Raw genomic sequence first — 458,662 nt, 5'->3', positions numbered from 1 at the left:
CGATCGAAGGCATCGTCGCGATGCAGGCCTGCGCGCGCATCGGCGCAACGCACTCGGTCGTGTTCGGCGGCTTCTCCGCGAAATCGCTGAACGAGCGGCTCGTCGACGTCGGCGCGGTCGCGCTGATCACGGCCGACGAGCAGGCGCGCGGCGGCAAGACGCTGCCGCTCAAGAGCATCGCCGACGAGGCGATCGCGATGGGCGGCTGCGAAGCCGTGAAGAGCGTGATCGTCTATCGCCGCACCGGCGGCAAGATCGACTGGCATGCGGACCGCGACCTGTGGATGCACGAGATCACGGACGGCGAGTCCGACACGTGCGCGCCGGAATGGGTCGGCGCCGAGCATCCGCTGTTCATCCTGTATACGTCGGGCTCGACCGGCAAGCCGAAGGGCGTGCAGCACAGCACCGGCGGCTACCTGCTGTGGGCCGCGCAGACGATGAAGTGGACCTTCGACTGGAAACCCGACGACGTGTTCTGGTGCACGGCCGACATCGGCTGGGTCACGGGCCACACCTACATCACGTACGGCCCGCTCGCGTGCGGCGGCACGCAGGTCGTGTTCGAAGGCGTGCCGACCTACCCGGACGCCGGCCGCTTCTGGAAGATGATCGGCGATCACAAGGTCACCGTGTTCTACACCGCACCGACCGCGATCCGCTCGCTGATCAAGGCGGCCGAAGCGGACGACAAGGTGCATCCGAAGAGCTACGACCTGTCGAGCCTGCGCATCATCGGCACGGTCGGCGAGCCGATCAATCCGGAAGCGTGGATGTGGTATCACAAGCACGTCGGCCAGGAGCGCTGCCCGATCGTCGATACGTGGTGGCAGACCGAAACCGGCGGCCACATGATCACGCCGCTGCCGGGCGCCACGCCGACCGTGCCGGGCTCGTGCACGCTGCCGCTGCCGGGCATCATGGCCGCGGTGGTCGACGAGACGGGCCAGGACGTGCCGAACGGGCAAGGCGGCATTCTCGTCGTCAAGCGCCCGTGGCCCGCGATGATCCGCACGATCTGGGGCGACCCGGAACGCTTCAGGAAGAGCTATTACCCGGAAGAACTCGGCGGCACGCTCTATCTGGCCGGTGACGGCACGGTGCGCGACAAGGACACCGGCTACTTCACGATCATGGGCCGGATCGACGACGTGCTGAACGTGTCGGGCCACCGGCTCGGCACGATGGAGATCGAATCGGCGCTGGTCTCGCACGAGCTCGTCGCGGAAGCGGCCGTGGTCGGCCGTCCGGACGATACGACGGGCGAGGCGGTCGTTGCGTTCGTCGTGCTGAAGCGTTCGCGTCCGGAAGGCGAGGAAGCGGCGGCGCTGGCGAAGACGCTGCGCGACTGGGTCGGCAAGCAGATCGGTCCGATCGCGAAGCCGAAGGACATCCGCTTCGGCGACAACCTGCCGAAGACGCGCTCCGGCAAGATCATGCGGCGCCTGCTGCGCTCGCTCGCGAAGGGTGAGGCGATCACGCAGGATACGTCCACGCTCGAGAATCCGGCCATCCTCGAACAGTTGAACCGCTCGATGTAGCGCCGCCCGCCACGGCGGGTATATCGCTTCACCGCGGTGCCGAAGCACGTCCGCCTGCCCGCTTCCCACGCCGGGCTCGCGGCCGCCCTCGCGCCGACGACAAGCATCGCCGTGCGTTCCCTGACGGCACGGCATGCAGGCGGCCAGCATTGCTTCCGCCAGCGAAGTTTTAATTAGTCGTACGTATTACAACACTCAAAAAACGGAGACAGACGATGAAGAGCAGGACATGGACCATTTGCGCGGCGCTGCTCGGCGCGGCGGCAAGCACCAGCAGTTTCGCGCAGAGCAGCGTCACGCTGTACGGCGACCTCGACGCCGCATTGCTCTATACGAGCCGATCGCTCGATGCGGCGACCGGCGGCAACGCCGGACGCCAGTTCGCGCTGACCGACACGGGCATGACGCCGACCAACTTCGGCATCACGGGCACCGAGGATCTCGGCGGCGGGCTGCACGCGAGATTCAAGCTGGAAAGCGGCTTCAACATCACGGACGGCGCGTTCGGCCATTCGAACGGCAACTTCTTCGGCCGCCAGGCATGGGTCGGGATCGACGGCGGCTTCGGCGAAACGAAGGTCGGCCTGCAGTTCTCGCCGTTCGTGCTGGCGATACTCGGATCGGACCCGCGCAACGTCTCGCACTTCGGCGCGGCACTGGTTCCGTATGTCGACAACGTGCTCGTCACGGGCCTCTTCAACCCGAACGCGATTTCGTACACCAGCCCGACGATCGCCGGGCTGACGGCGAGCGCGATGTTCGGATTCGGCGGGAAAGCCGGCGACTTCCAGGCGGGACGCCAATATTCCGGCAGCGTCACCTATACGAACGGCGGTTTCATGCTCAACGCGGCACTCTACGACGGCAACGGCGGCACGTCGCCGACACCGGTTCCGAGCACGGTCGCGTTCGTCGGCCGCACGATCGGTACCGCCTATACGTTCGGGCCCGTAACCGGCAAGGCGTCGTTCACGAGCTACAAGGTCGCCGGCTCGTTCAGCAACAACGTGTATAGCGCGGGCCTCGACTATCGCGTCACGCCGGCGCTCGATCTGAACACCGGCGCGTGGTACACGACCGACCGCAACGATTCGCACAATCATTCGCTGCTGGCCGCGATCGGCGCCGACTACAGCCTGTCGAAGCGAACGGGCCTGTATGCGCAGGTCGGCGTCGTCAACAACCACGGCGCGATGAACACGGGCCTCGGCATCACGGGCGGCGCACTGTACGGGTTGCCGGGCACGACGGTCGGCGTCAACGCCGGCATCCATCACGTGTTCTGACGCAGCGCCTGTGCACGGGCGGCCGCCGCGCGCCGCCCGTCCGGCTCCGCATCGCGGCGCGGCCGCCACGGAAACGTGGCGCAAACGCGCCTTGCCCGGTGCCGGTCAGGCCGCCCGGCATGCCGATCTCGATGTTTACCCGACCTCAAGTCCGCGGCCGCGCGGCCGTCAAGTCGGGAAGGCACGCCCAACATCCGCCGGGAACGCGGCGCGCATGATCTCAAGGAGACCCACCAACGTGAACTTCTTCGGAATCGGCCGCGGCCGCCGTTCGTCTCGCGCGCTTGTCGGCGACATCGCCGAACAGGCCGGCAGGCTCGGCATCGAGATCTGCGACGTGTCGGGCCACGTCGAGGAAGTCGCGGCCCGCGTCGCCCGGCAGGCCGAGGTCTGCCACACGCTGCGCGAATCGGCCGCCCTCACGCTGCGCGGCAACCACCGGATCGCCGAGGCCGCGCAGCAGGTGCGCGACGTCAGCGCCAATGCGTCGAATGCGGTGCTGCAGTCGCAGCAGACGATCGAGGCTTCGCTCGCCGACATCCACGGCCTCGTCGAGGGCGTCACCACGATCAGCGACCAGATGGGTGCGCTGCGCGACGCGCTCGATCACGTGCGGGCCGTGTCCGAGGAGATCTCCGTCATCGCACGCCAGACCCACCTGCTCGCGCTGAACGCCGCGATCGAGGCCGCGCGCGCCGGCGAGTCGGGCCGCAGCTTCGCGGTCGTCGCGGCCGAGGTCAAGAACCTGTCCGCCAAGACCGGGCAGGCGACCGCCCAGATCGAGACGACCCTCGCGCGGCTCGCCGAGCAGACCGAACATCTGCTCGCGGAAGGCACCGACAACGCTGCCCGCGCACATCGCGTGCGTGAAGGCACGCGCACGATCGGCGAGGTCGTGCACGCGACCGGGCACGCGATCACCGAGCTGGCCGGCGAGGCCGAACAGATCGCGTCGCTGACGGACGAGATCGAGGCGCAGTGTCACCGTCTCGACGAGCAGGTGGGCGAGATGGCATCCGGTGTCGAGAACTCGGCCGACAACTTCTCACAGGCCAAGGACCGGCTCGGCAATCTGCTCACCGTCTCCGAGACGCTGATCGAGCTCACTGCCGCGACCGGCATCGAGTCGCCCGACACGCGCCTGATCGACACGGCGCGGAACACGGCCGCCGCGATCAGCAAACTCTTCGAGGAAGCGGTCGGCCGCGGCGATATCGCGCTCGACGCGCTGTTCGACACGCACTACGAACCGATTCCCGGCACCGACCCGCAGCAGTTCATGACGCGCTTCACGGCGTTCACCGATCGCGTACTGCCGGCCGTCCAGGAGCCTGTACTCGACGTCGACGCACGCGTCGTCTATTGCGCGAGCTTCGACCGGCAGTGCTACCTGCCGACCCACAACCGGAAGTTCTCGCTGCCGCAGCGCGCGGACGCAGCCTGGAACGCGGCGAACTGCCGGAACCGCCGGATCTACACGGACCGGACGGCGCGCATGTCCGTGTCGCACAGCAAGCCGTTCCTGCTCCAGACCTATCGCCGCGACATGGGCAACGGCCAGTTCGTGCTGATGAAGGACGTGTCCGCGCCGATCGTCGTCGGCGGACGGCCGTGGGGTGTCCTGCGGATCGGCTACAGCGTCTGAACCGGCGGGGCCGGCCGCGCCTACTGCTCGAGCCCCACCCCCAGCGGCCGCTGGTCGCTGCGCCCGTGGTCATCGACCACCCGCACCGTATAGTTGCCGGCCGTCCGCGGCTGCCAGAACAACGCGTCGCCCGGCGTACTGCGGCCGACATACGCATCGTTGATGAACCAGTACAGCGCATGCGCGCTCGCATCGGCCGTCGCGTTGAACGCGATGCGCGTCTCCTCCGTACTCTTCACGCGCATCGCATACGTGCTGCCGCGCAACGGCGACGTGATGCGTGGCGGATCGCCTTCGACCTGCCCGGCATCGCGACAGTCCGCATTCTGCGGCGGCCGCCGGCGCGGAATGCCGGCCTGCGCGAACACCTGCTGCAGATCCGACGGCCAGAACTCGAAGATCTCCGTATGCGTGCGCTTGCCGTCGTACGGCGGGCATGCGGCCTTTCCCGTCGCGTCGTCGATCACGACCGGCCGGTGCACGGTGCTCACGCGAATCGGCGACGTACCCGGGATGAACCACGTCCAGCCCTGTTGCGGACACCACTCGTTCGGCAGATCGCCGCTCGCGAGACAGATCCGCACACGCTTGAGCCGCGGCGGCACCGCGCGCGGCGGCTCGACGAACGTGCGCTCGGCATTCATCGCGTCGACGACCTGGAAGAACAGCGGCGCGGCCGCATCGACACCGACGAACGCGGTATTGGTCGAATTGTCGAAATTGCCGACCCACACGACCAGCACGTACGGGCCGAACACGCCGGCCGTCCACGCATCGCGGAACGACCATGACGTGCCGGTCTTCCAGTACACCGGCACGCCGGACGGCTGCGCGCCGCTCGTCTCGTCGGGGCGCAGGTGCTGGCGCAGCATGTCCATCGTCATGTAGCTCGCGTCGGCGCTGAGCAGGCGCCGGCCGGGCGGCGCCGGCTCGTCCGCGCGCAGCCGCAGCGGCCGGAACTCGCCACGATTCGCGAGCATCGCGTACAGCGCCGCGAGATCCTGCATCGTCACCTCGCCGCCGCCGAGCACGAGTGCGAGCCCGTAATGCTGCGCGCTCGCCAGGCGGCGCACGCCGGCTTCCTGCAGGAACTGGTATAGATCGGGCGACTTGAGCTGCGACGCGACCCATACGGCCGGCACGTTGCGGCTGCGGTTCAGCGCGTCGGTCGCGGTGATCGGCCCGAGGAAATGGCCGTCGAAATTCTCCGGCGCATACGGGCCGAACGAAATCTGCACATCGCGCAGCACCGTCTGCGGATGCAGCACGCCCTGGTCGAAGCCGAGCGCATAGATGAACGGCTTGAGCGTCGAGCCCGGCGAGCGCCGCGCGAGCGTGCCGTTCACCTGCCCGTCGATCGAACGGTCGAAGAAGTTCGCGGAACCGACCAGCGCCTTCACGCCCATGTCGCGCGTATCGACGAGGATGGCCGCCGCGTTGCGCACGCCGCGCGTATCGTTGCGCGCGACATAGCGTGCGATCTGCCGCTCCAGCGTGCGCTGCAGGTCGAGGTCGAGCGTCGTGACGAGCCGCGCGCCTTCGCCGCCGTCGTCCAAGGCGCCGCCCGACGTCGTGCGCCACGCGCTGCGCGCGGCCAGCGCCTGGTCGACCGCATGCGGTGCGTCGAACGGCAGCGCGGACAGCGGCCGCATCGCGAGCGGCAACGCGAACAGCGGCTTCAGCGCCGCATCGCCCGGATGCTTCGTCAGCCAGCGCGCATACAGCCGGTTGCGCGACACGGCCAGCGCACGGTTGATTTCGTCCTGCCCGCCGCGCACGCGCCGCGCCGGGTCCTGCGGAATCACCGCGAGCGCGAGCGCCTCGGGCAGCGTCAGCGCATCGGGCATCCGGTCGAAATAGACGACGCTCGCGGTGCCCGCGCCTTCCACGTTGCGGCCGTACGGAGCGTCGTTCAGATAGGCTTCGAGGATCTGCCGCTTCGAGTAGAAGAGTTCGAGCTGCATCGCGCGGGCAACCTGTGCGAGCTTGCCGGCCGGCGTGCGTGTGTTCAGCTTCCACAGCGAGCGTGCGAGCTGCATCGTCAGCGTCGACCCGCCCTGCGGATTGCCGCCGCGCACGTACGTGATCCACGCGCCGCGAGCGAGCCCGTACGGGTTGAAGCCCGGATGCCACCAGAACCAGCGGTCCTCGTGCAGCATCACGGCCTCGACGAGCTGCGGCGACATCCGGTCGAGCGGCACCCACAGCCGGTAGCGGTCGTCCTTCGCGAGCGTCAGGCGCAGCAACCGGCCCTGCGCGTCCGTCACCGCAACCGACGACGGCTTCCAGTCGCGCAGCGGCGGATGCGGCCACAGCCGGCACGCGGCCAGCGCGCCGAACACGAGCAGCACGCCGACGAGCCAGTTCTGCCAGCGATGCAGCCAGCGGCCGGTGCCGTGCAGCGCGCGCCGGAGCCTGGATGCTTCAGCCACGCGCGCGTGCTCCCCGCTTTCGACGTGGCCGGCAACGCCGCTGCGGCAGCCTCGTCATCGCACGCGCTCCACCGTCAGCGCCATGCCGCCCGGCGCCTGCGCCTGCACGCGGCGGTCGTACATCGACTCGCCGTACGCGGGCGGCGCAATGAAGCGGCCCGCGTTGCTCGCCTTGATCCGGTAGACGAATTCGCGCACGTCGGTCGTCGCGGTGCCGTAGATCACCACGCGATCCTCGCGCACGTCCGCGAACTGCGGCTGCCACGTCGAACCCGTCACGCCGATCGGCGAACGCCACGGCGCATCGGCCACCGGCGCCGGCGCGCCGCCGTTGCCGTCACCGTCCTGTGCGTCGGTCACGGGCGGCGGCGCGATCACCGGGTCGAAGCCGCCCGGCAGCAGGTCGACGATCGCGACGTTGCCGACGTTCGCCGAGCCCGTCGCGCGGATCTTCAGGTGCACGTCGATCTCCTGGCCGAGCGTGATCTTGTCGAGCGGCTTGCCGTTCGTATCGGTGTAGTCGCGCACGATCTCCAGCCCGTTCCTGATCGCCTTCGTCGACGTGCCGCGGTCGTAGCCCGACTGGCTCGCGACCCACCACGCGGGCAACGCGCTGCCGTTCACGAAGTCGACGCGCGACGCGCCGGCCGCCCACGTGCCCGAGCGCACGAGGTTCGCGTGGATCGACGACACGTCCTTCGCGCCGGCACCCGCACGCACCTCGTCGATCGCGAGCTGGTCGAGCTGGCCCGCGTTCGACGCCGCATACGCGTCGAGCGCGAGGATCGTCATCGCCGACGACAGCGTGTTGTAGCGGTTGTCGACGAGCGGCGCGGCGAGGTTGTCCATCGCGCGCGGCGACAGCTTGCTCACGCGTTCCGGGAAGTGCTTGGCGAGCAGGTACAGCACGCTCGCGTCGCGCGTCAGCGGGTCGATGTAGTAGCCCGTCACGTCATCGCCGTCGGACGCGCGCTTGCGTTCGAGCAACGCCTGCGGGCCCGCGATCAGCGCGGCGGCCTCCTTGTCCTGCTTCAGCAGCTGATACGACGCGGCGAGCCATGCAGCCGCGAGATCGCTCTTCCAGTCTTTCGGATACGCATCCTGCAGCCGCTTCTGCACGGCCGCGAGACTGTTGGTCGTCACGTTGCCCTGGCGCGTCAGCAGGTACACCGCGTACGCGCGCTGCCGCAGCAGGTCCAGCGAGCCGAGCGAGTCGTTCGCGGCGAGCTTCTGCAGATACGCATCGCCTGCATCGAGCATGTCCTTCGGCACTGCGACGCCACGATCGCGCGCGTCGAGCAGCACGTGCATCGAATACGCGGACACGAACGGATCGGCATCGGGCGTCGCGCTCCACAGCCCGAACCCGCCCTGCGCGTTCTGCCGGCTGCGCAGCACGCCGAGGAACTGCGCGATCGCGCTCGCGTTCGTCGCATCGGCGCCGGCTTCGGGCGCATGCATCGCGCTCGTCAGCGCGCGCACCGACAGCCACTTCGCCGCGAACACGCGCGGCACGACCGCGCTCACCATCTGCTCGCTGCAATAGTGGTCGAAGTTGACGAGATACGACGACAGCCCCTCGGACAGCACGAGCGGCGCGGTCGAGATGCTCGCGTCGCGCGACGCGTACGCGTCGTACATCGACCGCAGGTTCGGCACGCTGGCCTTCTTGCCCGGATCGACGCGCGCGATGTCGAGCTGCGTGCGGAACGCGGCGGCCGGCCGCACCGACACGTCGACGCGCTGCTGCGCGCCCTTCGCGCCGTAGCGCGCGCCGAACGACAGCGCGCCCGAGCCGAGCGTATCGGTCGCCTTCACGCGGAACAGCGCGACGCCTTCATGCTGCGGCGCGAGCGCGACGTTCTGCGTCGCCGGCCCGATCACCTGCAGCTGCGGGCCGGTCTTCAGCGTGACCGCGACCGGCACCGGCTGGTTGCCGACGCCCGTCAGGTTGTTCGCGACGCCGACGCTGACGTCGGCCTCGTCGCCCGGCGCGAGCGTCGTCGGCACGTTCGGCGACAGCACGAAATCGCCGCGCACCGTCGTCGCGCCTTCGAACGTGCCGACCAGGTCCGGCGACACCGACACGGCCATCACGCGCAGTTTCCCGTTGAAGTAGTCGGGCACCGTGTAGCTCAGGCGCGTGTCGCCGTTCACGTCGACGATCCCCGACCAGTAGACGACCGGCTTGTCGCGCTTGCGCTTGAACGGATTCAGCTGGCGGCCGATCGCGTCGTCGGCGTCGCCGCCGGGCGCGGCCATCGCCATCAGCTTCTCGAAGTCCGGCAGGATCAGGTCGAGGATCTGCGACGTGCCGACTTCGAGCATCCGCTTGCGGAAGAAGAACTTCAGCGGATCGCCGAGCTTGTAGCGCGCGACCTGCAGGATGCCCTCATCGACCGCGAACACGACGACCTTCGCGGGCTTCGCCGAATGCACGGTGAAGTTGACGGTGTCGCCCGGCTTCACGAGCGCCGGCGCATCGACGCTCACCGCGTTGCGGCGCGCATCGAGGTTCACCGAGAACGGCACGACGCCGTAGCTCAGCGGGCTCATGAAGATCTCGTCCGACGACGGATCGCGGATGTACTGCACGTTGATGTAGCCGTTGCCTTCGAAACCGGCCGGCACCGTGATGTGCTGGATCGAGCTCGTCGTATCGGCATGGAACCATGCGTGCGCATACACCTTGTCGCGCTCGATCGTGATCAGGCCGCTGCCCGCGTAAGGCGCGCGGATCGCGATTTCCACCTGCTCGCCCGGCTTGAAGTCGTGCTTCGCAAGGCTCACCTGCAGCTCGGCGTTGCGGTCGAGCGAGCGCGTGACGTTCGCGGCGCCCGTGACCGAATACTCGATCCGGTTCACCGCGGTGCCGTCCGCGCGGCGGATCACGAGCGCGTAGCTGCCCGGCTTGTCGGTGCGCAGCGCGAAGTCGAGCCCGGCCGCCGGAATCGACAGCGGCTTCTCGTCGACCGGCACTTCCTTCAGCCGCGAATCGTATTTGTACGCGCCGGAGTCCTGCTTGGTCAGCACCGACACATAGCGTTCCTCGACGAGCTGCGCGCGCAGGTCCTTCACGTCGATCGCCTTCGCGCCCGGGTCGATCGCGACGAGCCGCACCGTGCGCGGGCTGGCGCGCTTCACGTAGCCGAGGTCGTCGACCGACTTGTAGCCGACCAGCCAGTCGTTGTTCGACACGAGCGTCTGCGCGTTCGCGGCGACGTTGCGACCGCCTTCCGCTTCGTACGCCTTCGCCTGGAAGTACAGCTGGTAGGTCGCGTCCGCGTACTTGTCGAGATCGAGGTCGAATTCGGCGTGGCCCTTGTCGTCGGTCGTGCCGTCCTGCAGCGTCGTCGTGTAGCCCTCCTTCGCGCGCCGGGCATCGAAGAAGTGATAACCCTGCCAGCTGCGGAACGACGGCCACACGGGACGCAGCGTCAGCGTCGCCGCGACGCGGCGTTTCTCGGCCGGCGTGCCGAACAGGTTCTGCGCATCGACGATGCCCTTCAGCCCCTTCGGCTTCACCCACCCTTCGACGACCTGCTGCGACAGCTTCGCGTCGACCTTCATCCGGTCGGGCAGGAACTCCTTCACCTGCACGGTCGTGCTGCCGATCGGCTCGGCGCCCGGCTGGCCGTCCTTCACGATATACAGGTTGACCGTCCACGTGCCGGTCGGCGCCGTTTCGGCCGTCGTATAGGAGAGCTCGGTGAAGCCCGTCGCGTCGACAGTCACCGGCTTGCGCTCGACGGTGATGCCGCGCGGGTCGACGATCTCCGCCTGCAGCGGCACGCCGGCCGGGCTGCGCGCCCAGCTGGCCGCGCGCACGATCAGGCCGATATGGAACGGATCGCCCGGCCGGTACAGGCCGCGATCCGAGAACAGATACGCGGACAGCTGCCCCTGGCCCGTCGCATTGCGCTCGCCGTCGACGTCGAAGCGCGAGAAGTCGAGCTGGCGGTCGCGGCCGGCCACCGGCAGGAACGACAGGTCGGTGTCCTTCTTCACGACGTACAGCTGCGGACGCTTCTCGCGGTCGAGCCCCTTGAACGCGGGGAAATGCACGACGCCGTCGGCGCTGGTCGTCTGCGTGAACAGCGCCTGGCCGTTCACCGCGAGCACCGACACCGTTGCGCCCGCAACCGGCTTGCCGGTGCGAATCGACTGGATGAACACGTCCTGACTGCCATCCAGTGCCTTCTTGACCAGCATCCCGAGATCGGTCACGACGATCAGGCGCGTGTCGCCGAGTGCGTTGTCGCTGTCGTCGCCGTTGTCGCTGCTGTCGCTCGAATCGGCGTTGTCGGACGAATCCTGGCTGCCGTCGCCGGACGATGCATCGCCATCCTTCGCATCGTCGGCTTTCTTCTTCTCGGCCGCCGGATCGTACTTCGACAGGTGCAGCAGGAACACGCCGCGCTTGCCGCCCTTCAGGTACTGGCCGAGATCGATGCCTTCGTAATGCGCACGGCCGGGCTCGCCGGCCGGGAACGCGCGCGTCTGCACGAAGCGCTCGACGATGTGGTCCTCGCTGAACGAATAGGACAGCTCGGGTCGCGCGTACGTGCCGTTGTTGAAGCTCACGAGATGCTGGATCTGGTCGGGCAGCACGCGGCCGATCTCGACCTTCATCCCCGGCAGGTTGCGCGACACGACCGACAGCCGCTTGCTGCCGCTCATCGACAGCAGCGAGCCATCGGCCATGAAGCGCAGCAGCTTCGGATAGTCGGGCACCGTGAATGCGCTCGTCACGGGCTTGCCGAGCAGGTAGCCACCGGCCGATTTCAGGTCGCCCTCGAACCGGACGACGACGCGGTCGCCCGGCGTCGCGTGGTACTTGAAACTCTGCAGCGTCGCGAAATCGTTCTCGGTGGGCACCGCTTCGAGCGGCAGCGGCTTCGACTGCTTCAGCACCGCATCGCTGATGTCGGCCACGTTCCATTCGTACGGCGGGTCGTCGTCCGACTGGTCGACACCGAGCTTGCGCTTCGGCAGCACCCACGCCTTCGCGCGTGCGGCGAGATCGGCACTACGCACGCCGTCGGACGTTTCGGCGACGAGCACCTGCTCGGGTTCGTAGCGCTCGTTGTCGACGAGCGTTGGCGCGACGTTGCCGATCGACAAACTGTAGAGCCCCGGCACGCCGACCGATGCATGCAGCACGTCCGGCGTGCCGTTGCCGCCGCGCGCGCTCTTCACGCCCTTGTCGACGTCGAGCCGCACCGACAGCGGAGCGCGTGGGATCTCGAGCGGCTGCGAGTAGACCCACGCGCTCGTCTTCATCTTGTCGTAGTTGACCGTGTAGCGCAGCGGCGACGTGGCCTTGCCGTCACGGCCGACCAGCACGAGGCCGATGCGCTTCTCGAATTCGGCCGGGTCGACCGGGTAGTTGAAACGCAACTGCAGCAGCGCCTGCTTCTCCGTTGGATTGTCGGGGTTCTGGTAGAACTCGTTGTTGCCGAACATTGCGGCGAACGCCGGCAGGTCGAACGCGAAACGATCGTCGTGCATCGTCACCTGCGGCGCGAACACGCGATGCACGGCGAAGCGCACCTCGAAGTGCGCGCCGACCGGCCAGTCGGCTGCCGGCGTGAAACGCAGCGTCTTGTCGTCGGCCCACTCCCACGCACCCTTCAGCGCGGGCGTCATCTCGATGCCGTCGCCGGCCGGCTTGCCGACCTGCTCGATCGGCGCGGCAGATTGCGAGAACGCCACTTCCAGCGGATGCACGGTGATCTTCGGCTTGTCGGCATCGTCGACCTCGTAGGTCGTGATCGCCGGCACCTTCACGGTGAAGCCGACGGTTTCGGGCTCGGGCGGCTTCGGGCGATGTTTGAACCAGTAGCCGCCGTAACCGAGCGCGGCCGCGAGCAGCACGAGGCCGCCGGCATGCCACGGGCGGCGGCGCACGGCCGCGGCGGTGACGCCCATCCATGCGGGCGCCGTCCACGACACGTCGCCGACCAGCGGCCGCAACGCACAGCCGAGCAGCCACCAGACGAAGCCCGCCACGCGAATCGGCAGGAGCAGCAGGAGCAGCAGGAAGCGCAGCAAATCCATTTTGTTATTTCCTTGTCAAGGACATGCTGCCCCAGCGGCAACCTTCCCCGAATCGTTATGGGTCTGTGACGGCGCGGCCCGGTTGCGCCGTGAATACTTGGTATGTTCGACCGGATGCTGGGCGCCATTATCGATCAGACCCGAAACGATGGAAACAGCGGTGTGCCGGCGCGCAACGCCGGCCGACGACCGGCCGGTCGGGCGAATTTCCACGGGTTCCCGGGTCCACCGCCCGATCTCTGCACATGGCGGCGCCGCGTTCGCTAGAATGCCCGGCTCGGCAGGATCGAATCGAATTGACGTCCCCCTCTCCCTAAAGGGAGAGGATTCCCACACCTGGCGATGCACGTCCGCATCGGAGAATGTTCAGCGCAGCGTTGGTATCTCGATCATGCTCGACACCACAGTCACTGCAGGCCCACTCTCTTATTCTCAGTCCCGCAATACCTTTCGGCCGCGCCGTGCTGTCTTGCGACCCGCACGCCGAACAGGACTGGGTAGAACCGCTTTCGTCGACTTCCTCGAACGTGGCCCCGTGCGCCATCGCCTTGTAACGGAGCTTGTTTCGGAAGGACGACCAGGATGCGTCGTAGACGCTCTTCGCCATCCTGGTTCTGGCGAGTTTTGCGGCCGACACGTTGCCAACCGCGATGTAATCGAAGCGCCGCACCAGATCGAGCGCGAGCTTGTGCTGGAAATCGGCACGGGCATTCGCGACCTTGGCATGCAGCTTCGCGATATGCCGCTTGTGCTTTCGCGCCCGTTGCGCTTTCGCCAGCTTCTCGGCCGCTCGTCGACCGAACTGGTCATTGGGCAGCTTCTCTCCGGTCGAAAGTGTGGCGAAGTCTTTCAGGCCGAGATCGATGCCCACACCGGAACGAACCGGGCGGGCCTGCACATCGGGCATCTCGATCACGATATTGAGAAACCAGTTGCCGCGTGCATCCTGCGCAAAGTTGGTCCCGTCCTTGATCTTGCCTTCGGGAAGCGGTCGGCTGTTGAACACGCGAAAGGTGTTGCCGGCGAAACGGAACGCATCGCCTTCGCGCTTCAGGTCGCGGCCCTTCAGCGGCACCCAGCCCAGCGATTTCCTGCCGCGATAGCGCAGGTAGGGCCGACGGTGCTGACTGCGCGACTTCGCATATTGCTCGCACGTCGCGTTAATCGTGCCGGAGTGGATGTCGAGTTCCTTGCTGCTACCGGTCGTCAGCACGTTCAGGTCGAAACCCGTCGGCCACTTCTTGCTCCACTTGAGCGCATGCTTCTGCGTGTCGTTGCAGAAGTTCCAGACGTAGTTTACCGCGCGGCTCTGCTTGTTAAGCAGTCCGTTGAGCGACTTCACGCGGTAGCGATAGACAAGGATCATGCCGGCCATTTTAACGGTGGAATGCCGCTGGCAAACAGCAGCGCTCCTTTCCTCCCCGCCCTGAAGGACGGGGAGGAAAGGAGCAACTGATGAAAGGAAACCGCTTGAAACTCCCGTTCGAATGGCAGATCGGGCTGCGCTACGCGCGCGGCGGCCGGCGCTCGGCCGGCGACGGCTTCGTGTCGTTCATCGCCGGCGCCGCGATGGCCGGCATCGCGCTCGGCGTGGCCGCGCTGATCGTCGTGCTGTCGGTGATGAACGGCTTTCGCACCGAGGTGCGCGACCGGATGCTGTCGGTGCTCGCGCACGTGGAAATCTTCTCGCCGTCCGGCGCGATGCCCGACTGGCGGCTGACCGCGCACGAATCGTTACAGAATGCGGCGGTGCGTGCCGTGGCACCCTATGTCGACGCACAGGCGCTGCTGACGAACGCGGGCAACGTGACGGGCGTCGCACTGCGCGGCATCGATCCCGTGCTCGAGCCGCGCGTGTCCGAGATCGCGCGCAAGCTGAAGACCGGCCGCCTCGACGCGCTGGTACCGGGCGAGATGGGCATCGTGCTCGGCGCCGCGCTTGCGGACGCGCTGCACGTGAAGATCGGCGACCGCATCACGTTTTTCGCACCCGGCAACACCGCGCGCCTGGGCGACGCGCTGCCGCGGTTCCGCCAGTTCAACGTGGTCGGCACGTTTGAGTCGGGCCACTACCAGTACGACAGCGCGCTCGCGTACGTCCACATCCGCGATGCGCAGAAGCTGTCCAACGTGCCCGCGCCGACCGGCATCCGGCTGCGCCTCGACGACCTGCAGCACGCGCCGGAGATCGCGCTGGCGCTGTCGCGCACGCTGTCCGGCAATCTGTACATCCGCGACTGGACGCGGCAGAACCGCACGTGGTTCGAAGCCGAGCGGCTGCAGAAACGGATGCTGTCGCTGATCCTGATGCTGATCGTCGCGGTCGCCGCGTTCAACCTCGTGTCGTCGCTCGTGATGACGGTCACGCAGAAGCAGGGCGACATCGCGATCCTGCGCACGCTCGGCGCGCCGCCGCGGTCGATCATGAAGATCTTCGCGATCCAGGGGATGACGATCGGCCTCGCCGGCACGCTTGCGGGCGTCGCCTTCGGCTGCGCGATCGCGGTGAGCATCCCGTGGGTGCTGCCAGCGATCGAGCAGTTGCTCGGCATCCGCTTCCTGACGCCGTCCGTGTACTTCCTCAGCTCGCTGCCGTCGAAGCTCGCGGCGGCCGACGTGATCGAGATCGCCGCGGCCGCATTCCTGATGTCGTGCGTCGCGACGCTATACCCGAGCTGGCGGGCCGCCCGAGTGCGGCCGGCCGACGCGTTGCGCGACGAATAGGCCGCGCGTCACGCGGTCTCGTGGAAACCGACGCTGCTGCCGCCGTCCGGCGTGTAGTCGGCGAGCACGTCGAGGCCGACGTCGACGAGTTCGGCACGCATGCCGGCCGTCCTGTGGCCCGACCGGTCTACCAGGATCGCCGTGCCCGACGACAACTGGCGCGCGGTATTCAGCAACGCAAGCGTGCCGCGCGCGGTGCCGGCCGCTTGCCCGACCGTCAGCGGCGTGCCGTCCTGCGCGACGAGGTGTTCGCCGGACGCCAGCGGCTGGTTGCGCGCGACGGACGCATTGAGCAGGCTCATGAAATGAAAACGCGCATCGGCGTTCCGGCCGGCCGCCGCGCGGTCGCTGTCGGTGAACGTGTCGCCGCGCACGGCCGCGCCCTGCGCGGCAAGGTCGACCGCCTGCTCGTGGAACGCGTTCGTCGCGCGCACGAGGCCGGCGTTCGCGTTCAGCGTCGACTCGAGCCACGCGCGATCGGTTTCCGACAGGCTCGTCGATTCGACCTTGATCTGGCCGTTGTCGGTCGTGAAGTCGAATTGCGCATCGGCCAGATCCGGGCGCTTCGCGATGATGTCCTGCATGCTCGCCGCGAGCGGGTCAGTCACGCCGCGCAGCTTCATCGTCAGGTCGCCGACCATCGACAACTGTTTCGTCAGCGCCGCCTGCAGCGCTTCCGGATCCACCGCCCGGACGGTGAGCGGCTGGCCTGGCGGGTTACCGGCCGCCGCCGTATCCGTCTCCTGGCGCCCGTCGAGCGCCGCCTGCGCCATCTGCGCGAGCGACAAGCCGCCCGCCGCCGTGACCGAAATCGTCATTGCCCTCTCTCCTTTCAGACTGTTTTTCCCTGTTTACGGATGGATTCCACATAAGTTGAGACGGCATGTCGCCCGCGAGTCGAAACTTTGTTTGATTAAAGCTAAAAAAGTTTGACACGAAGATTTCACTGGGATAACTTTTGCGCAAGCTTCCGGAAAGCAATCCGGCCAGCCGTGCCGACTCGCGTCGCGCCTTCCTGCCGTTGCAGCACCGCCGTTCGCAACATTCCCGCCTCATCGCATCGTGCCGTTCCGTTTCATCCGAAACCTGAAGGAAGCTCGGGCATGCCCGCATTTGATTCGCACTCCTTCATTCATTCCGCGCCGCCGATGCGCTGACGCTTTCCGTTCGGGGCGAGACGCCCGTGCGTCCCGCCCGCCGCTTTTGATGGTGCAGTTCCGCTTCATCCGACGCAGTACCCGGCCAGGCCGCAGGGGGCGTATCGCGAGCCGTGCCGGTTCCAGACAATCACAAGAGACGAGGTCGATTCAATGAACATTCATCGAACCGGATTCCGGCGCGCGTGGCTTCCCGCGCTCGTGGCCGCCACGACGCTCGCCGCGTGCGGCGGCGACGACGGCGGCAGCGTGGCGGGTGTATCCGCACTCGCGCAGGGCCAGCAGGAGGGGGCCGCCGCAGCGGCCGATTCACAGTCGCTCGCGTCGCACGTGTCGCCGTCCGGCGTCCCGTACGCGAATCCGGCCAGCAACGGGCGCTACAAGCCGGTGATCAGCAACGGCCAGGTGCAGCCGTCGCTGTCGGGCGGCACGATCGAGGAGAACGCGTGGGTCGACACGCCGGTCGATTCCGACGGCGACGGCACGCGCGACCGCATCCACGTGCGCATCGTGCGGCCGTCCGAAACGGCGAACGGCGCGCGCACGCCCGTCATCGTGCTCGCGAGCCCGTATTACGCCGGGCTCGCCGACAGCCCCAATCACGACGTCGACGTCGAACTCGACGGCACGCCGCATCCGGCCGCGGCCGCTGGCGCGCCGGCATCGGCGTCCACGCGTATCCTGGCCGCCGCGCCGCAGTCGCGGATGCTGCAGCAGGTCGAGGCGGCCGCCGCCGGCCGCTCGTGGATCGAAGGCTACTTCGTGCCGCGCGGCTTCACGATCGTCTATGCGGATTCACTCGGCACCGCCGGCTCGGACGGCTGCCCGACGATCCTGACACGCGACGAATCGGTCGCGATGGCGTCGGTGATCCGCTGGCTCGGCCGCGACGCGACCGCGAAGGACGCGAACGGCAAGACGGTCGTCGCGAACTGGTCGACCGGCCACGTCGGCATGTACGGCGTGTCGTACGACGGCACGCTGCCGAAGATGGTCGCGAGCCTGCGCACGCGCGGGCTCGACGCGATCGTGCCGATCGCCGGGCTGTCGAACATGTACGGCTACTACCGCTCGGGCGGCCTCGTGCGCGCGCCGGAAGGCTATCAGGGCGAGGATGTCGACGTATACATCAAGGCGCTGCTGACGAACGCGCATCCGGAGCGCTGCACGCACCTGATCGACGAGGCGCTGCAGCAGGAAGACCGCAAGACCGGCGACTATTCGCCGTTCTGGGCCGCGCGCGACATCCCGACGGGATTCGCGGTCGCACCGGCGCTCGTCGCGCAGGGGCTGACCGACGACAACGTGCGCGTCGACCAGTCGACGTCGTGGTATCTCGCGATGCGGCGCCAGGGCGTGCCGACGCAGCTGTGGCTGCATCGCCTGAAGCACACCGATCCGACCCGCGTGCCGGGGATGGCCGACGCATGGACGGCCGAGGTGAACCGCTGGTTCACGCGCTACCTGATCGGCTATCAAAACGACGTCGAACGCGATCCGCGCGCGGTGATCGCGCAGGCGGACGGCACGCTGCTGAAGGAAGCCGACTGGGCCGCACGCCGTGCGACGCCGGTCACGTACTTCGCGGGCGGCGACGGCGCCAGCACCGGCACGCTGCTGCGGCTGCCAAGCGGCGGCCCGCTCACGCGCTTCACCGACGATGCGCGCATTCCCGCGCTCACGCTGGCGAACACGCCGACCGGCGAAAACCGCAGCCGCTTCGAAACCGCGCCGCTGACGGCCGCGGCTCGCCTGTCCGGCGCCGCAACCGCACGCGTCAGGCTGACCTTCACCGGCGTCGCCAACGTCACGGCGCTGCTGGTCGATCGCGCACCGGACGGCACGGCCACGATCGTCACGCGCGCCTGGACCGACCCGCGCAACCGGCTTTCCGAGTGGCTGTCGGAGCCGGTGCTGCCCGGCCTGCCGTACGACCTGAAGCTGACGTTCATGCCGCGCGACTACAAGCTGGAAGCCGGCCACCGGCTCGGGCTCGTCGTCCTCTCCAGCGATTACGAGGCGACGCTGCGGCCGACGCCCGGCACGGGCCTGACGCTCGATCCGGCCGGCACGTCGGTGACGGTGCCGCTGGCGGCCTCCTGACCGGCGGCGGTGCGCGGCACCGCCTTGAAACGATCCGGGATGCCGGCACACCCGCATCCCGGATTGCTTCGATCGTCCGGTTCGATTTTCTGTTTCCACAAAAAGCCACCCACCGGAATAATCATTCCGCACTTTATGAATCAAGCGACTCATTGAATCAAAAAACGAAACAAATTCGGTCGCTTGACATCGAATCCCGATCAACTAGATTTAAAAATCGATAATCCCGACATTTGTAACTGGTCGCCCCGGGGGATTCCCTCCGCCTGCATACTGCTTACCGTTTCGAGCCCGACCCGCGATTGCCGGAGTCGCGGCCCATGGCGATCGTTTGTTCTTTTTTAATGGGGTGCCGCTGATTTCCCGTCTCGAGCGAAGAAAGGGGATGCCGTCAGTTTCGATCATGCAACCGCAATTCAGCAACAACCGCGCTCGCCGGCCAAGGAAGTCCCGCTACCCCGTGCATGACGTCGTACGCCCGCCTCGGAGAATGGCAATGAACAATATTGGCACTGATGCCGCCGTCGGATCGGGATCGCCATTGAATAGCCGGGCCGGCAAGCCATTCGCGTCGATTCGAGGCCGGGAACGAAACGACTACGAGTCGCGGGTCGCACAGGCTTACCAGGACGATCCGGAAAGCTGGCGCAACGTGATCGGCGATCGCCTTTGGTTCCAGTTCGGTGTCTATGACCATACTCGATCGCAGGAGCCGATCGACCTCGACGAATCCGGCCGCAGATATTTCGAGCTGCAACTCAAGCTCGCCGGCCTGGATACGCCCGGCCGCCAACCAGTCGACCGGATACTCGATATCGGGTGCGGCTGGGGAACGGTACTGCGGGATCTGTCCGAGCGGTTTCCCGATTGCCATCGCCTGGACGGCATCAACATCAGCGATCGCCAGCTCGAATACTGTGCCGAAGTCAATGCCGCGCGAGCATTATCCGACAGGATCAATCTTTTCCGGTGCAATGCGCTGGATCTCGATTTGCTGCCGGACTTCGCGCAACCCTACGACCTTGCGATCATGCGCGGGGTGATTTCCCACTTTCCCTACGATCTTTTCGAAATCGTGATGGCCAAATTGCGGCAACGGCTGTCCGCGAATGGAACGGTCATCATTTCGGATAACTTGTATAACGTCGACCTCCAGGAATACCGGTCCGATACGCCCGATCATGTCGACAGGCTGGCATGCAAGTATCGCAAGACGCCGGCGTACCTGCGCCAGGTATTCGAGCAGAGCAGCTTCCGCGTCCATGACGTGAGAATCCTGCCGGAGCGGATGGACGCGACACGATGGCTGCTGAGCGTGCAGGACAACATCGAGCGTCATTTCCCGGGTGGCGTCGTCGGCGCGCTGGAAGAACTCCGCGTGATGTGCGAAAGCCTGGCCGTCGCAATCGTGAAGCGCCAGGTTTCGATCTACAGCTTCGTGCTCAAGCGCGATCGATGAAGGTCGCCCTTTCCGGCCGCCAGACCTCAAGCCCGAGAATCCGCCATGAAAGAGATTCCCAACTTCGTTCGCAATCTCCCCGGCCTGCCGAAGCCCGGGGAAAAAATATTCCATCCGGACTTCCATCTGCAGTTGAAGCCCATGTGGCATCCGCACCACGACGAGGCGGAACGCCGAATCGCGCTCACGGACAGCCCGTACATCCTCGCGTACTACGGCAGCCAGAAGGCTGTGGAACATTATCTGGCGCAAAGCATGCCGTCATTCGGCGGCCTGTGCTATCCGCACACCCGGAACGACAGGATCTACGATCTGGAACGGATGATGAGCATCACCACGCTGATCGACGACACCATCACCAACCCCGACATGCTGGACCAGGCGCAAAGGCGCTCGACCTTGCGACAGTATTACTTCGACGCGATCGCCGGTGTCCGCCCGCCGGACAGTGCCCCCATCGCGCAGTTGCTGTACGAGGGACTGCTGCCCGTCAAGGAACAGCTGGCGTCGAGGCCCCGCGTCTGGAAACGACTGGAAGAGTCGCTTCGCACCTTGATCGTCAGGCAGACGGATCCCTTGGCATTGAAGATGGACGAGCTCACGTTCGACGCCTATCTGGAGATGCGGCGCATCGACAATTACGGGGAATGGGCGGCAATCATGACGGAATACGCGATCGACGTCGACATGACCGACCACCTCGTCGCCGACCGGTCGCTAGCGGAAATGAGAACGGCCGCCATCGATTCGATTACGCTGGTCAACGACCCGTATTCATTCCGGAAGGAGATTCATATCGCCGATTCGGTCAATTCCGTCTGGCTGCTGATGTACCGCGACGGCCTGAAACTCCAGGACGCGTTGAACAAGCTGGCAACGCTGGTTGCCGAGAACGAGCGCAATCTGATTGCCGCCCGCGACCGGGTCCTCGCCGGCCCGCTCGGAGAAAACGCGGATGTGCGTGCGTACGTGACGGAACTGGAGCATCTGGCGTCCGGCAATGCCGAATTTCACGCGATCAGCACGCGCTATCACGGCCGGGATTTCAAAGGAAAACGGTTCATTTCAGGCGAGGTGACCATTCGGCCGCTGCCATCCACCGATGAAGTGGCGGCCGCGGATCTGGCGAGCGGCCGCCCCGCGAGCTGATTCGGCCTCGTTTCGCGCCGGCACTCCCGACGCCACCTACACCGGCGTCAACACCGGCTGCCCCGCGAAATGCCGCGCTGCGTTGTCGAGAAACTGCTGCACCGACCGATCGAGCGCCTCGGGCGACCAGCCGCCCATGTGCGGCGTGAGCACGATGTTGTCGAAATCCGTCAGCGCGCGCGGCGGCTCGGGCTCGCCTTCGTACACATCGAGCCCCGCCCCCGCGATACGCCGTTCGCGCAGCGCGTCTGCCAAAGCAGCGGTATCGACAACGCTGCCGCGCGATACGTTGACGAGAAAGCCGCCGGGGCCGAGCGCATCGAGCACGGTGCGATCGATCAGGTGACGCGTGCCCGCGCCGCCCGGCGTCGCGACGATCAGGAAATCGGCCCACTGCGCGAGCGCGTCGACCCGGTCGAAATAGCGGTACGGCACGGGCTTCTCCGAGCGGTTGTGATAACCGATCTCGATGTCGAAGCCGGCCGCGCGACGCGCGCACTTCTCGCCGATCTTGCCGAGCCCGACGATGCCGAGCTTCTTGCCCGATACGTTCGGCGGCATCGACAGTCCGTCGCGCCACACGCCCGCGCGGGTTTTCGCATCGAGCTGCACGACGTTGCGCACCGCCGCGAGCAGCAACGCGAACGCGTGATCGGCGACGCAATCGTCGTTGGTGCCGGCGCCCGTGACGACCGTGACGCCGCGCGCCTTCGCATGCGCGACGTCGATATGCTCGTAGCCGGCGCCGAGCGCGCTGACGAACGTGAGTTGCGGCAGCCGGTCGATCTCGGCGGCGGTGAGCCCCGTGCTGCCGTTGGTCAGCACCGCGCGAATCGTGCTGCCGTGTTCGGCAATCGCGCGTGCACGTTCGTCGGGCGTCGGGGCATGGCGCACGTCGAAAGACGCGGCGATCTCGCGCTGCGCGTCGCCGCGCAATGCGATGAGGACCAGCAACTCGGGCTTCATGTCAGCAAGTGTCCACAGGCAGGAACGAATTTCAGTGTAACAAGCGCGCGTGACGGATGCGGGTTATCCCCACACCGGCTGTGGGCACGCCGCCGCACGCGGTTTGCCAAAGCCGGCTCAGTCAAGTAACTTTCGGCGTACGCCCCCGTCCTGGAGATTGGCCCCGATGAAGCTCGCCCTGCCCGCCCGGATCCTGGGCCTCGCGTTCGCCGCCGCCCTCGTCGCGCCCGGCGCGCACGCCGACACACCTGTCGTGGTGTCGTCGAAGATCGACACCGAAGGCAACCTGCTCGGCAATCTCATCGCGCAGGTGCTGAAGGCCCACGGCATTCCGGTCACCGAAAAGATCGCGCTCGGCACGACACCGATCGTGCGCAAGGCGCTCACGAGCGGCGAGATCGACATCTACCCCGAATACACGGGCAACGCCGCGTTCTTCTTCAACAAGGCCGACGACCCCACGTGGAAGAACGCCGGACAAGGCTACGACACCGCGAAGAAGCTCGACTACGCGGCGAACCATCTCGTGTGGCTCGCGCCGGCGCCCGCGAACAACACCTGGGGCGTCGCACTGCTCGCCCCCGTCGCGCAGTCGCAGCACCTGAAGACCTTCTCCGATTTCGGCAAGTGGGTAACCGGCGGCGGCAAGGTGAAACTCGCGGCATCGGCCGAATTCGTGAACAGCGCGTCCGCGCTGCCGTCGTTCGAGAAGGCGTACGGCTTCAAGCTGAAACCCGAGCAGCTCGTCGTGCTGTCCGGCGGCGACACGGCCGCGACGATCAAGGCCGCCGCGAACCAGACCGACGGCGTAAACGCCGCGATGGTCTACGGCACCGACGGCGGCATCGCATCGAGCGGCCTCGCGGTGCTCGACGACGACAAGCACGTGCAGCCCGTCTACGCGCCGGCGCCGGTGATCCGCGAAGCCGTGCTGAAAGCGCATCCGCAGATCGCCGACTACCTGAAGCCGGTATTCGCGAGCCTCGACCTGAAGACGCTGCAGTCGCTGAACGCCCGCATCCAGATCAACGGCGAGCCGGCCGCCGGCGTCGCGAAAAGCTACCTGAAAGCGAAGGGCTTCGTGAAATGACGGCGCGCGCGGCGGCGTCCGCGCGGCGCGTCACGCTCGACAAGGTCGGCATCCTGATCGGGGTACTGACGATCGTCGCCGTTTTCGGCCTGCCGTTCGCGGTGCTGCGGCCGAACCGGATCGCGGCCGGCGCCGGGCTGTCGGTGTTCGCCGCGCTGCCGCCGATGCAGGGCGCCGCGCTCGCCGCACTGTGGACCGCCGGCGCGCTGTGGGTGATGACGGCGAGCCGTCCCGCGCGGCGGCTCGCGGCCGGCTGCGCGGGGCTCGCCACGCTCGCGTATGCGGTCGGCGCGGCCGCGACGCACATCGTCGCACCCGACGACATGCTCGCGCGCGTCTCCCCCGACGCAGGCGTCTGGCTGCTGCTGTTCGCGTGGTCCGTGCTCATCGCCGACGCGCTCGCACGACTCGCGTTCGGCCCGTGGCGGCGGCTCGTCGCGCTCGTCGTCGCGATAGCAGCGATTTCGGTGCCGCTCGCGAGCGGCTGGTGGGACAGCCTCTCCGTGATGCGCGAATACGCGGTGCGCAGCGACGATTTCTGGCGCGAGGCGATCCGCCACGTGTCGCTCGCGGGCGGCTCGGTCGCCGCCGCGCTCGTCGCGGGCTTGCCGCTCGGTATCGCCTGCGCACGCATCGCGGCGGTGCGGACCGTCGCCATGCCCGTGCTCAATGTCGTGCAGACGATCCCCAGCATCGCGATGTACGGGCTGATGATGGCGCCGCTCGGCCTGCTCGCCGCGCACGTGCCGCTCGCGGCCGCGCTCGGCATCCGCGGGATCGGCATCGCACCGGCCGTGCTCGCGCTGTTCCTGTATTCGCTGCTGCCGATCGCATCGAGCGTCGTGGTCGGGCTCGGGCAGGTGCCGCCGCATGTGACCGAAGCCGCGCGCGCGATGGGCATGACGCGTGCGCAGCGGCTGCTGCGCGTCGATCTCGTGCTCGCGCTGCCGGTGATCCTGAGCGGCCTGCGCATCGTGCTGGTGCAGAACATCGGCCTGACCGCGGTCGCCGCGCTGATCGGCGGCGGCGGGTTCGGCACCTTCATCTTCCAGGGGATCGGGCAATCGGCCGCCGATCTCGTGCTGCTCGGCGCGATCCCGACGATCGCGCTCGCACTGGCGGCCGCCGTCGTGTTCGAAGCCGCGACGTCGCTCGCGAAGGGACGTACCGCATGATCGAGATCGAACGGGCCGGCAAGCGCTTCGGCGACGTGGTCGCCGTCGACGACGTGTCGCTGACGATACAGCGCGGCACCATCACCGCACTCGTCGGCGCCTCGGGCAGCGGCAAGTCGACACTCTTGCGCATGATCAACCGGCTGATCGCGCCGACCAGCGGCACGATCCGCATCGACGGCGTCGATACGGCGACCGTCGCGCCCGAGCAGTTGCGGCGCGGCATCGGCTACGCGATCCAGGGGCACGGGCTGTTCCCGCACTGGAGCGTCGCGCGCAACATCGCGACCGTGCCGCGCCTGCTCGGCTGGGCCGCCGATCGCATCGACGCGCGCGTGAACGAACTGCTCGAACTGTTCCACCTCGCACCGGCCGAGTTCGCAGGCAAACTCCCGCACGAGCTGTCGGGCGGCCAGCAGCAGCGCGTCGGCGTGGCACGCGCCCTTGCGGCCGAACCGGCGATGCTGCTGATGGACGAGCCGTTCGGCGCGCTCGACCCGATCATTCGCGGCAAGGCGCAGGACGACCTGTTCGCGCTGCAGCGCCGCCTCGGCATCACGGTCGTGATCGTCACGCACGATATCGAGGAAGCGCTGAAGCTCGGCGACACGATCACGGTGATGGACGGCGGCAAGCTGCTGCAGGTCGCGACGCCGGCCGAGATTCTCGGCAAGCCGGCGGCCGGCGTCGTCGAGCAGCTCGTCGCGGGCGTCGACCGGCCGCTGCGCCTGCTCGCGCTGACGCCGATCGATACGGTGGCCGAACCCGGCCATGCCGACGGCGAACCGATCGCGGCGACGCGCACGCTGCGCGATGCAGTGTCCGAGCTGCTGTGGCGCGGTGTCGATTCGCTGCCCGTCGACGATACGGCCGACGGCAATCGCCACGCACACGGCCCCCGCCGCATCACGCTCGACGCGATCCGTGCGCACGCGAGGAAGCCTGCATGACGGCGCACGGCAGCGTACGGCCCACGCGTTCGGCACTTCCCGCGTACGTCGCGCGCGCGGCCGCGCTCGCGCTGCTGCTCGTGCTGCTGTTGCGCCCCGCGTGGCTGCAGGGCGTGTTCGCACCGTTCGCGGACAACGGCGCACCGGTCATCTACGATCGCGCGAGCCTGCTCGATCTCACGCTCGCGCATCTCGGCACGGTCGCGCTGTCGAGCCTGATCGGCACGATCGTCGCGGTCGCGGCCGGCATCGCGGTCACGCGGCCGTCCGGCGCGGATTTCCTGCCGCTCGCGCGCAGCGTCGTCGATATCGGTCAGACCTTCCCGCCCGTCGCCGTGCTCGCGCTCGCGGTGCCGGCCGTCGGCTTCGGCTTGAAGCCGGTGTTGATCGCGCTCGTTTTGTACGGGCTCCTGCCGGTTTTCGAAAGCACGATCGCGGGGCTCGAAGACGTGCCGCGCGACGTCGTCGATGCCGCACGTGGAATGGGGATGAGCGGCTGGCAGCAACTGGTGTCGGTCGAGCTGCCGCTCGCGTTCCCGGTGATCGTCAACGGGATCCGGCTCGCGGTCGTGATCAATCTCGGCACCGCGACGATCGGCTCGACGGTCGCCGCGCGCGGGCTCGGCGACGTGATCATCGCGGGCCTGCAGACGTCGAACACCGCGTTCGTGCTGCAAGGCGGCGTGATCGTCGGCTTGCTCGCGGTGCTCGTCAGCGACGCCATCGGCGCGCTTGCGCGGGCGGCGAGCGCGCGGCGCACCTAGCAGCCGCTGCGATATTTTTCGAAGGAGCAACCATGGCTGTTCTCGACACCGGTCCGTTTTTTCATGGCACGAAAGCGGATTTGCGGATCGGCGACTTGCTGACAGCGGGCTTCAGGTCGAATTATCGGGACAGTGTCGTGATGAATCACATTTATTTCACGGCCTTGTCCAAAGGCGCCGGCCTTGCTGCGGAAATGGCCAGGAGCGACGGCAAGCCGCGGGTCTACGTCGTCGAGCCCACCGGCGAATTCGAAAACGACCCGAACGTCACGGACAAGAAATTCCCGGGCAATCCGACGCGATCGTATCGAAGCACACTGCCGTTGAAGATCATCGGCGAACTCGATAGCTGGGAACCCTACGATCCGGAGTTCATCCGGCAACTCAGGATCCGCATCGAAACCGGCATGGGCGAGATCATCAACTAGCGTTCCGTTCGGCCGATCCGCGTTCGAGGCCAGGACTACAGGCGGTACGGGACAAGCGAACCCATGATCCGGACTCCGATGCGTGTCCGCGCAACGATCGGCGCATCGATCGTTGCGAAAGCCACAAACCTACACATCCCTTTCATTCGAGCCGGCGCTCGACCACTCGCCGCGATTGGTCGATATACTATGCGCCTCCCATTTCCCCGCACTCGACCATGCGACGACGGTTCTTCTGGCTGATCGTGCTTTCGCTCGGCATCGCGCAACAGGCATCGGCGCAGCAAGCGCCCGCACTGCCTGCATCCGCGCCCGAAGCGGCCGCATCGGCGCCGCCCGTCGCCTCCGCGCCGCTCGCGGATGCCAACGATCAGCCGAACGAAGCAAACCGCCGTATCACGTCCTACCTGACGAAGAAATTCGGCGTCGCGAAGGAACGCGCCGCGAAGCTCGCCGATATCGTGAGCGTCACTGCGACGAAATATTCGCTGCCGCCGGCACTCGTTTACGCCATTATTTCGATCGAATCGCGCTTCCAGGAAAAGGCGCGCGGCCAGCACGGCGCGACCGGGTTGATGCAGGTCGTGCCGTCTGCGCACCGCGGCATGCTGCGCAACGTGAAGGACCTGACCGAGCCGAATGCGAACGTCGAAGCCGGCTCGCGCATTCTGTCGGGCTACGTGAAGGCGGCCGGCGGCAACGTGCAGGCCGGGTTGAGGAGCTACAGCGGCGGATCCAGTGCGTATGCGGCGAAAGTGATGCAGCGGGTCGATTCGTTCCGGTTCGTGCTCGAACCCGAGGACGATGCGAAAGGCGCGAATACCGCGAGCGATGGGAACAATGCGAAGGCGCACATGGTGCCGGTCAGCGATCCGTCAGCGGCGCCGGCCGCGAACCGCAACGCGAAGTAAGCAATGGGCACCCGCGTTCGCACGGCTCCAGCCCGACGCTGCGCGGCTCGGCTGTTCGCCATTGTCGCGCTGTCGGCCGGCCCTGTATCGGCTTTAGCTGTCGTCGACTGCGAACAGGCAGGGACGACGATGGAAGCCGTGCGACGCTGCGTGCTCGATCAGCAGCAGCAGCAAGTCGACAGCGCGTACCGGTCGCTTGCGCGCAAACTGCGCCCACGCAACCCCGACGCTGCCGCCCAACTCGCGAAATCGCAGACGAGTTGGGCCGCCTTTGCCGGCGATACTTGTGACTACGTGAAGACCGCCAATCCGCAGCAGACGATTCCGAGTGACGCCTGGCTGAGCTGTTGGGTGGATTTCAGTCAGGCACGCGTGCGCATCCTGAAGAAGTGGGAAGCGCAACTGACGCAGCCGAACTGACCGCCGGCCGTGCCATATCGCTCGTCGGCCAGATCGCCAATTGTTCCGATATTTCCGGAATAAAAGCACCAAAGGCCGGCGGCGACCCATTATTCTCATATTTCAGGAACTATAAACGAGTACGGCGGCGCATTCGCGCCGCCGTCCCATGGAGTCGCCGGATCACCTCCCTCGCGCCTTGATCCAGCCCCCTTTGATCAAAGCTGCCCCGCCGCCCCCGTCCACCGCAGGTAATCCCCACGCGTCCAGTCGAGCGACACGCCGACGCGCCTCGTGCCGGGCCGGATCTTCGGCTTGTACACCGACAGCGTCAGCGATTCCAGCGCCGGCCATTCACGGAACGACAGCACCGCGATATCGGCGACGAGCGTTTCGAGCAGCCGCGTATGCGGCTTGTGCGACAGGAACGACGCGACGCGCGCGCAATAGCCGTCGTAGTCGATCCATTCGCCCTGCTCGCTCGGCTCGCATCGATACCCGAGCCGCGCATCGATCACGATCGGCTGCGGCGATTCATGCTCGTGCGCATGAATGCCGATCCGCGCGGGCACCTTCAGTTCGTCGACGAACACGCTCCAGCCGCGCCCGCGCAGGCGCGGCGCGTCGATCGCCACGAACGGTTCGTCGAACGGCTTCATGATGCGAGCGGCGCCGCGGCGTCGAGCATGATGCGCACGAAATAGTCGGCGAAGCTGCGGCGCAGGACGATCTCGAACGTGTCGTCGCCGGTCGGGATCAGCGTGATCGGCGACTTGAAGTAGTGCGACTGCGCACACTGGCCCGGCTTGAACACGCGCGGATGCAGGTCGAGCGGGCAGCCGCGCGCGATCACGTCGCGCACGCGTTCGCCGCTGATCTCGACGACCGTATAGCCGCTGCCGACATCGACGGCCGCCGCATACGAACCCTGCACGGCTTCCGCGAGCTTCGCTTCGAGCACGCCGGCCGGCACGGGCCCGTTCGAGCGCACGAGCCACTCGTCGGGGCCGAGCCACAGCACGTCGTACTCGGCGCCGCGCGCAACCGTGTTCGGCTCCGCGGGCGGCCGGCAGCCGACCACGCGCTCAAACGCGGCGACGAATGCCGGATCGCTCAACTCGCCGCGCACGTTGACGAGATCGAGGAACGGCCGCTCGCGCAGCGCGAACTTCTTCGATGCGCGCGCCTGGTGCGGCTTCAGCACGTCGGCCGCGCCGACGAACGGCGATTCAAGCGTCACGCCGCCCGCACCCGCCACCTGCGTCTGGTTTCTCGTTTCATTCCACATGCTGGCGCACCCCTTCGGTATCGTAGAAAACCGGGCTCGAGATCTTCGCGGTGATGCGCTTGCCGTTGGCCAGCGGAATCACGACGCTCTCGCCCATCTTGTTCAGGCCGCCCTTCACCACCGCGAGCGCGATCGAGCGCTTCAGGATCGGGCTGTAGTAGCTCGATGTCACGTGGCCGATCATCGGCGTCGGATCGACCGCCGACACCTGCGTGTCCTTGGCGATGATCTGCGCGCCTTCCGGCAGCACGAACTGTTCGTCTTCGGTCAGGAGGCCGACGAACTGCTTGCGGCCCTCCTTCGCCGTGTCCGACCGCGCGAGCGAGCGCTTGCCGAGGAAGTCCTTCGACTTCGCGACGACGCCGCCCATCCCGAGGTCGTACGGCGTGATCGAGCCGTCGGTATCCTGACCGACGATGATGTAGCCCTTCTCCGCGCGCAGCACGTGCATCGTCTCTGTGCCGTACGGCGTGATGTCGAACTCGGCGCCGGCCGCCATCAGCGCTTCCCACACCGCGCGGCCCGCGTTCGCCGGCACGTTCACTTCATAGGCCAGCTCGCCCGAGAAGCTGATCCGCATCACGCGCGCCTTCGCACCCGCGACGGTGCCGTTCCGGTAGCTCATGAACGGGAACGCTTCGTTGCCGAAGTCGATGTCCTGGCACACCTTCTGCACGACCTTGCGGCTCTTCGGGCCGACCACCGCGAACGTCGCCCAGTGATCGGTGACCGACGCGAGCCGCACCTTCATGTCGGGCCATTCGGTCTGCAGCCAGCGTTCGAGCCACGTGAGCACGCGCGCCGCGCCGCCCGTCGTGGTCGTCATCATGAAATGCTGGTCGGCGAGGCGCACGGTCACGCCGTCGTCGAACACCATCCCGTTTTCGTCGAGCATCAGCCCGTAGCGGCACTTGCCCACTTCGAGCTTGTTCCACGGGTTCGTGTACATCCAGTTCAGCAGCTTCACCGCATCGGGGCCCTGGATGTCGATCTTGCCGAGCGTCGACGCGTCGAGGATGCCGACGCTGTTGCGTACCGCGAGGCATTCGCGCTTCACGGCCGCATGGAGATCCTCGCCGTTCTTCGGGAAGTACCACGGCCGCTTCCAGTTGCCGACGTCCTCGAACAGCGCGCCGTGCTCGACGTGCCATTCGTGCACGCAGGTCTTGCGGATCGGGTCGAGGAAATCGCCCGTCTCGCGGCCCGCGAACGTACCGAACGACACGGGCGTGTAGTTCGGGCGGAACGTCGTCGTGCCCGTTTCCGGAATCGTCTTGCCGAGCGCGCCCGCGAGGATCGCCATCCCGTTGATGTTGCCGAGCTTGCCCTGGTCGGTGCCGAAGCCCATCGCCGTGTAGCGCTTCACGTGCTCGACCGACTCGAAGCCTTCGCGCGCCGCGAGCAGGATGTCGGCGGCCGCCACGTCGTTCTGGAAGTCGACGAACTGCTTCGGTCCGCGTGCGGCTGCCTCGCGGCTGCCGACGAGCCACAACGGCTGCAGTGCGCCTTCGACGGTTTCGGCGACCTGCGGCGCGACCGGGCGCTGCGCGGCCGTGAAGCCCGCGGCCTTCGCGGCTTCCGCGCCGGCATCGACCGCGAGCCGCAGCGCGCGCGCCAGGCCGAACTCGCCGGCCGCCGCGCCGACGCTCGCTTCCGCCTGCACTGGCTTGCCCGGCAGGAAGCATGCCTTCTCGTCGTTCCAGCACGCCTTGCCGCCCGACTGCGCGAACAGGTGCAGGACGGGGCTGAAGCCGCCCGACATCGCGACGAGGTCGCACGGCAGCGTCTGCAGCTTGCCGCCCACCTGGCCGTTCGTGTTCGACGCGACGTCGACCGACGATACGCGCCACTTGCCCGAAGCGGCCGTGACGACCGCACCGCTCATCACCGTCACGCCCTGCCGCTTCGCGGCGGCCGGCAGCGCGCCGTTCGACGACGCGCGCGAATCGACGACCGTCACCTTCGCGCCGCATGCCTTCAGGTCGAGTGCGGTCTGGTACGCGCGGTCGTTGTTCGTGAACACGACTGCATTGCGGCCCGGCAGCACGCCGAAGCGATGCACGTAGGTGGAGACTGCGCCGGCCAGCATCACGCCCGGCAGGTCGTTGTTGCCGAACACGATCGGACGCTCGTGCGCGCCGGTCGCGAGGATCACGCGCTTCGCACGGACCTTCCACAGCAGCTCGCGCGTGCCCTTGCGCATCGATACCGGCAGGTGATCGGTCAGGCGCTGCGTGACCGTCACGAGGTTGTGGTCCTGGTAGCCGAACGCGGTGCTGCGCGACAGGATCGTCACGTCGGGCAGCTTGCGCAGCTCGGCCTCGATCTTCTCGACCCACTGCAGCGCGGGCTTCGCGTCGATCTCCGCGCGGCACGACAGCAGGCTGCCGCCGAGTTCGCGCTGGTCGTCGACGAGGATCACGCGGGCACCGGCGGTCGCTGCCGCATGCGCGGCGGCGAGGCCCGACGGGCCACCGCCGACCACGAGCACGTCGCAGTGCGCGTAGCACTTGTCGTAGCGATCGGCGTCGAGCACGTCAGGTGCCTTGCCGAGGCCGGCCGCTTCGCGAATCTTCTCTTCGTACTTCGGCCACATGTTGCGCGGCCACATGAACGTCTTGTAGTAGAACCCGGCCGGCATGAAGCGCGAGAACTTCTGGTTGATCGCGTACTTGTCGTTCTCGAGCGTCGGCTCGGCGTTCACGCTCGTCGCGACGAGCCCCTGGTACAGCTCGATCTCGGTCGCGCGTGCGTTCGGCACCGTGTACGGGCCCGATTCGAGTTGCACGACGGCATTCGGTTCGGCCACATCCGCCGTCACGATCCCGCGCGGACGGTGGTACTTGAAGCTGCGCGCGACGAAGTGCACGCCGTTCGCGAGCAGCGCGGACGCGAGCGTGTCGCCCTGGAAGCCCTGATACGTGCGGCCGTTGAACGTGAACGTCAACGGAATCGCGCGATTGATGCGGCCACCGGTGCCGAGGCGGTCTTTCTGGCTCATTTGCTCGTACCCTCTTCGTGTGCATTGCCGGCAGCCGCGCTACCGAACTTTTCGTAGCCCTTGATATCGTAGGTCACCGTGTCGCGCGTGACCTTGAACCAGCGGCGGCAACCCTGCGTGTGCAGCCATTGCTCCTTGTGCAGCCCGCGCTTGTTCTCGCGCATGAACACGTACTCGCCCCATTCACGGTCGGTCATGTTCTCGTTGTTGACGGGGCGCACGATGTCGGCTTCACCGCCGCACGAGAACTCGGATTCGGCGCGCGGCCCGCACCACGGACATTCGATCAGCAACATGTTTCTTTCTCCTTCAGTGCGGTTAGTGCGCGACGGCGGCAGCGCCGTGCTCGTCGATCAGGTGGCCCGTGTAGAAGCGGTCGAGCGCGAACGGCGCGTTCAGCGGATGTGGTTCGTCACGCGCGATCGTGTGCGCGAACACCCAGCCCGAGCCGGGCGTCGCCTTGAAGCCGCCGGTACCCCAGCCGCAGTTGAAATAGAGGCCCTTCACGTCGGTCTTGGTGATGATCGGGCAGGCGTCCGGCGACACGTCGACGATGCCGCCCCACTGGCGGTTCATCCGCACGCGCGAGAACACCGGGAACATCTCGACGATCGCCTGCAGCGTGCTTTCGATGATGTGGAAGCTGCCGCGCTGGCCGAAGCCCGTGTACTGGTCGATGCCCGCGCCGATCACGAGGTCGCCCTTGTCGGACTGGCTGATGTACGCGTGCACCGCGTTCGACATGATCACCGAGTTGACGACCGGCTTGATCGGCTCGGACACCAGCGCCTGCAGCGGGTGGCTTTCGATCGGCAAGCGCACGCCGGCCATGTCGGCGAGCGTCGTCGTGTTGCCAGCCGCGACCACCGCGACCTTCTTCGCCTTGATGAAGCCCTTCACCGTATCGACGCCGACCACCGCGCCGCCTTCACGACGGATGCCCGTCACCTGGCAGTTCTGGATGATGTCGACGCCGGCGCGGTCCGCGCCGCGCGCGAAGCCCCACGCCACCGCGTCGTGACGGGCGACGCCCGCGCGGCGCTGGATCGACGCGCCGAGCACCGGATAGCGGCTGTTCAGGTTGATCGTCGGCTCGATTTCCTTGATCTGCGCGGGCGTCAGGAATTCGGCGTCGACGCCGTTCAACCGGTTCGCGTTCACGCGGCGCTCGGTGTCGCGCACGTCCTGCAGCGTATGGGCCAGGTTCATCACGCCGCGCTGGCTGAACATCACGTTGTAGTTCAGGTCCTGCGACAGCCCTTCCCACAGCTTCATCGCCTTCTCGTACAGCGCGGCCGATTCGTCCCACAGATAGTTCGAGCGCACGATCGTCGTGTTGCGCGCGGTGTTGCCGCCGCCGATCCAGCCCTTCTCGAGGATCGCGACGTTCGTGATGCCGTGTTCCTTCGCGAGGTAGTACGCGGTCGCGAGGCCGTGGCCGCCGCCGCCGACGATCACGACGTCGTATTCCTTCTTCGGCTCCGGGCTCTTCCACTGCTTTTCCCAGTTCTCGTGATACGAGAGACCGTTGCGGAACAGGCTGAATATCGAGTAGCGGCTCATGTTGTGGTCCTTCGTTAGCATTCGATGACGTTCACGGCGAGACCGCCGCGCGACGTTTCCTTGTATTTCGTCTTCATGTCGGCGCCGGTTTCGCGCATCGTCTTGATCACGGAATCGAGCGACACGTAGTGCTGGCCGTTGCCCTTGAGCGCCATGCGCGACGCGTTCAGCGCCTTGATCGCGCCCATCGCGTTGCGCTCGATGCACGGGATCTGCACGAGCCCGCCGACCGGGTCGCAGGTCATCCCGAGGTTGTGCTCCATGCCGATCTCGGCCGCGTTTTCCACCTGGTCGGGCGTGCCGCCCATCACGGCGGCGAGCGCGGCGGCGGCCATCGAACACGCGACGCCCACTTCGCCCTGGCAACCGACTTCCGCGCCGGAGATCGACGCCGTTTCCTTGTAGATGATCCCGATCGCCGCGGCCGTCAGCAGGAATTCGACGATGCCGGCCTCGTTCGAGCCCGGCACGAACTTCACGTAGTAGTGCAGCACCGCGGGAATCACGCCGGCCGCGCCGTTGGTCGGCGCGGTGACCACGCGGCCGCCGGCCGCGTTCTCTTCGTTCACGGCCATCGCATACAGGTTGACCCAGTCGAGCATCGACAGCGGGTCGCGCAGCGATTCTTCCGAACGGGCGCGCAGGTGGCGATTCATTTCGGCCGCGCGGCGCTTCACGCGCATCGGGCCCGGCAGGTCGCCCTCGACCTTGCAGCCGCGCTCGACGCAGGCGGCCATCGTGCGCCAGATCGCGAGCAGCCCGGCGCGCACTTCGTCGGCGGCGCGCAGCGCGCATTCGTTGCGCATCATCAGTTCGGCGATCGACAGCCCGTGCTCGCGGCACTGGCGCATCAGGTCGTCGCCGGTGCGGAACGGGTACGGCACCTCGACCGCCGCGCGCACGCCGTTCACGCGATCGCCGTCGCGATTCACGACGAAGCCGCCGCCGACCGAGTAATACTCTTTCTCGACGAGCAGCTGGCCGTGCTCGTCGAACGCCTGGAAGCGCATCCCGTTCGGGTGCACGATGCTCGTGCCGCTCATCAGCTTGCGAAAGAAGCCGATGTGCTCCTTTTCCTCGAAGCGCACCGTCTGCTTGCCGAGCAGCGACAGCGTCTTCTCCGCGCGGATCGCGGCGAGGCGCGGCTCGATCAGGTCGGGATCGATCGTGTCGGGCAGGTGGCCCTCGAGGCCGAGCAGCACGGCCTTGTCGGTGCCGTGGCCCTTGCCGGTCGCGCCGAGCGAGCCGTACAGCTCGACCCGCACGCGGCGCACGAAGCCGAGCAGGTTCGCGTCCTCCACGTGCGACGCGAAGCGGCACGCGGCGATCATCGGGCCGACCGTATGCGAACTGGACGGGCCGATGCCGATCTTGAACAGGTCGAACGCGCTGACGTTCATCTGGCTTCCTCAGGGTGACATGCGTGGAATGACGTTGGGCACCAGTACATCAAAGCGTAAAATCGGCCGATAGAACAAAAACGGCATCGGCGTGGGATACCGCCGCCAAGCACCGTGCCGGCCGGCCCGAAAGTGCGTTTTGGCGATGGTTCGCGACGGAAAACCACAAGTCCGGCCTGGGCCGATCGGCGACGCTGGCTTCATCCGCGCCGCCTCCGGCAGCCGCAACCCGCAAACAGTGTGAAACGAGTGAGACCGCCTGCCCGGCGTGACGAGATTGGCCGCGATGACACCCGACGTACCCGCTTCCCCCCTCGCTGAACCCGCGCCGCGGCGCATCCGCTTCGGCATCGTGCTGCTGCCGAACTTCACGCTGACGGCCTTCTCCGGCTTCGTCGACATGCTGCGGCTGTCGGCCGACGACGGCGACTACAGCAAGCCCGTGCGCTGCGCCTGGAGCGTGATCGGCGAGACGCTCGCGCCGGTGCGCGCAAGCTGCGGGATCCAGATCACGCCGTGGGAGACGTTCGACGCGGCCGAGCCGTTCGACTATGTGGTGGTAGTCGGCGGGCTGCTGCATTCGGGGCCGCAGGCCGGGCCGGAAACGCTCGACTTCATCCGCCGCGCGGCGGCCGGCGGCGCAACGGTCGTCGGCATCTGCACCGGCGTGTTCACGCTGATGCGCGCCGGCGTGCTCGACGGCTACCGCACCTGCGTGAGCTGGTTCCACTACTGGGATTTCATCGAGCGCTTTCCGTCAGCCGATCCCGACCTGCTGATCGCCGACCGGCTGTTCGTGATCGACCGGCGCCGCATCACCTGCTCGGGCGGCCGCGCGTCGATCGACGTCGCCGCCGCGATCCTGCTGCGCCATTTCGATCACGCCACGGTGCAGAAGGCGCTGCGCATCCTGCTGGTCGGCGAGATGCAGAAAGGCAATGCGCCGCAGCCGCATCCGCCGGGCCTCGAGCCGGCCACGCACCCGAAGGTCAAGCGCGCGATTCTCCTGATGGAACAACACGTGGGGCGCGCGCTGCCGCTCGAGGAGCTCGCGTGCAAGCTCGACCTGTCGACGCGGCAGCTCGAGCGGCTGTTCAAGGCCGAGACGGGCAAGAGCCCGCAGGCGTTCGCGAAGCAGGTGCGGCTGCGCACGGCCGCGTGGCTGCTGACGAGTTCGGACCGCACGGTGGCCGACATCGCGTCGAGCTGCGGATTCGCCGACGCATCGCACCTCGGGCGCGAATTCCGCAAGCAGTTCGGCGTGCCGCCGGCGACCTATCGCGAGCGCGGCGGTGAAGTCGCCGAGGCCGGCGAACTGGCGACGGCCGACCCCGTCGAGGACATCGCCGACTGACGGCCGCGGGGCACGCGCCCCTTTCCCGATCGATCGCGGAACGACACACGTTCGCGCCGGTTTCGTCGTTTTTGGAACCGGTTTCATTCGATTTCGCCGACGTTGCCCACAGTAAATCGAGGGTTATCCCGGATGCTGACGCTCATTCAAATTTGTATGATGACCACATCACCTTACAAACCTGAGCATCATGTTCGAGAAAATTCCCGCCCGCGCGATGAGCGACCATGTCGCGCAGCAACTGCTCAAGCAGATCGAAGTCGGCAGTTTCTCGGCCACCGGCAAGCTGCCGACGGAAGCCGTGCTCGCGCAGGAATTCGGCGTGAGCCGCACCGTGATCCGCGAGGCGATCTCGCGGCTGAAGAACGAAGGCGTGGTCGAGCCGCGCCAGGGCAGCGGCGTGTTCGTGAACCAGCACGGCGCAATCCGGCCGCTGCGGATCGACTACGCGGAAGCCGTCGAGGCGAGCTCGCTGCCGCACCTGCTCGCGGTGCGTCGTGCGATCGAGGCGGAAGTCGCGGCCGAAGCCGCGCTGCACCACACCGCCGACGACATGGCCGACATCGACGACGCGCTGCGCAAGATCGACGAAGCGGTGGCCGTTGGGCGCGACGGCGTCGCGGAAGACGTCGCGTTCCACCGCACGATCGCGGCCGTCACCGGCAACCCGTATTTCCTGAAGACGCTACAGTTCCTGAACCAGTACCTCGAAGCCGGCGTGAAAGTCACGCGCAGCAACGAAGCGACGCGCGAGGATTTCTCGCGGCAGGTGCGCGAGGAGCACGCGGCGATCGCCGACGCGATCCGCGCACGCGACCCGATGGCCGCCCGCAACGCAGCACGCACGCATATGTACAACGCCGCCCGCCGTCTCGCGGAAGCCGGCATCTGCTGACGCCGGCGGCGGCCGCCGCCGTTATCCAGAACCTCTCCCGAATCGATCAAGGTTGACCATGTCACGAAATGTTGGAGTCATCGGCCTCGGCGCGATGGGCCTCGGCGTCGCCCGCTCGCTGCTGCGCGCCGGCCTGCGCGTCCATGCATGCGACGTGCGCGACACCGTGCTGCAGGCATTCGCCGCCGAAGGCGGCGTGGCCTGCGCGACGCCGGCCGAACTCGGCGCGCAGTGCGACGTCGTCGTCACGCTCGTCGTCAATGCCGCGCAAACGGAAACGGTGCTGTTCGGCGAACACGGCGCGGTCGCGGCGATGAAGCCGGGCGGCGTCGTGATCGCGAGCGCGACCGTCGCGCCCGAATTCGCGGTCGCACTCGGCGCACGCATCGAGGCCGCCGGCCTGCAGATGCTCGACGCGCCCGTGTCGGGCGGCGCCGCGCGGGCGGCCTCCGGCGAGATGACGATGATGACGTCGGGCCCGGCCGCGGCCTATGCGGGCTGCGAAGACGTGCTCGCCGCGATCGCGGGCAAGGTCTACCGCCTCGGCGACGCGCACGGCATCGGCTCGAAGGTGAAGATCATCAACCAGCTGCTGGCCGGCGTGCACATCGCGGCGGCGGCCGAAGCCATGGCGCTGGGCCTGCGCGAAGGCGTGGACGCCGACGCGCTGTACGACGTGATCACGCACAGCGCCGGCAACTCGTGGATGTTCGAGAACCGCGTGCCGCACATCCTGAACGGCGACTACACGCCGCTGTCGGCCGTCGACATCTTCGTGAAGGATCTCGGCCTCGTGCTCGATACCGCGCGCCGCAGCAAGTTTCCGCTGCCGCTGTCGGCCACCGCGCACCAGATGTTCATGAGCGCGTCGAGCGCCGGCCACGGCGGCGAAGACGATTCCGCCGTGATCAAGACTTTCCCCGGCATCACGCTGCCGCCCGCCCGCTGATTCGAACGACGCTCCTGCCATGACCGCTTCCGCTTTCCGTCCCCTGCTCGGCTGCATCGCCGACGATTTCACCGGCGCGACCGATCTCGCGAACATGCTCGTCAAGAGCGGCATGCGCACCGTGCAGACGATCGGCGTGCCCGCCGACGGCGCCGCGCTCGACACGGCAGCCGATGCCGACGCGATCGTCGTCGCGCTGAAGTCGCGCACGATCCCCGCGGCCGACGCCGTCACGCAATCGCTCGCCGCGTACGAATGGCTGCGCGCGCAAGGCTGTCGCCAGTTCTTCTTCAAGTACTGCTCGACGTTCGACTCGACCGACGCGGGCAACATCGGGCCGGTGGCCGACGCGCTGCTCGACGCGGCCGGCGGCGGCTTCACGATCGCGTGCCCGGCGTTCCCGGAGAACGGCCGCACGATCTATCGCGGCCACCTGTTCGTCGGCGACGTCCTGCTGAACGAATCGGGCATGGAGCACCACCCGCTCACGCCGATGAAGGACGCGAACCTCGTGCGCGTGCTGCAGCGGCAGACGAAGTCGGCAGTCGGCCTGATCCGCTACGACACGATCGCGCTCGGCGCGGCCGCCGTCCGTACGCGGATCGAACAGCTGCGCGCGGAAGGCGCGCGCTTCGCGATCGCCGACGCCCTGTCGGACCGCGACCTCTACGTGCTCGGCGAAGCGTGCGCGGGCATGCTGCTCGTCACCGGCGGCTCGGGCATCGCGCTCGGCCTGCCGGCGAATTTCCGCCGCGCGGAGCAACTGCCCGAACGCGACGACGCGGCGTCGCTGCCGCGCATCTACGGGCTGTCGGCCGTGCTCGCCGGCAGCGCATCGAAGGCCACCAACGCACAGGTCGCCGCGTGGCGCGCGACGCGGCCGAGCTTCCGCATCGATCCGCTCGCGGCGGCGCGCGGCGAACCCGTCGTCGACCAGGCGCTCGCCTTCGCACGCTCGCACCTGCCGCAACCCGTGCTGATCTACGCGACCGCGACACCCGATGAAGTGAAGGCCGTGCAGCAAACGCTCGGCGTCGAAGCGGCCGGCCATCTCGTCGAAAGCACGCTCGCGGCGATCGCGCGCGGCCTGCGCGAACTCGGCGTGCGCAAGTTCGTCGTCGCCGGCGGCGAAACGTCCGGCGCGGTCGTGCAGGCGCTCGACGTGAAGACGCTGCAGATCGGCGCGCAAATCGATCCGGGCGTGCCGGCCACGGCCACCATCGACGCGCAGCCGCTCGGCCTCGCGCTGAAATCCGGCAACTTCGGCACCACGGACTTTTTCGACAAGGCGCTGCGCGCGCTGGACGGAGCCGCACGGTGAGCGACGAAGCGAAACTGCGCGAAGAAATCTGCGTGGTCGGCGCGAGCCTGTATGCGCGCGGCCATGCGGTCGGCAGCGCCGGCAACATCAGCGCGCGCCTGAACGACGGCTGGCTGATCACGCCGACCGACGCCTGCCTCGGCCGGCTCGACCCGAACGACATCGCGAAGGTCGGCGCGGACGGCCAGCTCGTATCGGGCGGCAAGCCGTCGAAGACGCTCACGCTGCATCGCGGCATCTATGCACGCAACGCGGAAGTGAACGGCGTCGTCCACACGCATTCGACGCACCTCGTCGCGCTGACGCTCGCGGGCGTGTGGCGCGACACCGACGTGCTGCCGCCGATCACGCCGTATTACGTGATGAAGGTCGGCCACATTCCGCTGATCCGCTACCGCCGCCCCGGCGACCCGGCCGTCGCCGCCGAAGTCGCGGCGCTGGCCGATCAGGTGCGCGGCGTGCTGCTCGACCGCCTCGGCCCCGTGATGTGGGGGCCGTCGGTATCGCAGGCGTCGTATGCGCTCGAAGAGCTCGAGGAAACGGCGCGGCTGTGGCTGATGACGCAGCCGAAGCCCGAGCCGCTGCCCGACGCCGCGCTCGACGAACTGCGCCAGATCTTTGGCGCGCGCTGGTAACGCTGCGCACATCGCACGAATCGTGCGGCATGCTTCATGCAGGACTGCAAACCGGTTTACACGCCCGCCGTGTGCGCGGGCCCTTCCGTCAGCACACACACGATCCGGCGGCGTACGCGCCACCGGCACATAACATCATTGGAGACGACGATGACTGCTCTCGACGCGGCCGCAAGCCGCTCGCCCGCCGCGCCCGCCCGTGCGGCCGAACTCGACCGCACCTACAAGAAAGTGTTCTGGCGCATCGTGCCGTTCCTGATGCTCTGCTACGTGGTCGCCTACCTCGACCGCGTAAACGTCGGCTTCGCCAAGCTGCAGATGTCGCAGGATCTCGCGTTCAGCGAAACCGTATTCGGGCTCGGCGCCGGCATCTTCTTCCTCGGCTACTTCCTGTTCGAACTGCCGAGCAACCTACTGATGCACCGCATCGGCGCGCGCATCTGGATCGCGCGGATCATGATCACGTGGGGCCTGCTGTCCGCGCTGTTCGCGTTCGTGCAGACGCCGACGCAGTTCTACGTGCTGCGCTTCCTGCTCGGCCTCGCGGAAGCCGGCTTCTATCCCGGCGTGATCCTGTACCTCACGTACTGGTTCCCGTCGCATCGCCGCGCGAAGATCATCGCGGTGTTCATGTCCGCGATCCCCGTGTCGGGCATCTTCGGCAACCCGCTGTCGGGCTGGATCATGGAGCGCTTCCACGGCGGCTCGGGCTTCCACGGCTGGCAATGGATGTTCATGATCGAAGCCGTGCCGGCCGTGCTGGTCGGCATCGCGACGATCCTGTATCTCGACAACAGCATTCGCAGCGCGAAATGGCTCGACGAGCGCGAGAAGCAGCTCCTCGAGGACGAGATCGCCGCGCAGCCGCAGGAACAGCAGAAGGACAGCCACTCGCTGAAGGCCGTGTTCTCGGACCCGCGCATGTGGTGGATGTCGCTGATCTACTTCGCGTTCGTCACCGGCCAGTACGGCCTCACGTTCTGGATGCCGACGCTCGTGAAATCGACCGGCATCACCGATACGCTCCAGATCGGCCTGCTGTCGGCCATTCCGTTCGTCGTCGCGATCGTCGTGATGAACCTGTTCGGCCACAGCGCGGACAAGCGCCGCGAACGCCGCTGGCACCTGATCGTGCCGGCGCTGATGGGCGCGGTCGGGTTTGCGGTCGCCGCGTCGTACTCGCACAATACGGCGGTGTCGATCGTGTTCCTGTCGCTCGCGGCGGGCGGCGTGCTGACCTGCGCACCACTGTTCTGGTCGCTGCCGACCGCGTTCCTCGCGGGCTCCGCCGCCGCGGCCGGGATCGCGATCATCAACTCGGTCGGCAACCTCGCCGGTTTCGCGAGCCCGTACGTGATCGGCTACCTGAAGGACGCGACGCACAGCACCGCGTCCGGCATGTACGTGCTGGCCGCGATGCTCGTGATCGGTGCGATCGCCGTGTGGCTCACGCCCGCGAAACTCGTGAACCGCTGATCCGGCCGCCTTCATTCGACGCGGGGTGCACGGCGCCCCGCCCCACTCGTTCACAGGACCCGCTGCCATGCCACGCTTCGCCGCCAACCTCTCGATGATGTACACCGAGCATGCGTTCCTCGAACGCTTCGCCGCTGCCTCGTATGACGGCTTCAAGGCCGTCGAGTACCTGTTCCCGTACGACTTCGCCGCCGAGGACATCCGCGCGCGCCTCGACGCGCACAACCTCGAACAGGCGCTGTTCAACGCGCCGCCGGGCAACTGGGCCGCGGGCGAACGCGGCATCGCGTCGCTGCCGGGCCGCGAGGACGAGTTCCGCCGCGGCATCGACCAGGCGCTCGACTATGCGCGCGTACTCGGCAACAAGAAGCTGCACGTGATGGCCGGCATGGTCGCGCCGGGCGCCGACCGCGCGCGCCATCGCGACACCTACCTCGCGAACCTGCGCCACGCAGCCCAGGCCGCCGCCGCGCACGGCATCACGATCCTGATCGAGCCGATCAACCAGCGCGACATGCCCGGCTATTTCCTGAGCCGCCAGGACGACGCACAGGCGATCCGCGCGGAAGTCGGCGCGCCGAACCTGAAGGTGCAGTTCGACTGCTACCACTGCCAGATCGTCGAAGGCGATCTCGCGACGAAACTGAAACGCGATTTCGCGGGCATCGGCCACATCCAGATCGCCGGCGTGCCCGAGCGCCACGAGCCGGACGTCGGCGAACTCAACTACCCGTACCTGTTCGCGCTGATCGACGCGCTCGGCTACGACGGCTGGATCGGCTGCGAGTACCGCCCGAAGGCCGGCACGTCGGAAGGCCTCGGCTGGCTCAGGGCCTGTTCCCGCTAATAACGGGCTTGCGCTGGCCGCCAGAAGGGCCTAGCGCAAGGAATGTGACGCAGCGAATACCGAGCGTATTCGCAAGGAGCATGACGCAGCGATCGGCCCTTCTGGCGGCCAGCCCCACGAACGATATTTTTTATTTACGGGAACGTGTCTTGCCGGCCGTATTGCGGCGTCGATCGTCGCTTGTTTGGCTCGGCCAAACGGCGCTCCTCACTCCTTGCACTACGGCCGGCAAGACACGTTCGCAAGCCCGTTATTAGCGGGAACAGGCCCTGAGCCGTACCTGTAATTCAAGCATTCCTCAGAGGGTAACGAACATGAAAGTACTGATCACCGGCGGCGCCGGTTTTCTGGGCCAGCGTCTCGCGCGCAAGCTGCTCGAGCGCGGTGAACTGACCGGCCCCGACGGCCGGACCGGCAAGATCGACGAGCTGGTGCTGCTCGACGTCGTCAAGGGCAGCGACTTCGGCGATGCGCGCGTGACGTCGATCGTCGGCGACATCGCCGATCGCGCGGTGCTCGAAAGCGCGATCGACACGCAGACGGGCGCGATCTTCCACCTCGCGGCGATCGTCAGCGGACAGGCCGAGGCCGATTTCGATCTCGGCATGCGGATCAACCTCGACGCGTCGCGCACGCTGCTCGAAGTGTGCCGTGCACGCGGCCACCAGCCGCGCGTCGTGTTCACGAGCTCCGTCGCGGTCTATGGCGGTGCGCTGCCCGACGTCGTGCAGGACGACACCGCGCTGAACCCGCAATCGTCCTACGGCGCCGAGAAGGCGATCGCCGAGCTGCTGCTATGCGACTACGCGCGGCGCGGCTTCGTCGACGGCCGCGTGCTGCGGCTGCCGACGATCAGCGTACGGCCGGGCCGCCCGAACGCCGCCGCGTCATCGTTCGCGAGCGGCATCATCCGCGAGCCGCTGAACGGCGAGGAAAGCGTGTGCCCGGTGCCCGGTTCGACGCGGCTGTGGCTGCTGTCGCCGCGCGGCGCGATCGAAGCGCTCGTCACCGGTTGCGAGATCGATAGCGCGAAGCTCGGCAACAAGCGCGTGATCAACCTGCCAGGCCTGTCGGTCTCGGTCGACGAGATGATCGAAGCGCTGCGCGAAGTCGCCGGCGACGACGTCGTGAAGCGGATCCGCCATGCGCCCGACGAGCGCGTCGAGAAGATCGTCGGCAGCTGGCCGGGCCGCTGGGACACGTCGCGTGCGGAAGCGCTCGGGCTGAAGGGCGATACGTCGTTCGCCGACGTGATCCGCAGCCATATCGCCGACGAGCAGCGCTGAATCGCGCGCCGCGTCGCGCCCGGTTGCGTCAACGCGGCCGGGCGGATTCCCCGATGGACAGCGACGCAGGCTTCGTGCCGCCCGGCCGGTTCGACGAACCGGCCGCCCACTGCCACGCGAGCAGGCCCGGCAGATAGAACAGCAGGTCGCGCACGCGGCGGGCGCCGGCCAGCGCGAGGCAGGTCGGCGGATCGAACCCGAGCAGCCCGCCGATCAGCACGAACCCGCCCTCCTGCACGCCCAGGCCGGCCGGCATCAGGAACGTGAGGCTGCTCACGAGCTGGATCAACGCCTCGATCGCGAGCGCCTGCGCAAAAGTCGGATCGGCCCCGAGAAAATACAGCGCCAGCCAGATTTCCAGCGCGTAGCCCGCGAACTGCAGCGTCTGCCAGATCCCCAGGTAGCGCACGACGACACCCGTCTTTCTCCAGATCAACCGGATCGACTGATCGGTCCGCGCCGATTCGCCGACCAGCGCGACCACCTTGCCGCTCGTGACGCGGTTGAGCACGCGCATCGCGCGCTCGAACGGCCGCGCATGCTGCACCAGCGCGAACAGCAGCAGCACCGGCACCAGCGCGGCCATGCCGATCGCGAGGTGCGCGGCCACCCGCGCGGCATCGGACGACACGTGTTCGAGCACGTAGCCGATCGCGACCAGCGCGAAGATCAGCTGGCTGATCAGCGTCAGCTGCATGTCGGCGACGAGGCTGGCCACGACGGTCGCCGGGCGCACGCCGGCCTGCCGCAGCAAGCCGAACGACACGATCTCGCCGCCGATGCGCGCCACCGGCAGCAATCCGTTGATCGATTCGCGGATCCACACGACCTTCAGCATCGTCATGAACGACGGCCGGCGCGGGCCGCGGATCAGCATCCGCCAGTCCCACGCGTTCGCGAGCATCGGCAGGATGTGCGCGAGCGCGGCGACCAGCAGGCCGGCGCCGGCAATCTGCAGGCGATGCAGGATATCCAGCGGATGTTCGCGCCAGATCAGCCATACGGCGAGCGCCAGCCCGCCGAGCGCCGCCGCGCGCCCCGCATGGCGAAGCCGTGCGTCGCCGCGCGTGGCGCCCCGGTCCGCGGGGGCGGCGTCGGTATTCGTCCCGGTCGTCACGATTCACCCGCCGGCGACAGCAGGCCTTCGCGGTCGACGCGAAAGCGCGTGCCGCGCCACACGACATGCGACGAGAAGAAGCTCGATACGAAGATCAGGAATTGCAGCAGATCGACGAACGGCAGCCAGCCTGCGCCGCGCAAGCCGGCGCCGGTTGCACGGCTCGTTCTCAGCATCAGGAGTGCGCGCGCCGCCAGCGCCGCGACCGTCAGCGCGCACGCGACGGCCGCGCCGCCGGAGAACAGCAGCGCCAGCAGCGCGAGCGGCAGCGGGTGCATCAGCACCGACCCCGCATGACCGAGCCGGTCCGCCGCGCGGATCGTGCAGCTCCAGCGCAATTCGTGCGCGTACAGCCGGGCGAACGTCTCTTCGACACAGGCGTGCCCGACCACGAACGGCGGAATGACGACCTGCGCGCCCGCTTGCCGCACCGCTTCGCCGAGTGCGTGATCTTCCGCGAGGTGATGCGCGAAACGCGTCAGCCCGCCGATGCGTTCGAGCGTGTCGCGCGTGATCGCAATCGTCTGCCCGAAGCACGGCCGCGCACGCCCGATGAAGAGCCCGGTGATCACGCCCGGCAGGAAATGGTAGTTCGTCATCGCGACGGCGACTCCGGGCCAGAATCCCGGCGACGCGACGCCGCGATAGACGCTCGTCACGATGCCGACATCCGGCTGCTGTAGCGCGCCGACGACGGCGCGCAGATAATCGCGCTCGACCACCACGTCGCTGTCGGCAAGACAGAGCACCGAATGCTCCGCGTGTTCGAGCATGTTCACGAGATTGGCGATCTTGCGGTTCGGCCCGTACAGCCGTGCATCGGCCACGACCTTGATGTTCGCATCCGGGTAGCGTGCGCGCAACGTCTCGACGGCCGCAAGCGCGGCGTCGCTCGCATCGTGCACGCCGAACAGGTGCTGGACCGGCCCTGGATAATTCTGCGCAAAGAAGCTTTCGAGATGCTGTACGAGATCCCATTCGTCGCCGTGCAGCGGCTTCGCGACGGTGACGCCCGGAAACGCGCGCGGCTCCGCCGCCGCCCGCGAAAAGAACCGGCCGACCAGCACGCTGGCCGTGAGCGTGTACGCGATACCCAGCACCACGCCCAGCCCGCAGACGAACGACATTGCCCCGGCCAGCGCGCGCAGCACATGCAGCAAAACCATGCTTCTCCCCAGTGGTGACCCGTACGACCGCGACGCCCGGGAACGGCGGCGCGCACGCGGGCTCACCCGTGCACGCCGCCGTATCGGTTCCCGTTGAGCCGGATATGAAGGACGACCAACCGACGGTACGCGCAATCAGATGACACAACTACCGTGCGGCGATCGATTCCGGTTACGCGCACGCAACCGCATGCCATCGCGGCCTTGAACGCCGCGCCGGCAAGCTTACGGGCGGACAGGATCGCGGTGGCGACCGCCACGACGATCCAGATGCGAAACGTCATCGTGGTGAAAAATGCTTCGGGTACGCGCCATGCAAGTAGCAAAACCAGCACGAAACACTGGATGAACATGCCGGCCAGTGCGGCGATCAGCAGGTAGGCGCGCCATCGCTCGATCGTCGAGGGTGCCATCAGGAATGAACCTCCCGTACGGGCGACACGCATCGACCGTACGCCGATCGAAAGGGTCGCGGATTGGCGGGCAGGTGCGTCCGGCTCGTGCCGCGCGCGCCTGCGCCGGTTCGGGACAAGGGAAAGCGGAGCACTCCCCGGGAAATGTCGTGGCCGATGGTAGCGGGATTGCCGGCGCCAAACCTTAAGCGTTCTTCAGAATCGCACGGCGTTCGAACAGGGGCCGATTACATTCCGTTGCACGGCGCACGCGGTCAGGCTCGTACAATCGCGGATGCCTGCACACGAATCGACCATGCGACTCCTCCTTGTTGAAGACGACGACCTGATCGGCAGCGGCCTCGAGATCAGCCTCGGCCAGGCCGGTTATCACGTCGACTGGTTGCGCGACGGCCACGCAGCCGCCGCGGCGCTCGCGACGACGCGCTTCGCGCTCGTCGTGCTCGATCTCGGCCTGCCCGGCAAATCCGGTACGGAACTGCTGCGCGCACTGCGCGACGCGGGCGATACGGTGCCCGTGCTGGTGCTGACCGCGCGCGGCACCGTGGCCGACCGCGTCCGCGGCCTCGACGACGGCGCGGACGACTATCTCGCGAAACCGTTCGAGCTGACGGAAGTGCTCGCCCGCTGCCGCGCGCTCGTGCGACGCTCGCAGGGCCGGGCCGGTGACGAAATCGTGTGGCGCGACATCACGATCGACCTGGCCGCGCATACCGTGACGCGCGATGCGTCGCGCATCGCACTCACATCGCGCGAATGGGCGATCCTCGTTCAGCTCGTCAGCCACCCAGGCATGCCGCAGTCGCGCGCACGTCTCGAGGACAGCCTGTACGGCTGGCAGGAAGGCATCGAAAGCAACGCGATCGAGGTCCATGTTTCGAACCTGCGCAAGAAGCTCGGCGCGGAACTGATCCGCACCGTCCGCGGCATCGGCTACGTCGTCGACCTCCCATGATCGCCCGCTCGATACGACACCGCGTGTCGCTGATGGCGATCGGCTGCGTGACCGTCGTCTGGCTCGTCGCCGTGTTCGGCAGCATCCACTACGCGACGCGCGAGATCGGCGAATGGGAGGATGCCCGCCTCGCCGAAACCGCGTCGCTGCTGGTCAACCTTGCACCCGCCGACCTCGAGCGCCTTGCCCGCGTGCCACCCGACGCGCGGGTCGAACTCGCGTTCGGCGCATCGCGACGCGGGTCCGACAACGACGGCGACCGCCTGCCGCGTGACGTGCTGTTCGACGTGCGCGACGCGCAAGGCACCGTCGTTGCATCGAGCCTCCCCGCTGCCGCGGCCCGGTTGCCCGATGCGCGCGACCTGCGCGGCGCGCCGCAGACGATCGTCATCGGCAACGCGCAATGGCGCACTTACGCACTGCGCGACAACGCATCGGGGCGCCGCGTGCGCGTGATGGAGACCGTCAATACGCGCAGCGATCTGGCGACCGGCATCGCACGCGGCATCGTCCTGCCGCTGATCGTCGCGCTACCCGTGCTCGCGCTGATGCTCTGGGTCACGATCGGACGCAGTCTCGCGCCGTTGAAGACACTCTCCACGCTGATCGGCGCGCGCGATGCGCGATCGCTCGAACCGCTCGGCATCGCGACCGTCCCGGACGAAGTGCGCACGCTGGTCGACGCGATCGACCGCCTGCTGGCGAGGCTGCGGCAATCGATCGTGCGCGAGCGCGCGTTCACGTCCGACGCCGCGCACGAGCTCAAGACGCCGCTCGCCGCGATCAAGGTGCAGGCGCAGGTGGCGATCGCGACCGACGATCCGGCGGGCAAGCAGCTGGCGATGCAGCGCGTCGTGCAAGGCGTCGACCGCAGCGCTCGGCTCGCCGAACAGTTGCTGCTGCTCGCGCGGCTCGACGAGTACGAACGCATTCCGACGCGCGCGGTCGTCGTGCGCGATCTCGTCGATGCGGCCATCGACCGCCATCTGGCGAAGGCCGCCGACAAGGACATCGCCATCGTGGCCGGCGACCTCTCCGCTCGCGCGATCGACGCCGATCCGATCCTGATCGGCATCCTGCTCGACAATCTCGTCGACAACGCCGTCAAGTACGGCCGCCGGGGCGGGCGCATCGAGCTCGGCGTGCACGACGACGGCGCGTTGCAGCGTATCGTCGTGCGCGACGACGGGCCTGGCGTCGCACCCGGCGAGCACGAACGGCTCGGCGACCGCTTCTATCGCGGCAGCGGCGCGCAGTCGCCCGGCAGCGGGCTCGGGTTGTCGATCGTCACCCGCATCGCGCAGTATTTCGGCGGCACCGTGCGGTTCGCGTCCGGTATCGGTGGCCAGGGGCTCGGCGTGGCGATCACGCTGCCGTCGGCGGATACCGGTGGATCGATGCCGCGCGCTTAACGTTTCGTTAAGGATTCGACCGTAGAATCCGCCCGAACCCTGTAACCCCCGTCTCCCGCCAGGAGTCTTCATGTCCGCACCCGCCCGTTATGACGCCGTCGCCCGTTTCCTTCACTGGCTGATCGTCGCGCTGGTCGTCGCGCAATATGCGATCGGCTGGACGATGCCCGACGTGCATCGCGACACGCAACCGGTCGGCCTGATCGCCGCGCACCTGCTCGTCGGCACCGCGCTGCTCGCGGCGATGGCGTGCCGCGTGCTGTGGCGCGCGACGCATCGCCCGCCTGCCAGCGACCTGTCACCCGCGATGCGCGCGCTGTCGGGCATCACGCATGGCGCACTCTACGCGCTGCTGATCGTCGTGCCGCTGCTCGGCTGGATCAACGCGTCGTCGCGCGCATGGGCCGTGACGCTGGTCGGTGTCATTCCGCTGCCGGCGCTGTCGGCGGCCGGCTCCGGTTTCGGTCACGCGATGGGCGACGTGCACGGCATCCTCGCGTGGGCGCTGTTCGCCGGCATCTGCCTGCATGTGGCGGCCGCGCTGTTGCACCGCTTCGTGCTGCGCGACCAGGTCGTGCAGCGCATGATGCCGTGGTGAACGACGTCCCGGCTCAGCGCGGCCGGTTGACGAGCTGATCGCGGCGCCGCGCGAAGCGGCGAGCAATGAGCGGCATCGCAGCGGGCGCCCTTCGACCACGGCGCGTGGCGCGAAGGGCATGCGGCTTGCCGTCCCGCGAACACGACGGCCAGACTTCACACACGATCATGTCGGCACCTAGTTGCTGGTTTGCGTCGGCATGCCGGGCGCCGGCGCATGCGCGGCCGACGCCGCCGTCCGCCCACGATCCTGCTCGGCGAGCTTTGCTTCCGCGGCCTGGATGTCCGCCGGATACTCGCCGTCGTCGCCCTTCGCCGGGTCGTACCCGGCCGCTTCCAGACGCATCAGTTCGTCGCGAACCTGCGCGCGCGTCAGCGGCGCGGCCGATTGCGCGAATGCCGACTGACCGACGATCGCTGCGATCATCGTCAGTAGTGCGATATATGGTTTCATCATGAACTCCTTCAATGCTGTGTATCGATCAACCGGGTTGAATGCGTGACCTGCGGATGCAGGCGGGTGCGTCAGCTGCCGAAATAGATCGCGCAGAAACTCGCGGGGCCGACGCATGCGGCAGCGCGCGGATGCGGCGACATCGTCGCCGGCTTGCCTGCTTCGGACGACACGGCCGGATCGCCGCCGACCGCCGTGCTCGCCTGGCGCTGCGGCATCTGTTCGGCCTGCTGCCGGAACAGCGGGCTCACGTCCGGATACGACGTATCGGTCACGAAGCGCAGCCCGTTGTTTTCGGCGTCGATCAGTTGTTGCGTGACCTGCGCGCGCGTCAGCGCCTGTGCCGACGCTTGCGTCGCGACAGCCGCGACAGACATCGCCACCACCGTGGCGGCCACCAGCCAATGCGTATTCATGTTCCGCTCCTTCAGAAGTCAACGAGACGACGTGCTACACCCGTATGACGACGGAGGGAGCGGGTTTATTCCCGGCTTGTCCATTCGCGCCTGCCGGACCTTCATGGAACTGTCATTCATTCGTCAGCCGGCGTAACCTGACGTAACGCAGTGCCCGTCGTGCTTCGGGCAGACTGACCACCACTTCATCCGGACTGCCCATCGATCGACCATGTCCGCCGCTTACGACCATGCAGCCGCCCTGCTGCGCACGCTGTACGACCGCCATATCGATGGCGGCGCCGTGCTCGACACGGCCGCGTTCCCGGACGCCGAGCGTTTCGTGCGCGCCTGGCCCGCGATCCAGGCCGAGGCGCTCGCCGTCGCGCGCGACATGCCGCGCATCCCGCGCTTCCACGAAATCATGCGCGAGCAGTACGACATCTCGGCCAACGACGCACGCGACTGGCGGATGTTCATCATGCAGGCGTACGGCCAGCGATTCCCGCGCAACCTGTCACGCTGCCCGACCGTCGCGTCGCTCGTCGCGGCATCGCCGGACGTGCTGTCCGCGTCGTTGTCCTTTCTCGCGCCCGGCAAGCACATCCCGCCGCATCGCGGGCCGTTCCGCGGCATCCTGCGCGGCTATCTCGTGCTGTCGATGCCGAAGCGCGCGGACGGCACGCCGGCCGCCGTGCTGAAGGTCGACGGCCGCGAATACCGGCTCGACGAAGGCCGCTTCCTGCTGTGGGACGACACGTTCGTGCACGAGGTGTGGAACGACAGCGACGCCGTGAGGATCGTGCTGCTGCTCGATATCCGCCGGCGCGGCTTGCCGCGTCCGCTCACCTGGCTGTCGAATGCGGTGATCGGCGTCGTGCGGCTGGGAATCCGGCTCCGCGGACGGTCGATTCCGGTCTAGCGCGCCGGCGCGGCGCCATCCCGACTTTCAGCTTCCAGCGGATCGCCTACACTACAGACCGTCCCTTCCGCGCGGCTCCTGCCAGCCACCGCCATGGCGCATCTCTTCTTCGCCGCGTCGATCCAGCGGCATATCGAAACGCCCGAGCGCGATATCGACGCGCACACGGTCGGCGAAGCATTCGACACCGTTTTCAGCGAGCAGCCGCGGCTGCGCGGCTACATCCTCGACGACCAGGGCGCCCTGCGAAAGCACCTGTCGGTGTTCATCGACGGCCAGCCGATACGCGACCGGCAGCGCCTGTCCGATACGCTCGGCGATGCCAGCCGCGTGTATGTCGTCCAGGCGCTGACGGGCGGATAAAGGGACGGATGCATCGACCCGGACCCGGCGCCCGAATGCCGGGCCGGCCCCTCAGGAGACATCGCACATGAACGATCGACTGCTCGTCGCCACCCGCAAGGGCCTGTTCATCCTGCAACCCGACGGCCGCGGCGGCTGGACGCTCGGCGAACCGCATTTCATCGGCGAACCCGTCAGCATGGCGCTCGCCGACCCGCGCGACGGCGCGCTGTATGCGGCGCTCAACCTCGGCCATTTCGGCGTGAAGCTGCATCGCCAGCGCGCCGGCGCGACCGACTGGGAGGAATGCGCGGTCCCCGTCTACCCGCCGCAACCGCCCGACGCGGCGCCCGCCGGCGCCGGTGCGCACACCGGAACCGGAAACGCGGACGACGCGCCGCCCGGCACACCGCAGCCGCCGTGGACGCTGCAGCAGATCTGGTCGCTCGAAGCAGGCGGCGCCGACGAGCCGGGCGTGCTGTGGACCGGCACGATTCCCGGCGGACTGTTCCGCTCCGACGACCACGGCGACTCGTGGGTGCTCAACCGCGCGCTGTGGGATCGCCCCGAGCGCGCCGAATGGGGCGGCGGCGGATACGACGCGCCGGGCATCCATTCGGTGATGGTCGATCCGCGTGACAGCCGGCACGTGACGGTCGGCATCTCGTGCGGCGGCGTCTGGCAGACCGCCGACGGCGGCGCGACGTGGCGCGTGACCGCGGAGGGCATGGAAGCCGACTACATGCCGCCCGGGCGGCGCGGCGAGCCCAACATGCAGGATCCGCACCGCGTCGTGCAGTGCGCGGCCAACCCGGACGTGCTGTGGACGCAGCATCACTGCGCGATCTTCCGCTCGACCGACGGCGCCGAGCACTGGCGGCGGATCGAAGCACAACCGTCGAGCTTCGGTTTCGCGGTGGCCGTGCATCCGCACGAACCGGACACCGCGTGGTTCGTGCCGGCCGTGAAGGATGCGTGCCGGATTCCGGTGAACGGCCGGCTCGTCGTCACGCGCACGCGCGACGGCGGGCGCAGTTTCGAGAGCCTGTCGAACGGATTGCCGGCCGCGCCGGCATACGACCTCGTGTACCGGCACGGGCTCGCGGTGGACGATTCCGGCACGCGCCTCGCGATGGCGTCGACGACCGGCGGGCTGTGGACGTCCGATGATGGCGGCGAGCAGTGGCAACAGGTGTCGGCGCATTTGCCGCCGGTGTATTGCGTCAGATTCGGGTAGCGGCGCGGCGGTCGCCGGGCGCCATCCGCGCGACCGCCTCCCGCGTCTGCGCGATTTCCACTTCGAGCCAGTCGAGAAACTGCGCGACCTGCGGCTCGCGCTCGCGCCCGGGGCGGCACAACGCGACGAAACGCGCGCCGTCGAGCCGCACCGAAGGCTCGATCAGCATCAGCGCACCGCGCTCGACGTGCTCGGCGGCCAGCACCGAGCTGAGCAGCGCGATACCCTGTCCGTGCAGCACGGCCTGCACCGCGTAATGCTCGTCGTCGTAGTGACGAAACACCGCGCGTTCGAGCCACGCTTCCCGCCCCGCCGCGCGACACCATGACGCCCAGTCGACCGACACCGGCAGCGGCGTATCCCACACGGTCTCGATCAGGTCGAGCGGCGCGTCCGTGCGATGCGCGTCGAAGCCATTCGCCGCGTATGCGCCGAAATACTCGTCGATCAATGCAATCTCGTGCAGCGCCGGAAACGTGCGCGACGTCGCGCGAATCGCGAGGTCGATTCGTGCATCGCGTTCGAGATCAACGAGCGTGTTGCCGGTTTCGACCTTGATGTGCAGATGCGGATCGACGCGGCGAAATGCGCCGAGACGCGGAATCAGCCACATCGCAGCAAAGGCCGGTGTGGTGGTCAGCACGAGCGGGCGTTCCCCGGAGGTGTCAGGCCGCACCGCGTCCAGTCCTCGACTCAACGCAAGCAACGCATCGTGGCTCGTGCGAAACAGCCGCTCGCCTTCTTCCGTCAGCCGCACGCCGCTCGCGCCGCGCTCGAACAGCAGCACGCCGAGCCGGCTTTCGAGCGACTTGATCTGGTGCGACACGGCGGCCGGCGTCACGGACAACTCGTCCGCGGCGGCCTTGAACGTGCCGAGCCGCGCCGACGCTTCGAATACACGCAACGCGGTCAGGGGAATTTTCGAGAACACGGGGCCTCGCGGGCCGGATGCGGCCGGGTTGAATTCGATTCAATCGGGGTGAGATTAGGTGAATTGAAGCGCGCGTGCAACGTGGATAGCCTTGCGGAACGTTGCGGCACGGCGCCGCGGCGGGTGCCGTCGAACCGGAGGAACAACGTGCAAGGCCTACCGCGCAGGATCACGCAGGCGGTGCTCTACGAAGCGATCGCCATTTCCTGTATCTCGCCCGCGATCGCGGCGATCTTCAAGCAGGATCTCGTCTATTCGGGCGCGCTGTCGGCGACGATGTCGGCGATCGCGCTGCTGTGGAACATGATCTTCAACGCGCTGTTCGAGCGCTGGGAAGCGTCGCGCCGGCAGCCGACGCGTACGCTCGGACGGCGGATCCTGCATGCGACCGGATTCGAAGGCGGGCTGATTTTCATTCTGGTGCCGGTCGTGTCGTGGTGGCTCGACATCTCGTGGTTCGACGCATTCGTCGTCGATATCGGGCTGTTCGCGTTTTTCTTCTGTTACGCGTTCGTGTTCCAGTGGGCGTTCGATCGCGTGTTCGACGTGCCGGCGGCGACGAAGGAGTCGTGAGGCGAGTGCTTATGCCCCGCCCGTGATTTTCGGCAGTTGCCAGCCGAAGCGCACCGCCGCCATCCGCAGTGCAAAGCAGGCGATGCCGCCGAGCAGGGCCGCGACGACCGGCGGACAACCGAGCCGCCGGCACGACACGACGACGACCGCGCCAAGCAGCGCCGCGCTCGCATAAATGTCCGTGACCAGCACGACCGGTATCCGCGCGAGCAGCACGTCGCGCACGACGCCGCCGCCGCACCCTGTCACGGCGCCCATCAGCGTCGCGATGAACGGGTGGACGCGGAACTCGAGCGCCTTCACCGCGCCCGCAACCGCGAACAACGCGAGGCCGGCCGCATCGAGCGTCGTGAGCATCGACGGCGAGAACGCGGCCACCCGTGCATGAAAGACGAACGCGAACAGCCCGGACGCGAACGCGAGCGCCGGATAGCGCCAGTCGCTCACGGCGCTGGGCGGTCGCGCGCCGATCAGCAGATCGCGGATCACGCCGCCGCCGAGCGCGACGACGAGCGACAGCACCATCACGCCGAACAGGTCGAGCCCGGCGCCGATCGCCGCATTGGCACCCTCGACCGCGAACACCGCCGTACCCGCGAGATCGGCGGCAAGCACCACTTGCTCGATGCGCTTCATACGCGTGAATGGCCGCAATGCGGCATCGTCCGGCTGCAGCCTGCGTCGCGACAAGCCGACGCAACGTTCGGCCTCGGCCGCCTGCCGGCCACCTGCCGCCATCCGGATACCTCAAGCGCACTGCGTATCATTGCCGTCTCCTCGATCGGGATCGAGCAGTCTAGCGTATCGTCCGCCCACTGACGGCCGAACGTGAAGCCGGAAGCAAAAAGCCGGTGGCAGCAGGATGCGCACCCTGCTTCCACCGGCTCGGATAACACGTCAGGCTTCCAGCCGCAGCCGCGAAGCCCGACACGTCATGTTCAATGCACGCCGAGGTACGCCTTCACCGCCGGCAGACCCGGCTTGCCGTCGAGCGTCGTCACGCCGGCGAGCCACTTGTCGAGCGCCTGCGGGTTCGCCTTCAGCCAGTCGGCCGCCGCCCTGTTCGGGTCTTGCTTGTTCATGATCGGCAACATCACGTGGTTCTCGATCGTCGTCGTGAACTGCAGGTTCGACACGAACTTCGCGACGTTCGGGCAGCGCTGAGAATAGTCGGGCGGCGTGGCCGTCAGCACCTTCGCTTCGCCGTAGTTCGGACCGAACACGTCGTCGCCGCCGGTCAGGTAATCGATCTTCATCTGCACGTTCATCGGATGCGGTTCCCACCCGAGAAACACGATCCACTGCTTGTCACGCGCCGCGCGGTTCACCTCGACCAGCATCCCGGCCTCGCTCGACTCGACCAGCTTGAACTTGCCGAGGCCGAACTGGTTGCCGTCGATCATCTTCTTGATCAGCGCGTTGCCGTCGTTGCCCGGCTCGATCCCGTAGATCTTGCCGTTGAGCTTGTCCGCGTACTTCTGGATGTCCGCGAACGACTTCAGGCCGCCCTGGTACACGTAGTCGGGCACCGCGAGCGTGTATTTCGCGCCGGTCAGGTTGGGCGTCGCGAGCACCTTGATCGTGCCGGCCTTCGTGAACGGCTGGATGATCGGGTCCATCGTCGGCGACCAGTAGCCGAGGAACACGTCGATCTGCTTGCTCTTGATCCCGGCGAACGTGATCGGCACCGAGGCGATCGTCTTCGTCGGGTTGTAGCCGAGGCCCTGCAGCATCGTCGACGCGAGGCCCGTGGTCGCCGCGATGTCGGACCAGCCGACATCCGCGAAGCGCACGTTCTTGCATACGGGCGGATCGGCCGCATACACGGCCGACATCGGCGCGGTTATCCCGACCCCGCACACCGCTGCGATCAATAGGCGCTTCATCTTTCTTCTCCTCAAAGTGATGTCGTTTGCTTGAATGCGGGACCGTTTATTGAAGCCGCGCGCCGCGATCCCGGCGACGTCGCGGACCGAATCATCTTCTCGTTCAGCGCCCCGGCAACCGGCGCTCGTAGCTCGGCGCGTGGCCGAACTGCGCGCGGTAGGCCTTGCTGAAATGACACGGCGAATGAAAGCCGCAGACCGTCGTCACGCGCGCGATCGACGCGTCGGTCGTGCGCAGCAGGTCGCGCGCGCGTTTCAGGCGCAGCGTCAGGTAATAGTGGGTCGGCGACACGTTCAGATATACCTTGAACATCCGCTGCAGGTGCCGCTGCGACAACCGCACGAGCCGCGCGAGTTCCTCGAGCGACAGCGGCTCCTCGATGTTCGCCTCCATCAGCCGTACGACCTCGATCAGCTCGGCGCGCGAGAAGCCGACGCGCGCATCGACCGGAATCGGCTGCGTGTCGGTCGAGCTGCGGATGCGCTCCAGGATGAACTGTTCGGACACCTGCGCGGCCAGCTGCTGGCCGAAGCGCATGCCGACGAGGTTCAGCATCAGGTCGAGCGGCGCGGTGCCGCCGGTGCAGGTCAGCCGGTCGCGGTCGACGACGAACAGCTCGTCGGCGAAGCCGACCTGCGGAAACTCGGCATGCAGCGAGGACAGGTTCTCCCAGTGCACGGTGCAGCGATAGCCGTCGAGCAGCCCGCTCGACATCAGCGCGTACGCACCCGTGCAGATGCCGCCGAGCGGCAGCCCGCGTTCGGCGAGCGCCGCGAGCGTATCGCGCGCGCCTTCGTCGACCACGTCGCGGATGCGGATGCCGCCGCACACGATCATCACGTCGGGCAGGTTCTCGTAGTCGAGCGCCTGCGTGGGCCGCACCGCGATGCCGTTGCTGGCATGCGCGGGCGCGCCGTCGAGCGAGTAGATCGACCACTTGTAGTGGTCGGCACGCCCGACGTAGTTCGCCATCCGAAGCACCTCGACCGCGCTCGAGAACGCGATCATCGAGAAGTTCGGCAGCGTCAGGAAGCCGAAATGGGCAAGGGACGAAACCGGTGAAACGCAGGCGGCGGGCGCAACAGCGACGGCGGACGTCACATCGGTCTCCTGGCGAGGAGGTTGCAGGGGGCCAACCCCGCGGCGCAAGCCGCGGAGGCCGTTATCTATTCAGGGTGAGCGGCCGGTAGCACGCCGGCCGCCGGCGCTCAGGCCTGTGCGGGTGCAGCCTTCACGCGAAAGAGCTGCTTGAGACCGGCGAACAGCGGCGCCTTCACGGTGCCTGGCGCGCGGCCGAAGCTTTCGGTGATGCGGTCGAGAATGATCGCGAGCAGCACGACCGACAGACCGCTTTCGAAACCGAGGCCGATGTCGAGTCGCTGGATACTCGCGAGCACGTCGTTGCCGAGGCCGCCCGCACCCACCATCGACGCGATGATCACCATCGACAGCGCCATCATGATCGTCTGGTTCACGCCCTGCATGATCGACGGCAGCGCATTCGGGAACTGCACCTTGTACAGCAGCTGCCACGGCGTGCAGCCGAAGGCCTGGCCGGCTTCGACGATCTCGCGGTTCACGTGGCGGATGCCGAGGCTCGTCAGGCGCACGGCCGGCGGCATCGCGAAGATCACCGTCGACAGGATCCCCGGCACGCGGCCGAGACCGAACAGCATCGCGGCCGGAATCAGGTAGACGAAGGCCGGCATCGTCTGCATCAGGTCGAGGATCGGACGCACGATCGCCGCGACCCACTTGCTCTTCGCAGCCCAGATGCCGAGCGGAATGCCGAGCACGAGGCTGATGATCGTCGACGACAACGTGAGGCCGAGCGTGATGACGGTCTGATCCCAGAAGCCCGTCGCGAAGATCAGCAGCAGCGACAGCGTGGTGAACAGCGCGAAGCGCCAGCCCACCCGCCATAGTCCGACACCGATGAAGATCGCCATCATCAGCCACATCGGGATCGCCTGCAGGCTGTGCTCGACGAATGCGGCGAGCCCCTCGATCGCCTGACCGATCGCGTCGAACGTCTTCGCGTCATGGTCGAGCAGGTAGTGAACGGACTGGTCGACCCAGCTACCGAGCGGAATCATTTCAGACATGGGAGCCTCGCGAACGCGTGATGGCCTTCAGGATGAGCGCACGATCGACCGAGCCGCAGTAGCAGCCGTCGTCGTCGACGACGGGCAGTGCATTCGGGCTCGCGACCACACGCGCGACGACATGTTCGAGCGACGCGTCGCGCCGGATGCTTTCGATCGGCCGCACCGACGGCGTGTCCTGACCGATCGCCTCGCGCGTGACGAAGCCGCGGATCTTGCGCTGGGCGTCGAGCACGAACGCGTATTCGGCACTGCCGTTCAGCGTCGCCGCGACGTTCGCGGCGTCGCACTTCGACACGACCGGCACCGCACCCGTCTGCATCAGGTCGCCGGCCGTGAGGTAGCGGCTGGTGTCGATGCCGTCGAAGAACGCACGTACGTAGTCGTCGGCCGGGTTCGCGATGATGTCCTGCGGCGTGCCGACCTGCACGAGGCGGCCGCCCTCCATGATCGCGATGCGGTTGCCGATGCGCAGCGCCTCCTCCAGATCGTGCGACACGAACATGATCGTGCGGCGCTGTTCCTTCTGCAGTTGCAGCAGCACATCCTGCATTTCGCGGCGCTTGAGCGGATCGAGCGCGGAGAACGCCTCGTCCATGATCATCAGCGACGGATTCACGGCCAGCGCGCGGGCCAGGCCGACGCGTTGCTGCATGCCGCCCGACAGCTCCGACGGCAGCTTGTGCGAGAACGGCGCGAGGCCGACCTGCTCGAGCACTTCCATTGCACGGCGCTCGCGTTCCTTCTTGCCCATGCCCGCGACTTCGAGGCCGAACGCGGCGTTCGACACGACGCTGCGATGCGGCATCAGCGCGAACGACTGGAACACCATGCTCATGTCCTTGCGGCGCAGCGCGGTCAGCGCCGAGCGGCGTGCCGACGCGACGTCGAGCCCGTCGATCATCACCTTGCCGGCGCTCGGATCGACCAGCCGGTTCACGAGGCGGATCAGCGTGGACTTGCCGGAGCCGGACAGGCCCATCAGCACAAAAATTTCGCCTTCCTGCACATCGAAGGAGACGTTGTGCACGCCGACGACCTGACCGGTGCGCTTGAGCACATCGTCTTTCGTCGCGCCGGCGGCGAGCATGTCGAGCGCCTGCTGCGGGTTGCTTCCAAATACCTTGCACAGACCTTCGACCACGACCTTGGGGGCATCCATCGAAACCTTCTCCTCGTGTAGCGGGGACTCGCGCTTGTCATAGCGTGCCTACATAGTTGCCAGAAAAAACCCCGACCTGCCGACGAATTACGACAAACGCTTGCGCAAATACGACACGGCCTCCAGCCCCGCCTGGCGGGCCGCGCCACGCGGCAGCACCCGATTGCGGCGGCGCAATACGCGCACATCCAGCAACGGCGGGCATCGCGCGTCCGACTTGTGCGCAGCAGCGCGGCGCGCATCGCATGAGATTTTGCGCCAATGCGGGTCGGCCGCACGTCGCTTTGCGACAAATCCACGTCCGATCCGACGGCGGTCTGTTCAGACGAAAGCGCCCGTCGCATTCACCGGTAAAAAGCATGACCGTGCAAAAAGCCGTTCGGCGACACCGGACGGCGCACGCCGCGATACCGCACCAACCGCGGAAATCCGCGACGGGCCGCTGTGATACATTCCCCGCAAACACGCTGATAGCGACGTTGCCGCGGGGTCCGCCCATGCCGCACGCGCATGCCGGTTCGCCTGCCGGCCGTGCTGAAACCGCCTCGATCCGGTGCGATCCGCGATCGATGGACGATAACGATAGCGAGAGGGAGCAAGGCGTTGAACTGGGCATTCGCCGTAATCGGTTTCGTCGTGGGCGGCATCGCCGCCCTGATCGGGGATTTCTCGGCCGCGAACGGCTCGCTGCTCGGGGCCGCCGTCGGGTTCTGCATCGGTCACGCGCTGCAGCAGCACAAGCTCAAGAACAAGCCTGCCGCGCCCGATGCGTTCGCGATGTCCGCGACACCGTCGCCCACGCCGTTGCCGCTCGCCGATCGCGTCGCGCGCCTCGAAGCAACCGTCGACACGCTCACGCGCGAACTCGACACGCTGCGCGCCCAGTTGGCCGGCGCGAAGGCAGGTGCGGCCACCGCCGGCAGCATCGCGCAAACGGCGTCGGCCGGCGCGGCATCCGCGCCGCCGTCGACGCCCGTCCCGACACCGCCCGTACAACCGGCACAACCCGCACAACCTGCCGTCGCGCGGGCAGGCACACCCGCCTCGACCTCTGTACCGGCACCTGCCGCGACGCCCGCGCCGGCAACCGCAGCGCGCCCGGCCGCACCTGCGCCTGCTCCCGCCAATACCATGGCAAGCCCGCCTGCCGCACCGGTCCGCCCTGCCCCGCCCGTGCCGCGCGAACCCGGCATCGTCGACCGTGCTTTCGGCGCCGCGCGCGACTGGCTGCTCGGCGGCAACACGGTCGTGCGCGTCGGGATCATCGTGCTGTTCTTCGGCGTCGCGTTCCTGCTCAAGTACGCGGCCGACAACAACATGCTGCCGATCGAGTTCCGCCTCGCGGGCACGGCGCTCGCCGCGGCCGCGCTGCTCGCGATCGGCTGGCGCGTGCGTGCGCGCCGCGCGGCATACGGCCTCGTGCTGCAGGGCGGCGGCATCGGCATCCTGTACCTGACGATCTTCGCCGCAACCAAGCTTTACGCGCTGCTGCCCGTCGGCGCCGCGTTCCCGCTGATGGTCGCGGTCTGCGCGCTGAGCGCGTTTCTCGCGGTGCGGCAGAACGCACTGCCGCTCGCGTTCATGGGCAGTGCGGGTGGCTTCCTCGCGCCGGTGCTGTTGTCGACCGGCCAGGGCAATCATGTGGCGCTGTTCAGCTACTACGCATTGCTGAATGCGGGCATCTTCGCGATCGCGTGGTTCAAGGCGTGGCGCCCGCTGAACCTGCTCGGCTTCGTGTTCACGTTCACGATCGGCTCGGCGTGGGGCGTGACGGCCTATCGTCCCGCGCTGTTCGCAAGCACCGAACCGTTCCTGATCCTGTTCTTCCTGATGTACGTCGGCATCGCACTGCTGTATGCGGTGAAACGCGAACTCGCGCTGCGGCACTACGTGGACGGCACGCTCGTGTTCGGCACGCCGATCGTCGCGACCGCGCTGCAGGCATCGCTCGTGAAGGGCATGCCGTTCGGGCTCGCGTGGAGCGCCGTCGCGCTGTCCGCGTTCTACGTCGCGGTCGCGGCATGGCTCGCGCGGCGCCGCGACCGCCTCGGGCTGCTGTTCGAATCGATGCTCGCGCTTGCGGTCATCTTTGCGACGCTGGCCGTGCCGCTCGCCTTCTCGGGCCCGACGACCAGCGCCGCATGGGCGATCGAAGGCGCGGCCGTCGTGTGGCTCGGCGCGCGCCAGAAACGCCTGCTGGCGTTCGGCTTCGGTCTGCTGATGCAGGTCGCCGCGGCCGGCGCGTTCTTCACCAGCCTGCTCGGGCCGGCCGACGCCACCACGCTGCCCGTGCTCAACGGCCCCTACATCGCGATGCTGCTGATCGCGCTCGCCGGCCTGTTCACCGGCTGGTGGCTGCACGGACGCGACGAAGCGCGCGCGTGGCATGCATGGATGCCCGAGATCGGCGCCGCTGCCGCCGCGTGGGGGCTGCTGTGGTGGGTCAGCGGCGGGCTGCACGAGATCCTCGTCCATGCGAGCCGTCACGTCGACCTGCATGTCGATCGCTTCGTCGTCGATACGACCACGCTGTTCGCGGTCGGCACCGCGTGGCTCGCCCATGTCGCGCGCCGCCGGCTCAAGTGGCCGCTCGCCGAATGGCCCGCGCTTGCGCTGACGCCGGTGCTCGCGCTGCTCGCGCTCCGTGCGTTCGACGCACACGAAGCACCGCTGTCGGGGATGGGTGCGTTCGCGTGGCCCGTCGCCGTCGGCGCAGCGCTCGCGCTGCTGCGGCGCCAGTCGCGCGGCACGGCCGGCGCCGATACCGCGAACGGCACGGTACCGTCGATCGCCGCCGGCATCATCGCGCCGCTGCATACGCTGACGTTCTGGATCCTGTGCGGGCTGCTGTCGCTCGAAGGCTTCTGGCGCCTGCGCGCGTTCGTCCCCGAAGGCGCATGGAGCTGGAGCGCATGGGCGTACGGCTTCGGCGCACTGCTTCTGCTCGTGTCGGGCCCCGGCTCGCGCCTGCGCTGGCCCGTCGCCGCGTTCCCGCGCGCCTACCAGGTATGGGGCGCGGCGCCGCTCGCCGCGCTGCTATGGCTGTGGAGCATCGCGAGCACGATCAGCGACGGCAGCGCCGCACCGCTCTTCTGGCTGCCGCTGCTCAATCCGCTCGACATCGCGCAATGTCTCGTCTTCGTCGCATTCGCCGTGTGGCTGCGCCGCCTGAAAGCGCTCGGCATCACGTGGCATCCGCGCACCGTCGACTATGCAGCCATCGCGACCGTGTTCCTGTGGTTCAACGCGCTGATGCTGCGCACGCTGCACCACCGCTTCCACATGGGTTACGACATCGACACCGTGCTGTCGTCGTTCGGCATCCAGCAGGTGTTCATGGTCGGCTGGAGCCTGTTCGCGTTCGCCGGGATGTGGCTGACGCGCCGCGACGGCATCGCCCGCCTCTGTGCGTTCGCGTCGCTGCCGCTGATCGTCGTGATGTGGGTATGGACCTTCTACGCGAACTTCACGCAGGACGGCGGAAGCTGGGCGCGCGTACCGCTCCTCAACCCGCTCGACCTCGTGCTCGCGGTCGTCTATGCACTCGCTGCGTCGTGGTTCGTCCGCGCGCGCAAGCTCGGCTGGTCGTTCGGCACGTATCGCGTCGAGCTGCTGAGCGCGGCCGGCGCCACCGCGTTCCTGTGGCTGAACGCGATCCTGCTGCGCACGCTGCATCACTGGGCCGGCGTGCCGTACGAATTGGGCGCGATGGCCGAATCGACGCTCGTGCAGGCATCGGTGTCCGTGTACTGGACGCTCTGCGCGCTCGCGATCACGATCTGGGCTACGCGCCGCGGGCTGCGCCCGCTGTGGTTCGTCGGCGCCGCGCTGCTCGCGCTCACGGTCGTCAAGCTGTTCCTGTTCGACCTGTCGCACGTGACCGGGATCGAGCGCATCGTGTCGTTCATCGGTATCGGCGTGCTGCTGCTGTTGATCGGCTATTTCTCGCCGCTGCCGCCGAAGGCTGCCGCGCAACAGGACGACCGGCCATGAAGCGGCTCGCCGCCCTGCTCGGACTGAGCCTGCTCGCGTCGTTCGCGGCGGCCGACGGCACACCTGACGCCGGACGCGTCACGCAACGCTTCGCGCTCGACCTCGACGGCAGCGCCGCGTATTACCAGCTCACCGTGCCGCAGCCCGTGTATGCAGCGAGCCGGCGCGACGATCTCGGCGACGTGCGCATCTTCAACGGCGCGGGCGAACCGGTGCCGTATTCGCTCGACGCACCCGTCGCGGCCACACCCGCGGTGCCGCCGACGCGCGCGCCGGTGCACTGGTTTCCGCTGCCGCCGGCCCGCGCCGATAACGGCGGCGCGCCGCTCGGCGTGACGGTCGGCCCGGACGGCGCGCTGCGCGCGGCGACCGCCGCACCGGCGCGCACGAAGCACGGCGCCGATCTCGTCGACCTGTCGCATACGGACGGCACCCTCGACGCGCTGCTCGTGCACGTGGGCGACGACAGCTACCAGGGGCGCGTCGCGATCGAAGCGAGCGACGACCTGCGCAGCTGGCGGTCGCTCGGCAGCACGCAGTTGCTGAAGGTCGGCCACGGTGACGACATGCTCGTGCAGGAACGCATCGCGCTCGACGGCGCCGCACCGCGCTACCTGCGGCTGGACTGGCTCGACGGCGCGCCCGCGATCGCGTCGATCGACGTCGAGACGCATCCGCGCGACGCGCGCGGTACCGACACCGCGTCCGTGCCGCGCCAGTGGCGCGACGCGGTGCACGTGCGTGCCGGCAGCACACCGGGCGAGTATCTCTTCGACACCGACGGCGCGTATCCGGTCGATCGCGTGCGCATCGACCTGCCGCAGCCGAACACCGTCGCGCGCGCGACGCTGCAGAGCCGTACCGATGCCCAGGCGCCGTGGCGCGACGTCGCGGGCGCCGTGCTGTTCCGGCTGCTGGGCAAGGCCGGCGAGCAACGCAATCCGCCGCTCGAATTCGCGGCGAACACGGATCGCGCGTGGCGGATCGTCGTCGACATGCGCAACGGCGGGTTCGGCGGCGGCCAGCCGGCCGTCGCGATCGGCTGGCATCCGGCCGCGCTGACCTTCGTCGCGCGCGGCACGCCGCCGTTCACGCTCGGCGTCGGCGACGCATCGCTGGTGTCGTCGGCGGTGAGCCGCGATGCGCTGCTGGTCGGCATGGCGCCCGAAGTGCGGCCTGCACGGGTCGGCGCGGCGCTGCCGGTGTCGGCGGTCGCACCAGCGCCGGCCGCCGATACGGACGCGCCGCGCCGCTACGTGCTGTGGGGCGCGCTGGTCGTCGCGGTCGGTGTGCTCGGCACGATCGCATGGCGGCTCGCGAAGGGCGGCGGCGACACGCGCGGCCGCGACGAGTGACGCAACGCGCGTCGTCGCACGCGAGGTTTCCGTTTCCACGCAACCATCTTGTGAAGGCGCGCGTGAAGATCGCGGCGAAGGATCGCGCCAGCGCATAAAAAGCGCGTAAACGTCCGTTCGCCGCGACGCGGCGGGGGTGTCTCGAGGGCCGTACACGAGCGGGAGCGCCACACTCCGCTCACGAGACGCTTACGCGGCAAAACCAGGAACAAGAACAGGAACCGGCGCGCGGCGCTCAGCAGAACGCGTAGCGCCCGTGCTGGCGTGGCCGCCACGGCGACGAGCGGCAGCTCGCGGCGCCGGCCGCGCGACGCGCGGCCCAGCCTGCACCGCGGCGCACGTGCCGGTCGCGCCGGGCCACCGCGACCACGCGCGACGGCAATGCATACGCAAGACGCCGCACGGCCGCGACACGTACTGCCAGCCGCGACGCCGGCGACACGCGGCGCGCGGCGTGCGCGACGGGCCGCTTGCAGAGGATTGCGCTGTCGTAGCGCTTGCCGGCAAAACGCATCACGTCGACGACCTCGAAGCCCTGCGCGCCATAGAACGCCAGCAGGTGTGCAGCGGGATGCGGCGTATCGAGCGCGAGCAGCGTATAGCCGCGCAACGCGGCCCACTGCTCGGCGAACGACAGCAGCAACGCGCCGATCCCGCGGCTCTGGCAATCGGGGTCCACGGCCACCTGGCGCACGCTCGCGACGCCTTCGCGCCGGTACAGCGAGCAGGCCGACGATGGATCGGTTGCATACAGCGTGGCCGTGCCGACGACACGCCCGCCACAGACGGCGACGTAGCACTCGCCGGCTTCCGCACGGCGGCGCGTGACATCTTCGTCCTGATCGACGCACGTGCAGTTGAGCCCCATCGCGCCGAGCCGCGCGAACGCGCGATGCAGCATCGGCGTGAGTTGTGCATAGCTGTCGGATGCCGGATCGAAACGCCGTACGACCACCCGGTCGGCGCACACGGAAGGCGGCGCGGCGGAGGGACGTTCGGCGATCGCGTTCCAGGGTATCGACATTGCAATGCTCCGTGGTTGGGATGCCCGAAGTCTATGAGCGCGCCAGCCGCTGTCGCAAGAAAAAATGTCGTAAAAGTTTGGGGAAACGGGCGTGGCAGACGCGATGAAGATCGCGCTTCCCGCCGCGCCGCACGCGTCGTTGCGAACGCATGAAAGCGCATCGATCGTTGCTCGCGCAAGCAACGCGTCACGCGTCGATATCGACGTCCGGCACGCATGCCGTTGACACGTGCGGCAACGCGATCCAGACTCGCTGCTCCTTCATCGCAATGCGAGCGCCCATGGTCACCTGCTTCCTTCGCTACGTCATCGATCCGTACAAGCTCGCCGAGTTCGAAAGCTACGGCAAGATGTGGATTCCGCTCGTCGAAAAGTTCGGCGGCACGCATCACGGCTACTTCCTGCCGTCCGAAGGCGCGAACGACATCGCACTGGCGATGTTCTCGTTCTCGAGCCTCGCCGAATACGAGCGCTACCGCGAACGCTCGAAGGAGGATCCGGTCTGCCAGGCCGCGTTCCGCTACGCGGAGGAAACCCGCTGCATCGTCAGCTACGAGCGCAGCTTCTTCCGGCCGGTGTTCGAGTAACGGGCAGCGCCACTGCGCATCGCGCCCCGTTTTCCGGCCGAGGACGAAAAAAAGCCCCGCCTGCATCCGCGCGGCGGGGCCAACCCATGTCAGTAGAGACATCATGGAGGAGACGGGCCCATCTTATCGACCGTGGCGCACCGCCCCAACCAAGCATTTCTGCTATCGATCTGCGCGGCCGCGCACACGATTGCCCCCGCCGCGCGGCATATCGATAGAACGAAAAGTCGTTTTCAGAGTGGCGATGGGGTCGTTACCATCTGGTTTTAAGCCTGTGCTTAGCCGGGCAAGCCATCCCCGAGGAGCGCCCCTTGACTGCATTCGATCAACACCGACGCCCGTTCGTCGTCGGCATCGGCGGTACCACCCGAGCCGAGTCGTCCACCGAACGCGCGCTGTCGTTCGCGCTGCGCGGCGCGCAGGCCGCCGGCGCACGGACGCGCCTGTTCGACGGCCCGTTCCTGCATACGCTGCCGCACTACGCCCCCGAACACAAGACGCTGACCGACGCGCAGCGCGAGCTGATCGACGCCGTGCGCCAGGCCGACGCGATCATCATCGCGACGCCCGGCTATCACGGCGGCGTCTCCGGTCTCGTGAAGAACGCCCTCGACACGCTCGAGGAACTGCGCGCCGACGAGCGCCCCTATCTCGACGGCCGTGCGGTCGGCCTGATCGTCACCGCGTACGGCTGGCAGGCGGCCGGCACCGTGCTGACGTCGGTGCGTTCGATCGTCCACGCACTGCGCGGCTGGCCGACACCGTTCGGCGCGACCGTGAACACGCTCGAAACGCGCTTCGAAAGCGCCGACAGCTGCTCGGATCCGAAGGTCGCCGCGCAGCTCGAGACGGTCGGCGCGCAAGCGGCCGAGTTCGCGCTCGCCTTCGCATCGCATCGTGCGGCGTCGCATGCGGCATTGGTCGATGCGCTCGCACCCGTGCTGAAGATCGCCAACCAGTAAGCTCCGATCTCCGCTGCATTGCGCCGCGCGCGCCCGGTCGACGCAGCTCGACGGGCGCGCGCGGCGCTTCTTCCGATGCGTGGCGATGCGCCATGCACGCCGTCGCCTTCCCCGCGCTGCCCCACCCCTGCGTACCGCCCCGATAACGATCCGGCCTGCCGCGTGATTAGCATTGGCCGAAAGATTGGTTCACGGCACCGGCAGGTTTTCGTACGCTGGAAGTCCGAACTTTCTCCGCGCACGCCATGAACCGTACGATCCGCTACAAGGGCTACGAAGTCGCCCCCGCTGCCGCCCGGTTGCCGAACGGGCTGTTCGCCGCCAACCTGACGATCGAGAAGGCGAGCAGCGGCCCGTCGCCGCGCTCCGTGTCGTTCGACGCGATCGATTTCTTCTTCGAGGAAGAGCACGCGCTCGCCTATGCGTCGCGCTGGGGCCGCCTCTGGGTCGACACGAACGCGTGACGCGCGCCTGGCCGGCGCACACATGGCCGCTCGAAAATACGCGATTACGGAAGCTATGCAAGAATCTTTCGACCCGTAATCGAATAACAACAGCCATGAGTGACACGCTGCAGGAAGAGCACGCAGCCGCAGATCACGCTATGCGCAACTGGACCTTCGAGAGGCAAGGTCCGGTCCGGATCGGTTCCGATGCGCACATGCAGATGTTCTGCCGCATGCTGCTCGACACACACAACCCGTACAAGCCGGCCGTGATCGACTGGCCGGCGCTCAAGCCGGACGAACTCAGGCGGCTCACGTCGCTGCCGATCTGGGACATCGCGGTACAGACCGAAGGCCGCGCGTCGATCCGCGTGGCGACCTACGCGGCGACGGTCGACGATCCGCTGCTGCGCCGCGCGCTCGAGATGGACGGCGGCGAGGAAGCGCGCCACAAGGTCGTGCTGTCGAAGCTCGTCGAGGCATACGGCATCCGGCTCGCGCCCGAGCCGGCCTATCCGGCGCCGAAGGATCCCGAATGGTCGTGGATGATGACGGGCTTCAGCGAATGCATCGACAGCTTCTTCGCATTCGGCCTGTTCCGCTCCGCGCAGCGCTCCGGTTACTTCCCGCCCGAACTCGTCGACACCTTCGAGCCCGTGATCCAGGAAGAAGGCCGCCACATCCTGTTCTTCGCGAACTGGTACGCGTGGTACTGGCGCACGATGCCGTGGTGGCGCCGGCCATGGTTCTTCGCGCGTGTCGCGGCCGTGTGGGTGCAACTGATCCGCGACCGCATCGGCATCGCGCGCGGCATCGATGCCGATGGCGTCGCGCGTGATGCAAACTTTCCGGCCACCGGCACGGCGGATATCGGCGACGCGCTGAACCCGCGCGAGCTCATCGAGCTGTGTCTGGCCGAGAACGACAGGCGCATGGCCGGTTACGACAGGCGCCTGCTGCGCCCGATGTTCGTGCCGCGCATGGCGCGGTTCGCGCTGCGGTTTCTGAAGAAGTAACGCCGGGCTGGCTGCCGCCGGTCATGCCGGCCGGCACGCCTTCGTGGCCGGAGGCGAGCGACCGGTTCGGCCTCGTGTCCGCCGATCGGATGTGGCGCGCCCGATACACTCACTCCATCCCTTTTTTCTTGCGACGCTTCGGTCCACCCCAGCGGGCCGGACACATTGTCGCACCCGGAATCTGACATTTAGGGGCGCCGTCCCCGGCGCTCATCGGCGGTCTGTTACGCCCGTGTCGACGCCGTGCGGGATACCGCGGCGGGACCGCCTCCCCGGGTTGCCCGGCACGCTCCCCAATTCCGCTCAAGTTCAGATATGGCCGATATCGTCAATAGGACAAATCCGATAGTTGAGTGCTGACGACACAATCCATCGTTTTGTAGCAATTTATTACAAATTCCACGAACCAGACCGCCCGGAACGCCCGCCACACGGGCGCCCGCGCCGGGCGGGATGCGCAAATCGGCACAGCCGGATGTTCTCAATTTCAAATTTAATTGATTTACATAAATAAGATTAATACAAAAACCAATTTCCAAAAAATCAATAACTTAACAAATTAATATTTTATCCAAAGAGTTATCAACCGAACCTCGAGCTGACATTACACTCCAGAAAGGATTTGCCTGTGCGCAAACGTTTGCTATTTCATTTGTCTTACTTTTCGAGCGTTCCGATGTGTTACCTACCGCACAAAACACACGCAACATATTGATTTGTATGAATAAATTTGGAAGACACCCCGGAAATTCAAACCCTACATCGCACATTCCCATGTCTTTCAAAATCATTCACTCATGACGCATCAAAACGCAACGCATTAACCATCTTTTAACTTTTAAAACACTTTATTTATCACTGTTTGTCAATCTACAAAAACCACCTCCAATAAACTCCGCCCATCAATTTTGAGATTCGCGCGAGCGCACGGAGTAATCCTCTAACAAAAGAGACCGGTGTGTGGCGTGCACATTTGGAGGTAGTAGGACATGAACCGCACATACCGCTCGATCTGGAACGAAGCTCTTGGCGCCTGGGTCGCGGCATCGGAACACGATTCGGCACGGGGCAAGCCGAACAAGTCGGCCGTGGTGAAGGCCGTTGCAACCGCAGTCCTCGCAGCGGGGTCGCTGGCCAGCAACATGGCCCATGCGCAGTACTATGCCGCCGGCGGCGGCTCGACCACGAGTTCCAATTCGGTCGCTATCGGCCCTTCTTCGACGGTCTCGTCCAACAACTCCACGGCGATCGGGGCGGGTGCGACCTCCTCCGACGCCTATGCAACCGCCATCGGCAGTAACGCAACGGCCGGCAACAACAGCAGTACGGCCATTGGCGCCAATGCGGTAGCGAGCGGCGGCAATACGCTGGCGATGGGCCGCTCCGCGACTGCATCCGGCGCGGCCGGGGTCGCACTGGGCCAGGCAGCGACTGCCAACGCCAATTTCGCCACTGCGGTCGGCAGCCAAGCCCTTGCCTCCGGAACAAACTCGGTCGCCATCGGCGGTTCGACGGCAACCGGCACGCCGAGTACCACCCAGACGCTTGCCAATGCCGCCGGCGCCATCGCCATCGGCAACAACGGCGTAGCGGGCGCATCGGCTACCGCGACCAATTCGATTGCGCTCGGCGGTCAATCACTCATCTCCTCGGCCGCGACCTCGGGTATCGCGCTCGGTCGCGGTGCAACCGTCAGCGGCGCCTACGGCATCGCGCAAGGTGATGGCATCGTTTCCGGCGCAACCGGTCAGAACGTCGCAATCGGCTCGTCGGGCACGACCGCCAACAGCGGTACCGCAACCGGCGGCGCCGTGGCCATCGGCCGCGCGCAAACGGCCAGCGGCGACGGCGCGGTCGCGCTCGGCACCAGCAACTCGGCAAGCGGCACGGGTGCGGTCACGCTCGGCAGCGGCAACTCGGCGAACGGCACCGGCGCGGTTGCGCTGGGCAGTGGCAACAGCGTGACGGGTGCGGGTTCGGTCGGTATCGGCAGCGGCGCCACCGCGGCTTATGCGGGTTCGAGCGCAATCGGTGCGTCCTCGTACGCGGGCGGGGCGTCGGCACCTGCCTCCGCTTTCGGGAACGGAAGTTCCGCGACGGCGAACTACGCGACCGCGATCGGTGTCAATGCCAGCGCGGCCGGCGGCGGCAGCGTGGCGCTTGGCGTGGCGACGGCCAGTGCGCTCCAGAGCGTTGCAATCGGCCAGCAAGCCGCGGCTTCCCAGGCCGGAAACATTTCGATCGGTTCGTTTGCGACGGCCAGCGGCAACGGCAATGCGGTCGCGATGGGCTATCAATCTACCGCTTCGGCCGGCAACGCGATGGCGCTTGGCTACCTGTCGACGGCCAACGTGGCAAACTCCGTTGCCCTTGGCAACAATTCGGCGACGATTGGTGCGACTACCACGGCGACCGGCGGCACCAGCTCGGTCACCTCCGCCACGATCGGCGGCCAGACGTTCGGCAACTTTGCCGGCGCAAGTGCTGCCAACGGCGTCGTCAGCGTCGGCACGGCGGGCAACGAGCGTCGCATCCAGAACGTCGCCGCGGGGCTCGTCACGTCGACCAGCACCGATGCGATCAACGGTAGCCAGCTCTACTCGGTAGCAAGCACGACGACGTCGAGCATCACGAGCCTGTCGACGTCGGCTTCGACGGGTCTGTCGTCGGCCAACAGCTCGATCTCGTCGCTGTCGACTTCCACGTCGACGGGTCTGTCGTCTGCTAACAGCTCGATCGGTTCGCTGTCGACGTCGACTTCGACCGGGATCAACTCGCTGTCGACTGGCCTCAGCTCGACCAACAGCTCGGTCACGTCGCTTTCGTCTTCCACGTCGACGGGTCTGTCGTCGGCCAACAGCTCGATCGGTTCGCTGTCGACCTCGACCTCGACTGGCATCAACTCACTGTCGACCGGCCTCAGCTCGGCAAACAGCTCGGTTACGTCGCTGTCGACTTCCACATCGACCGGCCTCTCGTCGGCTAATAGCTCGATCGGTTCGCTGTCGACCTCGACTTCGACTGGCATCAACTCGCTGTCCACTGGCCTCAGCTCGGCAAACAGCTCGGTCACTTCGCTTTCGTCTTCCACGTCGACCGGCCTCTCGTCCGCGAACAGCTCGATCGGCTCGCTGTCGACCTCGACCTCGACTGGCATCAACTCGCTGTCGACCGGCCTCAGCTCGGCAAACAGCTCGGTTACGTCGCTTTCGTCGTCCACGTCGACGGGTCTGTCGTCGGCAAACAGCTCGATCGGTTCGCTGTCGACGTCGACCTCGACCGGCATCAACTCGCTGTCCACTGGCCTCAGCTCGGCAAACAGCTCGGTCACGTCGCTTTCGTCTTCCACGTCGACCGGCCTGTCGTCGGCCAACAGTTCGATCGGTTCGCTGTCGACCTCGACTTCGACCGGCATCAACTCGCTGTCCACTGGCCTCAGCTCGGCAAACAGCTCGGTCACGTCGCTTTCGTCTTCCACGTCGACCGGCCTGTCGTCGGCCAACAGTTCGATCGGTTCGCTGTCGACGTCGACCTCGACCGGCATCAATTCGCTGTCCACCGGCTTGAGCTCAACCAACAGCTCGGTCACGTCGCTTTCGTCGTCCACGTCGACCGGCCTCTCGTCGGCCAACAGCTCGATCGGCTCGCTGTCGACCTCGACTTCGACCGGCATCAATTCGCTGTCCACCGGCCTGAGCTCGACCAATAGCTCGGTCACCTCGCTGTCGACCTCGACCTCGACCGCAATCAACGCCGCGAAGACGCACTACTACAGCGTCAACGACGGTGGCACGCAGAAGGCCAACTACGACAACACCGGCGCAACGGGCACCAACGCCCTCGCGGCTGGCGTGGCTGCAAGCGCCGCAGGTGCGAGTAGCGTTGCCGTCGGCGACACCGCGAACGCGAAGGCGAACGGCGCAGTCGCCATCGGCCAGAACGCCACGGCCAACAATGCAGGCGACGTCGCACTCGGCAGCGGCTCCACCACGTCGACGGCGAACCCGACGCCGACCGGCACCATCGGCGGTGTAACCGCAACGTTCGCGGGTGGCAATCCAACCAGCGTGGTCAGCGTCGGCAAACCTGGCGCCGAGCGTCAGGTCACCAACGTTGCAGCCGGTCAAATCACCGCAAACAGCACCGATGCGATCAATGGCTCGCAGCTGTTCGCAACCAATTCGATCGTCGACTCGCTGTCGACCACGGTGTCGACGTCCGGCAGCGCCATTGCCTCGCTTTCGACCGGCATCACGTCGCTGTCCACGGGCCTCAGCTCGACCAACAGCTCGGTGACATCGCTGTCCTCCTCGACCTCGACCGGTCTGTCGTCGGCGAATAGCTCGATCACGTCCCTGTCCACGTCGACCTCGACGGGCCTGTCCTCGGCGAACAGCTCGATCACGTCGCTGTCGACTTCGACTTCGACGGGTCTGTCGTCCGCGAATAGCTCGATCACCTCGCTGTCGACCTCCACGTCGACCGGCCTCTCGTCGGCAAACAGCTCCATCACGTCGCTGTCCACGTCGACTTCGACGGGTCTGTCGTCGGCGAATAGCTCGATTTCGTCCCTGTCGACCTCCACGTCGACGGGCCTCTCGTCGGCCAACAGTTCCATCGGTTCGCTGTCGACTGGCCTCAGCTCGACCAACAGCTCGGTCACGTCGCTGTCGACTTCGACCTCGACTGGCCTCTCGTCGGCTAACAGCTCCATCACGTCGCTGTCCACGTCGACTTCGACCGGCCTGTCCTCGGCCAACAGCTCGATTACGTCGCTGTCCACGTCGACTTCGACGGGTCTGTCGTCCGCGAATAGCTCGATCACCTCGCTCTCGACCTCGACTTCGACGGGCCTCTCGTCGGCGAATAGCTCGATCACCTCGCTGTCCACGTCGACTTCTACCGGCCTGTCGTCGGCCAACAGCTCGATCACGTCGTTGTCCACGTCGACTTCGACGGGTCTGTCGTCCGCGAATAGCTCGATCACCTCGCTCTCGACCTCGACTTCGACGGGCCTCTCGTCGGCGAATAGCTCCATCACCTCGCTGTCGACTTCGACGTCGACCGGCCTGTCGTCGGCCAACAGCTCCATCACGTCGCTGTCCACGTCGACCTCGACCGGCCTGTCGTCCGCTAACAGCTCGATCACGTCGTTGTCGACCTCGACGTCGACCGGCCTCTCGTCGGCCAATAGCTCGATCACGTCGCTGTCCACCTCGACTTCGACGGGCTTGTCGTCGGCTAACAGTTCGATCGATTCGCTGTCGACTTCGACCTCGACCGGTCTGTCCTCGGCGAATAGCTCGATCACCTCGCTGTCCACGTCGACTTCGACGGGCCTGTCGTCGGCAAACAGCTCGATCACGTCCCTGTCCACGTCGACCTCGACGGGCCTCTCGTCGGCGAATAGCTCGATCACCTCGCTGTCGACCTCCACGTCGACCGGCCTGTCCTCGGCCAACAGCTCGATCACGTCGTTGTCCACGTCGACTTCGACGGGCCTGTCGTCGGCAAACAGCTCGATCACGTCCCTGTCCACGTCAACCTCGACGGGCCTGTCGTCGGCGAATAGCTCGATCACCTCGCTGTCGACCTCCACGTCGACCGGCCTCTCGTCGGCAAACAGCTCCATCACGTCGCTGTCCACGTCGACTTCGACGGGTCTGTCGTCGGCGAATAGCTCGATCACGTCCCTGTCGACCTCGACTTCGACCGGTCTGTCGTCCGCCAACAGCTCGATCACGTCGCTGTCCACCTCGACTTCGACGGGCTTGTCGTCGGCAAACAGCTCGATCGGCTCCCTGTCGACTTCAACGTCGACGGGCCTCTCCTCGGCGAACAGCTCCATTACGTCCCTGTCCACGTCGACTTCGACGGGTCTGTCCTCGGCAAACAGCTCGATCACGTCGCTGTCCACGTCGACCTCGACGGGCCTGTCGTCGGCAAACAGCTCCATCACGTCGCTGTCCACGTCGACTTCGACCGGCCTGTCGTCGGCTAATAGCTCGATCACGTCCCTGTCCACGTCGACCTCGACCGGCTTGTCGTCGGCTAACAGTTCGATCACGTCACTGTCCACCTCGACGTCGACGGGCCTCTCGTCGGCTAACAGCTCGATCACCTCGCTCTCGACCTCGACGTCGACGGGCCTCTCGTCGGCCAACAGCTCGATCACGTCGCTGTCCACCTCGACCTCGACCGGCTTGTCGTCGGCTAACAGTTCGATCGATTCGCTGTCGACTTCGACGTCGACCGGCCTCTCGTCGGCGAATAGCTCGATCACGTCCCTGTCCACGTCGACTTCGACCGGCTTGTCGTCGGCCAATAGCTCGATCACCTCGCTGTCCACGTCGACTTCTACCGGCCTGTCGTCGGCCAACAGCTCGATCACGTCGTTGTCCACGTCGACTTCGACTGGCCTGTCGTCGGCTAACAGCTCGATCACGTCCCTGTCCACGTCGACCTCGACGGGCCTGTCGTCGGCTAACAGCTCGATCACGTCGCTGTCCACGTCGACCTCGACGGGCCTGTCGTCGGCAAACAGCTCCATCACGTCGCTGTCCACCTCGACTTCGACGGGTCTGTCCTCGGCCAACAGCTCGATCACCTCGCTGTCCACGTCGACTTCGACGGGTCTGTCCTCGGCAAACAGCTCCATCACGTCGCTGTCCACGTCGACCTCGACCGGCTTGTCGTCCGCGAACAGCTCGATCACGTCGCTGTCCACGTCGACCTCGACCGGCTTGTCGTCGGCTAACAGTTCGATCGATTCGCTGTCGACTTCGACGTCGACCGGCCTCTCGTCGGCGAATAGCTCGATCACGTCCCTGTCCACGTCGACTTCGACCGGCTTGTCGTCGGCCAATAGCTCGATCACGTCGTTGTCCACGTCGACTTCGACGGGCCTGTCGTCGGCAAACAGCTCGATCACGTCCCTGTCCACGTCGACCTCGACGGGCCTGTCGTCGGCTAACAGCTCGATTACCTCGCTGTCGACCTCCACCTCGACGGGCCTGTCGTCGGCTAACAGCTCGATCACGTCCCTGTCCACGTCGACCTCGACGGGCCTGTCGTCGGCTAACAGCTCGATTACCTCGCTGTCGACCTCCACCTCGACGGGCCTGTCGTCGGCTAACAGCTCGATCACGTCCCTGTCGACCTCGACGTCGACCGGCTTGTCGTCGGCTAACAGCTCGATTACCTCGCTGTCCACCTCGACCTCGACGGGCCTGTCGTCGGCAAACAGCTCCATCACGTCGCTGTCCACGTCGACTTCGACGGGCCTGTCGTCGGCAAACAGCTCGATCACGTCCCTGTCCACGTCGACCTCGACGGGCCTGTCGTCGGCAAACAGCTCCATCACGTCGCTGTCGACTTCGACTTCGACGGGCCTGTCGTCGGCAAACAGCTCGATCACGTCCCTGTCCACGTCGACTTCGACCGGCTTGTCGTCGGCCAATAGCTCGATCACCTCGCTGTCGACGTCGACCTCGACCGGCCTGTCGTCGGCGAACAGCTCCATCACCTCGCTGTCCACGTCGACTTCGACTGGCATCAACTCGTTGTCGACCGGCCTGAGCAGCACGAACAGCTCGGTGTCGTCGCTGTCGACCTCAACGTCGACGGGCTTGTCGTCGGCGAATAGCTCCATCACCTCGCTGTCCACCTCGACTTCGACCGGCATCAACTCGCTGTCCACCGGTCTGAGCAGCACGAACAGCTCGGTGTCGTCGCTGTCGACCTCCACGTCGACGGGCCTGTCGTCCGCCAACAGCTCGATCAGCTCGCTGTCGACCTCGACCTCGACCGGCCTGTCGTCGGCGAACAGCTCGATCACGTCCCTGTCGACCTCGACGTCGACCGGCATCAGCTCGCTGTCGACCGGCCTGAGCAGCACCAACAGCACGATCCTGTCCCTGTCGACCTCGACGTCGACCGGCATCGGCTCGCTGTCCACCGGCCTGAGCAGCACGAACAGCTCGGTGTCGTCGCTGTCGACCTCGACCTCGACCGCGATCAACGCCGCGAAGACGCACTACTACAGCGTCAACGACAACGGCGTGCAGCAAGCCAACTACGACAACACGGGCGCCACCGGCACCAACGCCCTCGCCGCCGGCGTGAACGCCAGCGCGGCAGGCGCCAGCAGCGTGGCAGTCGGCGACGGCTCGAACGCGCAGTCGGCGGGCGCCGTCGCGATCGGCCAGAACGCCTCGGCGACGGGCGGCAAGGCGGTATCGATCGGCTCCGGCAACACGGCGTCCGGCGACGGCGCGGTCGCGATCGGCGACCCGAGCATCGCGACGGGCACCGGCGCGGTGGCGTTGGGCGCGAACGACACGGCGACCGGCAACGGCGCGGTGGCGCTCGGCAACGCGAACACGGCAACCGGCGCCAGCGCGCTCGCCCTCGGCAGCTCGAACCAGGCCACCGCGGACAACACGATCGCGCTGGGCAGCCAGGCCACGGCCAGCGCCACCGGCGCTCAGGCCTACGGCTCGGCCGCCAAGGCCACGGCCGCCGACGCGCTCGCCTTCGGCACGAACGCGCAAGCGAACGTCGCGAACTCGATCGCACTCGGTGCCAACTCGGTCACGGCCGCGGCAGTCGGCACCTCGGGCGCCACGATCGGCGGCGTCACGTACTCCTTCGCGGGCAGCTCGCCGGTTGGCGTGGTCAGCGTCGGCGCACCGGGCCAGGAACGCCAGGTCACGAACGTCGCCGCGGGCCGGATCTCGGCCACGAGCACGGACGCGATCAACGGCAGCCAGCTGAACGCGACGAACAACGCGATCAACACGCTGTCGACGTCCACCGCGTCGAACGTCGCGTCGCTGTCGACCGGCATCAACTCGCTGTCGACCGGCCTGAGCACGACGAACAGCAACGTGGCGTCGCTGTCCACGTCGACCTCGACCGCGATCAACTCGCTGTCGACGGGCCTGAGCACGACGAACAGCAACGTCAACTCGCTGTCGACATCGACCTCGACGGGCATCGGTTCGCTGTCCACCGGCCTGAGCACGACGAACAGCAACGTGGCGTCGCTGTCGACCGGCGTGAACAACATCAACAACACGCTGAACTCGCTGTCGACGACGATCAACAACAACACGACGCGTGCGGTGAACAACAACGGCATCGCGGCCGACATGAACGGCAAGGGCACCGACGTCCCGACCGTCACCGCCGGCTCGAACTCGGTAGCGATCGGTGCGGGTTCGAATGACGGCGGCCGCTCGAACGTGGTGTCGGTCGGCAGCGACCAGCAGCAGCGCCAGATCACGAACGTCGCGCCGGGTACGCAAGGCACCGACGCGGTGAACGTGAACCAGCTGACGCAGGTGCAGACGACGCTGTCGACGGCACTGTCGGGCCAGCAGGCGCAGATCAACTCGCTGGGTTCGCAACTGCAGCAGACCGACCAGATGGCGAAGCAGGGTATCGCGGCCGTCGGCGCGATGGCGTCGATCCCGCAGCTCGATCGCGACGCCAACTTCGGGATGGGCGTGGGCACGTCGACCTTCCTCGGCCAGAAGGCGATGGCGGTCAACATGCAGGCGCGCATCACGGAGAACCTGAAGGCGTCGATCAACGGCGGCTTCAGCGGCGGTCAGAAGGTGATCGGCGCCGGCATGCTGTACCAGTGGAAGTAACGCGTCGCGCCGCCCGCCGCCCGGCTCGCCAGCCGGACGGCCTGCGGCCCCGACAGCAGGACGGGCCCGCCGCACACCCTGCGGCGGGCCCGGTCAACCCAAGCTTTAAGGACGTTACCGTGAACAAACTCGCTCTTGCGCTCGCGCTTTCCGCAACGGTCCTCGCCGCGTGCTCGACCGCCTCCGGCCCGACCTTCAGCGCCTCCGAACTGCAGCCGCGCGACGGCGTGCGCACGTTCCAGGTGGACTGCCACGGCCTGCTGTCGGGCCCGCAGACCTGCATGAAGGCCGCCCGAAAGATCTGCGGCGACGAGCCCGTGCGCGCCGTCGATTCGGCCCGCGCGCTGCGCAACAAATCCGATCCGGCCACGCTGGTCTTCCAGTGCGGCGCGGCGCCGGCCGAAGCGGCCTCGGCCGCCGCACCGGCAACCGCCGCCGTCGAACAGGTGAACCTGTCGGGCGACGCGCTGTTCGCCACCGATCACGCGACGCTCGCGCCGACCGCGCGCGAATCGCTCGACCGGCTGCTGAACGAGCGCAAGGACCACGCCTACTCGCAGGTGACGGTCACCGGCTTTACCGACTCGGTCGGCAGCGACGACTACAACCTCGCGCTGTCGAAGCGCCGCGCCGAATCGGTTGCCGCCTATCTGAAGGCACACGGCCTGAAGACCGACTCGATGACGGTGTCGGGCCGCGGCAAGGCCGATCCGGTCGCATCGAACGCGACGCCCGAAGGCCGCGCGAGCAACCGCCGCGTCGAAATCCGGCTGCAGCACTGAGCAGCCGGCCGCCGCACCTGCGGCGGCCGATCCGGCAGGCCGCCAGCGCCGCGCTGGACAACGCGGGCGCCGCAACGCCGGCGCCCCGCTCCCGTGGGCCGGCGGGGATGTCAAAGTTCGTCACGTCCTGCCAAAACCGGCGATTTCCATGCCACAATCGCCGCAGACAGTCGCCGGGGCAGCCCGCCCGAATCGCGCGCCGCGCCAGGCGTGCCCGACGACACGCCGGAATCCGGCTGCCGCCCTCGCGAACCTCGTCGCCCGATTCGCGTGCCGCGGCGCACCGGCGCGAATCCAACCATGACAACCCACGGCGCGCCGCTTCCAGGCCAGACGCTCGACGCGATGCCCGGACGCACGACGCCGCAGAGGAAACCAACCGGTGACGGACATCAATGAAGCCGCCGCGGGCGGCACCCGCAAGCAACGGCCGGCGGTCGGCATCTCGCTGTTTGCGCGCGACGGCCAGGCGATCTGGGAAAACGGCATTCACCAGAACATCGCGTTCCTCGCGATGATGCTCAAGCGCTCGGATCGCGTCGGCCCCGTCTACTTCCTGAACGGCGGCGATGCGAACGCGCTGCCGGCCGGCCTCGAACTCGACGGCCTCGACATCCCGCTCGTGAAACCCGCCGACGTCACGCACGAACTCGACGTCGTGATCGAAATGGGCGCGCAGTTGCCGGTCGAATGGCTCCGGCACATGAAGGCACTCGGCAAGAAGATCGCCGCGTTCTTCTGCGGGCACGTCTATGCGGGCCTGTGCGAAACGCCGATCTTCGGGAAACCGTCGGGACACGTGTTCAACGGCGCGCCATTCGACGAAGTATGGCTGCTGCCGCAATACGACAAGACCGCGGCGCCGATGCTGCAGACCATCCTGCGTGCGCCCGTCCACCTGATGCCGCACATCTGGTCGCCGTACTTCCTCGAGCGCCGCGTCGCCGTGATCGCCGGCGAAGGTGCGACGTTCGGCTATCAGCCCGGCGCCCGCCCGTGGCGCCTCGCGATGCTCGAACCGAACATCTCGGTCGCGAAGTCCTGCCACTACCCGATGCTCGCGTGCGACGAGTTCTACCGTGCGCGGCCGGACGCGGTGCAGCACATGTTCGTCGTCAACGCGATGCACATGAAGGAGCATCCGACCTTCGTGCACTTCGCGAACAGCCTCGATCTCGTGCGCCAGCACAAGGCGACCTTCGAACCGCGCCTCGACCTACCGGGCTTCATGGCGCGCCACGCGGATGCGGTCGTGTCGCACCACTGGGAAAACGGGCAGAACTATCTGTATTACGACGTGCTGTACGGCGGCTATCCGCTGATCCACAACTCGACGCTGATCGGCGACGCCGGCTATTACTATCCGGACTTCGATTCGGCCGCCGGCGGCCGCGCGCTGCTCGAAGCGTGGCTGCATCACGACGAACGCCTCGACGATTACCGCGCGAAGGCGAACCGGCTGCTGCAGTCGGTCTCGATCGACAACCCCGCGAACCTCGACGCGTTCGTCTCGCGTCTGGTCGCCTGAACCGGAGCATACGCATGTCGGACTCCAATGCCCGTCAAGCGCCCGGCGAGGGCAAGCGTCTCGTCGTCGGCGTGTCGCTGTTCGTGCGCGGCGCCGGCCAGTCGCTGTGGGAAAACGGCATCTTCCAGAACTGCCTGCTGCTGATCCTGCTGCTGCGCCAGTCGCCGCTCGTCGCGGAAGCGGTAATGGTGAATGGCGGCGAGCAGGTCGCCGATCCGCAGATGATGCTCGGCGAGTGGGACGTGCCGCTGCTGTCGATGGACGAAGCGCTCGAGCGCTGCGACGTGCTGATCGAGATGAGCGCGCAGTTCGGCGCGGACTACCTGCGCGCGTTCCGCGATCGCGGCGGCAAGGTCGTCACGATGCGGGTCGGCAACGACTACGTGATCGACATCGAACGCGCGATGTTCGACAAGCCGTCGGGCTTCCTGTTCTCGGGCGCGCCGTACGACGCTGTGTGGACGATTCCCGAGTTCGAGCGCTCGTGCCTGCACTATTACCAGACCGGCCTGCGCGCGCCCGTCACGATCGTTCCGCACATCTGGCATCCGATGCTGTTCGACAAGGCGCGCGCGACGCTCGGCGCCGGTTTGACGTTCGGCTATCAGCCCGGCAAGCCGCGCTGGCGCGTGACGATGTTCGAGCCGAACATCTGCATGGTGAAGACGAGTGTCATTCCGATGCTGGTCACGGAAGAGGCGTACCGCGCCAATCCGGCGTTCCTCGAGTTCGTGCGCGTGTGCAACACGATCCACCTGAAGGATCACGCGACGTTCGTCCACTTCGCGAAGAGCCTCGACATCGTGAACCACGGCATCACGACGTTCGAAAGCCGCTATGCGGTGTACGAGTTCATGGCCGCGTACGGCGACGCGGTGGTGTCGCACACATGGGAAAACGCGCAGAACTACCTGTACTACGAACTGCTGTACGGCGACTATCCGCTGATCCACAACTCGCCGTTCCTCGGCAAGGCCGGGTATTTCTATCCGGACTTCGACTGCCAGGCGGGCGGCCGCGCGCTGCTACAGGCGTTCGCCGAGCACGATGCGAATCTCGACGCCTATCGCGAGCAGTCGAAGCACGTGCTCGATTCGGTCAGCATCTACAACCCCGAGAACGTCGCGGCCTATACGGACGCGATCGCTTCCCTCTATCGCGACGCGTGACGCGCCGCCCATTACGGACTCCGACATGACCGCACGCCCGCTCCTCACCCGCGCCAAATGGCTGATCGGCTGCGCCGCCGCTTCGATCGCGATCGGTGCGCACGCGCAAGCCGCCGGCGAATCGGCCGACACGCTGCTCCGCGACTCGGATGCCGTGTTCAAGCAGCTCGACGCCGGCCAGTACGGCGCGGTGTGGACCGACGCCGCCGCGTTCGTGAAGGCGCGCATCAAGCAGGACCAGTTCGCGGCCGACATGCAGCATGCCCGCCAGTCGGTCGGTACGGTCAGCCATCGCGGCTGGGCGCAGGTCACGCGCATCCGCTACGAACGTACGCCGGGGATGCCCGACGGGCTCTACGCGAACGTCGATTACGCGACGACGCTGACGAGCGGCTCCACGGTGTTCGAGAAGCTGAGCTTCCGCCTCGAGGACGACGGCCGCTGGCACCTGACGGGCTACGTGCCGCGCCAGTCGCAAAACTTCGCGCAATAAGCCGCGCGCCGCCCGCCCCACGGAGCCGATCCGATGAAACTCAATGTCGCGATTACGATGAACGTGCAGCGCGACGCGACGCAGTCGATCTGGTACAACGGCGCGAACCAGCACTGCGTGTACCTGTACATGCTGCTGAAGCAGTCGCCGCTGATCGGCGAGGTCTGGCTTGCACACGACAACGGCATCACCGAGTATCCGCAGGCGCTGATGATGGACGCGTTCGGCGACGCGCTGCGGCCGCTGTCGGCCGTCGTCCACCAGACCGACCTGCTGATCGAGATGAATGCGTTCGTCGATCCGTCGCACACGGACGTCGTGCGCCAGCGCGGCGGCAAGTGCGTGTCGTATCGCTTCGGCAACGACTACGTGATCGCGGTCGAGACGATCAACTTCGAGAAGAACGACTGGCGGCCGAACCCGCACCGCGTGCAGTTCGACGAGATCTGGACCAACCCTCAGCACATGCACACGTGCGCGGCCTATTTCCAGGCCGTGTATCGCGCGCCGGTGATCGAACTGCCGCACATCTGGTCGCCGTATTTCATCGAGCGCAGCCTCGACGCCGACCCTGAACTGAAGGCGCGCTTCGGCTACCGCAACCACGGCCCGGCCAAGCGCATCGCGTTCTTCGAGCCGAACCTGAACGTCGTGAAAAGCGCGATCGTGCCGATGCTCGCCGCGAACGCGTGCTACGTCGAGCACCCGGAGCTCGTCGAGCACGTGTACATGACCAACACGTTCGACAAGAAGGAAAACGTCGCCTTCAAGCATCTCGCGCTCGGGCTCGAGATGGTGCGGGACGGCAAGGCAACCGCCGACGTGCGCGCGCCGTTCGTCGCATGGGCCGCGCATCACACCGACATCGTCGTGTCGCACCACTGGGAAAACGGCCTCAACTACCTGCTGTACGACGCGCTGTACGGCAACTACCCGCTCGTGCACAACTCGCCGTTCCTGCGTGACGTCGGCTACTACTATCCGGACTTCGAGATCTTCGATGCGGCGCGCGCGATCGCGACCGCCGCGCAGACGCACGACGCGCGGCTCGACGACTACGCGGCCGCGGCCCGCCGCTGCCTGCACCAGGTCGACACGCTCGCCGAGCACAACGTCCGCGCATACTCCGAGCAGATCCAGACGCTGTTCGCCGGCCGCGCGCTCGGCTGACCGGCCCTTCGGACGCGCGCCGGCTGCGCTACACCAGCACGCGATCGCCGCTTTGCGCGGCGAACATGCGGCCATGCCGCCGTCCCAAGCGGGCGAGCACGCCAAAACGACGAAGCGCCTGCCCGCCTGCACTGCCGGCTTGCCTGACGAGGCTGTCGGACACGCCGCGCGCGATCGCCGAATCGTCGCCGCACGCGCCGGCGATGACGCCCGCGTAATAGTGTCGCGCGGCCAGCTCGCGGTCGTTGGCATCGAGCGGTTTCATCCGCTGGATACCGCGTGCGACGGCTTTCAGGCCGTCGAGATACGGTGCGACGTCGATCGGCACATCGGTCGACTCGGCGCCCAGTTGCCACAGCATGTCGGCCAGCTCGGCGAGCGCGACAAGGTCGCGCGCATCGGTTGCCTGCGTGCCCGTTCCGACTCCGGCCTTCGTCCCCGCCATGCCACACCCCTTTGCGATTCGTCCCGCCCTGCCCGTTCCCACGCCGTCACGCGGCGGCCGGCGACCGCCATGAAAAGCGGATACCTTGCGCCCATGCGACGCCGGCATCCACGATGATCTGCCGGTCCATCTCGCTCTCCACGCCTTCGACGACGACGTGCCGCGCGCCTTCGTGCGCGAACGCGATCAGCCTGCGGAACTGGTAGCGCCCGATCGCGTTGCGCTTGATCATCGACAAGATCGACCGGTCGAGCTTCACGATGTCGGGATTGCCGACCACCAGATTGTTCAATGCGCTGAAGCCGACGCCGAAATCGTCGATCGCGATCCGGCAACCGGCCTGCTGGAAGCGGTTCACGAACGACCGGCCCGCGACGGGGTTCAGCGGCCCCGTCTCCGTGATCTCGACCACCAGCCGCGCCGCCACCGAGGGCTCGCGCTCGAGCCGCCTGAAGATCGCCAGCCACGCGTCGTCGACGACCGCGCTCGCGGCCGCGACGTTGCACCCGTAAACCGCGGCTGGATCGGCGCGCAGCGCGTCGATCGTCCGGCCGACCACGAGCCGGTCGAACCAGCGCATCAGCCCGAGCGCCTCGAGGCGCGGCAGGAAGGCGAGCGGCGGCAGCGCATCGCGCTCGCCCCACCGCAACCGCGCCAGGCGCTCCTGGTACAGCACGCCGCCCGACAGGTCGGCCCGGCACACCGGCTCATGCGCGAACCCGAGCCGGCTTTCCACGAAACTGCGTACCGATGCGAAATCGGCATGATCGTCGGGAGCGCCAAACACGAGATCGATTTCGTCACGATTCGCTTCCCGATTCGCCTCCAGGCGAGCTTCGACCGCATTCATCCGGTGCTCCGGCAAATGGCGAGCCGCCGATCGCGGCTCGACCTCAACAAACATGCGGAGCAAACCGACCCTGACACGCTCCGCCGCCTACCCGGCCCATCCTGTTATGTCGATTTTTTCCGGGAGCGTACTGTTCGCTTCGGCGCGCCGTCAAATTCGATATTTTCAACGATATACAGTTACCGCCAATACACCATGCGCGGACCATTCCGACAGTGCGACAGGTCACACAACACAAAGCACGGAACCACGAATTCTGATCGTTTATTTTCACCGCCCGGACCGCTTTATGCGAATCGGCTTCTTACGCGATATACGGTACTGCAAATCGGAAAATCATTAATTAATCAGACGAATGCACATCCATGAAGCACCGCCCGCTCTTGGCGTCCGGGCTCGCGGCAAAGGCCATCGACTCGGGCCGCCAGCCAATGAAAACCGGCTGCCGCACATCATTCGATCGCCGCAGCATTCAATTTTCGTGTTTCAAACGATATTAATTAATCTCAAAACAGAATCGACTGCATTGAATCAATAATATCAAGTTTAATTTATATGATGATTATGAATTGAAACATCTTTAACAATCTTAAAGACTTGTTAACCTATAAAATTATTTCTGACGGACTTCCCTCGGAGCCGTCGATTTCGTGCCTTCAAAACCGTCGAACCGATCGGGTTCGGCGGTTTCTTTTTTAACGGCATTATTTCGTCAGACATGAGGGCGGGACAATCCCGATGGCGGCCGGCGGCGCAATGAACATGCGCCGCGGAAAATCGGGCCTTATGCGGCCGGCGCGCCGATCAGGTTCGCGAGCAGCCCGTCGTATTCGGCGACGAGCGCCGGATTCGCCGACGTATAGCGGCCGAGGATCTCGCGCTGGCGCCGCGTGTACGCTTCCCAGTCGTCGTCGTGCGTATGCAGCGCGCGCAGCAGCGCGTCGGCGCCCTGCTGCACGTCGTTGTCCGGGTAGTAGTAGCCGAGATCGGGGGCGAGGCTCGCGTTGTGCACGAGCGGATAGCCTTGCCAGCACACGTCGAAGTAGAAGTAGTTCAGCGGGTTCGACCATTGGTGCGACACGACGACGTCGGTCAGGTCGGCCAGGAACAGCGGCGTGTCGAAGCGACCGACGAAGCTCGCCTTGCCCGCGCGCACGATGTCGAGATAATTCATCAGCATCACGAACTCGGGGCTGTCGTGCGCGAGGCGATCGGCGTTCGTCACGTGCGCGAAGCAGATCGCGTCGGGGTCGCGCCGATACGCTTCGTCGATGATCAGCATCGGATACACGCAGAACTTCACGACGTTGTGGTTCGGCTCCATCACCGTCAGCCGCTTGCCGGGCTCGCTGCGCGGCCGATATTCGCCGTGCTCGGGCAACGTCTGCGCCCGGGCGCTCAGGAACATCGGATCCCACACGAACGGCACGACGCGCCCCGGGCAGCGGCGCAGCGACTGCAGGAACGGCAGCGACGACGGCGCGATCTGCGGAATCGCCCACACCTCGTCGTAGCCGCGGTTGATGAACAGCGAATCCCACAGCCGGCGGCCGAACAACATCGACTCCATCGCGTTGATGTACTCGACGCCACAGCAGTAGCTGACGAGCTTCGCGCCGCGCGCTTTCAGGTAGGCCGTCTGCTCGCCGTCGATCTGCCCGCCCAGCTCGATCACGACGTCGAGCACATCCTTCATGTCGGCGAACGCACGCGTGTCGTACACGTTGCGATCCCACGGCAGCGCATCGGTGAGCGGCACGTCGGTGGTGTTGACCAGCGTCACGCGGTAGCCGTGCGGCGACGCCATCAGCAGCTTCGCTAGAAACAGCGCGTTCTGCTTGATGCCGTTGATCCACAGGCTTTCGTCGGGGGCACGCAATCCGATCGTGATACCGATGCGCAGGCCGTTCAGGACAGGAGACGTCATCGTCGGCAGGATGGAAGGTTGAGCGGGAGTGGCATGGCGCAGTGTAGCGCGCGAAGCGCCGGCCGCGTCAAGCGGCGGCGACCAACCCGGCATTCTAGCGGAGCGCGGGCGGCACACTGTCAGGCAGTGTCAGCCGCCGGCCGGCTCCTGCGAATCCGCGAAACGGTTATGCGATACTCCGGCGACTGGCTGCGCCACCGGGCGCGCAGTCGAACGGGCGAGCAACGCTCCACAGCAACGCCATCGGAAAACAGGGCTGACAGAATGGAACGCGACGCCGCGCAAATCTTCCGTGCCGTCCGCCACGGACAGGCGCGGCACGCACCGGGCTCCATGGCCGGCGGCAGGTCCGTACGCAAGCACGCCGCGCGAATCGCGCGCCGTGCGCCGCTTCTCTGCCCGCGGAGCGCGCGATGATCGTCCTCAGTCACTTCAGCCAGCCTGCACCCGCCAGCCTCGAGAATCACCGCTGGTACGCGCAGGTGCACGGCTATCGACACGAGATCGTCGACGCATCCGCGATGCCGCAGGCGCTGCCGTTGCGGCCGCTGTATCGCTACGAATCGCTGCTTCATGTGCTGCGCAACGCGCAGCCCGACGAACTCGTGCTGCTGCTCGGCGAAGACGCGGCGATCATCGAGCCCGTCGCGCTCGAACGCCTGATGGCCGGACGCGACCGGCTGCTGGTCGACGCGTTCGCGTCGCCGCTGCCGCAGGTCGACGTGCAGATCTGGCGCAACACGGCGGACGTGCGCGCGATCGTGATGCAGCTCGTGCAGCACTGCAAGCTCGGCAGCGAGCCGAGGCTGACGTCGGAAGCGGCGCTGTTCGCCGGGCTCGACACGCATCGCTACATGACATTGATCGACGGACTATACGCCGTCATGCCGTGCGGCCCGGACCTCGATCCGATGTGGAGCCGCGAACCGACGTTCGCGATCAGCATCGACGACACGCCGCACGACCCCGAACGCAAAGGCACGACGCCGCGCTTTCGCGACACGCTCGTCGCGTACGTCAATCGATGCCGCGCCGCCGGCCGGCCGATGTTCTCGTTCGATCACGACACCGCCGCACCGGACGAAGCCGCCGAGCGCAGCACGTACAACCCCGGCCGCCCGATTGCGCTGATGATGCTGTACACGCCGAACATCGGCAGCTACGCACGCGTCGCCGAGCGCAATTTCCGGCGCTATGCCGATGCGCACGGCTACACGCTCTACGTGCACCGCGACATTCCCGCCGAGATCGGGCTGAACGCGACGGGCAACTGGTTCAAGCCGTGGCTGCTCCATGCGTACCTGCAGCATCACGAATGGGTCGTGTGGCTCGATGCCGACGTGCTGATCGCGAACCAGCAGCAAACGCTGGAGCCGCTGTTCGAGGGGCGCGACTGGCTGCTCGCGCACGATATCGCCCAGTGGGCGTTCAACTCCGGCGTGATGGCGTTCCGCCGCACCGAACGCAACGACGCGATGCTGCACGACCTGATGACGACGATCGCCGCGCTGCACGACCGGTCGAGCGTCTATGCGAGCGACGGCGACCAGCTGCATTTCATTCGCGCGATGGAGCGCGACGGGCAGCTGCACGGCGAAGGCGTGGCCGATCTCGTCAGCGTCAACACGCCCTGGCTGTTCCGCCGCACGGACAGCTACATCGTGCACTACTACGGAATGTGGTCCGCGATGCGCGCGCTGATGATGGCGCACGACGACGGGCTGCTGCGCTGACACGGCCGCTTCGGCATCGATACCGAAAAAAAACGCGCCGGCCGGCGTCACCGGGCCGGCGCGTCGTCATACCGGTTGCCGTCAGACCGGCGTGATCGTCGGCGCCACAGCCGCCGGGTCGGTGATGCTGGCCTTGCCGGTTTCGACGTGCCCTGCGATGCGGCGCGTCCAGCCCGCATTGCCGGCCACCGCGAACTGCAGGTCGTACCACTGGCTGCTGCACGACAGATCCCAGTGCGCTTCGACGCGTTGCCCCGCCGGAATCGTCAGCGTGCGCGCCGCGCCGCCGTACGCGACATCGGTCGCCGTGACCGTGAGCGGGCCGGTGCCCGCATTGGCGATCGTCACGTAGACATCGCCGTTCGCCACGTCGTAGCACGGCGTGATTTCAGGCTTCGCGGCAGCATCCGCGGCGGCCGAACCCGCGAAGCGCCGGAAATAGCCGTTCGGCCCCCACACGCTCACCAGGTAGTTGCCGTTCGTGTCGAGTGCCCACGTGTCGGTCAGCTGCTTGCCGGCCTCGACCGTGTAACGGCGCGGCATCGCGGCCGGATCGCCCGTATAGACCCAGAAGTGCGCGCCCTGCGTGCCCGAATTCGCAAACGTCACCGCATAGCCTTGCGCCTGGAGCTGGCCCGTCACGTGCAGCTCGTACGGCAGCGCGCGAGCCGGCCGCGTGCCGGCTTCCTGTGCCGTCACGACCTGCTGCGCGGTGCTGGCCGGTGCGGTCTGCGACGACGCGCGCGAGCATTGCAGGTCGGCCTGTGCGACATAGGCCTGCGTGCTCGGCAGCGACGGCAGCGTGACATCCGATTTCGAGAAGTCGAGCGCCGACGTCAGGTCGCCGCAGATCGCGCGGCGCCACGGCGAGATGTTGGTTTCCACCACGCCGAAGCGCTTCTCGATGAATTGCAGCACCGACGTGTGATCGAAGACCTGCGAGCACACGAAGCCGCCCTTCGACCACGGCGACACGACGAACATCGGCACGCGCGGGCCGAGGCCGTACGGCAGGTTGTCGGCCGTATAGGTGCCGGCCTGCGTCGCGGTCACGACGTCGTGCCGCTCGAGCGACACGTCCACGGTACTCATGCCCGAGCCCGGCAGCGTCGGCGCCGACGGCGGCACGACGTGGTCGAAGAAACCGTCGTTCTCGTCGTACATGATCAGCAGGACGGTCTTGCTCCACACCTCCGGATTCGACGTCAGCGCATCGAGGATCGTCGACAGGTAGTACGCGCCGTACAGCGGTGTGAACTTCGGATGCTCCGAATACGCGGCGGGCGGCAGCAGCCACGACACCTGCGGCAGCGCGTTGGCCTGCACGTCGGCCTTCAGCTGCGTGATCGGGCGCGTGCTCATCCCGCGCGTCTGCAGCGACGAGCCGGCCGGCGCATTCACGAAGTTGTCGAAGCACGCGAGCATGTTCGTGCCGTAGTTGCCGGTGAAGTTGTCGAAACCGGTGCCCTGCTGGTAGATCTGCCACGAGATGCCCGCTTTTTCGAGCCGTTCCGGGTAGGTCGTCCAGTTGAAGGGCGGCAACTTGATCTTGTCGAACTGGTTGTCGATGTAGTCGGTGTTGTCGAGCAGCGGGCCGCCGCCCGTGCCGAGCGGATCGACCATGCCCGTCATCAGGTACATGCGGTTCGGATGCGTGTTGCCCGGGATCGAGCAGAAGTAGTTGTCGCATACCGTGAACGCATCCGCGAGCGCGTAGTGGAACGGGATGTCGTCGCGAACGTGATAGCCCATCGTCATGTTCGACTTCTGCACGGCCCACTGGTCCGCGCGGCCGTTGTCGATCGCGCCGTGCGTCGTCGCCCACGTATGCGGCAGGCCGCCGATACATTGCGCGTTGACGCCCGGATTGGTCGTGTCGTAGCGGAATGGCGCGATCACGCTCGACGTGTCCTCCTGCCGCGGCTGGAACCACACCGGCTTGCCGTTCGGCAGCGTGACCGGGAAGCGGTCGTTGTAGCCGCGCACGCCGCTCAGGTGACCGAGGTAGTGGTCGAACGAGCGGTTCTCCTGCATGAACACGACGATGTGCTGCACGTCCTGGATCGTGCCCGTCACGGAATTCGGCTCGATCGCCAGCGCCTTGCGGATCGATTCCGGCAGCAGTGCGGTGGCGGCGGTCGCGCCGGCGAGGCCGGCGGAGAACTTCAGAAAGTCGCGTCGCGAATGGGTGGCCATGCTGGTTGCTCTTGATTGGATTTCTGGTGGAAACGGCCGGTATCAGGAAGCGGGCGAGGATGCCGGTGCAGTGAAACCCGGCGGGCAGTGCATCTGCGCGGTGGCGACGGCGGCGCCGCCGCACGCGGCCTTCTGCTGCGCGACGGGCGCGGCGGGTGCAGTCAGGTCGTCGTTGCAGGCGCCGAGGAGTGCTGTCAGCGCGATCAGACCAACGACCGCGAAAGGCCGCAGGGCCGACTTTCGCATAACGGTTCTCCGTGGGGGTGATGACGTGACACAGGCGCGGGTGCGCACCGGTCATATCGACGGCGAGATGCTAAGTTCGACTTGTTACACGATGGTGTCGCGGGACAGCGTAGCGCGATGTGCGCACGAGCGGTGACATGAGGGGGCGTGGATGTGGCGGATGATGTAATGCGATCGAAAGATTCGCACTGCTTCGGCATGTCGATACGATCGAAGCCGGCCTGATTCGACAGCGGTCGCGCGGGGAATCGCGACGCGTTTTTTTGGGGCCGGCAGCCAAGGCAGCCGGCCCGTTCACAGCGAGAAGGCCACGCTCAGCCTTCCGCCATCATCAGCAACTGCGCGCCATCCGCGACCTGGTCGCCGACGCCGTACAGCACTTCCGCGACGACGCCCGCGCTCGGCGCGCCGATCGTGTGCTCCATCTTCATCGCTTCCATCACGATCAGCGGCGTACCGGCTTCGACCTTCTGGCCCGGCTCGACCAGCACCGCGATCACCTTGCCCGGCATCGGCGCGGTCAAGCGTCCGCCGCCCTGCTCCGCATCGCCCGCATGCGCGAGCAGGTTGCGCCATTCGAACGTTTCGGCCACGCCCTGCGTGAACACGTGGAACGTGTCGCCGTCCGCATAGACGCGGCCACTGCTGCGCACGCCGCCGAGCGTCACGTCGAAATCGAGCGGCGTGGCGCCGCGCGCCCATGCGAACGGTTGCGCGGCTGCGTCGCCGGTCGCGATACGCGCACCGGCGCCGTCGTCCTCATACGTGACCGTCAAGTCCGCTTCGCGTTCGGCCGCATGCCATGCGAGCGTGCGGCGATAGCCGCCGTTCAGCCGCCAGTCCGGCAATGCGCCCCACGGCGATGCCCCGTGAGCGGCGCCGCGTTCGCGCGCGAGCAGCGCCGCACACGCGAGCGCAAGCGTCGCGCGCGGCGGCTGTTGCGGCGCGAACAGCGCATCGTGGTTGCGCTCGATCAGCCCCGTGTCGAGATCGGCCGTCGCGAACGGTTCGCACGCGACGATCCGCTGCAGGAACGCGGCGTTCGTATGCAGGCCGACCACCTCGCATGCGCGCAGCGCGCGCAGCATCAGGCCCAACGCTTCCGCGCGATCCGCGCCGTGAACGATCAGCTTCGCGATCATCGGATCGTAGAACGGCGTGATCGCATCGCCTTCGCGCACGCCGCTGTCGACGCGCACCGGCGCGCCGATCGAGAACTCGACGCCGGCCGGCAGCCGCAGGTGCTTCAGCGTGCCCGTCGACGGCAGGAAGCCGCGCGCCGGGTTTTCCGCATAGAGGCGCGCCTCGAGCGCATGGCCCTGCACGCGCAGCTCGTCCTGCTTCAGCGGCAGCGGTTCGCCGGACGCGACGCGCAGTTGCCATTCGACGAGATCGAGCCCCGTGACCATCTCGGTGACCGGATGCTCGACCTGCAGGCGCGTGTTCATTTCCATGAAGTAGAACGCGTCGCCCGTCATGATGAATTCGACGGTGCCCGCGCCGACATAGCCGACCGCGCGCGCGGCCGCGACGGCCGCTTCGCCCATCGCCTGGCGCACGTCGTCGTGCAGGCCCGGCGCCGGCGCTTCCTCCAGCACCTTCTGGTGACGGCGCTGCACCGAGCAGTCGCGGTCGAACAGGTACACGGTATTGCCGTGCGTGTCGCCGAACACCTGCACTTCGACGTGGCGCGGGCGCGTCAGATATTTCTCGATCAGCACGCGGTCGTTGCCGAAGCTGCTCGCGGCTTCGCGCTGGCACGACGCGAGCGCCGCCGGGAAATCGCCTGAGCGCTCGACCACGCGCATCCCCTTGCCGCCGCCGCCCGCGCTCGCCTTCAGCAGCACCGGATAGCCGATTTCATCGGCTTCGCGATGCAGGTTGCCGGCGTCCTGGTCGTCGCCGTGATAGCCGGGCACGAGCGGCACCGCGGCCGCGTGCATCAGCGCCTTCGCGGCGGCCTTCGATCCCATCGCCGCGATCGCATCGACCGGCGGCCCGATGAACACGATGCCGGCCGCTTCGCATGCATGCGCGAAATCTTCGTTCTCCGACAGAAAGCCGTAGCCGGGGTGGATCGCCTGCGCGCCGGTCGTGCGTGCGGCCTCGATGATGCGCTCGATGCGCAGGTAGCTGTCTGCCGCGGCCGAGCCGCCGATATGCACGGCTTCGTCGCACGCGGCCACGTGTTTCGCGTTCGCGTCCGCGTCGGAATAAACGGCGACGCTCGCGATCCCGAGACGTTTGCACGTCGCGGCGACGCGGCACGCGATTTCGCCGCGGTTGGCGATCAGAATCTTGTCGAACATGGCTTCGATGTCGTCCGGAGAGTGGGGGTCACGCGATCATGCGCGATCATTCACGCCACGACGGCGTGCGCTTTTCGAGGAAGGACGCGATCCCTTCGCGCGCTTCCGCGCCGGCGCGGGTCTTGGCGATCCAGTCGGCGGTCTGCTCGATCAGCGTCGCGTCGAGCGCGCGGCCGGCCACGTCGGCGACGAGCCGCTTGCACGCCTTCACCGCGTCGGGACCGTTCGCGACGAGCGTCGCCGCCAGCTTCGCGACCGTTTCGTCGAGCGCATCGGCCGGCACCGCATCGTGGATGAAGCCGAGCGACGCGGCACGCGCACTGTCGAACACCTCGGCCGTCGTGAAGTAGCGCCGCGCCGCGCGCTCGCCCATCGCGCGCACGACATACGGCGCGATCGTCGCGGGGATCAGTCCGAGCCGCGCTTCCGACAGGCAGAACTTCACGCCGTCGGCGGCGATCGCGATATCGGCCGCCGCGACGAGGCCCACGCCGCCCGCATACGCGTCGCCATGCACGCGCGCGATCACCGGCTTGCCGCAGCGATGGATCGCCTCGAGCATCCGCGCGAGCTTGCGCGCATCGGCACGGTTCTCGTCGTCCGAGTAACCGGCCATCTTCTTCATCCAGTTCAGGTCCGCACCCGCGCAGAACGCGGCGCCTTCCGCCGCGAGCACAATCGCGCGCACGCCTTCGTGCGCATCGAGCCATTCGAACGCGGTGGTCAGCTCGGCGATCGTCGTCTCGTTGAACGCGTTGCGCACGTCGGGGCGTGCGAGCGTGACGGTCGCCACGCGGCCGGCTTCGCTTACCTTGATCGTTTCGTATCGCATCGGTCAGTCCTCCCGGGCGTTACATGCGGAACACGCCGAAGCGCGTATCGTCGATCGGCGCGTTCATCGATGCGGCAAGGCCGAGGCCGAGCACGTCGCGCGTCTGCGCGGGATCGATCACGCCGTCGTCCCACAAACGTGCGCTCGCGTAATACGGATGGCCCTGGCGCTCGTACTGGTCGCGGATCGGCTGCTTGAACGCTTCCTCTTCGTCGGTCGACCACGAACCGCCCTTCGCCTCGATGCCGTCGCGACGCACGGTCGCGAGCACCGACGCGGCCTGCTCGCCGCCCATCACCGAGATGCGCGCGTTCGGCCACATCCACAGGAAACGCGGGCCGAACGCGCGGCCGCACATCCCGTAGTTGCCGGCGCCGAACGAGCCGCCGATGATCACCGTGAACTTCGGCACCTTCGCGTTCGACACGGCCGTCACCATCTTCGCGCCGTGCCGCGCGATGCCTTCGTTCTCGTACTTGCGCCCGACCATGAAGCCCGTGATGTTCTGCAGAAACACGAGCGGGATCTTGCGCTGGCAGCACAGCTCGATGAAATGCGCGCCCTTCACGGCCGATTCCGAGAACAGGATGCCGTTGTTCGCGACGATCCCGACCGGATGGCCCCAGATGTGCGCGAAGCCCGTGACGAGCGTCGTGCCGTAGCGCGCCTTGAATTCGTCGAACTCCGAATCGTCGACGATGCGCGCGATCACCTCGCGCACGTCGAACGGCTTGCGCGTATCGACGGGAATCACGCCGTACAGGCTCTTCGCGTCGTAGCGCGGCGGCTTCGGCTCGCGCAGCGCCACCGGAGACGCGATCTTCGGTGCGAGGTGACTGACGATGTTGCGCGCGATCGACAGCGCATGCGCGTCGTTCTGCGCGAGATGGTCGGCCACGCCCGACAGGCGCGTATGCACGTCGCCGCCGCCGAGATCCTCGGCGCTCACTTCCTCGCCGGTCGCGGCCTTCACGAGCGGCGGGCCGCCGAGGAAAATCGTACCCTGCTCCTTCACGATGATCGACTCGTCGCTCATCGCCGGCACGTACGCGCCGCCGGCCGTGCACGAGCCCATCACGACGGCGATCTGTGCGATCCCCGCCGCGGACATCGTCGCCTGGTTGAAGAAGATGCGGCCGAAGTGGTCGCGATCGGGAAACACGTCGTCCTGGTTCGGCAGGTTCGCGCCGCCCGAATCGACGAGGTACACGCACGGCAGCCGGTTTTCCGCGGCGATTTCCTGCGCGCGCACGTGCTTCTTCACGGTGACCGGGTAGTAGGTGCCGCCCTTGACCGTCGCGTCGTTGCACACGATCACGCATTCGCGGCCGGCGATGCGGCCGATCCCGGTGATGACGCCCGCGCCCGGCGCATCGTCGTTGTACATGCCGTTTGCCGCGAGCTGCGAGAACTCGAGGAACGGCGCGCCCGGATCGAGCAGTTGCGCGATGCGGTCGCGCGGCAGCAGCTTGCCGCGCGACAGGTGCTTGTCGCGCGCGGCCTGGCCGCCACCCTGCGCAAGCTGTTCGATCTTCGCGCGCAGGTCGGCGACGACCGCCTCGAGCGCGGCGGCATTCGTGCGGAAGTCTTCCGAACGCGGGTTCAGTTTCGATTCGATGATCGGCATCGACGGGGCTCCGTTCGCGTGACGTGGGGCGTTACATCGTTTCCGCGAACAGCTCGCGGCCGATCAGCATCCGGCGGATCTCGCTCGTGCCGGCGCCGATCTCGTACAGCTTCGCGTCGCGCCACAGGCGACCGACCGGGTATTCGTTGATGTAGCCGTTGCCGCCGAGGATCTGGATCGCCTCGCCGGCCATCCACGTCGCCTTCTCGGCCGTGTAGAGGATCACGCCGGCGCAGTCCTTGCGCACCTGGCGGATGTGGTCGCTGCCTGCCGAGTCGAGATGGCGGCCGACCGCATACAGGTAGGCACGGCAGGCCTGGAACGTGGTGTACATGTCCGCGACCTTGCCCTGGATCAGCTGGAATTCGCCGATCGACTGGCCGAACTGCTTGCGATCGTGGATATACGGCACCACGGCGTCGAGGCACGCGGCCATGATGCCCGTCGGGCCGCCCGACAGCACCGCGCGCTCGTAGTCGAGGCCGCTCATCAGCACCTTCACGCCGCCGTTCAACTGGCCGAGGATGTTCTCTTCCGGCACCTCGACGTCCTGGAACACCAGCTCGCCCGTGTGCGAGCCTCGCATGCCGAGCTTGTCGAGCTTCTGCGCGACCGAGAAGCCCTTCATCCCCTTCTCGACGATGAATGCGGTGATGCCGCGCGCGTTGGCTTCGATGTCGGTCTTCGCGTAGACGACGAGCGTGTCGCAATCGGGGCCGTTGGTGATCCACATCTTCGTGCCGTTCAGCACGTAGCGATCGCCGCGCTTGTCGGCGCGCAGCTTCATGCTGACGACGTCGGACCCGGCGTTCGGCTCGCTCATCGCGAGCGCGCCGATGTGTTCGCCCGACACGAGCTTCGGCAGGTATTTCTGTTTCTGCGCTTCGGTGCCGTTGCGGTGGATCTGGTTCACGCACAGGTTCGAGTGCGCGCCGTACGACAGGCCGATCGACGCCGATGCGCGCGAGATCTCCTCCATCGCGACCATGTGCGCGGTGTAGCCCATGTTCGCGCCGCCATATTCCTCGGCGACCGTCATGCCGAGCACGCCGAGATCGCCGAACTTCTTCCACAGATCCATCGGAAACTGGTCGGTGCGGTCGACCTCCGCCGCGCGCGGCGTGATTTCCTTCGCCGCAAACGTCGCGACGGCGTCGCGCAGCATCTCGATGTCTTCACCGAGCATGAATTGCACGCCGGGCAGGTTGATCATGTCTCCTCCGTCTCCAGAAAGTGTGTCGCACTCACCGATTTCTGAGTTTCGCTCAAATCAAATGAATGCACCGATTCATTGACAAATACAGCGTAAATTTTGCACAGTTTCGCGCCTCGCCGGGTTCGGCGTCAATAGTTTTTTGAGTGACACTCAGATATCATGCGAACATGACAGCCGCTACCGCCGACACCATGACCGACACCGTTAAAGCCGACCGCGCCGACGCGCCGCGCGCCCCCGCCGGGCGCAAGTCCCAGCAGCGCGTGCAGGACATCCTGCGCGCCGGTCGTGAAGTGTTCGCTGAAAAGGGTTACGAGCATGCGACGGCCGCCGAGATCGCGCAGCGCGTGGGCGTGTCGGAGGCGACTGTGTTCAGCTACTTCCGCGGCAAGCGCGAGCTGTGCGCACGCGTGATCGCGGACTGGTACGACGAAATCATCGCCGCGTTCGAGCACGGGATGCCGCTGGATGCGTCGGTGCAGCAGCAGTTCGCGTTCATCGTGCGCACCCACCTGCGGCTGATGCTGGTGAACGGCACGGGGCTGTGCGCGCTGGTGCTATCGGAAGGCCGCGCGAAGCAGCATGCGCTGAGCGACGAGCTCACCGCGCTGCAGCGCCGCTACACGGCGCCGCTGATGGACGTGCTCGCACGCGGCCAGGCAGCCGGGCAGGTGCGTGCGGACCTGCCGCTGAGCCTGCTGCGCTCGATGGTGTTCGGGCCGATCGAGCACGTGCTGTGGGATGCGATCCTCGGGCACCGCAAGCTCGATACGGAAACGACGGCCGCGCAGCTGATCGACATGCTGTGGGCCGCCGTGCAGCCGCCGGCGCCGGAACAGGCGGCGCTCGTGCGCTTCAGGAACGAAGTCGCGGAAGCCGTGCGGCGGCTGGAAGCCGAAGGCCCGCGCGCGTGACGCGCGGCAGGCGGGTTGCGTCGCCGCGACGCGGCCGCGGCAGCGTGCGGTCGCAATCGCAGTCGATCAGTTGGCGAGACGGCAGTGCGCCAGCTTCAACCCCGGCAACACGGGCGCATCGATGTAGCCCTCGTTCACGCAGCTGAACTGGAACGCCGCCGACGTGACGAACGGCTTGATCTCCCCGCCGGGGAATTTCGGCTTCAGCGCAGCCTGGTCGTCCACGTCGAAATGCGTATCGAACTGCTCGCCGTCGGCCGTCAGTGCGCCGAAGTACGTGCCGCCCGGGTCGCCGCCCATCCGGATCACGGCGCCGACGAACACGAGGCGCTTGCCGTCGTATTTCGTCTTCGCGGCGGCCATGTCCTGCGTATAGGCCTCGATCACGGCGCCGTAGTGCGCGTCGATCGCGGGTTCGGCGTCCGACGCCGCACAAGCGGACTGGTGAATGCCTGCCAGCAGCGTGCAGGCCGCAAGCGCGGCCGCCGCGAACGGCGCGGAAATCTTTTTCATGGTGGTCTCCCGTCTAGCGTGGTGGTTGAAGTGATTGAAGCCCGGCGCTCGTGCCGGCCGAATTCGCTTCCGTTGCTCTAATCGTTCGAATGGCGGAATACGGCTGCGATCACTTCGTCGCCCGCATGGTCGTGCGCGGTGCGTAGCGCCGCGCGGAACGCGACGTGACAGGAAGATGACATGGTGCGGCCCCCGGCTCTCTCATTGGTTTTCACTGCGTCTGATTTTGGCCGCTACGGTAGCAGACGGCCGACGGCCCGGCAACCAATGGCCGCGCACAGTCGGGCACGTCATTACAATTGCAAATGATTCTCATTACATATATCATGCGCAACCTGACTGCAACAAAACGCTGCGGCCCGCGACACGATTCTTAGTACTCCTCCTGCCTCGATTCATGCCATCCCGTCGAACACCCCGCCGCGCCCGGACCCTGCGTCCGTGGCGCACGAGCCTGCCTGCCCTGATCACCCTGTGCGTCGCGAGCGGCGCGCATGCGGCCGACGCCGAACCCACCACGCCCGCATCGACTCCCACGACACCCACCGGACAGGAACTCCCCGCGATCAGCGTCAACGCATCGTCGGCCGTCGAGCCAACGGTCGGCTATCAGCCGCGCACCACCGGCATCGCGGGCGGCGACGACCGTCCGCTGAAGGAGATTCCGCAATCGGTCGCGGTGGTCAGCAGCAGCGTGTTGCAGGACCAGCAGGCACGCTCGCTCGACGACGTGCTCGGCAACATCAGCGGCGTCACGCAGACGAATACGCTCGGCGGCACGCGCGACGCGTTCATCAAGCGCGGCTTCGGCTCGAACAACGACGGCTCGGTGCTCGTCGACGGCGTACGCACGCCGGTGCTGCACAGCTATCTCGCGACGATCGACCGCGTCGAAGTACTGAAGGGCCCGGCCTCGCTGCTGTACGGGATGCAGGATCCCGGCGGCGTGATCAATCTCGTCACGCGCAAGCCGGAGGACACGTTCGGCGGCTCGATCTCCGCGTCGCGCACGAACCACGGCGGCAGCAGCGCGCAGTTCGATCTCACCGGCCCGCTCGGCAAGCGCGGCCAGGTCGCGGGCGGCACGCTCGCGTTCCGGCTGACCGGCGAATACGACACGAGCCGCTACTGGCGCAGCTTCGGTCGCGAACGCAATGCGCTGATCGCGCCCGCGCTGTCGTGGCACGACGCGAACACGTCGATCGACGTCAGCTACCAGTACGTCGACTACACGATGCCGTTCGACCGCGGCACCGTGCTCGTGAACGGCCAGCTCGACGATGCGCTGCGCTATCGCCGCTACGAGGAAGCGTGGTCGCAAAGCGGCGGCATCCAGGAAACGCTGCGCACACGCATCGAGCACCGCTTCTCCGATGCCTGGCGCGTCCGCGCGACCTACGGCTGGGGGCGCGACCGCTACGACCAGTTCATCACCCGCGCCACCGCGTTCAACAGCAGGACCGGCGCGCTGACGCGCTCGTCCGATGCGAACCTCGGACGCAACGACTCCGACCAGATCGCGACGCTCGGCCTGCTCGGCAACGTGACGCTCGCGGGGATGAACCACGCGATCTACGTCGGCGGCGAATACGAGCGGCAGCGCAGTTTCCGCGGCGACACCATCCGCGGCAAGGCGACGACGGGCTTCGATCTCTACGATCCCGTATACGGCCTGCTCGCGGCGGGCGGTACGCCGAACGCGAAGCAAAGCGATTCGCGCTCGGTCGTGCATGCTTACTCGACGATCGTGCAGGACTCGGTGAAGATCACCGATCGCCTCACCGCAGTGGGCGGGCTGCGCTGGGAAAACTGGCAGCAGGAATCGGGAATGGGGCGGCCGTTCGTGTTCGCCGACCGCTCGCGCGGCAGCGTCTGGCTTCCGCAGTTCGGGTTCGCGTATGCGCTCACACCGGCACTGACCGCCTATGCGAACGTGAGCCGCTCGTTCAAGCCGAACGTCGCATCGAACGTCGCCGCACCGCTCGCGCCGGAGTACGGCCGCGTGCTCGAGGCCGGGCTGAAGTTCAGCCTGAAGCCCGCGATCACCGGCACGCTCGCGGTGTACCAGATCGACAAGCGCAACGTCGCGGTCACGGTCGGCGACCTCACGTCGACGATCGGCACCGCGCGCTCGCGCGGGATCGAGCTCGACGTGGCGGGGCAGATCACGCGCCACCTGAGCGTGATCGGCAGCTATGCATATACGAACGCGACCGATCGCGACAGCAACACGCCGCTCGTCAACGTCGCGCGGCACACGGGCAGCCTGTTCGCCGTGTACGACACGGCCATCGCGAACCTGCCCGGCCGCTGGCGCTTCGGCGGCGGTGCGCGCCTGGTCGGCGCACGCTCCGGCGACACCGCGAACAGTTTCACGCTGCCCGGCTACGTGACCGTCGACGCGTTCGCGGCGTACGAAACGACGATCGGCAAGTTCCCGACACGCTTCCAGCTCAACGTGAAGAACCTGCTCGACAAGACCTACTACCCGTCGAGCAACAACAACCTGATCGTCGCGGTCGGCGAGCCGCGGCTCGTCACGCTGACGACGACGGTGTCGTTCTGACGTTCTGACGTCCTGACGCGCGCGTGGGCCGGTCGCAAGCGGCGACCCACGCCCAAACCCCGCATCGATGCGCCGCTCCCGCCATGCGGCGGCTCGCCCCTTCCTCCCTCCGCGCAGCATCTCGGCCGCGTCATGATCGGTCGCGGCACACGCATGCGCGTTGTGCCGGAAGAAAGCGCGACGACGGAAATTCGCTCGCGACAGCGCCGGATTCTCATCGACAGGCAGCCCGCGCGACACCTGACGCCGTCATTCGCATGCGTCCCCGGCGTCAACCCCGACGACCGCGAAAATGCATCCCAGCGATGCAATTCCGTCTGATCTCGAACCGCATCGTACGCCGTATGATCCTCCCGGCCTTTTCTCGAGGCCGCCCAGTGCGCGTCGTCATCTCTATCCGCTTACGCGTTTCGCCACAACAACCCAGCGAACATGTCCAACTTCTCACTCATACTCGTCGTCTCAATGTTGAGCGCCTTTGGCCTGATCGCGTCCGACGTCTACCTGCCCGCCATGCCGTCGATGGCCCATGAGTTTTCCATCGGTGCATGGCAGATGCCGCAGACAGTATCGGCCTACCTGATCGCGCTCGCCTGTGCACAGCTGTTCTACGGTCCCCTCTCCGATCGATGGGGGCGCAAACCCGTGCTGACGGTCGGAATCCTTCTGTACATTGTTGGCTCGATCGGCTGCGCAAGTGCCGGCGGCTTCGCGAGCTTTCTCGGATGGCGAGTGCTCGAAGCCCTCGGCGCGGCCTCCGGTCTCGTGATCGGCCGCGCGATCATTGCCGACACCTGCGACAAAAAGGAATCGGCAAAGGTTTACAGCATCGTCTATCCGCTCGTCTCGCTGTCTCCGGCGATCGCTCCGGCGATCGGCGGATATCTCGCCGCGTGGTTCGGGTGGCGGAGCGATTTCATTTTCGTCGCCGGATTTGGCGTAGTCGCGCTCACGCTGGCTCAGCTTCTTCTGAAGGAAACGCGGCCGCCTGTCGCGCCGGGCCAATATCGCGCAGTTCCGCTGGCCGGTTTCTCCGACGTGCTCGCAAATCGCGTGTTCATCCGGTATACGCTCGTCGTCTGCGCAATCTATTGCGCGTGGTTCGTCTACCTGACGCAATCGCCCTTCATCTTTGCGGGCCTCGGTCTTTCGGAACAGCAAAGCGGCTGGCTCTATCTGCCACTGACCGCCGGCATCATTTCCGCCAACATGATTTCGCGCCGCATGCTCGACCGGATGCCCTACGACTCGATCGTCGCCGCCGGGGTGTGCTGCTTCGTCGCCGGCGGCATGGCGTTCGCCTTGTGCGAGTCATGGCATTTCAAAGGCATCATCGCAATCGTCGTGCCGATGTTTCTGGTCAGCCTGTCAAACGGATCGTCGCTGTCGCTCGCCGTCTCGGGCGCCATCGCAAGCGAACATGGGCGCGCCGCCACGGCGTCCGGACTGGTCGGTTTCTTCCAGATAGGCAGCGCGTCGCTCGCGGCCACCGTGTCCAGCGGCCTGCTCGGTACCGGCAGCCACGTGCTGGCGACAGCGATTCCGTTCTTCGCGATCGTCGCCGCGATCGCGATCGTTCCCCGCTGGTATGCCGCGCGGCGTGCGCTTTCGATGCGCAAGACCCTGCCGCGTTAAGCAGCGGACCTTGCACCGGCGAGATCCCGGCCGCTATCGATAACGGTCGAACGTAGCAGCGATCTCGTCGGTGACGGCCCGAACGCGCGCCGTCCGGTTCAGGTCCGTATGCGACACGAGCCAGACCTGATACGGCGCGATTCGAGTCCTGCCGGGCCAGATTCGCACGAGCGAATCGTCCGCCTGCGCCATATACACCGGGAGCTCGCCTATTCCGATGCCCGACCGGATCGATGTCGCCAGCATCAGGCTCGAACTCACTTGCGCGACGACGCGCCCTCGTTCCATCGACTCGCCGCACAGCGAGAGCCCCTGATTGGAGGTGATGGAGGGCTGGTAGACCACCAGATCATGGCCATCGAAAGCCGAACCGATCGCGGGGGCACCACGCGCATCCAGATACTCGCGACTCGCGAACAACCCGACCTCCCATTCGGCCAGCTTCCTGCGCACGAGATCGGGATTTTCCGGCATCACGGTTCGAATCGCGAGATCCGCATCGCGTCGCGTCAGGTTGAGCACCTGCACCGAAGTCGTCAGGACCACGTGTATCGCGGGATATTTCCGTCGTAACGACCGTATCGCGGGAACGACAAAATCCATCGCCAGCGAATCGGTTGTCGTCACCCGAACCTCGCCTTCGAACCGGTCGTCGGAGCCATGCGCGCGGCGCTCGAACTCGCATGCCGCTCGCTCCATCTCTTCCGCGGCCTGCAGCGAATGCTCGCCGATCTGCGTCACGACATAGCCGGACGACGTCTTGAGAAACAGCTTCGCACCCAGCGCCTTCTCCAGTGCCGTCAGCCGCCGCCCCACGGTTGCCTGATCGACATCCAGAACGACTGCAGCTTCGCGCAGCGTCCCGGCGCGCTGAACTGCCAAAAAGACGCGTGCATCGTCCCAATTCATGAATAACGTTCTCTCTCGGTAAAGCACTTTTGCATTCTTTGTCGGCAATTATACAAGTTGATCCCCCGCACTCCGACATATATCATCAGGTATCCATATCAAAAAATATTTCGCGACATTCCAGTACCCGCGATTTCCATCGACCGGTTGAGAGTTTTAACAATACAGCCGGCGTATTCGGTTCGCATGGATCACCACGGATCAAAATGAAAAGCATGGCAATCCGGCCCCCTCCTGCCCAATCATCGGCCCTCCGAATATCTCCCATCCGATATCGCGATTTCCGGTGTCGATCGCGCGCCTCTAGACTGGCTACGCGACAGTGACGCCGCGCCGCCGCACGGCAACGCGGCACGCCTCCACAAAAACGATTCCGGGAGATATCCATGTCCGACCGGCAGGCGCGCCGAGGCGCGCTCAAGACACTCGGCCTCGCGGCCGGCACCGCATTGCTCGCCGCTGCGCGCCATGCGCACGCCGCCGCACCCGAAACCGGTGCGCTGCTGCCCGGCGGCGCCGCGCACCTCGCCGACCTCACGCGCCGCCTCGCGGCCGCACCGAGACGACGCGACTTCAAGACGGTGCCGATGATCCTCGAACACCCCGACCAGTGGGATCACGCGGCGCTTGCCGAAGTGATCGGCTATCGCGGCGGCCCGAAGCAGGTGTGGGACAACACCGAGCTCGGCGGCCCGTGGCTGAACCTGATGCGCAATTCGCTGAACGCGCAGATCTGGTCGTACGGTCATCCGGATTTCCTCGTCGTGTCGGCCACGCACGGCAGCGCGCATCTCGCGCTGTTCGACCAGACCGCGTGGGACAAATATGGCCTCGCGAAACTGGCCGGTGCCGCGTTCCCGACCAACACGCTGCTCGACGCAAGGCCCGCGCAATCGAAAGGCGCGCAGGACCATGAAGCACCCGACGGCGCATTCTCGTCGCATCACAACAGCCTCGCCGCGCTACAGCAGCGCGGCGTCGTGTTCCTGTCGTGCCACAACGCGATCTGGGAACTGGCGGAACGGCTCGACGGCGCGAACGCGAACCCCGACAAGCTGCCGCTCGACGCACTGGCGGCCGACCTGACCAACCACGTGATCCCGTCGGCAATCGTCACGCCGGGTGCGGTCGGCACGCTGCCCGAGCTGCAGCAGGCCGGTTTCACGTACGCGAAATGAGATCCGCGATGACAACGATCCATACGAAGCCGCCATTGCAATCGCCTTCGCGCCGCCGCACGCGCACGCTGCGCGCCGCGCTGGCCGCCTGGCTGTGCAATGTATCGGTGCTCGCGCTCGCCGCACCCGCCGCCGACGACGCGACCTTCTTTCCGCCCTGGCAGGACGGCCGCAACAACGACGCGATCCATCGCGGCCTCGAATTCACGGTGCCGCAAGTCGACGTGCTCGCCGATTTCCATGGCGACCTCACCGCGCCGAAGCTCGTCCTGTACGTCGGCGGCAACTACTTCTTCGCGATGGCGCCGCTCGTCGCGAAGTTCGAGGAAGACCATCCGGAGTACCGCGGCCGCATCTACTGGGAAACGATCCCGCCCGGCCTGCTCGTGAAGCAAATTCAGGCAGGCGGCACGATCACCGTCGGCAACATGACGTGGACGGTCAAGCCCGACGCGTATTTCGCGGGGCTCGGCAAGATCAACGGCCTGATCGCGGACGGCACGCTCGCGGGCCCGGCCGTGCCGTACGTGACGAACCAGCTGACGATCATGGTGCGCGCCGGCAATCCGAAGCGCATCGCGTCGCTGAACGATCTCGCGCGGACCGACGTGAAGCTCGCGATGCCGAACCCGGCCTTCGAAGGCGTCGCGCGGCAGATCCGCGCGTCGCTCGTGAAGGCCGGCGGCGACACGCTCGCCCGCACCGTCTACGACGACAAGGTGCACGCCGGCACGACCGAACTCACGCACATCCACCATCGGGAAACCGCGCTGTTCCTGATGCAGGGGCGCGCGGACGCGGGTGTGCTGTGGCAATCCGAAGCCGCGTTCCAGGAACAGGCCGGGCATCCGCTGATGCACATCAACATTCCGGCCGAGCAGAATACGACGGCGATCTACGCAGGTGCGATGGTGAAGGACGCGCCGCACCCGGAAGCCGCGCGCGCATGGCTCGCGTTCATCCGGTCGCCGGAAGCGTTCCGGATCTTCGCGCGCTACGGCTTCGGCCGATATGATGCGAACCAGCCGACCCAGCACCTCGCACCGGAGAAGGACGGGCCCGCAGGCTGACGGCCTCGCCATCGCCCGGCGCGCAAGCTACATACAACAAGGAGGGGGACACGTGAACGATACGGTCGAAACACGGCGCGGACCATCGCGATGCCGGCTCGCGCCGCTGCTGCTCGCCGCGGCCGCGCTGCTGGCAGGTAATGCGCACGCGGAGGACGCCACGTCCGGCAAGACGATCGCGACACAGGGCACGGCGACGGGCGTCGCCGCCTGCATCGGCTGCCACGGCGGCCAGGGCGAAGGCAACGCGGCAGCCGGTTTCCCGCGCCTCGCGGGCACGAATGCCGCGTACCTGTCCGCGCAGCTCGCCGCGTTCGCGGACGGCAGCCGCCAGAACCCGGTCATGCAGCCGCTCTCGAAACTGCTGTCGCCGCGCGAGCGCGATGCAGTCTCCGCGTACTTCGCGAGCCAGCCCGCGCCGGCCGGCGTCTACACGCCCGACGACGCATCGATCGATCCGGCAAACACCGGCGCGTGGCTCGCGACGCGCGGGCGCTGGTCGCAGGGCCTGCCCGCGTGCGCGCAATGCCACGGCCCCGGCGGCCTCGGCGTGGGCACCGCATTCCCGCCGCTCGCGGGCCAGCCGGCCGCGTATGTCGCCGGCCAGTTGAACGGCTGGAAACACGGCACGCGGCCGCCCGGGCCGATGGGATTGATGCCGGTGATCGCCGGCAAGCTGTCCGACGCCGACATCGACGCGGTGGCCGCCTACTATGCGCGCGGCGGCGCCGCCCAAGGAGACAAGCGATGATCGACCGCACGACGCTGATCCGCCACGCCCGCGCGACGCTGCTCGGCGCAGCCTGGTTGCCCGCGCTCGCGTGCGCGGCGACACCGCAGGACGCACCGACTGCCGCTTCCGCCGCCGCAACGCTGCCCGCCGTCGCCGCGCCGGCGGCCAGGCCGTTCACACCGCCGCCCGAATCGGCGATCCCGGCCGACGACTTCGGCAAGACCGTCAGGCTCGGCGAGCAGATCTTCCTGCACACGCCCGAGTTCGCGGGCAAGTACGTCGGCAACAAGCTGACCTGCGCGAGCTGCCACCTCGACGCCGGCCGCCGGCCCGATTCGAGCCCGATGTGGGCCGCGTACCTGCTGTATCCGGCGTACCGCGCCAAGAACGGCCACGTGAACACGTTCTCCGAACGCCTGCAGGGCTGCTTCCGGTACAGCATGAACGGCAAGGCGCCGCCGGCCGGCGACCCGATCCTCGTCGCGCTCGAGACGTATTCGTACTGGCTTGCGAAGGGCGCGCCGGTGGGCACGAAGCTGCCGGGCCAGGGATTCCCGAAATTGCCGCCGCCCGCGCAGAAGGCCGACTACGCACGCGGCGCGGCCGTCTACACGCAGCACTGCGCACTGTGTCACGGCACGGACGGCCAGGGCCAGTCGAGCGGCGGCAAGCCGGTGTTCCCGGCATTGTGGGGCGCGCGCTCGTTCAACTGGGGCGCGGGGATGGGCGACATCCGCAACGCGGCCGGCTTCATCAAGGCCAACATGCCGCTCGGGCTCGGCGGAACGCTGACCGATCAGGAAGCGTGGGACGTCGCGACGTTCATGGACAGCCACGAACGCCCGCAGGACCCGCGCTTCACGGGCTCCGTGCAGGACACACGCGCGAAGTTCCATGATTCGCCCGACTCGATGTACGGGCGCAGCGTGAACGGCCGCGTGCTCGGCGCGCCCTGACGATCGGCCGGGCCGGTCGATGCGACCGCCCGGCCGCCACGGTCACGGATGCCAGCGGTACACGACGATGCTCGACCCGTTGTAGTTATCCTTCGTGATCACGTACTCGCCGGTCGAGCGCAGGTACGCACGCACACCGTACATCGAGTCGACGTCGTTGCCGACGTCCATCGCCGACGTGTTCGAGTTCGTCAGCGTCGTGACGAGCGCGCCGGTGTTCAGGTCGAACACGTCGATGTTCGGCACCGTGTGCACGTAGCCGACGAACAGGTAGTGACCGGCCGCCGCGATCGATTTCGGGTTCGCGCTCGTCAGGTTGATCACCGGGTTCGGCGCGCTCGTATTGCCGTTCTTCCAGCCGTGATAGACCTCGATGTGCCCGTTCATCGCGGTCCAGTCCCAATTGCCCGCAAGCCCCTGCGCGAGGATCATCGTGTCGCTGTCGGCCTGGTAGATGATGCGCGTGACGGGCGCGACGCCGGTCGGCACGGGCGTCGTCGTCGGCTTGCCCCACGACGGCTTGCCGGTCGCGTCGAAGCCCGTCATCGGGTAGCGCGTGATCACGTTCGACCCGTTCAGCCCGGCCCACACGTCGCCGTTGCCGTCGATGTCGAAACCGGCCGTGACCTGCAGCGTCGTGTTGAACGGCTTGCCCGGCAGCGAACCGGCAGGGATCGCGATGTAGCCGCTCGCGGTGTTGAAGTAATAGAAGTTGAAATTGCCCGGGTTCTGGCCCGACGCGACGAGGATCCGGTTGCCGCCGACGTTCACGAGCTGGCCGAAATGCTGGCCGCGCTGATAGTCGTTCATGTCGAGGCGCGGGTCCTTCGGATAGGTGAACGGATCAACCGTGTTCGCGACGAACGTGCCGCCCGCCGAGCCCGTATATACGTTGTTGCCGCTGTAGAACAACGTGCCGTCCGTGACCGGATCGGGCGCGGCGATCCCCTCGAAGTTCAACGCCTGCAGCTTCCACTGCAGCGCGCCCGTCGGGCTGTACGAATGGAGGTCGGTGCTGCCGTTGCGGCCGAGATCCCAGCCGCCGCCCCACGCGTTGTTCAGCACGTACAGGTTGCCGGCCGAATCCTTGCCGAGCGCGGCGACGCGCGTGAAGCGCTTGTCGCCGACCTGCCCCTTGATGCCCGTCGTCGTGTCGAGATAGCCGCCCTGCACACCGAACGTGCCGACCTGGACCGGCAGGCCGAGCAGCCCGCTGTAGACCTTGATGTTCATGTCGGGCCCTTCGTCGCCCACCATCAGCCGGCCCAGCGACGCATCGAAGTACAGCGACGCCGGCCGTGCGCCGGCCGCCATCTGGATCGTGCTCATCGCGGCGCCGGTCGCGCTGAACTGCGCGACGACGCCCGCGCTCTTGCGCGCGACCCACAGGTTGCCGGCCGCATCGAGCGCCAGCGCGCCCGGTCCCGATACGCCGATGTCGCGCTGCCATACACCGTCGGTCGTATAGACGCGCACGCGGTTGCCGTAGAAGTCGCTCACGTACAGCAGGTTGCCGCCCGTCGCGAGGCCCGTGATCACGTCCGCGTACTGGATGCCCGTCCACGTGCTGACCGGGATGCGCAGGTCGCGCTGGTTCGAGCTTCGGTTGTAGCGGCCCACCGAGCCGCTGCCGAACGTGCGGTTGTAGCCGAGCGCGACGAACAGCGACGTCGAATTGCCCGTGATCGCCCCACCCTGGAATTCGTCGTGGATGCCGATCGTGCCGAGCGGCTGGCCGTTCTGGTAGATCGCGACGCCGCCCGCGTTCTCGTCCCAGCGCGACGCCGTGTAGATCACGCCCTCGGGCGCGACCCACATCGAGCGCGCGCCGTTGCCGACGTGCGAGACCAGCGTGCCGTACGTGTTCGCGAGCCAGTCCGTCGAGTACTGCACCTGTGCGTGACTCGCCGGCGCCAGCATCGCCATGCACATTCCCAGCAACGCCGCGCGAATTTGTTTCATTGACATGAATAATGCTCCCAGACGATCAATGGTCGACACTGTAAATCGCGGCGCATGAAATATTGGTGATTCCGGTAAATCCGTATTCGCCGGCATCCCGAATTATTCACTCCGCGCCTTTTGCCGTCCGGCGCTTTTTCGTCAACGAAGGTCAAACCCGCGAAACCACGCCGCAACGGGATGCCGGCAGCGCGATTTCGGCGCCTTTCCCGGCATTTTCTTCCGGGCCATCCAATGCGGATACGTCATTTTTTCTGACATGCCCGCATTGCATTTTCATTCCCCGGAAATCGCTTCAATGATTACAAATCGAAATTGAAATGAAAGGGAAAAAATAATATCCGGCGCAATCGCTTTTTCGCGATTCGGCGCACCGGATAAACGGCAGGGAAAGAGGAAGGCGGCAGCGATCGTTCAGGTCGCCGGGTCGAGCGTCGGGCCATCCCAGCCGTCGACGTATTTCGGCAGCGCGTCGACGACGTCGATCACGCGTTGCCGGTAGAACAGGTGCATCGTCGGCTGCAGGTCGCCGGGCAGCTGCCCGCCGTGCGCGCGCGCGGCCAGGCTGTTCGGCACGACACGCATGTCGAGCCGGTTCGTCCCGAACACGATCTCGCCGCACGACGCGCACCACGTGCGCGACATCGACTTCTCCGGATGCGGGAACGTCGCGTGGCTGCCGTCGATGCTCACCTGCTCCGGCGGCCATGCGGTTGCGGACAGCATCGGCGTGCCGTAGAAATCGCGGCACGTCGCGCAATGGCAGTTCGCGCGCGCCGCCGGTTCGCCACTCAGCGTGACGGTCACGGCGCCGCACAGGCAGCGCGCGGAAAACGTTCGGGTCATGTCGTCTCCTGTGAAAGGGAGACGGCAGTATAGGAGCATGCATCGAGGCCCGCATCGACCGCGGGCCCCGTTGCGGCCGCAACGACCGCTGCGTCAGAACTTCTGGCGCAGCCCGAGGCTGACGATCGCCTGCGAGCGCGAGTCGGACGAGTGGCCGTTCGCCTTGTCGGACACCGACGCAGTCGCGGCCACCGGCCGGCCGAGCGCGTCGAGCGTCGTGCCCGATGCATGCTGGTACGCGCCGAGCAGGTACACGCTGGTGCGCTTCGACAGGTCGTACACGGCACCGAGCGTGACGTTGTGATACTGCGCGCGGTCGTCGATGCCGTCGACATCGCTGCCGCGCGTGTAGCTGTAGCCCGCGAACAGCTGGGTCTGCGGCTGCACGTTCCAGCGCGTGAACACGCCCGCGACGTTGAACGTCGCGTGACCGGTGAACAGCGACTGGCCGCCGCTGCGGTACTGCACGTTGCTGTAGTTCACGCCGACGACGGCCGGGCCGAAGTCGTACGTCGCGCCCGTCGCGATCACCTGCTGCGATTGCGCGCTCGCATAGCCTTCGTTGATCGACGAGTTGAAGAGACCGTCGTCGGTGCTTCGCCACTTGCCGGCCGTCGGGTCGGCCGCGCCCGTCTTGCTGTTGTCCGAGCGCTCGTAGCCGACGCCGACGCGCAGCGGGCCCGCCGCGTACGCCGCGCCGACGCTCCACGTGTTGCGCTGCTTCATGCTGCCCGGCTGGCTGCCGAAGCCGTACAGCGCGCCGAACGTGAAGCCCGAGTAGTTCGCGCTCGTGTACTTGATCGAGCTGTCGACGCGCGCGGTCTGGTCGAGATCGTCGATATCGCCCGGGTGCGCGCCGAAGCCGCCGATGAACGACGACGGCCCGACCGGGCTCACGAAATCGTCGAGCGACGTGTACTGGCGGCCGAGCGTGACCGTGCCGTAGCGGTCGCTGCCGACGCCGACGAACGCCTGGCGGCCGAACTGGCGGCCGCCCTGGCCCGACGTGCCGTTCGTGATGTCGAAGCCGTTCTCGAGGACGAACAGCGCGCGCATCCCGCCGCCGAGATCCTCGGAACCCTTGATGCCCCAGCGGCTGCCGGACAGGTTGCCGGTCGTGAGCCCGACGTTCGAATGGCCGGTGTACGCGCCCGCCGAGCCGACCCGTTCGTTGCTGCGATAGGTCACGCCCGCGTCGACGATGCCGTACAGCGTGACGGAGCTTTGCGCGGCGGCAATACCCGCGAGCGAGAGCAGCAGTGGCGCTGCGATCAGTTGCTTGTTCATGGTTTTATGTCTCCGGGCGGTGAACCCGTTGTTCTGGCTTGCTGTTGCGAGTAGCGCGCGCGGGCGCCGACATCCGCCGGCGGTGCGAGGCCGGCGGCGTCCGCGCGCGACGACGCGGCGGGCATGCCCGCTGCGGCCGCCATGGTAGATGGAACCGGTTCTATTCCACAGTGGAATAACGACAACAGTTTTTTGCCAAAATCGAGATAGTCGGCGCACGGCGGAAGTTGATGGCTGCCGCGCCTGTACAGCGCGGGCAGGCGCACCCGATAATCGAGCGCACACCTTCCGCCGGGAGCGCCGTCATGCATGAAACGACCTTGCTGATCTTTGCCGCCGTCGCGTTCGTCGGCATCGCGACACCCGGCCCGACCGTGCTGCTCGCGCTGACCAACGGCTCGCGCTACGGCGTGCGCCGCGCGGCCTACGGTTTCGCGGGCGCGATGCTGTCCGACTTCGTGCTGATCGTCGCGGTCGCGCTCGGCCTCGGCGCGCTGCTGATGGCGTCCGCGTTCTGGTTCTCGGTGGTGAAGTGGCTCGGCGCCGCCTACCTCGCGTATGTCGGCATCCGGCTGCTGATGTCGAAGGGTTCGCTCGATGTCGCCGCCGCACACGGTGGCGCGGCATCCGGGCGCAACGCGTCGATCTTCACGAAGAGTTTCCTCACGGCGGTGACGAACCCGAAGGGCTATCTGTTCTTCTCCGCGTTCCTGCCGCAGTTCCTCGATCCGTCCGCACCGCTCGCGCCGCAGTATGTCGCGCTCGCCGTCACGTTCGCGCTGCTCGACGGGGTCGTGATGTTCGGCTATGCGCTGCTCGGCGCACGCGCGGTGCAGCTGCTGAAGCGCTCGGGCGCGCTGTGGCTCGAACGCACGTGCGGCGCGATGCTGCTCGCGCTCGCCGGTTCGCTGGCGCTGTACCGGCGTCATGCGGCGTAGGAGCAGGTTCCGATGAAAATTGCCGCACCGCCCCGCTCCGGCTTTCCCGGCCTGTCGCTCCGGCAACTCGAACGCGCCGACCTCGACGCGTGGTACGCGTACCTGACGAACCCCGACGTCTTCCGCCACACGAGCTGGAACCTGCGCTCGCCCGACGATCTGCTGCCGCTGTTCGACGACATCGAATCGGCCGACCCCGATTCGATCCGGCGCCTCGCGATCGTCGATACCGCATCGGGTGCGCTCGCCGGGACGATCGGGCTGCACACGATATCCACCGTGAACCGCTCGGCGGAAATTGCGTACGACCTCGCGCCGTCGCACTGGGGGCGCGGCATCGCGAGCTCGATGTGCGAAGCCGTCACCGCGTGGGCATTCGCGAACGGCGGCTTCATGCGCATGCAGGCCGTCGTGCTGACCAGCAACGCGGGCTCCGCGCGTGTGCTGCAGAAGTGCGGCTACCGCTACGAGGGCCTGTTGCGCGCCTACAGGATGGTGCGCGGCACGCCGGGCGATTTCGCGATGTACGCGCGGCTCGCGACCGACTGACGCGCCGTACGCGGGATCGCGCGCCGATGCCGTGAAGCGATTGGACGACCCGTGCCGAATTGGCGACAATCGCCGTTCCCCTCATCGACGCTCCGCCATGAAAATCGCCGCGCTTTCCGACATCCACGGCAACCTCGCCGCGCTCGACGCGGTGCTCGACGACGTCCGCCGCCGCGGCGCCGACGTGATCGTCAATCTCGGCGACATCGTGTCGGGGGCGCTTCATCCGGCCGAAACGGCCGACCGCCTGATCGCGCTCGACTTGCCGACCGTCAGGGGCAATCACGAACGGCAGTTGCTCACCTGCGATCGTGAAGCGATGCGGCTGTCCGATCGCTGGGCGCACGACACGCTGCGCGACGACCATCGCGCGTGGATCGCCGCGCTGCCCGAACGCGTGATGCTCGACGACGACGTGTTGATGGTGCACGGCACGCCGGACAGCGATCTCGTCTACTTCCTCGAAACGGTCACGCCGGACGGCTGCCGCGCGGCGACGCCCGCCGAAGTCGCGCAGCGCGCGGGCGACGAGGCGGCATCGCTGATCCTGTGCGGCCACACGCACGTGCCGCGCACCGCGAAGCTCGACGACGGCCGCTTGATCGTCAATCCCGGCAGCGTCGGGCTGCAGGCGTACGCGGACGACCTCCCGCATCCGCACTGGATCGAGACGGGCTCGCCGCATGCGCGCTACGCGATGGTGTCGCGCACGGCGGCCGGCTGGAACGTCGAATTCCATGCGGTCGAATACGACTGGCACACGGCCGCCGTGACCGCGGCTTCGCGCGGGCGCGACGACTGGGCCGTCGCGTTGCGCACCGGCCGATGCTGACACGCACGCATCGCCCCGTCATCCCGCTTCTCTTCAATCACAGGAAAAACCGAGCACCATGCCCGTTCCGTCGCAACTGCTCTTCCTGCCCGGCGCATCGGGCAGCACCGCCTTCTGGCAGCCGCTGGCCACCCTGCTGACGCATCCGGCCGAGCGGCGGATCGTCGCCTATCCGGGCTTCGGCGACACGCCGCGCGATCCGGCCGTCGACGATTTCGACAGCCTCGTGCGTGAGGTCCTCGCGAAGATCGACCGGCCGACCGCCGTGATCGCCCAATCGATGGGCGGCGTGATCGCGATGCGCGCGGCGCTCGACAAGCCCGGGCTCGTCACGCACCTCGTGCTGACGGTCACGTCCGGCGGCCTCGACATGGCAGCGCTCGGTGCGCAGGACTGGCGGGCCGGCTTCGCCGAAGCGAACCCGCAGTTGCCCGACTGGTTCCTGACGTTCCGCGCGGACTTCTCGCACGAGATCGGCCGCATCGCGCAGCCGACGCTGCTGCTGTGGGGCGACGACGATCCGATCAGCCCCGTCGCGGCCGGCCGGCGCCTGCTCGAACGGCTGCCCGATGCGCAGTTGCATGTCGTGCCGGGCGGCCGCCACGACCTCGCGGCCGTGCATGCGCAAGCGCTCGCGCCGCTCGTCGACGCGCATCTGCAGCGCGTGTGACATCGCGCGCTTCGGGTTCGGCTTGCACGCCGGCATGAGCCTGAAGCCGTGCAACCGCGACGCCCGCGCGTCGCGTCACCCCGCGCTCCTCAGCGTGAGCCGCGCCTCCAGCCCGCCGCCGTCGGGCCGGTTGTTCAGCGTCAGCGTGCCGCCCATCGCGAGCGCGAGCTGCTTCGCGATCGCCAGGCCCAGCCCCGTGCCGCCCGTATCGCGGTTGCGCGACGTCTCCACGCGCCGGAACGGCTCGAACACGGCGTCGAGCTGATCGGCCGGAATGCCGGGCCCGCGGTCGAGCACGGCGATCACCGCGCCGCCGTCCGGCGCGGCCCGCACGTCGATCTCGGCCGCACCCGCGAACTTCAGCGCGTTGTCGACGAGGTTGCCGACGATGCGGCGCAGCGCCTTCGGCCGCGTGACGAGCGCGAGCGGCGCACGGCTGTGCAGCGCGACGTCCTGCCCCGCGTCCGTGTAGTCGCACACGATGCTGTCGAGCAGCGCGTCGAGATCGATGCGGCGCGCGGCTTCCTCGGTGCCGTGCAGCGTCCGCGCGTACGCGACGCCTTCCTTCACCAGATGCTCCATCTCGATCAGGTCCTGGCGCAGCTTCGCGCCCTGCGTGTCGTCGTCCATCACGTCGACGCGCAGCCGCATCCGCGTGATCGGCGTCTGCAGGTCGTGCGAGATCGACGCGAGGATCTGCATGCGTTCGGCCATGTACTGCGCGATACGGTCCTGCATCGCGTTGAACGCCCGCGCGGCCCGCGCGACTTCCGACGGCCCGCCTTCGTTCAGCCGCTCGCCCTTCAGGTCGGGGCCGAGCGCATCGGCGGCCTGCGCGAGCTGCTTGAGCGGCCGCGTCGCGAGCCGCACCGCGAGCCAGCAGCACGCGGCCAGCACCGCGAGCTGCAGCACGAGCACGACCGGCAACCAGCCCGACAGCGGCACCGTCGACATCGGATGGATGTCGATCGTCAGCGGCGACCCGTCGGTCAGGCGCAAATGCACCTGCAGATGCTCGCGGTCACCGGGGATCGCGTTCGCGGTCAGCGGGTAGTCGCCGCCGATGCCGTCCGAGATCGAGCGCTCGACGCGTGCCGACAGCCGCGCTTCCGGCGGCGTGCCAGTCTCGCCGGGCCCGAGGATGAACGTATAGCTGCGCCGCGCGAGACGCGGCAGCCACGCGGCGCGCTCGGCCGGCGGCAGATGATCGAGCAGCGCGACCGAACTCGCGACCTCGCGCTCGATGTAGCCCATCATCAGGTTGGTGGTCGCCTGGTCGCGCTCGGTCACGGTGAGCCAGAACGACAGCGTCTGCGCGAGCGCGAGGCCCACGCACAGGATCAGCGCGAGCCGCGCGAACAGCGAACGCGGCCAGTGCCACGGCATGCGCGCGCTCATGGCGTACCGTCGACGGCAGTCACGGCCGACGAGAACACATAGCCCTCGTTGCGCAGCGTCTTGATGTAGCGCGGTTCGCGCGCGCCGTCGCGCAGGCGCTGGCGCAGCCGGCTCACGAGCAGGTCGATCGAGCGGTCGAACGGGTCGGACTGGCGCCCCTGCGTGAGGTTGAGCAGCTGGTCGCGCGTCAGCACGCGCTGGGGATTGTCGAGGAACACGCGCAGCAGCCGGTATTCGGCGCCGCTCAGCGCGACCAGCGTGCCTTCGGCATCGAGCAGGTGGCGCCCCGTCGTGTCGAGCCGCCATTCGCCGAACGCGAGCATCCCGGCCGTTTCCGTCACCTGCATGCCGGGCGGCAGCATGCGCGCGCGGCGCAGCACCGAGCGGATCCGCGCGAGCAGCTCGCGCACCGCGAACGGCTTGGCCAGGTAGTCGTCGGCGCCCATCTCGAGGCCGATGATGCGGTCGGTTTCCTCGCCGCGCGCGGTCAGCATCAGCACTGGCACCGTACGAAACTTGCCGGCGCGCAGGTCGCGGCACAGCGTGAGGCCGTCCTCGCCCGGCATCATCAGGTCGAGCACGATCAGGTCGGGCGCGCCGTCGTCCAGCGCGTTGCGCATCTCGCGGCCGTTCGCGGCCAGCGACACGCGCATGCCGTTCTTTTCCAGGTAGTCCGCGATCAGTTCGCGAATCGCGCGATCGTCGTCGACGATCAGCACGTGGTCGATCTTGTCCATGAGTCGTGGTCGGTGTCGGGGTTCGGGCAGGCGATGTCCGCTGTTATACCGCAAGGCAGGCACGCGTTTGTATCCCAATGTATCGCGCCGCCGTGACGACACACAACATTGCATACGGGCGGCTGGCCGGACACATCGCAGATACGTCGGCGCCGCCTAATGGGGCCTGTCGAAACCCGTCCGGCCGCGCCCCCGAGCAGCGGCCCCCCGATCAGGAGAACGCCATGCTGCCCCGACTCAAGACCGCCGCCATCGTCATCGCCCTCGCCGCCACGGCGGGGCTCGCCGCCTTCGCCGGCACCCGCGACGACGCGGGCATGCAGGCCTCGCAGGCCGGCATGACCGCGCCCGATTTCACCGGCATCGACCGCTGGCACAACAGCGCGCCGCTGACGCTCGGCCAGCTGCGCGGCAAGGTCGTGCTCGTCGATTTCTGGACGTACTCGTGCATCAACTGCATTCATACGATTCCGTTCGTGAAGGAGTGGGACCGGAAGTATCGCGACCAGGGGCTCGTCGTGGTCGGCGTGCATACGCCCGAATATCCGTTCGAGCGCGACGCGGGCAACGTCGCCGACGCGATCAAGCGCTTCGGCATCCGGTACCCGGTCGCGCAGGACAACCGCTACGACACGTGGCGCGCGTACGGGAACCAGTACTGGCCCGCGCTGTACCTGATCGATGCGAACGGCAAGGTCGTCTATACGCGCTATGGCGAAGGCGGCTACGACCAGACCGAGGCCGCGATTCGCGGCGCGCTCGCACAGGCCGGCACATCGGCTAAGGACGCGACGCGCACGCAGTGACCCGTGCGGCATGCGGGCGCGGCATGCCCTCGCTCACTCGCGTTTCGCGTCGGCCGCCGCGAGCATCGCTTCGCCGATCGCGAGGTTGCCGTCCGCGACCAGCGCTTCGCCGGCGCCCCGGATATCGGCCTCGGCCTTGTTCTGCCCGAGCTTGCGCTTGCCGACGAGCCGCGTGATCTCGATCTGCAGCCCGACGATCGACTGCAGCATCGTGTCGATGTAGTCCTTCGGCGCGTCGCCCATCTTCCACGGCACCGGCTGCGACGCCTCATGCGTGCGCGTGAGCCGCGCGACCACGCCGCGCACGAACTTCTCGTCGTCACGCACCGTGATGCGGCCGTGCGCATGCACGACCACGTAGTTCCACGTCGGCACCTGCCGGTGCGCGACGTGCTTGCTCGGGTACCAGTTCGGCGAGATGTACGCGTCGCCGGCGCGGAAGATCACGAGCACGTCGTCGCCGTCCGCGACGTCCTGCCAGACCGGATTCGCGCGGGCGACGTGCGCATGCAATTCGCCGAGCCCGCCATCAGCGGGCAGCAGTTCGAACGGAATGTGGTTCGCGTCGAGCCCGCTTTTCCCGTGCGTGATCAGGCTGCCGAACGGATGCTGCACGATCAGCTCGCGCAGCGCGTCGGGATTGGGCTCGTTGAAATCGGCGGGGACGTACATGTCGGCTCCACGGTCGTACGGGGTTGGAAATGGCGCGGGCGCGGGCCCGTCATGCGCCGATTGTGATCTCAAACTGGTTTATGCTGTAGAGCCGGTTTGGAACAATTTCAGCAGACCAGAATCATGGCAAGAACGGCCCGGATCGTCGAAATCCCGTCGCTCGGCGCGCTCGACCGCGCGGCCGGCGACCTGAGCCGCCAGCTCGCGCAGGCGCTGCGCGACGCCGTGCGCCGCGGCGACGTCCGGCCAGGCGACACGCTGCCGTCCACGCGGCTGCTGGCAGCGGCGCTGCAGGTCGCGCGCGGCACCGTCGTCGATGCGTATGCGCAGCTCATCGCCGAAGGCTTTCTCGAATCGCGCGGCGGCGCCGGCACGCGAGTCGCGAACGCGCTCGCCGAACCACCGGCCGGCAACGCGCCCGAGCCGCCGGCGCAACGCCAGCGCCCGGCGCACGCCGGGCTGCCCGAACCCGCCGCCACCTTCGCGCGGATCGCCCGCGAATTCAGCCCGTTGCCGGCCATGCCGTTCGCGATCTCGGTGCCGGTCGGCCTCACCGCGCCCGACGACATCTGGCGCCGGCTCGGCAACCGTCTGCGCGCCCGCGGCGCCGGCGCGCCGTCCGGCTATGCCGATCCGCAGGGCGCGCTGCCGCTGCGCGAAGCGATCGCCGACTATGTGCGCCGGTCGCGCTCGGTGCGCTGCGATGCCGGCCAGGTCGTGATCACGAGCGGCACGCAACAGGGGCTGCATCTCGCGAGCCAGGTGCTGCTCGGCGACAACGACCGCGCATGGGTCGAGAATCCTGCCTATCGCGGCATCACCGCGCTGCTCGAAAGCACCGGGCGGCGCGAGGCGATGGTGCGCGTGCCGGTCGATGCCGACGGCCTCGATGTCGACGCCGGCATGCGGCTCGCCCCGGATGCGCGCGCCGCGTTCGTCACGCCTTCGCACCAGTACCCGCTCGGCATGCCGCTGAGCATGGCGCGGCGCAACGCGCTGCTCGCGTGGGCGCGCGCGCACGGCGCATGGGTCGTCGAAGACGACTACGACAGCGAGCTGCGCTACGAGGGCTACCCGTTCCCGTCGCTGCAGGGGCTCGACCCCGACCGCGTGATCTATCTCGGCACGTTCAGCAAGATCCTGTTTCCGTCGCTGCGGCTCGGCTACGTGATCGCACCCGACGATCTCGTGCCCGCGTTCTGCGGCGCACGCGTGTTGATGGATCGCCACGCGCCGACCGCGGACCAGCACGTACTCGCCGCGTTCATCGCGGAAGGCCATCTCGACCGCCACATCCGCCGCGTGCGCGGCGTGTACGCGGAACAGCGCGCGCTGCTGATCGACACGCTCGGCGCGCGGCTGCCGCGCGAACGCGCATGGGTGCAGCCGGGCGACCAGGGAATGCACGTCGTGCTGTGGCTTGCCGACGGCATCGACGATCTCGACGTGGTCGCGCGCGCCGCGCAGGCCGGCGTCGCGGTGCGCGCGGTGTCGCCGATGTTCGCGCCCGGCACGGCACGACCGGGGCTCGTGCTCGGCTTCGGCGGGTTCGGCCGCGCGCAGATGGAGGCCGCCGCGCAACGGCTCGCGGCGGTGGTTTCGTCAGCGGAAGCTTGATCAGTGCTCATGTCCGTCGCCATTCCAGGCCGCATCGGCCAAGGCCAGAAGCTTGCTGGCAGGCGCCGAAAGCGGTGTCGACATGTTGTGAATCGCAAGGGTGTTGAACCATATGGGTTCGTCGACCTCGATGAATCTCACGCCGTGCCAGTCGAACATCTCGACGGAAAGCGGATCAACAAGCCCTATGCCTGCACCGTGACACACCATGGAAGCAACGGTCAGCGCGTAGGCGACCTCGATGACGACATTGAGTTTCTCGCCCCGATTCGCCAGCAATGCATCGAGTTGACGGCGTGACGTATCCCTCGACGAAAGCGCAATGAACGGGTAGTCCACCAGATCGAACAGCGACACCCTGGATTGTTGTCCAAGGACATGATCCGTCGGCACCGCAAGGACCGCTCGCCGCCTTGCAATTGATCGGGCGACTAACCCATGCGTGTCGATCAGTTCGGCGGCAAATCCTACGTCGCATTGCCCGCTCGAAACACGCTCGCGTACTTCCTGGGACGAATAAATTTCGTAGCGGATAAGCAGATCCGGCATGTCGCATCGCAATTGCGTGATCAAGGCGGGCAACGGCCCATATCCCAGCGCGGGCAGACTGGCAATCGTCAGGATTCCGCTCCGCCCTTCCCGCAGACTCGTTGCCCGCTCCCGGATCACGTCCATCCCGGCGAACATGCGATCGACTTCGATCAAGAGCGCCTTGGCCTCCGGCGTCGGGCGCAGCCGGGCTCCATCCCTGTCAAACAACTTGAGGCGTAACGTCGCTTCCAATTGGCTGACGAGCCGGCTGATCGCCGATTGCGACGTGTGCATCAGGTCCGATGCGCGGGTCGTCGTGCCGGTCGTCATGACAGCCCGGAAAGCTTCGAGTTGGCGTGGATTCATCGACATCACCTATATCAATGGCGACTACCTGCAAGTCAAAACTGCATTGGGAACAAAGTATCTGATCACGCATTATCTGCGTGTCAAGTATCCACTATCGATATAGATCGGCCAACACGGTCGACATGACTGAGAGCGCTTGTCGAATCGACAGGCAATGCTGATTCCCCGAGGACTGGTCCCATGAGCACATGTATCGACGAAACGGAAATGCTTCGGCAACTCGAAAGTGAGCTTCGACTCCTGACCGTGTACGCGAGAGAAGCCGACGGCTGCTACGAGATTCTGAAACGCAAGATCGACGAACTCAGCGAGTTCATCGCAAACGAAATGGACCCGCCAGGCTGGGTATCGGCACGGAACGACGTCGAGCAATCGAGTCTGGTCCACAGGGTGCGGGACTCCGCCGTCACGGCTCTGTGCAGCCTCGAAAAGTACCTGTGCCAACGGATGCTGCGCGAGGGCACGGATCTCGGCCCTTACCTCGACTCGCTCGCGTTGTCGGTTCGTGCCGAAATAGGTCGCGTAGGCATTACGGATCAGGCACGCATCCTGTTCATCGGCTCAGGCGCATTCCCCACATCCGCGATGTTGATCGCCCGCGAGACCAAGGCCCAACTGTGCTGCGTCGATATTGACGACGAGGCAACGCTGCTTGGTTTGCAAATCGCCAATCGGCAGGGCCTTGGCGGGCTCATGGAATTTACGAGCCTCACCGTTGACGCGCTTCCTTTTGCCCGGCATGCCACGCATTTCATGGTCGCCTCGCTCGTAGAAGGCAAGGCTTCCGTGCTCGAGCAAATCTGGAAAGTGATGAACGATCGTGCGAAGGTGCTGGTGCGATACGGGACAGGCATCAAGGAACTGTTCAATTACTCGATCGATCCGGCCTGCCTCCGTCGCTGGAAGGTTGCTGGCCCGGCCATCGTGCATTCGATGTTCGATACGATCGTCCTCGAGAAGCCCTGCCATGCGTGACCACCGCAATACGGCCGAAGATTTTCTCTTCATCGGACTGGGCGCCGTAGCCATCCAGTTTGCGTTCGATCTTCGCAGCGTGTCCGACGGCATGCTGGGATTCATGAGCCGTCCCGGTGCGCGCAGCCGTCTCATACGCGACGCAATCGCGGCGGGCCAGCCCCTTTCGCTGGAGGGGCGCGGACGGGCCTTGAGCGAGCGTGTCAGCATGCCGATCGACAGTTTCCATGAAGGTGGAAACTGTCTCGACGATCAGTGGGACACATTGATTCTCTGCACACCGGCGGATTGCTATGTGGACGTGCTCAAGGGACTGCCCTGGGATCGCTTGACGCGCGTACGCTCGATCGTATTGATGTCGCCGTTCCTCGGGGCAGCACTGCTGGTGGAAGCCGCGTTGCCGGCGAACAGGCAGTTCAACGTGATCTGCCTGTCCAGTTATTTCGGCGACACGAAAATTCTCGATGCCACCCAGCCCCTAGCCGCCACGACCAAGGCATTCAAGCGCCGGATTTTCATTGCCGCGAATCGGGAATGTGCGACCTTGCATACCGTGCGGCGCGCCGTGGAACGCCACGGCATCGAAGTCGTCATCATGCGTTCGCCATTGGAAGCGGAAGCGCGCAGCATCACGACATACGTTCACAGTCCGCTCGTCCTCTGCCCCCCGGCGTTGGAGCATGTCCTGTTTTCAAACGGACCGGACCGCTACATCTACAAGCTCCATCCGGAGGGGCCGATTACACCGCAAGTCATGCGCAGCATGGTCCGGCTCTGGAAAGAGATATCGACGTTGCTCGAGCGAATGGGCGCGCAGCCTGTCAACCTGCTCAGGTTCCTCAACGACGACAACTATCCGGTCGACGACGTCATGCTCGAGCGGGACGCGATCGCCCATTTTCCCGACTTCGACGAGTTGCACCAGGAGTATCTCCTGTTCGTCCGCTACAGCGCACTGCTCGTGGATCCATTTTCGCAGCCTGACGAACGCGGCCGATATTTCGACTTCTCCGCAGTTCCGTTCCGCCGCGCCCATCTCGACGCAGACGGCCTGTGGCAGGTTCCGCGCGTGCCGCTCGAGGATCATCGCAAGTTGTCCCTCATCCGTTGTCTCGGGCAATGCTTCGACCTGCCGATGCCGCACGCGTGCGAACTGCTATTCAATTACGAGACCGCCATACAGCGCTTCATCAGCGAAAAAGGAGTTGCCAATTGTCACCCGACCATCCTTCAAGAGAGCACACAGGCACAGGCGGCAACGATCTACCGTCAATGGTCAACGACCTTTGGAAAAGCGGAGTCCTGCTAGCGGTCCTGGCCTCCTTCACCTTCAGCATCATGAATGCGCTGGTAAAGGAAATCAGCGCGACACTGCCACCGGCCGAAATCGGTTTCTTTCGCGGCACAATTGGTGCGGCACTCGTGTACTTGTTGATGCGACGCGGCAACGTGTCATTTTCCCGCAGCGACCTGTCGATGCTTATCGTGCGCGGGTTGCTCGGAGCGTTCTATCTCGTCTGTTACTTCTATGCAATCGCGCACATTCCGCTCGCCGATGCAAGCATCCTCGCGCACCTTTCCCCGGTTTTCATCATCCTGCTCTCGGCCGTCTTTCTGAAGGAGCACATTCCCAGACACGTGTGGCTGCTGCTCCCGGCCATCCTTGCCGGCGCCGTCCTGATCATCAAGCCCTACCAATACTCGAGCTACTCGATCTATGCAGGGCTCGGACTGTTGAGTGCGGTGTTTGCGGGGGGCGCACACGTCGCCATTCGCCAGCTCAGCGCCAGGCATCACGCGTACGAGATTGTTTTCTACTTTCTTGCCATTGCGGCGCTCGTTTCGGTTCCGCTGATGTGGAAAGATTTTGTCTGGCCGGATACGCCGCGCCAATACGGCCTCTTGCTGGCACTCGGAGGCGTTTCGCTGTTCGGGCAATTGTTCCTCACAAAAGCATTCACACACGAAAAAGCATCCGTCGTCGCTGTAACACGCTACATCGGCATCGTTTTCAATGCATCATGGGGCTGGATCTTCTGGCATGAATCGATGGACACTGGATCAATCGTCGGCGGCATCCTGATCATCGTTGCCTGCATCAATTTGTCTCGACTCAAAGCCTGAATCGTCGTGATGGCCTGTCCGGATCTATCGGGTCCATTGCACATCTCTTCCGACCACCGCGTTGCGTCCGGCCTCCCGGGTATCGCGGGCGAGGCCACAATTCGTCAGGAGAATCGCGCCGGGCTGCACCACAAAAGGTTGTCGGCGGGCAACAAACGTAATCGTCTGTAAATCCTGCAAGCAAACGGCCGTTTCGGCCGCCGGCGCGCGTGCGCCGTTTGCTAGGATCGCGCGTCTTCCATCCGCGCTCCTGCCGCCTTGAATCGCTTCGTGCCGTTTCTCCGAGACGCGTGGCTCCGTTGCCGCGCCCGTGTCGCACCGCTCGCCGCCTGCCGCGCGCGCCTCCGCGCACTGTGCGCGGGCGTGCTGCATCGCCTGCGCCATCCGACGCGCCGCGGCGTGGCGCTGACGCTCGCCGCGATACCGGTGCTGGGCCTGCTGGTCCTGCTTGCGTTCGTCCCGTTCACGCCGAGCATCGGCGACATCCGCAAGGCGCGCATCGACCGCCCCGCGCGCGTGCTGTCGGCCGACGGCCAGCTGATTGCCGAGTTCCGGCCCGTCAACCGCGAATGGGTGCCGCTCAAGCAGATCTCGCCACACATGGTCGACGCGCTGATCGCGACCGAAGACCACCGCTTCTATTCACACCACGGCATCGACTTGCGCCGTACGCTCGCGGCCGGACTGCATACCTTCTCGGGCGACCGCCAGGGCGGCTCGACGATCACGCAGCAGCTCGCACGCAACCTGTATCCGGACGAAGTCGGCCGCGCGCCGACGCTCACGCGCAAGGTGAAGGAGCTGATCACCGCGTTCAAGATCGAGTCGGTGTACAGCAAGGACGAGATCCTCGAGACCTACCTGAACACGGTGCCGTTCCTCTACAACGCGTACGGTGTCGAGATGGCCGCGCGTACCTACTTCGGCAAGTCGGCGGACCAGCTCGACATCGCGGAAAGCGCCACGCTCGTCGGGATGCTGAAGGGCAACAGCTACTACAACCCGGTGCTGAATCCGGAGCGCGCGGTCCAGCGGCGCAACATCGTGCTCGGCCGGATGGCGCAGATGGGCATGCTCACGCCGCAGCAGCTCGCGAAACTGCAGCGCCAGCCGCTGCGCGTCGACTTCGAACCGCAGACGGCGCAGCCGAGCCTCGCGCCGCATTTCGCGGTCCAGCTGCGCAAGTGGCTGATCGCGTGGGCCGACCGCAACAACTACGATCTCTACGCCGACGGGCTCGTCGTGCGCACGACGCTCGATGCGCAGTTGCAGGACATGGCCACGCAGGCACTGACGCGGCAGACCGAACGGCTGCAGTCGATCGCCGACAGCGCGTGGCGCGGGCCGTCCGGCTGCGGGCTGCGCAACGATCTGTTCCGCGGCTTCATCCGCCAGACGCCCGAATACCGCCAGGCACGCGACGCGGGCGTTGCCGATGTGCCGGCGCTGAAGCAGCTCGGCGCAAACCGCGCGTTCATGCGCGCGCTGTGCGAGCGCAAGACCCAGGTACAGGCCGGCTTCGTCGCGATCGATCCGCGCAACGGCGCGATCCGCGCATGGGTCGGCAGTCCCGATTTCGGCAGCGAGCCGTTCGACCACGTCACGCAGGCGCGCCGCCAGCCGGGTTCGACGTTCAAGCCGTTCGTCTATGGCGCCGCGTTCGCGGACGGCATGCGGCCGGACGATACGTTCGTCGACCGCCCCGTCGCCATTCCGATCGGCGGCCGTGCCGTGTGGCATCCGACCGACGCGGAGCCGCCGACCGGCGAGCCGATGACGCTGCGCGACGCGCTCGCGCTGTCGCGCAACCGCATCACCGCGCAGGTCATGCAGCACGAAGGCGCCGCGAAGGTCGCGCAGCTTGCGCGCGCGATGGGCGTACGCGACAGCCCGCTCGACGCGGTGCCGTCGCTCGCACTCGGCACGAGCCCGGTCACGCTGAAGGAAATGGTGTCCGCGTACGGCACGATCGCGAACCGCGGCGTATACGTCGCGCCGCAGATGATCACGCGCATCGAGGACCGCGACGGCAAGGTGCTCGCCGCCTTCGGCAGCGCACCGCCCGAACGCGCACTGCCGGCAGCCGCGGCGCAGACGCTCGTCGACGTGATGCGCGGGGTCGTCGATTACGGCACCGGTGCCGACATTCGCTCGCGCTATGGAATCCGGATCGACGTTGCCGGCAAGACCGGCACGACGCAGGACAACACGGACGGCTGGTTCGTCCTGATGCATCCGCAGCTCGTGGCCGGCGCATGGGTCGGCTTCGACGACGGCAGCGTGACGCTGCGCAGCGACTACTGGGGCGCGGGCGCGCACAGCGCACTGCCGATCGTCGGCTCGTTCTACGACGCGGCGCTGCGCGCGCGGGCGATCGATTCGCACGTGCAGTTCTCGCCCGACTTCCGGCCGCGCAGCGCGCCGGCGCCGAAGCGGCGCGCACCGCATTCGGGCCTGTTCGACTGGTTGAGGTTCTTTCGCTGATCGCGATACCGCCGGCCGGTCACGCCGGCGGCCCGTTTTACCGGCGCGTCGTCGACACGTGCCCGTCCGCATACAGCCAGACGGGTACGCCGTCGTCGCGCAAAGCCGCCACCGGCTCACCGTTGCGCCAGTTCTGCGCGATCGCAATGCGGCGGACATACCACGGCATCAGGAATGCCTGCGCCGTCCCGTCGAACAGCGCGCCGTCGCCGATCCGCATGTAACGGGCCGGATGCAGGACGGTGCCGTCCGCACGCAATATCGTCGCGTGCACGTCGTCGCCGTCTTCGTCCTGCACATAGGCCAGCCAGCCGTGATCAGCGCCCCAGGACAGGCCGGATACATCGTCGTACGGCCCGTGCACGATCGTCGCCCCCGTATCGAGATCGCAGATCGCCAGCTGCACCGGCTCGCCCGGCAGGACGCCGAGCGCGAAACGCGTGGACAGCGCACCCGGCACCGCTTCGTCCTCGGGCAACCACGACAATGCACCGAGGTTCACGAAATCGAACGGCACCAACGCGCGGCCGTGCCCGTCGACGATCGCGCAACGCCCGTCGTCGCGCCGCACGATATGGCGGATCGCGCCCAGGTCTGCCACGCGCTCCGTCGGCGTGTCGTCGAGCTTCGCGATTTCCGCGTAACGCGGCTCGACGACCATGCGACCGTTCAGGTCGACGAGACCGACGTGATCGTCGTCCCGCTGTGCGAGAAACGCGCCGCACTCGGACGACCATTCGAGCGACGCCCATTCGGGCTTCGTCAGCCATTGCCCGTCGCGGCCGACCAGCCCCCAGCGCTCGCCTTCGCATGCCGCGACGACGGTGCCGTTCACGAACTCGTGCGTATCGTCGAAACGCGGCGGAATCGCCCACGCGCCGTGCGTATCGACGAAGCCCCAGCGGCCGCCCACGCTCGCGGACGCCAGACCGCCGGAGAATTCGCCGAAATCGTCGAGCGTCGGTCCGAGCACCCACGTGCCGTCCGTCCGCACGAGCCCGAACCGCTCGCCCACGCGTACGCATGTGACGTCACCACTGAAATCCCACACGGCGTCGAACGCCGGTTCGCGCACGATCCGCGTCTCGCCGCCGTCGCCATCGGCGAGCAGCAAGCCGACCTTCCCGTCGCTCGCGGCCCACAGCAGCCGGTCGTCGCGTGCGCCGCTCGCCCACAGGTTCGTCCACTCGGGCGGCACGATCACGTCCCACGCATCGTCGGTTTCGCGCCGCACGCCCCACAGTCCGTTGCGCCCGCGAAAGCTGAACGTGTCGTGATCGAGCCAGTTGCCGTGCAGTTCGCCGGCGTCGAACATCTCGGCGAACGTCACGCCGCGCGGCGGCTTCTGGCGCCGGAAATAGTGATGCGACACGCCGCCGAACCCGAAGCCCCACGCCCAGTCGCCCCAGTCCGCGGGTGTATCGATCTTGGGCGCATCGCGCACGCCGCGCACATCGCGAAAGTCCATGCAGTTCGCGACCTGCCACCACAGTCGCGTGCAGTTGTCGCGTTCGTCGTTGATGAAATCGTCCGGATCGCTGTCGTCGAGCCATGACAGCTCGTCAAGGTTCGCGGACAGCCGCGGCGCACCTTGCGCATCACCGAGCGCATCGATCGACTCGCCGAGATGGCGCACGAGCGCATCGAACTGGCGCGCGAGCGCCGGATCGTCGCCCGGCAGCGGATACGCGGTGACGAACGCCGCGAGCCGGCTGATGCGCGCATGTGCGGCGCGTGCGTCGCTGGAAAGATTCGGCGTGCCCGCGTCGCCGAACACGCGCTGATCGGTAATCGCGTCGCCCGCGCCGCCGTCGGCGAGCAGCACACGCCACAGCAGCGGGAAGTGATTGTTGGATTCCGCGAACTCGACCGTTCGCGCGTCGTCTCCGTCACCTGACTGGAGATACAGCCATGCTCGATTGCCCATCGGAAGGAATCGCCTCGTTGTCGTGTCGTCGTGTGCAGCAACCCGCCGGTCCGCGCGCCGTCAGCGCGCGGCAACCGCCTTCACGGCGCCGTCGGCGAATCGCCGCTGCGCGCGACCGGATGGAGCTCGATGCCGTCGACCTGAAAGCCTTGCACCATCAACAGCAGGAAACCCGTGGTCGAATGCTTCGTCGTGAAGTTGCTGCCCGTGATCGACGTGACCTGATAGGGCGAGCCGATCGGCATCCTGATCAACTCGCCGCCCGGCACGTCGAGCACGCATGCGTCGGCAGGCGGCTTCTCCGGACCGTCCATATCGAGTTCCGCCACGCGCGCCGGGGCCGTTTCGGTACTCCAGCGGCCGGCATCACGCGCACGCAGCACGAAGCCGTCGCCCGCCTTCTCCACCCGCAGGGTCGCGGGCTTGCCGGCGGCCGGCGCGTAATCGCCCAGCAGCCCATCGCAGGCACTGCCGGCTCGCGCGGACAGCGAGACGAACAACATCAGACAGAAAACGGGGATACGCACGTGGAGCCTCTCAGATTCGAATTATTGTCGGAATGCCGGCGCAGGCGCGCGCGGCGGCAGCGACACGCCCGGGCGCTGCCGGACGCCAATATAGCGAATGCGATCGAGGTATGCCAGCCTGACGCGCGCAGCGCGGTGCGGTGCGGAGAGACGACAGGACGCGTGCGCGGCATCCTGCTCCGGCCGTGCACGGCCCGGGGCCGTCTGGACGAAGTGACGGCCGGTCGAGCGACCGGCCGGAAAGCATGCGCGGGCGCGCTCAGCCCGCCGCGAACATATCGGCCAGCACGTCGAACTCCGGCGCCCACGCCCCACGCCACGCCGCCTTCGTCGCGTCATCGACCCACGCACCGTCGATCCCGTTCAGCACGAACTGCTTCAACTCGGCCACGGTGAAGCCGAAATGGCTGAACATCAGTTCCCACGCTTCCGAAGGGTTCACCTTGTGCAGCGTCGGATCGTCGGTGTTCGGATGGATCTTCAACCCGAGCCCCGGCATCTTGCGCATCGGATGCAGTTCCGCCCATTGCTCCGGCGGCAGCGTGCGCAGGTAGTACGAATTCGTCGGCACGACGGTGAAGACGATCCCGCGCTCCGCATAGCGTGCGCACAGCTCGGGGTTGTCGACGATCGTATAGCCGTGATCGACGCGATCGACCTGCAGCAGGTCGACGGCCGTCTCGACGTTGCGCCACGGCATCCCGAACTCGCCCGCATGCGCGGTCGTGCGGAAGCCGGCCGCGCGCGCATTGCGGTACGCCTTCCAGAACAGTTCCGGCGGCCGGTCGTTCTCGCGATAGTCGATGCCGATCCCTGCCACTTCGTCCGCGCGATTCGCTTTCATCCACTCGACGATCGCAACGGCTTCGTCAGGATCCTGCTCACGGTCGACGCTCGGAATCAGGCGCGCGCCGATCCCGAAGTCGCGCGCGGCATCGCGGATCGCGGTGACGATCGCGGCCTGCGCGTCGGCATACGCAATGCCCGAAACGCGAACCGTGCCGGTCGGATTCCAGAAGAATTCTGCATGCCGAACGTTGTGCGCGGCGGCGTCCTCCAGATACTCGTACGCGATCCGCCGCAGGTCGTCGGGCTGCGTGAGCAGGTACTTGTCGAGCGCGCGCAGCACGTGCAGCACGCCGACCGGCTTCTCGCCGCGCGCGTAGAACGCGTCGATCTCCGCGCGCTCGATCGGCGCGCCGCTGCGCTCCGCGAGTGCGATAAACGTGTCGTGCCGCACCGCGCCGAGCAGGTGGCAATGCAGCTCGACCTTCGGCAGTGCGTGGAAGAACGCCCGATGGGCCGGCGTGATCTCGATGCCCGTGCGCGCGGCCGGGACGTTGCCTGGTGTTGCCTTCATGTCAGTCTCTTTCAGGTAGTGCCATTGCGTCGCGAAAGCCGTCTCTCAGTGCGGCTTCACGACGGTCCAGAAGTAGTAGCCGAGCGGAATCGCAAGCACGACGAGCCCCCACGACACGTCGCGCCAGCGGCCGGCCAGCAGCTTGACGAGCACGTAGCACAGCAGCCCGCCCGCAATGCCGGTGCCGAAGCTGTTCGACATCAGCGTGAGCAGCACCATCGACATCACGGGCAGCGCGTCGGTGAAGTCGTCGAAATGTGTATGGCGGATCGTCGCGAACATCGACAGCCCGATCAGGATCAGCGCCGGTGCGGTCGCCTCTTTCGGGATCGCGAGCGCGACCGGCACGAACAGCAGCATCGCGGCGAACAGCACGGCTGCGGCGAGCGACGACAGTCCGCTGCGACCGCCGGCCTCGACGCCCGCAGCCGATTCGATCAGCGCGGTGAGCGCGGGAATGCCGAACACGGGCCCGAGCGTCGCGGCGAGCGAATCGACGAGGAACGGCCGGTTGATGTTCGGCAGGTTGCCGTGTTCGTCGAGCAGGTTCGCCTTCGCGCCGACCGCGAGCGCGGTGCCGAGCGTCGAGAAGAATTCCGCCGCGAAGAACGCGAACAGGTACGGCGCGGCGGCCAGGCTCAACGCGCTGCCGATATCGAGCTTGAACGCGATCGGCGCGATGCTGTGCGGCAGCGACATGAACGACGCGGGCAGGTGCGTGACGCCGAGCGGCACGCCGGCCGCGGCCGCGACGAGGATCGCGATCAGGATCGCGCCGGGCACCTTGCGCGCCTGCAGCACGATCGCCACCGCGACGCCGATCAGCGCGACGAGCGCACCCGGACGCGAGAAGTCGCCGAGCGCGAACGCGTTGGTCTTCGCGTTCGCGACGACCATGCCTGCATTGCGCAGCCCGAGCATCGTGACGAACAGCCCGACCGACGCGCCGAGCCCGAGCTTGATCTGCACCGGTATCAGCCGCACGACGACACCGCGTGCGCCAAGTATCGTCAGCAGGAAGAACAGCACGCCCGACACGCATGCGATGCCGAGCCCCGTCTGCCAGCCGACGTGTTCCGTCGTCGCGAGCGTCACGCCGATGATCACCGAGCCGCCGATGCCGGGGCCGACGAGGAACGGCAGGTTCGCGTAGAGCCCCATCAGCGTCGTGAACAGCACGAACACGATGATGGTCGCGGTCGTCGCCGCGCCGCGCTCCATGCCGCCCGTCGCGAGCAGCGACGGGATCACGACCAGCAGATACGCGGCCGCGAGGAACGACGTGACGCCCGCGATCGTCTCGGTGCGCACGTTCGTGCCGCGCGCGGCGAGCGCGAAGCGACGTTCGAGCCAGTTGGCCGGCGCGCGCACCGGGATCGTGTCAGTCGCTGACATGGTGGTTCTCCTGTGATTCCGAATATTGTCCTGTGTCGTTTTCCGCGGCGCAGGTCTTATACTGCCGCGTACCGCATCCCGACCGTCATTGCCCGATGTCGTCCGACCGCTCGTCGCTGCTGCCCGCGCTCACGCTGCGGCAGGTCCAGCACTTCGTCGTCCTCGCCCACGCACGCAGCTTCACGCAGGCCGCGCAGGCGCTGTCGCTCACGCAGCCCGCGCTCACCGCGTCGATCCGCCAGATCGAATTCCTGCTCGGCGGCCGCCTGTTCGCGCGTACCGCGCATCGCCTCACGCTCACCACGGCGGGCGAAGCCGTGCTGCCGCTCGCCGAACGCCTGCTCAACCAGGCGCGCGGCACTTTCGACGACATGACGCGGCTCATCGGCGAACGCATCCAGACCGTGCGCATCGCGTTCATCCCGTCGGTCGCGGGCCGCCTGCTGCCCGCGCTCAACGCACTGCGCGGCACGCACCCGACGCTGCGCTTCACGCTCACCGATTTGCCGAACAGCGCGCTCGTCGAAGCCGTGCGCGACGGCGTCGCGGATCTCGGCATCGGCGTGCGCGAGCCGGACAGCGACGACGGCACGCTGCGCTACCAGCAGTTGTTCGAGGACGAGATCGTGATCGTCGTGCGGCATGACGATCCGCTCGCCCGCGCGAAGAGCGTCACGTGGGCGAAGCTTGTCGATCGCGAGCTCGCGGTATTCGTGCGCGGCAGCGTCAGTGAATCGCTGCATCGCACCGGCGGCACCGAAAAGCTGCGCCTGAACGTCACGTACCGGATGGAGTACACCGAGCCGCTCTACGCGCTGGCGCGCAACGGCCTCGCGACCGCCGTCTTGCCGAGCCTCTACACGATGCATCTGCACGATCCCGAACTCGTCGCGCTGCGCGTCGACAAACCGCGCGTCACGCGCGCGATCTCGCTGATCTCGCTCGCCGCCGACGATCGCGGCCCGCACGTGCGCGCATGCCGCGAGTGGATTGCGAAACACATCTGATCCCGATTGCGTTGCAACGGCCCGTGCTCAGGGCAGCGTCGCGATGCGCTCGACGAGCGTCGCATAGAAACGGTCCGCGTCGATCTCGTTGACCCACGTCGCGTTCGCCGCGCGGCCGCTGCGGCCGTTCCAGTCGACGATCGTCTCGCCAAGCGTCCACTGCCCGGCCGTCTCGACCACCACGTTCACCTTCCGGCCGCCAAACAGCGTCGGGTCGACGAGATAACCGACGGCTGTCGGGTCGTACATTGGCGCCTCTTCGACGCCGCGCCGCTTCTTGTTGTATGCAAGCTCGGCATCCATGATGTCCGCGACGATCGCGCCGCAACGGTTGCCGAGTGCACGGAACGGCGCAACGCGCGCCGGCGTGATCGGCGCCTTCACCGCGACGTCGCGCGGCAGCACGACGATCGGCACGCCGCTGCCGAACACGACTTCGGCCGCCTGCGGATCGACGTAGATGTTGAACTCGGCAGCCGGCGTGATGTTGCCGCGCTCGAAGAACGCGCCACCCATCAGCACGATCTCGCGCAGCGCGCCGCGAATCTGCGGCGCCTCGACCAGTGCGGTCGCGATGTTCGTCAGCGGGCCGAGCGCGCACAGCGTCACGCTGTTCGGCGCCGCGCGGCTCAGCGTATCGACGAGGTACGACACGGCGTGACCGGCAGCAAGCGGCGCGCGCGGCTCGTGCAGTTCGACGCCTTCGAGCCCTGTCTTGCCGTGCACGTTCGCGGCCGTCACGAGGTCGCGCACGAGCGGACGCGGGCAGCCCGCGTAGACCGGCAGCGTCTTCGTGCGACCGGCCCAGTCGCGGATGATTCGTGCATTGCGTTCGGTCAGGTCGAGCGGCACGTTGCCCGCAACGGCCGTCAGCGCGCGCACGTCGAGCCGGTCCTGCGCGCCCAGCGCGAGCAGGATCGCGATGGCGTCGTCCTGCCCCGGGTCGGTATCGATGATCACCGTGCGGCGCGCGGCGTCGCCGCCGGCCGCGAACGCGCCCGCTTCGGGCAGCAGCGCGGTGCCGGCCAGCGCAGCGGACAGTTTCAGGAAGGTGCGGCGGGATGCGATCGGATGGGTCATGGTCGAACTCAGAAAACGTGCCGGACGCCGAGCGTTGCCATCATCTGGCGCGTGCCGGTCGAGCGTGCGTACGCGAAGATCTGCGCATGGTCCGCGTCGCCGGCCGCCTGCTGCGCGATCACCGTCAGCGCGACGTCGGTGCGCTTCGACAGGAAGTAGTCGGCCTGCAGGTTCACCTGGTGCCATTTCGGACGCTTGTCGATCACGTCGTACTTGCCGTTCGTGAACGCATACGCGGCGCCGAGAAAGAGCTGCGGCGTCATCGTGTAGACGACGTTCACGCCGAGGTTCTGCAGGTGCAGGTGCGAATTGTCGAGGTAATCGTAGCGCACGTCGGTGAACATCGCGGCGAACTGCGCGCGGCCGATCGTGTAGAAGCCGCCCGTGCCCGCGATCCGCTGCCGGCTTGCGTACGCCGCCGGCGTCATCGCGCTCTTGCTGAAGATCAGCAGCGGCGACGCGTAGTCGTTCGCGATCGCACCGTCCTGGTTCGTCGCGCTGTATGGATGGTTGTACTGCGCATAGACCGCGCTCCAGCGTAGCGCGCCCTGCTCGTAGCCGAGCCCGAAGCTGTATGCGCTGTTGTTCGCGAAACCGGTCGCGTTGCTGAAGCCGTACAGCGCGGTAAATTTCAGGCCGTAATAGACGGGGCTCACGTACTTCACCGAATTCTGCACGCGGATGTCGTTGTAGCCGTTGTCGTTGTCGCCGATGTTCACGCCGTTGCTCGCGATGATCACGGGCCCGATGTAGTCGTGGATCGCATCGTACTGGCGGCCGAACGTCAGCGAGCCGTAGGTGCGGTCGGCAAGGCCGACGTAGGCCATGCGCCCGAATTCGCGGCCGTTCTGCGCGGCCGTGCCCGTCATCACGTTGAAGCCGTTTTCGAGCTGGAAGACCGCGGACAGCCCCTGCCCGAGATCCTCCTTGCCCTTCAGCCCCCAGCGCGGATTCTGGTTCGTGCCGGACAGCGCCTGCCAGGCGTTCTTGCCGCCCTGGTTGGTCGCGAACCCGACGCCGGCCGAGATGAGACCGTACAGCGTGATGCTGCTTTGCGCACAGGCATGGGTCGCGAAGGCGCCGAGCATCGCGAGCGGAGCGAGCTTGTAGAGAGTTTTCATGCGGGTCGTGTGGTCGGTGGTGGTCCAGGCGCGGCAGGGTTCCGCGAAACTGGACCCGACTATACGAATCCCGATCGGATAATAAAAGTTTGCTTTTGTTATGGTTCAATAAAACGGATTTATTCTCATCCCTGCATCTCCACCAGGCCGGCGCACCGGCGGTCAGTCCGCCGTGTCGCCGCCCTTCGGCACCTTCGACCATGCCTTGCGCCCCGGCATCGGCGCCCAGGCCGGGCGGGCCTTGCGCGCGCTGTCGATCACGACCAGGTAGCGGCCCGCGATCGGCGTGATGTCGCGATCGCGGCGCAGCACCCACAGCGACTTGCCGGCCTCGACGCGCGCCTGATAGTCGTCGTCGAGCAGCCCGTGACGGTCGAAGAACGTGTTCAGCGACGCCGGAATCCGCACGCAGCCCTTCGAGTGCCGGATGCCGAGCAGCGCTTCGAGGCGGTCTGGGTCGGTCGCATGCATCTGGAAGCGCATCGGCGACACGCCGCCCTTGCCCCAGCCGCGCTCGCCGTCGACCCAGCCGAAGTCGTAGATACGCATGTCGCGGTGCCCGTAGCCGCGAATGCCGTTCTCGTTCGTCGTCCCTTCCGCGCGGAAATCCATGTTGTCGGGCGAGTGATGGAACACGCCGAGCGGCGTCAGGAAGTGATCGTACTTGCCCGGCAGCCCGGTGCCGACCGGCGATGCGCCGATCATCATCCATGCGTTGGCCGGTGTTGCGCGGAAGTAGATGAAGAGCGCCTGTACGTTCGGTGTGCGGTCGACCATCGCGACGTATTCGCCGGCGAGGTCGCCGAGGTCCGCATCGACGAGTGCTTTCTGGAGCCGCTCGCCGTAGGCGCGTTGCTCGCTCGCGGGTACGTTCAGGCGGCGCGTGACTTCCTGCATGAAGCGCTTGCGCATGTCGACCGCGCGCTCCGTTGCGTTCTTTGCTTCATCGGCCGAGAGTGGCGGATGGCGACGCGGCGGGGTCGGCGCGGGTGCTTCAGCCTCGCTGGCCGCGGGCGCCGATGCGGCCGACGCCGGTTCCGCTGCGGATGTTGCGGAAGCAGCCGATGCGCCCGATGCCGTGCTGGCCGGCTCCGCGGGATGCGCATGTGACGCGGCGGGCGCCGCAGGCGCGGACGATGCGCCCGACGACGCATGCGCAGCCGAGGCTGGATGCGCATGAGAAACCGCCGACGCGGGCGACGCAGCTGATGAGGATGACGTAGCAACCGGCGACGATACGTCGGACGCGGCAAAGGCCGGCCGCCCGGCAAGAATGGAAATCGGCAGCGCGGCCGCAAGCCACACGTACATGGCCACCGCGCGGGCAAGACGGTTCGGCTTCGCAAATGGCCGCTTCGGGCTGGAAAGGATCATACGTTCGAAGCCATCGGCCGATCCGGCCGCCGCATGGTGCTGTTGCGAGCGGCGCATCTTCCGCGCGAGCCATCGACACGTCCGGCGCATCGTGTGCGCCCGGCGCCGACGCCTCTTTGCGGCGGAGCCGTTCGCTGATGCAACGCGTGCGGTCCGATGGCGGCTAATGAGTCGTCAGGCCCTTCATTTTACGCGTCAGTGCAGGATTCAGCAGCGGCAAAAGTCGTGGTTCTACGGCAGTTTTTCGCTTCGTCACGCTTTGTTTCAACTCGTTGCCCTTTGCGGCTTCGTTGCGCGTCACGCTTATAGGTTGGACGGTTTGGCGCGCGGACCCCGGCGCCCGTGCCTTCGATACGAAACGCATGCTCCGGCACAATCAATTCGCATGTCAAATCATTATGGCGATGCGATGTCCGCATTGACACCACATCGCACGCATGCCGCATAAACGAGGCGACACGCGTGCGCACCTGCCGACTACTTCGAAATGGTTTCCAGCGCGATGCCCTTCGTGCGCGGGCCCATGAAACCGATCGCGGCCATCACGATCACCATCGCGCCTGCGATGAACGCGAACACACCGAACGTGCCGAAGCCGCGCAGTACGGCCGCGATCACGAACGACGAGAAGATCGCCGAGAAGCGGCTCCACGAATAGACGAAGCCGACGGCCCGCGCGCGAATCGACGTCGGGAACAGCTCGGCCTGGTATGCGTGGAAGCTGTACGACATGATGTTGCTCGCGAGCGTGAGGCCGATGCCGAGCACGATCAGGAACGCGCCCACCGTCGTCTGGCTGAACAACAACCCGCACACGACGATCGCCGCCGCCATCGCGACGATCACCGACTTGCGCTCGAAGCGGTCGGCAATCACGAGGCCGATCAGCGGGCCGATCGGCGCCGCGAGTGCGATCACGCTCGAATACATCAGGCTCGACGTGATCGTGATGCCCTGCTTGATCAGCAGCGTCGGCACCCAGTTCGCGAAACCGTAGAAGCCGACCGTCTGGAATACGTTGAAGATCGTCATCATGATCGTGCGGTTGCGATACGGCGCAACCCACATGTCTCGGAAGCTGCCGCGCGGCGGCACGGGCTCGGCCGGCGCAGGCGTCGGCAGCGGCCGGCCGTACTCGGCTTCGACCTTCGCCTCGAGTGCGCGCATGATGCGATCGGCTTCGTCGACGCGCCCCTGCTGTGCGAGCCAGCGCGGGCTTTCCGGCAGTTCGCGGCGGATCCACCACACGAACAGCGCGCCGTGCGCGCCGATCAGCACGACCCAGCGCCAGCCGTCGAGGCCGAGCGGCGCATGTGGCACGAGCAGGTACGCGAGGAACGCGACCACCGGCACCGCGACGAACCCGACCGCCTGTTCGCACGCGAACGCGCGACCGCGGATCTGCTTCGGCACGAGTTCGGAGATGTACGTGCCGATCGTCACCATCTCGACGCCGAGGCCGAGACCGACGACGAAGCGCCAGAAGTTCAGCCCAGCCGCGGTGTCCTGGAACGCCATCACGACGTTGGCGGCCGTGTACCACAACAGCGACCACGTGAAGATCGCGCGGCGGCCGAAGCGGTCGGCGAGGAAGCCGCACGCGATCGTGCCGATGAAGAGCCCGGAGAACAGCGCGGCGATGAAGCTCGCGACGCCCGTGGTGCCGAACAGGCCGTGCGTCGTCGCCGACAGGATGCCGCTTTTCACGAGGCCGGGCGCGACGTAGCCGCTGTAGAGCAGGTCGTAGAGTTCGAAGAAGAAGCCGAGGCTCAGCAGCACGACGAGCTTCCAGACGCTGCGCGTCGGCGGCAGGCGGTCGAGGCGGGCCGAGATGGAGCCGGGGTCGATCGCCGTGAGGCGGGCGTCGCCTGCTGCCGTGAGCGGGTCGGGCTGGGTGGATGCCATGGTGGCAAGTCTCCGGATTCTTGATTGTCGTTGGCGCAAGCAGAGGGGAACTGGCGAGCGGCTTCGCGCATTTTAGCGAGGCGCGTGCGGGAGCACATCAATCGGGTGATGTGCGGGGGCATCCGAGGATCCGCAGGAGCAGCCGGGATCAAGCCGGCGCCACTATCGCCGGCGAACGGAGCACAACGTCAAACAGGCTTCACCGCTGGCCAGTCGACGGGAAATCTTTCTTGCTTCTTCCCCCGTGACGGGTTCGCGTACCACGGGAAGTATCCAACATCTACATTCGCGAAATCCTGATAGCACTTATCATATAGCGCTCCATTCAGCATGCCGGCCGGGCATCCTGGAGCCGCGCTTTGAGATAGAACGTAATACTTCACGGCAGACAGCTCGCGTCCCGACAAATCCGACTATCGAATAATCAAGCGCTCAATCGCCTCACCTCCAACATCGCCCAGATTACGTGAATTGAAAAGTAATTAGACCCTGAGCACTCGGCTTACTCGCCACATGAAAATTATTCTTCAAAAACACGTAAACCACATCATCAGAAAAAATTCCGGGCTCCTCCTCAAATACAATATCGAAATCATCTCCATTTATTGCAAAAAGACACTCATGATCAACAATCGCCTCCTTGTCCTGCAGCCAGGCTGGAATTCCGCATATTTTTGACTCGAAATTCTTATCCGAATCGTCTTCATTAGTAACGCCCAGGCTAACCCGCTTCGCCTGAGAGACCAATCCGGAATACTCATTTCTCTCCACACCGTCGTTATCATGAAAAATCACAACGGAATTGTTATCACCGTCCGACGTCAACTCCTCCCAATGCAGAAACGGATCGTCTGTGGAAAATGGCGTAAATACTGACACCCACCCATCGATAGATTCATCTATCCAACCAGCAGGAATCGATAGGAGATGAAGAAGCTCTCCTCCCTTCGTGTCCTTCGGCCAAGGATAGCCACTTGGCAATAGACACCCCCCGCCCGCATGTGCTTGATCGAGACTTGCGGAGTCAGAAGAGAAAAGTATTTTCTTGATCATAAGACGCCTCCCAATTTAGTCGCAACAGTACAAACCACCCAGCAACTCATTGGATTGCTTGCCCCCGCTTGAGCACCGTTCCTTCTGGCATTTGACGGCGAGCGTTTTTTGATCAGATTCACGTGGATCGGACACGGCAAAAAACAAGGGCCGTTCATGCAGCCCCTTACTAAAATCTCTCTGATTACTTACCCGAGAAACCTGAGTTATGCGCAACTCGCCTCATAATCGGTCACAGATGTCGGCTTCGCAACGCCACACAACCCCACCCCCAACACGAGGACATGCATCGCACAATGACCTTGCACACCTCAGTTAGCCGCTGAATAGGAACCAGCATACGGCATCACGCCCGTAACTCTTTGACAAGAATTAGTGAATGAAAAGCAAAGGTTCACTACCCCCTCCCAATAAATTCATAAAATTATCCGGAGACGTCGACGCCCAATCGATTTCATCAATTCTTTTGAACTCAACACCTGCAACAACCTTTCTTTTTACCGCCTCCTCGACAAATTTCTCAGAACAAAATATTGCATTTTGCGCCAAATCCAAATCCTTTATCTTAAAGAAATCAGATTCAAAACCCGACTTAAAATCAACCGAACCAACCACAAAACGGTCCCCGAATTCATTCAACCCAATTATCGAAGACTTCTCCAGCACATCTTCCTTATAGACGCCAGACCCCAAGGATATTATGCGATATTCTTTTTCTGAAATGCCCCTCCCTTTCGAATCGACGATTGCTATGGGTCGACTTTCCCGAATGGGAACAGAGAAGTCAATCAAAATCCCCAAGAAACCTTGGCTAACAATATGAAACTTGGAATTTGATCCACTCGCTCTAATATCATATGAAATGAGCTTGTCACGAGATATTAGGAACATATCATCCGAAAACATTTCCCCAGGTAAGTCCCGATAGTTATACCAAGGCTTCTCCCCATAATTCACATCAAGAACGTTTTCAACAAACTTGTCATAAACGATCCCCTGCATCGCACCAACCGGACAACCGCGCTCTTTCTTTTCGAGTAACACGTAATAGTTCGACATATCAACCTCAACTGATGCGAACCGGGCTCGCCCCCGGCGACATTAACAAAATCCGGCTGGAATTTTGTAACTGAGAAATTTTATCGCGCGCCTGTGCCGCATCAATAGCACCACGCTTGAACGCGGACTCGATACGATCGACCTGCAAATTGACTCCGGCCGAATATATTGCATGCGAACCACAGTGATAAAATTTCCGTTTCATCGATTTGGCTTTTTGCTCACTATCAGGCATGAGCAAACCGTTCTCTTTAGCGTCACGCTTTCCCTTCAACCCAATGTCGTCGAAAAACGCCTGATGTTTTCCCCATATTTCCTCCGGAATCAAATGATGCGCCTGCATGTGATCGCCGGTCACTCCACCGAGATTGCGATTCAAGGTAGAACTACATAGTCCCCGTGGGTCGGTCCACTGGATAGGGTTGGGTGCATATTGGAAAAGGTTGATGCCACCTGCAAGGCCAATCGGATCCTCGCTGATGAACCGCCCCGTCACCTGATCATAGTATCTGTTGCGGTTATACCTCAGCCCCGTCTCCGCATCCTCCTGCTGCCCCTGGAACCGAATCGGGTTCCTCGGCTCCACGCCCGCCGCCTTCGACACCCGCGCAATCACCTCCCGCGCCTCGCCCCAGGCTCGATACGACGCCTCCCACACCACCTCTCCCACCTCATCCGTCATCAGCAACGGCGTCCCAATCTGGTCGCAGTGGTAATAGAACAAATGCGCGTCCGACTGTCTTTCCGGCACACGTTGCAGCAGATCCTTCTCCGGCACATACGGCTCGCCTTCCTGCCACACCGGCGTCTGGATCCCCGCGACCGGTTGCGCCGTCACATATTGGGCAAGCGGAACGAACGTTTCCGGCTCGTACACGTACTGCGTCGCACCGGCTTCGTTGCTTTCGTAGGCGAGTTGATCTCCATCCCAGCCGAACACCGTCCGCACGCCATCCACGTCCTTGCCGATCCGGCGCCCGAAGGAATCGTAGAAATACCGCGCCTCATGCTGCCGCCCGGTCTCCTCGACACGCGCCACTCTCAACCGGTTGAATCCGTCCCATTCGTATTCCTGCCGGCCCGACGGCGATCGCTTGCCGATCAAATTCCCTCGCGCGTCGTATTCGAAGTGGGTACCGGCATATTCCTTCAACAGATTCCCGAGCACGCGCGGCACTTCCGCCGGCAATGTGCTGTCCACGCTGTCCGGCACCACCGGACTCGCTTTCACCGCCCCCGGAGTACGAGCGTGCCGGGGACTGCCGTGATCGATGATGTTGCCTGCCGGGTCGAAGGCGAAAGTCTCCGTGCCGAGCGGCCCGATCGCCGCGATGAGGCGACCAACCGGGTCATAACGATAGTTGATCAGCCCCTTGCGGCTGTCCTCGATATGCTCGAGCTGCCCCACCGCATCGTACCGATACCGGCGCTCGGCCAGCGCGGCCGGCGCATTCGCTCGCCGAATGGCCTGCCGGGTGATTCGGCCGGCCGGATCGTACTGCGTCTGCTGCCCCACCTTGCTCGACAGTATCCGCCCGGTTTCGCGGTGCAAATCGTCGCGCTCGAACTGGATTCGCTCCTCGCCATCGAGCACGAGCCCATGCACGTGTCCCGACCCGTAGATCAACCAGTCCAGCACATGGCCATCGGGGCGGACGGTCTTGATCCGCGTGCCGATTTCGTCGCATTCGTGATGCCACACATAGCTGCGCGACTCGCCGAACAGCCGATAAGCATGATGTTCTCGCACCAGATTGCCGACCGGATCGAAAAACATCTGCGTCCGGCTGTGGCTGTTCAGCGCCTCGATGAGTCGCCCGCTGGCGTCGTACGCGAATCGCTCCTTGCTCGCACCCGAGGTCCGGCATACGATGCGGCCGGCCTGATCGAATTCGAGTTCGGTCACCTCCCCGCCCTCGTCGATCTTCACCGGCTGCAGCGTGCCCTCGCTGTATCCGTATGTCGTCCGCTTGCCGTCGAACCCAATTTCTTCCAGCAATCGCCCGGCCGGATCATAGTGAAATTGATAGGTCGCGCGATTCGCATCGGTCAACGCCGTCAAGCGACCGAGGCGGTCGTAACAGTAGGCGAGCGTGTAGCCGAGCGCATCGACGCGGCTGGCCACGCGCCCCGCGACGTCGTATGAAAAACGCGTCACGCGCTCCATCGGATCGGTATGGGACAGCAGACGGCCTTCGGCATCGTGCGTGTATCGATAGGTGCCTGCTGGAGACGAGATCTCGCTGACCGCCCCATTCTGGCCATACCGGTAAACCGTGGCATTGCCCTCTGCATCGATCGACTGCGCCAGTCGCCCGTCGGCATCGTAGCGCCACTTCGTCACCTTGCCCGAGCAGTCGGTGTACTGAAGCAATTGTCCCGCGTCATCGTAGACAAGTACCTTCGCACCGCCCTTCGCGTCGACCATCTTGACCGGCATCCCGGCGGCGTTGTACGCATACTTCGTCTCGTGCCCGAGCGGGTCCTTCTGCGCGACCAGATTACCCGCGTCATCGTAAGAGCGCTCCCACACACATCCTTCGGGATCCTTGAGACGAACGAGTTGATCGCGGTCGTCGTAACCCATCTCGACCACGGCGCCGTCGACGCGGTAATGCTTCGTCATGTTCCCGCGTGCGTCGTAGTCCATCTCCTCGATGCCGCCGTCGCGATGAACATGCATGACCAGGTTGTTGTCCTGATCGCGCCGCATCCACTCCTCGGTGCCATCCGGATACGCGATCCGGTACATGTATCCGCGGATGTTGTAGTAGTACCGCGTGACGTTGCCCAGCGCATCGGTGACATATGTCAGGCGGATGTTCGGATGCCACATGAGACGAATGTCGTGGCTGCCGTCATCGACATATTCGCGCACGCACCGCGCATTCGTGTTGTCGTCGCGCTCCGCCCCTTCCCACTCGAGATTCATGCCGCGGCCGGTGCGATCCGTATAACGCGTGATCAAATGACGGTCGTACGCATACTGGCGCACGTTGCCGTAACGATCCGCTGCGCGCACGAGATCGCCGTTCTCGTCGTACTGGTATTGGGCAAGCGTGGTGCGCGTGTTCGCGTCGACGATCTGTTCGATCGTCGTGATACGTCCGCGGCTGTCGTGACGAAACGCGAGCGTATGGCCGGCCGAACTGACGAGCCGCGCCAAACGATTCGCGTCATCGTAATCGAGCGCGATCGTATTTCCCGCGCGATCCTTCTGCAACGCGAGACGGAACGAATCGCCGCGCTTCTCGTAGACGTGCAGCAAATTGTGACCGTACGCGACAGTCGCCCACGTGTCGTCGAGCCGGCTCAGCGTCACACCTTCCACGCGGTCGTCGTGAACGGCGCCTGCCGCGAGCGCCGTATATTCGATGTTGCGGCCGGTTGAATCGCTGTAGATCCATTTGCCATCCCGAACATCGATGCGCGTCATGTATGGCGAGAGCCAGCGCGCACCCAGTTCGCCGCCATCGTATCCGGCCAGCCGGGACCGATAGACGCGTATCCAGACGACGGGCATCGCACCCGGCAATTCGAAATCGGCATGAGAAAACGTCTCGTCGCCGAACGCGTAGCTGATCGAACCGCCCGACGCGCCGACCCCGCACTCTTCGCAGTGGTCCACACCCGAGCCTTTCGCTCGCGTCTCCTTCTTCGTCGCGGCAAGGGGCACCTGCGGCCGCCGGGCCTCTGCTTCCGTCGTGCCCTGCGATTTGATCGATGCAGTGCGCATCGCTTCGCGCTTGTGCCGCAACGCATTGACCAGCTTCAACAGCAGCCACATCAGCTTGCCTTCGTCGCTGCCCTTCAGCTCGTTGATCTTGCCCACCACCACCGGAGCGAGCGTGCGCAAGGACACGGCAATCTGGCGAATCGGTGCGACGTACTCCTCGGGAACGAGCCCGGCCGCCGTGCTGGTCGCGGCGTTCACGCCGCGCTTGCCGAGCGCCTTCTCGGACTCGGCCAGATATCCCCACGCCCCCGTTACCAGATCCTTGCTGAACCATCCGCTCTTCTTCATCTGCTGACGATACTCGGCGGCCCGCCGCTCGTTCTCCGCAGGATCGAACAGTTGCCCCGCCAACACCGCATCGATGCCGTCCGCGAGACTTGTCAGGATCTCCCGTGCTTTCGCCGCGCAGTGGTCGATCACGTCGTTGAGCACGGCCTGCAGCTTCGTCAGGAAATCCTCGATCTCGGTCGCGCATGACGCCTGGACATGCGTGACGACGATCGATATGAGCGCGGCGCCGATGTCGCGCTTGTGAATCAGGATTTCATTGCGAATCAGCGCCAGCAGCGGCCGCGCCGTGAGACGCATGGGGGCCAGCACCGGCGGAAATGGAATCACGCCGATCAGGTTGATCGCGAGTCCGAGATAGTCGAGCAGTTCGCCGCCGCGCTTGCGGATGATCGAGACGATGTCGGTGAGCGCATCGGCCAGCGCCATCAGGTTGTTGAGCACCGGAATCATGCTCGCGACCGTCTTCAAGCGATCGACGTCCACGTAGCCATGCGTCACGCTGATCAGCCACGCGTTGAAGCCTTCGCCGGATGCGACGACGTCGTCTGGATGAACATCGGTCAACCACGGGGTGGCCTGCTCATACTCCGCGCCCGGAGGGAGTTTTTGATCTGCCATGCTCTCAGGATTCTTCTGGTTGTTCGTTTCTTGATGTGCGGCGGCCCCCCCCTTCTCTCGTGTCTCGGACGGCCTGCCCACGGCTCGCGGCATTGTACCGACGATTGCGCGACGGGAAAATGAAAGGTCCGCCTCCCGGTAGCCGGCCTCATCGTTTGAACCCTATTTATCACGACTCGCCGTCGCACCGACTTTATGTAAATTTCGTAACCGTCTGTCCCCGCGACAACGGCCGCCGGACGCTGAAAACGGCGCCCTTCCGAAGGCGACTCGATCGACACGGCCCCGACGCGACGGGGTGAACAGGACTTCGTCCGCGCCGTCATCCATGCCCGCCTCCCAGACACCCCGGACGCAGATTCGGAAGTCGTTCACCTCCGCACCCCGGTAACATGCTACCGGGCCAACTACCGGCTTCCGGCTGCCTTTCGGCATCCGGCATTGTCGGCAAATCGTAAGAATTCCATGTCCATACAACGACTCTCCACGTACGCCCGCCGGATCGCGCTGATCGCGTTGCTGCAGTTCGCCGCGATCGCCACGGCGTCGGCGTTTCCGGCAGCCGCTTCCGCCCCGGGCGCGAGCGGCGTCGGCGCGCCCGTGCCGACCATCTCGCTGAACGACGCCGTCGCGCAACTCAAGCAGATGCAGGTCGAGCTCGACCGCATCAAGCAGCAGACTTCGACGTCGACCAACAGCAAGGAACTCGATGCGCTCGGCGACTCGGCGCAGGAACTGAGCAGCGACGTCGCGAAACTGCAAAGCGAACTCACGCCGCAACGCGCGCAGATCCAGGCGCAACTCGATGTGCTCGGCCCGCCGCCGGCCGAGGGCGCCGCGCCGGAAACGGCGGCCGTCGCGAAGCAACGGGCCACGCTCGACGCGCGCAAGACGCAGATCGATGCGGCGCTGAAGCAGGCGGCAGACCAGAAGACCAGCCTCACGAACCTGACCGAGCAGTTCGCGAAGCTCCATCGCGGCCTGCTGAAGAACCAGCTCGCGTTCCGTTCGGGCAGCATCTTCAGCGCGCAGTTCTGGCTGCCGCTGTTCCACCTGTCGCCGGACGACCGCCAGCGGCTCGATGATTTCAACGGCGAACTGTTCGACATGCTGCGTTCGTCGTGGGTGCCCGGACAACGGACGATCACCACGCTGCTGCTGATTGCCGCATTCGCGGCGTGGCTCGGCGGCCGCAGGCTCATCGAGCGCGGACTCGCCTGGATCGCGCTGAACCGCCTGCCGCCCTCCCGTTTGCGCCGCAGCGCGCTGGCGCTGACGACAGCCCTGTCGACCTTCCTGGCCACGGCCATTGCGATTCAGATCCTCTACCTCGCCGTCGCGCGCCACTACGAGCTCACGCCGTCGCTGACCGATCTGTGGGACCAGTTCGCGAAGCTCGCCGCGACCTGCGCGTTGATCGCCGGCCTCGGCCGCGCCCTGCTCTGTACGAAGCATCCGTCGTGGCGCCTGCCCGCGCTCGCCGATCCCGTCGCGCTCGCGATGAAGCCGTTCCCCGCCATCCTGGCTGCGCTGCTGCTGGTGTCGGGCACGCTCGAATCGATCAACCGAATCGTCGACACCAGCCTGTCGGTCACGCTGTTCGGTCGCGGCATCGTATCGCTCGTCGTCGCGCTGACGGTCGGCGCATCGCTGTTGCGCGCAAACCGCGCACGCACCGCGCTTGCGGCGGCCGGCGAGGCGCCCGAGCAGCGCTCGACGCTCGCGGGGCTGATCCATGCCGGCGTCACGCTCGCGATCATCGCATCGCTGATCGCACTCCTGATCGGTTACATCACGGTCGCGCGCTTCATCACGTACGAACTCGTGTGGTTCGAGATCGTGCTGTGCGCGACCTACATCCTGATCCAGTTGACGCGCGACGCGAGCGAAAGCCTGTTCTCGACGAGCCTGTCGACGGGCCAGCAGATCAAGCACCTGTTCGCGCTCGAAGACCGCCACCTCGACCAGGCGCGCACGGTCCTGTCCGGTTTCGGCACGAGCCTGCTGATGCTGATTGCCGCCATCGCGCTGCTGACGGGCGGCTTCGGCACGACGCCGGGCGACCTGCTCGACAGCGCGGTCGCGATGATCGGCAGCCAGCGGCTGCAGAGCCTGAACATCATGCCCGACCGGATTCTGAACGCCGTGATCGGGTTCGCGATCGGCTTCTACCTGCTGCGCTCGCTGCGGCGCTGGCTCGACGGCGAGTTCATGCCCGCGCTCGGCATGGATACGGGGATGCGCGTGTCGCTGATCACGCTGTTCACCAATGTCGGCTACGTGCTGCTCGTGCTGATGACGCTCGGGCTGCTCGGCGTCCGGTGGAGCAACCTCGCGTGGATCGTCAGTGCGTTGTCGGTGGGTATCGGCTTCGGCCTGCAGGAGATCGTGAAGAACTTCGTGTCGGGGCTGATCCTGCTGACCGAGCGTCCGGTGAAGGTCGGTGACATGGTCAGCATCGCGGGCGTCGAAGGGGACATTCGCCGCATCAACGTGCGCGCGACCGAGATCCAGCTGAGCGACCGCTCGACCGTGATCGTGCCGAATTCGCAGTTGATCTCGCAGAACGTGCGCAACGTGACGATGGGCAACAGCACGCAGGGCGTCGCGACGCTGGTGCTGACCTTCCCGCTGAACACCGATCCCGAGCAGGTGCGCGACCTGCTGCTCGATGCGTATCGCGAGCACCCTGCGATTCTCGAGAAGCCGGCGCCGTCGGTGACGTTCAGCCAGCTCACGCCGGAAGGCATCACGCTGAGCGTGACGGGTTATGTGTCGAGCCCTCGGATTGCGAGTTCGACGAAGAGCGATCTGCTGTTCGAGATCCTGAAGCAGTTGCGCGCGGCAGGGATCACGCTGTCGAGCCCGCAGATGCTGGTCGTGCAGAACATGCCGGCGAACGACGGCTCCACGCGGCACGAATCGTAAGCGAGCCATTGAGAGCGGGTACGCTCGCGATCGATCGGCGCGCCGCACGCATCGCAATAAGCGACAAGGGCCGGTTACCGCTTCCGCGGCAACCGGCCCTTGTCATTCGACCGTCGAAGCGCCCTGGCCAGGCGCCCGCACTTATACGTCGAACTTCACCCCCTGCGCCAGCGGCAGCTGCCGGCTGTAGTTGATCGTGTTCGTCGCACGACGCATATACGCCTTCCACGCATCCGAACCCGACTCGCGGCCGCCGCCCGTTTCCTTCTCGCCGCCGAACGCGCCGCCGATTTCCGCGCCGCTCGTACCGATGTTCACGTTGACGATCCCGCAATCGCTGCCGGCCGCCGACATGAACTGCTCGGCTTCACGCATGTCGTTCGTGAAGATCGCCGACGACAGGCCTTGCGGCACCGCATTGTGCAGTTCGATCGCGTCGTCGAAGTTGTCGTAGACCATCACGTACAGGATCGGCGCGAACGTCTCGCGCTCGACCACCGCCGATTGCTTCGGCATCCGCACGATTGCCGGACGCACATAGTACGCATCGGCATGGCCAACATCGACGCGCTCGCCGCCTTTCACTTCGCCACCCTGCTCGCGCGCATCGCCCAGCGCCTTCTGCATCGCGTCGAACGATGCGCGATCGACCAGCGGGCCGACCAGCGTGCCTTCTTCAAGCGGGTTGCCGACCTTCACCGACGTGTAGGCCTTCTCGATGCGCGGCAGCAGCTGCTCGACCAGGCTGCGATGCACGATCAGGCGGCGCAGCGTCGTACAACGCTGGCCGGCCGTGCCGACCGCCGCGAACGTCACGGCACGCACGACGAGATCCAGATCGGCGCTCGGTGCAACGATCATCCCGTTGTTGCCGCCGAGTTCGAGGATGCCGCGCGCAAGACGCTGGCTCAGCACCTTCGCGACTTCCTGGCCCATCCGCACGCTGCCCGTCGCGCTGACGACCGGCACCTTCTTCGACGCCGTCAGCACCTCGCCGACATCGCGCATGCCGAGCACCAGCTGGCTCAGCTCCGCCGGCGCGACACCCGGATGCGTCTTCTCGAACTCGCGAAGCGCCTTCTGGAGCAGCACGTGGCACGCGATCGCGGTGAGCGGCGTCTTCTCGGACGGCTTCCACACGACCGAATCACCGCACACGAACGCGAGCGCCGCATTCCATGCCCACACCGCGACCGGGAAGTTGAACGCCGAAATCACGCCGCACACGCCGATCGGGTGCCACGTTTCCATCATCCGGTGGCCCGGGCGCTCGGACGCGATCGTCAGGCCGTAAAGCTGGCGCGACAGACCGACCGCGAAGTCGCAGATGTCGATCATTTCCTGCACTTCGCCGAGGCCTTCCGACGTGATCTTGCCGGCCTCGAGCGTGACGAGGCGGCCAAGCTCGGCCTTGTGCTCGCGCAGGACGTTGCCGAACACGCGCACGAGTTCGCCGCGCACCGGCGCCGGCACCGTGCGCCACTTGAGGAATGCGTCGTGCGCGGCGTCGATCTTGCGTTCCGCATCGGCCGGCGTGTCGACAGCCAGCGTCGCGAGCGTCGCGCCGTCGAGCGGCGAACGCGCGGTCAGCACATTGCCTTTCCACTGGGCGAGATCGATGTCGAGCGCGGCAAGAATGTCGTTGAATTGCATCACTTCCTCTTCAGGGACAGATTGATCGGTGCGGCGGCAGCGCCGCCCGCGTGATTCGATTGGAGCGCGTTCGCGCGCCCTGTGCAAGCGGATGCGCCGCGCGGCGGGCCCGGTGCGCCGTACGGCGCATCGCGCTGCGCCGCCGCCGGAAGCCCGGCCGGACGGCGCACACCCGCCTCGCAAGGCACGATCCATGAAACACATTGTCGATGGCCACAAGTCGGGCCGCTATTGATATTAACTCACGACTTCATTCCGAAAACGCAACAACCCAATCGGCCACCCCGTTACTTATACGTGCCGATTTGGGACGCCTCCAAAGCCAGCAACCGGGGTTCGGGACGCGTCGCGACACGATGCAAGTTGATGACAAACCTGCATCACCCTGTTCGGAAATATCGTTTGCCCGCCGCGCATCGGGCACACACAATCGGGGCGGCGTCGAGGTGCAGCGCACCCGGCGCGCCGCCGGCCGCCGCTAGGGCAGCCGGACGCCAGACGAACGCGACACGCATCGCGGCCCGGTTCATCGGGCCCGTTTCGCACCGTATCACCGCTGCCCGGCCCGCGCCCGGCAACGCGTCGCGCTTCGTCACCGAAAAACAATCCCGGAGACAGCGCCCAGCGCCCGCCATGCATTCAGATGCCCGCCCCGATTCGCCCCGTCCTTCCGGCTCGCCGCCCGCGAAGCCGTCCCTCCACCGTGCGCTCCAGGCCCGCCATCTGCGAATGATCGCGATCGGCGGCTCGATCGGCACGGGCCTGTTCGTCGCGTCCGGCGCGTCGATCTCGCAGGCCGGCCCCGGCGGCGCGATGCTCGCGTACATGGTGATCGGCCTGATGGTCTATTTCCTGATGACGAGCCTCGGCGAGATGGCTGCGTTCATGCCGGTGTCGGGTTCGTTCGCGACCTACGGCGCGAAGTTCGTCGACGAAGGCTTCGGCTTCGCGCTCGGCTGGAACTACTGGTACAGCTGGGCCGTGACGATCGCGGTGGAACTCGTCGCCGGGCAGCTCGTGATGGGCTACTGGTTCCCGCATGTGCCGGGCGTCTGGTGGAGCGCGCTGTTCCTCACATTGATCTTCGCGCTCAACGCGCTGTCGGTACGCGGCTTTGGCGAAGCCGAATACTGGTTCGCGTTGATCAAGGTGCTGACGGTGCTCGCGTTCGTCGGCGTCGGCCTGCTGATGATCTTCGGGATCATGCAGGGCGGCCCGAGCGCCGGCTGGGGCAACTTCACGATCGGCGACGCACCGTTCGCCGGCGGCTGGGCGACGATGCTCGGCGTCGCGATGATCGCGGGCTTCTCGTTCCAGGGCACCGAGATGATCGGCGTCGCGGCCGGTGAATCGGAGAACCCGCGCACGACGATTCCGCGCGCGGTGAGCCAGATCTTCTGGCGCATCCTGCTGTTCTACGTGTTCGCGATCTTCGTGATCGGCGTGCTGATTCCCTATACCGACCCGAGCCTGCTGAAAAGCGACGTGACCGACATCGGCGTGAGCCCGTTCACGCTGGTGTTCCGCCACGCGGGCCTCGCCTTCGCGGCCGGCGTGATGAACGCGGTGATCCTGACGGCCGTGCTGTCGGCCGGCAACTCGGGCATGTACGCGTCGACGCGGATGCTCTTCAACCTCGCGGTCGAAGGCCGCGCGCCGAAGCTGTTCGCGAAGCTGTCGCCGGGCGGCGTGCCGCGCAACGCACTGTATGCGACCACCGCCGTCGGCGCGCTGTGCTTCCTCACGTCGCTGTACGGCGACAAGACCGTGTACATGTGGCTGCTGAACACGTCGGGCATGGCCGGCTTCATCACGTGGCTCGGCATCGCGGTCAGCCACTACCGGTTCCGCAAGGGCTTCCTGAAGCAGGGCTACCGGCTCGACCAGCTGCCGTACCGGTCGAAGTGGTTCCCGTTCGGCCCGCTGTTCGCGTTCGCGCTGTGCGCGATCGTCGCGCTCGGCCAGGACTACCAGGCGTTCCTCTCCGACAAGATCGACTGGGTCGGCGTCGCTGCGACCTACATCGGCCTGCCGTTCTTCCTCGCGATCTGGCTCGGCTATGCGGTCGTGCGCAAATGCCGCCTCGTGCGCTACGAAGACATGGAGATCGCGCCGTGGATCGAACGCAACGCGACGCCCGAAACCGCGCCGCAGGCCGACACCGGCTACGCGGGCTACGTCGCGCGCCCGGCCAACCCGACGCCGGGCGCCTGAAGCCTGACGTCACGCTTCGCGCCGGCTGCCGCCCGACCGCGGCGGCCGGCCCCTGACAACCCCCATTCGACGCGGCGCGCGCGTTCAGGCAAGATCGACGCGCGCCGTCCGTTTCTCCGCCGTCACGAATCATCGAAATCGCATGCAGAACTTCTACGAAGCCACCGTTACCCGCCAGCCCTACCCGCAACTGACCGGCACGATCGACACGCAGGTCTGCATCGTCGGCGGCGGCCTCGCCGGCCTGTGCACGGCGCTCGGCCTCGTCGAGCGCGGCGTGCGCGACGTCGTCGTGCTCGACAGCGAACGGGTCGGCTTCGGCGCGTCGGGCCGCAACGGCGGCTTCGTGTTCGGCGGCTACAGCCTCGACAACGCCGACCTGCTGCGCACGCTCGGCCGCGACGAAGGGCGCCGGCTGTACCGGCTCACCGTCGATGCGGTCGACCTGATCCGCACGCGCATTGCACGTTATGGCATCGATTGCGACATCGTCGACCAGGGCGTGATGCTGGCGAACTGGTTCGACGACCCGTCGCGGCTCGACGGCGTGCGCACGCTGATGAAGAACGAACTCGGCGTCGACTGGGAACCCGTCCCGACCGGCGCGCTGCGCGAGCGGCTGAAGACGCAACGCTACTACGGCGGCCTGTTCGAGCCGAACGCGTTCCACTTCCATCCGCTCAAGTACGTGCTCGGCGTCGCAGCGGCCGCGTCGCGCGGCGGCGCATGCGTGTATGAACGCTCGGCGGCGCTCGGCATCGCGCGCGAAGGCGCCGGGTACGTCGTGCGCACGGCGCAGGGTGCGGTGCGCGCAAAGGACGTCGTGTTCGCCGGCGGCGGTTACGCGCGCGGCGTGTCGCCGCGCATCGAGCGCGCGGTGCTGCCGATCGCGACCTACGTGATCGCGACCGAACCGCTCGGCACGCGGCTGCCCGACGCGATCGACGCGCCGTACGCGATCTACGACACGCGTTTCGCGTTCGACTACTACCGCCCGCTGAAGGACACGCGGATCCTGTGGGGCGGCCGGATCTCGGTGCTCGACCGCGGTCCCGACGCGATCGCGCGCCTGCTGCGGCGCGACCTGCTGCGCGTGTATCCGCAACTGGAAGGCGTGAAGGTCGACTACGCGTGGGGCGGGCTGATGAGCTACGCGCGGCACAAGATGCCGCAGATCGGGCGCGACGCGGACGGCGTGTGGCACGCGATCGCGTTCGGCGGCCACGGAATGGCGCCGACCACGGTGGCCGGCGAAGCGCTCGCCGCCGCGCTGGCCGAAGGCCGGCCGGTGCCGGACGGCTTCGCCGCGTTCGGGCTCACGCGCACGTTCGGGCTGGCCGGCCTCGCCGCCGCGCAGCTCACGTACACCGCGTACCAGGCCCGCGACGCACTCGCGTCCTGCCGCCGCTGAGCGGCCGCGGCAGCGGAAACGGCCCGCCGGGCGGCCTTGCCGATTAGAGCGGAAGGTCGGCCGGGCGGCGATTTCCCGCATGCTAGAATGCCTTTTCCAAGCCGCCGCGAAGCCACAACAAAGTCACATGAAAGCAGGAAGCAAGGCCGCCACGTCCGATACCCGCGCGCTTGCGTCCGAAGCGCGGCGTAAATACGATCCCGAGCAAACCAAGCGCAACATCCTCGATGTCGCCACGCAGGAATTCTCTGCGATGGGCCTCGCCGGTGCGCGCGTCGACGCGATCGCCGAGCGCACGAACACGACGAAGCGCATGCTCTACTACTACTTCGAAAGCAAGGAAGGCCTGTACGAGGCCGTGCTGGAGAAGGTGTACGGCGACATCCGCGCGCTCGAGCAGGAACTGCACGTCGGCGACATGGAGCCGCGCGAAGGCATGCGCCGCCTCGTCGAATTCACGTTCGACTATCACGACAAGCATCGCGACTTCGTCCGCCTCGTGTCGATCGAGAACATCCACGGCGCGAAGTATGTCGAACAGCTGAAGTCGTTCAAGAACCGCAACGTCAGCATCATCAAGACGCTCGAGGAACTGGTCGAGCGCGGAGCGGCCAGCGGCGTGTTCCGCAAGGACATCGACGCCTTCGACCTGCACCTGTTGATCAGCTCGTTCTGCTTCCACCGCGTGTCGAACCGCTACACGTTCGGCGCCGCGTTCGGCCGCGATCCGTCGGCGCCGCGCCTGCGCGCGCGGCATCGCGACACGATCGCCGACGCCGTGCTGCGCTACGTCGCCGCGTAAGCAGCGATTACCGCCGGCCGCGGCACGCGCCATCCGCGCCCCTCGCGCTTCAGCGCGTCAGTCCGTCGGCGCGGTCGACGCCAGCGCGATCCGCGCCTTCTCTTCCGGGCTTCCCGCCACGTAATACTTCTTCGCCCAGCTCGAATCGGGCGCGAGCGCGAGCCGCGCATGCGCGCCCGTCCCGGCATCCGTGCCGTGCTGCTTCGCGTTGATCGCCAGCGCCCGTGCGCGATAGTGCTCGTAGAGCCGCAGGAATTCCGCGAGATAGATCGCCGCGATCCGCTGGTCGCGGATCTCGAGCAGATTCTCGTCGTTGTATTGCTCCGAATTGCGGCTCATGTTCGCCGAGCCCGTATAGACGACCGGATGCGCACCCTCCGCATCGATCACGATGAACTTGTGGTGGATCACGACGGGCGGAAAGGCCGGCGCCGGCTCGCCCGGAAAGAGCCGCAGTTCCGGCGTGAAGCCCTGCGGCACGGTGGCCGGCGAGAAATACGCGGCATCGATCACGTCGTGGTTGTCGCGGCTGCGGTGATACAGCTCGAGGTTCGCGAGCGTCGCCGCATCGAGCGCCTGGCCCGCCTGCTGCGCGGTATCGGCCTTCGTCGCACTGCCGACGTTGATCCTGTTCACCAGCCCGAACATCATCAGCCCGCGGTCGCCGGCCGCGAAACAGGCGTCGCGCAGCGCCGCGTCGGTCGGCATGAACAAGCAGAACGACACCGAATGCTTCGCGGCCGCGATCGCGGCGACGATCGTGTCGATCTCCGTGCGCTGCCCCGCCGGCTCCGGCGAAAACGCGACGCGCACCTGCGCGCTGCCGATCGTCATCGGCGCCGACCAGCCCGACGTCAGCTTCGCCGTCTCCGTAATCGACGGATTCCCGGCCAGCGCATGCGCGCGGTCGTTGTACAGCGCGGCCAGCGCGGGCGAGTCGAAGGCGTGCAGCACGTTGGCCTGCTCGGTCAGCCCCTCGGTCGTGAAGTTCGCGGAACCCGTCAACACGCGCGCGGGCGCCGGATTCGACGGTGCGTCGGTCACGATGAACTTGTCGTGCATGATGTGTGTCTTGTCGCGCGGCGCGAGCGTCGCGAGGCCCTGCAGCGCGTCGACGGCCGGCTGGTTCGGCGACGGCAGCGGCGGCTTGCCCTTGCGCGCCGTGGTGTGCGCGTCATAGACGATCGCGAGCGACGCTTCGCCGTGCTTGCGCCCGAATGCCTCGAACGCGGGCAGCGCCCACAGCGTGTCGGTCAGGTGATAGACGGCCGACGCCGCGCGCGACGCGGGGTCGAGCATCTCCGCGAACACCTGCTCCAAGTCGTTCGCGAGCCAGGTGCGCAGCTTCAGCGCCTGCGCCGCGCCCGGCGCCTCGTTCGGCTCGAGGCCCAGCGCCGCGACCTGCTTCGAGAACGCCTGCGAGCTGACCACCGCGCGGTTGAACCACGTACCGATGCCGTCCTCGATGTGCGCGGGCAGCACGACATCGCACACGCCGGCCTGCGCGTCGAGCACCTGCAGGTTCGCCGGCGTGCCGACGACCGGGTAGACGTCGTAGCGGAACGACGCACCGCGGTCCTGAGGATCGATACGCGCATCCCACCACATGAATTTCTGGATCGGCGCCTGGTCGGTCGGTGCGTCGCCCTGCGTGTCGGCGGCCGGGCCGTCGAACGTCAGGCGGTTCGGCAGCCAGCTGTCCGGCGCACGCGTCTTGCCGTCGGCCGACCAGAAGCCCGGCGTGCGCCGGATCGCGAAGCCGAGGAAATCGGACCGCGACGCCGCATCGGGCCAGTCGAAGGCCAGCAGGACCAAGGTGGGGGAAAGATAGCTGCGCACGCTGACGGTCATTCGTTGCTCCCTGGCCTGACGGCCGGTCGAGATGAATGGGTCAGTGTTGACGGCGGTTCTTCCCGCGGAATGACGGTTCGATGAACCTTGTATGTCGGACGCGCGTCAGTCGCACACGAGCAGTTCGATCCCGCGTGCGGTCAGCGCGCGGCGCACGGCCTTGTCGGGCGCGCGCTCGGTCACGAGATAGCGGGCGGCACCTGTGCCGTTGATCCGCACCGGCGTCACGCGGCCGAATTTCGAATGGTCGGCGACGATGATCGCCGTGCCGGCCGCCGCAATCATCCTGCTGCGCACTTCGGCCGCGAGCCGCGAGTAGTCGGTGCATTCGCCGTCGGGCGTGATGCCGCCGGCGCCGACGAACGCGAAATCGACGTGGTATTGCGCGAGCTGGTGGATCGTGTCGAGCCCGAAGGTGGCGTCCTCGTCGTCGGACAGCTCGCCGCCGAGCAGCGTCACGCGGTTGCCGTTGCGCCGCGCGAGCACGAACGCGGTACGCCAGTCGTTCGTGTAGATCGACAGCCGGTGCCGGTCTGCGAGGGCAAGCGCGACCGCATGCGGCGTGCTGCCCGAATCGATCAGCACCGATGCATCGTCGGGCACGAATTCGGCCGCGCGCCGCCCGATCGTGCGCTTCGCTTCGGCGTTCGCGGCTTCGCGCTCGGACAGGCTCGGCTCGCGGCGATCCGCGGCCAGCGCGCCGCCGTGCGTCATCACGAGCAGGCCGCGCGCGGCCAGCGCGTTCAGGTCGCGCCTGATCGTCTCGCGCGACACGTCGAGCGAACGGACGAGTTCCGCGACCGACAGCGCGCCCGACCGTCCGAGCTCTGACAGGATGTATTGATGACGTTGTTCCGCCAGCATCGCGTGTGCGCCCGAGGCGACTGTAATGGGTAAGCCGGCCATTGTATTACGGTCGTTTGACCGGCATTTGACGGCGGCGCGAAACGGGGTCGGCCGGGGCCGGCCGCGTTTCCCGAAAGCGAAATTCTGTATTGCCTGACGCGCGCGAATCGGCGCGATGCCGGTTGCTACACTTTGCGTTTCGCCGAACGACAGATCAAGCAAAGGGGCTCGCGCCATGTATCGCAAAGGCAGTGTGATCGAAATCCAGTTTCCGCCCGAACGCCTCAACGACGCGGCCGGCGATCCGTACTGGATCGACCTGACGCTCGACGAGGCGCGCCGGCTCTACGAACAGCTCGCCGCGCGTTTCGCGACCGACGCGCGCGCGAACCAGCCGCTCGACACGTTCTCGATCGACTGATTCCGCCGATTCGGCAGATCGCCGCGGCTTCGCGGCAGCCCGCGCCGCATCGTGCGGCGCGGCACCCATCCCTATCCGCGCCGCCAACCCGGCGCACCATGACCACCGGCCAACGCCACGCATCACGCGGCACGAGTGCAGGATTCGACAAGACGCCGGCACCGCTTCCCCCGATACTGGCGGACTTCCTGGTTCTGTCCGGCCGCGTCGCGGCCCGTCACGCATGCTTACCTCGATCGTCGCCGCCGCGTTCGTCGCGCTGTGGTCCACCGGCTTCATCGTTGCGCGGGCAATCAAGCCCTACGCCGATCCCAACCTGTTCCTGCTCGCGCGTTTCGCGGGCACCGCCGTGCTGTTCGGCGCCGTGGCGCTCGTCGCGCGCGCACCATGGCCGGCCCGCCGCGAATGGCCGCGCCACCTGATCGCGGGCGCGCTGCTGCAGGGCGTCTATCTCGGCGCGAGCTACTGGGCCGTCGCGCAAGGGTTGAACGCCGGTGTCATGGCACTGCTCGGCGCGCTGCAGCCGCTCGCCACCGCCGTGCTCGCCGTCCCGCTGTTCAACGAACGCCTGCCCAGGCGCGGCTGGTTCGGGATGGCGCTCGGGCTCGCCGGCGTCGCGCTCGTGCTGGCACCGAAGGTCACGGGCGGCGTCGCGCCGCCGCAGGGCGCGGCGCCTGCATGGCTCGTCGTCGCCGTGTCGGTCCTGGCGGTCGGGTCGATCACGGCCGGCTCGCTGTACCAGAAAGGCAAGCTCGCGCAGAGCGACCTGCGCACGGCGGTTGCCGTGCAGAACTTCGGCGCGGCGCTCGTCGCGGCCGTCTTCGTCGCGCTGCTTCATGAAACACGCTGGATCGGCGCGCCGGCGCTGTGGGTGTCGCTGGTGTGGGGCGTCGTGTTCCTGTCCGGCGGCGCGGTCACGATGCTGATGTGGATGCTGCGCCGCGGCAATGCGGCGCGCGCGACGTCGCTGCTGTTCCTCGCGCCGCCGCTGGCCGCGCTGCAGGGCTACTGGCTGTTCGGCGAAACGCTCGCGGCGATCCAGCTCGCCGGCTTCGCGCTCGCGCTGGTGGGTGTCGTGCTCGCACGGCGCTGATCTCGGCCATCCGGTCGGCATCCCCGTCGAAAGGGCGAGCGCGGATGCCCGTCGCGCGGCGTCCTGCACCCGCCCGGCGCGCCGTGCACCATGGCGAGGCAGCGCGTCTCGCCGATGCAACGCGAAACCGCCGCAACGCACGCCCGGCGCGGCGGCGCGCCGCGATTGCGCTTATGATGAGCGCCTTGCATTTCGTTCCGGAACTTCCTTCATGACATCCGCCGATTACGCCAGCCGCCAACGCGCGATCATTGCCGAACTGAACGTCGCCCCGCACTTCGACGCCGAAGCCGAAATCACCCGACGCGTCGAGTTCCTCGCGCAGTACCTGCGTTCGACCGGCCTGCGGACCTACGTGCTCGGCATCAGCGGCGGCGTCGATTCGTCGACGGCCGGCCGGCTCGCGCAACTGTCGGTCGAGCACCTGCGCGCCGGCGGCTACGATGCGCGCTTCATCGCGATGCGCTTGCCGAACGGCGTGCAGAACGACGAAGAAGATGCGCAACGCGCGCTCGCGTTCGTGCGCGCGGACGAGGTCTTGACGGTCGACGTGAAGCCGGCCGCCGACGCGATGCTGCGCTCGCTGGTCGCCTCCGGCCACGCATTCGAAACGCCGGCGCAGCAGGATTTCGTGCACGGCAACATCAAGGCGCGCGAGCGCATGATCGCGCAGTACGCGGTGGCCGGCGCGCGGCGCGGCATCGTGATCGGTACCGACCATGCGGCCGAATCGCTGATGGGTTTCTTCACGAAGTTCGGCGACGGCGGTGCGGACATCCTGCCGCTCGCGGGCCTGAGCAAGCGTCGCGTGCGTGCGGTCGCACGTGCGCTCGGCGGCGAGGAACTGATCGTGATGAAGGTGCCGACGGCCGACCTCGAGGAACTGCGCCCGCTGCGGCCCGACGAGCACGCGTACGGCGTGACCTACGACGAGATCGACGATTTCCTCGAAGGCAAGCCGGTTGAAGACCGCGTGTACGAAACGGTGCTGCGCTTCTACGACGGTTCGCGCCACAAGCGCGCGCTGCCGTACACGCCGTTCGACTGGCCGGCCGCGTAAGCCGGCCGCTGCGGCTGAAATACCGCGCGCGAGCCGTCAAGGCTGCGCGCGGCCCCCCTGCGACGGGCGACGCTACGCGTGCCCGCCCGTCTTCTTCGCCTGCAATGCGCGAATCCGCATCCGCGCACCCGTATCGCTGACCGTCGCGTCGTACATCGTCGCGAGGTCGCGCTTGAGCGCGGTGCGCGAGCCGCCGTCGAGATACACCATGTGCCCCGACGGATAGAACCGCGCCGACAGGTTCTGCCGCACCTTCAGGTCCTCCAGCGGCATCTGCTGCAGGTCGATCACGGTCTGGTAGAACGGCGTGACGAAATCGTACAAGCCATTCGCCGACAACACCTTCAGGTCGACGTTCAACGCCATCACCGCGGCGAGATCGCCGGCCGTATAGAGAATCACGTTCCCCTGTGCATCGATGCCCTGCTGCGCGCCGGTCGGGTCGATGTGGCTGAAATCCCAGTTCCGGAACGCCTGGTCGTTCAGGTCGGTGAACGCGGAATTCGACGTGAACTTCAGCTGCTCGTTCAGGTAGCTGTTCCACATCGCCGTATAAACGCCCGTCACGGCCGTCATCGTCGGATCGTTGCCGCCCGAGTTCGGGTCGATCTTGCCGGCGATACCCGACGAGATCCCGGTCACGCGGCCGTCGTACGAGCCGAGCGCGAGCCCCTGCGCATGCAGCAGCGTCGTCAGGAACAGCGAATTGCCGCGCGTGTCGTAGCCTGCGACGTCGAGACTCCACGATTGCAGCGTCGCCGTGTCGATGCCCGTGTATTGCGACAGTTTCTGCACGGCCGCCGGGTCCGCATGCGGAAGCGTGCGCAGCGCCTTCAGGTAGTCGGTGCGCGCGAACTGCGCGACTTCCTCGACGAACGCGCCGAGGTCGGTCGGCGCGGGCGTGACGCCGAGCTTCTTGTGGTACCACGCGTCGGCCGCGGCGGTCGGCAGCGCGCCGACCGGGTTGCCGGCCTGCCGGTAGTCGAGGATCGACGACTGCAGCGTGACGCCGTTCAGGTCGACACCGTCCTCGTGCAGCTTGTACGCGAGCACGCAGCTGCGCGCGGTGCCGTACGACTCGCCGAACAGGTACTTCGGCGAATTCCAGCGGTTGTTCTTCGTCAGGTAGCGCTTGATGAACTGCTTGAGCGAATCCGCATCCTGGTCGACGCCCCAGAAGTTGCGGTTCTTGTTCGGCGCGACGGCCGCCGAATAGCCGGTGCCGACCGGGTTGATGAACACGAGATCGCTGTGGTCGATCATGCTGTCCGGGTTGTCTTCCATCTGGTACGGCGCGGGCGGCGTAAAACCCGGCATCGACGTCTTGATGCGCTTCGGCGCGAACGAGCCGAGCAGCACGAACACCGACGACGAACCGGGGCCGCCGTTGTAGAAGAACGTCACCGGGCGCGTTTCTTCCTTCGCGCCGTCGGCCGTGAATGCGACGTAGAAAAGCTTCGCGGCCGGCTGCGAACTGCTCGGGTCGACCGTCACGAGGTGGCCGGCCGTCGCCGTGTACGCGATGCGCTTGCCGTCGATCAGGATCGTGTGATGCGTGATCGCGGCCGCCTCGGTCGTGTCGGTCACCGAATCGTCGGGGCCGTTGCCGTACGCGACCGGATCGAAGAACGGCTGGTCGCGGCCGTGGCTCAGCGCGACCGGGTTGACGGTCGGCGGCACGCCATGCGAATTGTGGTCGCCGTGATGCAGCGGATACACGCCGCCGGAAGATGCGGAATCGATGCCCATCGTGCTGCTCCTGGAGGTGAAAGAAGACGCGGGCAGGACACCCGCGTCGAACGGAAAGGCGTATGCCCGCGCGTCAGCTCGACGGCTTGCGCGCGAGGATCGTGGCGAGCTGCGCGCCGTTCGGGCTGCCGAGGCCCGTGCACGCGTCCCAGCCGGAGGCGGCCGCATAGGTGCCGTTCGATCCCTTCGTGATGTCGCGCAGCGCGCCCGGATTCTTGTACAGCACCGGATTGATCCAGCCGGCCGATGCGCCGGCCGCCGCATTGATCCGCGCGATCAGCGCGGCCCACAGCGGCGCGACCGCGCTCGTGCCGCCCATCACCGCGGCCGTGCCGGCGACCGATATCTCGTAGCCCGTCTGCGGCGATGCATCGCCGGCCACGTCGGGCACGCCGCGTTTCGCGAGCGGCGTGCGGCTGCCGTCGGCGAGCGTGACCGCGAGCCCCTGCTGCCACGCCGGCACGTCGAACAGCGTGCTGACGCCGCCGCCACCCGCGCCGCCGCCGGCTGCCTCGTCGTTCCACGCGACCTCGCTGCGGATGCCCTGCCCCGGCAGCGCGTCGAGCTGCGTGCCGCCGCAGCCGAGCACGTACGGGCTCGACGCGGGGAAGTCCACGTGATCGGCGCCGTCCTGCAACCCGTCGCCCGAGCCGCTGTCGCCCGATGCCGCGCAGACCGTGACGCCCTGCGCGGCGGCCGCCTGCAGCACGCGGTTGAACGCCTGCGCCGACTGCGCCTGCCAGGTCGCTTCCGGGCCGCCCCAACTGATCGAGATCACGGAAGGCTTGTTGGTCGTGTCGCTCACGGCCGCGTTGACGGCCTGGATGAAGCCCGCGTCGCTGTTCGGCGCGAAGTAGACGGCGATCTTCGCGGCCGGCGCGATCGCACCGGCAATCTCGATGTCGAGCGCGACTTCGCCGTCCGGGCCGTTCGGGTCGCCGGTCGGCGTGTTGCGGCCGGTGCCGACGTTCACGTCGACGAGCGCCGGCGGCGTCGTGATGCCGAGCCCGCGGAAATACTGCTGGATATCGGCCGCGCGATAGCCGCCGCCGAGTTCGACGATCGCGATGCACTGGCCTGCGCCATCGCCAGCCGGAAAGCCGTACAGCGATGCCAGCTGGACCGGCGTGAACGTGACGCCCGCCGCGCCGCCGCGCGCGGGCCGGAACGGCGGGCGCAGCCGGAAGTGCGGACGCGCCTGCGGACGGCTGTCGAGGCCGAGCACGGCCGTGACGGCGTCGCCGAGATCGTCGGGCAGCGCGATCGGGCCCGAGCGGCCGCGATACTGGCCGATCGAACGATGCTCGAAACGCTCGAGCTTCACGCTGAATGCGGCTTCGAACTGCTTGATCGTGCCCGACAGCACGACGACGCTCTCGACCGGATCGACGCGATCGACCGTGAGCTGGTGATGACGCGCGAAGTCCTCGGTCTTGCGGATGTCGTCGGGATTGGCGGAGAAACGCTGCGCGAACGCTTCACGCGACAGCGGTTTCGCCTGTGCTTCGCCGGTGGCGAGCTGGTGGACCAACGTATCGAGTTGCCCTTCTTCCTGCCGCCGCAACATGATCGTGACGTGGATGCGTTCTGCCGGATCGCACGGGCCGAGGCACTTGGACTCGGCGACGATTCGGGGTTCACGGTCGGCGTGAAGATGCCTTGCCATGTTCAGACCCTCCTTGGTACCGCGTTGCACGGAACAGCCAGGAAATCGGACATAGCCGGCGGAAGTCGGTTCCGTTCGGTCAGTCGATTCGCGATTGCGCGAAGTTAGGGGAAGTTTAGAACAGTCAGACGATTTGCGCGCACGCCCTTCTGCCGCAAGGCGTGCGCGTGAAGGCCGGCATGGCGCGCGACACGCGGCGAGCGGCGCGGCAACCGCGTTCAGTCCATTGAAAGGCGCAGCGCGAATCCGATCAGCGCCGCCGAAAACGTCCAGCGCTGCACGGTCTGCGCGAGCGGATGCGCACGCATCCACGCGGCGATGCGCGACGCGCCGAACACGCACGCGAGGTCGAAGCACACGCCGGCCGCGACCAGCAGCGCGCCGAGTTCGAACATCTGCAGGACGACCGGTCCGGCCTCGTGCCGCACGAACTGCGGCAGCAGCACCGAGCAGAACAGCAGCGCCTTCGGGTTCAGGAGGTTCGTCAGCAGCCCCTTCACGAACGACTGCCGCAGTTCGCCGGCCGTCGCCGCCGCGTCGCTGTCGCCGAGCGCGAACACCGGCGAGCGGAACACCTGGATCGCGACATAGGCGAGATACAGCGCGCCGCCGTAGCGGATCACCTCGTACAGCCACGGCGCACTGCGGATCAGCGCCGCGACGCCGCACGCCGACAGCGTCACGTGCGCGGTGCGCGCGAGCGACAACCCGGCCGCCGCCGCCATGCCCGGCCGTACGCCGCGGCCGATGCTGGTCTGCAGCACGAGCGCCATGTCGGGCCCCGGCACCGCATAGATGGCCGCGAGCGCGGCGAGATAAATCAACAGCAAATGCGTGGAAATCATGGTCTGCCCCCGTCCTTCAATGACGATATGTTGCCGCTGAAGGAGGAGAGATTATTGGCCATCTTTGGCTCTGGATTCGCGTTACGTAGCGGAATCCTCCACAATAACGGAATTGAAACAAGGATTCCGTCACGATGACCGAGCTCGACAAAACCGACCGCGCGATCCTCGCTGCGGTGCAGCGCGACGGCCGCCTGCCGATCGCGCGCCTCGCCGAATCCGTCGGCCTGTCCGAGACGCCTTGCGCACGGCGCCTCAAGCGGCTCGAAAGCGACGGCTACATCGAGCGCTACCGCGCGCAGCTGTCGCGGCAGGCGCTCGGCTTCGGCGTCGTCGCGTTCGTGCTCGTGCGGTTCGCGACGCATGACCGCAAGGTCGCCGACCGGTTCGAACGCGAAGTGCTCGGCATCGAGCGGATCCTCGCGTGCCACAACGTCGCGGGCACGGCCGACTACCTGCTGCAGGTGGTCGCGCGCGACCTCGACGACTACGGCACGTTCCTGCGCGACTCGCTGCGGACGTTGCCGGGCGTGACGTCGATCGAATCGGCGCTGTCGCTGCGCGAGGTGAAGCACGACGCGGGCTTGCCGGTGCCATGATGCGCGGCGCGGCGTGACGAAACGCGCCGTCGTAACACTGGTTCACATTGTTGGCGGCACCGGCGTCATGCGATGTCGGGCGCCTGGTGCGCGCGTTCGAGATCCTCGAGAAACGCTTCCACGAGCGGATTCCCGCGCCCGTTGCGCGCGACGACCATGTGGAACGTCACGTCATAGCGCAGTTCGTCCGGATTGAGCGGCGCGAGCAGCCCCTGCGCGACATACGGCGCCGCGAAGTGCTGCGGCAGGTAGCCGAGGTGGTGGCCGGACAGGATCAGCAGCGCGACGGCCTCCATGTTGTCGGCGGTCGCGGTCACGCGGTCTGGCGTCGTCGACAGCTGCGCCTCCGGCAGCGGATACGAGCGCCACGCCCATTCGAAGCCCGCGACATCGGCAGGCGTCAGCATGCCCGCGCCGTCGAACAGCGGATGGCCGCGGCCGCAATACGCGATCTGGCGCTCGATGAATAGCGGCGTGTAGTGCAGCGACGGCACGCGGTGCCAGAAGTAGCCGACCGCGATCTGGATCTCGTCGCTCAGCAGCTTCTCCTCGAGGTCGCCCGGCGCGCGCACCGAAATCGAGAAGCGCACGGCTTCGTCGCGCGTGCGGAACGCGGCGATCGCCTCGGCGATCCTCGCGTTCTGGCTCACCGGCGTATGGCCGATCAGGCCGATGTTCAGCGTGCCGACCAGCTGGCGGTCCATGTGCCGCGCGGCCATCCCGAATTCGTCGAGCGCCGCGAGCAGCTTGCGGCTCATCGCGTGGAACCGCTCGCCCTTCGGCGTGAGCCGGAAACCGCTGCGGCCGCGCTCGCAGAGCCGGTAGCCGAGCCGCGTCTCGAGCGACGACAGCTGCGCGCTGATCGTCGACTGCCCGACGTTCAGCACGGCCTGCGCGGCCGATACGCCGCCCGCGTCCGTGACTGCGAGAAACACGCGGATCAACCGCAGATCGAGGGTCGACAGATTCCCCAGCACGTTCATCCCCTTCCATACATCGATGAAAATCGATGTTTACGTCGATATCTTCGCATTCTTCTTTCCCGGCGGAGCGCGTAAAACTGTGCGCCAGGCCGCGTCGCATGATACGGCAACCCCACATCGGAAGAGGCATCCCCATGAACGACCACACTCATTTCCAGCCGCTCGGCGGCAATGAAATGCCGCGCTGCGGCGGCATCGCGACGATGATGCGCCTGCCGCACGTGGCGAGCGCCGAAGGCCTCGACGCCTGCTTCGTCGGCGTGCCGTTCGATCTCGGCACGTCCAACCGCACCGGCGCACGCTTCGGCCCGCGCCAGATCCGCACGGAATCCGTGCTGCTGCGCCCGTACAACATGGCCACGCGCGCCGCGCCGTTCGATTCGCTGCAGATCGCCGACATCGGCGACGTCGCGATCAACCCGTACAACCTGCACGATTCGATCGCTCGCATCGAAGCCGCGTACGACGCGATCCTCGAGCACGACTGCAAGCCGATCACGCTCGGCGGCGACCATACGATCGCGCTGCCGATCCTGCGCGCGATCCACCGCAAGCACGGCAAGGTTGCATTGATCCACGTCGATGCACACGCCGACGTGAACGACACGATGATGGGCGAAAAGATCGCGCACGGCACGCCGTTCCGCCGCGCGGTCGAGGAAGGCCTGCTGCACGGCGACAAGGTCACGCAGATCGGCCTGCGCGGCACCGGCTATGCGGCCGAGGATTTCGACTGGTGCCGCGAGCAGGGCTTCCGCGTCGTCCAGGCCGAGGAATGCTGGAACAAGTCGCTGGCGCCGCTGATGGAAGAAGTACGCGCACGCATCGGCGACACGCCCGTCTACATCACCTTCGACATCGACGGCATCGACCCGGCCTACGCGCCGGGCACCGGCACGCCGGAAATCGCGGGCCTCACGGTGCCGCAGGCGCTCGAGATCATCCGCGGCGCGAAGGGGCTGAACATCGTCGGCTGCGATCTCGTCGAAGTCGCGCCGCCGTACGACCCGTTCGGCACCACGGCGCTGCTCGGCGCGAACCTCGCGTACGAGCTGCTGTGCGTGCTGCCGGGCGTCGCGTACCGCGACTGATCCCGGCACCGCCACTATTCCAAATCAAAGGATTCCAGAGGAGCACACATCAAGATGGGGACTTCCGTCAAGCAACCGAAGCGGGCGGCGCTCGCGTCGTTCGTCGGCACCACGATCGAGTGGTACGACTTCTATAGCTACGCGACCGCCGCCGCCATCGTGTTCGGGCCGCTGTTCTTTCCCGGCGAAAACCGCTTCATCAGCCTGCTCGCGTCGTTCGGCTCGTTCGCGGTCGGCTTCTTCGCGCGGCCGCTCGGCGGCGTGATGTTCGGCTATCTCGGCGACCGGTTCGGCCGCAAGCGGTCGCTGCTCGCGACGCTGATGCTGATGGCCGTGTCGACCGTCGCGATCGGCCTGCTGCCGACCCATGCGCAAGCCGGCGTGATCGCACCGATCCTGCTCGTGCTGATGCGCGTGCTGCAAGGCATCGCCGTCGGCGGCGAATGGGGCGGCGCGGTGCTGCTCGCCGGCGAACATGCGCCCGAAGGCAAGCGCACGTTCTTCGCGTCATTCGCGCAGTTGGGCAGCGCGAGCGGCCTGATCCTGTCGATGCTCGCGTTCGGCGCGATCAGCACGCTGTCGAAGGACGACATGATGAGCTGGGGCTGGCGCGTGCCGTTCCTCGCCAGTTCCGTACTGCTGATCGTCGGCTTCGTGATCCGTGCGAGCGTGTCCGAATCGCCCGAGTTCGAGGAAGTCAAGAAGAGCGGCAACATCGCGCAAAAACCGCTGCGCGAAGCGCTCAAGGTCTGGCCGCTGCTGCTGCTCGCGATCGGCGCGAACGTGTACGGCATCGCCGGCGTGTATTTCAGCAACATCTTCATGATCGGCTATGCGACGCAGTTCCTGTCGCTCGACCGGTCGATGGTGCTGCATTGCATGACGATCGTCGCGGTGCTGCAGTTCGTCGTACAGCTCGCGGCCGCGTTCCTCGCGCAGCGCTTCGGCACCACGCGCGTGCTGCTGATCACCGGCGCATGGGCCGCGATCGTCCCGTTCCTGATGCTGCCGCTCGTGCACATGGGCACGCCGGTGTCGATCACGGTCGGCGTCGGCCTCGCGACGCTCGCGGAATCGGGTTACTACTCGGTCGTCGCGGGCTTCGTGAGCGGCATCTTCGTCGCGCGGATCCGCTATACGGCGATCTCGATCGCGTACCAGGTGTGCGGCGCGCTCGCCGGCGGCCTCACGCCGCTGGTGGCGACCGTCATCGCGCAGAACACCGCACCGCAATGGTGGCCGCTCGCGATCCAGTACACGAGCGCGGCCGTGCTGTCGTCGCTGTGCGTGTGGCTGATCTCGCGCCGCGTCAGCATCGACGATGCCGGTGCACCGCGCAAGCAGGACGACGTGCTGCCGCACGCCGCACGCACCGCGTAACGCAAGTGCCCGCATGACGCAAAACGACCCGCTTCCGCGGGTCGTTTTCCTTGCCGTCCGGTCACCGGTCGCGACGGCGCCGCATAGCGTTCGCTGCGTTACTGCACCTGGTTGCGCAATGTCTTCGCGGCAGCAACCATGTTCGTCAGCGCCGGAATCACTTCCGCCCACTGGCGCGTCTTCAGGCCGCAATCCGGGTTCACCCACAGGCGTTCCGCCGGAATCCGTTCGGCCGCCTTCTTCATCAGGCCGACGATGTGATCCTGCGTCGGGATGTTCGGCGAATGGATGTCGTACACGCCCGGCCCGATTTCGTTCGGATACTTGAAGTCGTCGAATGCGTCGAGCAGCTCCATGTCCGAGCGCGACGTCTCGATCGTGATCACGTCCGCATCCATGTCGGCGATCGACGCGATGATGTCGTTGAACTCCGAATAGCACATGTGCGTGTGGATCTGCGTATCGTCCTGCACGCCGTTCGCGGTGATGCGGAACGACTCGACCGCCCACTTCAGGTACTCGCCCCACTGCGCACGGCGCAGCGGCAAGCCTTCGCGCAGCGCGGCCTCGTCGATCTGGATCACGCGTACGCCGGCCTTCTCGAGATCGAGCACTTCCGCACGGATCGCTAGCGCGAGCTGGTAGCACGATACCGAGCGCGGCTGGTCGTCGCGCACGAACGACCAGTTCAGGATCGTCACGGGGCCCGTCAGCATGCCCTTCATCGGCTTGTTCGTCAGCGACTGCGCGTACGTGATCCATTCGACCGTCATCGCCTTCGGGCGGCTGATGTCGCCGAACAGGATCGGCGGCTTCACGCAGCGCGAACCGTACGACTGCACCCAGCCGAACTGGCTGAACGCGTAGCCGTCGAGCTGTTCGCCGAAGTATTCGACCATGTCGTTGCGCTCGGCTTCGCCGTGCACGAGCACGTCGAGTTCGAGCGATTCCTGTTCGCGGACGCTGCGCGCGATCTCGGCCTGCATCGCCGTGCGGTAGCCGGCTTCGTCCAGCGCGCCGGCCTTGAACTGGCTGCGTGCCTGGCGGATCTCGGCGGTCTGCGGGAACGAGCCGATCGTCGTCGTCGGGAAAGCCGGCAGGTTCAGTCGCGCCGACTGCCTCGACGCACGCTGCGGATACGGGCTCACGCGGTTGCCGAGCTGCGCGTCGATGCGCGCGATCGCGGCCTTCACCGCCGGGTTGTTCACGCGCGGCGAGCGGCGGCGCGAATCGATCGCGGCGGCGTTCGCGGCAAGTGCATCGGCCACCTTGTCGCGGCCTTCGTTCAGCGCGGTCGCGAGCACCTTCAGCTCATCGAGCTTCTGCAGCGCGAACGCGAGCCACGAGCGAATTTCCGCATCGAGCTTCTCCTCGCTCGCGAGATCGACCGGCACGTGCAGCAGCGAGCACGACGGCGCGAGCCACAGCCGATCGCCCAGTTGCTTCGCGAGCGGCTCGAGCCAGTCGAGCGTCGCGCTCAGGTCCGTCTTCCAGATGTTGCGGCCGTTGATCGCGCCCACCGACAGCACGCGCTCGGCAGGTAGCTCGCGCACCAGCGCGTCGATTTCGTCGCGTGCGTTGATCGCGTCGACATGCAGGCCGTCGACCGGCAGCGACGCCGCGAGCGTCAGGTTGTCCTGAAGCTGGCCGAAGTACGTGGCGAGCAGCAGCTTGATGCGGCGTGTTTCGAGCGCCGCGTATGCGGTGCGGAAGGCCTGGCGCCATTCGGCGTCGAGCTCGGTGACGAGGATCGGTTCGTCGATCTGCACCCATTCGACACCTTGTGCGGTCAGCGTATCGAGCAGCGCGCCGTACACGGGCAGCAGCTTCGGCAGCAGCGCGAGGCGATCGGAATCGTCCTTCGCCTTGCCGAGCCACAGGTACGTGACGGGGCCGAGGATCACGGGCTTCGCGTTCACACCCTGCGCGTTTGCCTCGGCCAGTTGCTGCAGCAGGCGCGACGGGTCGAGCGAGAAGTTCGTGTCCGCGTGGAACTCCGGCACGATGTAGTGGTAGTTCGTGTCGAACCACTTCGTCATTTCACCGGCCGCGACACCGCCGCAGCATGCCGCATGTTCTTCCGCCGACTGCGCCGAGCGGCCGCGCGCGACGCGGAAATAGTTGTCGAGCGCGTCGCCATGGAAATCCTGCACGCGCTTCGGCAGGTTGCCGAGCGTGAAGCTCATGTCGAGCACCTGGTCGTAGAACGCGAAATCGCCGATCGGCGTGAGATCGAGATCGCGCTGGTCGTGCCAGTGGCGCTGGCGCAGCTCGGCACCGAGCGCCTTCAGATCGTCACGCGACGACTCGCCCTTCCAGTAGCGTTCGAGACCGAACTTGAGTTCGCGCTTCGCGCCGATGCGCGGAAAACCGAGGTTGTGTGTCGTCACCATAAGCTGCCGTCCAGAGAAGAATTGAAGATCCGGCAGCCATCATAGGGATTTCAAACCATGAAATAAAATGGCATTATTTCATTCATCCATTAAAACTGTTCATGCATTCGTTGCGCGAGCGAAATCCATGCTGGAACGATTCCATCTCGTCGTCATTCGTGAAGTCGAGCGCCAGGGCTCGCTGACCGCGGCCGCCCATGCGCTGCACCTCACGCAATCGGCGCTCAGCCATACCGTCCGGAAAATCGAGCAGCAGCTCGGCACGCCGATCTGGGACCGCGAAGGCCGCGGCCTGCGGCTCACGCAGGGCGGGCAATATCTGCTGAAGCTGGCGAACCGGCTGCTGCCGCAGTTCGAACTCGCCGAAGAGCGGATGAAGCAGTACGCGAAGGGCGAGCGCGGCACGCTGCGCATCGGGATGGAGTGCCACCCGTGCTACCAGTGGCTGCTGAAGGTCGTTTCGCCCTACCTGTCGCGCTGGCCCGACGTCGACGTGGACGTAAAGCAGCGCTTCCAGTTCGGCGGCATCGGCGCGCTGTTCGGCTATGACATCGACGTGCTCGTCACGCCCGATCCGCTGAACAAGCCGGGGCTGCGCTTCGATCCCGTGTTCGATTACGAGCAGGTGCTGGTGGTCGCCGACTCGCACCGGTTCGCGAACGCCGACTACGTGACGCCCGAGCAACTGACCGACGAGATCCTGATCACGTACCCGGTCGAGACCGACCGGCTCGACATCTACAACCAGTTCCTGACGCCGGCCGGCATCGTGCCGAGGCGGCACAAGTCGATCGAGACGACCGACATCATGTTGCAGATGGTGGCAAGCGAACGCGGCGTGGCCGCGCTGCCGAGATGGCTGGCCGACGAGTATGCAGACCGGATGGCGGTCGTGCCGGTCAAGCTCGGCAAGAAGGGGATCGCGAAGCAGATCTTCCTCGGCATCCGCGAAGCGGACGCATCGATCGACTATCTGGCCGCGTTCGTCGCGCTGGCGCGCGAATCGACGGGGAGCGCGCCGCGCATGCTGCGCTAGGCGCGCCCCGCTGCGCTGCGCGTCAGGCGGCGCGCAAGCCGATGCGCTCGCTGCGCTCGACCCAGGCGCCGAACAACAGGCCGATCGTCGTCCACATGATCACCTGCATGCCGATCGCCGCGACGCGGAACTTCCACAGCACGGCCGCCGGGAAATCGGCCGGCAACTCGCTGACAGACGGCAGCCCGACCTGCACGGCCGCGATGATCGCGACGAACACGAGCCCGGCGACGATCGACGCGTTCCACTGGCCGAGCTTCGCCAGCAAATGGCGGCGCACGCTGACCGAGAACACCATCGTCGCGACCGAGATCGCGATCATCAGGAAGAACAGGCCCGTGCGGTAGCCGATCGTGTCGGGATCGCCGACCGACGGCGGATTGGCCGGGTACTTGAGGTTCGGCACGATCACGAGCGCGATGAATGCCGCCAGCGCGAGCCACGCGGCCAGCGGCCGTGCGGGGAGGCGGCTGCCTCGCCCGTAGGCAAACGCGAAAACCAGCGAGAACAGCCCGCCGAATGCCGCGCCGTAGGTCACGACACCCGTCAGCAGCCCGAGGCCCGCCTGCGTCCGGCGGCTGACCAGCTCGGGCTCCGGTGCCTCGCCACTGGCGGCGGTGGTTTTTTCTTCGAAGGAGATTGCCTGATCGACTTGCGGTTCGCCGACGATTCTGGCGAAACCGAACGTGAGGAGGCCTGCGGCGATGCCTGCGAGCATCCCGCGCATGAGCAGCTTTCCGACCATCACGGCCTCCGCGTCAGTGGCAGGGAAAGCCGAGCAGATGGCGGCCGTCGTGGACGAACTCGTGGACGTACATGCCCGGCACGAGCGACGTCGCGCCCTGTTCCGCGCCGACGAAATAAAGCGCGAGCAACAGGATCAGGCCGACGAACACGGCCCACGGCAACAGTTCACGGACGGGGATGGGTGCCGGCACGGCCGCCGGCTTCAGCACTGCTTCGCTCATGGATGCACCTCAGGGGATTCGCGCCCCGACAAATGTTGAATGGGTACGAAGGCAGGTCTGGCTTCCGGGATCGTCGATTCCCCGGTTACAGTGGCGCGACCGCGCCGGAATTGCACCGGCTTCCGCGTTTCGTATCGGGCGAATTGTACGCGCGAACGTTCGCGTATTGAAGTGATCGCACGGTGACGATTGCGTCCCGCTCCGGATTCCCCGAAAACCGACATGACCCTGCATGCCTCGCTGCACCTGATCGCACACGCGCCGACCCGGGCGATGCGCACCGGCACGTTTCCCGACGACGATCCGCTCGATGCCCGCGGGCTCGCCGAAGCCGCTGCACTGCGCGACCGGTGGGCAGGCGTTAACGGCTCGCTCGTGCTGTGCAGCCCTGCGCGCTGTGCGCGGCAGACCGCCGACGCACTCGGGTTACATGCCGACGTTGAAGACGCACTGCGCGACATCGACTACGGCAACTGGCGCGGCAAGCGCTTGCACGACCTCGCACGCGACTTGCCGGACGAACTGGGTGCGTGGATCAGCGACCCGTCAGCGTCGCCGCACGGCGGCGAATCGTTCGACGCCACCATGCGCCGCGTCGGCACCTGGTTGGACACGCTGCAGCGCGACCGCGACATCGTTGCGGTCACGCATGCGACGATCGTTCGCGCGGCCGTCGCGCATGCGTTGCGGATGGATTCGAAGACAGCAACCCGCCTCGACATCGCGCCGCTGTCCTGCACGACGCTCGTCGCATCACCACATGGATGGACGTTGAGCACGGACGACAACGCATAGGCCCGTCTTGCGCTCACTATGTGGATGACGATGCGGGCCGGTACCTCGCGTCGCGCATGCATGCCTTCATTTTCCTTACGTGTCGACAACGCACACCGTTCGTGGTCCCGACTGTCATCAAACTGTCTGCTGGCCGCAGATAGGATCGGACGCGGTTCCCTTACGAGATGCCGTCATGAATCAACCTGCTTCGTCCGCACCGAACAATTCGGGCTCCGTCGAACGCACCAGGCAGGTCGGCTATGCCGTCTTCCTGCTGGTGCTCGCGCTCGGCGCGATCTATATCGCCACGCACCTGATCGACGATCTGTCGCCGGTCCGCGAAGGGAAGCTGTTCCCGTACCTGCTGCTCGGCGCCGCGCTGCTGATCGCGCTCGGCTTCGAATTCGTCAACGGCTTCCACGACACCGCGAACGCGGTCGCCACCGTGATCTATACGCACTCGCTGACGCCGAACGTCGCGGTGATCTGGTCCGGCATGTGGAACTTCCTCGGCGTGATGGTCTCGAGCGGCGCCGTCGCGTTCGGCATCCTGCAACTGCTGCCGGTCGAGCTGATCCTGCAGGTTGGCAGCGGCTCGGGCTTCGCGATGGTGTTCGCGCTGCTGATCGCCGCGATCGTCTGGAACCTCGCGACCTGGTATTTCGGGTTGCCGTCGTCGAGCTCGCATACGCTGATCGGGTCGATCATCGGCGTCGGGCTGATGAACCAGCTGATGCACGGGCCGTCCGGCACGAGCGGCGTCGACTGGGCCCAGGCGCTCGGCGTCGGCAAGTCGCTGCTGTTCTCGCCGATCGTCGGCTTCCTGTGCGCGGCACTGCTGCTGCTCGTGCTGAAGACGCTCGTGCGGATTCCCGAGCTGTACAAGGAACCGCCGAAGGATCAGCCGCCGCCGTTCTGGATTCGCTGCCTGCTGATCCTGACCTGCACGGGCGTGTCGTTTGCGCACGGCTCGAACGACGGGCAGAAAGGGATGGGCCTCATCATGCTGATCCTGATCGGCACGGTGCCGACTGCGTATGCGTTGAACAAGGCCGTCACGCCGGCCGAATCGCAGACTTTCGTGGCCGTCGCGAACCAGGCGGCCGCGACGTTCGGCAAGTACACGAACGGCGTCGCACCGTCCGCGAACCCGCGCGCCGATGTCGAACACTACGTGCAGCGTCGTGAACTGACGCCCGCCGTGCTGCCGGCCGTGCAGCAGCTGTCGACGTCGCTCGCGACGGCCGTCGGCGCGTCGGGGTCGATGGCCGCCGTGCCGCAGCGCGACGTCGACAACGTGCGCAACACGATGTATCTGGTGTCCGAAGCAATCCGCCTGATCGAGAAGTCGGGCCAGCCCGCGTTCGCCGCCGACGACAAGCTTGCGATCGACAACTATCGCAAGCAGCTCGACCACGCGACCAAATTCATTCCGACGTGGGTGAAGGTTGCCGTCGCGATCGCGCTGGGCCTCGGCACGATGGTCGGCTGGAAGCGGATCGTCGTGACCGTCGGCGAGAAAATCGGCAAGCAGCATCTGACCTACGGACAGGGCGCGTCGGCCGAACTCGTCGCGATGCTGACGATCGGCGCCGCCGACGTGTACGGGCTGCCGGTGTCGACGACCCACGTGCTGTCGTCGGGTGTCGCGGGCACGATGGCGGCGAACGGGTCGGGGCTGCAATGGGGCACGGTGCGCAGCCTCGTGCTCGCGTGGGTGCTGACGCTGCCGGCGTCGATCGTGCTTGCCGGCGCGCTCTACTGGTTGTTCCGGTCGATGGCTTGATTCGCGTTGCGACGGGTGGCCGGTATGCGCCGGCCGCCTGTCGTGGAGGATTCGCAGCTTCGCTTCTCCGCTTCCCCGCCTTTCCGCACTGATACGTCGCAGCCTTCGATGTATCGTGCGCGCCGCATGCCCTCCTCCCCCTTCCGAATTGAAGCGCAAGATCTGGAGCGCATCTGTGCTCGAACGTCGCTAGACTGGGGCCATCATTTTTTTGTGGCTGCAACCGTGCACGCAACGCTTCCGAGCATTCCGCGCGGCGCCACATCGCTGACGAACCGAGGGACGCCCGTGAACATCGCCGATCTGCAACCTGCCATCGAATCGCCGGACATCGCGCAACGCGTCGACACCATCGACTGGCGGACCGTCGGTTCCGAGCTCGATCGTTATGGGTGCGCGCATGTGCCGGGCCTGATTTCGACGGACGAATGCGATGCGCTTGCGTCGCTCTATCCGCGGGATGCACTCTATCGTTCGCGCGTCGTGATGGCGCGGCACGGATTCGGCCGCGGCGAATACAAATACTTCGCGTACCCGCTGCCTGCGGCCATCGCCGAGCTGCGCGCGACGATCTATCCGCATCTCGCACCCATCGCGAATCGCTGGAACCAGGCACTCGGAATCGACGTCCGCTATCCGAACGACCACGCGACATTCCTCGATCGCTGCCACGCGGCAGGACAAACGCGACCGACGCCGCTGATCCTGCAATACGGTCCCGACGACTACAACTGCCTTCATCAGGATCTCTATGGCGAACACGTGTTTCCGTTGCAGGTCGCGATCCTGCTGTCGGCGCCGGGCCGCGATTTCACGGGCGGGGAATTCGTGTTGACGGAACAGCGGCCACGCATGCAATCACGTACCGAAGTGGTGCCGTTGATGCAGGGCGACGCGGTGATCTTCGCCGTGCACGGCAGACCCGTGCAGGGGACGCGCGGCGTCTATCGCGTCAACCTGCGCCACGGCGTGAGCCGGATCCGCAGCGGCCATCGCCACACGGTCGGCATCATCTTTCATGACGCGCAGTGACAACAGCCGGGATGAGCTTGGTGCCGTCTCGACATTCGTGGCGCGGCTGATTTCAGGTTCGCGCCAGGCGCGCCGCGTGGTCCGCTCACGCGATTGCAGCCGCGACGAATGACCGGTTGCGCGGACCGTCGGGCCATCGCAACCGCAACGGATCGACGTTTCAGGTGAGCAGCGGAAAACAGGCACACTCACCTGTCGTGGTGCAGATTCGATTAGCCGTTCGGCCTACCCTCGCGCCATAGTCGCCCGCAGTCGATCGCCTGCATCGGAGGCCAGCCGTGCATAGCCCGGCAACGTCAGCAGCGCGAGCACACCTGCCGCGACGAATGCCCAGCGGAAATCGTCGAGCACGTAATGCATGCCGGCCGCATCGCCGCGCACCAACGCCGCGAGCCGCAGCGACAACGCACCGAACGCGATCCCCATCCCGATCGTCATCTGCTGCGCGGCGCTCCACAGCGTGCTGGCCGCACTCGTCTGATGTGCCGGGATATCCGCATAGGCGAGTGTCGCGAGCGTCGTGAACTGCATCGACCGCGTCAGTCCGTAGACGAATACGACGAACAGCGTGATCGCCAGCGGCGTCGACGCGGTCAGCCAGCCGCACGCGATCGTGAAGAAGCCGACGATCGTCACGTCGACGAGTGCAACGCGCCGGAAGCCATATCGGTCGAGAATCCACGACGTTCCCGCCTTCATCCCCAGATTGCCGAGCGCGCTCGCGAGCAGCAGCAGGCCGGACTGGAACGGCGAGAGCCCGAAGCCGATCTGAAACAGCAGCGGCAGCAGGTATGGCACGGCGTTGATCGCCATCCGCGTGACCGAACCGGTGATCACGGTCACCGAGAACGTCGGCACCTTCAGCGTCGTGAAATCGAGCAGCGGATGTGCGCAGCGTCGTGCATGCAGCCACGCGGCCGCACCGAACAGCACGCTCGCCCCCACCAGGACGCCCGCGCGCGTGAAGTCGACATCCTGCTGCCCGGCCGCTTCGGTGCCGATCAGCAAGCAAGTCAGTGCGCCACCGGCCAGCACGAATCCAACCCAGTCGAGCGGCCGTTGCTCGTCGGCCCGCGTGTTCCGCACGATCAGCCAGGTGCAGACGAGCGCGGCAATACCGAACGGGACGTTCAGCAGGAAGATCCAGCGCCATGACGCGTAAGTCGTGATGAAGCCGCCGATCGGCGGCCCGACGACAGGCGCGACGATGCCCGGCCACGTGATCGTCGCGATCGCACGCATCAGCCTGGCCTTCTCGGTGCTCCGCACGACGATCATCCGTCCGACCGGCACCATCATCGCCCCACCGACGCCCTGCAGCAGCCGCGCAGCCGTGAACGTCACGACACCGTCGGACAGCCCGCACAGCACCGACGCGCCGGTGAACACGACGATCGCACTTGCGAATACCGTGCGCGACCCATAGCGATCCGCGATCCAGCCGCTGATCGGGATGAACACCGCCAACGCCAGCATGTAGGCCGTCATGCCGAGGCTCAGCGCATTCGGACCGACACCGAACGAGCGCGCCATTTGCGGCAGCGCAGTCGCGATCACGGTCGTGTCGAGGTACTCCATGAAGAACGTTGCGGCGACGAGATACGGCAAGAAGTCGGTCGTCCGACCACCTTGGGCTGGGCTGTCAGTCATGAACGATGCGGGAGAAGAAATGCAGAAGACACCGATCGCCGGCAGATGCAGGCAGATGCCGCGAATCGGGACGAATGCCGATATTACCCCGAAGGACCTGCTCACCGCTCTGCAGCGCATGTCGAGCAAACGGACTTTATGCGCATAGATTTTTATGGAGATTTCTAGCGCGTTCGCCGGGAACACGCACGATCAGGTCGATCTGGTGCGTCGAAAGATAGGTGGATGGCGCGGTGAGTTTTGGGGTAAAAAGCGGCATTTGTCGACTATTGTCGACGAACGTCGGTCATTATCATCCATCAAGGCATCGCCGCTGGATTTGTCGACATCGACCGGACACTGACTGAAGTTGGATTGGCGTAGTCCGTAGAAGAACGTGCCGAGGATTTCTTGGGTGCCTGACGACCTATCGCTCGAGGCCGCGAAGATCCTGATTCGAGGTCATCGACGCTTCAGCTCGAGCCGCATTGCGCTTGGCCGGCACGGCCTGCGTACATTTCCGCCGCGCCAATGCAAAAACCCCCGCCTGGTCGGGCGGGGGTTTCTGGCTTAGGGAGCCTGACGATTACCTACTTTCACACGGGAATCCGCACTATCATCGGCGTAGAGTCGTTTCACGGTCCTGTTCGGGATGGGAAGGGGTGGGACCGACTCGCTATGGTCATCAGGCAAAGAGGGTTGTTGCGCTGCTTCGCAGCACAACCAATCTGGGAAGAAGCAGTAATCTTGAGTTGTGTGTATCACACACGAGAATCCAACTTGTCGCTCTGGATCGCGGCCGGTGCTTTCGCACGACGCCGATCTACAAGGCAGACTTGTTATAGGATCAAGCCTTACGGGCAATTAGTATCAGTTAGCTGAACGCATTACTGCGCTTACACACCTGACCTATCAACGTCCTGGTCTCGAACGACCCTTCAAGGGGATCTAGTCCCCAGGGATATCTCATCTTAAGGCGAGTTTCCCGCTTAGATGCTTTCAGCGGTTATCTCTTCCGAACATAGCTACCCGGCGATGCCACTGGCGTGACAACCGGTACACCAGAGGTTCGTCCACTCCGGTCCTCTCGTACTAGGAGCAGCCCCCTTCAAATATCCAACGCCCACGGCAGATAGGGACCAAACTGTCTCACGACGTTTTAAACCCAGCTCACGTACCTCTTTAAATGGCGAACAGCCATACCCTTGGGACCGGCTACAGCCCCAGGATGAGATGAGCCGACATCGAGGTGCCAAACACCGCCGTCGATATGAACTCTTGGGCGGTATCAGCCTGTTATCCCCAGAGTACCTTTTATCCGTTGAGCGATGGCCCTTCCATACAGAACCACCGGATCACTATGACCTGCTTTCGCACCTGCTCGACTTGTCGGTCTCGCAGTTAAGCACGCTTATGCCATTGCACTATCAGCACGATTTCCGACCGTACCTAGCGTACCTTCGTACTCCTCCGTTACGCTTTGGGAGGAGACCGCCCCAGTCAAACTGCCTACCATGCACTGTCCCCGACCCGGATCACGGGCCAAGGTTAGAACCTCAAACAAACCAGGGTGGTATTTCAAGGACGGCTCCACCGAAACTAGCGTTCCGGCTTCATAGCCTCCCACCTATCCTACACAGATCGGTTCAAAGTCCAATGCAAAGCTACAGTAAAGGTTCATGGGGTCTTTCCGTCTAGCCGCGGGTAGATTGCATCATCACAAACACTTCAACTTCGCTGAGTCTCGGGAGGAGACAGTGTGGCCATCGTTACGCCATTCGTGCAGGTCGGAACTTACCCGACAAGGAATTTCGCTACCTTAGGACCGTTATAGTTACGGCCGCCGTTTACCGGGACTTCAATCAAGAGCTTGCACCCCATCATTTAATCTTCCGGCACCGGGCAGGCGTCACACCCTATACGTCCACTTTCGTGTTTGCAGAGTGCTGTGTTTTTATTAAACAGTCGCAGCCACCAGTTTATTGCAACCCCTTCACCCTTTGCCCGCAGGGGCATCAAGCTACAAGGGCGTACCTTATCCCGAAGTTACGGTACCAATTTGCCGAGTTCCTTCTCCCGAGTTCTCTCAAGCGCCTTAGAATACTCATCTCGCCCACCTGTGTCGGTTTGCGGTACGGTCATCGTTAGACTGAAGCTTAGAGGCTTTTCTTGGAACCACTTCCAATTGCTTCGCTCCCTAAGGAGCTCGCGCCACACCCTTGAATTCCGCGCCCGGATTTGCCTAAGCGCCTTCTCCAATGCAGCGACCGGGACTTCCAACACCCGGACAACCTTCCGCGATCCGTCCCCCCATCGCATCTAACAATGGTGCAGGAATATTGACCTGCTTCCCATCAGCTACGCATTTCTGCCTCGCCTTAGGGGCCGACTCACCCTACGCCGATGAACGTTGCGTAGGAAACCTTGGGCTTACGGCGAGGGGGCCTTTCACCCCCTTTATCGCTACTCATGTCAGCATTCGCACTTCCGATACCTCCAGCACGCTTTTCAACGCACCTTCGCAGGCTTACGGAACGCTCTCCTACCATGCGTGCAAAGCACGCATCCGCAGCTTCGGTATATAGCTTAGCCCCGTTACATCTTCCGCGCAGGACGACTCGATCAGTGAGCTATTACGCTTTCTTTAAAGGGTGGCTGCTTCTAAGCCAACCTCCTGACTGTTTTAGCCTTCCCACTTCGTTTCCCACTTAGCTATATTTGGGGACCTTAGCTGGCGGTCTGGGTTGTTTCCCTCTTGACACCGGACGTTAGCACCCGATGTCTGTCTCCCGTGATTGCACTCTTCGGTATTCGGAGTTTGCTATGGCGGGGTAATCTGCAATAGACCCCCCAACCATGACAGTGCTCTACCCCCGAAGGTGAGACACGAGGCACTACCTAAATAGTTTTCGGAGAGAACCAGCTATTTCCAAGTTTGTTTAGCCTTTCACCCCTATCCACAGCTCATCCCCTAACTTTTCAACGTTAGTGGGTTCGGACCTCCAGTACGTGTTACCGCACCTTCATCCTGGCCATGGATAGATCACTTGGTTTCGGGTCTACGCCCAGCAACTGAACGCCCTATTCGGACTCGCTTTCGCTACGCCTGCCCTATACGGTTAAGCTTGCTACTGAACGTAAGTCGCTGACCCATTATACAAAAGGTACGCCGTCACCCCTTACGAGGCTCCGACTGTTTGTATGCATGCGGTTTCAGGATCTATTTCACTCCCCTCCCGGGGTTCTTTTCGCCTTTCCCTCACGGTACTGGTTCACTATCGGTCGATCACGAGTATTTAGCCTTGGAGGATGGTCCCCCCATCTTCAGACAGGATTTCACGTGTCCCGCCCTACTTGTCGCACACCTAGTTCTTTCATACTGTTTTCGCCTACAGGGCTATCACCTGCTATGGCCGCACTTTCCAGAGCGTTCGGCTAACAATACAAATAAAGAGTGCAAGGCTCATCCCATTTCGCTCGCCACTACTTTGGGAATCTCGGTTGATTTCTTTTCCTGCGGTTACTTAGATGTTTCAGTTCACCGCGTTCGCTTCACATGGCCTATGTATTCAGCCATGGATACTCCAAAAGGAGTGGGTTTCCCCATTCGGACATCTACGGATCAAAGCTTGTTTGCCAGCTCCCCGTAGCTTTTCGCAGGCTACCGCGTCCTTCATCGCCTGTGATCGCCAAGGCATCCACCACATGCACTTGTTCGCTTGACCCTATAACGAGTCTGTCTCATCGACAGTCGCTACAGGTTGAGTTCTCGCGTTGTGCCGTATTCCAATTGAGCCGAACATTAAGTTCGAATCATCTTGAGATACATCGATACAATCACAACCCGGATAGTTTCCACGTCCATCTCAAGACGCTTCCGCTATCCAAATTACTTGCTTCTTCCAGATTGTTAAAGAACGACAGCCGATATCTGTTGATATCCTCTGACTGGCTCAATCGCCAATGCAAAGCGCTCGCTGATTTTTCAGCAAACTCTTAGCATTGAGGATTGGTGGAGGCAGACGGGATCGAACCGACGACCCCCTGCTTGCAAAGCAGGTGCTCTCCCAGCTGAGCTATGCCCCCATGTACAGATGACCTCAGGTGTACTTCAGCCTATCGGCATGGGCTGCTCGTAAGCGCTGAAGCGCTAACGATCACCGACACGTCAGACAATGGTGGGTCTGGTTGGATTCGAACCAACGACCCCCGCCTTATCAAGACGGTGCTCTAACCGACTGAGCTACAGACCCCTGAGTCTGTCTTTAAATTTACAGCCGATAAGCGTGAGCGCTCAACTTGTGCGAGAAGCTCTGGAAAGGAGGTGATCCAGCCGCACCTTCCGATACGGCTACCTTGTTACGACTTCACCCCAGTCATGAATCCTACCGTGGTGACCGTCCTCCTTGCGGTTAGACTAGCCACTTCTGGTAAAACCCACTCCCATGGTGTGACGGGCGGTGTGTACAAGACCCGGGAACGTATTCACCGCGGCATGCTGATCCGCGATTACTAGCGATTCCAGCTTCATGCACTCGAGTTGCAGAGTGCAATCCGGACTACGATCGGTTTTCTGGGATTAGCTCCCCCTCGCGGGTTGGCAACCCTCTGTTCCGACCATTGTATGACGTGTGAAGCCCTACCCATAAGGGCCATGAGGACTTGACGTCATCCCCACCTTCCTCCGGTTTGTCACCGGCAGTCTCCTTAGAGTGCTCTTGCGTAGCAACTAAGGACAAGGGTTGCGCTCGTTGCGGGACTTAACCCAACATCTCACGACACGAGCTGACGACAGCCATGCAGCACCTGTGCGCCGGTTCTCTTTCGAGCACTCCCACCTCTCAGCAGGATTCCGACCATGTCAAGGGTAGGTAAGGTTTTTCGCGTTGCATCGAATTAATCCACATCATCCACCGCTTGTGCGGGTCCCCGTCAATTCCTTTGAGTTTTAATCTTGCGACCGTACTCCCCAGGCGGTCAACTTCACGCGTTAGCTACGTTACTAAGGAAATGAATCCCCAACAACTAGTTGACATCGTTTAGGGCGTGGACTACCAGGGTATCTAATCCTGTTTGCTCCCCACGCTTTCGTGCATGAGCGTCAGTATTGGCCCAGGGGGCTGCCTTCGCCATCGGTATTCCTCCACATCTCTACGCATTTCACTGCTACACGTGGAATTCTACCCCCCTCTGCCATACTCTAGCCTGCCAGTCACCAATGCAGTTCCCAGGTTGAGCCCGGGGATTTCACATCGGTCTTAGCAAACCGCCTGCGCACGCTTTACGCCCAGTAATTCCGATTAACGCTCGCACCCTACGTATTACCGCGGCTGCTGGCACGTAGTTAGCCGGTGCTTATTCTTCCGGTACCGTCATCCCCCGACTGTATTAGAGCCAAGGATTTCTTTCCGGACAAAAGTGCTTTACAACCCGAAGGCCTTCTTCACACACGCGGCATTGCTGGATCAGGCTTTCGCCCATTGTCCAAAATTCCCCACTGCTGCCTCCCGTAGGAGTCTGGGCCGTGTCTCAGTCCCAGTGTGGCTGGTCGTCCTCTCAGACCAGCTACTGATCGTCGCCTTGGTAGGCCTTTACCCCACCAACTAGCTAATCAGCCATCGGCCAACCCTATAGCGCGAGGCCCGAAGGTCCCCCGCTTTCATCCGTAGATCGTATGCGGTATTAATCCGGCTTTCGCCGGGCTATCCCCCACTACAGGACATGTTCCGATGTATTACTCACCCGTTCGCCACTCGCCACCAAGTGCAAGCACCCGTGCTGCCGTTCGACTTGCATGTGTAAGGCATGCCGCCAGCGTTCAATCTGAGCCAGGATCAAACTCTTCAGTTCAAACCTGTTACTGTTTTCGGTTCGGTTAAGAACCGGTCGCTCACTCAAAGCTGACAGGAATATGAATCACTTCATAAACCTGACTTACTTTAGTGTGAGACTCTTGATACTTTCGCTATCTGATCCGAAGATCAGCTCGCTTCCATCAAGCGCCCACACTTATCGGCTGTTAATTTTTAAAGAGCATTCTGCGAAGAACCTGAAGTTTCTCAGCAGCGCTGCGTTTTCAGCAGCAGAGAAGCGAGATTATGAACCGTGTTTCGCAGTTCGTCAACAACTTTTTACATCACGTCGTTGCGACTGCGGGGCTCGACTTCTTGTACCGCCGAGGCCGCTACCACCAGGCCCCAACAGCACCGCTTCCCTTCCTCCCGCGCCGCGTTTCCGTTAGCGCGAAAGAGGCGTGATTCTATGCACCTGACGACAATCGCGCAAGGGGTTTCGCAAAAAATATAAGGCTCCGCACGCTGCCGCGTGCGGAGCCTTATATAGAGGCGGCCGAACCGTCAGGCCGTGCGCACCTGGCGCGCAACGATCTCCATATAGTGATCGAGATCCGGCGTCACTTTTCCCTCCTCCTTCGCCGTGTCGTCCCAGCGGCGCAGACGCAGTGCATCCTCCGCGAACGGGCGCTGCAGGAACACCACCGTCTCCTCTTCGCTGAAGATGCCGCCCTGCAGCGCGAGACTGCGCACCGAGTCCGGCGACAGGCTCTCGAAGTAACCGGTGTCCGTGCGGCACAGGCAGCGCTTCGCATCGACGTGCAGCCGGATCGGTTCCAGCACCGCATCGGAAAACAGCGGCCGCAGGAACGGCAGCACGTAATACTGATGCAGATCGTCGATCCCGCGCGCGCTCGGCGTTTCGCCCTGGCGATTCAGCAGATGCCCGAGGTCGTGCAGGAACGCCGCCGCGACCAGCGCCTCATTCGCGCCCGCCTCCTCCGCCAGCATGCCGCTCTGCAACGCATGCTCGAGCTGCGTGACCGGCTCTCCGCTATAGGCCACATGGCCATGCTCGCGGTACAGCCCGTGGATCGCTTCCACCGTCAATGCCATTCCTTCACTCCCACGGCAGCGAAAACGTCTTCAGGTTCGTGAAGCTCTTCATCGCCTCCTGAACGCCTTCCTTGTAACCGAGCCCCGAATCCTTGATCCCGCCGAACGGCGACAACTCGATCCGGTAGCCAGGCACTTCCCATACATTCACCGTACCGACGTTCAGTTCGTTCACGAACCGCACGACCGCCGCCGTGCTGTCGGTACACACGCCCGACGACAGACCGAACGCTGTCCCGTTGCTGATCCGGATCGCATCGTCGATCGTATCGAACGTGATCACCGGCGACACCGGCCCGAAGGTTTCCTCGCGCACGATCGTCATCGACGGATCAACGTTGTCGAGCACGGTCGGTGAATACAACGCGCCGCGCCGCACGTTGCCGGTCAGCAGGCGCGCGCCCTGCGCGACCGCCTCGTCCACGCGCGCCTCGAACAGCCGCGCCGCCGCCTCGTCGATCACCGTGCCCATTTCGTTCGCGGGATCGAACGGATCGCCATACCTCCATGCGCGCGTCTTCTCGACGAGCAATTCGGTGAATGCCGGTGCGATCGAGCGCTGTACCAGCATCCGCTTGACGGCCGTGCAGCGCTGGCCGGAGTTCCGGTACGAGCCGAGCACCGCCAGCGATGCCGCGCGTTCGAGATCGGCATCGTCGAGGACGATCAGCGGATCGTTGCCGCCCAGTTCCAGCACGATGCGCCGGTAGCCGGCCCGCGCGGCAATCGCCTTGCCGATCGCGACGCCGCCCGTGAACGTGATCAGCGACGCATGCGGATGCGTGACGAGTTCGTCCGCGATCTCGGCCGGGTCGCCGGTCAGCACCTGCAGCATCGGCTCGGGCAGCCCGGCCTCATACAGCAGGTCGGCCAGATAGAACGCCGACAGCGGCACCTTCTCCGACGGCTTCACGATCACGCGGTTGTTCGTCGCGATCGCCGGCGCGATCTTGTGCGCCACCTGGTTCATCGGATGATTGAACGGCGTGATCGCGACGATCACGCCGTCGAGCGGCTGCCGCTGCGAAAACACGCGCCGCGCCTTGCCATGAGGCGTCAGGTCGCACGAGAAACTTTGCGAATCGTCGCGCAATGCCTCGACCGCCGCGAGCTTCAGCACGTCGGCGACGCGGCCGACCTCGTAGCGGGAGTCCTGCTTCGACAGCCCCGATTCGAGCGTGATCAGGTCGGACGCTTCCTCGGTGCGCTCGCGCAGCAGCGTGGCCGCACGTTCGAGGATCTGCGAACGCTCGTAGCGCGTGAGCTTCGGCCGGTAGGCCATCGCGTAATCGAACGCGGCGCGCACGTCGTCGACGCTCGCGAGCGACGCCGTGCCGACGCGCGTGCCCGTGTACGGGTCGGTGACGTCGAGCGTGCGTGCGCGCGTCGCACGCGTGCCGCACCAGCGCAGCGCCTCTGCGCGGAACGCCGGATGGTCTTGCCGGGGATGCGCCATCATGTCGTGGCCCGGTTCAGTACCAAATCGAACACGTCGAAGTTGCGCGGGCGACGCGCGGGATCGTGCCGCTCGATGCGCCGGTTGAACAGCAGCGGCACTTCCTGTTCCGACACGCCGCCGTGCGAACGCAGCGGCACCGTGAGGCCCGACAGATCGTGCTCGCGCTCGCGCGTGCCGAGCGTCATGTCGCGGCGGCCGATCACGACGAGATCGCCGATCCGGTCGGCCGGCAGCTCGAAACGTGCGGCAGCTTCCGCGTTGTCGAGCACGAGTTCGACACCATCGAGGCTACCGACACGCCACATTGCCTCGGCCCGGTCGACGCCCGGCGCCAGGTAGATCGTCGCGAACGAGCCGAGCGCGCCGTGGTGCACGACGTACGGGTCGGTGATCGGCAGGATCACGCGCGCAGCCTGCGCGCCGTACCAGCCGTCGAAGGCATCCTGCAGATAGATCACGTTCGGGCGGCCCGTCGCCGGGTCGTGCTTCGCGTTCATCCCGTGGTCGGCGGTGAGGCCGATCGCCCAGCCGAGCGCGTCGAGCTGCGCGAGGTAGCCGTCCATCATCGCGTAGAACGCGTTCGCGCCCACACTGCCAGGCTCGCACTTGTGCTGCACGTAGTCGGTGGTCGACAGGTACATCAGGTCGACCTGCCGGGTCTGCGCGAGCCGCACGCCGGCCGCGAACACGAATTCGGACAGCGCCGCGCTGTAGACGTCCGGCGACGGCAGGCCGACCCAGTCGAGCACGTCGACGATCCCGTTTTCCGCGAGATTCGCCTGCGCGGCCTTCTCCGCCGAAAAGCAGATGCCGTTCAGCCGCCAGCCGAGGAGCCGGCGCAGCTTGTCCTTCGCGGTGACGACAGCCACCCGCGCGCCGGCGTCGGACGCCGCCGCGAGCAGCGTGCCGGCGCGCAGGTAGGCCGGGTCGTTCATCATCACTTCGGCACCGCGCCCGCCGTCGGCGGCCGGATCCCAGAAATAGTTGCCGCAGATCCCGTGGACCGACGGCGGCACGCCGCAGACGATCGACAGGTTGTTCGGGTTGGTGAAGGTCGGCACGACGCAATCGGCGCGCCAGGCCGTGCCTTCCGCGATCATCCGGGCGATGAACGGCGCGACGCCTGCTTCCACAGCCCGTTCGAGATAGTCGTACTCGCAGCCGTCGACGCAGACGACGACGGTCGGCTCGACCGGCAGCCGGTAGCGCCGGCCGTTGACGTCGACCGAGCGACCCGCAAGCCCGGTCGAGGTACCGGCCGCCGACGCGTCGCCGGGTTGGCGCAATGCGAACGCGGCGTTCATGATGCCGCCCGCTTGCCGCGCGGCACGCGCGCAGCGATCAGCAGCAGCGCCGCGAGCGACGCGCCGAGCATCAGCAGCGACAGCGCCGATGCCGGAAGGTAGTAACCGCGCTCGACCTGGCCGATCACGACGATCGGCACGGTCGCGAAGCCGGGCGGATAGACCGTCAGCGTCGCCCCGAGCTCGCCGAGCGACAGCGCGAAGCCGAGCGCGAGGCTCGCGCGCAGCGCCGGCACGAGTTGCGGCAGCAGCACGCGGCGCAGCACCATCGCGGGCGGCGCACCCAGGCTCGCCGCGGCTTCGCGCAGCACGGTCAGTTCCGGGCGCAGCGCGGCGGCCGCGCAGCGATAGCAGAACGGCAAGATCAGCGCGAGCTGCACGAGCACGACGATCGCCGCCGAGCTCGACAGGTCGAGCGGCTTCTGGTGATACGCGATCAGCACCGCGAGCCCGAGGACGACGCTCGGCACGCCGTTCGGCACCATCACGAGCGCGTCGACCACCGCACCGAGGCCGCGCCGGTCGCGCCCTTCGAGCGCCAGCGCGAGCCACAGCCCGAGGATCGTGCCGATCGCCGATACGCCGAAGCCGATTTCGAGGCTCGTCAGCAGCGCGTCGTATTCCGGCGACCCGAGCCGTTCGAACCAGCGCAGGCTGTAGCCGGCCGGCAGAATCGTGCCCGACCACTGGGTCGACACGCTCGACAGCGCGACGACGACGACCGGCAGCACGAACAACCAGAAGCACGCGAATGCGGCCAGCGCGAGCGCGGCGCGCGACGCATGCTTGAGCAGCGTATCGCTCCAGCCGATCCGGTGGCGCGGCACGGCTTGCCCGATACGATATTCAGCGGACATCGTTCCCTCCCGTCGCACGCCGGTTCACCCGGCGATAAACCGCATACAGCGCCAGCGACAACGCCAGCATCACGACCGCACCGGCCGACGCGGTCGGCAGGTCGAGATCGACCGTCGCACTGCTGTAGATCGCGACCGGCAGCGTGACGAGCCGCGCGCTGCCGAGCACGAGCAGGATCCCGAACTCGTTCAGCGTCAGCAGGAAGCACAGCACGGTGCCGGCAGCGATGCCCGGCCACGCGATCGGCAGCACGACGCGGCGCGCGAGCATCCAGCCGGACGCGCCGAGGCTGCGTGCGGCCTCGATCAGACGCAGGTCGAGCGTCGCGAACGACGCGAGTGTCGGCCGCACGACGAACGGCGTATAGAACACGGTCTGCGCGAGAATCACGCCGCCGATGCCGAACAGGAAATCGAGCGGCGGGTTCTCGAGATGAAACAGGTGCTGCAGCGCGATGCTGATCGACCCTTGCGAGCCGTACAGGAAGATCAGCGTGAACGCGACGAGGAACGACGGGAACGCGACGTACAGCTCCAGGAAGCGCGTGACGAGCGATGCGCCCGGGAACGGCTTGAAGAACAGCAGCGCGGCCAGCAGCACGCCGAGCACCGACGCGGTTCCGGCGCTCGCGAACAGCACGCCGAGCGTCGTCAGCAGCACGCCGCGCGTGTCGGGGTTGCCGAAGAAGGTCCGGTATGCGGCGAAACTCAACCCGTGATCGCCCGACACGCTCAGCAGCACGAGCCGCACCAGCGGATAGACGACGAGCGGGCCGAGCACGACGATCGCGAGTGCGGCCAGGTGCAGATCGCCCATGCGCCTGCGGCGCCGTGCGGCGGCGGCATGCGCGGCGGCCGACGCGAGCACGTGCGGCGGCAGGCCGGCTTCAGGGCTCGATAAGGACGACATCGTCTGCCTCGCATTGCAGGGACACGCGCGCACCGCGCTCGGGAGCCGCGCCGCGGCCGCGTTGCATCGTGACGCGCACGGGCTCGTCGGGCGCCGCGTCGATCACGACCGCGATCGACAGGTCCGCGCCCTGCCATTCGACGGACGCGACCGTGCCGTGCAGGCCGCCGGCCGACGGCGGCATCACGGTCAGGCGCTCGGGGCGCACGCACGCGACCTTGCCGCGCACGTCGTGGCGCGGATCGCCAAGCGGGAAGATCACGTGCGGCGGCAGCAGGTTCGCGGGGCCGAGATAGCGTGCAACGTAGCCGTCCTGCGGCGCGTCGTACAGTTGCTGCGGCGTGCCGAGCTGCGCGATGCGGCCGTCGCGCATCAGCAGCGCGCGGTCGGACAGCACGAGCGCGTCGTCGCGGTCGTGCGTCACGCAGACGACGGTCAGGTTCGGCAGGCGCTCGTGCAGCGCCTTCAGTTCGCTGCGCACCGACGCGCGCAGGTTGGCGTCGAGGGCCGACAGCGGCTCGTCGAGCAGCAGCACGTCCGGCTCGATCACGAGCGCGCGCGCCAGCGCGACGCGCTGCTGCATCCCGCCCGACAGCTGCGCGGGCAGATGATGGCCCGCATCGCCGAGCTGCACGAGCTTCAGCGCGTCGGCGACGCGGCGCGTCACTTCCGACGACGCCATGCCGCGTGCGCGCAGCCCGAATGCGACGTTCTCGAACACCAACAGGTGCGGGAACAGCGCGTAATTCTGGAACAGCAGACCGAGATTGCGCTTGTGCGGCGGCGCATAGGTCAGGTCACGCCCGGCAACGGTCAGCGTGCCGGTCAGGCCGTCGGCCTTCACGAACCCGGCGATGAAGCGCAGCAGCGTGGTCTTGCCGCAGCCGCTCTTGCCGAGCACGGTCAGAAATTCACCGGCACCGATCGACAGCGACAGATCTTCCAGCACCGTGCGTGCGCCGTAGCGCACGCTCAGGTGTTCGATCTGCACGCCGCCCGGCGCGCCGGACCGCAGCGTCGCGTGCGGTTCGGCGGCGCCGAATGCGCCGGGATGGGTCAGGGTGGTTTCCACCGGGTTCATCCTCTTGCTCACTAATGCAGGCGGCGTGCGCCGATCACTTCGGCTTGACGACGTCGAGCTGCTTGCCCGAGCTGCCGATCACATCCTTCTTCCAGCGCTCGATCCACACCGGCTTCTTCGCCATCACCTGGGTCCAGTCGACCGGGATCAGCTTCACGCCCGCGATCGCCTTCTTGACCGCCTCGCCGTTCTTGCCGGCCAGCGGCACGTCCGTGCGGCCCGGGATGCCGTACATGTCCGGCACCTTCGACTGCACATCCGTCGACATCAGGTAGTCGATCAGCTTCTTGCCGGCGTCCTGGTTCGGGCCGCTCTTGATCAGGCCGATGCCGTACGGGAGCTGGAACGTGGTCGGCTGGTCGCCGTCCTTCGCGGCCAGGAAGATCGGCTTGACGGACAGCGCGCCGTGTTCGGCGTCGTCGAGGTCCATCTGCAGGTCGCCGTTCGCGACGCTGATCTCGTTACGCGACAGCAGCACGTTCAGGTAGCCGGTGCCCTTCGTGTGGAACTTCACGCTCTGAGACAGCTTCGCGAGGTAGTCGAACGCCTTGTCCTCGCCCATCAGCGACGTCGTCAGGATCAGCACGGCCATCCCGTCGCCGGCCGTGGCCGGGTTCGAGTAGGCGACCTTACCCGCGTAGGTTGGCGACAGCAGGTCGGCGAACGTCTTCGGCTGGTTCTTCACGACGTCCGGGTTGATCGCGAACGAGAAGTAGTTGTTCACGAACGTCGCCCACGTGCCGTCCTCGGCCTTCGCGATGGCCGGCACGTTCTTGTAGTTCACGCTCTGGTACGGCTGCAGCAGGCCCATCTGGCCGGCTTGCTGGATGAACGGCGGCAGCGTGACGATCACGTCGGCCTTCGGAGAATTCTTCTCGATGTTCGCGCGGTTCACGACCTCGCCGCTACCCGCCGTCACGATGTTGACCTTGACGCCTTCCTTCTTCTCGAAGGCCGGCAGCACATCGCGATAGAGGTTCTCGAGACCGTCCGCCGTGTACAGCACGACCGCGTTCGCCGCATGCGCCGGCATCGCGGCACCTTGCAGCAGACCGGCGGCGCAGGCGGCCAGCGCGAGCTTGCGGAACGCGCCGGCAGCGGCGCGCGAGGGTTTCTGCAGTGTCATCTCACTTCTCCGTAGGCGGAACACCAAACGGCCGGGGCACGATCCGGCTCTCCTGTTATCTCGGGGCAGGCCGAACGACGGCCCGCCGCGCTACCGCGCCGCGGTTGGCTTCGCGCGGCAACCGAAGGATCACAGCGTTCGATGACAAACCCGTGACGAATGCCACAATTTCCAAAAAATGACACATTTTGCCAATATCATGCAAGTCATTCAGAAATGCCGCCCGGCGTTTCGTTCGACCTCTGCTGGAGAAAAACCATGTCCGACCCGATTCTGCTTACGCCCGGCCCGCTCACCACGTCCGCCACAACGCGCCACGCAATGCAACATGACTGGGGGTCGTGGGACGCCGCTTTCAATCGACTGACGGCCAGCGTCTGCGCCGACCTCGTCGCGATCGCGAAAGGCGGCGACGAGTACGTGTGCGTGCCGATGCAGGGCAGTGGCACGTTCTCGGTCGAAGCCGCGCTCGGCACGCTGGTACCGCGCGACGGCGTCGTGCTCGTGCCCGACAACGGCGCGTATTGCGCGCGCATCCTGAAGATCCTCGGCCGGCTCGGCATCGACGCGATCGCGCTGCCGTTCGGCGAGGACGCGGCTGTCGACGCGGCGGCGGTCGAGGCCGCGTTCGCGCGCGAACCGCGCATCACGCACGTCGCGCTCGTGCATCTGGAGACGAGTGCCGGGATCCTGAATCCGCTCGACGCGATCGCGGCCGCGTGCCGGCGCCACGGCAAGCGGCTGATCGTCGACGCGATGAGTTCGTTCGGCGCATTGCCGATCACGCTCGCGGACAGCGGCATCGATGCGCTGGTCTCGGCGAGCGGCAAATGCCTCGAAGGCGTGCCGGGGATGGGGTTCGCGATCGTGCGGCGCGAGGCGCTCGACGCATGCGAAGGCAACTCGCCGTCGCTCGCGCTCGACCTCCACGACCAGTACGCGTACCTGCGCAAGACGGGCCAGTGGCGCTTCACGCCGCCGACGCACGTGATCGCCGCGCTGCGCGCCGCCCTCGACCAGTATCTCGCCGAAGGCGGCCAGCCGGCGCGCGGCGCGCGCTACGTGGACAACTGCCGGACGCTGGTCGAATCGATGCGCGCGCTCGGTTTCGTGCCGTTCCTCGACGCGAGCGTGCAGGCGCCGGTGATCGTCACGTTCCATGCGCCCGACCATCCGGCCTATGCGTTCCGCCGCTTCTACGACGCAGTGCGCGACGCGGGCTTCATCCTGTATCCGGGCAAGCTCACGCAGCTCGAGACGTTCCGCGTCGGCTGCATCGGCGCGATCGATTCGAACGATATCCTGCGTGCGGTCGCGGCGATCGCGCAGGCCGTCGAATCGCTCGGCATCGCCGTGCAGCGCGCGTGAGCGCCGCGTGCCAGCCGGCGCGCGCAAGCAAAAAAGCCCGGCGGCCGCTTGGCCGCCGGGCTAACGCACGGGCTGTGCGTGGAGCCGGTGCTTACAGTTCGATCCGCTTGATGTCGCCGACGACGAAGATGTACGACAGCGCGCCGACCAGCGCGATCACGCCGATGAACACGAGCGCGCCGACGAACGAGCCGGTCGACGCGACAATGAAGCCGACGACGAGCGGCGTGATGATGCCGGCAAGGTTCGCCGCAAAGTTGAAGATGCCGCCCGTCACGCCGAGCAGGCCGTCCGGTGCGATGTCCGACACGAGCGTCCAGCCGAGCGCGGCCATCCCCTGCGCGAAGAACGCAACCGACATGATCGCGATCACGGCCTCGTTGCTCTGCACGTAGTTCGCGAGAATGATCGTCGACGCGAGCAGCAGGCCCGCGATGATCGGCAGCTTGCGCGCGAGGTTCGCGGACTTGCCGCGTCGCAGCAGCCAGTCGGAGAAGATCCCGCCGAACATCACGCCGACCGATGCGGCGATGAACGGCATCACCGCGAAGAAGCCGATCTTCAGCCAGCCCATGTGGCGTTCGGTGGCGAGATAGGTCGGGAACCAGGTCAGGAAGAACACCAGCGTCGAGTTGCCGGCGAACTGGCCGAGGCAGATGCCCGCGAGCTGGCGCTTCTTCACCAGCTGGCCGACCATCGCCCAGCTGAACTTGGCCTGCGCCGGCTTGTCGCCCTTGTCGCCGCTCTTGCGCGCACCGTGAACGAGGCCGCCGCCCGCCTCGATATACGCGAGCTCCGCCGCGTTGGCGCCCGGGTGGTTGCGCGGCTCGTGGTAGAACTTCCACCAGACGAGACCGAACACGATGCCGACCGCGCCCACGACCCAGAACAGCGAGCGCCAGCCGAATGCGCCCATCAGCGCGAACAGCACGGGGCTGAAGAATGCGAGGCCGATGTATTCGCCGACGGTATAGGTACCCGTCGCCATCGCGCGCTCGTTCTGCGGGAACCACGTCGCGACGACGCGGCTGTTGGTCGGGAAGCATGGCGCTTCAGTCACGCCGAGACCGAGCCGGCAAGCGAGCAACGTCGCGACGCCCGGCACGAAGCCTTGCAGGAACGTGCACAGCGACCACAGCGTCATCGACCAGTAATAGGTGACCTTGCTGCCGAAGCGGTCGAGGAACAGGCCGCCGGGAACCTGCATCGCCACGTACGTCCACGAAAACGCGGAGAACATGATGCCCATCACGGCCGCGTTGATGCCGAGCTCCTTGGTGAGCTGCGGCGCAGCCACGCCCAGCACGGTGCGGTCGAGATAGTTGATCATCGTGCCGATTGCGAGCAGCGCGAGGATCTTGTAGCGCGCCGACGTACGCCGGACCGTACCGGCCGCCTGCGCCGGCGCGGCGCTCGTGTGGGTGGTGTGCTGCATGATTGTCTCCTGGTCTCTCTTTCTGTGTCTGCAAGGGGGTCAGCGCGCGACGAGCGACTGAAAGTGATCGAACATCCGCTCGGCGTCGGGCGTGCGTCCGGTGAAGAGCTCGAACGCGTCGACGGCCTGGTACACGGCCATCCCGCCGCCCGGCAGCGTGGCGCAGCCGGCCGCACGCGCGGCATGGATCAGTTCGGTTTCGAGCGGGAAGTAGACGATGTCGGCCACCCACATGCCCGCATGGAGCAGCTCGGCCGGCAGCGGCAGGCCCGGATGCTTGGCCATGCCGGTCGGTGTGGCGTGGATCAGGCCGGTCGCGGCGTGCATCGCGGCCGCGAGCGCGCCGCCCGGCACGACCCGCGCGGCGGGGAAGCGTTGCTGCAGTTCGGCCGCGAGCGCGGCGGCGCGCGTGCCGTCGACATCGAAGATCGTCAGCGCGGCCGCACCCATCTGCAGCGCCGCGTGCGCGACGGCCGCGCCGGCGCCGCCCGCGCCGAGCTGGACGACGTTGTCGAGCCGCGCGTCGGGCAGCCCGCGGCGGAACGACTTCGCGAAGCCCGACCAGTCGGTGTTGTGGCCGATCCGCTTGCCGTCCTTGAACAGCACGGTGTTCACCGCGCCGAGCGCGCGCGCGTCGTCCGACAGTTCATCGAGGTGCTCGATCACGCGCTGCTTGCACGGATGCGTGATGTTCAGCCCGTTGAAGCCCATCCGCTGCGCGGCATCGAGCAGTTGCGGCAGCGCGTCGGCGCTCACGCCGAGCACATCGAGATCGATGCGCCGGTACACGTAGCCGAAGCCCTGGCGGAAGCCTTCTTCCTCGTGCATCGCGGGCGACAGCGACCCGCCGATGCCCTGGCCGATCAGGCCGATCAGAAACGACGGACGGCTCATCGCGCGGCCTCCTGCGCGAACAACGTCGCCAGGCGCTGCAGCGCGAACACGTAGCCCTCGGTGCCGCAACCGCAGATCACGCCTTCGGCGACCGCCGACACATACGAATGGTGGCGGAACGCCTCGCGGCGATGCACGTTCGAGATATGAACTTCGATCACCGGCTTCGCGATCGCGGACAGCGCGTCGGCCAGCGCGACCGACGTATGCGTATAGGCGGCCGGGTTGATGACGATGCCGTGCGTGTCGAGACGCGCGGCATGCAGCCAGTCGATCAGCTCGTGCTCGGCGTTCGACTGGCGGAACTCGATCTCCAGCCCGAGCGCTTCTGCCGCCGTACGGCAGCGCTGCTCGACGTCGGCGAGCGTTTCGGCGCCGTAGATATGGGGCTGGCGCGTGCCCAGCAGGTTCAGGTTCGGGCCGTTCAGCACCAGCACCTTGTGCTTGCTCATGGTGATTCTGCTCCTGAAACAGGGGCGGACCAGGGCTGGCCGCCCCGAAGACTTGGGGAATTGGCGCTAGTGTGCGCCCGTGAAGGGATGCTGTCTTTTCGGGTTTTCGCTGATTTGTACCATCTAGTTAGTTTGTACAATATGCGCTACTAGCCTAGTAAATTCGGGATATGGCGTCCGCTCGCGACTCAACGACTGGTTCATTCGGGGCCAGTTCGTGCGGCGTCATGCCCCGCTCATCCGCAGGAATCGCCATGCAGCGCTCGATCGCCACTGTGTCACTGTCCGGCACGCTCGCCGAGAAACTCGCCGCCATCCAGGCCGCGGGCTTCGACGGCGTCGAAATCTTCGAAAACGATCTCGTCTACTTCGACGGATCGCCGGCCGACGTCCGGCGCATGGCCGCCGATCTCGGCCTCGACATCGTGCTGTTCCAGCCGTTTCGCGACTTCGAGGGCGTCAGCCCGGCGCAGCTCGCGCGCAACCTCGACCGGATCAAGCGCAAGTTCGACGTGATGCATGCGCTCGGCACCGACCGCATCCTCGTCTGCAGCAGCGTGTCGGCCGACACGATCGCGGACGACGGGCTGCTCGTCGACCAGCTCGGCACACTCGCCGAAGCGGCGCGGCAGGCCGGCGTGGTCGCCGCGTACGAAGCGCTCGCGTGGGGCCGCGTCGTGAAGCGGTACGGCCATGCATGGAAACTCGTGAATGCGGTGAACAGCCCGCACCTCGGCCTCGCGCTCGACAGCTTCCATACGCTGTCGCTCGACGATTCGCCGGATGCGATCGCCGACATCCCCGGCGACCGGATCGCGTTCGTGCAGATCGCCGACGCGCCGAAGCTCGCGATGGACGTGCTCGAATGGAGCCGCCACTTCCGCTCGTTCCCGGGCCAGGGCGACTTCGACCTCGCGCGCTTCACCGCGCGGGTGATCGAGTCGGGCTATACGGGGCCGCTGTCGCTCGAGATCTTCAACGACGGCTTCCGCGCGGCGCCGACCGCGATCACGGCTGCCGACGGCCATCGCTCGCTGCTCTATCTGGAAGAACTGACGCGCACGCGGCTCGCGCAGGACGGCCGCGCGCCGGCCGCCGGCCAGCCGCTGTTCGCGCCGCCGGCGCCGCCCGCGCACGTCGGCTTCCAGTTCATCGAATTCGCGGTCGACGCGCAGGCGGCGGCAACCGTCGGCGAATGGCTCGGCCGGATGCGCTTCCGGCTCGCCGGCCGGCATCGGTCGAAGGACGTGACGCTGTTCCAGCACGGCGCCGCGTCGATCGTGCTGAATGCGGAGCGCGACTCGTTCGCCGATGCGTTTTTCCAGCAGCACGGGCTGTCGCTGTGCGCGTCGGCGTTCCGCGTCGACGATGCGAAAGTGGCGTTCGAACGCGCGGCCGGCTTCGGCTACGCGCCGTTCTCGGGCCGTGTCGGGCCGAACGAACGCGTGCTGCCGAGCGTGCAGGCGCCGGACGGCAGCCTCGAGTATTTCGTCGACGAAGCGCCGAACGCGCCGACGCTGTATGAATCGGACTTCGTGCTGACCGACATCGACGGCCCGAGCGAAGTCGGCCCGCTGACGGGCATCGACCATGTGTGCCTCGCGCTGCCGGGCGACGCGCTCGACACGTGGATCCTGTTCTTCAAGACGGCATTCGGCTTCGAGGCCGAGCGCAGCTGGCTCGTGCCCGACCCGTACGGGCTGATGCGCAGCCGCGCGGTGCGCAGCGCCGACGGCTCGGTGCGAATCGCGCTGAACGCATCGGTCGATCGCCATACGGCCGTCGCCGAATCGCTCGACCGGTACCACGGCACGGGGCTGAACCACGTCGCGTTCCGCACGGACGACATCGTGAAGACGGTCGCCGCGTTCGCAGCCGACGGCGTGCCGTTCCTGCGCATTCCGCCCAATTACTACGACGATCTCGCCGCACGCTATGCGCTGCCGGACGAACTGATCGACACGCTGAGCACGCACCACCTGCTGTACGACCGCGACGAGCACGGCGGCGAATTCCTGCACGCGTATACAGAGCTGGTCGACAACCGCTTCTCGCTCGAAATCGTCGAGCGGCGCGGCGGATACGACGGCTACGGCGCGACGAACGCGGCCGTGCGGCTCGCCGCGCAGGCGCAGCGCAGGAAATAAGGGAAGGAAACGAACCGGGCATCGCGGGCCGGACCGTGGATGGAGTCCGCGGTCGATACAAAGGGCCGCATCATCTGCGCACCATCGTGGTGAATCGGTCGGCCGCGGACCCGCCCGCGCGGCTCGCCGCGACCGGGCCGGGAGCCGCGCTGCGTATGACGTTACATGCCGTAACGGATACCGCAGCGCAGCATCCCGTCACCCGCCACGGTTTTAAGAATCGCTTAAGTCTTCGACGGCACCATCCGCAACCAGTACCCGATGGTTATCTCGAAAAGGAGGAAAGCGATGAGCGCCGTAGAAGCACCCGCGGGCCGCCCGGCCGCGCCCCCTGCAAAGAAGACGATGCTGCGCCGCCTGCTCAGTCATCATGAAATCGCGACGCTGCTCGTGCTGCTGCATGCACCGATCGGCGCGAACGCCAAACCCGAACTGCCCGCACTGCAGGAAGCCGGTCTCGTCGAGATGGTCAAGCTCGACCCCGATACGGCCCCGAGCTTCCGGCTGACCGAAGACGGCACGGCCGTCCTGAAAGGGCTCGGCTACCGCTGAGCCGCCGTTTTTACGGCATCCCCGATTCCCCACAGTACCCCGCAGCACCCCCGATCCCTGCGATGCGCCGGCCCGGCCGGCGAATCGCGTCACCCCGCCCGCTCCTGCAGCATCAACCGGTATTCCGTCGGCGTCACGCCGACCGTCGCCTTGAACTGGCGCGTGAACGCGCTGTGATCCGTATAGCCGCATAGCGCCGCGACGTCGGTGACCTTGTCGTGCGTGACGAGCAGCGCGGTGGCCGCGTCGAGCCGCGTCTTCAGCAGCACCTGGCGCGGCGTCAGGTGGAACACCTTGTGGAAGTAGCGTTCGAGCTGCGCGACCGACATCCCGGCCATCTGCGCGAGCTGCTTCAGGTTCAGCGGCTGCACGTAGTGATCCTGGATATGCTGGACCACGTCGGCGAGCCGGCTGTACGCCGGGTGCGATCCCTCGTGCGCCTTCAGGTCGCGCGAGATGCCCGCGAGGCCGACCACCCTGCCCGCGGCGTCGCGCAGCGGCTCCTTGCAGGTCAGGCACCAGCCCGGCTGGCGGCCCGGATACAGGTGCAGCTCAAGCTGGTCCATCAGTTGCTGGCCGGCGTTGATCGTCGCCATGTCCTGCTCGAAATAGCTGCGGCCGAAGCGGCGCGGAAACACTTCGTCGGCGGTCTTGCCGAGCAGGTCGCGCTTGTCCTTGTAGCCGCAGCGCATCGCCAGCGTGCGATTGACGATCGCGTAGCGGCCGCTCGCATCCTTCACGAAGAACGCGACGTCCGGCAGCGCATCGAACACCGGTTCGAGCAGGCGGAAGTGCGCGAGCATCGCGCCGAAATCGGCGTTGTCGGGCTGGTAGCGCAACGGTTCGGACAGGCTCATGGGCGGTACGGCAAGCAAGGTCGTCATCCCGGCAACCGCGAAGCGAGTGGCAGATGGCGACGATTATAGAAGCGCCCCTTCGATCGCGGCGCGCCGAGCGTGGGGCAAGCAGGCTGATGATGTTCCGCCGGTCGCATCGCGCATCGCGATCGGTCGGCATCGGCCATGCGCAACAGGTTGCGCACACAACCACTTCGACAGGTGCGCGCGGCCGGCTACGGTTACGCCTCCCCTCGCCGAAGGCGTGCCGAGTACGCACGCCCGAATTCACTATCCTAAAAATGCGCACGCCCCGAGTCTTGGCGCGATTGCGCATTCGACATGACGATTTCAGCATATATCAGGGTTATCGACGATATGCCGATATCGTCGCCGGCTGCGCATCGAACGCGCAAGACGCCCGCATTTTCGCTAACTAGACTTCGCTTCACGGTCACGAGACGACCTCTCGCTGCTGCTGCGATCGGCACGCAAGGCCCGCCACAAGCGCCGCCGCGCACGCCGATTCCGGCACAGCACGCGCAGCACGCGGCGCGCCTGGACGGCCGGCGCATCGGCCTGCCGACCGAACCGTCTCGCCCGGTTTACCGGCGCCGGCCCGCATGCCGGCGGCGGCCCAACCACGCCATCAAGGGGAAGTGAAAGTGAAGCTGAAGTTATCGCACGTCGCGCTGGCCGCTGCCTGCGCACTGTCGGGCGCACACGCCATCGCCGCCGACGTCGTCAAGATCGGTTTCGCCGCACCGCTGACCGGCCCGCAGTCGAATTACGGCACGGACATGCAGAAGGGCGTGCAACTCGCGATCGCCGATTTCAACGCGACGCATCCGACGATCGGCGGCAAGCCCGTCACGTTCCAGCTCGACTCGCAGGACGACCAAGCCGACCCGCGCACCGGCACGACCGTCGCGCAACGGCTGATCGACGACAACGTCCGCGGGATCATCGGCCACTTCAACTCGGGCACCAGCATTCCGGCATCCGACCTGTACGATCGCGCGGGGCTGCCGCAGATCTCGATGGCGACGTCGCCGCAATACACGGCGCGCGGCTACAAGACGACCTACCGGCTGCTGACGAGCGACGCGCAGGCCGGCCGCATCGTCGGCACGTACGCGGTGAAGACGCTGCGCTTCAAGCGCATCGCGATCATCGACGATCGCACGGCCTACGGCCAGGGCATCGCCGACGAATTCGCGAAGGCCGTGGAAGCAGCCGGCGGCACGATCGTGAAGCGCGACTTCACGAACGACAAGGCGCTCGATTTCTCCGCGATCCTGACCAACCTGAAGGGCGTGAACCCGGATGCGGTCTTCTATGGCGGCGGCGACGCGCAATCGTCGCCGATGATCCGCAAGATGCGCCAGCTCGGCATGAAGTCGGCGTTCGTGACGGGCGAGATGTCGCGCTCGCCGACGTTCCTGAAGGTCGGCGGCGACGCGGCCGAAGGCGCGATCGTCTACATGGGCGGGCTGCCGAAGGAAAAGATGCCGGGCTTCTCCGGCTACGCGGCACGCTACAAGGCGCGCTTCAACGAGGACGTGATCACCTACTCGCCGTACTCGTATGACGGCACGATCGCGCTGCTCACCGCGATGAAGGACGCGAACTCGACCGATCCGAAGGTGTACACGCCGTATCTCGGCAAGGTGTCGGTCAAGGGCGTGTCGGCCCCGAGCATCGCGTACGACCCGAAGGGCGACCTGAGGGATGCGCCGGTGACGATCTACAAGGTCGAGCGCGGCGCGTTCAAGCCGGTCGACACGATCGCCGGCAACTGACCCGGCGGATACGCCGACACCCTCTCGCACGGCGCGCGGGCGGCTCACCGGCCGCCCGCGCCGCGCTCGCTTCGGCCGCATGGTCCGAAGCCGTCCCCGGCGCGCACTCGCGCGCAGGCATTTCGCGCTCCTGTAGAATCCCCCAACCCGCTTTGACGCCTCGTCCCCGCCGTGCCCCATCCCGGTGCGGCGGCGCGTGTTTCGTGCCTCACCCGGCACGCGCCACGTTTCGACGATGCAAGCCGCGCCTTGCCAGTCCATGCCGAAAAGCGGGCCCTGGAGACGCAGCACCGACAACTACATTCGAAAACCGATCGTCCTGACCATGCAAGCTTCCGAATTGAGCGGCGTGCCTCGCGCCGCCGAACGCGCGCTCACGCGCAGCGACTACAAGACCCTTGGCCTCGCCGCACTCGGCGGCGCCCTCGAGTTCTACGACTTCATCATCTTCGTGTTCTTCGCGCCGGCGATAGGACAACTCTTCTTCCCGCACGACATTCCGGACTGGCTGCGCCAGCTGCAGACGTTCGGCATCTTCGCGGCCGGCTATCTCGCGCGCCCGCTCGGCGGCGTGATCATGGCGCACTTCGGCGACCTGTTCGGCCGCAAGCGGATGTTCACGCTGAGCGTGCTGATGATGTCGGTGCCGACGCTGCTGATGGGCCTGCTGCCGACCTACGACACGATCGGCATCCTCGCGCCGGTGTTGCTGCTGCTGTTCCGCGTGCTGCAAGGCGCGGCAGTCGGCGGCGAAGTGCCGGGCGCGTGGGTGTTCGTGTCCGAGCACGTGCCGTCGCGCCACATCGGCTATGCGTGCGGCACGCTGACGGCAGGCCTCACGGCCGGCATCCTGCTCGGCTCGCTCGTCGCCGCCGGCATCAACAGCCGCTATTCGGCCGCCGAAGTCGGCGCGTTCGCGTGGCGCATCCCGTTCCTGCTGGGCGGCGTGTTCGGGCTGTTCTCCGTGTACCTGCGCCGCTGGCTGCACGAAACACCGGTGTTCGCCGAGATGAAGGCGAAGAAGGCGCTCGCGGCCGAGATTCCGCTGAAGGCCGTGCTGCGCGACCACGGCCGCGCGGTGATCGTGTCGATGCTGCTCACGTGGATGCTGTCGGCCGCGATCGTCGTCGTGATCCTGATGACGCCCGCGCTGCTGCAGAAGCAGTTCCACCTGACGCCCGCGACGACGCTGTTCGCGAACAGCGTCGCGACGCTGTGCCTGACGGCCGGCTGCATTACCGCGGGTTCGCTCGCGGGCTGGATCGGCGCGAAGCGCGTGCTCGCCATCGGCGGCCTCGGGCTGGCCGCGTGCTACTACCTGCTGTTCGTGCAGGTCGCGGCCGACGCGTCGACGCTGCCGCTCTACTACGGGATCGCGGGCTTCATGGTCGGCACGATCGGCGCGGTGCCGTTCGTGATGGTCAAGAGCTTCCCGGCCGTCGTGCGCTTCTCGGGCATCTCGTTCTCGTACAACGTCGCGTATGCGATCTTCGGCGGCCTCACGCCGGTGATCGTGTCGCTGATGATGAAGTCGAATCCGCTCGCACCGGTCGTGTACGTCGCGGCGATCTGCGTGCTCGGCGCGATCGCCGTGCAGTTCTCGAAGGATGCGAAGGACGTGAAGGACGCGCGCTGAGCGGAACGCCGGCGTCGGCACACGCTCCATGAAGAAAGGGCCGAATCCCGCGGGGATTCGGCCCTTTGTCTTTGCTTCAGCGCGGCGGTACGCGTGCGATCAGCGCAGCACGCCGTACGACGAACTCGGCCGGCGCAGCGCGTCGATGCTCGCGCCGCCGGCGCCAGTGACGAACAGCAGCAGGAAACCGCCGGCGATCGCGACGTTCTTCCAGAAGTGGATCACCATGTCGTGCTGGACGGCGGCGTTGGTCGCGTCCCAGAAATTGTGTCCGACCATCGCGGTCGCGATCGTGTAGACCGCCATCAGCAACGCGAGCGGGCGCACCTTGTAGCCGACGATCAGCAGCAGGCCGCCGAGCCCCTCGATCGCGACGACGATCGGCGCGACGACCTGTTGATAGGGCACGTTCATCCCGTGCAGATACGCGACGAAGTCGCTGTAGCCGAGCAGCTTCATGATGCCGCCCCACAAGAACAACGCCGCCAGCGCCAGGCGTGCGAAAAAAATGACGCCGGAATCGACGGTACGCGTCATGCCTCTCTCCTCGTATGCAATTCGGCCGGCCGCGCCGGGCGCGCCCGTGCGGTTCAGCGCCGCGCGGCCCGGGAGGGCGCGCGGCAAATGGGCCAGCATAGAGGGTCTTTTCGCCGTGTCCAAGAAAAAGGTTGTAGCAAATCTTTACACTGCGGCGGCGGTGCCGGCGGCCCGGCGCGGCGCAAAACGCGTTTAGCCCGCGTCGCTCAACAGCACGCCTTTCTTGAAGATGAAGCAGCCGTAACCGCGCGTTTCGCCGGTGACGATCACCGCGTACGTCTGCTGCGCGCGTTCGTAGAACGCGAAACGCTCGACGCCGGTCAGCGGCACCGTGCGCCCTTCCGCGCGGTCGATCTCGGCCTGCACTTCACGCTGCACGGGCGGCACCGCGGTTGCGTCGCCGACGACCTCCATTCGCCATGCCGGCGTGTCGACGAACGTGTCGAGCGGCAGCACGGACAGCACCGCGCGCACGACGCGCGCCGAATCGGCGCCGTCGATCCGCAGCGCGCGGCCGACCACCGTGTGCTCCGCGACGGATTCCGCCGGGAAATTCGCGTCGCAGATCGCAATTTCGTCACCGTGGCCCATCGCACGCAGCGTGTGCAGGATGTCGGCGTGCAGCAGCGGGTCGAGATTCTTCAGCATGTCGGCTAGTCTCCGGGATCAGGAACAAACCGCATAACGTTACCCGATCCCGGCGGCCGTTGCGCATGCAATGTTCGCGTCACGACGCCGCGGCCGGCATTTCGTCGATGAAACCCGTGACCGCCGCGAGACGGCCCGAGGCGTCGACGGTGCCGAAGTCCGAACCCTTCACGATCGCCGCGCCGTCGGGCGACTCGAGCGCCCACGAAAACCGCACGTGCTGGCCGAACGCGTCGACGTCGGTCGTGCGGCGGAAACGGTAGGCGGGGAAGCGCGCCTGCACGGCCGCGATCATCGTGTCGATGCCTGCGTGGCCGTCGCCGGCCATCAGCGGATCGCGGTAGGTCGCGTCGCTCGCGTAGGTCGCGTCGATCAGCGCACGGCGGCGCGCGACGTCGGATTCGTTCCATGCGTCGAAGTAGCGGTCGATCAGGTCGGCGTGAACGGACGAAGCGGATTGGGCGGTGTTCATGGCGAGGCTCCTTGTGTCGATGAGAGGACGGGGGCGCGAACGTTTCGGGTCCGCGTGCCGCTATCGTCGCCGGGTGCACGCGGACGGTCGATTACGCGACAGGTAAGGAAATCTCGCGCGCCGCACCCGCGCCGCCGCCACGAAAACGGGCGCCCGAAGGCGCCCGCATCCTCTTGCCGGCCATGGCCGCGCGTTTCAGGTCACCGGCGCCGGATTGAACAGCGTCAGCGCATTCGCGAGCTTCCATTGCTCGGCCCACGTGCGGCGCTTGCCGCTCGCGACGTCGAGCATCAGCCGGAACAGCGCCCAGCCGGTGTCCTCGATCGTCGCCGCGCCGGTCGCGATCTGCCCCGCGTCGAGATCCATCAGGTCGTGCCAGCGGCGCGCGAGATCGCTGCGCGTCGCGACCTTGATCACCGGCACCTGCGCGAGGCCGTACGGCGTGCCGCGGCCGGTCGTGAAGATGTGCAGGTTCATGCCGGCCGCGAGCTGCAGCGTGCCGCAGATGAAGTCGCTCGCGGGCGTCGCCGCATACAGCAGCCCCTTCTGCCGCGCGCGGTCGCCGGGACGCACGACGCCGGCGATCGGCGCGCTGCCCGACTTCACGATCGACCCCATCGCCTTCTCGACGATGTTCGACAGGCCGCCCTTCTTGTTGCCGGGCGTGGTGTTCGCGCTGCGGTCGACGCGGCCGCGCTGCAGGTAGCGGTCGTACCAGTCCATCTCGCGGATGATCTCGCGCGCGACTTCTTCGTTCGCCGCACGGGACGTGAGCTGTGCGACGCCGTCGCGCACTTCGGTCACTTCCGAGAACATGATCGTCGCGCCGGCGCGCACCAGCAGGTCGGCCGCGAAACCCACGGCCGGGTTCGCGGTGAGCCCCGAAAACGCGTCGCTGCCGCCGCACTGCACGCCGACGACGAGATCCGACGCCGGGCACGTCTCGCGACGGCGGCGGTTCAGCCGCTCGAGATGCGCTTCGGCCATCTTCATGATCGAATCGATCATCGAGTTGAAGCCGACGTGCGCGGCGTCCTGCAGGCACACGACGCCGCCGTTGCCGGCCGCGCCGTCGGCGGTCACCGGAATCGCGCCGGGCGGCAGCAGGCGCTCGGGCTGCAGCTTCTCGCAACCGAGGCTCACGGTCATCACCTCGCCGCCGAAGTTCGGGTTCAGGCTGATGTTGCGCAGCGTGCGGATCGGGATGTCGGCGTCGGGGGCGTCGATCGCGACGCCGCAGCCGTACGTGTGCTCGAGCCCAACCACGTCGTCGACGTTCGGGTAGCGCGGCAGCAGCTCGTCCTTGATCCGCTTCACCGCATGCTCGACGACGCCCGACACGCACTGCACGGTCGTCGTGATCGCGAGGATGTTGCGCGTGCCGACCGAGCCGTCGGCGTTGCGGAACCCTTCGAAGGTATAGCCTTCGAGCGGCTCGAGCGGCGGCGCGGCGCGCGTCGCGAGCGGCAGGTCGTCGAGTCCCGGCGGCTCGGGCATGCGCATCGTGCGCTCGTTGACCCAGCTGCCGCGCCGCAGGTCGGTGAGCGCGTAGCCGATCACCACGTTGTAGCGGACGACCGGGTCGCCGGCCGCGAGATCGACGAGCGCGACCTTGTGCCCCTGCGGCACGCCTTCGCACAGCGTCAGCCCGTCGGCGAACGTCGCACCTTCGGGCAGGCCACCGTCGTTGACGACGATCGCGACGTTGTCGTCCGGGTGCACGCGGATGTAGAGAGGGGAAGCGGTCATTGCAATTCCTGAGGGCTATCGGCCATATCGTTAGTCATCATACGACATTCAACCTCAACCGGCGATGCTGCGTAAACCCTTATCCGGAAAGACCCTACCCTTGACCGACCAGCAAACCGCTTGCGCCACCTTTTCCCTCGTTGTACGATGACATACAACGACATCGCCAATTCGGCTCGTATGCCGTTCCCGACGAACCCAGCACTCGCGCTAGACGGACGACCCCAACCATGACTTCACCGCAAGAACTCAAACAGATCATCTCCCACGGCCTGCTGTCGTTTCCGCTGACGGATTTCGACGCCGACGGCAGCTTCCGCCCGTCCACCTATGCGGAGCGCCTGGAATGGCTGGCGCCGTACGGCGCCAGCGCGCTGTTCGCGGCCGGCGGCACCGGCGAATTCTTCTCGCTCACGCAGCGCGAGTATTCGGACGTGATCCGCGTCGCGACGGAAACCTGCAAGGGCAAGGTGCCGATCCTGGCCGGCGCGGGCGGCGCCACGCGCGTCGCGATCGAATATGCGCAGGAGGCCGAGCGCCTCGGCGCGAGCGGCGTGCTGCTGATGCCGCACTACCTGACCGAAGCGAGCCAGGAAGGGATCGCCGACCACGTCGAGCAGGTGTGCCGCGCGCTGAAGATCGGCGTCGTGGTGTACAACCGCGCCAATTCGAAGCTGAACGCCGACATGCTCGAGCGCCTCGCCGACCGCTGCCCGAACCTGATCGGCTTCAAGGACGGCGTCGGCGAAATCGAGAGCATGGTCACGATCCGCCGCCGCCTCGGCGACCGGTTCGCGTACCTCGGCGGCCTGCCGACGGCGGAAGTCTATGCCGCCGCGTACAAGGCGCTCGGCGTGCCGGTGTACTCGTCGGCCGTGTTCAACTTCATCCCGAAGACGGCGATGGCATTCTACGAAGCGATCGCGAAGGACGACCACGCGACGGTCGGCCGCCTGATCGACGAGTTCTTCCTGCCGTACCTGAAGATCCGCAACCGCCGCGCGGGCTATGCGGTCAGCATCGTCAAGGCGGGCGCGAAGCTCGTCGGCCACGACGCGGGCCCGGTGCGTGCGCCGCTCGTCGACCTGACCGACGAAGAAGCGGCCGAACTCGACGTGCTGATCAAGAAGATGGGCCCGCAGTAAGCGGGCGTGGCCGGCGGCGCGTGCCGGCCGCGATCGCTTGTTCGTTGCTTTTTTCGGTCATGACGCATGCATCCGCTGCGATGCATGCCGTCATCGTCACATCTGCGCGATGATCCCGACGATCCGGTAGCGCACGTTCCCCAGCTTCACCCGCGTCGCCTCGATCTGGCCCTGCGCACCGGTGCGGGCGCGCGCATTCGATTCGCCGTCGAGGATCTGCCCGAGCACGTCGCGGTCGACGACCGCATCGAAGAACCGGCCGACCGTGATCGTCGCCGACTGCTTCGCGGTCGCGAGCTGGCTGTTCGCCTGCATCAGCGCTTCGGTGCGCAGGTTCGGGTCGCGTTCGTCGATGCTGCGCCGGTACTGGAGCGCGAACACCAGCGCTTCCATGTCCTGCCGGAAGCGGCGCACGGCCTGCCCGAACACGAGCGAATGCGCATCGGCGCCCGTGACGAGGCGCCCCTGGTTGATCGTCACGTCGAATTCGCTGCCGCCGAGGTCGTGCTGGAATTCCTGCAGCGCGTTCGCGAGCACGCGCCCTTCGCTGTATTGGCCGATCTGGGTGCGCACGGATTTCGCGACGTCGCCGATCGCTTTCCACAATCCGGCCGCGAACAGGTGATCGCCACGCTTGTTGATGTTCATTGGAAGGTTCCCTCGTTGTCTTTTGTCGGTCTCTCAGGCTCGCCTGCGGGCCGGGCGGCCCGAGGCATCGCTACTGTAGGAGAAAATCGGGAGACAGGAAAGCCGACCTCGCCTCGGCAGAGCATCAACATAAGCACCGTTTGATGCCATAATTGATGCATCGAATTTCTCGGGAGCCGCACATGCGCACCACCTTGTCCCTCGACGACGCGCTGCTCGCCAAAGCGCAGCAATTGACGGGCGTCACCGAAAAATCGGCGCTCGTGAGAGAAGCGCTGCGCGCATTGATCGCCCGCGAAAGCGCGCGGCGACTTGCTCGCCTCGGCGGTACCGAGCCCGACCTTGAATCGGTTCCGCGCCGCCCGTCGGAGCCCGCATGATTCTTGTCGACACGTCAGTCTGGATCGACCACTTGCGGGCCGGCGACGCAGCGCTCACAACATTGCTGGAAGCTGAGCGAGTGTTGATCCATCCGTTCATCGTCGGTGAACTCGCGCTCGGCAGCATGCGCAATCGCCAGACCGTACTGGATGCGCTGCGCGACCTTCCCGCCGCAACCCCAGCGACCGACGACGAAGTCCAACGCATGATCGACGTTGTACCGCTTCACGGGCTCGGCATCGGTTACGTCGATGCACACCTGCTCGCCTCGGCCAGGCTGACCGACGGCACCAAGCTATGGACGCGCGACCGGCGCCTGCTGGCTGCAGCGGAGCGCTTGCAACTCGTCGCCCACCCTGCTCATTGACCGGGCACAACCAGCACAGAGGCCCGCGCTGAAGAAAACAAGGCGGCGGAGCCAGCAGGCACCGCCGCCTTGTTTCAACGTGCCGGAACGCGTCCCTCGCAGGACGCTGCCTTCAACGACTACGCACCTTATTCCGCCTTCCCGTCCCGCAGACGCGGAATCGCCAGCGGATTGCCTTCCTGCAACGCTTCCGGCAGCAGGTCGTCCGGGAAGTCCTGATAGCAAACGGGCCGCAGGAAACGCTCGATCGCCGTCGCGCCGACCGACGTGACGGTCGGGTTCGACGTCGCGGGGAACGGCCCGCCGTGCACCATCGCATCGCACACCTCGACGCCGGTCGGGTAACCGTTGACGAGCAAGCGCCCGGCCTTGCGTTCGAGGATCGGCAGCAGCCGGCGCGCGAGCGGCTTGTCGTCTGCATCCATCTGCAGCGTGGCCGTCAGTTGGCCTTCGAGCGCGTCGAGCACGCGCGCGACTTCGTCGAGATCGCGGCAACGCACGATCAGCGACGCCGGCCCGAACACCTCGTGACTGAATGCCGGCTCAGCCAGGAACGCCTGCGCGCCGACTTCGTACAGCGCGCCGCCGGCCTGGCAGTCGGTCTGCGCCGCCTCGCCCGCGCCGATTTCGCGCACGCCCGGCAGTTCGGCCAGCTTGCCGCGGCCGTTGCGGTACGCATCGGCAATGCCGGGCGTGAGCATCACGCCGGCCGGCTTCTTCGCGAGCGCCTGTGCGGCGACGGTTTCGAAGCGATCGAGATCGGGGCCGTCGATCGCGAGCACGAGGCCCGGGTTCGTGCAGAACTGGCCGACGCCGAGCGTCAGCGAATCGACGAAGCCCGTCGCGATCGCGTCGCCGCGCGCGGCAAGCGCGGCCGGGAACAGCACGACGGGGTTGATGCTGCTCATTTCCGCGTAGACGGGAATCGGCTGCGGGCGCGCGTTCGCGATCTGCACGAGCGCCATGCCGCCCTGGCGCGAACCGGTGAAGCCGACGGCCTGGACCGCCGGATGGCCGACCAGCGGCGCGCCGATCACGCGGCCAGGGCCGACCAGCAGCGAGAACACGCCGGCCGGCATGCCGGTTTTCGCGACGGCGGCGCGGATCGCGCGGCCGACCAGCTCGGACGTGCCGAGGTGCGCTTCGTGCGCCTTCACGATCACCGGGCAGCCGGCCGCGAGTGCCGACGCCGTATCGCCGCCGGCCACCGAGAACGCGAGCGGGAAGTTGCTCGCGCCGAACACGACGACGGGCCCGAGCGCGACTTTCTGCAAACGCAGGTCCGAACGCGGCAGCGGCGTGCGCGCGGGCTGCGCGGGATCGATCGACGCGGCGAGGAAGCGCCCGTCGCGCACGACGCGCGCGAACAGCCGGAGCTGGCCAACGGTGCGGCCGCGCTCGCCCTGCAGCCGTGCGGCGGGCAGGCCCGTTTCAGCGTGCGCGCGCTCGATCAGCGCGTCGCCGAGCGCGACGATTTCATCGGCGATCGCTTCGAGAAACGCCGCGCGGGCCGCGAGCGGCTGCGTGCGGTACGCATCGAACGCGTCGCGTGCGAGTTCGCACGCGCGGTCGACGTCGGCCTGCGTCGCGATGCCGAACGCCGGCGCGTCGATCGGCGCGCCCTTCGTCGGGTCGAACGCGTGCAAGGTGCCGGCCGAGCCGGCCACCGCGTCGGCGCCGATCAGCATCTCTCCTGTCAGTTGCATGGGGTTGCTCCGTGGTTCGGGAATGGATTGCTCATTGTAACCCAACAGATACGATGTCTGCCGACTTCGTCGTATCACTGTCGCCGCCTGCGAAGGCGCCGACGATACATCCGAAAGCGTTGCCTGGCCAGAGAATCGCGACCTTCCCACACTGTGACGACGGCTTTCAAAGGGAAAACCCGAGGTTTCTGAATGCGACCATCCTCAATAAACTCTAGGCCATGTCATACGACGACATACATTTAAAGTGAACAATCAGACTTCCCCTCGCGATCTTCCGCTCGATCTCGCGCGTACCGCGCGCCGGACCGCCGTGCGCTACTGGATCCTGGCGATGCTGTTCGTCGTCACGACGCTCAACTATGCGGACCGCGCGACGCTGTCGATCACCGGCACGCCGATCCGCAAGGCGTTCGGCATCGACCCGGTGACGATGGGCTACATCTTCTCGGCGTTCAGCTGGGCGTACGTGCTCGCGCAGCTGCCGAGCGGCTGGCTGCTCGACCGCTTCGGCGCGCGGCGCGTGTATGCGGCGAGCATCTTCCTGTGGTCCGCGTTCACGCTGCTGCAGAGCGCGATCGGCCTCGGCGGCAGCGCCGCGTTCGCGGTCGCCGCGCTGTTCGCGATGCGCTTCGCGGTCGGCATCGCCGAGGCGCCCGCGTTCCCCGCCAATGCGAAAGTCGTCGCGAGCTGGTTCCCGACCGCCGAGCGCGGCACCGCGTCGGCGATCTTCAACGCCGCGCAGTACTTCGCGGCCGTCGTGTTCTCGCCGCTGATGGCATGGCTCACGCATGCGTACGGCTGGCACCAGGTGTACCTGTGGCTCGGCCTGGCCGGCATCGCGCTCGCGTTCCTGTGGCTGCGCGTCATGAAGGACCCGGCCGACCATCCGGCCGTGAACCGCGCGGAACTCGACCATATCGAACAGGGCGGCGGCCTCGTGCGGTCGACGGGCCGACCGACCGCGTCACGCGGCACCGGCGGCGCGCGTGCGGAAGGCAGCCGCGTGGCCGGCTGGTACTACGTGCGCCAGCTGCTGTCGAACCGGATGCTGATTGGCGTGTACCTCGGCCAGTACTGCGTGAACGTGCTCACGTACTTCTTCCTCACGTGGTTTCCGATCTACCTCGTGCAGGCGCGCGGGATGTCGCTGCTGAAGGCCGGTTTCATGACGTCGCTGCCCGCGATCTGCGGATTCCTCGGCGGCGTGCTCGGCGGGATGCTGTCGGACGCGCTGATCCGTCGCGGCGTGTCGCTGACGCTCGCACGCAAGATTCCGATCGTCGGCGGGATGGCGCTGTCGATGGCGATCATCGGCTGCAACTACGTCGACAGCGAAGCGCTGGTGATCGTGCTGATGGCCGTGTCGTTCTTCGGCAAGGGGATCGGCTCGCTCGGCTGGGCGGTCGTCGCGGACACCGCGCCGAAGGAAGCGATCGGCCTGTCGGGCAGCCTGTTCAACATGTTCGGCAACACGGCCGGCATCGTCGCGCCGATCGCGATCGGCTACCTCGTCGGCGCGAGCGGCTCGTTCAACGGCGCGCTCGTGTTCGTCGGGCTGAACGCGCTCGTTACCGTGTTCAGCTATCTCGTGATCGTGAAGGACATCAAGCGCGTCGAATTGCGTCATCGCGACGCTTGAAGTTCACGCTAAAAAAACGGCGGCCGCGTAAAAGCGGCCGCCGTTTTTGCATCAGGTCGACATCAGGTCGACGCATGCGCGACGCGCAGCATGTCGTGCACGCCGGACGTCATCAGCGCAAGAAACGCGAGCAGGCCGACGTAGCAGAGCGCGTACGTCGTCTTCGTCTCGATCGACGTCGCGTAATACACGCGGTTCTCCGGCGCGTCGGGATCGTAGCGCCACGCGCGCTTCAACTGCGGCAGCGCGAGGATCGCCATCACGATCAGCAGCGGGCTCGGGCGATACACGAACAGTGCGATCAGCACGGGCACGCCCGCGAACCAGATACGCGGCGACAGCACTGCGGTGATCCGCCCGCCGTCGAACGGCGACAGCGGAATCATGTTGAACAGATTGAGGAAGAAGCCCGTGTACGACAGCGCGAGCAGCAGGTTACTGTCGTAGTGGCGTGCAGCCGCGTAGCAGGCCAGCGCGCCGAGCGTGCCGACGAACGGTCCGGCCAGCCCGACGTACGCTTCCGTTTCCGCGTCGTGCGGCATCTCCTTCAGCTGGATCCATGCGCCGACGAACGGGATGAAGGTCGGCAGCCCGACGTCGAGCCCGCGCCGCTGCGCGGCGAGGTAGTGGCCGGCCTCGTGCACCAGCAGCAGCGCAACGAAGCCGGCCGCGAAGCGCCAGCCGTAGAACAGCGCGTAGACCGCGATCGACGCGAGCATGGTGCCCGCCGACACGAGCACCTTGCCGAGCTTCAGGCCGCCGAAGATCAGCAGCAACAGCTTCGTCATTCCTTGCGCTCCGTGGCAGCCGCGTCGGATGCGTCGGCGACGGCCGGCACCGCGGCCGCCTTCGGCTTGCGCCCGAAGAAGCGCTTCAGCGCCGCGCCGCCGGCCAAGAGCGCGACCGCGCCGATCTTGAAGAACTTCACCGCGAACGCACCGATCAGCGCGAGCAGGCCTAGCTTCTTCGCGCCGACGCCGACGATCAGTGCCGCGAGGCCGTACTCGGCGACGTGGTCGGTCGACTTGTTGAAATCGGCGTAGCGCTTGCCGTCGTTGAAGCTGATGTTCGACAGCAGGTCGTCGGCCGATGCCTTGTATTTCGGCAGGTCGGCGAGCGTCGACGCCATCGTCAAAGACAGGTAGCCGTCGCGGCCCAGCACGAGCGTCCGGTAGTTCACGCCATCGTTCCCGGCGTTCGGCGCCGCGCCCTTGTCGCGGATGATCGCGGACCACACGAGCCGGTGCGTGGCCGCGTCGTACGCGGGCGCCTTCGCCCAGCCGACCACCTCGGTTTCCGGCAGGCCGCGCTCCTTGCGCCCGGGGTTGTCTTCCTCGGTGCCGGACTGCAGGCTCTTCAGCAGCTCGTCGGGCTTCCAGTCCTTCGCGTCGTCGTCGCGGATATAGCCGCTCGGCTCGAACGACACGACGGAAATCCAGTCGGCGTCCGGGTCGTCGGGCAGCACGAGGCCGACCAGCTTCGATTCGTCGATCGAGTTGCCCATCGAGCGCAGGTAGCGGCCGGCTTCGGCGGCCGGCACGAACGACTCGCCGGCCTTCAGCTTCAGCACGGCTTCGTGTTTCACGTCGATGTCGGTCGGCCCCTTCACGACCGCTTCGTTGGCGGCCGCGGCGGCGGCCCTCATTTCCACCTGCGCAGCTTCGGTCTGCGCGTGGCCGCTGGTCGCGGCGAGTGCGAGCGTCGCCACGCAGGCGAGCCGGACGGCAAGTTTTTTCATTGTTGGATTCCCCTGGAATGCCTTGTTGTGAATGTGCGCGGCAACCGGCCCATGCGTTGTCGTCGCGGGTCCGGCACCGCCTCTCAGGTGGCACGGGGGCTATGGTAACGCAGCGGCCAAACGCCACCGGGGCGGCGCGCGGCGCTTACCTCGCAGGTAATGCCCAAGCAGCGCGGGATTGCCTATCATCTGCACAATGAACTCGACCGCCGCCCTCCATTCGCCCTCCCCGTCCGCCGGCCGCGCGTCCGGCATCGGCCCGCTGCTGCGCACGTGGCGGCAACGCCGGCGCCTGAGCCAGATGGCGCTCGCGCTCGACGCGGAAGTGTCCGCGCGCCACCTCAGCTTCGTCGAATCGGGCCGCGCGCAGCCGAGCCGCGAGATGGTGCTGCATCTCGCCGAACGCCTCGACGTGCCGCTGCGCGAGCGCAATGCGCTGCTCGTCGCGGCCGGCTTCGCGCCGCTGTTTCGCGAACGGCCGTTTTCGGACCCGCAACTGGATGCCGCGCGACATGCGGTCGAAGCCGTGCTGCGCGGCCACGAGCCGTACCCGGCGCTCGCGGTGGACCGCCACTGGACGCTGCTCGCCGCGAACCGGATGCTCGGTGCGCTGGTCGCGCAGGCCGATCCCGCGCTGCTGCAGCCGCCCGTCAACGTGCTGCGGCTCAGCCTGCATCCCGACGGCCTCGCGTCGCAGATCGTCAACTGGCACGAATGGCGTGCGCACATCCTGCATCGGCTGCAGCGGCAGATCGATGCGAGCGGCGACCGCACGCTGCATGCGCTGCGCGACGAACTCGCCGCCTATCCGGCGCCGGCCGGCCAGCCCGACGACGCGCCGGCGCGCGCCGACTTCGCGGATATCGCGGTGCCGCTGCGGCTACGCACGGCGACCGGCGAGCTGACGTTCTTCAGTACGACGACGGTGTTCGGCACGCCGGTCGACGTGACGCTGTCGGAACTCGCGATCGAGGCGTTCTTTCCGGCGAATCCGGAGACGGTGGAGGCGATGCGGGCGCTGGCGGACGCGTTGCCGGTGGAATGAAGCCGGCAGGCGCGCCGGCGCCGCGGCCGCGATCAGCGGCGTTCGAGCGCCAGCTTCACGCCGAGTCCCAGCAGGACCACGCCGCTGACGCGATGCATGCGCGTCAGGATGCGCGGGTTGCGGCGGATCGACGCCGACAGCAGGCCGGCGAACAACGCGACCGGCCCCTTGACGAGAAACGTCAGTCCGGCAAACGTCGCACCCAGCACGAACAGCGACAGCATCGGATGCGCGGCGCCCGCCGGCACGAATTGCGGCAGGAACGCCAGATAGAAAAGCGCGACCTTCGGATTCGACACGTTCGACAGCGCGCCTTGCGCGAACGTGCGAAGCCGCGATACCTGCGCGCCGCTGCTGCTCGCGAGCGTCAGTTCGCCCGACGAACGCAACAGCGTGATGCCGAGGTACAGCAGGTAAAGCGCGCCGATCACCTTCAGCGCCGTGAACAGCCATTCGGATGCCTGAAGAAGCGCGCCCAGGCCGAGCGTCGCGAGCGTCGTATGCACGAGCAGCCCGACGCTGACGCCCGCGGCAGTCACGAGGCCCGCGCGCGTGCCGCCGGACAGCGTGCGCGACATCACGAGGACCATGTCCTGGCCGGGCGTCAGAATGATCAGAAGGGATGTGGCCATGAACGGCAACCAGGCGACGTGCGGCATCGGGAAACTCCTGAAAGCGGCGCCAGAGCGGGCGGGGATCGCGCGCTCGGGAGGCCGGGCAGTCGTCAGATTATCGGCAACTTCCGGTGGAGATTGGATGCAAACACGGCTACTTTCGGGCGACGATTTGGCGTTATTCTCCAATCTTGACACTATCGGTAGCTAAAAATGCCAATCAAACTGGATGCGATCGATCGACGCATTCTGCGTGCGTTGCAGCAGAATTCGAATCAGACGAACGCGGACATCGCGCAACAGGTCGGCCTGTCGCCCACGCCGTGCCTGCGCCGCGTTCACCTGCTCGAGGAACAGGGCGTGATCGACGGCTACGTCGCTTTGCTGAACCCGGCAGCCGTCGAACTGCGCTTTATGGCATTCGTGCGCGTCACGCTGGAGCGTCAGGACAAGACGACGGTCGAACGCTTCGCGCGCGAGATGGAACAGGCGCCCGAAGTGCTCGAGTGCCACCTGATGGCCGGCAGCTACGACTATCTGCTGCGCGTGATCGCGAAAGATCTCGACGACTATCAACGCTTCCAGATGGAGACGCTCACGCAGATCGAAGGCGTCCGCAACGTCGAGACCGAGATTCCGCTGAAGCGCATCAAGCAGACGGTTCGCCTGCCGATCTAGGCCTCCAGAAACGTCACGGGCTGCCCCGCCGGTTGCCCGCTCAACTCCCCATCGCGCACGACGACCTGCCCGCGCACGACCGTATGCACGGGCCAGCCCGTGACCGCGCATCCGTCGTAAGGTGTCCAGCCGCTCACGCTGGCGATCCATTCGTCGCGGATGATCCGCCGCGCGCGCAGGTCGACGATGCTGAAATCGGCGTCGTAGCCCGCCGCAATGCGCCCCTTCCCTTCGATGCCGAAAATGCGCGCCGGCCCGGCGCTGGTCAGGTCGACCAGCCGCTCCAGGCTCAGGCGGCCCACATGCACGTGGTCGAGCATCAGCGGCAGCAGCGTCTGCACGCCGGTCATCCCGCTCGGCGATTGCGGATAGGGGCGGCGCTTTTCGTCGCGCGTATGCGGCGCATGATCGCTGCCGATCACGTCGACCACACCCTCGCGGACGGCCTGCCACAACGCATCCCGATGATGCCGGTCGCGCACGGGCGGATTCATCTGCGCGAACGTGCCGAGCCGCTCGTAGCAATCAGGCGCATGCAGGCTCAGGTGATGCGGCGTGACCTCGACCGTCACGCGCCGCCGATGCTGCGCAAGAAACGCCATTTCGTCCGCCGTGGACACATGCAGCACGTGCAGCCGGCGCCGCGTCTCGGCAGCCAGCCCGACGATGCGCCGCGTCGCGATCAGCGCGCTTTCCTCGTCGCGCCAGCGCGGATGGTCGTGCACGTCGCCGCTCGCTTCCACGATCGCCTTGCGTTCGCGCAGCCGCGCCTCGTCCTCCGCATGCACGGCCATGCGCCGCCGCCCGTTGCGCAGGATCCGCCGCAACACGGTTTCGTCGTCGGCCAGCAGATCGCCGAACGAACTCCCCATGAACACCTTCACGCCCGCGCAGCCAGGCAGGCGCTCGAGCGCCGGCAGCCGTTCGGCGTTCACGGCGGAGCCGCCGATGTAGAACGCGTGGTCGCACCACGCACGGCCGTGCGCGAGATCCAGCTTCGCCTGCAGATCCTGCCCGCTCAGCGTCAACGGATGCGTATTGGGCATCTCGAAGATCGTCGTGACGCCGCCGAGCACCGCGCCGCGCGTGCCGGCCTCGATCGTTTCCTTGTGCGTCAGCCCCGGCTCGCGGAAATGCACCTGGCTGTCGACCACGCCCGGCAGCACATGCAATCCGCCGGCATCGAGCACGACGTCGGCGCTCCAGGTGCCGTGCAACGCGCCTAGCGCGACCACGCGGCCCTCCGCGCACGCGACGTCGATCCGTTCGGCGCCGTTGGGCGTCATCACCGTGCCGCCCTGCACGAGCAGGTCGACGTGGCGGCGCTTCGGCACGTCGGTGGCTTCACGTCGCAGCCGCTCGCCCATGACTCAAAACTCGTTCTGGATATGCTTGTAGCCGAGCACCAGCGCATTGTTCGTGCGCGCGACGTCCTCGGAGAAATCGCTCGCGTCGGCCGTGACCTGCGGCAACGCGGCGAGGTCGGTTTCCGGCCCGATGCGCTCGGTCGAACGCACGTAGAAGCCCGGCGGCAAGTGACAGCCGTCGACGACCGCGTTGTACCGCACCACGCAACCGTCGTCGATCGTGCAGTTGAACAGCACGCTGTTGAACCCGACGAACACGCCGTCGCCGACCTTGCACGGCCCGTGGACGATCGCGCGATGCGCGATCGACGTATGCCGGCCGATCGTCACGCTCGCGCCCGACTTCGAATGGATCACCACGCCGTCCTGGATGTTCGAATGCGCGCCGATCACGATCGGTGCGATCTGGCCGTCGGCATCCGTTTCGTCGGCGCGGATCACCGCGTACGGGCCGATGAACACGTTCTCCTCGACGATCACGAGCCCGCACAGGATGGCGGTCGGGTCGACGAACGCGTTCGGATGAATCCGCGGCAAGTCGCCGCGCGGGTTCTTTCGGATCATGAGGATTCCTGCTTGGCAAGGAGATGGCCGCGCTTGAGCCGCTCGAACAGGCCCGGATCGCGCCACTGCGCGGCGATGGCCGGTGCGAACACGATCGCATCGAGGTCGATGCGGCCCATGCGCGGATTGAAGGCATCGCCGCGAAAGCACTGCGCGTAGCCGGTCTCGGTCTCGTGCACGATGACCGAATGCAGCCGCACGTCGGCTTCGCCGTTCGACATGCGGGCGCACGACAGCGCCGCGTCGACGAGACGGAAGAACACGCGCGAGAACTGTTCGGCGCTCGGCGATACGGGCAGCAGCACCCAGCGCTCGGAATGGCGGCGCATGCTCTCGACGTAGCGCGGATCGTCGTCCGACCACAGCGTCACCGCATGGTCGAACGCGTCGATCAGGTCGCGCACGTCGCCCTTGAGCAACCCGAAGTCGTAGATCATCTGCCCGCGATCCAGCGCATGCGCTTCGAGCAGCAGCTCGACGCGGTACGAATGGCCGTGGATCGAATGCGAGCAGCGCCGCGTGCTGCAACCCCGCACGACGTGCGCATTCTCGAACCGGAACAGCTTTCGGATCAGCATGCGTCGGCACCTTCCGGAACCGGCGCGGCCCAGGCCACCGCATCGTGCGGGTGCAGGCTCTCCAGATGGCGCACGTGAATGCGCGGGCTCGCGTGATGACGTTCCAGCGCGGCCTGCACGCGCCGCGCCGCATCCTCGACGAACATCAGGTTTTCGCCGTTCAGCACCGCGAACGCCTGTTCGTCCGCGCGCTTGACGGCCGTCTGTACCGGCGTGCCGAGCGCGTGCTCGACGCGATCGATCAGGTCGATCAGCCCCAGCGCCGCGCCATCGGCGGGCAGCGCCACGCTGACGACGGCTTCGCTGCGCTGGCTGTGCGGCGTGGCCGCCGTCGCATGCTGCTTCAACCACGCGGCAACCGCCGCCGCCTCCACGCGATCCGCGCGGCCGAACGCCGTCAGGAATGCCTGTTCGACCCAATGCCGCGACAACGCGGCCGAGCACGGACACGTCGACGAATAGGCAACCGTCACCTGCGCGCGCAGCTCGAACGCTTCGCCCGCCAGCGTCGCATCGACCTGAACCGGATAGGCCTTCCACCCGGCCAGCCCCTCGGTCACGAGCGCCGTGCGACGGGCCAGTAGGTCGAAACGCAGCCGCACGCGCGCGCTGCGCGTGTCGCAGTCGCGGTGGCTGTCGACCATCGCTCGCAGCACACGCCGCAGGCCTGCCGGCGACAGCGCTTCGCCATCCGCGAGCCGGTCGAGCAGCCCGTACAGCCGCGACATGTGGATGCCTTTCACATGCGGCGCAGGCAGATCGACCTGCACGTCGGCACGCGCGTGCACGTCGCGCCGGCAGCCGGGTTCGGCCACCCTCACGGGCAGGTCGATGCCCTGCATGCCGACCCATTCGAGCGGGCGGCGGCCCGGCGCGACATCGGTCAGGGAAACATCGGGAAGGGCTGCATTCATGCTCGGCATCCGGTGGAGCGCCTTCTCCATCCGGATCGATGCAGGAAGCGCGCGTTCAGGTCAGGACCAGTCGCTAAACGGGTTGTCCCACGTGGTCCAGTGTTCGGGGCCGGTGGCCATCTCGGCGTCGGTCAGCAGGCACGCGTCGAAGCGCGCGCGCAGCGCGGGCTCGTCCATGTCCATGCCGATCAGCACGAGTTCCTGGCGTGCGTCGCCGACGTGCTCGTCCCAGCGCGCGCGGATCTGCGCGACGGCTTCGGCGTCCTGCGGCCAGCGCTCGGGCGGCACGGCCGCCCACCAGTGGCCGGCCGGCCCGTGCCGCGCGACCGCGCCGGCCTGCGACCACGACCCGGCGACGGTCGGATGCGTGGCCAGCCAGAAGAACCCCTTCGAGCGGACGACGCCCGGCCATTCGCTTTCGACGAGCGCGAAGAAGCGCTGAGGATGGAACGGCCGCCGCGCGCGGTAGACGAAGCTGCGGATCCCGTATTCGTCGGTCTCCGGCGTATGCGTGCCGCGCATCTCCTGCAGCCAGCCCGGCGCGCGCGACGCCGCGTCGAAATCGAACAGCCCGGTGTCGAGCACGCGCTCGAGCGGCACCTTGCCGAACTCGGCGATCTCGATCCGCGCACGCGGGTTCAGCCCGCGCAGCAGCGCGACCAGCCGCTCGCGCGCGCCGGCGTCGATCAGGTCGATCTTGTTGATCACGATCACGTCGCAGAACTCGATCTGGTCGATCAGCAGATCGACGACCGTGCGTGCATCCTCGTCGCCCATCGATTCGCCGCGCGACTGCAGGCTGTCGCGCGACGCGTAGTCGCGCAGGAAATTGAATGCGTCGACCACCGTCACCATCGTGTCGAGCCGCGCGACTTCGCCGAGGCTGCGGCCGTCCTCGCCTTCGAACGTGAACGTCTCGGCCACCGGCAGCGGCTCCGAAATGCCGGTCGATTCGATCACGAGCTGGTCGAAGCGCCCTTCGCGCGCGAGCCGGTCGACCTCGATCAGCAAATCCTCGCGCAGCGTGCAGCAGATGCAGCCGTTGCTCATCTCGACCAGTTTCTCGTCGGTGCGCGACAAGCCCGCGCCGCCGTCGCGCACGAGCGCCGCATCGATGTTGACCTCGGACATGTCGTTGACGATGACCGCGACGCGCCGGCCCTCGCGATTGTTGAGGATGTGGTTGAGCAGCGTCGTCTTGCCCGCGCCGAGGAAGCCGGACAGGACGGTCACGGGAAGCCGCGTGGGCGGTTGGAGTGCGGTACGCATCGGGCGATTCCGGAAGAGGACGTCGAAGTGGGAATGATATATTGTATCGCAACGATATAACATATCATTTCAGGCGTCCAGCAGGTCGTATGCAGCGAGCGCGATTCACGATGCCTCCAGCGCTCCGGTTCGACGCGAGCCGAAGGCGGCGGCGGCACCGCCCATGTCATGCCGAATGAAAGGTGTGCTTGATAAGCTCGTCGGCGAGACCGATGGCTGCCCACACCCAACCATGAAAAAGAACGACCTTGCCGTGTTGTCACTCTGCGCGATGCTGCCCGGCATCGCGCTCGCGCAATCGATCGCGGCCCCGGCGCTGAAGCCGGGCGATACCTGGACCTACATCAATACCGTCGAAATCGGCCCGAACGGCTGGCGCCAGACGCGCGACCAGATTTCCGTGCAGCGCACCACGTCCGACCACATCTATGTCGAAACGCAGCAAAGCGGCACGACGCAGGCGCCGCGCGAAATGATCGTCGACTCGGACTGGAGCCGTTCGCGCAGCGTCAACGGCACCGAAACCGTCGTGAACCGCCCGCTGGCGTTTCCGCTGACGGCCGGCAAGACCTGGGAGATCAGGTATAGCGAAGCGCACCCGAATCCGCAGCATGCGTCGGAAGCGTACGACACGCATTACAAGGTCGTCGGCTCCGACACCGTCACGGTGACGGGCGGCAAGTTCGACGCGATCAAGATCGAGGCCGAAGGCACGTGGAAGGCGCAATCCGCGCCGGGGCAGTCGATCACGTCCGGCGTGTCCCGCAACGCGGGCGGTTCGACGATCGTGATGCAAAGCCGCAACAACGGGACGGCGGAACAGACCGGCAAGACCTACAAGGCGTTCTGGTACGTGCCGGCCGTGGGCCGCTGGGTCAAGTCGGTCGAGGAGTACTACGACGCGAACGGCTTACGGACGGCGCGCTATTCGGACGAACTGGCGTCGTACAAGCGCGCCGGAACGGACATTGTCATGCCGCTGGCCAGCAGGCCCGCGCCCGCCGCCGGCGCACCGGAAGGCCCGCCTCCCGGCGATCAATGACGGCGACGGAGCACGCGCTCACTTACGTATAGAGCGACGCCGGCGGCAGTTCACCGGTCAGCGCGAACCGGCCGACATCGCGCAGCCGATAGTCGAGCGGATCGTGCAGCGTATGGGTGCGCGCATTCCGCCAGAAGCGGTCGAGGCCGAGCGATGCGGCCGTCGCGCGCGCGCCGCACGCATCGAACAGCGCTTCGCCGTTGTCGAGCGCCGCGCGCTGCGCGACGATCTTCGCTTCCGATACCGCCAGCGCGACTTCCGCGCGTTCGTCGGCCGTCAGCGCATCCTGCCGCGCCCACGCGCGCTGCAATGCATCGGCCGCGCGATCGGCCAGTGCCGCCGCGGCAACCGCACGCACGCGCATGTCGCCGAAGCGCTGCAGCGTGTACGGATCGTCCTCGGCCCGCTCGACGTCCGAGTGGATCCACGGGCGGCCATGCTGCCGCACGTAATCGCGCGCCTCGGCCAGCGCGCCTTCCGCCAGCCCGACGAACAGGTTCGTCAGCACGAGCTGCGACACGAGCGTGCGCAGCGTCGCGCGCGGCGTCGGCGGCGACTCGGAACGGTGCAGCACTTCGTCCGCCGCGAGTATCACGCCGTCGAAGCGCACGCTGCCGCTGTCGGTCTGGCGCTGGCCGACCGGATCCCAGTCGTCGTTGACCGTGATCCCCGCGCGATCGGTCGGCACGACGCCGAAGACGGTGCGGCCGATTGCCGGATCGTGCGCGGACACCGTCATCCGCTGCGACCCGCGCGTGCCCGAACAGAAGCCTTTCACGCCGTCGAGCCGATAGCCGCCGTCGGGCGTGGCCGTCGCCACGAGCCGCGTATCGAGCGGATTGACCGCATTGCCCCACCACCAGCGCTCGTCGACCGTGCCGCGCAGATAGCGTTCACGCTGCGCGGCGCTGCCCCATACGTCGACGCTCACGACCTGCAGGCACTGGAACCCGACGAGATGCGCGAGCGCGCTGTCGACGCGCGCGACCTGCCGGATCGCGTCGTAGATCGCGGGCCACGCGGCTTCCTGTCCGCCGAACGCGCGCGGCACCGCGAGCGTCAGCAGGCCCGCGTCGGCGAGCCACTGCTTCTCCTGTGCCGCGTGGCCGCCCGCGCGGTCGCGCTCGGCGGCGGTCACGCGCAGCGCGTCGATCGCGCGCGCCAGCGCCTCGCGGTCGACGGCCGGTGCATCGGTATCCGGCGCCAGCGTCGCCGGGCCGCGTGGATCGTTCATGCAATGGCTTCCTGTTCAACGGTTGTGCCCGACAGCGGCACCAGCGCGCCGAGCGGACGGCCGGTCAGCCGCGACAGGATCTCGTGCCGCCAGTCGTCGTAGATCGCACGATATTCGGCGATATCCGCGCCGAACACCAGCGCGGTATGCGCGTACTCGTCGTGCAGATAGCCGTCGAGCCGCGCCTGCATTTCCTCGTCGGCCGCGATCACGCGATCGATCAGCGCGTCGCGCTCGGCGGCCGGCAGCGCCTGCAGCGTGTCGAACCACCACTGGACGATCTGCACGCGATGCCACTCCTCGTCCGGCCGGATCCGGTTCTCGCCGTGCTCGCGCATCGCGCCGTCGCCGATGCGGCCGGTCTTGCGCTGGATCCACAGCTTCGCGAGGATGTGCAGCTCGTAATGCCATTCGAACGCGAGAAAGCCCGCAACGTCGCGTACCGCGATGTCGCCGATGCGCGCCCAGTGCGCGGCGACGAGCCGGTCGACTTCCGGCAGCGGATCGCGCCCCGTCAGTTCGGTCACGCGTTCGCGGCCGATCACCGCGTGCGCGCCGTCGTCGCCGAGCTGGCGAGACAGGATCAGCTGGAAATGCGGATCGTCGCGGAACAGCGTGTCGATCGCCTTCGCGACGACCTGCACGATGAACAGGTCGTGCGACGCCATCTTCGTGTAGTAGTCGGCGACGGCGGCCAGTTCGTCGTCATTGCGCGGCTCGCGTGGCGGCGTCGCCGCCTTGTCGGGGAAGTCCGGACGATGGCGTCGCGCCACGTCGAGAAACAGCGCTTCCTCGAATTGTCCGTTCCATTCGCGCGGCGCGCCGATGGGCAAGGTCATGTTTTTGGTTCTCTCAGAATCGTGAATGAAGCGAGCGGACGCTTGTGGCGTCGCTCAGGTACGCCGGGTCACGCGTCGGACCAGGCGGTCGCCCGTGATTTGCACGGCCGAGACGAGCGCGATCAGGATCACGATCACGGTCGCCATGACGGTAGTGTCGAAACGTTGATAGCCGTAGCGGATCGCGAGATCGCCGAGCCCGCCCGCGCCGACGGCGCCTGCCATCGCGGTCGAACCGATCAGCGCGACGACGGTGATCGTGAAGCCGCCGAGCATGCCGGGCAGCGCCTCCGGCAGCAGCACGTGCCACACGATGTGGCGGCGCTTCGCGCCCATCGCGAGCGCGGCCTCGATCAACCCGCGATCGACTTCGCGCAGGCTCACTTCGGCGATCCGCGCGAAGAACGGGATCGCGGCGATCGACAGCGGCACGACGGCCGCCCACACGCCGATCGTCGTGCCGATCAGCACGCGCGTGAACGGCAGCAGCGCGACGAGCAGGATGATGAACGGCGTCGAACGAAACACGTTGACGAGCGCGCCGAGCACCGCGTTCACGCCGCGCCGCGCATAGATGCCGCCCGGTGCGGTCGTCACGAGGATCACCGCGAGCGGGATGCCGAGCAGTGCGGCAATCGCGGCCGACGCGGCGACCATCGACAGCGTGTCGCGGATCGCGTCGAGCAGTTCGGGCCACCAGAGCTCAAACATAGCCGAGCACCTCCGCGTGATTCGCGTGGCGGCGCGCGCGTTCGAGCAGCGCGGCAACCGCGCCGCCGCGTGGCGCCGACGGGTCGGCGTCTTCCGCACGCGGCGTCGCGGCGATCACGAGCCGCCCTTGCGCATGACCCTGAATGCGTTCGATCCCGCCGTGCAGGAACCGCACGGAACCGCCGAGCGCTGCCGCGAGCGCGCCGACATCCGGCTCGCCGCCGCTCTCGCCCGTATAGCGGACGTCGAGCACGACCTGCGCGCCGGCGGGCAGCGCGGCCTGCTCGGGCAGCGGCTGCACGCGCGCGGCCAGTTCGGCCGGCAGGTCGTGCTGCAGCGTGCTGAGCAGCGCGCGCGTCGCGCCGTGGCGCGGATCGCCGAACACACGCCACACGGGGCCCGTTTCGACGACCTCTCCCTGTTCGATGACCGCCACGGTGTCGCACACCGCGCGGATCACTTCCATCTCGTGCGTGATCAGCACGATCGTCAGCCCGAGGCGGCGGTTGATGTCGGCGAGCAGCGCGAGGATCGATTGCGTGGTCTCGGGATCGAGCGCCGACGTCGCCTCGTCGCACAGCAGCACCTCGGGATCGTGCACCAGCGCGCGGGCAATGCCGACGCGCTGCTTCTGCCCGCCCGACAGGCTCGCCGGATACGCGTCGCGCTTCGCGGCGAGCCCGACGAGGTCGAGCAGCGCCTCGACCTTGCGCACGCGCTCGGCCTTCGGCACGCCGGCGATCTTCAGCGGCAGCGCGACGTTCTCGAACACCGTCTTCGCGGACAGCAGGTTGAAATGCTGGAACACCATGCCGGTGCGGCGGCGCAGCGCGACGAGGCCGTCCTCGTCGAGCGCGCCGACGTCGACGCCCTGCACGCGCACGCGGCCCGAGCTCGGCCGCTCCAACCCGTTCACGAGCCGCAGCAGCGTCGACTTCCCCGCGCCGCTGCGGCCGATGATCCCGAACACCTCGCCGCGCCGTACGTCGAGCGTCACGTCGCGCAGCGCGGCGGCCTGGCCGCGCGGCGTCGCGAATACCTTGCCGACCTGTTCCAGCGACACGGCGGCGCCGCCGGCGGCCGACGCGCCCGCTTCTTCATATGCCGTCGCAGCGGCGCCGGCCCGCACGGCCGACGGCTCGATGAAACCCAGCGTATCGAACAATTGCGTCATCGCTTCGCTCCGTCAGGTTCAGGCATGCGCGGGATGCGCGGGTTCGGATACGGCGGCCGGCCGGTGCTGCGCGCCGGTGTGCCATGCCGGCAGGCGCGGACCCGCGCCGAACAGTTTCTCGCGCAGCGTCGGCGCGGGATCGTAGTCTTCCTTGTAGACGCCGCGGTTCTGCAGCTCGGGCACGACCCAGTCGACGAAATCCTCGAACGACTCGGGCATCACGGTGCGCGTCAGGTTGAAGCCGTCGATGCCGGTCTCGTCGATCCACGACTGCAGCTCGTCCGCGACCTGCGACGGCGAGCCGACGATCGGCGCGTAGCGGCCGCCGAGCGACATCTGTTCGAGCATCCGGCGCACGGTCCACGTGCCGGTCGTGCTCTTGCGCGAGATCGCGTCGACGGCCGACTGGATCGAATCGGTCTTCACGTACGAGATCGGTTCGTCGAGGCCGTACTGCGCGAAGTCGATGCCGGTCGAGCTCGCGAAATGCGCGAGGCCGGCTTCGGGGCTCGCATAGCGCCGGTATTCGTCGAACTTCTCTCGTGCGAGCAGTTCGGTCTCGGCCGTCACGACGCTCACGCCGGCAAAGATCTTGATCGACGCCGGGTCGCGCCCCTGCCGTGCGGCGGCCGCGCGGATGTCGAGCGTCGCCGCGCGCGCCGCGGCCTTGCTTTGCCCGTTCACGAACACGCATTCCGCGTGACGGCCCGCGAACTCGACGCCGCGCGCGGACGAGCCGGCCTGGTACAGCACCGGCGTGCGCTGCAGCGACGGCTCGCTCAGGTGGATCGCGTCGATCGAATAGAACGGCCCGTCGTGCTTCACGCGCCGCACCTTGCCCGGTTGCGCGAACACGCGCGCCTGCGCGTCGCGGATCACCGCGTCGTCGTCCCAGCTCTGTTCCCACAGCTTGTAGACGACGTCCATGTAGTCGTCCGCGCGCTCGTAGCGGTCGTCGTGGCCAATCTGCTGCGCGAGGCCCATGCCGCGCGCGGCGCTGTCGAGATAGCCGGTGACGATGTTCCAGCCCACGCGGCCCTTCGTCAGGTGATCGAGCGTCGACATGCGGCGCGCGAACAGGTAAGGCGGCTCGTAGGTCAGGTTCGCGGTCACGCCGAAGCCGAGATGCCGCGTGACCTGCGCCATCGCGGGCACGAGCAGCAGCGGATCGTTGACGGGCACCTGCACCGATTCGCGCAGCGCCGCGTCGGGGCCGCCGCCGAACACGTCGTACACGCCGACGATGTCCGCGAGAAAGATCCCGTCGAACTTGCCGCGCTCGAGCGTCTTCGCGAGATCGGCCCAGTAGTCGAGATCGGTGTAGTGTGCGGAGCGGTCGCGCGGGTGCGTCCACAGCCCGTGGTTGATGTGCCCGACGCAGTTCATGTTGAACGCGTTGAGCAGGATCTTCTTGCGGTTCGCCGTCGTCATGCCTGCCTCCGTCACCACGCGATCGCGTACAGCGAGCCGAACGCGTTGTCGAGTGCCTTGCGCACCGCCGGCGAGTGCTGGTAAATCGAGATGAACTTGCGGATGCGCGGATCGTTCGCGCTTTCGGGACGCACCACCCACTGGATCGCGAAGTTCTTGTTCTCGGTGCCGTCGAACAGCAGCGCGCTGTTCGGGTCGGTCGTGCCGGCGAGCTTGATGAAGCTCGGATAGCCCTGCGCGAGATCGACGTCGTCGAGCGAGCGCGCGAGCTGGGACGCTTCGAGCGGGATGATCTTCAGGTGCTTCGGGTTGGCGACGATGTCGTGCGTGGTCGCGCGGTAGTCGGCGCCCGGCTTCAGCGTGATGAGCCCCGCGCGCTGCAGCAGCAACAGCCCGCGCCCGCCGTTGACCGGATCGTTCGCGATCGCGACGCGCGCGCCGTCCTTCAGCTCGGCGAAGCTTTTCACCTTCTTCGAATAGAGACCGATCTTCATGATCGTGCCGGGCGCGATCGAGATGAAGTTGTAGCCGCCCTGCTTCTTCGCGTTCTCGAGAAACGGGATGTGCTGGAAGTAGTTGACGTCGATGTCCTTGTTCGCGAGCGCGGCGTTCGGCGTATTCCAGTCGGTGAACTCGACGATCTTCACGTCGAGCCCCTGCTCCTTCGCCTCCTTCGCGGCGATCTTCAGCGCTTCGATCTGCGGGCTGGTCGAGATGCCGACCCTCAGCGGCGCGGTGTCGGCGCGCGCGCCGTTCAGCAATACGGCGCCGAGCAGCGCGGCAATCAGCACGCGGGCCGCACGGCCGGCGGAAAAGCGGGCGGAAAAAACGAGATGCAGCATGGAACCACTCTCCTGTCCAAAGACGGTATCGATGGATGAGCGGCACCGCGGCGAACGCACGGGCGTTCTCCGGACGGTCGTCGTCGCATCGGAAATAGATCAGGCGATGATAGAGAGCGGCGGGAAGGCGGTCTACGAAGCGATTGTGCGAAGAAAATCGCGCGCGGCGATATGGCGGGCGTCCAGGCTCGGTCGCGGGCCCGGCCGGCCCTCTGGCCGAAATCTCGGCCTGGGCGCCGGACGAATTCCGAAATCTCGGCCAGCCTGCCGGCCAACCCTTTCCGCAGACGAAACAAATCCCTTATGAATCAAGGCATTGAAAATATTCCGGCAGGCCGGAATTCTGGCACGGGGGTTGCGTAATAGACGTCACACGATGCCGCGAAGCAATGCAGGCATTCCAAACATCAGGAGACACGTCTTGCAGACCTCTATCCATACCCCGTCCCATCCCGAGCCGATTGCCGAAGCCGGTCCCGCCACGCGCGCACGCTTCTGGCCGGAAGGCTGGTGGAAGCTGATGGAAATCCGCATCGGCATCATTCCGCTGCCGGTCTACGTGATCCTGTTCGCGCTGATCGTCGGCTTTGCGGTGACGGGCAAGGTGCCCGGCGAGATCTCGATGGCGATCGCCGTGCTCGCGTTCTTCGGCTTCACCTGCGCCGAACTCGGCAAGCGCCTGCCGCTGTTGCGCAACATCGGCGCGGCCGCGATCTTCGCGACCTTCGTGCCGTCGGCGCTCACTTACTACCACGTGCTGCCGAAGCCGGTGCTGAACCTGACGGTCGAATTCACGAAGTCGACCAACTTCCTGTATCTGTTCATCGCGTCGATCATCGTCGGCAGCATCCTGAGCATGGATCGCCGCGTGCTGATCCAGGGCTTCGTGAAGATCTTCATCCCGCTCGCGGCCGGCTCGGTCGCCGCGGCGATCGTCGGCACGGCGGTCGGCACCGCGCTCGGCCTCGGCGCACGCCACACGCTGCTTTACATCGTCGTGCCGATCATGGCCGGCGGCGTCGGCGAAGGCGCGATTCCGCTGTCGATCGGCTATTCGGAACTGATGCACCTGCCGCAGGGCGAGATGTTCGCGATGGTGCTGCCGCCGGTGATGCTCGGCAGCCTGACCGCGATCATCCTGTCGGGCGCGCTCGACATGCTCGGCAAGCGCCTGCCGCACCTGACCGGCAACGGCCGCCTGCAGGTCGGCGAAAGCGGCGACATGACGCCAGAAAACGAAGAGATCCGCGGCCACGTCGACGTCACGCACATCGCGGGCGCCGGCATCACCGCGATCACGCTGTACCTGGTCGGCCTGATGGCGCACAAGCTGTTCGGCCTGCCCGCGCCGGTCGCGATGCTGTTCCTCGCGGTGCTGGTGAAGCTCGCGCGCGCCGTGTCGCCGCCGCTGCAGGAAGGCGCGTTCGTCGTCTACAAGTTCTTCTCGACCGCCGTCACGTATCCGCTGCTGTTCGCGATCGGTGTCGCGATGACGCCCTGGGACAAGCTGACCGCCGCGTTCACGATCGTCAACGTGGTCACGATCGTGTCGACCGTCGCGACGCTGATGGGCACCGGTTTCGTGGTCGGCCGCCTGCTGAAGATGTACCCTATCGACACCGCAATCGTGAACGCCTGCCACAGCGGGCAAGGCGGCACCGGCGACGTCGCGATCCTGACCGCCGCGAACCGGATGCAGCTGATGCCGTTCGCGCAGATCGCCACCCGCATCGGCGGCGCGATCGTCGTCACGGTGACGCTGATCCTGGTCGCGCACTTCGGATGATGCGCGGCCGCGCGCACCGTCGCGCAGGCTGCTTCGCACGCGCCGCCGCCGGCCTTGCCGGCGTGCGGCGCGCGTCGTTCCGGCTCACGGTTGCGACGGACCGGTAGCAGGCATCGACGAGGGCGAACGTGCAGAAAGGCTTCAAGGGAATCCCGTGGTGGGGCTGGGCATCGGCCGCCGTGCTGTATGTCGGCGTGGCCGGCGCGGCCGTCGATTTCGCGTGGGAACGCGCGATCGACGCGCTCGAGGAAGCCGGCGCGCACCGGCTCGACCTGTATGCGTCGAGCCTGAAGAGCGAGCTCGGCCGCTTCGAGATCCTGCCCGGCCTGGTCGCGCGGCAGGACGGCGTGCGTGCGATGCTGAAAGCCGCGCCGAACGAAGCGCCCGCGCTCGTGCATACGGTGAACACCTACCTCGAGGCCGTGAACCGCGACGCAGGCAGCGGCGCGGTCGACGTGATCGATCTGCAAGGCGACGTGATCGCCGCCAGCAACTGGAACGAGACGATCAGCTTCGTCGGCACCAATGTGTCGTACCGGCCGTACTTCAAGGACGCGCTCGCGCGCGGCAGCGGCCGCTTCTTCGGGATCGGCACAAACACGGGCGTGCCGGGCGTCTACTTCGCGAGCGCGGTGCGCGACGACGGCGTGCCGATCGGCGTGGCCGCCGTGAAGATCAGCGTCGATCCGCTCGAATCGGCATGGCGGGCGCCGGGTGTCGCCGCGATGGTCGTCGACAGCAACGGCGTGGTCGTGATCTCGACCGAGCCCGCGTGGAAATTCACCTCGCTGCGGCCGATAACCGCGCAGCAGCAGCGCGACATCCAGGCATCGCGCCAATATGCAGGCCGCACAGTCGACGCATTGCCGTACCGCCGCATCGGCGACCGCAGCTCGGCCGCGTGGTTCGGCACCTTTCCCGATCCCCGCCACACCGGCCGCACCACGCGCTATCTCGTGATGTCGCGCCCCGCGCCGCAGGCCGGCGATTCGCTGATGGTGCTGCTCGACATCGCGGGTGCGCGGCGCCAGCAGCAGACGGCCTTCGTGTTCGTCACCGGCGCGTTCCTGATCGCCGGGCTGCTGGCCGGCTACGCGATCCAGCGGCGCCGGGCGATCGTCGCGCGGCTGAATGCGCAGGACGCGCTGCGCCGCGCGAACGACCGGCTCGAACTGACCGTCGCGCAGCGCACGGCCGCGCTGACGGCAACCAACGAGCGGATGCAGCGCGAGATCGTCGAGCGCGAGCGCACCGAGCAGCGGCTGCGCGCGTCGCAGCAGGAAGTCGTGCATGCGGGCAAGCTCGCGGTGCTCGGGCAAATGGCCGCCGGCCTCACGCACGAGCTGAACCAGCCGCTCGTCGCGATCCGCACGCTGTGCGACAACGCGCGCACGTTCTTCGAGCGCGGCCAGCCGGCGCCGGCGCTCGCGAACCTCGAACGGATCGGCAAGCTGGTCGACGGCATGGCCGTGCTCACCGGCGAGCTGAAGACCTTCGCGCGCAAGCCCGACGTCGAGCGCGTCGCAGTGTCGCTGAACGAGGCCGTCGCCCATGCGCGGCTGATCTACGATGCGCGGATCCGCGACGAAGGCGTGCGGCTCGACGTGAACATCGCGCCCGGCACGACGGTGTCGGCCGAATCGAGCCAGTTGCAGCAGGTGATCGTGAACCTGCTCGGCAACGCGCTCGACGCGGTGCACGACGCGCCGGTGCGCCGCATCGTCATCGAAGCCAGCGGGCCGGACGACGCCGGCCGCGTGCGCTTCACGATGGCCGACAGCGGCGCCGGCATCGCGCCCGACGTGCTGCCGCACCTGTTCGAGCCGTTCGTCACGACCAAGCCGCGCGGCCAGGGCCTCGGGCTCGGCCTGGCGATCACGTCGCGCATCGTCGAGGCGTTCGGCGCGAAGATCGACGCGACGAACCGCGACGAGGGCGGCGCGCAGTTCAGTATCGAATTCGCGGCGGCGACGCCGCAACAGAGGATAGAGCATGGAAGATGAGATTCGCGTGCTGGTCGTCGAGGACGATGAAAACGTCCGGATCGGCGTCGAGCAGGCCGTCGCGCTCGCCGGGTTCCCGGTCGACGCATTCGCGTCCGCTGCCGACGCGCTCGCGCACGTCGCGCCCGGCGCGCCGGTGGTGATCGTGTCGGACGTGCGGATGCCAGGCATCGACGGGCTGCAGCTGCTCGACCGCGTGATGGCCATCGATGCGCAGATCCCGGTCGTGCTGATCAGCGGCCACGCGGACATCTCGACGGCCGTCGGCGCGATGCAGGTCGGCGCATACGACTTCATCGAGAAGCCGTTTTCGTCGGACGTGATCGCCGGCCGCGTCGCGCGCGCGGTCGAGAAGCGCCGCCTGACGCTCGAGGTGCAGGGGCTGCGCGCGGCGCTGAACAACTGGCAGGGCATCGAGGCGTTCGTGCTCGGCAAGTCGCCCGCGATGGCCGACGTGCGCAAGAAGATCCTGCGCCTAGCCGATACGTCGGTGTCGGTGCTGATCACCGGTGAAACGGGCACCGGCAAGGAGCTGATCGCGCGCAGCCTGCACGACTTCGGCGGCCGGCGCGACGCGCATTTCGTCGCGCTGAACTGCGGCGGCCTGCCCGAGCAGATCTTCGAGAGCGAACTGTTCGGCCACGAAGCCGGCGCGTTCACCGGCGCGATCAAGAAGCGCATCGGCAAGATCGAATGGGCGGACGGCGGCACGCTGTTCCTCGACGAGATCGAGACGATGCCGGTTGCGCTGCAGATCAAGATGCTGCGCGTGCTGCAGGAGCGCGTGGTCGAGCGGCTCGGCGCGAACGAGCTGATTCCGGTCGACTGCCGCGTGGTCGCCGCGTCGAAGGCCGATCTCGCCGAACTCGCGGCCGACGGGCGCTTTCGTGCGGATCTGCTGTATCGCCTCAACGTCGCGCAGATCGAGCTGCCGCCGCTGCGCGAACGGCGCGAGGACGTGCCGCTGCTGTTCGAGCACTTCGTGCTCGCGGCCGCGCGGCGCTTCGGGCAACCGGCGCCGGTCGTCACGGCCGCGCAGGTATCCGAACTGATGACGCATGCATGGCCCGGCAACGTGCGCGAGCTGCAGAACGTGGCCGACCGCTTCGTGCTCGGGCTGACCGGCGACAGCCTGCTGTCGTCCGGCGAGGCGCCGGCCGTCGGCGACACGCTCGCGGAACAGCTCGCGTATTTCGAGCGGATGCTGATCGAGGACATGCTGCAGCGTCACAACGGCAACGTTGCGGACGCAAGCGTCGCGCTGGGCATGCCGAAAAAGACGCTCTATCACAAGCTGCGCAACCTGCGGATCCCCGCGCGCGGCGATGCGGCGGCCGACGGCGGCGAATGACGCGAACGAGGATACGCAGAACAGCATGGATCGCATCGAAGTCACCGAACACGGCCGCATCGCCGGCCACCTGATCCGCGGCGTCACCCGCGCGCAGAAAACCTTCCGCCCCAGCGACTGGCCCGAGCGCCTCGCGGGCGTCATCACGCTGTTCGTCGGCGAACGGCGGCCAGGCTATCCGTGCGCGCTGTCGCGGCTCGCGATGCCCGTCGTCGACGGCAACGTCAAATGCCTGTTCGTGTCGGACGAATTGCGCACCGTGTGCGCGGATGCATTCGACTTCGCGATGCAGTTCGCCGCCGACAACGATCTCCCCGTCGAGCTTCAGACCGCACCCGCATTGACGGTGCGCTGACGCGCTCCCCCCTTTTTCCGCTGCAAAGGCGCGTGCGCGCAGGCCGCCGCTCGCCCTTTCAGCGGCGGAATGAATTGTCAGACGATTGAAGGCTTCGACACATGTCCACGCTCCGACAAGGGTTTCCGGCGCAGCCATCAAAAAAATTGATCGTCACGATGAAAATTATGCGTTTTCCTTGCAGGTCGCCATGATGCATAGTTGCGTCGTGTTGACGCACCTTTGAGTCTTTCAGTCATGAACATGCGAATCGAGCCGTCCGTGCTCGCGAACCCCGACCTGCAATTTGCGACGCTTTCGTCAGGCATCAGCCTGCCGTATGTCGAGCGGGGCAGCGGTGCGCCGATGGTGTTCGTGCACGGCTCGCTGTGCGACTACCGCTACTGGGATCCGCAACTCGCCGCGCTGTCGGCCCACTACCGCTGCATCGCGCCGAGCCTGAGCCATTACTGGCCGGCCGTCGAAGCGGGCATCCAGGACGAGTTCAGCTGGCAGAACCATGTCGACGAGCTCGCCGAATTCATCGATGCGCTCGATCTCGGCGCCGTGCACCTGGTCGGCCATTCGCGCGGCGGCAGCGTCGCGTTCAACGTCGCACGCCAGCATCCGCACCTCGTCGAATCGCTGACGCTCGCCGATCCGGGCGGCCCGCTGCAACAGCCGGGCGTGCGCGAAGCCGCGCTGCCGGCCGCCGCGCTCGCACTGCGCACGAAGGCCGTGAACCTGATCGGGCAAGGCGACGTAGAAGCCGGCCTCGAGATGTTCGTCGATTCCGTGAGCCTGCCGGGCGCATGGAAGAAGAGCACGTCGCGTTTCCGCACGATGGCGATCGACAACGCGAGCACGCTGCCGAAGCAGCTGCGGGACCCGCTGCCCGCATACTCGCAGCACGCGGCCGGCGACATCGCATGCCGCACGCTGCTGATCGACGGCCAGCGCAGCCCGAAGATGTTCCGCAACAACGTCGATACGCTGTCGCAGTGGATCGGCAACGCGCAACGGCAGACCGTCGCCGGCGCATCGCACGGGATGAATGCCGCGAGCCCTGCCGTGTTCAACCGCTACGTGCACGAGTTCGTCGCCGCGTAACGTCGCGGGTGGCCTGCGCGCCGCCCGTCTCCCCTGCTGTTGCCACACGGCTATCGAAACGAAACGACGCGGATTGCCCGCGTCGGATCGTTTCGCATCCCTCTGCATCATGCCACCGGCGCCGCCTTGCGCGTGACCGCATCCGGCAACCCGAACACGCTGTCGAACGCCCAGTTGTACGTGAACGTGAAGATCGGGAAGAACACGATCAGCACCGCGTCGTACAGGAACGCCTGCAGCAGCGACACGTCGAGCCACCACGCGATCAGCGGGATCAGGAACGTCACGAGCGCGACCTGGAACCCGATCGCATGCACGACGCGCCGCCCGACTGTGCGCGTCGTTTCCGCACGCCGTCGCTCCCATGCCTCGAACCCGAGGTTGTACAGAAAATTGACCGTGACGCCCGTCGTCGAGATCATCACGCCGAGCAGCCCGCTCGTCGCCGCGCTCGCGCCGCTGAGCATGCCGAGCACCGACGACGCGACGAGGATGCCGAGCACCTCGAACGTCACGACGTAGACTATGCGTCTCTTCCATCCTTGCATGACCGACCACCTTCGTTTCGAACAAGGTGGCGAGACTACAGCGGGCCTGGCGTCCGCAAAAGTCAGGTCCTTTCAATTTTTCTGACAGGAGGCGGCTGACCATGCTGACCAGCGATCACATCGACATGCTGCTGACCGTCATCGACAAAGGCTCGTTCTCGGCTGCCGCGCGTGCGCTCGGCCGTACGCCGTCGGCGGTCAGCATGGCGATCGCGAACCTCGAGGCCGAACTCGACCTCGTGCTGTTCGACCGCGGCACGCGCGAGCCGACGCCGACCGCCGCAATGGCCGCGCTGCTGCCCGACGCGCGCTCGATCGCCGAACGGCTGCACGCGCTGCGTGCGCATGCGCAGCACCTGTCGGAAGGTGTCGAGGACACGCTGCGGCTCGGGCTCGCGGCCGAACTCGACGGCGCGCCGGTCGCCCGTGCGCTCACGGCCGTGGCCGCGAAATATCCGGCGCTCGCGATCGGCATCGTCACGGCGCCGCAGGATACGATCGTCGATGCGCTGCATCGCGGCGCCGTCGACCTTTGCGTCGCGTTCGGCGGGCTCGATCTGCATCCGCAGGAACAGATTCACGCGTTGTGGACCGAGACGCTCGTCGCGGTCGCCGCGCCGAGCCATCCGGCCATCGCCGAATGTGCGCAACCCGAGGCGATCGAGCGACTGTCGGGCTTCCGGCAGATCGTGATCGCCGATCCCGAACGGCCGTTGACCGACGTGCGGCCGTTGATCGGCAACCGCACGTGGAAAGTGACCGACATGGCGACCGCGATCGCACTCGTGAAGGCCGGGCATGGCTGGGCGAACTTGCCGGAGTCGATGATCGGCCCCTACGTCGCCGACGGCGAACTCGCGCCGCTCGTGTTCGCGAACATCCGCAACGGGCTGTCGTTGCCCGTGTTTTTGCGGCGGCTGAAACATGCCGGGATCGGCAAGGCCGCCGGGGAACTCGTGCGGGCGCTCCGCGCTGAAGACGGCCAGCATTGAGCGGTGCGGCGATGGAATCGCCGCACCGTCCGTCAACGCGCGACGGTTTGACCGTTAGTTGCGGTCACTGCGCCGCCGCGCTCTGGATGGAATCGACCAGCGCTGCGTTGTCGTAACGTCGTCCGGCGATACCCCATCCGCCGTCGACCGCGTGAACGACGTTGACCCAGACCTGCCTGGGCGTGAGTCGTCCGCCCGCGCGGCGCAATACGATCTCGGTGGCCCGTTCGACAAATAGCCGCTGCGTGTCGGGCGCGGCAAGCGCGACTGCCGGCAGCTTCAGCTCGACGAACGCCGCGGGCTCCGCACGACCCTGCACGAAGGTCCGGTCGCGCGGCAGCACATTGAGCGTGCCGATCACGTTCGGCGCCAGGAATGCGTTCCCGGTCAGCCCTTCGACATCCAGCAGCGCATCGGTCAGTTCGGCAAACACCGGCCCTTCGTCTTCCTGCGTGAAAACTCCTTCGGATACTGTCAGCGTAATCGGCATCGCACTTTCTCCAGGTCAGGTCATTGAAAGTCATCGGAATCGTGACGTGATATAAATACCAGTCACTCTCTATACATTAGACACTGATCGCTCTCTATGCAAGCGATAAAGAGCGATCGCTCTGAAGCGAGCCTGTCATGCGTTATTCCGCCGAGCACAAGAACGAAACCCGCACGCGCATCCTCGAAGCCGCGAGCCGCCTGTTCCGCCAGGAGGGCTATGGCGGCTCCGGCATCGGTCCGCTGACGAAAGCGGCGGGCGTCACCAACGGCGCGTTCTATGGGCACTTCAAATCCAAGGGCGAAGCATTCCGCCAGATCGTGCTCGACGGCCTCGACCAGCTCCGGCAAGGCGTCGCGGCATTCAAGGCCGAGCATGGCGCGCGCTGGCGGCGCCCGTTCGTGTCGTTCTACCTGGGGCCGCGACGCACCTGCGCGCTCGGCGAAAGCTGTGCGCTGCCGAGCCTGTCGCCCGAAGTGATGCGCGCCGACGACGACACGCGCGATGCGTATGAACAGGCGTTGCGGCAGATCGTCGACGAAGTGTCGTCCGGGCTCGGCGAGACGCCCGACGACGATCGCGCGATCGCATTCCTCGCGCTGCTGTCGGGCGGCGTCACGCTCGCGCGTGCGGTGCGCGATCCCGAACTGGCGCAGCGCATCGCCGATGCGGTCGGCCGTTACGCAGTGGTGATCGCCGAGCGTACCGACGTACAGCCCGAGCAGCAGGCGTGACGGACGGCCAATGGAAAGGGGCTTCGGGGATTTTCGGGGACGTCGCTTTCCGACCCGTTGCAGCCGGTCGAGCAGCCTCTGTTCTAAGGGTAGGTATCGGAGTGGGAGGTCGTTCCGTGCCGTCGCCTAGGGGACAAGCCATCGGCCTCTGCGGACACTTAGACCCGTGAGTTGGTGAGGCGGCTTGGCTGCCCGCGCGGGCAGCTTTTGCGCTCATGCAGCGGCCTCGCGCATCAGTCGTTCGCGCGTCATCCGCAGATTGCTTGGAGCGAACAGCGTGTGCAATTCTGCGGGTTCTTCATCAAGCCGCGATAGCGCACCTTTAGATGCCACCGTGCGCGGCGACGAACATGGCGACGGCCGACCGGCAATAGGATTCGATTTCGTTGTCGTCCTCTGCTCTCGCCTCATCGAAGCGTGCGATGAGCAGAAGATCGGATCCTTTGAAAAGCGCGGCAAACAAGCGGGCGGATCGGCGAGCATCGGGTACGTTCAGAATCGCCTTCGCGTGCAACTGACGCAACACGGCCTCGATTTGGGCGATGACATGGGCGGCCCCGGCTTCGTAATGGAGCTTGCTCAACGACTTTTGATTCGTCTTGTCGGCCAAAACCATGGCTTCGACACTGCGGACGTCCGGGCTCAAAAGCGTGCGAAGCAGGGATGATCCCACCGCCATGAGCTGAGCTTCGGCCGAACCGTCGACGCTTTCAGAAAGGGCCTGGGGTGCAAATTGATGGCAGTGGGCCACCATGGCCGCGCTGAACAGCGCCTCCTTGTTCTCGAAGTGCCGATAGATGCTGAGCTTGGATATCTTCGCCCGCTGCGCGACCTTGTCCATGGTCGTCGCTTGAAAACCCAATTCCACAAAGAGTTCGCAGGCGGCGTCGACGATCGTTTGGCGAAGCGCTTCGTTGGCGGGCCGACCGCGCCGGCCCTGGCTATTTTCGGTCACGACAATTCCAGTACTTGACAGTATTCAAATTCACGCATTACGATACCATTCAGTATCGTAATATGCAAGCCAAGGGCAGGTTTCCCCCGGGCCGTCCGGCGATATCGAGCGGCATTGTCGGGCTGGTCAAGACAGCCATGGGCAACTTTCTTGCCAATGTCGAAGACGTGCTCGCTGACCGTCTCAAACGCGTATCGCCGGACGAGGTTGCACACCACGCTCAGCCCAACCTTCCATCCACAACACGGAGCCCATCACCATGAATGACGTCATCATCATCGGCGGCAGCTTTGCCGGCCTCGCCGCCGCGCTGCAGCTCGGCCGTGCCCGCCGCAAGGTCACCGTTCTCGATACCGGCCGGCCGCGTAACCGCTTTGCCGGCCACTCGCATGGCCTGCTCGGCCACGATCACAAGCCGCCGCTGGACATCCTGGTCGAGGCGCGGCAGCAACTGGCGCGCTATCCAACGATCAGCCTCGTCGATGCCCGGGCCGAGAGCGTGTCGGGCGCCATCGACGACTTCTGCGTCGTCACTGACGATCACGAAAGCCTGAGCGCGCGCCGCGTGATCCTGAGCTATGGTGTCGCCGACCAGATGCCTGATGTTCCGGGCTTTGCCGAAAGCTGGGGCACGTCCATCGTGCCCTGCCCCTATTGCGACGGCTTTGAGGTCGCCGGCCAGCGTTGGGGCCTCGTCTGGTCCAGCCCGCAGTCGCACCAGTCTGCCAGGCTGTTCCGCGATTGGACTGACAAGTTGACTGTCTTCGCCGATGGTCATGACATTGCGCCCGACATCCAGGCCGATCTGGCGCGTCGCAACATACCTGTCGCCGATGGCCGGATCGTCGAGATCGCCCATCACAACGGCCATATCGCCACCGTCAATCTCGATACCGGCCGCAATGTCGCGGTCGACGTCCTGTTCGCCCAGCCGCGCAACAAGCCGTCCGCACGCCTGCATGAATCACTGGGCCTCGTCACGGTCGATACGCCCACCGGCATCGTCCTCAAAGTCGACGAGCGCCGCCAAACCAGCATGCCCGGCATCTACGCCGCTGGCGACCTCGCCACGCCCTTCTTGCCCTCGGTCACCCAGGCTTCATCGCAGGGCGCCATGGCGGGTATCTTCGCCCAGCAGTCGATGGTGGTTTGAGAGCACAGATCCCTGCTCTCGTTGCGTCGTCGCCTTCGAAAAGGTTGGCGTAGATCGACGCGGCGAAAGGCGGATCGTCGAGTCAAGGAGATGACATGGCAAAGCAGAGTGCTGATCAGGTGGGTGACTGGAATGGTCAAAGCGGGGAGCGCTGGGTCGCCAACCAGGCCCGGCTCGACGCTCTGGTGGCGGTGTTCGGCCAGGCCGCGATCGAAGCCGCCGCGCCCGCGACGGGTGAGCGCGTGCTGGACATCGGCTGCGGCGCGGGTGCGTCGAGTCTGGCTCTGGCCGCTCGCGTCGGCGCGGGGGGCCAAGTGCTGGGCGTGGACATATCCGAACCGCTGATCGATCGAGCGCGCGCGCTTGCGCGCCACGATACGCCAGCCCTGTTTCAGGTGGCCGACGCCAGCAGCGCAGAGCTGCCCGAAGGCGCGTTCGACATTCTGTTCTCGCGCTTCGGCGTGATGTTTTTCCCCGATCCGACAGCGGCGTTCGCCCATATGCGACGCGCGCTCCGGCCGGGCGGCCGGGTCGCTTTCGTCTGCTGGCGCGGTGCGGCCGAGAACGATTGGATGCGACTGCCGGTGGGCGCGCTCAAGGACATCGTCCCGCCGAGCGCGCTGCCCGATCCCGAAGCGCCCGGCCCGTTTTCGTTCGGCGACCGGGAGCACGTGGCGCGCATCCTGACGGCGGCCGGTTTCACCGAAATCGTTATCTCGCCCTTCGACGCGGCCGTCCCATTCGGCGAGGGCGAAACGCGGGACGCCGCGATCGCCGACGCAGTGAGGATGACGCTTGAGGTCGGCCCGCTGTCGCGTGCGCTCGCTGGTCAGCCCGACGACATCCGCGCCCGTGCCGCAGCCGCAGTTCGTGCCGCCTTCGCGAGCCTCCCCGGCGAGGGGCCGGTGTTGATCAACGGCGCGGCGTGGGTCGTCATGGCACGAAATCCGGCAAGCTGACGGGGATTGACAGGGGAGACGCCTTCGCTTGATGGAGCTGGGCGTCGTTGGCCGCTCAGATTGATGTCCCTGCTGGCCGCTGAACGAGCGCTCGTCTTGCAACAACCAGATGGCCGGTTGCGAAGCAGAGCCGACGCCTGAGCGGCCTGCCGGCGGCGCATGTGACCTGCAGTTTGTGGCCGGATGCCGCCCAATGCGTTCGGCTGTAGCCGGCGCCCGGCGTGGTCACTTATCGACACCTTGCTCGAAAAGTCAGCGGATAAGCTGTCCGGAAACCCGAGCCCACACCGCGCGAAGTCGTCGCGCGCGGTCTTCGAGGAGATATGAGGCCGCAAGCGTCAAGAGACCTGAAATTGCACCCGTCAAGATGTGCTCGACATACGGGATACGGTAGTGACTCGTATGTGAATATGCATCGCCCAACGCTGTTAGGACACCAACGACCAGCGCATTGCCGTATCGATGCGCGTAGAGCTTCCCCACAGGTGTGAAAGTCAAAAGTACGGCCAGGAGTCCGGTCAGCAGACCCGTATGAAATGCGATGGTCCAGTGGGCAAGGCTCGCGATATTTCCCCAGCTCCCCGGCATGCACGTCATGCACGCACTGGTCGGCTGCCAGAAACGCTGGACAAACAGTCTGACGCGATGCTTCCACTCGGTTGACATGATGTGTTCCCATCAACGCCGTCATCGCGGATGGGTCCGCTGTGCCCCGTCGAGTCCGGGCAATAACGACATGGGGAAATACTACTCCACGAACAGACGGCAGCTGCGCAGACAGAGACCGGAATTCAACTCTCACGTCTATCGGCGTGGGCTCGTCCGCGACGCGCGTCGAACGAGGCGCTTGCGCGCGAAGTCGACGGCAGGCGCCCTGAAGATGCCACTCGACTTTCCTCCCAGCGGACGTTCGCGGCGAAGGTGCAATGCACTACTGCCGAATGAGCCGGCTTAGAATCGAATTGTCCATTTCGCTCGAGTACCCGATGCTCACAGCGCGCCCACTTGTCAGCGAATCCGCCAGCGACCGCGCAAACGTCTTGCGTATCTTCACTGAAGCAGCTTCGTACACGGAACTCGTTGCAGGCCGATCGCCCTCACCTGAAGACCTCGATGATTTCTTCTTCGGCAAGCCAGCGGGCACGGAAGCAGCACAAAAATCAGTCTGCGGATTCTTTGTCGAACGGGAGATGATTGGCTGCGCGGACGTGATCCGTTCGTATCCAACGGACGACTGCATATGGATTGGCCTGATGCTTCTCACCGAAGCGAATCAGGGTCGAGGCTATGGAAAGGCAGCTTTAAGGCTGTTGATCGAAATGGCAAGCGAGTGCGGCTATCGCGCCATACAACTCGCAGTCGTTTCAACCAATCCTCGTGCATCTGCATTCTGGCAACGCGAAGGCTTCGAGGAGATTCGACGCGCAAGCAGTCCGGAATTTACCGGCGATCTGATCGTCATGCAGCGCTCAATTGGACAGTGAGTTCGATCATCGGTGTCGGACGTCAAGCACGCATACTGCGTCATGACCGACTCGCTCCGATACCACCGTAAATCGGCAAGCGAGTTTGATCCACTCACCTAAATGCGCTGCGGAAGCGCTTTGGCAAAAAACTCCGTCACGCGACGCACTCGCGCCGGCACAAATCGACGTCTCGGCCAGACCAGGCTAACGTCTCTGACCTCGTTGATGAATTGATCGAGGATCGTGATCAACCTCATGGCTCGCGGCCCCGTCTTTCTCGTGCAGAAACAACTGCCGATGATGACGCGGGGTGGTTCAATCGTCCTGGTTTCTTCAGCCATGCATGTCATGGGCATTCCGGGCCATACGGCCTATGCGGCAACCAAGGCGGCCCTGCGTTCCTATGCCCGAACCTGGGCGGCGGAGTTCAAGGATCGCGGCATTCGCGTCAACATGCTGAGCCCCGGCGTAACCGACACGCCGATCCTGGACGCGCAGACGATGGGTCGGGAGGAACTGGTGAACATGTATCGGAGCATGGTTCCGCTCGGCCGGCTCGCACGCGCGGAGGAGATCGCCAACGCAGCGTTGTTCCTTGCGTCCGACCAGAGTTCCTATGTGACGGGCGCGGATCTGATGGCCGACGGTGGTATCGGCCAGGTTTGAGATTCGAATGTCGTCGACACGACCCGCATACGACGACCGCGTCAGCAGCTTCTCGAATCCCGGAGTGTGTTGCATCGCCCGGTTGAATCAGCCGTCGATCACCGATCGCTCCTCCCGGAAAATTCTCGATAACTCATAAAAGAAACCGGCATGCAGACCTGCGCCTGCATGCCGGTTTTTTCGCTTCACGGCCGGCGAGCGACGAATCGCCCGCCATTAACGCCTCACCGCGCCGCGACCTCCGCCTTGACAGCAGCCGCATCGCCGACGGCCGTCGGCGCCGCGCCCCACCCGCCGCCGAGCGCGCGGATCAGGTTGACGGTCGATACCGCCTGAGCACCCGTCAACTGGTTCGCCTGCAATTGCGACTGCAGCACCGAGCGCTCGCTGTCGATCACGTCGAGATAGGCAACTTCGCCTTCCTGGTACTGCGTGCGCGACAGCGTCGCCGCCCGTCGCGATGCGTTGACGGCCGCATCCTGCGCGCGGATCTGGTCGTCGAGCAGGCGCAGGTCGGAGAGATTGTCCTCGACCTCGCGGAACGCGACGAGCACCTGCTGCCGGTAGTTCGCGACCTGCTCGTCGTACTGCGCGCGCGCCTGCTGCACGCCGGCCGCACGGCGCCCGCCGTCGAACAGCGGCAGCGTCAGCGCGGTGCCGGCGAACGGCCCGAGCAGGAACGTGCGGCTCGACCACAGGAACAGGTTGCCGAGCGTCGACGCCTCATACCCGAACGCGCCCGTGATATCGAGCTTCGGGAAGTACGCGGACTTCGCGAGGCCGATCCGCGCGTTCGCGGCCGCCATCGCACGCTCGGCCGCCGACACGTCCGGACGCCGTTCGAGCAGCGCGGACGGCAGGCCCGGCGGGATCTTCACCGCGACCGGCACGATCGGCGTTTCCTTGAACCCGAAATCCGCCGGCGCCTTGCCGAGCAGGATCGCAAGCGCATGCTCGGATGCCGCGCGGCGGCGCGCGACGCCGACCGCGTCGGCCTGCGCGCTGGCCAGTTCGTTCTTCGCGCGCGACACGTCGAGCTCGCTGATGTCACCTTCGTTGAAGCGGCGCTGCACGAGCTTCAATGCCTGCTCGCGCAGCTCCACCGTGCGGCGGTACAGGTCCTGGTCCGAATCGAGCTGGCGCAGTTCGAAGTAGTTCTGCGCGACGTCCGCCTGCAGCGCGAGTTGCACCGAACGGAACAACGCTTCGCTCTGCGCCTGGTCGGCACGCGACGCCTCGACGTTGCGGCCGACGCGGCCGAACAGGTCGGCTTCGTACGACACCGTGCCTTGCGCGCGCCACAGCGTCGCGTTGGTCGGGCCCGTGCCCTGCGGCTGGAACTGCGACGCCGACGACAGCCCTTCACGCGTCGGCCCGAACCCGGCACCGACCTGCGGGAACCATTGCGAACGCGCCGAACGCGTCGCTGCACGCGCTTCCTCGACCCGCGCGGCCGCGGCCTTCAGGTTCTGGTTCGCGGCGAGCGCCTGCGTCTCGAGTGAATCGAGCACCGGGTCGCCGAACACCTTCCACCATTCGCCGCGATGTTCGCCGTCCGCCGGCTCGGCCGTCTTCCACGTGCCGGCCTGTTCGCCGGCGGCGAGCGTCGGCGCTTCCTTGAACGCGGCGGGCGCCGCGGCATCCGGTCGCTTGTAGTCGGGGCCTACCGCGCACGCGGCGAGCAGCGTCGCGAGCAGGGTGCTCGCGGCGGCCACCTTCGCGAAGCGCATCAGGCCGTTCGTGTTGTACAAATTGTTCATTTTGTTGTCCTCAAGCATCGGGAGCCGGCACGCCGTAACCTGCCGAATCCTTGCCGGCGACGTGGATCTTGCCGCCTGCGAGCGTTCGCAGCACGACGTAGAACACCGGCGTCAGCATCAGCCCGAACAGCGTCACGCCCAGCATCCCGAAGAACACCGCGACACCCATCGCATGACGCATCTCCGAACCGGCACCGGTCGACGTGACGAGCGGCACGACACCCATGATGAACGCGATCGACGTCATCAGGATCGGGCGCAGCCGCAGCCGGCTCGCCTCGATCGCGGCCTCGAGCGGCGTCCTGCCGTCGTGTTCGAGCTCGCGCGCGAATTCGACGATCAGGATCGCGTTCTTCGCCGACAGCCCCACCAGCACCATCAAGCCGATCTGCGTGAAGATGTTGTTGTCGCCCTGCGTGAGCCACACGCCCGTCAGCGCCGACAGAATGCTCATCGGCACGATCAGGATCACCGCGAGCGGCAGCGTCAGGCTTTCATACAGCGCCGCGAGCACGAGGAACACGAGCAGCACGCTGATCGGGAACACGTACATCGCCGAATCGCCCGCAAGAATCTGCTGGTACGTGAGGTCGGTCCATTCGAACCGCACGCCGCGCGGCAGCGTTTCATGCGCGATGCGTTCGATCGCGGCCTGCGCCTGCCCCGACGAGAAGCCCGGCGCCGGGCCGCCGTTGATGTCGGCCGCCGTATAGCCGTTGTAGCGCACGACCATTTCCGGGCCGAACGTCGGCGTCACCGTGACGAGCGACGACAGCGGCACCATCTCGCCCTTGTCGTTGCGGGTCTTCAGCTGCAGGATGTCGTCCGCACGCTGGCGGAACGGCGCATCGGCCTGCACGCGCACCTGGTACACGCGCCCGAAGCGGTTGAAATCGTTCACGTACAGCGAACCGAGATACACCTGCATCGTGTTGAACACGTCGGTCACCGGCACGCCGAGCTGCTTCGCCTTCACGCGGTCGAGATCGACGTTCAGCTGCGGCACGTTGATCTGGTAGCTCGTGAACAGCGGGCCGAGTTCAGGCGCCTGCTGCGCGCGCTTGATGAAATCGTTGGTCGCATCCGACAGCTTCGCGTAACCGACCGCGCCGCGATCCTCGATCTGCATCTTGAACCCGCCGAGCGTACCGAGGCCCAGCACCGGCGGCGGCGGGAACACCGCGACGAACGAATCCTTCATCGCGCCGTACTGCTGGTTCAGCGCACCGGCGATCGCGCCCGCCGACAGTGCCTTGCCATGCCGCTCCGAGAACGGCTTCAGCGTGACGAACACGATGCCCGCGCTCGAGCTGTTGGTGAAGCCGTTCACCGACAGCCCCGGGAACGCGACGGCGCTCTCGACGCCCGGCTGCTTCAGCGCGATCGAGCCCATGTCGCGAATCACCTTCTCGGTGCGGTCGAGCGATGCACCGTTCGGCAGCTGCGCGAACGCGATCAGGTATTCCTTGTCCTGCGCGGGCACGAAGCCGCCCGGCACGACCTTCGACACGAGCACGGTCGCGCCCACCAGCACGAGATACACGCCGAGCATCAGCGTCTTGCGCGACAGCACGCCGCGCACGCCGCGGCCGTAGTTCTCCGCGCCGCGGTGGAACACCTTGTTGAAGCCGCGGAAGAAGCCGCCGAGCACGCGGTTCATCACGCGCGTGAGCCAGTCTTCCTTGTCACCATGGCCCTTCAGCAGGATCGCGGACAGCGCCGGCGACAGCGTCAGCGAGTTGAACGCCGAGATCACCGTCGAGATCGCGATGGTCATCGCGAACTGCTTGTAGAACTGGCCGGTCAGGCCCGACATGAACGCGAGCGGCACGAACACGGCGACGAGCGTCAGCGCGATCGCGATGATCGGCCCGCTCACTTCCTGCATCGCCTTGTAGGTCGCCTGCCGCGCGTTCATCCCGCCCTCGATGTTCCGCTCGACGTTCTCGACCACGACGATCGCATCGTCGACCACGATCCCGATCGCGAGCACCATCCCGAACAATGACAACGCGTTGATCGAATACCCGAACGCCAGCAGCAGCGAGAACGTGCCGATGATCGACACCGGCACCGCGATCAGCGGAATCAGCGACGCGCGCCAGGTCTGCAGGAACACGATCACGACGATCACGACCAGCGCGATCGCTTCGAGCAGCGTGTGCACGACGGCCTTGATCGACGAGCGCACGAACTGCGTCGGGTCATAGACGATCTTGTAGTCGACGCCCGCCGGCATGTCCTGCTTCAGCTCGGCCATGGTCTTGCGCACTTCGTCCGAGATCTGCAGCGAGTTCGCGCCCGGCGACTGGTTGATCGCCATCGCGACGGCTGGCTTGTTGTCGAGCAGCGAGCGCAGCCCGTATTCGGATGCGTCGAGCTCGATCCGCGCGATGTCGCGCAGGTGCGTGACGCCGCCGTCCGGCGTGGTCTTCACGACGATGTCGCCGAATTCGTCTTCCGTCTGCAGGCGGCCGCGCGCGTTCACCGACAGCTGCAGCGGCGTACCGGGCAGCGACGGCGACGCGCCGATCACGCCGGCCGCGACCTGCACGTTCTGCTCGCGGATCGCCTGCACGACGTCCTCGGCCGACAGCCCGCGCTGCGCGACCTTCTGCGGATCGAGCCACACGCGCATCGCGTAGTCGCCCGAACCCCACAGCTGCACCTGGCCGACGCCCTGGATCCGCGACAGGCGGTCCTTCACGTTGATCAGCGCGTAGTTGCGCAGGTAGGTCATGTCGTAGCGGTTGTCCGGCGAGATCAGGTGGACCACCATCGTCAGCGTCGGCGAGCTCTTCACCGTCGTGATGCCGAGCCGCTGCACGTCTTCCGGCAGGCGCGGCAGCGCCTGGTTCACGCGGTTCTGCACGAGCTGCGTGGCCTTGTCCGGATCGGTGCCGAGCTTGAACGTGACGGTGATCGTCATGTTGCCGTCGCTGTTCGCCTGCGACTGCATGTAGAGCATGTCCTCGACGCCGTTGATCTGCTCTTCAAGCGGCGACGCGACTGTCTCGGCAATCACTTTCGGGTTCGCGCCCGGGTACTGCGCCTTCACGATCACGGAAGGCGGCACGACTTCCGGATATTCCGAAATCGGCAGCAGGAACATCGCGATCACCCCGCCGAGCAGGATGATCACCGATAGGACTCCTGCAAAGATCGGCCGGTCGATAAAGAATTTGGAAATGTTCATGTGTGGCTCTGTCTGGTTGAACGCGGATGCGAAGCGGCGGGCCGCTTACGAATCCGCCTTCGCCGGTGCAGCCGGCTTCGCGTTGTTCGCGAGCGGCGCGGACGGCGCATCGCCGCCCGTCATCGGGACCATGTGCGGCTTCACCTGCTCGCCGGGGCGCACGCGCTGCGTGCCGTTCACGATCACGCGATCGCCGGCCGTCAGCCCGCTCACGATCACGCGGCGGTTGCCGTGCTGCAGCCCCTGCTGCACCTCGCGGTACGACACGCGGCCTTGCTGGTCGACGACGAACACGAACTTCTTGTCCTGGTCGGTGTTGATCGCGGCGTCGTCGACAAGCAATGCCTCGTGCGGCGCGCTGCCGCCCACCTTCACGCGTGCATACAGGCCCGGGACCAGCGCGCCGTCCGCATTGTCGAAGCGGGCGCGCACGCGGATCGTGCCGGACGACGTGTCGAGCCGGTTGTCGACCGAATCGATCTCGCCGCTGCGCGAGTAGCCGGTTTCGTTCGCGAGCCCGAGCTCGACCGGCACCTTGCGGCCGTTGCGCGCACCGTTGATGTATTGCAGGTAGGTCTGTTCGTCAGCGTCGAACGATGCGTAGATCGGCGACACCGAGACCAGCGTCGTCAGCGGCGCGGCCGACGCGCCGGCCGACACGACGTTGCCGAGCGTGATTTCCGCGCGCGACACGCGGCCCGACACCGGCGCGGTGATCCGCGTATAGCCGAGATTGATGCGCGCCGTTTCCAGCGCGGCCTCGGCGGCCTTCAGGTTCGCCGCCGCCTCGCGCGCCGCGTTCTGCTTCTCGTCGTAGTCGCGCTTCGCGATCGCGTTGTCGCCGATCAGCCGCTGCGCGCGCTGCCAGTCGGTCTGCGCATAGCCGTTGCGCGCCTGGGCGGCGGCAAGCTGCGCGGCCGCGCGATCGGTTTCGGCCTGGTACGGGCGCGGGTCGATCACGAACAGCACGTCGCCCTTCTTCACGAGCGCGCCGTCCTTGAAGTTCACGGCGACGATCGTGCCCGATACCTGCGGGCGCACGTCGACTTTCTCGACCGCTTCGAGGCGGCCCGAATAACTTTGCCAGTCGGTCACGGTCTGCGGCACGACGGTCGCGACGTCGACTTCGGGCAGCGGTGCCGCCGCTTTCTCGGGCGCGTTCGCGTTGACGCGCATGGCGCCGAACGTGCCGAGGCCGACGACGGCGAGCGTCACGATCGCCGCGGTGGCGATTCGCGAGCGGGAGGTGCGTAGGATGGCCATGTGGATCTCCAGTAAACGTGGATTGGTTTTTGGTTATTCGGAACGGTTCGGCTGGCGCGCCTGGAAGCGGCACTGGAAGAAGCGCACGGCTTCCTCGAATGCGGCTTCGTGCGTGGCGAGCGCGGCGTGCGTGATGTCCGGATAGCGGATCACCTGCGTGAGCACGCCCGACGAGATCAGGCAGCTCGCATATTTCTCCGCTTCGACGTGCAGCACGTCGTTCTGCGCGGTGACGACGAGCGTCGGCGGCAGCCCCGCGAGGCGCACCGATTCGAGCGGCGCCGCATACGGATGCATGCGCTGCGCCGCCTGCGGCAGATACGCGCGATAGCAGGCCGCGCATTCGCGCGCGGTGATGTCGGACGCGAGACGCTCGGCGTCGCCGATGCGCGTCATGCTCGGATCGAGCATCGGCCCGAACAACGCCTGCGCGGCGATCGACACTTCGCCGCGGTCACGGGCGATGAAGGCAAGGCAGTTCGCGAGCTGGCCGCCCGCATCGTGGCCCGCGACCCCGATCTTCTTCGGGTTGCCGCCGAATGCACGCGCGCGCGTCGCCGCCCAGACGGCCGCGCGATACGCATCCTCCGGCGCAGCCGGAAAAGGAAAGGCCGGCGCGAGCGAATATTCGACCGACACTACGAGCGCTGGTAAGCGTTCTGCTAAAAAACGCGCAGCGAAATCCGCGTCTTCGAGCGAACCGCGGACGAAGCCGCCGCCGTGGAAATAAAGCACTACAGGCAACCCGGTCTTGTCCGGGCGGCGGTAGAGGCGCAGCACGATGTCCTGCGCGTAGCCGGGAATTTCCACTTCGGCGACCGTCAGCGCCGCGCCTGCCAAGGCTTGGGCGGGCAGCGTGGCTTTCAGGAATTTGCTGAATTCAGAAGCGTCCATGACGATGCAGCATCCATTTCGAGATGGAACGAATTCTGGGTCCGGCAGACATTGGGATAAATGCCTATAATCCGGCAACACAATTCAACGCCCCCGAACAATCCGAGGCTGCGTTCACCCACGAGGTAGCGCAGCCTTGTTGTTCCGGCGGCTCATTAGATTGCGGAGGTTGTGATGGACCGGCTTCAGGCCATGCAGGTGTTTACTCGCGTCGTCGATACAAGCAGCTTCACCAAGGCAGCAGAAACGCTCGGCTTGCCGCGGGCGTCCGTCACGACGATCATCCAGAATCTCGAGGCCTTCCTCGGCGTGCGGCTGATGCACCGGACCACGCGCCGGCTGTCGCTCACGCCGGACGGCGCCGCCTACTACGAACGATGCGTGCGGATCCTCGCGGACGTCGAGGAAACCGAAGCGAGCTTCCAGGCCAATAACCGGAAGCCGCACGGAAAGTTGCGTATCGACATGCCCGGTTCGATCGGGCGGCTGCTCGTGATTCCGTCGCTGTGCGAATTTCATACGCGCTATCCGGACATCGACCTGCAGCTTGGCCTGTCCGATCGGCCGGTGGACCTGCTGCAGGAAGGCGTCGACTGCGTGATCCGCGTCGGTGCATTGCAGGACTCGTCGCTCGTCGCACGCCGCGTCGGCCTGTTCGAATGCGTGACGGTCGCGTCGCCCGACTATCTCGAACGCAACGGCGAGCCGCAGACGATCGACGACCTGAGTCAGCACAAGGCCGTCAACTACTTCTCGAGCCGCACTGGCCGCACGATCGACTGGACCTTCCTGATCGAAGGCAAGGAAGTCGAGATGAAGATGGAGGGCATCGTGTCGGTAAACGACGCAGATGCGTACGTGACCTGCGGGATCGAAGGCTTCGGCCTGATCCAGCCGCCGCTGTTCATGGTCCTGCCGCACCTGCGCGAAGGCCGGCTCAAGGAAGTGCTGCCCGGCGTCAAGCCGCTGCCGATGCCGATCTCGGTCGTCTATCCGCACAGCCGCCATCTGTCGCCGAAGGTGCGCGTGTTCGTCGACTGGGTCGCCGAAGTGTTCGACCGCTGCCCGCTGCTGAGCGGCAAGGGCAGCCTCGACGCAACGTGCAGCAAGCGCACGTTCGAGGAAGCCGAACGCGCGCCGGCGCTCGACACGCCGGTCATCAACGAGTGGGTCGCGTAATCGTCTGACCTGCCTGCGCGGGCCGCCCGGCCCGCGCGTCATCCCGCCTCCGCACCGCCGCTCCGCGCGGCGCATCCGATCCTTCCCGATTCCGCAGCAAACCTTTGTGCCGCGAGCAGCAATCGCCCGCATGCGCCGCTGCGCGTGGCTGTCGTAGCCGCGTGAGCCCCGCTGCGCGGGGCTGCCGGCGATTTCCGCATAACCCTGCAGTCCGTGCGGATGTCGATTGTTCCTTTGCGACGACAAATCAATTCGCGTCTGCCGCATTTATCGCGACGGAACAGATACCTAGAGTAAACCCTGTCGCGCACCTCGTTGCGCATCGAACAGATCCCCCTTATTGGGACCGGAGTAAGCGCTCAGGCGCCAGCTCCGACATGGGATCTGAGTAAGCGCTGAAGCGCTAACTCATATCGACATAGGAGTTATGCCATGAACCGCCGCCATCTTCTCTCCGCACTCGCTCTCACGCTCGCCGTGTCCGCCCCGGCCTTCGCAGATTCAGGCACGCCGCACGCCGGCGACTACGGCAACACGTCGTGGTACTCGCAACACAACGGCCCGCGTACGCGCGCCGAAGTGAGTGCGGAAGTCGAACAGGCACGCAAGGACGGCACGCTCGCGTACCTGCGCAAGGCGACTTCGTATCCGCAGGGGCTCGAACTCGCGCAAGGCCCGTATCGCCCCACGCCGGAAAGCAACCAGCTCGCCGGCGGTGGCCGGTAAACGTGCAACGCCGCGCAGCGGGTTGCCCGCGCGCGGCGTCGCGACACACCTATCGACGACTCGTTGAGTCAGTTAGTTGCAGGAGTACATGATGAACGACCAACTTCCTTCGCCGCTCGATCACTGGGACGACACCACGCCGGTCTGGACGCCGTTCCGTTCGGCCCCGCACTCGCATTGACCCTCGACTGAGACGTCGCGTGGATTTCACCGGTGCGGCACGCCGTCGCGCCATTCGCCCCAGTGCGTGACGATGTCCTGCACCAGCGGATTGCCCGCGCGGTACAGGTTTTCGGTCGCCGGGGCGAAGCCGCCCTGGTCCGCGTAGTTCAGCAGGTTGTCGGCGCTCGTCTGCCCCGCATACGGCCGGTCGAAATCGGAACCCGTACGCAGCACCGCCACACGCGACAGATCGACCCGCTTCACGCTCGCCGCACGCTTGAGCGCCTCATAGGTCGCGTTGTCTTCCTGCGCGGTCATGCAGTAGGTGCCCTTGCCGTCGGTCAGGATCTTCGTCCACTGGCGCGCGCGCTCGCCGATCAGCGTGCCCGAGAACCACGTGTTGCCCGACGACGTGTCGCACTGGATCACCGTCGGCGGCCGGTTCGCCGGCGCATACGTGAACTTCGCGCGCGCGGCCTGTGCCTGCGCGCTGTCGGCGAGCACGACGTTGCGCGACAGCGCGACAGCGGCGTCGGTCAGCTGCGGGTTGAGCTGGAACACTTCGGTGCGATAGTCGAGCGGCGGCTTGTCGTTCGGGCTCTTAGTGTTGATGCCGAGAAAGCCCGTATTCCAGCCGGCCGGAATCTCGCGCGCATCGAGCTCCCACTGCAGGCTGAAATCGACGAGGTACTTCGACCACGCGGCCGAGCCAACCGTGCCTTGCGCCGGGTCGACGCCCGCGATGCCGGAGATCAGGAAATACGTGCGGCGCAGATCGAAGCGCTGCGAGAACGTGAGCGCCATGATCGTCGCCGACGCGTTCGCATAGCCCATGCCGGTCGTCACGACGCACACGTCCTGCTTGTTGCAATGAACGGCCGGGTAGTCGGGCGACAGGCCCGGCACGGTGATGTCGCGCCACGGGCCGAGCCGGTCGAGCCACGCCTGGCCCTCCGGACCGAACATCGTGATGATCATGACCTTGACCGGGCGGCCCTGTGCATCGGTCTCGGCGAATGCGTTGTTGCCCGCGTTGTTGCCCTGGTTGTCCTGCGCGATCGAAGGCGCAGTGGCACAGGCTGCGAGCGAGAAGGCAGCAGCAGAAAGAATGGAGCGAGTCAGCATCGGCGTTCCTTGTTTCGATGATGTTGGGTGAGAACGGCTGTCGGAGACTGCGCGAGGGAGTATAGAACGGGCGTACGCAATGCGGAACCCGACTACGAAACGGCCAGCGGTGTTTCGTGCGAATGGATGCGTGTTGCGTGATGGAATTCACGCGTTCGCCGCCGCATTGCAAACATCAGGAATGCTATCGGGTTGGCCGCCACGTGCGACGTCGATCGTTTCGTCCGGTACTACACGCGCATCAGCCCCGCGACGCCGTAACCGAGCACGACGAGTGCGGCGATCACGTGGCTCGCCGCGAGCCACCGCGGCGACTTCACGAAGCGACCGATCGCGCTGCCGCCGAACGCGAACACGAGCTGACCCGCGAGGCTGCCCGCGAACACGCAAGCGGCACCGAGCAGCCAGTGCCGGTGCGCGCCGGCGGCGGCCGTCGCGTAGCCGTAGAACAGCAGGATGGTCAGCGGGTTCGCGAGCGTGACGAAGAACATCGAAATGAACGGGCGATCGCCCGGCGGCGGCGGTGCGTCGCCGTCGAGCGTGCGCCGACGGTCACGCAGTGCCTGCCACAGCATCCGCGTGCCCATCGCGAGCAACACGAGCGCACCGACGCCGCGGAACAGCGACAGATGCGACGCGAGCGTGCTCGCGAGCAGCGCGCCGATCGTGAACGCGACGACCGCATAGCAACCGTCCGCCGCGGCCACGCCGATTGCCGCGCGCACGCCGGTCGCCGTGCCGGCGCGCATGCCGTAGTTCGCGATCATCAAGGCGACGGGCCCGACCGACAGCGCGATCATCAGCCCGAACAGGAAGTCGTTCACCGGTCGTCGATGCCTTCGAGGAAAGGCATCGATTCTAGCGACGCCAAAACGATCCGGTGTGTGAATCGAGCGTCAGGCGACGTCGACGCGTGCGGGCCCGTCCACCATCTCGCCGATCACGACCGCGCGGTCGAAACCGTCGGCACGGAAACACGCGAGCACGTCGTCGACCGCGTCCGGCGCGCACGCGACGAGCAGGCCGCCCGACGTCTGCGGGTCGGTCAGCAGCGCCTGCGCGACAGGCGGCAGGCCGTCGGCGAGCCGCACGTCGGTGCCGTATGCGGCCCAGTTGCGGCCCGACGCGCCAGTGAACACACCATCGGCGACGAACGTCTCGACGCCGGCGAGCCACGGCAGCGACGCATAGTGCACGCGTGCGGTCAGCTGCGCGCCGCGCGCCAGTTCGAGCGTATGGCCGAGCAGCCCGAAGCCCGTGACGTCGGTCAGCGCATGCACGCCCGGCAATGCGGCCAGCTCCGCGCCCGGCCGGTTCAGCTTGGTGGTCGTCGCGACCATCTGCGCGTACCCGTCGGCGTCGAGCTGGTTCTTCTTCAGCGCGGCCGACAGCACGCCGACGCCGAGCGGCTTGCCGAGCACGAGTACGTCGCCCGCGCGCGCGGCCGCATTGCGCTTCACGCGCGACGGATGCACGACGCCGATCGCCGCGAGCCCGTAGATCGGCTCGACCGAATCGATCGAATGGCCGCCCGCGACCGGAATACCCGCGTCCGCGCATACCGATTCGCCGCCGCGCAGCACGGCCGCGATCGTTTCGTGCGGCAGCACGTTGATCGGCATGCCGACCAGCGCGAGCGCGAGGATCGGCTTGCCGCCCATCGCGTACACGTCGGACAGCGCGTTGGTCGCCGCGATGCGGCCGAAGTCGAACGGATCGTCGACGATCGGCATGAAGAAATCGGTGGTCGCGACGATCGCCTGCTCGTCGTTGAGCCGGTAGACGGCCGCGTCGTCGGACGTCTCGGTGCCGACCAGCAGGTCCGGGAACAGCGCGGGCGGCGTCGCGCGCTTCAGCAGCTCGGACAGCACGCCCGGTGCGATCTTGCAGCCGCAGCCGCCCCCGTGCGATAGGCTCGTGAGGCGCGGAACGGCAGGCTGGGCTTGGGTGGCTTCGGTCATCGTCGGCATCCGGTGAATAACAACGTTCTATTATCGACAATTCCGTGCGTGCGCGCCGGATACCCACATAATTGACGGCGCTGTCCCGCCCCCGCCTCCGTCCGCACCTTCGTTCATGGATCACCTGTTCATCGGCCTCGTGCTGTGCTCCGCGCTGCTGCACGCCATCTGGAACGCCTTCCTCCATGTCAGCGAAGACCGGCTCGTCCAGCTCGGCACGATGGCGCTGCCGTATCTCGCGTTCGGCGCCGCCGGCGCCACGCTGCTGCCCGCGCCGGTGCCCGCCGCGTGGCCGTACATCGCCGCATCGGCCGCGCTCGAGGTCGCGTACTGCTTCACGCTGGCGCGCGCGTACCGCAGCGGCGAGTTCGGGCAGATCTATCCGATCGCGCGCGGCCTCTCGCCGCTGCTCGTATCGGTGCTGGCGCTCGCGCTGCTGCACGAGCGGCCGACGCCGTTCGGCTTCGCGGGCATCGCGCTCGTGTCGTTCGGCATCATGTCGCTCGCGCTGCGGCGCGGCTTCCGGTTCTCCGGAGAAGGCGTGCCGTATGCGCTGCTCACCGGCGTGTTCATCGCCGCGTATTCGATCTGCGACGGGATCGGCTCGCGCATTTCCGGCAGCGCGCTCGGCTACATCGCGTGGGTGTACCTGCTGTGGAGCGTGCCGCAGCTCGTGCTCGTCTGCGCACTGCGCGGCGGCCCGCGCGCGGTACTCGCGTCGCGCACCGCGCTCGTGCAGGGTGCGATCGCCGGCACGATCTCGCTTGCCGCCTACGGGATCGTGATCCTCGCGTACCGGCACCTGCCGGTCGCGACCGTGTCGGCACTGCGCGAAACGAGCTCGATCTTCGCGATCGCGATCGGCTGGTTCGTGATGCGCGAGCGGCCCGGCGCGCAGCGGCTCGCCGCGTGCGCGCTGGTGGTGGCCGGCGCGGCGCTGATCCGGCTTTAAGCGCATCGCATGCAGGCGATCCGCGCGGTGGGACGCATGCGTCGGCCTCGCATCCATAACCTGCACCACGCCGCAGCCATGCCGTTGCACCGTTCCCTTCAAGCCACCGCGACGGCCCCACCGAACGCCCGCTCGTCGATCGCCTCGGCGAGCGTCGCGAACGCGGTCGCGATCTCGTCCTCCGGCACGCACGCATAGCCGAGCAGCAACCCCGATGCCGCGCGCTCGCGATCCGCGTAGTAGCCGGACAGCGGCCGCACGACGATGTTGCGTTCGAGCGCGGCCTGCGCGACCGCGCGGTCGTCGACGCCTTCCGGCAGTTGCGTGACCAGGTGCAGCCCCGCGTCGCTGCCGAGCGCTTGCAGCGTGTCGCCGTAGCGGCGCGCAACCGCATCGAGCAGCACTTCTCGGCGCTGCCCGTACAACGTGCGCATCTTGCGGATATGCGACACGAAGTGCCCTTCCGCGATGAATTCCGCGAGCACGGCCTGCTGCAGCAGCTGCCCTTCGCGGTACAGCTCGGCACTCGCGGTCGCGAAGCTTTCCGCGAGCGGCTCCGGCGCGACGAGATAGCCGACCCGCAGCCCCGGGAACAGCGTCTTGCCGAAACTGCCGACGTAAATCACCTGCCCGGCCGTATCGAGGCCCTGCAGCGACGCGAGCGGCCGGCTGCCATAGCGGAATTCGCTGTCGTAGTCGTCCTCGATGATCCAGCAGCCGTGCTGGCGCGCGTATTCGAGCAGCATCCGGCGCCGCGCGAGGCTCATCACCATCCCGAGCGGATACTGGTGCGACGGCGTGACGAGCATCAGCTTCGGCGGTTCGGCGAGATCGGCGGCCGACGGCGCGATGCCTTCGTCGTCGACCGGAATCGGCCGCGTGGTCAGCCCCGACACGTTCAGCACGCTGCGCACGCCCCAGTAGCACGGGTCTTCGGTCCAGATCGCGTCGCCCGGATCGGTCAAGAGCCGCACCGCGAGATCGATAGACTGGTGGATGCCGGTCGTGATCACGATCTGCTCGGGCGTGCAGCGCACCGAGCGCGACGTGCGCAGGTAGTCGGCCAGCGACTCGCGCAGCAGCGCGAGCCCGCCGCCCGGCGCGTAGGTCAGCAGGTCGGGGCGCAGGCGCCGCCAGTACTTGTTGTGCAGCCGCGTCCACACGCGCGCCGGAAATCGCGACACATCGGGCACGCCCGGCATGAACGCGCCGCCCTGGCGCTTCGACACGCCGGCGCCTTCGACGAGCCGCGTGCCGCGCGCGGACAGCCGCCGGGCGGACGGCGTCACGACGGCCGGGCCGGCCGCCGCGTCGGGCGGTGCACCGACGATCTCGTCCGGCGCGCTGTCGGCGACGAACGTGCCGCGGCCGGTCGCCGAGTTCACGTAGCCTTCGAGTGCAAGCTGTTCGTAAACTTGCGTGACCGTGTTGCGCGCGATCCCGAGTTCGGCGGCCAGCAGCCGCGACGACGGCACGCGCGTGCCGGCCGGCAGTTCGCGCGACAGGATCGCCTGTTGCAGCAGCCGGTGAAGCTGCCGGTAGATCGGCTGTTCGCCGCCGCGCACGAGGCGCTGCGCCAGCCAGTCCGACAGCACGCTCGCGCGCATGATTGGCTCCTGAATATTTATTGAAATGGCTCTGATTGCCAGAGCCAAATGTGATTATAGTCGCCTCCATGGGCTGCCAAGGCGCCCGATTTCTACCCACCGGAAAGAACATCAAGGAGATGACCGTGAAGAATGCCGACCTGCAGGCCCGCAAGAACGCCGCCACCCCGCGCGGCGTCGGCGTGATGTGCGATTTCTACGCAGCCCGCGCCGAGAACGCGGAACTGTGGGATGTCGAAGGCCGCCGCTTCATCGATTTCGCCGCCGGCATCGCGGTGCTGAACACGGGCCACCGCCACCCGAAGATCGTCAAGGCGATCGCGGATCAACTGAACAACTTCACGCACACCGCTTACCAGATCGTCCCGTACGCGTCGTACGTCGAGCTGGCCGAGAAGATCAACGACCGCGCGCCGGGCGACTTCCCGAAGAAGACCGCGTTCTTCACGACCGGCGCCGAAGCCGTCGAGAACGCGATCAAGATCGCGCGTGCAGCGACCGGCCGTCCGGGCGTCATCGCGTTCTCGGGCGGCTTCCACGGCCGCACGATGATGGGCATGGCGCTGACCGGCAAGGTCGCCCCGTACAAGCTGAACTTCGGCCCGTTCCCGGGCGACGTGTTCCACGCCCCGTACCCGAACGCACTGCACGGCGTGACGACGGCCGACTCGATCAAGGCGATCGAGATGCTGTTCAAGGCCGACATCGATCCGAAGCGCGTCGCCGCGATCATCTTCGAACCGGTCCAGGGCGAAGGCGGTTTCTACGCGGCACCGGCCGAATTCGTGCGCGCGCTGCGCAAGATCTGTAACGAACACGGCATCCTGCTGATCGCCGACGAAGTCCAGACGGGCTTCGCGCGTACCGGCAAGCTGTTCGCGATGCAGCACTACGACGTGCTGGCCGACCTGATCACGATGGCGAAGAGCCTCGCGGGCGGGATGCCGCTGTCGGGCGTCGTCGGCCGTGCGGACGTGATGGACGCGGCAGCGCCCGGCGGCCTCGGCGGCACCTACGCGGGCAACCCGCTGGCCGTCGCGTCGGCGCACGCGGTGCTCGAGATCATCGACGAAGAGAAGCTGTGCGACCGCGCGACGCAACTCGGCGACGCGCTGAAGGCGAAGCTGAATGCGCTGCAGGCTGACGTGCCGCAGATCGCCGACGTGCGCGGCCCGGGCGCGATGATCGCGGTCGAGTTCCTGAAGCCCGGTTCGGGCGAGCCGGATGCCGAGTTCACGAAGCGCGTGCAGACGCGTGCGCTCGAGCGCGGCCTGCTGCTGCTCGTGTGCGGCGTGTACTCGAACGTCGTGCGCTTCCTGTTCCCGCTGACGATCCCGCAGGCCGTGTTCGACGAAGCGCTCGTGATCCTCGAGGAAGTGCTGAAGGAAACGGTCGGCGTGCCGGCCTGAGTTCCCGCCCACTTCAACTGAATGCGCCGCCGCCGTCGTGAAGACGGCGGCGGCCGTTTTCTTCCGCCCTTATCCGTCCTTTTCAAAGCAGGCGATTCATATGAGCACCGTTCAGGAAACCCTGGCACTGAAAGATCCGTCGCTGTTCCGCCAGCAGGCGTACGTCAACGGCGAATGGCAAGGCGCAACGAACGGCGAGACGTTCGAAGTCCGCAACCCGGCGACGGGCGGCCTGCTCGGCACCGTGCCGGCGATGGGCACGGCCGAGACGCGTCACGCGATCGACGCCGCGAACGCCGCCTGGCCGGCGTGGCGCAAGAAGACCGCGAAGGAACGCGCGGTCATCCTGCGCAAGTGGCACGACCTGATGATGGAAAACGCCGACGACCTCGCGCTGATCCTGACCACCGAGCAAGGCAAGTCGCTGGCCGAGGCGAAGGGCGAGATCGGCTATGCGGCGTCGTTCCTCGAGTGGTTCGCGGAAGAAGGCAAGCGCGTGTACGGCGACACGATCCCGACGCCGGCGAGCGACAAGCGCATCGTCGTGACGAAGGAAGCGATCGGCGTGTGCGCGGCGATCACGCCGTGGAACTTCCCGGCGGCGATGATCACGCGCAAGGTCGGCCCGGCGCTCGCCGCCGGCTGCCCGATCGTCGTGAAGCCGGCCGAGGCCACGCCGTTCTCCGCGCTCGCGATGGCCGTGCTGGCCGAGCGCGCGGGCGTGCCGGCCGGCGTGTTCAGCGTCGTCACGGGCGATCCGAAGGCGATCGGCGGCGAGCTGACGTCGAACCCGATCGTGCGCAAGCTGTCGTTCACGGGCTCGACGCCGGTCGGCCGCCTGCTGATGGCGCAATGCGCGGCGACGGTCAAGAAGGTGTCGCTGGAGCTCGGCGGCAACGCGCCGTTCATCGTGTTCGACGACGCCGACCTCGATGCGGCCGTGCAGGGCGCGATTGCGTCGAAGTACCGCAACAGCGGCCAGACGTGCGTGTGCACGAACCGCTTCTACGTGCATGAAGCCGTGTACGACCAGTTCGCGCAGAAGCTCGCGGCAGCCGTCGGCCAGCTGAAGGTCGGCCGCGGCACCGAGCCGGGCGTCACGCAGGGTCCGCTGATCAACGAGGCGGCCGTGCTGAAGGTCGAGGCGCACATCGAGGACGCGCTCGCGAAGGGCGCGACCGTCGTGACGGGCGGCAAGCGCCACGCGCTCGGCCACGGCTTCTTCGAGCCGACCGTGCTGACGGGCGTCACGCCGGCGATGAAGGTCGCAAAGGAAGAGACGTTCGGGCCGCTCGCGCCGCTGTTCAAGTTCAGCAGCGACGAAGAAGTGATCGGCCTCGCGAACGACACCGAGTTCGGCCTGGCCGCGTACTTCTTCAGCCGCGACATCGGCCGTGTGTGGAAGGTGGCGGAAGCGCTCGAATACGGGATGGTCGGCGTGAACACGGGCCTGATCTCGAACGAAGTCGCGCCGTTCGGCGGCGTCAAGCAGTCGGGCCTCGGCCGCGAAGGCTCGCACTACGGCATCGACGACTACGTCGTGATCAAGTACCTCTGCCTGGCCGTCTGACGGTTCAGGGCCTGCCGCTTCGGCGACAGGCCCTGACCGCCCGGCCGGAACCGGGCGGTCCGACGCGGGCCGGCATCCCTCTCCGTCGTGCCCGCGTCACCTCTCTCCTCGCTCATCACCGAAACACGTTCACCGCATCCACGAGCCGCGTCGCCTGCTGCTTCAGGCTTTCCGACGCCGCCGTGCTCTGCTCGACCAGCGCCGCGTTCTGCTGCGTGATGTTGTCCAGATGCACGACCGCCTGGTCGACCTGCGCGACACCCGTGCTCTGCTCGGCCGTCGACGAGCTGATCTCCGCGATCAGATCCGACACGCGCTTCACCTGCGTGACAATGTCCTCCATCGTCTTGCCCGCGCCATCGACGATCCGCGCGCCCGACTCGACCCGCTCGACGCTCGCGCCGATCAGCGTCTTGATCTCCTTCGCCGCGTTCGCACTGCGCTGCGCGAGCGCGCGCACCTCGCCGGCGACCACCGCGAAACCGCGCCCCTGCTCGCCCGCACGCGCGGCCTCGACCGCCGCGTTCAGCGCGAGGATGTTGGTCTGGAACGCGATGCCGTCGATCACGCCGATGATGTCCGCGATCCTGCGCGAGCTGTCGGTGATGTCGTTCATCGTCGCGACGACCTCGCTCACCGCCTGCCCGCCACGCTCGGCTGCATCGCTCGCGGAAACCGACAACTGATTCGCCTGCAGCGCCGTCTCCGCATTGCTCGACACCGTCGCCGTCATCTCGGCCATCGAGGCGGCCGTTTCCTGCACGCTCGACGCGGCCTGCTCGGTGCGCGCGCTCAGGTCGTTGTTGCCCTGCGCGATCTCGTTGCTCGCGCGTTGCACGTTGTGCACCTGCTCGCTGACATCGTCGACGAGCCAGCGGAACATCAGCCCGAGCTGGTTGATCGTGCGCAGCGTCATGCCGATCTCGTCGATGCGGTTCATCCGCACGCCGCGCCGGCTTTCACCGGTCGCGACATTCAGCGCCTGTTCGTGCAGCCGCTTCAACGGTTGCACGATCTGCGCGTCGAGCCACCAGCCGGCCGCGGCCGCCACGCCGACCGTCACGCCGGCAAACGCCGCGAGCCCGCCGCCGGACAACCCGCATGCCCACCCCGCGCCGACGACGGCCGGCGCCAGCACGCACAGCGCCGAATGCACGCGTGCGCGCACCGACATCGTCTGCGGCAGCGACGCGACGCGCAGCAGCCCGGTACGAATCACGAGCCCCTTGTGGAACCGGCGCTGGCCGGCCTTGCCTTCGCGAAACGCGCGATACAGCGCATCGGCGGCCTTGGTTTCATCGCTCGGCGCCTTCGTGCGCACCGACATGTAGCCCTGCGGCTCACCGTTGCGCATCACCGGAATCGCGTTCGCACGCACCCAGTAGTGGTCGCCGTTCTTGCGGCGGTTCTTCACGAGCGCGGTCCACGGCTCGCCGCGCTTGAGCGTCGCCCACATGTCGGCGAACGCCTCGCGCGGCATGTCGGGGTGGCGCACGGCATTGTGCGGCTGGCCGACGAGCTCCTCGTTCGAGAAACCGCTCACCTGCGCAAACGTCGTGTTCGCGTAGGTGATCGTGCTGTCGGCATCGGTCGTCGACATCAGCGTGACGTCGTCGGGAAAATCGAATTCCTGTTGGGTAACGGGCTGGTTATTGCGCATGCAAGGCTCCGAAAGGCGGATCTGTTGTCCGCGCCGCGCTGAAAATCACGCTCAGTAGCCGAAAAACGGTTGATCGCTTTACGACACTCTCGTCCTTACTGTCGGCAATTCATCGCAAAACCTTAATCCTGTCGCGCACAAAATATGCAATCCGGCCATTACCATGATTTCGATCAAGTATTCCGGCGATAATCGCCGCGCGCGTTCATCCGCCTGCCACAACGCGCCGCCCGGAGCGCCAATGCCGGCAGCCGTTGCGCGCGGCGAAACGATTTGGCCTATCCTGCTCCATTCCACCGGAATTCAAATTCGATGAAAAAGGCATTGCACGAACTGAATCGGCTGTCCTGGAATACGGCGACGGTCGCGCATAACAGCCATAAAGGCGATCAGGCCGCGTTTTTCCGCAATGGCGGCTCGACGCTGTTTCCCGAAGAACGCGAATTGCTCGGCGAGCTCGGGGGCCTGCGGCTCCTGCACCTGCAATGCAACGCGGGACAGGACACGCTGAGCCTCGTGCGCGACGGCGCGGACGCAACCGGCGTCGACATCTCCGACGAAGCGATCGGCTTCGCGCGGCAACTGTCGGCCGACGCGGGCCTGCCCGCGCGCTTCGAGCGCGCCGACGTGCTCGACTGGATGCCCGAGGCCGCCGCGCGCGGCGAGCGCTTCGATCGCGTGTTCACGTCGTACGGCGCGATCTGCTGGCTGTCGGACCTGAGCGCATGGGCGCGCGGCATCGCCGCGCTGCTCGCGCCGGGCGGCCGCTTCGCGATGGTCGAGTTCCATCCGTTCTCGCTGTATTTCGACGAACACTGGCAGCCGCGCTACGACTACTTCAACGGCGACGCGACCGAGGAGCCCGCGGGCGTCGGCGATTACGTGGCGGCATCCGGCACGGGGCTCGGCGCGCAGCACGACCACCCGGGTGTCGTCGATTTCTCGAACCCGCATCCGAGCTACGAGTTCATGTGGGGCATCGGCGACGTGGTGAATGCGCTCGTGTCGGCCGGGCTCGCGATCGACCGCCTGACCGAATATCCGTACTCAAACGGCTGGAAGGGCTTCGACGGCATGCGCGAACTGGAAGGCCGCCGGATGGTGCCGCCCGACGGCATGCCGCGCCTGCCGCTGATGTACGGGATCGCCGCGCACCGGGTGGCCGCATGATGCGCCGCACCGCCGCCGAGCGCGACGCGCTGTCCACCCGCCTCCTTGCGCGCGACGACGTGCCGCTCGTGTGGACCATCGACCGGCGCGAGATCATCGAGCACCTGTACGTGCTGCGCGACGGTACGCTGCACCTCGTGCCCGAGTTCTACGACGTTGCCGGCTGGCCCGACGGCGAAGCCGATCACTACACGCCGATCCTGCTCGACTGCCACGATCGCGGCGGCTGGTTCCTCGGCAGGTTCGACGGCGCGAGGCTCGTCGCGGCGGTCGTCGTCGACAGCCGGCCGCTCGGCCCGCAACGCGACATGCTGCAGTTGAAGTTCCTGCACGTGAGCCACGACTGGCGCGGCTGCGGGCTCGGCGAGCAGCTCTATCGCGCGGCCCGGGTGCAGGCACGTGCGATGGGTGCCGAGCGCCTGTACGTGTCGGCCACGCCGTCGCAGCGCACGATCGACTTCTACCTGCGGCTCGGCTTCACCGTCAGCGCTTCGCCCGACCCCGAGCTTTACGCGCTCGAGCCCGAGGATCTTCATCTGGAAGGGCCGGCGGCCTGACGGTCCGGCGCGCGGATGAAGCGCGCCTCAGGCGACTGTCGCAGGCCGGCTAACGACAATGGGCGGCACGAGCAATCTCGTGCCGCCCATCGTGGCGGAAACAGCGCAGCGACGAAGCGGCGCGTATCCGGCCGCTTCACCCCATCGCGCCGATCAGACGCGTTCGATCGCGATCGCGATGCCCTGGCCGACGCCGATGCACATCGTGCACAGCGCGAAGCGGCCATTCGTGCGATGCAGCTGGTACATCGCGGTCGTCACGAGGCGCGCACCCGATGCGCCGAGCGGATGGCCCAGCGCGATCGCGCCGCCGTTCGGGTTCACGCGGGGATCGTCGTCGGCGACGCCCAGCATGCGCAGCACCGCGAGGCCCTGCGACGCGAACGCCTCGTTCAGCTCGATCACGTCGAACTGGTCGATCGTCATCCCGAGCCGAGCGAGCAGCTTCTGCGTGGCCGGTGCGGGGCCGATGCCCATCACGCGCGGCGCGACGCCGGCCGTTGCGATGCCGAGCACGCGTGCACGCGGCGTCAGGCCGAAGCGCTTCGCGGTTGCTTCGTTCGCGAGCAGCAGCGCGGCGGCGCCGTCGTTGACGCCCGACGCGTTGCCGGCCGTCACCGAGCCGTCCGGGCGCACGACGCCCTTCAGCTTCGCGAGCGTCTCGAGCGACGTTTCACGCGGATGCTCGTCGCGCGACACGACCACCGGATCGCCCTTCTTCTGGGCAATCGTGACCGACACGATTTCCTCGGCGAGCGTGCCGTCCTGCTGCGCGCGCGCGGCCTTCTGCTGGCTGCGCAGCGCGAACAGGTCCTGGTCCGCGCGGCTGATGTTGTAGTCGACCGCGACGTTCTCGGCGGTTTCCGGCATCGAGTCGACACCGTGCAGCTGTTTCATCAGCGGATTGACGAAGCGCCAGCCGATCGTCGTGTCGTAGATGTCGGCCTGGCGCGCGAACGCGCTGGCGGCCTTGCCCATCACGAACGGCGCGCGCGTCATGCTCTCGACGCCGCCCGCGACCATCAGCGCAGCTTCGCCCGACTTGATCGCGCGTGCGGCCACGCCGACCGCGTCCATCCCGGAACCGCACAGGCGGTTGATCGTCGAACCCGGCACGCCTTGCGGCAGGCCCGCGAGCAGCGCCGACATGCGCGCGACGTTGCGGTTGTCCTCGCCGGCCTGGTTCGCGCAGCCGTAGATCACGTCGTCGACCGCCGTCCAGTCGACATCGCGGTTGCGCTCGACGAGCGCCTTGAGCGGCACCGCGCCCAGGTCGTCGGCGCGCACGCCGGACAGCGCACCGCCGTAACGCCCGATCGGCGTACGGATCGCATCACACAGAAAAGCTTCGGTCATCAGTGTCTCCGGTCCCATGAAGGCTGGGAAATGAACAGGGCGCGCCCCTTGCATTGCCCGCCGGGATGCGCTTAAATGTTCTATATACGAACATAAGATCGTGTATCGAACGTTCAACGCATCATAGGGAGTGCAGGGACGACCTGTCAAGCGCGCGGTCCGCCGCGCGGTTGGCGTGTCAGGCCCCATGCGCTATCTTCTCGGCTGCACGATATTCCAGGCGCTCATGACAACCGAAGACACTCAGACTAAACCCGGCGACTCCTATGTGCAGTCGTTCGCGCGCGGCCTCGCGGTGATCCGCGCATTCGACGCGGCCCGCCCCGAGCAGACGCTCACCGAAGTCGCGTCGGCCACCGGGCTCACGCGCGCGGGCGCGCGCCGGATCCTGCTCACGCTGCAGACGCTCGGCTACGTCGAGGCAGACGGCCGGCTGTTCCGGCTCACGCCGAAGATCCTCGAGCTCGGCTTCGCGTACCTGACCTCGATGCCGTTCTGGAATCTCGCCGACCCGGTGATGGAGCAGTTGTCCGCCCAGATCCACGAAAGCTGCTCGGCCGCGGTGCTCGACCGTACCGAGATCGTCTACGTGCTGCGCGTACCGACCCGCAAGATCATGACGATCAACCTGTCGATCGGCAGCCGGCTGCCCGCGTACTGCACGTCGATGGGCCGCGTGCTGCTGTCCGCGCTCGACGACGCGGCACTCGACGAAACGCTCGCGCAAAGCGCCATCCGCGCGCATACACAGCGCACGATCACGGATCTCGGCGAGCTGAAGGCAACGATCGCGCAAGTACGCCAGCAGGGCTGGGCCGTGGTCGACCAGGAACTCGAGGTGGGCCTGATGTCGCTGTCCGCGCCGATCCGCAACCGGCGCGGGCAGATCATCGCGGCGATGAACATCAGCGGCAATGCGCAGCGGCATACCGCGAAGCAGATGGTGAAGGAGTTTCTCGGGCCGTTGCAGCAGGCCGCGCAGACGGTGTCGGAGCTGGTGGCGCGGCGCGGTTGAGCGCCTTGCCGATTGTCGTACCGGCCGCACGACGATTCGCCAATAAAAAAAAGCGGGCAGCCTGGGCCGCCCGCTCAAACTCTGACTTCATTGCAACGTTCGTCTCACGGAACACGGAGCACACTCCGCGCCACACAATTTAGTGACGCGCGGAAAGCCGGTCAATCTGACGAGAACGAAATTGCGCCCGGCTCGTAGGACACCGCGCCGCTCACGCGCCGAGCAGCATCCCCGTGCGCACCGGCACCGTGCCCGTCACGCGGCCGAGCGGCGCGCCGGCCGTCACGAAGCGGATGGCGCGGCGCATGTAGAACACGCCGTCGGTCGCGCTCGAGATCGTCGTGATCGCGTCCGTCAGCGGATCGACGATGTCGAACAGCGGGTCGCCCGCACGGATCGTCGCGCCGATCGCCGCGCGGTGCACGAGGATTCCGCTCACCGGCGCGTAGAACTGCTCGCTGCCCGCCAGCGGCGTGGCCGGTGCGGCCAGCGGCGGCAGCGGCGTGCGCTCGCCCTGCACCGCGCCGCGCCAGACGAGGTAGTCGACGAGCGCGTCGGCATCGCGTTCGGCATATTCATACGTCACGTCGCGCTGGCCGCGGCACTCGACCGTCACGGCCACGGTGCCGGCCGCCATCGGCGTGCCATCCGGCAAATGCTGGCGCAACTGCGCCCACAGCAGGTGATGGGCATCATCGAACGCATGCCCGCCCGAATCCTCCGCGAGCAGCGACACCTCCGCACCGAGATAGCGCGCGAGCGGTTCGATCTCGGGCCACGCCGTGTCGCTCGTGTACACGTGCATCACCGCTTCGAGCGAGCAATGCAGGTCGATCACGACTTCCGCGTCATGCGACAGCTTCAGCAGCGCGAGCTGCAGCGCGTCGAATTCGGTGCGCGGCTCGATGGCGTCGAGCGTCGCACCGACGCATTCGCGCACGATCGCGCGATTGCGTTCGCCGTCGGCGCCGAGCCGGTCGCGCGCACGCGCGGCGATCTCCGCGAGCGGCAGGAAGCCGCGATTGAAGTTGCGGCCGCTCGCCAGGTCGAAGCGGCCGATGAACTGTCCGAGCAGATGATGATTGAGGCCGACCGGGTTCGACACCGGCACGAGCACGATCTCGGCCGCGAGCCGGCCTTCGGCGTCGAGCTGTGCGAGACGCTGCTTCAGCACGAACGCCGCGAGCATCGCGGGCGTCTCGTCCGCGTGCAGCGCGGCCTGCAGGTAGATCTTGCGGCCGGTATCGGCCGGCCCGAAATGAAAGCTCGTCAGCGTGCGCTGCGTGCCGATCGACGGCGACAGGAGCGGCGTGGTGCGAATCTGCATCGATGGTCTCGAACGGATGAAATCAGGGAAGCGGGTGAAACGGCGAGGTGGCGCGGCGCTCAGTCGCCGTACGGGTTGAAGTCGAAATACTTCTTCGCGATCCGGTCGTACGTGCCGTCCTTCAGCATCGATGCGATCGCGCCGTCGATCGACGCCTTCAGCGCCGTATCGGATTGCCGCATGCCGATGCCGACACCGCGATCGCCCATGTCGAGCGGTGCGCCGACGAACGCGAAGCCCTTGCCGCGCGGCTGGCGCAGGAACCCGTAGTCGGCTTCCACCGTGCCGAGCAGCGCCGCGTCGAGGCGGCCGTTGACGAGATCGGCGAACACGTCGTCCTGGCTCTTGTACGGCACGACGCTCACGCCGGCCGTCGCCCAGTGCGCGAGCGCCCACGATTCGAACTGCGTGCCCGACTGCACACCGACGCGCTTGCCGGCCAGCGGCGCCGTCGTGCTGCCGAGCCCGAGGTCGGGCCGCGCGACGAGCCGCGACTTGAAGCGGAACAGTTTCGACGAGAACAGGATCTGCTTCTCGCGCTTCTCCGTGATCGCCATCGACGACAGGATCGCGTCGATCTTGCGCGCCTGCAGCGCCGGAATCATCCCGGAGAATTCGAGTTCGACCCACTGGCAGCGCAACTGCGCGCGGCGGCAGATCTCGTTGCCGAGATCGACGTCGAAGCCCTTCAGGCTGCCGTCGGGCGCCTTCGCGTCCATCGGCGGATAGGTCGGGTCGATGCCGAGCCGCACGACGTGCGTGTCGAGCGCGGACGCGGATGCGGTAGCCAGGCCGAGGCACAGGGAAACGAGCGGGACGAGGAAACGTTTCATGGTCGACGGAGGGTGGAAAGAGACGCAAACGGCATGAGCCGGACTGCCTGCGATCGTAGGCGTCACGGCCCGTCGCCGGAACCATCGACTGCCTTATCATGATCGGTATTTCCGATCACCGGCCTCGCCGCTCGCTCATGGCGTTCACGCTGTCCCAGCTCCGAATCTTCCAGGCCGTCGTCGAGCACGGCAGCCTGCGCGCCGCCGCACGCGCGCTCGATCTCGCGCAAAGCGGCGTCACGCAGCAGTTGCAGAGCCTCGAGGCGACGCTTGGCGCGACGCTGTTCACGCGCACCAATCGCGGGATCGTGCCGACGGCCGTCGGCCAGCGGCTGCTCGCGCGCTCCGGTTCGATCCTCGGCGAATGCGAGCAGGTAGAGCGGGAGATCCGTCAGTTGAGCGGCGCGTACGAAGGCACCGTCACGCTCGGCCTCGTCGCCGAGCCGCTGATCGACGCGTTCGCGCCCGTGCTGACCGCGTTCCGCGCGCGCTTCGACAAGGTCGACGTGCACCTGCGCACCGGCACGTCGCGGATGATGATCGGCTGGCTGCGCGAAAGCGCGGTGGATTTCGCGATCGCGCTGGTCGCGAAGCAGACCGACACGACCGATCTCGCGGTCACGCCGCTGCGCGCGTCGGCGCCGGTGGTCGTCTGTCGCCACGGGCATCCGGCGATGCACGCGCAATCGCTCGCGGAGCTGGCCGGTTACGGATGGGTGTCCACGCGCTCGCCGAACCTCAGCGCCGACCCGGTCGTCAACCGGTTGCTCGCGTACTTCGACGCGCATGGCCAGCCGCCGCCGAAGATTCTCGCCACCGTCGAAGGGATGTTCGAAACGCTGCAGATCGTCACGCAGACCGATTCGCTCGCGCTCGAAACCGAAGCCATCACGCAGCATGGGCCGTTCGCCGGTGCGCTCGTGAAGGTGCCCGTGCGCGAGCAGGCGGAGTCGCAGGACATTTGCCTGCTGCAGCGTGCGGCCGTGCCGCTGACGCCGGCCGCGCAGGAACTCGCGACGATGCTCGCGTCGTACCTGAGGATGGTGCGCGGGCGGTAAGCGCACGAGGGTGCGCCGCCGCCCGCGTCGCGCGTCAGTCCAGTGACTCCTGGGCCGTCTCGCGCAGCATCGCGACCGCGATCAGCGACAGCACCACGCACGCGGCCACGTAGCCGGCCGGCGCGAGCTTGCTGCCGGTCGTCTTCACGAGCCAGGTCGCGATCAGCTGCGCGGTGCCGCCGAAGATCGTCACCGCGAGCGCATAAGCGATCGAGATGCCGGTCGCCCGCACGTGACGCGGCAGCGACTCGCACATCAGCGCCATTTCCGACGCCGAGCCGAGCGAATAGAACAGCAGCATTAGCGCGGTCAGCGGCAGGATCACCGACAGCGTCGGGTGATGGTTCATCAGCCAGAACGCCGGGAACAGCAGCAGAACCAGCACGCCGCGGCCGATGAAGATCGGCAGGCGCCGGCTGCCGAGCGTGTCCGACAGCCAGCCGAACAGCGGGCACGTGACCAGCATCACGCAGCCCGACGCGACGCCGACGAACATCGACAGCTTCATCGGCAGCCCGAGCGTGTGGATCGCGTAAGTCGGCATGTAGAACGTCAGGATGTAGGTCGACACCGTGCCGCCCATCACCGTGAGCATCAGCAGCACCACGGTGCGCGTGTGCTTCGAGAACAGCTCGTGCAGCACGCCGCGCTCGATCCCGTGATGGCGGTCGCCGGGCGCGTCGTCCGCGAGCCGGCGGCGCAAGTACATGCCGACCGGCGCGATCAGCACGCCGACGAGGAACGGCAGCCGCCAGCCCCAGCCTTCCAGCGCGTCCTTCGTCATCGTGTTCGACAGCAGCGCCGCGAAGCCCGAGCCCATCAGCGCGGCGCCGCCCTGCGTCGCCAGTTGCCAGCTCGCGCGGAACGCGCGCCGCGACGTGCCGCCCTGTTCGAGCAGCGTCGTCGTCGCCGCGCCGAATTCGCCGCCCTGCGAGAAGCCCTGCAGCAGCCGCGCGAACACGACGAGCAGCGGTGCGGCCACGCCGACCTGCGCATAGGTCGGCGCGATCGCGATCAGGCCCGTGCCGAGCGCCATCAGCATGATCGTCAGGTTCAGTGCGGCCTTGCGTCCCTTGCGGTCCGCATAGACGCCGAGCACGACGCTGCCGAGCGGCCGCGTGAAGAAGCCGGCCGCGAACGTCGCGACCGACAACAGCAGCGACGTTGTCGCGTCGCTCGACGGGAAGAACAGCTTGCCGATCAGCACTGCGAAGAAGCCGTACACGGTGAAATCGAAGAATTCCAGCCAGTTGCCGATCACGGCCGCGGCGATCGCGCCGCGCCGCGTGACGGCAGGCGCGGCAGGCACGCCGGCTGCGGCGGCGCCCGTCGACGCGGGGTGCAGCGCGAGATGGTCTTTCTGCATATTTGTCGTCTCCACTCAATGCGGCCGGAAGCGCCGGCCGCGCGCCGCCGTTGCGATCACCGACCGAGGTAGCGCTCGACGAGGCGCGTCCAGAATGCCGCGCCGATCGGCAGGTTGCGATCGTTGAAGTCGTATTTCGGGTTGTGCACCATGCAGCCGTCCTCGCCTTCGCCGTTGCCGAGCCGCACGAACGAACCCGGCCGCTTCTGCAGCATGAACGCGAAATCCTCGCTGCCCATCAGCAGGTCGGTCTGCTCGACCACGTGCGCATCGCCGACGAGTTCGCGTGCGACCTGCGCCGCGAAATCCGTTTCGGCATCCGTATTGACGACGACGGGATAGCCTTCGATGTACTCGACGTTCGCGGTCGCGCCGTAGCTCGCGGCCTGCGTCTCGGCCAGCTCGGTGATACGGCGCTTGAGCAGCGCGCGCACTTCCGGGCTGAACGAACGCACGCTGAGGTCGAGGCGCGCGCCGTTCGGAATCACGTTGTTCGCGGTGCCCGCGTGCATCGAGCCGACCGTGACGACCGCCGGCTGCGACGGGTCGACGTTGCGCGCGACGATCGTCTGCAGCGCCATCACGATGCTCGCGGCGACGACGACCGGATCGACCGTCAGGTGCGGCCGCGCCGCGTGGCCGCCGACGCCTTCGATCGTGATGATCGCCTTGTCGCCGGCCGACATGAACGGGCCGCGCCGCGTGAGAAACACGCCGGGCGCCGCGCCCGGATGGTTGTGCATGCCGAACACGGCGTCGCACGGGAAGCGTTCGAAGAGGCCGTCGTCGATCATCTTTTTCGCGCCGCTGTCGACGCCGTGCTCTTCAGCCGGCTGGAAATACAGGTGCACAGTGCCGGAGAAGTTGCGCGTCTTCGCGAGATGCTGCGCGGCGCCGAGCAGCATCGTCGTGTGGCCGTCGTGGCCGCACGCGTGCATCTTGCCGTGCGTACCGCTCGCATACGGCAGGCCGGTCGCCTCGACGATCGGCAGCGCGTCCATGTCGGCGCGGATGCCGATGCTGCGCGCGCCGTCGCCCACGCGCAGCGTGCCGACGACACCCGTCTTGCCGACCCCGCGCGTCACCTGCCAGCCCCATTGCTCGAGCTTGTCCGCGACGAGCGCGGCCGTATCGTGCTCTTCGTAGGCGAGTTCGGGATGGTGATGGATGTGGTGACGGATCTCGCGCAGCCCGCCGGCGGCGGGCATCAGATCCTCGACTTCGGTGAAGCGGGTATCGGTGGTCATCAAAGGGGCTCCTGCCGTTCGTCTGCGCACGCCGGGGAGGCGTGCGGGAAAGCGAGCCACTATATCCAGCCGATATCGGTTCAATAAGATGCTGAATTTTTCACCATGATAAGAATTTTTAATCAGGGTTAGTACGGATGCCTCGGTTTGGCCGTGCAGCTTTCGATCTATGCAAATCCGTACAACTTCGCCGGGTTCGTGACGAATATCCGTTGCTGCCAGTCCGGACGCCCGATCCAGCCGGCGATCACGTCCAGCAGGCTTGCGTCGTCCGGCTTGTCCGTCTTCTGCGTCGGGTGCGGCCAGTCGGTGCCCCAGAGCATGCGCTCCGGCGCCATCTCGATCAGCGCCTTCGCGACCGGTGCGACGTCGTCATAGGCAGGCGCGCCCGTCTTGCTGTCGACGTACGGCCCCGACAACGTGATCCACGTATGGCCCTTTTCGACGAGGCGTTGCGCAGTCCGAAACGCGGCCGACGACAGCCCGCCGGGCTGCGGCACATGCGCGATATGGTCGATCACGAGCGGACAAGGCAGCACCGCAAGATGACGCTCCAGCTCCGGCAGCCGCGCGCCCTGCACCACCAGCTCGATGTGCCACCCGAGGTTCGCGATGCGCGCGGCGAGCGGCGAGCGGCGAGCGGCGCCAGCATGTCGAGCGTCGTCGCGCCCGGATAGCTGAGGTTGAACCGGATCGCACGGATGCCGCCACGATCGAGCACCCGAAGTTCGTCGTCGCTCACGGTACCGTCGACGACCGCGACGCCGCGCGCGCCGTCGCCGAACTGCGCGAGCGCCGCCAGCGTGCAGCGATTGTCCGTTCCGTACGTCGACGGCGTCACGACCACATTGCGTTTCACACCGATACGCGCCTGCACGCTCCGGTATTGCGCGACGGTCGCATTCGGCGGGCGCAGCGTCGTGCCCGGCGCGACCGGGAACCGGTCGTCGTAGATGTGCATGTGACAGTCGATCGCGCCCTCGGGCAGCCGGAACGCCGGGCGCTCGATGCCGCTCGACCACGTTTCGTCGGCAGCGGCCGGCCTCGGCAATGCAGCCGAAGCCAGTGTCGCGCCGGCGATCCGGAGGAACCTGCGTCTCGCGATGCACGCCATGATCAGATGGTCCCCGTCTTGCCGACCAGCTTGCCGGACGCGTGATTGCGCGTGAGCAGCAACAGCGTCGCGACGCTCACGAGCGTGAGGATCGCGAGCGGCATCAACGCGAGCGCGTAGCTGCCCGTCGCCGCCTTCACCCAACCGTACACGTTCACCATCAGCCCGCCGCCGAGCAGGTTCGCGATTGCATTGACCGTCGCGAGCCCGGCCGCCACGGTGCTGTTGGACAGCATGTCGGTCGCGAGCGCCCAGAACGGCCCCTTGAACGAATACGCGCCGACCAGCACCGCGCAGAGCATGCAGACCGTCGGCAGCAGCGAGCCGCTCAGCGACGTCGCAAACAGGCCCACGCCGATCAGCAGCATCGGTACGACCGTGTGCCAGCGCCGTTCGCCGACGCGGTCCGAGCGCCGGCCCCAGTAAACCATCAGGACGGAGGCCACCGCGTACGGCACCGAATTCAGCAGGCCGGTCTCCATGACGGTCAGGCCGAACGACTTGAGCAACTGCGGCTGCCACACGGACAGCGTGCTGCCTGCCGCGGAAGCACACGTGTCGACGAGTGCGAGGCACAGCACGTAGCGGTTGCGGAACAGCTGCGTGAGCGGCAGCGACGGCACCTTCTTGCGTGTCTTATGGCCGGCCGCGAGCGCGCTCGAGAGCCACGCGCGCTCGTCGTCGTCGAGCCACCGCGCGTGTTCCGGCTTGTTCGTCAGCATGAACAGGCACGCGATGCCGAGCAGCACGGTCGGAATGCCTTCGAGGATGAACAGCCAGTGCCATCCGCGCAGGCCCCAGACGCCGTCCATCTGCAGCAGCAGCGCGGAGATCGGCGAGCCGATGAAGCTCGCGGCCGGAATCGCGACCATGAACGTCGCGACGATCCGCGCACGGTACTGCGCGGGAATCCAGTACGACAGATAAAGCAGCACGCCCGGGAAGAAGCCGGCCTCGGCGGCGCCCAGCAGGAAGCGCAGCACGTAGAACGTCGTCGCGTTGTGCACGAGCGCGGTCGCCGCCGACACGATGCCCCACGTGATCATGATCCGGGCGATCCAGATCCGCGCGCCGTATTTCTGCAGCGCGAGGTTGCTCGGTACTTCGAAAAAGAAGTACGAAATGAAGAACAGGCTGCTGCCGAAGCCGAAGACCGTCGCCGACATCCCGAGGTCGTGGTTCATCTGCAGCGACGCCATCCCCACGTTGCCCCGGTCGATGAAGGCAAGCAGGTAGCAGATCATCAAAAAGGGAATGAGTCGCCAGACGACCTTTCGTATGGTCCGGCGCTCGACCGCGGACGCTTCCATGGAACCGGCTTGCATGTTGTCTCCGTTTATTGTGCGCCTGAGCGCGTTGCTGTGAATCGTTGCCACGCGACGATTGCAATGACGCCGCACGCGAGCACGGCGGCCATCGCGGCGAAGGTGTGGCGCACGCCGAGCGCCTCGGATGCGCTTCCGACGAGCAGGTAACCGAACGGCATCGTGCCGTTGTAGGCCATGCCGTACATGCCGACGAGGCCGCCGCGCACGTGTTCCGGACACTGGCGCTGAATGGTCGCGTTCGTCGACGTGGCCGCGAACGTGAGGCTGAAGCCGAGCGCATAGAACGCGGGAATCGATCCCGCCGCATCGGTCGTCGCGGCCAGCACGGCCAGCGCGCCGACTGCCGTCCAGGGCGCATACGCGATGAACCGGCGCGATGCGCGCGGCCCGAACGCCGACGACAGCAGCACCGCCGCGCTCAACGAGCCTGCGCCGGCGCACGCGAAGAACACGCCGGTAAAGCGCGCCGCGTCGTGAAAGCCCTGGTCCGCGAGCAGCGGCACGAGCGTCTGGTAGCTGCCTGCGAACAGGCCGATGCACGCGAGAATCGGCAGATAGCGGGCCGAGAACGCGTCGGACAGCACATAGCCGACCGCGTCGCGCAGGCCGCTCTCCACGCGCGACGGGCGGTCCACCGCCGCAGTCCGGATCGACCGCACGCACGTCGCCATGAAGCACAGCGCGAGCGCATAGATCGCGAACGACGTCCTGGGCCCCAGCGTCGGATAGACGAATCCGGCGATGGTCGGGCCGACCATGCGCCCGACGTTGTAAACCATCGTATTCATCGCGACCGCGTTGGAGGTGTGCGTCGCATCCTCGAGGCTCGTCAGCAGCAGCACCTGCCGCGCCGGCGTTTCCACCGCGCTCGACACGCCGATCGCCAGCGCATGCGCGAGGATCAGCTTCACGCCGAGCAGGCCGAGCAGCGACAACGTGAAGAGGCTGCCCGTCAGCAGCAGCGACGTCATCAGCACGCAGAGCGTCACGCGGCGCGCGTTGGCCGAGCCGATGCGGGAGCCCGCCACCGGCGCGACGATCAACTGCGGCCCGTACAGCAGGAAGTTGAGCAGCGCGAGGATCGCCGCCGAGCCGGACAGGTGATAGATCAGCAGATTCAGCGTGACGTTCTGCGTCCAGCTGCCGAGCACCGACGCGACCTGGCCGCTTAGATAGCGCCGCAGCGATGCCTCGGTCAGCGCGGGAAACAGCTTGTTCACCCATCCCGATTGCGTTGCCACGTTCATGACAGCGTCTTCCCGCGCGTTTCGGGCGCGAACAGCACGACCGCGGCCGCGGCGATGAACGCGACGATCGTCGTCGCGAGTCCGAGCGCGAAGCCGCCCGACGTCGACGCCAGCGCACCGATGACCAACGGCGCGATGAAGCCGCCGAGCCGGCCGCCGTTGTATGCGAGGCCCATGAAGAACCCGCGCGATGCCGTGTTGCCGATGATCTCCGCGAGGAACGGGCCGGCCCCCGCGAAGATGCCGTTCACGCTGAAGCCGGTCAGAAAGATGGCGGCCATCAGCAGCAACGGATTCGCCGACACGATATACACGCCGACGGCCAGCGCACCGACCAGCAGGTACGCCAGGAACATCGGGCGCCGGCCGATCCGGTCGACCCATGCCGAGAACAGCAGGAACCCGGTGATCGCGCCGAACTGCAACGCCAGCACGAACTTCAGGCTATGCACGAAGTCGAGGTGCTTCACCGTGATCAGGAACGTCGGCGTCCACGTGAATACGCCCCAGTAGAGGTACTGCAGGAAGAAGATGAAGCAGAAGGCGGTGAACAAGCCGCGCACGTTCAGCTTCTCGTGACCTGCCGTGCCGGGCTTGCGGGCCTGCGATTTCGCGTGCCGGCGTTCGAGCCAGATCGGCGATTCCGGCGTCTTGCGCGCGACCCAGAACAGAATGAAGAACGGCGACGCACCGATCAGGAACAGCAGACGCCAGCTGTCGCCGGCCAGTCCGCCATGCGCGGCGCCGACGATGCCCGAGATCGCGATCGCGAGAATCGCGCCGATCGGCAAGCCCATCTGCATCAGCGCGCCGCCCTTTCCGCGCCGGCTCGGATGCCAGGTTTCCGCGATGAGCGCCGCGCCGGCGGTCCAGGTTCCGCCCATGCCGAGCGCGCCGAAGAAGCGCAGCGCGGCAAACGAGTGCGCGTCCGGCGCAAACGCGATCAGGCCGGAGAACAACGAGTAGATGCCGACGCAGAGCAGCGCGGTGCGCACGCGCCCGATCCGGTCCGACACGAAGCCGAACAGAATGCCGCCGACGATCTGTCCGGCCGCCGTGACGCTCGTGAAAACGCCGAGCTGCGCCTTGCTCAGCCCGAACTGCAGCGCGAGCGTCGGCAGCAGCAGCGAAAGCAGGAACGAGTCGTAACTCTCGAACGTCCAGCCGAGCCCCGCGAGCGACAGCGAACGCCACTCGGTACCGGTAATGCGCGTGGACTCTTGTTCCGCGGCTTCGGACGCCATGTCCTGCGTCGCCACGGTTGCACTCGTCTTCATCGGTTGTCTCCGGGAATCGCGACGCGATACGTCGATGCGGCCGTCCGGCTGAATAGCGCGGCCTTTTCATCGGCCGACATCGCGGACGCGAGTCGTTTGAAGGCGTTCCACAGCACGCGATAGCCGAACATCCCCTTGTCGACGGGAAAGTTGCTTTCGAACATGCAGCGATCGACGCCGAAGAGTTCGACGCAGGTGTCGAAATACGGCTGCCACGCCGCCGCCAGTTCCTGCGACGACGGCGGCAGGTCGCGTGCGGCGAAGTCGAAACCGAACACGCTCATGCCCGCCCCGCCCAGCTTCATGCGCGTGTTCGGCAGCGCGGCGAGACGCGCGAGTTGCCGTTTCCATTGCGCATGAACTTCCGCACGCCGGCCGGCATGCGGGCCCACGCCGAGCGGACCGCCGAAATGGTCGATGACGACGGTGACGCCCTCGCAGGTGCGCGCGAGTTCGTACAGATCGTCGAGTTGCGTGTGATACACCCACGCGTCCAGCGACAGCCCGTAGCGGCCGAGTGTCGTCACGCCCTGCCGGAAGGCCGGATCGGACATCCGGTCGCGCGGCGGCGTCACCGGGCTCGATCGCACGTCGGGGCTCGCATGCCACGCGAGCGGATTGCGGATGCCGCGCAGTCGGCCGCCGGACACCTGCAGCATCGTGTCGAGCACCGCATCGAGTTCCACGCCGAGCGAAAGATCGGCGCCGCCGACGATGGCCTCGCAGCATCGCGTGGAGCCGTAAGCGCCGCTGTCGAACATCGCGGCGATGCCGCTTGCGAATTCCACTTCGCCCACCGGCTTGAACGCATCCGGCCCGCTTGCACGCAACATCGACCGGCACTGCACGTAGACCGTCGACACGACCCGATGGCCGCTGCGCACGTCCGCGCCGAACTCGTCCGCGAGATAGCGCCCGGTCTGGCGGTCCCACAGGTGGTGATGAGCGTCGACGATGGCAAGCTCGGGGTCGAGCACCGGCTCGTCGCGCAGTGCGAGCCACTCGGGCCGGACGGGCAGATGGGGCGCGTGAACGGTCTGCATCGCACTCGCCCTCAGAACTTCTGGCGCATGCCGATCACCACGCCCGTCTGGTCGTGGCCGGGCGCGACCGTGCCGTAGCCGTTCACGCCGAGCGCGGAACCGCCCTTGTTGCGCGCGAATCCCGCCGTCGCGTAGATATCGGTCCGCTTCGACAGCAGATAGTCCGCACAGAGCACGGCGAGCCACGGATCGGCACTGGTCGAATGCACGTCCTGGTAATAGGCCGTTGCCGTGACCACGAACGCCGGCGACACCGCGTATTGCGCGCCGGCCCAGTACAGGTTCGCCGCGCTGGCTTCTGACCCGTTCGCGATACGGATCGGGTTCGCGGGCAGGAACGCGTTCGACGCATGAAGATAGCGATAACCGGCGAATCCCTTCACCGGTCCGATCGCATACGACGCGGCGGCCGTGGCGCGACGCTCGGTACCCGTGTTCGTCGCGACGGTGTTGCTGTTGCGCTGCTCGTACGACACGCTCGCGGCGAGCGGCCCTTGCGCGAAAGTCAGCGCCCCGCTAAAGAAGCGGCCGGTGAGTTGCGCGCCTGGCACCTCGGCGCCGTACCCGGTGTCGTAGCGGGTGCTGTACATCGCCTGCGCCGTCAGCGGACCGAACACGCCGGTGTACTTCGCCGAATTGTCGATACGCGCGGCCGCCGCATAGTCGAGCGACAGCACCGAGTATCGCGACGACGCGCCCATCGGGTCGAAGGCCACGGCCTGTTCGTAGAAGAGCGAGTTCTGGCGGCCGAACGTCAGCTGCTGGCCTCGATACGACAGCCCGACCCACGCCTGCCGGCCGAACAATCGCGAAGTCGTGGCGGCATTCGAACCGAGGCCTTTCGTCGACTGCGCAGTCGTGCCGTCATTGATGTTGAAGCCGTTTTCCAGCTGGAAAATGGCTTTCATGCCGCCGCCGAGATCTTCGACGCCCTTCAGTCCCCAGCGCGAACCGGACAGATTGCCCGACGCTTCGCGCGTCTGCGCGCCGCCGGTACTCGTATTGTTGATGTGCTCGATGCCGACGTCGGCAATGCCGTACAGCGTGACGCTGCTTTGCGCATGCGCGGCGCCGCACCACAAGGTCGCGCTCGCGACGGTGACGGCGCTGCGCACGAAGCGGGACGTTGGGCGGGCATACTGGCTGGCCTGATTCGACAACATGAAGTCTCCAAACTGTTTTTGTGGGTTGTGTGACGAAGAAAAATTCACGGCTCGCGGGCGACAGGCGCTTCGCCTGCGCCCGAGCCCGGATCGCCGAGCCACGCGATGATCAAAGCACCGAGCAGCAGCACACCCGACACGGCGATGAGCGGCGTAGTGAAGCCGCCGGAGAATTGCTTGAGCGCGCCGATCATCGACGGCCCCACGAAGCCGCCGAGATTGCCGACCGACACGATCAGCGCGAGTCCGCCCGCGGCGGCCCGGCCGGTGAGGAAGCCCGACGGGATGGCCCAGTAAGTCGACTGGAACGCGAGGATCCCGCTCACCGTCACGCACAGTGCGAGCAGCTTGAAGACCGGCGCATGAAGGAAGGCGCTCGCGCACAACGCCACGGCGGCGATGGCCAGTGCACCGGCGACATACGGAATGCGGTTGGCCGCGCGATTGGCAAGACGCGCCCACCAGAGCATCGCGCCGGCACCGATCGCATACGGAATGGCCGTCAGCCAGCCGACCACCGCGTGTTCGACGCCGAACTGCCTGATGATCTGCGGCATCCACAAGCCGACACCGAGCGAGCCGACGATCCCGCAGAAGTTGACGAACGCGAGCACGAACACGCGCCAGTTCGTTATCGCATCGCGCAGTTTGCTGCCGTGCTTCGCGCCGATGTCGCGCTGCTCGAACGCGAGGCGCTTCGCGAGCGACGCCTTCTCTTCGTCGCTGAGCCACGCGGCTTTCTCGGGACGGTCGGCCAGCACGAACAGGCACGCGATGCCGAGCAATACGGCCGGTACGCCTTCGATCAGCAGCAGCCACTGCCAGCTGCGCAGCCCATGCAGGCCGCCGAGTTCGAGCAACGCACCGGAAATCGGCGAGCCGATCATGTTCGCGACGGGGATGCCGACGAGGAAGGCGGCCGTCACCTTCGCGCGCCACTTGCCGGGAAACCAGTGCGTGAAATACAGATAGATGCCGGGCGTGAACCCCGCCTCGGCGAGCCCGAGCAGAAAGCGCGCGGCCGCAAAGCTCTTCGGGCCGACGACGAACGCCGTCGCCATCGAGAACAGGCCCCACGTGATCATGATTCTCGCGATCCACACGCGCGCCCCGACCTTCTGCATGATCAGGTTGCTCGGGATCTCGAACAGGAAATAGCCGATGAAGAACAGCCCGGCGCCGACACCGAACTGCTCGGCCGTGAGACCGAGATCCTTGTTCATCGTGAGCGCGGCAAAACCGACGTTGGTCCGGTCGAGATAGCTGATGACGTAGCAGACGAAGATGAACGGCAGAATGCGCCGGAACGCCTTGGCGAGCGTGCGCTCGCTGGCCGCGTAATCGTCGGCGGCCAGGCGCTCCGCGGATGGCGAGGCGACGCGCGGTGCGTCGTCGCCGGCATGCAGCGCGTGCGAAATGGTCATGCTTGTCTCCTTCGTCGCGCGGCTGGCGGCGCGATCTTTCGGCATGCGGGCGGGAAACCGGCGAGCGGCTTCCCGGCTCGTGGGTCTCAGTCCTTCCTGGCTGCCTGTTTCGGCAGCGGGCCGGCGACGGTCATGTGCGCTTTCAGCACGGAACCGGATGTCGATTCGGTGATGAAGAGTGTCTTCATGTCGGCACCGCCGAAGCACACGCTCGTGAGCGACGCTCCTTTCGGCCCGGTCAGGATCTCGACGGGCTCCGCGCAGTGGTTGAGCACCCACACACGGCCGAGCCCCGGATTCGCGACGAACAGGCGGCCTTCGAGATCGACGGTGAGGCCGTCGGGGCCGCTCGGCCCGTACGACGTGAAGAACTGGCTGACCTTGGTGACCGACCCGTCGGCCTGCAGCGGCATGCGCCACACGGCATTGCCGCGCGTCATCGCGACGAACAGCACCTTCTCGTCGCGCGACAGCACGAGCCCGTTCGGGCTCGGGCAGGTGCCGAGCAGCATGTCGAGCTTGCCGTCGGGCGAGAGCCGATACACGCGGCCCGTCGGATCGTGCAGCCCGGTCTGCCCCTGGTCGGTGAAATAGAGGTTGCCGGCCGAGTCGAACGTCAGGTCGTTCACGCCCTTGAAGCGCTCGGTGTTGCGGCGCTCGAGATACGGGCGCACTTCACCGCGCTCGATATCGAGCAGCATCAGGCCGTTCCGGTAGTCGGTGATGATCAGGTGCGATGCGTCGAAGCGCTTCATCCCGTTGGGCTCGCCGTCGTATTCGACGACGAGATCCCAGTCGCCCGACGGCGAAATGCGGAAAATGCGCCCGTGCGGAATGTCGGTGACGAACAGGTAGCCGTCCGGATCCCAGACCGGCCCTTCGAGAAAGGAATCGGTGACCATGCCGCCGCGATTCGCGCGCGCCCATTCCGTGCGGACGTCCGGCTTGCGAAACTTCTCCGGCATGCGCGTGAATACTTCGGCTTCGCGCACGTCGGGGTTCGTCAGATAAAACATGCGTACCTCGAAGTTCAGGGTTCAGGCCGCGCTGTGCGCGCGTTCGTCGAGCACCGCGAGGACGTTGGCGGCCGCGCCCTTGCCCATGTTCACGTACGCGGCATCGCTCACGCCGCCGACGTGCGGAGACAGAATCACGTTGGGGATCTGCTGGAACGGGTGCGGCGCCGTCATCGGTTCCACGTCGAAACTGTCGAGTCCGGCCGCGCGCAACTGGCCGCTCGCCAGCGCGTCGGCAAGCGCGGCTTCGTCGATCAAGCCGCCGCGTGCGGTATTGACGAGAATCGCGCCGCGCTTGAAACGCGCGAGCGTGTCGCGGTTGAGCATCCGGCGGTTGTCGGCCGTCAACGGACAATGCAGCGACACAACGTCCGCCTCTGCATACAGCGTGTCGAGCGGCACCAGCTTCACACCGGCAGGCGCTTCCTTCGCGAACGGATCGAACGCGAGTACCTTCATGCCGAACGCCGCGCCGATCGCAGCCACGCGCCGGCCGATCGCGCCGAGTCCGACGAGGCCGAGCGTACGGCCGTCGAGTTCGACGGACTTGTGCGTCGACTTGTCCCAATGGCCTTCGCGCATGCGGATATCGAGCTGCGGAACGGACTTCGCACATGCGAGCAGCAGCGCCCATGCATGCTCGGCGACGGCGGCCGCATTCGCGCCGACCGCGGCGCGCACCGCGATGCCGCGTGCGGCGGCAGCGTCCTGATCGATCACGTCGATGCCGCTGCCGTGCTTCGAAATCACCTGCAGGTTTTCGGCCGCGTCCATGATGCGGGCGTTGACCTTGCCGTACCGGACGATGATCGCGACCGGCTTGTGCTGGGTGCAGAGCGCCACGAGGTCGTCTTCGGTCGGTTGCTTGCCGGCGAACACGACGTCGAATGGCGTGAGCATGTCGAGCGCTTGCGGTGCAAGGTCGGCGGCGGTCACGAGGACCACTGGCTTGTGCGAAGCGGTCGGCATCACAGCGCCTCGCCTTCGGCCAGCATGCCCGCTGCGCGGAGTTCCTTCTCGACCCAGCCCGGACGAAGGTCGCCCTTGTGGATCGCCGCGATACGCGCGGTTTCGACGTCGAGCTTCTTCTGCGCGAGATCGACGATGCGCGCGACGTCGTCGCGCGGAATGACGACGACGCCGTCGGCGTCGCCGACCACCAGGTCGCCCGGATTGACCGCCGTGCCGCCCAGCGAGATCGGCGCATTCACGCGCCCCGCGATGCTCTTGGTCGGGCCGCACGGATTGAGGCCGGCCGAGAAGACCGGATAGTCGCCGTTGGCCAGCTCATGCGAATCGCGCACCGCGCCGTCGATGATGATGCCGGCAATGCCGCTCGCCTTCGCCTGCGCCGCCATGATTTCGCCGAGCAGCGCGCACGAGATGTCGCCCTTGCCATCGACCACGATCACGTCGCCCGGCTTCGCGACGGCGAGCGCCGCATGGATCGCCAGGTTGTCGCCCGCGCGGACCTCGACCGTGAGCGCCGGGCCGGCGACCTTCATCTTCGATGACAACGGCCGAACGCGGCCATGCACCGTGCCGCGGCGGCCGGCGACATCGGCCAGGATCGCAGCTTGGTAGCGCGCGGCGGCCTGAACGAGCTCGGGCGGCACGCGCTCGATGTCGCGATTGATCGGAGAAGTGCTGACGGATGGGTTGCTCATGACTCGACCTCGGGTTATGCGTTGTACTCTGTACAACACTGGTGTACATGGTGAAACCACTATAACCAGAGGGCTCGCGCCACGGCACTGGCGTTTACCCTTTTACGTGGTAAACCAGCGTTTTACTCTGTACAATTCTTGTCGAGTGACGAAGGGAGAGAAGGAATGGGAAACGACGGCGTGGTTGCCGTGGAAAAAGCACTTTCGCTGCTGGACTGCTTCAAGCCCGGCGCCGAATCGCAGTCGCTCGCGATGCTGTCGCAGGCATCCGGCATGCACAAGACGACGGTCTATCGCCTGATGAATTCGCTGGAGCGAATGGGCTATGTCGTACGCGCGCAATCCGGCAACTATTCGCTCGGACATCGCGTGCTGTACCTCGGCAAGCTGTACGAGCAGTCCTTCCATCTGTCCACGGTGGTTGAACCGGCGCTGCATGCGCTGGCCGCGCTGACGAAAGAAAGCGCATCGTACTACGTGCACGACAGCGGGCATCGGCTTTGCCTGTTTCGGGTCGAGCCGTCCGAAGGTCTGCGTGAAACGCGGCTCGCGGGGACGATGCTGCCGCTCGACGACACCGCCATCAGCCAGGTGATCCGTTTCTGGGGACTCGGCGAACCGATCTACGACAAGCCGCCCGCACTGCCCCTCTTCACCGCCGGTGCGCGCGACGTGCACACGGCAGCGTTCGCGGTGCCGATCTTCGGCGCCGGCGACAAGTTCATGGCGGCGCTGACGCTTTCCGGTCCTGCGTCTCGCCTCAGCGTCGCGCACGAGTCGGGCGAGCTGGATCGACCGCAACTGGATGCGGCCGCGGATCTGTCCCGGAAGCTGGGGGCGAGCGTCGCGCTCTGCGATCACCTCTACGGCACCTGATCGCCGCTTCGACAAACGCACGGTTCAGGCCGACACGCCGTGCGTCGCCTGATTGCGGATACGTTCGCACCACGCCACACGGCTCACAACCGATAAACCCGCAGCGCGGTGCCGGCGAACAGCGCGTCGCGTTCGTCCTCGCTGGCGCCGGCGACGATCGCCGCATACGCGCGCCAGAGCGCCCGGTAGTCGGCATGGAGCCGGTCGACCGGGAAATTCGACGCGAACATGCAGCGTGTCGCGCCGAACACGTCGATCGCCTCCAGCACGTACGGACGGAAGCTTTCGACCGTCCAGCGATGGTCGAACATCGCGAGCCCGGAGAGCTTCATCGTCACGTTCGCACGCCGCGCGAGCCCGCGCAGTCCGTCGCGCCATTCGCGCCAGCCGTGCACGCTGGCTCGATCGACGAACATGCCCGTGTGATTGACGATCACGGGCGTGTCCGGATGCGCATCGATCACGGTGAGCGCCGCACCGACCTGGGCCGGGTACAGCTGCAGGTCGAACGACAACCGGAATTCGTCAAGCATTCCAAAATTTTCGCGCCAGCGCGGTTCGGCGAGATAGTCCACGTCGACGTAGTTGTACCAGGGGTCCGGATGCCGGTTCAATACCTGCCGGATGCCGCGCACGTTCGGATGTGCCGCCGCGCCGGCGAGCCGGATGCGCGCATCCGGCGCGAACAGGTCGACGCCCGCCACGATGCCGTCCGGCATCCCGCCGCTCGCCGGCGCATCCGCAAGCGCCTGCAGCCAGTCGACTTCGCTCGGTGTCGTCCACGCGTCGTGGATCGCCTCGACGTGCACGACCTTCAACACGTCGATATCCGCACCGGCGTCGGCGCGCAACTCCGCGGGCCCGTACCGCCGGGGCAAATCCGCGACCGCGCCGGAGAACGCCGGCTGCGCGCGATCGAGCCAGCTGTAGCTGAGCATGTCCGCGTCCCAGAAATGGACGTGTGGATCGACAATCTGCATGACGGCTCCGTCAGTTCATGCGAATCGGTGACGCGCCGCGCGCCCAGGAAAGCGCCGGCCTCATTCCAGATGAAACATCGGCTCCAGCGATTTCTCGACCGGACGCCCGTCCGGCCCGGTCTCCATCAGGTCGGCCATGTACGCCCACCAGCGACGCATCACGTCCGTTTCGGCGAGCTGCGCGCTCCTGTGATCGGCCGGCCGCTTGAGCACGGCGAACAGGTGATGGGTATCGTCGTCGAGAAAAATCCGGTAGTCCGATATGCCCGCCGCACGAAGCGCGTCGGCCAGTTCCGGCCAGATCGCATCGTGCCGGCGCCGGTATTCGTCCCGCTTGCCGGGGTGCAGGCGCATCCTGAAGGCGATCGTTTCCATGGCCATGCCTCGCTGTTTCACTGCAGGTTCACGTACATGCCGCCGTCGACGAGCAGCGCGGCGCCATTCACGTAGCGCGCCATGTCGGATGCGAGAAACACGACGCAGTCGGCGACGTCGTCCGGCTCGCCGAGACGGCCGAGCGGGATCCGGCGCTCGAAGTACTCGGTCTTGCCGGGCGCCGCGAGATCGTCGTCGTTGATCTCGGTCCGGATCGTGCCCGGCAGCACCGAATTGCAGCGGATCCGATGCGGCGCGAGTGCGACCGCGCACGATTGCATCAGCGCATGGACGCCGGCCTTGGTCGGCGTGTAGTGCGTCTGCATGCCGCCGCCGACCAGCGCGCTGATCGAGCTGGTCGCGACGATCGCGCCGCCGCGCCCTTGCGCGGCCATTTGCCGTGCGGCGGCCTGGGTCATGTAGAACGCACCGTGCAGGTTCACTTCCATCGTTCTTTGCAGCAGATCGGGCGGCAAATCCAGGAACCCGTGGAACGGGCAGATTCCGGCGTTGCTCGCCAGCACGTCGATCCGGCCGAATCGCTCGACCGCTGCCGCGACCAGCGTGCTTGCCGTGCCGGGCTGCGCGACGTCGCCAGGCACGGCAAGCACGTGGCGCCCTGTCGCTCGGATCGCGTCGACGAGCGCATCGATCTCGTGATCGGCCTGCGCAGGCAGCAGCGGGTTCGTCCAGTAGTTGACGACGACGTCCGCACCATGCCGCGCGCACGCCAGCGCGATCGCGCGGCCGATCCCGCGCGATCCGCCCGTCACGACGACGACCCTGTCTTCGAGCAACTTCGTCATTGCGCCCCCTTCTACTTTGGCCATCACGCCTTCGGCAGCCGCCGGCATCGCGATGCCGGCGTGCACCTGCGCGCGCTCAGTGTTCATACGGGCGCTGCATGCGCACGTCCGGATTCAGGCGCACGCCGAAGCCGGGCGTGTCGGGCACCTTCATCCGCCCGCCGACGGGCACCGGCTCGTCGAGCAGCAGCGGATCGAACATCGGCACGACACGATCCGCCTGCGGCGCCATCATCAGAAATTCGGCGAACGGGCTGTTGTGCCGCGTCGTGACGAAGTGATAGCTGTAGACCGACGACCCGTGCGGAATCACCAGCACGCCGCGCGCGTCGGCGAGCGCCGAGATGCGCATCAGCTCGGTGAGCCCGCCGCACCAGCCCACGTCCGGCTGGATGATGTCGCAGCACTCCATCTCCAGCAGCATCCGGAAGCCCCAGCGGGTCGCCTCATGCTCGCCGGTCGTGACGAGCATGCCGCGCGGCACATCGCGGCGCAGCTTCGCATAGCCCCAGTAGTCGTCGGGCGGCAGGCATTCCTCGATCCATTTCAGGCCGAGCGCGTGCGCACCGTGCGCGAGCCGCGTCGCATATGGCACGTCGAGGCTCATCCAGCAGTCGAGCATCAGCCAGAAATCGTCGCCGACGCGCGAGCGCATGTCGGCGAGCGCATCGAGATTGCGGCGCAGGCCGGCGTCCCCTTCGGCCGGGCCGTGATGCAGCGGCAGCTTGCCGCCGATGAAGCCCATCTCCTTCGCGAGATCCGGCCGTGCGCCGGTCGCGTAGAACTCGAGCTCGTCGCGCACCTTGCCGCCGAGCAGCTGGTGCACGGGCTCTTGCCGCACCTTGCCGAGCAGATCCCACAGCGCGAGATCGACGCCGGAAATCGCATTGAGCACGACACCCTTGCGCCCGTAGTACAGCGTCGCGTAGAACATCTGATCCCACATCTTTTCGATGTCGGTCACGCGCTGCCCTTCGATGAAGCGCGCGAGATGCCGCTCGACGATGAACGCGCCGATCTCGCCGCCGGTCGTCACGGCAAAGCCGACCGTGCCGTCACTGGCCTCGACTTCGATCACGAGCGTGCCGAGCACGTTGATGCCGAACGACTGGCGGCTCTGCCGGTATTCGGGGTAGCGCGACATCGGCGTCGCAATGTGGTCGTCGATCCAGTGACCGGCATCCTGATCGTGGTAGTCGGCACCGCCACCACGCACCGTCAGCGCGCGGACCGCGCGTATCGTCGGCATGCTCATTCTTCGGGTTCCTTGGTTGGGTCGTCGAGTCCGGAAGCCGCCCGTACGCGTCGTGCGCACGGATTGCGGCGCAAATCGCCACGTCGTCCTGCGAGATCGTCGCGTCAGCGTGCCCAGCGCAGCACCAGCGCGTCGAGCCGTCGCGCAATTTCGATCAGGCCCGCGCGCGTCGCCGGATGCAGCGGCGCGAGCGGACGGCGCGGCGCGTCCGATGCGATCACGCCGCCCTCCTTCATCAGCGCCTTCGCCGCGAGCAAGCCGGCCTGACGGTTCTCGTAGTTGATCAACGGCAGCCATCGCTCGTACTGGGCAACCGCCTCGTCGCGCCGCCCGGCGAGATACGCGGCGAGAATCGGCCGCAGCCCGTCCGGATAGCCGCCGCCGAGAATGCTGCCGGTCGCGCCCGCATCGAGATCGGCGAGCAGCGTGATCGCTTCCTCGCCGTCGAACGGCCCTTCGATCGCGTCGCCGCCGAGCGCGATCAGCTCGCGCAGCTTCGCCGCCGACTGCGGCACCTCGATCTTGAAATAGCGCAGATTCGGAATCGTGTGCGCGATGCGTGCCAGAAACGCGGCCGATACCTGCGTGCCGCTCATCGGCGCGTCCTGGTACATGATCGGGATCGCGATCGCATCGGAAAGCGCCGCGTAGAATTGCTCGATCGCGGCCTCGCCACAACGAATCGTCGCGCCGTGGTACGGCGGCATCACCATCACCATCGCCGCACCGGCCGCCTGCGCGGCGCGACTGCGCGCCGCGCAGATCGCCGGATTGAAATGCGTGGTCGTCACGATCACCGGCACGCGTCCAGCCACATGCTCGAGGATCGCCGCGATGAGCCGCTCGCGTTCGTCGTCGGTCAGCGAAAACTGTTCCGAGTAGTTCGCCAGGATGCAAAGGCCGTCCGCGCCTGCGTCGATGATGAAGTCGACACAGCGCTTCTGGCCCGGCATGTCGATCTCGCCCGCGTCGGTGAAGATCGTTGGCGCGACGGAGAACGCGCCCGTATAGCGGCGGTGAATCGGCGTAGTCTGGGTCATCGCGAATCCCTCTTTATAATAAGAAGTCCAAATTATGTGGCGCATTCGTCATGCGCCGATACGCGCGCTGCCGCGTGCGTCACACGCGGCCGTACCGGCCGCGCAGCCCGTCCGTCACGCCGCAATAGATCGCCTTCAACTTCAGACGCTTGTTGCGTGCATGCAGCAGCACGAACGCCACGTGCTTGAGCGTGATGAGATTGATCAGCAGCATGGCCGGATAGCGTCGCCAGTAGTCGCGGGCGACCAGGATGCAATTGCGCGCCGCATAGTAATGGCGCAGCGCGCTCTGATCGAATATCTCGACGCGCGGCCAGTGCTGCTGCGCGGACGGGCTGCCAAGCTCGTGGGGCAGCGACACGTCGGCGTTGACGCGCACCGGCACGCCGTGCGCCTGCGCGCGCATGCAGTATTCGGCGTCGACGTGGTCGATGAAGAAATCCTCGCGGAAACGGCCGAGTGCGCGATATGCGTCGAGCGAAATCGCGGTGCCCGACGAGATGATGACCGAGCACGACAGCAGGCCATGCGCGCCGCCGTGGATCGGCGTGATCTGCGCGGACCAGCGGCGTACCGTGAACAACGGCAGGTCGCGCTGGAAATTGCGGTTGAAGATCCGCGGGCCGACCAGGAAGCGGCTGTCGCCCACCCGCGCGCAGCCGGCCAGCATCCGATCGAAATAGTCGTCCGGAACGTGCGAATCCTGATCGAAGATGAAAAAGACGTCGCAGCCGCGGCCGATCAGGAATTCGACGCCGGCGTTGAACGCACCGGCGATTCCGCCGCGATTGTGATTCGCGATCACATCGACGCCGCCTGCCGCGAGACGCGCGTACAGCGCGCGATCGGCGGCAGGCGAATTGTCGACCGCGACGACGGCGGGGCTTTTCGCAGGCAAGGTCAGCAAATGCTCGATCTGCGCTGCGGACGGCTTGTACAGCGTGACCAACGTACCGTGTGTCATGACGGCACCTCGTGACGATCAAGTAGCGATGCGCCGCGCCGGTCGATCCGGGCGGCCCGTCCTCCTTTGCACGACTGCTTGTCTCGCCGACCGTCCTGGTCCCGCCTGTTCGCGTGCCGCACGCGGCCGTCGCAGGCGCTGCCGCCGGTCTTTCTCTATTTTGCGTACAGCTTGACGACGCTCGCCTGGACGACGCGCGTGATCTCCTCCATCCGCCAGCGGATATGCGTGTCGGTCAATGTCGCGCAGCGCGCCGCGTCGCGTTCGGCGAGCGCGTCGAGAATCTCGAGATGCTCGGTGAACGCCTCGTTGCGTCGCTGATCGACATCGACCCACCGCACGTAGTGAATCCGGGCGTTGATCCCCTGCAGCACGCGGCCGATCTCGGCGTTGCCCGACAACGCGGCGAGCTCCAGATGAAACTGCTCGTCCTTGACGACCAGCTCGGACGACGACATCCGCGCGGCATTCTTCATCACCTGCTTCCAGAAGCGACGCAGCGCCTTGATGTCGTTGTCCGACGCACGCTCGCACGCCAGCGTCACCGCGGTCGTCTCGATCGAGCGACGCAATTCGAACAGATCGAACACATCCTTCCCCTCCAGTTCCCGAATGAAGAAACCGCGGTTCGGCACGAACACCAGCAGGTTTTCGGCAACGAGCCGGTTCAGTGCCTCGCGAATCGGCGTGCGACTCACGTTGAAGCGCTCGGCGAGTTCCAGCTCGTTGAACCGCTCGCCCGGTCGAATCTTGTACAGCACAGCCATCTGTTTCAGCTGCTCGTAAATCTCGTTGACCGTGAGGCCCGTGCGCGTCGGCGCCGCGGTCTCCCGGCCAGCCATAACGGAAGTCGACATCTCGTCTCCTGGTTCCACCTGTTGTCACCGCGCGTCATTATCCATCGGCAATTTGCCAGCGCGCGTCTTTTTACCTGCACGAGCCGTGCATCAGCGCATCAGCAGGCTGCCGAAGCCCGGCACGGGATCGTCGATACCCGCGAGCCGCAGCGCGTGCCATGCGAGCGCATGATTGCTCGACAGAACGGGCTTGCCCGCACGTGCTTCGATTTCGGCCAGCGCATCGACGATGCGAAGGCTCGTGCACGACACGAATACGGCATCGACGGCCGGATCGGCGGCGAGCGTCAGCACCGCGTGCTCGATCGACGCGCGCTCGATCCGCGCGACCTCGTTGTCGTCGCGGTGCTCGAACGAGCCCACCCGCACGATATCCACGCCGCGCGCGCGCAAATACGCGGCCATCGCATCGTTGATCGCGCGCTCGTACGGCGTCAGCAGCGCGACCCCGCGCGCGCCGAGCGCCGCGAGCGCGACGCGCGCCGCGGTAATCGGCGTCGTGCACGCGACGCCGGGCCGCGCCTCGCGGATGCGCTCGAATACGCGTTCCTCGCCGAGCACCGTCGACGCCGACGTGCAGCCGAACGCCACGACGTCGAGGCGCTCGCCCGGCCGGATCAATTCGACCGCGGCGCAGATCCCGCCATCCATCCGCGCGAGCGTCTCGGCCGTGATCTCGGCCGAATTCGCGATCCGGCTTTCGTAGAAGGCGACACCGTCGATGGCGAGCAGACGCCGCCACTCGTATTCGATCGTATGATCGGTCGCCAGCACGACAAGACCGATCGCCGCACGCCGCGCGATGCCGGCGTCGAGCGAGAAATCGAAGCGGGCGTAGGCGTCGTGCACCGCGCCGGCTCCGATGCCCGGATCCTGGGAGGTGGAGAGAAGTTCGCTCATTGCAAGGTCATCCCGGTGATGTCGATATCGGGCCGCTTGCCGTGGATCAGATCCGCCACGATCTTCGCGGTGCCGCACGACATGGTCCAGCCCATATGGCCGTGGCCGGTGTTGAAGAACAGGTTGCGGTGCCGGGATGCGCCAATGATCGGCGTGCCCTCCGGCGTCATCGGCCGCAGCCCGGCCCAGTACGACGGCTTCGAGTAGTCGGCGCCGTTCGGGAACAGTGCCTGCGCGGTCGCCAGCATGTGTGTGAAATCGGCCGGCGAATGCATGGTGTCGTAGCCGCTGAACTCGGCTGTCGCGGTCAGCCGCAGCCGGTCGCCGAAGCGGGCCCATGCAACGAGCTGGTTTTCCTCGACGCCGCCGAGCGCGGGCGGCTCGTGCGTGTCGCCGATCGGCAGCGTGACCGAGTACCCCTTGACCGGATAGATCGGCAACCGGTAACCGAGCGAACGCGCGACGACCGGCGAATACGAGCCGAGCGCGAGCACGTATCGATCGCCGGTCACGCGGCCGTGCGACGTCTCGACGTAGTCGATCGCATCGGCGCTCGCGCGCACGCCGTCGATCGACGTGTCGAAGCGGAATTCGACGCCGAGCGCACGGCAGCGCTCGGCGAGCGCGCGCGTGAAGAGATGCGCGTCGCCGCTCTCGTCGGTCGGGCAGTGAATCGCGCCCGCGATCGCACCCGCCGCATGGCGTAGCGCCGGCTCGCGTTCGATGGTGGCCCGCGCATCCAGGATGTCGAGCGGCAGACCGTTGTCGGTCAGGATCCGCATGTTCGCGACGCCGCGGTCCAACGACGCCGGATCGCGGTACAGGTACAACAGCCCTCCGCTCGTCCGGTCGTACTCGAGCAGTTCGTCGCGCGTCGCCTGCTGAAGCCGCTGCTGCGCATAACGACACAGCCGTACCTTGATCGACGTGTTGCGTCGCGAGCGCTCGGCCGTGCAGTTCTGCAGGAACAGCGCGCACCAGGCCCACATTCGCCAGTCGGGCGTCCATTTGAGCCGCAGCGCCTGGCCTTCGGCAAACAGCGACTTGAAGAGAATCTTCGGCGCGCGCGGCGACGCCCAGGTGTACGAATGACCGGGGGCGATCAACCCCGCGTTCGCGAAGCTCGTTTCGAGCGCGACACCGTTGCGACGTTCGATCACCGTCACCTCGTCGCCCGCCTTCGCGAGAAAGTACGCAGTGGTCACGCCGACGATGCCGCCGCCGAGCACGATCGTCTTCATACGCCGATTCTCCTGTACTAGCTCGCGGCGATCGCCGCGATCTCGACCGTGTACTGCGGAAACGCGAGCTTCGATTCGACGCACGCGCGGGCCGGGGCTTCGCCCTCAGGCACCCACGCGTCCCATACGCCGTTCATCTCGGCGAAGCTGCGATAGTCGGCCAGCCAGATGCTCGCGGACACGATCCGGCGCTTGTCGAGCCCCGCGTCTTCGAGCAGCCGGTCGATCTTGTCGAGGATCTGACGGGTCTGGCCCGCCACGTCGAGCGACGTGTCGTCCGCCACCTGCCCTGAGACGAATGCCAGCCCGCCCGCGACCACCAGCTGGCTCATCCGTTCACTTACGCCGTATCGCTTGATCTCCACCATCTGACCGCCCTCCGATGTCGTGTCGAGTTGGGCAAATTTAAGCACCGCAATTCACCTCTGTATACACTTTTTTCAGAAATACCTTCAATTGCTCCATCGTGGCGCGAGTGTGCACCACGACTATCCACGCTCTTTATCCGCGTGCATAAATGCATGAAAACAGGGCGATTTTTCTATCACCTCCGAGGCCTTCGCAATTCTTCACAGCAGTTCGAAAATTTATATTCAAACGATTTTTGATCTGTGATTCTGTCGACACTTCTGTATATCAAACCACGCCGCCATCCGTGCGGCCGACCATACGACGGGAGAACGAAGATGAAGACAAGTCAGTGGAGTGTCGGTATCTGGATCGCGCTCGGTGCGATTGCGTCAGGCGCTGCGCAGGCCGACGTCAGCGTGGGCGCGGTGCTGCCGCTGACCGGCGCGAGTGCGTCCATCGGCGAAGACCAGCGCCGCGGCATCGAGCTTGCCGTCGCGCAGATCAATGCGAAGGGCGGCGTGCTGGGCCAGAAGCTCGCCGTGCGGATCGAGGATTCGGGCGGCTCGGCCAATACCGCACTCGACGCCGCGCGCAAGCTCGCGACCGTCGAGCACGTGCCGGTCGTGCTCGGCGAGTTTTCGTCGTCGGTGACGATTCCGGTCGGACAGTTCCTGGTACGCCAGGGCGACGTGCACATCAACATCGGCTCGTCGAGCCAGCAAGTGCGCAAGATCGGCGCGGGCTCGTTCAGCGTGATCGGGCTGGACGACCTGTCCGCGCGCTTCGCCGCCCAGGACGTGTACGCCCGCAAGCTGCGCCGCATCGCGCTGATTGCGCCGAACAACGGCTACGGCCAGGGTATCGCGGGCGAATTCAAGAAGCGTTTCGAGGCGCTCGGCGGCACGGTGGTGTCGACGGTGCTCTACACGGAAGGGCAGTCGACCTATCGCCGCGAACTGGAGCAGGCGTCGCGCGCGCAGCCCGACGCGTATGTCTACAGCGCGTATGGCCAGGAGGCCGCGACGCTGAACCGGCAGGCATTCGAGATGCAGCTCAACCAGCATCCGTGGTACGGCATCTACCTGACGATGTGCACGAGCGACACGCCTTCGCAGATCGCGCAAGGCCAGATCGGCCTCGAAGTCGCCGCGCTCGGCGCGGGCGCGAAAGCGTATGCGAGCGCTTATCAAGCCGCGTACAACGAGGCGCCGCGATCGGCGTTCGGCAGCTATGCGTACGACGCGACGCTGTTGTCTGCCGCGGCGATCGGCCGTGCGCAGTCCACCGACCCGGCCAGGATTCGCACGGCGCTCGCGGCATTGGGCAAGTCGTATGCCGGCGTGACCGGCGCGATCGCGTTCGATGCCGACGGCCAGCGGGAAGTACAGCCCTACGAGAAGGTGGTCTATCGCCAATCGGTCGTCGCGCAGCAGTGAGCGGCCGCCCGCCTTGATGAACCCGAGGACATCGCCATGCTGTCATTCATTGTCGACGTATTGATCCGCACCGCCGACCTGATGCTGGTGTCGGTCGGCCTGTCGACGCTCTATTCGCTGATCCGCTTTCCCAACATCGCGCATGTCCAGTACGCGATGCTCGGCGCATTCGCGACGCTCTGGCTGGAGCGCGCAGGGCTGCCGTTCGCGCTCGCGACGGCCGTGTCCTGCGTGCTGATCGGCACCGCCGCGACGCTGCTGAACCTGTTCGTGTTCGCGAGGCTCCTGCGTTCGGGCAGCGCGGTGGCGATGATCGGCTCGCTCGCGATCTCGATGCTCGCGGTCGCGCTGGTGCTCGGCATCGCCGGCTCGCGGCCGCAGCAGTATGCGCAGGACGTGCATCCGCCGCTGTCGATCGCCGGCATCGCGCTGTCCGTGCCGCAGCTGGGCTCGATCGCGTGCGGCGCCGGCGCGCTCGCGATATTCGCGGCACTGCTGTACCGCACCGGCCTCGGGCGGGCGATGCGGGCGCTCGCGTCGAATCGCGCGCTGGCGCTCGCGACCGGCATCGACGCGACGCGCGTGACCAACGTGATCACGTTCGCGAGCGGCGTGCTGGCGGCGCTCGGCGGCACGATGCTCGGCGCCACCGAGAGCGTGCATGTGAATCTCGGCTACGGGCTGCTGATTCCGGTGTTCTCCGCGGCGATCCTGGGCGGTCTCGGCAATCCGCTCGGCGCCGCGGCGGGCGCGCTCCTGATCGCCCTCGCCGAAACCGTCGCGTTGAACGTCGATTTCGGTGCGCTCGTCGATCGGCCGATGCAATTCTTTCCGGTCGAGTATGTCGGCGCAGTGTCGTTCGCGATCCTGCTCGTCGCGCTGATCTTCCGGCCCTACGGAATCTTCGATCGGGAGGTGCGGCGTGTCTAGCTTCGTCATCCATCTGCTGACCATCGGCTGCCTGTACGCGACGATGGCGCTCGGGCTGAACCTGCAGGCCGGCTATGCGGGGCTCGTCAATTTCGGCTTCATTGCGTTCGCCGGGCTCGGCGCGTACGCGGCCGGCATCGCGTCGCAGCTCGGCTGGCCGCTGTTTTCGGCGCTGGCGCTCGCGCTGGCCGCGGCGGGCGCGCTGGCGTTCGTCGTCGCGCGGCTCGGACGGCAGCTCACCGCCGACTACTGGGGGATCGCGACGCTCGCGATCGCCGAGATCCTGCGCACGATCGCGCTCAACGAAAGCTGGCTCACCGGCGGCGCGCAAGGCATCGGCGGCATCGCGCCGCTGTTCCCGGGGCTGCGGGCGCCGTGGGCCGATCTCGCCTTCCTCGCGGTCACGGCCGGCTGCCTCGGGCTCACCTACGCGACGTACCGGCGCCTGACCGCAAGCCGCTTCGGCCGGGCGCTGAAGGTGATGCGCGAAGAACCCGCGCTCGCGGTCTGCTTCGGCTACGATCCGCTCGCGCTGAAAACGCGTGCATGCATTGCCGGTGCGCTCCCCGCCGCGCTCGCCGGGGCGCTCGCCACCTGGTACATCGGCTATGTCGGGCCGGACGCGATGATCGCGTCCGAGACCTTCGCGCTCTGGACCGTCGTGATGGTCGGCGGCCTCGGCAGCCACGCGGGCGTGCTGGTGGGCACGCTGATCGTGCAGGCCGTCTACGCGCTGGCGCCGTTTCTCAAGGACTGGCTCGCGGTCGGCAGCGACCTGACCGGTGCGGTGCGGCTCGGCCTGGTCGGCCTAATGCTGCTCGCGTGCGTGCTCTGGCGCCCGCACGGGCTCGTGCCGGAGCGCCTGGAGGTGCGGCCATGAGCGCGCTGCTCGATCTCGACGGCGTGACGATTCGCTACGGCGAGAACGTCGTCTTGTCCGGGGTCACGCTGTCGGTCGACGGCGGCGAGATCGTCGGGCTGCTCGGCCCGAACGGCTCCGGCAAGAGCACCGCGCTCAACGCGATCACCGGCTTCGCGCCGCTCGCGGCGGGCGCCATCCGCTTCGACGGTCAGCGGATCGACGCGCTGTCGCCGCACAAGATTGCCCGGCTGGGCGTGCGCCGCACGTTCCAGTTGCCGTCGATGCCCGCGCGCATGTCGGTGCTCGAACTCGCGATGGCGGCTTCGTCCGCGCGCCACGGAATCGGCGCCGCACTCTGGCGCGGCCGCGCGACGCGCGTGCTCGATGCCGCTACCCGTGCGCGCGCCGTCGCGCTGCTGGACGAGCTGAAGCTGTCCGGCGTCGCGCACCTGCCCGCCGCGTCGATCTCCGGCGGCCAGAAGAAGCTGCTGGGCATTGCGTGCGCGATGATGACCGAGCCCAAGCTGCTGTTGCTCGACGAGCCGACCGCCGGCGTGCACCCGAACCTGCGCGGCGAATTGATCGACGAGCTGCGGCGGATTCGCGAACAGGGCGTCACGCTGGTCGTCATCGAACACGACATGCATTTCATCCGCGAGCTATGCGACCGCTGCGTCGTACTGGATCGCGGCGTGGCGATCGCGAACTGCCGTCCGACGGAACTGGAACGCAACCGTCGCGTACTCGATGCCTATCTCGGCCGCGCACATGCCGCTCGTCGTCCACTGGAGGCCTCATGATCGACGTGTGCGAACTCGTCGCCGGCTACACACCCGAAGTCGACATCCTGCATGGCGTGTCGCTCACGGTCGGCGCCATCGACATCGTGACGATCCTCGGCCCGAACGGCTGCGGAAAATCGACGCTGCTGAAGTCGATCGCGGGCTTCGTCCTGCCTCGTGCGGGCAGCGTGACGATCCAGGGCACCGACGTGGCGCGTGTGCCGGTCCATCGGAAGATCCGCGAGTACGGCATCGGCTTCGTGCCGCAGACCGACAACGTGTTCGCGTCGCTGACCGTGCGGGAAAACCTGATGCTGGGCGGCCAGTCGATGTCCGCGTTTCCGCGCGAGGCACGGATCGACGAGCTGTGCGAGCAGTATCCGGTCCTGCGGCGTCGCTACCGGTCGCCGGCAGGCGCATTGTCCGGCGGCGAGCGGCAGATCGTGTCGCTCGCGCGTGCGCTGATGCCGCGCCCGGTGTTGCTGCTGCTCGACGAGCCGTCGGCGGGCCTGTCGCCGAAGATGGTCGACGAGGTGTTCGACGCGATCGTCCGGATGCGCGACACCGAGCATATCGGCGTGCTGATGGTCGAGCAGAATGCGATCGAGGCGCTGCGCATCGCGGATCGCGGCATCGTGCTGACGATGGGGCGCGTCGCGCTCGAAGGGCCTGCTGCCGAGTTGCTCGACAGCGACGAGATGCGGCGCCTGTACCTCGGCGGGCGGGCCGCATGAACGGCGGGAGCGCCACGCCGGCCGCCGGCGCTTACGCATCCGCGGCCGCGCGCCCCGTACTAGTGATGGTCGCGCTCGCGTGCGGCTTCGTGATGGCCATGCTCGACGTGACGATCGTCAACGTCGCGCTGAAGGCCATGGAAACCAGCCTGTCGATGTCGCTGACCGCGCTGGTGTGGGTCGTCGATGCGTACACGCTCAGCTTCGCGGCGCTGCTGTTGCTCGGCGGCGCGCTCGCGAACCGCTACGGATCGAAAGCCGTCTACGTCGCCGGGCTTGCGCTGTTCGTCGGCGCGTCGGTGCTGTGCGCGGCCGCGCAGTCCAGCGGCGCACTCGTCGCGGCGCGCCTCGCACAGGGTGTCGGCGCGGCGCTCTTCATGCCGAGTTCGCTGAGCCTGCTCACGCTCGCGTTCCCGCCGGGACCGACCCGCACGCGGATGATCGGCATCTGGGGCGCGCTGGTGTCGGCCGCGATGGCGCTCGGCCCCTGCGTCGGCGGCATGCTGGTCGAGGCGATCGGCTGGCGCGGCATCTTCTGGGTGAACCTGCCGGTCGGTGCCGCCGGCCTGTGGCTCACGTACCGGCATATCGCGCGGGCGCCGCGTCATCCCGGCCCGTTGAATGCGCTCGGTCATCTGTTCGGGGCGCTGGCGCTCGCCGCTCTGAGCTTCACGCTGATCGAAGGGCCCAGCGCCGGCTGGCGCTCGCCGTCCATCATCGCCGGCGTGGCCGCGACATTGGCCGCAACCGCGGCATTCGCATTACGGGAGCGCTACGCGAACTCGCGCATCCTGTCGCCGGCGCTGCTCGCGCACCGGCGTTTCGTCGCGGGCAGCACGCTGGGCCTCGCGATCAACTTCGGAATCCTCGCCGAAATCTTTTTGTTGAGCCTCTATTTGCAGAACGTCCGCGGCGCGAGCGCACTCGTCGCCGGATTCGAACTGTTTCCACTGATGGCGATGTTCGGCATCGGCAATCTCGCGTCCGCGAAGGTCAGCGCCCGGCTCGGCACGCGCCGCACACTGCTCATCGGGCTCGCGCTCGCCGCGCTCGGCAGCGTGACGCTCGTCGGCGTCGCGGCGATGCCGTATCCGCTGCTGGCCGTCGCGGTCGGCGTCGCCAACTTCGGCGCCGGCCAGGCCATTCCGGCAATGAACCTCGTCGTGATGCAGTCGGCCGATGCGGCGGACGCGAACCTCGCCGCCGCATCGCTGAACGCGAGCCGGCAGATCGGCTCGCTCGTGGGCATCGCGATCGCATCGGTGATCCTGCACGTGATCGACGATCCGAACCGCGCGACGGCTGTCGGCTTCGCGGTGATCGCCGCGCTGTACGCGCTCGGCTTCGCGGTCGTATTTCGCGCGATTCACGCCGGGGGCGCCGAGCAGCCGTAGCCGGGCGCGCACGGATATCGACGGCAACCGGCGTAATCGACGCATTCGGTGTATTCCGCGTATCACGCACGCATTTTTTCCTCTTGAAGCGAGGGACCTCATGCAAACAGCGATTGGCCGTAAAGGACTGATTCTGGCGGGCGGCTCGGGCACCCGGCTCCATCCGCTCACGCATTCGGTATCGAAGCAGTTGATGCCGGTGTACGACAAACCGATGATCTATTACCCGCTCAGCACGATCATGCTGTCGGGTATCCGCGACGTGCTGATCATCTCGACGCCGCGCGATCTCGACGCTTTCCAGCAACTGCTCGGCGACGGCAACCAGTGGGGCATGAGCTTTTCGTATGCGGCGCAGCCGAGCCCCGACGGTCTTGCCCAGGCATTCGTGATCGGCGCGCCGTTCATCGGTCGCGATGCAGCGACGCTCGTGCTCGGCGACAACATCTATCACGGGCCCGCACTGTCGTCGCTGCTGCAACAAGCCGCCGCACGGACCACCGGCGCGACCGTATTCGGCTATTACGTGCGCGATCCCGAGCGCTACGGCGTCGTGTCGTTCGACGCGCACGGCCGCGCGATCGACCTCGAGGAGAAACCGCGCGAGCCGAAGTCGCACTATGCGGTCACCGGCCTCTATTTCTACGACAACGACGTCGTCGAACTCGCGAAGGCCGTGCGACCGTCCGCGCGCGGCGAGCTGGAAATCACCGACCTGAATCTCGCGTATCTCGCGCGCGGCGCGCTGAATGTCGAGATACTCGGGCGCGGCTACGCATGGCTCGACACCGGCACGCACGAATCGCTGCTCGATGCGGCCAATTTCATCCAGGTGATGCAGGCGCGGCAGGGCCTGCAAATCGCGTGTCCCGAGGAAATCGCGTACCGGCTCGGCTGGATCGATGCGGAGCAGCTCGAAACGCTCGCCCACAAGCTCGCGAAAAGCGGGTACGGCCGCTATCTGCTCGACCTGCTGAGCAAGGAGGTCGCCGCATGACACGGGTGATCGAAACGCCGCTGCCCGGCGTGCTGATGATCGAGCCCGGCGTGTTCGGCGACGCACGCGGTTTTTTCGTCGAAAGCTTCCGGGAAAGCTGGCTGCGCGAAGCGGGTGTCGACGCAAGCTTCGTCCAGGACAACCAGTCGCGCTCGCGTCGCGGTGTGCTGCGCGGGCTGCACTACCAGCGGGTGAATCCGCAAGGCAAGCTGGTCCACGCGGCGCGCGGCGCGGTCTACGACGTCGCCGTCGACATCCGGCGCGGTTCGCCGTCCTTCGGCCGCTGGTTCGGCGCGCAGCTCGACGACGTATCGCACCGGATGCTATGGATTCCGCCCGGCTTCGCACACGGCTTTTGCGTGTTGTCCGACGAGGCCGACTTCGCGTACAAGTGCACGCAGTACTACGATCCCGATTCGGACGCGGGCGTGCGCTGGGACGATCCGGCGATCGGCATCGACTGGCCCGATCCCGGCGCGCCGTATCAGTTGTCGGACAAGGATCGGCGGCAGCCTCCGCTCGCCGAACTGGCCGCCGACGCGCCGGCGATGCTGCCGGCATACGGGAGTGCGCGATGACGATCGTCGTGACCGGCGCGCTCGGCCAGGTGGGGCGCGAATTGGCGCTGCGCGCGGGCGGGCAGCCGCTGGTCGGGCTGTCGCGTGCGGCGCTGGACATCGCCGATGCGGACGCGGTGCGCCGCGCGCTCGACGAACACCGCGCCACGCTCGTGATCAATGCCGCGGGATGGACGGCCGTCGACCGTGCGGAGACCGAGCCCGATGCTGCATGGCGGGCGAACCGCGACGGCCCGGCCGTGCTGGCCGACGCGTGCGCCGCGCGCGGCATTCCATTGATCCATCTGTCGACCGACTATGTGTTCGACGGCAGCATGCCGGGCGCGTATGCCGAGACCGCCGCCGTCGCGCCGCTCGGCGTGTACGGCCGCAGCAAGCTCGCCGGCGAGGACGCGGTGCGCGCGCGATTGCCCGACCGTCACCTGATCCTGCGCGTCGCATGGGTATTCGGCGCGCACGGCAGCAATTTCGTGCGAACCATGCTGCGCGTCGGGCGCGAGCGCGATGTCGTCGGCGTCGTCGCCGATCAGTACGGCGGCCCGACGCATGCCGGTGCGATCGCCGATGCGCTGCTGACGATCGCGGCGCGATACCGGGCCGGCGAGACGCTGCGCTGGGGCACCTATCACCTGTGCGGCACGCCGGTGACGACGTGGCACGGCTTCGCGGAGACGATCTTCACCGAGGCGCGGCGCACCGGCCTCATCGATCGCGTGCCGTTCGTCCGGCCGATCCGGACCGACGCCTATCCGTTGCCTGCGCCGAGACCGGCGAATTCCGCGCTCGACTGCAGCCGCCTGCGAGAACACTTCGGCATCGCATCGCCTTCGTGGCTCGCCGGCCTCTCCGAAGTGCTTGCCACCTGGAACCGAACCTCATGAGCTATCGACCGAAACACGTGCTGGTGACGGGCGGTGCCGGCTTCATCGGCGCCAATTTCGTTCGTCATCTGCTCGAAAGCGACCCGCAGGTCAGCGTCATCACGCTGGATCTGCTGACCTATGCGGGCAGCCTCGACAATCTCGGCGACGACCTGCCGGGCGCCGATCGTCATCGCTTCGTCCTCGGCGACATCTGCAACCGGCCGCTCGTCGAGTCGCTGCTGCGCGACCATGCGATCGACACCGTCGTCCATTTCGCGGCCGAAAGCCACGTCGACCGCTCGATCGACGGCCCCGGCGAATTCGTCCGCACGAACGTGCTCGGCACCTGGACGCTGCTCGATGCTTGCCGCCAGCTATGGCTGAACGATCAAAAACTCGGCAGGGGCGATGCCCTCGCGCGCCGCCGCTTTCACCATATCGGCACCGACGAGGTGTTCGGCTCGCTGGCCCCCGACGACCCGCCCTTTTCCGAAACGACGCCTTATGCGCCGAATTCTCCGTACTCGGCCACCAAGGCAAGCTCGGACCATCTCGCGCGAGCCTATTTCCATACGTACGGATTGCCCGTCACCACGACGAACTGCTCGAACAATTACGGGCCGCGCCAGCACGGCGAGAAATTCATTCCGACCGTGATCCGTCATTGCATCGACGGCACCGACATCCCCGTGTACGGCGACGGCGCGAACGTGCGCGACTGGCTGTACGTCGACGACCATTGCCGCGCGATCGACGCGGTCATCCGGCGCGGGACGGTCGGCGAGACCTACAACGTCGGCGGCTGCAACGAATGGCGCAATGTCGACATCGTCGCGCTGATCTGTACGCTGCTCGACGAGCGGCGGCCCGAACACGCACCGCATGCGCGTCTCGTCCGGTTCGTCACCGATCGCCCCGGTCACGACCGGCGGTATGCGATCGATGCGGGGAAGCTCGACCGCGAACTGCAATGGCGGCCGGCGGAGAGTTTCGAAACGGGGATCGTGAAGACGCTGGACTGGTATGTGTGACGTCCGGCCGGCAGCACGACCGTCATGAAACCGTGAACCGAACCGAGCGCGCGGGCTCGCGGCCCGCTGCGCCCATCCCCGGATACGGATGCTGCCGGCAACGAACCGCCCGGTTCAGTCGATTCCCTTCAACGCATCGAGCCCGTCCGGCAGCTTCGCATCCGGAAACTGCGTGGACAGCGTCGCGTCCCGCCACCGCGCGGCCTCTTCCGCGCGCTGCCGCTCCGCCTGCTCGCAGACGAACAGCGCATCGCCGCCGAGCAGCAGGCGCAGCGGGACGTCGTCGCGGCGCGACAGGTCGACGATCAGCGCCGCAATTCGCGCGGGATCGCCGATCTCGTGGCCGCCATACATGCCGAGCAGGTCGAGGATCTTCCCGACCGACGGCTGGTAGTCGGGCAGCAGGTCGTCGATCCCGCGCTTCGCCTGCGCGGCCCATTCGGTGCGCATTCCGCCCGGTTCGAGCGTGCACACACGCACGCCGAACGGCGCGGTTTCCTTCGCGAGCACGTCGCTGAATCCGCCGACCGCCCACTTCGCCGCCTGATACGCGGACAATCCGGGCGTCGAGGTGCGCCCGCCGACCGACGACACCTGGAAGATGTGCCCCGCGCGCTGCGCGCGCATCGCCGGCAGCACCGCGCGCGTCAGGTTGACCACGCCGAACAGGTTCGTCTCGATCTGGTCGCGGAAGGCGTCGGCGCTCGTCTGCTCGAACGGCGCCGTGTGGCCGTAACCCGCGTTGTTCACCAGCACGTCGATACGGCCGAACGCCGCATGTGCCGCCGCGACGGCCCGCGCCGCCGCCGCTTCATCGGTAACGTCGAGCTCGACCGGCAACAACCGGTCGCCGTACCGTTCGGCCAGATCGGCCAGTCGCGCAGGATCGCGCGCCCCGGCCACCAGCCGGTCGCCCGCTGCCAGCACCGCTTCCGAAATCGCTCGCCCCAGGCCGCGGGCGGCCCCCGTTACCAACCAGACTTTCGACATTTTCCACTCCTTGATCATGGTTAAACCATATTAATGAATGATTACTCACTCATTAATATGGGCGACGCATCGATCCTTCGTGATCTGCATCGCCCTGCCTGAAACACCCTGCCCGTCGTTGCGGCATGCACCGCCACGACGCCCATTCCCGACTCACACCGCGTGCAACACGGCCCACAACGCGCGAAACCCGGCTTCCCGGTAGGCATCGGCCCGCGCCGGATCGCGCGCGATCGACTCCATCGCGGTTTCCGCGATCGACGTGAACAACGCCGCGCAGAACGCATGCGCTTCGTCGCGGCTCAACGCGCCCGACGCGGCGACCTGCTCGCGCAGCAGCGTGCCGATCGCGCCGAAGCCTTCCGAGCCGGCGGCCCGATGCGCGTCGTCGATGCGACCGCTCACGCCGAGCTGCTGCAGCGCGCGCCGGCCGTCCGGATTCGCGACGCCCCACGACACATAGCCGTTCCACGCATGCCGCACCGCCTGCTCGGCCGGCGCGTGCTCCGGAAACCCGGTCATCATCGCTTCGCGCATGTCGGCCTTCAGGCTCACGTACAGCGCGTTCAACAACGCATCCTTGGTTTCGAAATAGGTGAATACCGTGCCCTCCGCGACACCGGCGAGCCTCGCGATCCGCGCGGTCGTCGCGGTCGCGCCGTCTTCGGCGAGCGCGCGCGCGGCCGCGGCGAGAATGGCTTCGTGCTTGTCGGGACTGCGCGGTCGGGCCACGTTCGGCTCCTTTAATGAGTGAGCGCTCAATCATAATCAACCCGTCATCAGGAACGCAAGCCCTGTTACATCCGGGGGAACGCATACGCAATCCATCAAAACGGTGCACTATTAGCGTTTTGCCGTACCGGCGCCGGCCATCCGGCGCCCGATGCCTCGACGTTCGTTTCACGTTCACCGTTTCAAACCGCGAACCTCCCATGACGAATCAGCCTTCCCAGACCGCGGCCGACCGGCCCGTCGACATGATCATTTTCGGCGGCGGCGGCGACCTCGCCGCCCGCAAGCTGTTGCCCGCGCTGTACATGGCGCACCTGCACTGCAATCTTCCGCCCGAGACGCGCATCATCGCCGTCGGCCGCCGCGACTGGGGCATCGACGGCTATCGCAAGTTCATGGACGAGCAGTCGCGCCCGTTCATCGACGAGAAGGCGTTCGACGCCGACGCGTGGAGCCGCTTCCTCGACCTGTTCAAGTACGTGCTGATCGACGTGAACGCGCCGGACGACTATCTGCGGCTCGCGGAAGCGGCGCGCGGCGATGCGATCCGCGTGTTCTACCTGTCGACGTCGCCCGAGCTGTTCACGACGATCTGCGACAACCTGTCGGCCGCGCACCTCGTCGACGCACGCTCGCGCGTCGTCCTCGAAAAGCCGCTGGGTCACGATCTCGCGTCCGCGAAGGCGATCAACAACGCGGTCGGCAAGCACTTCGAGGAATCGCAGATCTATCGGATCGACCACTATCTCGGCAAGGAAACCGTGCAGAACCTGATGGTCCTGCGCTTCGGCAACCCGATCTTCGGGCCGCTGTGGCAGGCGCCGAACATCCGCAGCGTACAGATCACGGTGGCGGAGACGGTCGGCGTCGGTAGCCGCGCGGGTTTCTACGACCATACCGGCGCGCTGCGCGACATGGTGCAGAACCACCTGCTGCAGCTGCTGTGCATCGTCGCGATGGAGCCGCCCGTGTCGCTCGACCCTGACGCCGTGCGCGACGAGAAGCTGAAGGTGCTGCGCTCGCTGCGGCCGATGTCGCTATCGGACGTCGCACGCGACACGGTGCGCGGCCAGTACACGGCCGGCGCGGTCGACGGCCAGCCGGTGAAGGGCTATCTCGAGGAAGACAACGTGCCGGCCGACAGCCGCGCGGAAACCTTCGTCGCGCTGCGGGCGCACATCAACAACTGGCGCTGGGCCAACGTGCCGTTCTTCCTGCGCACGGGCAAGCGGCTGCAGCGCCGCCAGTCGGAAATCGTGATCGAGTTCGCGGACATGCCGTTCTCGATCATCCCGACCGGCCCGCGCAATTACGGCAACCGCCTCGTGATCCAGCTCCAGCCGGAAGAGTCGATCCAGCTGCAGATGCTCGCGAAGGAGCCGGGCAGCGGGATGAACATGGTGCCGGTCAATCTGAACCTCGACCTGCAGCAGGCGATTCCGGAGCGGCGCGCGGAAGCGTACGAACGCCTGCTGATCGACGTGATCCGCGGCCGCCTCACGCACTTCATGCGTCGCGACGAGCTCGAAGCCGCGTGGACGTGGGTCGAGCCGATCCTCGAAGGCTGGAAGCAGCTCGGCGACCGGCCGCGCCTGTACACGGCCGGCACGTTCGGGCCGGCGGCTTCGTCGGCGCTGCTCGCGCGCGACGGGATGTCCTGGGCCGAAGAGGCGTAACCGCAGCACGACGGCGTGCCGCCCGCGCGGCACGCCCGCTCCCGAAGGGCAGCGCTACCTGCCCTGCGCCGCTACTGCGGCTCCATCCATGCGGCCTTGCGCCGCGCCGGCGCATCGCCGCTGCCGCTGCCGCCGCCCAGCACCTCGATCAGGTAGTCGACGAACGACGCGATCCGCGACGAGATCGCGGTATTGCGGTAGTACACCGCATGGATCGGCTGCTCGACCTCGAGCGTCTGGCGCGCGAGCACCTGCACGAGCCGCCCCGCTTCGCGATCCTGCGCAGTCATGAAATCCGACAGGCAGACGACGCCCACGCCCTCCAGCGCAAGCTGCCGCAGCGTCTCGCCGCTCGACGAACAGACGTCCGGCTCGATGCGGCACGCTTCGCCGTCGGTGCCGAGGATCGGCCACACGTTCAGCGATTCGGGCTGCGTGAAGCCGAGCAGCGTGTGCTTGTCGAGATCCTCGACCTTGCGCGGCTGGCCGTGCGCTTCGAGATACGCGGGGCTCGCGAGAATGCGCAGCCGGCTGTTGCCGATGCGCCGGCTGTGCAGCGTCGAATCCTTCAGCCGGCCGATCCGGATCGCGACGTCGGTGCGCCGCTCCAGCAGGTCGATGATGCCCTCGTTGCTGTTCAACTCCAGCTCGACCTTCGGGTAGCGTTCGCGATAGCCGCGCACGAGCGGCACGATCACGTGGAGCATGAACGGCGTCGCAGCGTCGACGCGCAGGCGCCCCGACGGCATCTCGCGCCGCGCGAGCATCTGCTCCTCCGCGTTCTCGACCGATTCGATGATCGCGCGCGCATCCTGCAGGAACGCACGCCCCTCCTCGGTCAGTTCGAGCCGGCGCGTGGTCCGGCGCAGCAGCGTGGTCTTCAGCTTCTCCTCGAGCCGCGCGAGCGTGCGGCTGGTTGCCGACACGGTGAGGTCGAGCTGCTGGGCGGCAGCGGTGATCGAACCGGTGTCGACCACGGCCGCAAAGGCCTGGAGTTCGTCGAGCGTGATCTTCATTGTTGATTTTAAATCAAAACAATTTGGTTTATAGCCCAGTTTTTCCGCAAAAGTAAAGGCGGCACACTGCGATCCATCCTTACTGGAACCCGGATCCCACCATGCCACTCGCCCTGCTTGCGCTGACCATCAGCGCCTTTGCCATCGGCACCACCGAATTCGTGATCGTCGGGCTGATCCCGACGATCGGCGCCGATCTCGGCGTCAGCCTGCCGTCGGCCGGCCTGCTCGTCAGCCTCTATGCACTGAGCGTCGCCATCGGCGCGCCGCTGCTCACCGCGCTCACCGGCCGCGTGCCGCGCAAGACGCTGCTCGCCGGGCTGATGGCGCTCTTCACCGTCGGCAACCTCGTCGCCTGGCAGGCGCCGAGCTACGAATCACTGATCGTCGCGCGCATCCTCACCGGCCTCGCGCACGGCGTGTTCTTCTCGGTCGGCTCGATCATCGCGACGACGCTCGTGCCGAAGGACAAGGCCGCCAGCGCGATCGCGACGATGTTCAGCGGCATGACCGTTGCATTCGTCGCCGGCATTCCGCTCGGCACCTTCATCGGCCAGCACTTCGGCTGGCGCGCGACGTTCCTGATCGTCGCGCTGTTCGGCCTCGTCGCGTTCCTCGGCGCCGTCGCCTTCGTGCCGCGCGGGCTGCCGCAGACGCCGCCGGCGCCGCTCGCCCGCCAGCTGCGCGTGCTCGCCCAGCCGCGCCTGCTGCTCGTCTTCGCGATGACGGCCGTCGGCTACGGCGGTTCGCTGATCGCGTTCACGTACATGGCGCCGCTGCTCGAACAGATCGCCGGCTTCACGCCGTCGCAGGTCAGCCTCGTGCTCGTCGGCTACGGCGTGTCGGTCGCGTTCGGCAACGTGTGGGGCGGCAAGCTCGCGGATGCCGTCGGCCCCGTGAAGGCGCTCAAGCGGATCTTCCTGCTGCTCGCGATCGTGCTGCTCGCGCTGACCTTCACGATCCACGTGAAATGGCTGGCAGTGCTGACGATGCTCGCCTGGGGTGCCGTCGCGTTCGGCAACGTGCCGGGGCTGCAGGTCTACGTCGTCAAGCAGGCGCGCCACTTCGCGCCGGACGCCGCCGACGTCGCATCGGGCTTCAACATCGCCGCCTTCAACCTCGGCGTGGCCGGCGGCTCGTCACTCGGCGGCCTGATCGTCGCGAACGTCGGCCTCGGCCACACGCCGTGGATCGCCGCCGTCGTCACGCTCGGCGCATTCGCGCTCACCGCACTGAGCGGCCGGCTCGACCGCCGCCACGGGCTGCCGGCACGCACGGCCGAACCCGTCGAACTCGCCCATTGAACGTCATTTTCTGCAGGAGCGACCTCCGCATGAACGCATCGACCCAACGTCCGCCGTTCGCCGGCAAGACTTTCGAAGTCCGTTACGACGGCCTCACCGCGCTCAACGCGTACGACGAGGACGGCCGCCGCATGCGCTACGAGATCACCGAGGGCCCGTACGCGGGCGCGAAGGGTGAAGTCGAATACACGTGGCAGCCGATCGCCGGCGAGACCTACGCGATCTCGTGGCAGGAAGCCGACCGCGCGACGGTCGTGCACATCGACGATTTCGCCGCCGGCACGTCGCGCTCGTTCTTCACCGCGTCGTCGCTCGATTTCCACCGTCTCGAAGGCAGCCTGCGCGCGGTCTGAACGGAGCCCGACATGTCCACTTCACTCGACACACTCGCCGACGGCGGCTTCAGCGTCGGCATCGAACTGCCGCTCGACAACGACTGGTCGCCGGCCGGCGACGCGAAACGCCAGCACCAGGGCCGCCGCCCCGGCGTGCCCGACCTGGAGATCCACGCGGAGCTCGCGCAACTGGCCGACACGCTCGGCTTCCGCGCGCTCTGGGTGCGCGACGTGCCGCTGTACGACCCGTCGTTCGGCGACGCCGCGCAGGTGTTCGAAACGTTCTCGTATCTCGGCTACCTCGCGGGGATCACGAACGACATCCTGCTCGGCACGGCAGCCGTCGTGCTGCCGCTGCGCGAGCCGCTGCTGACGCTGAAATCGGCCGCGACGATCCAGGAGCTGAGCGGCGGGCGCCTGATGCTCGGCGTCGCGAGCGGCGACCGGCCGGTCGAATATCCGCTGTTCGGCCGCGATTTCGCGTCGCGCGGCGCGAATTTCCGCGACCAGGTCGAACTGCTGCGCGACGGCGCGCGCGGCCACCTGCCGCCCGGACTGGAAGTGCTGCCGGCCGCCCGTTCGCCGGTGCCGCTGCTCGTCGCGGGTCTCGCGCAGCAGACGCCTGCGTGGATCGGCGAGCACATGGATGGCTGCCTCGCGTATCCGGGCACCCCGGCCGACCATGCGCAGCGCGCCGCGAACTGGCGCGCGGTGGCCGGCGACAAGCCGTACGTGAGCTTCATCCACCTCGACCTCGCGGAAGATCCGCACGAGCCGCTGCAGCGGCACCGCTTCGGCGCCCGCGCGGGGCGCATCGCGCTGACGGAAGAACTCGCGGCGATGCGCGACGCGGGTGTGCTGCACATCGGCCTGCATTTCCGCCGCAACCGCCGCCCGCTCGACGAGACGATGGCCGAGATCGCGTCGGACGTACTACCCGCCTTCCATCCGAAGACGAACGCGCAAACGCACGCCGCGTAAGGCCGGCAACGGTCTCCGGCAGGCCCGGGGCACGATCCATATTTGACTTTAAATCAAATATTTTTGACCTCTAAAGGCGTTTATCTCATCAGTCTCAAGCACCAGAATGACTCCCATACCGCAACCGTTCCATCCCTCCCAGGAGCACATGATGAGCAAGATTCCCGCATTCGGCCTCGGCACTTTCCGCCTGCAGGGCCAGGTGGTCATCGACTCGGTCCGCAACGGCCTCGAAGTCGGCTACCGCGCGATCGACACCGCGCAGATCTACGGCAACGAAGCCGAAGTCGGCGAGGCGATCGCCGCATCGGGCGTGCGCCGTGAAGACCTGTTCCTGACCACGAAGATCTGGGTCGACAACTACGCACCGGAAAAGCTGGTCGCCAGCCTCGAGGAAAGCCTGCGCAAGCTGCGCACCGACCATGTCGACCTGACGCTGATCCACTGGCCGGCCCCGGACAACGGGGTGTCGATCCAGGCGTTCATGACCGCACTCGCCGACGCGAAGGCGAAGGGCCTGACGCGCCAGATCGGCATCTCCAACTTCAACATCGAACTGACGAAGGAAGCGATCGCGGCCGTCGGCAAGGATGCGATCGCGACGAACCAGATCGAACTGAGCCCGTACCTGCAGAACCGCAAGCTCGTCGAGTTCCTGAACGCCGAAGGCATCCACGTGACGTCGTACATGACGCTCGCGTACGGCAAGGTGCTCGGCGACCCGGTGATCGGCGCGATCGCGCAGCGTCACGACGCGACGCCCGCGCAAGTCGCACTCGCCTGGGCGCTGCAACTCGGCTACTCGGTGATCCCGTCGTCGACGAAGCGCGAGAACCTCGCGAGCAACCTGCTCGCGCAGACGCTGCGCCTGACCGACGAAGACATGGCGCAGATCGCCGCGCTCGAACGCAACGGCCGCGAAGTCGACCCGGCCGGCCTCGCGCCGAAGTGGGACTAGGGCCTGTTCCCGCTAATAACGGGCTTGCGCTGGCCCCCAGAAGGGCCGAGCGCAAGGATTGCGACGAAGCGAATACTCGACGTATTCGTGAGGAGTATGACGCGGCGATCGGCCCTTCTGGGGGCCAGCCCCACGAATGAATTTTTCCAAACAGGGGAACGTGCCTTGCCGGCCGCATTGCGGCGTCGCGCGTCGCTTGTTTGGCTCGGCCAAACGGCGCTCCTTGCTTCTTGCACTGCAGCCGGCAAGGCACGTTCGCAAGCCCGTTATTAGCGGGAACAGGCCCTAGCACCGCGCCCTCGTTCGACAAGACCCGCCCGCGGCCAGCCGGCCGCGGCACCGAAAGGACACCACCATGACCCAGGACCCGCTTTTCCAACCGCTGCGACTCGGCGCACTGACCCTGCCGAACCGCATCGTGATGCCGCCGATGACGCGTTCGCGCGCCAGCCAGCCCGGCGACGAAGCCAACGAACTGATGGCCGCGTATTACGCGCAGCGCGCGAGTGCGGGCCTGATCGTCAGCGAAGGCACCTACATCGCGCCGCTCGGCAAGGGCTACGCGTGGACGCCCGGCATTCACACGCCGTCGCAGGTCGCGGGCTGGCGCAAGGTGACGGACGCCGTGCATGCCGCGCACGGCCGCATCTTCGCGCAGCTGTGGCACGTCGGCCGGTTGAGCCACACGAGCCTGCTCGGCGGTGCGCAGCCCGTATCGTCTTCGCCGCTCCAGGCAAAGGGCGTGAACGTGTTCGTCGCCGGCGAGGACGGCAGCACGCCGGGTTTCGTCCAGGCGTCCGAACCGCGCGCGCTGTCGGTCGATGAAATCCACGAGATCGTCGGCCAGTACCGCGCCGCCGCACGCAATGCGATCGAGGCCGGCTTCGACGGCGTCGAGCTGCACGGCGCGAACGGCTACCTCGTGAACCAGTTCATCGATTCGAACGCCAACACGCGCACCGACCAATACGGCGGCTCGCTGGAGAACCGGCTGCGCTTCCTGCGCGAAGTCACGCAAGCGCTGATCGAAGGCACCGGCGACGCATCGCGCGTCGGCATCCGCCTCGCGCCGCTGACCACGCTGAACGGCTGTGTCGACGACGATCCGGAAACGACCTATCTCGCGGCCGCGAAGCTGCTCGGCGAACTCGGCGTCGGCTACCTGCACATCGCGGAAGCCGACTGGGACGATGCGCCGCTGATGCCGGTCGCATTCAAGCAGCAACTGCGCGCCGCGTTCCCGGGCGTGCTGATCTATGCCGGTGCGTACACTGCCGAGCGCGCACGCGAAGCGATCGCCGCGGGCTGGGCCGACCTCGTCGCCTTCGGTCGCCCGTTCGTCGCGAACCCCGACCTGCCCGAGCGGCTGCGCACCGGCGCCACGCTCGCGCCGCACGACCGCAACACGCTGTTCGGCGGCGGCGCCCGCGGCCTGACCGACTACCCGACGCTCACGGAAGCCGCGGCGTAACGATCGACGGGAAGCTGGAACGAAAGCAACGCTCGCCCGGCTCGCACTCGCCGCGATCCGCTGATCGCATGTCCGCCCCCCGACAATCGCGGCCGCTATCGCCGCGATTGTCATTTCCGGGTTGCGGCCCACGCAATCGGCGTCTAGTGTTGACAGGATCGACTCCACACGACCGTCACCGGACCTGAAAGGACGCCCCGCCATGCCAAGCCGTTCCCCGACACGCGACATGCTGCTGGCCCTTGCGGCCGGTCTTTCCTGCGCGGCATTCACCGCGCCCGCGCATGCCGACGACGCTGCCGGTCTCGCGCCGCCAGCGCCGGCCACGCCGGTGCTGTCGACCAGCGCGAGCGGCTTGCAGGTCTACACGTGCGAATACGATGCCGAACACCGGCTCGCGTGGACATTCCAGCACCCCGAAGCACTGCTGTTCGATGCCGGCGGCACACTCGTCGTCCGGCACGGCACTGGGCCGTCGTGGGAAGCGCTCGACGGCAGCCGCATTACCGGCAAGAAGCTCGCGGAAACGCCGAGCGCAAGCCCGGCCAGCATTCCGCAACTGCTGCTCGCGGCGACGCCGGCCGCAACAGGCACGCTCGCCGGCGTGCGCTTCGTGCAGCGGCTCGACACGGCGGGCGGCACGCCGCCGGCCGCGGCATGCACGACCGAGCATGCGGTCGGCCGCTTTCCGTACTTCGCGCGATACGTGTTCCTGAAGTGACGCACGGCTTCACACGTACCGAGCATCGTCCCGGTGCCTTCCGTCACGCTTCCATTCAATCAGTTTTCCTATCTTTCATGCATGGAAAAGTGAAACGATCGACGCCTTCGTTCCGCGCGGCTCAGCGTATCCGCATCGACAACTCGACGTCGCCGCCGAACGGCACCGACAGATAGCCGTTTTCCGGTGCGCGCACGTACGCGAGGTACTCGGGGCTGTATTCCGCGTTGTCGGCCACGACGAACGCACCCGCCCTGAGGCGCGGTTCGACCAGCGCGAGGATTTCCGGATATAGCGCCTTCGCGCCGTCGAGCAGCAACAGGTCGACCGCATCCGGAAGATCGGCGGCCAGCGTGCGCAGCGCATCGCCTTCGCGAATCTCCACGAGATCGGCGAGCCCGGCCGCAGTCAGGTTCGCCTGTGCGCGCGCGACCTTCGACGGCTCGAATTCGCTCGTGATCAGCCGGCCGCCGCCGTTGTCGCGCAACGCGGCCGCGAGATGCAGCGTCGAGATGCCGAACGACGTGCCGAATTCGACGATCGCCCGCACGCCGCCGCTGCGCGCGAGCATGTACAGCAGCGTGCCCGTCTCGCGCGACACGGGAAGCGGAAAGTCCTTCAGGCGCGCATACAGATCGGCGTAGTCCGTCTTGCTGCGCATCAGCCGCGCTTGCTCGTCGCGCGACACGCCGGCGAAGGCCGGGCTCGTCGCGGGCGACGACGCCTCGGCTTCGTCGAACAGGCGCGCGAGCAGCGACGCCAGCGGGTCGTGAATCAGGGTGGTCATGCGGATCTCCGGTGTCAGGTTGAGCGCGTCAGTGCGCCCGACTAGAATATGACGAACTATTCAGGTTTTACTATTCGCATTGGCGAACCACCCATGACCGACCGCCGCAACGCCCCGATCGCCACGCGCAGACTGCCTCGGCAGGCGCGCTCGACCCGTCTCGTCGAGGACGTCCTCGAAGCCGCTATTCAGGTTTTGGCTGCCGAAGGCGCGCAGCGTTTCACGATGGCGCGCGTCGCCGAGCGCGCCGGCGTGAGCGTCGGCTCGCTGTACCAGTACTTCCCGAACAAGGCGTCCGTGCTGTTCCGGCTGCAGCACGACGAATGGCGGCAGACGTCCGACATGCTGTGCGCAATACTGCAGGACATGCGGAAGACGCCGCCCGAGCGGCTGCGCGCGGCCGTCCATGCGTTCATCCGTTCGGAATGCGACGAGGCGGGCATGCGCATCGCACTCGACGACGCCGCGCCGCTCTATCGCGACGCCCCCGAGGCGCAGGAAGTGCGGGCCGAGGGCAACCGGGTCTTCAGCGCGTTCATGCGGGAAGCGCTGCCCGGCGTGCCCGACGCCACGCATGCGCTCGTCTGCGAGCTGATCATCACGACGCTCACGTCGGGCGGCAAGACATTCTCCGAAACTGCGCGCACGCCGGCGGAAATCGATGCCTATTCGAACGCGATGGCCGACATGTTCTGCACGTACCTCGCGCATCTCACTCGCACTTGACGCGACGGGGGCCGGAACGCGCGCGAGCGCAGGCCGCGCGCGGCACCGGTATCATCCGGGTGCCGCTGGCGCACGGCCGCGCATCGCGTCGCACGCCGTCGTTTTCATGCGCGCGTGCAGCCCCAATGAAAGATATTCGTAAGACTCGATGCCGTACCCGCTTCCGCCCTGCCCGCCGACCCCGCATTCAAATAGTCGCCTTAACGGATTCGAACTAGGCGTATACACGCGTGCCGTCGCAACGAAGCCCCGTTGCACGCCGATATAAGCGCTGCGACATGCGCTGCATGCTCTTCCCCCGATGGGACGTGATGGGCGGCTCGCCTAACCTTCGCTACGGCAAAGCACACGTGACGGGGTCGACCACACCACGCGTCGTCCGACGCGACACCCTCGCGATCGTTTCGATTCGCACGTAACGACACGCATCACGCGTCACTCGTCCCCACGACGTTGCCGACAAATCCCAACTAGATACGAGACACCCTGACGACGGTTCGCTACGGGCCGTTTCAGCATGCTGATAAAGGAGCAAGCTCATGAGTGATACCCCGGTGCAGCCGACGGTCGACGTCGGCTCGGCAGAAACGGACTTTGGCACCCAGGGAGTCATCGACCGGTACTTCGGCATTTCGTCGCGCGGCAGCACGCAGCGCACGGAGATCGTTGCCGGCGTCACCACCTTCCTCGCGATGGTCTATTCCGTGTTCGTCGTGCCCGGCATGTTCGGCAAGGCCGGCTTCGACACGAGCGCCGTGTTCGTCGCGGTCTGCCTCACGACCGCGTTCGGCTCGCTGCTGATGGGCCTGTGGGCGAAACTGCCGATCGCGATCGGCTGCGCGATCTCGCTGACTGCGTTCACCGCGTTCGGCCTCGTGCTCGGCAAGGGCCTGCATCCGACCGTCGCGCTCGGCGCCGTGTTCCTGATGGGCCTCGTGTTCACGGGCATCTCGGTCACCGGCGTACGTTCGTGGATCCTGCGCAACCTGCCCGCGGGCGTCGCGCACGGCACGGGCATTGGCATCGGCCTGTTCCTGCTGCTGATCGCGTCGAACGATGTCGGCCTCGTGATCAAGAACCCGGGCGCCGGCCTGCCGGTCTCGCTCGGCCAGATCACCGCGCTCCCGGTCATCATGTCGATCGTCGGCCTCGCCGCGATCTTCGGCCTCGAGAAGCGTCGCGTGCCGGGCGGCATCCTGCTCGTCGTGATCGCGATCTCGATCTTCGGCCTGGTCTTCGATCCGGCCGTGAAGTACCACGGCATCTTCGCGCTGCCGTCGCTGAGCGCACCGGGCCATGCGTCGCTGATCGGCGCGATGGACATCAAGGGCGCGCTCTCGATGGCCGTGCTGCCGAGCGTGCTGGCACTGGTGATGACCGCCGTGTTCGACGCGACCGGGACGATCCGCGCAGTCGCGGGCCAAGCCGGCCAGCTCGACGAGAACGGCCGCATCATCAACGGCGGCCGCGCACTGACCGCCGATTCGATCAGCTCGATCTTCTCAGGGTTCCTCGGCGGCGCGCCGGCGGCAGCCTACATCGAGTCGAGCGTCGGCGTGGCCGCTGGCGCAAAGACGGGCCTCGCGGCCGCCGTCGTCGGCCTGCTGTTCCTCGTCGTGATGTTCTTCTCGCCGCTCGCGGGCCTCGTGCCGTCGTACGCCACCGCACCGGCGCTGATGTACGTCGGCCTGCTGATGCTCGGCAGCGTGAGCAAGCTGCACATGGACGACATGGTCGACGCGATGTCGGGCCTCGTGTGCGCGGTGTTCATCGTGCTGACCGCGAACATCGTGACGGGTATCATGCTCGGCTTCTCGACGCTCGTGATCGGCCGCATCGCCAGCGGCGAATTCCGCAAGCTCAACGTCGGCACCGTGCTCATCGCGGCCGTGCTCGTCGCCTTCTATCTCGGCGGCTGGGCGATCTGACCGCGACACATGCGCGACGTCGCCGGCAGAAGGGCGGCGCGCATCGGGACGACGACGTCTCCTCCACCATCATCGTTGATGGTCTCCAGGCCTGGGAACGCGAGTTTCCAGGCTTTTTTTGTCGGGACGGCGTCCTGCGCGGAAACGCCGTGACGCCAATCCGCGCCCGGTGCTACGATCGCGCATTGCCCCTTCAGGAGCCGCGATGAACGCGCTCGGCATCGTCTCCGAATCGACCACCCGCAACTCGGCGCGCAAGCCGCCGTTCATTCCGTCGTTCGGGTTCCACGAAGTGCATGAATCGCAGCCGATCGGCGCACCGCCCGCGCGCATCATCGACGCCGTCGCGTCGCTCGACATGCGCACTGATCCGGTCGTCAACGCGCTGCTCACGGTGCGCGAACTCCCGACGACGCTCGTTGGCACGCTCCGCCACCGGCCGGCCCGCGACGAGCGGGCGCGCTTCGGCCTCCACACGTTCACACCGCTCCAGCGCGACGATACGTCGCTGTCGCTCGGCCTCATCGGACGCTTCTGGCGCCCGACGCTCGACGTACGCGCGATCGCCGACGCAGCGGCCTTCGCGCGCCACGACGACCCGCTCGATGCGAAGCTGGTGCTTCGCTTCGAGGTCGTCGGGCTCGCATCGGGTGCGCACGTGCTGCGCACCGAAACCTTCGTTCATTGCCCGAGTGCGCGAGCGCGCTGGCTGTTCATGCCTTACTGGCTCGCGATCCGGCTGGGGAGCGGCTGGATCCGGCGCCGTACGCTGGCGGCGGTCGAGCTGGCGCTGGCCTAGGCACGACGCATCAGAACGGCTTGACCACGACCAGCCCGACGACTATCGCCGTCGCGGCCACGACCGCGCCCGCTGCGTGCCCGAGCCACGGTGCCGGCACGACAACCAGATCGTCACGCTCCATGCGCCGCAGCGTGCCGGCCAGCATCCCGTGCAGTGCCGACAGCGCGACGACCACCACCAGCTTCACCGACAGCCACGCGGCACCGAACCAGTGACCGTTCAGCGCGATCGCGATCCCCGTGATCCACACGAGCGCAAGCGCGGGCGCCGTCACCGTGCGATCCCAGCGCCGCACCGCGCGATGCACGGCGAGGTTCGCGATCCTGATACCGACGGACAACATCAGCAGCCCGCCGACGAACGTGACGACGGCCGCCACGTGCACGGCCTTCAGTTCCAGGTAGATCATCGTGCGTGCCGCTTGCGCGCGATCCATCCCGCACTCGCCAGCCCCGCGAACGGCACGACGGCCGACAGCACGAGCCGCGCGACCTCGCCCCGGCTCCACAGCCCGCTCGACGCGGTGCCGACGACCGCCCACACGTACATCGCGAACGCGATCCCATGCACCGGGCCCATGATCGATACCGCGGCCGGATAGCCGGCCAGATGCTTGAGCGGCACGGCGACGCACACGAGCACGACGAGCGTGGCCGCCTCGAGCAGCGACAGGTACTGCAGGTTCCGCAACGCATTGCGATCGTCTTGTTTCATCGGCAGGCTCCAGGTTGATCCGCCGCGATTGTCCCGTGTGGTGCGGGTTCGAGCCATTGGCTAGAATGACATCTTTCAACGGATTCTGGCCACGGCCTCGGATGTCATGCACACGGTCGCCGTTCTCGCTTTGCCCGAAGTCGTGCCGTTCGACCTGGGCGTCGCATGCGACACGTTCGCGCGCGTGTGCTTGCCCGGCGGCGGCGCGCCTGCCTACCGCGTGCGCGTGTGCAGCGAGCAGCCGCGCGTCGCCGGCGACCTGTTCGAGCTGCGCCCGCCGTTTCGTCTCGACGCACTGGCCGATGCCGATACGATCATGGTCCCCGGCACGTCCGTGCCGCTCGCCCCGACGTCGCGCCGCGTGCTCGCGGCGTTATGCGCGGCGGCCGCGCGCGGCTGCCGGATCGCGTCGATCTGCAGCGGCGCGTTCGTGCTCGCGGAAGCCGGGTTGCTCGACGGACTGCGCGCGACGACACACTGGCTCGCGGCCGCCGAACTCGCGCGCCGCTATCCGGACGTCGACGTCGATCCCAACGTGCTGTTCGTCGACAACGGGCAGATCCTGACGTCGGCCGGCGCGGCGGCCGGCCTCGACCTGTGCCTGCACATGATCCAGGCCGACTACGGCGCGGCGGTGGCCGTCGACGCCGCACGCAGCGCGGTCGCGCCGCGCGTGCGCGAAGGCGGGCAGGCGCAGTTCATCGCGCCCGAATGGCCGGCCGGCGGCGACGGGTTGCAGGACCTGATGGACTGGCTCCAGGCGAACCTGCGCAAGCCGCTCACGCTCGACGCGATGGCCCGCAAGGCGTCGACGAGCGTGCGCACGCTGACGCGGCGTTTCCAGGAGCAGACCGGCACGTCGCCGCGGCAATGGCTGCAGACCGCTCGCGTCAGGCACGCACAGCAGTTGCTGGAAGTGACGGAACTGTCGATCGAGCATGTCGCGACGGAAGCCGGGTTCGGCTCGGTCACCGCGTTTCGCGAGCGGTTCGCACGCATCGTCGGCACGTCGCCGCAGCGCTATCGCCAGACGTTCCGCGCACGCGCCGGCGCGTGACCTTCATCAGGATCGCTACGTAAGGCATGAAACCGTCGCCCCCTCCCGCGCCAACCGGACCCGACCGATGACCCGCATCCGCAACCCCCTGAACATCGCGCAGCTCCAGGCGTTCGTCTCCGCCGCGCACCTCAAGAGCCTGCGCGCTGCCGCGCGCGAACTCGGCGTCACGCAACCCGCGATCACGCATACGATCCGCGAGCTCGAAACGGCGCTCAACGCGGAGCTGCTCGCGCGCAGCGTGCGCGGCGTCGAGCTGACCGCGTGCGGCCAGGCGCTGCTGCCGCGCGCCGAGCAGCTGCTCGGCGACATCCGCCGCACGGTCGAGGCCGTCGAGCAGGTGAAGGGCGAGATGGCGGGGCGCGTCGCGGTCGGCACGATGCCGTCGATCGCGCTAACCGCGCTGCCGCATGCGGTCACGGCCTTCCGCCGGTCGATGCCGAACGTGAGCCTGCATCTGGAGGAGGTGACGGTGCCCGACGCGCTCGCGCAGTTGCGCAACGGCACGCTCGACATCGCTGCGATGCACCATGTGCCCGCGCTCGACCGTGATTTCACGCAATCGCCGCTGCTGTCGACCGAATTCACGATCGTGATGCGCGACGGCCATCCGCTCGCGCATGCGCGCCGTTTAGAGGAACTGCTCGATGCCGAGTGGATCGTCACTGTCGGCGCCGAACAGTTTCCGCACAGCGTGATGGTCGGGATGTTCGAGACGCACGGGCTGCCGCTGCCGAAACGTTTGCTGCGCTCGCCGATGTCGTTCGCGGTGACGCTCGGGCTCGTCGCGCGCTCCGACGTGATCGGCTGCTTCACGCGGCCGCTGGCCGAGATGGTCGCGCCGCTCGGCATCCGCACGGCCGAACTCGACGAAAGCATGCCGCGCTTCGACCTGTCGATCATCGCGCGGCGCGACCTGCTGCCCACGCCCGCCGTATCGCAATTCGTCACGTGCCTGCAGCGCGCGGTCAACGAAACGCTCGGCTGAATCGTTCCTGTGTCTGAAACGGCGGCGCCCGCGACGCGCCGCCGCCGGGCCCGGTATCGGGGCTTGTCCTAGGCGCCCTTCCGGTATTTTGTCTTGATAATCTTCCGCACGTCGCGCGCCCGCATCGGGTGGGCGAAACGGACAGTCCGACGCGAAACCGCGGCGGACCGAAGGCTTACGGCGCGGCACAACCGCGCACCCATCGAACAAAACGAGGAGTCACCTGGTGAAAAAGATTCTTGCGGCTGTGACCGTTGCCCTGCTCGCCGTATCGGCTGGCGGCGCGTACGCAAAGGACTGGTCGACCGTGCGGTTCGGCGTCGACGCGAGCTACCCGCCTTTCGAATCGAAAGGCGCTGACGGCAAGGTTGTGGGTTTCGACGTCGATCTCGGCAACGAAATCTGCCGCCGCATCAACGCAAAGTGCGTGTGGATCGAAAACGACTTCGACGGGATGATCCCGGCGCTGAAGGCCCGCAAGTTCGACGGCGTGCTGTCGTCGATGTCGATGACGCCGGCGCGTCAGGAGCAGATCGCCTTCTCGGCGAAGCTGTTCAACACGCCGACGCGCCTCGTCACGAAGAAGGGCACGGGCCTGCTGCCGACGGCTGAATCGCTGAAGGGCAAGTCGGTCGGCGTCGAGCAGGGCACGATCCAGGAAACCTACGCGAAGACGTACTGGGCCTCGAAGGGCGTGAACGTCGTGCCTTACCAGAACCAGGACCAGGTCTACGCCGACCTGATCTCGGGCCGTCTGGACGGCGCGCTGCAGGACGCGGTGCAGGCCGAGATCGGCTTCCTGAAGACGCCGCGCGGCGCGAACTTCGACTTCGCCGGCAAGGATATCGACGATCCGAAGACGCTCGGCAACGGTGCCGGCATCGGCCTGCGCAAGGAAGACACCGACCTGAAGTCGAAGATCGACGGCGCGATCGCCGGCATGCGCAAGGACGGCACGTACGACAAGATCGCGAAGAAGTACTTCGATTTCGACGTCTACGGCAAGTAACACGGCCAGCCGGCGCACCATGCGCCGCAACGGAACGGGCGCCGCGAGGCGCCCGTTTCGTTTGCGCGCGCGGCGGATGCAACGTTATTTTTTCCGCGCCAACCTGATGATTCACAACGGAAAACGCAATGTTCTGGCGCCGGTTTGATGGCGGCGAGGAAGGCAACGTACAATCGATCTTCCACGCACACCGGATCATTCGCGGCTGCGCCGCACTCCCCTCATCATGCAAACGCAGACCCATCCGCTGATTTCCCCCGCCGTCGGCACCGAACGACAGATCACGAGCTTCCACTACGGCCCGCGCGGCGGCAAGAAGGTCTACATCCAGTCGTCGCTGCACGCGGACGAACTGCCCGGCATGCTGGTCGCCACGTTGCTGCGCCGCAAGATCGCCGCGCTCGAGACGGCCGGCAAGCTGCGCGGCGAAGTCGTGATCGTGCCCGTGCCGAACCCGATCGGCCTGTCGCAGCACGTGTTCGGCGATCATCTCGGCCGCTTCGAGCTCGGCTCGATGCAGAACTTCAACCGCAATTTCTACGATCTCGCGGCACTGGTGCTGCCGCGCGTCGAACACCACCTCACGAACGATGCGCAACGCAACCTCGTCGCCGTGCGCGCCGCGATGCGCGAAGCGCTCGACGAGCAGAAGCCGCGCACCGAGCTCGACTCGCAGCGCCTCGCGCTGCAGAAGCTGTCGTTCGACGCCGATATCGTGCTCGACCTGCACTGCGACAGCGATGCGGTGATGCACCTCTACACGAATCCCGACCTGTGGCCGGACGTCGAGCCGCTGTCGCGCTATCTCGACGCACAGGCGTCGCTGCTCGCGCTGAATTCGGTCGGCAATCCGTTCGACGAAATCCACAGCTTCTGCTGGTCGGATCTGCGCAACCGCTTCGGCGACCGCTTCCCGATCCCGAACGGCGCGATTTCCGTCACGGTGGAACTGCGTAGCGAACGCGACGTGTCCTACGAGTTCGCCGAAAAGGATGCACAGGCGATCGTCGAATACCTGACCGAGCGCGGCGTTGTCGACGGCACGCCGGCGCCGCTGCCGCCGCTCGCGCATCCGGCCACGCCGCTCGCGGGCACCGATCCGCTCGTCGCGCCCGTGTCGGGCGTGATCGTGTTCCGCACGCCGGTCGGCGCGATGATCGAGGCCGGCGAGGCCGTGGCCGACATCGTCGACCCGCTGACCGATCGCGTCGTCACGTTGAAGAGCAGCGTATCGGGCGTGCTGTACGCGCGCCAGATCGTGCGCTTCGCGACGGCCGGCATGGAAGTCGCACGGATCGCCGGCGCGACTGCGATCCGTACGGGTTCGCTGCTGTCGGCCTGAGCGGCCGGCCCGCGCGCCCGGTCACGGCGCGCATCGCACGCACCAACGAAATCGCCCGCTTGCGCGGGCGATTTGCTTTCCGGAGAGCGTGGCGCGGCGGCCGCTCAGGCCGCCGGCCGTTCAGCGTGAAGACCGATCAGAAGGCCGGCACGATCGCACCGCCGAACTTCTGGTCGATGAACTTGCGCACGTCGTCCGATTCATAGGCCGCGACGAGCTTCTTCACCCACGGCTTGTCCTTGTCCTGCGCGCGCACCGCGATCAGATTCGCGTACGGGCCGCGCAGATCCTCGATCGCGATCGCATCCTTCACCGGCGTGAGCCCGGCCTTCACCGCGTAGTCGGTGTTGATCGACGCGGCATCGACGTCGGGCAGCGCGCGCGGCAGTTGCGCGGAATCAAGCTCGACGATCTTGATCTTCTTCGGGTTCTCGGCGATGTCGAGCGGCGTCGCGTTCACGCCGTTCGCGCCGACGCCTGGCTTCAGCTTGATCACCCCGTACTTCTGCAGCAGCAGCAGCGCGCGGTTGCCGTTCGACGGGTCGTTCTGGATCCCGACCTTCGCGCCCACCGGCAAGTCCTTCAGCGACTTGAGCTTCTTCGAATAGAAGCCCATCGGCGCGGTGTAGGTGAGCCCGACGTTCACGATCTTGTAGCCGCGCTGCTTGATCTGGCTGTCGAGGAACGGCTGGTGCTGGAAGCCGTTCGCGTCGAGATCGCCCGCATCGAGCGCCGCGTTCGGCTGCACGTAGTCGTTGAATTCGATGACCTTGATCGCGAGCCCTTCGCGCGCGGCGACCTTCGTCACTTCGGTCCAGATCTGTGCGTCGGGGCCGCTCATCGTGCCGATCTTCAGCGTTTGCGAATCGGCGTGCGCGCCGGGTGCGGCGAATGCCAGCGCGGCGGCGAGTGCGCCGAGGCCGGTCAGAATCGAGCGTCGCATGTGGTGTCCTCTTGTCCCATGTCGTTTGTTGGAGGACGGATCGTGGCATGGCGCGCAGGCGCCGCAAACCAAGCTTATTTCATGTGCATATTCCGGCTCGGAATCGAATGACAGCCGAAATCGGTATAACCCCCGCTATACAACCCGGGCAGAATTCAGTGTCGCATCGGCGCCACACATTCTTCATATGACAGTCGCTGTCATATTCATTACGTGGCCCGCCGATAAAGTTGCCGCCGGTCCGTGAAAGCGCCCAGAGAGAGCGCCGGAACCGCAACTGGACACGCCATTCATTCGCTCGGAGAATCCTTTGAACAAGAAACTGTTGACCATCGCCGTCTTGGCAGCAACGGCCGGCACGGCGCACGCACAAAGCAGCGTGACGCTGTACGGCGTCATCGATGCCGGTATCAGCTACGTGAACCACAGCAAGACCGCCAACGGCGGCACGGGCAAGCTGTTCAAGTATGACGACGGCGTTGCCCAGGGCAGCCGTTGGGGCCTGCGCGGCACCGAAGACCTCGGTGGCGGCCTGAAGGCGATCTTCGTGCTCGAAAACGGCTTCAACAGCGGCAACGGCACGATCGGCCAGGGTGGCGCGATCTTCGGCCGCCAGGCTTACGTCGGCCTGAGCCAGTCGCAATACGGCACGGTCACGTTCGGCCGCCAGTACTCGTTCTCGACCGACATCCTCGGTTCGAACTACTCGACGGGCGGCAACACCGTCGCGGGTAACTACGCGTACCACGTCAACGACATCGACCAGCTCACGTCGAGCCGCATCAACAACGCCGTGAAGTTCCAGAGCGCGAACTACTCGGGCTTCACGTTCGGCGCGTTGTACGGCTTCTCGAACTCGACGGACTTCGCCGGCGCACCGGCCACGACGACGGGCACGACGACGACCGCAGGCTCGTCGCGCGCATACAGCTTCGGCCTGAACTACGCGAACGGCCCGGTCTCGGTCGGCGCGGCGTACACGGACATCCGCTACCCGAGCCAGTCGACGCCGGGCTTCTCGACGACGATCGCGAACCTGAGCACGGGCAACGTCCGCGACCTGCGCACGTACGGCGTCGGTGGCCGCTACGTCTGGGGCCCGGCAACGGCATGGCTGCTGTGGACGCGTACGCAGTTCTCGACCGTTTCGGGCGCGGGCGGCACGTTCTACAACGCCTACGAAGCAGGCGCGAAGTACGCCTTCACGCCGGCACTGTCGGGCGGCCTCGGCTACACGTACACGAACGCGACGCAGAACGGCAACTCGTGGCACTGGAACCAGGTCAACGGTATCGCCGACTACGCACTCAGCAAGCGTACGGACGTGTACGGCCTGGTCGTGTACCAGCAGGCTTCGGGCAAGGGCGTGCAAGCGCAGATCGGCTCGAGCACGAGCTACTTCAACACGTCGGGCACGGGTTCGAAGAACCAGATCGCCGCACGTATCGGTATCCGTCACAAGTTCTAAAGCATCCGCTTAACTCGCGGATCACGACGGCAAGAAGCGCCCCGCTCCACGCGGGGCGCTTTTTTATGGGCTTTTAAGTTTCGCTTAATTCTGGGCTGAGAGGATGCTCTCACCCCCCCTGTTGGCCGCCTGAGCATCGGCGGCTTTTTTTTTAGACACGCCGACGGCGCCGCCATCGATTGCCCACAAGACAGGATCGGAGGCCATGATGATCGAAGATACCGTTTTCAGCCATCTGCACGCGATTCTGACGTGCCAACACTCGCTGCCGGTCCAGAGTTGCCGCGTCTCGGTTGAAATGCAGCGGCCATGGGGCCGCCCGTATCGGCTCGTCGAATGGACGATGCACCTCGACGCGCCCGCGCGGCGCCAGATCGTGCCGGCCGAATCGACCGACGAAGAGATCGCCGAGGTCGTCGCCTCGCACGTGCCGGGCCGGCTTTACGGCGACGGCCGGCTGCAGTTCTGAACGCCTTCCCGCGCCACCCGCTTCCAGTCTTCCGGCCCTGCCGCACGCATCGTGCGGCAGTCGGTCTCGTTTGACGCGGCAATGAAACCTGCTACGCTGCGCGTTTTCGTCCACGCAACACACGATGGAAAACGCATTCAACGAACGTGGCGTCATGGTCACGCGCAACGGCCTGTCGGCCTCAGGGCAGGTATTCGCACTGCGTGACATCCGCCAGGTCGACGTCGTCAAGATTCCGAAGAACCGCCTCGTTCCGTCGCTGATCTCGCTGATCGGCGCGGCCACTGCCGTCGCCGGCGGCATCGGCGCGTCGAGCGCCGCGCTCGTCGTCGGCGTGATGCTCGTCGTCGTCGGCTATCTCTCGTGGGCCACGCAGGACATCACGTACCGGCTGATGGTCGAGATGCCCGACGGCCAGCGCGAAGCGCTGTCGAGCGCCGACCCCGAGTTCGTCGAACGCGTCGCGCAGGTCGTGCGCGATGCGCAGGCCGCGAAGGCCGCCAGTCCCGCCGGCTGAGTCCGTTCGCAGCGCACGCTGCACGCTTCGATCCGCGATTGCCGTCCGCGCGCGACGCATTTCGTCGCGCGTGGCGTTCCCGTCGACTCGCATTCCTCCACGTGATCGCCTGCCTCGCGCCTGCGTTGCATGCGCCGACCGCCTAGTATGGAAAGAGCGGCTCGCCGCCGCATCGTCCGAGGAGGCCAGCATGAACGTTCAATCGCTGTCCGGCACGCTCCGCGCCCAGGAGCTGCTGATCGTGTCGATGATCCGCGCGCTTCCCCCTGACGCACGCCGTGCGCTCGTCGACCTCTACACCGAACAGATCGTGTTCGCCGAGCAGGCGGGCCTCGACGTCCACAGCGATCGCGCGACGCACGATGCGTTCATCTCGCACGCGCGCAACCTGCTGATCCGTATCGAGTCGCTGGCCTGACCGGCCGGCGATTTCCCCGGAATGCCCCGCCGCGGCTCGCGCCGGCCGCAGGCGAGCGCTCACTCACGTGCGCCGTGTTTCGTCCTTGTATTGATAATAATTCTCATTTACACTGGTAAAGTTGTCAGTTGCCTTTCAATTCGCCGTTTGCCGCCTGCCGCGCGCAAACGGGCCAGCCAGGTGAACGCGTCACCCAGCCAGCCTTCGGGCTTGTTATCGTCAATGGGAGACCACCTGTGCATTGCTATACGCTGGCGCGGCGGCCGATCTGTGCCGCGCTGTTCGGCGCGTTCGGCCTGTCCGCCGCCACGGCTCACGCCGATTCGTCGCCGCAAGGCGCCACCCTGCCTTCCACCGTCCTCGTCGCCGCATCCGCACGCGGCGATGCGGCGCTGCTCGACCCCGTCACCGTCACGGCCACCCGCACGGCCACCGCTGCGAGCCGCACGGCGGCGTCCGTGTCGGTGATCACCGACGAGGATCTCGAGGAACAGCAGGCCACCAACATCAAGGACGCGCTGCGCTACGAGCCCGGCATCACGGTGCGCCGCACCGCGTACCGGCCCGGCAGCGCCGCGCTCGGCGGCGGCCGCGACGGCGATTCGAGCATCAACATCCGCGGCCTCGAAGGCAATCGCGTGCTGCTGATGGAAGACGGCATCCGCCTGCCGAGCGCGTTCTCGTTCGGCCCGCTCGAAGCGGGGCGCGGCGACTACGCCGATCTCGACACGCTCAAGCGCATCGAAATCCTGCGCGGGCCGGCGTCGGCGTTGTACGGCAGCGACGGCCTGACCGGCGCGGTGAACTTCATCACGAAGGATCCGCGCGACCTGCTGTCGGTCTACAACAAGCCCTATTACTTCTCGTTCCGGCCGAGCTACGACTCGGCCGACCGCAGCATCGGCGCGACCGTATCGGCCGCGGGCGGCAACGATCGCATCCAGGGGATGATCATCGCCGACGGCCGGCGCGGCCACGAGGTCGACACGCGCGGCAGCAACAACTCGGCGAGCACGCTGCGCACGACGTCGAACCCGCAGGACGTCTATTCGGAATCGCTGCTCGGCAAGCTCGTGCTGACGCCCACCACGCGCGACACGATCAAGTTCACCGCCGAGACGGTGCAGCGTCGCGTGAGCACCGACGTGCTGTCCGCGATCAATGCGCCGGCCACGCTCGGCCTCACGACCCACGACCGCCTCGAGCGCAACCGCTTCAGCGTCGACTACGACTTCCGCGACGACGCGTTCCGCTGGTTCCAGACCGCGCACGTGCAGTTCTACTACCAGGACGCGAAGCAGGACCAGTACGCGTTCGAGACGCGCGGCAGGCAGCCTTCGCGCTCGCGCGACAACCAGTACAAGGAACGCACGTTCGGCGGCTCCGCGTTCGCCGAAAGCGGGTTCGCGACCGGCCCGTTCGCGCACAAGCTGCTGTATGGCGTGGACGGCAGCCTGTCGCGCGTGACGAACCTGCGCGACGGCACGGTGCCGGGCGTCGGCGAGGCGTTCCCGAACAAGGCATTCCCGGACACCGACTACACGCTGTTCGGCGCGTTCGTGCAGGACCAGATCGGCTACGGCCGCCTGCTCGTCACGCCGGGCCTGCGCTTCGACACGTACCGGCTGAGCCCGACCGAAAACGATCCGCTGTTCACCGGCAAGGCCGTGTCGACGAGCGCGAACGAACTGTCGCCGCGCGTCGCCGTGCTCTACGAGATCACGCCGGCGGTCATACCGTACGTGCAGTACGCGCACGGCTTCCGCGCGCCGACGCCCGATCAGGTGAACAGCAGTTTCTCGAACCCCGTGTACGGCTACACGTCGATCGGCAACCCGAACCTGAAACCCGAGACGAGCGACACGTTCGAAGCCGGCCTGCGCGGCAAGGCCGGCACCGGCACCGGCTACGGCGTCGTGCGCTACAGCGCGGCCGCGTTCACGGGTCGCTACCGCAACTTCATCTCGCGCACGACGATCGCGGGCAGCGGCCGGCCGGCCGACCCGTTCGTGTTCCAGTACGTGAACTTCGCCGACGCACGTATCCACGGCCTCGACGGCCGCGCCGAATGGGCGATGCCGAACGGCATCACGCTGAAGACAGCGATGGCGTTCACGAAGGGCTCGACGCAGAACGACGGCGCGGCCAGCCAGCCGCTCAACACCGTCAACCCGTTCTCGGCCGTATTCGGCGTGCGCTATGAGCCCGGCGAACGCTGGTTCGTGCAGGGCGACCTGCTGTTCCAGGCCGCGAAACGCGACAAGGACGTCGACAAGTCCGACTGCTCGAACAAGGCGTGCTTCACGCCGCCGTCGTCGTTCGTCGTCGACCTGCGCGGCGGCTATCGCTTCAACAAGCACGTGAGCGCGACGATCGGCATCCGCAACCTGTTCGACCGCAAGTACTGGAACTGGTCGGACGTGCGCGGCATCGCGGCCGATTCGCAGGTGCTCGATGCGTATTCGTCGCCCGGTCGCACGGTCGCCGTCAGCATGAAAGTGGATTTCTGATGCGCGCCGCCCGCGCAACCACCCCAACCGTTACACGAAGGAGTCCGACATGATGCAATCCGCCCTTCCCGGTCAACCGGCCACGCCGGCCCGCGCGGCCGCCGCACTGCGCGACGCGTTCATCAAGCTCAAGACCGAGCGCCAGCTGCGCAACCGCGACGTCGCACAGGCGCTCGGCGTCAGCGAAGGCGAGGCGCTCGCCGCGTTCGTCGGCGAGCACGTCGTGCGGCTCGACGCGCGCTTTCCGGCGATGTTCGAGGAAATGCCGCGCCTCGGCCGCGTGATGGCGCTCACGCGCAACGACACGGCCGTCCACGAGAAGGACGGCGAATATGCGCAGATGAGCCATGACGGCCCCGTCGGCCTCGCGCTCGGCAATATCGACCTGCGCATCTTCTATCGCCACTGGGTGTCGGCGTTCGCGGTGCGCGACGAAACCGCGCACGGCCCGCTGAAGAGCCTGCAGTTCTTCGACGCGCAAGGCCATGCGATCCACAAGGTGTACCTGCGCGCGCACAGCGACCATGCGGCGTACGACGCGTTCGTCGAACGCTGGCGCGCACCGTCGCAGGAGCCGGGCCTCGACGTCGCGCCCGCCGTACCGAAAACGCCCGAGCGCGCCGATACCGAGATCGACGTCGCGGGCTTCCGCGCCGCGTGGGACGCGATGACCGACACGCACCAGTTCTTCGGCATCACGCAGCGCTTCGGCGTGAGCCGCATGCAGGCGCTGCGCCTTGCCGAGCCGCGCTATGCGTATCCGGTCGAGACCGCGCGTGCGCTGCGCCACGTGCTCCAGCAGGCGGCACGAAGCGGCCAGCCGATCATGGTGTTCGTCGGCAACGCAGGGATGATCCAGATCCACACGGGCCCCGTCGCGAACGTGCGCGAGGTCGGCGCGTGGATCAACGTGCTCGACCCCGACTTCAACCTGCATGTGCGCGAGGACCTGATCGCCGCCGCCTGGGTCGTGAAGAAGCCGACGAGCGACGGCATCGTCACGTCGCTCGAACTTTTCGACCGGCAGGGCGACCACGTCGCGCTGCTGTTCGGCGAGCGCAAGCCCGGCAAGGTCGAACGCGACGACTGGCGTGCGCTCGTCGCGACGCTGCCGGCGGCCGCGCGCGGGGACGCGCGGTGAGCGCGCGGCCGTTCGATCCGCGCCGCCGCGCAGTACTCGCCGGCGCGGCGGCCGGTGCGCTCGCGGGCGCGCTGCCCGGCAGCGTGCTCGCGCAGGTTGCTTCGGCCGCGCAGAAACGCGTGGTCGTGATCGGCGGCGCGCTCGCGGAAACCGCGTTCGCGCTCGGCGGTGCCGAGACGCCGCGCTACCGGCTCGTCGGCGCCGACACGACCTGCACGTATCCCGACGCCGCGAAGCGTTTGCCGAAAGTCGGCTACCAGCGCGCGCTGTCGGCCGAAGGGCTGCTGTCGCTGCGGCCCGATCTCGTGCTCGCGTCGGCGGAAGCCGGCCCGCCGACCGCGATCGCGCAGGTGAAAAGCGCGGGCGTCACGGTCACGACGTTCGACGAGCGCCACGACGTCGAATCGGTACGCGCGAAGATCACCGGCATCGCGCAGGCGCTCGACGTGCGCGACGCAGGCACCGCGCTGCTGCAACGCTTCAATCGCGACTGGCAGGCCGCGCGTGACGCGGTCGCCGCACGCGCGCCCGGCGGCGCGCAGCCGCCGCGCGTGCTGTTCGTGCTGAACCATACCGGCACCCAGGCGCTCGTCGCCGGCCAGCGCACGGCCGCTGACGCGATGATCCGCTACGCGGGCGCGCGCAATGCGATGCAGGGCTTCGATCACTACAAGCCGCTGACGACCGAGGCGCTCGCGGCCGCCGCGCCCGACGTCGTGCTGATCTCCGACGAAGGGCTCGCTGCCGTCGGCGGTCGCGCCGCGCTGCTGGCAACGCCCGGCTTCAGCGCGACGCCGGCCGGCCGCGCGCAACGCGTGGTGTCGCTCGATGCGCTGTTCCTGCTCGGCTTCGGTCCGCGCCTGCCGCTCGCCGTCACGACCCTGCACCGACGCCTGTCGGATGCGCTCGCCTGATTCCGGATCGCCACGATGCCCGCTCACGCTTCACCCTTCACCACGCCGTCGCCCGCCTCGCGCGCCGGCGCCGCGCGCGTCGGCGCGTCGCGCCGCGTTGCCCCGTTCGCGCTGGCCGCGCTCGCCGTGCTCGTGTGCGCGATGTCCGTCGTCGCGCTGTGTGTCGGCGCGTACCGCATTCCGCTCGCGGAAGCGTGGGCCGCGCTGACCGGCGATGCCGCCGCGCAGCAGGCGCGCGCGGTGCTGTTCGACATCCGCGCGCCGCGCGTCGCGCTCGCGCTGCTGGTCGGCGGCGGCTTCGGCGCGACCGGCGCCGCGATGCAGGCGCTGTTCCGCAATCCGCTCGCCGATCCGGGCCTCGTCGGCGTGTCGAGCGGCGCCGCACTCGGCGCGACGACGATGATCGTGCTCGGCCCCGCGCTCTTTGCCACGCACGCGAGCGCCGCCGCGCTGCCCGTCGCCGCGTTCGCGGGCGCGCTCGCGGTCGCCGCGCTCGTCTACCGGCTCGCCGCGTCGCGCGGCCGGCTCGCGCTGCCGCTGCTGCTGCTCGCCGGCATCGCGATCAATGCGCTGGTCGGCGCGGCCATCGGGCTGCTCACGTTCGTCGCCGACGACGCGCAGCTGCGCTCGCTGACCTTCTGGAGCCTCGGCAGTCTCGGCGGCGCGCAATGGTCCGCGCTGGCGGCCGTCGCGCCATGCGTCGCGATCGGCTGCATGCTGCTCGCGCGCGAACGCGATGCGCTGAACGCGCTGCAGCTCGGCGAAACCGAGGCGTTGCACCTCGGCGTGCCCGTGCAGCGGCTGAAGCGGCGCGTGCTCGTCGCGGTCGCGCTTGCGGTCGGCGCGCTGGTGTCGTGCGCGGGCATCATCGGCTTCATCGGGCTCGTCGCGCCGCATTGCGTGCGCCTCGCGTGCGGCCCCGACCAGCGCATCGTGCTGCCCGGCGCCGCACTGCTCGGCGCGTTGCTCACGCTCGCCGCCGATCTCGCCGCGCGCACCGTCGCCGCACCGGCCGACATTCCGCTCGGCGTGCTGACCGCGCTGCTCGGCGCGCCGTTCTTCCTCGTGCTGCTGTGGAAGAGCCGCGGTGCGCTCGGCGGGTAATCCTTTCTTCACGACGAACCATGCTGACCGCTCACCATCTCGACGTCGCCCGCCGGCACGACACGATCCTGCGCAACCTGTCGCTGTCGATCGAACCCGGCCGTGTGACCGCGCTGCTCGGCCGCAACGGCGCGGGCAAGAGCACGCTGCTGAAGACCTTCGCCGGCGAACTGACCGGCAGCGTCGCGCCGAACGGCGTGCGCGTGGCGGGCGACGTCACGCTGAACGGCGAACCGCTCGCGCGCATCGACGCGCCGCGGCTTGCGTGCCTGCGTGCGGTGCTGCCGCAGGCCGCGCAGCCGGCCTTCCCGTTCAGCGTCGACGAAATCGTGCTGCTCGGCCGCTATCCGCATGCGCGGCGCAGCGGCGCGACGTCGCACCGCGATCGCGACATTGCGTGGCGGGCACTCGAGCGTGCAGGCGCCGATGCGCTCGTCGGCCGCGACGTCACGACGCTGTCGGGCGGCGAACTCGCGCGCGTGCAGTTCGCCCGCGTGCTCGCGCAGCTATGGCCGGACGACGACGCGACGGAAGGCGGCCCGCGCTACCTGCTGCTCGACGAGCCGACCGCCGCGCTCGATCTCGCGCACCAGCATCGCTTGCTCGACACCGTGCGCGCAGTCGCGCGCGAATGGCGGCTCGGCGTGCTGGCGATCGTCCACGATCCAAACCTCGCCGCGCGGCACGCGGATACGATCGCGATGCTCGCCGACGGCACGATCGTCGCGCACGGCGCACCGCGCGACGTGATGACGCCCGCGCATATCGCGCAGTGCTACGGATTCGCGGTGAAGATGGTGGACACCGGCGACGGCGCGCCGCCGGTGATGGTGCCCGCGTAGCACGCGGACGCCGCATCGCTCGATGCGTTGCCATCGTCCGCACCTTTCGATCAAGATCGACCGCACATCCCCTTCGAGGAGACCGACGTGCCGCTTCCGATGACCCGCATCATCCTGTACGTCCGTGACGTCGCGCTGCTGAAGGCGTTCTACCAGCGGCATTTCGAGCTACCGGTCATCGAGGAGATCGACGGCGAATGGGTCGTGCTCGACGCGGGCGCGATCGAACTCGCACTGCATCTGGCCGGCCCCGCCTTCCGCCATGCGGGCACGCCTGCGCGTACGAATGCAGACATCAGCAACGTGAAACTCGTCTTCGGCATCGGCACCGATATCGCCGCGCATCGCGACCGGCTCGCCCGCGACGGCGTGACCGTGCGCGATCTCAAGCGCTACGACGGCTTCCCGTACCGGATGTTCGACGGGCTCGATCCGGAAGGGAACGTATTTCAGGTGATGCAGCCCGACTGAATTCCGGCGCGGCTGGCGCGGCCGCGAGCACTCAGTGCTCGAGATCCGCCGCGCCGAACGTCCGCATCTTCCACCCGAGCCGCACGGCGAGCATCCGCATCGAGAACCCGGCCGCCAGCGCGACGATCGTCGCGAAACCCGCGTCGATGCCGAGATGCTGCATCCCGACATACAGCCCGCCCGTGACGAACGCGACGCTCGCATAGAGCTCTTCGCGCAGGATCAGCGGCATCTCGTTGCACAGCAGGTCGCGCAGCATCCCGCCGCAGACGCCCGTGATCGCACCGGCCAGCACGACGATGATCGGCGCGGTGCCGGTCGACGCGCCGACGTCGCAGCCGATGATCGTGAACGCCGCGAGGCCGATCGCATCGACGGTGACGAACAGCGCCTTCATCCGTGCGACGTGCCGTGCCGCCCACGACGCGACGGTCGCCGCGACCAGCGTGATCACCAGGTATTCCGGGTGCGCGATCCAGCCGAGCGGATAGTGGCCGAGCAGCACGTCGCGCACGGTGCCGCCGCCGAGCGCCGTCACCGCGCCGACGAGCGCGAGCCCGAAGCGGTCCATCCCGCGGCGCATGCCCATCAGCGCGCCCGACATCGCTTCCGCGACGATCGCAATCAGATAAAGCGTATGCATGGTGCGCGTCAGTCGTCGGTCCGGAACAGGTCGAGCACGCGTTCGCGCTCGGCCGCATCGACGGCCGCAGGCATCGGTTCGCCAGGCTTGCCGTTGCCGCCCTGTGCGTTCGGCACATCGACCGCCGCCATGCCGCCGCATGCGAAGCGGCTGCGGATATAAGCCGGCACGTCGGCCGTGCACGTGCCGCGCGTGTATTCGGCGTAGACGAAGTCGCCGTCGACGAGCGCGACGTCCTGTGGCGGCGTCGCATCGACCGGTGTGCGCCCGTCGACGGCCGTCTTCATGTAGTCGAGCCAGACCGGCAGCGCCAGCGTCGCGCCGGTCGCGCGCCCCATCGGGCGCGGCGTGTCGTAGCCGAGCCACGCGACCGCGACGATGCCCGACGAATAGCCGGCGAACCATACGTCCTTCGACCCGTTCGACGTGCCCGTCTTGCCGGCCGCGTCGTCACGCCTGAGCGCGAGCGCGCCGCGTGCAGTACCGGCCCGCACGACGTCGCGCAGCATGCTGTCCATCACGAACGCATTGCGCGCCGACACGACCCGCTCGCCCGACGGCGTGGTCGCCTCGTACATCGCGCCGCCGTGACGCTGCTTCACCGACAGGATCAGGCGCGGCTCCATCCGCGTGCCGCCGTTCGCGAACACGCTGTACGCGCTCGCGAGTTCGAGCGGCGTCACGGCGCCCGCGCCGAGCGCGAGCGGCAGCGACGCCGGATTGCGCTGCGCGTCGAAGCCGAAATGCACCGCGTGCTGCTGCACGTAGCGTGCGTCGGTGGCCTGCATCAGGCTGACCGCAACCAGGTTCTTCGAGCGCACGAGCCCGCGCCGCACCGGAATGAAGCCTTCGTAGCGGTTGCCGAAATTGCGCGGCCGCCATGGCTGCGCGCCGGTTTCCGCGCGCGTGAGCGTGCGCTGCGTGTCATCGACCAGCACGCCGGGGAAATAGCCCTTCTCCAGCGCCGCCGAATAGACGAACGGCTTGAAGCTCGAGCCCGGCTGGCGATACGCCTGCAGCGCATGGTCGAACACGTTGCGGTTGAAATCCGCGCCGCCGACCAGCGCAAGCATGTCGCCGGTGGCTGCATCGAGCGACACGAGCGCGCCTTCGAGCCCGTTGCGCGCATCGCGCTTCACGCGCGGCTGCCGGTTCAGCGTGCGCTCGAGCGCCGCTTCGGCCGCGCGCTGGTCGCGCATCGAGATCGTCGTCGTCACGTCGAGGCCGAGCGTGTACGCGTCGTCATGAAACCGCTCGACCATCATCCGGCGCGCACGCTCGGCGACGTACGGCGCCGCGATGATCCCGGGCGGCGGCGTGGTCGCCAGCGCGATCGGCGCGTCGACGGCCGCGCGATACGTCGCGTCGTCGAGCTGGCCGAGCGCGTGCATGCGGCCGAGCACGTAGTTGCGGCGCGCGGTCGCACGCGCCGGGTTGACGACCGGGTTGAACGCGGACGGCGCCTTCGGCAGCCCCGCGAGCACGGCCGCTTCGCCCGCGCTCAGCGCATCGAGCGGCTTGCCGAAATACACGTTCGCGGCGGCCGCGAAGCCGTACGCGCGCTCGCCCAGGTAGATCTCGTTCATGTACAGCTCGAGCAGCTTGTCCTTGCTGTATTCGCGTTCGAGCTTGGCCGCCATCAGGATCTCGGCGAGCTTGCGGCTCAGCACCTTGTCGCGCGTCAGGTAGAAGTTGCGCGCGACCTGCATCGTGATCGTGCTGCCGCCCTGCCCCGGCTGCCCCGTCACGACGTTCGCGAACGTCGCGCGCGCGAGGCCGCCGACGTCGACCGCGCCATGCTCGTAGAACTTCGCGTCCTCGGCCGCGAGCAGCGCGTGACGCATCAGCGGCGGGATGCGTTCGAGCGGCACGAACTCGCGCCGCTCGACGCCGTATTCGGCGAGCAGGTCGCCGTCGCGCGAGAAGATCCGCAGCGGCAGCGCGGGACGATAGACGGCCAGATGCTCGACGGAAGGCAGCTGCGTCCAGATGCGATCGATCGTCCATGCGCCGATGCCCGCGCACGCGAGCGTCAGACCCAGCAGCGCGCCCGCGAGCGTGCGCCACACGCGGCGGCGGCGTGGCGGCGGCGCAGGTGGCGGTGGAGGGTTGGCGGTGTGGTCGGTCATGTCGGGCTCCTTCTTCAGTGCCCGCGACGGCCGGCGCAAGAGGGGCGCCGACCGGTCACGGAAGGCGCGCATTGTCGAAGGGATGACCCGAAACCGGAAGATTCTTTAGCCAAAGTTTGGCTGGCTAAATTTTATTTAGGAAAGCGCTTCGGGGCCCGCACGCACCGTGTATGTGGATCTGCGGCATGTCGTCGCGGCCGCGCGCGCCGGGCGCGCGAACCGGTTCGCTTGTACCATCGTCGGATGTTCGATCGATACCTCGGCCTGTGGGGCCTCGTTCCCGACGGCGGCCCGATCCTGACCGCGAATGGCGGCCTGCTGCCCGTCGTCTGGCAAGGCCGGCCCGCGATGCTGAAGGTCGCCACGTGCGACGAAGAGCGGCGCGGCAATGCGCTGATGGCCTGGTGGAACGGGCAAGGCGCCGCCCGCGTGTGGCTGCATGACGGCGACGCGATCCTGCTCGAACGCGCGCAGCCCGCGCCGTCGCTGGCCGCCTTGTCCGCAGCGGGCCACGACGACGACACGATGCGCATCGCATGCGACGTCGTCGCGCGGCTGCACGCGCATCGTGCACCGCGGCCGCCTGCGCAGGTCGTGCCGCTTCACGACTGGTTCCGCGCGCTGCTGTCGAATGACGCGGACCATGACGTGTTGCGCCACTCGGCCGCGATCACGCGCCGACTGCTGGCCGACACAGCTCCGCCCGTCAACGAAGTCGTCCTGCACGGCGACATCCATCACGGAAACATCCTTCATTTCGGCGATCGCGGCTGGCTCGCGATCGACCCGAAAGCGCTGCGCGGCGAGCGCACGTTCGATTACGCGAACCTGTTCTGCAATCCCGCGCATGACATCGCGGTAGATCCCGTGCGTTTCGAGCGGCGCGTTACGGTCGTGGCCGACGCCGCGCAGTTGGACCGGCACCGGCTATTGCAGTGGATTCTCGCGTGGTCAGGCTTGTCCGCGGTATGGCTGATGGAGGACGGGCTGCCGCCCGATACGCGGCTGCAGGTTGCGACGCTGGCAGCAGCGGCACTCGGCCTGTAGCAACGCGCCCCGAATCGGGACGCAAGCCGTCGCGGATGCACCGGTAGCCGCTTTCAGCATCGCGTCCTGGCGAGTAGTCCCGCACGAAAGTGCCGCCCCGTGGCCGAGGATGCGTACCGACGGTTGACCAAAGACTCACGTGGATGAAAAAAGTGTCGCGGCCCAATCCGCGAACACACGTACCTTGGTGCTGTATCGTCGGCTGGGCGGATATGCGATATAGACCTCGAGCGGGTCCGGTCGCCATCTCGCGAGAATGGGCACCAGTTTCTTTTGCTCAATGAACGGGCGAACCATAAAGTCCAGCGTGTGGACGATGCCCAAACCAGCCAGTGCGGTTGCAAGATGCGCATTGCTCTCGCTGACAAGAACATCGTTGCGCACCTGCCCGAGCGTAATCGACTCCTGGCCTCGGCGAAACGCAAGGGGCTGCGTCATACCGGTACTGGCGGAAAAATATCCGACCACCGGCATGTTCCTGTCCACGATGTCCCGCGGATGTTTCGGAATGCCATGCTTCGAGAGATACGCCGGACTCGCACAGGTGGTCCACGCCAGCGTACCGATCGGACGCGTCACGAGATCCGGGTCATCCGACGTGCTTCGGATCGCACAGTCGATGTTCTCTGCGATCAGATCCGTGGTGCGGTCGGTCACGCCAAGCTGGACCGTGATATTCGGATAGCGGGCAAGAAAGGCCGGCAACTCGGGAATGAGGATGCCGCTTGCGGTCGACCCGCCGACATCGATTCTGAGTGCACCGCGCGGACTCGCCTGGTCCTGGCCGAGCGTGGCCTCGATGTCGTCGAGCTCGCTGAGCAGTTGCCGCGCGCGCTCATAGTAGGCCGCGCCATCGGTCGTCACGCTGACCCGCCGCGTATTGCGTTCCAGCAACTTGACGCCGAGATGCGCTTCCAGCGATTTGACCCATTTGCTCGCTGTGGCGTTCGGCATGTTCAGGGAATGGGCCGCCCGCCCGAACCCGCCTGTCTCGACAACGCGGAAGAACACGCGCATCGCCTGCAAATGGTCCATCGTCTGGCTCCGATTATCTACAGATGTGAATAGATAAAGCACAATTTACCCATTTATCTGCATATGTGCTTAATCTAGGATGAGTCATCGGCTAACTGAATCGGGCGCCTTGAGATGACAACCTCCCTTTACGACAACATCCATTCGACGAAGCATGCGGGAAAGATCGCGCTCGTCACCGGCGGCAGTACCGGAATCGGCCTCGCCACCGCAAAGCGCCTGGCGCGCGAAGGCGCCACGGTGTTCGTTACCGGGCGACGACAGGCCGAGCTGGACGCGGCGGTATCCGAGATCGGTCACGGTGCGCACGCGATTCGCGGCGACATTTCGTCCGCAGAAGATCTCGAGCGCATCGTACGGACGGTCACGTCGGTCCACCAGAGAATCGACATCCTGTTCGCGAACGCCGGCGGTGGAGAATTTGCGAGGCTGGGCGACATCACCGAAGCGCAATTCGACAAATACTTCGGCATCAACGTGAAAGGGACGCTGCTCACCGTGCAAAGCGCACTGCCGTTCATGCTGCCTGGCAGCGCGATCGTGATCACGGGGTCGATCTCGTCGATACAGGGCGTGCCGTCGTTCGGTGTCTACGCGGCCACCAAGGCGGCCCTGCGATCATTCGCACGAACCTGGGCATCCGATCTCAAAGGCCGTGACATCCGGGTCAATGTGGTTGCGCCGGGCGTCGTCGTGACGCCGGCTTACAAAACCGAACTCAGGATGACTGACGAACAGATCGACGCGTATCGCGAGGAAGTGGCCGAAACGACACCGCTTGGCCGGGTCGGCACCACCGACGAGATCGCCAAGGCGGTTTCTTTCCTCGCGTCCGACGATGCGAGCTACATCACCGGTATCGAAATGTTCGTCGACGGCGGACGCGTTCAGGTCTGACGCTCGCCGCAACGTATCAAGGAGAACACCATGCGTTCGCAGGACAATCTTCGCCTTACCCATCTGTTTCTTGAAAAAATGAGTTCGGGCGCAAATGCTGAGGAAATCGCTGCGTTGTGCACGCCCGATCTGGACTGGAATATCCCCGGCGATGCAGGCGTGTTGCCATGGGTTGGCCGGAGGAAAGGACGCGACGCCCTGGCGGATTTCATTCGCGACACGCAGACGATGATCGAGCGCATCAGCCTCGACGTCGAGGATGTGCTCGCCGGCGACGATCGGGCCGTGATTCTCGGCCACCTCAACACGCGGGTCAACGCCACCGGAAAATTGATCGACAGTGCATTTGCGATCGTCCTGACCTTCTCCGGCGAAAAGATCGCGAGCTTCCTGATGCTGGAGGACAGCTTCGCCGTATCAGCTGCTGCCCGACACTGACGCGCAACATCCGCCTTCAACGGACCGGCTCGTCGGGAGCGTGGACACGGTTCGGTCAGATCTCCGGCGACGCGAGGGAATCCACGATGGGCTTTTCGGTGAATGAGCTTCTGAAGCGAAACCTGCGTTCGGTCTTTGGCGAGCGAGATTCCGCGGCACGCTTGATTGAATTGAAAACGATCTGGCTGCCGGAAGGTGTCTTCGTCGATCCAGACGGCCGGTATACCGGCTTCGACGCGATTAATCGCAGGGTCGATGAGTTGCAGGCGAGATTCCCGGGTTTCGAGTTCGTCGAGCGTGGGCCGATTCAGGCCATGCATGGAATCGGCCGCCTCGCATGGGGATATGGGCCCGAAGCAAACAGGACAGCCGTGACCGGAATCGACATAGCAGTCACCCGCCAGGGAAGGCTGCTCGAGCTGTTCGCCTTCATCGACTGAGGATCTGCACCAGCCGAATGTCGATCAACGTCCACACTTGTCGCGCCTCGCAGGTAGCGGCTCGGCAACCGACATCCTCATCAACCCACGAAGAACCAAAAAAAAACCCGCCGGCATCCGCCGGCGGGCTTTTCGTATCCGACCTGCTCGGCGCTTAACGCGCCGGATTCAGCAACAGGTTCATGTGACGGTTCACATCCTTGTACAGCAGATAACGGAACCGCCCAGGGCCGCCCGAATAGCAGGCCTGCGGGCAGAACGCGCGCAGCCACATGAAATCGCCCGCTTCGACCTCGACCCAGTCCTGGTTCAGGCGATAGACGGCCTTCCCTTCCAGCACGTACAGGCCGTGCTCCATCACGTGCGTTTCCGCGAACGGAATCACGCCGCCCGGCTCGAACGTCACGATGTTCACGTGCATGTCGTGACGCATGTCGCTCATGTCAACGAAGCGCGTCGTCACCCATGCGCCGTTGGTGCCCGGCATCGGGATCGGCTCGACGTCCTGCTCGTTGGTCACGAATGCTTCCGGCAGCGGAATGCCGTCGACGGCCTGGTAGTGCTTGCGCACCCAGTGGAAGCGCACCGCGGCATCGCTGACGTTGTGCAGCGTCCAGTCCGCGCCCGGCGGAATGAACGCGTAGCCGCCCGGCTTCAGCGTGTGCTTCTTGCCCTGCAGCGTCAGCTCGGCTTCGCCTTCGACGACGAACAGCACGGCTTCGGCGTTCTTGTCCTGCTCGGGCTTGTCGCTGCCGCCGCCCGGATTCACTTCGACAATGTACTGCGAGAAGGTTTCGGCGAAACCCGACAGCGGGCGAGCGATCACCCACAGGCGCGTGTTCGTCCAGAACGGCAGCCAGCTCGTGACGATGTCGCGCATCACACCCTTCGGGATCACCGCGTACGCCTCGGTGAACATCGCGCGATCGGTCAGCAGATCCGTCTGCGGCGGGTGGCCGCCATGCGGCGCGTAATACGTTGTCTTAGACATATTGCATCCAGGCAATGGGTTGGTCCGGCCCCTGGCGCAAACGGCATCGGGCGGTTCGCACGCGCGTGGGGCACGCATGCGGCGGCGGGACATCGTTGCCGGGGTGGCTTGAAAGCGCATGCGCCTTCGTTCGGTCGGCCAGGCTTCGCGTCGGGTCCGTCCGGTTCATCGGACGCGGCGGCCCGGGTTGTCGGGCCGATGGCCGGGCCGCGGCGCTCGCGATCATGCGGCGAGGCGCGGACGGCGGCACGGTTCGACTCGATACGCGAGCATCGCCGACGATAGCGAAGTCGATCGCGATCGACCAATTAAATGTTGCGATGGCATGCATTCGATTTCCCACTACCTGCCGGCATCCGCGATGCGCGGTGAAGGGGCGTTGCGCGGCACGCGGGCTATCAGGGAAATCCTGACGGATGCGGCGGGGTCGCGGCACATCCGGACATGCGGATCGGCGCGGCGACGACGTGCTCGCGCCAGCGGCTCGCTCGCCGTGTCGGGATCGTCAGGCGGGTACGGGCGGAAGCACGATCCGTGATGGCGCATGCCGATTCTGACCAAGCGCGTTCATGCGCGGCAGGTCAGGTCGTCGATGGAGGGGGAAACACGGTGGGAGGTGATTGCCGGCCCGTCGATCGGGCGCATGGCAGCGGCTGATGAAGCCGGAAGGGGTCGCCGGTCAGGCCGGCGATGACGGCCCGGCAGGCCGCCGGGCCGAATCTCGCGTAGGGTGCCGACGCCGTCGGCGCGCCGGTGCGCGTGTCGCGCACCGTGCCGCGCCCGCGGCGATCAGTCCCAGTCGCGGTGATGGCGATGCTTGCGGTGGTGGCGATAGCCGCGGTCGCCGCCGTAATCACGCTCGTACGAGTTGCGCGACATGTTGCCGCCGAGTGCCGCGCCTGCGCCGCCGCCGACGGCCGCGCCCAGCAGGCCGCCCGTGCGGCCGCCCATCGCGTTGCCTGCCGCGGTACCCGCGCCGCCGCCGAGTGCGCCGCCGATGATCGCGCCGGTGCGCTCGCGACGGTTCGACGTCACCGCGCCGCCGGCGCCGCCGCCGATGGCGCCGCCGATCACCGAGCCGGTGCTGCCGCCGACTGCACCACCGACCGCCGCGCCGGCTACCCCGCCGAGCGCGCCGCCAAGTGCGTTGTTCAGGTCACCGGCCAGTGCCGGCAGCGACGTCGCGCCGGTCAGCACGGCGACGACGAGAGTGGGGGCGATTTTCTTCCACATTCCCGTATTCTTCCTTGTTCACGATCTGGTTATTGAAGGTCCGCTCGGTACGCCGATCTGAATCGATCGGCATCCGGTCGGGCATTGTGCCGAACCGCGGACCAATTCATTTCAATGAGCTTGCGGCGAAGAATAGCACCGGTCCCACTTCCTTGCCGTGGACATTCTGGTAACAAGTTGTTTACGGATAAAGGACGTCGAACGGGCCCGCCGGATTCGCCCGAAACCCGCGCCGGTATTGGCTTTCGAGAGGGTCCGGCCCTGCGGCGCAACACGCCGGCCATGCGCGGCGTCGCAGGTTTGCGACACACGTGGCAACACATCGGGTACGCGGCGTGCGCAGGTGCCCGCGCAACGATCGGGGGGGGGGAGATGACGGGGTCAGTACACGCCGGGCAGCAACCGCCAGGTCCGCGCGCAATACGCATCGTATTCGGCGCCGAATTGCGAACGCAGCAGCGCCTCCTCCGAGCGGATGCGCGCGACGAGCGGCACCAGCGTCAGCACGACCAGCAGCACGCCGACGCCCGAGCGGAACACCAGCGCCCAGCCGAGCGAATTGACGATCAGGCCGAGATAGCTCGGATTGCGGATGCGGCTGTAGATGCCGCCAGTCACGAGCGTATGGCCCGGCTGGATCGCGACGAGCCCGCTGAAGCGCCTGCCGAGCACGAACACGGGCCACATGCGCAGCACACCGCCCGCGATGAACAGCACGACGCCGATCCAGCGCACCGTCTCGCCACCGAAGGTCCAGACCTCGAGCCGGTCGGTCAGCGCGGGCAGGTACGCGAGCAGGAAGCCGCTCGCCGCGAATGCGGCGAGCACCCAGCGGTTGTCGCGGTTCTCGCGCTCGCCGCTGCTCAGGTTGCCTTCGGAGAACAGCGCGGCGACGGCCATCGCGAGCGTCGCGATCGTGACGACGGTCAGTTGCGGATGCGAGAAGAACGCGGCGAACCCGCCGCTGCCGAGCACGGCAAGCCCGAGATAGACGAGCGTGGACAGGCTCGACAGGACGACGGCCTTGCGGGTGACGGTCATGACGGCCTCACAGGGATGCGCGTTCCTGTGAAGTATAGGAAGTGCGCACACGAAGTGTCGTGCGCGGCCGTCATGCGGCGCGTGAACCTGCGCGAATCATCCGGTGCAGGGCGGCGAACCGGGCCGGTGCGGCCGAGGCTCGCGCGCGCTGCAACGGATCAGCGGATGCGGAAGTTGCCGCCGATCCCGACGCTGACGGGCGGCGCGTAGTACGCGGGCGCATAGCCGTAATAGGCCGGCGCGGGCGCGTAGCCGTACGGCGGCGCGACGTAGCAGCCGGACAGGCCGCCGATCAGGGCAAGCGTGATGAGAAGTCTGGTCATGGCTCGATTCCCGGCGCAAAAGACGAATGGCACCTCGCGAAAACCGCGCCGCCTCGAAGAGCGGCGACCGGCACGAAGAGGCGATCCGCCCTTCATGTCGCTCGATGATGCAATGCGCGGAGTCTAGCGCCGGGCCTGGCCGGACGAGTTTCGCCGGCGGTTACACGTGTTACCTCGCATGACCGCCGAAACAACCGGAGGCGGCGCGGCGTCCGGCCGGCGGGCCATTGCCGTGCCTCGTGCCATCGACCCGTTACACGAAACGCGCACGAATGCGCTGCGCGAGCGTTTCGAGCGTCGCCGCGTCGGTGATCTCGCGGGCGTGCATCCGCAATTCGGCGCCTTCCCAGCGCGGGATCACGTGGAAATGCACGTGCGGGACCGTCTGGCCGGCTGCCGCGCCGTTGAACTGGCCGATGAACACGCCGTCCGGCTCGAGCGCCGCACGTACGGCCGCCGCGACGCGCTGCGTCATGCGGATGCCGGCCGCGGCCGCGTCGCCGGACAGATCGAAGATCTGCGCGGCCGGCTCCTTCGGGATCACGAGCACGTGACCGTCGGCCTGCGGCATCAGATCCATGATCGCGAGCGTCGCGTCGTCTTCCGCGACCTTCACGCAAGGCAGTTCGCCGCGCAGGATTCTGGCAAACGGGTTGTTGTTGTCGTAGGACATGGCGTTTTCCGATATCGGTTGGACAGTGGGCCGGGAGGGCAGTGACGGACGATTATCGGTCGGCGACCGGCTCGATTTCAACTCGCGCGGCGCAGCAGGTCGAGCCGTCCAGCGCGAATCATCGCGAACCGATCGTCACGCGGCCGCGATTGCCACGTATCGCCCGAACCTGCGACACTGCCGGATCGTTGCCGGCCGGCACGCCACCGAGGACGCTCGCGCATGACGATCCCTCTCAAGAAGCTGATGCTGCGCGGCGTCGCGCTCGTGCTCGTCGCCGCGGTCGGCTACGCCGGCTATATGCTGTCCCGGCTCGCGCCGATCGCGACCGGCTATGCGGCGAAGGCGCTGTGTTCGGGCGTGTTCGTGTCGGGCCGGCCGGCCGCGTCCGTGATCGACGTCGACATCATGGCCGGCGTCCATCCGCTGCTGAAGCTGGTACGCCCGTCGATCGATCGCGACCACCATCGCGCGACGGCGACCTTCGCCGGTTTCGCCGAGCGCGAAGCCGACTTCCGGCCGGGGCTCGGCTGCACGCTCGCGCCCGCCGCGACGCCGACCACGCTACCGGCCGCGTTGCCGCCGCTACCCGATCCGCCGTCCGACCCGCCTGCACCTGCCACGCCTCCCGCCGGCATCGACGCGCACAAGCTGCAGGCCGCGCTCGACCGCGCGTTCGACGAACCCGATCCGGCACGGCCGCGCCGCACGCGCGCGGTCGTCGTGATGTGGCGCGGCCAGGTGATCGCCGAACGCTACGCGCCCGGCATCACGGCCGACACGCCGTTGCCCGGCTGGTCGATGACGAAGACCGTGACGGCCGCGCTGGTCGGCACGCTCGTCGCGCAGCACAAGCTGTCGCCCGATGCAGCGGCGCTGTTGCCCGAGTGGCGCGGCAGCGGCGACCCGCGCGCGGCCATCACGCTCGACGAGTTGCTGCGGATGACGAGCGGCTTGCAGTTCAACGAGGACTACGACGACCCGCTGTCCGACGTCGCCGTGATGCTGTTCACGCAGCCCGACATGGCACGGTTCGCATCGGCGAAACCGCTCGCCGCGCCACCCGGCACGCAGTGGTACTACTCGAGCGGCACGAGCGCGATCGTCGCGCGCGTGATGCGCGAAGCGCTGGGCGGCAGCGAGGACGACTACCTTGCGTATCCGCGCCGCGCGCTGTTCGCGCCGCTCGCGATGCGCAGCGCGGTGTTCGAGCCCGATGCATCCGGCACGCTCGTCGCTCCGTCGTACCTGTATGCGAGCGCGCGCGACTGGGCGCGTTTCGGGCAACTGATGCTGCAGGACGGTACGTGGAACGGGCAGCGGCTGCTGCCGGAAGGCTGGGTGCGCTACCTGACGCGCGCGACGCCGCAGTCGTCGCGCCAGGAGTTCGGCGCGCAGCTGTGGGTCAAGGTGCCGGAGCCGTTCAACGATCGCGATCCGCAGGCGAGCGCGATGCCGGCCGACGCGTTTCATGCGGTCGGCCATGAAGGCCAGTTCGTGAGCGTGGTGCCGAGCCGCCAACTGGTGGTCGTGCGGCTCGGGCTGTCGCGGCCGGAATCCGCGTGGAATCACGAGGCGTTTCTCGCGCGCGTGCTCGCTGCGGTGCCGGCGCCTGGCGCGTGAATCGATGATTCACGCGTGAAGCGGCGGCGATGGCAACACTGCCGCTTCACGCGCTACCGCCCGTGCATCACGGGTTCGCGCTGCCCGCGTATTGCTTGAAACCTTCACGCGTCGCGAGACGCTCGATGTAGCGCGACACCGCCGGCAGATCCGGATGCTCGAACGGCGTGCCGAACCAGCGGTTCACCGACAGGCCGATCGGAATGTCCGCCAGCGTGAACGTATCGCCGGCCACGTACGCGTCGGTCTTTTCGAGCTGGGCGTTCAGCACGTGCATGTGCTTCGTCCAGCCTGCGATCGACTGCGCGATGCCGGCCGGATCCTGATGATCGGGCGATTTGCGCACGAGGCCGAGGAACGCGCCGACCCACGAGCGATTCAGGTCCGCACCCTGCCAGTCGATCCACTGGTCGACCCGCGCACGCGCCTGCGGCTCGGCCGGATACAGCGCATCGCCGCCGTAGCGGTTCGCGAGATAGCGAATGATCGTGTTCGATTCCCAGAGCACGAAGTCGTCGTCCTTGATGACGGGCACGAGCGCGTTCGGATTCAGCGCGAGATAGGCCGGATCGTTGGTCGTGCGGAAGCCCGCGCCCCAGTCTTCCTGTTGGAACGGCAGGTTCAGTTCGGTGCACAGCCACAGCACCTTGCGGACGTTGATGGACGGGATCTTGCCGAGGACGTGCAGCATGCAGTCTCCTTGTGAGGTCGGATGCGGAGCGTTCGGGGCGCAGGGCACGCCACGAACGCGTTCACGCCGAATTTATACACGACCTCGCGGCAAACGGCAGGCCGCGGGCGCGAAATCGGTGTGCGGCCGATTCGTCAGGTCACGCAGCGCGTGCTCGACCGTCGGGAACCGGAACATGAATCCGTCCCGATGCAGCCGCGCCGGCATCACGCGCTGGCCGTCGAGCAGCAGCTCGGCCATCTCGCCCATCGCGGCGCGCAGCGGCGCGGCCGGCACGTGCAGCCACGCGGGGCGGCGCAGCACCTTCGTCACGACCTGCACGAACTCGCGCTGGGTCACCGGCACCGGCGCGACGGCGTTGTAGACACCGTGCATGCCTGCGTTCGACATCGCACGTGCGACGATCCGCAGCACGTCGTCCCGGTGAATCCAGCTCATCACCTGCGCGCCGTCGCCGAATCGTCCGCCCATCCCGAAGTAATGCGGCAGCAGCATCGGGCGCAGCGCGCCGCCGGGGCCGAACACGATGCCCAGCCGCAGCACCACCGAGCGCACGCCGTGACGTTCGAGCGGCTGCGCGGACTGCTCCCACTGCCGGCACAGTTCGGCCATGAAGCCGGTGCCGGCGCGGCTGCCCTCGTCGAGCCGTTCGTCACCCGGCCGCACGCCGTAGTAGCCGATCGCCGACGCCTGGATCCACGTGCGCGGCTTGACCTCGGCAGCGTCGACCCAGCGCATCAGCGCCTGCGTGACGCCGACGCGGCTCGCGAGCAGCACCGCCTGCCGGCGCTTGCTCCAGCGCGCGCCCAGCACCGGCGCGCCCGCGAGATTGATGACCGTGTCGAAGCGCTCGTGCGGCTGCAACTGCTCGGCGGACGTCACGCTGCGCACGCGGCCCTGGAACGCGTAGGCCGCACGCAGCGGATCGCGCGCCAGCAGCGTGACCGTGTGCCCTGCAGCGAGCAACTGGTTCACGAGCGTTTCGCCGATGAAGCCGGTCCCGCCGGTCACGAGCACGTTGCCGGCCGGCTGCCCCGCGAACGGATTGGTGGCCGGCGCGCGGTGCGCGATGCGGCACGCGGCGATGCCGTCGCGGATGCCCGACACCGTCACGCCGACGGCGAACAGGCTGAGCAGCCAGCCGCGCCAGCCTAGGTCGAGCGGCTGCAGCGCGGTCGGCTCGTGCGACCAGACCGCAAGCTGCATCGCGATCATCCCGAACAACGCGCCGCCGTTGACGGCCAGCAGCGTATGCAGCACGCGCTCGGTCGCTGGCAGCTTACGACTCTGGTCCTCGACGACGAAGTCCCATAACGTCAGCGCCACTTCGACGAGCACGACCGCGGCGAGGGCCGCGACCCACGCGCCGTGAAACGCGACGTTCGCGATCGATGCGAACACGAGGCCGTAGAGCACGGAACGCACCGCGTGAATCGCCAGTTCGAGCCGTGCGCGCGGGCTGTGCGGCAGGTCCTGCGTGAGCTCATGGTGATAAAGCGTATCGAATGCGCCCATCGCGCCCTGCACGATCAGCAGGTTGAGCGCCCAGTCGAAAGCAGGCAAGGTGTTCATTCGGTATCCCTCCTCCACAGCCAGACCAGCGGCGGCACCATCGCGACAAGCGCGACGGCATCGATCGCCACATGGCCCCACACATGCGCCTGCCACGACAACAGCATGTCCTGCGGCGCCCAGATCAACAGGCCGGCCAGCAGCCAGCCCCACACTTCCCGTTTCCGCAACCGGTTGCCGAGGTGGACCAGCGCGAGCATCCAGACCGACGCGCACTGCACCGTCGCGCCGAGCAGCGACATCCACCAGATCTGCTGGGCACGCGCCGCATCGGGCATCGTTCCCGCCCGGAAATGCAGCTCGATGCCGCGGTGATAGGCATCGAGCCACGGCGCGCCGGCCACCCACGGCACGACTGCGCCGACCAGCAGGTGCACGATCGCTGCCGCCATCATCCAGTTCACGACGATGCGTCGCAGCGTGTCGCGCGCAGGGCGGTCGGCTTCCCTGCTTTCGGCGGCCTCGCCGATACCGCACGCCGCATCGTCGCAGCGCGCCTCGGCGCGATACCCGAGCCAGCGCGAAACCGCGTACCGGTTACGTGCGAAGCGGCGATACAGCGGCGCGAACACGGCACGCATCGCCGGCACGCGAAGCAGCCAGGCGAACCCGCGACGCCCAACCAGCGCATGGGCGGCCACGATGCTGTCGACGCCGGTCAGCATGCGTCCGTCGGGCAGGCGCGCATGCAGTTCGCGATTCAGCGCGGGCAGGTCGACGCCCAGCGGCGCCGGGTCGAAACCCGGCTCGGCGATATCGACGAACGCCAGCCGGTGCCGCTCGTCGCGGGCCCCGAGATGCCGTATTTCCGCGACGCATAACGGACAGCGTCCGTCGAAGTAAAGAACCAGTTCACTTGCGCTCATGCTTCGCACTCCTTCTTGTTGTCGCAAGCATCATGAAGCGATCGATCGACTGCTTTCCGGTATGTGTCGCCGCCGCGCTGGCTCCGCACGGCGGCGACACGCTTACATCGGCTTGACCACCATCAGGAAGTAGACGGTCAGCATCGCGAAGAACGCCGGATAGCCGAGCAGTTCCCACCGCTTCGCGTAGCGCCAGTAGCGCTCCGGCAATGCAGCGTCGCCGTTGGCGTGCGCGAGCTTCGCCATCGAGGCAAGTTCGAGCTGCAGCCACACGACCGGCAGCCAGCACGCACCGGCGACCGCATACAGCACGATCGACGCGAACAGCCACGGCGTATGCCACGGCCAGCCGGCCGTATGCGCGAGCCACAGCCCGGACGCCGGCTGGAAGATCACGGCCGGCGTCGTGAACCACCAGTCCGCACGCACCACGAGCCGCGACACGGCCGCGATCGCGGGCACCGACCGCGTGCGGTTCGCGAAGAACAGGTAGAACGCGGTGCCGAACCCCGTGCCGACCAGCAGCACCGAGGACAGGATGTGAAGCGCCTTGATGACGAGATAGGTATTCATGCTTGTTCTTCTTCTGAAAAAAGGATCAACAGGATCGCGAGAATCGGCACGTTCTTGAGCACGGGGCCGAATGGTTCGGCCAGCAAGCCGGGCATCGTGACCGCGATGACGGCCGAGTACGCGACGATCAGCGCCGCTTGCGCGGCCCACAGCCGCCGCGACGGCGCGGCAACGGTCGCGATGCCGAACGCGAAGTCCAGCGCGCTGGCCGCGTAGAGCGCGATCAGTGCAGGCAGCCCCGTCAGGTGCGCAGGCGCGAGCAGCGCGAGGCTCGCGTGCAGCGGATGGATGAACGCGCTGACGATCGCCGTCCAGATCCACACGATCGCGAGCGCGCCCCGCAGCAACGGGCGCCGCCACATCGCGAGCGCGTCGCGACGCAGCAGTGCGGCGGCATCCGCGCCGATGAAGCTGCCGATGCCGCGCGGCGGACGGCCGAGCACGGCCGCGGTGGCCGCCGGATCGCCGGTGTTGCCGCCGCGCAGCATCGTCCACGTGTCGCGCGTGAACATCGCGCCCGGCAGCATGCCGGACAGCACGGCCGCCGCGCCGGCCAGCGGGCCCGGCAGCGATACGCGGGCAGCCGGCGGAAATCCCAGCGCGGCACGGTAGCCGGCCAGCATCTCGCGGTATTCGACTTCGTCGTTGCCGACCACGTCGATCACCCGGCTGCCGGCCGCCCGCGCATCGCCCGGTTCCACGACGAGCCGCGCGACGACTTCGGCGAGATCGTCGACATGCACGGGGCGCAGCCGCTGATGGCCGCCCGCCGGCAGCACCTGCACGGGCAGGCTCGCGAGCATCCGGAAAAACCGCGCCGACGTGCCGGCCGTGCCGTAGACGAGCGCGGGACGCACGATGCGGAAATCGATCGGCAGCGTCTGCAGGAAGCGGTCGGCCGCGTGCTTGCTCGCGAAGTACCGCGTATCGCCGCGCTCGACACCGAGCGCCGAGACCTGGATCACGCGGCGCACGCCCGCACCGCAGCACGCGGTGAAGAGCGCGCACGGCGCGGCGCGGTGCACGGCGTCGAGCGTCGCGCCGCGTCGATCGGCGAGGATGCCGACGGCATTGATCACCACGTCGACGCCGTTCAGCCGCGCGAGCCACGCGGCCGGATCGACGTCCTTCGCGAAGTCGATCGCGACGTCACGCGGGCCGGCCGCGTGCCGCACGCCGCGCAGCACGCGATGGCCGCCGGCTTCGAGCTGCGCGCACAGCGCCCGCCCGATGAAGCCGTTCGCGCCGCAGACGAGAACGGTCATGCTGCGCGCGCCGGTGCGATCGGGCTGGCAGGTCGACGGCAGGACTGCGTTCATTTTCATCCTCTATTTACAGTTATTTCTGTACAGACAGAAATATCAATCCCGAAAAAAGCGGGCTGTCCGCCCGCACTTCCGTTACCGCTTACTTCGACGGCTTGCGCCTGACCGTCTGGCTGATCTTCGCGCCGATGCCGAGCGCCTTCATCAGCGTATCGGGCTTGAGCCGCAGCATCTCGTCCGACCACGTCGTGAGCGTCTCGACGAACTGCAGCGTGTCGCGAATGCGCTGTTCGGTCTCGCGGCTCTCGTTCGCGATCTCCGGATTCGTCAGGCAGTCGCGCAACACCGTGAGCGTCGGCTCGATCTCGCGCTGCCGCCGCCCTTCGACGATCAGCTTGAACAACTCCCAGATGTCGGTCGACGTCTCGAAGTGGTCGCGGCGATCGCCCAGCACGTGCACGACCTTCGCGAGGCGCCACGCCTGCAGCTCCTTCAGGCTCGTGCTGACGTTGGAGCGCGCGACGTCGAGCGTCTCGGCGATCTCGTCGGCCGCGACCGGCCGCCCGGCCAGGTAGAGCAGCGCGTGAATCTGCGAGACGGTGCGGTTGACGCCCCACCGCGAGCCCATTTCGCCCCAGTGGAGAATGAATCGTTCGGCGATCGGTGTGAGTTCCATGTCGGCAAATTTATTCATTTCAGTTATTTCTGTCAAGAGAGAAATAACCGGACGATCCGGCACCTTCCGGCCGCGCCCGCCCGCGATCGGCCGCTTCCTTTACAATGCGCGGGATTTTTCCGATTTCAGGCCGTCTCCGCCTTTCTGATAAGAGGTTTCCATGATCATCAAACCGCGCGTGCGTGGCTTCATCTGCGTGACGACTCATCCCGTCGGCTGCGAAGCCAACGTCAAGGAACAGATCGACTACGTGACTTCGCACGGCCCGATCGCCAACGGCCCGAAAAAGGTGCTCGTGATCGGCGCGTCGACCGGCTACGGCCTCGCCGCCCGGATCTCGGCCGCATTCGGCTCGGGCGCGGACACGCTCGGCGTGTTCTTCGAGCGCGCCGGCAGCGAGACGAAGCCCGGCACGGCCGGCTGGTACAACAGCGCCGCGTTCGAGAAATTCGCCGCCGAGAAGGGGCTCTATGCGCGCAGCATCAACGGCGACGCATTCTCCGACAAGGTCAAGCAGGTCACGATCGACACCATCAAGCAGGATCTCGGCAAGGTCGACCTGGTCGTCTACAGCCTCGCGGCACCGCGCCGCACGCATCCGAAGACGGGCGAAACCATCAGCTCGACGCTCAAGCCGATCGGCAAGGCCGTCACGTTCCGCGGCCTCGACACCGACAAGGAAGTGATCCGTGAAGTGTCGCTCGAACCGGCGACGCAGGAAGAGATCGACGGCACCGTCGCCGTGATGGGCGGCGAGGACTGGCAGATGTGGATCGACGCGCTGGCCGAAGCCGGCGTGCTGGCCGACGGCGCGAAGACCACCGCGTTCACGTATCTCGGCGAGCAGATCACGCACGACATCTACTGGAACGGCTCGATCGGCGAAGCGAAGAAGGATCTCGACAAGAAGGTGCTGTCGATCCGCGACAAGCTGGCCGCGCACGGCGGCGACGCCCGCGTGTCGGTGCTGAAGGCCGTGGTCACGCAGGCCAGCTCGGCGATCCCGATGATGCCGCTGTACCTGTCGCTGCTGTTCAAGGTGATGAAGGAAACCGGTACGCACGAAGGCTGCATCGAGCAGGTGTACGGGCTCCTGAAGGACAGCCTGTACGGCGCGACGCCGCACATCGACGAAGAAGGCCGCCTGCGCGCCGACTACAAGGAACTCGACCCGCAGGTGCAGGCGAAGGTCGTCGCGATGTGGGACCACGTGACGAACGAGAACCTGTACGAGATGACCGACTTCGCGGGCTACAAGACCGAGTTCCTGCGCCTGTTCGGCTTCGAGATCGCCGGTGTCGACTACGACGCGGACGTGAACCCGGACGTGAAGATCCCGGGCATCATCGACACGACGGTCTGACGAAACGCGCCACCGCCGTGCGCACGCACGGGCGGCGGATTCGCGCGGCCGGCGGCGTCAACGCGGCGCCGGTTCTTCCAGATAGACGCCCGACGACAGCGTGGCCTTCACCTGCCGCGTGAACTCGTCGGTCGACACTTCCTCCTCTCCCGCCTCGATCGCGTCGTAGGCCTGGCGCACGACGTCGGCCGGCGTAGCCTTCGGCACGTCGAGGCCGGCCGTCAGGTCGGTGTCGATGAAGCCGGCATGCAGCCCGACGACCTGCGTGTGCTGCTCGCGCAGCGAATGGCGCAGCCCGTTGGTCAGCGCCCACGCGGCCGATTTCGACACGCCGTAGCCCGACAGGATCGGCCGGTTCACCCAGCTCGCGACGGACAGGATGTTCAGGATCGCGCCGCCGCCGTGGCTGGCGAGAGTGCCGGCAAACGCGCGCGACATCGCCAGCATCCCGAACACGTTGGTTTCGAAGTGGTCGCGCAACGCGTCGGGCGCGCCGTCGTCCGTCAGGCTGCCGAGCCGCGCGATGCCGGCGTTGTTGATCAGCAGCGTGACGTCGCGTGCCGCATCGGCCGCCGCGGCGACGGCCGCCGGATCGGTCACGTCGAGCTTCACGGGCACGACGCCCGGCAGCGTCACGCTGGCCGGATCGCGCGCCGCCGCGTAGACCTTGCGCGCCCCTCGGGCAAGTGCCTGCTTCGCAAATTCGAGCCCGAGCCCGCGGTTTGCGCCCGTCACGAAAACGACTGCACCTTCGATCTTCATGATCCTTCCTTTCGCATGATGAATCACCTGCGCGCCGGCTCGCCGCGCGCATGAGATCCGGTGGAAAACGAGGTTGCCATTGCTTGCCGAACCGGTACGCCGCCGAGGGCAGACGGCGAGCCGTCCGCTGCCCGTCATCCCGCAGCGCCAAAGACGCGACCGATTGCCATCCATGTCCGGCCGGCCGTGGCTTTGCATTGCCCGCCAGGTCGGCTACACTCGATGTCAATGTCGATCACCATTGTCTTTGCGGTGCATTCTGTTCGCGCCGCACCGGTATGTCAATGGCGATCGCCATTGTGTTTTCCAATCGACGTGATCGGTAAAATCAGGGAGAGATCGATGGGGGTATCAAGACAGCAGGCCGCCGAGAACCGGAGCGCGATCGTCGCGGCGGCCGAGCGGCTGTTCCGCGCGCGCGGCGTCGATGCCGTCGGGCTGACGGAGCTGATGAAGGAAGCCGGCTTCACGCAAGGCGGCTTCTACAACCACTTCAAGTCGAAAGACGCGCTCGTCGCCGAAGTGATGGAAAAGGCGATGCACGACCGCGCCGATTCGCCGAACGCCGGCAGTCTCGACGCACAGGTGGCGTTGTACCTGTCGGCCGCGCACCGCGACAACATCGAAGCCGGGTGCCCGCTGTCCGGCTTCGCCGGCGATGCGCCGCGGCTGACCGACGCAGCGCGCGCATGCTACGCGCACGGCCTGGCCGCCTATCTCGACCGGCTGGAACCGATGGTGGCGACCGAAGGTGCAACGCCCGAGCAGACGCGTCGCGACGCGCTCGCGGTCTTCAGCCAGATGGTCGGCGCGCTCGTGCTGTCGCGCGCGATCGCGGGCACCGATCCCGCGCTGGCCGACGAGATCCTCGACGCGGGACGGCAGACGCTGGCCGGCGGACGCGGCGCCCAGGGCACGCCTGCGTAACGCTGCGCCGCCCGTCGGCGCTACTCGACCGCCCGTGCGGCATCCCACAATGGCCGCCCGCCGAGCGCCGCATGCCACGCGGCGAAACGCGTGCGCCACGCCTCGAACGGCTCGGCCAGCGGATGGCGCGGATCGTCGCTGAGCGAATACGCCATCCCTTCGATCAGCCAGCGCGGCTTGGTCACGACGGCCACGTTGCCGAGCACTTCGGCCTGGCGATGATGGATCAGCTCGTGCGCGATGAAGTAGGTCGTCCAGCCGCGCGGTGCCACGGCCACGCCGAAATTGCCGAGCGTCAGCGCCGCACGCTGGCCGAGGCCGAACGCATCGGCGCACGTGCGCGTCGAGCAGAACACGACGCGCGGCGCCTCGCGGAACGGGCCGACGGCCGCCGCCGCGCGCGCATAGCCGTCGCGATAGAGCTGCCGTGCGTCGCCGAGCTTCGCGGCATCGTCCGTACAGATGTCGGCGCTCGGGCACGACACGCCGGGGATCAGCGCGGGCGCGACGATGCGCAGCGGCTTGACGAGCGCATACGCGGCTATCGGCAGCGCGACGAGCAGGCCCGTGAGGGCGAAAGCGACGTGGGAGCGTTTCATCCGGGCGGCGGTTCCGTGGCGTTTCGTTGAAGTCTTCCGGCGTGAATATATCGGACCGGCGACGCTTCCGGCCCGGATTTTCATTCACCCGCCGCGAACGTGAAGAACACCAGCACCGGGGCGACCGGATGCATGACGGATGCCATTACACCAACTGCTTGTGGAAGTACGTCGTCGCGCAGAGCGCGCCGTCGGGCATCAGCGCATAGTTCGGCACGACGCCGACGCGCTGCCAGCCGGCCCGCTCGTACAGCCGCTCGGCGTCGCCGCCCGTCACGGTGTCGAGCACGAGCACGGTCTTGCCGGCATCGCGTGCAGCCGCGTCGGCCGCCGCCATCAGCCGCGCGGCGATGCCCTGCCGGCGCGCGTGCCGCGACACGAGCATCTTCGCGATGTCCGCGCGATGCGGCTGGTTCTCGGGCTGCGCGGTCACGACCTGCACGGTGCCGAGGATCCGGCCGGCCGCATCCTCGGCGACCAGCAGGATGCGCTCGTCGTTCTGGACGCCCTCGGCCACGCGCGTCCAGAACGCGACGGCGGTCGAACGCTCGATCGGCAGCATGAAGCTGACGGACGCGCCGCCTTCCACGCAATCGATCAGCACATCGGCCAGCGCATCGACACAGCGCATCGCTTCGCGCGCATCGACGCGGCGGACGGTAACAGATTCGGTCATGCCATCTCCGGTAGTCAGGCGGGGCCGCATGCGCGGGTTCGGCATGGGCCGCGATAGAAAGCGCGCCAGCCGCCGTCGATGCGTGCATGACGGCGGCTGGCGTCCGGCAGCGCGGCGCCCGGTCGGCGCGCGTTACCGCCCCTTATCCTACGCGACGAGAATTTTCGCTGCATCGGCGTCGGCATCGCCTACACTTAGCCAAATGGATAACCTTCACCCTCGCATCAGCGACGTATTCCATGCCCTCTCCGATCCGACGCGCTGCGCGATCGTCAGCGCGCTCGGCCAAGGCGAGCGGACCGTTTCCGCGCTGGCCGCGCCGTTCGACATGGCGCTGCCGTCGTTCATGAAGCATGTCGCCGTGCTCGAGCGCAGCGGCCTCGTGCAGACCCGGAAAACCGGCCGCTCACGCACCTGCGCACTGGTCGGCAGCCGGCTGACCGAAGCCGAGGCATGGCTCGCCGCACAACGCGCGCTGTGGGAAGCGCGTGCCGACCGTCTCGTCGAATTCGTCGAACGCCACCATCAGGAGGAGCACGATGTCAGCCAGCCACGTCGAACCCGTTGAAGCCCACGATCTCGTCATCACGCGCACGCTGCACGCACCACGCCGCGCACTGTGGCGCGCGTGGACCGACCCCGAATTGCTGAAGGAATGGTGGTGCCCGAAGCCGTGGACCACCGAGGTGCGCGCCTTCGACCTGCGGCCGGGCGGCGCTTTCCACACGTTCATGCGCGGCCCCGACGGCGGCACGAGCGACAATCCCGGCTGTTTCCTCGACATCGTGCCGGAATCGCGCATCGTGTTCACGTCGATGCTCACCGGCGGCTGGCGGCCGCAGGCGCCGTGGATGGGCTTCACGGCGATCATCACGATGGCCGACGACGATGCGGGCAGCCGCTACGAGGCACGCGTGATGCATCCCGACGCCGCGACCCGCGAGCGCCACGAAGCACTCGGGTTTTTCGAGGGCTGGAACACCTGCATCACGCAGCTCGACGCGTTCGCGGCCGCCCTGCGCTGAACGGTCGGGCATGCCCGCACGGGCGGCCATTGCATGCCGCCGCGCCCGCGCCTAGGATTCCTGAAGGAAGCATGACGACACGCCGGCCGCCGGCGTGCACCGTCGCGCGCATTCCGCGGGAGGCAATATGTTGCATACGCACACGCATTCGACCCGGGTCAGCCGGCATCTGAACGCACCACGCGGGCGCGTCTACCGCGCACTGCTCGACCCGCACGCGGTCGAGCAGTGGAAGGTGCCCGACGGCATGACGTGCCGCGTGCATGCATACGATGCGCGCGAAGGCGGCGCGCTGCGCGTGTCGCTGAGCTACGACGCGCCATCGGGCGGCACCGGCAAGTCCGGCGCGCGCACCGACACCTATCACGGCCGCTTCGTCACGCTCGTGCCGAACGAGCGGATCGTCGAGATCGACGTGTTCGAAACCGACGACCCGATGCTGCGCGGCGCGATGACGATCACGATCACGCTGTCCGACGAAGCAGGCGGTACGCGCGTGGACGCCGTGCACGACGGCGTACCGCCCGGCGTGCCGGCCGCCGACAACGAAACCGGCTGGCAGATGGCGCTGGCGCGGCTCGCGGCGCTGGTGGAAGCGGTGTGAGCCTGCGCCCGCACGTCAGCCGAGCCGGTACGCGCGCGTGACCGTGCCGCGGAACAGCGCGTCGCGCTCGTCCGCGCTGGCCTGCGCGGTCAGCCGCTTGAACGCGTTCCACCCGTTGACGAACGAATACGAGCCCTTGTCGACCGGGAAATTGCCCTCGAACATGCAGCGCCCGGGGCCGAACGCGTCGATGCAGGTCATCATCCACGGCTTCCACGTGTCGGCAAGCTGCGCGGAAGACGGCGGCTTCGCGCCCTTCTCGAAATCGAAACCGTTGATGCGCATGCCGAGGCCGCCGACCTTCACGTACACGTTCGGCAACTGCGCGAGCGTGCGCATCGACGCCGACCAGCGCTCGAACACCTCCGGGCGCTTGTCCGCATAGCTGCCGATCCGCACGACGCCGCCGCAGTGATTGACGATGATCCGCGTGTCGGGGTTCGCTTTCGCGAGATCGAACAATTCGGGCAACTGCGGAAAGAACAGCCACGCGTCGTACGACAGCCCGAGCGGCGCGAGCTGCGCGACGCCGGCCCGGTAGACGGGATCGAGCAGCAGCCCGCGCGGCACCGCCGACAGCGGATTGGCGAGCGTCGGATCGGCATCCCACGTCGTCAGGTGCCGGACGCCGCGAAACCGCCCGCGCCCCGCTTCGAGATGCGCTTCCAGCACGTCGCGCACGCGTTCGCCGAGCCGCAGGTCCGCATGGCCGACGATGCCTTTCGCGACGGCTATGGGGCCGTGCTGCAGCGGCTCGGTCACACCGGCGACATAGGCGGTCTCGCCGACCGGCTTCAGTTCCGCCGGGCCCGAATCGCGATAGCGCGTCTGCGCCTGCATGTAGACGGACGCCTGGATGTTGTGACCCGACCGTGCATCCTGCAGGTAGTCGTCGAGCATGTAGATCCAGCCCGGCCGCTCGTAGAAGTGATGATGCGCATCGACGATCGGCAGGTCGGGCTCGAGCGCGGGTTCGAGCGCCGACGCGAGCCAGTCGGGGCGCACCGCGAGATAGTTGCTTTGCGTCGTCATGCGGGAAACTCCATCGTGGGCCGGCGTCTCGGCGAACGCGGGCAGCGCGAGCGAGGCGGCGGCCGCGCCGAGCAGCCGGCGTCGCTTGATCGAAATCGTCGTGTCCATGTCATTCGCTCCGGTCGAACGCATACAGCGACAGCGTGAGCAGCGTCGTGATCGCCAGCACGACCGCGAGGCCGAGCATGCCGGCCGTGAAGGTGCCGAAGCTGTCCTTCAGGTAGCCGACGAGATAGGGGCCCGCGAAGCCGCCGAGCGCACCGATCGAGTTGATCAGCGCCAGGCCGCCGGCCGCCGCCTGACCGGACAGGAAACGCGACGGCAGCGTGTAAAAGATCGTGCGGCCGGCAATCGTGCCGATCAGCGCGAGCGTGATGCCGACGAGTGCCGGCCCGAGCGTCAGGAAATGCGTCGACACGCCGAGCGCCACCGCGCCGATGAACAGCCCGATCGCCAGGTTCACGACGGGGCCGCCGCGACGATCCACGCGCTTCGCCCACCACAGCAGCGCGACCGTCGCGAAGAAGTACGGCACCGCGGACAGCCAGCCCGTCTGCATCGTCGACATGCCGTGCGCCTTCAGCATCTGCGGCAGCCAGATGCCGATCCCGTACGAGCCCATCGTGAAACCGAACGAGATCAACGCAAGCACGTACACACGCACGTCGCGCAGCGCGACGCCGAATTGCTTCTTGCGGCCGGCCGCCGCGCCGTCGCGCTCGAACGCCCGCTGCAGCGCGGCTCGCTCGTCGTCCGACAGCCACGCGGCGTTCGCCGGCGAATCGGACAGCAGCTTCAGCACGAGGAAACCGAGCGCGCACGCGGGCAGCCCTTCGACGATGAACATCCACTTCCAGCCGGCGAGCCCGAGCGCGCCGTCGAGCTGCAGCAGCCACGTCGACAGCGGGCCGCCGATCAGCGACGACAGCGGCGTCGACACGGTGAACCACGCCAGCACGCGCGTGCGGTAGCTCGGCGGAAACCACACCGCGAGGAAGAAGATCACGCCCGGAAAGAACCCGGCCTCGCCGATGCCGAGCAGCAGCCGGATCGCGTAGAAACTGGTCGGCCCGGTCGCGAGCGCGGTCGCGGCCGCCATCAGCCCCCACGTGATCATGATGCGGGCGAGCCAGCGGCGCGCGCCGAAGCGGTACAGCGCGAGATTGCTCGGCACCTCGAACAGGCAGTAGCCCGCGAACATGATCCCCGCGCCCCAGCCGAACTGCGTCGCGGTCAGCCCGAGATCGCGGTTCATCGTGAGCGCGGCGAACCCGACGCTCGTGCGATCCAGGTAGTTGAAGAAATACGCGAGCGCGAGCAGCGGGATGAAGCGCCACGCAGCTTTGCGCACCGCGCGTTGCTCGACCGATGCGTCGGTCTCGCGATCGGCGGGCAGTGCCGGGGAAGCGGATGTCATGGTTGTCTCCGTGGATGAGGCGATCCTCTGCCGCGCGGTGCGCGGCCGGGACGCCTTTGTTCGTTCGATGAATCGCGGCCGCGCTACGCGCTCGCCACTTCGTTCGGCGAAGGCGCGCCGCCGCCCGGCCCGTCGCCGTTCGCTGCCTCGTCGGCACCGTACCGCCCCGCAACGACGCCGGCATCGATCAGCGCACGCGCATCGTCCGGCGTGTAGCCAAGTTCGCCGAGCAGCGCGCACGTGTCCTGGCCGAGTGCGGGCGGCGCCGAGCGCAGCCGCAGGCGCTCGCCCGCGAGTGTCAGCGGCAGCAGCGCGGTGCGCGTCTCGACCGGCCGCCCGGCACTGCTCGCATCGGCCGGCAGCGTCACGGCTTCGAGGCCGCCCGTGGCGAGCAGATGCGGATCGTCGAACAGGTCCTGCGGCTTCGTGATCGGTGCATACGGCAGGCCGGTCGATTCGAAGATCGCGCCGATCTCCGCCGCCGAGTACGACGCCAGCCGCGAACGCAGCTCGGGCAGCAGCCATTCGCGCGCCTGCACGCGCAGGTTGTTGGTCGCGAGACGCGGATCGTCCTTCAGCGCGGCCAGCCCGAACGCATCGCAGAACAGCCCCCATTGCGTGTCCGACACGACCGCGAGGAAAATCTGTTCGTTGTCCTTGACGGAGAACACGTCGTAGACGGCCCACGCGGAAATCCGGCTCGGCATCGGCGACGCGGCCTGCCCCGTCACCGCGAACTGCATCATGTGCTGCGCGACGAGGAACACGTTGTTCTCGAACAGCGAGCTCTGCACCTGCTGGCCGCGGCCCGTGCGTTCACGCTGGGCGAGCGCGGCCATCGCGCCGATCGCGCCGAACATGCCGCCCATGATGTCGTTCACGCTCGTGCCCGCGCGCAGCGGCCGCCCCTCCGGGCCCGTCATGTACGCGAGGCCGCCCATCATCTGCACGACCTCGTCGAGCGCGGTGCGATGCTCGTACGGCCCCGGCAGGAAGCCCTTGTGCGACACGTACACGAGGCGCGGATTCAGCGAGTCCAGCGCCGGATAACCGAGGCCGATGCGGTCCATCGTGCCGCTCTTGAAGTTCTCGCTGAACACGTCCGCCGTCGCGACGAGCCGCAGCACGATCTCGAGCCCGCGCGGATCCTTCACGTCGACCGCGAGGCTCTTCTTGTTGCGGTTGAACATCCCGAAGAAGCCCGCGCCGGAACCGCGCAGCGCCCGCGTGCTGTCGCCCGCGATCGGTTCGATCTTGATCACTTCCGCCCCGAGATCCGCGAGCAGCATCCCGCAGGTCGGCCCCATCACCATGTGCGTCATCTCGATCACGCGCACGCCTGCGTATGGCAGCGCGGAATTTGGTTGGCGATCGTTCATTGCGCGACTCCCGTCACGCATCCTTCCGGTTGCGCCGCCGTCGGCGCGCGGCCGTCCGCATAGCGGAACCCCTTCGGCAACCCGGCGTCGGGCACGTGGCCGTACAGCGCCTCGGACGGCAGCGCCGCGTGCAGGATCGCGCGCGCGGCGAGCAGCGCGTCGACGTCGATGCCCGTGTCGTACCCCATCGCTTCGAGCAGGAACACGAGATCCTCGGTGACGATGTTGCCGGTCGCGCCGGGCGCATACGGACACCCGCCGAGGCCGCCCTGGCTCGCGTCGATCGTCGTCACGCCCGCGTCGAGCGCCGCGACGACGTTCGCGAGCCCCTGCCCGCGCGTGTTGTGGAAATGTGCGCCGCCGGCCTTGTCGCCGACTTCGCGCTGCAGGCGCGCGAACAGCCGGCGCACCTGTGCGGGGTTCGCATAGCCGCTCGTGTCGGACAGGCCGATTTCGTCGACGCCGCATTCGGCCATCGCGACGGCCATCGCGATCGTCTCGTCGTCGCTGACGGCACCGGCGATCGTGCAGCCGAACGCGACCGACACGCCGGCCTCGATCTGTACCGACGGATACCGCGCATCGCGCAGCGCGACGACCGCGCGCACTTCGTCGATCATCTGCGCGGGCGTCTTGCGGATGTTCGCCAGCGAATGGGCTTCCGTGACCGAGACCGGCAGCGTCAGCTTGTGCACACCCGCGTCGAATGCGCCTTCGGCACCGCGCAGGTTCGGCGCGAGCGCGGCGACGTGCAACCCGGGAATCGCCAGCGCATGCGCGACGACTTCGCGAACGTCGGCCATCTGCGGCAACAGCCGGGGCGGCACGAACGACCCCACCTCGATCTCGCGCAGCCCGGCCGCGGCCAGCGCGGTGATCCAGCGCAGCTTGCCGGCCGTCGGCATCACGGCCTTGATGCTCTGCAGCCCGTCGCGCGGACCGACCTCGCTGACCAGCACCTTCGGTATTTCGGAAACGCTCATTCGACACCTCACCGTTCTATCTAAAAGAACATTGTTCTGTTTGACAGAACTTTAGGCGCACATCGAATGGACGATAAGCGGGGTATACCCGTGAAATTGCGATTTTATGGAACTTGCGTTCTGTCAGACAGAACGATATAGTCGACCGACCATCATTCGAAGGAAGCACGCAGTGCCCACGAATCAAGCAGATCTCGCCGGCGACGTTCGCGATCCGGCGGCCGAAGAAGCGTCCAGCGGCGTCGCCGTGCTCGACCGTGCGTTCGCGATCCTCCGTGCGTTCGGGCAGACCGACGACCGGCTGTCGCTCGCCGAGCTGTCGCGCCGCACGGGGCTGTACAAGAGCACGCTCCTGCGCCTGCTCGCGGCGCTCGAGCACGGCGGCTTCATGCGCAAGCTCGACGACGGCCAGTACGCGATCGGGCACGAGCCTCTGCGGCTCGCCGCGCTGTACCAGCGGTCGTTCCGCGTCGGTCCGGTGGTCGAGCCGCTGCTCGAGGCGCTGAGCCGCGAACTCGGCGAAACGGCGTCGTTCTACGTGCGCCAGGGCGACATGCGCTCGGTGCTCTATCGCGTCGAGCCCGCACGCGCGGTGCGCGTGTCGATTCGCGTCGGCGAGGAATTTCCGGTTCGCCAGGGCGCATCCGGGAAGGTGCTGCTGGCCTTCACCGACACGCACGACGCCCGCTGGAACGACGTGCGCGAACAGCTGTGGGCCGCGTCGTACGGCGAGCGCGACCCCGAGACGGCATCGGCATCCGTGCCGGTGTTCGACGCGGCCGGCGAATGCATCGGCGCGCTGACGGTGTCGGGCCCGAAATCGCGGCTCGCCGCCGCGCCGGCCATGGCGGCGGCGCTCGCGATGCTGCTGCCGCTCGCGCAGAAGGCGACCGTCGCGCTCGGCGGCGCCGGCGCGCGCTACGATGCAGCCGCCGTGCGCGACAGTCTCGCGCGGCTCGCGTCATCGGCCGACGACGACGCATCGTCGTAGCGCACCGGTTACGCCGGGCCGGCGATGCATGAGGGAGCGCGAAACACGGCCGCATGCGACACTGGCCGCCGATGCACGCATCGCGCGACGCCCGCGGGCGCGCGGTGCGTGCCGCCGCCAACCGGACATGCACGAGGAGACGCTCGCGATGAACGCCGCACGCCCCGCCGCCTGGTATTTCGATTTCGTTTCGCCGTTCGCCTATCTGCAGCAGGAACAGTTCGACCGGTTGCCGCCGGCCGCCGCGTTCGAGCCGCGGCCGATCGTGCTCGGCGCGCTGCTCGCGCACTGGGGGCAGAAAGCGCCGGCCGAGATCGCGGCCAAGCGCGTCTTCACTTATCGCCACGCGCAATACCGCGCGGACAAGCTCGGCATCGCATTCCGGATGCCGCCCGCGCATCCATTCAATCCGATCAGGCCGCTGCGCCTCGCGATCGCGATGGGCAGCTCGCGCGACGCGATCCAGCGGATCTTCCGGCATATCTGGCGCGACGGTCACGACGTGTCGACGCCGGAAGGCTTCGCCGCGCTGTGCGAAGCCGTCGGTTTTCCGGAGGGCGTGACGGCCGTCGAAGCACAGCCGGTGAAGGACGCGCTGCGCGCGAACACCGATCAGGCAATCGCCGACGGCGTATTCGGCGTGCCGACCTTCGCACTCGACGGCGACCTGTTCTGGGGCGAGGACGCGACCGACATGTTTGCCGACTGCGCGACGTCACGCGCGTGGCTCGACTCGCCCGAGGTACGTCGCATCAGCGCGCTGCCGGAAGGAATCCGGCGCGGCTGACGGCACGGCGGCCGTCACGCGCCGGCCGGATCGCCCTCGCGCCCTTCGACGAGCGTCGGCACGGCCTCGCGCATCATCGCGACGAACCGCACGAGCCGCGACGGATAGAACTGCGCATGCGGATAGGTCAGGTAGACGGGCAGCGGCGCGGCCTGCCACTCGGGTGCGAGATGGACGAGCTCACCGCGCGCGAGATGGCCGGCGAGCATCCATGACGAGCCGACACACGCACCGACGCCCAGCAGCGCCGCGCTGCGCAGCGCATACAGGTTCGCGGTCGTGATGCGCGGCCGGATCGCGATGCGCCGCGTATCGCCCGTGACCGCATGCGTCAGCGCGAGCTCGTTGAGGTAGTAGGTGCGCAGCGCGAGCCACGGCAGCGCGGCCAGCGCGTCGGGGTCGGCCGGGACGTCGGCACCGTTCAGCACCGACGGCGCGGCGACCACGAAACGCGGCACCTTCGTGAGCCGGATCGCGACCACGCCCGGATCGGTCGGCTCGCCGACCTGGATCGCGCAATCGATGCCACTGCCGACGAAATCGCGCACCTCGTCCTGCAGCAGCCACTCGACCGATACGCGCGGATAGTCGCGCAGGAACCGCGCGAGCGGCGCGACGAAACGCTCCTGCCCGAACGCGTGCGGCACCGCGACGCGCAGCAGCCCGTCGGGCTCCTCCTGCGCACCGCGCAAGTCCGCTTCGAACGCCGCCCAGTTCGCCAGCAGTTCCTTCGCACGCTTGAAGCAGCGCTCGCCGTCGACGGTCAGCCGCATCGTGTGCGTCGTCCGTTGCAGCAAGCGCATGCCGAGCGAACGTTCGAGCGCCTGCAGCCGCCGGCTGATCGTCGGCTGCGTCGTATGCAACTGCGCGGCGGCGGCCGACAGGCTGCCGGCCTCGACTATGCGTACGAACGTTTCCATCAGCTCGAAACGATAGCCTGCGCCGTCCACCGGCACGGCCTGAATGCGCCGAGACCCGCCAGTGGCGGGAAAAGGAGAGGATTTATCGGTCATTCGTGGAGCGTATAACAAATCTGCGCCAGATGGCACTACCGTGCTCGACCGTGTGCCGCCACACTCGCATCCATCCTGTTATCCAGCCAAGGATGCACACCATGTCCACCCCGACCCGTCTCGACGCCGCGCCCCGTGTGGCGCACGCCCCGGCCCATCCGGCCGCCCATTCGATGCCCGATCGCCGGCTCGTGCTGCTGCTCGCGGCCGCCGCAGGCCTCGGCGTCGCCCCGCTCTACTACGCGCAGCCGATGCTCGGCGCGCTCGGGCCCGATCTCGGCGCGTCGGCGCGCGCGATCGGCTTCGTGCCGACGCTCACGCAGCTCGGCTATGCGCTCGGCATCCTGCTGCTCGCGCCGCTGGGCGACCGCTTCGACCGGCGCCGCGTGATCGTGACCAAGGCTGCCGCGCTGGTCGTCGCGCTGCTGCTCGCGTCGATCGCGCCGTCGCTCGGGCTGCTGCTCGCGGCCAGCTTCGCGATCGGCCTCGCCGCGACGATGGCGCAGGACGTCGTGCCCGCTGCCGCGACGCTCACGCACGACACGCATCGCGGCCGCATCGTCGGCACGGTGATGACGGGGCTGCTGCTCGGCATCCTGCTGTCGCGCGTCGTGGCCGGCTTCATCGCGGAAACGGCCGGCTGGCGCGCGATGTTCGCACTCGCGGCCGTCAGCGTCGCCGCGATCGGCGCGGTGGCCGCCCGCGGGCTGCCGCGCTTCGAGCCGACCACGCGCCTGCCGTATCGCGCACTGATCGCCTCGCTCGGCGCGCTGTGGCGCGATCATCCGGCACTGCGCCGCGCCGCACTCGCGCAGGGGCTGCTCGCCATCGGCTTCAGCGCGTTCTGGTCGACGCTCGCGGTGATGCTGCACGGCGCGCCGTTCCATCTGGGCAGCGCGGCGGCCGGCGCATTCGGCCTCGCGGGTGCCGCCGGCGCGCTGGGTGCACCGATCGCCGGACGCCTGGCCGACCATCACGGCCCCGAGCGCGTCACGCGCATCGGCATCGGCATCGCGATGCTGTCGTTCGCATCGATGGCCGCCGCGCCGCTGATGTCGCCGCATGCGCAACTCGTGCTGCTCGCGGCCGCGACGATCGGCTTCGATCTCGGCGTGCAGGCGACGCTGATCGCGCACCAGGCAATCGTGTACCGGATCGATCCTGCGTCGCGCAGCCGCCTCAACGCGGTGCTGTTCGTCGGCATGTTCATCGGGATGGCGGCCGGCGCCGCGATCGGCAGTTTGTTGCTCGCGCAACTGGGCTGGAATGCGGTGACCGCGCTGGCCGTCTCGACATCGCTGGCCGCGCTCGCCGTGCGGGTCTGGCGCAACTGACATCCGGCATCGCGCAGGCGAGGCGGGCAGGCCTGCAGGGCTTGCCCGCCTTTTCTTTTATTTTCGATCGGCGCAGGCATGACGCCGCGCGGCCCGGCAGATTTGCTCGCATATTGCACGGCACGCGCGGCAATCGCTCATCCGGCGCAAGGTCTGCACCGGCCTGCCGAATTGTCCAGTTCACCCAATTATTTTTACAACGGCGATGCGTGCGGGCGCGCAAACGTCGGACGATTCGACCTTGCCTTGCCGCATGGCGCTCGCCCATCCGGCCCCACCATACCAACCCGTTTTATCAGGGGATTCCCGGTATTTTTTCGCATTTTCTTCGAAATAACGGGTGACATACTTGCCCCCCGTTGCGCTCCGGGCGAGCGCGCTTCCAGATCCTGCCGGCCGCACGTCATGCACTGCGCGTCCGCCGGGGTCGCAGAACATGAACAATTTCGACACCACGATCCAGATCTTCCTCACTCACGTGACGTTCGGCCCGCTGATGAATCACGCGATCCGCGTGATCGCCGGCCTGTACACGTTCAAGGGCTTCGTGCTCATTCCCGTCCTGTGCTGGCTGTGGTTCCAGCCGGGCCCGAACCGCGAGCGGCAACGCGAGCTGGTCGTCGCGACGATCGCGAGCGGGCTCGTCGCGCTCGCGATCGGCCGGGTGCTCGCGCAGGTGCTACCGTTCCGCGTGCGGCCGATCTACAACCCCGACCTGCACCTGCACTTCCCGTCGGCCGGACTGCGCGCCGCGACGCTGCAGGCATGGAGCTCGTTTCCGAGCGATCACGCGATGCTGTGGATGGCGATCGCAACCGGCATCTTCATCATCGCGCGCCGCATCGGCATCGTCGCGCTGCTGTATTCGGTCGTGTTCATCTGCCTGCCGCGCGCGTACCTCGGCTTTCACTACCCGACCGACCTGATCGCGGGCGCCGCGATCGGCATCGCGATCGCGTGGCTGCTGACGCGCGACGCGATCCGCTCGCGCTTCGCGCCGCAGGTGCTGGAGATGATCCGGCGCTTCCCCGCGCCGGCCTATACGCTCGCGTTCCTGCTGTGCTTCGAGCTCATCACGCAGTTCGACGAACTGCTGACGCTCGCGCAGTCGGTCACACATACGATGTGACGGGTCGGTGCCGCGATGCTGCCCTTGCTGCTGACGTTCCGTCGCCCCGGCACGCGCTGCCGGCCATGCGCGGCAGCCGCACGCCGCGCGACGGCCGCGCACGTCAGTCGCGGTCGGGCGCGCCGAGCGGAAAGAACGAGCGAAACGGCCGCGCCTCGTCGACCGCGCGTGCAAACGACGGCCGCGCCAGCAGACGCTTGCGATACGCGATCACGTTCGCGAACGCCGGATCGATCCGGTGCGTCCAGTCCGCATAGAACAGGAACGGCGCCGCGCCGCAATCGGCGAGGCTGAAACGATCGCCGGCCGCCCATTCGCGATCGGCCATCTTCTTGTCCAGCCACGCATACGACGTGTCGAGCATCGCACGCGCATCGGCGACGCCGCGTGCATCGCGTTCCGACTCCCTGCGCAGCGCGTCATGCACGACCTTCTGCTGCGGCGTCGACACGTAGTTGTCGAAGAAGCGATCCATCATCCGCACCTCGAGCGCGGCGTGCGGATCGTCGGGCAGCAGGCGCACGGGGCCCGGATGGTTCAGGCCGAGATACTCGATGATGATCGACGCCTCGATCACCGTGCGGCCCGCGTCGACCAGCACCGGAAAGCGTTTCAGCGGCCACAGCGCGGTCAGTTCCTGCATCGGCTTCGGATCGTCGTGCGCGAGCAGGCGGTACTCGAACGGCGTGCCGTTCTCGTACAGCGCGGTCAGCACCTTCTGGCAGTAGGACGAAAAGGGATGGGCGTAAAGGGTCGGCATCATCGCGTGTCTCTCGGGGTTGGGGCGCCACGCCATGCGGCGCCACGTGATCGGATACCTTGACGACGTACGGCGCCGAGCCGTTTCGACATCGGCCCGGAAATTTTTTTCGGTTTCTTCGGACCGCTACGACCGGCCGTCCCTCACGACGCGCCCTTCGGCACGCCAGCGCAGCATCCCGCCGCCGAGATTCGCGACCGCGTCGAAACCGGCCTTCAGCAGGATCACGGTCGCCTGCGCGGAGCGCCCGCCGGCCCGGCACACGGTCACGACCGGCCGGTCGCGCGCGATCTCGCCGGCACGCGCGGCCAGTTCGCCGAGCGGAATCGGCGTCGCGCCGGGCAGATGGCCGAGCGGGCCCGCGAATTCGTCCGGTTCGCGCACGTCGACGACCTGCACGGCCGGCAGGTGATCCTCGAGCCACTGCGGGTCGATTTCCCAGAACCCGGCGAACGTATAGACGAGCGGCGCCCAGTCGGGCGCCGCCTGCGCATCGGGTGCGTTCGCGGCGACGCCGCACTGCAGGTTTGCCGGCACGGCGACGTCGATCTGGCGCGGATGCGCGAGCCCGAGGTTGCGCATGTAGCCCGCGAAATCGTCTTCGCTGAGATCGCCGCCGAGGCGCGGATTGAAGCGCCGCTCCTCGCCGACGCTCGTCACCGTGAGCCCGCGATAGTCGTGAGCCGGATACAGCAGGCACGCGGCCGGCAGCGTGAAGAGCCGGCCGTGCACCGCGCGATACAGCGCGCGCGGGTCGCCCTGCTGGAAGTCGGTGCGGCCGGTGCCGCGGATCAGCAGGCAATCGCCGGTGAACGCCATCGACTCGTCGTCGAGCACGAGGCTGATGCAGCCGCTCGTATGGCCGGGCGTCGCGCGCACGGTCAGGTAGCGCGCACCGAACGCGCAGCGGTCGCCGTCGTTCAGGTAACGGTCGGCGCCCTGCGCGCCGCTCGCGGCCGAGATCGCGATCGCGCTGCCCGTGCGCTGCTTCAGCAGCCACGCGCCCGTCACGTGATCGGCATGCACGTGCGTGTCGACGGTCGCGACGAGCCGCAGCCCGAGTTCGTCGAGCAGCGCCGCGTCGCGGCGCACCTGCTCGAACACCGGATCGATCAGCAGCGCTTCGCGCGATGCGCTGTCGGCGAGCAGATACGTATACGTCGACGATTGCGGGTCGAAAAGTTGCCGGAAGATCATCGCGAAGTCGCTCCGTCGCCTGTCCAGGTTGGTATTGTGCAGCCCACGTGCCGTGCGTCGCCGGTGCGCGCGTGAGCTCGAGTGCCGCGCCGTCCGTAAACGTTACCGCACCGCATGATCCGGACGATCACGGCTGCGTCAGCTGCACATCGTCGTCCGGAATCGACTTCGGCAAGATGACATCGCCGCCGGGCGGCCGGCATCGTACCTGCCGCGCTTCGCACCTTGATATAGCGTAGATCAAAATACATGGGCCACCGGCGTCCCATATACGGCAACCGATTCCGATGACGAATGGCGCACGGCGGACGATTCGCGGCGCCCGGACGGTAGCGTGAGCTGCCTTGCACTATGGCCTGTTCTCGACTCCGTTCACGGGTGGTATTCCTGTCGACATGTCGCTGACGATCGATCTCATGAACAGTCACGTAAACGTTTGATTTTTAATCGTTGGACTCGCGCCTATCAAAACGCTGGCTATCCGGATTTTATTGAATTTCCGGACTACCGTTCTTCATCGCCGGCGCCGTCTGGTCGCAGCTACCCGGCGCACGACCAACCCGCATCGAACCGTGCGATCGCTGATGTATGGCGACCGCTAAAACTCTGACCAATGACCGAATCGCTGCGAATAAAACTCGACTTCTTCAGCCGTCGCCAACGATAAATTCAGATCCAGCCGGATTTATCGATTTCCATCGAAAATTAATCACAAGGCGTGAGCCATAATCCCCAAAAAATCCACGCCATTCGATTTTGGCAATTTTGACTCGGGTAGCCGACGCGAAGAGACCACCGAAATATCTCTCGGCAAGCTGCGCAGATTTTCAGGTGCCAGCCGGTGCGTCAAAGCCCGATGCCCCCGTCGTTTCGTCTGAGAAAATCGATACTCCATTTATTTTTTGATTGACTTAATCTCCTCCAATCGACACATAAAAATTTCGCAACGCGCATTGTGAACTACGACCCCTTTAGCATTTTCTCTAAAATGTAAAAGGAAGTGACTCATTAATCAGTGCCCGAATCCAGGTCAGAACAATTCTGCATACTCCGGACTGGTGGATGTTGCGCATGGGTCGGACCCTTCTCGCACTCATTTCCCGCTCGTTACGTCCTTTGCATTTCGTAACAAGTCGGGTTGATTCGTCAGGACGTGCTGTTTTAAATTTCGGCCGTCGCCCAGCAGCGTCCGGTAGTTGGGCGACGTTTCATTCTACAAATCGCGACGTGCCGGATACCTGGATGGTCAGCCATCCGGCACTGCAAGCCTGCACGCCGTGCGGGCTTGATCAAGCGGTCGAACTCGCAATGGGTATCGATTCGATTACAAGCAGCCTGTTGGGACTCGACGCGCCGTAGCGGGCTCGCCGAGTCGTTCCTGTCATGCCGAACTGGAGCCAGCTTGATAGCGGGATTCACGATCGAATCCCACTATTTGCGTCGCACTCCTGAATGTACCGCCGAGATTCACCCAGATCTGCGACGGTACGACTTAACTTTGCGCAACGCGCCGAAAGAGGACAGAAAATGGAATTCGTACGAATGGGAATCGTCTTTGTTCATCTCATCGCCTGCTGTGTCGCGATCGGTCTCGTGCTGACCAGTGACATCGCCATGGTCAAGCGACTATTGGATTCCGACGCATCTACCGACCTTGCCCAGGTCCACCTGCCCAGCCTGCAGCGCACCGTCTCGTTGGCGCTGACGGTGCTTTGGATCACCGGCATCGCGATCATTGCGTTCGATATGCGGACTCAGGGTCTCGGGTATCTCGGCAATCCCAAGCTGCAGGCCAAGATAAGCATCGTCGCCCTGCTGACCTTCAACGGTATCGCTTTGCACTCCGCGGTTCTCCCGGCGTTGGAGAAAGCGGGATCCTTGCTGAAGCTCTCCTTCGAACGGCGCATGGTTGCCATTTTCGCGGGCGTGATTTCCGCCGTCTCGTGGTTCTATGCGGCGATGCTCGGCGTCGGGCGCCCGTTGAGCTGGAAGTATTCGTTGATCCAGATCCTGGCAGCTTACCCGGCACTGATCGCAGGTGGAATCGCCACCATGTTGTTTATCACGGCATTGGCAAAGTCCAGGACGACCGATGAGCGACAGAACACCGAAAAGGTAGCGGCCTATTGATCGCCGACACCCGAGGGATGCGCACTGCTCGCGGCAGTGCGCATCTGTCGTCGCACATTCCGCGCTTCGGCCAGCATCGGATTCCGAATGCAGCGCTGACGGAATTCGCGCAGCGCATGCCGCTCTTCACCTCGACATTCGACCGGCTCGTCGATCAAGATCTCTCGATATCTCTTGACGACAGGGTTCTCCGGTATGCGAACCTTGCGCCTGACCATCCGGCACGACATGCCGAATCGGTCACGGTGTGGTCCCAAGGCGGGACCGATTTCCATGTCACAATCGATCGCCACGCGTCATAATCGGCCGCAACGCCATGACTAGCAGGGCTTCATCGTTTTGAGCACAACAATCCGTCTCGGTCCATCCGATACATGTCGATGACGATCGATCCGAAGCAGGCCGCCGCGCTGCTGGCCGTCGCCGACACCGGCAGCTTCGAGCAGGCGGCCGTGCGCCTGCACGTGACCGCATCCGCCGTCACGCAGCGGGTCCGCGCGCTGGAAGCCAGCCTCGGCACGCCGCTCGTGCTGCGCACGCGGCCGTGCCGCCCGACGGTGGCCGGCCAGCGCGTGCTGCAGCACCTGCGCCGCGTCGCGCTGCTGCAGGCCGACCTGCAGAGCACACTCGCGGCCGAGCGCGAATCGCCGATCTCCGTGACGATCGCGCTGAACGCCGACAGCCTCGGCACCTGGTTCCTGCCCGCGCTGACGTCCGTGCTCGCGGGCGAGCGCATCCTGTTCGAGCTGATCATCGAGGACCAGGACCATACGTTTGCGTTGCTCGAAAGCGGGATGGCGGTCGGCTGCGTGACGACCGAGCCGAAGCCGATGCGCGGTTGCATCGCCACGCCGCTCGGCACGATGCGCTACCGGCTGCTCGCGGCCGCCGCGTTCGCGGTGCGCTGGTTTCCGCGCGGGCTGAACCGCACGAGCGCGCGCAAGGCGCCTGTCGTCGCGTATTCGCGGCGCGACACGCTGCAGTCGTCGTTCCTGAAGGAGAAGTTCGGGTTACCGGACGGCGCGTACCCGTGCCACTACGTGCCGGGCACCCATTCGCACTTTGCGGCGGTGCGGCACGGGCTCGGCTACGCGATGGTGCCGGAGCCGCTGATCGGCACGACGCCGCTCGATGCGCAGGGGCTCGTCGATCTCGCGCCCGCGCATCCGACCGACGTCACGCTGTACTGGCACGCGTGGACGGTGCAGTCGCCGACGATGGCGTCGCTGTCCGCGCGCGTGGTCGAAGCGGCACGCCGGCTGCTCTCGCCATTGCCGTAGCGCGGCGGCGATCGAGACTGCCGGCGCGGTACGCACGGCGACGAGAAAGCCGGCCGCGCCGCCTATACTTTTTCCATCGGCTTCGCGAACGCGCCGCGCGGCCGCTCGTCCAGGTCCGGCCGTTCCCTTTCATGTGAGGAGAACATCATGTCCCGCCGCTTTATCGATTGCCGCGAGTTTCCCAGCGCGACGAATTGCTCGGTCGCAATTTCCGCCGATTCCGACAACGAACTGCTGGAGGCCGCCGTGCAACATGCGGTCTCGGTGCACCAGCACACCGACAGCGCCGAACTGCGCACGCAGCTGAAATCGCTGTTCCGCGACGGCACGCCGCCCGTCGATACACCGCGGCAAGCGTAATCCGCCGGCACGGCAAGGATCGACCGACGACGCGGCGCGTCACCCTTCCGTATCGTGCGTCATGCCACGTCGCGCCGGCCCGTCGCCGGCCGGCGCATTCCGCTTCACGCGCGACGCTGCGCGAAATACGCGCCGACCGCGCCGAGGAACGTGTCGATGTCCGCACGCGACACGTCGCAGTGCGTGACGAAGCGCGACGCATACAGCATCTGCGTGAGGATCCCGCGTTCCTTGAGCCACGCCTCGAGCGGCGCGCAATCGGCTTCGGGGAATTGCGCGAACACCATGTTCGTCGCGTGCGACAGCACCTTCACGCCATCGATGCGCGCGAGGCCTTCAGCGAGATGCGCGGCATTCGCGTGATCGTCCGCGAGCCGCTCGACGTTGTGGTCGAGCGCATACAGGCACGCCGCCGCGAGAATGCCCGACTGCCGCATCCCGCCGCCGAGCACCTTGCGCCAGCGCTGCGCGCGCTCGACCAGCGCACGGCTGCCGACCAGCACGGAGCCGACCGGTGCGCCGAGCCCTTTCGAGAAGCAGATCGACACGGTGTCGAACGACGCGCACAGCTCGGCGATCGGGCGGCCCGATGCGACGGCCGCATTGCACACGCGTGCGCCGTCGAGGTGCGCGGACAGCCCGCGGCTGCGCGCGAACGCGACGGCTTCCTGCACATAGCCGTCCGGCAAGACCTGGCCGCCGATCGTGTTTTCGAGCGCGAGCAGGCGCGTGCGGGCAAAGTGATTGTCGAGCGGCTTGATCGCCGCGGCGATCTTCGCGAGCGGCAGCGTGCCGTCCGGCGCATTCTCGATCGGCTGCGGCTGGATGCTGCCGAGCACGGCCGCGCCGCCGCCTTCGTACTTGTAGGTGTGCGCGAGCTGGCCGACGATGTACTCGTCGCCGCGCTCGCAATGCGACATCAGCGCGGCCAGGTTGCTTTGCGTGCCGCTCGGGAAGAACAGGCCGGCTTCCTTGCCGGCCCGCTCGGCCGTCACCGCCTGCAGGCGCAGCACGGTCGGGTCGTCGCCCCAGACGTCGTCGCCGGTCTCGGCGGTGGTCATGGCGGCCAGCATTGCCTGGCTCGGACGTGTCACGGTATCGCTGCGTAAATCGATCATCGCTATGCCCTGAGTAAACGCGGACCGGCATCCCTGCGTCCGGCCCTGCCGAAACGAGACTCAGAGTGTACGCAATTCACGCAGCGCGCGCCGGCCGAAGAACCGCAATCGCGCGCGTCAGTATCGCGGCGGCGGCGGCCGGACGCCTGCGGGCGGCAGCGGCGGCGCCGCGCTACCCGCCGCCGCGTGTTCGGCTGCGCAAAACCGTTCCGATGACGCAGCGCGCCATATTGACGCACGTGCGTCAGACCGCCACGCCGCGGCCGCGCGCGACGCGAACGGCCTTCTTGATACGAATCAACGATTTATCCCGAAATCGCGCGCGGCAGGCTGGACATCTGCGACGAGTTGGCGCATTTCGCGGTGCAACATCGCGGCCCATACTCCAGCCAACCCCGACGCCTGTCCGCCGGGGTCCGCCGGCACCCGTCGGCGGGTATCGTCAGCTTCGGTCATCTGGTATGGACACCGCACTTTCGGCCCTCGATCTGGCCCGCCTGCAATTCGCGTTCACCGTCTCCTTTCACATCGTCTTTCCGGCGCTGAGCATCGGCCTCGCCAGCTTCATCGCCGTGCTCGAATACCGCTGGCTCAAGACCGGCAAGCAGTACTACAAGACCCTCTGTCTGTTCTGGTCGAAGATCTTCGCGGTCGCGTTCGGAATGGGCGTCGTCTCCGGCGTCGTGATGAGCTACCAGTTCGGCACGAACTGGTCGGGCTTCTCGAGCTTCGCCGGCGCCGTCACCGGGCCGCTGCTGATGTACGAGGTCATGACCGCGTTCTTCCTCGAGGCCGGCTTCCTCGGCATCATGCTGTTCGGCTGGAACCGTGTCAGCCCGCGCGCGCACTTCGGCGCGACGCTGATGGTCGCGATCGGCACGCTGATCTCGACGTTCTGGATCCTCGCGTCGAACAGCTGGATGCAGACGCCGCAGGGCTTCGAAATCGTCGACGGCCGCGTCGTGCCGACCGACTGGTTCGCGATCATCTTCAACCCGTCGTTCCCGTACCGCCTGTTCCACATGGCGATCGCCGCGTTCATCGTCGCCGCGCTGGTGGTAGCCGCAACGGGCGCATGGCACCTGCTGAAGGGCCGCCGCGACAAGGGCGTGAAGAAGATGTTCTCGATGGCGCTGTGGCTGCTGCTCGTGCTCGCGCCGCTGCAGGCCCTGATCGGCGACCAGCACGGCATCAACACGCTGAAGCACCAGCCCGCGAAGATCGCCGCGATCGAAGGGCTGTGGGAAACCGAAAAGGGCGGCACCGCGCTCAACCTGTTCGGCATTCCCGACATGAAGGCGGAAACGACCCGCTACGCGGTGAAGGTGCCGCACCTCGGCAGCCTGATCCTCACGCACAGCTGGGACGGCGAGATCCGCGGACTGAAGGACTTCCCGCCGGAAGACCGGCCGAACTCGACGGTCGTGTTCTGGAGCTTCCGGATCATGGTCGGCCTCGGCTTCGCGATGATCGGCCTCGCCGCGCTCGCGTGGCTGCTGCGCCGCCGTGGCCGCCTGTATGAATCGAAGTGGTTCCAGCGCTTCGCGCTCGTGATGGGCCCGACCGGTTTCGTGTCGCTGCTCGCGGGCTGGGTGACGACCGAAGCGGGCCGCCAGCCCTGGGTGGTCTACGGCGTGATGCGTACCGCGCACGCGGTGTCGCCGCTGTCGGTGCAGCAGGTCAGCCTGTCGATGATGACGTTCGTGATCGTGTACTTCCTCGTGTTCGGCACCGGCGTGTACTACATGCTGAAGCTGATGAAAGCCGGCCCCGCGCTGCCCGACGTGAAGCATGACGACACGCCCGACACGCGCCCCGATCACACCGCGCGCCGCCCGATGTCGGCCGTCGACGAACTGATCGAGACCGTCTGAGCCCACCCCTTTCGCATACGAGAAAACCTATGGACGTCACCGTAATCTGGGCCGCGATCATCGCATTGGGGCTCTTCATGTACGTCGTGCTCGACGGCTTCGACCTCGGCATCGGCATCGTCTTCCCGTTCTTCCCGGACGAGAAGGAACGCGACCTGATGATGAACACGGTCGCGCCCGTGTGGGACGGCAACGAGACGTGGCTCGTGCTCGGCGGCGCCGGGCTGTTCGCGGTGTTCCCGATCGTCTATTCGACCGTGCTGTCCGCGCTGTACCTGCCGCTGATCTTCATGCTGGTGTGCCTGATCTTCCGCGGCGTGTCGTTCGAGATCCGCGCGAAGGCGCGACGCACGAAGCAGCTGTGGGATCTCGCGTTCATCGGCGGCTCGGCCGGCGCGACGCTGTTCCAGGGGATCGCGCTCGGCGCGTTCCTGCAGGGCATCAACGTGAAGGACGGCGTGTTCGCGGGCGACGCGTTCGACTGGCTCACGCCGTTCAGCCTGCTGACGGGCCTCGGCCTGATCGTGACCTACGCGCTGCTCGGCTGCTGCTGGCTCGTCGCGAAGACCGAAGGCGACCTGCAGCGCCGCCTGCATCGCGTCGTGTGGCCGCTGACCGTCGTGCTGCTCGGCTTCATCGCGGTCGTCAGCCTGTGGACGCCGCTGCAGGACCCGGCCATCGCGCAGCGCTGGTTCGAATCGGGCCTGTTCTGGCGCCTGCTGCCGGTGCCGTTCCTGGTCGCCGGGTGCGCGGTGTGGATGCGCCGCGCGGTGCGCGACCGGCACGACATGACGCCGTTCGTGCTCGCGCTGGCGCTGGTGCTGCTCGGCTATGTCGGCCTGCTCGTCACGCTGTTCCCGTATGCGATTCCTCAGACGATGACGATCTGGGAAGCGGCGGCGCCGCGTTCGAGCCAGACCTTCACGCTGGTCGGCGCAGCGGTTATCCTCCCGATCATCATCGCCTACACGACGATGGGTTATTGGGTATTCCGAGGCAAGGTGCGCCATGAAGACCAGCATTACTACCACCACTGATTCCGCCGATCGCCCGCCCGAGGCGCCACGGCCGCGGATGCGCGGCTGGATGTGGTTCGTCGTTCTGTGGGCGGGCGGCGTGATCGGCGCCGTCACGCTCGGCTATGCGTTCAAGATCTTCATGAACCTGACGCTGTTTGCGGTGAAGTAGGCGGAGCGGCCGCCCGGGACGAACGATGGACCGGGCGGCCGTTTTGTCGTTGATGGCCGATTCCGGCAGGCTCGCAACAACGGATCCCGCCAGCCGGCCAGTGACGCGACGCCGTTTCCCTCCCCTCCTACGGCCGCCCGCGTAGCGCCGCTTCAATCTTGCGATCGGTCTTGTACTGGCTCAGCGCATACACCGACCAGATCGCGGCCGGCAGCCAGCCGATGATCGTGAGTTGCAGGAGCAGGCAGATGATCCCGGCGATCGGGCGGCCGATCGTGAAGAACTGGAACCACGGCAGCAGCAGGGCAAGCAGAAGGCGCATGAACGATCCTCTCGGTACGTCGTTGAACGGGTGACACCCGACCAATATGGCGGGTTGCACGCCCCGTTTCAAGCCCGGGCACGACACTCGCCGGGCAAAGCCCCGCGCCGTTACCCCCGCGCTACGCCGAATCAGCCAGCCACTGCGCGACCCGCAGGACGAGCCGGTCCGCTTCGTCGAAGCATTCGACGCCCGCGACCTGCGGCGCACCGCAAATCGTGAACACCGGCTTTCCCCACTGCAACCCGAGCGCGATTTCGGACAGCGTGCCGAGCCCGCCGCCGACCGCGATCAAGCACAGCGACGCACGTGCGACGAGCGCATTGCGCGTGATGCCGAGCCCGGTCGGCAGCGCGACGCTCAGGTACGGATTCGCAAGCGTCGCATCGTCCTCGGGCAACAGCCCGATCGCGCAGCCGCCAGCCGCGTGCGCGCCGCGCGCGGCGGCCTCCATCACGCCCTGCTTGCCGCCGCCGACGAGCGCGACGCCCGTCGATGCCACCGCGTGTGCAATCCGTTCCGCCACGCGCATCTGCTCGTCCGTCGCGTCGCGCGGGCCGATCACGCCGACCGGCATCCGGTGCCGGCACGCGCCGCGTTGCCGTTGCGCCAGTCGCGTGAGCGCGTCGCGTGCCGCTTCGGACCACGCACTTTCAATGACGCCGTTGCCGAACAAGGCCTTCCCCCAGTGCCAGAACGCAGGTACAGATGGCCGTCAGCACGATCGACAGCACGGCCGCCTGCGAAAAATCGGTTTGCCCGTCCGACAGCTTGAGGTACATCAGCAGCGGCAGGATGTTGATCTGCGTGCCGGCCAGCGCAATCGCCGTGCCGTAGGTACCGAGCGCGATCGCGGTCACGAGGCACCAGGCGGACGCAACTGACGGCCACAGCTCGCGCCACGCGACGTCGAGCCATGCGCGCCACGGCCGCGCGCCGAGCGTCAGCGCCGCTTCGAGCGGCCGCCGGTCGAGATTCGCGAGCGTGGGATAGATCATCAACGCGACACGCGGGATCAGGTAGTACGCATAGGCGACCGCGAGCCCCGGCATCGTGTAGATCGCCCCGCCGACCACAGTCGGATCGGCGCCCAGCGCGGCCAGCAGCGTGGTCACGAAGCCCGCGCGGCCGAACGCGAGGATGAAGCCGTACGCGATCACCAGCCCGGAAAACGCCAGCGGCACGCCGAGCAGCGCGAGCGACCAGTGGCGGCGCGCCGGCGACTGCCCGGCCAGCGCGAATGCGACCGGCACGCCCACGCCGACCGACAGCGTGCCGGCGCCGATCGCCAGCGCCAGCGAGCGCGCGATCGCGTCGGCGACGAGCGGATCGCGCCACACCGCCGCAAACGCGCGGCCGCCGCCCGCGCACGCCGCATCGACCAGCGCGGCGAGCGGCAGCACGAAGCACACAGCGAGCAACGCCGCGGCGGGCAGCGCGCCGAAGCGGCGCAGCACGCCGCGTTCCGGTAACGAAGCCTGCATCCCGCGCCCCTTACTGGCCGAGCGTGGCCTGCGACCAGAGCTGGTCGACCTCGGCCTTGCGCGCCGCCGCCTTCGCGACATCGAGCGGGCGCACCTGCGGCGCGTTCGGCAGCTTCGCCGCGACCTCCGGTGCGACCGGCGTGCCAGGCACCGCCGGACGCACATAGCCTTGCGCGAACAGCGCCTGCCCGACGTCGCTCATCACGAGGTTGAGCCAGAGCTGCGCGGCGGACGGGTTGGGGCCGTTCTTCACGAGACTCATCGCATAGGGCGCCGACACGCTGCCGTCCTGCGGAATCACGATGTCGGCCGCGTCGCCCATGCCGTCCGCGTACTTCGCCTTGAGGCCGTCGTTCTCGTAGCCGATCAGGATCGGGATCTCGCCCTTCACGAACTTCGCGTACGGCGTCGTGCCCTCGACGCGCAGCACGTTGCCGGCCTGCTTCAGCTTGCCGAAGAAGTCGGCGCCCGGCTTCGGGTTCTCGACACCGCCGCCGTTCGCATACGCGGCCGCGAACACCGCGACCTGGCCCTGCCCGGTCGAGCGCGGGTCGAGATAGACCACGGCGTTGCGGTACTCGGGCTTCAGCAGGTCGGACCAGCGCTGCGGCACGTTCTTGACGAGCTTCCGGTTGACGAGGAACGCGATGTTCAGCGAATGCACGGCGAACCAGCGGCCGTCGGCCGCGCGGAACACGCCCGGCAGCTTGTCGAAGTTGATGGGCCGGAACGGCGCCACGACGTCCTTGCCCGCGGCATCGAGCGCCGACGCCGCGAAGTAGTACGCGGTATCGGCCTGCGGACGGCGACGCGACTTGTCGAGCGCGACGACGGTCGCGGCCGAGCCGATGTCGTTGTACGTGATCTCGACCTTCGGGTAGCGCTTGCGGAATTCCGCGAACAGCGCCTTCCAGTTCGCCCATTCGGGGCCGGTATCGAACGACACGACGAGCCCTTCGTCGGCCGCCTTCGCGTACAGCGCGTCTTCGCCCGGATACAGCGGCGCGGCCTGCGCCGCCGCGCAAGAGAGCGCCGCGAGCGCACACAGCGCCAGCACGCGGGCGCGCATGGCCTTCACAAGAGGGGAGCCTGCAAGCATCGTGAATCTCCGTTGAACGAAAAGGGTCAGCGCGCGTCCGGCGAGGCCGGCAGCACGAGCAGATGGCGCGGGTCGATCGCGATGCTGCGCGCGGCGGGCTCACGCCCTTCGCACAGCAGCACGTCGGCCGAGCCGTCCGGAATGAAGTCGTAGCGCTGCGTCGCGCCGAAGTAACGCACGTCCCCGCGACGGCCTTCGATGCGGTTGGCGCTCTGTGCCGGCGGATCGGCCTGCACGTGCTCGGGCCGCACCAGCACCGCGATTTCGTCGCCCGTCCGATGCGCGCCCGTATCCGCGCGCAGCGTCGCGAAACTCACGTCGATTTCGCCGTGCGCGAGCACCCGCCCGCGCAGCAGCGTCGAATGCCCGACGAAGCGCGCGACCTGCGCGGTGGCCGGGCGCTCGTACAGCTCGCGCGGCGTGCCGGCCTGGAGCACGCGGCCGCCGTCGACGATCGCGACGCGGTCGGCCATGCTCAGCGCTTCGTCCTGGTCGTGCGTGACGAACAGCGTCGTCGCGCCGCACGCGCGCTGCAGCGCGCGGATCTCGTCGCGCAGCTGATGGCGGATGCCGGCATCGAGCGCCGCGAGCGGCTCGTCGAGCAGCAGCAGCTTCGGCTCGATCACGAGCGCCCGCGCGAGCGCGACGCGCTGCTGCTGCCCGCCGGACAGCATGGCGACGCCGCGCGTCGCATGGGCCGACAGCCCGACCCGCTCGAGCATGTCCAGCGCACGCCGGCGCCGGACATCGGCCGCGACGCCGCGCATCCGCAGCCCGTACGCGACGTTGTCGACCACCGACAGGTTCGGGAACAGCGCGTAGTGCTGGAACACCATCCCCACTTCGCGCCGCCACACGGGCACGCCGGCCACGTCGTCGCCGCCGATCGCGATGCGGCCGCGCCAGCCGTCGAGCAGCCCGGCCGCGAGCCTCAGCAGCGTGGATTTGCCGGACCCGCTGCGCCCCATCACCGCGAGCAGTTCGCCCTGCGCGGCGGACAGCGTGACGTCCTCGACGCCATGACGGGCGCCCGGATACTGGAAACTGACGTGTTCGAATTCGAGGCTCATGGATGACTCACTTCAGACGTTGCACGGTGCCGACGGACACGAGCGTCGCGAGCACGGCGAGCACGAGCAGCACGACGGTGGCCGCGCACGCCATCCCCGTCGCGCCGTAGAACGCCTGCAGCAACACGATCGGATAGTTCCGGTAGCGAAAGCCGGCGATCAGGTTCGAGATCTGGAATTCGCCGATCGACAGCGCGGCCACCATCACGAGGCCGGAAAACAGGCTGTGCCGCAGGTTCGGCAGCACGATCGTGACGAACTGGCGCAGCGGCGTCGCGCCGAGCGTCGCCGCGCAGGCCTCGAGCCGCGCGAGGCCGAGGTGGCGCAGGTCGCCGAGCAGCGTCTGCAGCAGATACGGCAAGGTCAGCACCGCGTGCGCCGCGATCATCAGCGGCAACGTGCCGAGCCACGGCAGCGTGTCGCCGCTGAAGATCGCGATGTAGCCGAAGCCGAGCGTCAGCGCCGGCACGGCGACCGGCATCAGCATCACGATGCGCGTCGCGAACCCGCCGCCGGCCTGCGCGCGATGATGCAGCGCGTAGGCGAGCGGCAGGCCGATCACCGCGTTGAGCGCACAGCACGCCAGCGCCACGATAAAACTCACGCCGAACGCGCGGGTGAAGCTCCGGTTCGCGGCCAGGTCGGCAAACCAGTGCCCGGTGACGCCGGTGGGCAGCAACGTGTTCGTCCACGATTCGCCCACCGCGCCGATCAGCAGCAATGCGATCGGCAGCAGCAGGTAGAGCGCGAACACCGCGAGCAGCGCCTGCAGCAACAGGCGGCCGACACGCGGACGAGCCGCTCTGTTACGACGAATCGGAACACCGTCGGCCAATGCCGGGGCGGTTGACGGATGCATGAACTCACTCGCTGACGATCGGGGAATACCTCGCACGACGCCCGCCGGACGGGGCCCGCTTGCGTTGTCGAAGCCGGCGCAGTGTGCGGTTTCGACATGGCATCGTCATGAAAAAAACGTAAAAAGCGCGCATCGACCTGTGCAAGGACGGAACAGCCCGCCATGAAGCACCTGTATCCGAACGTGGCGGAGCTGCACGCATTCGCCGCGTCCGCGAAGTACCTGAACTTCTCCTACGCGGCCCGCGAACTGGGCCTGACGCCGAGCGCGGTCAGCCGGCAGATCGCGAACCTCGAGGCACTGTTCGGCGTGAAGCTGTTCGTGCGCGAGGGGCGCGGCCTCGCGCTCACGCGGGCGGGCCAGGTGTATCACGCACGCGTCGTCGGGCCATTGCGCGAAATCGGCAACGCGTCGATCGAGCTGTTGAGCGCACGCGAGAACAGCGACCTGCTGACGATCGCGAGCGTGCCGACGTTCACGACCAAGTGGCTGCTGCCGCGGCTCACGCGCTTTCTCGCCACGGCACCGGACGTCACGCTGAGTTTTCGCCGCCATCTCGCGCCCGGCGACGTGTTTCCGTTCGGACTCGACGCGGCGATCCGCTACGGCGACGGCGGGTGGGAAGGCGTGCGAAGCGATTACCTGGGCGGGCGGACCTTCGTGCCGGTGTGCTCGCGCGAATTCGCCGAGCGGCATGCGCTGCACGCGCCCGCCGACGCGGTCGCGGCACCGCGCCTCGTGCACGAACAGGCGGAGATCGCGTGGTCCGCATGGGCGGAGCGTCATCGCGCGTCGCAGATGAACGCGCTGGCCGGGCCGCGCTTCGAGCAGTATTCGGTGCTGATCCAGGCCGCGCAGGCCGGGCTCGGGATCGCCCTCGTGCCGCGCTTCCTGATTCTCGACAATCTCGCGGCGGGCACGCTGGTCGAGCCGTTCGATGCGCCGGTCGACGTGGACGCGCAGGGGCACTATCTCTGCTATGCGCCGGAGCGCCTCGACACGAGCGATGCGTTGCGGCGGTTCAGGGACTGGATGCTGGACGAATCCGGACGTGCATAGGCCGGGAACGGCGCGCGCCGCCGCACGGCCGCGCGCGCCCTGCGCCGGACGCCGCGCGGCGTCCGGCATCCTGCGTCAGCGCCCGATACCGAGCCCCGGCAGCACGCGCGTGTTCTCGGCCACGACCGCATGCAGCAGGCGCGGGTCGGCGCCGAGCAGCCCGAGGATCGTCGGCGCAACCTGCTTCGTGCCGACGAGATCGTTCACGGTGCGCGCGCGATGGACGCCCGGATACGACACGAGCAGGCCGAGGTGGCTGTCGTCCGGCGCGTTGCCGCCGTGCTCCTCGTCCTTCTTCGTGCTCGACGTGTAGATCACGCCCGGATTCGGCTGGACGACGATGTCCGGCGTACGGCCGTTGGCCGGATCGCCGAAGCGGTCGGCCAGCGCCGCGCCGTACAGCACGTAAGCCTGCGGGCCGTCCGCGCAGATCCCCGGCGCGTTGCAGCCCAGGTTCGCCTTCAGCTTCTCGACCACGGCCGTGCGCTGGCTGCGGTCGCGCAGCCAGATCAGGCCGACGTCGTCGGTCTGCACGAAGCCCGTGCCGACCAGGCCCGAACCGTCGTTCAGGTTGCCCGTCGTCGTGTTGTTCTGGCCGAAGTTGCCGTTCGGATCGATGAAGTTGTTCGCTTCGAGCAGCTTCGTCAGCGTGTCGCCGTTCTTCACGAGCTTCGTGTGATCGCTCGGCGACTGGCCGTGCTTCGCCGTGACGATCACCGCCGTCGACGAATACAGGTTCGCCTGCTTCAGCGCCGCGACGACGTGGCCGATCGCGTCATCGACATACGTGATCGCGTTCGCGACCTGCCCGTTCGGCGTGAAGTCGGCGTCGAGATAGCCGCCGCCCTTCGCGACCGGCGCCTTCTGCGCGACGCTCAGCGTCTGGAAGTTCGCGCCGAACAGCGTCGGCACCGGCGCGGTCTTCGTGCCGGTCGAATCGCGGCCGCCGATCTGGTTGATCAGCGCCTGCACGTGCAGGTTGTCGAAGCGCGCGGTGTGCGAATAGACGTCGGTGTAGGCGGTGTTGGTCGCCGGGTCGATCGAATTGATTTCGGTGCGCATCAGGTCGTCGACGCCGGTGCCCGACGGGCCGTTCAGCCAGTCGTAGCCCCACGCGTGCTTGTCGGCCCACGCGGTGTGCGCGTTCGGCACGCCGGCCTTCACGGCCTCGAACACCGTGTTGGTCTTCACGTAGTTGTGCGGGTAGACCGGCACGCACTGGCCGTTGACCTTCGCATGCGGGATCGCCTGCGGATTGAACGCGCCGCCGCCGTCGAGATGCACGAGCGCGCCGCCGTTCTGCGCGTCGATGCCGGTCGTCTCGTCGAACACGACGTTCCAGCCCTGCTTGCCCGAGCACGTGGTATCGCTCGGCGCGTACAGGTTGCGGTCATACGAGACGTCGTAGAACAGGCCGGCCGTCTTCGGCGAGCCGCCCGTCACCAGTGCCGCGAGGCCCGGGAACGAATCCGACAGGCCCGGCGTATACGCATTCGTGTACGTCACGCCGCTCTTCGCGAGCACCGCGATATTCGGGCACGTGTTCGCGCCGATGCAGCGCGCGAGATCCTGCTCGTGCAGGCCGTCGATGCTCAGCAGCAGCACGTGCTTCACGACGCGGCTCGCACGGCCGTTGCCGTTGCCCTCGCCCTGGCTGTTGCCGTCCTGCTGCGCCGCATATGCGCCCACGCTTGCGAGCGCCAGCGCGCCCGCCACCATCACCGCCATTTTTCGTTGCTTGACGAACCTGGAAATCATCACCCCACCTCATCGATTGACGTTGAACCGCACGACTTGCCTTCAGGCGCGCAAAATATCGCCGGATCGTGCGGCGGCCGCGTGAAGCGCGGCTTTCTGTTCTCTGTCAAACGTAACCAATCGCAAGCGACACGAATCGGTCGCAATGGACGGCCGTTGCGTGCACCGGCCCGTGCGGCGGGATTTTTTTTCGGCTTGGCCGGCGACTATTGGCGTGTAATAAAGGGTTTTCCCTGACCCGGAGCACGACTATGTCGACCCTGGAAGCTCTCCGGTTCGTGCTGGACGATGCACGTACCCCCGAAATCATTCGCCACCACGTCGTCGACGCGCTGCAGTACGCGCTGCGCAACCACGGACCGGTGTTCACCACGAAGGAAATCGAATGGCTGACGCAGTGGGACGACGCGCGTCTGCCGCTGGCCGCGAGGAAGGAACTGGACAAGCGCGAACCGGCGATCGCCGCGCGCTGAAAAAAGCCGCCGCGCCCGGCAGGTGCAGGCGCGGCGGCGGATGACGGTAAAACTTACTGCAGCCCGAAGTCGACGCGCGTCGTCGCGCCCTTGTCCGAGATGCCCTTCGCGTCGAGCTTCGGCGCGACGACGAACACGCGGCTCGAATCGATCTTCCCGTCGAGGTACTGGCGCACGGCCTGTGCGCGCTGCTGCGCGAGCGCACGCAGCGCGTTGTCGTCGGCCGGCGCGTGATCGGCGAGCGCCTGCTTCATGTCCGCATCGGGCAGCGTCTTCTGCAGGCCGACCAGGTTGCGCGGCTTCTTGAAGTCGGCGGCCTTGTATGCGCGCGCCAGGTACTTCGAGTATTCGGCCTTGTCGACCTTCACCGACATCGGGTCGACGCTCTCGCCCTGGCCCACCACGTCCTTCAGCTTCTGCTGGCGCACCAGCCGCTCGACGTACGCGTCGCGCAGCCCCGGCGTGTCCTGCGCCGGATCGACGCGGCCGATCAGGTCGAGGCGGATCGACGGCTTCTCGGTCAGCATCTTCACGACGGTGTCGAGCTTCTTCTGCTGCGCGTCGGTCAGCTCGTACGTGCCCGGCGCGAACTCGACGTAGCCGAGATCCTCGCCGCTCCCGCCGAACGCATTCGCGAGCAGCGTGAACGGCGACGTGACGGCCTTCGCGATCAAGTTCAGCACGGCATGCCAGATCAGTCCGCCGACGCTGAACTCCGGGTTCGACAGCGAACCCGACACCGGCAGGTTCACGTCGATCTGGCCGCGCGTGTTCTTCAGCAGCGAGATCGCGAGCTTCACCGGCAGCTTCGTCGCGGTGTCGTTCTCGACGTGATCGCCGAACGTGAGCTGGTCGATGAAGATGTGGTTGTTCGCCGACAGCTGGTCGTTCGCGAGCTGGTAGTGCAGGTCGACGTTGAGCTTGCCCTTCGTGATCGGGTAACCGGCGTACTTCGCCGAGTACGGCGTCAGGTTGGTCAGCTCGATGTCGTGCGCGGTCGCCGTCAGGTCGAGCGCCGGCTTCTCGATCAGCGGGTTCACCGAGCCCTTGATCGAGATCGGCCCGTTGCCCGCGAGGTTCGCGGCGACGTCGACCGGCGCGGACGTCGTCGAATCGGTGCCGAACGCGCCGACCGTCCCGTTGATCGCGACCAGGTTCGCCGTGTAGTTCGGCTTGATGAAGTTGTCGGTATAAGTCACGCGGCCGCTCTGGAGCAGCAGCTGGCCGAAGTGCATCCGCACCGGGTTCTGCGGCGGCGGCGCGGCTTTCACGACCACCGTCGCGGACGCGGCGGCCGGCACGGACGCCTGCTGGGAGGCGGCAGCCGATGCAGCCTGCGCGGCGGCCGGGGGCGTCATGCCCGGCGACAGCGGCACCGGTTCGCCCTTGCTCGCGTCGCGCGTGAGCGATTGCGCCGGGCCCGACTCCTTCGCGACCACGTCCTTCAGGTTCAGCCGCCCCTGCGCATCGAGCAGCACGCGGCCGTAGAAGTTCGAGAACGTCACGCGCGCGGCGTCGACGTCGGTGCCCTTCTCGTCGTAGTTCGCCTTCAGGTTCGACAGCGCGAGCGAGCGCCAGCCCGCGAACGGGTCGGAGGTCGCCTTGTCGAGCATTCGCACGTCGACCAGCGCGACGTCGCCGCGATAGGTCGCGCGCGGCGTGTCCTTCACCTGCGCGAACGTCAGGTTGCCCTGCGCGTTGAGCAGCGCGCTCGCGATCGTCGCGTTCAGCGCGCTGCCGAAGTACGGCTCGAACGCGGCCGCGTCGAGGCGGTTGCCGTTGATCTTCAGGCCGAGCTTCAGCGGCTGCGCGGTCACGTCGCCCGTCACGTTCAGCGAGCCCTTGCGGTTCAGCGTCGCCTTCAACTGCACGGGCAGCGGCTTCGTCATGTCGTCGCTCAGCTTCTGCACCGACAGCTCCAGCGGCTTGATCGCCAGCTTCACCGGGCGCGGCGTCGACAGGTCGGTGAAGTTCGCGGACGAATCCTTCACGTTCAGCGCGTCGATCCGGTAGTGCCACGACGGCGCGGCGGCCTGGGCCTTGCGCGCGACCGTGCGCTGCGGCACCGCCGCCTGCGCGGGTTCGGCCAGCGCGGCGAGGTCGATCTTGCCGTCCTTCAGGCGCTTCACGTCGAGCGCGAGCCCGCTCGCGTCGACGCTCGCGATCTCCACAGTGCGCGCGGCGACGTCCACCTTCGCGATCTTCGCGCTCGCGTCGGGCAGCACGATTGCCGGCGCCTTGTTGTCCGGTGCAGCGATCTTCAGCGACTTCAGGCCGATCGTGCTGTCGGCGACTTCCGCGGCGAGCGGCGTCTTGCTCCAGTCGGTCTTCGCGTTGACGGTCGCGCCGAGCGTGCCGTCGAGCACACGCGCCCGCGTCGCCTCGCCGAGGTACGGCTGCAGTGCCGGCAGCGCGAGCGCGGCGACCGTCAGCTTCGTGTCGGCCTGCTTGTCCGCGAGATTGAATGCGCCTTCGGCCGTCACGTCGCCGCCGCGCGACAGCGACGTCGACAGCGTGTATTTCGCGGGCGTCTTGCCTTGCAGCGAGAAACCGTCGAGCGTCGCGGCGAGCTTCGTCAGCGACATCACGGTCGGCGTCGCCGGCACGTGGTCGTCGACGTTGATCGTGCCGCCGTCGATCGCGAAATGACGGATCGTCAGGTCGAGCGGCGGCGCTTCCTTCGCGGCGGCGGCGCTGTCGGCCTTGGCGCCGCTGGCCGCGGCGACGGCGGTACCGGAAGCGGCGGCGGCCGATGCGGCCGGCTTGCCGGCTTCGGCCTTCGGGGCGGCGGCCGGCTGCGCGACGAGCTTCTCGACGTTCAGCACGCCCTGCTTGTCGCGCGCCAGGTCGACCACCGGCTGGTCGATCCGGATCTCGTCGAAGTGCATCGCGTTGCGCAGCGGCTCGAGGCTGGCTGCCGCGACGTGCACGCCGCGCGCGGCGAACAGCGGCGCGGACGCATGGTCCGTCACCTTCGCGTCGTTCAGGTCGACGGTGCCCGACACGCGCAGCGCGGGCGTCTCGCCGCTCATCACGAAATTGACCGCGAGGTTGCTGCTCAAGAGGCCGCTCGTCACGACCACCGGCAGCTTCGCCGGCACGTACGAGATCAGCTTCGGCACGTCGAGGCGATCGAACTTCAGCGCGATCTCCGATTCGCGCGACTGCGCGAACGGCTTGGTCTTGCCGTCGATCGAGATCGGGCTGCCGTCGAAGCGCGCGCGCAGCTTCGGCTCGACGAAGATGTCGGTCTTCGACGCCAGCGTGGCGATATACGGAATGCCGAGCGTCCAGTTGTCGACGACGTGCTGCTCGTTCAGCAGGCGGTCGTCGAAGTCGATCCGGCCGTCGTTGACCTGGATGTTCGACACCGAGAACTGCGTCGGCTTGCTTGCGGGCTTCGGCGACGGCGCGGAGAACTTCTCGATCAGGTCGGTGAAGTTGAAGCGCTGCGCGTCGTAGCGGACGATGTGAAAGCGCGGCGAATCGAGCCGGATTTCGTTGACGATCGGCGCGCCGCGGAACAGCGACGACCACGACGGCCTCACGACGAGCTTGCCGATGTCGACGAAGTCGCCCTGGCCGCCGCGCTCGCCGAGGTGGATGCCGTCGGCTTCGAGGTTCAGCGTGTACGGGTTCAGTGCGATCCGCTGGATCGTGGCCGGCCGGTCGAGTTGCTTGCTCAGCTGCTGTTCGGCGACATGGCGGATCAACGGCGGCGCCGCGAAGAACCCGAGCAGTCCGAACAATACGAGGAAGATCAGCACGCCGATGCCGATACGCCGGGTCCGACGCGAGCGTGCAACGCCACCGAGGGCATGGAGGGTCGAGGATATGGTTTCTTTGTCTGCGCTTGCCATGCTTGAATGCCTCGGGAATGGATGCCGGGCCGCGCCGGACAACCGGGCGGCCGCGCACGCTATCCCGAAAGTATAGGCTCAGGAGGTGACGGTACGGGGTTCGGGCGCCGTCGCGCCCGCCGGTCGGACAGCGGCGCCGGTCATCCGTTCATTTCCGCACGACGACGGGCGGCATCCACGACCCGTCGCTCGCCTGCGGCTTCGGTGCGTACAGGCGCAACGCGAGCGCGAAATCGGTACGCGGCGCCGGCAGCCAGTTGCCTGCGTGCGCACCGCCCGGCGACGCCGACACGACGATGTCGATCGAACCGTCGCGGTTGCGGCGCAGCCGGTCGCGATCGCCGAGCGAGCGACGCGCCGACCCGACGTCGGGCAGCGCGCCGTTCGTCGTGTACGGCGTGAGCGTCCAGAACGCGCGGGCCGGCGGCAGCGCGCCCGGCGCGAAATGCAGCACGTAGCGGTTCGCACCGTTCAGCGGATGGCCGTCGCTGTCGACGCGGACGACCGCGAGCGTCTCGTCGTCGCGCGTCGCGGTGCCGAACTGCGAGTAGGCCGCGTACGCGCGCAGCGTGTAGTCCTGGCCGTACTTGCCGGCCGTGTCGCCGATCCAGTTCCAGCCGTTCGCGTTCAGCAGGTTCGACGGCGGCGTCGCGAGCCGCGCACGCGCCTCGGCGACGCCGGCCGTCGCGGCGGTGAGGCGGTCGCCCGTCCACAGCACCGGGTAGCCGGCCGTCACGCCGATGTCGCCGAGCAGTTCCTGTGCGTGCGCATCGTCGCCCGACGCCGGGTTGTCCTGCAGCGCCTGCGCGAAGCGCGTGAAGAACGCCTTCGGGTCGAGCGCGGCCACCTGCTCGGCCGGCGTGCCGCCGCCCGCCGCCTCGGACGGCGCGCTGCCCGCATGCACCGCGACCGACGCACCGCGCGTCGCGCCTGTGTAAACAGACAGCGGCACCACGCGAATCGCGCGCTGCAGTTTCTTCACGTCCGTGAGGTCGCGCCCGCCGCTCGTCTGCAGCCGCACTTCGAGCCACGCGTTGGCGGACGGCACGTCGACCCGCAGCGCGCCCTTCGGCAGCGTGCCCTGCCAGCCCTTCGCGGCGAACGCAATCGTTTGCGATCGCGCGCCGCCGCGTGCCGTGCGTACTGCGACGGTCGACGACGACCACAGCACGTTCGTCCACATGTCGAGCGCGCGCGCGTCCCAGTAGCGGCCGCGCGTGTCGGGCAGCGTGACGATCACGGGTTCGGCGGCGACGTCGAGCCAGCCGGTCGAGTCGAGGGTATCGACGCCCGGCAGCGGCGGATTGACCGCGCCGACGGGCGGCAGCGCCTGCGCGTGGCGCAGCGTGTTGAGCGGCGCCTGCCCCGGTTGCGCGCCGTCGCCGCCCGTCGCCGCTTCCTTCGCGACGTCCATCAGCACGAGCGGATACGCATAGACATAGGAGTCGGCGACTTCCGCGCGCATCCAGCCGGTTTTCCGCTGGATCGCGTCCGGTTGCGACGCGCACCCGGCGAGCAATGCCGCCAAGGCCAGCGACGCGCACGCGCGCCGCAGAGAAACTGATTCCTGCAGGTTTTCAATCATCGATTACTGGCCGAATATCGTTCTTTTCAGTCAACGCCTTGTTCGTCTCGCGAACGGCGAATGCAAGGCACCCCAGCCTGCCCGGATACCGTCTCGCTACGGTTCGCAACGGTGGGCGCTGATGTCAGGCCGGTATCATAGCGCCTAAGGGCATCCCCCAATATGCCGAATAACAGGGCGGGCGCTAGTTCGGTTGCCGGCGGGAAGGGCGGTGGCAGAGGGTTCGTGACCAGCGCGGACAAATGGTGTCATTATTGACACCATTTGCTATGGCAAGCGAATGGAAGATTCTCGATCAAATGAGGCGCGAGCCCGCGAATGTGCGTTTCAACGACCTGTTCAAGGTCTGCGAGGCACACTTCGGAGCGGCCCGCCAATCGGGTTCCAGCCACGCTATTTTCAAGACACCGTGGCAAGGCGATCCTCGAGTGAATATCCAGAATGATCGCGGGAAAGCGAAGGCGTACCCGATGCGACAGGTTCTCGACGCGATCGATCGACTGAAGGAACAGAAATCATGACCCAAGACCACTTTACGTACCGCGTAACGTGGTCCCCGGACGACGGGGAGCACGTCGGCCTCTGTGCGGAGTTTCCGTCTCTTTCGTGGCTCGACGCCACGCCGGAAGGCGCGCTGACGGGCATTCGCCGGCTCGTCGCCGATGTCGTGCGCGACATGACCGCGAACGGCGAGAAGGTGCCCGATCCGATCGCCGACCGGACCTACAGCGGCGAGTTCAAGGTTCGCATCCCGCCACAGGCGCACCGTGCGCTGGTCATCCAGGCCGCCGAGCAAGGCGTCAGCCTGAATCGCCTCGCAAGCGCCAAGCTCTGCGCCTGACCACGTAATCAAGCGCAACGCACGACCGCCCGGCTGTCCGTCTGGAAGCCGGGCGTTTGTTTTTTCCACGTTGTGACACCCTGTGTACATCGACATGCGTCGCATCGCCGCCGACGCTTGACCTTACCATCATGGGAATGTTGATACTGGAACCATTCGCGGCACGAACCGCGCTTTTGGGGAATCCGACATGACTGAACCACTTGCCTCCGCAGCGCTGCAAACGATCGAACTGAGCGTCGACGGCATGCATTGCGGCGGCTGCACGGGCCGCGTGCAGCGCGCGCTGGCCGCCGTGCCGGGCGTCGTCGATGCGGCGGTCGATCTCGACACGCAGGCGGCGACGGTCACCGCGCAGGACACGGTCGAGCCCGGCCGGCTCGTCGATGCAATTCGCGCGGCCGGCTACGGCGCGGCCGTGCGTGAAGCGGCGGTCGAAGCCGTCGCGGCCGTGCGTGCGGCACCTGCGCTGCGCGACGAAACGCCGTCGGCAGCAGTTGAACCTCCTCCCGCCGCGGCCACGATCGAACTCGATATCGACGGGATGACCTGCGCATCCTGCGTGTCGCGCGTCGAAAAGGCGCTGGCGAAGGTGCCGGGTGTCACGCGCGCGTCGGTCAACCTCGCGACCGAACGCGCCACCGTCGACGCGTCGGCTGGCGTTTCCGCGTCGCAACTGGTGGATGCCGTGAAGCAGGCCGGCTATGACGCGACGCCGACGGCGGCCGATCTCACGCTCCCGGCCGCCGTCCCCGCTACATCTGCCACACCTACCGCACCCGCCAGCATCGAACTCGACATCGACGGGATGACCTGCGCGTCCTGCGTGTCGCGCGTCGAGAAGGCGTTGGCGAAGGTGCCGGGCGTCACGCACGCGTCGGTCAACCTCGCGACCGAACGCGCCACCGTCGACGCGTCGGCCGACGTATCCGCCGCACGGCTCGCCGAAGCGGTGAAACAGGCCGGCTACGGCGCGACGCCAGTCGCCGTCGCCACGCCGCCCGCAGCCTCGCCCGCCTCCGCCGACCTCGAACTCGACATCGGCGGCATGACCTGCGCGTCCTGCGCCGGCCGCGTCGAAAAGGCGCTGACCGCCGTGCCGGGCGTCGCGCGCGCATCCGTGAACCTCGCGACCGAGCGCGCGTCGGTGCACGGCGCCGGCGCACTCGACACCGCCACGCTGATCGCGGCGGTCACCACAGCCGGCTACCGTGCGTCACTCGCCGCCGCGCCGTCAGCCGGCGCAACGACCAGCGCCGACGCGCAGCCGGCCAGCGCCGCACCGGACCCCGACGCCCGCAAGCGCCGCGAAGCGGTTCGCGAACGCAACCTCGTGATCTGGTCGGCGGTATTGAGCGCGCCGCTCGTCGCACCGATGCTGGTCGCGCCGTTCGGCATCGACCTGATGCTGCCGGGCTGGCTCCATCTCGTGCTCGCGTCGATCGTCCAGTTCGGCTTCGGCGCACGCTTCTACCGCGCTGCCTGGCATGCGGTGAAGGCGCGCACCGGCAACATGGACCTGCTCGTCGCACTCGGCACGTCGGCCGCGTACGGCTTGAGCCTGTGGATGCTGCTGCGCGATCCCGCGCATCCCGGCCACCTGTATTTCGAGGCGTCGGCCGTGATCGTCACGCTCGTGCGCTTCGGCAAATGGCTCGAATCGCGCGCGAAGCGCCAGACCACCGAGGCGATCCGTGCGCTGAACGCGCTGCGCCCCGACCGCGCGCGCGTCATCGAGCACGGCGTCGAACGCGACGTACCGCTGGCGCAGGTGCGCGTCGGCACGCAGGTCAGCATCCGGCCGGGCGAACGCGTCCCCGTCGACGGCCGGATTTTGTCGGGACGCTCGCACATCGACGAATCGCTGATCACCGGTGAAAGCCTGCCCGTGCCTAAAGACGCCGGCGACCCCGTCACGGCCGGCTCGATCAACGGCGAAGGCGCGCTCGTCGTCGAAACCACCGCGATCGGCGCGGAAACGACGCTCGCGCGCATCATCCGCCTCGTCGAATCCGCGCAGGCCGAGAAGGCGCCGATCCAGCGGCTCGTCGATCGCGTCAGCGAAGTGTTCGTGCCGGCGATCCTCGGCATCGCGGTGCTGACGCTGGCCGGCTGGCTGATTGCCGGTGCCGGGACGGAAGCCGCGATCCTCAACGCGGTCGCGGTGCTCGTGATCGCCTGCCCGTGCGCACTCGGCCTCGCGACGCCCGCCGCGATTATGGCAGGCACCGGTGTCGCGGCGCGGCACGGCGTGCTGATCAAGGACGCGCAGGCACTCGAACTCGCGCAGCGCACGACCGTGATCGCGTTCGACAAGACCGGCACGCTGACCGAAGGCAAGCCGTCGGTGACGGCATTCGAAGCCGTCGGCATGCCGCGCGACGAAGCGCTCGCGCTCGCGGCGGCCGTGCAGCGCCAGAGCGACCATCCGCTCGCGCGGGCCGTGGTCGCGGCGCACGATGCGGACGTGGCCGCGCGCGGCGACACCGCACCGCCGGCCGTCGCGGTCGACGCGCGCGCGGTGGCCGGACGCGGCGTGGAAGCGCGCGTCGGCGGGCACCTGCTCGCGCTCGGCAGCACGCGCTGGCGCGACGAGCTCGGCCTCGCGGTGCCGCCGGAGCTCGACGCCCGCGCAGCCGAACTCGAACGCGCCGGCAACACGATCTCGTGGCTGATGCGTGCCGATGCGCCGCGCGCGTTGCTCGCGCTGATCGCGTTCGGCGACACCGTGAAGCCGGGCGCCCGCGACGCGATCGCAGCGCTGTCGGCGCGCGGCGTCGTCAGCGCGCTCGTGACCGGCGACAACCGCGGCAGCGCGGCGGCCGTCGCGGCGTCGCTCGGCATCGGCGAAGTGCATGCGCAAGTGCTGCCCGACGACAAGGCGCGCGTCGTCGCCGAGCTGAAGCGCACGCACGGCGGGGTCGTCGCGATGGTCGGCGACGGGATCAACGATGCGCCCGCGCTCGCCGCGGCCGATGTCGGCATCGCGATGGCGACCGGCACGGACGTCGCGATGCATACGGCCGGCATCACGCTGATGCGCGGCGACCCGGCGCTCGTCGCCGACGCGATCGACATCTCCAGACGCACGTACCGGAAGATCCAGCAGAACCTGTTCTGGGCGTTCGTCTACAACCTGGTCGGCGTGCCGCTCGCGGCATTCGGCTTGCTGAACCCGGTGATCGCGGGCGCGGCGATGGCGTTTTCCAGCGTCAGCGTCGTGACCAACGCGTTGCTGCTGCGGAGATGGAAAGGCCGCGCACGCTGATGCGTGGCGGTGGCGAAGGCGATGGCCGGACGGGAGAGTGGCCGTTCGGCTATCGGCCGGCGGCCAGCAGGAAGGTTCGGGAGGATTGCCGGCGTCGGCCGGTTGCGACACGCCGGATCGGCAGCGCGTACCGCGCCGGTGATTTCAGTCCGAAACGACCGGCTTGATCAACGTCGTCGTGATCGGGGCGAAGCCGCACGCGCGATACAGCGCACGGGCCGCCGTGTTGTGATTGAACACCGACAGACCGATCTCGGTGACGCCGTACCGGCGCGCCTCGGCGTCGAGCGCATCGAGCGTGCGCGTGGCCCAGCCCTGGCGGCGCCGGGACGGGACGATGTCGAGGTCGTAGATGAACAGCGTGCGGTTCGGCCCTTCGGGCACGATTGCGTACCAGAGGTCGCCCACCGCGTCGCCGCTGGCGCCGTCGATGAGCATCACGAGGGTCTGGCCGGCGGTCAGCAGGCCGTCCGGCAGCAGCGTGTCGAAACAGGCGCGCGCACGATCGGCGGCGTCTTCGGCAGCGTTTTGTCCGGATGAAACGAGATCGCGCGCGTAGCCGTCGATGGCTCGCGTGCGGTACGCGTGGAATTCGCCGGCCGTCATCGGCCGCATCTGCAGCATGGCCCGGTCGCCGTCGAGGGAATCGGACTTCCAGTGTAGCGGGACGGTCGCACCGGCGCGCAATGCGGCGGTGGAAAGCGGGCAGGCAGGTGCGGCGAGCGCCGCGCCGAATCAGCGAATCAGCGAATCAGCGAATCAGCGAATCAGCGAATCAGCGAATCAGCGAATCAGCGAATCAGCGAATCAGCGACGGTACAGGACGATCGGCACGAGATGCGCACGGCGCACGCGCTCGGCTTCGGCATGACGCGCTGCGTACGAGTATTCGGCGTCGAGGGGCAGGTGCGGCGACACGAACAGGTCGTCGATCTTTTGCAGCAGGGCGAGGATGAAGCTCATGTGAGACTCCTGACAGATGTGACTAGGGTTTTCCCTTAGATGACCTTCATTCTAAGGGTTTTCCCTGAACTCTGCCAGTGAGCCGCATCAGTTTGCCGCAGGCGCGCGACAGCCGATCGCCGCCGCGGAACGGCGATCCTTGCTCCGTCGGGCTTTCAGGATAGGGTCGAAACGATTAACGCGTGCGACGAACACGCTTCGCGACGGCCGCCTCGCGGTTCGCCGTGCGCTGCAGCCGGTCGACTTGCGACAGGAGCGCTTCGTGGTGTTCCTCGAGCGTCATCAGCGTCGCCTGCTGCGTCGACAGATCGGCCGCGAGGCGATCGATCCGTTGCTGCTTCGTGGCCACGTCCTGTTTCAGGTGCGCGATCTGTCGCGTTTGCAGCACCAGCGCGACGAGCGTGGCCAGCACGACGACAGCCAGCGCCAGCAGCAGGCGGTTGACGCGGCGCATCTCGCGATCGGCCGCGTGCGTCAGGCCGTCCACATCAGCCTGCAGCGCGGCGAACCGGTCGGTCAGCGGGCGCAGGTGCGTGTCCGGGTCGAAGACCGGCGCGGCCGGTTGCGCGCGTTCCGCCGACGGCTTCGTGACGAAGGACGCAGCGGAAGCCACAGGCTGGGCAACGAGTGACGGCGCAATGTCAGGCTGCGCGGTCGCTTCCCTTGCGGGCGCGGAGTTCGTGGCAATTGCCGGCTCGGCAGGTTGTACCGGCGTCTGCGGCTCGGCAGGCGCAGCGGCAACGTCCGGCGAGCGGGTCGATTCAGCCGCTTCCGGCGCCGCGTCAACGCTCGTCGCAGTCGGCGCGGATTGCATCGGCGCCGCTTCACTGGCGCCGGCAGCCGCCCGGCGTTTGCCGCCCGACGACGGGCGGCGCTCCTTCACGGCATCGCCGGCCGATTTTCCTTCGCGGGATTTGACGGCCACCACCTCGGCGGCCGGCTTCGCGACTTCGGCATCCGCCGCTGGCGATTCGGCCGCATGCGCCGCAGCGACATCAGCCGATTGCAGCGTGGCCGCCACCTTCACGGCGGCGTCGGCCGCAGGCACGCCAGCCTTCGTTGCCACGCCATCGGCCGCAGGCAAATCGGCTGCCTTCGTGGCGCCGCCACCGGCAGATGCGCCGTCGACGTTCGCGGTCGCACCACCTTCCGGCGTCGCAACACCCTCGGCGGCCACCACGAGATCCGGCGTCGCCGCACCTTCCGCTTCCGCGTGCCCGGCCGAGGCGGCAGCCTCCTCCTCCGGCACGCTGAACCCGTCCAGCGAGGCTTGGCGCCCGTCCGCGGTACCCGCCGCCGCGTCGGCTTCCGCGGCGGCCTCGTCGCGCGCCGCAACCGGCGCACGCTCGCCCGGCTCGAGCACCGGATCGCCGAACAGGTCGAGCGTCCGTTCGTCCCGCGGCGCATCGCCGGCCGGCGCATTGCCGGGCCGCGCCGTCGCCCTCGCGGACGTGCTGCCCGCGGCAGCGGCCGAGCGCCGGCGGGAACGGGTCGACGAACGAATGGAACGGGAGCGGGAGCGAGGCGAGGAAACGGATTCGGTCATGGAAATCGGATGGCGGGGCCCGCGGGCGCGGAGCCGGATGTCGAACGGAATCGGTGGTCGGCCATTGTCGCATGGTCCGTTGCCGATTCAGGCTATTCGTCGCCCGACAGCCCGTTGCCCTCTTCGAAACGCGTGACGCCCTTCAGCGCACGCAGCTTGTCGCAGATCGCCTGGTATTCGAGTTCCGACACCCGTGCGAGCGCGATGCGCACTTCGTCGTGCTCGCCGGTATCGTCGGCACGCTGCACGATGAACTGCTTCACGCGCGCACTCGACGGCCCGAGCGCCGCGTGCAGCGAATCGAACGTCAAGGCGCCGCTCACGACCGTCAGCGCGAGCTGGCGCCGCTGGCGCACCGTGAAGTAGCGCCGCTCCAGCGGCTTGATGCCGGCCAGGATGATCAGGATGATGATCGTCGCGGAAATCGACGCCACGTAGAGCCCGCCGCCCACCGCGAGGCCGATCGCGGCGACCGACCACAGGCTCGCGGCCGTCGTCAGCCCGCGCACGATCTCGCCGCGCAGCAGGATCGAGCCCGCGCCGAGGAAGCCGATGCCCGACACGACTTGCGCGGCGATCCGCGACGGGTCGAGCACGATGTGGTCGCTGCGGCCGAGCACGTCGGCGAAACCGAACGCCGACACGATCATGATCAGCGTCGAGCCGACGCACACCAGCATGTGCGTGCGCAGGCCGGCCGCCCACGACAGGCGCTCGCGCTCGAAGCCGATGACGCTGCCGAGCGCCGCCGCGAGAACGAGCCGCATCACGAGTTCCAGGTTGCTGAGCATCCGCTTTCTCTCCTTTTTCTGGTGCCGGCCGCGCGGAATGTTTTATCCTTGGCCCCGGCCGCGCCGATCCTCCGGGCCGCGCCGACACGTTTCGATCCAAGCGCTCAACCCCGTCATGCCCGTTTCCGACTCCGCTTCCGCCCAGGCCGCCCAGCTGCGCCACCATTTCGCGCACGTCGTCTTGCCGATCTGGCGGGGTTCAGGGTTCGACCAGACATTACAGTTGCCGTTCGAAGCCGTCGATCCGGCCACCCACGCGCCGCTGCCCGTGACCCGTTATCGCGCAATGGCCTGTGCACGGCAACTGTTCGTGTTCGCACAGGCCGGCGACACCGCGCACGCGGCCACGCTGTTCGACGCGCTGGGCCGCCACTTTCGCGACCCGCGCCACGGCGGCTGGCACTACAGCGTGGACGCGCAGGGCGCACCGCTCGACACGACCAAGGATCTCTACACGCACGCCTTCATCGTGTTCGCGTGCGCCGCGTGGTATGCGGCGTCGGGTGACGCCGCTGCGCGCGCGGTGGCCGAGGAAACCGCTGCGCTGATCCAGGACCGCTTCGCGCCGCACCCCGGCGACGCGCTGCTCGACGCGGCCCGCCATGCCGATTTTTCGCCCTCCGGCAGCGGTGCGCTGCAGAATCCGCTGATGCACCTGACCGAAGCGTGGCTCGCGGCCGCCGATGCTTTCGGCGACGCGGCGTTCGACGACGCGCTCGCGCGCACCGCGCACGCCGTCGAGCGCACGTTCGTCGATGCGACGACCGGCTGCGTCGCCGAGTTGCCGCTCGGGGCGACCGACAACCGTTTCGAGCCCGGCCATCAGTTCGAATGGTTCTACCTGGTCGATGCGGCCGGCGCGCGGCTCGCGCAGACGGGGCTCCCCGCCGCGCTGTCGCGTGCGTTCGCGTTCGCCGAGCAATACGGCGTCGATCCGCAGACGGGCGGCGTGTGCGCGGCGCTCGACGCGCAAGGCGCGTGCATCGACGGTACGCAGCGGATCTGGGCGCAGACCGAATACCTGCGTGCGCTCGCGACGCACGGCGGCACGCCGGCGTCCGCGCCGCTCGCGCGGCAGATCGAGCGGTTCGCCGCGCGCTTCCTGCATCCGCGCGGCTGGTTCGAGTGCAAGACGGCGGATGGGCAGGTCGCGCGCGCCGACATGCCGTCGACGACGCCCTACCACCTCGCGACCGCCTACGCGGCGCTGCCGGCCGGTTCGTAAGGCGTCCCGGCGAACGACGGCGCCGCGCGCTCGCCGTGCGCGGCGCGTCCGTCACCCAGCTCGAACACCGACACCGCCTGCATCAGGTGCGCGGTCTGGTCGTTCAGCGACGCGGCCGCCGCCGCGACTTCCTCGACCAGCGCCGCGTTCTGCTGCGTCAGCTGATCCATCTGCGTGACGGCCTGGTTTACCTGCTCGATCCCGACGGTCTGCTCGACCGACGCCGCGGTGATCTCCGACATCGTCTGCACGACGCGCGTGATCGACGCCGACACCGTCCGCATCGCATCGCCGGCGCGCTCCACGAGCTCCGCGCCGCCGTTGATCTGCGCGACCGAATCCTCGATCAGCGCCTTGATCTCCTTCGCCGACTGCGCGCTGCGCTGCGCGAGCGAGCGCACTTCGCCCGCGACCACCGCGAACCCGCGCCCCTGCTCGCCGGCCCGCGCGGCCTCGACCGCCGCGTTCAGCGCGAGGATGTTGGTCTGGAATGCAATGCCGTCGATCACCGAGATGATCTCCGCGATCCGCCCCGAACTCTGTGCGATGCCACGCATCCGGTCGATCACGCTGTCGACCACGCCGCCGCCGTGGCTCGTCGCTTCGAGCGCCGCATCGGCCAGCGCGCTGGCTGCGCGGGCGCTGTCGGTGTTCTGCCGGACCGTCGCGGTCAGTTCCTCCATGCTCGCGGCCGTTTCCTCCAGCGACGCGGCCTGCGTGCCCGTGCGCGCCGACAGGTCGGCGTTGCCGCCCGCGATCTCGCCCGCGCCGAGGTGAATCGCGTCGGACGCTTGGCGCACCGTGCGCACGGTGCCCGCGATACTCGTCTGCATCGTGGCGAGGCCGCGCAGCATCCGGTCGATCTCGAACACGCCGCCGGCCCGCACGGTTTCATCGAGCCGGCCCTGCGCGATCCGCTCGAAATGGCGGCCGGCTTCTTCCAGCGGCGCGACGACCGCGCGCCGTGCAGCCGCGTAGATCGCGGCGCTCGCCGCGAGCATCGCCACCAGCAGCACGATGCCGACCGACTTGAACCAGCGCATGCCGCCGTCGATCGTGTCGAGAGCCGCGCGGCTCGATGCGCCGCCATAGTCGGTGAAGCGGTGCAGTTCGGCGATATAGGCATCCTGGATGCTCTGCGTCGGCTGGTCGAGGAAGGCCTGGATGTTGTCGGCGTCGAGGAACTGCACGAGTTCGCCCAGCGCGCCGCGCAGCGCGCGATAGCGCTCGGTGAGCGCGGCGACGCGCGCGCGGTTCGTGTCGTCGACCGCCGGCGCGGCCGTCAGCATGGCGAACGCCTTGTCCGCTTCCGCGAGCGACGCGCCCGCATGGCGGATGATGTCTTCCGGCTTCGGGCCGCCGCGCACCATCCGCGTGCCCGCACGCGACAGGTTGATGCGCGCGTCGAGCAGCTGCTCGGTCGCCCGGCTGGCCGCATCGACCTGCGCGATCGCGACGTTCGACAGGTCGTCGACGCCGCTGCGCGTCGACGTGAGCGTCCAGAAGCCGAGCGCTTCGATCGCGAGCAGGAACAGGCAGAACACGGTCAACACGCCGAGCAGACCCGACGCGAGCTTGATTTTTCCGAACATGGGGAGATTCCTGGAGAGCGGACGATGAGGCAATGCCCCGGCATTAGCGGCATTTCTTCGTCGGACTTTAGGAATGGAAGGCGGCAAAGTTCGCGTTGCCCGCGCATCCCCGCGGAATCGCCCGCAAACCGCGAGATCTTCGGTATTTGACGCAATAATCGCGTCGCATCGCTTCTGAATTTGCAGGAAACGCGGACGAATTTCCTTGCTTATCCGGAGGCCCCTTCCTAGAGTTCAGCGCAAGCGGGCACTCATTTCGAGGAAAGTTCGATGACCGACATCACGGACCACGCGCGCGGCGCATTGCGCGCGCAACCGTTCAGCATGCTGCTGGGGACGGAGCTGATGCATATCGGCGACAACGAAGTGTCGCTGTGCCTGCCCGTGCGCGAGGAACTGCGGCAGCAGCACGGTTTCGTGCACGGCGGCGTCATCAGCTATCTCGCGGACAATGCGCTGACATTCGCCGGCGCGCTCGTGCTCGGCCCGCGCGTGATCACCGCCGAATACAAGATCAACTACCTGCGGCCGGCCGTGAACGGCACGCTCGTCGCGCGCGCGAAGCTCGTCTACGCGGGCCGGCATCAGGCGACGTGCCAGTGCCATGTGTTCGTCATCGACGGCGACCACGAGCGGCTCGTCGCGATCGCGCAAGGCACGATCAATCGCGTCGGCGACGGGAAGATGCCGGATGCGCCGGAGGAAACGGCGTGAAACCGGCCTGAACGGCCCGCACGCTATTTCCGGCCGCGACGCACCGGAGTCGCCTCCGCTAGCCCCCCTCATCACCCGCCAACGGCAAAAACCGCGGCGCCACCCTCGCCCGCACGGTCCCGTGTTCATCCGTCCGATAGATCCCGCGCGCCGCGTTATGCGGATGCACGGCCGCGTCAGCCACGCTCAGCACCGGCGCGAAACACGCGTCGGTGCCTTCGAGCAGCGCGCGCCAGTGTGCTGACGGCTGCTGCGCGAACACGTCGGCAAAACGCGCCTTCAACGCGGGCCAGTGCGCGCGGTCGTACTGCGACGCCGGATCGACGTCGGTCAGCCCGAGCCGTTCGACCAGCAGCGCATAGAACGGCGGCTCGAGCGCGCCGATCGTCACGCATTCGCCATCCGCGCAGCGATACACGTCGTAGAACGGCGCATCGTGAAAGAGGCTCGGCTGCGCGCCGTCGAGCTGCCCGTTCGCGCGCGCCCACAGCGCGAGCGAGCCGAGCATCGACACGATGTCGACGATCGCGCCGTCGACCACGCGCCCCGGCCCGCCGCCGCGCACGTCGAACAGCGCGCAGACGATTCCGAACGCGAGCCCGAGCGCGCCGCCCGCATCGCCGACGACGGTCGGCGGCACACCGGGCCGGCCGTCGCGCGGCGCGGACAGCGACAGCAGCCCCGTCAGCGCGACGTAGTTCAGGTCGTGCCCGGCCGCGGCCGCGAGCGGGCCGTGCTGGCCCCAGCCGGTCATCCGCCCGTACACGAGTTTCGGGTTGCGGCGTGCGCAATCGTCGGGCCCGAGGCCAAGCCGCTCCATTACGCCGGGCCGCAAGCCCTCGATCAACGCGTCGGCCTGCGCGATCAGGTCGAGCGCGGCGTCACGGCCGGCCGGCGCCTTCAGGTCGAGCTCGACGATCGTCTTGCCTTCGCGCAGCAGGTCGCCGTCGCGGGCCCGCAGCGCATCCGGCGCGCTCGTGCGGCCGGACGGGCGCGCGATCAGCGTGATCCGCGCGCCCATCCCGGCGAGCATCCAGCCCGCGAGCGGGCCGGGGCCGAGACCTTCGAATTCGACGATGTGGATGCCGGAAAGCGGCGCGTTCAATGACATGGCGACGACCTCGCTGAAATGCAGCCGGCACAAGAGCGGCGAAACCTCCCGATTCTATGCGAATGCCTGCGCGCGTCCGCATCGTCCGATCAGCCAGCCGCCGCATCCCGACGCTGCGCGTCCAGCGCCTCCAGCATCGCCGTCACGATCGCGTCGCGACGCGCGTCGATCCGCTCGACGGGCCCGGCCACCCCCATCGCCAGCGGCAGGCCGTTCCAGCCGTCCGCGATCACCATCGAGATCATCGCGGCGCCCTGCGTGACCGTATGTGCCGAATACGAGTAGCCGAGCCGGCGCGTCTGTTCGACCTTGTCGAGCACGACATCCTCGTCGATCGTCCTGCCCGACTTCCCGATCCGGCGGATGCTGCGTGACACGAGCCGGCGGATCGCGCTGTCCGGCTGAAGGCTCAGCAGCGCCCAGCCGAGCCCCGACATGCAGATCTCGCGACGCGTGCCGATCGGCGCGTAGAACTGGATCGGAATCGTATGAGAGCCCTCCACCGCATCGATGTACTGCACGTACAGATCGCTCTGCACCGCGATCACGACAGCCTCGTGCGTGCGGGCCGCCAGCCGCTTCGCGACGGCACGCCAGTGTCGCCGGCTGCCGGCCGCCGAGTCGACCAGCGCCTCGCCGAGATTGACGAGCCGTGCAGTAGGCGCATAAGCGTGAGTCGCGTCGTCGTACGCGAGATAGCCGAGTGTCTTCATGCTGGTCAGCAGCGCCGCCGCACTCGACCCCGGATACCCGCAGCGCGTGGCGATCTCGCGCACGCTCAGCGGCCGCTGCAATGTACTGAAGAGTTCCAGCACCTCGAACACGCGCGCCGCGCTCTTGACCACGTTTCCGCTCATCCCGCCCTCTCCGCAGCTACCGGGACGGGCCTTCCACATATGTGGAACGGAATTTCCCGCCGCCAACCGTCGTGACGATACTAGGCTTCGGCCCGCGGCGTGAAGTCCCGCGGCACGGAACACACGGAGACACCATGGCAGCCTTTCTGATCCGTGAACGGCAGGGCCCGATCCTGACCGTCACGATGAACCGTCCCGAAACCCGCAACGCCATTTCGGACACCGATGCGATTGACGCACTGACCGAATGCTGCGACGACGCGAACCGCGACGAATCGATCCGCGTGCTGGTCCTGACCGGCGCCGGCACGACGTTCTCGTCGGGCGGCAATGTGAAGGCCATGCGCGCGTTCATCGAATCGGACCCGCACGATCCCGCCGCGATCCGGACGAGCTATCGCCGCGGGATCCAGCGCCTTGCACAGGCGTTCCAGCACCTCGAAGTGCCTGCCATCGCGGCGATCAACGGCCCGGCGATCGGCGCCGGCACCGATCTCGCGTGCATGTGCGACATCCGCATCGCTGCCGATCGCGCGCGCTTCGCCGAGAGCTTCATCGCCCTCGGCCTCGTGCCCGGCGACGGCGGCGCATGGTTCCTGCCGCGGATCGTCGGCGCCGCCGTCGCCGCGGAAATGTCGTTCACGGGCGATGCGCTGGACGCGCAGGCTGCGTTGCGCTGCGGGCTCGTGTCGCGCGTCGTGCCCGACGGCGATCTCCTCGCGCACGCCCATGAGCTGGCCGGCCGCATCGCCCGTCATTCAGGCACCGCACTGCGCCTGACCAAGCGGCTGCTGCGCGAAGGCCGCCACGCGAGTCTCGATACGCTGCTCGACCTGTCCGCGTCGTACCAGGCGTTCGCGCACGCGACCCCTGAACATCGAGCGGCAGTCAACGCACTGTTCGCCGCACGCGGCTGAACCCGCGCCCGCGACGCATCACGGCCGCGCAGCCGGCGCATCGAATCCACATCGAAGGAGACATCGTCATGACCAGCAGTAACGAAGGCGCGCTCGCAGGCGTGCGTGTGGTGGACCTGAGCCGCGTCTATGCGGGGCCGTTCTGCGCGCAGACGCTCGCCGACCACGGCGCGGACGTCATCAAGATCGAACCGCCGCAGGGCGACGAAACGCGCGACTGGGGGCCCGCGATGCCGAACGGCCTGTCCAGCTACTACTGGGGACTCAACCGCAACAAGCGCAATCTCGCGCTCGACCTGTCGCATCCCGACGGACGCGACGTGCTGTTCCGTCTGCTCGAAACAGCCGACGTGCTGATCGACAACTTCAAGCAAGGCACACTCGAACGCTGGGGCATCGGCTACGAAGTCTGCCTGCGCGAACGCTTCCCGCGCCTCGTCCACTGCTCGATCTCCGGATACGGCACCGACGGCCCGCTCGCGCGGTTTCCGGGCTACGACGCCGTCGCGCAGGGCCTCGCCGGCTTCATGTCGATCAACGGCGAGCCGGGCGGCGTGCCGCTCAAGGTGCCGTTTCCGGTCGTCGATTTCGCGGCGGGCCTGAGTGCCGTGTCGAGCGTCCTGCTGGCGCTGGTCGAACGGACGCGCTCCGGCCTCGGGCAGCATGTCGACATCGACCTGTTCAGCACCGCGCTGTCGATGCTGCATCCGGTCAGCACGAGCTGGATGGCGACCGGCGAGGTGCCCGTCGCGACGGGCAACGTCTACGCCGCGATCGCACCGTACGGCGTCTATCCGTGCAAGGACAAGCCGGTCGCAACGGGCGCCGGCAACAACCGCACGTTCGCAAGGATGGTCGAAGCGCTCGGCGTGCCCGAGCTCGCCCGCGATCCGCGTTTCGCGACCAACGCGCAGCGCGTCGCGCACCGCGATGCGCTCGACGCGCTGATCGGGCAGTTGACCGGCGAGCTGCTCGCCGACGAGGTCGTCGATCGACTGATGCGCGCCGGCGTCGCGACGGGGCCGGTCAACACCATCGCCGATGGTTTCAACCATCCGCAGGCGGCCCGCAATGCGATGTTCATCAAGAGCGACACGTATATCGGCGCGGGCGTTCCGGCCAAACTGTCGCGCACGCCCGGCTCGATACGCCGGCCGCCCCAGCCGTTCGCCGCCGATACGGACACCGTGCTCGACGCGCTCGGCATCGACGCGGCGCGCCGGGATGCGCTGCGGCAGGCAGGCGTGCTCCACGACACGCGCGCCGACGCCACCGGGAGCACGTCATGAGCGCATCCGGCTCGTTCTCCTCGCTGACGGGCGACGACGCGCCGTCGATCCTGCGCAACGACGACGACGGCATCGCATGGCTGACGATCCATCGTCCAGATGTCGCCAATGCGCTGTCCGCCGAAGCGATCCGGCGCCTGTGCGACGAACTCGTCACGCTCGACGACAACCCGACGATCCGCGTCATCGTGATCCGCGGCGCGGGCGAACGCGCGTTCAGCGCGGGCGTCGATCTCGGCGATCCCGAGATACGCGGGATGCAGCCGATGCGCGGGCTCGCCCGCAACGTGCACGAGCTGATCCTCGAACTGCGCAAGCCGACGATCGCGGCAATCAACGGCCACGCCATCGGCGGCGGCTGCGAAATCGCGCTCGCGTGCGACCTGCGGATCGCCGCCGATCACGCGACCTTCGCGCTGCCCGAAGCGCGGGTCGGGATGGGCGCGAACTTCGCGAGCGTACTGCTGCCGCGCATGCTGCCGCGCGCGATCGCGATGGAGCTGCTGTTCACGGGCCGCCGCTTCGATGCCGAAGAAGCGCAGCGGGTCGGCTTGCTGAACCGCGTCGTCCCCGGCGCCGCACTCGACGACACCGTGCGCGAACTGGCGCAGACGATCGCCGCGAACGCGCCGCTCACGATCCGCCGCATCAAGGAAACCGCGACGCGCAGCCAGGGGCTTCCGGTGGCCGCTGCGCTGCGGCTGGACGTCGGCCCGGACGTCTACGCGAGCGAGGACCGGATCGAAGGTGCCCGCGCGTTTCTCGAGAAGCGCAAACCGGTATTCAAGGGGCGCTGAACCCGACACGACACGGCGGCACCACGCGCGCAACCGCTCCCAGAACGCGGGCGCGCCACAAAAAAGACATGGAAAGGAGACGCCTTCATGCAACGCAAAGCACTCCTGATCGGCGCGTGCGCGCTGTGCGCCACGTCGGCGCACGCGTCGTCGGTCACGCTGTACGGGATCGTCGACAGCTACGTCGAATTCGATCGCATCGGCAGCCTGTCGAGCATGCGGCAAAGCGGCGGCGGCTCGTCGACGAGCCGCTTCGGACTGACGGGCGTCGAGGATCTCGGCGGCGGCACCTCGACGAAGTTCGTGCTGGAAAGCGGCTTCTCGCCGGCCGACGGATCGTTCCAGGGCGGCACGCTGTTCTACCGGCAGGCTTACGTGTCGCTGCAGAACACACGCTACGGCGACCTCCGGCTCGGCCGGCAATACACACCCGCGTTCTACGTCGTGTACGACGGCGATCCGTTCGGACTCAACGAACGGCTGTCGCCGCTCGCGCTGCTCGCGACGTCGACGGACACGATCACGAGCAACACGACGCCGCCGATTCCGCGCTTCAACCAGGCGGCGTCGTACCTGAGCCCCGACTGGAACGGCCTGCGCGTGATGGCCACGTACGGCTTCCCGACGCCGAACGCGCTGTCGACACAAGCCGGACGCAACTACGGCGCCGGGCTGCAGTACCGGATCGGCGGGCTCTACGTCGGCGCCGGCTTCCAGGGCGATACGTCGGCCGGCAACCTCGCACCCGTCGTCGCGCCGTCGACGACCCGCCACTACGTGTTCGCGGCCAACTACGCGTTCGCACGGGTCAAGCTGTACGCCGCGTTCCTGTACGGCGTCGGCACGGCGGCGCGTCTGCCCGCGTTCTCGACCGCGAGCGTCGGTGCGTCGATCAACGTCGGTGCGCTCGATCGCCTGCTCGTCTCGATCGTGCGCCGCGACGTGAAAGGCTCGGCGAACGACGCGACCGCGCTCGGCGCCGGCTACGACCATCCGCTGTCGAAGCGCACGTCGCTCTACGCGCGCTATCTGTACATGAAGAACGGCGGCGTCGCCCGCAACACGGTCGTCGCCGGACTGCAGCCGCAACCGGGCGGCACCGAGCAGGTGTTCGCGCTCGGCATCGTCCACCGCTTCTGACGGAGTGTCCATGACCCCGACCCTTTCCACTCACGTGGCCACCATCGACGAGCGCGCGACGCAGGCGCTCTACCGGCGGATCTCTCGCCGGCTGCTGCCGTTCCTGATCCTCTGCTACACGCTGTCGTTCATCGACCGGATCAACATCGGATTCGCGCACGCGCAGATGGCGGCCGAACTGCACTTCTCCGACGCCGTCTACGGGCTCGGCGCGGGCATCTTCTTCATCGGCTACATGGCGTTCGAGATTCCGAGCAACGCGCTGCTTGCGCGGATCGGCGCACGCAGGACGATCGCCCGGATCATGGTGCTATGGGGGCTCGGCTCGGCCGCGACGATGTTCGTCACGACGCCCGTGCAGTTCTATGCGTGCCGCTTCCTGCTCGGCGTGTTCGAGGCCGGCTTCTTCCCCGGCATCCTGTTCTATCTCGGCGCGTGGTATCCGCCGCGACAACGCGCGAAGGCGTTCGCGCTGTTCATGACCGCGCTGTACCTCGCGGGGCTGATCGCCGGCCCCGTGTCGGGCGCCATCCTCTCCTACTTCGACGGTGCCGCCGGCCTGAGCGGCTGGAAATGGCTGTTCGTCGTCGAAGGGCTGCCGAGCAGCGTACTCGGTCTCGTCGCGCTGCGCTTTCTCGACGACCGGCCGGACGACGCACGCTGGCTGTCGGATGCCGACAAGGCCGCGCTGCGCGCCGCGCACGCGCAGGCCGAAGCCGGCACGCCGAACGCAAACGCGGCGCGGCCGCTGCTCGCGCACCGCGACTTCTGGCTGCTGTGCGCGGCCAATTTCGCGATCGCGGCCGCCGGCTACGCGCTCGTGTTCTGGATGCCCGTGATCCTGCATCGCGGCGGACTGCATGGGGCGATGCAGATCGGACTGCTGTCCGCGCTGCCGTACCTGTGCGGCATCGTCGGCATGCTCGCGATGGGCTGGCGCACCGAGCGCCGGCGCGAATGGCGCGGGCACGGTGCAGTCGCGATGTTCGCGTGCGCGGTGGCGCTTACCGGGCTGGCGAGGGTCGGCGGCACATCGCACCTGATGATCGCGCTCTGCATCGCGGTCGCCACGCACGCCGCGTCGTTGCCCGCTTTCTGGGTGCTGCCGGGGCTCGCGCTGCCGAAGCGTTCGATGGCGGTCGCGATCGCGGCGATCACGATGTCCGGCGCGATCGGCGGGTTCGCGAGCCCGTTCCTGATGGGCGTGCTCAACACGGCCACCGGGTCGATGCGCGGCGGGCTCTATTTCAACGCCGCGCTGCTCGCGGCCGGCGCCGTCGCGCTGCTCGGCACGCTACGGGCCAGGGCATCGGCTCCTGTGAATGCCCACTGATGGCATCCGCCTCTCCTTCCTCACACTCATCGACTCCCATGAATTTCGACCTTGAACTCGAACACCGGATGATCCGCGATCTCGTCGCACGTTTCGTGAAGGACGAGCTGATTCCGCTCGAAGCAGCGGTGATGGCGCGCGAGGCCGACGGCCAGCGCTTCGGGCTGCTCGACGATGAACGCGCGCATCTCGACGAGCGGTCCCGGCAACTCGGCCTGTGGGGCCTCGACGCACCGCTCGACGCCGGCGGCTCGGACCTGCCGGCCGTCGCGATGGTCGGCGTGAACGAAGCGATCGGCACGACCGTGACGCCGTACATCCTGCCGCCCGATTCACCAAACCTGCGGATGCTGTGCGAAGTGGCCGACGACGCGCAACGCGCGCGCTATCTCGAACCGTACGCACGCGGCGTCACGCGCGCCGCGATGGCGATCTCCGAGCCGGGCGCCGGCTCGGATCCGGGTGCGCTGTCGACGACGGCCGTGCGCGACGGCGACAGCTGGGTGCTGAACGGACGGAAGATCTGGATCAGCCACGCGCCCGAGGCCGACTGGACGATCGTGATGGCGCTCACCGATCGAAGCAAGGGCAAGCGCGGCGGCATGACGGCGTTCATCGTCGATCGCAACACACCGGGCTTCGTCATCGAACGGCGGATCCCGATGATCGGCGGGCTGTCGACCTACGAAATCGTGCTGGAGGACTGTCGCATCCCCGCCGCGCAGTTGCTGGGCCCGGAAGGCGCCGGCTTCGCGCCGATGCAGGCGCGGCTTGCGAACCGGCGGCTAGAGATGGCCGCATGGTGCATCGGCCGCGCCGAGCGCGCGGTCGCGATGCTGTGCGACCATGCGAAACAGCGCAAGACTTTCGGCGTGCCGCTCGCGGAGCGCCAGGCGGTCCAGTGGTGGGTCGCCGACGCGCTCACGCAGATCCACGCGTGCCGCCTCATGACCTACGAAGCGGCTGCGCGCGTGGATGCCGGACAGGATGCGCGCACGCAGATCTCGATGGTCAAGGTGTTCGCCACCGAAATGGCATCGAGCGTCATCGATCATGCGATGCAGACGCTCGGCGCGATGGGCATGACGAAGGAAATGCCATTGCAGCAGATGGCCAGCGAGGCGCGGTTGATGCGCATCTTCGAAGGCCCGACCGAGGTGCACCGTTGGGTCATCGCGCGCAGCGCACTCTGACCACGGCGCGCCCCCACCTTCACGATGGAGCTACGCGTTGGACACCCTGCATCTCGTCGATCCCGAAATCCGCCCGCTGCTCGAGACCTGGCCGACCGTCACGCTCGGCATCGACAACCTTGCGCAGTCGCGCGAACGCGTGCTGCCGCTGCCGCCTCCCGACCTTGCCGGCAGCACGCTCGAACGCCGCACGGTGCCCGGTCCGGCCGGCGCGCCGGACGTCCCGGTGCTCGTCTACCTGCCCGACGATCACGCGCGCCCGCTCCCGGCAATCGTCCACATGCACGGCGGCGGCTTCGTGCGCGGCAAGGCGAAGGATCTCGAAGCGGTTCATCGGTCACTCGTGACGCAGCTCGGCTGCGCGCTGATCTCGATCGACTACCGGCTCGCGCCGGAAACCGTGTTTCCCGGCGCGATCGAGGATTGCTACGCGGCGCTCGCATGGGTCTTCCGCGATGCCGATGCGCTCGGCATCGACGCATCGCGCATCGGCGTGGCAGGCGAAAGCGCGGGCGGCGGGCTCGCCGCCGCACTGGCGCTGCTGGCCCGCGACCGCGGCGAGTACCGGCTCGCGTTCCAGCATCTGGTCTATCCGATGCTCGACGATCGCACCTGCACGCGCCCGCCGCATCCGCATGCCGGCGAATTCGTCTGGCATGCAGCCAACAACCGGTTCGGCTGGACCTCGTTGCTCGGTCACGCGCCGGGCATCGACGGCGTGTCGCCGTACGCGGCCGCTGCACGCGCCACGCGGCTTGACGGCCTGCCGCCCACGTTCCTGTCGGTCGGCTCGCTCGACCTGTTCGTCGACGAAAATCTCGACTACGCGCAGCGCCTGCTCCGCGCGGGCGTACCGACCGAGCTGCACGTGCTGCCCGGCGGCGTACACGGCTTCGACATCGTGCCCGGTGCGCGCGTATCCGAAACGGCACGCCGCCTGAGCCACGACGCACTGCGCCGCTTGCTGCACGGCTGACGAAAACGACGCGGGCGGCCGAAGCCGCCCGCATCGCCATCGCCGTAACCGGCAACGATCAGAACGCATCCCCCGGCACCCGCACCCAGCCTTCCATCAGCACACGTGCGCTGCGGCTCATGATCGCCTTCGTGACGGTCCACTCGCCGTTCTCGCGTTGCGCTTCCGCACCGACGCGCAGCGTGCCCGACGGATGGCCGAACCGCACCGCATTGCGCTCACCGCCACCTGCCGCGAGATTGACGAGCGTGCCGGGGATCGCCGCGGCCGTGCCGATCGCCACCGCCGCCGTGCCCATCATCGCGTGATGCAGCTTGCCCATCGACATCGCGCGCACCAGCAGGTCGACGTCGGCCGCGTTCACGCGCTTGCCGCTCGACGCGACATAATCGGCCGGCTTCGCGACGAACGCGATCTTCGGCGTGTGCTGCCGCGTCGCGATTTCGTCGAGCGTATCGATCAGGCCCATGCGCAGCGCGCCGTGCGCGCGGATCGTCTCGAACTTCTCGAGCGCCTTCGCATCGCCGTTGATCGCGTCCTGCAGCTCCGTGCCCGTATAGCCGATCGCTTCCGCCTCGACGAAGATCGTCGGGATGCCCGCGTTGATCATCGTCGCCTTCAGCGTGCCGACGCCCGGCACCGCGAGATCGTCGACGAGGTTGCCGGTCGGGAACATCGAGCCGCCCGCGCCTTCTTCCTCGGCGGCAGGGTCCATGAACTCGAGCTGCACCTCGGCGGCCGGGAACGTGACGCCGTCCAGCTCGAAGTCGCCCGTCTCCTGCACCGCGCCGTTCACGATCGGCACGTGGGCAACGATCGTCTTGCCGATGTTCGCCTGCCAGATCCGCACGGTCGCGATGCCGTCACGCGGCACACGCGCCGGATCGACGAGCCCGCCGCTGATCGCGAACGGGCCGACGGCCGCCGACAAGTTGCCGCAGTTGCCGGTCCAGTCGACGAACGCACGGTCGATCGCGACCTGGCCGAACAGGTAGTCGACGTCGTGGCCGGGCCGCGTGCTCTTCGACACGATCACCGTCTTGCTGGTGGACGACGTCGCGCCGCCCATCCCGTCGATCTGCTTGCCGTACGGATCGGGGCTGCCGATCACGCGCAGCAGCAGCGCGTCGCGCGCGGCGCCCGGCGCCTGCGCGGCGTCCGGCAGGTCCTGCAGCCGGAAGAACACGCCCTTGCTGGTGCCGCCGCGCAGGTAGGTCGCGGGAATCCTGATTTGAGGAATGTGAGCCATGTCTGTGTTCCCAATGTGCGCCCGTCAGGCCGCCTGCGACGATTCGAGGAAGTCCTGCGCGAAACGCTGCAGCACGCCGCCCGCTTCGTAGATCGACACTTCCTCGGCCGTATCGAGCCGGCACGTCATCGGCACCTCGACGCGCTCGCCGTTCTTGCGGTGAATCACGAGCGTCAGGTCGGCGCGCGGCGTGCGCTCGCCGATCACGTCGAAGGTCTCGGTGCCGTCGATGCCGAGCGTCGTCCGGTTCGTGCCGGGCTTGAACTCGAGCGGCAGCACGCCCATCCCGATCAGGTTCGTGCGGTGGATCCGCTCGAAGCCTTCGGCGGCGATCGCCTCGACGCCCGCGAGCCGCACGCCCTTCGCGGCCCAGTCGCGCGACGAGCCCTGGCCGTAGTCGGCGCCGGCCACGACGATCAGCGGCTGCTTGCGATTCATGTACGTCTCGATCGCCTCCCACATCCGCATGACCTTGCCTTCCGGCTCGACCCGCGCGAGCGAGCCCTTCTTCACCGCGCCGTCGACGACCGCCATCTCGTTGACGAGCGTCGGGTTCGCGAAGGTCGCGCGCTGCGCGGTCAGGTGGTCTCCCCGGTGCGTCGCGTACGAGTTGAAGTCTTCTTCCGGCAGGCCCATCTTCGCGAGGTATTCGCCGGCCGCGCTATCCAGCAGGATCGCGTTCGACGGCGACAGGTGGTCGGTCGTGATGTTGTCGCCGAGCACCGCGAGCGGGCGCATGCCTTGCAGCGTGCGCTCGCCGGCCAGCGCGCCTTCCCAGTACGGCGGACGGCGGATGTACGTGCTCTGCGCGCGCCAGTCGTACAGCGGCGCCGCACGCTCGCCCGCATCGGCGCTGCGCGCGAACATCGGTTCGTAGACCTTGCGGAACTGCTCGGGCTTCACGCTCGACGCGACGATCGCATCGATCTCCTCGTCGGTCGGCCAGATGTCCTTCAGCGTGACGGGCTTGCCGTCCTGGTCATGGCCCAGTACATCCTTCTCGATGTCGAAGCGGATCGTGCCGGCGATCGCATACGCGACGACGAGCGGCGGCGACGCGAGGAACGCCTGCTTCGCATACGGGTGGATGCGGCCGTCGAAGTTGCGGTTGCCGGACAGCACGGCCGTCGCGTACAGGTCGCGATCGACGATCTCCTGCTGGATCTTCGGGTCGAGCGCGCCCGACATCCCGTTGCAGGTCGTGCACGCGAACGCGACGATGCCGAAGCCGAGCTTCTCGAGTTCCGGCAGCAGGTTCGCTTCTTCGAGATACAGCTCGACCGCCTTCGAGCCGGGCGCGAGCGAACTCTTGACCCACGGCTTGCGCGTCAGGCCCTTCGCGTTCGCGTTGCGCGCGAGCAAGGCCGCGGCGATCACGTTGCGCGGATTGCTGGTGTTCGTGCAGCTCGTGATCGCGGCGATGATCACCGCGCCGTCGGGCATCTCGCCTGCCTTTTCTTCCCACTGGCCGGCGATCCCGCGTGCAGCGAGATCGGACGTCGGCAGCCGCTTGTGCGGGTTCGACGGGCCGGCCATGTTGCGCACGACGCTCGACAGGTCGAACGTCAGCGTACGCTCGTACTGCGCGTTGGCGAGCGTATCGGCCCACAGGCCGGCTGCCTTCGCATAGGTCTCGACGAGCTTCACCTGCTCGTCGCTGCGGCCGGTGAGGCGCAGGTAGTCGGTCGTCTGGCCGTCGATGAAGAACATCGCGGCCGTCGCGCCGTATTCGGGCGCCATGTTCGAGATCGTCGCGCGGTCGCCGAGCGTGAGGCTCGCCGCCCCTTCGCCGCGGAATTCCAGATACGCACCGACCACCTTTTCCTTGCGCAGGAACTCGGTCAGCGCGAGCACGACGTCGGTCGCGGTGATGCCGGGCTGGCGCTTGCCGGTCAGCTCGACGCCGACGATGTCGGGCAGGCGCATCCACGACGCGCGGCCGAGCATTACGTTCTCGGCTTCGAGCCCGCCGACGCCGATCGCGATCACGCCAAGCGCGTCGACGTGCGGCGTGTGGCTGTCGGTGCCGACGCAGGTGTCCGGGTACGCGACGCCGTCCTGCGCCTGGATCACCGGCGACATCTTCTCGAGGTTGATCTGGTGCATGATGCCGTTGCCCGGCGGGATCACGTCGACGTTCTCGAACGCCTTCTTCGTCCACTCGATGAAGTGGAAGCGATCCTCGTTGCGGCGATCCTCGATCGCGCGGTTCTTCGCGAACGCGTCCGGATCGAAGCCGCCGCATTCGACGGCGAGCGAGTGATCGACGATCAACTGCACGGGCACGACCGGGTTCACCTTCGCCGGGTCGCCGCCGCCGTCGGCGATCGCGTCGCGCAGGCCGGCGAGATCGACGAGCGCCGTCTGCCCGAGGATGTCGTGGCATACCACGCGCGCCGGGAACCACGGGAAGTCGCGTTCGCGCTTGCGCTCGATGATCTGCTTCAGCGAATCGGCAAGGATCGCCGGGTCGCAGCGGCGCACGAGGTTTTCGGCGAGCACGCGCGACGTGTACGGCAGCGTGTCGTAGGCGCCGGGTGCGATCGCGTCGACCGCGGCACGCGCGTCGAAATAGTCCAGCGACGTGCCGGGCAGGGGTTTGCGGTTGGCGGTATTCATGATGTGGGGCGGAATTCGGGGTATGACGTTCCGCGCGCGCCGGCGGCCCGCATCACGGGCGCCGGCGCGTGCGGCGGGCGTTTCAGCGCTTCTCGATCGGCACGAACTGCAGGTCTTCCGGGCCCGTGTAGTTCGCGCTCGGGCGGATGATCTTGTTGTCGACGCGTTGCTCGATGATGTGCGCGCTCCAGCCCGACGTGCGCGAGATCACGAACAGCGGCGTGAACATCGCGGTCGGCACGCCCATCATGTGATACGACACCGCGCTGAACCAGTCGAGGTTCGGGAACATCTTCTTCGCGTCCCACATCACCGATTCGAGGCGCTCGGCGATGTTGTACAGCTTCACGTCGCCCGCTTCCTTCGACAGCTTGTGCGCGACGCCCTTGATCACCTTGTTGCGCGGATCGGAGATCGTGTAGACCGGGTGGCCGAAGCCGATCACGACTTCCTTGTTCTCGACGCGGCGGCGGATGTCGGCTTCGGCGTCGTCCGGCGAGCTGTAGCGGCTCTGGATTTCATAGGCGACTTCGTTCGCGCCGCCGTGCTTCGGGCCGCGCAGTGCGCCGATCGCGCCGGTGATCGCCGAGTAGATGTCCGAGCCCGTGCCCGCGATCACGCGGCCCGTGAACGTCGATGCGTTGAATTCGTGCTCCGCGTACAGGATCAGCGACGTGTGCATCGCCTCGACCCACGACTTCGACGGCGTCTTGCCGTGCAGCAGGTGCAGGAAGTGGCCGCCGATCGAGTCGTCGTCGGTTTCCGTCTCGATACGCTTGCCGTTGTGCGAGAAGTGATACCAGTACAGCAGCATCGAGCCGAGCGACGCCATCAGGCGGTCGGCGATGTCGCGCGCGCCCGGCAGGTTGTGGTCGTCCTTCTCCGGCAGCACGGTGCCGAGCACCGACACGCCCGTGCGCATCACGTCCATCGGGTGCGCGGACGCCGGGATCTGCTCGAGCGCGACCTTCAGCGCGCTCGGCAGGCCGCGCAGCGCGCGCAGCTTGGTCTTGTACGCGGCCAGTTCGGTCAGGTTCGGCAGCGTGCCGTGCACGAGCAGGTGCGCGATTTCCTCGAATTCGCACGATTCGGCGACGTCGAGAATGTCGTAGCCACGGTAGTGCAGGTCGTTGCCGGTCTTGCCGACCGTGCACAGCGCCGTGTTGCCGGCCGTCACGCCCGACAGCGCCACCGACTTCTTCGGCTTGAATGCGCCTGCGGCGGCCGGTGCTGCTGCGTCTTTCGTCTCGCTCATGTTTCCTTTCTCCAATGTGTATCGGGGGTGCGGGCCGCGTTACTTCTTGCCCTGCGCGAACAGCTCGTCGAGCTTGCGCTCGTATTCGTGATAGCCGAGGAAGTCGTACAGCTCGGCGCGCGTCTGCATCGTCGGCACGGCCGCCTTCTGCGTGCCGTCGCGGCGCAGCGTTTCGTAGAAGTTCAGCGCAGCCTTGTTCATCGCGCGATACGCGCCGCAGCAGTACAGCGCGATGTCGACGTTCGCCTCGCGCAGTTCGTCGATCGTGAACAGCGGCGTCGAGCCGAACTCGGTCAGGTTCGCGAGGATCGGCACCTTCACGGCTGCCTTGAAGCGGCGGTAGTCGTCGAGCGACTTCATCGCTTCCGGGAAGATCATGTCGGCGCCGGCTTCGACGTAGGCCACCGCGCGTTCGATCGCCGCGTCGATCCCTTCGGCGGCGGCGGCGTCGGTGCGCGCCATGATCACGAACTGGTCGTCGGTACGCGCATCGACCGCGGCCTTCACGCGATCGACCATTTCCTCGATCGGCACGACTTCCTTGCCCGGACGGTGGCCGCAGCGCTTCTGGCCGACCTGGTCTTCGAGGTGCACGGCCGCGACGCCGGCCTTGATGAACGAGCGGACCGTGCGTGCGATGTTGAACGCGCCGCCCCAGCCCGTATCGATGTCGACCAGCAGCGGCAGGTCGGTCGCGTTGGTGATCCGGTTCGCGTCGATCAGCACGTCTTCCATCGTGCTGATGCCGAGGTCGGGGATCCCGAGCGAGTTCGCGGCGACGCCGCCGCCCGACAGGTACACGGCCTTGAAGCCGACGGCCTGGGCCATCTTGGCCGCGTACGCGGTGATCGCGCCGACCACCTGCAGCGGCTGCTCGGCCGCGACTGCCGCGCGGAACTTCGCGCCGGCGCTCTGAAGATGCGTATTGCTCATGAACGGCCTCCTGATGGAATGCCCGATAACAGCAAGGTCCGGGCCAGCTCGCGAAACGTCGCTAACCCACTGATTCTTAAGCAACCGGCCCGCGCGACGCCGCGCCCCGCCATTTCAATTCAGCAATTTCGTGTTTCAAAAATGAAATCGCGCGCGCATAATCGACCGTCATGGACCTCTCCTCGACCAAGCCCGTCGGCCCGGCCGATCGCACGGTGCGCCCGCGCATCTGGGCGATGGGTATCAGCCGCCTGCGCGACCTGTTTCGCGAGATCGCCGGCGAATTCGACGAACGCGCGGACGTGCGCATCGTCACGCGCGCCTATGAAGATGCGCTGAGCGCGATCGCGGAGGCCGGCACCGCGCGGCCCGACGTGATCGTGGCGGCCGGCTCGAACGGCGGCTTCCTGAAAACGCGTGCGCAGGTGCCGGTGGTGGTGGTATCGCCGACCGGCTTCGACGTGATGCAGGCGCTTGCGCGCGCCCGGCGCGATGCGTCGCGGATCGCGCTCGTCAGCGCCGGCGAAACGCCGCCCGAAGTGCGCCGCTTCGTCGCCGCGTACGGCCTCGACGTGCAGTTTGCGTCATATCAGTCGGCACAGGAAGCGGAAGCCTGCGTGCACGACCTGCACGATCGCGGCATCGAAACGATCGTCGGCCCGGGCCTCGTCACCGATCTCGCGGCGAGTGCCGGCATGGGCGCGGTATTCCTGTATTCGCACGCCTCGGTGCGCAAGGCCGTCGAGACGGCGCTCGAAGTCGCGTATGCGACGCATGCCGAGGCGTTCCGCCGCCAGCGGCTCGACACGCTGTTGCAGCATCTGCGCGACGGCGTCGTCGCGCTCGATGCGCACGGCCGCGTCGAGGCGATCAACGAACGGCTCGCGTCGGCGCTCGGGGTCGAACCCGCGGCGGCCGTAGGCCGCGCGCTCGTCGACTTGCGCCCCGAGTTGCGTACGCTGCGCGGTGAAGACGGCGACGCGCTCGCGACCGTACGCGGCGTGCGTTACGTCGTGCATCGCGGGCCGCTCGTCGATCGCGGCGTGACGTCGGGCAGCGTGCTGACGTTCCAGGAATCGCGCGCGGTCGAGCGGCTCGATCGCGCGTTGCGGTCGCAGCCGACCACGCAGCAGTTCGCCGCGCGCTATGCGCTCGACGACGTGGTCGGCGCGTCGGCGCCGATGGCGCGCGTGCGCGACCTCGTGCGCCGCTACGCGAAATCCGATGCGACCGTGCTCGTGCTCGGCGAAAGCGGCACCGGCAAGGAAATGATCGCGCAGAGCCTGCATGCGCTGTCCGCGCGGCGCAGCTACCCGTTCGTCGCGGTCAACTGCGGCGCGTTTCCGGAGGCGCTGCTCGAGAGCGAGCTGTTCGGCTACGAGGAAGGCGCGTTCACCGGCGCGCGGCGCGGCGGCAAGACCGGGCTGTTCGAGGCCGCGCACCGCGGCACGCTGTTCCTCGACGAAATCGGCGAGATGCCGCCGTCACTGCAGAGCCGGCTGCTGCGCGTGCTGCAGGAGCGCGAGGTGATCCGCCTCGGCTCGACCGAGCCGATCCGCATCGACGTGCGCGTGATCGCCGCGACACACCGGCCGCTGCTCGCGGCCGTCGAGGCCGGCACGTTCCGCGCGGATCTCTATTACCGGCTCAACATCCTGAACGTCGGCCTGCCGCCGCTGCGCGAGCGCGCGGCCGACATTCCCGCGCTCGCGGCGACACTGCTCGTGCAGGCTGCGCGGCGCGAGCCGCGGCTCGCCGAACGCCTGCGCGATGCCGGCGATGCCGCGCGTGTGCTCGGCACGACGCAGGCCACGCTCGCGCGCTACCGGTGGCCCGGCAACGTGCGCGAGCTGCAGAACGTGATCGAGCGGATCGCGGTGGAACTCGCCGAGGCAGTCGACGAAAGCGATCCTGCCGCCGCGTGCGCCGCGCTCGATCCCGACGCGCTGCAGGCGATCGCGCCCGAGCTGTTCGCCGCGCCGCCCGACGCGGCCGACACCGACGCCAGCGATGCGCAGACGCTGCACGCGCGCCGCCGCCGCGCGGAAGCCGACGAGATCCGCGCGGTGCTCGACGCATGCGGCGGCGACCGCGACCGTGCGTGCGCGATGCTCGGCATCAGCAAGACGACGCTGTGGCGGAAGCTGTCGGCGAAATAGGCCCGGCGCGCGGCCGGCCCGTCAGTCGGCCTTGTGATAGTGGCGGTACGCCTTCGCGCGATTGCCGCACGACGACATCGAGCACCAGCGGCGGCTGCCGTTCTTGCTGTCGTCGACGAACAGCCACTGGCATGCATCGTTCGCGCAGCGCTTGACCTTCCCGAGCCGCGCGCCGCCGAGCAGGTCGATCGCCGACCACAGCACCGGGCTCAGCAGCCCCGCGAGCGTGGCGCGTGACGCGTCGATCCGCCACGCATAGCGGCCGTCGATGCGCGCCAGCGCGACGCGCGGCGACGCTTCCGCCAGGAAACCGCCGAGCAGCGCGAGATCGTCGGCCTGCGGCTCGCGTTGCTCGGCCTGCGCATGAAAGAGCCGGTATAGCGCCTCGCGCAACGCGAGTGCGCGCGCCAGCATCGCCGGCTCGTCGCCCTTTTCTTTCCATTTCTCCTTGTCGGGCACGCGACATGCGTCGGCCAGTGCGGCCGGTACGCCCGCCTGATCGCGGCACCACGCCAGCAGGTCGTCCATCGTGCCGAAGGTTTCCGTTGGCGGGTCGCTGCCGCGCCAGTACAGCGTGTTCGCGAAATCGAGGCTCAACGTTTCGGACGGCGCGGGAATCAGATAGTCCGTCGTGACGGAAGGTTGCGTTTTGCTCATGACGCGATCGTATCTAACCATCATGCCGGTTGACAAGCGCCCAAGCGATTTCTAACATAACCTGCATGGTGGTTAATAACAGGTTTGCCGCACTGACGCCCCTTTCAATCCAAGGAGACACAGATGAGCGATCGCATTTCGTTCAGGGTTATCCACACCGCCGCCGGCCGCACGTACGACGACAGCACGCTCGGCGCGCTTCGCTACAAGCGGCTGGCATGGTGCCTGTAAGCAGGCTTGTCGTACTGACGTCCCCCTCTCGGTTCAAGGAGCCACAGATGATCGACCATCTTTCGTTCGGCGTTGCCCACATCGACCGCAGCCGCACCTTCTACGACAGCGCGCTCGGCGCACTCGGCTACAAGCGTCTATATAGCGACGACGGCGCCGTCGGGTACGGCACGACCGAGCCCCAGCTGTGGTTGGAGCACGCGGCTCGGCCCGTCGTCGCCGATCCCGATTCCGGATTGCATCTGTCGTTCAAGGCTGCTTCGCCGGTCGAGGTCGACGCGTTCTACCGTGCGGCGCTCGCGCACGGCGGCAAGGACAACGGCGGGCCCGGCAAGCGCGAACACTACGGCCCCGGCTATTACGCGGCGTTCGTCGTCGATCCCGACGGGTATCGGCTGGAAGCGCATTGCGAGCTCGACAACGTCGTGTGACGCCGCTGCATATATCGCGTACCAATGCCGAGGGCCCGATTCCGTGCAATGCGGAATCGGGCCCTCGGTTCTAGCGCGCAAGCGACCGGTTATTGCGCGCCGCGCGTGTGCTGCAGTTGCTCGCCGAGCCCTTCGATCCCGAGGCGCACCGTCTGGCCGGCTGTCAGGAACACCGGCGACGGCTTGATGCCCATGCCGACGCCCGGCGGCGTGCCGGTCGTGATCACGTCGCCCGGCTGCAGCGTCATGCAGGTCGACAGATACGCGATCAGCTGCGCGACGGTGAACACCATCGTGCGCGTGTTGCCGTTCTGATAACGGTGGCCGTCTATTTCGAGCCACAGGTCGAGACGCTGCGGATCGGGCACTTCGTCGCGCGTGACGAGCCACGGACCGATCGGGCCGAACGTGTCGAAACCCTTGCCCTTGTCCCACTGGCCGCCGCGCTCGATCTGCCATTCGCGCTCGGACACGTCGTTGACGACGCAATAGCCCGCAATGTAATCGAGCGCGCTCGCTTCGGCGACGTCTTTGCACGTCGCGCCGATCACGACGCCCAACTCGACTTCCCAGTCGGTCTTGACCGAACCCTTCGGGATGTCGATGCCGTCGTTCGGGCCACAGATCGAGCTCGTCCACTTGCCGAACACGACCGGCTCCTTCGGGACCGGCATGCCGGCTTCGGCCGCGTGATCGGCATAGTTCAGGCCAATGCCGATGAACTTGCCGACGTGCCCGACGCACGCGCCGATGCGCGGCTCACCGGATACGAGCGGCAGCGTGGCCGGATCGATCGCCCGCAGCCGCGCGAGACCGGCGTCGGACAGCGCATCGCCGGCCAGATCCGGCACGTGCGCGGACAGGTCGCGAATCCGGCCGTCCGCGTCGAGAATACCGGGCTTTTCCTGGCCGGACGGGCCATAGCGAAGCAGTTTCATCGTGCTCACCTCTGTTGTCGAATGGGACAGGATAGCGGCCGACGCGACCTTTCGCGGCCGCGCGCCGGACTGATTGTCGATCGTCGATAGCGCACGTCGGCACCGCATCCGGCAGGCGGTTCGACGCGCGAGGGTCGCGCGGGCGCAGCGATCGCGGCGCCGCACGGAGAGTATGGCGCGCATCGAACGGGCGGCCGCCGGTCTGCGCATCGGCGACGACGGCCCGGCACCCGCGACGCGTGCCGGCCCATGCCGGCCGGCTTCACGCGCGGCCGTGCCGTCGTTGGCCCGCCAGCCTTTGTACCATCGGCCGCGCGCCGTGAAATGACACGCGACGGATACCGACTATTGGTGCGCCCGCGGACGTTGCGGTGCAGCATTGGATGCGCATACGTCGACCGACCGGTCGGGATTGCCGGCATCGCCTGCCATCAGACCATGAATACTGGATATTCGGGGTGCCCCTGTCATCGAGAACGTTTGCCAATCCGTTCTTGTCCGGTAATGATCGGTAAAAAGACGCTGCATTGCACACTGTATGTTTATTGCTAAGCTCGTACGAATGGCTTTCATCGCCATACGCGGGCCCACCCTATGCGCGTGCAGAACCGGCCAGCGTGCGTCGCCAGCCGATCGACGGTAATCCCCAACCTCACACCGACAATGCAGACAACCAACGACCCGCTTCCCGGCTGCGACGCACGGGAATCGATGGCCGCTATCGACCGCTATCGCGCCCCCGCGCTCGACAAGGGACTCGACATTCTCGAGCTCCTGGCCGAGCAGAAAGAAGGACTCACCCGCACTGAAATCACGAAGGAGCTCGGCCGAAACGCGAGCGAGATCTATCGGATGCTCGAACGCCTCGTCGCGCGCCGCTACGTGATGCGCTCGACCGGCGGCGATCGCTACACGCTCAGCCTCAAGCTGTTCGCGCTTGCGCACCGGCACCCGCCGATGAGCCGGCTGATAGCCGAAGCGCTGCCGCCGATGCAGCGCTTTGCCGATGCAGCCGAACAGTCGTGCCACCTGTCCGTCTACGATCGCGGCAACCTGCTCGTGATCGCCCAGGTCGACGGGCCTGGCCCGTGGGGCGTGTCGGTGCGGCTCGGCTCGCGCGTCGGGCTCGCCGATACGGCGTCGGGACGCGTGATGCTGGCGTTCCAGGGCCCCGAGCAGCGTGCGCACATGCTGACCGAGCATCGCAAGGTCAAGGGCGAGGCGCCGCTGAACGAGCAGGAACTCGCGTATGCGTGCCAGTCCATCCGGCAGGATGGCTACCTGCGCCAGGACAGCCGCCAGGCCTATGGCGTGACCGACCTGACCGCACCGATCCTCGGGCCGTCCGGCCATGCGATCGCGGTGCTGACCTGCCCGTACATGCGCCGGATCGATGCGCACGCGGCGCCTCCCGTCGACCTCGTCGTCGAAGGGCTGCGTGACACGGCCGCCCATCTGTCGATGGGCCGCACCGAGATCTGCTGACCCGCGGATTTTTCCACGAAACGCACCGGGCGCGGCGCGGCAGCGCCGGCCCCCGGTTGCGCGCGACGCCCGTGCGGTGCGCGATATGCGGTGTCATATCGTGCGCCCGCGGCGCTACGCTAAAATAGCGGCCCTCTCAAAAACTACGACGGCCGGTTGTCGCGGCCGTCGTGTCCGATGGATGTCATGGCCAAACTTCTGAACGATCAAGAATTCCAGCGTTTCTCCGAACTTCAGCAGAAGCAGGCAAGCTTCACGATCACGCCCGACGAAGCGGACGAGCTGCGCGATATCGTCGCGCGCGCGCAGCAGAAGCGCGACGATCGTGCTGCCGCAATGCAGACGATCGAAAACTACATCGAGCAGTTCGACATCACGCCTGACGAACTCTTCTCGCCCGAACAGATCGGCGACGCAGCCCGCACCTACGGGCTCATCACGGCGACCAAGAAGGAACGCACGCTGCCGCCGTCGATCACGTTCAACGGCAAGCCTTATCAATGGACCAAGACGCTTCCGGACGACGTGCGTGGCGCGCTGTTCGAAGCATTCACGGCCGGTGAGTCGGTCAAGCGCTTCATTGCGATGCCGAAAGATACCGCGCGCTGTGCGCTGACGATCGCCCGCCTCGAGCGCGAAACCGGTGCCGTCTATGCCGATCCGCACCTCGACGAACTCGCGATTTCTCGCGATCAGGTGAACGACGCGGCGTCGAAACTCGCCGCGTAAATGTGGCATCGGGCACGGTTCATGCGTGCCCGAACCCTCGCGCGACGCCCGCATTGGCTGGTGCCGCGCTCGCGGGAGCGGCCATCCGCCTGCTCCCGAAAAGTCTCACCTCAGCCTCCCGCAAGCACTCACCGACACCTCCCGGACAAGCTCACCCAACGCTCCCGAAGACGCTCACCAACGGCTCCCGAATGTCCTCACCGGATGCTCCCGCAAGCGCTCACCGATACGTCCTGGAAAGGCTCACCAGCGGCTCCCGCAAGGGCTCACCGGCTACTCCCGGGAAGGCTCACCGAACGCTCCCGTATCGGCTCACCACGTGTTCCCGGAAACGCTCACTTACCGCTCCCGAAAAATCTCACCTTTGCGATCGATCCGAATCGGCGAGGCCGGAATGCGGTGCTCGAAACGCTAGAACACATCGCGCGAAATGACCACGCGGGGCGGATAACGCGGTGCTCGGCAAATGCCTTCAGACGCTGTCTGGATCGGCGTGACAACCGGCTCGACAGGTTCAGGCGCCGCCTGCGAAAGTCTGCTCAAATATTTTGCATTCCTGAGTGAATACGTGCGTTACACGGTGAATGAATGGAGACATCCACCTGCATACGATGCCTCCTCGCTTCGCGCAGCCGACAGCCGCTACGGCTGCAACTTCATCCTGAAGCCCACGACACCAGGCTCCTCCGTGCTCGACACCGCAAAGCCGCACGACTTCGCGAGCGAGATCATCGCCGAATTCTCGCGCAGTGCCTCGCCGATCATCCAGGCGGTGCCGCGCGAGCGCGCGTAGTCGATGATGCGGGCCATCATCAGCCTGCCGAGCCCCTTGCCCTTTTGATCGGGGCGTACCGCGATCGCGAACTCCGCCGTCTCGTTGTCGGGATCGGCGACCGCGCGCGCCACCGCGAGCGTATGGTCGCGCCCCGACACATCGGTGAACGACACGATGAAAGCCATCTCACGGTCGTAATCGATCTGCGTCATGCGCGCCACCTGCGAGTGATCGAAGCTGCGCACCGCGCCGAAGAAACGCATCCGCAGATCGTCCGGCGTCATCGCGGCGAGCAGTTCGTTGTGCGCGGCCTCGTCTTCCGGGCGGATCGGGCGGATCGTCACCGTCTCGCCGCGCCACTCGAGCGTCTGTTCGAGGTGCCGCGGATACGGCATGATCGCGAGCCGGCTGCGCCCCGTGGCCAGCGTGATGCGCGGTGCGATCACGCGCGCGCCGTCGGACAGCACGCGCAGCGTGACCGACAGCGCGACAACTTCGCGCACGTCGCAGACGACCTGCGACAACGCCGTCAACGCGTCGAGCGTCGGCTCGACGGGCGTGCTGCGCGCATACGGCGAGCGCTCCATCACCGCGCGGGCAAGCACGGTGTTTAGCGGCGGCAGGCCGTAGACGACGAATGGCGCCGAGACGCCGTCCGCGGGCGGCACGGCATAGCGAAACACCGGACCGAAGTTCGAATCGTCGTACATGTCGACCGTGACATCGACAACCTTCTTGCCGGCCGGCTCGGAAGCCTGCTCGCCCTGCAGACCGAAATGGGACAGCCAGCGCAGCGCGGCATCGCCGGCCAGTTCATGCTGGCCGGCTTCGACCATCCGGCGCGCTTCCGCCAGCGCGGAAGCGACGCACTCGGCCGGCTGCGGCGGCGTGCCTTCGGGCGTCTGCATCAGCAGTTGCCGCCCGAGGTTGTAGTCGACGAGACGCGCATACGCGCGTGCGAGCCGCTGCGGTGTCGTATGCACGGGAATGCCGTTCGCGTGCAGCGCATCGCGCGTCGCGGCGTCGACGGCACCGAAGAAGCACGCGAGGATGCCGCGATGCGCGTACTGCCGCGAGTCGATCAGCGTGCGCGCGACCGAATCGGCCGGCGCACTGTGGGACGTCGAATGGACGACGAACAGCGTGCCCGTTTGCGGGAACGGCGCAAGCGCCTTGATCGCCGCGGCAAAGTGTTCGGGGCGTGCGTCGTCGCCCAGCGTCAGCGGATTGCCGGGCGCCGTGAGATGCGGCAGCGCGGCCGACACGGCCGACGTTGCCGCCGGCGACCAGTCGGCCAGCACGTCGCGCACTTCGGCGACCGCATCGACCGCGAGTTTCGCGACACCCGCATCGCTGGTGACGAGCGTCGCCGCGCCGCGCGCGGTCACGCGGCCGACGCCGAGCGTCTCGATCTCGTCGAGCAGATCGTCGAGCGCATCGACACGCACCATGCCCGCGCGCTGGAATGCCGCCGTATAGAGTGCGTCGCCGGGATCGGCGCGCCCGGTGCGCAACGCGAGGACCGGCTTGTTGCGTGCGGCCGCACGCGCGGCCGACATGAACTTGCGCGCGGCCCGCACGGTATCGAGTTCGAGCAGGATCGCGCGCGTGCCGGGATCGCTCGCCAGATAGTCGAGCACGTCGCCGGCGTCGACGTCGGACTCGCTGCCGAGCGCGACGACATGCGAAAAGCCGAGACCGCGCGCATCGGCCCAGCCGAGCACCGCGTTCGTCAGCGCATTCGATTGCGACACCCACGCGACGCCGCCCGATCGCGCCGTATAGGCCGGCGCACCGAAATGCGCATGCCGCGCGGGCGACAACACACCGAGGCTGCCGGGCCCGACGATACGGAGCACGAACGGCTTCGCCGCCTTCAACGTACGATCGACCGCGGCGCGATCGGCATCGGTGCGCGCCTCGCCGACGATCACCGCGACGCGCGTGCCGAGCTCCCCGAGCTTGCGCACGATGCCGGCCCAGGTCGCGGGCGGCGTGCAGATCACGGCAACCGACGGCGGCGCGGGCAGCCGGCCGACGTCCGGCACGACCGCATGGCCGTCGAGCTCGCGATACTTCGGATTGACGGGCCACACGGGCCCCTGGAACGCGCCGTCGAGCACGCGCGACCACACCATCGCGCCGATACTGCCCGCACGCGATGACGCGCCGACGACTGCAACGGACTTGGGCTGGAACAACGCATCGAGATGGCGAACGGTCACATCGGCTCCCTGCGGTGACGAAAGACGACACGATCGGCATGCGGCCCGAGAGACCGGGTGCCGATCGACGCGAATCCCAAGCATAGGCGAAGCGCATGCGACTGCCTATATGCCGAACGGCTGACTGTTCGACGAGCGTCAACGCTTGCACCATGGACCTGCAATACACGCGGCGACGCATCGCCGCACGACGCAGGCAACGCGGCACGACGCTGCGTCCGCTTCCTCAAAGGTGAGGATTTACAGGAGCCATGGTGAGACTCTTCGGGATTTGCACGACGCAGCACGCGAACACGCGAAAGGTGATGAGAATCCACGGCACGCATGCACCGCGAAAATCGCGAATGCCCATGCGCATGCGCTGCGCAATTGCACGGTTGTTTACGGGAATTCGCCGCGATATGCGGCCGGATCGCGGCGAATTCGCAAAACGGGATCCGTTAATTGCGCATCCATTCAACGGAGAAAATCGCTCGGCGACCGCACGAAAACAAAACGGTGCGATGACCGTAGGGTCATTCGCACCGTCAGTCGGCACACGAAAGGTGAGGATTTTCGGGAGTCAATCCTTGATCAGGAAACGTGCGCGGTTCTTGCCGAGCCAGGTCGGTGCCCGCCCGCGGCCGCTCCACGTTTCGCCGGTCTTCGGGTTCAGGTACTTCGGCGGCAACGACCGCTTCGGCTTCGCGGTCGCAGCAACGGCGGCCCCAATCGGACGAAAACCGAGCTCCTCGGGCGTAATGTCGTATTCCTCGATTTTCGCGCGAATTTCGGCAATCGCGTCGGCAATCGCCTTTTCACGTTCCTTGTCGATCTTTTGCTGAAGCCGTTCGAGCTGTGCGGACAGTTGCCTGTAGGTCGCCATATGGATGGGACTCCGTGAGTGTTATTCGTGAAAAATAGGTAACACCAAGCAAATGGAAAAGCGCTTCGCCCGATCGTGGTCTCCTCAGCCGGTCATTTCGGGATCAATAACCGCTTTTCTTCTTGCATGCGAAGAGAAGATTTCGTACGGCGTCATCGGTCGATTGCTGGATCACTTCGAAATCCCCGTTGCATATCGCGCGGGCGTTGTCCGTGCAGTTGCTCCAGTCGCTGCCGGTGCATTGCACCTGTGTCGTCGGGCGCCCGTCCGAAGTGAACAGCGGCGCGCTGCCGCCACACCCGCCAAGCCCCGCCACCAGAGCCAACAATGCAGCCGCCCGAGACCGCCGACAGACCGACGCAAGCATGTGTTTCATTGTTCTTCCCGTCAACCTTTTTTTGAATGTCGCGAGTATGCCATGCGCAGCCCTTCCACCGTCAGTTCGGCACCCGGTCCGGTTGCCCGCGCGCCTTGTACGGCAAGCTCCGGCGCGGATCTTCGGTGATGCGAACGAAAACCTGCTCGACGTCCGGCAGTGCCTCGAATTCGCGCTGCAGCGCCTGACGATCGAACGCAGTCTCCGCGCATCCTTCGACGTAGATGAAACGTCGCTGCACGGTGATCCACAGGCTCGTGCCGCGCAGGCGATCCGAGCCGGCGAAGTGCGCTTTCGCGGCATCGGCGATCGACGCGTCATACATATACGAGTTCGGCTTCGTGCAGCGGTGGGCGAGCCAGCAGGTCGTGCCGCGTTCGGCGCGGTAGTGCGCGTCGTCCGTCATCTCGGCCCGCGTCATCCATGGGCCGAGCGGCAACGGGCATTCGGCCACGTCCCGCGACAGCGCGATGAACGGATCGTTGTACCAGTTGCGCCGCGCCTCGGGCGCGTCGGCGTCGCCGGACTGCGCGAGCGCGGAAGTCGCCAGCAACATGGTCAGCCACCCTGCGATGCCGATCCGCCTCATCGTGATCTCCTGTTCGATGCTTCACGTCCGGCCGGATCGGCATCGCCGATCGGCCTACCGGTCGATGCCCAGCGCCGCCAGCTTCTTGTACAGCGTCGCGCGGCCGATCCCGATGCGCGCGGCCGCTTCGACGACCTTCCCGTCACAGGCCGCGAGCGCATCGGTCAGGAACTGGCGCTCCCACGCCGCCAACGCATCGGCATACGAAGCAGCCGGCGCACCGGGTACGCCGAACGCATCGCCCGCGCGCGGCTCGACAGGCATCGCGGCAACCCGCAGCGCAGGAGCCGCGCCGTCCGCCGAGACACGCACCGGCCCGAGGAACGGTGCGAGCGCACGCGCATCGATCACCGAACGATCCGACAGCATCAGTGCGCGCTCGAGCGTATTGCGCAACTCGCGCACGTTGCCGGGCCACGGATATGCACACAGCATCCGCAACGCGTCGTCGGTCAGTTCGCAGTGCGCGGCGCGTCCGTGCTGCGCGGCCAGTTCCTCGAGCGTCGCGTAGACGAGCGCCGCGATGTCGGACGCGCGCTCGCGCAGCGGCGGCGCATGAATCGTCAGCACGTTCAGCCGGTAATAGAGATCCGCGCGAAAGCGCCCGGCCGCGACGAGCGCCGGCAGGTCGGCCGACGTCGCGGCGATGATCCGGACATCCGCGCGCACGATCCGGTTCGAGCCGACCGGCTCGAACTCCTTGTCCTGCAGCACGCGCAGCAGCTTGCCCTGCAACGGCAGCGGCATATCGCCGATCTCGTCGAGGAACAGCGTGCCGCGATCGGCCAGCTCGAACTTGCCGACGCGCCCCTTGCGGTCGGCGCCCGTGTATGCGCCGGGCGCCGCGCCGAAGAATTCGGTTTCGAGCAGCGTATCGGGAATCGCGGCGACGTTGACGGTAACGAGCGGCTGAAGCGCACGCGCCGACGCCGCGTGAATCGCGTGCGCGAGCAGTTCCTTGCCGGTGCCCGTCTCGCCGAGCAGCAGCACCGGCGAATCGACCTGCGCGGCGCGCCGCGCCTGACGCTTGGTTTCGAGGCTCGCGGCACTCGTGCCGACGAAACTCGCGAACGTGTATTTCGCGCGGCGCGCCTGCGCGAGCGAACGCTGCGTCGCGATCAGCTGCTGCTGAAGCTGTGCATAGCGGGAAAAGATCGGCGTAAGCGTCTTCAGCTGGTCGAACAGCGCGAAGCCGATCGCGCCGACCGTCTCGCCGGCCTCGTTCTTCAGCGGCAGGCGCGTGACGACGAGCGGCTCGCGGCCCGTCTCCATGATGTCGAGCAGGATCGGCTGCCCGGTCGACACGACCTCGCGCATCAGGCTGTTCGGAATCACGGCTTCACAGTCGAGGCCGACGGCCTGCTGCGGATCGGCAAAGCCGAAGCGTGCCGCGTAGCGCTCGTTCATCCACACGACGCGCGCATCGCGATCGACGACCACCGTGCCCGCGCTCGAATCCTCGAAGGTGCGGAACAGCGACTCGGCGGCGCGCCGCAGCACGTCGCCGTAGTTGACGGGCAGGCGGGCCCAGTCGTTCATCATCGTGTCTTCGTCTCCGCGTATTTTCGACCGGATGTCTCCGGAACGAGACGGATTATCTCATTATGGAGACATGCCGCAATACGTTGTCCAGGAATGCCCTGCCCGATTTCACGGGCTGGCCGGACGGCCATATCGTCTCCAGGCGGAGACGTTTTATGTAGAATCGTCAGACATAGGCCGGCGCGGGCCCGCCGGCCTCCGGCGGACCCATGTCCGGCGGCGCAATCCGGCCGATGGCACGAAACCTGCACGAACCTGAGCCGGTCCGCGGCGCATCGCGCGATCGAACAACAACCAAAGCCATTAGGAGACTCCCCTTGTCTTTCGTGATCGTCCTCGCCGCGCTGGCGTTCCTGATGTTCGCCGCGTATCGCGGCTACAGCGTGATCCTGTTCGCGCCGATCGCCGCGCTCGGCGCGGTGCTCCTGACCGAACCCGCCGCCGTCGCACCGGTCTTCTCCGGCATCTTCATGGAGAAGATGGTCGGCTTCGTCAAACTGTATTTCCCGGTCTTCATGCTCGGCGCAGTGTTCGGCAAGGTGATCGAACTGTCCGGGTTCTCCGAGTCGATCGTCCACGCCGCGATCCGCTACATCGGCCGCTCGCGCGCGAATGCGGTGATCGTCGCGGTGTGTGCATTGCTCACCTATGGCGGCGTCTCGCTGTTCGTCGTGGTGTTCGCGGTCTATCCGTTCGCGGCCGAACTCTATCGCCAGAGCAACATCCCGAAGCGGCTGATGCCCGGCGCGATCGCACTCGGCGCGTTCTCGTTCACGATGGATTCGCTGCCCGGCACGCCGCAGATCCAGAACATCATCCCGACCACGTTCTTCAAGACGACCGCATGGGCCGCGCCCGCGCTCGGCACGATCGGCTCGCTGTTCATCATCGTCGTCGGCCTCTCGTATCTCGAATGGCGCCGCCGTTCGGCCATGGCGAAGGGCGAAGGCTACGGCACGTCGCTCGTCAACGAGCCGGAGCGCGTCGAGGCGACGTCGCTGCCGAATCCCGCGCTGGCGATCCTGCCGCTGATCCTCGTCGGCGTGTCGAACTTCGCGTTCACGAAGCTGATCCCGCAGTGGTACGGCGCCGCGTCGTACACGGTCGCGCCGGACGTGCTGCCGGGCGTGCATACGCCGGTCACGACGTCGATCAAGACCGTCGTCGCGATCTGGTCGGTCGAAGCCGCGCTGCTGCTCGGCATCGTGCTGGTCGTGCTGACCGCGTTCAAGCGCGTCAGCGACCGCTTCGCGGCCGGCTCGAAAGCCGCCGTCGGCGGCGCGCTGCTCGCCGCGATGAACACCGCGTCGGAATACGGCTTCGGCGGCGTGATCGCCGCACTGCCGGGCTTCCTCGTCGTCGGCGATGCGCTGAAGAGCATCCCGAACCCGCTCGTCAACGCAGCCGTGTCGGTCAGCTCGCTCGCCGGCATCACCGGTTCCGCGTCGGGCGGCATGAGCATCGCGCTCGCCGCGATGTCGGACCTGTTCATCAAGGGCGCACAGGCCGCCAACATCCCGATGGACGTGCTGCACCGGGTCGTCGCGATGGCCAGCGGCGGCATGGACACGCTGCCGCACAACGGCGCCGTCATCACGCTGCTCGCGGTCACGGGCCTCACGCACCGCGAGTCGTATCGCGACATCTTCGCGGTCACCGTCATCAAGACGCTCGCGGTGTTCTTCGTGATCGCCGTGTACTACGCGACGGGGCTCGTGTAAGTGCCTGCCTGAGGCGGCACTCGTACGCCGCCTCCCGCCTCATCTGCGCGTCAGGCTCGGACCGCATGCGAACCGGAACGGAATCCGGAATTCGCATCCGGTCCGATTTCATTTCCCCGCTCGCGAACCTTGTCGAATCCGTACCGCCAGGCGCCTGCGCAGCGCCCGCGACGCCATCCGCCATCCGCCATCCGGCATCCGGCATCCGCCTCCGCCTCCGCCTCCGCCTCCGCCTCCGCCTCCGCCTCCGCGCAACCATTGTTGCCCGCAACAAAACACTGCGTTGGGCGCGATCGCATTTTTCGCGCGCGTGCCCCGGCCTACACTGGGTTCAACGTCGCACGGCGCTTCGATGAACGAAGTGCAGCGATTCACCGGAATCCTGGAGGTCCCGATCATGAAGCGCCTGATCCAAGCCGTTGCCATTGCCCTCGCCATCTCGGCCCCGCTCGCCGCGCAAGCCCAGTCGAACCAGCCGCTGACGCGCGCGCAGGTCCGCGCCGAAGTCAAGGCGCTGAAGCAGGCCGGCTTCCAGTCGAGCGACTGGTTCTACCCCGCCAGCATCGTTTCCGCCGAAGCGAAAATCGCCCGCCAGCACGACGCCGGATACGGCAGCGATCGCGGCGCGTCGTCGGAGTCGGGCCAGTAATCCCGCGTCCGGCCCGCCCGACGATGCATCCCTGCGACGTTACGCCTTCACGGGCTGGATCAGCTTGGCGCACGCCGCTGCCTGCGGATCGCCTGCGGGCAGTTTTCCGCATACGCCGTCGAACTGCTTGACCACCGACTTGACCGACGCATCGTGCGCGCCGCTGCCGCGCCAGCGGTTCAGTTGCGTGACGACCTTGGTCAACGCGCGCAGGTTCGCGCCGTAGAACGCGTCGCGGGTCTTGTCGGCCTGCGCGAGCACACTCGCGGCAATTCCTTCGATACGTGCCGAATCGTCCGGCGCCAGTTGGACCGCATTCGCAAAGTAGGTGGCGCCCCAGCGCAGCTTCGTCGCCGGCCCGCTCGCCGCGTCGTATGCCTTGCGATACCAGTCGAGCGCGGCGGCCTTGTCGCCGCGCGCCTTCGCATTCGCGGCCAGCCCCGACATGAAGTAGTACGGCGTGGACGAACGCGGCAGCTCGGCCTTCAGCAACGCATCCGACTCGTCGTACAGCCCCGCGTCGGTCAGCGTGTCCGCGCCTTCGCTGACGAGCGCCTGCCGCTCGTACGCGTTCGCCGCTTGCTGCACCGATGCGGCGATTTGCTTGCGCGCGGTATCGGCCAGCGCCGGCGCGGCGAGCGGCGCGCCCTTGCTCGCGTCGCCGTGCGCGAGCAGCACGCGACCGTGCAATGCCATCAGCCGATCGATCGACGACAGCGTCGTGTCGGTCGACAGGCGCGCGAGTGCAGCGTCGTACGCGCTGCGCAACGTCGCACGCTGTGCGTCGCCGCTGCCGAGATACGCGACCACGCGCGCGGGCGCCGCGACCAGCACGTCCGAATCGGCCCGCGACAGCGCCCGATCGTGCAACACGGTACGCAGCGAATCGGCGAGCGCCGCCTTGTCGAGCGCACCAGCCTGCGCCGGATCGTCCGACGCGGCGACCACCGCCGACTTCAACGCGAAGCGTGCCGCCTCGGCCTTCGCGCCGGCCGCCCGCGCACGTTGCGCGAGCGACTGCAGCGTCTCGGCGACGCGATCGGCCGGCACCGGCAGTGCGCCATCCGTATCCCACGAATAGTCGGCCAGCAGGCGCCATTCGTCCGGCGTCAGCGACGCGCCGTTCTTCAGCGCCGTCGCCAGCGTCTGCCGCACCGGATGCGCGGCCGTCATCCCGAGCGACAGCGCCTGCATGTAGCGGTCGAGATCGGCTTCGCCCGGCAGCCGCGTCACCTCGGTGCCGTCGGGGCGGAACAGGATCATCGTCGGATAGCCGTGCACCTTGAAACGCTCGCCGAGCTTCTGTGCGCTTTCGGTATCGCCGTCGAGATACACGGGCACGAAGAACGACGAGCGCGTCTTGAAGGCCTGCTGGCTGAAGATCGTCGACTTCACCTGGTTGCACGACGGGCACCACACCGCGCCCCAGTACAGCAGCAGCGGCTTGCCGGTGCGCTTCGCGAGCGCGAACGCGGCGTCGACGTCGCCGTGCTGCCACGCGATGCCGGGCGGCAGGTGCGCACCGTCGGGCGAGGCACTCGCCAGCGGGGCGGCGGCGGGCGTGGCGGCGGCAAACGCCGCACCCGCGGCGGCAGCGAACAGGCAGGCGGCAGTCAGATTCCGGAGAACGGTTTTCATCGAAGCGGGTTCCGTTGAAGGAGGCGGTTGCGGGACAGTGCGGCGCGCGAGACGACGGCCGGGAAGCGATGACGATGAAGCTGGCCAGCGTGCGACGCCGCGCATGCATCGAGTCGGAATAGCGAACGCCGGCCGAAGCGGCCGGCAAATCATTCAACGATACGACGGGTACAGCCGGTGGAAAACGAACGAATTCTCGAATGAATATGACGCGCGCTATCGCGGCCGCATGTGCCGTCGCGTGCGCGTCTGAAGGCCTTTCACTGCCGTGCCTTGACCCGCGCCATGTGATACACGGACGCGTGCACGCCGTCGCGCAACGCGTAGCCCGGCGATTCGCCTTCGATCCGGAAACCGTGCTTCTCGTAGAGCGCGATCGCCGCCCGGTTGTCGGTGAATACGGTCAGCTCGAGACGCGTGAGGTTCAGCCAGTTTTCCGCGAGGTCGATCGCGGCCGCAAGCAGCCGGCTGCCGATGCCGTGCCCGTGACGAGCCGCGTCGACCATCATGCCGAGCCCCGCTGCATGGCGCCGGCGCGGATTCGGCTCGAATTGCAGGCCGAGATGGCCAACGACCGTGCCGTCGATTTCGGCGACGAGGCTCACGCCGCGCTCATGCACGTTCTCGATGCGCTTCTGCCATTTTTCGAGCGACGGAAACGGATACTGCAACGTATTGCCGTACACCGCGGGATGCGCGGCGATGTGCCGGATCGCGTCGACGTCGTGCGTCTCGCTGTGCCGGATCGTGATGTCGGTCATGGGTAGGCCGGTTCCGAAAAATCGCGCTGAAGGCGCGGACTGCGCATGGGCGCAGCAACGTGTCGAGCTTATCCGATTTCACGCATTTGAAACATGGGCGTCACGCTCGCGCATCACGTTGCACCCGCAACGAACGTGGCAAGGAGAGTCGAACGGAATCCGGACGATGGCCGCTGCCTTCGCGCGACACCGCGTGTCGAACGCGATGCGCGCACCTCCTCCACCGCGGCTGCGCAACGACGGCGGCGGCGACGGCACGGTGCGAAGTCGATCCCGGTCTACGGCCCGCTCGCCGGCAACCGCGGCAACGACGATCATGGTCATGGCCACGGCAACGAGGACGGCAACAGCCTGGGTCGCGGCCACGGTACCGGTCCCACGTGGACCGTCACGGTACGCGCCGGCGACCGGGCCGAGCTGCACCGGAAACGCGACTCGACCGGCCACTGGTACGACTTCATCGTCACTGCCGACAGCGACGCGAGCTTCTCGCGCCGCGTGGCCGGCGCGTCGAAACCGGCCGCCACTCGGTCGGCGCCCCGGCGATGGGTCTGGCCGCACCACGGCGACACGCTTCGCCCAGCGTGTCGCCACCCGCGCCGGTGCAACCGCGCACGCCGCTCAAGCGCCGGCCGCGGCTGTGGCCGATCCGGCTGAAACGCCCGCCCGGCGCGGCTCAAACATCAGAAGGATCGGTGGTGCAGCCCTCATTTCACCGCACGAAAATGCTCCGTACCGCGGCCCGTTCGCGTTAAACTGCGTCAAGCTGTAGTCAACAAAGACATCTTTGCCTTTACGGCATCCACGACACGATACGAGGATAGGTTCGATGCGCACTACCGGCTCATCCGGGGCAATGACCCTGCTCACCGAACACGACCCGGCCGACGGCCGCGAACTGCGCTCGCTCCGGCTGGAAGCAACGGGCGACGGCAAAAGCGTGCTGCTGATCGAGATCGACGAACGCAAACCCGGCATCCACCGCGAGGTCCGCTACGAGATCACGCCGGCCGAACTGATCGCGGCGATCCGCTCGCACGGCGCCGAGCTGCCCGGCGAAAACCACGGTGCCGCGTCGCTCGCCCGCACCCCCTCCTGATCCTGATCGGTGAGCCGCGCGCAGCGCGCCGGCTCACCGGTATCGCCCTGCCGCCGTCAGGCGCTTTGCGTCATTCCCGCCGTTGTCTTGAAAAAGGCCGATAATCGGCCCATCTGCGTTTCCTGCCCACGCGTTTCCTTTTCGGCCAGCCGTCATGCTCCTACGTGACCTCGTCGCCCAGTACGGGCCGCTTCTCGTGTTCGCCAACGTGCTCGCGGCGGCCATCGGCCTGCCGGTGCCCGCGATGCCGACGCTCGTGCTGTTCGGCGCGATGTCCGCGATGCACCCGGCGATGATCGGGTCGCAGCTCGTGACGGTGGTGGCGCTGTCGGTGCTCGGCGCGCTGATCGGCGACACCGTCTGGTACGTCGCGGGGCGCCGTTACGGCGGCACGACGCTGAAGACGATCTGCCGGCTGTCGCTGTCGCGCGATACCTGCGTGCGCAAGACCGAGCGCTTCTTCGGCCGCTACGGCGTGCGCGTGCTCGCGGTCGCACGCTTCATTCCGGGCTTGTCGCTGGTGTCGGTGCCGATGGCCGGCGCGCTCGGCACGCGCTATCGCACGTTCGCCGGCTACGACGCGCTCGGCGCCGCGCTGTGGACGATCGTCGGGCTGATCGCCGGCCTCGTGTTCTACCGGCAGATCGACTGGCTGTTCGCCGGCGCGAGCCATCTCGGCCGCGCGGTGCTGCTGGTCATCGTCGCGCTGCTGGCGATCTATGCGGCCGTGCGCTGGATGCGCCGCCGCGCGCTGATCCGCCAGCTCGCGAACGCGCGGATCGGCGTCGACGAACTCGACGTGCTGCTGCGCGACACCGCCGCGCCGGTGGTGCTCGACGTGCGCTCGCCCGAGCACCGCAAGCTCGACCCGTTCACGATTCCCGGTGCGCAATTCGCCGACGAGCGGCAGATCGGCGACATCGTCGCGCGCTATCCGCTGTCGCAGAAATTCGTCGTGTATTGCTCGTGCCCGAACGAAGTGACGGCCGCGCTGATGGCGAAGCGCCTGCTCGACGCAGGCTTCACCGATGCGCTCGCGCTGCGCGGCGGCCTCGACGCCTGGCGCGATACGGGCCGCCAGCTCACGGCGCTCGTGGAAGAGATGCCCGCCGCGAACGATCCCGTCGCGGGGCTGCACAAGCCGGCCTGACCGCACTGCGGGCCGGCCGGCTGCGCGATGCGGGGGAGCCGCCGTCCCCCTTCGATCAGAACGCGTGCAGCGGCAGGTTCACGACCAGGCGGTACTCGCGGTTCGTCGCGTCCGAGTAGTGAGCCGAACCGTTGTGCCACATCGCGATGAACGTGACCTTCGTATCCTTCAGCTTGCCGCTCTGGAACGTGTACGACGGGATGAAGCCGAACTCGTGGTGACGGCCCTGCACCGGCGCGCCGTTGGCCCAGTAGATGCTCGACTTGCTCGGGTCGTTGGCCGCGCCCGCGCTGCCGTCCGCACCCCAGCCCGTCACGCCCCAGACCATCGCCTTGAAGCCCGGCAGGCCCGCTTCCTTGCCGTAGAACGTGTAACGCAGCTGCAGCGACTTTTCGTGCGGCGCGTTGTAGTCGACGTCCATCGAGTTGGTCAGGAAGATGCCGTTCGTTTCGTTCAGGTAGTCGAAGAACTGATCGCCGAGCACCTGCTGGAAGCCGAGCAGCAGTTCGTGCGGGCCGTGCTGCGCGGCCACCGACAGGCTGTAGGCGTTGTTGTCGATCTTGCCCTGCCGCGCGTCGCCCGTGTCGTGCGTCGAGTAGACGTTGCCGAAGCCGGTCCACTTGATCGTCTGCGGGCTGCCGATGCTGTGCTTCACCGACGCGTAGTACTGGTGCCACACGTCGTCGGCCTGGTTCGCGTACAGCGCGACTTCGCCGTTCGGCGAGTAGTCCCACGTGCCGCCGACATACGTCAGGCGATCGATGCGCGTGCCGCCGTACTGCGTCGTCAGGTTGGTGAGCGTCGTGTGACCGCGCGCGTCGGTCTTCGTGAAGCTGCCGGCCTCGAGCATCACGTTCTTGAATTCATTGCTGACGATCGTCGCACCGAGGAACGTCGGCGGCAGCGCACGGTTGTCGTGCTGCTCCATGAACGGGTTGTCGACGGCCTGCAGACCGTACTTGACCACCGTGTTCGAGATCCGCGCCTTGATGTCGTAGATGCCGGGGTATGCCCACGCGAGCTGGTTGCCGCCGCCGCCGCCCTTCGCGATGTGCACCATGCTGCCGGCGCCCTGGCCGCCGTCGAGCTTCAGTGCCGCATACAGCGATGCGTCGAAGCCGATGCCGATCAGGCCCGTCGTAAAGCCCGACTCGAAGTTTGCCATCGCACCCTGGACCCACGCGTGGCGATGCGGCCCGCCCTTGCTGTCGAGCACGTCCGAGTAGTTGCGGAACAGGAAGTTGAGATGGCTGTCGGCAATGAAGCCGTTCGACTTCGACTGCGCCGACGGCTCGTCCGGCGGCGTGACGGCCTGGTTCGCTTCGGCGTTGATGATGGCGTTCGGGGTCGACGCCTGCGCAACGGTCGCGGCCGGTGCGGCCTGCGCGACCGTCAGCGGCGCGGGCGCCGCATCGTCGGCGTGCGCCACGCCCGTCAGCGAGACGCCGGCGAGTGCCGGCAGTCCCCATGCAAGCAGCATCTTCGATGCCGTCCCGATCGTCTTCTGTTTTTTCATCGTCATTCTCGTCTTGTTTGATATCCGTCCACGCCGGTCGCGATCCGCTCCCGGCCCCCCGGCACGCCCGGCTAAGGACGCGCCTGTACCCGCGACGCGAAGATCATTCGCGCCGCCACTGCCCCTGTTGACCTGCCTGGTTTTATTTGCCGAGTTACTTCACATCACGCCGCGCCCGCGCGGATACACGCGACACGTGCAGCCGACCCCTGCCGCACTTCCGGCAGCGGCACGTCCTGCGCGCACGCGTCGATCGCGACCGGGCAGCGCGTGCGAAACGCGCAGCCGGACGGCGGGTTGAGCGGCGAGGGCATCTCGCCCGCCAGCAGCATCGGACGGCGAGCACGCTCGCGCGCCGGCTCCGGCGTCGGCGCCGCATCGAGCAGCGCCTTCGTGTACGGGTGCTGCGGCACGCCGTACACGTCATGCCGCGTGCCGAACTCCATCACGCGGCCGAGATACATCACGAGCACACGCTGGCTGATCGCCTTCACCACGGCGAGATCGTGTGCAACGAACAGATAGGACAACGACAGTTCGCGCTGCAGGTCGCGCAGCAGGTTCACGATCTGCGCCTGGATCGACACGTCGAGCGCCGACACCGGTTCATCGCAGATCACGAGCTTCGGCTCGCCGATCAGTGCCCGTGCGATACCGACGCGCTGGCACTGCCCGCCGGAAAATTCATGGGGATAACGCAGCAGGTGATGCGCGTTCAGGCCGACGCGTTCGAGCATCGTGACCACGCGGCGGCGCACTTCGGTACGGCCGAGGCCCGCCTGGTGCGTGACGATCGGCTCGGCCACGACCTGTTCGATCGTCATGCGCGGGTCGAGCGACGCGAGCGGATCCTGGAAGATCATCTGCACTTCGCGCCGCATCGCGTTGCCGCGCAGGTGATCGGGCGCGACGGCTTCGCCGCGCCATTTCACCGAGCCGGCCGTCATCGGCACGAGGCCGATCAGCGCGCGCGCAAGCGTCGACTTCCCGCAGCCCGATTCGCCGACGAGCCCGACCGTCTCGCCGCGCTTCACGTCGAACGACACACCGTCGACCGCGCGCAGCGTGCCCTTCGGCGACCACGGATAGCCGCCGAGCGGCACGCGGAAATGCACCTTCAGATTGTCGACGGACAGCAGCGTGTCGTTCGTCGCGCCGGCATCGCGGCGTTCATTGACGCTCATCGCAGACCTCCCGTCAGATCGGCCACCGGGCGGTGGCATGCGCGCACCGCGCCCACGGCGCCATAGGTTTCGAGCGCGGGGCGCGCCGTGCCGCAGCGTTCTTCCGCATACGTGCAGCGCTTCGCGAACGCGCAGCCGGCCGGCGCGGTGCCGGGCATCGGCGGATTGCCGGGAATCGCGACGAGCGGCGCGTCGTCGGCGTCGGTCAGGCGCGGCAGCGCATTGAGCAGGCCGATCGTGTACGGATGCGACGGCGCCGCGAAGATCGATTCGGCCGGCGCGTATTCGACGGTGCGCCCCGAGTACATGACCATCACGTCGTCCGCGAGGCCGGCGACCACGCCCATGTCGTGCGTGATCAGCACGATCGCGGTGCCGCGCTCGCGGTTCAGTTCGCGCAGCAGGTCGATGATCTGCGCCTGCACGGTCACGTCGAGCGCGGTGGTCGGCTCGTCGGCGATCAGGATTTCCGGCTCGGACAGCAGCGCCATCGCGATCATCACGCGCTGGCGCATGCCGCCCGAGAACTCGTGCGGATACATGCGGATGCGCCGCGCCGCGTCGGGAATGCGCACCGATTCGAGCGCCTCGATCGCGCGCTTCGTCGCTTCCTTGCGCGACAGCTTGCGATGCAGTTGCAGCGTCTCGGTCATCTGCCGCTCGATCGTCAGGAACGGATTGAGCGACGTCATCGGATCCTGGAAGATCATCGCGATCCGGTCGCCGCGCACCGCGTTCAGCGCGCGCGTGTCCATGTCGAGCAGGTTGTCGCCGCGGTAGCGCGCGGCGCCGGTCGTCGTGCCGTTGCCGGCCAGCAGGCCGAGCAGCGCCATCACGGTCTGGCTCTTGCCCGAACCCGATTCGCCGACGATGCCGAGCGTCTTGCCGGCTTCGAGCGAGAACGACACGCCGCTCACGGCGTCGATCGGCGGTGCGTCCTTGCGCGTGAAGCGCACGCCGAGATTTTCTACTTCGAGTAGTGCAGCCATCTCAACGATCCTTCGGGTCAAGCGCGTCCCGCAGGCCGTCGCCGACGAAATTCACGCAGTAAAGCGTCACGCACAGCATCACGGCCGGGGCCAGCAGCAGCCACGGCATCGATTCCAGTTTCTGCGCGCCGTCCTGGATCAGCACGCCCCAGCTCGTCATCGGCTCCTGCACGCCGAGGCCGAGGAACGACAGCACCGATTCGGTCAGCACGATGCCCGGCACCGAGACCGTCGCGTACACGACGACCACGCCGAGCAGGTTCGGCACGACGTGGCGCCGCACGATCGTGGCCGGCGTCACGCCGATCGCGCGCGCCGCATCGACGAACTCGCGGTTGCGCAGCGACAGCGTCTGGCCGCGCACGACGCGCGCCATGTCGATCCACGAGAACGCGCTGATGGTCAGCACGACCAGCATGAACGAGCGGCCGAACAGGGTCATCATCAGGATCGCGATCAGCAGGTACGGGATCGCGTACATCATGTCGACGACGCGCATCATCACGGAGTCGACGCGGCCGCCCGCGAAGCCCGCGGTCGCGCCCCACGCGACGCCGAACAGGCCGGACACGAGCGTGCCGAGCACACCGACCTCGATCGACACGCGGCCGCCGATCAGCGTGCGCACGAGCAGGTCGCGGCCAAGCTCGTCGGTGCCGAACCAGTGCTGGTTCGCCCAGGTCGGCGGCAGGCTGATCGCGCCCCAGTCGCTCGCGGCGGGATCGGCCGCAAGCAGCCACGGGCCGACGAAGCAGGCGAGCGTGACGAGCGCCAGCAGCACGAGGCTGAACACGGCCGCGCGGTTGTGAAGGAAGCGCGCCATCGCGAGCGCGAGCGGCGAGCGCGAACGGGGCGGCGAATCGGTCTGCACGGGCAGGCCGACGACGGGAGTAGTCGGAGTCATCGCGGTGCCTCGCTCAATAACGGATGCGCGGATCGAGCCACGCATACGCGAGGTCGACCAGCAGGTTGAACAGCACGGCGCAGACGGTGGTCAGGACGACGAGGCCGAGCACCAGCGTGTAGTCGCGGTTGATGGCGCCGTTCACGACGAGCTGCCCGAGGCCCGGCAGCGCGAACACCGACTCGGTGACGACGGCCGCCGTGATCGACGAGATGCAGACCGTGCCGAACAGCGACACGACCGGCATCAGTGCGGGCTTGAGCGCATGGCGCAGCACGATCGTCGAGCCCGGCAGGCCCTTGGCGCGCGCGGTGCGGATGTAGTTGCTCGACAGCGTCTCGATCATCGAGCCGCGCATCACGCGCGCGAGCAGCGACATGTTGATGAAGGTCAGCAGCACGATCGGCAGCAGCCGGTACTGCCAGCCGCCGTCGCCCCAGCCGCCTGCCGGCAGCCAGCCGTTGCCGGCCGACGTCTTCAGCAGGATCGCGAAGATCCACACGAGCACGGGGCCGAGCACGAACGGCGGCACGACGTTGCCGACGTTGCCGATCAGCATCACGACGCGGTCGATGAAGCTGTCGCGGCGCACCGCCGCGACAGTGCCGAGCAGCACGCCGAGCCCGATCGAGATCGGGATCGACACGCCGCCCACGCCGAGGCTCACGGGCAGCGCCTTCTTCACGAGGTCGTTCACCGACCAGTCGACGTAGCGGAACGACGGACCGAGATCGCCATGCAGCAGCGAATCGAGGTACATCAGGTACTGCTTCCACAGCGGCTGGTCGAGGTGGTACTTCGCGTTCAGGTTCGCGAGCGTCGCGGCGGACAACTGCTTTTCCGTATCGAACGGACCGCCGGGCGTGAAGTGCAGCAGCAGGTAGCAGACGGTGACGACCGCGAGGATCGTCGGCACCGCCCACAACGTGCGCCTCAATGCGTAGGCCAGCATGATCGCTCCGCTCAGTGCTTGATCAGGTACATGTCCTGCGAAGCACGCATGTCGATCACGTTCTTCAGCGAGTAGCCGCCCACATAGGGCTTCACGAGACGATCGGCCGAGTACTGGAACAGCGGCACCATCGGCGTGTCGCTCAGCGCCAGGTCGTGCGCCTGCGTGAGCAGCGCGGCGCGTGCCTTGTCGTCGAGCTTCTGGTTGCCTTCGTCGACGAGCGCGTCGGCCTGCTTGTTGCAGTAGCCGACGGTGTTCTGCGCGCTGCCGCAGCGCAGCAGGTCGAAGAACGTCATCGCGTCGTTGTAGTCGGCGAACCAGCCGTCACGGGCGATCTGCACCTTGCCGTCATGACGCTCCTTCATCAGCACCTTGAACTCGACGTTCTCGAGCTTCGTATTGATGCCGAGCTTGGTGCGCCATTCCGACGCGGCGAACAGCGCGACCTTCTTGTGCAGGTCGTTGGTGTTGTACGTCAGCGTGAACGACAGCGGCTTCGCATCCGAGTAGCCGGCCTGCTTCAGCAGGTTCTTCGCGGTCTCGACGCGCTTGGCCATCGGCCACGACGCCCAATCCGGCGTGAACGGCTGCACGCCCTTCGTGCCGTTCGGCATCAGGCCGTACATCGGCTTCTCGCCGGCCTGCGTGAGCCGTTGCGTCAGCACGTCGCGATCGAGCACCATCGACAGCGCCTGGCGCACGCGCTTGTCCTTCAGCGCCGGATCGCTGTTGTTCAGGTAGTAGTAATAGGTCGCGAGCTGCAGGCCCTGGCGCAGTTCGCCGCCGAACTGCTTGCTGACCTGCTGGAAGATCCCCGACGGGATCGAGTAGCTGTAGTCGATCTGGCCGGCCTGGTACATGCGCATCGCCGTCTCGTCGCTCTCGATCGGCAGGTACGTGACCTTGTTGATCACGACCTTCGGCGCGTTCCAGTACTTCGCATCCTTCGAGATCACGATGCGGTTGTTCGGCTGCCAGTCGACGAGCTGGTATGCGCCGTTGCTGACGATGTTGCCCGGGCGCGTCCATGCGTCGCCGAGCTTCGTCACCGTGTCCTTGTTCACCGGCGCGAGCGGCACCATGGCCGTCAGTTCCGGGAAGAAAGCGACCGGCACGTCGGTAGTCACTTCCAGCGTGTACGGATCGACGGCGCGCACGCCGAGCGTCGACGGCGCGGCCTTGCCCGCGATGATGTCCTTCGAGTTCTTCACGAACTCGACGAGGATCGTGTACTTCGAGCCCGTCTTCGGATCGACGAGGCGCTGCCACGAATAGACGAAATCGGCGGCCGTCACCGGCTGGCCGTTGCTCCACTTCGCGTCATGGCGAAGCTTGAAGATCCATGTTTGCGGCGTCTTGCGCTCCCACGACAGCGCGACGCCCGGCACGACCTGGCCGGCCGCGTCGATGCGGGCCAGCCCTTCGAACAGGTCGAGGCCGATCGTGTTGCCGGTCCACGATTCGATGTGCGCGGGGTCGAGCGACTCGATTTCGGCGGGCACCTGTCGCGTCAGGTCCTGTTGGGGAGCGAGCGCGACGTTCGACGGGACGGTAACGGCGTGGGCAACAGGCGTCGTCAGGGCGAGCGCGGCCAGCACGGCCGACATGGCATGCAAGGATTTCATCGTGGCAGTCTTGAGAAGGTTTATTCGGTGAGCGTCGCGCGGCGGATGCCGCGGCTTACGCGTGAGACGCTGACGGGTGCAGCGATTGAGGAGGCCCGTGATTCTCGTGTAGCATTTTAGTATTCCTTACGTTTCTTTCGACAGGCATCCCGTCTTGGAAACGAAGGAATACCTGTGCGTTAGAACAGCCTAGGTGTACCTACCCAGACCACCACCGACTCGACTTTCGCGGTGTTGACCCAACTGTGCGGCACCGTCGACTGATAATGCGAACTGTCGCCGGCCTGCAGGACGAACGTCTTGCCTTCCAGCGTCAGCGACACTTCCCCTTCAATCACATACAGGAATTCCTCTCCTGCATGTGTCGTCACCTCCGACCGCTTCTGCCCCGGCGGCATCCTCACGAGGATCGCCTCCAGCTGGCGCCCTTCGGACACGTTCGTCAGCCTTGCGAACAGGTTCGCCGAATCTGCAAACCCGAAGAAGCGCAGCTGATCGCCTCGGCAGACCGAGCGTTCTTCGCTCGGCGTATCCACGAAGTACTGCACCGTCACACCGAGCGCGTGCGCAATACCGGCCAGCGACGTCAGTGACGGCGACGCGAGCCCGCGCTCGACTTGAGACAGAAACGGCTTCGAAATCCCGGCGGCGGTAGCGGTGTCGTCGAGCGTGCGCTTCAGACGTTGGCGCAACGCGCGAATCTTGCTGCCAAGTGCGACAGCGTCTGCCGATCGCGAGTTTTCAGTGGGGGGAACCATAGCAGGCCGAAAAGTGGTCGTCAAAAAATGTTTGATGGAAAGTAACTAAGTTAATTGGAGATAGCTTAATCTTCGGGTTCGCACACGCCTTCGGCGTTGAGCCCGGTGCACTAAACAGGGCCCGAAGCGAGCGAAACGACGCGCTATCTTGCCAGACTCGCAGGCTTCACAGGCAAGCTGCAAGCGGCTCTCCGGGAATCTGCGGAGAACGGGTGCGAAGCTTACAAATAAATGATGAGACGAATGTTCCTGAAAGCTGCTGCCATATCGGGAGTTTCCCTAAGTGGCGCGGACCTGACGCACCGGACCGGCGAACGTTACCATTCGCGCGCCGGTCGGGGTCTCGCCCCGCCTTCCTGCGCGGAGTCAGACCCCGGCCCGGGCTAACCGCCCGACTGCTCCATCGCCGACGCAAAGCCTACCCGGCCACCGTGCTCCGGCGCCAGTTCGACCCCCAAGACGACGCGCGATCCGTGCCGTCCGTTTCAACCGAGATTGATGATGCATTCACCTGTTTCACAAACCCGATCGTTCACGACGGTCTTCCTCATCGAAATGTGGGAGCGCTTCGGCTACTACGGCATGGCCGCGCTCCTGGTCCTCTTCATGGTCGACCGGCTCGGTTTCACCGACAGCCATGCGAACCTGACCTGGGGTGCGTTCACCGCACTCGTCTATGCGGCACCGTCGATCGGCGGCTGGATCGGCGACAAGGTGCTCGGCGCCCGTCGCACGATGATCATCGGCGCGTCCGTGCTGTGCGCCGGCTACCTGATGCTCGCGGTACCGAACGACCACCTGGCGTACATGTACGCGTCGCTCGGCGTGATCGTCGTCGGCAACGGCCTGTTCAAGGCCAACGCGGCGAACCTCGTGCGCCGCATCTACGAAGGCGACGACGCGCGCATCGACAGCGCGTTCACGATCTACTACATGGCGGTCAACATCGGCTCGACGGTGTCGATGCTCGCGACGCCGTGGATCAAGGATCACTGGGGCTGGCACACCGCGTTCGCGGTCTGCTGCGGCGGCATGCTGCTCGCGATCCTCAACTTCATGCTGATGCATCGCACGCTCGCACACGTCGGCTCGCAGCCGGACGACGAACCGATCCGCTGGAAGCGCCTCGGCGCGGTGGCGCTGGGCGGCGTCGGGCTCGCGCTGGTCACGCTGTACGTGCTGCAGCACAAGCAGCTCGCCGTGGCCAGCGTGTGGACGGCCGCGTTCGCGATCCTCGCGATCTTCGCCTACATGATCGCGAAGTCGGAGCGCTCGGAGCGCGCGGGCCTGATCGCGGCACTCGTGCTGATCGGCCAGGTGATCCTGTTCTTCATCTTCTACGTGCAGATGTCGACGTCGCTGACGCTGTTCGCGCTGCGCAACGTCGATCCGCGCTTCATGCTGTTCGGCACGACGCTGTTCACGTGGAGCGCCGCGCAGTTCCAGGCGCTGAACCCGATCTGGATCATGCTGCTGAGCCCGGTGCTCGTGTGGATCTACAACGCCGTCGCGAAGGGAGGCCGTGACCTGCCGGTCGCCGCGAAGTACGCGCTCGGCTTCGGTGCGGTGGCCGCGGGCTACCTGGTGTTCACGATCAGCGGCCGCTATGCGGTGGACGGCCGCGTGTCGTCGTGGTTCATGGTGTGGGGTTACGGCCTCTACTCGCTCGGCGAACTGCTGGTGAGCGGCCTCGGCCTCGCGATGATCGCCCGCTACGTGCCGGCGCGCATGAGCGGCTTCATGATGGGTGCGTATTTCGTCGCGACGGGCGTGTCGCAGTATCTGGGCAGCGTCGTCGCGAACTTCGCGCAGATGCCGTCGCACGAGCTGCCGGCCACCGAATCGCTGCCGCTCTACCTGTCGCTGTTCGAGAAGCTCGGCTGGCTCGCCGCGATCGGCATGGTGCTCGCCCTGCTGCTGCTGCCGCTGATGAACCGCCTGTCGCGCCAGCATCAGCGCTGCGTGGAAGAGCGTCGCGAAGAAACGCTGCAGGCGCAGGGCGTCGCCGCGGCCCAGTAAGTACTATCCCTTGGCGTGCGGCCTGCACGCCACATTCTCCCGCTAGGCACGCGAACGCGTCCTACACTGGTTGCAGGACGTGCATCCGCTTCCCGCGATGCGCCTGGCGGGAGAAACCCATGAAAAACAAGACCACGCGGCTGCTGAGAATACTGTCGGACATCCGGCACGCTCAGCGCTGCACCGCGACGCGCGCCGCCCGGGCCGCAGCCGAAGCCGACGCGGTACTCGCGGAACGCGACGATCCCGCGCAGGACGAACGCGACGACACCGAACCCGACGACGCAACCGTCGTGCCCCGCTCCCGTATCGACTCACCTCACTGACGCCGCGCGGCGCATGCCGTGCCGCACGCGCCACCTCCCGCGCCGCCTACGCGGCCGCACTGCGCCACCGCGCGATCCACGTTCCCGAACCGGCCACGGCCATCATCAGTCCGAGCGCGCACGCGTCGGCCACGAGGCCCACGCCGACATGCCGCAGGTCGGCGCTGCCTGCGACCGGATGCAGCAGCGAATCGATGACGAGCGAGATCGCCGCGCCCGCCACGAAGCAGATCAGCCCGCGCTGGCCGATCGCCACGACGGGCCGTACGCCCTGTGCGATCCGCGCGATCCAGCCGAAGCGCACGCAATCGGCCATCAGCCACGCGACGGCCGCGAAGCTCACGACGCGCGGCAGCGCGAGGTCGCGCTTGAACACGCCTTCCGGCAGCGGCAACCCCGAGAACAGCTTGTAGCTCGCGCAACCGAGCACGACCGCGCACGCGAGCCCGGTCGCCGCCGCGCCCCAGCGCCCGAGCGCGACGTGCCGGTAAAACGGCTGGCAGCGCGACAGCACGCCGGCGACGAACATCAGCTGCCACGCGAACGGGTTGAAGCTCCAGCGAAAGCCGTCGGTGTCCAGCAGCTCGGGGCCGAGCCAGCCGGCCGCGATCCACGAGGCGACGCTGAACGCGACGAGCAGCCACGGATGGCGGCGCGCGAACGGCACGAGCACCGGCGACGCGAGCGCGAACAGCACGTACATCGGCAGCACCGACGCGAGATACGGCTGGCGCTGGAACGTCAGCAATTCGGCCAGGCCCGTGAGCGGCGACGCAAGCATCACGCTGACGTCGTCGAGCGAGAGGTTCGGCGCATCGATCCCGTAATGGTCGAGCACGGCCGACACGACCAGCATCAGCGTCGACGTCGCGAGAAACGCGCGGTAGATCTGCATCGCGCGGCGCACGAACCGCTCCTGCGCGGCGCGCGCGCCGTGCCGCTCGGCGATCGCGCCGTACGCGCTCGCGGTCGCGAAGCCGCCGAGAAACACGAACACCTCGGCCGCATCGCACAGCGCGAACGCGTGCAGCGTCACGCGCGACAGCACGCTCGCGCCGATGTGATCGACGACGATCATCAACAGCACGAGCCCGCGGAAGAAGTCGATTTCGATCAGGCGGCCGCTGCGTGGCGGCTGGCCCGCGGCGGAAGATGGAAGGCTCAACGACATGAGCGCCCCTGCACGACGGCGGTGCGGCACGCACCGGGGAAGGGATCGGAGGAAAGGAGAAGGCGAGCGCGATCGGGGACGATACGAGTATGCCCGTATCGCGCCAACCCGGCCGGCTTGGCACGGAGGTGACCGTTCATCAGTTGCTCCCGAGAACCCCTGTCCTTCAGGTCGGGGAGGAAAGGAGCGCCGCTGTTTGACAGCGGCATTCCACCGTTAGAATGGCCGGCATGATCCTTGTCTATCGCTACCGGGTGAAATCGCTCAACGGACTGCTTAACAAGCAGAGCCGCGCGGTGAACTACGTCTGGAACTTCTGCAATGACACGCAGAAGCACGCGCTGAAGTGGAACAAGAAGTGGCCGACGGGATTCGACCTGAACGTGCTGACGACCGGCAACAGCAAGGAACTCGGTATTCACTCCGGCACGATCAACGCGACATGCGAGCAATATGCGAAGTCGCGCAGTCAGCACCGTCGGCCCTACCTGCGCTATCGAGGCAGGAAATCGCTGGGCTGGGTGCCGCTGAAGGGGCGTGACTTGAAGCGCGAGGGCGACGCGTTTCGTTTCGCCGGCAACACCTTCCGCGTGTTCAACAGCCGCCCGCTTCCCGAAGGCAAGATCAAGGACGGGACCAACTTTGCGCAGGATGCGCGCGGCAACTGGTTTCTCAACATCGTGATCGAGATGCCCGATGTGCAGGCCCGACCTATCCGTTCCGGTGTCGGCATCGATCTCGGCTTGAAAGACTTCGCCACACTTTCGACCGGCGAGAAGCTGCCTAACGATCGGTTCGGTCGATGCGCGGCCGAGAAACTCGCGAAAGCGCAACGGGCGCGAAAGCACAGGCGGCATATCGCGAAGCTGCACGCCAAGGTCGCGAATGCCCGCGCCGACTTCCAGCACAAGCTCGCGCTCGATCTGGTGCGGCGGTTCGATTACATCGCGGTCGGCAACGTGTCGGCCGCGAAGCTCGCCAGAACCAGGATGGCGAAGAGCGTCTACGACGCGTCCTGGTCGTCCTTCCGAAACAAGCTCCGCTACAAAGCGATCGCGCACGGAGCCACGTTCGAGGAAGTGGACGAAAGCGGTTCGACCTAGTCCTGTTCGTCGTGCGGGTCGAAAGACAGCACGACGCGGCCGAAAGGTATCGCGGGACTGCGAATAAGAGAGTGGGCCTGCAGCAGATGTGGTGTCGAGCATGATCGAGATATCAACGCTGCGCTGAACATTCTCCGATACGGACGTGCATCGCCAGGTGTGGGAATCCTCTCCCTTTAGGGGGAGCGGAGGACGTCAATGAAAAGCTGCATACGAAGGGAAGTCGATCGGATCAGTCTAATGGCCGATCAGGGGCGACCTTAAGTAACAAAATGCAACTGAATCTTCTCTTCGATTACAAGCGTGAGCGTGGCGCGGCGAAGCAGGCAGCGTCGCCAGATTCGCGTCAGCGCGGCGTCAGTCGGCGGTCAGTATCGACGGATTCGAGGGGACGTGGCAGCGGAACGAACGCGGTTCGAGGGCCGGACGATGCGCGATGCGCGGCACGTTGCGCACGGCCGGCGCATCGCGACGATGCGGTTATCCGCGTGCGGGCAGACGCCGCATCAGCATCGCGCTGTGCCACGCGGTGAGCGCGACGGCGACCCAGATCGGCCCGTACGTCGCGAGCTTCGCGACGCTCAGCGTCTCGCCGAGCAGCAGCAGCGACACCGCGACGAGCAGCACGGGTTCGACGTAGCCGAGGATCCCGAACAGCGCCATCGGCAGCATCCGGCTCGCCTTCAGGTAGCTCGCGAGCGCGAGCGTGCTGAGGATGCCGAGCCCCGGCAGCAGCACCGCCCACAGCACCGGATGCGCGGCGACGCGAGTCGTGCTCGTCGCGACCACCGCGAACGCGACCGGGCCCAGCAGCGCGATCTCGATCGCGAACGCGGCCAGCGAATCGGCGTTGATCCGCCGGCGCAGCACGAAATACGGCGGATAGCCGAGCGCGACGACGAGCGTCGGCCACGCGAACGCGCGCGTCACCCACACTTCGTGCGCGACGCCGAGCGCGGCGCACGCGACCGCCGCCCATTGCAGCGGGTCGAGCCGTTCGTGATAGTAGAAGCGGCCGACGATCACCATCGTCAGCGGCAGCAGGAAATAGCCGAGCGACACTTCGAGCATGCGGCCGTGCAGCGGCGCCCACAGGAACAGCCACAGCTGCACGCCGAGCAACGCCGCGCTCACCGGCAGCGCGATCAGCAGGCGCCAGTCGCGCACGGTACGCCGCGCGAGCTCGACGAGCGACGGCCAGCGGCCGCGCAGCGCGATCAGCGCGAATGCGCCGGGTGCGGTCCACAATACGCGCCACGCGAAGATGTCGAGCCCCGTGAGCGGCGCGAGCAGTTTCGCGTAAGCCGACATCAGCGCGAACAGCGTCGACGCCATCACCGACAGCATGAGGCCGCGCCCGGCTTCCGGATACCCCGTCATGATCGTTGTGTGCCTCTTACTGCTGCTGGAAACGCTCGAAGCGTCTTTCGGTCAGGCGCTCCTCGAACGTCACTTCGGTCACGCGCGCGGCCGGCGGCCCGTGACGCAGCCACGCGAGCATCCGGTCGATCTGCGCGCCGGGGCCCTGGATCATCGCCTCGACGGTGCCGTCCTCGAGATTCGCGACCCAGCCGCGCAGTTTCAGCGCATGCGCCTCGCGCACCGTCGCATGACGGAAACCGACGCCCTGCACGACGCCGCGCACCCGCACGTAGTAGGTCTCGATCCGTTCGTCCAGTTCATTGCGGCTCATCGCGTCGCCCTCCCGTTGCATTCAAGCCCGGCATTGTAGTCGCGTCGGCGGCTTCGCACACGCGCCGGCCAGGCGTCGCCGCGTGCGCCGACCACGTACAATCTCGCCGATGCCCAACCGCCGCGCCGCCCGCGCGCGGCCCTGAAGGAAACGCATGACTGATACCTCCCGCGATCTCGTTCTCGTCACCGGCGCGTCCGGTTTCGTCGGCTCGGCCGTCGCACGCATTGCGCAGCAGAAAGGCTATGCGGTGCGCCTGCTCGTGCGCCCGACCAGCCCGCGCACGAACGTCGCGGATCTCGATGCCGAGATCGTCACCGGCGACATGCGCGACGAGGCGTCGATGCGCGCCGCGCTGCGCGGCGTGCGCTACCTGCTGCACGTCGCGGCCGACTACCGGCTGTGGGCGCCCGATCCCGACGAAATCGAGCGCGCGAACCTCGAGGGGGCGGTCGCGACGATGCGCGCGGCCCGCGCGGAGGGCGTCGAGCGGATCGTCTACACGAGCAGCGTCGCGACGCTGAAGGTCACGAGCGCCGGCGACCCGTCCGACGAGAACCGGCCGCTCACGGCCGAGCAGGCGATCGGCGTGTACAAGCGCAGCAAGGTGCTCGCGGAGCGCGCGGTCGAGCGGATGATCGCCGACGAAGGGCTGCCGGCCGTGATCGTCAATCCGTCGACGCCGATCGGCCCGCGCGACGTGAAGCCGACGCCGACCGGCCGCATCATCGTCGAAGCCGCGCTCGGCAAGATTCCCGCGTTCGTCGATACGGGGCTCAACCTCGTGCACGTCGACGACGTCGCGCACGGCCACTTCCTCGCGCTCGAGCGCGGCCGGATCGGCGAGCGCTACATCCTCGGCGGCGAGAACCTGCCGCTGCAGCAGATGCTCGCCGACATCGCGCAGATGACGGGCCGCAAGGCGCCGACGATCGCGCTGCCGCGCTGGCCGCTGTACCCGCTCGCGGTCGGTGCCGAAGCGGTCGCGAAGTTCACGAAGAAGGAACCGTTCGTCACCGTGGACGGGCTGCGGATGTCGAAGAACAAGATGTATTTCACGTCCGCGAAAGCCGAGCGCGAGCTCGGCTACCGTGCGCGTCCGTACCGCGAAGGGCTGCGCGATGCGCTCGACTGGTTCGGCTCGGCGGGCTACCTGAAGTAACACAAAGCGGCGCCGCTCGCGCCGCTTCGCGCACTTTGTTACACGTCCCGCGCGGACCGGCACCGGCGCAGCGGTTAAAATCGCGGGTCTTACGCAGAGAAGACACGCATGAACCTGAACGATCAGATCGCTTCGCTCGCCACGGGCGTCGATCAGCTCCTCCACGATCACCACGCCGCCCAACAGGCGGCACGCAGCGCGGAAGCCTTCGCGCGCGCCGCCGCGGCGGAAGCCCAGGCCGCGGCCGAGCGTCACGCCGCCGCGGAAACCGAAGCGCAGGCTGCCGCGCAGCGCCACACGGCCGCTGCTGCCGACGCCGAAGCCGCGCAGCAACGCCACGCCGCCGCGACCGCCACCGCCGAAGCTGCCGCCCAACGTCACACCGATGCCGCCGCGCAAGCCGAGGCGGCCGTGCAGCGCCATGCGGAAGCCACCGCGCTGACCGAAGCGCTCGCGCAGCGTCACGCGGATGCCGAAGCCGCGTCGCAGCGCCACGCGGCCGCGATCGCCGAAGCCGAGGCCGCCGCGCAGCGTCATCACGCCGCCGCGACCGAAGCCGACGCGGCCGCACAACGCCATGCGGCCGCGACGGTCGAAGCCGAAGCCGCCGCGAAGCGCCACGCGGAAGCGACGACCGAGGCCGAAGCTGCCGCACGGCGCCATACGGCTGCGATCGCCGAGGCTGAAGCGCTCGCGCAGCGTCACGCGCAGGCGATCGCCGAAGCCGAGGCTGCCGCGCAGCGTCACGCCGACGCGGCCGCCGAGGCCGAAGCCGTCACGCAGCGCCACGCGGCAGCGATCGCGCAAGCCGAAGCCGCCGCACAGCGTCACGCACAGGCGACCGCCGAGGCCGAGGCCGTCACGCAGCGCCATACCGAAGCGATCGCGCAGGCCGAAGCGGCCGCGCAGCACCACGCGAAGGCCATCGCCGACGCGGAGGCGCTGGTCGAGGCCGTCGTCAAGGAAGCCGCGACGCACGCGGTTGCCGCTGCGGCCGCTGCGGCCGCTGCGGCCGAAGTCGTCGAAGCGGCACCGGCGGATACGCCGGCGGCTGAACCGGTCGCGAGCGCAGTTGCACCAGTCGAGGCAGAAACGGCCGACGTTTCCGCTGCGGCTGCAGCCGGTACTGCGATCGTCCCGGCGGCGCAAGCCGAACCCGCGATCGAGGCCGAGGTCGAGGTCGAAGCCGCCCCGGCCGACAAGGCGACGCTGCACGTCGCGCGCCCGTCCCAGAACGAACTCACGCTGACCGTTAACGGCCAGTCGATCACGCTGCATCCGGAGCAACTGGGCCAGCTGATCGAGGAGCTCGCGCACGCACGCGCGTCGATGCAGCCGGAGCCGCCGCCCGGCATCCCGGCCGGCTGGCGTTTCGTGACGACGAAGAACCCGATGATGGCCGTGCAGAAGCAATCGAACGGCGACCGCCTGCTGGTCGCGCGCCACACCGGCTACGGCTGGGTGCCGTTCACGTTCTCGCCGGACGTCGTGGTCCAGATGTACATGATGCTGACCCAGCGGTAAGCACGCGCACCGTCGGCGGCCCCGCCGAAAACGACACAGCCCGACCGGTTCGCACCGATCGGGCTGTTTGCTTTCGGGCTGCCGGGAGACGTACCTCCCGGGCAATCAATACTCAGCGATCCACCGGCGCCTGCACGCGCGCCTTCCACTGGCCGCCCTTGCCGCGCCAGTAGCGCCACGCCGACGCGAACGTCGCGCCCACGTAGAACAGCGCGACGAGCGGCAGCGCGGGCGCCCACAGCGGCGAGCGACGGTAGTAGCGCAGCATCGGCGCATACGCGGCGCACATCGACGCCCACGCGAGCCAGGCCGGCCATGCACGCGCGCCGTACGCGAGCGCCGCGACGGGCGGCACGAGGTAGATGATCGTCATCCCGAGCAGCGTGCCGGCCAGCAGCAGCGGCGAATAGTGCAGCTGCGTGAACGCGGTGCGCGCGATCATGTTCCAGATGTCGCGCCAGCTGTCGTACGGGCGCAGCGACACGCTGCGGTCGGCGAGGTCGAGCCGGATCGGATGGCGGCCGCTGCCGCGATGCTTGATCTGCGCGGCCAGGCTGCAATCGTCGATCAGCGCGCCGCGGATCGACTCGATGCCGCCCGCTTCCTCGAGCGCCGTGCGCTTCACGAGCATGCAGCCGCCGGCGGCGCCGGCCGTGCGGTTGCGCGGGTTGTTGATCCACGAGAACGGGTACAGCTTCGCGAAGAAGAACACGAACGCCGGGATCAGCGCCTTTTCCCAGAACGAGTCGCAACGCAGCCGCACCATCAGCGACACGAGATCGCGGTTCTCGGCCTGCGCGCGCGTGACCAGCTGCGCGACGGCGTCGGGCGGATGGCCGATGTCGGCATCCGTCAGCAGCAGGTAGTCGGCCGGCAGGCCGAGCGTCTGCACCGCGGCGATCCCCTGCGACTGCGCCCACACCTTGCCCGACCAGCCGACCGGCAGCGGCTTCGCGCTCAGCACTGTCAGCCGGTCGGCGCGGTTGATCGCGAGCGCGGCCGCGCGGGCCGCATCGGCGGTGCCGTCGTCGCTGTGGTCGTCGACGATGATCAGATGAAATTCGCCCGGGTAGTCCTGCTCGAGCAGCGAAGTCGCCGCGCGGGCGATCACGTCGGCTTCGTTACGCGCCGGCACGACCGCGACGACGGCCGGCCAGCCGGCCTCGGCCGCCGCCCCGCGTGCCTCGGGCGGCAGCGGCCGCGCGGGCTGCGCACGCCAGAAGCCGCCGCGCGCGACGAGCAGCACGAGCCAGATCACCAGCGACAGGCCGGACACCAGGAAAGCGATCACCAGCATCATCGGCATGCCTCCTGCCGGGTGCCAGCTCGCCCAGGCTTAATTGGGGTCTGGAACAAAACACCCGAAACCGCAGGGGCGGCCGGGCAATACGCGTAAGAATCGACGGTCATCGAATGGCCTTGAAATGAGCGCGACGCCGGGCAGCCGGAGCGGCCGCCCGCGAAACCGCGCAGTTTACCGGGTTCCGCGCGCGCCAGCGCCGACGCGGCTCTCCCGCAATTGCAACAGTGCTGGCACAGCACCAAAGCACGGACGGCGCGATAGGGTTAAAATGCGCGATTAATTCGGGGTACCGGGGCCTGGCCGGCCGGTTCGTTCCTGCCTTCATAACATCAAGCCGGGGCGAGCAAGCGAGTGCCAGCTCTCGAACCCCGGCGTCTGTCGTCGGAGTTCGCTCACCTATGCGAGTCATCCTTGCCCAGCCCCGCGGCTTTTGTGCGGGGGTTGTCCGTGCGATCGAGATCGTCGATCGCGCGCTGCAGCAGCACGGTGCGCCGGTTTATGTACGCCATGAAATCGTGCATAACCGGCACGTCGTAGAAAATCTGCGTAATAAAGGGGCACGATTCGTTGAGGAGCTCGACGAGGTGCCGCACGGCGCTGTCGCGATCTTCAGCGCGCACGGTGTCGCCCAGACGGTGGAGCGCGACGCGGAAACGCGCGGGCTCGACGTGCTCGATGCGACGTGTCCGCTCGTCACGAAGGTGCACGTGCAGGGCCGCCAGTATGTCGGGGCCGGCCGTCGGCTGATCCTGATCGGCCACGCGGGCCACCCGGAAGTCGAGGGGACGATCGGCCAGATTCCGGCCGAGGTGATCCTCGTGCAGAGCGAAGCCGAAGTCGATACGCTGACGCTGCCCGTCGACACGCCGGTTGCGTACATCACGCAGACCACGCTGTCGGTCGACGATACGCGCGGCATCATCGAAGCGCTGCAGCGCCGGTTCACCGACATCGTCGGCCCGGACACGCGCGACATCTGCTACGCGACGCAAAATCGCCAGGCCGCCGTGCGCGAGCTGAGCGAACAGGTTGACGTGCTGCTCGTCGTCGGTGCGACGAACAGCTCGAACTCGAACCGCCTGCGCGAGATCGGCACCGAAAGCGGTGTGCCGAGCTATCTCGTCGCCGACGGCTCGGAAGTGAAGGCCGAATGGTTCGCGGGTGTGCAGACGGTCGGCCTGACGGCCGGCGCGTCGGCGCCCGAAGAGATGGTCGAGGATGTAATTGGCGCGCTGCGCGCACTGGGGCCCGTCGATGTCGCGACGATGGCGGGCCGTGAAGAAAAAGTCGAATTCAAGCTGCCGGCGAAGCTCACGCAAGCTGTCGCCCGCGAAGTTTAAGGAGGACATCCCTTGTCTATTCCGCTGCTCCAGCAAGTCCGTGTCGGCGCCTACATCGTGCGCCAGCACCTGTCCGGCAACAAACGCTATCCGCTCGCGCTGATGCTCGAGCCGCTGTTCCGCTGCAACCTCGCGTGCAACGGCTGCGGCAAGATCGATTATCCGGATCCGATCCTGAACCAGCGCCTGTCCGTCGAGGAATGCCTGCAGGCCGTCGACGAGTGCGGCGCGCCCGTCGTGTCGATCGCCGGCGGCGAGCCGCTGCTCCACAAGGAGATGCCGGAAATCGTCAAGGGCATCATGAAGCGCAAGAAATTTGTGTACCTGTGCACGAACGCGCTGCTGATGGAAAAGAAGATGGACGACTACGAGCCGAGCCCGTATTTCGTCTGGTCGGTCCACCTCGACGGCGACAAGGAAGCGCACGATCACTCGGTGTCGCAGGAAGGCGTGTACGACAAGGCCGTCGCGGCAATCAAGGAAGCGAAGCGCCGCGGCTTCCGCGTGAACATCAACTGCACGCTGTTCAACGATGCCGTGCCGGAGCGCGTCGCGAAGTTCTTCGACACGCTGGGCCCGATCGGCGTCGACGGCATCACGGTGTCGCCGGGTTACGCCTATGAGCGCGCGCCGGATCAGCAGCACTTCCTGAACCGCGACAAGACGAAGAACCTGTTCCGCGAAATCCTGAAGCGCGGCGAAGGCGGCAAGCGCTGGTCGTTCAGCCAGTCGTCGCTGTTCCTCGACTTCCTGGCCGGCAACCAGACGTACAAGTGCACGCCGTGGGGCAACCCGGCGCGTACGGTGTTCGGCTGGCAGAAGCCGTGCTACCTGGTCGGCGAAGGTTATGTGAAGACCTTCAAGGAACTGATGGAAACGACGGAGTGGGACAACTACGGCGTCGGCAACTACGAGAAGTGCGCGGACTGCATGGTCCACTGCGGCTTCGAGGCGACGGCCGTGATGGACACCATCTCGAACCCGCTGAAGGCGCTGCGCGTGAGCCGCAAGGGCATCAAGACCGACGGCCCGTTCGCACCGGACATCTCGATCGCGAAGCAGCGTCCGGCCGAGTACGTGTTCTCGCGCCACGTCGAGATCAAGCTCGAGGAAATCCAGCGCGCCGGCAAGGGCAAGCTGCAGAAGCCGGCGAAGCCGGCAACGGCTGCCTGAGCGCGTTTCGCCACGCGGGGGCCATGCCTCCGCGCAGCGGATGAAAATGAAGCGCCACGGAGTTCGCTCCGTGGCGCTTTTGTTTTGGGCCTGCGTTTCGCCGTCACCGTGTTGCCGCGACGGCCGTGCCATCGTCGAAGCCGCGCGATCGCATCGGTCGTGCCGGTGCGGCCGGCCCTGTCTCCTCCATCCTCCCTGCAAAACCGGTGTGCGGTGCTATGCGGCCAGCGAGTCGATCAGGTGCGCGCGCATCTTCTGAGCCGCGCTCGCGACGAGCGCCGGCTGCCCGCACGACGCGAACGTGCAGACATGACGCCACAGCTCGGCCAGCCGATGCCGCGTGAGCGTCGCAACGCAGGTGTCGTGTGCGACGAGCACGCGCTCAAGCACCGCGCATTCGTCATCGTGCAGCGTCCATGCGCCGCTTTGTGCCGCGCGCGCCACACCGGCTTCGAGCACGCGCTCCGCGTCGACGCACAGGTCGATGTCCGCTTCCCCGTACCGCGTGTCGTCGAGCGCGAGGAACACCAGGTAGACGCTCGTGCGCAACCGCATCAGCAGCGCTTCGTTGCCGTGCTCGCCACGCAGCGCGACGAGCGCCATATGGCATTTCAACGAGATGTCACGTGCATGCGCGGGAGGCAGCGGCAGCAGCCACTCGCGCGTCAGCGCCACGTGGCGACGGTTTTTCCGGGCGGCCTTCATGACTCTGGCTCTTGCCCGCGGGCGGGCGCTTCGCTGCGTGGCGACGTTTCGCGCACGTCCGGCAATCGGCGCAGCGCCAACGCGCGCACGACGCCGGCCAATCGGATCGGGCATGCCATGCTCGTCTCCTGCATCAGAACGTGTTCTCGCCCTTCAGGTAGTACGCGGTCTTCACGAAGAACGCCTTCACCGGATGGCCGCTCTGCGCGTCGCGCACGGCGCGCGCTTCCATCGCGGCCTTCTCTTCGCGCGAACGGTCGGGCACCGGATGGTGGACACGCTCGAGTGCGCGCTGCATCGCAAGCGGATAGTCCTGGTTGCCGGCCGTCGTCGCGTGGTAGCCGGCGCGCGCCATCTGCATCAGTTGCGCATCGGTTTCGGCGCGCGCCGCCGACCAGGTCGACTGTGCAAAGCTGACGGCAGGCAGCGCGACGAGTGCGCAGGAAAGAACAGCAACGGGAACGAGGGATCGCATGGTGGCCTCCAGATGGTTGTCTCCGCATCGATCTCGATCGTCGATGCGTTGAATTCATCGTATGTCGTACCGCATGCTGCTTGAATAGACGAATCCGCAATTGATATTTTCGGCTTCGGAATCGGGCGTT

General features: G+C 67.0%; 395 protein-coding genes, 2 tRNA genes, 3 rRNA genes, 4 pseudogenes and 1 riboswitch (1 of these 405 only partly in view). Of the genes and pseudogenes, 192 read left to right on the top strand and 212 right to left on the bottom strand.

The features are described from left to right. From acs to AC5LXX_RS18845, 3 genes are all read left to right on the top strand, one after another. Positions 1-1,541: the 3' portion of an acetate--CoA ligase gene (gene acs, locus AC5LXX_RS18855; protein ID WP_493412646.1), read on the top strand. It extends 442 nt beyond the left edge of the window; the window shows 1,541 of its 1,983 coding nt (coding positions 443-1,983); the start codon falls outside the window, past its left edge; the stop codon is at positions 1,539-1,541. A gap of 215 nt (positions 1,542-1,756) precedes the next feature. Continuing rightward, positions 1,757-2,827: a porin gene (locus AC5LXX_RS18850; protein WP_493412645.1), complete on the top strand. Its 1,071-nt coding sequence runs from the start codon at positions 1,757-1,759 to the stop codon at positions 2,825-2,827. A gap of 238 nt (positions 2,828-3,065) precedes the next feature. Continuing rightward, entirely contained in the window at positions 3,066-4,472 is a 1,407-nt protein-coding gene (locus AC5LXX_RS18845; protein ID WP_493412644.1) for a methyl-accepting chemotaxis protein, read from the top strand. 20 nt (positions 4,473-4,492) lie between these two features. On the opposite strand, the gene pbpC is transcribed toward AC5LXX_RS18845, so the two are convergent. From pbpC to AC5LXX_RS18830, 3 genes are all read right to left on the bottom strand, one after another. After that, positions 4,493-6,904 carry a penicillin-binding protein 1C gene (gene pbpC / locus AC5LXX_RS18840; protein ID WP_493412643.1) on the bottom strand — a complete coding sequence of 804 codons (2,412 nt, stop codon included), beginning with the start codon at positions 6,902-6,904 and terminating at the stop codon, positions 4,493-4,495. Positions 6,905-6,958: 54 nt separating this feature from the next. Next, positions 6,959-12,964: an alpha-2-macroglobulin family protein gene (locus tag AC5LXX_RS18835; protein WP_493412642.1), complete on the bottom strand. Its 6,006-nt coding sequence runs from the start codon at positions 12,962-12,964 to the stop codon at positions 6,959-6,961. A 313-nt stretch (positions 12,965-13,277) separates the two neighbouring features. Then, positions 13,278-14,330 carry an RNA-guided endonuclease InsQ/TnpB family protein gene (locus AC5LXX_RS18830; protein ID WP_493412641.1) on the bottom strand — a complete coding sequence of 351 codons (1,053 nt, stop codon included), beginning with the start codon at positions 14,328-14,330 and terminating at the stop codon, positions 13,278-13,280. 89 nt (positions 14,331-14,419) lie between these two features. Between AC5LXX_RS18830 and AC5LXX_RS18825 the strand changes: the two genes are divergently transcribed. Beyond that, positions 14,420-15,688, top strand: coding sequence for a lipoprotein-releasing ABC transporter permease subunit (locus tag AC5LXX_RS18825; RefSeq protein ID WP_493412640.1), 1,269 nt, complete (start codon positions 14,420-14,422; stop codon positions 15,686-15,688). Positions 15,689-15,696: 8 nt separating this feature from the next. Here AC5LXX_RS18825 and AC5LXX_RS18820 read toward each other — a convergent pair whose 3' ends face one another. Continuing rightward, a complete protein-coding gene (locus tag AC5LXX_RS18820; protein WP_493412639.1) occupies positions 15,697-16,506 on the bottom strand; it encodes a hypothetical protein in 810 nt (269 codons plus the stop codon). Positions 16,507-16,998: 492 nt separating this feature from the next. Here AC5LXX_RS18820 and AC5LXX_RS18815 point away from each other — a divergent pair, with 492 nt between their 5' ends. From AC5LXX_RS18815 to AC5LXX_RS18805, 3 genes are all read left to right on the top strand, one after another. Next, positions 16,999-18,948 (top strand): Xaa-Pro dipeptidyl-peptidase, encoded by a 1,950-nt coding sequence (locus AC5LXX_RS18815; RefSeq protein ID WP_493412638.1) that lies wholly within the window; start codon positions 16,999-17,001, stop codon positions 18,946-18,948. A gap of 496 nt (positions 18,949-19,444) precedes the next feature. Next, positions 19,445-20,407, top strand: coding sequence for an SAM-dependent methyltransferase (locus AC5LXX_RS18810; protein ID WP_493412637.1), 963 nt, complete (start codon positions 19,445-19,447; stop codon positions 20,405-20,407). A gap of 45 nt (positions 20,408-20,452) precedes the next feature. After that, on the top strand, positions 20,453-21,556 hold the full coding sequence (locus tag AC5LXX_RS18805) for a terpene synthase family protein (protein ID WP_493412636.1): 1,104 nt from the start codon (positions 20,453-20,455) through the stop codon (positions 21,554-21,556). A 36-nt stretch (positions 21,557-21,592) separates the two neighbouring features. Here AC5LXX_RS18805 and AC5LXX_RS18800 read toward each other — a convergent pair whose 3' ends face one another. Continuing rightward, positions 21,593-22,522, bottom strand: a complete 930-nt coding sequence (locus AC5LXX_RS18800; protein ID WP_493412635.1) for a 2-hydroxyacid dehydrogenase — start codon at positions 22,520-22,522, stop codon at positions 21,593-21,595. Between the two features lie 166 nt (positions 22,523-22,688). On the opposite strand from AC5LXX_RS18800, the gene osmF reads away from it, so the two are divergent. The 7 genes from osmF (at position 22,689) to AC5LXX_RS18765 (ending at position 28,260) form a co-directional block, all read left to right on the top strand. Then, positions 22,689-23,612 carry a glycine betaine ABC transporter substrate-binding protein OsmF gene (gene osmF, locus AC5LXX_RS18795; protein ID WP_493412634.1) on the top strand — a complete coding sequence of 308 codons (924 nt, stop codon included), beginning with the start codon at positions 22,689-22,691 and terminating at the stop codon, positions 23,610-23,612. Continuing rightward, positions 23,609-24,787, top strand: a complete 1,179-nt coding sequence (locus AC5LXX_RS18790; protein WP_493412633.1) for an ABC transporter permease — start codon at positions 23,609-23,611, stop codon at positions 24,785-24,787. Before osmF ends, AC5LXX_RS18790 begins: the two co-directional genes overlap by 4 nt. Beyond that, positions 24,784-25,737 (top strand): ABC transporter ATP-binding protein, encoded by a 954-nt coding sequence (locus tag AC5LXX_RS18785; RefSeq protein WP_493412632.1) that lies wholly within the window; start codon positions 24,784-24,786, stop codon positions 25,735-25,737. Before AC5LXX_RS18790 ends, AC5LXX_RS18785 begins: the two co-directional genes overlap by 4 nt. After that, entirely contained in the window at positions 25,734-26,501 is a 768-nt protein-coding gene (locus AC5LXX_RS18780; protein ID WP_493412631.1) for an ABC transporter permease, read from the top strand. Before AC5LXX_RS18785 ends, AC5LXX_RS18780 begins: the two co-directional genes overlap by 4 nt. Positions 26,502-26,533: 32 nt before the next feature. Next, positions 26,534-26,929: an NAD(+)--rifampin ADP-ribosyltransferase gene (gene arr, locus AC5LXX_RS18775; RefSeq protein WP_493412630.1), complete on the top strand. Its 396-nt coding sequence runs from the start codon at positions 26,534-26,536 to the stop codon at positions 26,927-26,929. Positions 26,930-27,147: 218 nt separating this feature from the next. Next, entirely contained in the window at positions 27,148-27,840 is a 693-nt protein-coding gene (locus AC5LXX_RS18770) for a lytic transglycosylase domain-containing protein (protein WP_493412629.1), read from the top strand. A 3-nt stretch (positions 27,841-27,843) separates the two neighbouring features. Further along, entirely contained in the window at positions 27,844-28,260 is a 417-nt protein-coding gene (locus AC5LXX_RS18765; RefSeq protein ID WP_493412628.1) for a lysozyme inhibitor LprI family protein, read from the top strand. Between the two features lie 197 nt (positions 28,261-28,457). On the opposite strand, the gene AC5LXX_RS18760 is transcribed toward AC5LXX_RS18765, so the two are convergent. Genes AC5LXX_RS18760 through AC5LXX_RS18735 form a run of 6 tightly spaced genes read right to left on the bottom strand, consistent with a single transcriptional unit; the run spans position 28,458 to position 35,491 of the window. Next, the gene (locus AC5LXX_RS18760) at positions 28,458-28,898 is read right to left on the bottom strand and encodes a dihydroneopterin aldolase (protein WP_493412627.1); all 441 of its coding nucleotides are present in this window, start codon (positions 28,896-28,898) and stop codon (positions 28,458-28,460) included. Beyond that, a complete protein-coding gene (locus AC5LXX_RS18755; RefSeq protein WP_322084465.1) occupies positions 28,895-29,527 on the bottom strand; it encodes a sarcosine oxidase subunit gamma in 633 nt (210 codons plus the stop codon). The genes AC5LXX_RS18760 and AC5LXX_RS18755 overlap by 4 nt, the downstream gene beginning before the upstream one ends. Beyond that, entirely contained in the window at positions 29,517-32,528 is a 3,012-nt protein-coding gene (locus AC5LXX_RS18750) for a sarcosine oxidase subunit alpha family protein (RefSeq protein ID WP_493412626.1), read from the bottom strand. The genes AC5LXX_RS18755 and AC5LXX_RS18750 overlap by 11 nt, the downstream gene beginning before the upstream one ends. After that, positions 32,525-32,824: a sarcosine oxidase subunit delta gene (locus AC5LXX_RS18745; RefSeq protein ID WP_124456445.1), complete on the bottom strand. Its 300-nt coding sequence runs from the start codon at positions 32,822-32,824 to the stop codon at positions 32,525-32,527. The genes AC5LXX_RS18750 and AC5LXX_RS18745 overlap by 4 nt, the downstream gene beginning before the upstream one ends. Before the next feature lie 22 nt (positions 32,825-32,846). Continuing rightward, positions 32,847-34,091, bottom strand: a complete 1,245-nt coding sequence (locus AC5LXX_RS18740) for a sarcosine oxidase subunit beta family protein (RefSeq protein ID WP_006480591.1) — start codon at positions 34,089-34,091, stop codon at positions 32,847-32,849. Between the two features lie 14 nt (positions 34,092-34,105). Next, positions 34,106-35,491 (bottom strand): L-serine ammonia-lyase, encoded by a 1,386-nt coding sequence (locus tag AC5LXX_RS18735; protein WP_493412625.1) that lies wholly within the window; start codon positions 35,489-35,491, stop codon positions 34,106-34,108. Positions 35,492-35,777: 286 nt separating this feature from the next. Here AC5LXX_RS18735 and AC5LXX_RS18730 point away from each other — a divergent pair, with 286 nt between their 5' ends. The 8 genes from AC5LXX_RS18730 (at position 35,778) to denD (ending at position 44,254) form a co-directional block, all read left to right on the top strand. Continuing rightward, entirely contained in the window at positions 35,778-36,845 is a 1,068-nt protein-coding gene (locus tag AC5LXX_RS18730; protein ID WP_493412624.1) for a GlxA family transcriptional regulator, read from the top strand. 190 nt (positions 36,846-37,035) lie between these two features. Next, entirely contained in the window at positions 37,036-37,740 is a 705-nt protein-coding gene (locus AC5LXX_RS18725; protein WP_493412623.1) for a FadR/GntR family transcriptional regulator, read from the top strand. A 58-nt stretch (positions 37,741-37,798) separates the two neighbouring features. Further along, positions 37,799-38,689, top strand: a complete 891-nt coding sequence (ltnD, locus tag AC5LXX_RS18720; RefSeq protein WP_059239096.1) for an L-threonate dehydrogenase — start codon at positions 37,799-37,801, stop codon at positions 38,687-38,689. Between the two features lie 19 nt (positions 38,690-38,708). Beyond that, positions 38,709-40,010, top strand: coding sequence for a 3-oxo-tetronate kinase (otnK, locus tag AC5LXX_RS18715; RefSeq protein ID WP_493412622.1), 1,302 nt, complete (start codon positions 38,709-38,711; stop codon positions 40,008-40,010). Further along, the gene (gene otnC, locus AC5LXX_RS18710; protein WP_493412621.1) at positions 40,007-40,645 is read left to right on the top strand and encodes a 3-oxo-tetronate 4-phosphate decarboxylase; all 639 of its coding nucleotides are present in this window, start codon (positions 40,007-40,009) and stop codon (positions 40,643-40,645) included. The genes otnK and otnC overlap by 4 nt, the downstream gene beginning before the upstream one ends. A 150-nt stretch (positions 40,646-40,795) precedes the next feature. Beyond that, positions 40,796-42,121, top strand: coding sequence for an MFS transporter (locus tag AC5LXX_RS18705; protein ID WP_493412620.1), 1,326 nt, complete (start codon positions 40,796-40,798; stop codon positions 42,119-42,121). A 67-nt stretch (positions 42,122-42,188) separates the two neighbouring features. Further along, entirely contained in the window at positions 42,189-42,968 is a 780-nt protein-coding gene (otnI, locus tag AC5LXX_RS18700; protein WP_493412619.1) for a 2-oxo-tetronate isomerase, read from the top strand. A 314-nt stretch (positions 42,969-43,282) separates the two neighbouring features. After that, the gene (denD, locus tag AC5LXX_RS18695) at positions 43,283-44,254 is read left to right on the top strand and encodes a D-erythronate dehydrogenase (RefSeq protein ID WP_493412618.1); all 972 of its coding nucleotides are present in this window, start codon (positions 43,283-43,285) and stop codon (positions 44,252-44,254) included. Positions 44,255-44,282: 28 nt separating this feature from the next. Here denD and AC5LXX_RS18690 read toward each other — a convergent pair whose 3' ends face one another. The 3 genes from AC5LXX_RS18690 to AC5LXX_RS18680 all read right to left on the bottom strand — a co-directional run bounded on the left by AC5LXX_RS18690 (position 44,283) and on the right by AC5LXX_RS18680 (position 46,950). Further along, complete coding sequence (locus tag AC5LXX_RS18690; protein WP_493412617.1) at positions 44,283-45,371, bottom strand: lysylphosphatidylglycerol synthase domain-containing protein; 1,089 nt, start codon at positions 45,369-45,371, stop codon at positions 44,283-44,285. Next, entirely contained in the window at positions 45,368-46,537 is a 1,170-nt protein-coding gene (hpnI, locus tag AC5LXX_RS18685; RefSeq protein WP_493412616.1) for a bacteriohopanetetrol glucosamine biosynthesis glycosyltransferase HpnI, read from the bottom strand. Before hpnI ends, AC5LXX_RS18690 begins: the two co-directional genes overlap by 4 nt. A gap of 62 nt (positions 46,538-46,599) precedes the next feature. Continuing rightward, positions 46,600-46,950 carry a hypothetical protein gene (locus AC5LXX_RS18680; RefSeq protein WP_493412615.1) on the bottom strand — a complete coding sequence of 117 codons (351 nt, stop codon included), beginning with the start codon at positions 46,948-46,950 and terminating at the stop codon, positions 46,600-46,602. Between the two features lie 295 nt (positions 46,951-47,245). Here AC5LXX_RS18680 and AC5LXX_RS18675 point away from each other — a divergent pair, with 295 nt between their 5' ends. The 3 genes from AC5LXX_RS18675 to AC5LXX_RS18665 all read left to right on the top strand — a co-directional run bounded on the left by AC5LXX_RS18675 (position 47,246) and on the right by AC5LXX_RS18665 (position 49,915). Then, on the top strand, positions 47,246-47,905 hold the full coding sequence (locus AC5LXX_RS18675; RefSeq protein WP_124456457.1) for a response regulator: 660 nt from the start codon (positions 47,246-47,248) through the stop codon (positions 47,903-47,905). After that, positions 47,902-49,317 carry an ATP-binding protein gene (locus AC5LXX_RS18670; RefSeq protein WP_493412614.1) on the top strand — a complete coding sequence of 472 codons (1,416 nt, stop codon included), beginning with the start codon at positions 47,902-47,904 and terminating at the stop codon, positions 49,315-49,317. Before AC5LXX_RS18675 ends, AC5LXX_RS18670 begins: the two co-directional genes overlap by 4 nt. 70 nt (positions 49,318-49,387) lie before the next feature. After that, entirely contained in the window at positions 49,388-49,915 is a 528-nt protein-coding gene (locus AC5LXX_RS18665; protein WP_493412613.1) for a cytochrome b, read from the top strand. 177 nt (positions 49,916-50,092) lie between these two features. Here the strand turns inward: AC5LXX_RS18665 and AC5LXX_RS18660 are convergent, their stop codons facing one another. Both AC5LXX_RS18660 and AC5LXX_RS18655 read right to left on the bottom strand, forming a co-directional pair. Then, positions 50,093-50,368: a DUF4148 domain-containing protein gene (locus AC5LXX_RS18660; RefSeq protein WP_493412612.1), complete on the bottom strand. Its 276-nt coding sequence runs from the start codon at positions 50,366-50,368 to the stop codon at positions 50,093-50,095. Between the two features lie 71 nt (positions 50,369-50,439). Beyond that, positions 50,440-50,784 (bottom strand): DUF4148 domain-containing protein, encoded by a 345-nt coding sequence (locus tag AC5LXX_RS18655; protein WP_493412611.1) that lies wholly within the window; start codon positions 50,782-50,784, stop codon positions 50,440-50,442. 211 nt (positions 50,785-50,995) lie between these two features. On the opposite strand from AC5LXX_RS18655, the gene AC5LXX_RS18650 reads away from it, so the two are divergent. The 3 genes from AC5LXX_RS18650 to AC5LXX_RS18640 all read left to right on the top strand — a co-directional run bounded on the left by AC5LXX_RS18650 (position 50,996) and on the right by AC5LXX_RS18640 (position 53,264). Next, positions 50,996-51,685, top strand: a complete 690-nt coding sequence (locus AC5LXX_RS18650) for an aspartyl/asparaginyl beta-hydroxylase domain-containing protein (protein WP_493412610.1) — start codon at positions 50,996-50,998, stop codon at positions 51,683-51,685. A 93-nt stretch (positions 51,686-51,778) separates the two neighbouring features. Beyond that, positions 51,779-52,048, top strand: coding sequence for a MoaD/ThiS family protein (locus AC5LXX_RS18645; RefSeq protein WP_493412609.1), 270 nt, complete (start codon positions 51,779-51,781; stop codon positions 52,046-52,048). A gap of 67 nt (positions 52,049-52,115) precedes the next feature. Next, positions 52,116-53,264: a WD40/YVTN/BNR-like repeat-containing protein gene (locus AC5LXX_RS18640; protein ID WP_493412608.1), complete on the top strand. Its 1,149-nt coding sequence runs from the start codon at positions 52,116-52,118 to the stop codon at positions 53,262-53,264. Here the strand turns inward: AC5LXX_RS18640 and AC5LXX_RS18635 are convergent. Continuing rightward, complete coding sequence (locus AC5LXX_RS18635; protein WP_493412607.1) at positions 53,251-54,195, bottom strand: LysR substrate-binding domain-containing protein; 945 nt, start codon at positions 54,193-54,195, stop codon at positions 53,251-53,253. The genes AC5LXX_RS18640 and AC5LXX_RS18635 overlap by 14 nt on opposite strands. A 147-nt stretch (positions 54,196-54,342) precedes the next feature. Here AC5LXX_RS18635 and AC5LXX_RS18630 point away from each other — a divergent pair, with 147 nt between their 5' ends. Further along, entirely contained in the window at positions 54,343-54,768 is a 426-nt protein-coding gene (locus AC5LXX_RS18630; RefSeq protein ID WP_124456466.1) for a PACE efflux transporter, read from the top strand. Positions 54,769-54,777: 9 nt separating this feature from the next. Here the strand turns inward: AC5LXX_RS18630 and AC5LXX_RS18625 are convergent, their stop codons facing one another. The 5 genes and pseudogenes from AC5LXX_RS18625 to AC5LXX_RS18605 all read right to left on the bottom strand — a co-directional run. Then, positions 54,778-55,404 carry a trimeric intracellular cation channel family protein gene (locus tag AC5LXX_RS18625; RefSeq protein ID WP_493412606.1) on the bottom strand — a complete coding sequence of 209 codons (627 nt, stop codon included), beginning with the start codon at positions 55,402-55,404 and terminating at the stop codon, positions 54,778-54,780. Between the two features lie 302 nt (positions 55,405-55,706). After that, on the bottom strand, positions 55,707-56,654 hold the full coding sequence (locus AC5LXX_RS18620) for a choline ABC transporter substrate-binding protein (RefSeq protein ID WP_493412605.1): 948 nt from the start codon (positions 56,652-56,654) through the stop codon (positions 55,707-55,709). 103 nt (positions 56,655-56,757) lie between these two features. Continuing rightward, a complete protein-coding gene (locus tag AC5LXX_RS18615; RefSeq protein ID WP_124456469.1) occupies positions 56,758-57,756 on the bottom strand; it encodes a GlxA family transcriptional regulator in 999 nt (332 codons plus the stop codon). A gap of 107 nt (positions 57,757-57,863) precedes the next feature. Then, complete coding sequence (choW, locus tag AC5LXX_RS18610; RefSeq protein ID WP_493412604.1) at positions 57,864-58,760, bottom strand: choline ABC transporter permease subunit; 897 nt, start codon at positions 58,758-58,760, stop codon at positions 57,864-57,866. After that, a pseudogene (locus AC5LXX_RS18605) lies at positions 58,753-60,054 on the bottom strand (quaternary amine ABC transporter ATP-binding protein); the annotation flags it as partial. The pseudogene AC5LXX_RS18605 and the gene choW, both read right to left, overlap by 8 nt. Before the next feature lie 471 nt (positions 60,055-60,525). Between AC5LXX_RS18605 and AC5LXX_RS18600 the strand changes: the two are divergent. Then, positions 60,526-63,915, top strand: coding sequence for a DUF2339 domain-containing protein (locus AC5LXX_RS18600; protein ID WP_493412603.1), 3,390 nt, complete (start codon positions 60,526-60,528; stop codon positions 63,913-63,915). After that, a complete protein-coding gene (locus AC5LXX_RS18595; RefSeq protein ID WP_493412602.1) occupies positions 63,912-65,270 on the top strand; it encodes a DUF3999 domain-containing protein in 1,359 nt (452 codons plus the stop codon). The genes AC5LXX_RS18600 and AC5LXX_RS18595 overlap by 4 nt, the downstream gene beginning before the upstream one ends. Before the next feature lie 235 nt (positions 65,271-65,505). Here AC5LXX_RS18595 and AC5LXX_RS18590 read toward each other — a convergent pair whose 3' ends face one another. Continuing rightward, positions 65,506-66,294 (bottom strand): GNAT family N-acetyltransferase, encoded by a 789-nt coding sequence (locus AC5LXX_RS18590; protein WP_493412601.1) that lies wholly within the window; start codon positions 66,292-66,294, stop codon positions 65,506-65,508. Between the two features lie 281 nt (positions 66,295-66,575). Between AC5LXX_RS18590 and AC5LXX_RS18585 the strand changes: the two genes are divergently transcribed. The 10 genes from AC5LXX_RS18585 (at position 66,576) to AC5LXX_RS18540 (ending at position 84,103) form a co-directional block, all read left to right on the top strand. Next, a complete protein-coding gene (locus AC5LXX_RS18585) occupies positions 66,576-66,881 on the top strand; it encodes an NIPSNAP family protein (protein WP_493412600.1) in 306 nt (101 codons plus the stop codon). Positions 66,882-67,192: 311 nt separating this feature from the next. Next, positions 67,193-67,843, top strand: a complete 651-nt coding sequence (locus AC5LXX_RS18580; RefSeq protein ID WP_493412599.1) for an NADPH-dependent FMN reductase — start codon at positions 67,193-67,195, stop codon at positions 67,841-67,843. A gap of 245 nt (positions 67,844-68,088) precedes the next feature. Next, a complete protein-coding gene (locus tag AC5LXX_RS18575; RefSeq protein WP_124457124.1) occupies positions 68,089-68,307 on the top strand; it encodes a transcriptional regulator in 219 nt (72 codons plus the stop codon). A gap of 95 nt (positions 68,308-68,402) precedes the next feature. Continuing rightward, positions 68,403-69,305 (top strand): ferritin-like domain-containing protein, encoded by a 903-nt coding sequence (locus AC5LXX_RS18570; protein ID WP_124457123.1) that lies wholly within the window; start codon positions 68,403-68,405, stop codon positions 69,303-69,305. A gap of 989 nt (positions 69,306-70,294) precedes the next feature. Continuing rightward, on the top strand, positions 70,295-78,961 hold the full coding sequence (locus AC5LXX_RS18565; RefSeq protein WP_493413378.1) for an ESPR-type extended signal peptide-containing protein: 8,667 nt from the start codon (positions 70,295-70,297) through the stop codon (positions 78,959-78,961). Positions 78,962-79,080: 119 nt separating this feature from the next. Then, on the top strand, positions 79,081-79,743 hold the full coding sequence (locus AC5LXX_RS18560) for an OmpA family protein (RefSeq protein ID WP_493412598.1): 663 nt from the start codon (positions 79,081-79,083) through the stop codon (positions 79,741-79,743). A 382-nt stretch (positions 79,744-80,125) separates the two neighbouring features. After that, entirely contained in the window at positions 80,126-81,271 is a 1,146-nt protein-coding gene (locus tag AC5LXX_RS18555) for a DUF2827 domain-containing protein (protein WP_493412597.1), read from the top strand. Between the two features lie 14 nt (positions 81,272-81,285). Then, complete coding sequence (locus AC5LXX_RS18550) at positions 81,286-82,440, top strand: DUF2827 domain-containing protein (RefSeq protein WP_493412596.1); 1,155 nt, start codon at positions 81,286-81,288, stop codon at positions 82,438-82,440. A 25-nt stretch (positions 82,441-82,465) separates the two neighbouring features. Further along, complete coding sequence (locus tag AC5LXX_RS18545) at positions 82,466-82,933, top strand: DUF4019 domain-containing protein (protein ID WP_124456224.1); 468 nt, start codon at positions 82,466-82,468, stop codon at positions 82,931-82,933. 33 nt (positions 82,934-82,966) lie between these two features. Beyond that, complete coding sequence (locus AC5LXX_RS18540; RefSeq protein ID WP_124456225.1) at positions 82,967-84,103, top strand: DUF2827 family protein; 1,137 nt, start codon at positions 82,967-82,969, stop codon at positions 84,101-84,103. A 28-nt stretch (positions 84,104-84,131) separates the two neighbouring features. Here the strand turns inward: AC5LXX_RS18540 and AC5LXX_RS18535 are convergent, their stop codons facing one another. The 3 genes from AC5LXX_RS18535 to AC5LXX_RS18525 form a co-directional block, all read right to left on the bottom strand. Then, entirely contained in the window at positions 84,132-84,548 is a 417-nt protein-coding gene (locus tag AC5LXX_RS18535; RefSeq protein ID WP_493412595.1) for a hypothetical protein, read from the bottom strand. Between the two features lie 46 nt (positions 84,549-84,594). Then, positions 84,595-85,398, bottom strand: a complete 804-nt coding sequence (locus tag AC5LXX_RS18530; RefSeq protein WP_493412594.1) for an EAL domain-containing protein — start codon at positions 85,396-85,398, stop codon at positions 84,595-84,597. 784 nt (positions 85,399-86,182) lie between these two features. Then, positions 86,183-87,325, bottom strand: a complete 1,143-nt coding sequence (locus AC5LXX_RS18525; protein WP_493412593.1) for a DUF2827 domain-containing protein — start codon at positions 87,323-87,325, stop codon at positions 86,183-86,185. A gap of 413 nt (positions 87,326-87,738) precedes the next feature. On the opposite strand from AC5LXX_RS18525, the gene AC5LXX_RS18520 reads away from it, so the two are divergent. Further along, the gene (locus tag AC5LXX_RS18520) at positions 87,739-89,058 is read left to right on the top strand and encodes a glycosyltransferase family protein (RefSeq protein WP_493412592.1); all 1,320 of its coding nucleotides are present in this window, start codon (positions 87,739-87,741) and stop codon (positions 89,056-89,058) included. An 81-nt stretch (positions 89,059-89,139) separates the two neighbouring features. Here AC5LXX_RS18520 and AC5LXX_RS18515 read toward each other — a convergent pair whose 3' ends face one another. The 6 genes from AC5LXX_RS18515 to AC5LXX_RS18490 all read right to left on the bottom strand — a co-directional run bounded on the left by AC5LXX_RS18515 (position 89,140) and on the right by AC5LXX_RS18490 (position 97,481). Next, the gene (locus tag AC5LXX_RS18515) at positions 89,140-91,254 is read right to left on the bottom strand and encodes a phosphocholine-specific phospholipase C (protein WP_493412591.1); all 2,115 of its coding nucleotides are present in this window, start codon (positions 91,252-91,254) and stop codon (positions 89,140-89,142) included. A 42-nt stretch (positions 91,255-91,296) separates the two neighbouring features. Next, positions 91,297-91,500, bottom strand: coding sequence for a hypothetical protein (locus AC5LXX_RS18510; protein ID WP_493404695.1), 204 nt, complete (start codon positions 91,498-91,500; stop codon positions 91,297-91,299). Between the two features lie 314 nt (positions 91,501-91,814). Next, the gene (locus AC5LXX_RS18505) at positions 91,815-93,809 is read right to left on the bottom strand and encodes an acetyl/propionyl/methylcrotonyl-CoA carboxylase subunit alpha (protein WP_493412590.1); all 1,995 of its coding nucleotides are present in this window, start codon (positions 93,807-93,809) and stop codon (positions 91,815-91,817) included. 46 nt (positions 93,810-93,855) lie between these two features. Next, the gene (locus tag AC5LXX_RS18500; RefSeq protein WP_321864985.1) at positions 93,856-94,641 is read right to left on the bottom strand and encodes an enoyl-CoA hydratase/isomerase family protein; all 786 of its coding nucleotides are present in this window, start codon (positions 94,639-94,641) and stop codon (positions 93,856-93,858) included. A gap of 19 nt (positions 94,642-94,660) precedes the next feature. After that, positions 94,661-96,268 carry a carboxyl transferase domain-containing protein gene (locus tag AC5LXX_RS18495; RefSeq protein ID WP_493412589.1) on the bottom strand — a complete coding sequence of 536 codons (1,608 nt, stop codon included), beginning with the start codon at positions 96,266-96,268 and terminating at the stop codon, positions 94,661-94,663. A 31-nt stretch (positions 96,269-96,299) separates the two neighbouring features. Further along, a complete protein-coding gene (locus tag AC5LXX_RS18490) occupies positions 96,300-97,481 on the bottom strand; it encodes an isovaleryl-CoA dehydrogenase (RefSeq protein ID WP_493404691.1) in 1,182 nt (393 codons plus the stop codon). Positions 97,482-97,651: 170 nt separating this feature from the next. Between AC5LXX_RS18490 and AC5LXX_RS18485 the strand changes: the two genes are divergently transcribed. After that, on the top strand, positions 97,652-98,398 hold the full coding sequence (locus AC5LXX_RS18485) for a TetR/AcrR family transcriptional regulator (protein ID WP_493412588.1): 747 nt from the start codon (positions 97,652-97,654) through the stop codon (positions 98,396-98,398). Between the two features lie 66 nt (positions 98,399-98,464). Here AC5LXX_RS18485 and AC5LXX_RS18480 read toward each other — a convergent pair whose 3' ends face one another. Further along, positions 98,465-98,911 (bottom strand): hypothetical protein, encoded by a 447-nt coding sequence (locus AC5LXX_RS18480; protein WP_493412587.1) that lies wholly within the window; start codon positions 98,909-98,911, stop codon positions 98,465-98,467. 397 nt (positions 98,912-99,308) lie between these two features. Between AC5LXX_RS18480 and AC5LXX_RS18475 the strand changes: the two genes are divergently transcribed. Further along, positions 99,309-101,477: a TonB-dependent siderophore receptor gene (locus AC5LXX_RS18475; protein WP_493412586.1), complete on the top strand. Its 2,169-nt coding sequence runs from the start codon at positions 99,309-99,311 to the stop codon at positions 101,475-101,477. A 432-nt stretch (positions 101,478-101,909) separates the two neighbouring features. Then, positions 101,910-103,112, top strand: coding sequence for a multidrug effflux MFS transporter (locus tag AC5LXX_RS18470; RefSeq protein WP_493412585.1), 1,203 nt, complete (start codon positions 101,910-101,912; stop codon positions 103,110-103,112). A 33-nt stretch (positions 103,113-103,145) separates the two neighbouring features. Here the strand turns inward: AC5LXX_RS18470 and AC5LXX_RS18465 are convergent, their stop codons facing one another. Further along, positions 103,146-104,021 (bottom strand): LysR family transcriptional regulator, encoded by an 876-nt coding sequence (locus AC5LXX_RS18465; RefSeq protein ID WP_493412584.1) that lies wholly within the window; start codon positions 104,019-104,021, stop codon positions 103,146-103,148. A 386-nt stretch (positions 104,022-104,407) separates the two neighbouring features. Here AC5LXX_RS18465 and tetH point away from each other — a divergent pair, with 386 nt between their 5' ends. Genes tetH through AC5LXX_RS18445 form a run of 4 tightly spaced genes read left to right on the top strand, consistent with a single transcriptional unit; the run spans position 104,408 to position 107,958 of the window. Next, positions 104,408-105,199, top strand: a complete 792-nt coding sequence (gene tetH / locus AC5LXX_RS18460; RefSeq protein ID WP_493412583.1) for a thiosulfate dehydrogenase — start codon at positions 104,408-104,410, stop codon at positions 105,197-105,199. An 8-nt stretch (positions 105,200-105,207) separates the two neighbouring features. Further along, positions 105,208-106,269, top strand: a complete 1,062-nt coding sequence (locus AC5LXX_RS18455; protein WP_493412582.1) for a substrate-binding domain-containing protein — start codon at positions 105,208-105,210, stop codon at positions 106,267-106,269. Positions 106,270-106,321: 52 nt separating this feature from the next. After that, positions 106,322-107,020: a c-type cytochrome gene (locus tag AC5LXX_RS18450; RefSeq protein WP_493412581.1), complete on the top strand. Its 699-nt coding sequence runs from the start codon at positions 106,322-106,324 to the stop codon at positions 107,018-107,020. After that, positions 107,017-107,958 (top strand): c-type cytochrome, encoded by a 942-nt coding sequence (locus AC5LXX_RS18445; RefSeq protein WP_493412580.1) that lies wholly within the window; start codon positions 107,017-107,019, stop codon positions 107,956-107,958. Before AC5LXX_RS18450 ends, AC5LXX_RS18445 begins: the two co-directional genes overlap by 4 nt. A 42-nt stretch (positions 107,959-108,000) precedes the next feature. Here AC5LXX_RS18445 and AC5LXX_RS18440 read toward each other — a convergent pair whose 3' ends face one another. From AC5LXX_RS18440 to AC5LXX_RS18430, 3 genes are all read right to left on the bottom strand, one after another. After that, entirely contained in the window at positions 108,001-109,926 is a 1,926-nt protein-coding gene (locus AC5LXX_RS18440; protein WP_493412579.1) for an NHL repeat-containing protein, read from the bottom strand. A gap of 408 nt (positions 109,927-110,334) precedes the next feature. Continuing rightward, positions 110,335-110,766: a GFA family protein gene (locus tag AC5LXX_RS18435; protein WP_493412578.1), complete on the bottom strand. Its 432-nt coding sequence runs from the start codon at positions 110,764-110,766 to the stop codon at positions 110,335-110,337. A gap of 93 nt (positions 110,767-110,859) precedes the next feature. Further along, on the bottom strand, positions 110,860-112,053 hold the full coding sequence (locus AC5LXX_RS18430) for a porin (protein ID WP_493412577.1): 1,194 nt from the start codon (positions 112,051-112,053) through the stop codon (positions 110,860-110,862). 305 nt (positions 112,054-112,358) lie between these two features. Between AC5LXX_RS18430 and AC5LXX_RS18425 the strand changes: the two genes are divergently transcribed. The 4 genes from AC5LXX_RS18425 to AC5LXX_RS18410 all read left to right on the top strand — a co-directional run bounded on the left by AC5LXX_RS18425 (position 112,359) and on the right by AC5LXX_RS18410 (position 115,042). Beyond that, complete coding sequence (locus AC5LXX_RS18425; RefSeq protein ID WP_493412576.1) at positions 112,359-112,991, top strand: LysE family translocator; 633 nt, start codon at positions 112,359-112,361, stop codon at positions 112,989-112,991. Between the two features lie 12 nt (positions 112,992-113,003). Further along, the gene (locus AC5LXX_RS18420) at positions 113,004-113,540 is read left to right on the top strand and encodes a GNAT family N-acetyltransferase (RefSeq protein WP_493412575.1); all 537 of its coding nucleotides are present in this window, start codon (positions 113,004-113,006) and stop codon (positions 113,538-113,540) included. A gap of 97 nt (positions 113,541-113,637) precedes the next feature. Then, positions 113,638-114,372: a metallophosphoesterase family protein gene (locus AC5LXX_RS18415; RefSeq protein WP_493412574.1), complete on the top strand. Its 735-nt coding sequence runs from the start codon at positions 113,638-113,640 to the stop codon at positions 114,370-114,372. Between the two features lie 58 nt (positions 114,373-114,430). After that, positions 114,431-115,042 carry an alpha/beta fold hydrolase gene (locus AC5LXX_RS18410; RefSeq protein WP_493412573.1) on the top strand — a complete coding sequence of 204 codons (612 nt, stop codon included), beginning with the start codon at positions 114,431-114,433 and terminating at the stop codon, positions 115,040-115,042. 75 nt (positions 115,043-115,117) lie between these two features. Here the strand turns inward: AC5LXX_RS18410 and AC5LXX_RS18405 are convergent, their stop codons facing one another. Both AC5LXX_RS18405 and AC5LXX_RS18400 read right to left on the bottom strand, forming a co-directional pair. Next, positions 115,118-116,440, bottom strand: a complete 1,323-nt coding sequence (locus AC5LXX_RS18405) for an ATP-binding protein (protein ID WP_493412572.1) — start codon at positions 116,438-116,440, stop codon at positions 115,118-115,120. Next, on the bottom strand, positions 116,437-117,177 hold the full coding sequence (locus AC5LXX_RS18400) for a response regulator (RefSeq protein WP_493412571.1): 741 nt from the start codon (positions 117,175-117,177) through the stop codon (positions 116,437-116,439). The genes AC5LXX_RS18405 and AC5LXX_RS18400 overlap by 4 nt, the downstream gene beginning before the upstream one ends. 224 nt (positions 117,178-117,401) lie before the next feature. Between AC5LXX_RS18400 and AC5LXX_RS18395 the strand changes: the two genes are divergently transcribed. After that, complete coding sequence (locus AC5LXX_RS18395) at positions 117,402-117,983, top strand: thioredoxin family protein (protein WP_493412570.1); 582 nt, start codon at positions 117,402-117,404, stop codon at positions 117,981-117,983. Between the two features lie 33 nt (positions 117,984-118,016). Here the strand turns inward: AC5LXX_RS18395 and AC5LXX_RS18390 are convergent, their stop codons facing one another. Continuing rightward, on the bottom strand, positions 118,017-118,655 hold the full coding sequence (locus AC5LXX_RS18390) for an FMN-binding negative transcriptional regulator (RefSeq protein ID WP_493412569.1): 639 nt from the start codon (positions 118,653-118,655) through the stop codon (positions 118,017-118,019). Positions 118,656-118,778: 123 nt separating this feature from the next. Here AC5LXX_RS18390 and pdxR (AC5LXX_RS18385) point away from each other — a divergent pair, with 123 nt between their 5' ends. Then, complete coding sequence (pdxR, locus tag AC5LXX_RS18385; RefSeq protein WP_493412568.1) at positions 118,779-120,272, top strand: MocR-like pyridoxine biosynthesis transcription factor PdxR; 1,494 nt, start codon at positions 118,779-118,781, stop codon at positions 120,270-120,272. On the opposite strand, the gene AC5LXX_RS18380 is transcribed toward pdxR (AC5LXX_RS18385), so the two are convergent. Continuing rightward, the gene (locus tag AC5LXX_RS18380; protein ID WP_322084289.1) at positions 120,273-121,169 is read right to left on the bottom strand and encodes a LysR family transcriptional regulator; all 897 of its coding nucleotides are present in this window, start codon (positions 121,167-121,169) and stop codon (positions 120,273-120,275) included. Positions 121,170-121,352: 183 nt separating this feature from the next. Between AC5LXX_RS18380 and AC5LXX_RS18375 the strand changes: the two genes are divergently transcribed. The 4 genes from AC5LXX_RS18375 (at position 121,353) to AC5LXX_RS18360 (ending at position 126,755) form a co-directional block, all read left to right on the top strand. Next, positions 121,353-122,147 (top strand): nicotianamine synthase family protein, encoded by a 795-nt coding sequence (locus AC5LXX_RS18375; protein ID WP_493412567.1) that lies wholly within the window; start codon positions 121,353-121,355, stop codon positions 122,145-122,147. After that, positions 122,140-123,456 (top strand): opine metallophore biosynthesis dehydrogenase, encoded by a 1,317-nt coding sequence (locus tag AC5LXX_RS18370; RefSeq protein WP_493412566.1) that lies wholly within the window; start codon positions 122,140-122,142, stop codon positions 123,454-123,456. The genes AC5LXX_RS18375 and AC5LXX_RS18370 overlap by 8 nt, the downstream gene beginning before the upstream one ends. Next, entirely contained in the window at positions 123,420-124,271 is an 852-nt protein-coding gene (locus AC5LXX_RS18365) for a DMT family transporter (RefSeq protein ID WP_493412565.1), read from the top strand. Before AC5LXX_RS18370 ends, AC5LXX_RS18365 begins: the two co-directional genes overlap by 37 nt. 258 nt (positions 124,272-124,529) lie before the next feature. After that, complete coding sequence (locus AC5LXX_RS18360) at positions 124,530-126,755, top strand: penicillin-binding protein 1A (protein WP_493412564.1); 2,226 nt, start codon at positions 124,530-124,532, stop codon at positions 126,753-126,755. Positions 126,756-126,792: 37 nt separating this feature from the next. Here the strand turns inward: AC5LXX_RS18360 and AC5LXX_RS18355 are convergent, their stop codons facing one another. The 4 genes from AC5LXX_RS18355 to AC5LXX_RS18340 form a co-directional block, all read right to left on the bottom strand. After that, positions 126,793-128,682 (bottom strand): WG repeat-containing protein, encoded by a 1,890-nt coding sequence (locus AC5LXX_RS18355; RefSeq protein WP_493412563.1) that lies wholly within the window; start codon positions 128,680-128,682, stop codon positions 126,793-126,795. An 80-nt stretch (positions 128,683-128,762) separates the two neighbouring features. Continuing rightward, a complete protein-coding gene (locus tag AC5LXX_RS18350) occupies positions 128,763-129,209 on the bottom strand; it encodes a hypothetical protein (RefSeq protein WP_493412562.1) in 447 nt (148 codons plus the stop codon). 259 nt (positions 129,210-129,468) lie between these two features. After that, positions 129,469-130,569, bottom strand: coding sequence for an adenosine deaminase (gene add, locus AC5LXX_RS18345; RefSeq protein ID WP_493412561.1), 1,101 nt, complete (start codon positions 130,567-130,569; stop codon positions 129,469-129,471). 45 nt (positions 130,570-130,614) lie between these two features. Continuing rightward, entirely contained in the window at positions 130,615-131,964 is a 1,350-nt protein-coding gene (locus tag AC5LXX_RS18340) for an NCS2 family permease (RefSeq protein ID WP_493412560.1), read from the bottom strand. Positions 131,965-132,059: 95 nt separating this feature from the next. Between AC5LXX_RS18340 and AC5LXX_RS18335 the strand changes: the two genes are divergently transcribed. After that, on the top strand, positions 132,060-132,971 hold the full coding sequence (locus AC5LXX_RS18335; protein ID WP_493412559.1) for a LysR family transcriptional regulator: 912 nt from the start codon (positions 132,060-132,062) through the stop codon (positions 132,969-132,971). 27 nt (positions 132,972-132,998) lie between these two features. Here the strand turns inward: AC5LXX_RS18335 and AC5LXX_RS18330 are convergent, their stop codons facing one another. From AC5LXX_RS18330 to AC5LXX_RS18300, 7 genes are all read right to left on the bottom strand, one after another. Then, positions 132,999-134,051 carry a nucleoside hydrolase gene (locus AC5LXX_RS18330; RefSeq protein ID WP_493412558.1) on the bottom strand — a complete coding sequence of 351 codons (1,053 nt, stop codon included), beginning with the start codon at positions 134,049-134,051 and terminating at the stop codon, positions 132,999-133,001. An 8-nt stretch (positions 134,052-134,059) separates the two neighbouring features. Further along, positions 134,060-135,172 carry a porin gene (locus AC5LXX_RS18325; protein ID WP_493412557.1) on the bottom strand — a complete coding sequence of 371 codons (1,113 nt, stop codon included), beginning with the start codon at positions 135,170-135,172 and terminating at the stop codon, positions 134,060-134,062. A 162-nt stretch (positions 135,173-135,334) separates the two neighbouring features. Beyond that, positions 135,335-136,636 carry a hypothetical protein gene (locus tag AC5LXX_RS18320; RefSeq protein WP_493412556.1) on the bottom strand — a complete coding sequence of 434 codons (1,302 nt, stop codon included), beginning with the start codon at positions 136,634-136,636 and terminating at the stop codon, positions 135,335-135,337. A 387-nt stretch (positions 136,637-137,023) separates the two neighbouring features. Beyond that, the gene (locus AC5LXX_RS18315) at positions 137,024-138,451 is read right to left on the bottom strand and encodes an MFS transporter (protein ID WP_493412555.1); all 1,428 of its coding nucleotides are present in this window, start codon (positions 138,449-138,451) and stop codon (positions 137,024-137,026) included. A gap of 462 nt (positions 138,452-138,913) precedes the next feature. Beyond that, positions 138,914-139,504 carry a hypothetical protein gene (locus AC5LXX_RS18310; protein ID WP_493412554.1) on the bottom strand — a complete coding sequence of 197 codons (591 nt, stop codon included), beginning with the start codon at positions 139,502-139,504 and terminating at the stop codon, positions 138,914-138,916. A gap of 372 nt (positions 139,505-139,876) precedes the next feature. Further along, positions 139,877-140,548, bottom strand: coding sequence for an Imm43 family immunity protein (locus tag AC5LXX_RS18305; protein WP_493412553.1), 672 nt, complete (start codon positions 140,546-140,548; stop codon positions 139,877-139,879). Positions 140,549-140,570: 22 nt separating this feature from the next. Further along, the gene (locus tag AC5LXX_RS18300) at positions 140,571-145,208 is read right to left on the bottom strand and encodes an RHS repeat-associated core domain-containing protein (protein ID WP_493412552.1); all 4,638 of its coding nucleotides are present in this window, start codon (positions 145,206-145,208) and stop codon (positions 140,571-140,573) included. Between the two features lie 465 nt (positions 145,209-145,673). Between AC5LXX_RS18300 and AC5LXX_RS18295 the strand changes: the two genes are divergently transcribed. Then, entirely contained in the window at positions 145,674-148,136 is a 2,463-nt protein-coding gene (locus AC5LXX_RS18295; protein WP_493412551.1) for a DUF3772 domain-containing protein, read from the top strand. Between the two features lie 141 nt (positions 148,137-148,277). Here AC5LXX_RS18295 and amaB read toward each other — a convergent pair whose 3' ends face one another. Next, positions 148,278-149,789, bottom strand: coding sequence for an L-piperidine-6-carboxylate dehydrogenase (gene amaB, locus AC5LXX_RS18290; RefSeq protein WP_493412550.1), 1,512 nt, complete (start codon positions 149,787-149,789; stop codon positions 148,278-148,280). Positions 149,790-150,422: 633 nt separating this feature from the next. Here amaB and AC5LXX_RS18285 point away from each other — a divergent pair. The 3 genes from AC5LXX_RS18285 (at position 150,423) to AC5LXX_RS18275 (ending at position 154,216) form a co-directional block, all read left to right on the top strand. After that, the gene (locus AC5LXX_RS18285; protein ID WP_493412549.1) at positions 150,423-152,003 is read left to right on the top strand and encodes an amino acid permease; all 1,581 of its coding nucleotides are present in this window, start codon (positions 150,423-150,425) and stop codon (positions 152,001-152,003) included. Positions 152,004-152,145: 142 nt separating this feature from the next. Further along, positions 152,146-153,414: an NAD(P)/FAD-dependent oxidoreductase gene (locus tag AC5LXX_RS18280; protein ID WP_493412548.1), complete on the top strand. Its 1,269-nt coding sequence runs from the start codon at positions 152,146-152,148 to the stop codon at positions 153,412-153,414. A gap of 127 nt (positions 153,415-153,541) precedes the next feature. Continuing rightward, positions 153,542-154,216: a TetR/AcrR family transcriptional regulator gene (locus AC5LXX_RS18275; RefSeq protein WP_124456267.1), complete on the top strand. Its 675-nt coding sequence runs from the start codon at positions 153,542-153,544 to the stop codon at positions 154,214-154,216. A gap of 57 nt (positions 154,217-154,273) precedes the next feature. On the opposite strand, the gene AC5LXX_RS18270 is transcribed toward AC5LXX_RS18275, so the two are convergent. Next, positions 154,274-156,067, bottom strand: a complete 1,794-nt coding sequence (locus tag AC5LXX_RS18270; protein ID WP_493412547.1) for a phospholipase D-like domain-containing protein — start codon at positions 156,065-156,067, stop codon at positions 154,274-154,276. A 105-nt stretch (positions 156,068-156,172) separates the two neighbouring features. Continuing rightward, positions 156,173-156,931, bottom strand: a complete 759-nt coding sequence (locus tag AC5LXX_RS18265) for a DeoR/GlpR family DNA-binding transcription regulator (RefSeq protein ID WP_493412546.1) — start codon at positions 156,929-156,931, stop codon at positions 156,173-156,175. Between the two features lie 217 nt (positions 156,932-157,148). Here AC5LXX_RS18265 and AC5LXX_RS18260 point away from each other — a divergent pair, with 217 nt between their 5' ends. The 3 genes from AC5LXX_RS18260 to nadE all read left to right on the top strand — a co-directional run bounded on the left by AC5LXX_RS18260 (position 157,149) and on the right by nadE (position 159,487). Beyond that, positions 157,149-157,334, top strand: coding sequence for a hypothetical protein (locus AC5LXX_RS18260; protein ID WP_006480515.1), 186 nt, complete (start codon positions 157,149-157,151; stop codon positions 157,332-157,334). 223 nt (positions 157,335-157,557) lie between these two features. Next, positions 157,558-158,427 carry a DMT family transporter gene (locus tag AC5LXX_RS18255; protein ID WP_493412545.1) on the top strand — a complete coding sequence of 290 codons (870 nt, stop codon included), beginning with the start codon at positions 157,558-157,560 and terminating at the stop codon, positions 158,425-158,427. A 211-nt stretch (positions 158,428-158,638) separates the two neighbouring features. Beyond that, complete coding sequence (nadE, locus tag AC5LXX_RS18250; protein ID WP_493412544.1) at positions 158,639-159,487, top strand: NAD(+) synthase; 849 nt, start codon at positions 158,639-158,641, stop codon at positions 159,485-159,487. Between the two features lie 72 nt (positions 159,488-159,559). On the opposite strand, the gene AC5LXX_RS18245 is transcribed toward nadE, so the two are convergent. The 3 genes from AC5LXX_RS18245 to AC5LXX_RS18235 form a co-directional block, all read right to left on the bottom strand. Then, a complete protein-coding gene (locus AC5LXX_RS18245; protein ID WP_493412543.1) occupies positions 159,560-161,236 on the bottom strand; it encodes a S10 family peptidase in 1,677 nt (558 codons plus the stop codon). A 73-nt stretch (positions 161,237-161,309) separates the two neighbouring features. After that, on the bottom strand, positions 161,310-162,902 hold the full coding sequence (locus AC5LXX_RS18240; RefSeq protein WP_493412542.1) for a S53 family peptidase: 1,593 nt from the start codon (positions 162,900-162,902) through the stop codon (positions 161,310-161,312). Positions 162,903-163,120: 218 nt separating this feature from the next. Next, entirely contained in the window at positions 163,121-163,747 is a 627-nt protein-coding gene (locus AC5LXX_RS18235; protein WP_493412541.1) for a LysE family translocator, read from the bottom strand. 134 nt (positions 163,748-163,881) lie between these two features. Between AC5LXX_RS18235 and AC5LXX_RS18230 the strand changes: the two genes are divergently transcribed. After that, positions 163,882-164,346, top strand: a complete 465-nt coding sequence (locus tag AC5LXX_RS18230; RefSeq protein WP_493412540.1) for an Lrp/AsnC family transcriptional regulator — start codon at positions 163,882-163,884, stop codon at positions 164,344-164,346. Between the two features lie 65 nt (positions 164,347-164,411). Here the strand turns inward: AC5LXX_RS18230 and AC5LXX_RS18225 are convergent, their stop codons facing one another. Beyond that, positions 164,412-165,323, bottom strand: a complete 912-nt coding sequence (locus tag AC5LXX_RS18225; RefSeq protein ID WP_493412539.1) for a LysR family transcriptional regulator — start codon at positions 165,321-165,323, stop codon at positions 164,412-164,414. Positions 165,324-165,463: 140 nt separating this feature from the next. Between AC5LXX_RS18225 and speB the strand changes: the two genes are divergently transcribed. Next, positions 165,464-166,420 (top strand): agmatinase, encoded by a 957-nt coding sequence (gene speB, locus AC5LXX_RS18220; RefSeq protein WP_039339741.1) that lies wholly within the window; start codon positions 165,464-165,466, stop codon positions 166,418-166,420. Positions 166,421-166,474: 54 nt separating this feature from the next. Further along, positions 166,475-167,800 carry an MFS transporter gene (locus AC5LXX_RS18215; protein ID WP_493412538.1) on the top strand — a complete coding sequence of 442 codons (1,326 nt, stop codon included), beginning with the start codon at positions 166,475-166,477 and terminating at the stop codon, positions 167,798-167,800. A gap of 98 nt (positions 167,801-167,898) precedes the next feature. Here the strand turns inward: AC5LXX_RS18215 and metE are convergent, their stop codons facing one another. Continuing rightward, the gene (gene metE / locus AC5LXX_RS18210; protein ID WP_493412537.1) at positions 167,899-170,193 is read right to left on the bottom strand and encodes a 5-methyltetrahydropteroyltriglutamate--homocysteine S-methyltransferase; all 2,295 of its coding nucleotides are present in this window, start codon (positions 170,191-170,193) and stop codon (positions 167,899-167,901) included. Positions 170,194-170,320: 127 nt separating this feature from the next. Here metE and AC5LXX_RS18205 point away from each other — a divergent pair, with 127 nt between their 5' ends. Continuing rightward, on the top strand, positions 170,321-171,229 hold the full coding sequence (locus AC5LXX_RS18205; RefSeq protein ID WP_493412536.1) for a LysR family transcriptional regulator: 909 nt from the start codon (positions 170,321-170,323) through the stop codon (positions 171,227-171,229). A 22-nt stretch (positions 171,230-171,251) separates the two neighbouring features. On the opposite strand, the gene AC5LXX_RS18200 is transcribed toward AC5LXX_RS18205, so the two are convergent. Continuing rightward, complete coding sequence (locus tag AC5LXX_RS18200) at positions 171,252-171,974, bottom strand: CbtA family protein (protein ID WP_493412535.1); 723 nt, start codon at positions 171,972-171,974, stop codon at positions 171,252-171,254. Positions 171,975-171,987: 13 nt separating this feature from the next. Beyond that, positions 171,988-172,197 carry a CbtB domain-containing protein gene (locus AC5LXX_RS18195; RefSeq protein WP_493412534.1) on the bottom strand — a complete coding sequence of 70 codons (210 nt, stop codon included), beginning with the start codon at positions 172,195-172,197 and terminating at the stop codon, positions 171,988-171,990. A 33-nt stretch (positions 172,198-172,230) separates the two neighbouring features. Continuing rightward, positions 172,231-172,369: riboswitch (cobalamin riboswitch) on the bottom strand. Positions 172,370-172,419: 50 nt separating this feature from the next. Between AC5LXX_RS18195 and AC5LXX_RS18190 the strand changes: the two genes are divergently transcribed. From AC5LXX_RS18190 to AC5LXX_RS18180, 3 genes are all read left to right on the top strand, one after another. After that, positions 172,420-172,992: a histidine phosphatase family protein gene (locus AC5LXX_RS18190; RefSeq protein ID WP_493412533.1), complete on the top strand. Its 573-nt coding sequence runs from the start codon at positions 172,420-172,422 to the stop codon at positions 172,990-172,992. 175 nt (positions 172,993-173,167) lie between these two features. Beyond that, positions 173,168-174,760: an inorganic phosphate transporter gene (locus tag AC5LXX_RS18185; protein WP_493412532.1), complete on the top strand. Its 1,593-nt coding sequence runs from the start codon at positions 173,168-173,170 to the stop codon at positions 174,758-174,760. A gap of 288 nt (positions 174,761-175,048) precedes the next feature. Then, positions 175,049-175,792, top strand: coding sequence for a 2OG-Fe(II) oxygenase (locus tag AC5LXX_RS18180; protein WP_493413377.1), 744 nt, complete (start codon positions 175,049-175,051; stop codon positions 175,790-175,792). Positions 175,793-176,017: 225 nt separating this feature from the next. On the opposite strand, the gene AC5LXX_RS18175 is transcribed toward AC5LXX_RS18180, so the two are convergent. The 13 genes from AC5LXX_RS18175 to phnS form a co-directional block, all read right to left on the bottom strand. Beyond that, positions 176,018-177,442, bottom strand: a complete 1,425-nt coding sequence (locus AC5LXX_RS18175) for a DHA2 family efflux MFS transporter permease subunit (RefSeq protein WP_493412531.1) — start codon at positions 177,440-177,442, stop codon at positions 176,018-176,020. Positions 177,443-177,998: 556 nt separating this feature from the next. Continuing rightward, positions 177,999-178,111 (bottom strand): 5S ribosomal RNA (gene rrf / locus AC5LXX_RS18170). 153 nt (positions 178,112-178,264) lie between these two features. Next, positions 178,265-181,146: ribosomal RNA gene (locus AC5LXX_RS18165) — 23S ribosomal RNA — on the bottom strand. A gap of 285 nt (positions 181,147-181,431) precedes the next feature. Beyond that, positions 181,432-181,507: transfer RNA gene (locus AC5LXX_RS18160), tRNA-Ala, on the bottom strand. 90 nt (positions 181,508-181,597) lie between these two features. Further along, a tRNA-Ile gene (locus AC5LXX_RS18155) sits at positions 181,598-181,674 on the bottom strand. A gap of 64 nt (positions 181,675-181,738) precedes the next feature. Then, positions 181,739-183,271: ribosomal RNA gene (locus tag AC5LXX_RS18150) — 16S ribosomal RNA — on the bottom strand. Together the 16S, 23S and 5S rRNA genes with 2 tRNA genes alongside form the textbook arrangement of a ribosomal RNA operon. 506 nt (positions 183,272-183,777) lie before the next feature. Continuing rightward, complete coding sequence (locus AC5LXX_RS18145) at positions 183,778-184,329, bottom strand: phosphonate degradation HD-domain oxygenase (RefSeq protein WP_493412530.1); 552 nt, start codon at positions 184,327-184,329, stop codon at positions 183,778-183,780. A 4-nt stretch (positions 184,330-184,333) separates the two neighbouring features. Further along, positions 184,334-185,788 (bottom strand): phosphonoacetaldehyde dehydrogenase, encoded by a 1,455-nt coding sequence (phnY, locus tag AC5LXX_RS18140; RefSeq protein ID WP_493412529.1) that lies wholly within the window; start codon positions 185,786-185,788, stop codon positions 184,334-184,336. Then, the gene (gene phnA, locus AC5LXX_RS18135) at positions 185,785-187,092 is read right to left on the bottom strand and encodes a phosphonoacetate hydrolase (RefSeq protein ID WP_493412528.1); all 1,308 of its coding nucleotides are present in this window, start codon (positions 187,090-187,092) and stop codon (positions 185,785-185,787) included. Before phnA ends, phnY begins: the two co-directional genes overlap by 4 nt. Continuing rightward, complete coding sequence (gene phnV, locus AC5LXX_RS18130) at positions 187,089-187,949, bottom strand: 2-aminoethylphosphonate ABC transport system, membrane component PhnV (RefSeq protein ID WP_493412527.1); 861 nt, start codon at positions 187,947-187,949, stop codon at positions 187,089-187,091. The genes phnA and phnV overlap by 4 nt, the downstream gene beginning before the upstream one ends. Further along, positions 187,939-188,859 (bottom strand): 2-aminoethylphosphonate ABC transporter permease subunit, encoded by a 921-nt coding sequence (phnU, locus tag AC5LXX_RS18125; protein WP_493412526.1) that lies wholly within the window; start codon positions 188,857-188,859, stop codon positions 187,939-187,941. Before phnU ends, phnV begins: the two co-directional genes overlap by 11 nt. Next, positions 188,837-189,940: a 2-aminoethylphosphonate ABC transport system ATP-binding subunit PhnT gene (gene phnT, locus AC5LXX_RS18120; protein WP_493412525.1), complete on the bottom strand. Its 1,104-nt coding sequence runs from the start codon at positions 189,938-189,940 to the stop codon at positions 188,837-188,839. The genes phnU and phnT overlap by 23 nt, the downstream gene beginning before the upstream one ends. 34 nt (positions 189,941-189,974) lie before the next feature. Next, the gene (gene phnS, locus AC5LXX_RS18115) at positions 189,975-191,066 is read right to left on the bottom strand and encodes a 2-aminoethylphosphonate ABC transporter substrate-binding protein (RefSeq protein WP_493404639.1); all 1,092 of its coding nucleotides are present in this window, start codon (positions 191,064-191,066) and stop codon (positions 189,975-189,977) included. Positions 191,067-191,324: 258 nt separating this feature from the next. Here phnS and AC5LXX_RS18110 point away from each other — a divergent pair, with 258 nt between their 5' ends. After that, positions 191,325-192,434: a 2-aminoethylphosphonate--pyruvate transaminase gene (locus tag AC5LXX_RS18110; RefSeq protein WP_493412524.1), complete on the top strand. Its 1,110-nt coding sequence runs from the start codon at positions 191,325-191,327 to the stop codon at positions 192,432-192,434. A gap of 91 nt (positions 192,435-192,525) precedes the next feature. On the opposite strand, the gene AC5LXX_RS18105 is transcribed toward AC5LXX_RS18110, so the two are convergent. From AC5LXX_RS18105 to aroQ, 3 genes are read right to left on the bottom strand one after another with little or no spacing between them, the layout of a single operon-like run. Beyond that, positions 192,526-193,869 (bottom strand): MFS transporter, encoded by a 1,344-nt coding sequence (locus tag AC5LXX_RS18105; RefSeq protein ID WP_493412523.1) that lies wholly within the window; start codon positions 193,867-193,869, stop codon positions 192,526-192,528. 39 nt (positions 193,870-193,908) lie between these two features. Next, the gene (locus tag AC5LXX_RS18100) at positions 193,909-194,763 is read right to left on the bottom strand and encodes a shikimate dehydrogenase (protein WP_493412522.1); all 855 of its coding nucleotides are present in this window, start codon (positions 194,761-194,763) and stop codon (positions 193,909-193,911) included. Then, complete coding sequence (aroQ, locus tag AC5LXX_RS18095; protein ID WP_124455596.1) at positions 194,760-195,215, bottom strand: type II 3-dehydroquinate dehydratase; 456 nt, start codon at positions 195,213-195,215, stop codon at positions 194,760-194,762. The genes AC5LXX_RS18100 and aroQ overlap by 4 nt, the downstream gene beginning before the upstream one ends. A gap of 254 nt (positions 195,216-195,469) precedes the next feature. On the opposite strand from aroQ, the gene AC5LXX_RS18090 reads away from it, so the two are divergent. Together AC5LXX_RS18090 and AC5LXX_RS18085 are read left to right on the top strand one after the other, a co-directional pair. After that, complete coding sequence (locus AC5LXX_RS18090) at positions 195,470-197,362, top strand: bifunctional sugar phosphate isomerase/epimerase/4-hydroxyphenylpyruvate dioxygenase family protein (protein ID WP_493412521.1); 1,893 nt, start codon at positions 195,470-195,472, stop codon at positions 197,360-197,362. A 288-nt stretch (positions 197,363-197,650) separates the two neighbouring features. Continuing rightward, positions 197,651-197,914, top strand: a complete 264-nt coding sequence (locus AC5LXX_RS18085) for a hypothetical protein (protein WP_006489463.1) — start codon at positions 197,651-197,653, stop codon at positions 197,912-197,914. A gap of 89 nt (positions 197,915-198,003) precedes the next feature. Here AC5LXX_RS18085 and AC5LXX_RS18080 read toward each other — a convergent pair whose 3' ends face one another. Beyond that, positions 198,004-198,798, bottom strand: coding sequence for an AraC family transcriptional regulator (locus tag AC5LXX_RS18080; RefSeq protein WP_124455594.1), 795 nt, complete (start codon positions 198,796-198,798; stop codon positions 198,004-198,006). A 575-nt stretch (positions 198,799-199,373) separates the two neighbouring features. Here AC5LXX_RS18080 and AC5LXX_RS18075 point away from each other — a divergent pair. After that, the gene (locus AC5LXX_RS18075) at positions 199,374-200,552 is read left to right on the top strand and encodes a branched-chain amino acid ABC transporter substrate-binding protein (RefSeq protein WP_493412520.1); all 1,179 of its coding nucleotides are present in this window, start codon (positions 199,374-199,376) and stop codon (positions 200,550-200,552) included. Positions 200,553-200,877: 325 nt separating this feature from the next. Then, the gene (locus AC5LXX_RS18070; RefSeq protein ID WP_493404633.1) at positions 200,878-202,188 is read left to right on the top strand and encodes an MFS transporter; all 1,311 of its coding nucleotides are present in this window, start codon (positions 200,878-200,880) and stop codon (positions 202,186-202,188) included. A gap of 99 nt (positions 202,189-202,287) precedes the next feature. On the opposite strand, the gene AC5LXX_RS18065 is transcribed toward AC5LXX_RS18070, so the two are convergent. The 4 genes from AC5LXX_RS18065 to garD form a co-directional block, all read right to left on the bottom strand. Next, complete coding sequence (locus tag AC5LXX_RS18065) at positions 202,288-202,725, bottom strand: DoxX family protein (protein WP_006491342.1); 438 nt, start codon at positions 202,723-202,725, stop codon at positions 202,288-202,290. A 192-nt stretch (positions 202,726-202,917) separates the two neighbouring features. Then, positions 202,918-203,373: an RbsD/FucU family protein gene (locus tag AC5LXX_RS18060; protein WP_124455590.1), complete on the bottom strand. Its 456-nt coding sequence runs from the start codon at positions 203,371-203,373 to the stop codon at positions 202,918-202,920. Between the two features lie 79 nt (positions 203,374-203,452). Then, positions 203,453-203,845: a nuclear transport factor 2 family protein gene (locus AC5LXX_RS18055; RefSeq protein WP_493412519.1), complete on the bottom strand. Its 393-nt coding sequence runs from the start codon at positions 203,843-203,845 to the stop codon at positions 203,453-203,455. Positions 203,846-204,040: 195 nt separating this feature from the next. Further along, positions 204,041-205,594: a galactarate dehydratase gene (gene garD, locus AC5LXX_RS18050; RefSeq protein ID WP_493412518.1), complete on the bottom strand. Its 1,554-nt coding sequence runs from the start codon at positions 205,592-205,594 to the stop codon at positions 204,041-204,043. Between the two features lie 230 nt (positions 205,595-205,824). On the opposite strand from garD, the gene kdgD reads away from it, so the two are divergent. Further along, positions 205,825-206,739 (top strand): 5-dehydro-4-deoxyglucarate dehydratase, encoded by a 915-nt coding sequence (kdgD, locus tag AC5LXX_RS18045; RefSeq protein WP_011546881.1) that lies wholly within the window; start codon positions 205,825-205,827, stop codon positions 206,737-206,739. 96 nt (positions 206,740-206,835) lie between these two features. Here the strand turns inward: kdgD and AC5LXX_RS18040 are convergent, their stop codons facing one another. Continuing rightward, on the bottom strand, positions 206,836-207,387 hold the full coding sequence (locus tag AC5LXX_RS18040) for a hypothetical protein (protein ID WP_493412517.1): 552 nt from the start codon (positions 207,385-207,387) through the stop codon (positions 206,836-206,838). A gap of 182 nt (positions 207,388-207,569) precedes the next feature. Between AC5LXX_RS18040 and AC5LXX_RS18035 the strand changes: the two genes are divergently transcribed. Together AC5LXX_RS18035 and AC5LXX_RS18030 are read left to right on the top strand one after the other, a co-directional pair. Continuing rightward, positions 207,570-207,767 carry a type II toxin-antitoxin system VapB family antitoxin gene (locus AC5LXX_RS18035; protein ID WP_006752328.1) on the top strand — a complete coding sequence of 66 codons (198 nt, stop codon included), beginning with the start codon at positions 207,570-207,572 and terminating at the stop codon, positions 207,765-207,767. Next, positions 207,764-208,135, top strand: a complete 372-nt coding sequence (locus AC5LXX_RS18030) for a type II toxin-antitoxin system VapC family toxin (protein WP_322081703.1) — start codon at positions 207,764-207,766, stop codon at positions 208,133-208,135. The genes AC5LXX_RS18035 and AC5LXX_RS18030 overlap by 4 nt, the downstream gene beginning before the upstream one ends. A 128-nt stretch (positions 208,136-208,263) precedes the next feature. On the opposite strand, the gene AC5LXX_RS18025 is transcribed toward AC5LXX_RS18030, so the two are convergent. Continuing rightward, positions 208,264-209,841 (bottom strand): aldehyde dehydrogenase (NADP(+)), encoded by a 1,578-nt coding sequence (locus AC5LXX_RS18025; RefSeq protein ID WP_493412516.1) that lies wholly within the window; start codon positions 209,839-209,841, stop codon positions 208,264-208,266. A gap of 247 nt (positions 209,842-210,088) precedes the next feature. Here AC5LXX_RS18025 and AC5LXX_RS18020 point away from each other — a divergent pair, with 247 nt between their 5' ends. After that, a complete protein-coding gene (locus AC5LXX_RS18020; RefSeq protein ID WP_493412515.1) occupies positions 210,089-211,483 on the top strand; it encodes an MFS transporter in 1,395 nt (464 codons plus the stop codon). Between the two features lie 62 nt (positions 211,484-211,545). On the opposite strand, the gene AC5LXX_RS18015 is transcribed toward AC5LXX_RS18020, so the two are convergent. Then, the gene (locus AC5LXX_RS18015) at positions 211,546-212,271 is read right to left on the bottom strand and encodes a site-2 protease family protein (protein WP_493412514.1); all 726 of its coding nucleotides are present in this window, start codon (positions 212,269-212,271) and stop codon (positions 211,546-211,548) included. Beyond that, positions 212,268-213,221: a DUF2167 domain-containing protein gene (locus AC5LXX_RS18010; RefSeq protein WP_493412513.1), complete on the bottom strand. Its 954-nt coding sequence runs from the start codon at positions 213,219-213,221 to the stop codon at positions 212,268-212,270. Before AC5LXX_RS18010 ends, AC5LXX_RS18015 begins: the two co-directional genes overlap by 4 nt. A 196-nt stretch (positions 213,222-213,417) precedes the next feature. On the opposite strand from AC5LXX_RS18010, the gene AC5LXX_RS18005 reads away from it, so the two are divergent. Then, complete coding sequence (locus AC5LXX_RS18005; protein ID WP_493412512.1) at positions 213,418-214,266, top strand: helix-turn-helix domain-containing protein; 849 nt, start codon at positions 213,418-213,420, stop codon at positions 214,264-214,266. A 32-nt stretch (positions 214,267-214,298) separates the two neighbouring features. On the opposite strand, the gene AC5LXX_RS18000 is transcribed toward AC5LXX_RS18005, so the two are convergent. Then, complete coding sequence (locus AC5LXX_RS18000; RefSeq protein WP_493412511.1) at positions 214,299-214,925, bottom strand: LysE family translocator; 627 nt, start codon at positions 214,923-214,925, stop codon at positions 214,299-214,301. Between the two features lie 168 nt (positions 214,926-215,093). On the opposite strand from AC5LXX_RS18000, the gene AC5LXX_RS17995 reads away from it, so the two are divergent. Continuing rightward, entirely contained in the window at positions 215,094-215,558 is a 465-nt protein-coding gene (locus AC5LXX_RS17995) for an Lrp/AsnC family transcriptional regulator (protein WP_493412510.1), read from the top strand. Here AC5LXX_RS17995 and AC5LXX_RS17990 read toward each other — a convergent pair. The 5 genes from AC5LXX_RS17990 to zigA are packed head-to-tail and all read right to left on the bottom strand — an operon-like array spanning position 215,555 to position 220,250. Further along, positions 215,555-216,925 carry a dihydroorotase gene (locus AC5LXX_RS17990; protein ID WP_493412509.1) on the bottom strand — a complete coding sequence of 457 codons (1,371 nt, stop codon included), beginning with the start codon at positions 216,923-216,925 and terminating at the stop codon, positions 215,555-215,557. The genes AC5LXX_RS17995 and AC5LXX_RS17990 overlap by 4 nt on opposite strands. A gap of 3 nt (positions 216,926-216,928) precedes the next feature. Next, complete coding sequence (locus AC5LXX_RS17985; RefSeq protein ID WP_322081710.1) at positions 216,929-217,489, bottom strand: gamma carbonic anhydrase family protein; 561 nt, start codon at positions 217,487-217,489, stop codon at positions 216,929-216,931. Next, positions 217,486-218,067 carry a 6-pyruvoyl trahydropterin synthase family protein gene (locus tag AC5LXX_RS17980; protein WP_493412508.1) on the bottom strand — a complete coding sequence of 194 codons (582 nt, stop codon included), beginning with the start codon at positions 218,065-218,067 and terminating at the stop codon, positions 217,486-217,488. The genes AC5LXX_RS17985 and AC5LXX_RS17980 overlap by 4 nt, the downstream gene beginning before the upstream one ends. Then, the gene (folE2, locus tag AC5LXX_RS17975; protein ID WP_493412507.1) at positions 218,061-218,981 is read right to left on the bottom strand and encodes a GTP cyclohydrolase FolE2; all 921 of its coding nucleotides are present in this window, start codon (positions 218,979-218,981) and stop codon (positions 218,061-218,063) included. The genes AC5LXX_RS17980 and folE2 overlap by 7 nt, the downstream gene beginning before the upstream one ends. A gap of 60 nt (positions 218,982-219,041) precedes the next feature. Next, complete coding sequence (gene zigA / locus AC5LXX_RS17970) at positions 219,042-220,250, bottom strand: zinc metallochaperone GTPase ZigA (RefSeq protein ID WP_493412506.1); 1,209 nt, start codon at positions 220,248-220,250, stop codon at positions 219,042-219,044. 232 nt (positions 220,251-220,482) lie between these two features. Between zigA and AC5LXX_RS17965 the strand changes: the two genes are divergently transcribed. Then, positions 220,483-221,292: a hypothetical protein gene (locus tag AC5LXX_RS17965; RefSeq protein ID WP_493412505.1), complete on the top strand. Its 810-nt coding sequence runs from the start codon at positions 220,483-220,485 to the stop codon at positions 221,290-221,292. Positions 221,293-221,314: 22 nt separating this feature from the next. Here the strand turns inward: AC5LXX_RS17965 and AC5LXX_RS17960 are convergent, their stop codons facing one another. Genes AC5LXX_RS17960 through AC5LXX_RS17935 form a run of 6 tightly spaced genes read right to left on the bottom strand, consistent with a single transcriptional unit; the run spans position 221,315 to position 227,523 of the window. Further along, a complete protein-coding gene (locus AC5LXX_RS17960; RefSeq protein ID WP_493412504.1) occupies positions 221,315-222,526 on the bottom strand; it encodes an acyl-CoA dehydrogenase family protein in 1,212 nt (403 codons plus the stop codon). Then, positions 222,523-223,365 carry a hypothetical protein gene (locus tag AC5LXX_RS17955; protein ID WP_493412503.1) on the bottom strand — a complete coding sequence of 281 codons (843 nt, stop codon included), beginning with the start codon at positions 223,363-223,365 and terminating at the stop codon, positions 222,523-222,525. Before AC5LXX_RS17955 ends, AC5LXX_RS17960 begins: the two co-directional genes overlap by 4 nt. 54 nt (positions 223,366-223,419) lie before the next feature. After that, positions 223,420-224,076 carry a methionine ABC transporter permease gene (locus tag AC5LXX_RS17950; RefSeq protein ID WP_034187801.1) on the bottom strand — a complete coding sequence of 219 codons (657 nt, stop codon included), beginning with the start codon at positions 224,074-224,076 and terminating at the stop codon, positions 223,420-223,422. Continuing rightward, a complete protein-coding gene (locus AC5LXX_RS17945) occupies positions 224,069-225,250 on the bottom strand; it encodes a methionine ABC transporter ATP-binding protein (protein WP_493412502.1) in 1,182 nt (393 codons plus the stop codon). Before AC5LXX_RS17945 ends, AC5LXX_RS17950 begins: the two co-directional genes overlap by 8 nt. Positions 225,251-225,268: 18 nt before the next feature. Further along, complete coding sequence (locus AC5LXX_RS17940; protein WP_322081715.1) at positions 225,269-226,681, bottom strand: LLM class flavin-dependent oxidoreductase; 1,413 nt, start codon at positions 226,679-226,681, stop codon at positions 225,269-225,271. Between the two features lie 11 nt (positions 226,682-226,692). Further along, on the bottom strand, positions 226,693-227,523 hold the full coding sequence (locus AC5LXX_RS17935; protein ID WP_493412501.1) for a MetQ/NlpA family ABC transporter substrate-binding protein: 831 nt from the start codon (positions 227,521-227,523) through the stop codon (positions 226,693-226,695). A 421-nt stretch (positions 227,524-227,944) separates the two neighbouring features. On the opposite strand from AC5LXX_RS17935, the gene AC5LXX_RS17930 reads away from it, so the two are divergent. The 5 genes from AC5LXX_RS17930 to AC5LXX_RS17910 all read left to right on the top strand — a co-directional run bounded on the left by AC5LXX_RS17930 (position 227,945) and on the right by AC5LXX_RS17910 (position 234,107). Beyond that, the gene (locus tag AC5LXX_RS17930) at positions 227,945-229,309 is read left to right on the top strand and encodes a 2-hydroxycarboxylate transporter family protein (protein ID WP_493412500.1); all 1,365 of its coding nucleotides are present in this window, start codon (positions 227,945-227,947) and stop codon (positions 229,307-229,309) included. A 128-nt stretch (positions 229,310-229,437) separates the two neighbouring features. Then, positions 229,438-231,312, top strand: a complete 1,875-nt coding sequence (locus tag AC5LXX_RS17925; RefSeq protein ID WP_493412499.1) for a sensor histidine kinase — start codon at positions 229,438-229,440, stop codon at positions 231,310-231,312. Then, positions 231,302-232,663: a sigma-54-dependent transcriptional regulator gene (locus tag AC5LXX_RS17920; RefSeq protein ID WP_493412498.1), complete on the top strand. Its 1,362-nt coding sequence runs from the start codon at positions 231,302-231,304 to the stop codon at positions 232,661-232,663. Before AC5LXX_RS17925 ends, AC5LXX_RS17920 begins: the two co-directional genes overlap by 11 nt. A gap of 25 nt (positions 232,664-232,688) precedes the next feature. Further along, positions 232,689-233,018 carry a DUF3579 domain-containing protein gene (locus AC5LXX_RS17915; RefSeq protein ID WP_124455565.1) on the top strand — a complete coding sequence of 110 codons (330 nt, stop codon included), beginning with the start codon at positions 232,689-232,691 and terminating at the stop codon, positions 233,016-233,018. Between the two features lie 237 nt (positions 233,019-233,255). Beyond that, positions 233,256-234,107, top strand: coding sequence for an alpha/beta fold hydrolase (locus AC5LXX_RS17910; RefSeq protein ID WP_493412497.1), 852 nt, complete (start codon positions 233,256-233,258; stop codon positions 234,105-234,107). Positions 234,108-234,214: 107 nt separating this feature from the next. Here the strand turns inward: AC5LXX_RS17910 and AC5LXX_RS17905 are convergent, their stop codons facing one another. After that, positions 234,215-234,655: a PACE efflux transporter gene (locus AC5LXX_RS17905; RefSeq protein ID WP_493412496.1), complete on the bottom strand. Its 441-nt coding sequence runs from the start codon at positions 234,653-234,655 to the stop codon at positions 234,215-234,217. 101 nt (positions 234,656-234,756) lie between these two features. Here AC5LXX_RS17905 and AC5LXX_RS17900 point away from each other — a divergent pair, with 101 nt between their 5' ends. Further along, on the top strand, positions 234,757-235,647 hold the full coding sequence (locus tag AC5LXX_RS17900) for a LysR family transcriptional regulator (RefSeq protein ID WP_493412495.1): 891 nt from the start codon (positions 234,757-234,759) through the stop codon (positions 235,645-235,647). Between the two features lie 64 nt (positions 235,648-235,711). Here the strand turns inward: AC5LXX_RS17900 and AC5LXX_RS17895 are convergent, their stop codons facing one another. Beyond that, positions 235,712-236,137, bottom strand: a complete 426-nt coding sequence (locus AC5LXX_RS17895) for a Tautomerase enzyme (protein WP_493412494.1) — start codon at positions 236,135-236,137, stop codon at positions 235,712-235,714. A gap of 137 nt (positions 236,138-236,274) precedes the next feature. Here AC5LXX_RS17895 and AC5LXX_RS17890 point away from each other — a divergent pair, with 137 nt between their 5' ends. Beyond that, the gene (locus AC5LXX_RS17890; protein WP_493412493.1) at positions 236,275-236,871 is read left to right on the top strand and encodes a TetR/AcrR family transcriptional regulator; all 597 of its coding nucleotides are present in this window, start codon (positions 236,275-236,277) and stop codon (positions 236,869-236,871) included. 322 nt (positions 236,872-237,193) lie between these two features. Here the strand turns inward: AC5LXX_RS17890 and AC5LXX_RS17885 are convergent, their stop codons facing one another. Then, positions 237,194-237,826, bottom strand: coding sequence for a TetR/AcrR family transcriptional regulator (locus AC5LXX_RS17885; RefSeq protein ID WP_493412492.1), 633 nt, complete (start codon positions 237,824-237,826; stop codon positions 237,194-237,196). Positions 237,827-238,085: 259 nt separating this feature from the next. Here AC5LXX_RS17885 and AC5LXX_RS17880 point away from each other — a divergent pair, with 259 nt between their 5' ends. Continuing rightward, positions 238,086-238,979, top strand: a complete 894-nt coding sequence (locus tag AC5LXX_RS17880; protein WP_493412491.1) for an NAD(P)/FAD-dependent oxidoreductase — start codon at positions 238,086-238,088, stop codon at positions 238,977-238,979. Between the two features lie 95 nt (positions 238,980-239,074). Beyond that, the gene (locus AC5LXX_RS17875) at positions 239,075-239,938 is read left to right on the top strand and encodes a class I SAM-dependent methyltransferase (protein ID WP_493412490.1); all 864 of its coding nucleotides are present in this window, start codon (positions 239,075-239,077) and stop codon (positions 239,936-239,938) included. A 252-nt stretch (positions 239,939-240,190) separates the two neighbouring features. Here the strand turns inward: AC5LXX_RS17875 and AC5LXX_RS17870 are convergent, their stop codons facing one another. Next, a complete protein-coding gene (locus AC5LXX_RS17870) occupies positions 240,191-240,604 on the bottom strand; it encodes a hypothetical protein (protein ID WP_493412489.1) in 414 nt (137 codons plus the stop codon). Positions 240,605-240,924: 320 nt separating this feature from the next. Between AC5LXX_RS17870 and AC5LXX_RS17865 the strand changes: the two genes are divergently transcribed. Next, a complete protein-coding gene (locus tag AC5LXX_RS17865; protein ID WP_493412488.1) occupies positions 240,925-241,422 on the top strand; it encodes a GNAT family N-acetyltransferase in 498 nt (165 codons plus the stop codon). A 225-nt stretch (positions 241,423-241,647) separates the two neighbouring features. Beyond that, positions 241,648-242,070, top strand: coding sequence for an SDR family NAD(P)-dependent oxidoreductase (locus AC5LXX_RS17860; RefSeq protein ID WP_493412487.1), 423 nt, complete (start codon positions 241,648-241,650; stop codon positions 242,068-242,070). 224 nt (positions 242,071-242,294) lie between these two features. On the opposite strand, the gene opcM is transcribed toward AC5LXX_RS17860, so the two are convergent. From opcM to AC5LXX_RS17840, 4 genes are read right to left on the bottom strand one after another with little or no spacing between them, the layout of a single operon-like run. Further along, positions 242,295-243,830: a multidrug efflux transporter outer membrane subunit OpcM gene (opcM, locus tag AC5LXX_RS17855; RefSeq protein WP_493412486.1), complete on the bottom strand. Its 1,536-nt coding sequence runs from the start codon at positions 243,828-243,830 to the stop codon at positions 242,295-242,297. Positions 243,831-243,840: 10 nt separating this feature from the next. Beyond that, positions 243,841-247,026, bottom strand: coding sequence for a multidrug efflux RND transporter permease subunit CeoB (ceoB, locus tag AC5LXX_RS17850; protein WP_493412485.1), 3,186 nt, complete (start codon positions 247,024-247,026; stop codon positions 243,841-243,843). 45 nt (positions 247,027-247,071) lie between these two features. Then, positions 247,072-248,289: a multidrug efflux RND transporter periplasmic adaptor subunit CeoA gene (ceoA, locus tag AC5LXX_RS17845; RefSeq protein WP_124455549.1), complete on the bottom strand. Its 1,218-nt coding sequence runs from the start codon at positions 248,287-248,289 to the stop codon at positions 247,072-247,074. A 33-nt stretch (positions 248,290-248,322) separates the two neighbouring features. Next, complete coding sequence (locus tag AC5LXX_RS17840; RefSeq protein WP_124455548.1) at positions 248,323-249,183, bottom strand: alpha/beta hydrolase; 861 nt, start codon at positions 249,181-249,183, stop codon at positions 248,323-248,325. Between the two features lie 174 nt (positions 249,184-249,357). Between AC5LXX_RS17840 and ceoR the strand changes: the two genes are divergently transcribed. Beyond that, on the top strand, positions 249,358-250,362 hold the full coding sequence (gene ceoR, locus AC5LXX_RS17835) for a putative multidrug efflux transcriptional regulator CeoR (protein WP_493412484.1): 1,005 nt from the start codon (positions 249,358-249,360) through the stop codon (positions 250,360-250,362). Between the two features lie 432 nt (positions 250,363-250,794). Continuing rightward, on the top strand, positions 250,795-251,088 hold the full coding sequence (locus AC5LXX_RS17830) for a DUF4148 domain-containing protein (RefSeq protein ID WP_085043098.1): 294 nt from the start codon (positions 250,795-250,797) through the stop codon (positions 251,086-251,088). Positions 251,089-251,295: 207 nt separating this feature from the next. Here the strand turns inward: AC5LXX_RS17830 and AC5LXX_RS17825 are convergent, their stop codons facing one another. The 3 genes from AC5LXX_RS17825 to selD form a co-directional block, all read right to left on the bottom strand. Beyond that, complete coding sequence (locus AC5LXX_RS17825) at positions 251,296-252,375, bottom strand: purine-nucleoside phosphorylase (RefSeq protein ID WP_493412483.1); 1,080 nt, start codon at positions 252,373-252,375, stop codon at positions 251,296-251,298. Between the two features lie 230 nt (positions 252,376-252,605). Beyond that, a complete protein-coding gene (locus tag AC5LXX_RS17820; protein WP_493412482.1) occupies positions 252,606-253,199 on the bottom strand; it encodes a LysE family translocator in 594 nt (197 codons plus the stop codon). Positions 253,200-253,271: 72 nt separating this feature from the next. After that, positions 253,272-254,336: a selenide, water dikinase SelD gene (gene selD, locus AC5LXX_RS17815; protein ID WP_124455541.1), complete on the bottom strand. Its 1,065-nt coding sequence runs from the start codon at positions 254,334-254,336 to the stop codon at positions 253,272-253,274. A 115-nt stretch (positions 254,337-254,451) separates the two neighbouring features. On the opposite strand from selD, the gene AC5LXX_RS17810 reads away from it, so the two are divergent. Continuing rightward, positions 254,452-255,288, top strand: coding sequence for an EamA family transporter (locus tag AC5LXX_RS17810; RefSeq protein ID WP_493412481.1), 837 nt, complete (start codon positions 254,452-254,454; stop codon positions 255,286-255,288). A 98-nt stretch (positions 255,289-255,386) separates the two neighbouring features. On the opposite strand, the gene pdxR (AC5LXX_RS17805) is transcribed toward AC5LXX_RS17810, so the two are convergent. After that, the gene (gene pdxR, locus AC5LXX_RS17805) at positions 255,387-256,895 is read right to left on the bottom strand and encodes a MocR-like pyridoxine biosynthesis transcription factor PdxR (protein ID WP_322081734.1); all 1,509 of its coding nucleotides are present in this window, start codon (positions 256,893-256,895) and stop codon (positions 255,387-255,389) included. A gap of 119 nt (positions 256,896-257,014) precedes the next feature. On the opposite strand from pdxR (AC5LXX_RS17805), the gene AC5LXX_RS17800 reads away from it, so the two are divergent. Further along, positions 257,015-258,304 (top strand): 4-aminobutyrate--2-oxoglutarate transaminase, encoded by a 1,290-nt coding sequence (locus tag AC5LXX_RS17800; RefSeq protein WP_493412480.1) that lies wholly within the window; start codon positions 257,015-257,017, stop codon positions 258,302-258,304. Positions 258,305-258,404: 100 nt separating this feature from the next. After that, a complete protein-coding gene (gene gabD, locus AC5LXX_RS17795; RefSeq protein ID WP_059240892.1) occupies positions 258,405-259,874 on the top strand; it encodes an NADP-dependent succinate-semialdehyde dehydrogenase in 1,470 nt (489 codons plus the stop codon). A gap of 115 nt (positions 259,875-259,989) precedes the next feature. On the opposite strand, the gene AC5LXX_RS17790 is transcribed toward gabD, so the two are convergent. After that, complete coding sequence (locus AC5LXX_RS17790; protein WP_493412479.1) at positions 259,990-261,534, bottom strand: methyl-accepting chemotaxis protein; 1,545 nt, start codon at positions 261,532-261,534, stop codon at positions 259,990-259,992. Positions 261,535-261,846: 312 nt separating this feature from the next. Between AC5LXX_RS17790 and AC5LXX_RS17785 the strand changes: the two genes are divergently transcribed. Together AC5LXX_RS17785 and AC5LXX_RS17780 are read left to right on the top strand one after the other, a co-directional pair. Further along, positions 261,847-262,704 carry a class I SAM-dependent methyltransferase gene (locus AC5LXX_RS17785; RefSeq protein WP_493412478.1) on the top strand — a complete coding sequence of 286 codons (858 nt, stop codon included), beginning with the start codon at positions 261,847-261,849 and terminating at the stop codon, positions 262,702-262,704. Beyond that, positions 262,701-263,261, top strand: coding sequence for a GNAT family N-acetyltransferase (locus AC5LXX_RS17780; protein ID WP_493412477.1), 561 nt, complete (start codon positions 262,701-262,703; stop codon positions 263,259-263,261). The genes AC5LXX_RS17785 and AC5LXX_RS17780 overlap by 4 nt, the downstream gene beginning before the upstream one ends. 153 nt (positions 263,262-263,414) lie before the next feature. Here AC5LXX_RS17780 and pcaF read toward each other — a convergent pair whose 3' ends face one another. Next, positions 263,415-264,617, bottom strand: coding sequence for a 3-oxoadipyl-CoA thiolase (gene pcaF / locus AC5LXX_RS17775; RefSeq protein WP_493412476.1), 1,203 nt, complete (start codon positions 264,615-264,617; stop codon positions 263,415-263,417). Positions 264,618-264,843: 226 nt separating this feature from the next. Here pcaF and AC5LXX_RS17770 point away from each other — a divergent pair, with 226 nt between their 5' ends. Beyond that, positions 264,844-265,632, top strand: coding sequence for an IclR family transcriptional regulator (locus AC5LXX_RS17770; protein WP_124455524.1), 789 nt, complete (start codon positions 264,844-264,846; stop codon positions 265,630-265,632). Positions 265,633-265,843: 211 nt separating this feature from the next. On the opposite strand, the gene AC5LXX_RS17765 is transcribed toward AC5LXX_RS17770, so the two are convergent. Together AC5LXX_RS17765 and AC5LXX_RS17760 are read right to left on the bottom strand one after the other, a co-directional pair. Then, a complete protein-coding gene (locus AC5LXX_RS17765; protein WP_493412475.1) occupies positions 265,844-266,959 on the bottom strand; it encodes a succinylglutamate desuccinylase/aspartoacylase family protein in 1,116 nt (371 codons plus the stop codon). A gap of 59 nt (positions 266,960-267,018) precedes the next feature. Beyond that, positions 267,019-267,792 carry a transporter substrate-binding domain-containing protein gene (locus AC5LXX_RS17760; protein WP_493412474.1) on the bottom strand — a complete coding sequence of 258 codons (774 nt, stop codon included), beginning with the start codon at positions 267,790-267,792 and terminating at the stop codon, positions 267,019-267,021. Positions 267,793-267,929: 137 nt separating this feature from the next. On the opposite strand from AC5LXX_RS17760, the gene AC5LXX_RS17755 reads away from it, so the two are divergent. Beyond that, positions 267,930-268,850, top strand: coding sequence for a LysR family transcriptional regulator (locus tag AC5LXX_RS17755; protein ID WP_493413455.1), 921 nt, complete (start codon positions 267,930-267,932; stop codon positions 268,848-268,850). A 34-nt stretch (positions 268,851-268,884) separates the two neighbouring features. On the opposite strand, the gene AC5LXX_RS17750 is transcribed toward AC5LXX_RS17755, so the two are convergent. The 12 genes and pseudogenes from AC5LXX_RS17750 to AC5LXX_RS17695 all read right to left on the bottom strand — a co-directional run bounded on the left by AC5LXX_RS17750 (position 268,885) and on the right by AC5LXX_RS17695 (position 282,742). Further along, positions 268,885-270,216: an MFS transporter gene (locus tag AC5LXX_RS17750; protein WP_493412473.1), complete on the bottom strand. Its 1,332-nt coding sequence runs from the start codon at positions 270,214-270,216 to the stop codon at positions 268,885-268,887. A 56-nt stretch (positions 270,217-270,272) separates the two neighbouring features. Continuing rightward, complete coding sequence (locus tag AC5LXX_RS17745) at positions 270,273-271,463, bottom strand: M20 aminoacylase family protein (RefSeq protein WP_493412472.1); 1,191 nt, start codon at positions 271,461-271,463, stop codon at positions 270,273-270,275. A gap of 167 nt (positions 271,464-271,630) precedes the next feature. Further along, positions 271,631-272,424: pseudogene (locus tag AC5LXX_RS17740) on the bottom strand (amidohydrolase family protein). Positions 272,425-272,579: 155 nt separating this feature from the next. After that, complete coding sequence (locus AC5LXX_RS17735) at positions 272,580-273,902, bottom strand: MFS transporter (protein ID WP_493412471.1); 1,323 nt, start codon at positions 273,900-273,902, stop codon at positions 272,580-272,582. A gap of 11 nt (positions 273,903-273,913) precedes the next feature. Next, entirely contained in the window at positions 273,914-275,152 is a 1,239-nt protein-coding gene (locus tag AC5LXX_RS17730) for an MFS transporter (RefSeq protein WP_493412470.1), read from the bottom strand. Further along, positions 275,149-276,429 carry an MFS transporter gene (locus AC5LXX_RS17725; RefSeq protein WP_493412469.1) on the bottom strand — a complete coding sequence of 427 codons (1,281 nt, stop codon included), beginning with the start codon at positions 276,427-276,429 and terminating at the stop codon, positions 275,149-275,151. Before AC5LXX_RS17725 ends, AC5LXX_RS17730 begins: the two co-directional genes overlap by 4 nt. After that, entirely contained in the window at positions 276,426-277,472 is a 1,047-nt protein-coding gene (locus AC5LXX_RS17720; RefSeq protein ID WP_493412468.1) for an amidohydrolase family protein, read from the bottom strand. Before AC5LXX_RS17720 ends, AC5LXX_RS17725 begins: the two co-directional genes overlap by 4 nt. 11 nt (positions 277,473-277,483) lie before the next feature. After that, complete coding sequence (locus AC5LXX_RS17715) at positions 277,484-278,635, bottom strand: porin (RefSeq protein WP_493412467.1); 1,152 nt, start codon at positions 278,633-278,635, stop codon at positions 277,484-277,486. Positions 278,636-278,679: 44 nt separating this feature from the next. Continuing rightward, on the bottom strand, positions 278,680-280,059 hold the full coding sequence (locus tag AC5LXX_RS17710; protein WP_493412466.1) for an MFS transporter: 1,380 nt from the start codon (positions 280,057-280,059) through the stop codon (positions 278,680-278,682). An 86-nt stretch (positions 280,060-280,145) separates the two neighbouring features. Beyond that, positions 280,146-281,075, bottom strand: a complete 930-nt coding sequence (locus AC5LXX_RS17705; protein ID WP_493412465.1) for an SMP-30/gluconolactonase/LRE family protein — start codon at positions 281,073-281,075, stop codon at positions 280,146-280,148. Between the two features lie 21 nt (positions 281,076-281,096). After that, positions 281,097-282,044, bottom strand: a complete 948-nt coding sequence (locus tag AC5LXX_RS17700; protein WP_493412464.1) for an NAD(P)-dependent oxidoreductase — start codon at positions 282,042-282,044, stop codon at positions 281,097-281,099. Further along, positions 282,044-282,742, bottom strand: coding sequence for an RraA family protein (locus AC5LXX_RS17695; protein ID WP_493412463.1), 699 nt, complete (start codon positions 282,740-282,742; stop codon positions 282,044-282,046). The genes AC5LXX_RS17700 and AC5LXX_RS17695 overlap by 1 nt, the downstream gene beginning before the upstream one ends. 165 nt (positions 282,743-282,907) lie before the next feature. On the opposite strand from AC5LXX_RS17695, the gene AC5LXX_RS17690 reads away from it, so the two are divergent. Then, complete coding sequence (locus AC5LXX_RS17690; RefSeq protein ID WP_493412462.1) at positions 282,908-283,618, top strand: IclR family transcriptional regulator; 711 nt, start codon at positions 282,908-282,910, stop codon at positions 283,616-283,618. A gap of 83 nt (positions 283,619-283,701) precedes the next feature. Here the strand turns inward: AC5LXX_RS17690 and AC5LXX_RS17685 are convergent, their stop codons facing one another. From AC5LXX_RS17685 to AC5LXX_RS17640, 10 genes are all read right to left on the bottom strand, one after another. Continuing rightward, positions 283,702-284,598 (bottom strand): amidohydrolase family protein, encoded by an 897-nt coding sequence (locus AC5LXX_RS17685; RefSeq protein ID WP_493412461.1) that lies wholly within the window; start codon positions 284,596-284,598, stop codon positions 283,702-283,704. A gap of 60 nt (positions 284,599-284,658) precedes the next feature. Next, positions 284,659-284,973 (bottom strand): L-rhamnose mutarotase, encoded by a 315-nt coding sequence (rhaM, locus tag AC5LXX_RS17680; RefSeq protein ID WP_493412460.1) that lies wholly within the window; start codon positions 284,971-284,973, stop codon positions 284,659-284,661. A gap of 17 nt (positions 284,974-284,990) precedes the next feature. Then, on the bottom strand, positions 284,991-285,779 hold the full coding sequence (gene lra1 / locus AC5LXX_RS17675; protein WP_493413454.1) for an L-rhamnose 1-dehydrogenase Lra1: 789 nt from the start codon (positions 285,777-285,779) through the stop codon (positions 284,991-284,993). A 76-nt stretch (positions 285,780-285,855) separates the two neighbouring features. Beyond that, positions 285,856-287,034 (bottom strand): L-rhamnonate dehydratase, encoded by a 1,179-nt coding sequence (gene rhmD / locus AC5LXX_RS17670; RefSeq protein WP_493412459.1) that lies wholly within the window; start codon positions 287,032-287,034, stop codon positions 285,856-285,858. Between the two features lie 104 nt (positions 287,035-287,138). Continuing rightward, positions 287,139-288,074, bottom strand: a complete 936-nt coding sequence (locus AC5LXX_RS17665) for a dihydrodipicolinate synthase family protein (RefSeq protein ID WP_493412458.1) — start codon at positions 288,072-288,074, stop codon at positions 287,139-287,141. Between the two features lie 79 nt (positions 288,075-288,153). Further along, positions 288,154-289,038: a glycosyltransferase family 2 protein gene (locus AC5LXX_RS17660; protein WP_124455515.1), complete on the bottom strand. Its 885-nt coding sequence runs from the start codon at positions 289,036-289,038 to the stop codon at positions 288,154-288,156. 155 nt (positions 289,039-289,193) lie between these two features. Then, entirely contained in the window at positions 289,194-289,895 is a 702-nt protein-coding gene (locus tag AC5LXX_RS17655) for a GntR family transcriptional regulator (protein ID WP_124455514.1), read from the bottom strand. Between the two features lie 90 nt (positions 289,896-289,985). After that, positions 289,986-290,795 (bottom strand): maleate cis-trans isomerase family protein, encoded by an 810-nt coding sequence (locus AC5LXX_RS17650; RefSeq protein ID WP_493412457.1) that lies wholly within the window; start codon positions 290,793-290,795, stop codon positions 289,986-289,988. Continuing rightward, positions 290,792-292,036 carry a D-amino acid dehydrogenase gene (locus AC5LXX_RS17645; RefSeq protein WP_493412456.1) on the bottom strand — a complete coding sequence of 415 codons (1,245 nt, stop codon included), beginning with the start codon at positions 292,034-292,036 and terminating at the stop codon, positions 290,792-290,794. The genes AC5LXX_RS17650 and AC5LXX_RS17645 overlap by 4 nt, the downstream gene beginning before the upstream one ends. A gap of 17 nt (positions 292,037-292,053) precedes the next feature. Next, on the bottom strand, positions 292,054-292,404 hold the full coding sequence (locus tag AC5LXX_RS17640) for a RidA family protein (protein ID WP_493413453.1): 351 nt from the start codon (positions 292,402-292,404) through the stop codon (positions 292,054-292,056). 318 nt (positions 292,405-292,722) lie between these two features. Between AC5LXX_RS17640 and AC5LXX_RS17635 the strand changes: the two genes are divergently transcribed. The 10 genes from AC5LXX_RS17635 (at position 292,723) to rfbB (ending at position 301,994) form a co-directional block, all read left to right on the top strand. Continuing rightward, positions 292,723-293,823 carry an ABC transporter substrate-binding protein gene (locus tag AC5LXX_RS17635; RefSeq protein ID WP_124455511.1) on the top strand — a complete coding sequence of 367 codons (1,101 nt, stop codon included), beginning with the start codon at positions 292,723-292,725 and terminating at the stop codon, positions 293,821-293,823. A gap of 36 nt (positions 293,824-293,859) precedes the next feature. Beyond that, on the top strand, positions 293,860-294,753 hold the full coding sequence (locus tag AC5LXX_RS17630) for a branched-chain amino acid ABC transporter permease (RefSeq protein ID WP_493412455.1): 894 nt from the start codon (positions 293,860-293,862) through the stop codon (positions 294,751-294,753). Further along, positions 294,746-295,633: a branched-chain amino acid ABC transporter permease gene (locus AC5LXX_RS17625; RefSeq protein ID WP_493412454.1), complete on the top strand. Its 888-nt coding sequence runs from the start codon at positions 294,746-294,748 to the stop codon at positions 295,631-295,633. Before AC5LXX_RS17630 ends, AC5LXX_RS17625 begins: the two co-directional genes overlap by 8 nt. Next, a complete protein-coding gene (locus AC5LXX_RS17620; RefSeq protein ID WP_493412453.1) occupies positions 295,630-296,415 on the top strand; it encodes an ABC transporter ATP-binding protein in 786 nt (261 codons plus the stop codon). Before AC5LXX_RS17625 ends, AC5LXX_RS17620 begins: the two co-directional genes overlap by 4 nt. Continuing rightward, positions 296,412-297,131, top strand: a complete 720-nt coding sequence (locus AC5LXX_RS17615; RefSeq protein WP_493412452.1) for an ABC transporter ATP-binding protein — start codon at positions 296,412-296,414, stop codon at positions 297,129-297,131. The genes AC5LXX_RS17620 and AC5LXX_RS17615 overlap by 4 nt, the downstream gene beginning before the upstream one ends. After that, the gene (locus AC5LXX_RS17610; RefSeq protein ID WP_493412451.1) at positions 297,128-298,525 is read left to right on the top strand and encodes an MFS transporter; all 1,398 of its coding nucleotides are present in this window, start codon (positions 297,128-297,130) and stop codon (positions 298,523-298,525) included. Before AC5LXX_RS17615 ends, AC5LXX_RS17610 begins: the two co-directional genes overlap by 4 nt. Positions 298,526-298,625: 100 nt before the next feature. Next, a complete protein-coding gene (gene rfbA, locus AC5LXX_RS17605) occupies positions 298,626-299,522 on the top strand; it encodes a glucose-1-phosphate thymidylyltransferase RfbA (RefSeq protein WP_493412450.1) in 897 nt (298 codons plus the stop codon). Next, on the top strand, positions 299,519-300,100 hold the full coding sequence (gene rfbC / locus AC5LXX_RS17600; protein ID WP_493412449.1) for a dTDP-4-dehydrorhamnose 3,5-epimerase: 582 nt from the start codon (positions 299,519-299,521) through the stop codon (positions 300,098-300,100). The genes rfbA and rfbC overlap by 4 nt, the downstream gene beginning before the upstream one ends. Beyond that, a complete protein-coding gene (rfbD, locus tag AC5LXX_RS17595; RefSeq protein ID WP_493412448.1) occupies positions 300,097-300,981 on the top strand; it encodes a dTDP-4-dehydrorhamnose reductase in 885 nt (294 codons plus the stop codon). The genes rfbC and rfbD overlap by 4 nt, the downstream gene beginning before the upstream one ends. Beyond that, positions 300,978-301,994: a dTDP-glucose 4,6-dehydratase gene (gene rfbB / locus AC5LXX_RS17590; RefSeq protein ID WP_493412447.1), complete on the top strand. Its 1,017-nt coding sequence runs from the start codon at positions 300,978-300,980 to the stop codon at positions 301,992-301,994. Before rfbD ends, rfbB begins: the two co-directional genes overlap by 4 nt. Before the next feature lie 114 nt (positions 301,995-302,108). Here the strand turns inward: rfbB and AC5LXX_RS17585 are convergent, their stop codons facing one another. Further along, positions 302,109-302,984 (bottom strand): SDR family NAD(P)-dependent oxidoreductase, encoded by an 876-nt coding sequence (locus AC5LXX_RS17585; protein ID WP_493412446.1) that lies wholly within the window; start codon positions 302,982-302,984, stop codon positions 302,109-302,111. 153 nt (positions 302,985-303,137) lie between these two features. Beyond that, positions 303,138-303,716: a TetR/AcrR family transcriptional regulator gene (locus AC5LXX_RS17580; RefSeq protein ID WP_493412445.1), complete on the bottom strand. Its 579-nt coding sequence runs from the start codon at positions 303,714-303,716 to the stop codon at positions 303,138-303,140. Between the two features lie 200 nt (positions 303,717-303,916). On the opposite strand from AC5LXX_RS17580, the gene zwf reads away from it, so the two are divergent. Beyond that, positions 303,917-305,392, top strand: a complete 1,476-nt coding sequence (gene zwf, locus AC5LXX_RS17575; protein WP_124455499.1) for a glucose-6-phosphate dehydrogenase — start codon at positions 303,917-303,919, stop codon at positions 305,390-305,392. A 71-nt stretch (positions 305,393-305,463) separates the two neighbouring features. Here zwf and AC5LXX_RS17570 read toward each other — a convergent pair whose 3' ends face one another. Next, the gene (locus tag AC5LXX_RS17570; protein WP_493412444.1) at positions 305,464-306,408 is read right to left on the bottom strand and encodes a LysR substrate-binding domain-containing protein; all 945 of its coding nucleotides are present in this window, start codon (positions 306,406-306,408) and stop codon (positions 305,464-305,466) included. A 101-nt stretch (positions 306,409-306,509) separates the two neighbouring features. Between AC5LXX_RS17570 and AC5LXX_RS17565 the strand changes: the two genes are divergently transcribed. The 6 genes from AC5LXX_RS17565 (at position 306,510) to AC5LXX_RS17540 (ending at position 312,178) form a co-directional block, all read left to right on the top strand. After that, entirely contained in the window at positions 306,510-307,712 is a 1,203-nt protein-coding gene (locus AC5LXX_RS17565) for an MFS transporter (RefSeq protein ID WP_493412443.1), read from the top strand. A 29-nt stretch (positions 307,713-307,741) separates the two neighbouring features. Further along, the gene (locus AC5LXX_RS17560) at positions 307,742-308,065 is read left to right on the top strand and encodes a MoaF-related domain-containing protein (RefSeq protein WP_124455496.1); all 324 of its coding nucleotides are present in this window, start codon (positions 307,742-307,744) and stop codon (positions 308,063-308,065) included. A 12-nt stretch (positions 308,066-308,077) separates the two neighbouring features. Then, positions 308,078-309,028 (top strand): LLM class oxidoreductase, encoded by a 951-nt coding sequence (locus AC5LXX_RS17555; protein WP_493412442.1) that lies wholly within the window; start codon positions 308,078-308,080, stop codon positions 309,026-309,028. Between the two features lie 151 nt (positions 309,029-309,179). After that, on the top strand, positions 309,180-309,986 hold the full coding sequence (gene dkgB / locus AC5LXX_RS17550) for a 2,5-didehydrogluconate reductase DkgB (RefSeq protein ID WP_493412441.1): 807 nt from the start codon (positions 309,180-309,182) through the stop codon (positions 309,984-309,986). 355 nt (positions 309,987-310,341) lie between these two features. Next, a complete protein-coding gene (locus tag AC5LXX_RS17545; protein WP_493412440.1) occupies positions 310,342-311,457 on the top strand; it encodes an alkene reductase in 1,116 nt (371 codons plus the stop codon). Positions 311,458-311,659: 202 nt separating this feature from the next. Continuing rightward, complete coding sequence (locus AC5LXX_RS17540) at positions 311,660-312,178, top strand: DUF3455 domain-containing protein (protein ID WP_493412439.1); 519 nt, start codon at positions 311,660-311,662, stop codon at positions 312,176-312,178. A 121-nt stretch (positions 312,179-312,299) separates the two neighbouring features. Here AC5LXX_RS17540 and AC5LXX_RS17535 read toward each other — a convergent pair whose 3' ends face one another. After that, a complete protein-coding gene (locus AC5LXX_RS17535; protein ID WP_493412438.1) occupies positions 312,300-312,965 on the bottom strand; it encodes an O-methyltransferase in 666 nt (221 codons plus the stop codon). Between the two features lie 48 nt (positions 312,966-313,013). On the opposite strand from AC5LXX_RS17535, the gene AC5LXX_RS17530 reads away from it, so the two are divergent. From AC5LXX_RS17530 to AC5LXX_RS17520, 3 genes are all read left to right on the top strand, one after another. Then, positions 313,014-313,691, top strand: coding sequence for a TetR/AcrR family transcriptional regulator (locus AC5LXX_RS17530; protein ID WP_493412437.1), 678 nt, complete (start codon positions 313,014-313,016; stop codon positions 313,689-313,691). Positions 313,692-314,230: 539 nt separating this feature from the next. Then, entirely contained in the window at positions 314,231-315,619 is a 1,389-nt protein-coding gene (locus AC5LXX_RS17525; RefSeq protein WP_493412436.1) for an NCS2 family permease, read from the top strand. Between the two features lie 205 nt (positions 315,620-315,824). Next, positions 315,825-316,418, top strand: coding sequence for a hypothetical protein (locus AC5LXX_RS17520; protein WP_493412435.1), 594 nt, complete (start codon positions 315,825-315,827; stop codon positions 316,416-316,418). A 10-nt stretch (positions 316,419-316,428) separates the two neighbouring features. Here AC5LXX_RS17520 and AC5LXX_RS17515 read toward each other — a convergent pair whose 3' ends face one another. Together AC5LXX_RS17515 and AC5LXX_RS17510 are read right to left on the bottom strand one after the other, a co-directional pair. After that, entirely contained in the window at positions 316,429-316,830 is a 402-nt protein-coding gene (locus AC5LXX_RS17515) for a CopD family protein (RefSeq protein WP_493413452.1), read from the bottom strand. Then, positions 316,827-317,135, bottom strand: coding sequence for a DUF3817 domain-containing protein (locus AC5LXX_RS17510; RefSeq protein ID WP_493404545.1), 309 nt, complete (start codon positions 317,133-317,135; stop codon positions 316,827-316,829). The genes AC5LXX_RS17515 and AC5LXX_RS17510 overlap by 4 nt, the downstream gene beginning before the upstream one ends. 106 nt (positions 317,136-317,241) lie before the next feature. On the opposite strand from AC5LXX_RS17510, the gene AC5LXX_RS17505 reads away from it, so the two are divergent. The 4 genes from AC5LXX_RS17505 to AC5LXX_RS17490 all read left to right on the top strand — a co-directional run bounded on the left by AC5LXX_RS17505 (position 317,242) and on the right by AC5LXX_RS17490 (position 321,531). Further along, positions 317,242-318,192, top strand: a complete 951-nt coding sequence (locus AC5LXX_RS17505; protein WP_493412434.1) for a GlxA family transcriptional regulator — start codon at positions 317,242-317,244, stop codon at positions 318,190-318,192. A 67-nt stretch (positions 318,193-318,259) separates the two neighbouring features. Continuing rightward, positions 318,260-319,180, top strand: a complete 921-nt coding sequence (locus AC5LXX_RS17500) for a LysR substrate-binding domain-containing protein (RefSeq protein WP_493412433.1) — start codon at positions 318,260-318,262, stop codon at positions 319,178-319,180. 226 nt (positions 319,181-319,406) lie between these two features. Next, a complete protein-coding gene (locus tag AC5LXX_RS17495; RefSeq protein ID WP_493412432.1) occupies positions 319,407-320,189 on the top strand; it encodes an ABC transporter substrate-binding protein in 783 nt (260 codons plus the stop codon). Positions 320,190-320,415: 226 nt separating this feature from the next. Beyond that, the gene (locus tag AC5LXX_RS17490) at positions 320,416-321,531 is read left to right on the top strand and encodes a succinylglutamate desuccinylase/aspartoacylase family protein (protein ID WP_493412431.1); all 1,116 of its coding nucleotides are present in this window, start codon (positions 320,416-320,418) and stop codon (positions 321,529-321,531) included. Between the two features lie 136 nt (positions 321,532-321,667). Here AC5LXX_RS17490 and AC5LXX_RS17485 read toward each other — a convergent pair whose 3' ends face one another. Continuing rightward, positions 321,668-322,474 (bottom strand): MetQ/NlpA family ABC transporter substrate-binding protein, encoded by an 807-nt coding sequence (locus tag AC5LXX_RS17485; RefSeq protein ID WP_124451110.1) that lies wholly within the window; start codon positions 322,472-322,474, stop codon positions 321,668-321,670. Between the two features lie 310 nt (positions 322,475-322,784). On the opposite strand from AC5LXX_RS17485, the gene AC5LXX_RS17480 reads away from it, so the two are divergent. The 10 genes from AC5LXX_RS17480 to AC5LXX_RS17435 all read left to right on the top strand — a co-directional run bounded on the left by AC5LXX_RS17480 (position 322,785) and on the right by AC5LXX_RS17435 (position 332,328). Further along, positions 322,785-323,942 (top strand): porin, encoded by a 1,158-nt coding sequence (locus tag AC5LXX_RS17480; protein WP_124451107.1) that lies wholly within the window; start codon positions 322,785-322,787, stop codon positions 323,940-323,942. Positions 323,943-324,150: 208 nt separating this feature from the next. Then, positions 324,151-324,411, top strand: a complete 261-nt coding sequence (locus AC5LXX_RS17475; RefSeq protein WP_011548992.1) for a DUF2866 domain-containing protein — start codon at positions 324,151-324,153, stop codon at positions 324,409-324,411. 124 nt (positions 324,412-324,535) lie between these two features. After that, the gene (locus AC5LXX_RS17470; RefSeq protein WP_493412430.1) at positions 324,536-324,928 is read left to right on the top strand and encodes a DUF6232 family protein; all 393 of its coding nucleotides are present in this window, start codon (positions 324,536-324,538) and stop codon (positions 324,926-324,928) included. A 190-nt stretch (positions 324,929-325,118) separates the two neighbouring features. Beyond that, the gene (locus AC5LXX_RS17465) at positions 325,119-325,346 is read left to right on the top strand and encodes a hypothetical protein (RefSeq protein WP_493412429.1); all 228 of its coding nucleotides are present in this window, start codon (positions 325,119-325,121) and stop codon (positions 325,344-325,346) included. Between the two features lie 236 nt (positions 325,347-325,582). Then, a complete protein-coding gene (locus AC5LXX_RS17460; protein ID WP_493412428.1) occupies positions 325,583-327,856 on the top strand; it encodes a TonB-dependent hemoglobin/transferrin/lactoferrin family receptor in 2,274 nt (757 codons plus the stop codon). Positions 327,857-327,905: 49 nt separating this feature from the next. Further along, complete coding sequence (locus AC5LXX_RS17455; protein ID WP_493412427.1) at positions 327,906-328,997, top strand: hemin-degrading factor; 1,092 nt, start codon at positions 327,906-327,908, stop codon at positions 328,995-328,997. Continuing rightward, complete coding sequence (locus AC5LXX_RS17450; RefSeq protein WP_493412426.1) at positions 328,994-329,911, top strand: heme/hemin ABC transporter substrate-binding protein; 918 nt, start codon at positions 328,994-328,996, stop codon at positions 329,909-329,911. Before AC5LXX_RS17455 ends, AC5LXX_RS17450 begins: the two co-directional genes overlap by 4 nt. Positions 329,912-329,926: 15 nt before the next feature. Then, positions 329,927-331,015 (top strand): FecCD family ABC transporter permease, encoded by a 1,089-nt coding sequence (locus AC5LXX_RS17445; protein WP_493412425.1) that lies wholly within the window; start codon positions 329,927-329,929, stop codon positions 331,013-331,015. 20 nt (positions 331,016-331,035) lie between these two features. Further along, positions 331,036-331,857 carry a heme ABC transporter ATP-binding protein gene (locus AC5LXX_RS17440; RefSeq protein ID WP_493412424.1) on the top strand — a complete coding sequence of 274 codons (822 nt, stop codon included), beginning with the start codon at positions 331,036-331,038 and terminating at the stop codon, positions 331,855-331,857. A gap of 87 nt (positions 331,858-331,944) precedes the next feature. After that, positions 331,945-332,328 (top strand): VOC family protein, encoded by a 384-nt coding sequence (locus tag AC5LXX_RS17435; protein ID WP_493412423.1) that lies wholly within the window; start codon positions 331,945-331,947, stop codon positions 332,326-332,328. A gap of 31 nt (positions 332,329-332,359) precedes the next feature. Here AC5LXX_RS17435 and AC5LXX_RS17430 read toward each other — a convergent pair whose 3' ends face one another. Together AC5LXX_RS17430 and AC5LXX_RS17425 are read right to left on the bottom strand one after the other, a co-directional pair. Next, complete coding sequence (locus tag AC5LXX_RS17430; protein WP_493412422.1) at positions 332,360-332,971, bottom strand: trimeric intracellular cation channel family protein; 612 nt, start codon at positions 332,969-332,971, stop codon at positions 332,360-332,362. An 8-nt stretch (positions 332,972-332,979) separates the two neighbouring features. Next, on the bottom strand, positions 332,980-335,100 hold the full coding sequence (locus AC5LXX_RS17425; protein ID WP_493412421.1) for a penicillin-binding protein 1A: 2,121 nt from the start codon (positions 335,098-335,100) through the stop codon (positions 332,980-332,982). A gap of 243 nt (positions 335,101-335,343) precedes the next feature. Here AC5LXX_RS17425 and AC5LXX_RS17420 point away from each other — a divergent pair, with 243 nt between their 5' ends. After that, complete coding sequence (locus AC5LXX_RS17420; protein ID WP_493412420.1) at positions 335,344-336,147, top strand: aminoglycoside phosphotransferase family protein; 804 nt, start codon at positions 335,344-335,346, stop codon at positions 336,145-336,147. A 135-nt stretch (positions 336,148-336,282) separates the two neighbouring features. Here the strand turns inward: AC5LXX_RS17420 and AC5LXX_RS17415 are convergent, their stop codons facing one another. Beyond that, positions 336,283-337,182, bottom strand: coding sequence for a LysR family transcriptional regulator (locus tag AC5LXX_RS17415; protein WP_493412419.1), 900 nt, complete (start codon positions 337,180-337,182; stop codon positions 336,283-336,285). Positions 337,183-337,296: 114 nt separating this feature from the next. Here AC5LXX_RS17415 and AC5LXX_RS17410 point away from each other — a divergent pair, with 114 nt between their 5' ends. The 3 genes from AC5LXX_RS17410 to AC5LXX_RS17400 all read left to right on the top strand — a co-directional run bounded on the left by AC5LXX_RS17410 (position 337,297) and on the right by AC5LXX_RS17400 (position 338,957). After that, on the top strand, positions 337,297-338,079 hold the full coding sequence (locus AC5LXX_RS17410) for an SDR family NAD(P)-dependent oxidoreductase (RefSeq protein ID WP_493412418.1): 783 nt from the start codon (positions 337,297-337,299) through the stop codon (positions 338,077-338,079). A gap of 30 nt (positions 338,080-338,109) precedes the next feature. Next, positions 338,110-338,517 carry a nuclear transport factor 2 family protein gene (locus AC5LXX_RS17405; protein WP_493412417.1) on the top strand — a complete coding sequence of 136 codons (408 nt, stop codon included), beginning with the start codon at positions 338,110-338,112 and terminating at the stop codon, positions 338,515-338,517. 86 nt (positions 338,518-338,603) lie between these two features. Then, positions 338,604-338,957: a hypothetical protein gene (locus AC5LXX_RS17400; protein WP_493412416.1), complete on the top strand. Its 354-nt coding sequence runs from the start codon at positions 338,604-338,606 to the stop codon at positions 338,955-338,957. Positions 338,958-339,111: 154 nt separating this feature from the next. Here AC5LXX_RS17400 and AC5LXX_RS17395 read toward each other — a convergent pair whose 3' ends face one another. The 5 genes from AC5LXX_RS17395 to AC5LXX_RS17375 all read right to left on the bottom strand — a co-directional run bounded on the left by AC5LXX_RS17395 (position 339,112) and on the right by AC5LXX_RS17375 (position 343,218). After that, complete coding sequence (locus tag AC5LXX_RS17395; protein WP_124451067.1) at positions 339,112-339,948, bottom strand: bifunctional allantoicase/(S)-ureidoglycine aminohydrolase; 837 nt, start codon at positions 339,946-339,948, stop codon at positions 339,112-339,114. Positions 339,949-340,737: 789 nt separating this feature from the next. Then, a complete protein-coding gene (locus AC5LXX_RS17390; protein WP_493412415.1) occupies positions 340,738-341,181 on the bottom strand; it encodes a hypothetical protein in 444 nt (147 codons plus the stop codon). A gap of 381 nt (positions 341,182-341,562) precedes the next feature. Continuing rightward, positions 341,563-342,222 carry a methyltransferase family protein gene (locus tag AC5LXX_RS17385; protein WP_493412414.1) on the bottom strand — a complete coding sequence of 220 codons (660 nt, stop codon included), beginning with the start codon at positions 342,220-342,222 and terminating at the stop codon, positions 341,563-341,565. Between the two features lie 158 nt (positions 342,223-342,380). Then, on the bottom strand, positions 342,381-342,545 hold the full coding sequence (locus AC5LXX_RS17380; protein WP_011353821.1) for a hypothetical protein: 165 nt from the start codon (positions 342,543-342,545) through the stop codon (positions 342,381-342,383). A gap of 253 nt (positions 342,546-342,798) precedes the next feature. Beyond that, a complete protein-coding gene (locus tag AC5LXX_RS17375; protein WP_493412413.1) occupies positions 342,799-343,218 on the bottom strand; it encodes an HIT family protein in 420 nt (139 codons plus the stop codon). A 222-nt stretch (positions 343,219-343,440) separates the two neighbouring features. Between AC5LXX_RS17375 and AC5LXX_RS17370 the strand changes: the two genes are divergently transcribed. Continuing rightward, positions 343,441-344,841, top strand: a complete 1,401-nt coding sequence (locus tag AC5LXX_RS17370) for a serine hydrolase domain-containing protein (RefSeq protein WP_493412412.1) — start codon at positions 343,441-343,443, stop codon at positions 344,839-344,841. A gap of 67 nt (positions 344,842-344,908) precedes the next feature. Here the strand turns inward: AC5LXX_RS17370 and AC5LXX_RS17365 are convergent, their stop codons facing one another. The 6 genes from AC5LXX_RS17365 to AC5LXX_RS17340 form a co-directional block, all read right to left on the bottom strand. Then, entirely contained in the window at positions 344,909-345,532 is a 624-nt protein-coding gene (locus AC5LXX_RS17365; RefSeq protein WP_493412411.1) for a glutathione S-transferase family protein, read from the bottom strand. Between the two features lie 72 nt (positions 345,533-345,604). After that, complete coding sequence (locus tag AC5LXX_RS17360; protein WP_493412410.1) at positions 345,605-347,104, bottom strand: TIGR01777 family oxidoreductase; 1,500 nt, start codon at positions 347,102-347,104, stop codon at positions 345,605-345,607. Beyond that, on the bottom strand, positions 347,101-347,970 hold the full coding sequence (locus AC5LXX_RS17355) for a thiol-disulfide oxidoreductase DCC family protein (protein ID WP_493412409.1): 870 nt from the start codon (positions 347,968-347,970) through the stop codon (positions 347,101-347,103). Before AC5LXX_RS17355 ends, AC5LXX_RS17360 begins: the two co-directional genes overlap by 4 nt. A 102-nt stretch (positions 347,971-348,072) precedes the next feature. After that, positions 348,073-348,543: a DUF2269 family protein gene (locus tag AC5LXX_RS17350; RefSeq protein ID WP_493412408.1), complete on the bottom strand. Its 471-nt coding sequence runs from the start codon at positions 348,541-348,543 to the stop codon at positions 348,073-348,075. Next, entirely contained in the window at positions 348,540-349,862 is a 1,323-nt protein-coding gene (locus tag AC5LXX_RS17345; RefSeq protein ID WP_493412407.1) for an SDR family oxidoreductase, read from the bottom strand. The genes AC5LXX_RS17350 and AC5LXX_RS17345 overlap by 4 nt, the downstream gene beginning before the upstream one ends. Positions 349,863-349,950: 88 nt before the next feature. Then, on the bottom strand, positions 349,951-350,484 hold the full coding sequence (locus AC5LXX_RS17340) for a GbsR/MarR family transcriptional regulator (RefSeq protein WP_112750392.1): 534 nt from the start codon (positions 350,482-350,484) through the stop codon (positions 349,951-349,953). A 160-nt stretch (positions 350,485-350,644) separates the two neighbouring features. Between AC5LXX_RS17340 and fabV the strand changes: the two genes are divergently transcribed. Then, positions 350,645-351,847, top strand: a complete 1,203-nt coding sequence (gene fabV / locus AC5LXX_RS17335) for an enoyl-ACP reductase FabV (RefSeq protein WP_493412406.1) — start codon at positions 350,645-350,647, stop codon at positions 351,845-351,847. 57 nt (positions 351,848-351,904) lie between these two features. Here the strand turns inward: fabV and AC5LXX_RS17330 are convergent, their stop codons facing one another. Next, positions 351,905-352,609, bottom strand: coding sequence for an SDR family oxidoreductase (locus AC5LXX_RS17330; RefSeq protein ID WP_493412405.1), 705 nt, complete (start codon positions 352,607-352,609; stop codon positions 351,905-351,907). 342 nt (positions 352,610-352,951) lie between these two features. On the opposite strand from AC5LXX_RS17330, the gene AC5LXX_RS17325 reads away from it, so the two are divergent. Beyond that, entirely contained in the window at positions 352,952-353,536 is a 585-nt protein-coding gene (locus tag AC5LXX_RS17325; RefSeq protein WP_493412404.1) for a TetR/AcrR family transcriptional regulator, read from the top strand. Positions 353,537-353,556: 20 nt separating this feature from the next. Here AC5LXX_RS17325 and AC5LXX_RS17320 read toward each other — a convergent pair whose 3' ends face one another. Continuing rightward, positions 353,557-354,135: a hypothetical protein gene (locus AC5LXX_RS17320; protein ID WP_493412403.1), complete on the bottom strand. Its 579-nt coding sequence runs from the start codon at positions 354,133-354,135 to the stop codon at positions 353,557-353,559. A 145-nt stretch (positions 354,136-354,280) separates the two neighbouring features. Further along, positions 354,281-354,811, bottom strand: a complete 531-nt coding sequence (locus AC5LXX_RS17315; RefSeq protein ID WP_493412402.1) for a GNAT family N-acetyltransferase — start codon at positions 354,809-354,811, stop codon at positions 354,281-354,283. A 202-nt stretch (positions 354,812-355,013) separates the two neighbouring features. Between AC5LXX_RS17315 and AC5LXX_RS17310 the strand changes: the two genes are divergently transcribed. The 3 genes from AC5LXX_RS17310 to AC5LXX_RS17300 all read left to right on the top strand — a co-directional run bounded on the left by AC5LXX_RS17310 (position 355,014) and on the right by AC5LXX_RS17300 (position 356,440). Further along, on the top strand, positions 355,014-355,379 hold the full coding sequence (locus AC5LXX_RS17310; protein ID WP_493412401.1) for an ArsR/SmtB family transcription factor: 366 nt from the start codon (positions 355,014-355,016) through the stop codon (positions 355,377-355,379). Beyond that, a complete protein-coding gene (locus AC5LXX_RS17305; protein ID WP_493404512.1) occupies positions 355,351-355,836 on the top strand; it encodes an SRPBCC family protein in 486 nt (161 codons plus the stop codon). Before AC5LXX_RS17310 ends, AC5LXX_RS17305 begins: the two co-directional genes overlap by 29 nt. 127 nt (positions 355,837-355,963) lie before the next feature. Then, on the top strand, positions 355,964-356,440 hold the full coding sequence (locus AC5LXX_RS17300; protein ID WP_493412400.1) for an SRPBCC family protein: 477 nt from the start codon (positions 355,964-355,966) through the stop codon (positions 356,438-356,440). Between the two features lie 15 nt (positions 356,441-356,455). Here the strand turns inward: AC5LXX_RS17300 and AC5LXX_RS17295 are convergent, their stop codons facing one another. The 4 genes from AC5LXX_RS17295 to AC5LXX_RS17280 form a co-directional block, all read right to left on the bottom strand. Next, positions 356,456-357,580, bottom strand: coding sequence for an amidohydrolase family protein (locus tag AC5LXX_RS17295; RefSeq protein ID WP_493412399.1), 1,125 nt, complete (start codon positions 357,578-357,580; stop codon positions 356,456-356,458). Position 357,581: 1 nt separating this feature from the next. After that, positions 357,582-358,889, bottom strand: coding sequence for an MFS transporter (locus AC5LXX_RS17290; protein WP_493412398.1), 1,308 nt, complete (start codon positions 358,887-358,889; stop codon positions 357,582-357,584). Between the two features lie 83 nt (positions 358,890-358,972). Next, positions 358,973-360,268 carry a CaiB/BaiF CoA transferase family protein gene (locus AC5LXX_RS17285; RefSeq protein WP_493412397.1) on the bottom strand — a complete coding sequence of 432 codons (1,296 nt, stop codon included), beginning with the start codon at positions 360,266-360,268 and terminating at the stop codon, positions 358,973-358,975. Continuing rightward, a complete protein-coding gene (locus tag AC5LXX_RS17280; RefSeq protein WP_493412396.1) occupies positions 360,265-361,251 on the bottom strand; it encodes a hydroxymethylglutaryl-CoA lyase in 987 nt (328 codons plus the stop codon). Before AC5LXX_RS17280 ends, AC5LXX_RS17285 begins: the two co-directional genes overlap by 4 nt. Positions 361,252-361,423: 172 nt before the next feature. Between AC5LXX_RS17280 and AC5LXX_RS17275 the strand changes: the two genes are divergently transcribed. After that, positions 361,424-362,242, top strand: coding sequence for an IclR family transcriptional regulator (locus tag AC5LXX_RS17275; protein ID WP_493412395.1), 819 nt, complete (start codon positions 361,424-361,426; stop codon positions 362,240-362,242). A 148-nt stretch (positions 362,243-362,390) separates the two neighbouring features. Next, on the top strand, positions 362,391-363,029 hold the full coding sequence (locus AC5LXX_RS17270; protein ID WP_493412394.1) for a 2-hydroxychromene-2-carboxylate isomerase: 639 nt from the start codon (positions 362,391-362,393) through the stop codon (positions 363,027-363,029). Between the two features lie 14 nt (positions 363,030-363,043). On the opposite strand, the gene AC5LXX_RS17265 is transcribed toward AC5LXX_RS17270, so the two are convergent. Then, positions 363,044-364,042 (bottom strand): LysR family transcriptional regulator, encoded by a 999-nt coding sequence (locus AC5LXX_RS17265; protein ID WP_493412393.1) that lies wholly within the window; start codon positions 364,040-364,042, stop codon positions 363,044-363,046. Positions 364,043-364,143: 101 nt separating this feature from the next. Here AC5LXX_RS17265 and AC5LXX_RS17260 point away from each other — a divergent pair, with 101 nt between their 5' ends. After that, on the top strand, positions 364,144-365,376 hold the full coding sequence (locus AC5LXX_RS17260) for an MFS transporter (protein WP_493412392.1): 1,233 nt from the start codon (positions 364,144-364,146) through the stop codon (positions 365,374-365,376). 180 nt (positions 365,377-365,556) lie between these two features. Here the strand turns inward: AC5LXX_RS17260 and AC5LXX_RS17255 are convergent, their stop codons facing one another. Further along, positions 365,557-365,814: a hypothetical protein gene (locus AC5LXX_RS17255; protein WP_493412391.1), complete on the bottom strand. Its 258-nt coding sequence runs from the start codon at positions 365,812-365,814 to the stop codon at positions 365,557-365,559. On the opposite strand from AC5LXX_RS17255, the gene AC5LXX_RS17250 reads away from it, so the two are divergent. Further along, positions 365,813-366,505, top strand: a complete 693-nt coding sequence (locus AC5LXX_RS17250; RefSeq protein ID WP_493412390.1) for a phosphatase PAP2 family protein — start codon at positions 365,813-365,815, stop codon at positions 366,503-366,505. The two genes, AC5LXX_RS17255 and AC5LXX_RS17250, sit on opposite strands and share 2 nt — an antisense overlap. A 103-nt stretch (positions 366,506-366,608) precedes the next feature. Here the strand turns inward: AC5LXX_RS17250 and AC5LXX_RS17245 are convergent, their stop codons facing one another. Both AC5LXX_RS17245 and AC5LXX_RS17240 read right to left on the bottom strand, forming a co-directional pair. Further along, positions 366,609-367,268 carry a glutathione S-transferase family protein gene (locus tag AC5LXX_RS17245; RefSeq protein ID WP_124451011.1) on the bottom strand — a complete coding sequence of 220 codons (660 nt, stop codon included), beginning with the start codon at positions 367,266-367,268 and terminating at the stop codon, positions 366,609-366,611. Between the two features lie 123 nt (positions 367,269-367,391). Next, positions 367,392-368,462, bottom strand: a complete 1,071-nt coding sequence (locus AC5LXX_RS17240; protein ID WP_493412389.1) for an MBL fold metallo-hydrolase — start codon at positions 368,460-368,462, stop codon at positions 367,392-367,394. Positions 368,463-369,989: 1,527 nt separating this feature from the next. Here AC5LXX_RS17240 and AC5LXX_RS17235 point away from each other — a divergent pair. The 4 genes from AC5LXX_RS17235 to AC5LXX_RS17220 all read left to right on the top strand — a co-directional run bounded on the left by AC5LXX_RS17235 (position 369,990) and on the right by AC5LXX_RS17220 (position 372,232). Beyond that, positions 369,990-370,592 (top strand): hypothetical protein, encoded by a 603-nt coding sequence (locus tag AC5LXX_RS17235; RefSeq protein WP_493412388.1) that lies wholly within the window; start codon positions 369,990-369,992, stop codon positions 370,590-370,592. Then, positions 370,589-370,894 carry a hypothetical protein gene (locus AC5LXX_RS17230; protein ID WP_493412387.1) on the top strand — a complete coding sequence of 102 codons (306 nt, stop codon included), beginning with the start codon at positions 370,589-370,591 and terminating at the stop codon, positions 370,892-370,894. The genes AC5LXX_RS17235 and AC5LXX_RS17230 overlap by 4 nt, the downstream gene beginning before the upstream one ends. Positions 370,895-370,966: 72 nt before the next feature. Continuing rightward, a complete protein-coding gene (locus tag AC5LXX_RS17225) occupies positions 370,967-371,872 on the top strand; it encodes an HTH-type transcriptional regulator ArgP (protein ID WP_493412386.1) in 906 nt (301 codons plus the stop codon). Positions 371,873-372,019: 147 nt separating this feature from the next. After that, complete coding sequence (locus tag AC5LXX_RS17220) at positions 372,020-372,232, top strand: DUF1059 domain-containing protein (protein ID WP_493412385.1); 213 nt, start codon at positions 372,020-372,022, stop codon at positions 372,230-372,232. A gap of 104 nt (positions 372,233-372,336) precedes the next feature. On the opposite strand, the gene ltaE is transcribed toward AC5LXX_RS17220, so the two are convergent. Then, complete coding sequence (gene ltaE / locus AC5LXX_RS17215) at positions 372,337-373,350, bottom strand: low-specificity L-threonine aldolase (protein ID WP_493412384.1); 1,014 nt, start codon at positions 373,348-373,350, stop codon at positions 372,337-372,339. Positions 373,351-373,811: 461 nt separating this feature from the next. Between ltaE and AC5LXX_RS17210 the strand changes: the two genes are divergently transcribed. From AC5LXX_RS17210 to AC5LXX_RS17200, 3 genes are read left to right on the top strand one after another with little or no spacing between them, the layout of a single operon-like run. Further along, entirely contained in the window at positions 373,812-375,224 is a 1,413-nt protein-coding gene (locus AC5LXX_RS17210) for a cytochrome ubiquinol oxidase subunit I (protein ID WP_493412383.1), read from the top strand. A gap of 29 nt (positions 375,225-375,253) precedes the next feature. Next, the gene (gene cydB / locus AC5LXX_RS17205) at positions 375,254-376,261 is read left to right on the top strand and encodes a cytochrome d ubiquinol oxidase subunit II (protein ID WP_321788743.1); all 1,008 of its coding nucleotides are present in this window, start codon (positions 375,254-375,256) and stop codon (positions 376,259-376,261) included. After that, entirely contained in the window at positions 376,233-376,412 is a 180-nt protein-coding gene (locus tag AC5LXX_RS17200; RefSeq protein WP_034187692.1) for a hypothetical protein, read from the top strand. Before cydB ends, AC5LXX_RS17200 begins: the two co-directional genes overlap by 29 nt. A 127-nt stretch (positions 376,413-376,539) precedes the next feature. Here the strand turns inward: AC5LXX_RS17200 and AC5LXX_RS17195 are convergent, their stop codons facing one another. From AC5LXX_RS17195 to AC5LXX_RS17170, 6 genes are all read right to left on the bottom strand, one after another. Beyond that, on the bottom strand, positions 376,540-376,734 hold the full coding sequence (locus AC5LXX_RS17195; protein ID WP_058902411.1) for a YqaE/Pmp3 family membrane protein: 195 nt from the start codon (positions 376,732-376,734) through the stop codon (positions 376,540-376,542). Positions 376,735-376,855: 121 nt separating this feature from the next. Then, positions 376,856-377,311, bottom strand: a complete 456-nt coding sequence (locus tag AC5LXX_RS17190; RefSeq protein WP_493413451.1) for a TIGR00725 family protein — start codon at positions 377,309-377,311, stop codon at positions 376,856-376,858. A 76-nt stretch (positions 377,312-377,387) separates the two neighbouring features. After that, complete coding sequence (locus AC5LXX_RS17185; RefSeq protein WP_493412382.1) at positions 377,388-378,218, bottom strand: ABC transporter permease; 831 nt, start codon at positions 378,216-378,218, stop codon at positions 377,388-377,390. 10 nt (positions 378,219-378,228) lie between these two features. Then, positions 378,229-379,317 (bottom strand): extracellular solute-binding protein, encoded by a 1,089-nt coding sequence (locus AC5LXX_RS17180; protein ID WP_493412381.1) that lies wholly within the window; start codon positions 379,315-379,317, stop codon positions 378,229-378,231. A gap of 26 nt (positions 379,318-379,343) precedes the next feature. After that, positions 379,344-380,387 (bottom strand): ABC transporter ATP-binding protein, encoded by a 1,044-nt coding sequence (locus tag AC5LXX_RS17175; protein WP_493412380.1) that lies wholly within the window; start codon positions 380,385-380,387, stop codon positions 379,344-379,346. 7 nt (positions 380,388-380,394) lie between these two features. Continuing rightward, positions 380,395-381,246, bottom strand: a complete 852-nt coding sequence (locus AC5LXX_RS17170; RefSeq protein ID WP_493412379.1) for an ABC transporter permease — start codon at positions 381,244-381,246, stop codon at positions 380,395-380,397. 162 nt (positions 381,247-381,408) lie between these two features. Between AC5LXX_RS17170 and AC5LXX_RS17165 the strand changes: the two genes are divergently transcribed. Beyond that, a complete protein-coding gene (locus AC5LXX_RS17165) occupies positions 381,409-382,305 on the top strand; it encodes a LysR substrate-binding domain-containing protein (protein WP_493412378.1) in 897 nt (298 codons plus the stop codon). Between the two features lie 75 nt (positions 382,306-382,380). Here AC5LXX_RS17165 and AC5LXX_RS17160 read toward each other — a convergent pair whose 3' ends face one another. Then, entirely contained in the window at positions 382,381-384,063 is a 1,683-nt protein-coding gene (locus tag AC5LXX_RS17160) for an alkaline phosphatase family protein (RefSeq protein ID WP_493412377.1), read from the bottom strand. 251 nt (positions 384,064-384,314) lie between these two features. Between AC5LXX_RS17160 and AC5LXX_RS17155 the strand changes: the two genes are divergently transcribed. Further along, on the top strand, positions 384,315-384,536 hold the full coding sequence (locus tag AC5LXX_RS17155; RefSeq protein ID WP_124450977.1) for a hypothetical protein: 222 nt from the start codon (positions 384,315-384,317) through the stop codon (positions 384,534-384,536). A 53-nt stretch (positions 384,537-384,589) separates the two neighbouring features. On the opposite strand, the gene AC5LXX_RS17150 is transcribed toward AC5LXX_RS17155, so the two are convergent. Both AC5LXX_RS17150 and AC5LXX_RS17145 read right to left on the bottom strand, forming a co-directional pair. Then, positions 384,590-388,396 (bottom strand): DUF748 domain-containing protein, encoded by a 3,807-nt coding sequence (locus AC5LXX_RS17150; RefSeq protein ID WP_493412376.1) that lies wholly within the window; start codon positions 388,394-388,396, stop codon positions 384,590-384,592. 148 nt (positions 388,397-388,544) lie between these two features. Continuing rightward, positions 388,545-389,981 carry a DUF1254 domain-containing protein gene (locus tag AC5LXX_RS17145; RefSeq protein WP_493412375.1) on the bottom strand — a complete coding sequence of 479 codons (1,437 nt, stop codon included), beginning with the start codon at positions 389,979-389,981 and terminating at the stop codon, positions 388,545-388,547. A gap of 269 nt (positions 389,982-390,250) precedes the next feature. Between AC5LXX_RS17145 and AC5LXX_RS17140 the strand changes: the two genes are divergently transcribed. From AC5LXX_RS17140 to AC5LXX_RS17130, 3 genes are all read left to right on the top strand, one after another. Beyond that, positions 390,251-390,502: a toxin HicA gene (locus tag AC5LXX_RS17140; RefSeq protein ID WP_493412374.1), complete on the top strand. Its 252-nt coding sequence runs from the start codon at positions 390,251-390,253 to the stop codon at positions 390,500-390,502. Continuing rightward, positions 390,499-390,822, top strand: a complete 324-nt coding sequence (locus AC5LXX_RS17135; protein WP_493412373.1) for a type II toxin-antitoxin system HicB family antitoxin — start codon at positions 390,499-390,501, stop codon at positions 390,820-390,822. The genes AC5LXX_RS17140 and AC5LXX_RS17135 overlap by 4 nt, the downstream gene beginning before the upstream one ends. A gap of 190 nt (positions 390,823-391,012) precedes the next feature. Continuing rightward, complete coding sequence (locus tag AC5LXX_RS17130) at positions 391,013-394,090, top strand: heavy metal translocating P-type ATPase (protein ID WP_493412372.1); 3,078 nt, start codon at positions 391,013-391,015, stop codon at positions 394,088-394,090. A 144-nt stretch (positions 394,091-394,234) separates the two neighbouring features. Here AC5LXX_RS17130 and AC5LXX_RS17125 read toward each other — a convergent pair whose 3' ends face one another. The 4 genes from AC5LXX_RS17125 to AC5LXX_RS17110 form a co-directional block, all read right to left on the bottom strand. Next, positions 394,235-394,714: a GNAT family N-acetyltransferase gene (locus AC5LXX_RS17125; protein WP_493404485.1), complete on the bottom strand. Its 480-nt coding sequence runs from the start codon at positions 394,712-394,714 to the stop codon at positions 394,235-394,237. A gap of 183 nt (positions 394,715-394,897) precedes the next feature. Then, positions 394,898-395,053: a hypothetical protein gene (locus AC5LXX_RS17120; protein WP_185658149.1), complete on the bottom strand. Its 156-nt coding sequence runs from the start codon at positions 395,051-395,053 to the stop codon at positions 394,898-394,900. Positions 395,054-395,228: 175 nt separating this feature from the next. After that, on the bottom strand, positions 395,229-396,599 hold the full coding sequence (locus tag AC5LXX_RS17115; RefSeq protein ID WP_493412371.1) for a flagellar hook-length control protein FliK: 1,371 nt from the start codon (positions 396,597-396,599) through the stop codon (positions 395,229-395,231). A gap of 92 nt (positions 396,600-396,691) precedes the next feature. Further along, positions 396,692-397,390, bottom strand: coding sequence for an MgtC/SapB family protein (locus tag AC5LXX_RS17110; protein ID WP_124450962.1), 699 nt, complete (start codon positions 397,388-397,390; stop codon positions 396,692-396,694). A gap of 115 nt (positions 397,391-397,505) precedes the next feature. Between AC5LXX_RS17110 and AC5LXX_RS17105 the strand changes: the two genes are divergently transcribed. Then, a complete protein-coding gene (locus tag AC5LXX_RS17105; RefSeq protein ID WP_493412370.1) occupies positions 397,506-398,615 on the top strand; it encodes an AGE family epimerase/isomerase in 1,110 nt (369 codons plus the stop codon). Here AC5LXX_RS17105 and AC5LXX_RS17100 read toward each other — a convergent pair. Then, on the bottom strand, positions 398,588-400,207 hold the full coding sequence (locus AC5LXX_RS17100; RefSeq protein WP_493412369.1) for a methyl-accepting chemotaxis protein: 1,620 nt from the start codon (positions 400,205-400,207) through the stop codon (positions 398,588-398,590). The two genes, AC5LXX_RS17105 and AC5LXX_RS17100, sit on opposite strands and share 28 nt — an antisense overlap. A gap of 270 nt (positions 400,208-400,477) precedes the next feature. Between AC5LXX_RS17100 and AC5LXX_RS17095 the strand changes: the two genes are divergently transcribed. Beyond that, the gene (locus AC5LXX_RS17095) at positions 400,478-400,921 is read left to right on the top strand and encodes a PaaI family thioesterase (RefSeq protein ID WP_011353771.1); all 444 of its coding nucleotides are present in this window, start codon (positions 400,478-400,480) and stop codon (positions 400,919-400,921) included. Positions 400,922-400,979: 58 nt separating this feature from the next. Here the strand turns inward: AC5LXX_RS17095 and AC5LXX_RS17090 are convergent, their stop codons facing one another. Both AC5LXX_RS17090 and AC5LXX_RS17085 read right to left on the bottom strand, forming a co-directional pair. Then, the gene (locus tag AC5LXX_RS17090) at positions 400,980-402,032 is read right to left on the bottom strand and encodes a CaiB/BaiF CoA transferase family protein (protein ID WP_493412368.1); all 1,053 of its coding nucleotides are present in this window, start codon (positions 402,030-402,032) and stop codon (positions 400,980-400,982) included. Positions 402,033-402,121: 89 nt separating this feature from the next. Beyond that, a complete protein-coding gene (locus AC5LXX_RS17085; RefSeq protein WP_493412367.1) occupies positions 402,122-402,889 on the bottom strand; it encodes an IclR family transcriptional regulator in 768 nt (255 codons plus the stop codon). Positions 402,890-403,023: 134 nt separating this feature from the next. Here AC5LXX_RS17085 and AC5LXX_RS17080 point away from each other — a divergent pair, with 134 nt between their 5' ends. The 7 genes from AC5LXX_RS17080 to AC5LXX_RS17050 all read left to right on the top strand — a co-directional run bounded on the left by AC5LXX_RS17080 (position 403,024) and on the right by AC5LXX_RS17050 (position 410,534). After that, positions 403,024-403,806 (top strand): crotonase/enoyl-CoA hydratase family protein, encoded by a 783-nt coding sequence (locus AC5LXX_RS17080; protein ID WP_493412366.1) that lies wholly within the window; start codon positions 403,024-403,026, stop codon positions 403,804-403,806. Between the two features lie 68 nt (positions 403,807-403,874). Continuing rightward, positions 403,875-405,095, top strand: coding sequence for a CaiB/BaiF CoA transferase family protein (locus AC5LXX_RS17075; RefSeq protein WP_493412365.1), 1,221 nt, complete (start codon positions 403,875-403,877; stop codon positions 405,093-405,095). After that, positions 405,092-405,892, top strand: coding sequence for an enoyl-CoA hydratase/isomerase family protein (locus AC5LXX_RS17070; protein ID WP_493412364.1), 801 nt, complete (start codon positions 405,092-405,094; stop codon positions 405,890-405,892). The genes AC5LXX_RS17075 and AC5LXX_RS17070 overlap by 4 nt, the downstream gene beginning before the upstream one ends. A gap of 87 nt (positions 405,893-405,979) precedes the next feature. Next, entirely contained in the window at positions 405,980-407,032 is a 1,053-nt protein-coding gene (locus AC5LXX_RS17065) for a porin (RefSeq protein ID WP_493412363.1), read from the top strand. A gap of 10 nt (positions 407,033-407,042) precedes the next feature. Then, positions 407,043-408,365, top strand: coding sequence for an MFS transporter (locus tag AC5LXX_RS17060; RefSeq protein ID WP_493412362.1), 1,323 nt, complete (start codon positions 407,043-407,045; stop codon positions 408,363-408,365). A 38-nt stretch (positions 408,366-408,403) separates the two neighbouring features. Continuing rightward, the gene (locus tag AC5LXX_RS17055) at positions 408,404-409,558 is read left to right on the top strand and encodes an acyl-CoA dehydrogenase family protein (RefSeq protein WP_493412361.1); all 1,155 of its coding nucleotides are present in this window, start codon (positions 408,404-408,406) and stop codon (positions 409,556-409,558) included. A gap of 37 nt (positions 409,559-409,595) precedes the next feature. After that, positions 409,596-410,534: an alpha/beta hydrolase gene (locus AC5LXX_RS17050; RefSeq protein WP_493412360.1), complete on the top strand. Its 939-nt coding sequence runs from the start codon at positions 409,596-409,598 to the stop codon at positions 410,532-410,534. Between the two features lie 58 nt (positions 410,535-410,592). Here AC5LXX_RS17050 and prpF read toward each other — a convergent pair whose 3' ends face one another. The 4 genes from prpF to prpB form a co-directional block, all read right to left on the bottom strand. After that, positions 410,593-411,783 carry a 2-methylaconitate cis-trans isomerase PrpF gene (gene prpF, locus AC5LXX_RS17045; protein ID WP_493412359.1) on the bottom strand — a complete coding sequence of 397 codons (1,191 nt, stop codon included), beginning with the start codon at positions 411,781-411,783 and terminating at the stop codon, positions 410,593-410,595. A 24-nt stretch (positions 411,784-411,807) separates the two neighbouring features. Next, a complete protein-coding gene (acnD, locus tag AC5LXX_RS17040; RefSeq protein ID WP_493412358.1) occupies positions 411,808-414,402 on the bottom strand; it encodes a Fe/S-dependent 2-methylisocitrate dehydratase AcnD in 2,595 nt (864 codons plus the stop codon). An 82-nt stretch (positions 414,403-414,484) separates the two neighbouring features. After that, positions 414,485-415,657, bottom strand: a complete 1,173-nt coding sequence (prpC, locus tag AC5LXX_RS17035) for a bifunctional 2-methylcitrate synthase/citrate synthase (RefSeq protein ID WP_059238566.1) — start codon at positions 415,655-415,657, stop codon at positions 414,485-414,487. Between the two features lie 39 nt (positions 415,658-415,696). Then, positions 415,697-416,590 (bottom strand): methylisocitrate lyase, encoded by an 894-nt coding sequence (prpB, locus tag AC5LXX_RS17030; protein ID WP_493412357.1) that lies wholly within the window; start codon positions 416,588-416,590, stop codon positions 415,697-415,699. Between the two features lie 170 nt (positions 416,591-416,760). Between prpB and prpR the strand changes: the two genes are divergently transcribed. Next, on the top strand, positions 416,761-418,749 hold the full coding sequence (gene prpR / locus AC5LXX_RS17025) for a propionate catabolism operon regulatory protein PrpR (RefSeq protein ID WP_493412356.1): 1,989 nt from the start codon (positions 416,761-416,763) through the stop codon (positions 418,747-418,749). A 21-nt stretch (positions 418,750-418,770) separates the two neighbouring features. On the opposite strand, the gene AC5LXX_RS17020 is transcribed toward prpR, so the two are convergent. After that, entirely contained in the window at positions 418,771-419,430 is a 660-nt protein-coding gene (locus tag AC5LXX_RS17020; RefSeq protein WP_493412355.1) for a CGNR zinc finger domain-containing protein, read from the bottom strand. Positions 419,431-419,684: 254 nt separating this feature from the next. On the opposite strand from AC5LXX_RS17020, the gene AC5LXX_RS17015 reads away from it, so the two are divergent. Beyond that, on the top strand, positions 419,685-420,068 hold the full coding sequence (locus AC5LXX_RS17015) for a VOC family protein (RefSeq protein WP_493412354.1): 384 nt from the start codon (positions 419,685-419,687) through the stop codon (positions 420,066-420,068). 89 nt (positions 420,069-420,157) lie between these two features. Here AC5LXX_RS17015 and AC5LXX_RS17010 read toward each other — a convergent pair whose 3' ends face one another. Next, the gene (locus tag AC5LXX_RS17010; protein WP_493412353.1) at positions 420,158-421,006 is read right to left on the bottom strand and encodes an ureidoglycolate lyase; all 849 of its coding nucleotides are present in this window, start codon (positions 421,004-421,006) and stop codon (positions 420,158-420,160) included. Between the two features lie 663 nt (positions 421,007-421,669). Here AC5LXX_RS17010 and AC5LXX_RS17005 point away from each other — a divergent pair. Continuing rightward, positions 421,670-422,491: an IclR family transcriptional regulator gene (locus AC5LXX_RS17005; protein WP_124450923.1), complete on the top strand. Its 822-nt coding sequence runs from the start codon at positions 421,670-421,672 to the stop codon at positions 422,489-422,491. 177 nt (positions 422,492-422,668) lie between these two features. Beyond that, positions 422,669-423,220, top strand: a complete 552-nt coding sequence (locus tag AC5LXX_RS17000) for a hypothetical protein (RefSeq protein ID WP_493404462.1) — start codon at positions 422,669-422,671, stop codon at positions 423,218-423,220. Between the two features lie 642 nt (positions 423,221-423,862). Here AC5LXX_RS17000 and AC5LXX_RS16995 read toward each other — a convergent pair. The 5 genes from AC5LXX_RS16995 to AC5LXX_RS16975 form a co-directional block, all read right to left on the bottom strand. Further along, positions 423,863-426,220 (bottom strand): GNAT family N-acetyltransferase, encoded by a 2,358-nt coding sequence (locus tag AC5LXX_RS16995; protein ID WP_493412352.1) that lies wholly within the window; start codon positions 426,218-426,220, stop codon positions 423,863-423,865. Positions 426,221-426,782: 562 nt separating this feature from the next. Beyond that, positions 426,783-427,085, bottom strand: coding sequence for an H-NS histone family protein (locus AC5LXX_RS16990; RefSeq protein ID WP_493404460.1), 303 nt, complete (start codon positions 427,083-427,085; stop codon positions 426,783-426,785). Between the two features lie 103 nt (positions 427,086-427,188). Next, positions 427,189-427,461, bottom strand: a complete 273-nt coding sequence (locus AC5LXX_RS16985) for a hypothetical protein (RefSeq protein WP_124450915.1) — start codon at positions 427,459-427,461, stop codon at positions 427,189-427,191. A 61-nt stretch (positions 427,462-427,522) separates the two neighbouring features. Next, the gene (locus AC5LXX_RS16980) at positions 427,523-428,050 is read right to left on the bottom strand and encodes a BON domain-containing protein (protein WP_493412351.1); all 528 of its coding nucleotides are present in this window, start codon (positions 428,048-428,050) and stop codon (positions 427,523-427,525) included. Between the two features lie 54 nt (positions 428,051-428,104). Then, positions 428,105-429,592 (bottom strand): sigma-54 interaction domain-containing protein, encoded by a 1,488-nt coding sequence (locus AC5LXX_RS16975; protein ID WP_493412350.1) that lies wholly within the window; start codon positions 429,590-429,592, stop codon positions 428,105-428,107. Between the two features lie 317 nt (positions 429,593-429,909). On the opposite strand from AC5LXX_RS16975, the gene AC5LXX_RS16970 reads away from it, so the two are divergent. Both AC5LXX_RS16970 and AC5LXX_RS16965 read left to right on the top strand, forming a co-directional pair. Further along, entirely contained in the window at positions 429,910-431,313 is a 1,404-nt protein-coding gene (locus tag AC5LXX_RS16970) for a GntP family permease (RefSeq protein WP_493412349.1), read from the top strand. Positions 431,314-431,710: 397 nt separating this feature from the next. Next, complete coding sequence (locus tag AC5LXX_RS16965) at positions 431,711-431,962, top strand: DUF4148 domain-containing protein (RefSeq protein WP_493405595.1); 252 nt, start codon at positions 431,711-431,713, stop codon at positions 431,960-431,962. A gap of 39 nt (positions 431,963-432,001) precedes the next feature. Here AC5LXX_RS16965 and AC5LXX_RS16960 read toward each other — a convergent pair whose 3' ends face one another. Next, positions 432,002-433,600, bottom strand: coding sequence for a thioredoxin family protein (locus AC5LXX_RS16960; RefSeq protein ID WP_493412348.1), 1,599 nt, complete (start codon positions 433,598-433,600; stop codon positions 432,002-432,004). Positions 433,601-433,860: 260 nt separating this feature from the next. Beyond that, complete coding sequence (locus tag AC5LXX_RS16955; RefSeq protein ID WP_493412347.1) at positions 433,861-434,361, bottom strand: GNAT family N-acetyltransferase; 501 nt, start codon at positions 434,359-434,361, stop codon at positions 433,861-433,863. Between the two features lie 226 nt (positions 434,362-434,587). Between AC5LXX_RS16955 and AC5LXX_RS16950 the strand changes: the two are divergent. The 3 genes and pseudogenes from AC5LXX_RS16950 to AC5LXX_RS16940 form a co-directional block, all read left to right on the top strand. After that, a pseudogene (locus AC5LXX_RS16950) lies at positions 434,588-434,918 on the top strand (phospholipase domain-containing protein); the annotation flags it as partial. 272 nt (positions 434,919-435,190) lie between these two features. Further along, positions 435,191-435,460 carry a hypothetical protein gene (locus AC5LXX_RS16945; RefSeq protein WP_012493620.1) on the top strand — a complete coding sequence of 90 codons (270 nt, stop codon included), beginning with the start codon at positions 435,191-435,193 and terminating at the stop codon, positions 435,458-435,460. A 154-nt stretch (positions 435,461-435,614) separates the two neighbouring features. Further along, the gene (locus AC5LXX_RS16940; RefSeq protein ID WP_493412346.1) at positions 435,615-436,610 is read left to right on the top strand and encodes a DedA family protein/thiosulfate sulfurtransferase GlpE; all 996 of its coding nucleotides are present in this window, start codon (positions 435,615-435,617) and stop codon (positions 436,608-436,610) included. A gap of 55 nt (positions 436,611-436,665) precedes the next feature. Here AC5LXX_RS16940 and AC5LXX_RS16935 read toward each other — a convergent pair whose 3' ends face one another. The 7 genes from AC5LXX_RS16935 to AC5LXX_RS16905 form a co-directional block, all read right to left on the bottom strand. Next, on the bottom strand, positions 436,666-438,126 hold the full coding sequence (locus AC5LXX_RS16935) for an OprD family outer membrane porin (RefSeq protein WP_124450898.1): 1,461 nt from the start codon (positions 438,124-438,126) through the stop codon (positions 436,666-436,668). A gap of 164 nt (positions 438,127-438,290) precedes the next feature. Further along, positions 438,291-439,310 carry an ABC transporter ATP-binding protein gene (locus AC5LXX_RS16930; protein ID WP_493412345.1) on the bottom strand — a complete coding sequence of 340 codons (1,020 nt, stop codon included), beginning with the start codon at positions 439,308-439,310 and terminating at the stop codon, positions 438,291-438,293. Then, positions 439,307-440,299: an ABC transporter ATP-binding protein gene (locus AC5LXX_RS16925; protein ID WP_124450894.1), complete on the bottom strand. Its 993-nt coding sequence runs from the start codon at positions 440,297-440,299 to the stop codon at positions 439,307-439,309. Before AC5LXX_RS16925 ends, AC5LXX_RS16930 begins: the two co-directional genes overlap by 4 nt. A gap of 1 nt (position 440,300) precedes the next feature. Further along, positions 440,301-441,203, bottom strand: a complete 903-nt coding sequence (locus AC5LXX_RS16920) for an ABC transporter permease (RefSeq protein WP_124450892.1) — start codon at positions 441,201-441,203, stop codon at positions 440,301-440,303. 13 nt (positions 441,204-441,216) lie between these two features. Continuing rightward, a complete protein-coding gene (locus AC5LXX_RS16915; RefSeq protein ID WP_124450890.1) occupies positions 441,217-442,155 on the bottom strand; it encodes an ABC transporter permease subunit in 939 nt (312 codons plus the stop codon). Positions 442,156-442,166: 11 nt separating this feature from the next. Further along, positions 442,167-443,780 (bottom strand): peptide ABC transporter substrate-binding protein, encoded by a 1,614-nt coding sequence (locus AC5LXX_RS16910; protein WP_493412344.1) that lies wholly within the window; start codon positions 443,778-443,780, stop codon positions 442,167-442,169. Between the two features lie 179 nt (positions 443,781-443,959). Beyond that, on the bottom strand, positions 443,960-444,538 hold the full coding sequence (locus AC5LXX_RS16905) for a cupin domain-containing protein (RefSeq protein WP_124450886.1): 579 nt from the start codon (positions 444,536-444,538) through the stop codon (positions 443,960-443,962). 498 nt (positions 444,539-445,036) lie between these two features. On the opposite strand from AC5LXX_RS16905, the gene AC5LXX_RS16900 reads away from it, so the two are divergent. Further along, on the top strand, positions 445,037-446,557 hold the full coding sequence (locus tag AC5LXX_RS16900; protein WP_493412343.1) for a peptide MFS transporter: 1,521 nt from the start codon (positions 445,037-445,039) through the stop codon (positions 446,555-446,557). 119 nt (positions 446,558-446,676) lie between these two features. Next, on the top strand, positions 446,677-446,883 hold the full coding sequence (locus AC5LXX_RS16895) for a hypothetical protein (protein WP_493412342.1): 207 nt from the start codon (positions 446,677-446,679) through the stop codon (positions 446,881-446,883). 46 nt (positions 446,884-446,929) lie between these two features. Here AC5LXX_RS16895 and AC5LXX_RS16890 read toward each other — a convergent pair whose 3' ends face one another. Then, positions 446,930-448,054 (bottom strand): OpgC domain-containing protein, encoded by a 1,125-nt coding sequence (locus tag AC5LXX_RS16890; RefSeq protein WP_493412341.1) that lies wholly within the window; start codon positions 448,052-448,054, stop codon positions 446,930-446,932. Positions 448,055-448,284: 230 nt separating this feature from the next. Between AC5LXX_RS16890 and AC5LXX_RS16885 the strand changes: the two are divergent. Further along, positions 448,285-449,337 (top strand): annotated as a pseudogene (locus AC5LXX_RS16885) (RNA-guided endonuclease InsQ/TnpB family protein). 300 nt (positions 449,338-449,637) lie between these two features. Here the strand turns inward: AC5LXX_RS16885 and rarD are convergent. Together rarD and AC5LXX_RS16875 are read right to left on the bottom strand one after the other, a co-directional pair. Continuing rightward, the gene (rarD, locus tag AC5LXX_RS16880) at positions 449,638-450,537 is read right to left on the bottom strand and encodes an EamA family transporter RarD (RefSeq protein WP_493412340.1); all 900 of its coding nucleotides are present in this window, start codon (positions 450,535-450,537) and stop codon (positions 449,638-449,640) included. Positions 450,538-450,553: 16 nt separating this feature from the next. After that, positions 450,554-450,850 (bottom strand): acylphosphatase, encoded by a 297-nt coding sequence (locus AC5LXX_RS16875; protein WP_166956050.1) that lies wholly within the window; start codon positions 450,848-450,850, stop codon positions 450,554-450,556. A 154-nt stretch (positions 450,851-451,004) separates the two neighbouring features. On the opposite strand from AC5LXX_RS16875, the gene hpnA reads away from it, so the two are divergent. Both hpnA and AC5LXX_RS16865 read left to right on the top strand, forming a co-directional pair. Then, complete coding sequence (gene hpnA / locus AC5LXX_RS16870) at positions 451,005-452,012, top strand: hopanoid-associated sugar epimerase (protein WP_493412339.1); 1,008 nt, start codon at positions 451,005-451,007, stop codon at positions 452,010-452,012. Positions 452,013-452,120: 108 nt separating this feature from the next. Next, the gene (locus AC5LXX_RS16865) at positions 452,121-453,536 is read left to right on the top strand and encodes a phage tail protein (protein ID WP_493412338.1); all 1,416 of its coding nucleotides are present in this window, start codon (positions 452,121-452,123) and stop codon (positions 453,534-453,536) included. Positions 453,537-453,648: 112 nt separating this feature from the next. Here AC5LXX_RS16865 and AC5LXX_RS16860 read toward each other — a convergent pair whose 3' ends face one another. Further along, on the bottom strand, positions 453,649-454,836 hold the full coding sequence (locus tag AC5LXX_RS16860) for a glycosyltransferase (RefSeq protein WP_493412337.1): 1,188 nt from the start codon (positions 454,834-454,836) through the stop codon (positions 453,649-453,651). A gap of 401 nt (positions 454,837-455,237) precedes the next feature. On the opposite strand from AC5LXX_RS16860, the gene ispH reads away from it, so the two are divergent. Continuing rightward, positions 455,238-456,179, top strand: coding sequence for a 4-hydroxy-3-methylbut-2-enyl diphosphate reductase (ispH, locus tag AC5LXX_RS16855; RefSeq protein ID WP_059238498.1), 942 nt, complete (start codon positions 455,238-455,240; stop codon positions 456,177-456,179). A gap of 12 nt (positions 456,180-456,191) precedes the next feature. Continuing rightward, a complete protein-coding gene (hpnH, locus tag AC5LXX_RS16850) occupies positions 456,192-457,352 on the top strand; it encodes an adenosyl-hopene transferase HpnH (RefSeq protein WP_069749367.1) in 1,161 nt (386 codons plus the stop codon). A gap of 216 nt (positions 457,353-457,568) precedes the next feature. On the opposite strand, the gene AC5LXX_RS16845 is transcribed toward hpnH, so the two are convergent. After that, complete coding sequence (locus AC5LXX_RS16845) at positions 457,569-458,057, bottom strand: hypothetical protein (protein WP_493412336.1); 489 nt, start codon at positions 458,055-458,057, stop codon at positions 457,569-457,571. Positions 458,058-458,190: 133 nt separating this feature from the next. Then, complete coding sequence (locus AC5LXX_RS16840) at positions 458,191-458,532, bottom strand: hypothetical protein (RefSeq protein ID WP_493412335.1); 342 nt, start codon at positions 458,530-458,532, stop codon at positions 458,191-458,193. Positions 458,533-458,662 lie beyond the last annotated feature (130 nt).

It is taken from the genome of Burkholderia torrens (assembly GCF_984668525.1).
Note: the sequence above shows the minus strand (reverse complement) of the source record. Positions and strands in the feature narration are given on the sequence as shown.

Coding starts and splice junctions, on each gene's coding strand:
- phnA (WP_493412528.1), bottom strand. CDS start 187,092: ATGAACGCCGCGTTCGCATTGCGCCAACCCGGCGACGCGTCGGCGGCC.
- speB (WP_039339741.1), top strand. CDS start 165,464: ATGAACGACCACACTCATTTCCAGCCGCTCGGCGGCAATGAAATGCCG.
- AC5LXX_RS17900 (WP_493412495.1), top strand. CDS start 234,757: ATGCTGACCAGCGATCACATCGACATGCTGCTGACCGTCATCGACAAA.
- AC5LXX_RS18420 (WP_493412575.1), top strand. CDS start 113,004: ATGAAAATTGCCGCACCGCCCCGCTCCGGCTTTCCCGGCCTGTCGCTC.
- hpnA (WP_493412339.1), top strand. CDS start 451,005: ATGACTGATACCTCCCGCGATCTCGTTCTCGTCACCGGCGCGTCCGGT.
- AC5LXX_RS17945 (WP_493412502.1), bottom strand. CDS start 225,250: ATGACGCAATTGTTCGATACGCTGGGTTTCATCGAGCCGTCGGCCGTG.
- AC5LXX_RS18405 (WP_493412572.1), bottom strand. CDS start 116,440: ATGAGCGCGCGCATGCCGTGGCACTGGCCGCGTTCGCTGTTCGCGCGG.
- AC5LXX_RS17165 (WP_493412378.1), top strand. CDS start 381,409: ATGAAGCACCTGTATCCGAACGTGGCGGAGCTGCACGCATTCGCCGCG.
- denD (WP_493412618.1), top strand. CDS start 43,283: ATGAAAGTACTGATCACCGGCGGCGCCGGTTTTCTGGGCCAGCGTCTC.
- AC5LXX_RS18070 (WP_493404633.1), top strand. CDS start 200,878: ATGCAAGCTTCCGAATTGAGCGGCGTGCCTCGCGCCGCCGAACGCGCG.
- AC5LXX_RS17510 (WP_493404545.1), bottom strand. CDS start 317,135: ATGAAACAAGACGATCGCAATGCGTTGCGGAACCTGCAGTACCTGTCG.
- AC5LXX_RS17180 (WP_493412381.1), bottom strand. CDS start 379,317: ATGCTTGCAGGCTCCCCTCTTGTGAAGGCCATGCGCGCCCGCGTGCTG.
- AC5LXX_RS17490 (WP_493412431.1), top strand. CDS start 320,416: ATGCAAACGCAGACCCATCCGCTGATTTCCCCCGCCGTCGGCACCGAA.
- AC5LXX_RS17425 (WP_493412421.1), bottom strand. CDS start 335,100: ATGACCGACCACACCGCCAACCCTCCACCGCCACCTGCGCCGCCGCCA.
- AC5LXX_RS18245 (WP_493412543.1), bottom strand. CDS start 161,236: ATGGGCATCGATTCCGCATCTTCCGGCGGCGTGTATCCGCTGCATCAC.
- AC5LXX_RS18185 (WP_493412532.1), top strand. CDS start 173,168: ATGAATCAACCTGCTTCGTCCGCACCGAACAATTCGGGCTCCGTCGAA.
- AC5LXX_RS16915 (WP_124450890.1), bottom strand. CDS start 442,155: ATGCTGGCCTACGCATTGAGGCGCACGTTGTGGGCGGTGCCGACGATC.
- AC5LXX_RS17935 (WP_493412501.1), bottom strand. CDS start 227,523: ATGCTGCATCTCGTTTTTTCCGCCCGCTTTTCCGCCGGCCGTGCGGCC.
- AC5LXX_RS17015 (WP_493412354.1), top strand. CDS start 419,685: ATGATCGACCATCTTTCGTTCGGCGTTGCCCACATCGACCGCAGCCGC.
- AC5LXX_RS17325 (WP_493412404.1), top strand. CDS start 352,952: ATGGGGGTATCAAGACAGCAGGCCGCCGAGAACCGGAGCGCGATCGTC.
- AC5LXX_RS18515 (WP_493412591.1), bottom strand. CDS start 91,254: ATGGCCACCCATTCGCGACGCGACTTTCTGAAGTTCTCCGCCGGCCTC.
- AC5LXX_RS18495 (WP_493412589.1), bottom strand. CDS start 96,268: ATGCCGATCATCGAATCGAAACTGAACCCGCGTTCGGAAGACTTCCGC.
- AC5LXX_RS16900 (WP_493412343.1), top strand. CDS start 445,037: ATGATGCATTCACCTGTTTCACAAACCCGATCGTTCACGACGGTCTTC.
- AC5LXX_RS17570 (WP_493412444.1), bottom strand. CDS start 306,408: ATGAAGATCACGCTCGACGAACTCCAGGCCTTTGCGGCCGTGGTCGAC.
- AC5LXX_RS18735 (WP_493412625.1), bottom strand. CDS start 35,491: ATGAACGTCAGCGCGTTCGACCTGTTCAAGATCGGCATCGGCCCGTCC.
- AC5LXX_RS17465 (WP_493412429.1), top strand. CDS start 325,119: ATGAACGTTCAATCGCTGTCCGGCACGCTCCGCGCCCAGGAGCTGCTG.
- AC5LXX_RS18085 (WP_006489463.1), top strand. CDS start 197,651: ATGAGCGCCGTAGAAGCACCCGCGGGCCGCCCGGCCGCGCCCCCTGCA.
- AC5LXX_RS17185 (WP_493412382.1), bottom strand. CDS start 378,218: ATGCAGGCTTCGTTACCGGAACGCGGCGTGCTGCGCCGCTTCGGCGCG.
- amaB (WP_493412550.1), bottom strand. CDS start 149,789: ATGCAATTCAACGACATTCTTGCCGCGCTCGACATCGATCTCGCCCAG.
- selD (WP_124455541.1), bottom strand. CDS start 254,336: ATGACCGAAGCCACCCAAGCCCAGCCTGCCGTTCCGCGCCTCACGAGC.
- AC5LXX_RS18320 (WP_493412556.1), bottom strand. CDS start 136,636: ATGCGCCGGACGTGTCGATGGCTCGCGCGGAAGATGCGCCGCTCGCAA.
- AC5LXX_RS17475 (WP_011548992.1), top strand. CDS start 324,151: ATGATCGAAGATACCGTTTTCAGCCATCTGCACGCGATTCTGACGTGC.
- folE2 (WP_493412507.1), bottom strand. CDS start 218,981: ATGAATGCAGCCCTTCCCGATGTTTCCCTGACCGATGTCGCGCCGGGC.
- AC5LXX_RS18550 (WP_493412596.1), top strand. CDS start 81,286: ATGTCGGACTCCAATGCCCGTCAAGCGCCCGGCGAGGGCAAGCGTCTC.
- AC5LXX_RS18190 (WP_493412533.1), top strand. CDS start 172,420: ATGACCCTGCATGCCTCGCTGCACCTGATCGCACACGCGCCGACCCGG.
- AC5LXX_RS17785 (WP_493412478.1), top strand. CDS start 261,847: ATGAAAAAGGCATTGCACGAACTGAATCGGCTGTCCTGGAATACGGCG.
- AC5LXX_RS18620 (WP_493412605.1), bottom strand. CDS start 56,654: ATGAAGCGCCTATTGATCGCAGCGGTGTGCGGGGTCGGGATAACCGCG.
- ispH (WP_059238498.1), top strand. CDS start 455,238: ATGCGAGTCATCCTTGCCCAGCCCCGCGGCTTTTGTGCGGGGGTTGTC.
- AC5LXX_RS17875 (WP_493412490.1), top strand. CDS start 239,075: ATGGCAAAGCAGAGTGCTGATCAGGTGGGTGACTGGAATGGTCAAAGC.
- AC5LXX_RS17430 (WP_493412422.1), bottom strand. CDS start 332,971: ATGCATACGCTTTATCTGATTGCGATCGTCGCGGAAGCGATGTCGGGC.
- rhmD (WP_493412459.1), bottom strand. CDS start 287,034: ATGAGCATGCCGACGATACGCGCGGTCCGCGCGCTGACGGTGCGTGGT.
- AC5LXX_RS17310 (WP_493412401.1), top strand. CDS start 355,014: ATGGATAACCTTCACCCTCGCATCAGCGACGTATTCCATGCCCTCTCC.
- AC5LXX_RS17825 (WP_493412483.1), bottom strand. CDS start 252,375: ATGCTGACTCGCTCCATTCTTTCTGCTGCTGCCTTCTCGCTCGCAGCC.
- AC5LXX_RS18625 (WP_493412606.1), bottom strand. CDS start 55,404: ATGAAGCGCATCGAGCAAGTGGTGCTTGCCGCCGATCTCGCGGGTACG.
- AC5LXX_RS17700 (WP_493412464.1), bottom strand. CDS start 282,044: ATGCCGACCGCTTCGCACAAGCCAGTGGTCCTCGTGACCGCCGCCGAC.
- AC5LXX_RS17440 (WP_493412424.1), top strand. CDS start 331,036: ATGCTGACCGCTCACCATCTCGACGTCGCCCGCCGGCACGACACGATC.
- AC5LXX_RS16840 (WP_493412335.1), bottom strand. CDS start 458,532: ATGCGATCCCTCGTTCCCGTTGCTGTTCTTTCCTGCGCACTCGTCGCG.
- AC5LXX_RS17760 (WP_493412474.1), bottom strand. CDS start 267,792: ATGAAACGTTTCCTCGTCCCGCTCGTTTCCCTGTGCCTCGGCCTGGCT.
- AC5LXX_RS17990 (WP_493412509.1), bottom strand. CDS start 216,925: ATGGGCGAGCGGCTGCGACGTGAAGCCACCGACGTGCCGAAGCGCCGC.
- ceoA (WP_124455549.1), bottom strand. CDS start 248,289: ATGGCCATCCTACGCACCTCCCGCTCGCGAATCGCCACCGCGGCGATC.
- AC5LXX_RS18535 (WP_493412595.1), bottom strand. CDS start 84,548: ATGGCGGGGACGAAGGCCGGAGTCGGAACGGGCACGCAGGCAACCGAT.
- AC5LXX_RS18425 (WP_493412576.1), top strand. CDS start 112,359: ATGCATGAAACGACCTTGCTGATCTTTGCCGCCGTCGCGTTCGTCGGC.
- AC5LXX_RS17285 (WP_493412397.1), bottom strand. CDS start 360,268: ATGAACGATCGCCAACCAAATTCCGCGCTGCCATACGCAGGCGTGCGC.
- AC5LXX_RS18585 (WP_493412600.1), top strand. CDS start 66,576: ATGGTCACCTGCTTCCTTCGCTACGTCATCGATCCGTACAAGCTCGCC.
- AC5LXX_RS16955 (WP_493412347.1), bottom strand. CDS start 434,361: ATGACCGACATCACGATCCGGCACAGCGAGACGCACGACGTCGACGCG.
- AC5LXX_RS18035 (WP_006752328.1), top strand. CDS start 207,570: ATGCGCACCACCTTGTCCCTCGACGACGCGCTGCTCGCCAAAGCGCAG.
- AC5LXX_RS16845 (WP_493412336.1), bottom strand. CDS start 458,057: ATGAAGGCCGCCCGGAAAAACCGTCGCCACGTGGCGCTGACGCGCGAG.
- AC5LXX_RS17770 (WP_124455524.1), top strand. CDS start 264,844: ATGACAACCGAAGACACTCAGACTAAACCCGGCGACTCCTATGTGCAG.
- AC5LXX_RS17375 (WP_493412413.1), bottom strand. CDS start 343,218: ATGTCCTACGACAACAACAACCCGTTTGCCAGAATCCTGCGCGGCGAA.
- phnV (WP_493412527.1), bottom strand. CDS start 187,949: ATGTCCGCTGAATATCGTATCGGGCAAGCCGTGCCGCGCCACCGGATC.
- AC5LXX_RS17895 (WP_493412494.1), bottom strand. CDS start 236,137: ATGCCGATTACGCTGACAGTATCCGAAGGAGTTTTCACGCAGGAAGAC.
- AC5LXX_RS18015 (WP_493412514.1), bottom strand. CDS start 212,271: ATGACGAAGCTGTTGCTGCTGATCTTCGGCGGCCTGAAGCTCGGCAAG.
- AC5LXX_RS17080 (WP_493412366.1), top strand. CDS start 403,024: ATGGCAGCCTTTCTGATCCGTGAACGGCAGGGCCCGATCCTGACCGTC.
- AC5LXX_RS18335 (WP_493412559.1), top strand. CDS start 132,060: ATGTCGTCCGACCGCTCGTCGCTGCTGCCCGCGCTCACGCTGCGGCAG.
- AC5LXX_RS18205 (WP_493412536.1), top strand. CDS start 170,321: ATGCTGGAACGATTCCATCTCGTCGTCATTCGTGAAGTCGAGCGCCAG.
- AC5LXX_RS17685 (WP_493412461.1), bottom strand. CDS start 284,598: ATGCAGATTGTCGATCCACACGTCCATTTCTGGGACGCGGACATGCTC.
- pdxR (WP_322081734.1), bottom strand. CDS start 256,895: ATGCGCGCGAGCGTGCTGTCGGACTGGCTGGCGCAGCGCCTCGTGCGC.
- metE (WP_493412537.1), bottom strand. CDS start 170,193: ATGGTGACGACACACAACCTCGGTTTTCCGCGCATCGGCGCGAAGCGC.
- AC5LXX_RS17705 (WP_493412465.1), bottom strand. CDS start 281,075: ATGTTTTATCTGACGAACCCCGACGTGCGCGAAGCCGAAGTATTCACG.
- AC5LXX_RS17190 (WP_493413451.1), bottom strand. CDS start 377,311: ATGCCGGTCGGCGTGATCGGCCCGCGCGACGCGACGGACGAGCAGATG.
- AC5LXX_RS17485 (WP_124451110.1), bottom strand. CDS start 322,474: ATGCGACGCTCGATTCTGACCGGCCTCGGCGCACTCGCCGCCGCGCTG.
- AC5LXX_RS18530 (WP_493412594.1), bottom strand. CDS start 85,398: ATGAATGCGGTCGAAGCTCGCCTGGAGGCGAATCGGGAAGCGAATCGT.
- tetH (WP_493412583.1), top strand. CDS start 104,408: ATGTCCGACCGGCAGGCGCGCCGAGGCGCGCTCAAGACACTCGGCCTC.
- AC5LXX_RS18285 (WP_493412549.1), top strand. CDS start 150,423: ATGCATTCAGATGCCCGCCCCGATTCGCCCCGTCCTTCCGGCTCGCCG.
- AC5LXX_RS18030 (WP_322081703.1), top strand. CDS start 207,764: ATGATTCTTGTCGACACGTCAGTCTGGATCGACCACTTGCGGGCCGGC.
- kdgD (WP_011546881.1), top strand. CDS start 205,825: ATGACTTCACCGCAAGAACTCAAACAGATCATCTCCCACGGCCTGCTG.
- AC5LXX_RS18475 (WP_493412586.1), top strand. CDS start 99,309: ATGCCATCCCGTCGAACACCCCGCCGCGCCCGGACCCTGCGTCCGTGG.
- AC5LXX_RS18065 (WP_006491342.1), bottom strand. CDS start 202,725: ATGACGCGTACCGTCGATTCCGGCGTCATTTTTTTCGCACGCCTGGCG.
- AC5LXX_RS18075 (WP_493412520.1), top strand. CDS start 199,374: ATGCCGGCGGCGGCCCAACCACGCCATCAAGGGGAAGTGAAAGTGAAG.
- rfbB (WP_493412447.1), top strand. CDS start 300,978: ATGAGCTATCGACCGAAACACGTGCTGGTGACGGGCGGTGCCGGCTTC.
- AC5LXX_RS17345 (WP_493412407.1), bottom strand. CDS start 349,862: ATGAACGCAGTCCTGCCGTCGACCTGCCAGCCCGATCGCACCGGCGCG.
- AC5LXX_RS17315 (WP_493412402.1), bottom strand. CDS start 354,811: ATGACCGAATCTGTTACCGTCCGCCGCGTCGATGCGCGCGAAGCGATG.
- AC5LXX_RS16945 (WP_012493620.1), top strand. CDS start 435,191: ATGCGCACTACCGGCTCATCCGGGGCAATGACCCTGCTCACCGAACAC.
- phnY (WP_493412529.1), bottom strand. CDS start 185,788: ATGATGGCGCATCCCCGGCAAGACCATCCGGCGTTCCGCGCAGAGGCG.
- AC5LXX_RS17195 (WP_058902411.1), bottom strand. CDS start 376,734: ATGCGCCTTCTGCTTGCCCTGCTGCTGCCGTGGTTCCAGTTCTTCACG.
- AC5LXX_RS16935 (WP_124450898.1), bottom strand. CDS start 438,126: ATGAAAAAACAGAAGACGATCGGGACGGCATCGAAGATGCTGCTTGCA.
- AC5LXX_RS17020 (WP_493412355.1), bottom strand. CDS start 419,430: ATGATGGTTAGATACGATCGCGTCATGAGCAAAACGCAACCTTCCGTC.
- AC5LXX_RS17290 (WP_493412398.1), bottom strand. CDS start 358,889: ATGACATCCGCTTCCCCGGCACTGCCCGCCGATCGCGAGACCGACGCA.
- AC5LXX_RS18040 (WP_493412517.1), bottom strand. CDS start 207,387: ATGAACATCAACAAGCGTGGCGATCACCTGTTCGCGGCCGGATTGTGG.
- AC5LXX_RS17305 (WP_493404512.1), top strand. CDS start 355,351: ATGTCAGCCAGCCACGTCGAACCCGTTGAAGCCCACGATCTCGTCATC.
- AC5LXX_RS18175 (WP_493412531.1), bottom strand. CDS start 177,442: ATGACTGACAGCCCAGCCCAAGGTGGTCGGACGACCGACTTCTTGCCG.
- AC5LXX_RS17525 (WP_493412436.1), top strand. CDS start 314,231: ATGAGTGATACCCCGGTGCAGCCGACGGTCGACGTCGGCTCGGCAGAA.
- AC5LXX_RS18565 (WP_493413378.1), top strand. CDS start 70,295: ATGAACCGCACATACCGCTCGATCTGGAACGAAGCTCTTGGCGCCTGG.
- AC5LXX_RS17240 (WP_493412389.1), bottom strand. CDS start 368,462: ATGATCTTCCGGCAACTTTTCGACCCGCAATCGTCGACGTATACGTAT.
- AC5LXX_RS17175 (WP_493412380.1), bottom strand. CDS start 380,387: ATGAGCCTCGAATTCGAACACGTCAGTTTCCAGTATCCGGGCGCCCGT.
- phnS (WP_493404639.1), bottom strand. CDS start 191,066: ATGACACTGCAGAAACCCTCGCGCGCCGCTGCCGGCGCGTTCCGCAAG.
- rfbD (WP_493412448.1), top strand. CDS start 300,097: ATGACGATCGTCGTGACCGGCGCGCTCGGCCAGGTGGGGCGCGAATTG.
- otnK (WP_493412622.1), top strand. CDS start 38,709: ATGACCGCTTCCGCTTTCCGTCCCCTGCTCGGCTGCATCGCCGACGAT.
- AC5LXX_RS17265 (WP_493412393.1), bottom strand. CDS start 364,042: ATGACCGATAAATCCTCTCCTTTTCCCGCCACTGGCGGGTCTCGGCGC.
- AC5LXX_RS17830 (WP_085043098.1), top strand. CDS start 250,795: ATGAACCGCCGCCATCTTCTCTCCGCACTCGCTCTCACGCTCGCCGTG.
- AC5LXX_RS16895 (WP_493412342.1), top strand. CDS start 446,677: ATGAAAAACAAGACCACGCGGCTGCTGAGAATACTGTCGGACATCCGG.
- add (WP_493412561.1), bottom strand. CDS start 130,569: ATGAAGGCAACACCAGGCAACGTCCCGGCCGCGCGCACGGGCATCGAG.
- opcM (WP_493412486.1), bottom strand. CDS start 243,830: ATGAACAATTTGTACAACACGAACGGCCTGATGCGCTTCGCGAAGGTG.
- gabD (WP_059240892.1), top strand. CDS start 258,405: ATGAGCACCGTTCAGGAAACCCTGGCACTGAAAGATCCGTCGCTGTTC.
- aroQ (WP_124455596.1), bottom strand. CDS start 195,215: ATGAGCAAGCACAAGGTGCTGGTGCTGAACGGCCCGAACCTGAACCTG.
- AC5LXX_RS16905 (WP_124450886.1), bottom strand. CDS start 444,538: ATGGTTCCCCCCACTGAAAACTCGCGATCGGCAGACGCTGTCGCACTT.
- phnU (WP_493412526.1), bottom strand. CDS start 188,859: ATGTCGTCCTTATCGAGCCCTGAAGCCGGCCTGCCGCCGCACGTGCTC.
- rfbA (WP_493412450.1), top strand. CDS start 298,626: ATGCAAACAGCGATTGGCCGTAAAGGACTGATTCTGGCGGGCGGCTCG.
- AC5LXX_RS17330 (WP_493412405.1), bottom strand. CDS start 352,609: ATGAAGATCGAAGGTGCAGTCGTTTTCGTGACGGGCGCAAACCGCGGG.
- AC5LXX_RS17065 (WP_493412363.1), top strand. CDS start 405,980: ATGCAACGCAAAGCACTCCTGATCGGCGCGTGCGCGCTGTGCGCCACG.
- AC5LXX_RS17470 (WP_493412430.1), top strand. CDS start 324,536: ATGGAAAACGCATTCAACGAACGTGGCGTCATGGTCACGCGCAACGGC.
- AC5LXX_RS17790 (WP_493412479.1), bottom strand. CDS start 261,534: ATGCGCAATAACCAGCCCGTTACCCAACAGGAATTCGATTTTCCCGAC.
- AC5LXX_RS17615 (WP_493412452.1), top strand. CDS start 296,412: ATGATCGACGTGTGCGAACTCGTCGCCGGCTACACACCCGAAGTCGAC.
- AC5LXX_RS17920 (WP_493412498.1), top strand. CDS start 231,302: ATGGAAGATGAGATTCGCGTGCTGGTCGTCGAGGACGATGAAAACGTC.
- AC5LXX_RS18355 (WP_493412563.1), bottom strand. CDS start 128,682: ATGGGCAATCGAGCATGGCTGTATCTCCAGTCAGGTGACGGAGACGAC.
- AC5LXX_RS18815 (WP_493412638.1), top strand. CDS start 16,999: ATGAACATTCATCGAACCGGATTCCGGCGCGCGTGGCTTCCCGCGCTC.
- AC5LXX_RS17665 (WP_493412458.1), bottom strand. CDS start 288,074: ATGACCCAGACTACGCCGATTCACCGCCGCTATACGGGCGCGTTCTCC.
- AC5LXX_RS17220 (WP_493412385.1), top strand. CDS start 372,020: ATGTCCCGCCGCTTTATCGATTGCCGCGAGTTTCCCAGCGCGACGAAT.
- cydB (WP_321788743.1), top strand. CDS start 375,254: ATGGACGTCACCGTAATCTGGGCCGCGATCATCGCATTGGGGCTCTTC.
- AC5LXX_RS16875 (WP_166956050.1), bottom strand. CDS start 450,850: ATGAGCCGCAATGAACTGGACGAACGGATCGAGACCTACTACGTGCGG.
- AC5LXX_RS17120 (WP_185658149.1), bottom strand. CDS start 395,053: ATGAGCTTCATCCTCGCCCTGCTGCAAAAGATCGACGACCTGTTCGTG.
- AC5LXX_RS17910 (WP_493412497.1), top strand. CDS start 233,256: ATGAACATGCGAATCGAGCCGTCCGTGCTCGCGAACCCCGACCTGCAA.
- AC5LXX_RS17520 (WP_493412435.1), top strand. CDS start 315,825: ATGAACGCGCTCGGCATCGTCTCCGAATCGACCACCCGCAACTCGGCG.
- AC5LXX_RS18455 (WP_493412582.1), top strand. CDS start 105,208: ATGACAACGATCCATACGAAGCCGCCATTGCAATCGCCTTCGCGCCGC.
- AC5LXX_RS17405 (WP_493412417.1), top strand. CDS start 338,110: ATGCGTTCGCAGGACAATCTTCGCCTTACCCATCTGTTTCTTGAAAAA.
- AC5LXX_RS17200 (WP_034187692.1), top strand. CDS start 376,233: ATGAAGACCAGCATTACTACCACCACTGATTCCGCCGATCGCCCGCCC.
- AC5LXX_RS17750 (WP_493412473.1), bottom strand. CDS start 270,216: ATGCAGAAAGACCATCTCGCGCTGCACCCCGCGTCGACGGGCGCCGCC.
- osmF (WP_493412634.1), top strand. CDS start 22,689: ATGAAGCTCGCCCTGCCCGCCCGGATCCTGGGCCTCGCGTTCGCCGCC.
- AC5LXX_RS18435 (WP_493412578.1), bottom strand. CDS start 110,766: ATGACCCGAACGTTTTCCGCGCGCTGCCTGTGCGGCGCCGTGACCGTC.
- choW (WP_493412604.1), bottom strand. CDS start 58,760: ATGTCTGAAATGATTCCGCTCGGTAGCTGGGTCGACCAGTCCGTTCAC.
- AC5LXX_RS18370 (WP_493412566.1), top strand. CDS start 122,140: ATGCGTGACCACCGCAATACGGCCGAAGATTTTCTCTTCATCGGACTG.
- AC5LXX_RS18825 (WP_493412640.1), top strand. CDS start 14,420: ATGAAAGGAAACCGCTTGAAACTCCCGTTCGAATGGCAGATCGGGCTG.
- AC5LXX_RS17565 (WP_493412443.1), top strand. CDS start 306,510: ATGCCACTCGCCCTGCTTGCGCTGACCATCAGCGCCTTTGCCATCGGC.
- arr (WP_493412630.1), top strand. CDS start 26,534: ATGGCTGTTCTCGACACCGGTCCGTTTTTTCATGGCACGAAAGCGGAT.
- rarD (WP_493412340.1), bottom strand. CDS start 450,537: ATGACGGGGTATCCGGAAGCCGGGCGCGGCCTCATGCTGTCGGTGATG.
- AC5LXX_RS16960 (WP_493412348.1), bottom strand. CDS start 433,600: ATGAAAACCGTTCTCCGGAATCTGACTGCCGCCTGCCTGTTCGCTGCC.
- AC5LXX_RS18705 (WP_493412620.1), top strand. CDS start 40,796: ATGACTGCTCTCGACGCGGCCGCAAGCCGCTCGCCCGCCGCGCCCGCC.
- AC5LXX_RS17075 (WP_493412365.1), top strand. CDS start 403,875: ATGACCAGCAGTAACGAAGGCGCGCTCGCAGGCGTGCGTGTGGTGGAC.
- AC5LXX_RS18080 (WP_124455594.1), bottom strand. CDS start 198,798: ATGACGACCTTGCTTGCCGTACCGCCCATGAGCCTGTCCGAACCGTTG.
- AC5LXX_RS18645 (WP_493412609.1), top strand. CDS start 51,779: ATGGCGCATCTCTTCTTCGCCGCGTCGATCCAGCGGCATATCGAAACG.
- AC5LXX_RS18820 (WP_493412639.1), bottom strand. CDS start 16,506: ATGACGATTTCGGTCACGGCGGCGGGCGGCTTGTCGCTCGCGCAGATG.
- AC5LXX_RS17280 (WP_493412396.1), bottom strand. CDS start 361,251: ATGAGCGTTTCCGAAATACCGAAGGTGCTGGTCAGCGAGGTCGGTCCG.
- AC5LXX_RS18835 (WP_493412642.1), bottom strand. CDS start 12,964: ATGGATTTGCTGCGCTTCCTGCTGCTCCTGCTGCTCCTGCCGATTCGC.
- AC5LXX_RS17540 (WP_493412439.1), top strand. CDS start 311,660: ATGCCAAGCCGTTCCCCGACACGCGACATGCTGCTGGCCCTTGCGGCC.
- AC5LXX_RS18650 (WP_493412610.1), top strand. CDS start 50,996: ATGTCCGCCGCTTACGACCATGCAGCCGCCCTGCTGCGCACGCTGTAC.
- AC5LXX_RS18670 (WP_493412614.1), top strand. CDS start 47,902: ATGATCGCCCGCTCGATACGACACCGCGTGTCGCTGATGGCGATCGGC.
- AC5LXX_RS18415 (WP_493412574.1), top strand. CDS start 113,638: ATGAAAATCGCCGCGCTTTCCGACATCCACGGCAACCTCGCCGCGCTC.
- AC5LXX_RS17340 (WP_112750392.1), bottom strand. CDS start 350,484: ATGGAACTCACACCGATCGCCGAACGATTCATTCTCCACTGGGGCGAA.
- AC5LXX_RS17095 (WP_011353771.1), top strand. CDS start 400,478: ATGACCGACATCACGGACCACGCGCGCGGCGCATTGCGCGCGCAACCG.
- AC5LXX_RS16985 (WP_124450915.1), bottom strand. CDS start 427,461: ATGAAACACATGCTTGCGTCGGTCTGTCGGCGGTCTCGGGCGGCTGCA.
- AC5LXX_RS18750 (WP_493412626.1), bottom strand. CDS start 32,528: ATGAGCCAGAAAGACCGCCTCGGCACCGGTGGCCGCATCAATCGCGCG.
- AC5LXX_RS16940 (WP_493412346.1), top strand. CDS start 435,615: ATGCTCCTACGTGACCTCGTCGCCCAGTACGGGCCGCTTCTCGTGTTC.
- prpB (WP_493412357.1), bottom strand. CDS start 416,590: ATGAGCAATACGCATCTTCAGAGCGCCGGCGCGAAGTTCCGCGCGGCA.
- AC5LXX_RS18340 (WP_493412560.1), bottom strand. CDS start 131,964: ATGTCAGCGACTGACACGATCCCGGTGCGCGCGCCGGCCAACTGGCTC.
- AC5LXX_RS18470 (WP_493412585.1), top strand. CDS start 101,910: ATGTCCAACTTCTCACTCATACTCGTCGTCTCAATGTTGAGCGCCTTT.
- AC5LXX_RS18325 (WP_493412557.1), bottom strand. CDS start 135,172: ATGAAAACTCTCTACAAGCTCGCTCCGCTCGCGATGCTCGGCGCCTTC.
- AC5LXX_RS17270 (WP_493412394.1), top strand. CDS start 362,391: ATGAACGCCGCACGCCCCGCCGCCTGGTATTTCGATTTCGTTTCGCCG.
- nadE (WP_493412544.1), top strand. CDS start 158,639: ATGACATCCGCCGATTACGCCAGCCGCCAACGCGCGATCATTGCCGAA.
- AC5LXX_RS17140 (WP_493412374.1), top strand. CDS start 390,251: ATGGCAAGCGAATGGAAGATTCTCGATCAAATGAGGCGCGAGCCCGCG.
- AC5LXX_RS16930 (WP_493412345.1), bottom strand. CDS start 439,310: ATGAGCGTCAATGAACGCCGCGATGCCGGCGCGACGAACGACACGCTG.
- AC5LXX_RS18295 (WP_493412551.1), top strand. CDS start 145,674: ATGTCCATACAACGACTCTCCACGTACGCCCGCCGGATCGCGCTGATC.
- AC5LXX_RS18260 (WP_006480515.1), top strand. CDS start 157,149: ATGTATCGCAAAGGCAGTGTGATCGAAATCCAGTTTCCGCCCGAACGC.
- AC5LXX_RS18200 (WP_493412535.1), bottom strand. CDS start 171,974: ATGGTCGGAAAGCTGCTCATGCGCGGGATGCTCGCAGGCATCGCCGCA.
- AC5LXX_RS18790 (WP_493412633.1), top strand. CDS start 23,609: ATGACGGCGCGCGCGGCGGCGTCCGCGCGGCGCGTCACGCTCGACAAG.
- AC5LXX_RS18275 (WP_124456267.1), top strand. CDS start 153,542: ATGAAAGCAGGAAGCAAGGCCGCCACGTCCGATACCCGCGCGCTTGCG.
- AC5LXX_RS18770 (WP_493412629.1), top strand. CDS start 27,148: ATGCGACGACGGTTCTTCTGGCTGATCGTGCTTTCGCTCGGCATCGCG.
- AC5LXX_RS18310 (WP_493412554.1), bottom strand. CDS start 139,504: ATGATCAAGAAAATACTTTTCTCTTCTGACTCCGCAAGTCTCGATCAA.
- AC5LXX_RS17155 (WP_124450977.1), top strand. CDS start 384,315: ATGTCGACCCTGGAAGCTCTCCGGTTCGTGCTGGACGATGCACGTACC.
- AC5LXX_RS18640 (WP_493412608.1), top strand. CDS start 52,116: ATGAACGATCGACTGCTCGTCGCCACCCGCAAGGGCCTGTTCATCCTG.
- pdxR (WP_493412568.1), top strand. CDS start 118,779: ATGGCAAGAACGGCCCGGATCGTCGAAATCCCGTCGCTCGGCGCGCTC.
- AC5LXX_RS17915 (WP_124455565.1), top strand. CDS start 232,689: ATGGATCGCATCGAAGTCACCGAACACGGCCGCATCGCCGGCCACCTG.
- AC5LXX_RS17650 (WP_493412457.1), bottom strand. CDS start 290,795: ATGAGCGAACTTCTCTCCACCTCCCAGGATCCGGGCATCGGAGCCGGC.
- AC5LXX_RS18755 (WP_322084465.1), bottom strand. CDS start 29,527: ATGTGGAATGAAACGAGAAACCAGACGCAGGTGGCGGGTGCGGGCGGC.
- AC5LXX_RS18500 (WP_321864985.1), bottom strand. CDS start 94,641: ATGCGATACGAAACGATCAAGGTAAGCGAAGCCGGCCGCGTGGCGACC.
- AC5LXX_RS18740 (WP_006480591.1), bottom strand. CDS start 34,091: ATGAGCCGCTACTCGATATTCAGCCTGTTCCGCAACGGTCTCTCGTAT.
- AC5LXX_RS17985 (WP_322081710.1), bottom strand. CDS start 217,489: ATGATCCGAAAGAACCCGCGCGGCGACTTGCCGCGGATTCATCCGAAC.
- AC5LXX_RS17370 (WP_493412412.1), top strand. CDS start 343,441: ATGACGATCCCTCTCAAGAAGCTGATGCTGCGCGGCGTCGCGCTCGTG.
- AC5LXX_RS17530 (WP_493412437.1), top strand. CDS start 313,014: ATGACGAACTATTCAGGTTTTACTATTCGCATTGGCGAACCACCCATG.
- pcaF (WP_493412476.1), bottom strand. CDS start 264,617: ATGACCGAAGCTTTTCTGTGTGATGCGATCCGTACGCCGATCGGGCGT.
- AC5LXX_RS17560 (WP_124455496.1), top strand. CDS start 307,742: ATGAACGCATCGACCCAACGTCCGCCGTTCGCCGGCAAGACTTTCGAA.
- AC5LXX_RS17865 (WP_493412488.1), top strand. CDS start 240,925: ATGCTCACAGCGCGCCCACTTGTCAGCGAATCCGCCAGCGACCGCGCA.
- AC5LXX_RS18465 (WP_493412584.1), bottom strand. CDS start 104,021: ATGAATTGGGACGATGCACGCGTCTTTTTGGCAGTTCAGCGCGCCGGG.
- AC5LXX_RS17765 (WP_493412475.1), bottom strand. CDS start 266,959: ATGCAGATTCGCACCACGCCGCTCCTGTCGCCGTCGATCGGCACGCAG.
- AC5LXX_RS16980 (WP_493412351.1), bottom strand. CDS start 428,050: ATGAGGCGGATCGGCATCGCAGGGTGGCTGACCATGTTGCTGGCGACT.
- AC5LXX_RS17870 (WP_493412489.1), bottom strand. CDS start 240,604: ATGTCAACCGAGTGGAAGCATCGCGTCAGACTGTTTGTCCAGCGTTTC.
- AC5LXX_RS17980 (WP_493412508.1), bottom strand. CDS start 218,067: ATGCTGATCCGAAAGCTGTTCCGGTTCGAGAATGCGCACGTCGTGCGG.
- AC5LXX_RS18680 (WP_493412615.1), bottom strand. CDS start 46,950: ATGGCACCCTCGACGATCGAGCGATGGCGCGCCTACCTGCTGATCGCC.
- otnI (WP_493412619.1), top strand. CDS start 42,189: ATGCCACGCTTCGCCGCCAACCTCTCGATGATGTACACCGAGCATGCG.
- AC5LXX_RS18765 (WP_493412628.1), top strand. CDS start 27,844: ATGGGCACCCGCGTTCGCACGGCTCCAGCCCGACGCTGCGCGGCTCGG.
- AC5LXX_RS17115 (WP_493412371.1), bottom strand. CDS start 396,599: ATGACCGAATCCGTTTCCTCGCCTCGCTCCCGCTCCCGTTCCATTCGT.
- AC5LXX_RS18000 (WP_493412511.1), bottom strand. CDS start 214,925: ATGCCGCACGTCGCCTGGTTGCCGTTCATGGCCACATCCCTTCTGATC.
- AC5LXX_RS17245 (WP_124451011.1), bottom strand. CDS start 367,268: ATGATGCCGACCCTTTACGCCCATCCCTTTTCGTCCTACTGCCAGAAG.
- AC5LXX_RS17110 (WP_124450962.1), bottom strand. CDS start 397,390: ATGCTCAGCAACCTGGAACTCGTGATGCGGCTCGTTCTCGCGGCGGCG.
- AC5LXX_RS18655 (WP_493412611.1), bottom strand. CDS start 50,784: ATGAATACGCATTGGCTGGTGGCCGCCACGGTGGTGGCGATGTCTGTC.
- AC5LXX_RS18240 (WP_493412542.1), bottom strand. CDS start 162,902: ATGGCAAGGCATCTTCACGCCGACCGTGAACCCCGAATCGTCGCCGAG.
- phnT (WP_493412525.1), bottom strand. CDS start 189,940: ATGAACCCGGTGGAAACCACCCTGACCCATCCCGGCGCATTCGGCGCC.
- AC5LXX_RS18365 (WP_493412565.1), top strand. CDS start 123,420: ATGGTCAACGACCTTTGGAAAAGCGGAGTCCTGCTAGCGGTCCTGGCC.
- AC5LXX_RS18280 (WP_493412548.1), top strand. CDS start 152,146: ATGCAGAACTTCTACGAAGCCACCGTTACCCGCCAGCCCTACCCGCAA.
- AC5LXX_RS18745 (WP_124456445.1), bottom strand. CDS start 32,824: ATGTTGCTGATCGAATGTCCGTGGTGCGGGCCGCGCGCCGAATCCGAG.
- AC5LXX_RS17710 (WP_493412466.1), bottom strand. CDS start 280,059: ATGACCATTTCGCACGCGCTGCATGCCGGCGACGACGCACCGCGCGTC.
- AC5LXX_RS17135 (WP_493412373.1), top strand. CDS start 390,499: ATGACCCAAGACCACTTTACGTACCGCGTAACGTGGTCCCCGGACGAC.
- AC5LXX_RS17965 (WP_493412505.1), top strand. CDS start 220,483: ATGAAAAAGAACGACCTTGCCGTGTTGTCACTCTGCGCGATGCTGCCC.
- AC5LXX_RS17060 (WP_493412362.1), top strand. CDS start 407,043: ATGACCCCGACCCTTTCCACTCACGTGGCCACCATCGACGAGCGCGCG.
- prpF (WP_493412359.1), bottom strand. CDS start 411,783: ATGGCTCACATTCCTCAAATCAGGATTCCCGCGACCTACCTGCGCGGC.
- AC5LXX_RS17995 (WP_493412510.1), top strand. CDS start 215,094: ATGCCAATCAAACTGGATGCGATCGATCGACGCATTCTGCGTGCGTTG.
- AC5LXX_RS17780 (WP_493412477.1), top strand. CDS start 262,701: ATGATGCGCCGCACCGCCGCCGAGCGCGACGCGCTGTCCACCCGCCTC.
- AC5LXX_RS18675 (WP_124456457.1), top strand. CDS start 47,246: ATGCGACTCCTCCTTGTTGAAGACGACGACCTGATCGGCAGCGGCCTC.
- AC5LXX_RS17380 (WP_011353821.1), bottom strand. CDS start 342,545: ATGACCAGACTTCTCATCACGCTTGCCCTGATCGGCGGCCTGTCCGGC.
- AC5LXX_RS18010 (WP_493412513.1), bottom strand. CDS start 213,221: ATGAAAAAACTTGCCGTCCGGCTCGCCTGCGTGGCGACGCTCGCACTC.
- AC5LXX_RS17010 (WP_493412353.1), bottom strand. CDS start 421,006: ATGAAACTGCTTCGCTATGGCCCGTCCGGCCAGGAAAAGCCCGGTATT.
- AC5LXX_RS18480 (WP_493412587.1), bottom strand. CDS start 98,911: ATGAAAAAGATTTCCGCGCCGTTCGCGGCGGCCGCGCTTGCGGCCTGC.
- AC5LXX_RS17635 (WP_124455511.1), top strand. CDS start 292,723: ATGAAGACAAGTCAGTGGAGTGTCGGTATCTGGATCGCGCTCGGTGCG.
- AC5LXX_RS17355 (WP_493412409.1), bottom strand. CDS start 347,970: ATGAGCGCAAGTGAACTGGTTCTTTACTTCGACGGACGCTGTCCGTTA.
- AC5LXX_RS17940 (WP_322081715.1), bottom strand. CDS start 226,681: ATGACGACGGCGAACCGCAAGAAGATCCTGCTCAACGCGTTCAACATG.
- rhaM (WP_493412460.1), bottom strand. CDS start 284,973: ATGGAAACGATCGCCTTCAGGATGCGCCTGCACCCCGGCAAGCGGGAC.
- prpC (WP_059238566.1), bottom strand. CDS start 415,657: ATGAGCGAGACGAAAGACGCAGCAGCACCGGCCGCCGCAGGCGCATTC.
- AC5LXX_RS16860 (WP_493412337.1), bottom strand. CDS start 454,836: ATGATGCTGGTGATCGCTTTCCTGGTGTCCGGCCTGTCGCTGGTGATC.
- AC5LXX_RS17170 (WP_493412379.1), bottom strand. CDS start 381,246: ATGCATCCGTCAACCGCCCCGGCATTGGCCGACGGTGTTCCGATTCGT.
- AC5LXX_RS18800 (WP_493412635.1), bottom strand. CDS start 22,522: ATGAAGCCCGAGTTGCTGGTCCTCATCGCATTGCGCGGCGACGCGCAG.
- AC5LXX_RS18780 (WP_493412631.1), top strand. CDS start 25,734: ATGACGGCGCACGGCAGCGTACGGCCCACGCGTTCGGCACTTCCCGCG.
- AC5LXX_RS18270 (WP_493412547.1), bottom strand. CDS start 156,067: ATGACCGTCAGCGTGCGCAGCTATCTTTCCCCCACCTTGGTCCTGCTG.
- AC5LXX_RS18430 (WP_493412577.1), bottom strand. CDS start 112,053: ATGAACAAGCAACTGATCGCAGCGCCACTGCTGCTCTCGCTCGCGGGT.
- AC5LXX_RS17350 (WP_493412408.1), bottom strand. CDS start 348,543: ATGAATACCTATCTCGTCATCAAGGCGCTTCACATCCTGTCCTCGGTG.
- AC5LXX_RS17100 (WP_493412369.1), bottom strand. CDS start 400,207: ATGTTCGGAAAAATCAAGCTCGCGTCGGGTCTGCTCGGCGTGTTGACC.
- AC5LXX_RS18505 (WP_493412590.1), bottom strand. CDS start 93,809: ATGTTCGACAAGATTCTGATCGCCAACCGCGGCGAAATCGCGTGCCGC.
- AC5LXX_RS18055 (WP_493412519.1), bottom strand. CDS start 203,845: ATGAACACCGCCCAATCCGCTTCGTCCGTTCACGCCGACCTGATCGAC.
- AC5LXX_RS17105 (WP_493412370.1), top strand. CDS start 397,506: ATGCCCGTTTCCGACTCCGCTTCCGCCCAGGCCGCCCAGCTGCGCCAC.
- AC5LXX_RS18195 (WP_493412534.1), bottom strand. CDS start 172,197: ATGAGCGAAGCAGTGCTGAAGCCGGCGGCCGTGCCGGCACCCATCCCC.
- AC5LXX_RS17810 (WP_493412481.1), top strand. CDS start 254,452: ATGGATCACCTGTTCATCGGCCTCGTGCTGTGCTCCGCGCTGCTGCAC.
- AC5LXX_RS17390 (WP_493412415.1), bottom strand. CDS start 341,181: ATGTGGAAGAAAATCGCCCCCACTCTCGTCGTCGCCGTGCTGACCGGC.
- AC5LXX_RS17800 (WP_493412480.1), top strand. CDS start 257,015: ATGACCGTGAAGAATGCCGACCTGCAGGCCCGCAAGAACGCCGCCACC.
- AC5LXX_RS17255 (WP_493412391.1), bottom strand. CDS start 365,814: ATGTTCTGCGACCCCGGCGGACGCGCAGTGCATGACGTGCGGCCGGCA.
- AC5LXX_RS17955 (WP_493412503.1), bottom strand. CDS start 223,365: ATGACCTTGCCCATCGGCGCGCCGCGCGAATGGAACGGACAATTCGAG.
- AC5LXX_RS18510 (WP_493404695.1), bottom strand. CDS start 91,500: ATGCGAAAGTCGGCCCTGCGGCCTTTCGCGGTCGTTGGTCTGATCGCG.
- AC5LXX_RS17250 (WP_493412390.1), top strand. CDS start 365,813: ATGAACAATTTCGACACCACGATCCAGATCTTCCTCACTCACGTGACG.
- AC5LXX_RS17585 (WP_493412446.1), bottom strand. CDS start 302,984: ATGTCGAAAGTCTGGTTGGTAACGGGGGCCGCCCGCGGCCTGGGGCGA.
- garD (WP_493412518.1), bottom strand. CDS start 205,594: ATGACCGCTTCCCCTCTCTACATCCGCGTGCACCCGGACGACAACGTC.
- AC5LXX_RS18830 (WP_493412641.1), bottom strand. CDS start 14,330: ATGATCCTTGTCTATCGCTACCGCGTGAAGTCGCTCAACGGACTGCTT.
- zigA (WP_493412506.1), bottom strand. CDS start 220,250: ATGCGTACCGCACTCCAACCGCCCACGCGGCTTCCCGTGACCGTCCTG.
- AC5LXX_RS17260 (WP_493412392.1), top strand. CDS start 364,144: ATGTCCACCCCGACCCGTCTCGACGCCGCGCCCCGTGTGGCGCACGCC.
- AC5LXX_RS18725 (WP_493412623.1), top strand. CDS start 37,036: ATGTTCGAGAAAATTCCCGCCCGCGCGATGAGCGACCATGTCGCGCAG.
- AC5LXX_RS18520 (WP_493412592.1), top strand. CDS start 87,739: ATGATCGTCCTCAGTCACTTCAGCCAGCCTGCACCCGCCAGCCTCGAG.
- AC5LXX_RS17000 (WP_493404462.1), top strand. CDS start 422,669: ATGGATGTCATGGCCAAACTTCTGAACGATCAAGAATTCCAGCGTTTC.
- AC5LXX_RS16975 (WP_493412350.1), bottom strand. CDS start 429,592: ATGATGAACGACTGGGCCCGCCTGCCCGTCAACTACGGCGACGTGCTG.
- ltnD (WP_059239096.1), top strand. CDS start 37,799: ATGTCACGAAATGTTGGAGTCATCGGCCTCGGCGCGATGGGCCTCGGC.
- AC5LXX_RS17950 (WP_034187801.1), bottom strand. CDS start 224,076: ATGTTTGAGCTCTGGTGGCCCGAACTGCTCGACGCGATCCGCGACACG.
- AC5LXX_RS16865 (WP_493412338.1), top strand. CDS start 452,121: ATGAACCTGAACGATCAGATCGCTTCGCTCGCCACGGGCGTCGATCAG.
- AC5LXX_RS17555 (WP_493412442.1), top strand. CDS start 308,078: ATGTCCACTTCACTCGACACACTCGCCGACGGCGGCTTCAGCGTCGGC.
- lra1 (WP_493413454.1), bottom strand. CDS start 285,779: ATGACGAAGTTGCTCGAAGACAGGGTCGTCGTCGTGACGGGCGGATCG.
- AC5LXX_RS17655 (WP_124455514.1), bottom strand. CDS start 289,895: ATGTCGACTTCCGTTATGGCTGGCCGGGAGACCGCGGCGCCGACGCGC.
- AC5LXX_RS18315 (WP_493412555.1), bottom strand. CDS start 138,451: ATGGCATCCACCCAGCCCGACCCGCTCACGGCAGCAGGCGACGCCCGC.
- AC5LXX_RS18390 (WP_493412569.1), bottom strand. CDS start 118,655: ATGTACGTCCCCGCCGATTTCAACGAGCCCAATCCCGACGCGCTGCGC.
- AC5LXX_RS18805 (WP_493412636.1), top strand. CDS start 20,453: ATGAAAGAGATTCCCAACTTCGTTCGCAATCTCCCCGGCCTGCCGAAG.
- AC5LXX_RS18235 (WP_493412541.1), bottom strand. CDS start 163,747: ATGATTTCCACGCATTTGCTGTTGATTTATCTCGCCGCGCTCGCGGCC.
- AC5LXX_RS17130 (WP_493412372.1), top strand. CDS start 391,013: ATGACTGAACCACTTGCCTCCGCAGCGCTGCAAACGATCGAACTGAGC.
- AC5LXX_RS17090 (WP_493412368.1), bottom strand. CDS start 402,032: ATGTCATTGAACGCGCCGCTTTCCGGCATCCACATCGTCGAATTCGAA.
- AC5LXX_RS17960 (WP_493412504.1), bottom strand. CDS start 222,526: ATGAACGATCCACGCGGCCCGGCGACGCTGGCGCCGGATACCGATGCA.
- AC5LXX_RS18100 (WP_493412522.1), bottom strand. CDS start 194,763: ATGAGCCGTCCGTCGTTTCTGATCGGCCTGATCGGCCAGGGCATCGGC.
- AC5LXX_RS16890 (WP_493412341.1), bottom strand. CDS start 448,054: ATGTCGTTGAGCCTTCCATCTTCCGCCGCGGGCCAGCCGCCACGCAGC.
- rfbC (WP_493412449.1), top strand. CDS start 299,519: ATGACACGGGTGATCGAAACGCCGCTGCCCGGCGTGCTGATGATCGAG.
- AC5LXX_RS18395 (WP_493412570.1), top strand. CDS start 117,402: ATGCTGCCCCGACTCAAGACCGCCGCCATCGTCATCGCCCTCGCCGCC.
- AC5LXX_RS18330 (WP_493412558.1), bottom strand. CDS start 134,051: ATGACCCATCCGATCGCATCCCGCCGCACCTTCCTGAAACTGTCCGCT.
- AC5LXX_RS17660 (WP_124455515.1), bottom strand. CDS start 289,038: ATGACACACGGTACGTTGGTCACGCTGTACAAGCCGTCCGCAGCGCAG.
- AC5LXX_RS18810 (WP_493412637.1), top strand. CDS start 19,445: ATGAACAATATTGGCACTGATGCCGCCGTCGGATCGGGATCGCCATTG.
- AC5LXX_RS18005 (WP_493412512.1), top strand. CDS start 213,418: ATGAACTCGACCGCCGCCCTCCATTCGCCCTCCCCGTCCGCCGGCCGC.
- AC5LXX_RS17455 (WP_493412427.1), top strand. CDS start 327,906: ATGATGCAATCCGCCCTTCCCGGTCAACCGGCCACGCCGGCCCGCGCG.
- ceoR (WP_493412484.1), top strand. CDS start 249,358: ATGGACCGGCTTCAGGCCATGCAGGTGTTTACTCGCGTCGTCGATACA.
- AC5LXX_RS18665 (WP_493412613.1), top strand. CDS start 49,388: ATGTCCGCACCCGCCCGTTATGACGCCGTCGCCCGTTTCCTTCACTGG.
- AC5LXX_RS18255 (WP_493412545.1), top strand. CDS start 157,558: ATGCTTACCTCGATCGTCGCCGCCGCGTTCGTCGCGCTGTGGTCCACC.
- AC5LXX_RS17410 (WP_493412418.1), top strand. CDS start 337,297: ATGACAACCTCCCTTTACGACAACATCCATTCGACGAAGCATGCGGGA.
- AC5LXX_RS17535 (WP_493412438.1), bottom strand. CDS start 312,965: ATGACCACCCTGATTCACGACCCGCTGGCGTCGCTGCTCGCGCGCCTG.
- AC5LXX_RS17295 (WP_493412399.1), bottom strand. CDS start 357,580: ATGGACACGACGATTTCGATCAAGCGACGCCGGCTGCTCGGCGCGGCC.
- AC5LXX_RS18660 (WP_493412612.1), bottom strand. CDS start 50,368: ATGAAACCATATATCGCACTACTGACGATGATCGCAGCGATCGTCGGT.
- AC5LXX_RS18230 (WP_493412540.1), top strand. CDS start 163,882: ATGACCGAGCTCGACAAAACCGACCGCGCGATCCTCGCTGCGGTGCAG.
- AC5LXX_RS17300 (WP_493412400.1), top strand. CDS start 355,964: ATGTTGCATACGCACACGCATTCGACCCGGGTCAGCCGGCATCTGAAC.
- AC5LXX_RS18265 (WP_493412546.1), bottom strand. CDS start 156,931: ATGCTGGCGGAACAACGTCATCAATACATCCTGTCAGAGCTCGGACGG.
- AC5LXX_RS17445 (WP_493412425.1), top strand. CDS start 329,927: ATGCCCGCTCACGCTTCACCCTTCACCACGCCGTCGCCCGCCTCGCGC.
- AC5LXX_RS17360 (WP_493412410.1), bottom strand. CDS start 347,104: ATGAACACCTTGCCTGCTTTCGACTGGGCGCTCAACCTGCTGATCGTG.
- AC5LXX_RS17150 (WP_493412376.1), bottom strand. CDS start 388,396: ATGGCAAGCGCAGACAAAGAAACCATATCCTCGACCCTCCATGCCCTC.
- AC5LXX_RS16910 (WP_493412344.1), bottom strand. CDS start 443,780: ATGAAATCCTTGCATGCCATGTCGGCCGTGCTGGCCGCGCTCGCCCTG.
- AC5LXX_RS17225 (WP_493412386.1), top strand. CDS start 370,967: ATGTCGATGACGATCGATCCGAAGCAGGCCGCCGCGCTGCTGGCCGTC.
- AC5LXX_RS17730 (WP_493412470.1), bottom strand. CDS start 275,152: ATGAACGTGGCAACGCAATCGGGATGGGTGAACAAGCTGTTTCCCGCG.
- AC5LXX_RS17055 (WP_493412361.1), top strand. CDS start 408,404: ATGAATTTCGACCTTGAACTCGAACACCGGATGATCCGCGATCTCGTC.
- fabV (WP_493412406.1), top strand. CDS start 350,645: ATGATCATCAAACCGCGCGTGCGTGGCTTCATCTGCGTGACGACTCAT.
- AC5LXX_RS18445 (WP_493412580.1), top strand. CDS start 107,017: ATGATCGACCGCACGACGCTGATCCGCCACGCCCGCGCGACGCTGCTC.
- acnD (WP_493412358.1), bottom strand. CDS start 414,402: ATGAATACCGCCAACCGCAAACCCCTGCCCGGCACGTCGCTGGACTAT.
- AC5LXX_RS17840 (WP_124455548.1), bottom strand. CDS start 249,183: ATGGACGCTTCTGAATTCAGCAAATTCCTGAAAGCCACGCTGCCCGCC.
- AC5LXX_RS17545 (WP_493412440.1), top strand. CDS start 310,342: ATGACCCAGGACCCGCTTTTCCAACCGCTGCGACTCGGCGCACTGACC.
- AC5LXX_RS18060 (WP_124455590.1), bottom strand. CDS start 203,373: ATGCTGAAGAATCTCGACCCGCTGCTGCACGCCGACATCCTGCACACG.
- AC5LXX_RS18105 (WP_493412523.1), bottom strand. CDS start 193,869: ATGCAGCACACCACCCACACGAGCGCCGCGCCGGCGCAGGCGGCCGGT.
- AC5LXX_RS17645 (WP_493412456.1), bottom strand. CDS start 292,036: ATGAAGACGATCGTGCTCGGCGGCGGCATCGTCGGCGTGACCACTGCG.
- AC5LXX_RS18525 (WP_493412593.1), bottom strand. CDS start 87,325: ATGACGTCTCCTGTCCTGAACGGCCTGCGCATCGGTATCACGATCGGA.
- AC5LXX_RS18485 (WP_493412588.1), top strand. CDS start 97,652: ATGACAGCCGCTACCGCCGACACCATGACCGACACCGTTAAAGCCGAC.
- AC5LXX_RS16965 (WP_493405595.1), top strand. CDS start 431,711: ATGAAGCGCCTGATCCAAGCCGTTGCCATTGCCCTCGCCATCTCGGCC.
- AC5LXX_RS17735 (WP_493412471.1), bottom strand. CDS start 273,902: ATGCAAGCCGGTTCCATGGAAGCGTCCGCGGTCGAGCGCCGGACCATA.
- AC5LXX_RS17210 (WP_493412383.1), top strand. CDS start 373,812: ATGGACACCGCACTTTCGGCCCTCGATCTGGCCCGCCTGCAATTCGCG.
- AC5LXX_RS18400 (WP_493412571.1), bottom strand. CDS start 117,177: ATGGACAAGATCGACCACGTGCTGATCGTCGACGACGATCGCGCGATT.
- AC5LXX_RS17415 (WP_493412419.1), bottom strand. CDS start 337,182: ATGGACCATTTGCAGGCGATGCGCGTGTTCTTCCGCGTTGTCGAGACA.
- zwf (WP_124455499.1), top strand. CDS start 303,917: ATGACGAATCAGCCTTCCCAGACCGCGGCCGACCGGCCCGTCGACATG.
- prpR (WP_493412356.1), top strand. CDS start 416,761: ATGGACCTCTCCTCGACCAAGCCCGTCGGCCCGGCCGATCGCACGGTG.
- AC5LXX_RS17515 (WP_493413452.1), bottom strand. CDS start 316,830: ATGATCTACCTGGAACTGAAGGCCGTGCACGTGGCGGCCGTCGTCACG.
- AC5LXX_RS18490 (WP_493404691.1), bottom strand. CDS start 97,481: ATGATCAACCTGCCCGGCGTGCAATTCATGCTCGGTGAAGACATCGAG.
- AC5LXX_RS18215 (WP_493412538.1), top strand. CDS start 166,475: ATGGGGACTTCCGTCAAGCAACCGAAGCGGGCGGCGCTCGCGTCGTTC.
- AC5LXX_RS18090 (WP_493412521.1), top strand. CDS start 195,470: ATGCAGCGCTCGATCGCCACTGTGTCACTGTCCGGCACGCTCGCCGAG.
- AC5LXX_RS17880 (WP_493412491.1), top strand. CDS start 238,086: ATGAATGACGTCATCATCATCGGCGGCAGCTTTGCCGGCCTCGCCGCC.
- AC5LXX_RS17005 (WP_124450923.1), top strand. CDS start 421,670: ATGCAGACAACCAACGACCCGCTTCCCGGCTGCGACGCACGGGAATCG.
- hpnI (WP_493412616.1), bottom strand. CDS start 46,537: ATGGTTTTGCTGCATGTGCTGCGCGCGCTGGCCGGGGCAATGTCGTTC.
- AC5LXX_RS17145 (WP_493412375.1), bottom strand. CDS start 389,981: ATGATTGAAAACCTGCAGGAATCAGTTTCTCTGCGGCGCGCGTGCGCG.
- AC5LXX_RS18110 (WP_493412524.1), top strand. CDS start 191,325: ATGTCCGACCCGATTCTGCTTACGCCCGGCCCGCTCACCACGTCCGCC.
- AC5LXX_RS17365 (WP_493412411.1), bottom strand. CDS start 345,532: ATGCTGCACGTCCTCGGCAAGATCCCGTCCATCAACGTCCGCAAGGTG.
- AC5LXX_RS17505 (WP_493412434.1), top strand. CDS start 317,242: ATGCACACGGTCGCCGTTCTCGCTTTGCCCGAAGTCGTGCCGTTCGAC.
- AC5LXX_RS17690 (WP_493412462.1), top strand. CDS start 282,908: ATGGGAAACGACGGCGTGGTTGCCGTGGAAAAAGCACTTTCGCTGCTG.
- ceoB (WP_493412485.1), bottom strand. CDS start 247,026: ATGAACATTTCCAAATTCTTTATCGACCGGCCGATCTTTGCAGGAGTC.
- AC5LXX_RS17395 (WP_124451067.1), bottom strand. CDS start 339,948: ATGTCTAAGACAACGTATTACGCGCCGCATGGCGGCCACCCGCCGCAG.
- AC5LXX_RS18850 (WP_493412645.1), top strand. CDS start 1,757: ATGAAGAGCAGGACATGGACCATTTGCGCGGCGCTGCTCGGCGCGGCG.
- AC5LXX_RS17500 (WP_493412433.1), top strand. CDS start 318,260: ATGACCCGCATCCGCAACCCCCTGAACATCGCGCAGCTCCAGGCGTTC.
- AC5LXX_RS17610 (WP_493412451.1), top strand. CDS start 297,128: ATGAACGGCGGGAGCGCCACGCCGGCCGCCGGCGCTTACGCATCCGCG.
- AC5LXX_RS18440 (WP_493412579.1), bottom strand. CDS start 109,926: ATGTCAATGAAACAAATTCGCGCGGCGTTGCTGGGAATGTGCATGGCG.
- AC5LXX_RS18570 (WP_124457123.1), top strand. CDS start 68,403: ATGAGTGACACGCTGCAGGAAGAGCACGCAGCCGCAGATCACGCTATG.
- AC5LXX_RS17640 (WP_493413453.1), bottom strand. CDS start 292,404: ATGGTGGAGATCAAGCGATACGGCGTAAGTGAACGGATGAGCCAGCTG.
- AC5LXX_RS17085 (WP_493412367.1), bottom strand. CDS start 402,889: ATGAGCGGAAACGTGGTCAAGAGCGCGGCGCGCGTGTTCGAGGTGCTG.
- AC5LXX_RS17320 (WP_493412403.1), bottom strand. CDS start 354,135: ATGAAACGCTCCCACGTCGCTTTCGCCCTCACGGGCCTGCTCGTCGCG.
- AC5LXX_RS17070 (WP_493412364.1), top strand. CDS start 405,092: ATGAGCGCATCCGGCTCGTTCTCCTCGCTGACGGGCGACGACGCGCCG.
- AC5LXX_RS18380 (WP_322084289.1), bottom strand. CDS start 121,169: ATGAATCCACGCCAACTCGAAGCTTTCCGGGCTGTCATGACGACCGGC.
- AC5LXX_RS16920 (WP_124450892.1), bottom strand. CDS start 441,203: ATGACTCCGACTACTCCCGTCGTCGGCCTGCCCGTGCAGACCGATTCG.
- AC5LXX_RS17385 (WP_493412414.1), bottom strand. CDS start 342,222: ATGACCGTCACCCGCAAGGCCGTCGTCCTGTCGAGCCTGTCCACGCTC.
- AC5LXX_RS18540 (WP_124456225.1), top strand. CDS start 82,967: ATGAAACTCAATGTCGCGATTACGATGAACGTGCAGCGCGACGCGACG.
- AC5LXX_RS17695 (WP_493412463.1), bottom strand. CDS start 282,742: ATGAGCAACCCATCCGTCAGCACTTCTCCGATCAATCGCGACATCGAG.
- AC5LXX_RS17420 (WP_493412420.1), top strand. CDS start 335,344: ATGTTCGATCGATACCTCGGCCTGTGGGGCCTCGTTCCCGACGGCGGC.
- AC5LXX_RS18145 (WP_493412530.1), bottom strand. CDS start 184,329: ATGGCATTGACGGTGGAAGCGATCCACGGGCTGTACCGCGAGCATGGC.
- AC5LXX_RS17745 (WP_493412472.1), bottom strand. CDS start 271,463: ATGACCACCGATACCCGCTTCACCGAAGTCGAGGATCTGATGCCCGCC.
- AC5LXX_RS17620 (WP_493412453.1), top strand. CDS start 295,630: ATGAGCGCGCTGCTCGATCTCGACGGCGTGACGATTCGCTACGGCGAG.
- AC5LXX_RS17630 (WP_493412455.1), top strand. CDS start 293,860: ATGCTGTCATTCATTGTCGACGTATTGATCCGCACCGCCGACCTGATG.
- AC5LXX_RS17720 (WP_493412468.1), bottom strand. CDS start 277,472: ATGCAGACCGTTCACGCGCCCCATCTGCCCGTCCGGCCCGAGTGGCTC.
- AC5LXX_RS18300 (WP_493412552.1), bottom strand. CDS start 145,208: ATGGCAGATCAAAAACTCCCTCCGGGCGCGGAGTATGAGCAGGCCACC.
- AC5LXX_RS17125 (WP_493404485.1), bottom strand. CDS start 394,714: ATGCTGCAGATGCGGCCGATGACGGCCGGCGAATTCCACGCGTACCGC.
- AC5LXX_RS17400 (WP_493412416.1), top strand. CDS start 338,604: ATGGGCTTTTCGGTGAATGAGCTTCTGAAGCGAAACCTGCGTTCGGTC.
- AC5LXX_RS18410 (WP_493412573.1), top strand. CDS start 114,431: ATGCCCGTTCCGTCGCAACTGCTCTTCCTGCCCGGCGCATCGGGCAGC.
- AC5LXX_RS17890 (WP_493412493.1), top strand. CDS start 236,275: ATGCGTTATTCCGCCGAGCACAAGAACGAAACCCGCACGCGCATCCTC.
- AC5LXX_RS18590 (WP_493412601.1), bottom strand. CDS start 66,294: ATGTCGATACCCTGGAACGCGATCGCCGAACGTCCCTCCGCCGCGCCG.
- AC5LXX_RS17715 (WP_493412467.1), bottom strand. CDS start 278,635: ATGTTGTCGAATCAGGCCAGCCAGTATGCCCGCCCAACGTCCCGCTTC.
- AC5LXX_RS17160 (WP_493412377.1), bottom strand. CDS start 384,063: ATGATTTCCAGGTTCGTCAAGCAACGAAAAATGGCGGTGATGGTGGCG.
- AC5LXX_RS18025 (WP_493412516.1), bottom strand. CDS start 209,841: ATGCAACTGACAGGAGAGATGCTGATCGGCGCCGACGCGGTGGCCGGC.
- dkgB (WP_493412441.1), top strand. CDS start 309,180: ATGAGCAAGATTCCCGCATTCGGCCTCGGCACTTTCCGCCTGCAGGGC.
- AC5LXX_RS16925 (WP_124450894.1), bottom strand. CDS start 440,299: ATGGCTGCACTACTCGAAGTAGAAAATCTCGGCGTGCGCTTCACGCGC.
- AC5LXX_RS18595 (WP_493412602.1), top strand. CDS start 63,912: ATGAAGCGGCTCGCCGCCCTGCTCGGACTGAGCCTGCTCGCGTCGTTC.
- AC5LXX_RS16990 (WP_493404460.1), bottom strand. CDS start 427,085: ATGGCGACCTACAGGCAACTGTCCGCACAGCTCGAACGGCTTCAGCAA.
- AC5LXX_RS18575 (WP_124457124.1), top strand. CDS start 68,089: ATGAACCGTACGATCCGCTACAAGGGCTACGAAGTCGCCCCCGCTGCC.
- AC5LXX_RS18375 (WP_493412567.1), top strand. CDS start 121,353: ATGAGCACATGTATCGACGAAACGGAAATGCTTCGGCAACTCGAAAGT.
- AC5LXX_RS17905 (WP_493412496.1), bottom strand. CDS start 234,655: ATGCAAGGATGGAAGAGACGCATAGTCTACGTCGTGACGTTCGAGGTG.
- AC5LXX_RS17755 (WP_493413455.1), top strand. CDS start 267,930: ATGGCGTTCACGCTGTCCCAGCTCCGAATCTTCCAGGCCGTCGTCGAG.
- AC5LXX_RS18785 (WP_493412632.1), top strand. CDS start 24,784: ATGATCGAGATCGAACGGGCCGGCAAGCGCTTCGGCGACGTGGTCGCC.
- AC5LXX_RS18760 (WP_493412627.1), bottom strand. CDS start 28,898: ATGAAGCCGTTCGACGAACCGTTCGTGGCGATCGACGCGCCGCGCCTG.
- AC5LXX_RS18730 (WP_493412624.1), top strand. CDS start 35,778: ATGACACCCGACGTACCCGCTTCCCCCCTCGCTGAACCCGCGCCGCGG.
- AC5LXX_RS18545 (WP_124456224.1), top strand. CDS start 82,466: ATGACCGCACGCCCGCTCCTCACCCGCGCCAAATGGCTGATCGGCTGC.
- ltaE (WP_493412384.1), bottom strand. CDS start 373,350: ATGATCGATTTACGCAGCGATACCGTGACACGTCCGAGCCAGGCAATG.
- AC5LXX_RS17235 (WP_493412388.1), top strand. CDS start 369,990: ATGGAATTCGTACGAATGGGAATCGTCTTTGTTCATCTCATCGCCTGC.
- AC5LXX_RS17725 (WP_493412469.1), bottom strand. CDS start 276,429: ATGAAGACGAGTGCAACCGTGGCGACGCAGGACATGGCGTCCGAAGCC.